The organism is Alkalimarinus coralli (assembly GCF_023650515.1).
GTDB lineage: Bacteria > Pseudomonadota > Gammaproteobacteria > Pseudomonadales > Oleiphilaceae > Alkalimarinus > Alkalimarinus coralli.
Genome location: NZ_CP096016.1, coordinates 1,889,317 through 2,350,689, shown reverse-complemented (window position 1 = coordinate 2,350,689; position 461,373 = coordinate 1,889,317). Strand labels below are relative to the sequence as shown.

Sequence of the window (461,373 nt, the reverse complement as noted above, 5' to 3'; positions counted from 1 at the left end):
TGGCTTGCATACTGACTCATCTCATCGCTTTGAAAGAGGTGTTGATTATAAGCTTCAGCGGAACATGATAGAGCGAGCTACTGAGTTGTTACTGGAAATAGTCGGTGGTGATGCGGGGCCTGTTTCAGAAAAAGTTTCGAAAGCAGACTTGCCATCGAGAGAATTAGTAGAACTACGATATGCTCGCGTTGAATCGTTGCTTGGGTTAAAAGTGGGCAAAACAGAAGTTGAAGAAATACTCACCCGGCTTGGTTTGTTTATTGAGAAGCTGACTAAAGATGGCTGGTTAATAAGAGTTCCTTCTTATCGATTTGACATATCAATCGAAGCTGACTTGATTGAAGAGATCGGACGAATCTACGGTTACAACAACTTGCCTGTTACCAGCCCTGTTGGCAGTTTGGCGTTGAAACCCAACGATGAGTCAATCACGCCGATAGCAGAAATCCAAAATCACTTGGTTACCTTAGGCTATCAAGAAGCGATCACCTATAGCTTTGTAGACCCAGAGCTACAACAGAAGCTAGACCCAGAGCATGAAGGCATTGCGCTGGCCAACCCAATATCTGCAGACTTGTCTGTGATGAGAACCACGCTATGGACTGGTTTGTTGAAAGCGCTGATGTACAATCAAAACCGCCAACAGGATAGAGTACGGTTTTTCGAAACAGGGTTGAGGTTTGTTAAAAAGGGTGATGATTTAGAACAGGTTCCAATGTTAGCGGCTGTTGTAAGTGGCAATCGCCAGCCTGAAAACTGGGCCAATGAAAACGCTGCAATCGACTTTTTCGATGTAAAAGCAGATTTGGAATCGCTTTTTTCTCGTTTAGGGGGAGAATTTCTGTTTAGAAAGGGCAATTTACCTGCTCTTCACCCTGGCCAAACCGCTGAAATTGTTAAAAATGGTGAAATAATTGGATATTTGGGCGCTTTACACCCAGAAATTCATAAATCGCAGAATTTAAATGGCCCAGTTTATTTATTTGAGCTATGCTTAGATCAAATCGTTAAAGGTAACGTGCCGCAATGTAAAGAATTTTCGAAATTTCCGGAAGTTCGCAGAGATTTAGCTATCATTGTTAATAAAGAAGTAGAGTTTGGAGATGTGAGGTCTTCAATCATCGAAAAGGCAGGTGATTACCTTATCGATCTGAAAGTGTTCGATGTGTACCAAGGGCAGGGTGTTGAGCCAGGCAAAAAGAGTTTAGCCATCGGTGCGACTTGGCAACATGTTGAAAGAACATTGAATGACGATGAGATTACCCAAACCTTCAACGATATAATTGACGTATTAAAAGACCGATTTGGTGCAATACTAAGGAGTTGAATCTATGGGGGCTTTAACAAAGGCTGATATGGCTGAGCGCCTCTATGAAGAAGTAGGCTTGAATAAAAGGGAAGCAAAGGAGATGGTGGAGTCATTTTTTGACGAAGTCAGATCCTCCCTTGGTCATAATGAACAAGTGAAGCTTTCCGGGTTCGGGAATTTTGATCTTCGAGATAAAAAACAGAGACCTGGACGCAATCCTAAAACGGGTGAAGAGATTCCGATAACTGCTCGTAGAGTGGTTACGTTTCGTCCTGGACAGAAGTTAAAAGCGAAAGTAGAAGCATATGCTGGAACCCAGTCATAACGATGAACTGCCCCCGATACCGGGCAAACGCTACTTCACTATAGGTGAGGTGAGCGACCTTTGTAGTGTAAAGGCTCATGTTTTGCGCTACTGGGAGCAAGAGTTTCCTCAGTTGTCGCCTGTGAAGCGACGCGGTAATCGCCGTTATTATCAGAGGCAAGATGTATTGACGATTCGTCAGATTCGCAGCTTGTTGTATGATCAAGGTTATACGATCGGGGGAGCTAAGCAAAAGCTCACTAGCGAAGATAGCGTAGAAGACTCTACGCAGTATCATCAAATAATTCATCAGATGATCGCTGAGCTTGAAGAAGTTTTAGTGGTACTCAACAGCTAAAACATCTGAGCACAATGCTAAAACGCTCGCTGACGTGGGCGTTTTTTTATTCTTGATGTTTAATAACAGATTTCTTTATTTATTTAGAGAGTTAGGTTATTATTCGCACCCGCTTGAGGAACACCCCTTATACCTTGAGCAAATGAGTGTCGGGGCGTAGCGCAGCCTGGTAGCGTACATGCATGGGGTGCATGTGGTCGGAGGTTCAAATCCTCTCGCCCCGACCAATTTCTTGTTTATATCTCACCTATAAATCCAACTTAAGCTTCTGAATACCCGACTTCCTGACTCGCTACATCTCAATGTCCATCGTTGACATTCAGGCTCATTTCCCTAACACTCAGACTCACGATAAAGAATGGTTCAGGGGTAGTAATCAGCAACAAAGTTTAGACTTAAATTTTCCTAGAAAAACAAAGTTGTAGCCAACCCATGGCAACGAGCGAAGGAACGTGACGTGTATAGCCTATCAATTTACCCGTCTTATTTCGCTCAAAAGCATCCCTGATACTAGGCTGAAGAAGATTGAGGATGAGTTCTTGAGGGTAAGCCCTGGTTTTCAATTAGCGAGAATTGCGGGTGAATCATTTGTATTTGATCTAAGCGCGATTGAGAAGGCTTTTGGCTTTGATTCGATTATAAAGAGCGAAGCACAGCGGGTATTAATGCGATTGAAGAGATTGAGCTAGTTGAAAATGCTGAGGTGCTCCATGAGCTTCTAGATGATATCAAATATGCAAGGCGTTCTATTAAAGTGGCAAAGCTTCTCCCGTATTACAAGCAAATATAGAAAATAACCAGATCATCTCTTTTTGTAAGACTTTCCCTAAATTGGCAAACCGTATTCGGTTAAATGAGGATGAAACAAAAATCGGTTTAGATACGAAGGTGTCGAAGGATTTGTTTATAAAGTTGTTGATGGATGATTATCTGACATCGGAGCTTACGCATTTTCATTATGAAAGCGTGTCGAAAGATAGTGCGGGTGAGGCAAACGAGTCTCAAGGAGCAGGTTAGTGGTATATCTTAACGAAGAGATAGCTAAATGATCAAAATCCACGCCACCAAAAAACTAGCAGCCAAATTGCCAGTCGATGAGCAAGGCTTCCTGCCGCCAGATAAAAATGCACCACCACTATCGGGCAAAGAAGGTGATATTAAAGAAAGCGCATTGAGTGGCTGGCACGCTAACCTGATTACGCTACAGCGGCGAAACTGTATTTTGCTCGTACACGACGTAACCCGCTTCCCTTTGTTTATTCCCTGTTTAACCAAGCCTGACTTAGTCAGGTTGGACTGGCATTTTCAAGATGCCTTTATGAATACTTTACTCAAGATCGGTGCTGACCAAACAATGATGGAGTGCGCCGAACCTTTGTTGCAGGTTTTGTGCTTTGATACGGATTGCAATCGTTCTGTGCAAGGCACGATGAATCAAATGAAAGGTGATATCGAGCATATGCTGTGGTTCGATAATGTGAAGGTTGAGGATATTTCTCCCTATCGAACAGCGGCTTGGTTGGCAGATCGACCTTGCACGATTAAAGGCCAGAAAGAGTGTGTCTGGCCCATTCAGGCAATGGGTGAATTATTAGGTAGTTCGATAGCGCCTATGCAGGGTATTAAGCACAAGCAAACGGTTGAGAGTAGTGCTGAGATTATTGAATTGAGCCAATATAGAAATCAATCAAACTAACCAGCATGGTAAATCAGTCGTAAATTTTAAGTTTACAACTGGGGGATAAACCCAGATATCAAAAAAATTTATCAAGGATATGGTGGATAAACCCAAACTATTTGTAATAGGAACCAAGGAAGGCATTTGAGAAATGAGTATGAACGATATTAAAACCGCTTTACCTATTGCGCTGTTTACCAGTCAGGATGGTAAAACACGCCTGCAAATTCGTTTGCAGGACGATACATTATGGCTTAGCCAAAAGCAGATAGCCGAGTTGTTTGAGAAGTCACCAAAAACGATTAGTGAGCACTTGGTAAATATCTACGATGAAGGTGAGTTGGAACCTGATTCAACTATCCGGAAATTCCGGACAGTTGCCCGGGAGGGCGCGCGAGACGTGGAACGCTTGCGTGATCACTACAATCTAGATGCAGTATTAGCGGTGGGTTATCGTGTTCGTTCAAATCGAGGTATGCAATTTAGAAAATGGGCGACAGATGTTCTGAAAGAATATCTGATCAAAGGTTTTGCCATGGATGATGGGCGTCTGAAAAATCCTGATCGAGACCTGGACGCTGATTATTTTGATGAGCTCTTGGAGCGCATTCGTGACATACGTGCATCTGAAAGACGCTTCTATCAAAAGATCACTGATATTTACAGTACCGCTAGTGACTACAATGCCAATGCGCAAACCAGTCAAGTCTTCTTTGCTACTGTGCAGAATAAACTACATTGGGCTATTCATGGTCATACTGCTGCGGAATTGGTTAAGGAGCGAGCCGATAGTAGCGCACCGAATATGGGGTTAACTAATTGGAGCGGCGGTGCGATTTCCAAAAAAGACGTCAGTGTTGCCAAGAACTATCTCACTCAAGATGAATTAAATGATTTGAATCGCGTGGTTACCATGTATTTGGACTATGCGGAAAATCAGGCTAGACGAAAGCAAGTTATGACTATGCAGCAATGGGCTGATAAGTTAGATGCCTTTTTGGAGTTTAACGATCACTCAGTTCTTTCAAATGCAGGAAAGATCTCTCAGAAGATCGCTAAACAACTCGCTGAAGCTGAGTACGATAAGTATGTAGTGCAGAGACGAGTTTCAAAAGAGACTGAAACAAGTGACTTTGATAAGTTTGTTGAACAAACAAAGCGGCTTGATAAACCAAAATAGGAATAATAGAACTCGACCAGTTTAGGAAATGTTGATCATTAGTTAACTGACTGGCATTTCAGCAAAACTTGATTTGTGTAGCAAAAAAGACTACAAATGAAGCGTGAAAAGCTTCAATGATAATATTATGTCGTCACCACTTGCTGAAATACTGTTTAAAGAATATCGCCGTCGCGTGCTGGGATTATTGCTACTGCAACCCGATAGCAGCTACCACGTGCGCGAAATTGCGCGTTTGACCGGTACGCTTGCGGGCACCTTGCATAAAGAGCTTAGCAAGCTGGCAGAAGCAGGTTTGTTAGTTAAAGACCCGCAAGGTAAGCAGGTTTATTACCGGGCTAATAAAGATTGCCCCATTTATGAGGAGCTCGCGAGCATACTGCGCAAAACATCAGGTGTTGCTGATGTATTAGCTGAGCAGTTACGGTCATTGGCGGAAGGAATCGATGCAGTTTTTGTATTCGGTTCGGTCGCAAGTGGTAAAGCAACAGCTGAAAGTGATGTCGATGTATTGGTAATTGGAGAAGTGGCATTTGCCGATGTGGTGAAGGCACTTTACCCAGCGCAAGAAACTTTGGGGAGAGAGATAAACCCGAAGGTTTATAGCCACGCCGAATGGCAACAGGCGAGAAAAGAGCAAAACAACTTCATCAAGGATGTGATGGAGAAACCCAAACTATTTGTAATAGGAACCAAGGATGACATTGGATAATTTAATAGGTAAAAGCCTGGAAGAAATTGCACCAGATGCTGGCGCGATAAATCGTTTACTTGAAGCGGCTCAACGAAATATTGCGGATGCGAGAATTGATGGGCTGAGTAACGAGAATAAGTTTGATATGGCTTATAAAGCGATTATGCAGTTGGCCAATTTGTCACTGCAAGCTAGTGGCTTTCGCACACTAACGAGCAAGCCCGGCCACCATCAAACGATGATTCAGTCTTTACCTAAAACGGTTGGTATCGATATCGACCAGATGATTGTATTGGATAGCCTGAGAAAGCAGCGCAATGTGGCTGACTACTCTGGTGATTTAGTGACCGATAGCACAATGGATGAATGCCTTGCCCAGGCTGAGAGTTTGTATGACACAGTCTCTAACTGGCTGGAAACTTCGCACCCAGAATTGAGTTAAGAGCTAGTGGGCAAGAAGTGTTGAGGCGAAATTGTGTGATCGTATTTAAAAGATAAGATCATGACTTACACGGAAGACGCTTTTGTGGCAAAGCTGACAGCCATGATTATCAGCTCTACATAGCAATAAATGATATTGAACACACCAAAACGAAAGTGCGTCACCCGCAAACCAATGGGATCTGCGAGAGGTTCCATAAAACAATCCTGCAAGAGTTTTATCAGCCCGCTCTGAGAAGAAAGATCTATGGTTCGATCGATGAATTGCAGCAGGACCTGGACGAATGGCTAGATTACTATAATAATGATCGAACCCATCAGGGCAAAAAGTGTAGTGGCAGAACGCCAATGGAAACATTGCTTGATGGCAAAAGTATCTGGAAGGAAAAGTTCGTGAACTGAACCTGACCTGACAGACACCATCTAAAAATCGGTAACTGTCAGATCAAGTCTGAACTACTACAATTTATTTGAACTAGTTAAGTCTTAAAGGTAGTGTCTTCCGCCATTTATTTAATGGAAAGTCAAAATCATGTATAGCTTACGCCACTCAGTCTGCTATACATAAAAACGACTAATGTCAAAATCATGTATAGCTCAAGCTACTCAATCTGCTATACATAAAAATGATAAAACTTGGAACTGAGAGTAATGTTGGTTGCAAAACAGGCCGAAAAATATCACTTTATTTTTGCCTGTTAATGCTAGGTAAGTTTCTGATATTTTATGGTTTTATCTGCCATTGACTAGTTGCTCTTAGGCATTTCGTATCACTTTAAATATCACTTAATCGAGCTCGAGCCTACTGAAGTTGCGATGCGAGATTTGGTACCCTATTAAATTTATTGCGGTACCGTACCGTGAATAAAAAACGCGATACGGTACACTAATAAAAATATTGGTGTTCCAAATCGTGTAGCGTGTTGGGGGCGGGCTTTAACTATTTGATATTAATAGTGAAAAGATCTCTGTTTTTTGTGCTACCGAATCAAGCTACTGAAAAAACTAAGCTTGTGATCACGTCCGCTCAGTCAATCTGTGCGAGATCCAAAAAATCACTATCTTTCGAATTACATGGATAGCTCAAGGATATTCCCCTCTGAGCCTTTGAAATTAAAGGCGGAACGCTATATTGTTATGGATCAAACTGCTTTTGTAACGCCATAAAACTACCATGACAGTTTCGGAATTACTCCAAACGTCGCGGTCGATTAACAGCCGTATAAATAAAGGCTTTCAGAGTACTTTACTCTTTATCTTCTTTCTCTGTGTCCACAAAGTCCCCACTCTGTAACGGGTTTAACCTTACCGTTTCTTCCAAATGTTCTGGCGCCAAGTGCACGTACCGCATGGTTATAGTTATGCTTGCGAACGCGCTTACCATTCGCCCCATCTGGGCGAGTATTAACTAACCACTGGCCACTATCCTTTTTGACCGTCATACCTCAAGTACGGGCCCCGGATACTTAATAATAGTTGAGTCCGCAGTAACTAATGTAAAGCCTTCTGTTATTGCTTGAGCAATAAGAATACGGTCAAATGGGTCTTTGTGTATTAATGGTAAACTGCCTACGGTAACAGCATGCTCACTAGCAATGGGTAATTCGATGTAACCGTTATCCAGTAACCCGCGACGAAGTACGCTTGCATCTGCCTTGAAGTCCTTTCGGCCTAGTGCATTTTTTATTACAACTTCCCACAAGCTAGCCACACTGAAAAATAGTTCATTCTCCTGTGAGTTGATTAAGGCGAGTGCCTTTTCACTTAGGCGCCTTGGTTCACCAGCGGCCCATAGCAAAATATGGGTATCTAGAAGTAGCTTCATCAGTCACCATTGAATAGCTTTTCGATACCTTCACTGCCCATTTGGTCAAAGTCATCGGGAGTACTAATTTGTCCTTCCATAAAGCCAACTCTGCTTGTGTGTGTGAGTACTGGCGATCCCAACAGCTCAATCTCGTCATCTTTTAGTTTGTCCGAAAGAGAGGCTCTGTAATCATCCAGCCAAGCTTGAAGAATAGCTACCTCATCAAAAGGCAGTTCTTGAATTTTCTCTTCAATTAGTTGCAATGCGCTCATTGAATACCTCACGTTATCACCTAACCATAACGTTATTTTTAATATATATTAAACACAATGCAAGTTAATGGTGATTAATGAGCGCTTACAGGTACATATTGTTGCTTATGTTGCACTTTTTGCCGACCGGTGCGGCCCATAAAACCTGTAACGAAGCCAATGAACAAGATAAGCAGTTTCATTCCGTTATCCGAGTCTTGTTGACAAATAGCAACGCGGAAATCATTGCCGCTAAGAATAGAATCACAGCGCCTGCAATAATTGAATTATCTTTGTCTATAGCTAATCTCTTCAGTCGAGCGAATGTAGAGTATTTTAGATATCTTCACTGTATGCAGTTACTCTGTTTTTCCCATTTTCTTTTGACAGATATAAACCTTTGTCCGCTAGTTGTAAGAGCTGTTCGATGGAGTTAGAAGCCTGTGTTACGACTGTAATGCCAATGCTGACGGTAATCTGAAAAGAGTCCGGTGGGATTTGTATGGGGGTCTGTTCTATCGAGCGTCCAATTCGTTCGGCAAGCTGTATACCGTCATTAAGGCTATTTTCAGGTGCAAGTATTGCGAACTCTTCGCCACCCATGCGTCCAAATAGATCCTGCTCTCGCAAATTCCTTTTGCTAATGCTTGCGACTTGCCTAAGCGCTTCGTCGCCAGCTGCGTGCCCATAGGTGTCATTCACTTCTTTAAAGTTATCAATATCCATCATTATGACGATAGCCAGCCTGTTAAAGCGCAGGGCTCGTTCTACTTCCTGCCTGGATCTTTCTAGAAAATGGCGTCGATTGAGCGCGTTGGTTAATGAGTCGGTGGTTGCCAAAAGTGTTAGCTTTTCGTTGGCCTCTCTTAGGTCTTGGGTGCGAGAGGCTACTCGCTCTTCCAGGCTGGCGTAGAGCTTCGCATTTTCGAGCGAAATTGCTGTTTGAGTTGATAACAATTGAACCGTATTGAGGTGATCCTCAGCAAATGCACCAATGGTTGACTCATTTTCGAGGTAAACGATACCACTTAATTTCCCTCTGTTTACTACGGGGGAGCAGAGGACGGATTTAGGTTGGTGTTTTTCTATATATTCATTGTTACTAAACTGCGACTCAGCACTCGCGTCAGCGAGTACAAGTGGGGCGTTGGTGCGGATGACTGTTTGGACGAGGTTAACAGGAAACCTGGCTTCGGTCTCAAAATCTATCGGGGATGAGGTTGTTTCAATGCGGCCGCCTGCATGGGCAATAACTTCTAAAGACCAGCTAATCTCTCCATCTGCGGGCTCATGTGCTAAGAGCAAATAGCCTTTTTGTCCGCCGGCATTTTCAAGTACCAGATTCATCATGGTTTCGAGAAGGTTTTGCAGTACTATCTCACCGGATATAGCTTGGGTCGCCTTCATCATTGAGTAAAAATCTAATAAGCTGGTTTGCCCACCATGCAACTGAGCCGCAGAGAAGGTACTTTTGGTAATGTGGTTTTGATAGAACTCACCTAAAAGCAGTGGGTGCCTATATCGAAGTTGGCCTAGCTTGCTTTCAGCGCCCCATTGCTGATACAGGTGATAGGCTCTGGTTAGGTAAACTTTTGCGATGTCTGGCTGATTATTTGCCAATAAATATTCCGCCAAACGCTCATTGGATATTGCCTCCTCATGAAGAAAACCAGACTCTACAGCCAAACTGATTGAAGCCTGATATGCTTCAATCGTTTTTAAAGAAGGGGCTTCCAAAACAGAGGCTTTTTCGGCCTCGATTAGATGATACTTGTTGGCAAAGTTTTCGGGGCAATGCTCGGCCCAGTGACCAAGTTTTTGCTGGTTGGTTTCGATATCCTGGAGATGAGTCGCCTTCGTTGAATCATCCATGATCTTATTTTCTGCATGGGTAGAGGCACTACAAATGGCTAACCTGATCAAGGAGTCAAAGAAATAAAACACGGGGATATAAGCCGACGAAACCAGGCCGTTTAGGTAGTGTTTGGTTTCTTCTGACTGCTCTAATGCACTGTCATAGTTACCTAGCAGGTATAACAGTATCATTCTATTAAAGTGCTCGATACATTGTGCTGTTTGGTCATTGCCTGAAGCGTGCAGTTTTGCAGAGTCTTGTTCACTATAGTAATTGCCAAAGAACGTTCGCGGGGCTGAAAGCATTTGGGCATTAAACGGCTTTCTTAGTGAGCTGAGCATTTGAATGAAAATACAGGTATGCGAATACGCCGTATTTTGGTTCATTTGTTTGATCTTACTTAGATACTTTTGCGTATCTTTTTCCAGTTTATCGACGGGTTTACCCGCAAAGAAGGAGTGCACATTGATCATCATGCCCGCCCACCCAGCATACTCGAAATCACCATTTGTTAGGGCAATCTGAAATATATTTTTCAGTGGGGGGATTGTTTTATCAAGGTGCTGTTTCCAGTGATAAACAAACACATATACCCCATATAGGGTTTTTGCCTTAAATTCATCGGTGTTCAAGTGCTCAAGCAGCTTTATTGACAGCTGTCCAAACTGGTAGCCCGTTTCGATGTCACCTGCGACCCCGCAAAGAACCAACCCATAGGATGAGTACGCAAATGTCGAGCCTGGACAGTTTCCATGTCTAATGGATAGCTGGATCATATGCGACACGATAATGGGGAATAAAAGTGGGGATGACTGATAGGCGGCTGATAAAATCTGGTTCAGTATCCGCATGGCAGCTAACAAATGAGGGTCACTCATTTCGGGCAAGTCTAATAGTGACATCGGGCCTCGTGATGAAATACCTTGCCCGGTAGCGATTAAGGCCTCGCCAACGTCTGAGAACTGGGGATTTAATATTATATCGATGCCTAAATGTTGCAGTGCCTGATGCGCTTCTCTGACCGCACCTGCAGAGTCATCCTTAGAGATAAATGCTCGAATGCGAGTCTCATATACCGGGATTTTATCGATCAGGGTGTTGGCATTTTCAATGAGCGTGGATGCCAATGCCTCCATCGTGTCAAAGTCTGCATTGATACATGCCAGCTCCATTGTTTCAGTATGAAGCTGTAACATCAGCTTATAGTGGCTAGACCAGTGGGATCTGTTAACACTTTCAAGCCCGCTATTGAGGTATTGAAATGCCGACGCAAAGGCGGCAGACGCTTTTGCTTTTTTTCCTGCACGAAGATTAAGTTCAGCTAGTTGAGTTGGGTTGGTGCTACCGTTAGAAAAACTGGCGGCTAGATTTAAGTGGTTCGCCACATTGAATATGATGTCATCAATACTGCTTTCATTATGACTCTCAAGAAGCGACTGACCGACACTTAAGTGAATGCGATGCTTATCGGAGTCGGGGAGTAATGAGTAAGCCGCTTGTTGGATACGGTCATGTGAAAACCGGTATAACGGGCCTTGAGCGACAACTTTAGCATGGCGATTAACATTTGCTTCAATGCCGACTCGGGGAAGGTGTTGTGCCCAGTCAAACCGGTCATCGATCGGAGTAAGCATGCCAGCTTTTAGTAACTCCCATAAGTTTTTTGCCGTATTCTCTGGTGTTTGAAAATTGATTGCGGCCAACGTATTCAGGTCAAACTGATTTCCGATGCAGGCAGCCGAGCAAGCGAGCTGATAGGCTTGTGGTGAAAGGTCCCTTATTTTTCAACCATTAGGTCGATGACATTATCTGTGGTGTGCTGTTGATCTATCTTGTCGATGTCCCAGCACCAAGTGTTAGATAAGTGATCAAACTGAATAAGCCATTGTTTGTTTAGGTGTTTTATAAACTGTGTTAAAAAAAATGGATTACCAAGCGTTTTTGTCAGGCAACGCTCTGCTAATTGTGTTGTATGCCCTTCTTCACACTGAAAGGTATCGGACAAAAAGTGCTTAATGTCGTCCAGTGAGAGTGGCTGCAGTTCGATTTTAGAAACGGTTGCACTCTGTTGCGACAGACTTTTTAACAACATGCTAACCGGATGTAATGAATTAACTTCGTTATCTCTGTACGAGACAATAATCAGTATATGGCCGATTGCGGCGTCTTGCATGAGTTGCTCTACTAGCTGAAGAGACGCAAGATCTGCCCACTGCAGGTCGTCTAACGATATGATAAGCGGGTGATCTGTACTGCAAAAAGCTCGCACGAAGCTCTGAAATGTGACATTAAAACGGTTCTTTGTTTCGGCAGACGAAGAGGTCTGTATTTCTGGCTGCGGGCCAATAATAGGCTCAAGCTCGGGGATTACATCAGTGATGAGTTTGCCGTTTTTGCCCAAGGCATGGAGTATTGTTTCTTTCCATTTGACTATTCTTAAATCATCCAGGCCAAGAATTTGTGCGATCAAGTCTTTGATAGCACTAATAAAACAACTATATGGCGTACTCCGGTCAAGCTGATCAAACTTCCCTTCAATAAAAAAACCTCGCTTAACCAGTAGTGGTTTAGAAAGCTCCCTAACAAAGCAGGACTTACCAATACCAGAAGGCCCAACGACGGAAAGCAGTGCTTTTTCTCCCTGAACAGTTTTATCAAATATGGCGATAAGCTGGTTCAGGTCAGCTGTTCTTCCGTAAAGGGTTTTGGGTATTTGAAGCTTGCTGGAGATATCTTTTGAGCTGACCTCAAACTGGCCAACATCTCCACTTGCCTGAAATTGTTTCCAGCATCTTTTTAGGTCGTGAATCAATCCCGATAAGCTTGCATAACGTTCTTCTGCCGTTTTTGACAGGAGTTTCATCACAATCTTTGACAGAGTGCCCGGAACGGTTGGGTTCAGTTTTTCGGGGGGCTCAGCTTCCTGGGCAATATGCCAGTGAATCCACTGCATTGGGTCTGCTGATTGGAACGGTGTTGTGCCTGTTAACAGCTGGTAAAAGGTCATCCCCAACGAGTAATAGTCAGAGCGATGGTCAATTGGCCTATTGATTCTGCCCGTTTGTTCTGGAGATATAAACGCCAGACTGCCCTCTACTTTAGCAAGATCCAAAAACTGGTTTAGCTCAAGCGGTATTTCTGAGGCGAGCCCGAAGTCTATAATTCTTATTTCATTGGTTGATTGATTAAATAGTAAATTGGATGGGTTGATCCCTTTATGAATGACATCAAAGCGATGCAAGTCGTCCAACGCTTCGGCAATTCGAATTGCTAATGGCAAAAACTGTTCAACAGGCAGGGCGAACGATTCAAATAACTCTGCAAGAGAAACACCATCAAAGTCTTCTTGCGCAATCACCAATGTATTTTGATAACGAAATAAATCGTAGGTTTTTATGATGCTGGCGCTGTTGGCCATCTTGGTAAGCTCATATTCCCTTCTAAATCGGGCCATTGATTCTGGCGAAGGGAACTCTTCATTGAGCAACTTCAAAATAACCGTGTCTGAAGCTGAATTGCTGTCTTCTGGTTTGGCTCGATAGACGACCGTATACGCGCTTCGATACAGTTGCTCGATGACTTTATACTTACCTATTAAAAACATATTTCCTATACCAACGTCAGGTTAAATCAAAAGGCAGCACCTTTTGATTTAACATTTCTAGCGCTATTAAATGCTTATGCTATTGGGCACCTGAGACGGGAGCTGAAACGGGTAGGGCATTGGCCGCTTTTCGTTCCGTTTTCTTATCTCAATCTCGGCTAACGACAAGCGCTCCTGGAATTTTTCAACACAAGGGTGCACTCGCTTATCTTTAAAATAAGGATACCTTACATTAGTCGTGTATTGGCCCAAGCGGTCATACTGAACACTGCTAAGGAGGTATTTAAAAGACGAAGTATACAGTGCAACATCCAGTGGAGGATACCAGGCAACACAATCATCCGGCGTATTTAGTTCAGTGCTGCGTGATGGCGGCTCTTTATATATGGTGCCAGAGACGCTGGGGGCAAACGACATCAGCGGGTATTGTGCATAGTTCACCGAAGCATGCTGCGGCCCTGCAATATCGGGGTTGTTTTCATCCCACCGCCAAGCTTCATGAGCCTTGGCAACCAAACCCAGAGTAGACTCTATAGATGGACCTACATTGGTGGCAACTGTGCCCCCAGGAACAATTAGACTATGAATCGCATCATCGTTAATGTTAATGGTAAACCTAAAGTGGGGGATGAGTAATTCAAGGATGGGGTGCGAATCAGACAGTTGCCTGCGGGCTGCAACCACAACAGGCTCAACAATGAGGTGGCAGTCGCCTAAATGTGCAACAGATTCATGCTGAATGGCACACATTACGTTAACAATGTATTTGGCGATCTTCCATTTCAATCCATTCGCATCGTTGGCATTTGCTGCATCTGTTGGTGTAAATATAGGGGTGTCTTCTGGGTCGTGCTTTTGACCCAACTGAATGGCAATGGGCTGGAGTGCTCCGGTTTCTGTGGGGTAACCTTTTGGTGGGGTGGGGTTCCAGTAAAATAGTGCGATGGGCGATGCCAGGTAACGTTGCTGGCCATTGAGTTTATCTGAAACAGCGCCTTCCATCATTGCATAGTCAACGACAAACAGTCTATTTTGCCGGGCAGCCTCATGGAGCGTTAACTCGCTATTTCCGACCTCTTTTTGGAACATTGTATCTGTAATAGGGAGCTTCTCTAGTAAGTCAGCAAGCGTATGGGCTTTTTGCTCAACCTGTTTTTCCAGCACAACCCCGCGTAGATTTGTGGTGTTAAATCCGCCAATTTGCAAATAACCGAAAAACCAGTCCTGCTCATAAGGTTCGGAGTTTTCCTCCATCCAGGGTTTTCAGTCTATAGTGAGTGTTTGCGGCATTTCAAGTGTGTCGAACAGTGTTTTGTAATCTTCGGGGCTACTTGCCTGCAAGTAATCTCTGCCTTTTTCTGTACTCAGCATGTCAAACATCGCCGACTTCAAAAAAGCCGTTGGCCCTTCTTTTTCAAACTCCGCAAAAACTTCACCCAAGCCGATGACGATATTTTCAACATCTTTGGGTACGTCATTTAGTTTTTTAATTGCACCGGGGAGTTTGGATAAGCTATGCATAAAAGACTTAAGGTTCTCGAGATCCCTTTCAGGATGCAATATGCTCATTTCCTGTTTTAACTTTTCGAAGGACTTCTCAATGTCCATAAATGTTTTTTCTGGCATATCATCTGCCAGTTCTTTTTTCAAGCAGCTTGCCAATAACATTTTTAAAATTTTCTGCCATTGGTGTAAAGGTTCTTAAGACCTGTGCCTCATAGTCCAAGCTAAACCCTTCTCCTTTGGGGAGGTCTGCCGATAAAGGCACTGGCTCCAAGTATGAAAACATGTAATTGTATGCAGTTCTTGCTAAAGAAAGTTGATATTCTCGCTGCGCCTTTTCTTCTGGGTTGGTATGTTGTGGAAGGGTTGGAATAGATGTTTTTTTACTTCTTTCACTCATATTGTATACGCTTTATTTTGGAGGTTATTATTTTGCAGTAGTAGCTGAAAGCGGCTGGCACTCGCTATGTATAATTAAAGTAAAAAAAGTGGGCACTGCAACTATTTAAAAATAATATACAGCGTGCAGGTGTGATCTTGCCCAAAGCAGTGTGCTTTTTTTATGTCGGGTCAGCACTGCTGATTGCATAACTGATAATGTGAGGCTGGTTGCCTTGGAGCCGAATTTCAGCGTTATTAGTAGAGATCTTTGCACGACTACTGCGCTTACAAATACAGCGTTAAAAAATGACTCAAAATGCTCATATATTACATATATACTGCGCTTTTTCGTCATTTTTTGCCTTGTCTTTACTTCGCTCATAACGTCGAGCAAAGGTCTCTAGTATATTGTCACTACAATAAGGAATCTTATAAGTTGGATATAAATATTGATGGATACTTACTCACCGTCGGCGTGGTAGCAAGCACTGTTTTTCTTATTACTGGGGGCATTATTGGGTGGCTTATTGCGCGTGCAGGGATGCGTGTGCAAGTTGCTGAGCTTAATGGGTTGTTGGAGCTGAAAGAGCAGCAGTTGATTCAGGCGGAGGTCATGTACGAGGAGTTAAATGAAAAAGAGCGGCAATACTGGCAGGAGAAACTTAAGTTATTAGAAGACAACAAAACGCAGCTTAAGCAAGAGTTTGAAAACCTGGCCAATCAGATTTTCCAAGAGAAACAAAAGCACTTTACGGAACAAAGTAGACAAGGGCTTGACGCACTTCTCACCCCTTTCAAAGAACAGTTGACGGGGTTCAAGCAAAAAATAGATGATGTATATGTTAATGAAGCCAAAGAGAGAGCTTCGTTAAAAACTCAGATCGAAGTACTCCATAAGCTCAACCAGCAGATTACAAACGAAGCTTCAAACCTTACCAAAGCGCTTAAAGGTGATAAGAAGCTACAGGGGAATTGGGGGGAGATCCAGGTAGAGATGATACTTGAGCAGTCTGGGCTCAAAAAAGGGCGGGAGTTTGAGCGGGAACCGAACTTTAAAAACGATGACGCAAAAAATATGCGGCCCGACTTTATTATCCATTTACCTGATAATAAACATATTATTATTGACAGCAAGGTCTCTCTGATTGATTACACTCGGTATGTTGAAGCAAGCAGTGAGCAGGAAAAAGATGTCCACATAAAGTCTTACGTACAGTGCATCAAAGCGCACATAAAGGGTTTGAGCGAAAAAGGTTATCCTAAATTAAATGGAATGAACTCGCCGGACTTTGTGTTTATGTTCCTGCCGGTGGAGCCTGCGTTTATAGCAGCATTTGAATATGATCAGACTCTTTTTAATGACGCGTTTGAAAATCGTATTGTGGTCGTAACCCCCACGACGCTGCTTGCAACGTTGCGCACAGTGTCAAACCTCTGGTCAATTGAGAAGCAAAATCAGAGTGCCAGAGTTTTAGCGGATCAGGCAGGCAAGGTCTATGACAAGCTGAGAATTTTTGTTGAAAAGATGGATAAGCTGGGAGGGCAACTCAACACGGTTAGCAGCACCTACCATGAAGCATGGGACTCATTGCGAGAAGGGCGCGGTAACTTGCTGAGCCAGGCACAAAAATTCCTTGACCTTGGCGTACGTGTAAAGAAAGAGCTTCCTCAATCATTAGTTGAAAATGTTGAAGCAGAGGAGGCTGAATTGCCCGGTAAAGTTAAGGTGACGGCTGAAACTGAAACCGATCATTAGAGCATCAGCGTCAGGCAGCACTGGCAACTTTGGTCTATCCTCAGTATGAGTCAGACAAATAATTATTACCGCGGAATGATTATAGCAATGACCTGCACGGAGATGCGTTCTCTCAGGTCGTATAAGCAGTAACAAAAATAAGGCATTATGCAAAATACCCCTTCCACACCTGAAAACCAACGTAAGCAAGAGATTAAAGACAAGCTATTGCTTAGTTATCGAAAGCTGATGCTTGAAAGCTTGCCGCTCGCTCTTGAAAGAGCGATTAAAGATGCGGAAGTAAAGCTGATGCTTTCGTTTAATGAGTCTATGGATGGTGTTTTACGCTCTGATTTTTCTGTAAGTCTCCATACATTAGAGTCACGTAGCCACTGGTTGTCGGACTCCGTTTCGAAGAGTATATCAACAGCACTCGGTAATCTGGCCTGTGGTAGAGAGCTTGATACTGAACCCAGGAAAGACAGCAGCAAATTATCAGTTGTTGAAAAAAATGACTTTGAAGATTGGTTGGCAATGAACTCTGCGATTAAGGTGGTTCAAGAAAATCTTGGCTATGAACTGAACCGCCTTTGTTATGTATTTGAGGCAATTAGCGACAAAGCAGTGAGTGTGGAAGAGTGCCCCGTTGGTCCCGCCAGAATTATAAAGGCCTTTCAGGCTGGTTGCGGTACCTTGGCCATACCCTCGTCTTCGTACCCCATTATTTACAAAGTTCTGGGAAGCGTGCTTAAAGCTGAGCTTAAGGATATATATGGTGTTCTTCTTTCTGCTGCTGAACGGTATGGCATACAGGGCTCGTCGACGAAAGATGAAGTTCAGCATAACGGGAGGCCAGGAGTCGCTAACCAAACCTATGTTAAGCGCTCTGAAACAAATTATAGGCCTGTTGATACAATTCAGAGCTCATTAAATCAGGCACCTAAAACTGAACAGAATCTACTGGACGCTCAGCCGTTAATGACTGACGAGGCTCTGTTTGGCATGCAACTGGCCCCAGATAAACCTGAAAGGCCTGGAGAACAAAAGGAAGGAGATATTGGTCAACAATATGCTGCAGGCCACAAAGAAACAATGCAGGGGACTTACTCGACCCTGCAGACCCTTATAAACCTCAAGGCTTCTGTCGCTGGTGGTGGTTCAGTATCGGCTCCCGGCCCTGTCACTCAGTCTACACAGTCCGGGGCGGGCACCACCTACTATCAGACGGGTGATATTTTGGAAGCCGTTAGCCAGCTCCAGCAGAGCCAACGTGATAGCAATGGAACTGATAGACTATCCGTAAAAAATGATGAGAGCCGTGAGCGTATTGAGCAGCCTGGCAATGTTATCGAGTTGCCGCTTAAGGATATAGTAAAAAAACGGCTGAAAGAGAATAACCAGCAAGAAGCCCAGCTAGGTGAAAAAGAGAATGAGCTGATTGATATCACCGATCGGTTATTTGACACTATTTTAGAGCATATCGGAATCAGTGGTGTGCTTAAAAAGTGGCTAAAAAAACTAAAGCTATCTGTGCTTAAGGTTGTTTTGCTGGATGATACTTTTTTTTCCAACCATCACCACCCTGCGAGACAAGTTGTCAATCAGCTGGCTAAGTTAGCAGGTACAAAGCGCGCGCCAAATAGAAGTATAGAGCGGTCTTTGGAGTACTTCACCAATCGCATTATCAATGAATACACTGGAGACTTGCACCTATTTGAAGAGCTACTGATTGAAATAAATCATTTGGTTTCTCGACAGGAAGAGGCTTTTAAGCGTAATTCAGAGCGTGTAGCCAGGGCATACGAAGGTCAGCAAAGACTTGTTGAGGCGCGGGAAACGATTGTCTCTGAGATTAACCAACGTATTAAAGGGAAGAAAATTCCCAAGGTTTTGCTTTCTTTGCTGGATGAAGGTGGCTGGAGGCAGTTAATGCTGGTGACCTTGTTGAGGGAAGGCGCTGATAGCCCGAGATTTAAGGATTCGTTATCAGTGGTGGATCAGCTTGTCTCATGGTTAGGTGAACCGGCAGATGCTTCGGTTTCTGGTGCATTAGCTTCAGATACGTCAGCCTCAGTAGGCGACAGTCTGGAAAAAGATCTTGAAGCACCGACTTTCCTCACCATGATTGATCGTGAGCTGCGGGCAACAGGGCAAACCTCCCATAGCCAGATTATGGATAAGCTAAAAGAGTACTTGTTGCTAGGGAAGAAAGCGAAGCTGTTCACTGCTGAAGAGTATAGCTGGTTAGTAGACCCCAATGAAGAATATGGTACGCAGACGGCTGCATCCAAAGAACAGAAAGATAACAGCCCAGGCACAAGCCGTTGGCATAAGCGGGCCAGAATGATGGTCGTTGGTGATTGGGTTGAATTGATTGATGAGCTTGGCCAGGCACAACGCATGAGGTTAGCCTGGTCAGGGAGCAAGTCTTTTAGGTTTGTGTTCGTTGATAGCCAGGGCATGAAAGATATTGATATATCTCTCGATGAGTTGGCAGACCGCATGAATCAGGGTAAGGCGACATTATTGGATAAAGAAGAAGTACCCGTAATAGACCAGGGATTACACCAAATGGTGCAGTCCGTTTATGAAGATTTATCTAACCAGGCAAGCTGTGATCCGCTAACAGCTTTGCTTAACCGGCAGTCATTTGAAAGGAGTCTTGAGCGGGCTGTTGCTGATGTGATGTCCAACAAAACATCTTATATTGTCTGCTTTTTGGATATAGATCAGTTTAAAGTTATCAATAACACGTATGGCCATATTGCGGGAGATCAACTGCTTAGGCATGTTGCATCGGTGGTAAAGAGTGCCGCAGGCGGAATGGCTACATGTGGCAGAGTAGGCGGAAATGAGTTTGGCCTGATCTTTAATAATTGCGCACTTAAAGAAGGAAAAATCCTCTCCGAAAATATAAGGGATGCGGTGGAGGAAAGTGCTTTTTCATGGCAAGAGCACTCAATTGCTGTGACAGTTAGTGCCGGCCTAACCGAAATTGACTCTAGTAGTGATAACATTGATACGGTCATGAAGAAGGCGAGTGTTGCCTGCAACCTTTCGAAGGAGCATGGCCGCAACCGGATAACCGTATATACCCCCCAAGACCGGGATCAGCTATATCATAATGAAATGATGAACTGGATTCAGCGAATTGATCACTCGCTCGAAGACCTTTTGATGCTGCGTTGCCAGGAAATTCGTCATATTAATGTGGCGAGCAACAAGCCTTCTCATTATGAAATATTATTAGGTGTATATGATGAAGATAAGAACCTGCTACCTCCCGTTGCATTGATTGAGGCTGCTGAGCATTTCGGCCGTATGTCCAGAATTGATAAGTGGGTTATTCATAACACTCTAAGATGGATGGAAAAAAACGCCAGCATTGTTGATAAAGTCGATGGCTTTTCTATTAACTTGTCAGGAACATCTATTAATGAAGAGCACTTTTTGGATTTTGTGTTAGGAGAGCTGTCAGCCACCTCTGTGCCAAGACACAAAATTTGCTTTGAAATAACGGAAACTGCCACTATCACAAACTTGTCAGATGCCACAGATTTCATCAAGGTTTTAAAGAAAACAGGGTGCAAATTTTCCCTTGATGACTTTGGAACAGGCCTCTCATCCTATGCATATATTCAAAAACTTCCGGTTGATTATATTAAGATTGATGGCATCTTTATCAAAAATATCGTCAATAATCAGAAGGATCAAGCTCTGGTCAAGTCTATCAATGAACTAGCCCACTTCATGGGCATGGAAACCATTGCTGAGTTTGTTGAAAATAAAGAGATACTGTCCATGCTTGAAATAATTGGCGTTGATAATGCGCAGGGGTATGGCATTAGACGGCCATTACCACTGGATGAAGCATTTCAAAATATTCAGGCGTAATAAGAGGTAAGCCAGTTCACAGGCTTTCTTAGGTCAGTATCTATTGTGCTGTGCGCCGAAATAAGCTCTGTTGCTAATTCGGTAAATATGTACAGGTAAAACCCGCCTGAATTTTTCCTGCTAGCTACAAAATGACCAGTGTGTCACACATATAATGATCAAGGGCTTATATAATATTTGAAACAGTTTGTTACATTACTTATTCCATCAGGTTAGGTAGGCATGAAAACGTAACGGCTGTATCAATATAATAACAGCGGTATGAGTTGCTTGGGCCTTTCATGATTTATTTAATACATTTATTAGAGATCACTCTTTTCTTATTAGTGATTTTGTTATGGTGTCGAGTTCTCAAAACCTATAACGCCGAAACTAAGGCCGTTACTATTGAAGAGCTAAGTAGTGACTCTAAACAGCTTCTTCATGATACCGCTAACCCCGTGAAAGTAGCTGATGGCAAGTCTCTTGTGGAAGCCTATATTGGAGACTTTTTCCCGTCAGAGCCTGATGACTCGTTGAGCATCCTTAGAACCGCTTCACAACAAGGTACGGGCTCTACTGAGCACTCGGCGAATGCTAAAGCGGTTGATTGTGACCGATCAATTTCAAGCAAGGTTATCGATGCGATGATGGCGGAAGCTGATATGGTGTGTGCTTCATAAGGCCTGGATTTTTTGTTAGTAATTTCACTCAGTCATCATGTAAGGCTAATGCCCTGAAACGTTGTGTTACAAAAGCAACCAGTGCTTTGTTTCCTTTCTAACTTCTCTCATCTATTCTTCATATAGGTATTTTTAAACCATGGCAATATTAATGAAGGCTAAACAGATAGTGACCTATGAAGTATTTAATCGTTTATAGAAAGTGGTTGTTCGCTCTTTTTGTTTTGTTCCCAACACTCACTTATGCATCTGGGCTACCCCCAGAACATGAGGCTAACAGACTTCTGCTGGCGGTTCAGAGTTCAATTGATAGTGCACAGTGGGATAAAGCCGAACGGCAACTGAAACAGATATCAGAACTTGAAGTACCGCTTGCGGAAAAGTTTCATTACATGCATGGACAGGTTATGTATCAACAGGGGGAGTATGATCTGGCCCAAAAGTCGTTGGAGATTTATGTCCTTCAAGCTGGTGACGATGGCGAGTTTTATACTCAAGCGCTGCAGATGATCACGGAAGCCGAAGAGAAGAAAGACGTTGTATCGAAGAAACCCGCTAGAACCCCTGATTTGAAACTGGATAAAGGCAAAGATAATTATCTCGAGTCGCTTAAAAAGCTATATCTGACCGACTCATCGACTGAAGCACTGGTGCTGCGCATAAATAGCATTCTCACCACAGTGCCGTATCAGGGCGCTAGAGTTAAGCAAAAAAATGCTAATAAAGGTGTTAAATACAGTATTAGTGTGACGGGACATGAACTGCAGATTCAAGAGAAAAAGTATGACAGGGAGGGCGCTCCCACACTGCTGGTTAATAAAATGGACGTATTTGGCGTTGATCCGTTTATCAAATCTGGTTGTGACTATGACCGTTACGTCTGCTGGCTCTATCACCCTGTAAACCAGTTTGATCGCTGGATACTGATTGACCGAGACAAAGATGCAGTTAAAGAGCTGAGTGAAGCGATGGCAAGGTTGATTCGCTTGCTGCAAGGGAGTAAGTAATTCGGTTGTGGCAAGGGCGTAAGTAACGAGCTGATCGCTTAGTCTGACCTCGGTCAAGGGCATTTTTACTGTTTCAAGGTATGGTAGGCCAACTTGAAGATTCAAACACCTATCTGGTTGCAGGAGGGTTGGGTCTCTTTTAGACAATATATCCACGGATCCGCTTTATGAATGCGTTTGAAAAACCACAGAACGAAACTGATGAACTATTTTATCAGCCTCAAGGCAATGAAGAGACGTTATTTGAGCATGCATATAATCACCAACTGCCTGTATTAATTAAAGGCCCTACAGGGTGTGGAAAAACGCGCTTTATTGCTCATATGGCTGAGAAGCTGGGCCGCCCAATTTATACTGTATCCTGTCATGATGATCTCACTGCGGCTGATCTTGTTGGGCGGCACTTAATTGGAAAAGAAGGCACATTTTGGCAGGACGGCCCTCTAACACGGGCGGTTAGAGAGGGGGCAATCTGCTACCTTGATGAAGTTATTGAAGCAAGAAAGGATACTACCGTTGTGCTACACCCTTTGGCCGATGATCGCAGGGTCTTGCCTATCGAGAGAACAGGAGAGTATCTTGAAGCCGCGCCTGGATTTATGCTGGTTGTTTCCTATAATCCTGGGTATCAAAATTTACTCAAAGGAATGAAACCGAGCACCCGCCAGCGGTTTGTAGCGCTTCGCTTTGATTACCCTGATGAAGCGGCAGAGACCGCAATTGTTGTTAAGGAAAGTGGCATTGATGAAGCCCAGGCGAGGGTTTTGGTCAAGTTGGCAAACAGCCTAAGAAACTTAAAAGATCATGATCTTGAAGAGGCTGCTTCTACGCGGTTGGTTATCTACGCCGCAAAGCTAATTAAGAGTGGAATATCACCGATGGAAGCGTGTCGTATAACCATGGCAGAGCCTTTGTCCGATGATGAGGCAACCGTTGAAGCCTTAACAGAGGTCATATATGCCATTTTTGGTGGCGAAGGAGAATAAGTTGGCCTACGGAAGCTATAAACAAAGCAAGAACGAAGACCTCTCACTTGCCAAGCAGGCAGAGGGGTGGTACTTGTGTAACTTATTGGTTCTTCCGGGTATATCTTTTGCCTTTCTGTTACGACTTTTTTTAAAACATGGCAGTGGTGACCGTAGTTCTCTGGGCACGAACCATATCAGACAGACATTTTTTATGTCACTGCTCGGCGGAGGCTTAGTATTTTCTGGATGTATTGGCCTATATCTTTTGTTGGGCAATACTCCGAATGGCTGGATGTGGATTATTATGTATTTCACTCTGGTGCATACAAGCTTTGTTATGTGGGGAATTTTAGGTTTAGCCTGGGCTTTAGCTAAAAAGCCAATACTGTTTCCAAAGTTTTAGCCGCTTCCATCGTTGGCCAAGTAACAAAAAAGCCTGATTGAGTAATCAATCAGGCTTTTTTGTTACAGCTGCTTTTGGGGCATGTAGCCTTTAAGATAGCTACATGCAGTTAAGCCGCCTTCTTGGACTGCTTCACTGATTCTATGTCGCTTTCCTGCTCGCCACTATGCTCCTCTACACCGCTGCTCTTTGCCTCTTTAATGGCATATTTTTCGAGCCCTGCAATATGGTTTTTACCGAAATACTCTGTCCAGTTGATCGTGCTGGCGTCGACTGAAAACTCACTGTTTGTCTCTTCTCCCAACTCTTTGGCCAGAGACAAGAGTTTGCCATTGTGAAAGCGATATTTAGGAAAACCATAAAATGAAAAAGTGGTCGATAGTGTCAGTGCTGTATCAATATTTTTTAACATTATGCTCTTTTTGTCTGCTTTGCCCAAAAAGGACTTAACATCATGCAGAATGCTAAGTGGCATTTGCAGTGCCTTCATTGACGTTTCAAACACTGACTTTGAAACAAAACTGAAGCTGCTTGCAGGTTTTTTGTTTTTAAATAACTTGGGGTAAGCAAGATAGTTGGAGCGCGCTTCTTTGATCATAGCATCTTTCAATTCGCCAATTTTTACTGGGTTAGACCCACTGCTGCAACATTGATAAATGTTAGTTTCGTTGGGTGATCTGAATACCTTCGCCATTGATAAGATAATACTGTTGGCGACCAGGTCAGCCGGGATAATATCCATGACCCCTTTAGGGTCGGCGGGGAAGTAGGCAATTTTTCCCCGAGCATAAGCGAAGATAATGGCATCAGCTACTTTGACACCTTCAATCCACCCCGGGGCAGGGCTCTTTAGCGTACTTTCTATTATTGAAGGGCGGACAATTGCAAGGGACTTGCCATCCAGTTTTTCAATAAGAAGCTGTTCTCCCATCCACTTGGTGAAGGTATAGGTATCGTTCCAGCCATAGTGATTCGCTTCACTAATTCCAAGGTCGACCAGTGCTTGGCTCAGTTCGTCAAGGTCTTTGGCCGGGAAGCGTATATTATTGATCTTATCTTTTAAAAGGTCGATTACGTCGGCTACAAGGTAGTGGCCTTTTTCGTTACGGGGGATCTGTTTCCCGAAAGGTGCCTTGGTTTCTTCATAGATGTCTCCCTCGTTCAGACCGTGTACATAACAGGTTGATACCTGAACAACGGGAATATCACCGCCGCGTTTGGATAACTCAATTATATTGTTAAGACATAGGGTGTTTATTTTAAGTGCTTTATCCAAGGCTTCGCGGAAGTTAACACTGGCGGCTGAATTTACAATGACGTCGATCTTGTTGGCTAGTGAGGTAAACTCGCTCGCTTCCAGGCCAAAACTGGCTTCGGTTAACTCGCCTGTAACGACGTGAATCTTTGACATACAAAAAGATTCAAAAGAGAGAGGGTCTTGCTCTCGCAGTGAGTCAAAAATTGAAGATGATAGAATTTCCTTTTCAAAGCGCTCCCTGCCAGTATTATATGTTGAGTTTCCTCTAACAAGCACGGTAATGGACGCAATATCGGGAGTTGATGAGATTAGCTTTTCTAATAGTACCTTGCCCAAAAAACCTGTACAGCCAGTGATAAGAATGTTTTTTCCGTTAAGTGTGTTTTTCACCACTGAGTTTTTTGTAGTTTTCATAGCGTTCCTGCTGTTTTCCATTGAGTTGAAATATCCTTGATGGTGTTGCGTGAATGCTCTGTTAACCTAAACAAAGCCCTCTGGTTTCACGACCAACCATAACAGCGCAAAGTTACATATTTAGTGCGAATTAAACATTGCAAGTAGATCGAAGTGAGAGGTGTATCTCATTTGTTATTCTGATAATGAGATGTGGTTAACAACAAGAATTCTCATTAGAGTATAAGCACTAAAAACCCGAAAGAGAGTTTCATTTTCGAATATTGCAGTGTTGCAGGTTGCCTTTACTGTTATATCAGTTACCGTTTTTGTCATAGCATTTGTACTTTTGACTAGAGCAGGATTTGATAGCGCAGAGGCATTGAGGCATTGAAGCAGGAAGACACAGCTACTTTCGTGGCCAAGGAAATCGTCACGAGAATAGCTGTGAGGGTGTTTTAAGCGCGAGAGTACATGCTAGTGGCTGGTACCGGTCGCATACGTTGTTTTGTTGTGAACGTTATACTTACCAGAAGGCTTTTTCATTGGCAGTCTCTTAACTTCCTTAAGCGTATTGGCATCGTATACGATCAACGCGCCATCTTTATCCCAAATACTCATAAGTGCATGGCTACCGTTTTTTGTAAACTCAATATGAGCCGCTGTTTTTCCCGGGATAGGTTGCAGCGTTTTTTCTATTTCTAATGTTTCTTTGTTTATTACATGCATAAGGTCTTTGTTGGGGCCAAAGAACACATCCACCCATGCATATTTGGAGTTTTGGTGACTCCGCATAAAGAAGCCTGGCCCTTTAGTTTTGATTCGTTTAATCACATCCCATGTTGTCATATCAATGACAGACACCTGGCCATCTTTCAGGTTAGGTGTTGCCATCACTGTTTTTCCTTGATATTGCCAGGTGATGCCAGAACCTAGATGGGGCATACCTGCCAGGTCAATCGTCTTAATTTTTTTACCCTGGTCGAGGTCAATCACCTGGCCGTCTTTGGAGTCTCTTGAGGCTCCAATCAAGTGTTTGTATGACTGGTCAAAAAAGAAGTCGTCCAGATAGTCATCGACGGGTATTTTTCTGACAGTTAGCTCACCCTGGTCATAGGGGATTTCCCAAACCTCTTTAAGATCCTTAAGGGCCGCTATAAAGCTGTTTCTAGGGGGGGCAGTATAGACGGCACTAACCCGAGAGGGTTTGCCTTCGGAGCTTTCGACATCAAATACTTTGACGGGTTTTAAATCGGTCGTATCGATTAGCACCAAAGACTGAGGCAGGTAGTTGGCTACCATGGCATATTTACCATCTTTTGAGATAGCCAGGTTTCGAGTATTAATGGCAGCCCGGATTTCTGCGACAAACTCCATGTTGTATATGTCATATTTACTAACCCAGCCATCCCTTGAAGCAAAATAGACATAGCGCCCATCAGGTGAGTATTTTGGGCCTCCGTGCAGTGCAAAGCGTGTTTTGAAACGGTGAATAGGTTCAAATGTATCACCATTTAAAAGCGTGGCAGAGTGGTCTCCAAGTTCGACAACAATAAACAGGTTTTTCAGGTCAGCTTCAAATTTCGGTTTATCTGGAAGGCTACCGTTTGGGTGATAGACAACATGAGAGCGCTCAATATCTTTAAGCGACCATTCCGGCTGAACCACTGGTTTACTGAATACATAGTCGGCCAGAGATGAGATTTGCTGATCATTCAATTTGGCGGCGAAGGCTGGCATCTGGGTTGCGGGGCGGCCATTTTTGATCACGTCGACCGCCTTGTTCTTTCTCAGCCGAGAGAGATTGTCAGGTAGCAGAGCTGGCCCCATAGACCCCGTGCGGTTGGCCCCATGACACTCTGCACAATTGTCTTTATAAAGCTGTTTTGTCTGTGCGGGAATTTCTGTTTCTGATATCGAATGGGTACTTTTGGCAGAAGCTGCAGCCACGTTAGTGGGGGCGAGCAAGAATAAGCCGAGCAACGCTAGATGGTTTAGCTTCGGGATGATGCTAAGTGAGCTAGTAGGCGCAGCCTGCCTGTGAGCCAACAGGTTAGGTAGAAAAGAGGTGATCATCAATTACATTCCTGTTGCAAATTGCACCACATTGCTGGCAGTAACGTTCTCTTTCTGTTGTTCACTAAACGCCGAAACCACTGTTCCGATGATAATGAGAGTAGGGGTTTGAACGTTCTCATCTTCGACTTGCTGTTGTAAGGTGTCCAGCGTTGCAATATATACACGTTGGTTGGGCGTTGTACCCTGTTCCACCAAGGCTGCCGGCATGTCGCCAGGCATTCCGTGAGCTTGCAGCTCTCTGTTGATTACTTCAATGCTCTGCAAACCCATGTAGAAAACAACGGTTTGATTTGGACGAGCAAGGTTTTCCCAGGGAAGTACCAGATTTCCGGACTTGAGATGACCGGTTACAAAGGTACAGCTCTGGGCATGATCTCTGTGGGTTAAAGGTATACCAGCGTAAGTTGCACAGCCTGATGCAGCGGTGATGCCAGGTACAACTCGGCAAGGCACGTCAGCAGCCAATAACACTTGAATCTCCTCTCCGCCTCGGCCAAAGATGTAAGGGTCGCCTCCTTTCAGTCGAACGACGCGCTTATTCTCTTTCGAGAGTTTTACCAGTAGTGTATTTATTTCTTCCTGAGGCAGGGTGTGGTCATTAGCTGTTTTTCCAACAAAAATACGATCTGTATCTGTGGGAACCATTCCCATAATCGCTTCGCTGACAAGCTTATCGTAAACGACGATATCGGCTTCCCTTATCAACCGAAGTGCTCGAAGAGTGAGCAATTCAGGATCACCTGGGCCTGAACCGACAAGAGCTACTTCGCCAGGTTGCAAAGGGGTGTTGCTGGCACAGTTCCCCATGAGCGCTTTTACTTCGCTGGTTTGATCTACCATTGCTCTCTCCATAACCCGGGACTCCAGGCGACTCTATTCTATTTTGTTTAAATTATATTTTTTAATTCTAATTTTTATTTATATTGATGGCCCTGGTTCCCAACTTATTGTTGTCGGGTGACCGGGATCAATCTAGCTTCTGTTGCGTCGTTGTATGGCATATCGAGACGATCATCTTCGTCTTCGTCGATGCCAATTTCTTCATTACTCAGGTAACAGGCAGGGTCTTCAGCCCAGGCATCGTCGGTTAGTTGATAGGCACGCACGCGCGTATTTCCGCCGCAAATTTTAAGATACTGACATTCAGCACAGCGACCTTTTACAGGGCGGGGGTGCTGGCGAAACCCTTCCATTAATTCGTCGTTTGGATTGCTCCAAATATCTGAAAAGGCACGTTCTCTTACATTCCCTAAGGTGTAATTCCACCAGAACGTATCTGGGTGGACATTACCCAGGTTATCAATATTCGAAATATTGACGCCTGAGGAGTTGCCACCCCAATTTTCCAGGCGTTGTCTAAGGGCATCAACTTGATCAGGTACATGCTTTTCTGCCCATTGCAGCAAGTAAGGGCCATCGGCATCATTGTTACCCGTGACGTACTCTCTCACGATGCCCTTTTGTAGTTCTGACCAGCTTCGCTCAAAGAGCATATCAAGCGCTTTGCGTGTAGTTTGGTGAAACGCATCGCTTTTTCTGTTTCGGTTGCCACGACCGGCATAATTGAGGTGTGAGAGGTAGAACTTGTCGATATCGTGTTCATCCATCAGTGCAAGCAGTTGTGGTAATTCATGGCTGTTGTTTTGAGTCAGCGTGAATCGAATGCCCACTTTAATGTTGTGTTGCTTACACAGTTTTACGGCGTGAAGCGAAGCGTCGAATGCCCCCTTAAGCTGCCGAAACTCGTCGTGTGTTTCCTTAATACCATCCAGGCTGATACCAACGTAGTCGTAGCCAACCTCGGCAATCTTCTCAATATTCTCTTCGGTAATCAGCGTACCGTTCGTTGATAGGCCAACATAAAAGCCCATCGCTTTGGCACGCTTGGAAACATCATATATATCGGGACGAAGCAGTGGCTCACCACCAGATAAAATCAATACCGGAACTTTAAACGCTTTCAGGTCGTCCATTACTTCGTAGACTTCATCAGTGGATAGCTCACCTTTGAAATCAGTATCAGCGGAGATAGAGTAGCAGTGTTTGCAGGTTAAATTACATCGCCTGATCAGGTTCCATATCACGACAGGGCCAGGCGGTTTTCGTGCAGGACCAACAGGTGTTGGGTTAAGCAAAGTCTGCATATATTGTGTAATACGGAACATGGTATAGGTCTCTTTTTCGTTTCTACATAGTTTACGAACTATCCCCTCAGGAACCTTGACTTTGAGCAAGCTCTCCCCAGATTTGTTCCGTAACTATTTCTTGATTCTCAAGCCCGTTTTTTTGAGTATGCGCTTGCTAAACAACACGTCATGGCCTCGGTTGTTTTCATCCAGAAGCTCGACAATTGACTGAATGTGTTCGTCAACTTCTGCCTGTGTACGGCCGTGAACCATGGCAAACAGGTTATGTGGCCAGTCGGGCAGGTGTCGCGGTCTGTGATAGCAATGGCTAACAAAATCCAGCGAACCCAGCTTTCGACCCAGTGTATTAATCATATCGTCAGGCACATCCCATACGGTCATACCATTGAGTGTGTAGCCCAATTTGTAGTGATCAGGCACAACGGCGATTCTACGTATGACGCCCATGTCTTGCATGCGCTGCATACGGGTAATAATCTCGTCCTCGGTTACGCCGAGTTGTTCAGCAATTTCCAAATAGGGGCGAGGTGTTAGAGGAAGCCCTTCTTGTGTAGCGACGATAAGCTTTCTGTCGAGTTCACTGGGCTGAAATGTACTGTGGGTTTGGGCAGTAGGTGAGGTATTCATTTCGGAAGACTCTGACTTAAAGGGGGTAAAGTTTTAAACTGGAAAGTACAAGCCGACATAGAACTCTTCAAGTTTTGGCATGTTGTAAACTTTATAGCCGGTTGTTTCTTCAATTCTTTGAATAGTGGACGTTATCTCGTTCGGGTTTTCTGTACCCAAAACAAACCACATATTTAGCTTATGGTCACGCTCATAGTTATGCGCAATCTCAGGAAATTGATTGACCTGTTCAGCTACTTTGTCAAACTCATCTTCGGGAATGCTCATGGCGGCGAGAGTAAACGCCCCGCCAGCTTTTTCGATTTGATACATCGGGCCAAAACGAGTCAGGGTCTTGTTTTCGAGCAACGACTCAATTCTCTGAATAAGCTCTGCCTCAGTAATGCCGAGTGGCTTGGCTGCTTCCTCGTAAGGGCGGGGACAAATAGGAAAGCCTCGTTGCAGTTGATTTATTATTTTGCGATCAATTTCATCCATGATTTACAGCCTTTTTCTCAATATTCCACTGGTATGTTGATGGCGTGCTAGGGGAGGATGGGTGCTGCTTATGAAAGCGGCCTCCGCACTGCTTAAATTGCTTGTAGCTAAATAGGACGTCATGCTCAATTTCGTTGAGTTGGCAAACTTCCCTTAGTTGTTCAAGCTGCTCAAGCACCTGGCTGCGGTCTTTACCGTGTATCATACAAAAGAGGTTATAGTTCCAGTTTGGCAGCCTGCGCGGCCGACGATAGCAAAGAGTAACCAAACCGGACTGCTTGATGCGTTCACCTATGTCATCAACAAGCTCATCGCTAACATTCCAGACGACCATGGCATTAGCGTTATAGCCGAGTTTATGGTGCTTTATCACCAGTCCAAACCGTTTAATCAGGCCACTATTGATCCATTTTTCAATACAGCTAATAACTTCTTGCTCGCTGCTTCCGATAATATCAGCCAATACCTGATAAGGGCGCGGGTCAACTGGGAGCCCTTCTTGAATAGCGCACTTCAGCGCTTGTTGTTGAATATCGTTTAACTCAGTCATGTTGATTTAACTCCAATTCAACTTGAACCCTAGGTCAATATGGTAGGCCTGTTCCATCGGTAAGTTTAGTATGGGATAGCCAGTTTTGTTTTCTATTGCCTGTAGTGTTTTCTTTAGGTGCTGTTGATCTGTCGCGGTAACGACAAACCAGAGATTATATTTGTGCTCACGGGCGTAGTTGTGATTCACTTCGTCGAACTGGTTGACCATTTCAGCGACTTCACTCAGCAGCTCTTCAGGCACAGATATGGCAGCCAATGTACTATCGCCTGCTTTTTTGTGATTGAAAACCGGGCCAACTCGTGACACGACATCAGTTTGCTGCAGTGACGAAACGCAATCGATAACGTCTTGTTCCAGTACCCCCAGCTCATCGGCTATGTCTTTAAAAGGAGTGGCGGATAGGGGAAACCCTTTTTGGTAGCGGTCAATAATTTTTTGACCTAATGCATCTACAGCTATACTCATCATCAGATTCCGGTTTAAAGGCCTATCCTGTGCGCTCGAGAAGTAAAAAATATCCCGCTTGGCTTAAGCGCTTTAAGCGAGGTTATTTCTTCGTAAGTCGTGGTGTTATAGATTCTTACTGTATCTTCGTCGCGAACAGAGACCCAAACCTCTTCGCCGCGTGGAGTAAACTCCATATGAAGCACTGCTTTGCCTGGTTTTAATGTCTTTTTAAGCTCAAAAGACTCGGCATCGATCATTTGCAGTGTGTCATTTTTGGGAAAGGCAAAATTGACCCAGATTTCGCGAGCATCAGGGCGCGACATGACGAATACCGGCTGACCATACACGGGAATTTCTCCCACTTGAGTCCAGCTATTCATATCAACAACCAGTACCTCGTGACGACCTACTGCTGGCACAAACGCATAATTGCCGGCAACAGCCCAGCCTTCGAGGTGAGGCATTTTGTAGACTGGCAGTCTTTCCTGGCCTTTGCCGTAATCGGGTAGAATCAGTTTGGATCCTTTTTCCGGATGCCATAGGTCAATAAGTGCTAAGCCATCCTGACCAAACAATCCGGCAATATAGTAACGACCATCTGGAGATATCAAGGCATCGTAAGGTTGCTTTCCAACACTTTTTAATTTTGTAATCTTGGGTGCCGTGCCTTCTGCTGAACTTGCATCGGAGAAGTCTGCGATCCAGGTTTCGTTCCCTTCAAACAGACTAAATACAAACCTTTGCCCTGGCGCGTCGACCAATCCAACGGTTTTTGACTGCTTCTGTTCGCCATTTTCGTCGGTATATATGGCTGGAATGTCGGCAACGAGTTCAAGGGTTTCAGCATCAAATACTTTTACGCCGCCTGGTGTATAGTTTGATACCGCAATAAGTTTTCCATCTTGAGATATCGCACCCCCAATGCTGTTACCTGCTTGCAATACGCGCTTCGCAATATTCTGATTGAGAATATCTACTTTGGTCAGCCCTCCATCGCGACCAAAAACATATGCATATTGCTCATCTCTGGAATATACGATTGAGGCATGAGACAGGTCTCCCAACCCTTCGATTCGTCCTTCCACCGCTCTATCAGACGTATTGACTATCGAAACAGCTCCGTCGGCTCTCTCAATAATAGTGCCCAAATCACCACTTGCCTTGTATTGCGTGACAGTCGTTGATGCACATCCACCCAATAGTGTTGCAAATGATAGAGTGGTCGTTAGTATGGCTGCTTTAAGCTTCAGTTTATTTTGGCTTGGCATTTTCTTGGTTCCAAAGCGGTATAGTGTTGGGTTTATTTGTTGATTTGGCCTGAGTATAGATACTCTGCTATCCACTCAGCATCACGCTCACTGATGATTGATTTCCAGGGTGGCATGGCGGTTCCGCTTCTTCCGTGAAGGATCGTCAACTTAATATATTCGATGTTTTTGCCCTTGAACTCTTCAGGCAACAAGGAAGGCCCCAGTCCACCCTTAAGTGTCATACCGTGGCATGAGCCACAATCGTGTTTAAGCATATGTGTAAGCTCTGCTGCGCGATCAGCGGATATTTCACCGTCGGTCTCACTCGCAACGGCTCTTTTGGCAATGACGGCTAGTACAATGATGGCGATTACTACGGTAAGTTGAATAGCCAACTTTTTAGGTGATGCGGTTTTAGACATATAGGGTCTACCACTGATGTTTAATGGTTACTCTGTGAGTGTGGCTATTCTGTAACTATGACAGTACCCAGCATTTCGGGGTGCGGGCCGCAACGATATGGAAAAGTACCCACTTCGTTAAACTCAAGTTCGAATGTTTCTTCAGGAAAGAAGTAGTCAGGCTCTGGGTCGCCACGCTCTTCAAACCAGACGCTGTGATACTGACGTTTTTCATTGTTTGTCCAGCGAATCTTGGTTCCTTTTTTTACGGTGATTTCTTTGGGGATAAACTCAAACTTTTTAATGCTAACGTCCGCTACGTCACCTGCGTTCACTGTGAATGAAATAATCAAAGCCATAAAAGCTAAGATGACTTTATTAAACATTGCCCGCTCCTTTTATGTTTTTATAAACACTTATAAGTTTAGTGCCTGATTGGGTTTCTACACCTTGATTAACCCATCTGTGGTGTTGATACTGTCACAGCATTAACCGTCGTTGCTTGATGGTAGTCAACATAGCTTAAAGGTCTTTGAGCTACTTTGACTGAACTCAATAATTGAATGGCCCAGGAAATGAAATTGAAACGTTATACTTCAATAGTGATAGTGTTGTTTAGTTTTATTATATCTATAAAGGTATTTTCTGCGCCGCTCGAACTCGTTCTGCCACTCGGGGAGGGTGGTAGCCAAACATCACGATCAATTGAAAGTTTCAAGCAATACATGCTGAAACGAGAGTGCTCAGTTGACCTTAAGTTCAAAGAAGGGGGTGTAGCAGGAGATATTTACTTTTCGGCGGCACCTCAAGCCTCGTTGGGCCAGGAAGTGAGAGACTACGAAACGCTCAATCGTGTGAAAACGTATAAAAATTTCCCATTGACGACAGCGATTATCATTAAAGCAAGTACAGGCGTCTCTGACTTAAGTAGTGTCGCAGGGGAGAGGCTTAGCATTATTTCTGAAACATCCTATCTGGGAGGGGAACAAGTTAGGAAGCTTTATAATGATGAAGGGGTTGTTTTAGACGATGAAAATATCTATCTAACACAGCATTATGAAGGCGCAATCACCTTATTGCTCCATGGGGATGTCTTTGTTGCTGCGGTGCCGGGGCCGTTGGCCAGGCGCTGGGAAAAAGCTAATAACCTGAATATTATTGCAGAGAGTGAGCCGCTTGATATAGGGGGCATGTTAATCAAAAAGGCACTTTCTGAAGCCCAAAAGACGTTATGCGAATCAGCATTTGTTGACCTGAAACGAACTACCCGACGGGACAAGCGAATGAATATATTTCCTGCCTGGGTAGAAGGGTTTCAGTGAGTGCTGACGGCCAGGTCGTCAGCACACCTGTTTAACTATAGCTGGAGAGCTATGTTTGAAGGGCCTATGTTTTACAGCCTGTTTTTAAATGGTCTATGTGTGACGCCGTTATGCGTGACGGCGTGAAAGACTCAATGCAACCAGACCGAGAGCGATGAGCGCAATGGAGCTTGGTTCTGGCACGTCAGCGACTTTGTATGCGGTGACCGTTGCCTCGACAGTTTGATAAAGTGTGCAACCCCTGTCTCCGCAGGCGTCGCCAACTGTTGAGAATTCGACACCAAATACTGAACCGTCAGTTAGCATTACATTGCCTGGTTGTCCGCCTGGCCCGAATGTTAGTCCTCCTGCACCAAACCAGTCAAATGTGAAGAGTAAGTCAAATCCCCAAAGGGCACCCCCTAGGCCTGTCCCTGTTGCGGATGTTGTTTCGGGCTGGTCGAATGCGAGAGTTGCCTCTACAAATCCTCCTATGGCACCAAACCCGCTGGGTGGGCCGTATATTTCTATATCAAAGAAATCAAATGTGTAGCTGTCACCAGCAGCTAAACTGAATATTTCACTGTCCAGCCCCGAAGCAAGGCTAAAACTGCTGGAACAACCACTGCAAAGGCTTTACCCTGCGGTATTAACAGAGGAGCCGCCACTGTCAACATCAAAATTAAGTTGTGGCATAGCTTGCAAGTTGGCGGAAAAACCCCATGTGACGAGTAGGGCTGTCATCAATACCTTAAATATATATCTTGTTTTCATTCTATATCTCCCAGGTAATGTTGTATTGCGATAATTATTGTTCGCCCACGGGCTAAGGCAATTGATGGGCCACAGTTTATTTATTGACCAATAATCAGGTAGATTGAGTGTTTAAAAAATATACATATTCTAAAGGGTGTAAATTATATTGACGAACCTGTGAAAGAAGAAAAAAGGGCTCAATGCATAAGGAAGAGAAGGAAGAAAAGTGGACTACTTTCCAGTGTGGGAGATATAAAAAAGCCACCCAAATGGGTGGCTTGAGGGTCTGGTAGGCGAACCTACCAAGAGGAGGATTATTGCTTGGTTGCGTTTATCTCTATGCCTTCCTCGTCTTTGTCGAAACCTAGACGGTAGCCCAGAGATACATGATGGAAGCGTGAGTCACTAAAATCATCATGAATTGCAAAACCGAAGTTATAAACGTTGGCTGTATCAAAGCTTACATCCCCAGGCTTATCTGAAGCCAGTTTACGAGTCATTTCTACAGTCCAGATGCCATCCGTCAGGTTAGACGTAAATGTTGCACCTTGCCCGCCGCTCATCTTACGTTCTTCCAAGAGGTAACCGTCTTCAACTTTTCCCGTTCCAATTTCATAGCGGATCAGGTCCAGGAAGTTCTTGCCCTCAAGTTCAGCTTTGATCTCGTCTTCTGACTTCAGCTTATCCCAGCCACCGAGTTTTTTACCGCGTCGTCCTTTGTATTCAACTTTGGTGCGGCTTTCAGCGATATATTTGGTAATGCCGCCAGATGTATCAAGTCTTGATGAGTCTGCATATGCCTTAATGGTTGCGTCATCCACTTCGCCAGGCATGTTCTTGACATCATCATGACAGCTTCCCCAGCAGCCTGACCGATCAGCAAACTCGACATCATCGCTACCAAACATCATGGCAAGCTTAACCTGGTTATCTGGATCCATTTTACCGCCATCAGCGAAAGGAATTGCAGCATGTTCACCTTCTGGCCAGCTAAACTTCATGTACAGGTTCTCTGCGTCGTAAGTCGCCTGAACAGTCACCGGGATGCTGCCGCGCTTACCAGGAATTACTGACTCTTCAAGTTTCTCGCCGGTTACGATTTTGGCACCCATATCCATTGTTTCAGCGTCGTGACACTCTACGCACCGATCACCTTTAGTGAATGCTCTCTTTCCGCCGTGCTCTCTGCCGTGAATCCACTCAATTGATGCAGTTCCAGGGAAGAACAGAGTAATATCTCTGGATGGAACGGAATCCCAGTTAACACCGCTGGTTGCACCAGCCGTTGCTGGGGTTGCCTTTGCAGTCGAGGCACCTGAAGCTGCTGCTTCTTCAGCTTTTTTAGCCGCTTCGGCTTTTTTACGTGCTTTTTCCTCTTCTTTGCGAACCTTTTCTGCTTCAGCGTCTAGTTTGGCCTGCTCTGCAGCTTCGATATCACGCTGGAATAAATGGAGAGTCGCGTCAGGTTTAGCCATTTCAGGGTCTGGCGCTTCAAGTTCTTCCAGTTCTTCGTCTGTTAGCAGGTGACGAACGCTCTTGTGTGCAATGCCTTTGTGGCAGTCAATACAGGTATTACCCTGTTGGATTGCCGCCGTGTGCTGCTTAAGTGCGCGTGGCTTTTGCGAATTCTGGTGCATGGATTCGAAGTTGTGGCAGTTTCGGCACTCGCGGGAGTCCGACTCTTTCATTCGTTTCCATTCATTTTTAGCAAGTTCCAGGCGTTTGGCATCAAATTTTTCAGGCGTATCGATAGTGCCCAAAATTTTATGAAGTACTTCATTCGACGCTTGAATCTTGCGCTGGATTTTGTGTATCCAGTCTTTCGGTACGTGGCAATCAGGGCAGGTTGCACGAACACCGGAGCGGTTACTGTAGTGAATGGTTTCTTTGTATTCTACATAAACGTTCTCTTCCATTTCATGGCATGAGATACAAAATTCTTCGGTGTTAGTCATTTCCAGAGACCAGTTAAAACCACCCCAGAAGATGACACCTATTGCCATGAATATCAGGGAGGTTCCGATAGTGGTACCCAGAATTATCTTTTTGGATAAAAGTTCCTGTAACCAGGACTTATTCTTCATTGCTTTGCTCCACCCAGGCTGCTCGAATAGGAGAAGACAACGGAGTTATTGCTTGTGGCAAGCCCTGTCGTCTTTTCTTTTACAGATTTATAACCTGATTCTTTTATTGACGTTATTTCCCAGGTGTACCGCATCATGTAGATGGTACGAGAAGGAAATAAAGTTCTTTTATGTTTTTTGCACTATGTGCCTTACGTTATCGGCCAGGTTTGCTCGATGCCGTACGGCAAAATGGAGGACATTGAATACAATGTCCTCCTTGGTTTTGCTACAACTACTAGGTTTTGTGGTTCGCACGGTTAAATACGTTGAACTTACCAGTAGGTGTGGTTAGACCTTTGATGCGAGTCTTCTCTTTAAGTGTCTTCGCGTCATAAACTACGATTTCACCGGTTGGGTTCTTCGCGTCAGCACGGTTCCAAACTGAAACCCAAACTTCTGTGCCGTCTTGGTTGAACTCCATGTGAAGTGCAGCTTTGCCTTCTTCTTCAGTTACACGGATAGTTTTAACAATCTCATGTGTATCTTTGTCGAAAACCTGAACGCTTTGCTGTACTTCTGGCTCTGGGTGCTTCAACTGATCAGCCCAAACGTATTGTGAGTCAGGGTGAGTTCGGATGAATACGCCAGCACCATCAGTTTCAACGGTGTAACACATTTTCCACGCTTGATCTGGGTGCCCGATTGGGTCGTTGCCCCAAACAGAAACTTCGCCTTTACCAAGGTGAGTGGTTGCGCCAACAGGGCCGCACTTCTTATCAGTCCAGTTAGCACCTGGTCCTGGGTGTGGAAGTGAAGCAACGTCGATCATCTTCTCAAGCTTACGCTCTTTAGTATCTACAACAACCATCTTGTTAGATGCGTTTGCTGCGATCTGGAAGTAACGACCTGTTGGGTCGAAGAAGCCATCATGCAGGAATTTGGCTGTATCCATTTGCTCGATACGTAGGTTGTCGATGTCGCTGTAATCAACCTGCCACATTTGGCCTAGCTCTTTAATAGCAACCATCCAGGTTGGCTCGTTAGGTGTGGTGTAGATTGCCGCAACACGTGCTTCGTTTACGTACTCACCGTCAACGTTGATACCACGAGAAGAAACGACTTTCAGAGGCTCAAGTGTTTCTGCGTCCATGATTACGAAGTGTGGAGGCCAGTAACCGCCAGCAATAACATATTTACCGTCACCAGATACCGCGATATCTCGAGCGTCATATGCCATCTTGGTTTCAGCTACAAGCATCTTCTCTGGAGTCTGCCACAAATCGATCTTGTTGACTTTACCGTCGCGACCGATGGTGTACCAGAAACGTCCTACAGCATCTTTAGGATGTTGTGTTTTGTGGTGCTCTGAACCTTTGATTACGTGTACCGCGTAGCCAGTATCGATGTGAGCAACGATCTCATGCTTGTCGCCATCGACAATAGCGGCTTTACCTGCGTCACGCTCGATTACTACGAAAAAGTTTTCCCAGTTGCGGCCGTGTAATGGCTTGGTTGGGTAATCTTTTGGAGCAACATACTCTTTGGTATGTTTCTTCATCATTTCTAGAGACATTTCAGGTGGAACAGGTGGTTCCATCTGGATATAGGTAGCAAGCATTGAGATCTCTTTTTTACTAAAGATATCGTCAAAGTTGTTCATGCCGCCTTCAGTACCGTAAGCGATGATTTTCTCTAAACGCTTCTGGCCTTTCTTCAGGGTCTCTTTAGGTTCAAGGTTTTTACCTGTTGCACCCTTACGCAAAACACCGTGGCAACCTGCACAACGCTGGAAGTAAAGTGTCTTTGCTGTTTCAAAGTCAGCTTCGCTAAGAGTGGGTTTTGCAGCAGCTGCAGCAAACGCTCCAGTGCTTCCAGAAAGAGCTGCTGTAGTCAGGGTGACTGCTGCCGCTAGCTTTCCTAATTTTAGAGTTTTTCTCATTGATGACGTCTCCCTTCAAGGACTAATTGTCGGAAGTAAAGTTATGCCTCTAAGGAATTACAAACCTTGACTCTCATCAAGAGAAATAATGAGAGTTAAAAATCAAAAACCTAATTGATAAAAGATTGATCTGGGTTATGGTTTATGTGTTTTTGAATATAAGTTGCTAATACCTATAAATAAGTATGTCTTGTGTTTGATTAGATAGAAGTAAGTATCGGGAGGTGGTTTTTGTGAAAAAAACTTTTTTTAAAATTATAAGGTTGACCAAAATCAAGGGTTTTAAATCTGTGGACGCGTACCTTTAGCGTGCACTCAATTGCTGACAACAATTGCTAATAACGAAGGAGAGCATCGAAATGGCTGAGCGCTTTACCAAGAGCATGGCCAGAAACATCTATTTGGGGGGGAGTACCTTCTTTATCTTGTTGTTTCTTGGCCTAACGTTCGACACTATGCAAGCGATGCCGGAGCGAGACAACCGTGAAAACTTAACGGAGTCTGTTGCTAACGGTAAATTGCTTTGGGAAGAAAATAACTGCCTGGGCTGTCATAGCTTATTTGGTGAGGGTGCTTACTTTGCACCAGAACTGGGTAACGTATTCCAGCGACGAGGCATGGGGAATGAAGAAGCATTTGTAGGCTACTTTAAGGGCTGGATGAATGCGATGCCTACTAACGTACCGGGTCGTCGTCAAATGCCACAATTTAACCTCAATGATCAGGAGTTAGAAGACTTGGCTGCGTTCCTTATATACGCAAACGGGATCAATACTAACGACTGGCCACCGAATGTAGAAGGTTAAGGAGAGCAGAATGAAATTTCAATCACAGTCGGCTGCAATGCCGTACTTCATTTTTGCCCTCGCGCTGTTTGTTGGTCAGATCGTATTCGGTTTGATTATAGGCTTACAGTACGTGGTGGGTGACTTTTTATTCCCTGAAATACCTTTCAACGTAGCGCGTATGGTTCATACCAACTTGCTTATTGTCTGGTTGTTGTTTGGCTTCATGGGTGCTGCTTATTATCTGGTGCCTGAAGAAGCAGAAACTGAGCTATACAGCACCAAGTTAGCCTGGGCGTTGTTCTGGATATTTGCTGCAGCAGGTACGTTGACCATTATTGGTTATCTTGCTGTTCCTTATGCGACATTGGCTGAAATCACAGGTAATGGTCTACTGCCTACCATGGGGCGTGAGTTCCTTGAAATGCCGACCATCACCAAAGTCGGTGTTGTTATTGTTGCATTGGGCTTCTTGTTCAATATTGGTATGACTGTACTTAAAGGCCGTAAAACTGTAATCAATATTGTATTGATTACTGGTCTGTTAGGTTTGGCACTGTTCTTCCTGTTCTCTTTCTATAACCCTCATAACCTGGCATTGGATAAATACTTCTGGTGGTGGGTAGTTCACCTATGGGTTGAAGGTGTATGGGAATTGATCATGGGTGCAATTCTGGCCTTTGTATTAATCAAAGTAACGGGTGTTGACCGCGAAGTTATTGAAAAGTGGTTGTACATCATTATCGCAATGGCATTGATCACAGGTATTATTGGTACAGGTCACCACTTCTTCTGGATTGGTCCACCAGAGTACTGGCACTACTTGGGTTCTATCTTCTCTGCACTTGAGCCTATTCCATTCTTCATGATGACTGTGTTTGCATTCAACATGGTTAGCCGTCGTCGTCGTGAGCATCCTAACCGTGCTGCTACTTTATGGGCATTAGGGTGTGCTGTAATGGCGTTCTTGGGCGCAGGTGTGTGGGGCTTCCTTCATACTTTGGCTCCAGTGAACTATTACACTCACGGAACTCAGGTAACCGCAGCTCACGGACATATGGCATTCTATGGCGCATATGTAATGATCGTTATCACAATGATCTCTTACTCAATGCCAATTATGCGTGGTCGTCCAAACGGCAACTCTCGTCAGGCTCAGGTTCTTGAAATGTGGAGCTTCTGGCTAATGACTATCGCGATGGTATTCATCACGCTATTCCTAACCGCTGCAGGTATCTTGCAGGTTTGGATGCAGCGTATTCCGGAGTCTGGTCAGGCGCTATCCTTTATGGCGACGCAGGATAACATCGCGTTGTTCTACTGGTTACGTGAAATCTCTGGCGTAATATTCTTTATCGGCCTATTAACTTACATCGCTAGCTTCTTTGTGAAGGGTGATGCAGTTGAAGTAGCTGAATCATAGAATAGTCCAGGCATGGCTGTTGGGGTTTTTGCCCTTTCAGTCAAATAGCCTGAAAGGGCGGCGAAACAGCCCTGTTACCAAAAAAGGCGGCTTAAAAACCAAGGTTTGAAGGTCGCCTTTTTCGTTCTATTTTTAATGTAAAGGCTTCATCTTACCGGAATAGGGTGGATAGATGAAAAATCTTCAACGTAACCGTCTTATTACCCGTACAGCATTCTTTTTTCTGTTTTTGCTGGCTCCTGTGTTGGATATCTTCCGCTTTGACCTTACTGAAACTCATTTTGTTATCTTAGGACAGGCGTTAAGTCTCGATATTACTAAGAGCTGGGTGCTAAGTGGCACGCCACTCGACACAGGTTTAAGAATACTCTTTAGATTCGTATTGCCGCTTATAGCGATTATTTCCATCGGTATTTTCATTTTCTGGAAGTGGGGAAGAATATACTGTGGATGGTTGTGCCCTCACTTTTCGGTGGTAGAGACCATTAATGACCTAATGCATAAGCGCACCGGTAAGGTTACGATATGGGAAAAGGCCAAGCCTGAGTCCGCTAAAGGTACTGTTGCCGATTGGTCGTTAATTGTTCTGGTGAGTGTCACTATTGCATTTTCATGGGCGCTAGGGCTGCTTTCGTATTTGCTTCCACCCATCCTTCTCTATATTGATTTGGTGAATTTTGATTTATCTCGTGGGGAGACTATTTTTCTATGCGTAGCGACGTTAGCGTTTACCATTGACTTTGTTTTTGCCAGGCACCTGTTCTGCAAATATGGCTGTGCAGTTGGTGTGTTTCAGAGTTTGTTTTGGATGATGAATCCAAAGTCTATGGTCGTGGAGTTTGATCGCGAGCGGGCCTCACTCTGTAAAGGTTGCGATAAAGATTGCGAAGAAGCATGCCCCATGCGCTTACCTGTGCGCAGCTTTAAAAGAAGCAAATTTACCTGCACGCAGTGTGCACAGTGTATTAGTGCGTGTGTCGAGGTTCAAAAAGATAACCCTGATGGCAGTCTGTTAGCGTGGGACGAAGGTGAAAAAACCAAACAGACGTCGCTGATTCCCATGGTTTCGATTGAAACATCAAAATCAAAAAAATAGTCCAATCACATTGATAGCAGAGCCTGTCTTAAATCAAGGATATTTTGGGCTAAAAATGACAAATTACGCCCAATGTTTGTGATTATCCAATTACCCGTGTTTTGTATAGGGTGCGCTTGCGCACCGGCTTGTGTTCAAACTCCTGTAAGATACTCACTTAACAGTTTAGTAGTGATGTAAGTGAACGAATGGTGCGCAAGCACACCCTATAAGTGTTAGTCGTTCTTCAAAATAATGTTATGTATAAACGGGTCAGGTAACGTAGATGGAAGAGTATGTAGGTATTAAGTGGCATGAGTTTATTACTCGCAAGGCCCGTACAGATTTTCCTGATGCAGCCGTTTATTTAAAGGAGCAGCAACTCACTATTAGCATTCTCTTTCGTGCTCTAGGGGGAGACCCTGGGCTGCGAATCGAAGCTGCAACACCGCGAGATTACTACACTCGCCGAAGTTTTCTACAAAAGGTCGCCAGTGCCCATAACCAAGTGGAGCTAGCTTGGAAAGACGGCGAAACTTTGCGCCTGCCAGAGCGCTTGGCGTTGTTTCCTGACAAAGAGTTAAACCGGAAGCTTTATATTTGGCTTAGTGCTTTGGCATCGCAACAGAGTGATGAATTTGAAAGCTGGTTTGTCGATAACCAACGGCTCACAGCCTCGGTACTTGCCAGGTTTCGTGGACTTAATACCATTTATCATGAGTTGGCCAAGGCTTTTATCCGCCTGAGACCAAGGCCGGAACAGCTATCTACGGCAGATGCCACCCAAGAAAAGGCAATACAGCGCGCAATACTTGATCCTGGTTGCGAAAGGCTTTTACCGCCTGCCAAATATGCACCAATGCCGGTTTATCTCTGGTTGTACCCATCTGGGGGTGTTGGAGGTGAAACGGAAGGGATGATTGCTGATGACCCCGATGCTGATAGTTCCGATAGTAAATCCGGTAAACGCAAGAGCAAGCGTAAAAAGGCGGAAAGGCAGGATGCCTACAACAAGAATAGCGGATTAATGGTTTTCAGGTTAGAGAACCTGTTTTCATGGTCTGAGTTTGTGCCGGTTGACAGGGCCGGTGATGACACAAAAGAGGATGATGCAGAAAGCGTTGCGGACGACCTGGATGTTCTGAGCTTATCGAGGGATCGAAAGGCGGCGTCGTCCAGTATTAAGTTTGACTTGGATCTGCCATCAGCTGACAGTGATGATCTTATTTTGGGTGATGGCATATTGCTGCCCGAGTGGGACTATCGCAAAAACCGGTATTTTGATAACCACTGTTGCCTGCTGCCAGTGATTGCAGATGATGCCACGCCCGCTGAACTGCCCACTCATTTAAGGTCGAGTGCTGTTAAGTTGCGCCGGCAATTTAGTAACTTAAAGCCCGTGAGAAGCTGGCTAAATCGTCAGGTGGATGGTGAAGAAGTTGATATGGATGCGTGGCAAGACTTTTGTAGCATGCGCAGTCAGGGACAGGTTAATGCCGACCCTCGATTGTATCGCTCCTTTTCAGCTCAGGTCAGAGATTTGTCGTGCTTGATGTTGGCTGACTTGTCGCTTTCAACGGACACTTACATCAACAATGAGCAGCGCGTTATTGATGTAATACATGACAGTTTGCAGCTTTTTTCAGAGGCGCTTTCGTCGACAGGAGACCGGTTTGCGCTATATGGATTCTCCTCTCGCCGTAGAGATCATGTGCGGTTTAATATGATCAAGAACTTTAATGAGCGATATGGAGACACTGTGCGAGGGCGAATTCAGGCACTTAAACCCGGCTACTATACTCGAATGGGGACGGCGATTCGCCAGGCCACGAAGGTACTATCAGTAGAGAAAAGTCATCAACGCGTGCTGCTGATTCTGACTGACGGTAAACCAAATGATCTTGACTGTTATGAAGGGCGTTACGGTATTGAAGATACTCGTATGGCGATCATTGAAGCGAAGCGCCTTGGATTGCAGCCTTTCTGCGTCACGATTGATGATGAAGCGGATGAGTACTTACCTTATATATTCGGCAACAACGCATTTGTCGTTATAAAGGACCCGCAGCAGCTTCCGAATGAACTCCCTCGGCTGTATGTTAATTTAACTCAGTAGTGGTTAGGCGCAACGTACAATATGTTAAGAAACAGATAGATATCGGCTCCGTAGTCATTCCCGCCTTCGCGAGGATGACATCGTGACTTTTCTGGGTGGTCTTTCGTTAGGAACAGGCTATTATGGGTGAGTGTTTTTATTTTAGGAGGTTTGATTGAGTAATATTGTAGCTAGTCAAAAACGGCTTCCCGGTGATTTGGCGATCTGGATTTTTATATTGGCCGAATTAACGGTATTCGCAGCGCTCTTTTTAGTCTTCTCGATTTCCAAGACAATGAACGTGGAGATGTTTGCAGAAGGGCAGAAGACCCTGCACCCATTAATGGGGTTAATCAATACAATATCGTTGATTACCAGTAGTTACTTTGTTGCCAGGGCTGTGTTCTTTGCGTCGAAGGGGGAATTGGCAAAATCTGCCCAGTGGATATGGATGGGTATAGCGGTGGCCTCAATCTATATTGTTACTAAGCTTCTGGAATATCAGGACTTAATGGCACTGGGTTACAACCTGAGAACAAACCTTTTTTATACCCTTTATTTCTTCATTACTTTTTTCCACTTTATGCATGTCTTGATGGGGATCGTGATACTTATTGTGGTTGCTAATAAAGCTAAAAAAGGTGGTTATAGCGACGATATAACGGGCGTTGAAACCGGTGCGTCTTATTGGCACATGGTGGATATGGTGTGGGTTGTTCTATTTCCGTTGATTTACGTGATTAAGTGATTGGAGTAACGATGCAGCTAAGCAACCGAAAACTAACAGGAACATGGTTGTTGTTAATTTTGCTAACACTAACCTCAGCAGGGCTGGGGTCATTGCAGCTACCACAAGGGCTGTTGGTTTTTCTTGTACTGCTAACCGTACTCATTAAGAACCAGCAAATTATCGATATATTTATGGAAATGAAAAACGCACCGTTGCTTTGGCGAGGGTTGATGCAGTGCTATACACTGTTTATCGTTATTGCGGTAGGTGCTTCACTGGTTTTGTAGGCACTCTGACTTTTAATGCACAGGGAGTACCCCTCCCTATGCAAGAAGGCTGATGTTTACCTGCATTTTGGCTAGCCGCCATTAACGCGCTACCAGAGCGCTCTCTTTCTCGATGGCTGCAAGCCTGGCAGGCCTAACTTTCAACCGCTCGATATAGGCCTTCAGGTTTTCCTGCTCGATAGGTTGCTTAAAACTGATCGCCCAGAATAGTGTATGTCCAATTAATATATCGGCGGCACTAAAATCTGAGCCTAAGATATAGTCCTTATCCGCTAAACCATGGCTAAGGAGTTTTAGTGCTTGTTGAAACTCCCACGCAGCAGTATCAAATATCTCTACGACTCTGCGTTCTTTGGGCAAGGCGAACTTGTGCTTTCCGATGACCCACAACGGCTGTTCCAGTTCAGCTATCGAAAAGTATGCCCATTGGTCATGATGGCCTCGCTCTTTGCTGCCAGGGCTTGGCATCAGTGGTGCGCTGCCATATTTGTCTCCCAAGTAACTTAAAATGGCAGCGGACTCCGTTAGGACCAAATCGTCATCTGACATTGCAGGCACCTTTCCTGCGGGGTTTATTGCCCTGAATGAGGCTGAGCGTCCTTCACCTTTCATGAGGTCGATAAAATTAAATTGATAGTCGAGTCCCAGTTCTTCCAACATCCAGGTTACTCGGGTGGTACGTGTTTGGGGGTAGCCGTATACCGTAATCATATAATAGTCCTTTGAGGTTTATCAGACTGACCAATAGAGTCTAGGCTATATCTCACGCTTCTATCAATAGGGTGGAGGATTCAAGAGGGTGGAGGATTCAAGAGGGTGGAGTACTCAGTCGCGTGGAGCATTGTAGCCTATGGGTTGCGTTAACAGGGCGTATTGACTAGAGCTTAATCTCGGTGCCTTCCATTGCGATAAAAAACTTCGTCGGTGGGAGGTCGCTTCTGCTCATCACATCATCATAGATGCTATCAAGCTCCTGATCTGTTCTTGTTGGGTCATGGTGTGTGAAGTAGAGCGCGCCGAGGTTTGCATCTCGCGCCATTTCAATGCATGAGTCATGGGTGCCGTGTCCCCAACCTTTCTTGCTTGGGTATTCATCGCGGGTGTACTGACAATCGGCTACCACAACGTCGACCCCTTGAATAAAGTCAGTCAGAATTTTCTTTTGCTGGTCGACAAGACGCTGGTACTCTGCATAAGCTTCGTCTTCCGGCTCATAAATATTCAGGGGCGGCTCGTAGTCGCCAGTAAAAAAGAAACTTTTGCCGTTAGATTCCACTTTATAGCCAAAGTTTAAAACAGGGTGGTTTATAAGCAATGGTGTAACTATCGCTGAGCCAACGGTTATTGCTTCTCCCTCTTTAAGGTTGTTGTAGCTAATGTTGGCATTTAACTCACTTTCTCTAACTGGAAAGTAACAATACTCCATTTGCTGTGCCAGGATGGTTTTTAAATCCTTCATATACACCGGGTCAAACGATCCATAAATATCGATGTTGTTGCCAGGCACGAATAGCGGCAGGAAAAATGGTAGCCCTTGAATATGGTCCCAGTGGGTATGGGTTATAAAAATAGAGCAACTAACTGGTAACTGTTTCATTAGCTCGTTGCCAAGAGGGCGGATGCCACTGCCGCCATCAATGATTATTTTGTCACCTTCGTCGGTTGTGATTTCGATACAGGTTGTGTTTCCGCCATATTTGACGGTGTCCTTGCCTGGCACCGGAATTGAACCTCTTACTCCACGCAGGTTAATAATCATGAAGTGGGTTCCCCCTCGCTTAAGTCGATAAAGGCAAGTGCTTTTTCAATTTCATCGTCCAAATTTGATAGCCATTTGCAGACTTCAGATAACGGCCAGCCTAGCCACTCTTTGACCGCCTCTGGTAACTCATGGTCAATTTTTGCTGCCTGAGCAAGTAAATTTTCAGCCTCACTTTCTGAGGCCTCTTTTGTCAGTTCAATATAGTGGGCCGTTTGGTTTGCTGCATAGATGGCGAGCGAAAGCGGGCAGTGTTGGCTATCTTGTTTTCCTAATCTGTGATGGCTCTTAATACTGTCGATGAGGTCGGCTGGCAATTGCCATTTCTGGGCTACCATGGCTCCAATCTCGCTATGGTCGAAGCCCAGTAGCTCCTTTTCAGCCAGATGCAGTGATATATTCTCCGACTCCGCTTTATGCAGTACCGCTTGATACTCTGCGGGGATAAAGTGAGCGAAAAGTACTTTGCCGATATCGTGGAGTAACCCGCCAACAAAGTAATTTGCCTGCTCGTTTTTTCCAACGCCTTTATTTTCAGCCAGTAGCTTTGCAATAACACCTACAGCCAGGGAATGAGCCCAAAAGCGGTTCATATTTAAGCCAGCCTTGTTATTTTTGGGCAGTGCCCCTGTCGTAGCCACGCTAATCGCTACGTTCTTTATTGTATTAATGCCGACGTAGACGACCGAATGATTGACTGATGTGACTTCTTGAGATAATCCAAAGTAGGCTGAATTTACAAGCTTCAACACTTTTATGGTGAGTATCGGGTCATGCTCAATCACTTGCACCAAGTCTTTTGCCGCGCAGTCAGGGCTTGTGGTTAACGCCAGTATGCGATGAACGCTCTCTTGAAATGTGGGGATTTTATCGACCATTTCGATCAATTGGTCGCGGTTTATTGGCATCAATAATGTCTCGGTGAAGTGGGTCTGCTGCTTACACAATAGTTTAGCTAATTTATCCGGCCTTTAGCATCATAATTCAGAATCAAGTTAACACTATAGGTGTCATTTTCGTCAATATACCGTCATTATGTGTTAGATTGTACCAATAGTTACGATGGGTCTTTGGCTGGACTGAGAGTGATCTTTTAATCTTTAAGAGAGCTTTGCACGACGTTATGAGCGAATCAAAGACAAGGCAAAACATGACGAAAAAGCGCAGTTTATGATCTATAAATGAGCATTTTGAGTCATTTTTTAACGCTGTATTTGTAAGCGCAGTAGTCGTGCAAAACTCTCTTTAAATGTAAGGGGTGTTAATGAAACGGGTTCACGTTATTTCTTCTTTGGCTCTAGCCGTGGTTTTTTCGCTGGCAAGTTATTCATGTGTTGGAGCTGATGTTGTGCTTGATCCTAATGATCCTGAATGGGAGCTGCAGAAAGATCAGGACGATATTCAAGTCTATTTTAAGGATGTTGAAGGGTCGGACATCAAAGCATTTATGGGGCAGACAGTTATGTCGGCTTCGGTCAGTAGCATCGTTAAAGTTATGAAAGATGAGCGAACCTGTGCTGACTGGGTTCAGGGGTGTATTAATGCTGAAACGCTGGAAGGGGAAACCTTTCAGGAAGCATTTCAATATGGTGTTAATGATCTGCCTTGGCCTGCTGATGATCGTGATTATGTTAATCATGTTTCGACCATTGAAAATGCTGAGACCGGTGAAATCAGTATATTTTTGGATGCGGTTGAGGGGTATGTTCCCGAATCAGACAATGTTCGGCTAAAGAAAATGACGATCCGCTATTTTCTGAAGCCAATCAACCAGTTTGAAACCAAAATTACTTGGGTTCAGCATACAGAGCCCGGTGGTAATATTCCCGACTGGTTAGTTAACATGCTGTTGATAGATATTCCTTTTTACTCATTGACTCGTCTTGAAGACGTTGCCAATAAGCCTGACTATCGGTCTGCTCAGTTCATTTATGGTAAAGATCGCCGAATTACTGGAGTGGAATAAAGTTTAATAATTAATTGGCATAACCGCCTTAAAAATGCAGGGCTGTAAATTAAAGACGTAAGTGATAACGGTTGCCAATTTATCTCAAGCGTTCACATTGTGAAAGCTTGAGATTTCCTGATCTCCATAGCCTTCAAACACTCTCTACCTTATCTTAGTCTCTAAATGCTATCGAATACGGGTTATACAGTACTATAATGCTGTTCTCACTCAATTATGTAGGCAGAACCAATGACACTAGAGCAGATTATTGAGAAGTTTGGCGATACTTGGTTAAAATTTGAAGAGTTTGGTATGGAGCGGACTGCGCTCTATGGGGGGGACACCACAGACCAAAGTCACAGAATTTATGTTGCTATGTCGCTTAACAATGATGACCTGACCGAGCAAGGCTTATTATCAGACCTTGCTGCATCAGGGGGGGTTGTGAGCGTAGAAGTGCTTTCACTTAGCCTGGTTGCGGCATGGCCTGAAGATATCGAAGAGCTCTAAGTCTTAATCGAATTATTCGCTGTTGTTTGCTTAAACCTATTGTTCTATCACGGGTTCGGCTTTTTTAGCGATACGATGAAACGCTGAGCCTAATAGCCGTTTAAAGAAGGCCGCAGATTTTGCTGTCTGCGTGACCAGATATCTCGGCTTTCTATACCTACCATTGACGATGCCTAAGTAAACCTCGGCCACACTCGATGCAGGCAGTGTGCCTTTGGTGTTTATACGGGAATTAAGCCGAGCCAGGTGATTACTGTAGTCAAGGCGTGTTTTTTTACCCTTCAGTGTTTGGTTTAAAACCGCCAACGTGTTGGAGCGGAAACTGGCCTCAATAGGGCCAGGCTGAATCATGTGAACCGATACACCTTTTGGTTCCAGCTCTAAGCGATAGGCATCTACTGCTGCTTCCAGCGCGTGCTTTGACATGCAGTAAGGGCCACGGAAGGCGACCGTTATAACGCCTAGTATGGAACCATTGAATATTAGTTGACTATTCTCCCTCAATGCCGGCAGCAATTGGTTAGTCAGCATAACAGGGCCTATTACGTTGGCTGTATGCTGATCATTGAGTCCTCGCCAGGTTGAGTCTTCCATGGCCACCTGAAAACCATAACCGGCATTATTGAATAAGGTATCAATGCGGCTGTCTGTCATTTCCAGTATTGTTGCAGCGGCACGGTTAACGCTCTCTTCGCTTAGCAATTCGAGGTGGATGGCCTCTGCGCCCATTTTAGAGAGCTGTTTCAGATCTTCTTCTTTGCGCGCGGTTGCAATCACTCTATGTCCGGCATTCAAGCTTGCTTCCACACAGGCATAGCCAATGCCGGTTGATGCACCTGTAATGACAACCGTTTTCATGTCAGGATTTCCTTCAACGCATTAACAAGTGTCTGGCACTCTTCCTCGGTGCCAACGGTGATGCGCAAAAAGTTCTTTATTCTTTCTTGTTTAAAGTGCCTGACGATAATCGATCTCTCTCTAAGCTTGGCTGCGAGATCCGTTGCACATTGTTCGGGGTGCTCAGCAAAAACGAAATTGGTTGCTGAAGGCAGGACATTGAATTGCATTTGGTTGAGGTGTTCAACCAATGTGTTACGGCTATTAATGATCGCTGCACAGGTCTGCTGAAAGTATGCCTGATCTTTAAGCGCGGCAACTGAACCACTAATAGCAAAACGGTCAAGCGGGTAAGAGTTAAAGCTGTTTTTAACTCTTTCAAGTCCTTCAATAAGTTCTGGGCTGCCAACGGCAAAGCCAACCCTTAGACCCGCCAGCGAGCGAGACTTGGATAGTGTTTGAATCACCAATAAATTTGGATACTGTTTTACCAGAGGAACAGCACTCTCTCCGCCAAAGTCTATATAGGCTTCGTCGACGACAACCACAGAGTGGGTGTTTTGCTTGAGTAGGGATTCAATTTCACTGAGTGCCAGTACTCGCCCTGTTGGCGCATTGGGGTTTGGAAATATAATGCCGCCGTTTTCAGTTGGGTAGCTAGACAAGTCGATTTCAAACGAATCCGTTAGTGGCTGAGTCTGGTATTCAATATCGTACAAACCACAATAAACCGGGTAAAAGCTGTAGGTGATATCAGGAAAGAGTAGAGGCTTGTCTTGCTTAAGGAGTCCTTGAAAAGTATGGGCTAGCACTTCATCTGAGCCATTGCCGACAAAAACGTGTGCCTGGGTAACATCGTAATAATCTGCTACCGCCTTCTTTAACTGCTCTGAGTTAGGGTCAGGGTAGAGTCGCAGGGTGTCTGCTGCTTCTGCCTTCAGAGCCTCTAGCACCTTCGGCGAAGGACCGTAAGGGTTTTCGTTGGTGTTAAGTTTTATCAGGTTAGATACTTTGGGCTGCTCCCCAGGGACATAAGGGGTTAATTCGTTTACTTTTGTGCTCCAGAAGCGGCTCATAATTCAAATCTCTGTTTTTTATGCCTAATAAATGGATGGTGCTAAATGTTGCTCATCCCAATCTGAACCTAAAGACCGGTTATAAGTTCTGACTGGGTTTCCGAGTTAGGGGATAGCTGTCGCTGTAGGCCATTATAGTGTTGAGTGACTTAAATCTAAATGAAAGAAAATATATTTCTCTCATAACCCTCGCTTCTCGCTGCAATTCAACCATCTCATGACCTGCTTGGAGAAACTAATTTGTTACTGAATCAAGTAATGCTGGCTGATTCATGTACAATGGGGAACTCATTTCTTATATTGAACCTTACTTATGACTGCTAAGCCCAAAACAACGACAAAAAAGAAGCCTTCAGCGGCAACCGCCACTTCGCAATCTATTGAAGAACAAACTGCTGCTTTTTTAGAGGCTGGAGGCCAAATTGAGCATATTAATTCAGGTGTGAGTGGCCAGGAAAGTGTGTCTGGCCCAAGGCATATCAACTTGGGTAAAAAAGCTTAGCTGGCTATATTAGCCGACGATAAAGGATAAGATTGCGTTGGTTGAAGCAGGCCCTTTGTAAACTATGGCCCTCTTTGTGCGAGAGGGCCACTCTCTGAGCAGGGTTACCCCAGTACGTTTTCTTTAATCTGCTGATGCTTTTCTGACTCTAGTCTAGGCCCGAAGTTTGATACAACTTCTGCGGAAGCCAGACTTGCCAAATCACCTGCTTGCTGATAACTGTAGCCATGGGTAATGGCATAGAGGAATGCACCTGCAAACATGTCGCCAGCGCCATTGGAGTCCACCGCTTTGATGCTGTGTGGTGCAATATTAAGCTGTTTTTCACCGTCAAAAACCAGCGCGCCTTTACTGCCCAATGTAATAGCAAACCGCTTGGCAATACGCTTAAGGTGCTCGACGGCATCTGCCAGATTATCTGTGTCACTGAAGTTGAGTGCTTCAGCTTCATTACAGAAGAGAAGGTCGACGCCATCTCCAATCATTTCAACCAAGCCATCTTTAAAGAACTGCACCATTGCAGGGTCTGAAAACGTGAATGCTGTTTTTACGCCGTTGGCTTCAGCTACTTTTTTAGCTTCAATTGCAGCAGATCGTGCGCTGTCTGAGGAGACAAGATAGCCTTCAATATAAAGATACTCGGATGCGTTAATGGCGTCTTCATCCAAGTGCCTGGATGCAAGGTCAGCAGTAATGCCGAGATAGGTGTTCATCGTGCGCTCTGCATCAGGAGTAATCATTACAAGGCACTTTCCAGTTGTGCCTTCTTCCCTGTTATCCCCCAAGTTGGTGTCAACACCCGCAGCTTTTAGATCTTTGACGTAGAAGTCGCCGGTTTCGTCATTGGCAACATTACATGAATAGAAGGTCTTGCCACCAAAGTAGCTTACAGCAATGATAGTGTTTGCAGCTGAACCACCGCTGGCACGCTTTTTAAGGCCATAGGTTGACTTAAGCTTATCGAGAATATCAACTAAACGATCCTGCTCGACCAGCGTCATTAGGCCTTTGTCAATGTTAGCTGACTTCAAAAAACGCTCTTCAACTTCAAACTCTTTATCAACCAAGGCATTACCGATGCCGTAAACGTGGTATTTGGACATATCTTTCCGACTCATTATGTTTTTAATTGGATTTGCTTATATTCTATTGTTAGGGTGCTTGTTATCAATTAGACGCACTTGCTGCTTTACGCAGTGTAGCGATTATCATCTAAGGTTTCAGCCTTTTGCTTCAACACTGGTTCGCGTTTTTGAACAATGCTTTGCTATTGCTGTTTTCTGACTTGTTACTGCTGCTTTCTGACCTGGTAATGGGCTTCCGATTCCGCGACCACAACCCCATCTGCATCGATGAGCTTGCCTCTCAGGGTAAAGGGGCTTTTACCCGTTGCCGATGACTCTTTTTCAATTCGTGCAATTTCGTCTTCTGATAGCAGGAATTCAACGGTGACATCGCTTTTGGCCACCTTTAAATAGGTCATTTTGAGCTCTTTAAGAATGGGGTAGTAGCTCGAATCAAAATTGAAGATTGAGAGGATTCCCCCTGGCAGCTCTGCAACCGTAAACAGAGCCCCTGCGTACATGGTTCCAATGTGGTTTTTGTTGCCTTTGATGGGTATCTTGGCTTTAAGGTAGCCGTTACCCAGCTCTATTACTTCAAAGTGGTTTCTAGTGGCGAAAGGAATGGCCAAACCGAGTATTTTATTGACCGCCAGAAGTGCCCCTTTTTGTGCGGTCTTACCGATAAGGTTGTTATATTCCGCAGATGCGGTTCTATGAAGAAACTCAATACCGGTCTCTTTTGCGTTCTTTACGAGTGCGAGCATGATTAAGTCATCCCTGGTTTATTGGCAGTTTAATTATAAATGTTGTGCCTTCGCCTAACTTGCTTTGTACATCGATAGTGCCGTGATGCTTTTCAATGACAATACTGACAAAGTTGAGGCCCAGACCAGCCCCTTTCGGGCCGCTGTTTTCTGATGTTTTTTGGCGACGGAATCGATCAAATATATAGGGGAGTTCTTCTTCGTCGATACCAAAACCCTGATCCTGAATTGACAATACCGCCTGGTTATCGGTCTCAGTAAGCGCGATGTTGACCTCGGTTTCCGAGTAACTGTATTTTACTGAGTTGGATAGCAAGTTGATTAGTACTCTTTCGAGTAGCTCTGCATTTCCGTTTATCCAGAGCTCATCTTCATCTTCGATAGAGAGTTTAATGCCTTTATCGTTAGCCTGGTGGGCGATGCTATCAACGCTGTTTTCAATAATGGTTAACAGGTCGCACTCATAGAACTGTGTATCGTTGACTTGTTCGGCACGGTTTAGCTGTAGAAACTGCTCCGCGAGGTGGAGGCTTCGGTGAGCATGGTGAGCAATCTTGTCGAAGGTGTCGCTTTCCAGGGTAATCCTACCGCTTTTTAATCCGTCAATCATCGCTAGCTGAGAGACTAATGGTGATCTTACGTCATGAGATAAAAAGCTAACTAATTCGTTTCGTTCTCTCTGCTGTTGTTTTATCGATGTTACATCAGACAGGTTGATGATCATTCCTGCGCCACCAGGAGTTGATGCAAATGAAGGTACAAAGTGAAACATCAGATCTCTGTCGCCTAAGGTTGATTCTGCAATACTGGGGTCACCATTGATCAGTACCTTCTGAATAATTGCTTCCCAGTCGGGTTCGCGTTGGTTGTGTCCCGAATGCGATTCAGTCATGGTGTTAGCATGGGAAAGCTTAAGCACATTTAAGATAGGCTGTCCCTCAACAGACTGTTTAGGCAATTTAAGCCACTGTTCTATATGGCTATTGATAAAAAGCACAATGCCTAGCGGGTCTGTCACAATAACGCCATCGGGCATATTCTCAAAGCCGTCTGAGATAAAGCGCCGCATGTCGCCCATAGAGTCTATCGCTAGTCTCACCTGAGCGATTCGAGAGGCAATTTTCTCATATCGCTTAAATGCGCTGGCGTGCTTTCTTGCGATATCATTCATTTTCAAGCGATGAAGAAAGGCTCTTTTTTTATCGATATCCCGGGTGTCGTCCCAATAAAGTGCCATTTCATAAATATCTCGACCTCGGTAGAACTTAATCCAGCTGCTGCTTGCCGTGTGAAACCAGTGATTAGGCGTCAATTTTTTTGGGTGTACCAACTGGCTTTGATTGTGGCTCTGGATCACAGTGTCATCGGCTGATAGCAGATAAGCATCTGGTTTTAGCATTGTTGTTAATGCTGACAGTAGTTGCTTGACGGGCCTTTCTGCCAAGTTTCGCACTGTTAGGGCGGGTTCCTGATGAAGTCGCTCCAGCTCATTGTTTAAAAACTTATTGAGTTGCGAGAGTCGCTGCCAACTCCATAGAGGGTAGGCGGTGATGAGCCCGATAACGGCGGCTGCAGGCGGGTACCAGTGTCGATCAACAAATAGTACGGCCAGACTAAAAAGAATAACGCCAGTGATTAGCAGCAATGTCGCTGGAAGTGCCTGCTCGGGAGAGAGTCGTGGAAGAACCAGTACAGGTATCAACACAAAAGCGAAGGTTAACAGATAAACCCACAGCTGTTGAAGTGGTTGTATTGTTGCCTGTTGAATTAGTGCCGAATATGCATTGGCGTGAATCTCAACGCCTGGCATCGGGGAAGCAAGGCCTGAAACAGGGGTAGGTAACACATCACTTAAGCCCGCAGCCGTCGCCCCGATAAGGACGACTTTGTTTTTTAATTGCGCTTCTGAAACGTCTCCGTTTAGTACATCAATATATGAGAATGTTGGGAATGTTCCAGCGACACCTGCGAAGGGGATCATGGTGTAGCCTTCACGGACATTAACAAATGCTGCAATGTCTTCCATATTGTCTTCGACCGGGTCAAGCTGCAATGCAATTGCGGGGTGTGTGGATTGAGCCAGAGCGAGAGACATGCTTGGCCAATAGGCCTCCCCAAGCCCTTCTTTTAAATAGAACCCCCTTGCTATACCATCAATGTCCAGCTCAACATGTATGTGTCCGAGATTTTTTGCTGCCGCTGTCAGTTCGGGGATCGGTATGACTTCTGAGAGTGTTGTCTCATAGCTTCTGGGGTGAATATGCAGCGGAAGAAATACGTTGCGATTGCGCGCTATTGCCTCGGCAAAAGCGGCATCATCTTCTGGGTGATTTAAGTCAGGCTCTGCAAAAATTATATCAAAGGCGACGGCTTTGGTTTCCGCGTCTGAAAGGCGATCAATAAGTTTTGCGTGGGTTGACCGTCTCCAAGGCCACTGGCCCAAGGCGTCAAGGCTTTTCTCGTCGACCGCGATAATGGCGGTATTTTCCCCAACAGTCTGAGGTGATAAGCGAATGGCAAAGTCATAAACAATGAGATTCAGGCGTTCAGGGAGCTGGGTATAGATGAGTACGCCACTCAGCGCGACGAGAGTGAGCGCAAGAACATACTGTTCAAAGGAACGGAAATTAAGCGTGTTATCCCTAGTCATTAAAAGCTGAACCCGGTCAGACAGCGAGGTGCCTTGATTAATTTTTATCGGCTGATGCCGCTATTTATTCTATTTTTAGTTCTTTTCCGGTGCTAAATTCTGATTTGAACAGTTCATTGCCAACCCCTTTAACTCGGGCAAAATATCGCTTGCCTTTAGACAATTTAATACTTGCACTGGACTTTGTCAGGGTGTCTTCATACAGAACATTCTTAAACTCAAAGTCTTCGGCAAGTTGCAGCACGTAGTGATCCGCTTGAGGAACACTATTCCAGAATATCTTTGCTCTGTTATCCACGTAGCTTACGCTGATAATTCGGCTAGGAGGTAACATGCCTCGAACTCTTAATCTTCTTACATCGCTGTAAGCAATGCTATCGCCGCCAGCCAGTGTTTTAACTCGCCAGTAATATTCGCCAGGAAGAAGCTTATTATTGGGCAGGGCCGTGTTGTCGGGCGCATACTCTGATGCGCTTATGATATCTGTAAATTCGAAGTCCCGAGCTAACTCTAACTGTGATAGTTCGTTTTTACTATTGTACTGCCAGGTAAACTCCGGCATGTCATTGTCCACCAGCAAATCGTTAGATGGTTGTAGCAGTGTGGCTGCTTTGGCAACCATTCCAATAACAACGCTTACCTGATGATCCAGTCCATTAAAACCTTGTCTATCGACGGCTCTCATGGCAACGAGGTAAGTGCCGTTAGTGAGGTGATCCAAAGTGACTTCTGGCTTCGATAAAAAGCTGGCATCGAGCAACTCGCCCTGGTCTGAGCCTTTATAAAGCTGATAGTAGTAGGTCGTTATGTCCTGCTGTTCCAGCCAGCTAAATGTAACGGGCAGTTGCTGAGTGCTGGTAATAATTGATTTAGGTGTTGGCGCTTTCGGTAGATCAACGACTGAAGGGCGAACCATGCCACTTTGAAAGGCCGTGCCTTGTCCTGTTTTCAGCATAACTGATTGGGTGTTATTGCTGAAGTTAACTGCTCCTTCTGTTACCTCTAACTGGGTGGCGCCTTTACTTGTCGCAAGTCTGAATGCAGTGCCTCTGACCGCAGCCACGGCGGAAGGTGTGTTTATTTCATATCGAGAGCCACGACCATTCAAAGGGGTAACATGAGTTGACAATCTGCCTTTCTGAAGTCTCATGCGAGTATCAGCCATGCCCGTTTTGCCGTATCGGGTCAGCCGGTTAAATACCAGATTTGAATTGGATGCCAGCCTGAGGATGGAGCTATCGGCAAAGCGGATCAAAACAGAGCCATCATAAGTGGTAATTTCATCACCTACTCGAAGCTCGCTATTTTTTGTAAGATTAGAGAAGTGGCTATCCAGGTGGCGCCGTAGCATCGCCCTGCCTGACACTGAGGCAGCCATTGCTGGCTCAGGCTGATGCTTAAGCCAGTCAACGGGGATTTTTAACACCGTGCCTGCTGTTAGCGTTTTGGGCTTGTCGATTTTATTGTGTCGAATAATGTCTGCCCAGCTATGAGCGCTGTTGAGAAACTCTTCCCCTATGGCCCAGATATTATCTTTAGGCCTGATGGTGTAGTGCCACTCGATGGGGGATAGTTGTGACCCTGCCCCCTGTGCTTGCACGCTGGTATTGCCTGCAAGCAGGCAATACAGTAGGCAAAAAATAAATCTGTTTGGAAAGCACAATAACTTCATAGCAAAATTAGAAAATGAAACCTTCTAAAAAACCTCTCGCTATTGGGCTACATTAATCTTTAAACAGACGTGTTAAAGGGCCTGTAACCGTTAATACATATACGCTATGCCACTTGCCACTGTATGAGTTGACTCCGTACGAGTTAGCTCGTGCAAGTTGACATACTATGAGCTGTATCGCACATGATGCGCCGCAAGGACTGTCATTCCGCGACAGTTTCCAGGCGGTAACCATGTTGATAAATTGTTTTTATGCGAAATCCATTTTCTGGTTTAATGCCAAGTTTACGTCTTAGCCGGCTGACGTGAGTATCGACTGTTCGGGTGTTCAGGTCGCTTGATACTCCCCAGACTCTCTCAAGCAAATAGTTTCTTGAAAGTAGCCGGCCGACATTCTGGAACATAAATACAGCCAGTTCGAAATCTTTGTCAGTCATCGGGACCGGCTCTCCGTTACACTGAATAGTCCGGGCGTGCATATCTATTTCGAAAGGACCTTGTGTAAACGTTTCGCTTTTGCTCTCCTCTTCAGTTGATGTTCTGCGGGAGAGTGCGCTTATTCTTGCTACTAATTCCCCAATTCGGGCGGGCTTTACAAGATAGTCATCAGCACCTGCTTCCAGCGCGGTGATAATATCTTCTTCGCTGTCTCTTTGAGTAAGAAAGATAACTGGAATTTTCCAATTAAGCTCTTTGCGAACATCTCTTAATGCTTCTGTCCCTTCCATATCTGGCAGCTGCCAGTCCATTATGAGAAGGTCATAACTATTGTGTGTGACGGCATATAGAAAAGATTGACCATTGTGGAAAAATTCACAGGTGTGTCCTTTTTCTATCAATGCGTCACTTAAGTTTCGTGCTTGTTCTACTTCGTCTTCAAGTAGTCCAATTTTCATTATCTATCCCCTGGTGCCTTCAATGGCTGATTGAGTCGTTTGCCGCCGCTTTATTATTTGGTCAATTGATTGTTAATGGTGAACGTTGTTTTTATCAACAGTAAGAAGCGGCAATATCATTATTTTTATCTTTTTGTGATTAGACAATGATTCTGCCAGAGAAAACCATTGGCGTCATTATTTAAGTTGTTCGACTTCGTTACATTAGTTATTTGATTGTTTCAGCGCAGGTGTTTCCATTTCGGTGCTTTGCGAGGCTCATGCTGGCTGTATTGATTGCTGCTCAAGGTCTCGGGTTAATTGGAACTAGAGGTTTCCCGCCGTCGTCTTGAAATGTTTTTCGGCAAGACGGGTAGTTACTACAGCCCCAAAAACTTCCTCTGGTGCTATTACGCAGCACTAATGGTGCATGACAGTTAGGGCAGGGAATAGGAGGTGAGTCGCCCGTTTTTACTGCTTTGGCTTTTTGGGTGGTATTGAGCCGCCAGGGAAGTGAGGCTTTGCACGAAGGGAATTGGCTGCAAGCCCAGAACTTTCCGTATCTTCCGGTTCTTTCGATCATTTCAGATTGGCATTTGGGGCACGATGGTGCTTGTGCCACTGTGGGTCGCAGCGAACCTCTAAGTGGCGCTGCGATGCCTGTTAACTCTTCAACTAAATGACGGATGTCTTCAGTAACCCTTTCAATAAACTCTTCAGGCTTCGTACTGGATGAGCTAATGGTATTCAGTGTGGCTTCCCAAACGGCCGTCGTATCAGGAGTGATGCAGCGTTTTGGCAGGTTGGCCGCTAGCTCCCTTCCTTTTTGAGTTGAGAGAATTTCGCGGCCGTTTTTTACGATGTACTCGCGGCGGTATAGCGTCTCAATAATGGCCGCTCGTGTTGCTTCTGTGCCCAGTCCATCATGCTCACGCAAGGTCTTTCTGATATGTGGGTCTTCAACGAACTGCGCAATATTGGTCATCGCAGAGAGCAGGGTGGCATCGTTAAAACGATCCGGCGGTGCGGTTTTATGAGCGATTATATTGACTGAATGGCAGCTTATAGTGTCACCTTCTTTGATAGAAGAGAACGGGTGGCTCTCAGAGAAGGGGGCTTCGATACCAGAATCGAACAGGGCTCCCCAGCCATTTTGGCAAACGGCGCTTGTTGCGCCAATGAATAGCTCATCGGCTATTGACAGATGAATGGTTGACTCATCTGTCACTTGCTCTGGGTAAAATTGCGCAATGTAGTTCAGGCAGATGAGTTGATATAGCTTTTGCTCCCGCTCATGAAGCGTATTGATATCAAACTGCTGCTCGGTAGGGATAATGGCGTGATGGGGGCCGGTTTTTTGGTTATTCCATGCCTGAGACTTTAACAGTGAGTTGCAGTTATGGATCGACTCGACAAGTTGTGGCGCGTTTAAGATGATTGTATTGAGTAGACTTGTTCGTTGATCAAAGTAAGGCTCGGGTAAATATCTGCTATCAGATTTAGGGTAGGTGATTAGCTTGTATTTATCATAAAGTATCTGGCAACCATCCAGTACAAACTGAGGGCTATAACCGAAGCGTTTAGCTGCCTCAATTTGTAATGTTGATAAGGAAAACGGAAGTGGTGCGGGCTTGTGACATCGCTTATCGATTATTTTGACGATTCGGCCTAAAAGCGCTTCGCTGGGTTGGTTTGCTGTATTTGTGCCCGCTGCCGTAAGTGTTCGTATCACCCTTTCTGCAATTTTTCGGTTAAGAAGCCTTCCTTGCTCATCGCAATGCATTTCTCTTGACGGGGGCGTTTGCCAGACTGCGACTATTTCCGCATTTATCTCCGCGTCTACTTCCGCATTTATGCTTTCATTACCTGTAGGTGGTTTAAAAGAGGCTTCGATGGTGAAGTGTCTTGTTGCTTCAAATTGCTCTATTTCAAGATCCCGTTTAACGATTAGACCGAGCACAGGGGTTTGTACCCGGCCGACAGAAAATACGCCTTCTCTGCCTTTGTCCCGTTCCACGAGGGTTATCGCTCTGGTTAGGTTAATACCATATAGCCAGTCGGCTCTCTGCCGACATTGTGCCGAGAGTGATAAACTGCGGAAGTCTGAGTTCAACTTCATCTGACTGAACGCAATCTTGATCGCCTGCGGCGTGAGGTTATCTATGAGTAGGCGCTTAACCTGAAGCTCTACACTGTAATACTGGAGTACCTCATCCACCATCAACTGACCTTCCCGGTCTGGGTCACCTGCGTGTATCACTTCTGTAGCCTCTTCCAGTAGTGAGCCAATAAGCCGAAAATGATCCATCGTGTTGCTGCGCGGAGAGAGTTTCCAGTTTTCAGGTGCAATGGGCAGATCAGTGAGATTCCATTTGGCATATTGCGGTTGGTAGGCTTCAGGCGCGCAGGGTTCCAGTAAGTGACCGGTGCACCAGGTAATGCGGGTCGTGTCACCACACTCGATATAACCGTGCTTTGCAACGTGTGGGGTTGGCAATGCCTGTGCAATGGCACGAGCTAAGCTGGGCTTTTCTGCTATGATTAACTGCATGGAATGTAGTTACACCAAGTCAAGAATGAGTGTGAAACAGGTCATAGAGCAAAAAGCGCGGGATATTTAGATCTTAAAATATCCCGTGTTTACGCCTAATCGAATACTATGCCAAAAAAGTGTGCTGCGGTAAAAATAATATTTGGTAGATATTCTAATGCTAAATCATTGTAGTGATAGTAGAATTTACTCATATTAACCTCCTGCTCTATATTAAGGTCTTGAGTAATGCGCGTACAAAAACTGATCGAAGAAACATTATCTGCCTCATTTGAAGTGGTTCACCTGGACGTCTTAAATGAAAGTCATATGCATAGTGTGCCACCGAATTCAGAGACTCACTTTAAAGTTATTCTGGTTAGCCCTGACTTTAATGACATAAGAAAGGTTGCAAGGCATCAGCAGGTATACAAGGCGTTGGATAGTGCGATGAAAAGTGGCGTTCATGCGCTGGCACTGCACATATACAACGAAGCTGAGTGGCAGGAAAAAAATGAGGTTCCAGCCTCTCCAAATTGCATGGGCGGTTCGAAAGGGGATGGCACTAAAGGAGAAGGCTTATGAGTCAGTTTTTTCAAATACACCCGGATAACCCGCAGCATCGCTTAATTGTTCAAGCGGTTGATATCGTAAAGTCTGGTGGTGTTATCGCTTACCCGACTGATTCAGCTTATGCGCTTGGTTGTCATATCGGAGATAAAGCGGCAGTTGATCGAATCAGGCGTATTCGCCGGTTAGATGACAAGCATAATTTTACCTTGGTTTGCCGTGACCTCTCTGAGCTGGGGGTATATGCAAAAGTCAGCAATAGCAGTTATCGCTTACTTAAAAATAATACCCCAGGAGCTTATACGTTTATTTTGCCCGCCAGTGCAGAAGTACCCAGGCGGCTTATGCATCCTAAAAGGCGTGAAATTGGCATGCGAGTGCCTGAGAACAATATCGCCTTGGCGCTTCTGGAGGAACTCAATGAACCTTTGATGAGCACCACCTTAATCTTGCCTGGTGATGATATGCCTATGACCGACCCTTACGAGATCAGGAGTATGCTAGAGCACGAGGTTGATTTGGTTATTGATGGCGGTTTTTGCGGTTTTGAACCAACGACTGTCGTTAATATGATTGATGATGTCCCTCAGCTTATTCGTGAAGGGAAGGGGGATCCAGAGCCGTTTAGAGAGTAGTTGGTTTGTAGCCACATTATCCCGTATTTCGTGCAATATTACCCATTTAGTACGAACCGGAACTGCTCGTCGTTTTGGGTGTCTTCAGCCAGCCCGTCAATATTCTGCGTGTTAACGGTATTGGCTTTGAGTGCATCATAGCGGTGGGCAATGTCGGACAGACCATTATTATCGGGTGTCGCGCTGACCAGGCTTGAGAAAACGTTATTGTCTACGCCATAAGCATTGGCTACCTTTACGACGTTGTCGACGTAATCGAGTGTAGGTTGGTTAGTGCTCAATCGGCTAAAGGCTTCGTGAAATGCTTTGTTGTTAGTAAGGTCTTTGTTCATCTGCTCCATTGCGCCGGGAATGCCATTGCCTTTTGTCTGAAAATTGCCAAATAAATCCCGGGTTACCTCTAGTTTCATTTCCGGGTTCATCCCGACTTCGGCAAGTTTGTTCCTGAGTGTCTCTTTTACAAAGGCAGCATCTTTCCCCACGATATCTTTATACTCATTGACAAATATCTTTTTGGGGGCTGGCGCAAGCCCGCCTCGGAGCTGCAGTTCTACAGCATCTGCGGACAGTATATCGTTGCCTGGGGCTTGGTTTGCGTCACTCTTCTCCGGGTTCAGCAGAGTTGACCGGGAGAGATCTTGAGGTATTTGATACGCAATTTCATTGCTGATCAGTGACATAGTTTTGGCCTCCATACGTATATTTCAATTGCTAAGTGTGAAATAAGCAAAAGTGAGGCCAAAAAACTGGCTTTAGATATTACGGGTGATTAAACCTGTATATATTGGCCCAAATAAATGGCGTGCAGATTGTTAAAGAATGTAACTTTGAGTGACCTGTGTCTCAGTTTTATTTTTCTATGGGGTATATCCTTGTACGAAAAATATACTAATAAAAAACAAAATCCATAGGGAATACCTCATGAAACGCCGAACTGCTTGCGCTGGAGTAACTGTTGCATTACTTGTAGCGCATCCCGCATTTGCACAAATGAAATCCCTTGATGACGCTACAATGGGCAGCGTTACAGGGCAGTCAGGAATATCTATTGAGTTAGAAGCTAAGGTTAATATTGGTGAAATCGCCTATAAGGATGGTGGTTTTCTTCTCGTCAAGGACTTGTTTCTGGGCGGTGTTGGTGGAACAGCCTTAGATAACATCTTGGCAACCGTCGACGTTGCAAGCGATGGAGAAATACTTCATCACGGTTTTTCCAGAGTGGCTGAATGGGCTGACCAAGGTTTAGTAAGCAGCTCGAATGCAGATGTTGCTGATGCGATCGCTAAATATGACCAAGGTAGCGGGCAATTCGGAAAGGCATTTAATGACGGAGACCTGGTTATTCATGTCGATGCGACCAACCCAGGCATGTTAGCCTCAAATACCTCCAGCCAGAATATTGATGCTTATACAAACTCAACCGACTTTGAATTAATCGTAGGTTCTGTTGAGTATGCCAAAAGCACATATGCCCCGGGAAGTAATGCACCTTCGGGGTCGTCAATGTTTTCGGATATAAGCATGCAAGGTCATATAGGTCCGGCGGATATTGTTATAAGAAATGGAACAAACACTTTCTCAGACAATGCCAGTGGCAACCTCTCGGTATCTGATTCAAAAATGGAAATAGATGCATATTTTCGCGTTGATGACTTAGATATGGATTGGGATAACGGTAACTTGATTGTGCTGTTCAATTTTGCCGGGTTGAAGCTGCGTGATTTAAAAATTCACAACACACGGGGTATGGACTCTGTCGGTAGCTTTGGCTTTGCTAGCGCCTCTGCAACATTAGCTGCAGGCACTAATAATGTGACAGGTGTCTCTGGGTTAGCGATTACTGATGTGGACTTGAGAATGGATTTGGACATGCCTCATGTTCAATTTGGAAGTCGCCCCAGCATTGGCGAAGTATACTTCACTGACTTTGTCATACAAGCTGATATGCTTGTATACGGGCACTAACTGAGTCCTCAGCAAAGTGCGATGCTAAAAAACAGTTTCGCACTTTGTACTTTGACCTATCATAACCAAAATCACCAGAGCTTAACGATTAACTCATTAGATAAGCCCTTCTTTTCAGCCGCATCAGCGTCTGTTTTGCGTATGTAATGCGATTCTGAGCAACACCTGACTCACATATAAATACCCAATCTTCGAATACCTCACTCTCTATTGCTGCGTTTCCTTAACTTCAGGAAGGGGGGCAAGAGCGAGTCAGTTCTAGCGTTAAAGGCGATGGGTGTTTGTAACTTATTAGAATAATAGAGATTCCTATAGGTCATTATCATCTAATAATGACGTATCCTGACCGCTATACTCAGTGAGTAAGCATGATAAAAATACAAATCGTTTGTTATTGCAATGCACTTTGTGGGGGTAGTTATGATGGTGCGAGTGAATGAGCCAGAAAAGGGCTGGTTTCGGTGTGACCGTTTTGTACAAGCGGGTCGCCAGTGGTATTACATGACCCGGGAGGGCTCTCAAATAGGGCCATTTAACAGCAAAAGTGAAGCTGAGAGTGATCTATACTGGTATGCTCACTGCGCTCAAAAAGGGACGTTCTGTGCAAATGGAACAATGGCCCGAGAGCTATGCAGAGCAAGGAATTGGTAAAGCTGTTTATATTGGTTGGTTGTGGCGAAGATATAGCGGGAAGCTCCAAACGATGGCGTGCTACCCTAAACAGTGTTGATGTCATACGTTTGACATAATGTTGTTCAAGGTAGCTAGGTAGCTATTTATTCTAAGCGTTTCATTTATTCTGCGATCATCGTTTAGTTTACGAGAGCTTACTCAATTGGATAGCTGGGCTTGTCTTTCCCCTCGCTTTCCCAATTTACCCAGAGCTTTTTGTCGCTCCCCAATTCTAAAGTAACGTAGTTGCGCTGCCTTATGTATTTATCGGACGAGAACGGCGTGAGCATTGATATTCTGATGTTGCGACCTTCATCTAAATACTCGCACCGGTCATTAGTGACGGCCATGATTCCTATCCACTGTAGCCGACTGGGAGCAGGGTGGACAATGCCGGAAGAAACAACTTGGTGAATCTTGCATTGTCTAGCCGTATCATTGATAACACCAATACAGCCAAGATGAACATCACCAGACAGGATAACGGTTTTACTATCCGGGTTTATTGAACGTCTTCTTTGGGCGTTTTCTAATAGGCGGTGAATTAGGCGCGCTCTTTCCCCCTGATGTTCTTTAGAGCGCCAATGGTCTTTAAGGTCGTCAGTGAGCTCCTCTTCCCAAGGGGTCTGATCAAATACACTTTCAGAAAACGAAAAGTCACGGTAAACAACCGGCACTGCTGACATCACCAGTAAATGGCCATCACCATCCAGGTTACTCAAATATTCGTTGACCAGTGGCCATTGAGTATCGTTTCCCATTACCTGATTCAGTGTTCGTTCGGTTCGGTTATCCAGCCCCAGTATGTTGTAATTATTGAACTTAAGCGCAAACGCATAATGTTGGGCATCTGAGTCAAGCAGGGATTTGTTGTGCTTTGAGCGAATTTGAAATAGCTCGAAGTACTTCTTAGCTGTTTTAAATATCTGCTGGAACACCTCACAGTTCTGAAGCTTATCAGGAAAACTTCCCCAGCCATCAAAAATATCGTGATCATCCCACATCATGACAGACGGCGCTGATGCAAGCATGAAACTCATAGATTCACTCGCCCAGCGCTCTTGATAGATGCGGTCATAAAAACGGTCTATTTGATCGCACATTGTTTTAGTGGCCTTGCGCGATATTTTATCTTTGTGATTTAACGCATTCCATTTTTTTAACTCGGGTATGGTGCTCCAAATATCATCGGCATATAACTGGTCACCCCCCATTAAAATAAGAGAGACAGGCTTATGGGCATGCTGCTTTGTCATTTTGTCCCAAAGTCGAAATGGAGCCTGGGATTTATGCATGAGATCCATCGATGAAAACCCATTGCAAGAGGTGTAAGCAATATTGGGGGTATCACTGCTACCAGGGTAAACAAATGTCCACTGATCTCTATTGTTTTGGCATTTCGCAGTCGTATTATCCAGCTTAACCTTGTACGTAAATTCCTGAGCGTGAGGCGTTGGGCTTACTGAACATTCGGCACGCCAGACGCTAGAAGAAGGCGTTTCACCTACCTTAAGACAGCTAATGGTTTCATTATTTAATACGAGTTGCGCCTGTTGCACGCTTTTGTCAGTAGAAAAACAAACGGTATAGATTGATCCAGATTCAAACCCTAGAACAGGGCCAACTTTTAGCTTCATCACGATTCCCTATGTTTATTTCAATTGGCTAAAAGGTAGTTGTAGCAGGAAATAAGCGTTTTGGCTTCTATAATTAACATAGATATTCTGATAAGTGAGTAGCGGAATACATAACCGGCAAGATATGAGTCTTAATTGTGAGTGAAGCGTGAAGTAACTATGGAAAAGCGGACAAATGATATCTTCAATCTTCACAGGTTTGTGCAAGCGCAAGAAAGTTGCTACGAGAGAGTGAAAGAAGAGCTGACAAAAGGAAAAAAGCAAACCCATTGGATGTGGTATATCTTCCCCCAAATTGATGGTTTGGCTCGAAGCGCCACTTCAAAGCAATATGCCATAACGTCACTCGCTGAAGCCGACGCTTATCTAAAAGAGTCTGTATTGGGTAGCAGGCTTATAGAGTCTACCCGGCTAGTGTTAAATATTGAGGGTGGTGATATAGAGGAAATTTTTGGGTATCCGGATTATTTGAAATTTCAATCATCAATGACGCTATTTTCACAGGTTGAAGGTGCTTCAGGCATATTTGAGGACGCTATAGACAAGTTTTATAGAGGAAAGTTTGATAACACTACTTTAGTTCGCTTGGATCGACTGTAAGAGTGAAGCAACAACGATATGCTTACTTTTTGCATTGCTTCACTCTCGTTAAATTTAATTTGCATCTACATTTATCGAGCCAGGAGCGCTAGGTGCTGGACTGTCTTGTATTGCTGTAACAGACACGTTACTGAAAACACCTCGTACAGTTGTCCCATCAGGCGCGTTAAAATACCATGTGCCATTGCTGGTTGCTGTACTAAAATAGCCTTCGATCCCTTCAGAAGTCACAAATTTGCTGGACTCAACAGTTCCGTGGCGAATCCATTGAGATGCGTTAAAGGTTGCGTTGATCAGTGAAATGGAAAAAGAATTTTCCCAGAAATTTAATTCGTCATTAACTGCGAGCCCATTGAAGTCGGCACTGGAGTTATTTTGATCGAAGTTCTTGTTGCCAATAGATAAAGATATACTTTTAGCATTGGTTGAAAAGTTAAATTCACCCAACAGTTCGCCGATCGAACGGGTGCTTACCTCCAGCCCTTTTGTGTCGATAGTGTACTCAAGGGACATGGTTTGAGAACCGTTACCTAACGGCTGGCCTGAACTGTCAAATGACTCACCTGTGCCAGTGAATTTAAAATTGAGTAATTTAGAGTCTGTTATTTGAGTGTTTGTGTTCATCGTTCCTCCTGAAAAATGAAGTCCACTACAATTAAGACATGTTTGATGCCGAATCTTAAATTACAGCATGTAGCGAGAATAATTAGAAATGCCTTATCGTTACTAGCCTTATCAGTATAGCGATCTATTCTAAAATACTATAGAAAAATAAGCGGAGTTATTGAAAAACGCATTCTAGGAAGTTTTTGCTACCACTCGTTAAATAAAATGGTGCCTCTAGAAGGGTAAAATCCAAATCTGGAAATCGGTAACTGTCAGATCAAGCCTGAACTACTACAGATTAAAATATGGGGGAGCCTACTTTCTTTAAACTATTCTGCATTATAGGTTTGTAGAGTATACCTTCACGTCTGAAGCACGGAACTCAATTAATCCCACAATTTCTTCTGGAGGGCTTTCCACATCTAGTAAAATGATGCTGTCTCCAACTGCTATTGAAAGGCAGCCGTTTTTTTCTAGTTTTATAACTTTTCCGGCAACTACAAGCATATCCTTTTCGATCGCTATTGTTGGTTTATTCTTTGTCGTCGTAGATATATTTTCTCCCCAAAGAAGATCATCATCAATTTCTATCTCGACATCATACATTGCGCCTGGCGTTGGGATTTCACCTGCCCATATCGCAGAGCCGCGGCCATAGTCCGAAAGAAAATCAATATGAATCTCATCTCCTTGATTGTTCGTTTTTTCGATCTTTATCTTCATAATCAATTTTTAGGTAAGGGTACACGGATAACTGTATTGTCTACATTCATTACATTATTAACAGGGTCATGAGTCCATGTCTCTTCATGATAATGATGCTTTGTTGGCTTGCTATTCATCTCATGGGCACCGTAGCGGATACTACGCTTTCTATCATTCGAAACTATTCGATTAGGGTCTATTTCACCTGTTCGTGGGTGCCTGTTATTGTAAGGGGCTGGACCTAAGAATTCATCCCACTTGTCTGTCGCATTTTTTGAGTTAAGAGGTTTGTTTGCGTACAATTCTTCGTGGTATCCGGGCTCAGGTACTCTTTGTACAATTTCTTCTTTGTTAGCGCTATTAATTTTTGTATGACTGACTGAGCTATTTTTTAATGCCTGAGCTTTGGCTGCGGCGGCTTTGTCTTCAAGGTCTTTAGCTGCACCAAGAACCTTGTCACGATTTTGAGGCGAAAGTTGATCTACCCCTCGAGTAAGCTGTTCACGCTGAGCTAAAACATTACTGGAGTTCTTTACAAGTGATACAGAGGCTCTTGATTGATTGACTTTTTCTAAAGCTGCCGCTGCCTGCCGTTTCTGCTCCGTTTCTAGTTTTATTTTGTTCTGCTGCCGTAGTTCATTTTGACGAGCAATATTCCTTTCTTCTTGCTGCCTTGTGCGCTCAATGTTTTTTCTCTTTTCCTCGGCTTCACGGGCTATACGCTCTTTACTTTCGATGGCCAGTCTATCAAGGCGGGCTTTTTGGCTGAGTTCAGCTTCAAGCCGTTTAGCTCTTATAGCTTCTTCGTGAACCCGCTTGTTAAATTCTTCCCTTGCAATTCGAGATCGCTCAGCTTCGGCTGCCTGTCTAGCAGCTTCTCGCTGTTGTTGTTCTGCCATGCGGTCCGCAATTAACTTTTGCTCTTGTTGCAATGCATCTTGCCTGGCTCGTTCTGCGGCTTCTCGTTCAATACGCTTAGACGCATCCAGAAAGTCATCCTTCATGCGAGAAGGAACACTTTGTGCATTCGTCAATGAAGGAAGAAGTATCAATAGTGACAGGATGGTAATAAGTGTTTTATTTCTCATCGTTTCTATTTTCCTCCCTTCACTGCATTTCTAAATACCAATCCAGAAATAAACCCTAGCCCTGCACCATAGGGTGCCATCTCACTCACATTTTTCATGCGGGCCTCTAAGGTCAATTCAGGCGCGGATGTGCCAAGAGTCCATATCCCTGTTTCAATACCTTCGAGCATACCATCGGAAATAGCCACTCCCAGCGTTCCTTTCGCTATGTTTTTTCTTGTGTATTTTCTAAATGCTCTTTGCCCTGCTAGGCGAACGGCTGAGGGAGTGACCAGTGCAAACCATTGTGAATCGATATATAGATCTTGATAGCGTTGCTGTGCAATGGCTTTGCGCTGCTCTGATTCCCAAGTGCACTTATCAAAATCCACATAATCAAATCGTTTCAGAGATCTTTTATCGAATTTTCGATCATCAATAAAGCTAAATCCTAATTCGATAAATCCGGAAAGAGTATTTCCCCCTAAAGCCAATATGTTTTTCCCGGCACATTCGGTGGCTTCGCTAGCCCCGAATGTAACTGCATCGCCAATTCCCCAAGCAGTTGCTTCAGCTTTAGTAACATCATAAAAACTGGGATGATTTTCGTTAAAGAAATATGAAGATTTATATATCTTTACTTCACCATTCCGTTCAATACCAACTTTTAGAGGTTTTTTATAACCAGCGGAAAGGGAAAAGCCATGCTTGATTAGTTCTCCATACAAGTCTGAAATACCATAAATAGGTACATCATTTAAAAGTACCAACATATCTCCATTTTGATATGGCATGGAGGCACCTCCGATGCTTAAACTAGCAACATTTTGGAGCATCACTCCTTGTGATAGTGAACCGTTAACATCGTAAGGAGATGCGCCAAGTGAGAACGGAATCTGATTTTCAGTCCAAAGGTTTTCAAAGCGTTCTTGCCTATCAATAACCTGAGATAAGACTTTTGCACGGTTGGACGCTTCTTCTCTTGCAGAAGCATCATCAATGTCGGCGTCTGGCCTGAATGTAACAAGATTGGGGTGTTCTGCGTAAAAAAACCACTTGGTAGGTTCTTGTATCGACTGCTTGGCTCTGGCGAATGACACCTTCGATGTAACTTTTTCATCGCATATACCTTGAAACTCAGCAACAGAATCGAACGAGAACGCTCCGCGTGGTATACATTGAACGGAATCGATCCATAGATTTTGGCTTGCGTTACTTTTGATAAGTACTAAATGATCATTTTGAGAATTTGTATCAGATGCCAGCATTTCATTGAGTTGATTTGTAACCCTGTTGAATTTCGCCAGGTTACTATTTTGCATGTGAACCCAGAGTTCAGGCTCGGTATCGATGAATTTTTTATTAAAAGTTTTGCATTCCCCAATATCAAAATGATACCAGCCATTGACTTGAACCAGTCCGTTCTCAGTAGCATGTTGCAAAATGGACTGTGCTTTATAGGGCGCAAAGTTACAGACTTCGAGGGAAGCGTATTTTAAAGTAGATAAACGAGCATATTTACCAATTAGTCGAGGCAAATAATCTCTTTTATGAGCGCTATAATCGAACCACGTTTTCCAGTGGTTCTCCATCAGGGTTGCTTTGACGTGGGAGCAGGTGGTTTTCCCTTTGATTATTTTCCAGTCCTTAAAAGCATTGCTTTCACATGCCAAGACGACGGCATTTCTATAATCTATTAACTCACTCAGTCTTTCGATTGAATACTCATGAAGACCCTGAGACAAAGAGTACATAGCATGAATAACCAATCCGGGAATATCTTCGCTGCTAACGGTGTCGACATCATTGATGTATCTATAAATCCATCGATTGGCCGGGTATCTTGCAACAGACGGGTGAATAAGATGATAGTCGAGAGAGAGGGTATAAAGGTGGCTTTCTAATGAGCTTAAACCATCTGATAGTTGGGCTTTGTCGAGAAGAGCGTCTAGAAATGATGCTTTCTCAGACCAGTCGGAAACCACTTTTTGGAAGCCTTTATCGGCGGTTCTAATATGAAGTGTCTCGACTGTATCTAAGTATGGTATAAGCCATTCATGAGAGGCGGCTGTACTTTCAAATAGACGCTGGAGCTTCTTGGCCTTTGTAATATGATAATTTGCCAAGAAGAAGAGTGATATGCTGAAAAAAAAGAAAAATAGTCCGACTTTCTTCCACATTTCATATGCTCCGTGGCTTATAGCCTCATATAATCACTAATTAGTGTTTTTCAGCATGCATGTATTCAATCCTACATTATCAAAGTTTCCTTGGCTACTATCGAAAATTTGGCGTTGTGGTAGGGGCAACTGGCGTTGTGATAGGGCAAGGGGGCAAGCTTTTTAGCAGTTGATGGAATTGTTGTCGGTGAATTATTTATTTTTGCTTGATAAGCAATGGACTTAAAGCTTAGGGGGGATTAGAGATTTGGTCGATAGTGGATGCGACACACTTGTGAAACTTGTTGTTTTTTTAGTTGTAATTACTTAAGTATCAGCTAGTTAGAACTTATAAATGGTGCCCCGGAGAGGATTCGAACCTCTGACCTGCCCCTTAGGAGGGGGCCGCGCTATCCAGCTGTGCCACCGGGGCCCTAAAGAACGCGTATCATATCGTTCTGTCTTCTATTTCTCAAGGACTTAGCGAACCTTATTTAGCGGTGTTCACTATTAATTTCTCATTTTCCTACTATGTTTTAAATCCAGTACTTTCTATTAGTACTAAGCTATGATATCTATATAGTTATATAGAAAACTTACAAGAGGTTAATATGCTAAAACAGCTATCAGATATTGTGGCGGAAGCGAAAGTGGGTGAACGTTGTTTGACGATTGAAGAGTCGTTAAAGCTCATTGGTGAGTGTGATAAGCCGTTATTGATTGATGTTAGAGAGCCTGCTGAATACAACCTGGACTCAGTGGAAGGCTTTATCAATATTCCTCGCGGTGTCTTAGAGATGAAAATGCCCGAGCTTTGTGACGATGCTGATCGCTGTATTCTGTTGCACTGCGGAACCGGGGGGAGGGCAGCCCTCTCTGCCAAAGCGCTCAGGAATATGGGGTATAAGAATGTTCACCTGATTAGCGCGTCGTTTGAAGATATTAAAAAGCAATTTCATCACTAATTATGGCAGGGAGCAGTATGACAAAGCCCGTGTTGGTGTCTCACTTTTCTGATGTGTTGTGTGTTTGGGCGTATGTTGCTCAAATCAGGCTGGATGAGTTACGAGAGCAGTTTGGTGAAGACGTAGTTATTAAGCACCACTTTATTCCGCTGTTTGGGTGCACAGAAAACCGGATTGGGGATGGCTGGAAAGATCGAGGTGGATTCGATGGCTTCTCAGACCATGTACTGCATGTGTGTGAAGAATTTCCTCATGTGCAGGTTAATCGTGATGTATGGAAAAACTGTCGACCTAAGTCTTCTGCATCGACCCACTGCTTTATAAAGGCGGTTCAGCTACTTGAGGAAGAGGGGGTTGTGAGCTGCAAGCCAGAACAAAGCCTCAATGGGCGAACACTGGTTGAAGAGTTTGTTTGGCAAGTCAGGCTTGCTTTTTTTCGTGACGCCCAAGATATATCGAATTATGATGTGCTAACGACCATCGCCAAGTCATTAGGGCTTTCGTTGACAGCGATTAATGAACGGCTTAAGCGTGGTGAAGCTATCGCTGCATTATGTCGTGACGCTGAGCTGAAAGAGCTTTATAGAATTGAAGGTAGCCCTACCTATTATTTGAATGAGGGACGCCAAAAATTGTATGGCAATGTAGGTTACCGAATTCTTGAGGCTAATATACTTGAGTTGATGCAAAATGAGACCGGTGACTTGGCTTCATGGTGTTGAACTAACTCAATTTCTGGTAGTCTCACAGCATACTAAATAGAAACGGAATAACAATAAGGTTAGCTATGCTTGATACTCGTCCTATGCTGCTGTTGTCTGACTTTCCTGAGATCAGAAGAGCGGAGCTTCACACCCTTCAAGTAAACCTGGGTTATAAATGTAACTTAAGCTGTACTCATTGCCATGTCGCGGCAGGCCCTAACCGCACAGAAATGATGGATCGAAAGACAGTTGATACCTTTCTGCAGTTTATTGATTTGCAGAATATCAAGACCTTAGACCTCACGGGTGGGGCACCGGAAATGAATCCTGAGTTTCGTTATCTGGTGACCGAAGCGCGAAAACGAAATGTTACGGTAATAGATCGCTGTAACCTCACTATACTGCTTGAGCCAGGGTATGAGGATATGGCAGACTTTCTGGCAGCCAACCAAGTCGAAGTTGTCGCGTCTATGCCCTGCTACAACGAAGAGAATGTCGATAAACAGCGAGGCAAAGGAGTTTATGATGGCAGCATTGATGCGCTGAAAATGCTTAATCAAAAAGGCTACGGTGTTAATGGGAGTGAGCTGGTGCTCAACCTTGTTTATAATCCCGGCGGTCCTTTTCTTCCCCCTCCACAAGAACAGCTAGAGCTCGACTATAAGCGAGAGTTGTATGATCGTTTTGGTATTGAGTTTAATCAGCTGTTTTCTATCACCAATATGCCGATTAGCCGATTTGGCAGTGTGTTGCTCTCTAAGGGGGAGTTTAATAACTACATGGATCTTCTGAAAGGGGCGTACTCAGAGCATAATCTTGAGTCGGTGATGTGCCGTAATCTAATTAGTATTGATTGGCAAGGGTATGTGTATGATTGTGATTTTAATCAGATGCTTGAGATGCCACTGGTTCATCGCGGTCAGCAAATAGCCTCTGATCGAACTCATTTGTCAGAGTTGCTGGAGAAGAATATAGAAGGCCACCCTATTGTTGTTGCTAACCATTGTTATGGTTGCACCGCCGGTCAGGGAAGCAGTTGTGGCGGGGCATTGGAGTAACTAAAAATGCCTATGCCAATCAGTGTCATTATCCCTACCTTGAATGAAGAGAAAACAATCAAAAAGTCCCTCAAAGCCTTGCAACTAATGAGGCTTTACGGCGCTGAAATTATCGTTTCAGATGGTGGCAGCACCGATAATACCAAGACTGAATGCGGTAACTTGGTCGACCGCTGGGTGGACTCAGCAAAAGGACGGGCGACTCAAATGAATAGTGGCGCTGAGGTGGCGCGTTATTCGGCGATGTTATTTCTGCATGCAGACACCGTGCTGCCTAACAACAGTGTAAATTTGCTCAAAGTGTTTATTGAGTCGACCAGTATCTGGGGGCGATTTGATGTTCGTTTGTCAGGCGATAAAAAGATGTTCCGTGTGATTGAGCTTATGATGAATTGGCGTTCGAAGCTCACGGGTATCGCCACGGGCGACCAAGCCATTTTTGTTCGTAAGACTTACTTTGAGCGAGTGGGGCGCTTCCCCGAACAGCCGCTAATGGAAGATGTTGCGTTGACCGCAAAGCTTAAGAAAATTAGTAGGCCATACTGCATTAAAACACCGGTAGTGACAGATAGTCGCCGCTGGGAAAAACATGGCGTCTGGAAAACTATTTTCTTGATGTGGTCGCTACGTTTTAAATACATGTTGGGTGTTGATGCCCAAAAACTTCACCGTCAATATTATCCTTAAGCGCACCTGTTAGTAATTTTCTAACATTATAGGGTGCGCAAACACACCCTATAAATTAGAGCCATTTGGCTTAAGTGCGTGCCATACATCCTTAAACGGATATCTATCTTCTATGACTCACACACTATTAATCCAGTTTGCCAAATGGCCCCGGCTAGGACAGGTCAAAACACGCCTCGCTAAAAGGCTGGGTGAGCAGGCTGCTTATGACGCCCATATAGAGCTGACCCAAACCGTTATGCGAAATCTTACATCATCAGGCGTGGGGAGTGTTGAGTTATGGTTCGACCAGTCACGAGCGGATAATGCTGATAGCCTGGTATTAAAGAGGCGTTGTCAGGAGATGTCTATCCCCGTTTTATTTCAAAAAGGGGAAAACCTGGGTGAGCGGATGTTTCACGGGCTATCGAGAGGTTTAGAAAATTTTGGCAGTGTAATCATCGTGGGGAGCGACTGCCCAACGGTCAATAAAGCCTATTTAGAAAAGGCGGCTAAAGCGTTACAGACAAATGACTTGGTGCTTGGCCCAGCGGAAGATGGAGGCTACGTGCTGATTGGTGCGCGCAAAGTACAACCGTCTTTGCTTGATGGTATTAAGTGGGGGGAAGGGGACGTGCTTCAATCTACCATTAATAATGCGAAACGTCTCGGCTTAAGCTGCCAACTGTTAGAGACAACATGGGATGTAGATGAGTATGAGGATTATTTGCGGTGGAAGAAGTGACAAGTATACGCATGTAGCGTATATTTATTATCAATAACTCAACATTCGGCAAGGATGGCTGAAATAGATGAAGGCAGTATTTATAGAGTTACCGCCATTTGAGCGGAATAGAGGGCACTATTTAGATGACAATGCTTACCGTAATTTTCAAAATGAGATACTGAAAAATCCTACATCTGGTGATTTAATAAAAGGGACTTGCGGACTGCGAAAAGTGCGTTATAAGGATGAACGTAGACGAAAAGGAAAGCGTGGTGGTGTTAGGGTTATCTACTATTGGTGGAAAGAAGGATCACAGTTTTGGCTTTTTACCATTTACGACAAAGATGAAGTTACAGACCTTACCAAAGCTGAGCTGAAGTTATTGGCAGACTTGTTGAAGCTTGAAATTAAAGCGAGAAGCTTATTATGAAACGTAATTTATTCGAAGAATTAAGTGAAGGGTTCCAGTCTTTAAAGGATGATAGAGAAGGGAAAACTACCCTAAAACAGCACTTGGTGATGGCGACAGAAACGCCTGAGGTGACTAGCGAGGAGCTAATCAGTTTAAGGGAAAGGTTGCACTTATCACAGGCTGTTTTTGCTGATTTTTTAAGAATCAATAAAAGAACATTAGAAAATTGGGAGCAAGGCCGAGTTAAACCAAACTCACAGGCAGCTCTGCTTATCAAAATGGTTGAAAAATACCCAGACACCATTCAACGGTTAGGTACTATCTGATCGCCATTTGGCCGATAGGGTAAAAGGTTAACTTTTACCCTTCCCCTATTTACCCCTTAACTAAATAAACCGAGTATTCATTTTCTATATTTTGCCCTTCTGCAAACTTAACCAAATGCTTTTTGGCTAAAGCGGTGGCCACCGCTTTGCTATGGTGGTTGAGTACTTTGGATAGTGTCCAGTCAGGGGTTCCCAACAGATCGATTACCGAATCAAGCACGGCTTGTTGTGCATTGTTGCTGAACCATGATTGACGACACCCATCTACAGAGTAGAAGTAATCATCATTGATTAAGCTGGCCCAGTAATCACTGTATTTGTCAGCCAGTATGGTAGCCCTAAGTGCTCGTATATTGGCTGATGTGGCTCTTAATGCCTGTTTTTTGACGAGTGCCTGGATATCGCTTGTCGCACTATCTGGCGATGTTTCTAGCTTAATATTCAATATGCCATTTTTACTTAAGCTACTTTGAATGAGTTTAATAAAGGTACTATCGAGCACCTTAGAATCGCCACTAATGGAAGCAAAGTGAATTTCATTGCCGTCTTGCAGGAACCGTTTTGCTAATGATGGAGGCCAAAATGCAATATTCGTTAGCTGCTCTTCTTGTGCTTTTAAGTGACTTTCCGCGAGATTCTCAAGGCTGTTTTCTACAGCAAGTACATCAACATCAGTAAAGTATCGGGCGTACTCGAACGCCTTCTGAGCTGCGTCGGTGCCCGCAACCAAAAGCAATAGCTTCTCTGGCAGGCTTTCGGCAGACAGGTCAAAGCTCTGAATCAAATCTTTTTTTAATGATTGCTCATTAAACAATGCAAGGTTATTCCAGCGGGGAAATGGTGCGGGCAAATCCTCTTTTGCTATTAAAAGCTCATCCTGTTTTTCCGGAAACTGCTGCTTAAAAGACTCCCGTTCAGCGCGCCTGTAGAGCGATGAAGCCATGAGTGGAGCGAGTGCTATGGGCCACTCTGATAACGATAATGCAGTTAGGTTGACTGCATAACTTTGTGAAAAGAAGGCTTGATACATGCCCACGACAATCAATGCACCGGCAACATCATCAATGCACCAGTGGCTCTGAAGCGTTTTAGTTAAAATCTGGTCGAAATGTTGGGCGTGAGTCGTTTCTACTTCGTCAACAATAAGCGCATAGTTGCTTCGTTCTGCATAAACGCCAATGGCTACCGTGAGCTGCTGAAGTTCATCTCGAAGGTGGCGTGTTTCCACTGCTTCAAACAGAATGCTTTGCCGAAGCAGGGTAACAAACTCCTCAACAAACGGGTTGGGCAGATTACATTTTAACAATGCATGCAAAATGAGAGGGTCGCTAGCGACCGATATTAAATCAATCGGTGCATTGGGGTTTTCAAGATCGTACTTTTTATTAATAAGTGCCGCTGCAAAATGGCTTAAACGCTCATGAGGCAAGTCATCCTGTTCAAACAAATTGAGCAGATCGTTTTCCAGTGCGGCCTCATACCGTTCAATCTTGATGTGTTCACAGCAACTGAGCATGCCCTGCAAGATTGTTTTATTATTGTGGCCATAGTTTACAAGGGTTCGGTAGTGTAGATAAGCAATATCAAAATGACGTAACGCTTGTTGAGCGCGAGCTATGCCCAAAAAGGCGTTAACATAGCTTTTGTCAATTGACAGTGATGCGTTAAAAAGCTCTAGCGCCTTTTCAGGTTCGTCTGCTACAAGATACAGGTAGCCGGTATTGGTTAAATATTGCGTATTTTCAGGGGCGCGATCAATACAGGTATTAAAAAGGGCTTTGGCCGATAGGATATTGCCTCGATCCAGCTCAATACGCCCCAGCAAGTTCATGGCAGGGGTGTTAGACGGATCATAACTAATGACTTGTGTCACCAATTCAAATGCACTGTTCAGTGAAGACTGCCTTTCTGAAGCCGGTGTCGCTACATTATTGGCGATCTGGTAAAGATCGTTTGCATGGATAAGCAAGCGAGCGGTATCTGCACGCTCACCTTGTGAAAGTTCATTTACTGATGGCTGAAGATTAGGTGTCGTTGAATTCATTATAGGCAAGCCTCTTCCGCTTTTGTATTTGAAAGGGGAGTATGCGAAGGGTATGCCAAAGTGACGATAGGTTAATCAATAATATTCAATACTCTCTTTAAATACGAGAGCTATCAACGTCTGTAGCTGAATCGGAGGGGCTACTCAATTGTTTAGTTACAGAAACTTCATCTATAAAATAAACTGTTCCCTGTTGTGTTCAAGTTTCTCTACTGAGACGTTACTTTTACCTGTAACTAACGCCCTTTTTCACACATCAAAAATATACTCGAGCATAGGTCTGGATATTGCTGGCCCAACTGATAGCAGCCTTCCAGATATTCTTTAGAAATAATGTCCGTGGCTAAAAGCTTGTCCCATTGAAAATTTGCCAGAGCCTTAAAGAATATACCTGACCGATATACGACATTTAAACCTGCGGCGGTTGCATCTCTTTCAAGCGTATCGAGGCTATATGTAACTCTATGCCCATGTTCGCGTTCTTGAGGAGTTACAGAGGCGTTATGACTTATTAGTCCCATTTTAACGGCTATTTGGCGTGAGGGCGCATTCGCGTTAGGACAAACAAGAAAGAGTCGACCGCCCTCGGCTAGCCATTCATCATTTATTCGCTTAAGAACTAAAATAGGGTCGTCCAAATGTTCCAATACATGAGTCATCACAATGTTATTGTACTGCCCTGGAAGTTTTACTTTTTCAAATGTTGAATTAACGAACGTGATATTGCCTTCTACGTTGTTTCGCGCTACGGCAATGGCGGCATCTGACGCTTCTACGCAGGTAATGTCGCTGAAATATTGGAGGAGTCGTTTGGTGAACATACCTTGAAAACAACCCAGCTCAAGTAATTTTCCTTCTTTAAAAAAAGGTTCAAATGATCTGATTATGAATGGGTGTAGAACGTCGTAATCGAAGCTGTACGCATATTTGCTGTGATTGGTATCTTTAAACTCGTTATTAAAATTTCTACTCATTCCGCAAAAACCTTTTGTATCTGGTTCGCCAGTCCGTTGATATTTAGAAGAAAAGTAAATTAGTTGCTTAAAACTTGTTTGAATAGAAGCTCAGATAACTTGCACACAGTTTGCTCTATATCGGTAGTCTCAAGTAAATTATGAAAAGGAAGAGCCAGCCCGTTGCATGATACGTGCTGTGCGGTCTTGAAATCGATACCTGCATGCAAAACCTGTTCGTTAAACGCGGGAAACCCTTGTATTAAGGGCCAGTAAAGTCTCCGCGTCTCTATCTTATGAGCGAGAAGCCCCTCAAACAGCTCTCCAGCATCGGCTTGATCAAATAAGACATATAATGATGCTGGAACGTATTCTTCACTGCACTGCTGAAACGTAACGGGTAGTTTTTCTTTTGAAATCAACTCAATATATTTTTCCATTATCTTAGAGCGCTGCAGCTTAATCTTCTCAAGGCGATCAAGTTGTGCTAATCCAACCGCACAATGATACTCGCTTATTTTCGCATTTGTTCCAGCATGAAGTATCGAGCGATTGGCTTCAAATCCGAAGTTTGCCATTCTTCTGATCGCGATGGAGTCACTTTTTTTTGGGCTAACTATTAATCCACCCTCGCCAACGCCAATTGGTTTGGTTGCATGAAGGCTAAAGGTATAAGTGAACGTATCGTTTACTTCTTGGTTGAGTAGTGCGGCGGCGGCATCAACGACAATGGGGAGGTTGGTTTTTTCGTTAAAGCGTTGCCATGCTTCATTTGAGACAGGCATACCAAATGCGGCTACAGGTACTACCGCTTGGATATCATGAAGCAGCATGCTTCTTTCGGCCATTGTCGGCGTTAGTTGCCAGTTTTTTTCGTGTATATCTGCAATAACGGGTGTTAGCTCTGCATTCAGAATAGCTTGCACGGTCGCTGGGAAAGTAAAGCTGCTGGTTAGAACTTTGGCTCTTTTGGGAAGCTTTAGATTTCTCAGGGCAAGTTCTATTGCTGATGTGCCGGAAGATACCAATGTGAGGCGATCCGGGTCGGTTCTATTGAGACATTTATCGGCAAAACGTTGCCTCAATTCAAAATAAAGTGGGCCAAAATTTGAGTACCAGCGATTATTCTCGATTTCCTTGAGATAGGGAACCAGGCTCTCTGTAGTAGGCATATCTGGAACCAAATAAGAAATCATAACTTTTACCACCGATTGTTTTTTGATGCGATTCTATTGTTAAGGCAATTATCAAGCCTTATTTAAAGGCTAGATCAATTTTTAGTAGTAGATGTATTGTTTAACTATAGACAACATATCGGCTTGCATTTGCGAATGTTTAAATTATCTAATTCTTCATATACTAAATTTAAATTAATAGTTTTTGCCGAACTTCATTTTATACCATGTGACTATAATTCGGTGAATAAAGGATAACGATGTAACGAGGGTTTTTATGGATGGCATTTTAGATTCACATGTTGGCGCATATGAAGGTACGAATTTGTATGATTTTGATAACAATATACAGCTCAATTGGTACCCAAAGAGAGTGATCCAGCATACAGCAGGTGCGAAGTCGATGTTGGAACTTGGGCTGGGGCACGGTTTTAGCACGAATTTATTTTCTAATCACTTTGAACGATATGTTGTTGTCGAGGCTTCAAAGGCCGTAATAAATAATTTTAATATGCTGTTTCCTGCGAGTAATGTAAACATTATGGAGGCGTATTTTGAGAGTTTTCAGACTGATGAAAAGTTTGATGTGGTTATTTTAGGCTTCGTTCTTGAGCATGTAGATAACCCTGTTGAAATAATGGCCAAATATAAGGAGTTTCTGGCACCCGGTGGAAGAATATTTTTGGCTGTACCGAACTCTGAAGTACTAAATAGGAGGTTAGGGTTTGAAGCTGGCATTTTGTCTGATATGGAGGAGTTGTCAGAACATGATTACTTGTGCGGGCACAAACGTTATTACTCAGTCAAAACACTGACTGAAGATGTAGAGCGTGCCGGTTGCATGGTAGAAAGAATGGAGGGCATCTATCTGAAGCCATTGACTACTTCACAAATGATTTCTCTAAATCTCGACCAGAAAATTATTGATGCATTATGCACGGTTGGGATTGAATACCCTGAGCTGTGCTGTGGAATCCTGGCTGAGATTAAGAGCTGTAATTAGTATCGGTTCAACCATTGGCACTCCTGTTGAGGCAGGGGCATAGATCGAGTTTATGTAAAAACACTGCTTTCCTACCTTTGGGAAAGTGGCAAAAATCGAACTATGGTGTTTCACCAGAGGGGGGATTAATTGGTTTAATTTGATACAGCAATAGCTTTCTTCTAGTGGAACTGAAAATATAAAAAGGTATATCTATGAATATAAGAGGGAAAAAAATTATTTTAAGAGCCATTGAAGAAGAGGATTTGGCTCTACTTCACTGTTGGGCAAATAACCCTGAAACTCAAGACATAATGGGGGGGATTCACTTTCCAAGTTCCATGGAGTTCCACAAGTCTTGGTTTAAAAGTTTAGCAAATGATCAGCTTAATCAGCGGTTGGCTATCGACACACCGGACATTGGTCTTATTGGTATATCCAGCATCATTAACATCGATTGGAGGAATAACAGGGCTTGGCATGGAGTAATGTTGGGGGATGCGGATATCAGAGGTAAAGGGTATGGAATTGATGCTGTTATGGCGACAATGAGATATGCATTTGATGAGCTGCACTTTGAAAGGCTCGATGGTTCAATGATTGAGTACAATACGGCTTCGCATACATTTTACTGTGACAAGTTGGGCTGGAAAGAAGAAGGAAGAAGACGAAATTGGTATTTTAGAAAAGGACGTTACTGGGATCAGGTTTTAGTTGGTATCACACGAGCGGATTACCAGGAATTGTTGGAGCGCAATCGTTATTGGGATTAAGTTTTATTCAAACCGATAGTTGAATCTTGATGTGACTCTAAGCGACATTTGTTTTGTAAAGTAGTTATCGTGCCTTAACTTCCAAGGGGGATATGTGTTTGAGTGGAAGAAGTTGGGAAAAATATTTGATCCCACAGAAGTTAGAAATATCTGGTGGATGAAAGAGTTTGCACAAGCGCCGTCAGTACTTATTTTTGAAAAATTTGTAAGAGTGTTTTTCAGTTGTCGACCTGCTGCTGATAGCAATGGTCAATATGTTAGTTATTTGGGGTACGCTGATTTAAAAAGAGATAATTTGTTTGAAGTAATTAACATTTGCAAGAAACCCGTATTGGAATTAGGTTCCTTAGGCACGTTTGACGAATTTGGTGTTAACCCGGCTTCTGTAATTAGGCATGGGCAAGAAGTCCGCGTGTATTATGCCGGGTGGACGAGGTGTGAGTCTGTCACTGTTAATGCGGCAGTGGGTGTGGCTATTAGTTATGATGATGGGGTCAACTTTAGCCGACTGGGTAATGGACCAGTGTTATCTTATAGTATTGATGAGCCATTCGTATTGGGTAGCCCTAGAATAAGAAAGTTCAATGATAAGTGGTATTTATGGTATGTAGCAGGCAAACGCTGGGTCGAAAATAAGAATGGAAATCCAGAACCTATTTATAAAATAAGGATGGCGACATCGTTCGATGGAATTAAGTGGGTCAAACATGGCTCAGATTTAATTGAGTCAAAGTTGGGGGATAGTGAATGCCAAGCTAGCCCAGACGTGTTTTTCAGAAATGGAAAATACCATATGTTTTTCTCATACCGCTTTAATTTTGACTTTAAGACTAAAGATAAGGGCTATCGTATCGGCTATGCGCATTCTAAAGATCTTATTACATGGGTTAGAGATGATGATAAGGCAGGTATTAGGTTGTCTGATGCAGGGTGGGATTCTGAAATGATTAGTTACCCTCATTTATTTGAGCTGGATAGTCATGTGTTCATGCTTTACCAGGGTAATCATATTGGCAAATACGGGTTTGGTTTAGCTGAGTTGAAGGGCGAACTTTAGTTGCTGGATATTAAATTGTTAACCCCACTCCATTATTGTTGGGTTTGAACGTAAATAGAATAGGTATCGGTGGTTGTGAAGTGGAAAAAACTAGGAAAAATATTTGACCCGACGGAGCATGACTTGCCCATTGGAAATGGTGAATTTGCACAGTCGCCCCAGACTATCATCTTTGATAATTTTATTCGGATTTATTTCTCGACCCGAGAAAGAGACCATTCAGGCAAATACTTAAGTCATGTTTGCTTTGTTGACATGAGCAAAGATTTCAAAAATGTATTGGCGATATCACCCAGTTCTGTAATTGAGCTTGGAGGATTAGGTGATTTTGATGAGCACGGGATCTTTCCTATGAATGTTTTGAAGGACAAGAAACACAGTCGAATACTTGCTTATACAACGGGTTGGAATAGACGGGTGTCTGTTTCTGTAGATGCATCGGTTGGTTTGGCCGTTAGCAATGATAATGGGATGACGTTTCAAAAGGTTGGCAAAGGGCCTGTGCTCACATCCTCTCTGCACGAGCCATTTTTAGTTGGGGATGCGTTTGTTTCTATTTACGGCGACACCTATCACATGTGGTATATCTATGGGACAAAATGGATAAAAAGTGCGGAGTCGTCGCATCCTGATCGAGTATATAAGATTGGACACGCAACTTCTGAAGACGGTAAAGAGTGGGAAAAGGAAGGGAAACAAATAATTGCCGATAAGTTGAATCCAGATGAGTGTCAAGCGTTGCCTACTGTTATTGAGCACGACAATAGATATCATATGTTTTTTTGCTATAGGCAACCCTTCGACTTCAGGAAAAATAAAGAAAATAGTTATCGGATAGGGTATGCCTACTCTGATGATTTACTTAACTGGAATAGAGATGACCTGAGTGCAGGCATTACTGTCTCTGAGAGTGGCTGGGACTCTGAAATGCTGGCGTACCCTCATGTGTTTGAATGTGATGGAAATGTGTATATGCTGTACAACGGGAATGAGTTTGGACGATTTGGGTTTGGTGTTGCTTTGTTGGAATGCTAAGTAAATAAAATTGAGCCCTTAAACTGTAATTGCAGTTTGTTATTTGGCCTCACTTACTCAAGAGTGAAGTGTGTGAGCATTTCTTGAATTGAGCTCAAGTTGCTAAACATCATAATATCAACGATAGAAAGCCAGGGAACGAATTCGTTATTATGTTGCTTGTATTCGATAGGTAGTGCCTTCAAAAACTTCAAGTCAATATTTTGGTTTGAAAAATGAACTTTATCGTACAGTGCGACCCCTCCTATCGGATTGTAGTACTCCTTAGCTTCCATTGCATGGCAAAGCGCCAGGACTTTTTCTTCAGATTTCAGTGTGTGGTCGATGGGAATACTTGAAGATGCCGTTATTTTTGAGTCGTCTATTTTTAAGTATGAACAAATTTTTTTGATAGAGTTTAATATATAGTCAAATAGGTTTTCGGCATTATAGTGAATAACCTCTTCAATTACTGGAAAGGCATCTTCAAAATAAGGGGCTCTTAGGTAAGTGTTTCTAAACTGACTAGTGAGTTTATCTTTATCATAAGTACTTGCTATCGTTCGGTCACTGATATTTAGAGTGTCCGAGTCTTTTTTTAAAGGAATGGTAAAAAGTGCATCTTTCCCGTTTTTCAAGAATCTGTTTCTGTTGATCCACCCTTTTTTTGTATATTGAATATTGTCGTAAACTATAAATTTGTCCACCTTATTTAGCAATTGCCAATATCCGATGTAGGGCAGAAAATAAGGTTGCATGATTGCTAGCCTCATATGTTCAGCTCTGATTTTCTTTTCTGTTTATGGTTAATATCGCCTTGTTTTCAATCCACCGGATTGACCTGAGTAAGGTAGAATCATCCTCTTTTCGCTCTGTAAGTGATTCTGTTGGTTTTTGATTTCGGAGCTCTTTAGAGATCCTTTGCCGTTCGTTGGTGTTGTGGATTAAGTAGATTAAACTGGACAACAAGCCTGCTTCAGATGTTGGCTTAAGAATATCTGGTAGTGTTAATTTCCGTAAAGTTGCATGATCGGTGAAAGATGCTAAACCGCACTCTTCAGAATAATATATTTTTGGGATTCCCAGCACGGCTAGATCTATATTGGTATTGGCATTACCAAAAGGAAATGTCCCTATGGCCAAATCGCACTTGGCTAGATTCTTCATATACTCTATATAGTGTGCATGAGGGTGGATAACTATACAGGTGCCTATTCGCTCTTGGAGTGACTTCTTAAATGCAGTCAGTTCACATCCTGCATTACCTACAGCGAAAAAATGAAACTCTAGTGGAACACTGGAGTGTGATTTGATAATAGAGCATAGTTTAATAAACCGATTGCTTATTTTGGGCAGAGAGCTGTTAATGGCAATTCTGACGACATTATCTTCGGGTGTTGAGCGATCTATTTCTTCAAACTGAGAGTGCTTCTGAAAAACGATTTCATGATCTGCATGATAAACAGGGATTACCTGTTCCATGCAGAACGACTGGTAGTCAGGGCCTTGCGCAAACCCAGATGAATAGCCGTAGTCTATCTCGTCTGACATGGCAGAAGCAGGGTGGCCATAACACATTACCTGATATTTGGCCAAGCGCAGGTTGCACAGTGGTATCGTCCATTTGGCCATACCCAGAGATGGATAAAGGATAAGGTCAGGTTCAATGGAAGCAATATCTTTCACAATATGTGCGATGTTTTGAGCAGAATCTTTAACGGTAATAACTCTATGGAAGTCTTTTACAGAGTTATCGTCAAAGTCTTGCTCTGCACAAAACAAGGTTACGTCGTAATGCTGTTTTAATACTGAAATAGGGAGATGGTAACTACGGTACATCGCATGTTTTGAAAAATACTTTTCGCACAATACAACAATGCGTTTAATGCCATCTGTTTTTTTGATGTATCGCGAAACTCTCTTCTTTAGTCCTGGCTGAATTTCATCCTCTGCCCACCTTTTCAGTGCAACATTGATTGATTTCTTAACGCTATGACGATTCTCGATATCCCAATATGAGCAATTCATCCAAGGGGAGGCGGCTAGCTCGGCTAAGGTCACGTCCAAAGACACTTTCTCAAACTGCTTATGGCTGGCAATCAATTTGTTAAAATTTTCTTGGATACGCTGGTTGAGGCAGTGATGATGATGGTATAACAGGCCTAAGTACCAACTTGCCCCCCAGTAGGGAATTGCGTTGATTAACGTATCGACATCAATGGTAATGTTGCTATTAAGTGTGTAGCAGGCTAATAAGTATTTAATATCCAGTTCTGTTGCTAGGTTGAGCCGGAAATCATTAGTGAGCAAGTCCCTGTTCCATAGAATATGGTCCATATTGTTGAAGCTGCTTATGTAAAAAATACTGGCAATATTTGTTTTGAAAAAAATTAAATGAAGTAGTGCTTCATCGCTAGGGGTATAGGTCGTATCTGAGAGATATGCGGTAATGCAGGAGGCGATACGGTTATAAATCTCAACTTTTTGCTCAAAGGACATGATGCCGCTAAGCGGGTGCAGGCCGTTTTGAACCTTTACAGGCTCCCCTTTATCATTGACTATATAGCTGTCTTCGATGAGTCCCTTATTGTCCAAATAAGAGCATAACTCAATTAGGTACTGCTCATATTTTTTGTAGTTTCGTCGATAGACTTCTTTTTCAAGGTCAAAGAGAGTGAAGCTTAGAGGGGGAGGAGTAGCGGCCATTGAGCTGTCCTTAACATATTGAAATTTTTTCTTAGAGAGATTGTTTATAACAATAATTCAATGTGGGGTCTAATTGCGGGGTAGTGTAATAGTGATGGACTTGGAATATGGATGAGTGTTTATCCAAGGCCGTGTAAACTCGCACGAGATTTACACGGCGCTAGTTTAATGAATTACCCCTGAAGCAGCTGCAGTACCTGCTGCGGGGCGGCATTTGCCTGAGAAAGAACTGACAAACCAGCTGACTGAAGAACCTGTGAACGAGATAGCTCAGCGGTTTCCGCTGCAAAATCTGCATCCCTGATTCGCGAGTTAGCTGTGGTTAGGTTCTCGGCAGTAATCGCTTGGCTATCGATGGTAGATTCAAATCGGTTCTGAATCGCACCCAGATCCGCACGGGTAAAGTTGATTTGATCGAGTGCATTATCAACCGCGTTAAGCGCGGCTATCGCTCCATCAACAGTGGATATATCGATATCTTGTATCAACTGCCCATCTTCGGCCGAACCAAAAGAGCCTACTTCAAAGCCTGAATTGGTCGCGATAGCACCGGTTAGGGACGATAACTCAATTTTACCTGCCGAAAGCAAAGTAACTGACCCGTTTGCGGTTTGGTTAGTGGTTAAACCAATGTTGGCAGCGGTAAGGCCGGTGAAATTACTTGCCACGACATTTCGCCCATCATCGGCAATGAGTCTATAGCTATTTCCAAAGGCTTCTGCACGAATGCCAGACTGGCCTGACTTGTTGTTTACCGCGTCAACGATCGAGCCTTGAACATCAGCCGCTGAATCAGCAGCCGCCCATGACAGGTTAACTTGTACACCGTTCAGCTGGAATGACCCTGTTATTGCAGAACCAACGCCTGCAATGGCTGCGTCAGCATTGAGAATTGCTGCATTAACCTCTGCCGTTACGCCTGTTCGATCAGCAACCTCATTGATCGCGCCAGCCTTAGAGATGGCGCTATAGTCATTCCCGACGCTTGAGGCCGTGTCGAAAGAGCTCAGGCTCGGGCCTACTGGCACGCCGTTGATGACTAAGTCTCCAGTGGCCAGTGCATTGGATGGCTGGGTTTCACTAATAGCACCACTATTGTTGCCACTAAACGTGCCAACCTGAAGCCCTGCGTTCCCTATGTCGGCGTTGGTATCCAGAGACATCTCTTTACCCGCAGAAGAGACGAGCGTGTAAGTACCCAAGTAGGTGTTTGAGTTTGTTGCATCTGTTGTTGCACCTGTGCCCAAACTGGCAGGCAAACCATAAGCGCTAGAGTTGACTGTTCCGTCACCGGTTATTGAAATGTTTCTTCCGTCCGCTGCAGTTAACGATATTCCTGTTGTTGGGTTGCCATTAAAGGTCGCCACAACGCCAGTTTGGCCAGACTTTTCATTGATGGCGGCAGCAACGTTTTCGAGGTTTACACTGACTGAAAGCCCCGCAGCAGTTGATACGGCAATATCGATTCCGTTTATTTGAAGCGTGCCTGCACGGTCAGCGCTGGTGAAACCTGTTGTGCCGCTGATGGAGGTTTCGTTAACGATCGCCTCAATGCCGGTTTGTTCACTGACTTTGTTTATTGCAGCGGCTTTAGCGATGGCACTCTTCTCGTTATCAACATTAGAAAAGCTGTCATCTACACCGGTTGATGCTGGCACTGCGATGCCGTTGATCACTAAGTCTCCCGCTGCGAGAGCGTGGGCTGTGCCTGTTATGGTCGGTATTACTTCAGAGTTTGAGGTAATGCCGTCTGTTTTGGCGGTGCCCAAAACGTCAGTAGTTGTTTGAGCGATGCCAAAGGTAAGACTTTCGCCTTCGTTTGCGCCAATTTGAAAGGTCACATCTTCAAAGGTGCCATCTAACAGCTTGGTGCCGTTAAAGTTAGTCTGTTCAGCAATACGCTGAATTTCATCTTTTAGCTGCTGAACTTCGGTATTAAGCGCTTCTCGGTCAACTGCACTATTGGTTGCGTTGGCAGACTGAAGTGACAGGTCTCGAATTCTTAGCAAGTTATCTGTCATTGCGCCCAAAGCGCCTTCTGCTGTTTGTGAAAGCGAAACACCGTCGCCCGCGTTTCTTATGGCAACATCTAGCCCTCTGGTTTGAGAGGTAAAACGAGTCGATATTGCCAACCCCGCCGCATCGTCTTTAGCGCTGTTAATGCGTAAGCCAGAAGACAGACGTTGAAGTGATGTATTGTAGTCACCCTGAGAGTTATTCAGGTTTCGCTGCGCGTTGATAGACGCAATATTGGTATTGATGATTTGAGGCATTATACCCTCCTGCTTATCTTCTATACCGGCGGACAGCATTCCCTAAATGGGTTAAGCAACTACCGGCTGCTTTAAAGTTTTTATTCCGATACTGATGAAGGTTCAGAACACCGTATCTGCGCTTAACAGCCTTAAAGCATGTGGTGTGCCAGTTTCTTAAATAATGATGCATCTGTATGAAAAATAAGCGTTTATATTTTTGTGAGTGGCTTAAAGGGGAAGAGGACAGGGCTGATAAATACGAAAAGTTGCCGGTCTTTTGGCGGTGAATTGCCGCTTTTGTGTGTGAGCAGTGTTTAGAGTAATAGGTAAAAAAATAGAAATATTTTTAAAAATACTAAAGTAATTAAATATTTTAAATTCAATGGTTTATAGATATTTTTTTTATTTTAAAAGCTGTTTTTAACGCAAGGGTCAATTACTTTTACATTCCGTAACATTAAAAATTAAAGGTCGCCAAATTTGTGCCGTTAAACATCACAAGGCAAGTATCTATCCATTCGACGGCTTACGTTTTTAATGATGTGGCGCGGAGATATGGTAACTCAATAACGAGAGCGCCTTGTTTGATGAAGGTTCTAGGAGAAACATTATGCCACAAATTATAAATACCAATATTAACTCGCTAACCGCACAACGTAATCTGAACAATGCTCAGTCAGATAATGCACAAGCATTGAATCGTTTGTCTTCAGGTTTACGTATCAACAGTTCAAAAGATGATGCGGCAGGTTTGGCTATATCAACTCGTTTTGAATCACAGATTAGTGGTTTGAATGTTGCAACACGAAACGCAGGTGATGGTGTATCGCTGGCGCAAACTGCTGAAGGTGGTTTGGACTCGATTACCACTAACTTATCTCGTTTACGTGAGCTGGCGGTACAGTCTGCTAACGCAACCAACACTGATGTTGACCGTGAAGCCCTAAACGCCGAAGCAAAACAGATTATTGATGAGATTGGCCGTATCTCTGATCAGACTAACTTTAACGGCGTTAAGCTGCTAAATGGTGACTTCCAGGCCCAAACCTTCCAGGTGGGTGCAAACGTGGGTGAAACCATTGATGTAAACATTGCGGAAGTAACTACATCTACATTAGGTAGTGCCGAAACAGCAGGTATAACATCAAATATCAGTAAGGCTGCTTTAACTGTAGGTGTTGCGGCAGAAACAACTGCTCTGGTTGCTGGTGATTTGAACATTAACGGAGTGGCAGTTGGAGCATCATCTGCGGCAGCTGATACTACTTCATCTTCTAAGCAGGCATCTAGTGCAATTGCTAAGGCTGCTGCTATTAATGCGGTAAGTGACCAAACTGGCGTTACTGCTACAGCAGCGGAGAATACTGTTGAAGGTACCTCTATCACTGCGGATATGACGGCTGCTGCCGGAAATGTCTCTATTAACGGCGTGACCATCGATATTCAGGTTGGGGCCGCTACTGCAGGAGAAGGCGTGCGCAATGAGCTGGGTAAAGTGGCCGATGCCTTGAATGCTAAATCCGATGCAACAGGTGTAACTGCGTCCGTAGTTACTACTGATGACGGCTTCCGAATCGATTTAAGTGCAGCAGATGGAAGAAACATTGAGCTTGGTCAGGCGACTGTAACTACCGCTGCTCTTGGTATGGCTGCCGGTGGTGCTGCTGGCGCTGAAGAGGTCTATACGGGAAATGTCACACTTACGAGTGCTGATGGGTCAGATATAAAAATTACCTCTACAACGGGTGATATAGATAATGCTGGTTTTGAAGAGGGAAGTTTCAGTGGAGTAAATGGTGGTGTCGTTGGTGATGCGGATACGGTAGCAAGTGGCCGTGTTGCATTGGTTTCTGGTGATTTAACAATTAATGGAGCGACTGTAGGTCAGTCTTTTGCGTCAGATGATACTGCATCGACCGCAAATTCAGATGCGAGTGCTATCTCGGTAGCTGCAGCGATAAACCGGATTTCTGATACCACAGGAGTTACTGCTGAAGCTGGCGAGAATACAATTTATTCTGGCGACATTACTGTAACCACAGCTGGGCAGATAGGTATTAATGGCGTCACTATTGATATTGCTGCTGGTTCAGATGTGGCGACTAAGGTAACTAACGCTATTGATGCTATCAATGCGAAGTCTGGCCAGACTGGTGTGAGAGCTGAGGTGTTGGATGGTGACAGCTATAAGTTAGTAGCTGAAGATGGACGTAATATAGAGCTTACCGGTGGTGGTGCTGCTAACGATGAAGGTTTTGTTGATAGTGTAAATGTCGCAAGTGTGGTGCTTAAATCAGCAGGCTCATTTACCTTAGGTACAGAAACTGGAGATATTGAAAATGTTGGCCTAAATGTCGGCACTTACGGTGGCTCTGAGTCTGGTACGTTGCTGAAAGATGTTGATATCAGTACGGTTGCTGGTGCGAATGCTGCTATCCAGGCAGTGGATAACGCGCTAACACAGGTTAACACCGAGCGTGCAAACTTGGGTGCGATCCAAAACCGCTTTGATAACACGATCTCATCAAACCAGATCAACTCTGAGAACTTGTCAGCTGCAAATTCTCGAATCAAGGATGCTGACTTTGCTGCAGAAACCGCTGCACTGTCCAGATCTTCGGTTCTACAGCAGGCGGGTATTTCAATCTTAGCCCAGGCTAATGCTGGTCCACAGCAGGTGCTATCACTACTGGGATAATAGTTAAGCGATAACTTGACCGGCTTTAGTGCACTTCGCTAAAGCCGGATTTTAAGTTTCACTTAGTTATTAGAGATCTTAGAGTAGAGGTGTTTTATGAATGACGTTAAGTTAAGTAGTTTGGATCTGGCCACCAGGGCTGGGTCGTCTGCGTCTTCACCTCAGCAGGAACCCCAGCAGGCAGCCACGGTATCCGATAAGTCGAATGGTTCTGTTAACACCATATCAGCCGAGAATGTTAATAAGGTGGGTGGTGAACAGAGTCAGGAGCAAAAGGATAAACAGTTAGAGGGAGCGGTGACCAAGCTGAATGACTATATTCAGAATGTGCAACGAGACCTTGAATTTCAGACGGACGATTCATCTGGAAAAACTGTGATAACCGTTGTTGATCGTCAGACTTCAGAAGTAGTCAGACAAATACCTGATGATGTGGCATTGAGGTTGGCGCAGGACTTGCAACAGGATGAGCCACTAAGTTTATTTAACATTAAGGTGTAAAACCGGCAACAAGTTACATTTATTTACAGGAAAAAGGAAAAACTTTGCCTGTAGTTGCCGATACAGTAAATAGGTCAGTTATACGCTTTGTAGTTGACGGTGTTAAATAGCTGACTTATTTTACTGTTTAGTGGGGGCAATAGTTATGTCTGTTTCATCCATAGGTATCGGTTCTGGTGTTTTAACCAGTGACCTTATAGACAAATTAGCAGAAGCAGAGCGCGCGCCCACCGAGCTTCGTTTTGATCGTAAAGAAGAGCAGGTTCAAGCTGAGCTTTCAGCGGTTGGACGCATTCGAAGTGCCCTTACCGATCTTAGACTTCCTACCCGAGTGCTGAGTAACCCTAGCGCTCTACAGGCGTTAAACGCCGAGTCATCTTCCAGCAATGTAACTGCAACCGCGACTAATGGGGCTGCTGTTGGTCAATATTCTTTAGAAGTTACCGAGCTTGCTCAGGCTCACTCGTTAAGTACCGCTTCATTTGCGGATAAAAATCTGACGGGGCTTGGTACAGGTACGCTAAGCATTAAAGTTGGAGATGTCACAAAAGACATTACGATCGATGGTAGCAACAATACGCTTGAAGGTATTGCGAATGCTATCAATGCCGAAGAAGACCTGGCAGTTAATGCCAGTGTAATCGATACAGGTTCAGGTTTTGTGTTGGTGTTTGCTGCACAGAACTCGGGCCTTGATAACGCTATCGAAATTAGTGTTAACGATACCGGGGACGGTAACAGCACTGATGCATTAGGCCTTTCACAGCTTTCGTTTGACGGCACTAATAATCACCTGACCGAGTCCGTTGAAGCAAAAAATGCGCTGTTTTCAGTTAATGGTATAGCTGTTTCTCGGCAATCAAATACCGTGTCAGATGCTATTGACGGGGTAACATTCACGCTTACCGGCAAGACCAATGGTTCACCTGCAACGGTTTCTGTCACGCAGGACACAGAAAAAGTTCTGGAACGAATACAGGACTTTGTTGATTCGTTTAACGAAGTTAAAACGATCCTCAATGAAGTCACCGCATTTGACCCAAACGGCAACTCAGAAAACGGATTGTTGCTGGGTGATTCGACGATCCGTTCAATTAACTCCCAGTTAAGAAGTGTTTTATCTCAAGTGGTACCAGGGCTTGATAGCTCATCGGTTCGTAGCCTTGCAGAAGTTGGTATAAGCACAGATCGAACAACCGGTATGCTTTCAGTTGATGATGAGGCGTTTACTAAAGCGCTTGCAGACTCACCCGATGATGTTATGGCATTGTTTGCTGAGCAGGGTAGAGCATCTGATTCGCAAGTTTCGTTCTCCAAGAAAACAGCAGAAACGGTACCGGGCACTTATGACATTAATATTACTCAGGCGGCTACAAATGGTAGCTTCACGGGTAACGTGGCTATTGGGGCGTCGACTGTCATTGACGCCGATAACGATACCTTCAAGATTAGCGTTGATGGCACAGAAAGTGCCGATATAACACTCACCGCTGGCACCTATACCGATGCCGAACTGGTGACTGAAATCCAAAAGCAACTGGATGCTGACGCAAATCTTAGCTCAGCAGGCGCTGCAATTTCTGTCTCTCTGGATGGTAGCGGCCAGCTACAGTTTAACTCTGGCACATTTGGCAGTGAGTCTAAAGTGTCTTTCACTTCGGTAGATACCAATACGCTGGCATCGTTGGGTATTGATGCAATTGCAGGCGTTGACGGGCTGGATGTAAAAGGCACTATTAACGGTGTTGAAGCGACAGGAAAAGGCCAGATACTGACAGGCGCCGAAGGCGATGACAGCGAAGGGTTAGCCGTAAAAGTTGAAGGCTCTGCAACCGGAAGTCGCGGCTCGGTAACGTTTATTGAAGGTGTTGGCGATCAGTTAGTCGATAAGCTTAATAGTTTCCTTGAATTTGAAGGCATTATCGGTGCAAAAGAGACTGGCCTTAAAGACCAATTAGCAGAGATCACGAAAGGGCGTGAGCAGCTTGATTTGAGAGTAGAAAATTTGAGATCAAGGCTCTCAGCGCAGTTTACAGCGGCGGATATACTGGTATCTCAGCTGAATAGCACACAGGACTTTTTGAAAAGTCAGCTATCTGCATTAGCTGGGTCAAAGGACGACTAAGTACTGGTTAAGTTCGACTGTGTTGTTTGTTAAGTTCGACTATGTTGTCGGCTAGGTACGATAGATTTTTGGGCTAAAATATTGTGTAAGTCGGTTAAGAAAATTTAAGCAATGCCGATAACAATAGCATATTAAAAGATGTAGCTTCAGATGCTATAGCAAGTGCCAGCTTAACCCCTGGTTTACTTAAAAGATGTTTACAGGTGAATTATGAATGCACTACACCAATATCAAGCGGTCAATACACAAACTAGCGTTATTGATGTTGATCGACACCGTTTAATACAACTATTGTTTGAAGGTGCTTTGGAACGAATCAATATGGCTAAAGGCCGTATCCAGGCATCTGATTACGAAGGCAAAAATCGTTTGATCAATAAGTCTATCGAGATCGTATCTGGCTTGCGTAGCTTCTTAAATATTGAAGAAGGGCAGGAGCTTGCTTCTAACTTATCTGACTTATACGCATATATCGAGCGCAGGTTGTTTGAAGCCAATGTTAAGAATGATGTTGATATGCTCGATGAAGTGGCAAGCCATCTGCGTAAGGTTAAAGAAGGTTGGGACGGAATTCGAGAAGAAGCACTAGAGCAGGGCATCGTATAGTTCACGCCTGAATGAGTAAAATCAGCTCACCTGTTTAAAAAGGGGAAAGTATTTTCCCCTTTTTTTGTCGCTTTAGGTTCTGCCCACCAGCTTTATACTTACTCGGAATACTGGCTGACTATCCGTTTATTTAAAAACCAGCCAATACTTCCAGATGCTGTTCCACGCTCTCAGCCAGTGCCTTTAAGTTATAACCCCCTTCTAGTATTGAGACGATTCGGTCATTACTATAGTACTTGGCAACATCTACCAGCATTTCTGTAATCCACCGATAATCGGTTTTATCCAGCTCAAGATCCGCCATCGGGTCATTTTTATGTGCATCAAAACCTGCTGAAATTAAAATCAGTTGCGGTTTATGATTTTGTAGCTCATTTAGCCATGCTTTCTCAATTTTGTTTCGAAAGCTCAGCCCTTGTGTATGAGCCTCCAGCGGTAAATTAATAATGTTCGGCTTGTGAACCGCGTGATGACTGTATGGGTAGTAGGGGTGTTGAAAGCTGGAACAGACCAGAACTCTTGGGTCGTCCTGGAATATATCGACGGTACCATTTCCCTGATGTACATCGAAATCGATAATAGCGACTCTGTCCAGGCCATGAAAATCCAGTGCGTGTTTTGCTGCGACAGCGATGTTGTTGTAGAAACAGAACCCCATGGTTTTGTTACGTTCTGCGTGATGGCCAGGTGGACGCGTGGCGCAAAAGGCATTTTTGTTCTGCCCTGACATGACGGCATCCACAGCCTGAACAGCAGCGCCTGCTGCCAGTTTTGCGGCGCGCATGGTATCGGGCATCATAATGGTGTCTGGGTCTGCATATATGCGCCCCTTTTTAGGCTGTATAAGGTCGAGTTGCTCAACGTATGTGGCCGGGTGCACGCGCCTGACATGATCAGGGTTTACCAATTCTGCGCGTATAAAGTCGAGGTCTTGATTTAGACGTGTATCTTGAATTTGGTCAAGGATAGCCATCAAGCGAGCAGGGCTTTCAGGGTGCTCTGGCCCCATATTGTGCAAAGTGCAGTCATGATGACTTATATAAGCAGTTTTCATAATAGTGACTACGTTATTATTCGACTAAATTATTATTTTCTTTTGCCTGGCTTAAGTATTGAATACCGCACTGAAAAGTGTGCTAAATAAGTAAAAAATAAGCTGGCCCTCTCAGTTTAACTAACAAGATGCAGAATAGATACGCTCTCGTTATGTCGAACTATGGTAACTTTTGCCTGAGCTGATCTAGGTCAGAAATGAAAACAGGCACTTCTATGCTGATCAGCATCAACTATTTTGTTGTTGGGTCAGGCTATAGTGATGCTGCTTTAATAAATCGGCAATAATTATTCAGTACGCTGGTGTGTGCCATCTGCCTGGCGATTAATCACGGTATTAGCGGCCTCTGTGTTCGTGACTCTGTAGTTAGTCACTATGTAGTTAGCCACTCTGGAGTTAGTGATCCTAGCATTGATGATTATTGTATATGATGCCAGAACGATAGTGATTCCGACTTTTGTCTAGGAGAAGAATGTGAGTACTCGACATCTTGATGCCTTATTCAACCCCAAATCGATTGTTGTATTAGGTGCGTCGGAGCGCTCCCAGAACCTGGGCGGAATAGTCCTGAGGAATCTGTTATCGTCAGAGTATCCTGGCCAGCTATTGGTTATTAATCCAAACGAATATGACAATGTACATGGCATTCCCTGTGTTAAAAAAGTCAGTAAAATGCCTTTTACCCCTGACCTGGCTATTGTCTGTACCCCGCCTGAGTCTGTGCCCCGCGCGATTAAAAAACTCGGGCAAATGGGTGTGAAAACCGCGATGATACTTACGGGTGGGTTATCGAGAACCCACAGTAAAAGTGGCCGACCGCTGATGTACTCGGTTCGGGATGCAGCCAAAGCAACCGGCATCCGAATTCTAGGCCCTAATACGATCGGTATTATGGCGCCTCGCAACAAAGTTAATGCAACATACCTCCATATGGGCGCGCTGCCCGGTAAAATAGCGTTTATTGGACAATCAGGAACTATCGCCAGTGCCGTCATCGACTGGGCGTTTAGTCGAGGCGTTGGCTTTTCCCACTTTCTAACGCTGGGCGATAGTATGGATATCGACCCGGATGACTTAATCGATTATCTCGCTCAGGATAGGCATACCAAAGCGATACTGCTGCATATTGAAATGGTGCCTAACCCATCCCGTTTTATCTCTGCTGTGCGTGCAGCCTCCCGAGGCAAATTGGTTATTGGCATCAAAAGCGGCAGAGTGCCGGAGTCACAATGGGAACCGGTGCCGTTGGCAGATGGCATTACTAATGGGGATGCGGTTTTTGATGCGCTATTTAGACGGGCGGGTATTCTTCGTGTTAATGGTGCTGACGAAATGTTTGATGCACTTGAAACGTTGACCAGAATGAAGCCGGTTAAAAAAGAAACGCTGGCGATAATGAGTAACGGCCTCGGGCCAAATGTATTGGCGGTCGACCGGCTTGCAAATCTGGGCGGGGAACTGGCTGAGCTGTCGGATAAAACGATTGATGCTATTGCAGAGCTAATGCCTCCTTACTGGACGCGGAAAAATCCGATTGATCTCAACTATGATGCAACACCTGAAACCTATTCGGCGGTGATGGACATTTTGGCTAAAGACCCAGGTGTTTCAAATGTATTGGTCATGTACGCCCCTTCGTTGACTGAAGACAGCCTTCAAATTGCAGATGCCGTCATTACCAAAGCTAAGCGAGCGCGGCTCAATATTTTCACCTGCTGGCTGGGACAAAGTACGATACTGGATGCCAGAGAAGCGTTTTTTGAAGCGGGTATTCCCACCTTTTTCTCTCCCGAGAAAGCTGTAAAAGCGTTTATGCATGTGGTTAACCATCAACGAAGCCAGAGGTTGCTGAAAGAAACACCTTCCTCGTACAGTGATCATGCGGTTGACCGCTCTGATGCAAGAGAGATTGTTCAGAATGCTATTCGAAATGGGCGTAACCATCTGTCGAACGGCGAGGCAAGGCAGCTGATTGCCGATTATGGTGTCCCGACGGTTGAAACATGGTATTGCGATGATATTGAAGAGGTTATAGAAGCCTTTGAAGAAATCGGCGGCCCTATTAATATTGCGCTGCTTCATGAGAAAAGCAGTCACCCGTTTCTTGAAGAAAAAACCGGAAGAGGGCGTTATAAAACAACGATTCGGCGCTTAAACGAAAAGGACACCATTATTAGTTCTTGTGCCGAACTGTTTGAACAGTATAAAGAGCACTTTCCTAATAGCGGGTTTCTGGGTTATTCCGTGCACCGTTCGCATCAGCATATTGGAGGCCTGGGGTTTAGCCTGGGGATTACTCGTGACCCCAAACTAGGGCCATTGGTCGTATGCGGTGCTGCCGGGGCGAGTGTTAATGTGATGACAGATCGACGAATCGCCTTGCCGCCGCTGAATATGGTGTTGGCTAAGGATCTGCTTTCCCAAACCTACATGTACCAGTTGTTGAAAGAGTATAGCTACCGGCCTGCTCAGGACATCAAAGCAGTATGTGAAACATTAATTACCTTGTCGCAGATTGTGGTTGATATACCTGAAATTAAAGGGCTGGAGATTCTGCCTCTGTTATTCAATAAGGATGGAGTGGTCGCAGTTGATGTCGCTATCGATTTGGGTTTACCGGGTAAACTGTCAATTCAACCTTACCCGGCAGAGCTTGCAGAGTGGATTACGCTGCCAAAATCAAAACGTCGTGTTGAAGTTCGCCCGATTAGGGGCGAGGATGAGCCCGCCCATATCGAGTTTCATTTGAAGCAGTCACCTGAGTCGATACGCTTTCGGTTCTTTCATTACCGGAAATCTTTTAGTCATGAAGAGTTAGTTCAAATGGTTCAGATCGATTATGACCGAGAGATGGTTTTTGTTGCTACAGTCCCTAAAGAAGATGGTTCAGGAAATGAAACGCTTGGAACCGTTCGTGTTTGGACTGATGCCAATAACTTGCAATGCGAGTTCGCAGTGATGGTCAGTGAAGAGCTCAAAGGTGAGCGGCTTGGTTATACGCTAATGAACAAAATGATTGAATATTGTCGGTCGAAGGGTACAGTTGAGATGATTGGTTCTGTGCTGCCGGATAATAAGCCTATGTTGAGTCTTGCTGAAAAGTTGGGTTTTGAATCCAAGTGGGATCCTGATGAAGAAGTGATGGCGCTGCGCTTACCGCTTAATGTGCCAAAAGATGACTGGCAGAAAGAGCAGTTGAAATAGCTGCTATCAACCCGCTGCTGGGACTATCACCTATTGGTGGCATATAGCCCCGCTTGGGCCTTAAGCATTTAAATGGGCTAATGAAAGTCCCTCGACGACGAGCGAAGACCACCCAGGTGGTCAGTTATATCAATAAGTTTGCCTGCAATGACGTGTACAACCTCTCCTTCGCGTTCAAGAATGCCTTTAACTTTCAGAATTTTAGCGGTAAGGAATGGCTGCTTTTGTGCTCTCGCTGTACCGGCCCAAACGACGACATTGATATTTCCGGTATCATCTTCCAGTGTCACAAATGTTACGCCTGAAGCCGTACCCGGAGATTGTCTACCGGTTACGACGCCGATGACTTCCACAAAGGATTGATGAGGCAGCGTTCGTAATTGGCTCGCCCTGGTGAAAGTACCGGCTTTTCCTGACTTATCCAGCAAGCTAATGGGGTGGGTTTCCAGTGTTAATCCTACTGCACTATAATCTTCCAGCAAGTTTTCAAATGCATTGGGCTGAAAGTGAAATCTCTCATGTTGATCCTGCCATTTTCGTAAAGTCGTTTGCCGTTTGCTTAACCCCGTTTGTGATTTACTTGAGGCAACTTGTAGCTTGCTTGAGGCAAACAGCGGCAATTCATCTTCAGAATCCATTAAGCTCCATCGAGTAGCATAACGGTTTAATGACAAGCTTCTGAAAGCGTTTGCAGAGGCCAGTAGTTCAATGTCTCTGCGTGATAAGCCAATTCTTTTGATCTGGGATAGGTGTGAGTAGCCTGACTTTGGTCTTTCTGAAACAATTTTATTCATCCCTTGCTCACTGAGTCCTTTGACTTGGCGCAGCCCTAAACGAATGGCGTAGGGGGCCTTGTTTGCCAGGCTGTGGTTGACATTAGAGAGATTGATGCACACGGGTAGGACTTCAATATGGTGACGCTGTGCATCTTGTACCAATTGTGATGCGCTGTAGAAACCCATCGGCAAACTGTTAAGGAGGGAGGTGTAGAATACCGAAGGGTAGTAGAATTTTAACCAGGCAGAGACATAAGCCAGTACGGCAAAGGATGCCGAGTGGCTTTCAGGGAAACCGTACTCTCCAAAGCCACAAATTTGCTCAAAAATACGTTCAGCAAAGTCCAGTTCGTAGCCTCTTTCTAACATACCATTGATCAACTTTGCTTTAAATTTGAACAATTCCCCGTTTTTTTTCCATGAGGCCATTGCCCGGCGCAGTTGGTCTGCTTCTCCCCCGGTAAAGCCCGCAGCGACCATGGCCAGCTTAATGACCTGCTCCTGAAAAATAGGCACCCCTAATGTGCGGGATAACACCTCTTTTACCTCTTCTGAAGGGTAAGAAACCGCCTCTTCACCATTTCTGCGTTTAAGAAAAGGGTGCACCATATCGCCCTGTATCGGGCCTGGCCGAACTATGGCGATTTGAATGACCAGATCATAGTAATTGGCGGGTTTTAAGCGCGGCAGCATACTCATTTGTGCACGAGACTCAATTTGGAAAACACCGATAGTGTCGGCCTGTTGAATCATGCGGTAGACGTTTGGATCATCCTGCATGCGGGTTATTTCAGCAATGGAATAGCGATGGCCATAGTGGTTATAAATAAGGTCAAATGACTTTCGAATGGCTGTCAGCATTCCCAATGCAAGTACATCGACCTTTAGCAACCCCAGGCTTTCCAGATCATCTTTATCCCATTGAATAACAGTGCGCTCTTCCATACTCGCATTCTCAACAGGAACCAGTTCGTAAAGCGGCCCGGATGAGATAACGAAACCTCCGACATGCTGAGATAAATGCCTTGGAAAGCCGATAATCTCATTTACTAGCGTAATAAACTGTTGCCCCTTGAGCGACTCAGGTTTTAACCCTAACTCCACGACTTGAGCCTGCCAGCCTAAGTCACGATCACGGCGGTTTACATTTTTTATAAAGAAGTCGAGTTGAGCTTCTGCAATACCGAGCGCTTTTCCGACATCCCGTACAGCACTTTTAAAACGGTAACTGATGACCGTTGCCGCCAATGCCGCTCGCTCACGACCATACTTACGGTAGATATACTGGATTACTTCTTCTCTGCGCCCGTTCTCGAAATCGACATCAATATCTGGTGGCTCATCTCGTTCCTTACTGATAAAACGCTCAAACAGCACGGAAATTTGCCGTGGATCTACGGAGGTAATCTCCAGGCAGTAGCAGACCACAGAGTTCGCAGCAGAGCCTCGGCCCTGATACAAAATTCCCTGTTGCTTTGCGAACATAACCACATCATAAATAGTGAGGAAAAAGAATGGATAATTAAGCGCTTCAATTAACGTTAACTCTTTGTTGATTATTGCTTGTACTGAGCTTGAAACGCCTTCTGGAAACCGGTTCCTAATACCATGCTCAACCAGTTTTCGTAAATAGGACATAGCGGTTTCACCACGGGGTACCAGTTCTTGAGGGTATTCGTAGCGCAATTCACCCAGGTCGAAGTTGCACCGGTTTGCGATCTCCACGCTTTCTGCCAACCATAATGGGTCAAACAGGCTGGAAAGTTTCTTTTTAGAGCGAAGGGTTCGTTCTGTATTGGCTAATAATAGCTGCCCTGCCTGATGGACGGGGGTTCCATGCCTGATGGCCGTTAGCACATGCTGAAGCGATAAGCGTGTAGATGAATGCATCAGCACGCCGCCGCAAGCCGTAATGGGCATATTCCATATTCGGGACAGTGATTGGCAGTGTTGGGTGTAGTGCTTGTCGTTATGCTTTAGGTGCCTTTGAAGGCCGATCCAGCTGCGGTCTTTATAATATTTCTTTAGCCACTTGGCCCATTGTTCGTCACTGCTGTTTCCTTTGGGTAGCCAAATAACAAAGCACTGTTTGATGGACATCAGGTCCCACTTATCCAATACATAATGGCCTTTTTCAGCGCGGCGTCGTGCATTGGTAATGAGTCGGCATAACTCGGCATACGCCTGACGGTTCGGACAGATTAAAATAATGCTTAGTTCATGATTTAGTTTCAGCAAGCTCCCCACAATGAGTTTGATAGACAGTTGGTTTTTCTTGATTGCTGCATACGCTCTGACGACTCCGGCAACAGAGCACTCATCTGTTATTGAAATAGCCTGATAACCTAAAAAATTAGCTTGTGTCACCAGCTCTTCCGGGTGAGATGCCCCTTGCAAAAAAGAGAAGTTGCTTTGGCAATAAAGCTCTGCGTATGACATTAGCTAAATACTCCATGCAGAAACCATTTTTGCTCGGGGGTTCGAAACACCCACAACCAGCGGCCGTTTTCTGTACGCGCAATAAAGTAATCCCGAATGATCGCCTGCCCATCCCACCATCCTGTTGAAAGCCTTTCTGGCCCCTGAATGATAGAGATACGCTCTCTTAGTGGTTTAGGGAATGGCAATAGAATACTTGGTCGGAGCAGGTTTTTATCTATGGGGATAGTCGTAGAGTCGGGTGTTTCGACCATCGGTTGGCAATATTGAGAGCTTATATGAGGGCGGGGGTCTTCCGTGATACGCACGCCTTGAATGTTCTGTTCGCCAAGCTTTGCCTGCAATAACGACAGCAGCTCAAGGGGGGATAGCTTTCCTTGTTTTCCCCTAAACAAATCTGCCATATCACCTTGTTTGGCTGCGACCCGTTTTACGCTTAAAGACAGTCGTACGACAGGGTCACTTAGCCTGACTGACTCAAACTTTAATTGAAATAATTTAAGCCATATTTCCTGCCGGTATTCACCCGCAGCGGATGTTGCACTCACCTCACATGATTGGTTATTCCTAAGCTGTAATAGTAAAGAGAGCTCATGGGCATACTGATCTCTTACGCGTAAAAAATCTTCGAGTTGTGCCAATAATTTTAGTAACGGTTTTTCCAGAAAAGAGAGGTTTACAACGTCGAAGAGTAAATCAAGGTAGCGATTGAAACGTTCAGGAGGGTGATAAAAATTAATTGTGTGGTGAAACTCTCCCGTTAATCGCCCTGTATAGTTCACTAAATCACTATCAAAACGTTTGGCAATATCAGCCATAGAGATGCTTAATAAGTCCTTTACCGTGTTTACGCCTACCCGAGTCAATTGGCTTACTTGTTTTGTTGTTAACTCTGTTTCTGATAACTGGCACTGGTTAATTTTTACAGACAGTTCTTGCTTTGAGTCCAGTATTTGGTTGACTCCTTTCTGTGCCAGCATTTTTGCAGCGAAAGGGGAGTAACCAGACGAATAAGTATAATTAAAGGGTAGTTTGTCAAGTTGGTCAGTAATAGAGCGCCAATAGTTCTCAAGCCCGTCATAAAGGGTCAACATATTGCTGGCGTGGAGCAGTAACCCATTAGGTTCAAAAAAACTGATATCTGAGGTAACCGTGTATAATCCGTGCGCGATCTCTTTTAATTTGTCTGACTCACAGCAAGCGTCGTACTGAAGGACTTGCAGGTTCCCACAAAGAGAGGCGGCGGTTGCTAACCCCATACCCCGCTTAACTCCGTTTGCCTGAGCCTCCTGATTCAGTTGTACAATTTCATTACGCCTTCCTTCAACAATGATGACGCCTTGAGAGGGCTCACAGTAAAGAGCATCGAGCTGCAAAGAGGGAAAATGTAAGTAGATCCAAAGTGACATGGTGCCATCTCACTTACACGATTTTTTGATGACGTGCTGTTGGAAAGTGAATGACATTGTTGGCTTTGCCGCAGCAGAGTGCTGGCCAGTCAGCAGACATATCTAACGCGAACTCAGGGATGGCCCTGCCTCCCTTTCGTTTTGTAATAGATACACCGAGGCCTTGCGTATGGGGGGTTAGTTGCATGTTCAACGATACTGGCAGAGAGGTTATGTTCTGAGTCGGCGGGCTCATGATGAATTGCACGCAGTCTCCTTCTTCACAAGCCATTTGGAACCGCTTTATTTGATGTATTTCCTGCACGTTTTGCCATAAAAGAACAGCCCCGCAAGCGCCGCTTTTGAGGCACTGTTCAGCCGCCCATAGGGCTTCATTTTTACGGCGGGAGTTAATGATTAATAACTTCTTTAAGTCATAACCCTGATGGTAAAAGAATTCAGCACATATTGAGCCTGGTGGATTTATAAATACCAGTAAACGTGACTGTGTTGATAGTGTGCCCATAAGAACTCGTAGCTCGCCAATCCCTAATGGACTACGAATATTGACAACGCCTGTTGCCGGAAAACCACCTGCCAGCTTTTCATCAAGTATTGGGTACCCACACGACTGCGTATTCTGCTTTGGTTGTGTTTGATGGCCCTTCCAGACTAATTGTTTTCGCGCTAATAAATCGATTAAGTCACTCATAATTTCTAATTAAAAAATACTGTTTATATGTACAGTATAGTGTCGAATGTTAATCAATAGCAAGGTGAAAATGAACAAACAAGCGGAATCAATAAAGGGTGGCAGGCAGAAGGGGGGCAGGTATTTATAAACCTATATCTGTCGATTTTATTGCATGGTGCAACATGTCTGGCACATGCGAGGGGGAGTGATAGGGTGCGCAGTCGCACCCTATACTGTTCGTCTGCTTAAGCCATAATTGGCTAAAAAATAAGGCTTTATAATGTAACCAATCAGGCCGAAGCGGGCTTGCCAGGTTATGTCTAAATTTACTTTGAAACTGCGACTCAAGTCCGAGCTGTTACAGCTTATCCCTCAATAATAGCGGACTTATCTTCGCCACCAAACGCTTCTAATATAGCGGGGAGCAATTTGGCAAACTCCATCGACATAATGGCAAAACTGGCATCGAATTTACTGGCCGCATCCTCTGCGCCTGAGTCATCGAGTTGTTCCTGCATCACATCACCAAACTTTAGGCGTTTGATTGATAGATCTTCATTCATAATAAATGAAATATTCTCTTCCCAGGTCATCGCCAGTTTAAATACCTGCTTGCCTGCTTCCAGGTGAGTGCCGATTTCTTCGCCGTCAAGTTCAACGCCTTTGCAACGCACAACGCCTCCTTCTTCGCCTGGATCACGCAGCTCGCACTCTTCATCAGCCTCAAACCCTGTCGGCATTAATGCGTCTTTTGTCAGCCAGCTGGTCATAACGGATGACGGGGCTTGATTAACCGATGGTATACGAATAGGTAGTGATCCAATGGTTTTGCGCAGGTAACTGGTAATATCGTCTGCGGCTTTTGCAGATGATGCGTTTACGATAAGAAAGCCATCTTTGGGTGAGAGATAAGCATAGGTAAGTTTTGAGCGGGTGAAGGCTCTTGGAAGAAGCTCGTGGGTGATCTGCTCCTTCAGCTCATCTTTTTCTTTTTTGGTCACTTTGCGCATCTGAGTTTCTTCAATCTCAGCGACTTTTTCTGCAACAGCTTCTTTTACAACCGTAGAGGGGATGAGTCGATCTTCACGTTTAAGGCAGATCATCCAGTGGCCGTTAGTCACATGAACCAACTGCTGGCCGTGCCTGCCTAAAGGAGAAACCCAACCCTGGCGGGAAACTTCAGTCGGGCCGCAGGGGGTAAAAGGGCTTTCTTCAAGCTTTTGTTCAAGCTCTGTATCAGAAAGTGTAAACGGCTTTGTGAAACGATAGGCGATTATATTTTTAAACCACATAGTTTATTTTTGTATCCGATTAATTGTAAAGAGACTTTTGCACGACTACTGCGCTTACAAATACAGCGTTAAAAAATAACTCAAAATGCTCATATAATATTACATATACACTGCGCTTTTTCGTCATTTTTTGCCTTGTCTTTGCTTCGCTCATAACGTCGTGCAAAGGTCTCGTAAAAAATGATTTTAGAAAATATTGAGCAATAAATGCTCAGTGAGTACGTTGTGTAAAAAGGGTTTGTTCAAAAAAACGGGTCGTCGATTATGAAGGATGTTATTGGGGGTGCCAAGACTGATTTGGAATCTTTTCAAAGATTGCTATAGACTCTCATTTCTTTAATGGTTAGCCATGGTAGATAACTACTTGATTGAACTTATTCTATACAGCACAACAGGGTGCCACCTCTGCGAAAAGGCCATTGAAGTGCTGCAGGTTGCCTTGCAGGGCCAATCCTGTATGCTTGATGAAATCGATATTGCTTATGATGACGGTTTATTAGAGCAATACGGTGTCAGAATTCCGGTATTAAAGAACCCTCAAAATGGCAAAGAAGTCGGCTGGCCCTTTGGACCGGAAGACGTTCTTGCTTTGCTTGAACCTTGAACCAGGACCATCATGATTATTGTTATTTCACCTGCCAAAACACTTGATTTTGAAACCCCACCAGTCACTGAACGGCATACTACGCCTGGATTCCTGGATGACTCTTGCGAACTGGTTGAAGCGTTAAAGCTACTGGAACCTCATGATATATCCACGTTAATGAGCATTAGCCCGAAGCTGGGAGAGCTAAATGCGGAGCGTTTTCAAACATGGCAGCTACCTTTTACGCCCGAGAATGCTAAACAAGCCGTATTAGCGTTTAAAGGTGATGTTTATACCGGGTTAGATGCTGAAACCTTCACTGAAGATGATTTTGAATTTGCGCAATCTCACTTGAGAATTTTGTCCGGCCTTTATGGTGTGCTTAAGCCCCTTGATTTGATTCAGCCATACCGTTTGGAAATGGGGACTAAGTTTAAAAATGAGCGCGGTGCTAACCTTTATCATTTTTGGGGAACCACGCTGACGGAAAGTTTGAACAATGAGCTTGAAGCAGACGACAATGTATTGATTAACCTGGCTTCAAACGAATATTTTAAGTCAGTAAAGGCGAAGTCACTGTCGGCAAGAATGATTACCCCAGTGTTCAAAGATATGAAAAATGGCCAGTATAAGATGATTAGCTTTTATGCAAAGAAGGCAAGAGGACTAATGTCTGCTTATATCATTAAAAACAAGATAAAGGATGTAGAAGGCCTTAAAGCTTTTGATTCAGAGGGTTACGGTTTCAACCCTGAGCTGTCGAAAGGCGATGAGTGGGTGTTCACACGTAATATTGAGAATGCTTAACGTTCTAAACTAACCCTGATTCCGTTCCGCTGCATCTAGGCTACAGGGAGGTTTGGTTGTAGCCGTGATGAAAGGAGGCGCGACTGGAATCAAGGAAGGGGGATTGAAGCCCTAAGCTAACCCTGATTCCGCTTCGAGGCTGTGAAAGTATTAACAAGCAAGAGATTCTTTGACTTCAAAACGAACTCGAAGCGAATCTGGCGTCATTACAACGGCCTTTATAATTATTGTCTGTAGAAACAGGTAATACTTATAGGCCTTTAAATATAGCTCTGGGCTCCTTCTATTAAGGCGAAACAGAGCTTTATTTTTTATCTCCTCAAGGAGCCTGTCGAACCCCAACACATTAAGTGCACGTGTGAGATTATAACATAACGCCATTAAACTAAACTCAGCCGCTACCTTCTCTTGGCCTCTTAGCAGGAAGTGGCTCCAACCTGCTCTAGATTTCATCGTGCCAAATGGGTGCTCAACGAGTGTACTTCGCTCGCGCATTTTTCCTTTGCTTACCTTCATTCGTTCTTGATGAGCTGTGAGCAGGTCTGCATTCTCACTTCGCCACACGACTCGGCAAGGTATTTTCTCCCCAAGACAGCTTGCTTTTTGGGGGCAGCTTTTACAGACTGTTTCTGATGCACTGAAGCGATGAAATACTTGTCCGTTCTGTGTGCGGGGCGACCCTCGTTGGTTTAATGACTCTCCTGCAGGGCACACATAATGATTTTTCCTCGCATCATATATGAACTGGTCTTTTGTGTACCTTCCCTTTTTCCCTTTACCCCCCGTTTTAGGCTTGGGAACATAAGGTGTTATCTTATCTTTTACACACTTAGCAATATGCGCCCCGCTGTAATAGCCCGCATCAGCAAGCACTTCTAACTCATCTGAATTCAGTATTTTCTTTGCTTTTAGCGACATTGGGTGCAATTGTTTAAGGTCGTTTGGCTCCGTTGTGACTTCTTCGCAAACGATCAAGTGATGCTTGTTATCTACTGCTATCTGTACGCTGTAGCCGGATACCTTTTGAGTTCCTTTGTTCAGTAAACGGGCATCTTTGTCTGTACTGCTCTCTTGTGTTTTTTTAGATTTTTCTAACCTTTTTAATTCGCTCTCTTTATCTTGTTTTTCTTTTTTCCAGTCTTCGAGTTGCTGAAGCACTTTTTCCAGTTCAATATCACTGGGCTTGTTTTCTTCTTCCTTTTCCTGCGCATCTTGCTGATCTAGCTCGTTCTGCCATTGCTCGATATGCGCCTCTAGCTTTTTGAGCTTCTTCTTGAGACCTGTGGTGGTCGTAAAGCTCTTGCGGCTCGCGCTTCCTTTAAAGAAACTGCCGTCAATAGCAATGCACTGGCCTCCAAACAACGAAAGTTTCTTGCAGAATAAAATAAACTCTTTATGAGTCTCCCGAATCGCACGCCGGTTTTGGCTGCGAAAATTAGCGATCGTCTTATAGCTTGGCTTAAGCCCTTGAACTAACCACATCACCTCTATATTACGGTGGCACTCTTGTTCCAACCGACGACTCGACTTAATGCGGTTTAGATATCCGTAGAGGTAAAGCTTGAGTAACGCACCGGGAGGGTAGGCAGGCTGCCCGCTATTAACCTTGTTTTCTAAGGTATGTTGATAGCCGAGCTTTCCTAAGTCTAAACATTCAACATAGGCATCAAGGGCTCTGATGGGATGCCTCTCATGCACGTAGTCATCCATATGGCTCGGAAACAAATCCCCTTGATCGCGGGAGTGTGTTTTCTTGTATTGTCTTCCCATTTTCTTATATCTTCGAAGTCGTTAGGCGACGATATTATACAGCGGGGAGCCTATGGATACTTTCACAGCCTCTTCGCTGCATCAAGGCTACAGGGAGCTTTGGTTGTAGCCGTGATGAAAGGAGGCACGACTGGAATCAAGGAAGAGTGATTGAAGCTCTCAAACTAATTCTGATTTCGCTTCGCTGCATCAAGGCTACAGGGAGCTTTGGTTGTTGCCGTGATGAAAGGAGGTTCGACTGGAATCAAGGGAGGGTGATTGAAGCCCTAAGCTAACCCTGATTCCGTTTCGCTGCATCAAGGCTACAGGGAGGTTTGGTTGTAGCTGCGACTAGAAACGACAATGTTAGGTTTATATATCGCATTGATATAAGTCAAATGTTGTAAATTCAGTTTACTTATTTAGCTCGATCCCTATAATGTCCGACAAATTAAGTTGGGTATTATTTTTATCTAGTACAGACAGGGGAGAGTGTTATGTCAGTAGCGCAATTTGAATCAATTTCATTAACGGTGTTAATTACTGCGTTGATTTGCTACATGGGCTATATCGTTTGGGATCTGGCAAAACGCTCAGAGGCCGGAAAGTTTGGCACAATGGCTTTGTTTGGTGCTTTAGGCCTTGGTGTGATGGGCTTTGTTATCAAGACAGTCATGATCGAAGTGATTAATGTTTAAGTCGATCAATGACCTTGTGAGACCTTTGCACTACTACTGCGCTTACAAATACAGCGTTAAAAAATGACTCAAAATGCTCATTTATTACTCATAAACTGCGCTTTTTCTTCATTTTTTGCCTTGTCTTTGCTTCGCTCGTAACGTCGTGCAAAGGTCTACTTGTAAGTTATTTAGTTTTATTAAAAAGGCGACCATTGTAGGTCGCTTTTTTTTGCCCGTTTTATGGATAAAAGTTCGGTAGTACTTGCTCTGATGGACCTCTATCTTTTTTTCGAATTTCGTTTAAACATTTGAGAAGCGCATCGTTATCCCAGTTACTGGATGGGGTGTCAGGTGTGGCGGGTGAATAAAAGGCGCTCTCTGCCTTGGATATCAACGCAGAAAGAGTTTCGTCATCTAATAGCCTTTCAACGTCTGCAACACTGTTAATCGTTGCCTCTGGCCATTTTATTTTTGCCCACTGAACAAGATCCCCGAGCATATCTGGTGATTTTTGGCGAATGCTTCCCGATAGCTTTTCAAATGCAGCTTCTTCACTTGAAGAGTTTGCCATTATTGGTGAACTTACTTCTTGTTCCACTCGAACGGTGTTTTTCCTCTTCAGCAAAATGACTGTTGTTATGGCCCAGCCCGAAATTAATAAAGCAATAATGACGTAGAGAGCACCATTGCCTGACTCATCAACCGCTTTATCAGCAGTGGCTGCGTTGTTACTGCCGGACTCAGAAGGGCTTGCTTCTGGAGCAACAGGGCTTGTTTCGGCTGGCTCAGAATAGCTCTGCTCTTCGCTAACGGGAGGCGCGCCATTGCCTGAGGCTATTGTTAACTCACGAGCGGGAATAACGGCGACACGCTCAACTTGGTTAACGGTATCCCACCAAGGGATTTTTATCTCAGGTAGTGTCACCTTGCCTGCTTTAACAGCAACCATGGCGATGGACTCTGTTCGGCTCGATTCGACCCCTGCCTGGTGTTCCAGTGACTCTGTTTCAGGTTGGTCGGGATACTGTTTGAAACCGTGATTATCGCTTATGTTCAAAGGCGGTAGAGCGGAGCCTAACAGACCTAGCGTTTGTATCGAAATAGTGCGTGTGAAGGAGTCTCCGACGGAAACGTTTTCAAGCGGTTTATCCCACTTCTCTGTCAGATTAAGACTGATTGCAGGCAACCAGACTTGCCCCGTAAACTCTGAAGCAGGTGGACGAACATTGACATTAATGGCATCACTACTGTCACGAATATGCTTTCTTTTACGTAGCCGACTATCAATAATAGTTCCGCTGAATGTTTGAGGTGCAATGGCGAGTTCACCACTTTTCTGTGGGAAGATCAGAAACTTGCGCTCTATCACTTCGTAGCGTTGGTTGTAGCGCATGCGATAATACTTTTTCTGATCGCCGACTTGCTCGATGATTGCGTCATCCAATTCGGGGTTACTTAAATCGCCCGAAACAAGGTTATCGGCATAATAAAGCCGCAATGTGTAGATGATCTGTTCTTGTACGTAGGCTTCCTGTTTATCGACCTCAGCCTCCATAAAAACTAAGGGAGGGCGGCCATCATCCGGGCTGGCTTTGCCTTTTAATACCTTAATGCCAATGGGCTGAGAGGCTTTATCAGCATGTTTAATAGAGGGGATTGTTAGCGCCCCAGCACTTTTAGGCGATAGGGTATAGACCCAGGTAATGGTTGCGTTATGAGTACCGTTAATGGATTGAATATTGTACTTCTGTTGTTGGTCAATAATTTCGAAATCGTTTTCAAGTGTGCCGAGATCGGGGGCGGGTAGCTCCATATTTCTTAGGTTAAACAGGTTACTGAAGTTCAACTCCAGTTCAAGCTGACCGATAATGGTAAGCTCAACCGTTTCGTTCTGGTGAATTTGTGTTCGGTCAACACTGGCATGAAGCTCATCTGAATCAGCGGCAAATAGCGGTGTTGATATACCAAGGCAGACAAGTGTAAGCAGTACGGCAACACCTGCTCGTGAAAATCGGCCAGCCGCACTGGAAAATGTATTAGCTAGAAAATAACTTACCATATGGGTTGTCCCTCTTGTTGACTCTGTCGACCTCGTTTTTGTTGGTATTGTTGAGCAAACTTGCGTCTCAGGAGACCGCCTGGGTCATCGGGTACACGCCTCATCCATTGTTCGAATGCTTGAGTCTCTTCGTCTGTTAACTGATCCTGCTCGCTCGCTTGTGCTTGCTGCGGGTTTTGCTCAGCTTTTGAGTCTTTATCGGTTTTTTCAGCCCCTTGTGCTTGTTGTTGCTCCTGCTTTTCAGACTGCTCTTGCTCTGATTGCTTGTTGTCGGCCTGCTGCTGTTCTGCTTGATCTTGATCTGGCTGCGTTTGGTCAGACGATGCTTGATCAGACTGCTGAGACTGGCCCTGTTGTTGATCTTGTTGCTGACCCCCTGATGATTCATTATTTTGAGAAGCCTGTTGATCTTGGCTTTGGTCTTGGCTTTGCTCTTGATCTTGAGAGTCGCCTTGCTGGCCGTCCGACTGCTGCTGGTCTTTAGAATCAGAATCGCTTGACTCAGACTGGTCAGACGATTGATCTTGGGACTGCTGTTCCTGAGATTGTTGCTCCTCAAGAAACTTTTCAATCAGCGCTTTGTTGGTGGCCGCATCCTCAAAGTCAGGGTCTTGCTGCAAAACCTCTTCGTAGGCTTCAATTGCTTCCTGGAACTTCTGCTGCTGAGCTAATGCAGTTGCCTGGTTATAGAGTGCGGTCGTTGTGGTGGCTGTTTCAAATGATTGCTGCGCCTCTTCGTACTGCTTCGCTTTGTACTGGGCTGTGCCTTTCCACTGGGGGTCTTCAAATAGCTCAGCCGCTTTAGCCGGGTTATTTTCCACTATCTCCATGGCCTGTTGATCAGGGGTTTTCCATAGATCTTTCCATTCAAAGGCCATGGCATCCTTGGGCTGAAGGGTAAAAGAGAGTAGCAATACCAGTGAGAACGCCCCTCTTTTGTAGCCCAACAGCACAATAGGTATCAGAATAAGCGCGAACCAATACCCTTCATCATGCCATTGATCATAAAGGCTATTCTCTGCCTCAGTATCAGCAAGGTTATTTGAGTTTTTCGAATTTGTGTCTACTGACATGACCGCCTTTAATGATTCAATATCGGAATCGTCCAATTGAATGGGCTCCATAACGCCTGAGTGATTAGAGGCCAATTGCTCTAGCAGGTCAAAGTCGGTTTTGGGAATAATAACGCTCCCTTTGTCTTTTAGGTAACCTCGCTCAGGTATATTAATAGGCCCACCCTGTTCGGTACCTACTGCTAACACAGAAAGAGGGTATGAGGTATTGCTGAGCCGCTCGCTAATTTGTTGCAGGTTATCCGGCTCTATGCCGTCAGTTATCAGTAGTATTTTTCCGTTAGTTGCGCCGCCATTTTTTAATACATCGATGGCTTGTTCAATAGCGAGTTCAGGGCGACTGCCCATCGCAGGCATGATGAATGGGTCAAGCGGTGGTAACATTGACTTCAATGTGTTGGTGTCATCGGTCAGAGGTGTAACGACGTAACTATCCCCGGAGTAGACGATCAGTGCGGTATTGCCTTCTTTTCTCTGCTCTAATAAGTCTTGAAGCTTATGTTTAGCACGAGTAAGGCGGTTGGGTTTTTGGTCGGATGCTAACATTGAGAGCGATAAGTCCAGCACAATCGCTAGGTTATCGCTTTGCTGATGCAGGGGTTGAGGCTTTTTCTGCCAACTTGGCCCGGCAAGTCCTAAAGCCAACAATGCAATTATAATAGCGAACCATTTCCAATTGTCAGTGGTGCCGGATGACGACTGGTTTCCGACCAGTAGGTGCTGTAATAACTCTGGTGGAATGGCCTTACTCCAGTCTGAATCAACCTCTGACTGGCGCTTGTGAGAGAACCATAATATTAACGGAACTAGAAATAATACCAGCAACCAGAGTGGGCGCAGAAAATGAAACTGGTAGAGAGTGTCTAAAAAAGCCATCTGTTAACCCTCCACCTGATCGGTTGATGAAGTGCTTTGATGGCTGCTTTTTCTTGCTACGCTACGGGCATTAAGTAAGCGTTGAACCTGTGGCATGCCTAACTTTATCAGGATCATTGCGATAAGTGATAAAAACGACAGCGCAAGTGGCCAGTGAAAATAGGAGCGGGTAGGGCGATAGCTCCTCACTTCTTGTTCAATGGGTTCCAGCTGGTTTATTCCTTCATAAATAAGCTCTAACTCGCCTGTATTTCGGGCTCTAAAAAACTGTCCGCCGGTGGTATCTGCAATTTGCTGTAGTGCATCTTCATCCAAATCTTTAGATGGGTTAACGGTTCTTGAGCCCAGAAATCCTCGCTTAACCATCTGCTCCGCACCGATACCGATGGTATAGATTTTAATATTTTCCTTTGCGGCGAGTTGAGCGGCTTTCTCTGGCTGAATTTCTCCGGCGGTATTAGCGCCATCGGTTAGCAGAACAAGTACACGACTGTTTTGAGGTCTTTCTCTCAACCGTTTTACTGCGAGGGTAATCGCATCACCGATGGCGGTTGCCCTGCCGGCCATACCTAAAAAGGCTTCTTGGAGCAGTGTATTTACGGTGACGGTGTCGAAAGAGAGTGGTGACTGAATATAAGGTTGTGAACCAAAAAGTATAAGCCCAACCCGGTCACCTTTTCGCTGCTCTACAAAGTCGCTCACAACAGACTTTACCACATCCAGCCGAGTGACCTGATAGCCTTTAAGCAACATATCTTCCTCTTTCATACTGGGTGAGATGTCGACCGCCAGCATAAGATCGCGACCTGATAGGGGGACTTCAACCAGCTCACCCACATATTGGGGGCGGCTGACGGCGACAACTAATGACACCCAAGCGATAAGTTGCAGCAGTTTTAAAAGCTTTGAACGTTGTGGAGTTGTTACCCCTTTGCCCGTTAGGCCCGCAGCCTCCAACTGATTAAAGAAGGGGATTCGAAGTGCTTGTTTTTGCTCTGTTGTTGCATTGTTTCGAGGCTTTATAAGCAACGGTGCGGCTAATAACAGTAGTAGCCAAGGCCATTCAAACTCTAACATCAGGCCTCCTTTATCCATTGACGCAGTGTTTTGATTAGCTTCTTTATTTCAGCCGTAGAGTTTTTATCTTTTTCAAAACCTTGTTGGTATTGGGCCCCTGGTCGGTATTGACCCTCTGGCTGATATTGGCCCTCTGATAGCAGTGCCAGTTGCTTATCGTTGAACATATTAGGTGTTTCATCACCGTTTAAAAAGGATTCAAGAAACTGCTTCCACTGTTGACCAGTGAGTGCCGAAATAGTCGGGTCGTTGAGTTTATGGTGTGCAATCCGTTTGATGAGTTTATTAATCAAACAGAGAGACTCCTGATGAGAGTGTGTTGATACTTGTGCAGAAACCTGGGTAATGGTTTTGTTCGCCTCTTTCTTCCAGGCATTATTTTGAATGTGCCTGCGTATCAGGTATGCGACTAAAACGATAGCAATAACGACTGTGATAATGAGTGCCCACCAGCCAGGAGCAGGGGGCCAGAAGCCGATGGCGGCTGGCTCGTGTATATCTTTTAATTGACTCAATAGTTCTTCAGGAGTCATGCTAATTTTCCATTTCTCAATTTCTTAATACTAATCTTAGGGTGCCCAAGTGTTTGCGGTACCTGTTAGCTGGCAATGCTTATTAATTGATGGTGCCTAATGACTAAATTACAAATTTCATGAGCCGCTGCATAATCGTATTAGGTGGAACAACGGTGTCCTGCTCAATATACGGAATGCCCATTCGGGACATGGCCTTACTGAGTCGCTCATTAAATGCGTGAATTTCTCTTGAGTACTGTTCTTGTGATGAAGGAGATTGAGTATCAAGAGAGCGAATACTAGCGCCATCACTTACTGTATAAGTGCCAGGGGGCGGCAGCTTGATTTCAAGTGCATCATAATTACGTATTACGGCAACATCATTATGCTTTGATAAGACTTGAATGTGCTGCTCCGTGGCGTTATTAAAGTCCAGTAAGTCACTTAGAATGAATATCAAAGTGCCTGGTTTTGCAATCCTTTGTGCTTCGAGCAATGCATCATTAAGCGTAAATGGCTGATCAGGTTTATCTGATGAGGTGTGCAGTGATGGGCGATGATCTATTTTTGCCTGCTGGCCCGTTTTTTTAACGGATAAAGCCTGATTGAAGTCTGCGATAATGTTGATAAACCTCATGACTGTTTTTCGACTTCTTGCCGGCTTTAATTCATGATGGCCGTTGTCTGAAAAAACGATGCCGCCTACACGGTCGCCTTTTTCTATTGCCATCCATGCCAGAAGCGCTGCAGACTGAGCGGCTCTTACCGATTTAAATGTGGTCGTGCTGCCGAAGAATTGAGAAATACTCTGATCGCAAATAATCAGAATCGGGCGTTCTCGCTCTTCATGGAACAGTTTGGTATGAGGTTTTTGTCTTCTTGCTGTTACGCGCCAATCAATACTTCTGACATCATCGCCTGGTTGATATAAGCGGACTTCAGAGAACTCCATTCCTCGGCCTCTGAAAGGGGATCGATGAACCCCACTTTGTTGCCTGACTGACCGTCGTGCAGATGGCATTTTTAGTGCCATGGCTTCGAAACGAAGCAGCATAAGCTCTTTAACGCTACAGTAGACAGTACTCTTTTCTACCGCTGGAGATTGAGACGACGTAGCTTGGACTGTACGATTAAACAGAGGCATGGTTACGACCTTTAATCAGCCTAAACAACAGGAACGCGCTCTACCAGCGTGTCTATTATTTTATCTGTTGTGATGCCTTCAGCTTCTGCTTCAAATGTAATAAGAACCCTATGCCGCAGCGTGTCATGAATCACTGCTCTTACATCGTCAGGGCTTACAAAGTCTTTACCGTGTAGCCATGCATGTGCTTTTGCACAGCGATCCAGTGAGATGGTTCCTCGTGGACTGGCCCCAAAGTCGATCCAGCGATTGAGATCATCGCCATAACGCCCAGGCTGACGGGTCGCAATAATCAGTTGCACAATATACTCTTCAACTGAGTCTGCCATGTAGAGCTTATTGACGGCACTGCGCGCATCAAATATGTCTGCCTGAGAAATCTTGTCCAGACTGCTTTGAATGTTGTCTTGTTCACTATACTCTTCTCTTGCTAACCGCAAAATTGACTTTTCTGCATCTGCATCGGGGTAGTCAATTTTTACGTGCATAAGAAATCGATCAAGCTGGGCTTCAGGTAACGGGTAGGTGCCTTCCTGTTCAATTGGGTTTTGAGTCGCCATAACCAGAAACAGACGGTCGAGCGAGAAGGTTTGTTTACCGACGCTGACCTGGCGTTCCGCCATCGCTTCGAGAAGCGCAGACTGAACCTTTGCCGGGGCTCGGTTAATTTCATCTGCCAGTACCAGGTTATGAAAAATCGGACCTTTCTGAAAATGAAACTGACCATCTTCGGGTCGATATATTTCAGTGCCTGTGACATCTGATGGTAGTAAATCAGGTGTAAACTGTATGCGTTGAAAGTTACCCTCCAGCATATTGGAAAGCTCTTTAATCGCCTTTGTTTTGGCGAGCCCTGGAGCGCCTTCAACAAGTAGGTGTCCGTCGGCTAGCAGCGCTATTAGCAGTCGATTGACTAAGTGTTCCTGCCCGATAATGTGTTGGCTTAGGTATTGTTTAAGAGATTTGAATGCGTTTTGAGGCTGCATGGTACGAAGCTCTTTTTTTCTCTGTTGTCGTTATAGTGAAAACCGCAAAAACTTGCTTGAATTATGCTAAATAGATGCCTAAAAGTAACTGAATTAGTTCGCTATTTGTATGATTGCTACCCTAATAGATAAAACTACAATAAGCAATTTCCAAAGCATGAACTATTCTTAATCTTATGTTTGTTCCATGCTAAAAATTCTGTGCCAAATAATAAACCGTAAATACGATGCTTCTTCAACCTATTTTGTTGGAGGGCTAATTTGAGGATAAGTTGGATGAACCACGTTACAACCGATTCAAAAGCTGTTTTTCTGAAAGAGTTGGCCAATTCCTTTGAAGCGAAGCTGGACAAGGCGGAAGCAAAAAAAGTAACCGATTTTGTCTTTCAGTTCTTTGGTGGTTTGCCCATGGAAGAGGTAACAGGTAAGCGGTTTTCGGATATTTACGGAGCAGTGTTAGCCAGCTGGAAATTTATTCAGCACCACAATTTAAAGCATCCAAAAGTGCGGGTATTTAATCCCGACCTGGAAGAAGACGGGTGGCAGTCGACTCATACAGTGATTGCTGTACTGCACAAGAACATTCCCTTTTTGGTTGACTCCATCCGCATGGCACTTAATGAACGTGAGTTAACGGTTCACTCTATTCAGCATGCCGTTTTAGGTATGGATAGAGACCGTTCGGGGAATTTGAAAAAGCTATTGCCCAGGGATCCTACGGGTGAATCCAATAAGACCGAGTCGCTGATGTTTATTGAGGTTGACCGCCATAATGAGTCAACGCGCCTGGAAGAACTGAAATCAGGTATCGAAACGGTTATTGAAGAAGTTAAAGTTGCGGTCGAAGATTACCCGGGGATGCGGGATAACGCAGAAGCCTTAATTAAAGAGTTTGGCAAGTTACCTAAATCTATTGCGGCAGAAGATATTGCGGAGGCGGGAGAGTTTATAAAGTGGGTCGTTGCCGACCACTTTACATTTTTGGGGTCAGTTGAATATGCCTATAATAAATCGGGTGATGATATTACTCTTGAAGTGGTTAAGGATTCACAGAAAGGGATTATGAAGAGCCATACCGAAAGCCATCAGAGGCTGAAGTTAGCTGATCTGCCCAAGCGAACACAAGAACATATCCTAAAGCCTGATATCTTCACCTTTGCGAAGTCATCTGAAAGATCCAGGGTTCATCGGCCAGCTTATCCGGATTATATCTCGGTTAAAAAGTTCAACAGTAAAGGAGAGGTGATAGGCGAGCGGCGATTCCTGGGCCTTTATACTGCCAAAGTCTATAACGAACGCCCGTCTGAAATACCGCTGCTACGGCGTAAAACCTCCGAAGTTATCGAACGATCCGGGCTAAACCTTGCTGATTATGGCGGTAAAGAGTTAGACCAGATTCTCTCAGTTTATCCAAGGGATGAGTTGTTCCAAATTAGTAGCGATGAACTTTATGATGTGGCGATGGGTATCCTGTATGTACAGGAGCGGCGTAAAATTCGCCTGTTTATGCGAGAGGATGCCTACGGGCGATTCGTCTCCTGCTTGGTCTATGTACCGAGGGAGATATATAGCACAGACTTGCGGCGTAAAATGGAGAAGGTTTTAGTTGAGGCGTTAAATGGCGTCGACATTGATTTTATGACCTTCTTCTCTGAATCTGTACTGGCTCGAACCCAGTTTAGTATACGAGTAAGTCCGGTTGAAAACAGGGAACTCAATGTTGCCGAGCTGCAAGACGAAATTATCGCCATTGCGCAATCCTGGCAAGATGGCCTGACAGAAGCGTTATATGAGGCTCATGGTGAAGAGCTGGCAAACCGCTATATTCATTTATATCAGAATGCGTTTACTTCCAGCTATAAAGAGGCGTTTTCTCCTCGTCGAGCGGTGATAGATATTGACCATATTGCGGCAATATCCGGTGGTAAACCGCTTTCAATGAGCTTTTATCGAGCCCTTGAAGAAGATGAGAAAATTATACATTTCAAGCTTTTTCATGGCGAGCAACCGGTTACCCTGTCTGATGTACTGCCGATTTTTGAAAATATGGGGTTAAGAGTTATTGGTGAACACCCATATGGAACGACTGACCGAACTGGTAACCGAGTCTGGATTCACGATTTCACCCTCTCTACCTACTCAAATCAGGTCGTCGATATTCATAAAGTCAGATCGATATTTGAAGAGCTGTTTGAAAAAGTCTGGTCTGGCGAAGCAGAAAGTGACCCGTTTAACCGGTTAGTGTTAGCCGCCTATTTGAACTGGCGCCAGATTGCAATGTTGCGCTCTTATGCTCGATATATGAGGCAAATAAGGGTTAGCAATAGTCAGCATTTTATTTCTAACACCTTGGTGAATCACGTAGACTTAACGGGAAAAATACTTGAGTTATTCGAAGCTCGGTTCTCTCCTGGCAAACACGCTAGCGAAGTTAAGCGTAAAGCGGCTCAGGAAAAGATAGAGATTGATTTCAATGAAGGGTTGGATAATGTCTCCAACCTGAGTGAAGATAAAATTCTCAGATTGTATATCGATCTTACGAAAGCGACATTGCGAACCAACTATTACCAGCCGACACCTACCGGCAAAGAAAAGCCTTACATGTCGTTTAAATTCAGTCCTAAGCTGATTCCTGACATTCCTCTGCCTGTCCCTATGTTCGAAATATTCGTCTACTCTCCACGAATTGAAGGGGTGCATCTGCGTGGCGGAAAAGTGGCAAGAGGCGGGTTGCGCTGGTCCGACAGGTATGAAGACTACCGTACTGAAGTGCTCGGATTGGTTAAAGCCCAGCAAGTTAAAAATGCGGTCATTGTTCCGGTCGGGGCAAAGGGTGGTTTTGTTGCTAAAAAGCTGCCAGACGGAGACCGGGATGCATTTATGAAGGAGGGGATTGCCTGTTATCAGACTTTTATTCGTGGTCTGTTAGATGTCACTGACAACCTGATAGAAGGCGAGTTGGTGCCACCGGAGCACGTTGTTAGGCATGACGAAGATGACTACTATTTGGTCGTTGCAGCGGATAAGGGGACGGCTACTTTCTCTGACATTGCCAACCAGATTTCGAGTGATTATAACTTTTGGCTTGGCGATGCGTTTGCATCGGGCGGAAGTAATGGTTATGACCACAAGAAAATGGGCATTACCGCCAGGGGAGCATGGGTTTCTGTTGAGCGACTCTTCCGTGAAGAGGGGCATAATACTGATACGACGGATTTTACGGCGGTGGGTATTGGTGACATGGCTGGCGACGTATTTGGGAATGGTATGCTGCGTTCCAGGCATACCAAGTTGGTTGCTGCTTTCAACCATATGCATATATTTGTTGATCCTAACCCAGACCCGGAAAAGAGCTTTGAAGAGCGTCAACGGCTGTTTGATATGCCAAGGTCTTCATGGGAAGACTATAACAGCAAGCTAATTTCAAAAGGGGGCGGTGTTTTCAATCGGTCTGCCAAATCGATTCCGATTAGTAATGAAATGAAGGCTTTGCTCGGCACCAGTTGTGACCGCATGCCACCAAATATGTTGATATCGCACATTCTTAAAGCGCAGGTAGACCTGATCTGGATTGGGGGAATTGGAACATATTTCAAAGCGTCCAGTGAATCTCACAACGATGTAGGTGATAAAGCAAATGATAATGTGCGCATCGATGGTCGTGAAATACGGGCCAAGATTGTTGGAGAGGGCGGAAACCTCGGCTTTACGCAGCTTGCCCGCGTTGAATTCAGTTTAGCGGGGGGGCGACTTAATACTGACTTTATCGATAATGCTGGTGGAGTGGATTGCTCTGACCATGAAGTTAATATCAAGATTCTACTAAATGAAGTAGTGGCCAATGGCGACTTAACCGAGAAGCAGCGGAATAATATGCTGTCTGAAATGACGGATGATGTAGCGGAGCTAGTGCTTAAAAACAATTATCGCCAGACTCAGGCGATCAGTATCGCCTGCACTGATTCGCTGACCCGGGTAGAAGAGTATCGCCGCCTTATTAATAGTATGGAAGCAGCGGGAAAACTTAATCGCTCACTTGAATTTATCCCTGATGATGAGGTGATTGCCGAACGAAAATCATTGGGCCAGGGGTTGTCACGACCAGAGCTATCGGTACTTATATCCTACGTGAAAGGTGACCTGAAGGAGCTGATTACCAATAGTGCGTTACCTGATGATCAGTGTCTATCCCACGAAATTGAATTGGTATTCCCGGAAAAACTGGTCAAGAAGTTTGGCAATGAAGTCCATAATCATAAGCTGCGCCGCGAAATTATCGCGACTCAGATTGCAAATGATATGGTTAACCATATGGGGATCACATTTGTAGAGCGTCTAAGGCAATCAACCGGCGCGACTTCTGCTGCTGTGGCGCTGGCCTATATTATCGCGAGGGATGCATTCAGACTGGAGTATTGGTGGGAGCAAATTGAGTCACTTGATTATAAGGTTAGCAGTGATACTCAAATGAAAATGATGAGCGAACTTATGCGGCTTATTCGCAGAGCATGTCGCTGGTTGCTGAGAAACCGTCGCAGTGAACTGAACGTTGCGGCGAATATGGAGAAGTTTGCCAAGGGTATTCAGGAAATATCCAGCAATTTGTCAAACTATCTAACAGGCGACCCAAAAGCCGATTGGGATAATACTTATAACCAGCTTACCCAAGAGGGAGTTCCAAAGGACATTGCGGAGACGGTTGCAGGTGCGGGGCATCTCTACTCTGCACTGGGTATCATTGAGGCGCAGGATATGAGTGGTTCGCCTATCAGCCGGGTGGCAAATGTTTATTATGCGCTGGGGGATAGGCTTGACCTGAGCTGGTTTGGCCAGCAGCTCAATATTCTTACGCCGACAACTCATTGGCAGGCTCTGGCACGTGAAGCATTCCGTGAAGACCTGGACTGGCAGCAGCGCGCATTAACAGTTGGTGTGTTGAGAATGAAGAATGCGCCAGATGAAGTAGAAAAGCGCTTGGATATATGGGTTGACTACCATCGAGACCTTGTTGATCGCTGGTCCGTTATGCTTTCTGAGTTGAAGACCTCTACCGAGAGCGAATTTGCCATGTACTCTGTCGCATTGCGTGAACTACTCGATCTGGCCCAAAGTACTGCCCACCAAGTAGAGTAGAAGAGAGTAGAAGAGAGTAGAAGAGAGTAGAAGAGAGTATAGAGGATGAGGGGCTAGGGGGTATTAGCTGTTTGCACTGGGTATTTTATCCTGCCGGGTGCTTGCATCACACTCCTTCTATTTTAGTGTTGCCTTAAAAATGACACAAAAAAGCCCCCAGCTAAATCATTAGCTGGGGGCTTTTTTTTCTAACTGTCGCTAACTAGTGTGCTGACAATTTAAATGTAGTGTTGGTAATTCTCATATTGTTTAAGTCGACAGACCCCATCGATTGGCTAGTACCACCAAACTTAATGGCACCAATATTTACATCCATTGCAACATCAGATAGGCCGAGAACCATCTTGCCGCTGTCTTGATAAAGGTCGATTTCGGCTACAACAAAGTCAGTCTTGTCACCACCGGCTCCGCTTACCGCAACGTCTTCGAGCTGTAATCCCAAAAATGCGACATCTAGATCCATATCCTGGATGTTAAACTCGATGTTTGCTTGCAGAACATCTGTGCTGGCACTGCCACCAAACGCTGTTTTATCTTCTTTGTGCAGTGTTAAATCAAGATTATTAATTTGACCTTTAAATGTTGATCGACCTAGTAGTGTAAAGCTAGAATCGCCGTTCTCTTTTTGCAGCTCAACACTGCCAAGAGTAATACCGTAATCAACGGCAGGGCCTGTCATATCGACAATAAGCTCGCCTTGGTCATTAATATCAATATCAAACGTTAAATCGTCAAGGGTACTGCTGGCAACAACGCCGCCTGCTCCAGAGTTTGCAGCAGGATCCCAAATGTCACTTCCACCTACGGCGATATTTTTAATTGCAAGCTGGCCGCCTCCTTTGGTATCGGACGCGTTTTCTTTTGTATCAGTATAAACAATGCTATCAAACTCTACGTGGGCACCTACTTCCAGTGTGATACCTGCCTGACCGGAAATGTCCGACATCAGCGTGTCGTCCATTGGCTTAAGTTCGGCTTGAGCCAGTAGTGGTGCTGATGAAATAGCAGTAACTAGAGCAATTTTCTTAAAGTTATTCACATTAAATCTCCTGGTACAACATAAAAACCAGTTGGTTTTATTGTTATTTGAATGATAATTAATAAGTTAAGTGTTGATCTCTAGCGTTATAGTTTTTATTCGTCTCTGGTTTAGTACTCAGTAGCACTTCTAATTGTTAGCCGTTGCACTTTGTTACAAGTGATTACGCTTTGAAATACTTAGTACATGTGTACATATATTAGGGAGAGTCTAAAAATCTATCTATTCGATTGTGTTACGTTACGTGTAGTGATGTAAATGAAATGTGAAATGAGGTCATAAATGAGGATGTTGATGGCTTAACTAGCTGAAAAATAAAATAAATTTAAATTATTAGGCTAGTTTGTAAAATGTGATTGATGTCACGTTTAACCGAGGAGGAAGTGCCTATGTCAACGTTTTGTTCAGTGTATTGTAAGTGAAGGCCCTCTAAATGGGGCGCAGATTAAGCTGTTTTGATTATGGAGGAAAACTTGCCTTGATCATCGAAATAGATATCAAAACTCCCGGATATGCCAAAGTGAGTTACATACTGTTGGAGAATATTCGCAGGAAACTGAATTCTTCTACCATCCCTGCTTGTTGCGCTGACTGTTCTGGCAGAGCCTCTGTAGATTTTTAACCATTCATCAGCGGAGATAGTGAGATCTATTGATATTTTTTGCATCTAAGTATGAAAGCATCTAAGTATGAGTGAAACGTTTAGATATTGTTAACAAACCAGTACTTTTCCCAGGCGGTCAGTACTTTTTCCGGGTACCAGGTCTTTCCCAGGCTTCCATTATACCGGGCCAATGCCCTGATCAAATCCCCTTTTTCTCGGTCTATATAGTGTTTCAGTATAGTACAGCCATAACGTAAATTGGTGTCTACGCTTGTCAGGTTGTCTGTAGGGCGGCCTATCTCATTCTTCCAGAATGGCATGACCTGCATCAGCCCTTGAGCCCCAACACGAGAGATTGCAAAGCGATCAAACAGGCTTTCGATATGAATCACTGATAGCACTAGCTCGGGTTCTACACCTGCTCTAGTGGCTTCGCGGTGAACTTTTTTCAATAGTTCAAGCCGTTTATTTGGGTCTTTAATATAGCGGCTCATTCGGCTAGACATATCGACTAACCATACTTCAGCTTCAAACCGGTCTTCAAAGCTACTGGCTTCGTTTACTGTGCGCTTTAGCGCGGCTCGCAACTCGGGGTCAACGCTTTGGCCGAACACAGAGGTAGAAAACGCCATTGCGATCATTAGGCTCAAAAACGACGTTAAGCGACCTCTGTTCATACTACTGCTCCGACCTATCAGCTTAGCTTTATTCTTGATTTTAACAGGCTGATGATTTCATCGCTTGCCACTTCCTGCTTCTCATCGTCAAGGCGCCCTTTGTATTCGACATTTCCTTTCTCCAGGCCTCGGTCGCCAATGACCACTCGGTGTGGAATGCCCAGCAGTTCAACATCGGCTAGCATTCCGCCGAGGCGCGCCTTTTCTTCATCCATGAGCAATACGTCGTAACCCGCGCTGGTCAGCTCTTGATAGAGTGCTTCGCACTTTTCTGAGACTGCGTCAGATTTGTGCATGTTGATGGGGATAATCGCGATATGGAATGGGGCGATTGCGTCGGGCCATATAATGCCGTTTTCATCATTATTTTGTTCGATAGAGGCAGCAACAACTCGAGAGACACCAATGCCGTAACAGCCCATCTCCATGATTTTTGCTTTCCCGTTTTCATCCAATACCGTGGCATTCATTGCGGTGCTGTATTTGTTGCCTAATTTAAAGATATGGCCGACTTCAATGCCGCGTTTAATTTCAATAGTTCCCTTTCCGTCAGGGCTTTGATCACCTTCGATGACATTGCGCAGGTCTGCTACCTCAGTCAATGGGCAGTCTCGCTCCCAATTGACGCCTGTTAGATGTACATCTTCTTTATTGGCACCACAGACAAAGTCTGCAAGATGCGCAGCACTTCTATCAACGATGGTTCGAAGGTTTAGTGAAACAGGCCCTAATGACCCCACAGAGCAACCGGTCAGAGTTTTAATCTCTTCATCGGTCGCAAAACAGAGCGGATTAGCAATACCTTCGACTTTCTCTGCTTTTATTTCATTAAGCGTATGATCGCCTCGTACTACCAGCGCGACCAATGGTGCGTTGCCTTCTTCATCTTCAACACCTTTAACGATAAGCGTCTTGACTACCTTATTGGCAGCCACGTTAAGCAGGCCAGACACCTCATCTATCGTTTTTTGGCCTGGCGTCGCTACTTCTTTCAGTGCTTCAGTGGGGGCTGCTCGTTCGCCATTGGGGGCCAGTGCTTCAGCCATTTCGATGTTAGCGGCAAAATTGCTTTCTGAGCTAAATGCAATATCGTCTTCTCCAGACTCAGCCAATACGTGGAACTCATGCGACGCGCTGCCGCCGATGCTGCCAGAGTCTGCCTGCACCGCTCTAAAATCCAGGCCAAGCCGGTTAAATATATTGGTATAGGCCTGATACATTATTTGGTAAGTTTCATCCAGGGATTCATGATCTATATGGAAAGAATACGCATCTTTCATCAAAAATTCTCTTGAACGCATAATGCCGAAGCGAGGGCGGCGCTCGTCACGAAACTTTGTTTGCACCTGGTAAAAGTTAGCAGGCAGTGACTTATAGCTCTTTAGCTCATTTCGGATCAGGTCGGTGATGACCTCTTCGTGAGTTGGCCCTACGCAGAAGTCTCTATTGTGCCTATCTTTAACACGGAGCAATTCGCCGCCGTATTCCTGCCAACGGCCTGACTCTTCCCAGAGTTCCGCAGGTTGAATCGCAGGCATGAGGACTTCTTGAGCGTTGGCTTTATCCATCTCTTCGCGAACGATGCGTTCGACTTTACGCAGCACGCGCAGGCCCATCGGCAACCAAGTGTAGAGTCCTGAGGCCAGTTTTCTGATCATTCCTGCTCTTAGCATTAGCTTGTGGCTGATGACTTCGGCATCTGCAGGAGTTTCCTTGAGGGTTGCAATAAGATAACGGCTTGCGCGCATAGGGTGTATGTTCCACTGAAAATGAATAGATTTGATAGTTGAGTTGTGCTTATAGACGTATTTTATGCTGTGTGAAGCGAATCGTACAGCGGAGTTTTGTTGACATATTTTGTATAGGCGGACGGGTGTCAGTGTAATTATTGGGACTATTGAACCAAAGTATGACGGAGTGCCCAATTGTAACTGTTTGTATCTGTAAAATAGTGACTAATTGTCTAACAATTATCAATGTGGTCACTATTTATGAAATTTTCTACTGTCGCTCTCTTAATGTTTCTGGTCTCCGGTTGCGCCATTGATCGTGTAAACCAAGTGGGAGAAGGTGGTGCTTCTCAAGGCGGGGCGCTCAGTGCTGTTAACGTTGATAGTGACAATGCGAGCCATGAACAGCTTGCTGAGAACGAGGTTTCAGAAGAGCCTCCTCGAAGCATTCTTCGCTATCTGCCAGAGTATGTCTATTTGAGTAAGCCCAGTAACTCTTCCACTGCCTACGCATTATGGGTTACTCATGAAGAGGATAGCCAATACCATGTACCTTGGCGTATTGGAGGGGACTGGTTTGTTGAAAATAGTGATCAAATCATCATAGACCCTGTTAACAAAACAATTTCGCTAGGTTTTGACGAAGATCTGGCTTCACTGGATACGTGTTCCCAGACGTTATTAAATCAGGAGCGAGGGCTGAACGGCTACTCTCCATGCAATAGCCGTTTTTATCTGTTTAAGCCTATTGTTAAGGTGCCTGAGCCCGTTACTGAGCATGTGCCAGATCAACCGCGTTCATTCTGGCAGCGTCTGTTAGGTAGCGATGAGTCTCAGGAAGCGGATGTTGCACCAGTTAATAAGCGTTCCGAAGTAGGTAAGGATTCTGAAGTGGGTAAGGGGTCCGAAATGGAAAAGGGCGCAGAGTCTGGTGAACTTGGTGGTGATGAGCCTGAATTGGCGCAATCAGAAGCCGCTGAAGGTTCAACGGTTGAGGGTGCTGAAGAGGCTTATGAGGCGACGTTGGATCTCGATAAACTGGCGCTGACCGTTGTGCAACTGAATCTGCAATCAAAAGCAAGGAAAGAAATATCTGGTAAATCTGAAACGCTGGAAGCCATAGAAAGTAGATTATTAGCAAAAATTAAGGCATCACAACAGTATTTCGAACAGAGTTTGGTAAACGCCCAGCGTAAGGCTATAAAGCAGTACGCTGATGGAGCGACCCTGGATAGGCTGGAGATAAAAAAGCAGACGATTGATAAATCCGGGTATTTCAACTACGACATAAACTGGCCCGCAGAAGTGCTCATTAAACCTTCTTTACTACAGGTAGAAAAGGTGAGTTATGGACGCTATCTGAAGGAGTTTAAGCAGTTTGAAGTGACAGATGCTTCCGAACCGCTGGCAAATCTTACGTTGTCGAAGATGAAGAAGCAGTATCTCAAAGATCGGCGGAGAATCATGCAGAGTCTCGCAAGAAATACGTCATATTACCCGATCGCTTGTCCTGCCCCTGAGTTCATGGGGGATTACCAGGTAGTGGTGAAGTGTCCAGAAAAAATTGCTGCTACGAAAGAGGCTTTATCGGTCACTCTTGTATATGAAGTATTGGCCAAACGTTTTGACTTGATGATCCCCAGGTATACAAGTTATAACAATGACTTAACCATAGTTGCGGATGCTCAAACGCTCTCACTGAAAAATAACAGTGAATCGCATATTAATGTCAACCAAATCAACTGGTTAGCAAACGATGCTGCTCAGCGTGTTACACGAAAGACCGATAAAAATACTGTGATTGCGATAGCTAAGGGGCAAACAGTTAATATACCGCTGGCCGAGATCGTAGCGGGCGACCTTAGAAAAGAACTGGAAATTCCATATCTTTCAAAGCGTCAGGCGCTTCGCAAGCATATCGATTATGGCTTTGATGTGTCGTACCAGTTAGTTGACGGTGGCGGTCAGGGGCTGGCTGCTAACCGGCTTAATCAAACAAGTCGATACAATTTGAATGAGTTGCTGTTGAGCCGCTAATGAGGCCGGGTTTGACCTTAATGACGTCACTATACAGGCTTGGTCTCGATGACTTCGCTATAAATAAACCCATCCGCTAGTTTGGTTTTGAGCGCCTCCCCCGGTTTCACATCCCTTATTGACTTAACGACAGGGTGTTGCTGGCTGGTAACAATTGCGTAGCCTCTGGTTAGTGTCGACAAGGGGCTTACCGCTTCTAGCGTCTGCACGTTTCGCATCAATTGCTGTTGTTTATTCTCCATCATGTGTCTTATGGTTTGGCTTAGCTTCTGGAACTCTTTGTCCAGCGCGATTTTTGCTGCATTAACTTTGGCTGTTGGCGACTGACTATGAAGACGTTGTTGCAATGCATTAAGTTGTTGGTAGAGGCTAGAGATGTGTCGATGACTGCTCTGGTGTAGGCGAGTGCTTAAATCTGTTAGCCGGGCATAGTTCTCCTGAAGCTTTTTCTCTGGATGTTTGATATGGGAGCGCAGGGCATCCACTTTTTGTATTTCTGATGACAGTTTCCTGAGCATTGCATGGTGAATCCGATCCATAAGGTGGTCGAGATTCTGGCGCCACTCATATTGATCAGGGCTTAGCTTTTCTGCTGCTGCAGAAGGCGTAGGCGCTCGGTAATCGGAAACAAAATCTGCGATGGTGAAGTCGACCTCATGGCCTATGGCACTGACGACTGGAAGCGTGCTGTTGTATATTGCTCTGGCGACAGCTTCTTCGTTGAATGCCCAAAGGTCTTCCAGTGAACCGCCTCCCCGTCCAACAATAATCGCATCTGCCTGCTGATGAATATTGGCTTGGTTAATCATGTTGGCTATCTCAATAGCGGCGCCATCTCCCTGAACGGTGGCTGGGTAGATGGTCACTTCAATCTGCGGAAACCGTCGTTTTAGTACGGTAAGAATATCGTGAATTGCAGCACCTGTAGGTGAGGTTACAACGGCTATTTTCTTAGGGTGTGACGGAATGGCTTTTTTATGAGACTGATCAAATAACCCTTCAGCTGCGAGCTTGGCCTTCAACTGCTCAAATGCTTTTTGTAAGTCTCCAGCGCCAGCAGGCTCCATTGACTCCACGATCAACTGATAGTCACCGCGTCCTTCATACAGGCTGACTTTGGTTCTAACAACGACTTTTTCACCTTCTTTAGGTGTAAAGCGGAGCCGCTGATTTTGCCCCCGAAACATGGCACAACGAATTTGTGCCTTGTCATCCTTGAGTGTGAAATACCAGTGGCCAGAGGAGGGCCTTGAAAAGCTGGCTAGTTCACCTTCAACCCATATCTGGAGAAAGCTGGCTTCTAAAAGCTGCTTCACTTGTCTGTTTAGCTCTGAAACTGTCAGTGCTACTTTTTTTTTGTTGGCGACGTCAAAGGAATTAGTCTGCATATTCTATTGCCTGGTTTACTGTATTGAATGACCTATATATAATTGTCCGATTAATCTTGGCAAGTTTATAAGGCTGTTCATATGCTGCGAATCGCGCAAGAAGCACTAACATTCGATGATATTCTCTTGATTCCTGGATATTCTGAGGTTCTTCCTAAGGATGTCTCGCTTCAAACCCAAATCACCCGTGGAATTACTCTAAATATTCCGTTGGTTTCCGCGGCGATGGATACGGTCACTGAGTCGCCCTTGGCGATAGCTATGGCTCAGGAAGGCGGTATCGGTATTATTCACAAAAACATGTCAATTGAACAGCAGGCTGCCGCAGTAAGAGCTGTTAAAAAGTTTGAAAGTGGTGTGGTGAAAGACCCTATCACGGTTTCTCCTGAAACAACTGTTCGGGAACTCCTGGATATTACATTTGCGAATAAAATATCTGGTTTACCTGTTGTCGATGGTAAAGATCTTATTGGTATTGTGACAGGAAGAGATATTCGCTTTGAAAGCCGCCTTGATACTAAAGTTTCAGAAATAATGACGCCAAAAGAGAAGTTGGTGACAGTGCTTGAAGGTACCGATCTGGAGACCGTAAAAAACCTACTTCACAAGCACCGTATAGAAAAGGTGCTGGTGGTTAACGAGGACTTTGAGCTGAAAGGGCTGATGACGGTTAAAGATATCCAGAAGTCACAGGATTACCCTAGAGCCTGCAAAGATGATCAGGGGCGCTTACGTGTAGGTGCTGCTGTAGGCACAGGGGCTGATACTGAAGAGCGAGTATCTGCTTTAGTTCAGGCAGGCGTTGATTTGGTGGTTGTTGATACGGCTCATGGTCACTCGAAAGGTGTTATTGATCGCGTGCGCTGGGTAAAAGAGCAGTTCCCGGATGTTCAGGTTGTTGGCGGAAATATCGCGACGGCAGAAGCTGCTACGGCGCTGGCTGATGCGGGTGCAGATGCCGTTAAGGTTGGGATTGGCCCAGGCTCTATATGTACTACTCGTATTGTTGCGGGTATTGGTGTTCCTCAAATCTCTGCAATTTCAAACGTCGCTGAAGCATTAAAAGAGCGCGGTATACCGCTCATTGCAGATGGTGGTATTCGCTTTTCTGGTGATGTTGCCAAGGCAATAGCTGCCGGGGCTTCCTGTATTATGATCGGTAGTTTGTTAGCCGGTACCGATGAAGCGCCAGGCGAGATAGAGCTGTTCCAAGGTAGAAGCTATAAGGCATATCGTGGTATGGGGTCACTCGGAGCCATGGGGCAAAGCCAGGGCTCTAGCGACCGTTATTTTCAAGACGCCAGTTCAGGTGTTGACAAGTTGGTTCCAGAGGGCATTGAAGGGCGTGTTGCTTGTAAAGGGCCAATGTCTAATATCGTCCACCAGCTGATGGGTGGTTTACGAGCCAGCATGGGTTACACAGGCAGTCAGGATATTCTGGAAATGCGAACCAAACCGCAGTTTGTACGCATTACATCCGCAGGAATGAAAGAGAGCCACGTACATGATGTGACAATCACCAAGGAAGCGCCTAACTACCGCGTAGGGTAGTTTTGGTGAAATCTTTAAACGAGGCCTTTGCGAGCCCAGTAGTTGTGCAAAGGTCTCGAAACAAATAATTTGCTAATTTATTACGGGGATGAAGCCATTTGCTTCGCCCCGTTTTGCGTTTACTCTAGAGTGGTTAACTCCCTATGACTCAAAATATTCACGCTCATCGCATATTGATTTTGGACTTCGGTTCTCAGTACACACAGCTAATCGCTCGACGAGTACGAGAAATTGGTGTTTATTGTGAAATTCGTGCTTTTGATATGACAGAAAGTGAAATCACTGAATTTGCACCAAAAGGGATTATTTTGGCAGGTGGACCTGAGTCGGTGACAGGTGACTCTACGCCTAGAGCGCCCGAGTGTGTGTTCTCTATGGGGATTCCTGTGCTGGGCATCTGCTATGGTATGCAGACGATGGCAGAGCAGTTGGGGGGTAAGGTTGCCAGTTCAGAGAAACGCGAATTTGGTTATGCGCAAGTCGCTGTCAAGACCGACAATGATCTACTGTTAGATATTAAAGACCATGTCAGTGAACAGGGGGAGTCCCTACTGGATGTCTGGATGAGCCATGGTGATAAAGTTGTGGCGATGCCAGAAGGTTTTGAATTGATGGCGTCAACAGAAAGTGCGCCGATTGCAGGCATGTTTAATCGAGAAAAGCACTTTTATGGCGTGCAGTTCCACCCAGAGGTTACTCATACTTTGCAGGGTGGAAGGATACTAGAGCACTTTATATTGTCGATTTCAGGCTGTGAGGCTCTGTGGACACCTAGCCACATCGCTGAAGACGCAATCAAAACTATTCGTGAACAAGTCGGCTCTGATCATGTGTTATTGGGGCTCTCTGGAGGCGTCGACTCATCAGTGGTGGCTGCGCTTCTGCATAAAGCGATTGGCGACCAGTTGACCTGTGTTTTTGTTGATAACGGTTTGCTTCGCCTTAATGAGGGCGATCAAGTGATGGATATGTTCGCTAAAAACATGGGGGTTAAGGTTATTCGTGCGGATGCGTCAGAGCTGTTCCTGTCTCGTCTCGAAGGCGTTTCCGATCCTGAGCAAAAGCGCAAAGTAATCGGTAATACTTTCATCGAAGTGTTTGACCAGGAGTCCGCCAAAATCGACAACGTTAAGTGGTTGGCGCAGGGGACTATATATCCGGATGTTATCGAATCAGCTGCATCTAAGACCGGTAAAGCTCATGTCATAAAGTCACACCATAATGTGGGTGGTCTGCCTGATGATATGAAATTAGAGTTGGTCGAACCATTACGCGAGCTGTTTAAGGATGAAGTTCGAAAACTGGGTTTGGAGTTAGGCTTGCCCTATGACATGGTATACCGTCATCCTTTTCCTGGGCCTGGCTTAGGTGTTCGTATTTTGGGCGAAGTGAAAAAAGAGTATGCGGATATTTTGCGTAGAGCCGATGCGATTTTCATCGAGGAGCTTCATCGAGCAGATTTTTACCACAAAACGAGTCAGGCATTTGCTGTGTTTTTACCAGTAAAATCAGTCGGTGTGGTAGGCGATGCGCGCCGCTATGAGTATGTTGTTGCATTGCGTGCCGTTGAGACCATTGATTTTATGACCGCTCGATGGGCGCATTTACCTTATGAATTGCTTGAGTTGGTCTCTAATCGGATTATCAATGAAATATCCGGTATTTCTCGCGTGACATATGATATCTCGTCTAAGCCTCCTGCAACGATTGAGTGGGAATAAACCCCAGTGCTTAGTTCTTGTATATAGTAAAGTCAGTGTTTGTAGATTGTATTTTATAGACTGTATTTATAGATTGTAAAAAAAGGTGAATCATTGAGCCAGAGGCTTTCAGAAGATGAAAGATGGATGCATTATGCACTGGATCTGGCTCGCAAGGCTTATGATCAGGGAGAGGTTCCTGTTGGCGCGGTAATTGTTCGTGATGGGCGTATTATTGGCGAGGGCTGGAATAGGCCTATTGGTGCTAATGACCCTTCAGCCCACGCTGAAATTGTTGCACTCAGAGATGCGGGCGCTAAAGAAAGTAATTATCGTCTACCAGATAGTGTTATGTATGTCACTATCGAGCCTTGCACTATGTGTGTTGGGGCGCTTATTCACGCGAGAGTAAGCAAGGTAGTTTACGGCGCAGTAGAACCTAAAGCAGGAGCGGTGGTAAGCAGAAATAAACTGTTTGAGCATGACTCAGTCAACACTGTTGTTGAGCATGCAGGCGGTGTTTGTGAGGATGAATGTAGCGCAATTATCAGCGCGTTCTTTGCAGAGCGAAGGGCCCATAAGAAACGGGCCAAATATGCGAAAAGCGCCGCTGATAAACATGGTTAATCACCGCTATCGTTATTTAGAAATATAGTTATTAACGTCCGGTTATTTATAAATACAGCTGGTCATAAACTTAGTTAGTCATAAGCATAGTTAGTCATAAGCATAGCTAATCATAAGGATATTGGTGATATGAAAGTTCTGGTTACAGGTGGTGCAGGTTACATTGGTAGTCATGTCGTCAGGCAGTTGGGCGAGGCAGGCCATGACATTGTTGTGTACGATAATTTGTCGACCGGTTACGAGTGGGCCGTTACTTTTGGAGAGTTGGTGGTAGGAGATCTAGCGGATGTTGATGCCCTCGACCGGTTATTTGAAACTCACCAATTTGAAGCGGTGTTGCACTTTGCTGCTCATATTGTCGTGCCTGAATCGGTGGAAAATCCTTTAAAATATTATCGAAATAATACCCGTAATACACTTAATTTGTTGGGCGCAATTGAGAAATACCAGACTCCATATATGGTCTTTTCGTCAACTGCAGCGGTTTATGGCATGCCTGAAGAAAAAATCATGACGGAAGATTTACCGCTGGCCCCAATAAACCCATACGGCTCGTCAAAAATGATGAGCGAGCAGATGATTAGAGACCTGTCTGAGGCTTCGAATCTTAAGCATGTTATTTTGCGCTACTTTAATGTTGCTGGTGCAAATTTGGAAGGCCGCTTGGGTCAGGCCACGCCAGAAGCAACACACTTGATCAAGGTGGCTTGTGAATGTGCTCGTGGTGTAAGAGACGGTATGAAGGTTTTTGGTACCGATTACGAGACTCGCGATGGCACCTGTATTCGTGATTATATTCACGTAGAGGATCTTGCCAAAGCTCATGTTATGGCATTGGAATACATGGCAAAAGGTGGTGACTCTGATGTGCTTAATTGCGGATACGGAAGTGGGTTCACGGTTAATGAAGTGATTGACGTCGTGAAAGAGAGTTCTGGTGTTGACTTTCCTGTTGAGCAGGTTGGGCGAAGAGCGGGAGACCCTGATGCGTTAATGGCGGATAACAGCAAAATCAAAAGAGTGCTGGGGTGGACGCCAGACCATAATGATTTAAGTGTCATAGTAAAATCGGCCTTGAACTGGGAAGGCTTGTGGCAGGAGAAAAAAGGGAGGACTTAATCGTCCCTCTATTTTTAGCACGTTATTAGCAGCTTGTTTATTTTTAGGATATATAAGGGAATTAGATGAAAATTACGATTTTTGGTACAGGGTATGTGGGCTTGGTTACTGGTGCATGCTTGGCTGACGTAGGGCATGATATTTTATGCATGGATGTAGATGCCAATAAAATTGCTAATCTTGAAAACGGCATTATCCCAATATTTGAGCCTGGCCTAGAGTCCATTGTGGAGTCAAACGTAAAGGCGGGCAGGCTCAACTTTACCACTGATGTCAAGACGGCTGTTGATCATGGTGACCTGCAGTTTATTGCGGTTGGTACGCCTCCCGATGAAGATGGGTCGGCTGATTTACAATATGTTTTGGCTGTCGCAAAAAGCATTGGGCAGAACATGACTGAATACAAAGTCGTCATTGATAAATCCACGGTACCTGTCGGGACTGCCGACAAAGTTAATGCGATGATTGCAGAGCAGCTATCTTCACGTGGCGAGAAAATTGACTTTGATGTTGTGTCGAATCCGGAGTTCCTGAAAGAGGGAGCCGCTGTAAATGACTTTATGAAGCCTGACAGGATTGTTGTTGGGGCTGAAAGTGACAGTGCAAGGGAGTTGATTCGAGAGGCTTATGCGCCATTTAACCGAAACCATGACCGTATGGTATTTATGGATATTCGATCTGCTGAATTAACAAAATATGCCGCTAACGCCATGCTGGCGACAAAAATCAGCTTTATGAACGAAATGGCCAATCTAGCCGAGCGACTAGGTGCAGATATAGAGCAGGTTCGTAAAGGGATAGGCTCCGACCCACGCATTGGATACCATTTTATTTACCCAGGTTGTGGTTATGGTGGTTCTTGCTTTCCAAAAGACGTTCAGGCACTTGCGCGCACAGCAGGTCAGGTCGGATATGACTCGGTTTTATTGAACGCGGTTGAAAAGGTTAATTACGCTCAGAAAAGTGTTCTTTTCGATAAAATTAGGCACTACTTTAACGGTGACTTAAGTGGAAAAAACATTGCGGTATGGGGGTTGTCATTCAAGCCAAATACTGATGATATGAGAGAGGCGTCCAGTCGTGTATTGATGGAGTCGCTATGGGCAGAAGGCGCTAAGGTTCAAGCATTCGATCCTGAGGCGATGGAAGAGACTCAGCGTATATACGGTGATCAGGATGGCTTAATGCTTTGCGGGACAAAAGAGCAGGCTCTGAAAGGCGCTGACACTCTTGTTATTGTCACAGAGTGGAAAGAGTTCCGCTCACCTGATTTCGATTTGATCAAAGAGTCGTTAACTGAATCTGTTATTTTTGACGGACGTAACTTGTATGAGCCTGCTGCAATGGAGCGAAAAGGCTTTACCTACTATGCGATTGGTCGAGGCGAGAACCAGTTTAAATCATAAGTCTTAACCGGTTTTTGATGTGTGTTTGTGTGCTTTTAGCTTGTTATGGGTAAAAGCACGCTGTTTCCCGAGAAGAGCTGACCAGTTGGTCGGCTCTTTTTCGTTATATAGTTAATGGTGATGATATGGCAGAGACAAACGGATTTAGACTGGATGACCGGCTAAAAAATGACACGATTAAGTTGGCAGAGTGGCCTTTGTCAGATGTGTTATTGATGAACGACAGTCAGTATCCCTGGGTAATTCTAGTACCAAGGCGTCAAGGTGCGACTGAAATATATCAGTTGGCAGAGGCCGATCAGTTTCAGTTATTGAGAGAGTCTACTTATCTGGGGCAGAGGCTAATGGTACTATTCTCTGGAGATAAGCTAAATATTGCTGCGCTTGGCAATGTAGTCAGTCAGCTGCATATCCATCATGTTGTTCGTTTTGAAGGTGATATTGCTTGGCCGGCCCCTGTGTGGGGCAAGCACCCGGTGACTCCGTACTCTGAAGAAGCGCTTAAAAAACAGCTGGAGGTGTTGGCTGAAATACAGCAGAAAAAGTGGTGCTAAATGAGCATGCTGCACATTGTGCTTATGCGTTTTCTTCGCGCTGATTATTTCTGTTTTCTGCGGTAATTAACTCGGCCCCGCGTAAAATAATGCGTAGTTCTTTTTTTAGCCGCTCTTTGAGCTCTTGCTTTTCTTTCGGCGTGCTATCAAGGGCTTCTGCACCTTGATTAAAAATGACGGTTACCATGGTGTCAGCGACGAGTTGAGGGTCATCAAGCGGCCTGTTTTTTAGCTCTCCGGCGCGCCTTAAGTCTTCTGATAGCTCTGCTGAGAAGTGGTCTATTTCTGCCTTGATGGCTGTCCTAAACTGCTTTGATAGCCCTGTTCTTTCTCTTAATAGCAATCTGAAATGGTTGGTGTTAGATGCTAAATACTCCATAAACGTGTCTATTGAAGTACTGACTGCACTGCCGTTTTTCTCAATACGCTTTCGAGCTTGCCTCATGAGCTGTCTTAAGGCGACTCCCGCTTCGTCAACGAGCGCTAACCCCAACTCGTCAAGCTCATTGAAGTGTCGATAGAAGGAGGTAGGCGCGATGCCTGCTTCCCGGGCGACTTCTCTCAAGCTTAAGTTAGCAAACCCTCTATCAGCGCTTAACTGGCTAAGTGCTGCATCCATCAATGCTCTGCGAGTTTTTTGTTTTTGTTCGGCTCTTACAGACACTCGCGTTACCCCTATAATTAAACTTTGTTACGATTTTTCTTTTAGATGCAATACCTGGCTGTTGCTGAGTGAAAAGCACAGCAAATAAAATGCGTGCCAATGATACAGGCAATTAACCTGTATTGGCACTATATGGGTGCAGCTTTTGAGCAAATTGATTGAAAATCCCAACCCACTCAGATGAAAACTGGGTGCCAGCATATCTGTTAATTTCAAGAATAGACCTTATGAAAGGGCGCTTTACTTTTATTATGTGTGCTCTGTCATGCATGATGGCGTCAAAGGTGTCAATTATTGATAGAATCTTGGCGCCGTCAGATATCTCCGCTTCAAGCAGTTGGTGCGGGTAGCCATCGCCATTCATATGCTCATGGTGTTGGTGCACGATCTCAGCAGCTTCTTCCCAGTTGCACATTTTACCGAGTAGCTCGAAAGCAATTCGGGGGTGTTGGTGTATCTGTCTTTTTTCTTTGGTTGTGTAAGGTGTATTTTTGTGAAGAAGGCTGGTTGGCAGAAAACACATTCCAAAGTCATGCATCAATGTTGCCGCAGCCAGTTGCTCGGGGGCTACCCGATTACCGGAAAACTCATTCATACCCAGTGCCAATAATAGAAGTCGTACGGACTTCCCATGCCAGTAAGGCGACCTTTGCTCAAAGGGTTTTATTAGAGATATCATTAATTGAAGGTCTTCGTTGATCGGAATGTTGTAGCGATGAAGAACCTTTAGCACGTTTTTTTCAGCAGATGGTGGTTTTGCCTCAGAAGGCGGAGTAGAAGTGTTATCTTCGTTGCTGATCACTGTTTCCGGTGCGAGCGTATTTATCGTGGCGTTTATTGTTTGTTGTCGCTCTGATGGAAGGGCTGTGATGATTCTGGTAATACTATCTCTGAATTGTTGCACTTTAACGGGAGTTAAACCTGAGCTGCCTTGCCCGGTTAATTCATCAACGACATTTTTAATATGATCTATTGACAGCAATATGACGTCGCTTAAGCTGGCTGAAAATACTAACGAGCCATCTCGTATTTTTGATAGCAGGTCTTCTACGCTTTGAAGCAAAGGTAATAGGGGCTGCAGGCCGACAAATGACAAATTACCCTTAACGGTATGAACTGCACGAAAGATCAGGTTTACCAGCTCCTGGTTTGCAGGGTTATTTTCGAGTTCTACAAGCTTAATTTCACACAACTCGTAAGCATCATAGAATTCGTTGGCGAAGTCGCTAATAACTTCTTTCGTTGCCTCAGTGCAAATTTGTAATGTCATAGTGCGATGTCAGATTATTATTGTGCGAAGGAGGGCCGTAAGCTACTTGGTTTATTGCATTTTTATAACGGGCTTTTTGTAGTTTAGCAGAACTCCTGATAAGTCTATCGGCGGTCTATGTCGTTAATTTAGTTTTGTTCATAAACTAGGCCTGCTTTTGGTGAAAAATAAGTCTATAATATCGCGTTTTTGTTTTGGATCGGTGTCGAGAGGTGTTTGAAATGCCAATCTATGAATATGCATGTAAATCTTGTGGGTTTGAGAAGGACGTACTGCAAAAGTTAAGTGATAGCCCTTTAACTGAGTGTCCGTCTTGTGCAGAGCAGACGTTCAGCAAGCGGATTTCAGCAGCAGGCTTTAGGTTGAAAGGGTCTGGCTGGTACGAAACAGATTTTAAAACTGGGAAGAAGAAAAATCTTGCCCAGGACAGTAAGTCTAGCAGCACTGCTGACGCAGGATAAATGTGCTTTAAATAGACTGAAACGATAATAACGGTATTTATAAAGACTGATTTATAAAAAATACGTTTATACAGACTAAATAATCAGAAATAACAGGTATTGATCTATGCGCAGTCATTATTGCGGAGCTATTAACGAATCACATATTGACCAGGAAGTGACCCTTTGTGGCTGGGTTCATCGTCGTAGAGATCATGGTGGTGTGATCTTTCTGGATCTGCGTGACCGTGAAGGGATTGCGCAAGTTGTTGTTGACCCTGATACAGAAGATGCATTTGCGAAAGCTGAAAGTGTGCGTAGTGAATTTGTGATCATGATCAAGGGACGAATTCGTCGTCGTCCTGATGGAACGATCAACAATGACATGCCTACAGGTACGGTTGAAGTTCTGGGTAAAGAGCTTACGATTCTTAATGCCGCTGCAACCCCTCCTTTCCAGTTGGATGGGTATGTGGATGTTGGAGAGGATACTCGCCTTAAGAACCGCTTTTTGGACTTGCGTCGTCCAGAGATGCTAAATAAGCTGCGGTTCCGCTCAAAAGTGACCAGTTATATCCGTAACTTTCTTGATGGGCAGGGTTTTATGGACGTGGAAACGCCCATTCTTACACGCGCAACACCAGAAGGTGCTCGTGATTATTTGGTTCCTAGTCGGACGCACCCTGGTAGCTTTTTTGCGCTGCCACAGTCGCCCCAGCTGTTTAAACAGATGCTGATGGTGTCTGGTGTTGATCGCTACTATCAAATTGCCAAGTGCTTCCGCGACGAAGACTTGCGTGCAGACCGGCAGCCAGAGTTTACTCAGGTCGATATTGAGTGCTCGTTTGTTGATGAAAATACGCTAATGACAATCATGGAACAGATGGTTCGCGAAATGTTTCATGACCTGTTAAACGTTGATTTTGCACCATTCCCCCGCATTCCGTACTCAGAAGCAATGGCAAAGTATGGCAGTGATAAGCCAGATTTACGTATCCCATTGGAGCTTGTTGATGTTGCGGATTTAGTTGCTCCGGTCGATTTCAAGGTATTTGCGGGTCCGGCAAAGGATGAAAAGGGACGTGTTGTTGCATTAAAAGTGCCTGGTGGCGCAAGCATTTCGCGCAAGCAGATTGATGATTACACCAAGTTTGTTGGTATCTACGGCGCTAAAGGTCTGGCCTGGATCAAGGTTAACGAAATAGAAAAAGGTGCTGAAGGCCTTCAGTCGCCAATCGTTAAATTCCTGGGTGATGACGTTGCCATGCAGATTATGTCCCGTTTAGGGGCTCAAAATGGTGATATCGTATTCTTTGGTGCGGATAAAGCTAAAGTTGTGAATGAGGCTATTGGCGCGCTGCGTGTGAAGGTTGGGGAAGACCTGGATCTATTCACTTGCAAGTGGGCACCATGCTGGGTTGTTGACTTCCCAATGTTCGAAGAAGCATCAAATGGTGGTCTCACGGCTATACATCATCCGTTCACATCGCCTGCTTGTTCACCTGAAGAGTTAAGAGACGCGCCAGAAAAAGCCTTATCGCAAGCGTATGATATGGTTCTGAATGGTACAGAGCTAGGTGGTGGCTCTATTCGTATTCATGATGGGGAAATGCAAAAGACTGTATTCGGTATTTTGGGTATTGATGATGAAGAGGCTCAGGAGAAGTTTGGCTTCTTGCTTGACGCGCTTAAGTACGGTTGCCCTCCCCATGGCGGTTTAGCGTTTGGGCTTGACCGTTTGGTGATGTTGATGACCGACTCTCAATCTATCAGAGAAGTGATTGCATTCCCTAAAAACCAGAGTGCTGCGTGTATGTTAACTCAGGCTCCGGGTGTAGTAGATAATAAGCAATTGAGAGAGCTCAGCATCAATCTGCGCAAGCCAGCTAAAGAAGAAAGCTAATCTGGCACTCTCACTTGAGTGGCCGTATTACGCAGTTCGGCCCATGTAGGCATACAGTATGAAAACTATGTCGCGTTGCTTGCAAGGCGGCTTTTGAAGGGCGGTCTATTGGTGTAGCATACAACCATTGACCGCTTTTTTTATAGCTAAAACGGCATGCTCAAATTGATGAATAGGTTACCTTGGCAGATAAATGGCAATTATTTTGGGGATTGATCCGGGCTCGCGCATCACTGGATATGGGCTTATTAACTTTGTTCAAGGTAAGTCCGAGTATATATCAAGCGGCTGTATTCGTATGCAAGGGAGTTCCCTCCCTGAAAAACTCAAACAAATTTTTTCTGGCATAACCGAAATTATTGAGCGTTGGTGTCCTCAGGAGTTTGCGATAGAAGAAGTCTTTATGGCTCGCAATGCTGATTCGGCGTTAAAATTGGGCCAGGCCAGAGGGGTGGCTATTGCCGCAGCAGTCATGCAGGGGCTTCCTGTTTCTGAGTATGCCGCGCGAAAAGTAAAGCAAGCGGTTGTAGGTAATGGTGGCGCAGAAAAAACACAAGTGCAGCATATGGTACAGTCGTTGTTGGCACTACCGGGAAGGCCACAATCTGATGCTGCTGATGCGTTGGCCATTGCGCTTTGCCATGCCCACACCTGTCAAGGGTTGATTCGAGTTGCCGGGTCTACTTCCAGCCGACGAGGCAGAATAAGGTAAGGTGTTAACGGCTCCATCGGTTCAAAGCGACAACATATAAATAGAGAGCTTTGCACGACGTTATGAGCGAAGTAAAGACAAGGCAAAAAATGACGAAAAAGCGCAGTTTATATGTAATAAATGAGCATTTTGAGCCATTTTTTAACGCTGTATTTGTAAGCGCAGTAGTCGTTCAAAACTCTCAAACAAATATCAGATAATAACTAATGAGGACCCACGTTTGATCAGTCGTATTCGAGGCAGGTTGGTCGAAAAGCAGCCTTCGCTGCTATTGGTTGATGTTCAAGGTGTTGGTTATGAGATAGAAGTGCCATTCTCAACATCGTTCGCACTCTCTGAATTAGATCAGGACATTATGCTGCATACGCACTTAGTGGTGCGGGAGGATGCGCAACTCTTATATGGTTTTTCAACCATTAAGGATCGTGACCTATTTCGTTTGTTAATTAAAATTAATGGTGTCGGGCCCAAGCTTGCGCTTACAATCTTGTCGGGTCTGGATTCTGCGCAGCTGGCACGTTGTGTATATGATGATGACTCGGCCGCATTGGTTAAGTTGCCAGGCGTAGGTAAGAAAACCGCAGAGCGATTGATTATTGAGCTACGTGATAAGCTTAAAGATTGGAGTGCTCCAGAGACTGACCTTTTGGGAGACCATCAAACAGCAACAGCTGATAGGGCTGCGTCTGTTATAGAAGAAGCTGAATCTGCCTTGATTGCGTTAGGTTATAAACCTCAGGAAGCGAGCAAAGCAGTAAATGCGGTTAATGCGGAAGGTTTAACGAGCGAAGATGTTATTCGTTTGGCGCTACAGCGTATGGTTAAGGGGTAATTGATGATCGAAGAGGATCGCCTGGTCTCGGCTTCTCCAGTACAAACCCGCTCAGAAGAGGGGCAAGACAGGGCTATACGACCGACTAAGTTGGCAGACTATATTGGTCAACCGGCTGTCTCAGAGCAAATGGAGATTTTTATTGGTGCGGCGACAGCGAGGGGAGAAGCGTTAGATCATGTCTTGATATTTGGCCCTCCAGGGCTTGGTAAAACGACGCTCGCCAATATTATTGCTAATGAAATGGATGGAACCATTAAAACAACCTCCGGCCCGGTACTTGAGAAAGCGGGCGACTTAGCGGCCATGTTGACCAGCCTTGAAGAAGGAGATGTGTTATTTATTGACGAAATTCACCGCCTGAATGCGTCTATCGAAGAGCTGCTGTATCCAGCAATGGAAGACTACCAGCTGGATATTATGATTGGCGAAGGTCCAGCCGCTCGTTCAATAAAACTTGAACTACCGCCTTTCACGCTGGTTGGTGCGACCACTAGAGCAGGTTTGTTAACATCGCCGTTGCGTGACCGTTTTGGCATTGTCCAAAGGCTGGAGTTCTATAGCACGGCTGATCTTACGCATATCGTCATGCGATCAGGGAAAATGCTCGGATTAACTATCGAGCCCGAAGGGGCTCACGAGATTGCTAGGCGTTCTCGCGGAACACCTCGAATTGCAAACCGTCTACTTAAGCGCGTTAGAGATTATGCGCAGGTGAAGTCAAATGGTTTAATTAATCAGGATATAGCTGATCAGGCGTTGAACTTGTTGAAGGTCGATAGCCAGGGGCTTGACCATATGGACAGGCGACTGCTCATTACAATGATGGAACAGTTCGAAGGAGGGCCGGTGGGGGTAGAAAGTATGGCAGCTGCCATTAGCGAAGAGCGTGGCACGATAGAAGACGTGCTAGAGCCGTACTTGATTCAACAAGGCTATATTATTCGCACACCCAGAGGGCGTATGGTGACTAAAAGTGCGTGGCTGCACTTCGGGTTAACCGCTCCGAACAATGGCTAGCATTAATGTATCGACAGTTGAGTTGAGGGGCGTGTGATCATGCTTGGGCGAGCTGAAGGCTGTTTTGGAATGCCAATACGAGTGTATATCGAAGACACTGACGCGGGTGGTATTGTTTTTTATGCCAACTACCTCAAGTTTATGGAGAGAGCTCGAACAGAGTTTATTCGAAGTCTTGGCATAGAACTCAGATCAGGCATGCAAGAGAATGTTAATTATGTTGTTCATAGTCTGGACATAAAATATAAAAAACCGGCCAGATTGGATGACCTCGTGGTGGTTACAGCTAAGCTCTTGAAATTAGGTAGAACCTATTTATTATTTGAGCAGCAGGTAATTGACGAAGATGAAAACACGTTAGTGACCGCCGAAGTTAAGATCGCATGCACATCCCTTGATAGTGGTAAGCCTAGAGCATTGAGTCGCGACTTGGTTAATGCGTTAAGCTAGGCCGCCGTTAGTTTATTTTTGTTAATTTGGAGAATATTGGTGGAAGAACAGTTATCTATATGGAGTTTGGTGGCAAATGCCAGCTTCATCGTTCAATTTGTCATGTTACTGCTATTTGCTGCGTCGGTTTTATCCTGGATGATTATTTTCCAGCGAGGTACTCTGTTCAAGCAAGCAAAAAAATCAAGAATTGCATTTGAAGAGCGCTTTTGGTCTGGTATGGATCTTAATGAGTTATACCGGGAGCTTACCTCGTCAGAACACTCCCATGGTGGTCTGGAGAATATATTCAAGGCTGGATTTAACGAATTTACACGCTTAAGGCAACAGGGGAACGCTGATTCAGAAGCCATTATGGAGGGCACGCAGCGAGCGATGCGTGTCGCCGTTTCAAGGGAGGGGGATTATTTGGACTCACATCTGCCTTTCTTGGCGACCGTCGGGTCAACCAGCCCTTATGTTGGCTTGTTTGGTACAGTCTGGGGGATTATGAACTCGTTTCGAGGGCTGGCCCAGGTACAGCAGGCAACTCTTGCGACTGTGGCACCGGGTATCTCAGAAGCCTTGGTGGCTACGGCTATGGGGCTATTTGCTGCGATTCCCGCGGTTATTGCATACAACCGCTATTCAGCTCACGCAGATGAATTAGTCAGCTCTTATGAAACATTTGCAGATGAGTTTTCCAGTATTTTGCACCGAACGGTTCATGCTTAGTCCTGGTATGCCGAAGCTATTAAGTTATATGGCGGCTGTATAGAGCGTTAGAGTCAGTAAACTCGATAGACCTGTATTGGTTTATCACAAGAATTAACTAAACGGGTGTTAAATGGCTAGATCATCCAGAAAGCCAATGTCTGACATTAATGTAGTGCCTTATATCGACGTTATGTTGGTATTGTTGATTATCTTTATGGTGACTGCGCCAATGCTTACGCAGGGAGTGAAGGTAGACTTGCCCCAGGTTGAGTCTGACCCTGTTAATATGGAGAAAGACCAAGAACCTTTGATTATTTCTGTGGACTCAAATGCCGCATATTACCTCGAAGTAGGTGATCAAACAGGTAAGCCTATGGAGCTCTCCACACTTCAGGAAAAAGTTGCGGTCATTTTAAAGCAAAACCCTAAAGTGAGTGTGCTGGTTCGGGGAGACCGTCATGTTGAGTACGGAGTAGTGGTTGATTTGATGAGCACGCTTCAGCAGTCAGGTGCGGAAGGTGTCGGTTTGGTGACTGAAAACCCATGAGTAAAAGCGAATCCGGCAAGCCTTTGGGTAAAAAAGGTTACTTTCAGGCAGCGGCTTTAAAACAATTCTGGAACAGCTTGGATAAGAGTTATCGTCGCTCGTTTACCTTCGCTTTAACGCTTCACCTTGGCCTGTTGCTCCTCTTGTCATCAAGCTGGGTATCAAATGCTGAGGTTAAGCCAGTTGTTGCGCCCAGGCACATTAATGCAGTGGTTGTTAATGCTGCTGACATCGATGTTTTAAATAAGAAAAAAGAGCAAGAAAAGAAGTTAAAGGAGCAAAAAAGGGCAGAGGAGCTGAAAAAAAAGCGAGTGGCGGAAAAAAAGAAGCAAGAAGCTGAGAAAAAGAAACGGGCAGACAAGAAGAAAAAGGAAGCCGAAAGGAAGAGAAAGCTAGAAACACAAAAACAAAAAGAACTTGCTAAAAAGAAAGCTGCTGAGAAAAAGAAGAAAGAAGATGCCAAAAAGAAAGCCTTATTGAAGAAAAAACAGGAAGAGCAGAAAAAGTTTAAAGAGAAGAAGCGCCTTGAAGAGAAGAAACGGCGTGATGAAGAGGCCAAAAGAGCTAAAGAAAAAAAACTGAAAGAAGAGCGTGAGAAGCAGGAAGCGCTGCAAAGGGAAAGACAAGAGGCGCAACTTCAGGAAATGATGCTAAAAGCTGAACAGGATCGACAGCGGCAAATAGAAGCGCAGATTCGTGAACAGCAAAGGCTTGAACAGTTAAAAGCAGATCAAATCGCAGAGATGAATGAGGTTGATCGGTTTATAGCGCTCATTCGCGCTAAGGTTACTCGAAACTGGCACAAACCGCCTAGCGCACGAGAAGGAATGTCTGTTACGTTGAGGTTTTATCTTTTCCCTACAGGGGAGTTAAACAGAGTCGAAATTGTAAAAAGTAGCGGAAGCTCTGTATACGACAGTTCAGCAGTAAGCGCTGCTAAATCAATATCTAGGTATCCGGTTCCTTCCGATAATCAGATTTTTGAACGAAACTTTCGGAAGCTTATTATGGTATTTGTACATCAGGAAGATTGATTTTGAGAAAACAATATACAGTTATTTGGTTTTTATTACTCATTGTTTGTTCAAGGGTATCAACCGCTGAATTGACGATTATTATTGATCGGGGTTCAGACTCGGCAATACCCATAGCCATTGTTCCTTTCACAAATAAGAGCGCAGGCGCTATTCCTGAAGATATCAGTAAGATAGTTACTGAAGACCTACAGCGAAGCGGGGAGTTTGAGCCGCTGGCAACCAATAGAATGCTAAGTTTGCCGACGAGCGCCAAAGAGGTCTATTACCGGGACTGGCGATTGTTGAAACAAAACTACCTGGTGATCGGAAATATCGAATACTCGAAGTACACCAAAGCCTATAAAATCCAGTACGAGCTGTTTGATGTGAACCAGCAGCAGCGAATTGTTGGTGAGGTGGTATCAGGTAGCGAAAAAGGGCTAAGAGATTTAGCTCATCATATCAGTGACGCTATTTATGAGGCGATAACGGGTATTCGTGGCGCGTTCTCAACCAAGATATCCTACATAACCCTTCAGGTGTCTGCTGCAGGAAAGTCGGAATATCGGTTGCAGGTTGCAGACGCGGACGGTCGCCGCTCATTTACATTGCTTAAAACATCCGAACCTATTCTTTCGACCGCTTGGTCGCCTGATGGTAAAAAGTTAGCTTATGTATCATTTGAAAGTGGTAGACCTGCAATCTACACGCATATTATTGCAACGGGTAAACGGGAACGGGTTTCCGCTCACAAAGGGTTAAATGGTGCTCCATCGTGGTCTCCTGATGGAAAATCGCTTGCCATCACATTATCGAAAGATGGCAATGCGGAGATATACAGACTTGATTTAGCAACTAAAAAGCTGACAAGATATACGCGACACTACTCCATTGATACGGAAGCAAGCTGGTCTCCTGACGGAAGGCAAATTGTGTTTACCAGTGATCGAAGTGGGAGTCCCCAAGTTTATCGTATGAATGTGGGTGACCAGAGGCCTGAGAGGTTAACGTTTGAAGGGCGTTATAATGCCCGCCCCAGATTTAGTGAAGATGGGCAGAGCATTTTTTACGTACATCAGTCTCAAGGTTCTTTTAATATAGCGACGCTTAATTTGGAAACCGGCAATGAGCGAACCCTGACAGAAACATCGTTAGATGAATCACCAAGCCTGGCGCCAAATGATAGAATGTTGATTTATTCGACACAAAGAGGTAGAAAGGGCGTATTGGCGGTGGTTTCAGTGGATGGGCGGTCAAAATATTTCCTGCCAGCAGAAGAGGGTGATGTGAGAGAGCCCGCTTGGTCACCCTTTTTGAAGTAAAGCGTTAATAGATTTAGAATAGGCTACTTTGAAGCGAAAAGTACTGTTTGATTTTTGGAAAGAAACACTTTAAAAATTTTGTTAAGCCATAATTAAGGAAAAATAATGAAAGCGATATCAACTAAGCACGCTCTAGCTCTTGTATTATCCGCCTCTGTATTAGCAGGTTGTGCATCAAACAGCACGACTGATGATGCTGCTACTTCTGGTGCTGATGTGACGCCTGTAGATCAGTCTGGTGGCGCTGTAGTAAGTGCGCCTGGTGAAGGTGAAACGTTAACATCTGAAGAGATGGCAGCTAAGCAAGCTGAGATGGAGCGTCTGGCTAAAGAAAAAGAAGACGCTGTTTTACGTGAAATTCGCACTTTCTACTTTGACTTCGATAAATCTTCGGTTAAGCCTGAGTCTCGTGCAGCGTTGATGGCTCATGCAGCGTTTTTGGCGGCTAACCCAAATGTAAGTGTAACACTGGAAGGTCACTCTGATGAGCGAGGTACTAAAGAGTACAACCTTGCGCTGGGCGAGCGTCGAGCTCAGTCAGTTGAACGTTTTCTGGTTGTAAATGGTGTTTCTCGCACGCAGATAGAAGTTGTGAGCTATGGTGAAGAAAAGCCAGCAGCAACAGGCCACAGTGAGAGTGACTGGGCTAAGAATCGTCGTGTATTTATTGAATACAAATAAGATGAGTTCTTAATATTGCTATGAAGAGAGTACTTTCTCTTGCGCTCGCACTGTCTTGTATAGGCAGTGCGTTTGCTCAATCTACCCCCACTTTTCAGGCTAGGCCTGCTCAATCTGCTACTTCATCCCATTCAAGTCCTTCTTCTACGCCAGCTCAACTCAGTGCCAATTCTGAGTTACTGTTTATGGTCGAGCAGCTTCAGCAAGAAGTTCAAGAACTCCGCGGAATTGTTGAGCAGCAAAGTCATCAAATTAAGCAGTTAAAGCAGCAGGGGCGTGATCGTTATCGTGACCTTGACCAGCGAATACTTAAGCTTAAAGAGGGAGCGAAAGCCAACTCCGGTTCTGCCTCGGCATCCATCCCGATAGGACAAGCAGTCCACAATACGTCTTCTAAAGTACCGCAGCCGGATACAAAAAATGCGCCAGGGGTAACCAGTGCCGCGTCATTGGCTAAAGTTAAGTCGGAGCCATCTGCAAAACAACAGCGGAAGTACCAGCAGGCGTATGACCTGATTAAACAAAAGAAATACGATCAGGCTGTCGATGAACTGCATAAATTTATTGAGCTTTATCCTGATAGTGATTTAGCAGGCAATGCATACTACTGGTTGGGAGAAGTGTATTTGGTTATGCCAAAGTTTGAACAGGCCCGACAAGCGTTTACGGTTGTTGTGGGTAGCTTTCCTGATCACCGAAAAGCCGCAGATGCAATGTTTAAACTTGGGGTAACATATCACCGTCTGGACAAGCTAAGTGACGCTAAATTTTATCTTTCAGAGGTTGTTAAGCGTTACCCCGAAAGCTCAGCTGCAAGGCTTGCAAAAGAGTATAAAGCGAAGCTTTAAGTACTAGCCGAGTACACCCTGTTGGTTTTACAGGTTATGTTTGATTGAGTGTATAAACAAAAATTGAAAACTTGGCTAAAAAAATTAAATTTGGGCTTGTTATTCCAAAAAAAAACAGTAGTATATGCGCCTCGTTTGGGTCGTTAGCTCAGTTGGTAGAGCAGTTGGCTTTTAACCAATTGGTCGGGCGTTCGAGTCGCCCACGACCCACCACTTATTTAAATATTTGATAAGAGTTGGTGGATTATTCCAAACGATGAAAAGCAAAGAAATGGCTTTTTGTTTGTTAACAATTTTTATCAACCAGTTAGGGTCGTTAGCTCAGTTGGTAGAGCAGTTGGCTTTTAACCAATTGGTCGGGCGTTCGAGTCGCCCACGACCCACCATCTTGAAAGGGAGCCTATTAGGCTCCCTTTTTCGTTTCTGGAATCGAAATCTGGTAAAATATGAGTGCATAGAAAATGATTTAGCGGCGGTAAATAGGCCGGTGTGTCATTTCAATGGGGTCTCGGTTTTTGATTGCGACAATTGAATATCGAGCGTGTTGATCTATTTTTAGGTGAGCCTTAAATGAGTAAAACTTCTGATAGTATTCTTGTGCAAGAGCATTTCGCACATGAGCATGAAGCCCTTGAGCTTAGTGCGGAAGAGCGTGAGGCGTACAAAGACAAGATAAAAGCATTGCTTGTTCGAGAGAATGCGGTGCTGGTTGCTCACTACTATACAAGTGCAGTATTACAGGAGCTTGCAGAAGAAACAGGGGGCTGTGTATCTGACTCCCTCGAAATGGCACGTTTCGGAAATCAACACCCTGCATCAACCCTGGTCGTTGCAGGTGTTAAATTCATGGGGGAAACGGCAAAAATTTTAAACCCTGAGAAAAGGGTTCTGATGCCTACCCTAGAAGCAACTTGCTCGCTGGATATCGGTTGTGATGCCGACGAGTTTTCAGCATTTTGTGATCAACACCCGGATCGAACAGTCGTCGTCTATGCAAATACCTCCGCTGCTGTTAAGGCAAGAGCTGACTGGGTCGTTACATCAAGTATTGCGTTGGATGTTGTGGAACATCTGGATTCGACTGGAGAAAAAATTCTTTGGGCTCCAGATAAATATCTTGGTGGCTATGTTAAAAAGACCACTGGTGCAGATGTGTTGCTTTGGGATGGCTCCTGTATTGTTCATGAAGAGTTTAAGGCTAAAGGCATTCATGATTTGAAGCACCTTTACCCTAATGCTGCTGTTTTGGTTCACCCTGAGTCTCCAGAGTCTGTCGTAGAGATTGCAGATGTTGTAGGGTCGACCTCACAGCTAATTCAAGCGGCACAAACAATGGATAATAATGAGTTTATAGTCGCAACGGATAGCGGTATTTTTTACAAAATGCAGCAGTTGGCACCTGGCAAAACATTTATAGAGGCTCCAACGGCCGGTACAGGCGCTACGTGCAGGAGCTGCGCTCATTGCCCCTGGATGGCAATGAACGGGCTTGAAAACCTGGCCGATGTTCTAGAGAAGGGTGATCAGGAAATTTTCGTTGATGATCGTTTAAGGGAGAGGGCTTTGGTTCCTCTTAGACGCATGCTTGACTTTTCCGCCAATAAGAACAAACGCTCAGCAGTTTCAGCGTAAGCCTGACTCGATAATGATTGTAGTTAGTGGTGCTATTCAGCCAAAAAAGGGGAATTAAAAGAGAGTCTTGCACGACTACTGCGCTTACAAATTCATCGTTAAAAAATGGCTCAAAATGCTCATTTATAGACCATAAACTGCGCTTTTTCGTCATTTTTTGCCTTGTCTTTGCTTCGCTCATAACATCGTGCAAAGCTCTCTAAAAATTGATTCCTTTTTTGGCTTTGTAAAGATCGTCAATTCTCTGCTGTATTGTAGCGGTCACCTGAGTATTTCCCTGGCTTTTCTTTAAGGCTTGTTGAAGTTGCAAAAGAGCATCATCTATTTCACCGATTAAGTAGAAAAACTCCGCTCTGGATCGATGCAATTGAACAATATTTCCTGCCTCCCCATTTATCTCTGCTAAGGTATACCATATTTTAGGCTCGTTTGGATGGTTCCTTGTCAGCGATAAAAGCAGTGACTCTGATTCGCCCAAGTCATTTATATTTCCTCTTTTTGCGACTTGTTTCGATAGCTCCCATGTAATTGCATAATTGCCCGGATTTCTTTTCAGGTGTTTTTTAAGTAGAGCAATGCTGTTGTCAATTTCGCCTTTTTTTGCCATTGCCTCTGCCTTGGCAATCATAAAAATAATCCTGTTTGGGTTACGGATAAGGAGTGCGTCAATTATTTCCTCAGCTTTTTCTGGTTTGCCTGCTTTGTTATAGGCGATGGCCAGGCCGTATTGACTGGCAGTTTTGTTAAACGTATTTCCTTCGTCGATTGTTGATTTAAAGTGGCGGATCGCCGATTCAGCTGACTCGGAAAAGTGGAGCATAATTCGGCTCCGAATAAGGTGAAACTCCAAGTCCTCGCTGTATGCTTTAACTGGGTATTGTTCTGCACGGTTTCTTGAGTCTGCCACACGTGACTCTGTTACCGGGTGAGTAGATAGGTATTCGGGAGGCCTGTTTCCGTATAGACGGGCCTCTCGCAACATTCTTTCGAACATAGAGGGCATCGCCTTTGGATCCATGTTTGAGTCATAAAGAGTTTGAATGCCAATCCTGTCGGCTTCTTGCTCGTTTTGTCTAGAGTAGCTTAATTGCGACTGAATGCTCAGAGCCTGAGTGCTCGCAAGGGCTGCAATACCTGCATCTGTGTTTGTTGTTGCCGCAATGATTACGCTAGCGAGCAGCCCGGCGAGTGCCAAGGGGGCTGTTTTTTGTTGTCTTTCAAGGCTGCGAGCATAATGTCTTTGACTTAAATGGGCGATTTCATGTGCGACAACAGAGGCAAATTCCTGCTCTGAACTCGAATGAATGAATAGGCCTGCATTTATCCCCATCACGCCGCCAGGTACGGCGAATGCATTCATGACTGGGCTATCTACGATGACAAGATTTAGGTCGCGATCCGTCAGCTCTGAGTTTGGTGCCAGTCTCGACACAAGGCTGGTTAGATAGTTGTATGTAAGTGGGTCATGAAATGTCTTCACTTGTCGTCTGAGGGATCTGAGCCATGAGTTCCCTAACGCTTTCTCTTGCTGTAGGGAGATAAAACCAGAGGTGGCGTCTCCCAGTGATGGCAGGTCATTAGATGCCGCATGTGTAGCAGAGGTGTGAGAGAAGGTGAACCATAAGAAAAGTATCGGTGCAACAGAGAAGCATTTATTCATATAGATGAAATCCGGAGCTGTCGTAATACAGTGTAAGACAATAAAAATAAACTGTTATTAACGCAACTACAAGGCAGGAGTAGGTTGAATTTTTCGATATCGTCACCCTATATTGTCGAACTTAAGTTACAATTGCGTGCATATTGTGATTTATTGACTTTTGATCCGTTTAGGTTCGAACTAACCGTTAGTAGGAATGTTTCGGGTATGGCTGAGATAGATGTTGTTTTAGATGTTGTGGGGTTGAGTTGCCCTATGCCTCTCTTAAAAGCGAAGCAGGCTTTAAATAAAATGACGGCTGGGCAGCAATTGTTGGTTAAGACAACAGATCCCGGATCTGTAAGAGACTTTAAGTCATTTACTGATTTAAGTTCAAATCAGTTATTGGAAAATTTTGAAGAAGACGGTTGCTACTGCTATTTAATATTAAAAGGCGACTGATACCGCTTGAATGTTGTTAACTAATCAACTCAGTTAGCGATGACTTACTGAGAGGCGATTGGTAACGATGAAGTTTGTTTAGTGCATTTTTCATGCGATGCATTTTACCTAAAGTATTTAAGGCGAGCTAAAGGAGCCTGGATGTTAAATATTGTCCGTTCGTGGGTTGAGAAGTACTTTTCAGATGAAGAGGCTGTTGTTCTTTTTATTTTGTTAATTGCCGGGCTGGCCGTAGTTGTCTTGATTGGAGATCTGCTTGCACCTGTTATTGCGAGTGTTGTGTTGGCTTTTATTCTTCAAGGGTTGGTGAGTAAGCTGGTAGCAAGAGGGCTCAATGAAAAAGTATCAATACTGGCTGTCTTTATTCTTTTTATAGGTTTGTTTTTTACCTTTTTGTTTTTCCTGTTGCCTCTTGTTTTAGGCCAGGTCACATCTTTGGTGAAAGAGTTCCCGAGGATGTTCTCTGAGCTTCAGAGTTATATTAAATTACTGCCACAGGAGTATCCGTCACTATTGAGTGAGGCTTCGGTGAATAACCTGTTTAATCAAGCGACATCAGAAGCAGCAAAGTTTGGCCAGTGGGTTGTGTCGCTATCACTTGAAAGCTTTCCAGTGTTTGTCATGATTCTGATTTACATTGTTTTGGTTCCTATACTGGTATTTTTCTTTTTAAAAGATCGGACGTTGATTCTAAACTCATTGGCAGCCCTTCTTCCAAGAGATAAAGACGTAATGACGCGTGTTTGGCAAGAGATGAACATGCAGTTTGCTAACTATATCCGTGGAAAGGTTGTAGAAATTCTAATTGTAGGTGTTGTAACTTATGTAGCATTTGTTGTTATGGGGCTCAACTACGCTGCTTTGCTTGGTATTTTGGTAGGGTTGTCAGTATTGGTGCCCTATATCGGCGCTACAATCGTTACCATACCTGTTGCGATGATTGCGTTTTTTCAATGGGGGTGGGGGTCTGATTTTCTCTATCTAATTGTTGTTTACGGTATTATTCAGGCCCTTGATGGTAATGTTCTGGTACCGCTTCTTTTTTCTGAGGTTGTAAATTTACACCCTGTTGTCATTATTATTGCTGTTTTGTTCTTTGGCGGAATTTGGGGGTTGTGGGGAGTATTCTTTGCGATACCGTTGGCAACGCTGTTGAAGGCAGTCTTTACTGCTTGGCCTGTTTCCAAGTGAATGGAGGAAATATTGCCATCCCTGGCGTGGAGAAGTAGAGCGGGAAAGTTGGCTAAGAACGTTAATAACCCAGTATGTCTTGCTTAAAGCCGCTGCCTGCTGGGTTTTCTCCTATCCATACCGAAAGGAGAGCATCTGCAAACTGTTTTCCTGGTACTGTCCCTTTATTATCACCACCGATTATAACTCTGGTTCCCTCTCCAGGAATATAATCAAGATTTACCTCATCCCCGCGTTTTAACTTGCCGTCAAACATGGCTAAAAACTGATTGATATTCGGTTCAAGGATCTTTTGTTCTTCCACGCTGATGTTAAGCACTAAGGCATCTTTTAATGCTTGAGCAATTTTTCGTGCAGTTACTTTGCGCAGGAGTACATGAAAAAGCATTCGCCGGTGTTCGTCACTTTCGAGAATTTTGTTTTCATCGTGTGACGGGGTCTCCAGGTAAAGACCACCTACATAAGTGCTGATTACCATATAGGTCTTTCTTAGCGACGCGCCGTTAAGAGTTAGCTCTGCCCCTGAGTTATCGACTTTAATAATCTCTTCCAATTTAACATCGCTGATACTTCTTGCTTGTGATGTTAAAGGAAAAAGAGCGAGAATAAACAAAAAAGTGCTTAATGTTCTCATTTATTAGCTTCCTTTTGTTTTTGTTGTTTGCGCTGTTTTGGGCGGGTAAATATTTGTATATTCGTGTGTCTAAATATTATTTTATTTGATTTTATGCTCTAAGTACGCGGATAACGTTTTTTTTGGGATGTGATTGGCTGAATTGTGAGCACTTTCAACAACAGGAAGTGACTTGTTCGAGGCTTGCTGAAATATTGACAAAGATTAACAGTTCGAAGAGTGAGTAATATTGAGCGGGGGAGTGTAGATGAGTGACTTTTGTTGCGAGGAAAGCCCATACGCTTCCTTCGGGCTTTCCTCGCACATATAGAGACCTTTGCACGACGTTATGAGCGAAGTAAAGACAAGGCAAAAAATGAAGAAAAAGCGCAGTTTATGAGTAATAAATGAGCATTTTGAGTCATTTTTTAACGCTGTATTTGTAAGCGCAGTAGTCGTGCAAAGATCTCATATAAAAATATCTGTTGAAAACTATGGCTTATTTTATAGGTTCTGTACTGCATCTAGCACTTCGGCTACGTGGCCTTTAACTTTCACTTTGCGCCATTCGTTTCGAAGAACTCCCTTACTATCGATTAAAAATGTGCTCCTTTCAATCCCCATATATTCTTTTCCATACAGCTTTTTAAGCTTTATTACGTCAAATAGCTTACACAGCGATTCGTCGGGGTCTGAAATAAGCTCAAACGTGAACTCGTGTTTGTTCTTGAAGTTCTCATGCACGCGCAGGCTATCTCTGGATACACCAAAAATAACGGTATTGGCATCAGCAAACGCCTTTGAGTGGTCTCTAAAGTCCTGCCCTTCCGTAGTGCAACCTGGAGTGTTGTCTTTTGGGTAAAAATAAATGACAACGTTCTTCCCTTTAAGGTTTTCTGGGGTCACTGTAGTGTTGTTGGTGGCAGTCGACTCAAATTGGGGAATCGTTGCACCTATTTCTATTTTCGACATGGATGGTACCGTAGTTTATTCGGGTTGTGAGTTATTGCTGAAATAGCAGAGCCAATACTTAACTATTTCTTGCTGGTTCAATCGCAGCATCAAGGTTCAGGTCATCACAAAACACCATAAACTCTTCTCTTAGTGTTGCAAGGTGTGTGTCGGATGGCACTGTAATCGACATATTCAGGTTAAACATCTGTGTGCCTGTGTGAGGGGCGCTATATGTACCAGTCTGCAGATCGTCGATATTGATGTTCTGCTTTGAAAAGAAGTTTGCGATTTCATGAACTATGCCTGGGTTGTCTAGCGCAACGACATTGGCGGTATAGCAAATAGCCGCTTTGGGTTCACGCGGCTGGGTATGCTTAATAATTGTTGTTAGCTCTAACTTTTTAGCGAGTGCAGGGATTGTATTCTCAAGTTTTGCAATATCGTTCCAAGAGCCGGATACCATCATGATAACGGCAAATTCACCCCCGAGCACCGTCATTCGGCTATCGATGATATTACAGTTATTTTCAGCGCTGGCTTTAGCAAGCTCATTTACAATGCCTGGTCGGTCTCCGCCGATTGCAGAAATGACTAGATGGTTTTCTTTGGTGGATGTTGTGCTCATTTAAACGGTCCAATTCTTAAGAGTTAAATTAGATAGCGAGGGTAGAGCACTTATTTAGTGCCATGTTGGTTCTCAAACCCTAGAGTGTTTTATTAATTAAATTGGGGTGTTAGTAAAATTTATATGTTCTGCTTAAGTATAGTTAGCTGTCAACCCTAGTAAAGAATTATGCTGAGAGTGAAGCTGTTCGTCATTTATGGTTGGCTACTTTTTGACCTGTGTTGCTCGCCACCATTCATGAGTGGCGTCGTGCACGATATTTAATTTGGCAATTATATATCTAACTGGTGCTAAATCTGACTTCAACTCTTGTTTAACTGGGGGCTCGCGATTAACATATCCTTTTTTACTTTGCACAAACCCCCTGCATGGAGTGATGTATGATTTCTGGCAGCCTTGTCGCGCTAGCTACCCCAATGAACCCTAATGGAACACTTGATTGGGAACGATTAGATGGGCTTGTAGATTTTCACGTAAAAAATGGTACTGATGCAATTGTCGCAGTGGGGACAACAGGGGAGTCAGCAACGCTAAACCCTGATGAGCACTGTGAAGTAATCAGACGTGTGGTTGAGCGTGTTCAAGGTCGTATTTCTGTTATTGCAGGAACAGGGGCAAACTCCACAACTGAAGCCATTGACCTTACCAAAGAGGCCAAAAATATTGGTGTCGATGCATGCCTTTTGGTGACGCCTTATTACAATAAGCCAACTCAGGAAGGGCTGTACTTACATTATAAAAAAATTGCTGAATCGGTTGATGTTGACCAGATTCTATATAATGTCCCCGGCAGAACTGCCGTTGATATGTTGAATTCGACGGTGTTGCGCTTGGCTGATATTCCTAATATCACAGGTGTAAAAGATGCAACCGGGGATTTGGTTCGAGGCAAAGAGCTTATCGAAATGGTGGGTGATCGCCTGGCTGTATACTCTGGTGACGATGCGACCGCAGTTGAGTTAATTTTGCTGGGTGCCAAGGGTAATATCTCTGTCACAGCGAATGTTGTACCAAAGGATATGGCAGAGATGTGCCGACTGGCGCTTTCGGGTCAGGCTGAAGAGGCGCGCGCAATAGATAAGCGATTAGCTGACCTTAACAGTAAGCTTTTTGTTGAAGCTAACCCCATACCTGTTAAGTGGGCATTGCAGCAACTTGAATTGATTCAACCAGGCATAAGACTTCCTTTGACCCCTCTGAGTGATGCTTATCATCAGGATGTGCTAGCGGCCTTAAAAAGTGCTGGTGCTTTGTGATTTTGCAGTAACTCCCATATTTGCAAAGTCGATTCATTAGCCCGTAAAAAACAGTGTATTTAATGAGCCTAATCAGATTTTTAGTCGTTACGATATTAGTATTATCGATAGCTGCTTGTGGTGTTGTACGCGATAGATCAAATGACTATGTTGACGCAGAGCGTGGCCAGGCAATCGTGGTGCCTGACTGGTATCGGAGTGATGATATAAGGCCCAGATATCCCATTCCTCCCATTGAAAACAGGGATAGCCTTCCCGAAGAGTACGTGTTGCCGTCCCCGCCGGACGCCACAATAACTATCTTAACTGAAAATTATGTCATTGAAACGTTGGATGAGCAGTCCTGGCTTTTAGTCAATGAAACGCCAGGGCGCATTTGGCCATCACTTGATCAGTTTTGGGAAGAGAACGGCGTACGAGTTGAGTTTGAAAATCCTAGACTGGGCTTAATGCAGACCGAAGTGCTGGGTTCTAGTCTATTGTCAAAGCAGCTTCTTTCCAGAATAGGTCTGGGGGGCTCTACAGTTGACCGCCCTTTGCTGTTGCAAGCTAAATTGGGGCAGGGTGTAAAGAGAAACACCACTGAGCTGCAAGTTAGGGTGTTGGATACAAAGAAAAAAGGGCCTCAAGAGTTCAAAACATGGTCTGGGCTGCCCGGGCGTAGACTGGCTGAAGAAAAGCTACTTCAGATTATTAGCTCGTATCTTGAAAATAACCAGTCTTACCGCAGCTACTCACTGTTGGCGACTGATATTGGCGGGGCTTCAAAAGTAGCGCTTGTTTCAGGCAACAATGAGCGCCCCTATTTAAAGCTTGACCTATCATTTGAGCGTGCTTGGGGAGCAGCTACAAAAGGGTTACGTGGTGCTAAAATAAAAGTTGCTGACCGTGACAGAAGTAAAGGTATTTTCTATCTTGATTACGGGCGAGAGGAAGAGGAGGGGTGGTTCTCATCGCTGTTCTCTTCTGGAGATGAGCAGCGGCCAGAGTATAACTATACGCTTGATCTTGAGAAGATTGAGGATGGTTATCGTTTGATTGTAAACAAGACTGAGGGTGAGCCGATTACCCGTCTTGAAGAGATGGAGATTCTTAACTTGCTGCTGGATAATATATCTTAAGGCACATGCGCGACCTAAGGTTAACGCATATTTTGTTAGTAAGATAATGGGGCATGAGCATTCTCTGCCTTGTGAGAACGTTGAAATTAAATATTTTTGAGGCATAACCCTGATGGAAAAACGTGAAGAACTCTTTGCCGGCAAAGCTAAGTCTGTATACAAAACTGATAACCCAGACCGCTTTGTATTGCTATTCAGGGATGACACTTCGGCCTTTGACGGCCAAAAAATCGATCAGCTAAATCGCAAAGGTATGGTTAATAATAAATTTAATGCGTTTATTATGACCAAACTCGAAGAGGCAGGCATCCCTACCCACTTTGATCGCTTGTTGTCGGATCAAGAGTGCTTGGTTAAAAAGCTTGAAATGATTCCGGTTGAATGTGTTGTAAGAAATATCGCAGCTGGCAGCTTGTGTCGCCGCTTAGGTGTAGAGGAGGGAATAGACCTGACTCCTCCAACATTTGAACTGTTCTTAAAAAATGATGAGCTTCATGATCCAATGATCAACGAATATCACTGTCAGTCGTTTGGTTGGGCGACAGAAGAGCAGCTACAAGAAATGAAGCGCCTTACCTTTGAGGTTAACAAAGTACTCAAGGCCTTATTTGAAGATGCAGGCATGCTGTTGATAGATTACAAGTTAGAGTTTGGTATTTGTGAAGATAAGATTGTCTTAGGTGACGAATTTAGCCCTGACGGTTGCCGCATCTGGGACAAAGAAACGCGTAAAAAAATGGATAAAGATCGTTTTCGCCAAGGCCTGGGTAATGTAATTGAAACCTATGAAGAAGTTGGGCGACGCTTAGGTGTGGAGTTTTAAGAATCGAATAACAATAATTGCGGAGAATGGAATGAAATATATAAAAGCAGGAATCTCAGTATTAGCAGCCTCATTGATATCTGTGTCTTCGAATGCAGATGTATTGGGAGCTTCAGCATCGCTGACTTATTGGTCGCCAGACATATCTGGAACTATACAGTCTGGCGGAGGAAAAATTGATGTTGATAAAGACCTGGGATTGAGTCGTAATGATTCAGCTATTTTTACAGCATCCATTGAACACTTTGTGCCGCTGATTCCTAATTTCCGCTTTCAGTATTCAGATATGGATCAAGTCACATACGGCTCCGTTAACAATGTTGATTTCAATGGCCAAAACTTCGATGGTGCAGTTCAGACAAGCCTGGATCTAACGAACTATGATTTTACGCTTTATTATGAAATTCTGGATAACTGGGTCAATCTTGATTTAGGGCTAACGGCAAAAGTATTCGACGGCGTATTGTTGCTAAGAGAGCAAAACGCAAATCCTGTGGCGGCTTATAGTAAGACCGATATTGATTCCGTAATCCCGATGCTATACGGAAGCGCAATATTTGAGTTACCTATCACATCATTGTCTGTTGGGGCAGAGGGTAGCGCCGTTACCGTAGGAAGCGACTCCGCATATGACCTCGTTGCTATGATGAGATACAGGGCCAGCTTTTTTGGTCTTGAAGCGGGCTACAGAGCGATGGGGTTAGACGGTAAGGTAGATGGTATCAATGTTGATGCTAGAACTGACGGCCCTTATCTTAGCGTAATGTTGGCTTTTTAATCGCTTGCTAGAGACCTTTGCACAAGTACTGTGCTTACAATATAGCGTTAAAAAATGACTCAAAATGCTCATGTATTAAATATCTACTGCGTTTTTTCGTCATTTTTTCCTTGTCTTTGATTCGCTTATAAGGTCGTACAAAGGCCTCTACTATTGTGCAGAATAAATTAATTAAGGTGTAAGGAGTATGAAGTGAGAATTCTTGTCACAGGGACTGCGGGCTTTATTGGTTCCACTTTGGCTATTCAGCTACTGGAGCGTGGTGATGAGGTTATCGGTGTAGATAATCTCAATGACTACTATGAAGTTAGTCTCAAGGAAGCTCGGCTCGCAAGGCTAACAGGCCATCCTAACTTTACAGACGTACGGCTTTCTGTTGAAGATAGAGACGGCATGGAAAAACTCTTTGAAAAGTATAAACCTCAGCGAGTTGTCCATTTGGCAGCGCAAGCGGGTGTCAGATACTCACTTGAAAATCCTCACGCTTACATCGACGCGAACGTTGTTGGCTTTATGAATATACTTGAAGGATGTAGGCATCATAAGGTCGAGAACCTGGTATATGCATCAAGTAGTTCAGTTTATGGGGCAAACGAATCGATGCCGTTTTCTGTGCACGATAATGTAGATCACCCGGTAAGCCTTTACGCAGCAACCAAAAAGACAAACGAGTTGATGGCCCATACATACAGTCATCTCTACGGAATACCTACTACAGGGCTTCGTTTCTTTACCGTTTATGGGCCCTGGGGGCGGCCAGATATGGCGCTCTTCCTGTTTACGAAAAGTATTCTGGATGGCAAACCTATCGATGTTTTTAACTACGGTAATCACAGGCGGGATTTCACCTACATAGATGATATTGTAGAGGGGGTAATTCGTACTCTTGACCAGGTTGCCCAACCGAATATCGAATGGGACGGGCAAAAGCCTGACCCTGGAACGAGTAAAGCGCCTTACCGAATTTATAACATTGGTAGTAACAATCCTTGTGAACTTCTACGTTATATTGAAGTTATCGAAGACTGTTTAGGTAAAAAAGCTGAAAAGAACTTACTTCCACTACAGCCGGGTGACGTGCCAGATACCTATGCAAACGTAGATGCATTGATCGAAGATGTCGATTACAAGCCTTCAACACCGCTAGAAGAAGGTATTGCGAAGTTTGTTGAATGGTATCGAGATTACTACAAAGTATAAAATTAGCGATTCACAAGGTAGTTGGCTTTGGTGCCTGGGCTAACCAACTATATCTAATACCCGTTTTCTAAACTTAACTCCCAGGCTCTTTGCGAGCTTCTCGCAGGCATCAATATCAACCCCTTCCAAACCCTCTATCGCCGTTGCGGTTACATCCTCAATGTAGCTAGGCGCCGCTGCAAGAAACCCCATCATATTGTGCCATGATTTATTTAGACCAGGCTTACAGTGTTGGTTATATACTTCTTCATTTTGCCCATTCATTGAAATAGAAAGGCTATCCACACAGTCTGCAAGCTCAGGAAGGACATTTCTCTTGTGGGCTAGGTTTGCCAGGCCGTCTGTGTTAACGCGAACGTTACCGCCTTTCTGCTTAACCCATCTGGCGACACTAATTAGCTCTTGCAGTCTTAATGTGGGCTCGCCAAAACCGCAAAATACTACTTCGTCGTACTGTGTAGGGTCTCCGATTTCGTCAATAACTTCTTCTGCCGATGGCTTATGATCCAGTGCCAAATCATAATCATGAACCTGCCAGCTGCCATTAAACTTAGGACAAAATGAGCACTTAAGCGTACAGCGATTGTTTAAGTTGATATACAGCGAATCCCGAATTGTGTATACGATAGTTGAGTGTTCGTTGTTCATAATAAAAGCACTTAATAAGGACGCTAGTTAAGCCATTTTAACGAGTATGAACTGATTGTACTTTGATCACTATCAATAGGTATGATACGCGAATCTCTCGTTGAGCAGAGATAGTGTGAATAGAACGTATATTTCTCTTGATCAGGGAAAATATCTTTGTTACATTACGCACCCGCTGCACAGTAGGACTATAGCTCAGTTGGTTAGAGCGCTACCTTGACATGGTAGAGGTCGGCAGTTCGAATCTGCCTAGTCCTACCAATTTTAAAAGCTCGTAATTTGCGGGCTTTTTTATTGCCTGAAATAAACTGAGTGCAGATGAGAACTGCCGAAGGCATGTTCGAGCCGAGCGGCGCAGCCGTGAGACAACATCGCGAATGCGATGGCCCGTAGGGTGAGAGAAGCGAATAATCGCCTAGTCCTACCAATTTCAATTCGCTGTAAAAAGTATTGAAATTGTACTCCTTAAAACACCCTCGTTATTTCTCTTAATTTAAGTGCCCAATAAATCCTCATTTTTCTCAGTATAAGAGCTAGCCTTTCCTATAATATTAATTTCCGAGTCATTCAGGCTAAGCTTAAATTGCCATTTTGCGTAAATGATCGAATGATTCTTTAGAGCTATTCATAATCCATTGTTGTTTGATATGATTACCGCTGATCCATCTGGAAGTTGACTTATGAAGTACCTCAGTAAATTCCACAAGCATTTAAAGCAGTTAAGAGAAGAAAAGCACCTTACAATAGATGATATTAGCGTTATCTGTCAGGTCGATGTGACGGTAGTGAATGCTTGGGAGTCTACTCAGGAGGATAAAAGGTGCTTCCCTAGTATCGATAATCTGATTGATCTTTGCTTGAAAACAGGTACTCAGCTAGATGCTTTGTTAGAGCTGAATTATGACCATGAAGATGAAGAGCAGTTAGAGTTACCTGGCTTGGCGTTTATTGATGAAAACGACGTAAATCTGTCGCTTGACCATCTTCAAAAAGAGATTGAAAAGCTACTCCCTACAGATGATGAATTAGAGCTGTTGAAGCGTTTTAGGCGAAGTGATGATGAAAATAAAAAGCTCATTCTTCAACTGATGAATTAGCTCTAAATTGCTTTTATGCGGCATGTGCTTACTTTAATTTTTGTGCCTTATATTTAGGCGGCTTTTCGCCATTACATATTTTTTAAAATCAACGCCGATGACATAAAACGGTTGGCATCAGTATGCGGGCGAACGCGGTTTCGTTCTATTGTGGTAAGGGTGAGCAGTGTGTCTTCTCCCAAGTAAAGCGCACCGTTTAGTAATATGCTTTCATTCTCCATAAACAGCTGTGCTGCAAACTTCGCGATGTTGTCTGTTACTGAATAATTCAGAATTATTAATGTATTCCCGCCCAGGCTTTCGATGTGCTCTGTCATCCTCATCTCTAGCCACTCTGCCTTTTTCGCATTGCGTTCAGGACGATCATTTTTGCAATCAGCTCTCATAAATGTATTGGGCAGATAGAGTTGAGCAGAGTAGGTGGATTCATCTTTTGCGAGAACGCCAATGCTCTGAGGAAAGCGGGGGAATACGACTTTATGCTCACATGCCGGTGGGCTGAATAGGAACCCGTTGGTGTAAAATGAAGCTTCGCTAGGTGTAACAGGCGAAAACATAAATGAAGATACTAGACCTACGAGCGAATACCACATTGATGACACTCCCCCTTAACTACTTTACTGTAATCATAGTTGATGGAGGAAAATAGGGCGCATCTATTGTGTACTAAGGAACAAAAAAATCTATAAACGGGTTTTAAGTGAAGGTTTTTATATTAAGGGAGCAAGCATTGGCAGGAAAAGAGAATAAGGGTGGACGAAGGCCCACCCCTTAACTTCACCTTACAGGTTAGCTTTTCTTGTAAATGTTTTCGTAGACGTAGTTTGTTGCCTCAACAAACCCGTCAATACTGCCGCAATCGAACCGTTTGCCTTTAAACTTATACGCCAGTACGCAACCATTTTTGGCTTGAGTCATCAATGCGTCAGTGATTTGTACTTCGCCATTTTTTCCGGCTGGGGTGTTTTCGATAATTTCGAAAATGTCAGGAGTGAGTATATATCTCCCGATAATCGCCAGGTTAGAAGGCGCATCCTTAGGGTCTGGTTTTTCAACCATATCTGTAATCCGGTAGAGCCCTTCTTTCATGCACTCACCTGCGATGACGCCATACTTATTGGTTTCTTCTGGTGGCACTTCCTGAATCGCAACGATACTGCATCGAAATTGATTGTAGAGTTTCGCCATTTGAGCCATTACTTCATCTTCGCCTGGTTCAACAACGCAGAGGTCATCAGCCAATACGACACCAAATGGGTTTTCTCCAACGAGGTTCCGCCCAGTTAGGATTGCATGGCCAAGCCCTTTCATTTCACGTTGGCGAGTAAATGAAAACTGGTTATTTTCAATAAGGTGACGAATAGATGCCAGTAGCCCTTCCTTCCCGCTGCCCTGAATCTGGTGCTCAAGTTCGTAGCTGATATCAAAGTGGTCTTCTATCGCTCTTTTGCCTCGGCCAGTTACAAAGCCAATGTTATTCATACCTGCAGCAACGGCTTCTTCGACGCCGTACTGAACGAGTGGCTTGTTTACCACCGGCAGAATTTCTTTAGGCATCGCTTTGGTTGCAGGTAAAAAACGGGTTCCATAACCCGCAACGGGGAATAGGCAATTCTTAATCATTCTTAACATCCTGTTGGTGCGTTAGTCTAAATACAGCAAATGAATTTATGCACAAAAAAACTGCCAATATCAAATGGCAGGTTAAGCTTATATCGCTTTTATGACTATTGTAATTGAGTCGTCGATTAATGTTTAGGTTGGAGATGATTTAATTGAGTATTTCCTATCGTTGACAGGAAAAGAGGGGATCGGTTCATGTGGGTTGTATTAGTGAGTCTTGGTAATAAAAAAGGAGGCAACTGCCTCCTTGGCCAGAGTAAGGTGCTTGTGAGATACCTTACTCTGAACGTTTGACTCTGAACTTAGCAATGCTCGGCTAACTTAAATATTTAGCCGCACTTGCTATCACCGCAGTTTAAGCAGGTCTTGCAACCATCCATTACAATGACTGCTTTAGTAGAGCATTTCTTGCATACGGTCGCGTTTGCAGGGAATGCAGTGTCGGAGTCATTGGCACTATTTGATTGCTTGGCTTCAAATTCAGCTCGCTTTTCAGCCAATATCTTTTTGGCGTGGTCACTTAGCTCCTCAGTTTGGATAAGGCCAATCGCCTTCATGTGCTTTTCAATAACCGCACCGATTTCAGCAACCAGGGATGGCATGAATACGCCGCCTTTTTTATAGTAACCGCCGTTTGGATCATAAACAGAAGAAAGCTCTTCGACCAAGAATGTAATATCTCCGCCCTTTCGGAATACAGCAGATATAACGCGTGTTAAGCCTATGACCCACTGGTAATGCTCCATTGATTTGGAGTTGATAAATACCTCATAAGGGCGTCGAACTTCATGGTCAGTATCTTCATTCAGCAAGATATCATTTATCGTGATATATAGTGCGTGTTCAGAAACCGGGGGCTTAATTTTATAGGTAGAACCAAGCAAAAACTCTGGACGAGCGATGTTCTCATTCATTTCAACGGGAGCGAATGTATCAGCGCTCTCGGTTTTAACATCTTGTGCGTTGCTTTCAGCTTTTTTAACTTGGTAGCCGACAATTTTCTTTTCAATTTTGACGGTCATGATCAAATGCCTATTGTCTGTATTTTACTGAGATCAAACTAACTGCCTTCGTTGCTTTTTATAAAGGCAGTATTACGTATTTAGGTGTGAATCAATACTTGCCGTATGTGCCTTCTTTTAAGGCATCAAATAAGTTGGCGGCTGAATGAACTTCACCATCGTATTCGATCTCTTCATTTCCTTTTACACTTACTTTACTGCCGTCGTCTAGTGTAAATTCGTAAGTTGTGTTTTCCAAGTCCTGCTCTTTAACCAATACACCCTGGAATGCTTCGGGGTTAAAGCGGAATGTTGTGCATCCTTTTAATCCCTTTTCATAAGCATACATGTAGATGTCTTTGAAGTCCTGGTATGGGAACTCCGTTGGAACATTGGCCGTTTTTGATATGGAAGAGTCAACCCAAAGCTGAGCAGCAGCCTGGATGTCAACATGCTGAGTTGGCGTTACCTCATCAGCTGAGATAAAGTAATCAGGCAGTTTTGCATCTTCGCTCTCGGCATAAGGCATTGCATTTTGGTTGACGAGGTGGCGGTATGCCAGCAACTCATATGAGAAAACATCGACTTTCTCTTTTGTCTTTTTACCTTCGCGAATAATATTTCTTGAGTAGTGGTGTGCGAAACTAGGTTCTACACCGTTACTTACATTATTCGCAAGAGACAGGGAGATAGTGCCCGTGGGTGCAATGGACGTATGGTGTGTAAAGCGGGCGCCTTTTTCACAAATTTTTTCCACCAGCTCTGGTTCATACTGAGCAATGCGCTGCATGTATCGGCTGTATTTTGCGTGCAATACCTTGCCTTTAACACGGTCACCCGCTTTAAAGCCGTCTTCTTTCATTTCAGGGCGCTTGCGGAGCATTTCTTCCGTTACAGTGAACTCTTCTTCCATGACTGGTGCTGCGCCTTTCTCTTCTGAAAGTGCTAATGCTTGCCTCCAGCCTTCGAGTGCCATCTCACGGTTTACTTCTTCAGTAAATTTAACTGATTCTTCGCCGCCGTAAGGTAGCTTTAACATGGTTAGAGCTGAGCCTAAGCCAAGAATGCCCATGCCGTGACGTCGCTTATTCAGTATTTCGTTACGCTGACCTTCAAGTGGAAGGCCATTGATTTCAACAACGTTGTCTAGCATGCGGGTGAAAATGGCGACCACTTTACGGTATTTTTCAAAGTTGAAAGTCGCTTGATCAGTGAATGGCTTCTCGACAAACTTGGTCAGGTTTACTGAACCTAACAGACAGCTACCATAAGGGGGAAGTGGCTGTTCGCCGCATGGGTTTGTTGCACGGATATTTTCACAAAACCAGTTGTTATTCATTTCGTTTACTTTATCAATCAGGATAAAGCCAGGTTCAGCGAAGTCATAGGTTGATGTCATGATGCTGTCCCAGATAAAGCGAGCTTTTACGGTGCTATAAACGCGGCAAGCGACCAGCCCTTCTTTATTGGTTACATATTGGTCTTTTACCGGAAACTCCCGGTATGTAAATTTGCTTTCATCCTTTACATCAAGGCCATCTTCATCCACCTCTTCTTGAGTAACAGGGAATGATAGCTTCCAGTCTGCATCTTCTTTGACGGCTTTAATAAAGTCTTCTGTGATAAGAAGCGACAGATTAAATTGGCGCAGTCGGCCATCTTCTCGCTTTGCTCTAATAAAATCGAGCACGTCAGGGTGGTGCACATCGAAAGTGGCCATCTGAGCGCCACGTCGTCCGCCGGCAGAGGATACGGTGAAACACATCTTGTCAAAAATATCCATGAACGAGAGAGGGCCAGACGTTGTTGCACCAGCGCCGGCTACGTAGGCACCTTTTGGACGTAATGTAGAGAACTCATAACCAATGCCGCAACCCGCTTTAAGGGTAAGCCCTGCTTCATGATTCTTGAAAAGGATGTCATCCATAGAATCATTAACGATGCCTGATACGGTGCAGTTGATTGTTGATGTGGCGGGCTTGTGCTCGCCTGCACCTGCATTAGACATGATTCGCCCAGCAGGAATTGCACCGTGTTCCAGTGCCCAAACAAACTCTTTGTGAACTTTATCCCTGTTCTTTTTGTTTTCAACTTCTGCCAGAGCTTTTGCTACACGCGAATAGGTTTCATTAATGTTGTTGTCAACCGGGTCACCATTCTTGGTTTTAAGCTGGTATTTTGTGCTCCAGATATCCAGTGAAGCGTCTTGCATCGGGATTGGTGTAGTGATTGGTTCAACTTTCGCGTTCATTTCAGCCCTCTAGCGACAAATATGTCAAATGGTTGGGGGCTACATGTTGTGTTAGTTGTTACTAACAGCGAACCCCCATATTTATTCGTTCTTTTAAGATCAAACGATATAAAAATAAAAAAATGGTTGTATTTTAAAGCGAATTAGGCGTTTGTTCTTATTAGTGGTTAAGAATTGGATGGAACCCAATATATCCGCTTTGATGTGGCTCAGTATAACACTATATGGTGTTATGTGAAGGTTGAATTTATAAATTTAATAGTAAAACTGTACCTCTTTAAGGGTTTTATACAGGTGCTGTTTGGCTTGAATGTTGCGAGAGGCCTAGAGTTGTATAGCTTGCCAATAAAGCTGATAAACAAAAAAAGACCAAGGCTATATTTTTCAAATGCTACTATATATTGTGTTTTGGGTTGTGCTAGCAAATCCCCTGAAATATAAATGGTTAAAGTTGGCGTATACGTCATATTTTTCTATTAAATGTGTACGGATGCACAAAAATACTTATTTTTGGTCATATATTATTCATATAAATAAGGTATTCTTTGATTTCATTTTCGGATGTGAACAAGTAGGTTCGTAACATTCTTAAAATGGCTGAAGAATAACAATGTCACAAACTGGCTGAGAGTAATCAACAACAAAAATAATAGATTAAAGGGTTTATACCATGATTAAAAATACGATAGCGGCGTTAACAGTATCAGCTCTGATGCTACCTTCACTGGATGCTTATGCATGGAAGCAGGACACTCACCGGCAAATAGTAGTTGACGCGGTCAACTATATGCAGGCTAACCCAGACACAACTGAGTATAACCGTCTTGCCGCAGTAGCAGCAGCTTCAGGGTACACGATTGACCAGTTTGCATTGGTGCTAGGGCAGGGCGCTTATGATGTTGATGACTTTGAGGATACCTTTATTTGTGGTGCTGTAACGGGGGATTGTCAGCAAGCGCCTGTTTGGGGTGCGGGCGCATCAATTGTTAAGTATACGTCTTATTGGCACTTCCAGAATCATACACAAGGAGGGGATGCTCACGGGAATGATTTAGGCGGGTACAATTACGACAAGTTAACTGTTTGGGGAACGATTGATAACCTCGCTGCTACATGGCTTTATGGCGATCACTTAGATGATGGCTGGGGAGGAATGCGAGGTTGGTTCTGGAGCGAAAACAGCAAGTACAATAGCTATGGGGTTACTGAGCGCAACTACCGACATGAAGGATCTTCTTCAAAATCAATGTATGCTGATTTCGAGAAAATTCCCTTTCAGCCGATTGATAACCTGGGTCAGTATTGGTACGAGCAGTTCAGTGCTCGCCCAACAGCGCAAACACTGGGCTTTGTTCTGCACACGACTGACTTGCTTCAGCCGCATCACACCTGGACAACATCTGACCTAAATCACTCAGGGTGGGAGTCATGGGTTGCTGATTACTACTTTAGTGAGAATCTTAACGACTTTAACAAAGTAAAGGCCGCTTTAAATGATTTCACGCCTATTGCTGATGGATCTAATGATATTCGTCCATTGCTTACAGAAGGTGGCGCGTTTTCATACTCGAACGGCGGTATTGTGTTAAGCAGCCAAAACCACAGTGATCGTGTTCAAGTTGCAGAGCAGACAGTTCCTCATGCCATTGCTATGGTTGTTCATATTCTGAACCACGCAGCTAAGCGCTTTTAATTAGTAAACCTGCATAAAAGAACGGCATCGTTCTTGTGATATCCCGACACCAGGAAGGTGTCGGGTTTTAGTTATCTGGGGCCATGTAACCCGTTGTTATTGAATGGTAGATGTTCGATATAGGTTACTGGTACGAACTAAGTAGTGAGTTGTAATGAACCTATCGCCTGTTATAAAAAGTCTCTTATTTATTTTCACCTGCTTCTATTCATTGTTAGCCTTTGGGGCACCCACTGGCTTTGCCACTATTGATGACCCAAAGACTGTCGCTGTTGTTAACGGGTATAAGTTTCCGTTGGTCAGCGTTGACTTACTCTATAAAAGTGTTTCCCAGGGTAAACGCCCAATGCGCTATGGTGATCTGGTCAATGGTCTTATTGAAAATCGGTTGTTGGCTGAGTATGCAGAGCAGGAAATAAAAGAAGAGTCATTAATGAGCAATAATCCAGTGGGGTTTTCTGTCGAAACCTACTTGGATGATCAATACACCGGGTTTATTCAAGCGTCATATCATCAACAGCTGTCTTCCTATATTAAGGAGAACATAGGCGCATCACCTGAGGCCATCACATCTTTCTATTTAGACGATAAACATCAACAGCTTTCACAGTTGTTAGATATGAGTAAGCGTATGGAATATCTGCTCACCCCTGAGCAACAACAAGCGGCACAAGGGTTGGTTATTGCTGAATATAAACTACCTGGTGAGTCGAGCGAATCGGTAACGCTATTTGATATATACAGGCGTCAGAATATTCAAGGCCGAATCAAAATTCATCAAATGAATCTTGAATTTATTAAGGCGCAGATTAATCAATTTGTTTCTTCAAATACTGTGAGCTGGTGGGCTGCTCATCACTCTGGTCTCAAATCATTCGAAATTGAAGCGCTTAAACGGTTTATAAAGGATCGTCATTATAAGTCGAGAGTGATAGCCCATCATGGCGTCAGTGCTGATATACATGACGACAATCCCCCGTTGGATGAAGCATTCAAAAAAGTAACACCAGCTGAAATTAAACAGTACTTTAATGCAAATAAGGAAAAATTTAAGCGAATTGAATATGTAGAGGCGAGGCATATTCGGTTAGCCGATTTTGATGCCGCAGGGAAAGCTAAGGCAGCGCTCGAAGAGGGGATGGAATTTTCAGAAGCGGCTAAAAAGTTCTCAATTGCCAAAACCAGGAATGCGTCTCCGGCAGGAAGCCTGGGTAAGGTGCGCGCTGAGGACGGAGGTAGTCAGTGGGCAAAAAGCGCGGTGTTTGCATTAAAAGAAGGCGTTGTCTCCAGGCCGATCAGGTCGCCCCAGGCTGATGGAAAAACCGTTTATTGGGAGATCTTCCTGGTTGATAAGCGTGAAGAGAACTATTTTGACGTTGACAGCGAAACCGTTCGCTACCTGGCAGGCAAAGAAATTGCTCGCAAAAACCTCGAAAATGAGTTCTTAGCGGTTCGGAAAAATTTGTTTAAAACAGCAGAAATAAAGATTAACCCTTCACTAATACGTCGGTGACATGAGTGCTTAGCCGGGAAATTATTCCCAATAACGAATTTGATTGTAAAAGGTTGTTAAAGACCGTTTGCATGATAAATGGAGCTCAACACCTGAGTCCTGAAACGGATATTCTAAACCTATAAACAGTAGAGCGACGTTTTGCATAAAAATAAAAAACGCGCATATCAATATCTTAAGGGCAATATTCCAATGATAAAAAAATCAGTCATAGCACTGAGTGCTGCAAGTGCTATCTTAATCGCAGCTGATGCATCAGCGTGGACGCAAGAAACTCACCGCCGAATCGTTATCGATGCAGTAAATTATATGCAACAAAACCCATCAACCACTGAATACACACGTTTGGCCGCCGCCGCGACGGCAGCAGGTTATACGGTGGATCAATTTGCAAACGTACTGGGCCAGGGCGCTTATGACGTTGATGATTTTGAAGATACGTACCTGTGTGGAGCAACAACCGGAAACTGCCAGGTCGCTCCTGTGTGGGGGGCGGGTAGCTCCATTGTAAAATATACCTCTTACTGGCACTTTCAGAACCATACTCAAGGTGGTGATGCTCACGGAAATGACCTGGGTGGTTATAACTACGATAAGTTGACGGTATGGGGCGCTATAGACAACATGGCGGCATCATGGTTATACGGTGATTACCTTGACGATGGTAATCGCGGGCTTACTGGCTGGTGGGGGCGTGATAGCAGCAAGTACAACTCTTACGATATTACTGAGAAAAACTACCGCCATGAAGGCTCTTCAAGCCGCTCAATGTATGCAGATTTTGAAGATGCGCCATTTCAGCCAATCGACAACCTTGGTCACTATTGGTATCAGCAATTTTTAGCGCAGCCTACTGCTCAAACGTTAGGTTTCGTTCTTCATACTACGGACTTGTTGCAGCCTCACCATACATGGACGACGTCAGACTTAAACCACTCTGGTTGGGAAGGCTGGGTTAACGACAACTACTATAGTGAAAACTTGAACGACTCAGCGAAAGTGGCGACAGCATTAAACAGCTTCACTGCGTTAGCCGACAGCGCAACAGATATTCGCCCACTATTAACAGAGGGCGGGGCGTTTTCTTATTCAAACGGTGGCATTGTATTGAGTAGCGAAAACCACAGTGATCGTGTTCAAGTTGCAGAGCAGACTATCCCTCACGCTATTGCAATGGTTGTGCATATCCTTAACCATGCGGCAAAGCGTTTCTAATACTTCCTTGTTGAATAGATGGGCTCTTGGATTTAAGAGCCCATCTATTCAATGTGTTATTTGGCCTAATGTGATGTATCTAGCTTAATGAATAGATCAATGTGGTTTCTGGTAATCTTCTTGGCGTCATGTTCAATTATTTTGGGCTTGGTGCTGGGGTATAACAATGCCCAGCAGGCTGATGTAGTAGAGCCTCCCTCTGCTAATTCGGAACAGCCTGTTAAGCCAAATCCCACTAAACCACTTCAAGCGCCTAAACCAGCTGCAGTGATCGCAAAAAAAACAGTGGAGAACAATGACAATAAAGAAGAGGACGAGGATGTCAGCCGGCCAGAATATGAGTATGAATTAGACCAATATGCCATTGAATCGATGGCTGAGGCTCGGCTGAATGGTGATGATCGTGCCCCCCCTATCGGTAAAAGCGCTGAAACAGAAGCGCCAACCGCCGAAGAACTTGAAAGCCCGGAGCTTTATCTCGAGTATGAGTCCAGGCAGGAACAAAAGATATTCAAGGCCTATGTTGAAGCGGCAGATATCAAGATCGATATGCTGGAAGAACAAATTGCCAAAGCCAAAGCACAAGGCCTGCCGGAAGAAGAACTCGCGGTCGGTATAGAAAAAGTTAGACGTATTAAAGAGATGAAAGCTCAGCTACTATCGGAGAACCCAGGCTTGCAATGATCTGCTGCGCCAAACAGCCATAAAAAAAGTGCTAATCCCTCAGCACTCTAAGTAGCTTACTTCTCAGCTCGGAGAATAAAATGAAAAGCCTGATTAATTGCTTCATATTTTATTATAGGGCGCAGGCGCAGTTCCATTATATTTTTTGACGCTTAGCTTTTTCAGTTTTACAACCCCATCAGGAGTTTCTCTTTTTTTATATTGGGTTACTCCTTTCTTATAAGTCCCCCAGTTAAATTCATACTCTAAAAGGTTATTTTTATTACGGTTAGCGATAAAAATATGTACGGATGTGCACTTAATCAAGTTAAAATAGTACAAAATTACTATAATGAATCGATAGTCAGTTTTTAACACTATTTAAATAGATAGCTAGAAGTTAAATCGATGGCGTGTATTTAAATAGATGGCTTTAATCATTTTATAGGGTGCTATTGTGTTAACAGTTGCTGTTTTGGTGGTCGTTGCAGCGTTGCTTTTCTTTCTGGTTGAATATCTGAATGGTAGCAAGCGCAGTTTGGGGGAGTTTTCTAAATTTGATATCTCCTTTAATGGCGAGAATATACAAGGCTTGGGACTGTTTATTGATACTCGGTCAGATGAGCAGAAAGCTAGGAACAGACGTAACGGTCGCCTTGATGGTGATGTGATCATATTCCTTCATGGCCACGGCCAGCAGCCTAAATACGGTATTGAGATGACAACGCAGTTAGCCGAAAAAAGTCGTTCCGGTATTGTGTTTATTCCTCATGTTTATACTCCTTATGGCTGCGTTAGGAAATGGCGGGGGGATAAAGGTAAGTTAGTTTTGCTTATGGCGTTATGCCGTTACTGCCTGGCCAAAAAAGGTTTGCAGATACCGGAAAGTGACAACCCATGTGAACTCCCTATTTCAATTAACGAGAGAGGGACAGGATCAAATGAAGCAACGCCCGCACAGAAAATCGACTGTAAACTCACAGTTGTGGGTTGGTCACATGGGGGGTTATTAGCGAGAAGGTTTGCCAATGCAAATCCATCATGTGTTAACAACTTAGCGCAGATGACGCCAGCGGGTTATGAGTCCTGGGGTAGACGCCCTTGGGCAGGCGTCAACCTGTTTACCAATTTTATGATTGAAGTTGGGCTGATAAGCCTTATGGTATTTAAGGGGCAGTTTAAATATCCCCTGATCGCAGGGGTTGCCATTGTTAGAGGAACGTTGTCAGACTCTCTATATGCGTTTGTTTCATATGTTAAATCAAAATCAAACTTACCTTTGAAATTGGCGCGTGCCTATATAGATATTGAGCAGTGCAGCCACGTCGCAACGGATGTGAATGTTCCTGTGAGTGGGCTAGACAATATTGTTGTTTTGTTTGGCCAGAACGACAGTGTATTTGAGGCGCGAAACGCGCTGTCGGGTGTTGATCTAAAATCAGGCCAGGAGTTTTCAAACAGGCTATTTGAGAAGTTCTACCCTTCGGCGGTTAAAAATGGCTCAAACTGCTCTTTTAAGGTTTTGCCTGGTAACCATATCGGGCCGTTGGTTCATGCGGAACAGTATATTGAAGAAGTACTGAAAGGAACCGGCCAAAGAGCCTGACACTGATCAAACAATACGGGTAAAAATTCGATATACTTCACTTGATCCTTTTCACAATAATTGAGACGGTTTAATGAGTGAACGATGTTGCCCAAATTGCCATGCTCCGATAGAACAACCTATCGAAAAAGGCGCTGCGCCAATCTGCCAACGATGTGGTATGGCAATTCCCCCCGCTAGAAATGGCTATATCCCCGGCCTTCGTATGCACTTTAGTACGGCTGTAATATTGGTTTCGATTTTCTGTGTTGTCATGATGTTTTGGCTTCCACGCTAAATGTCTACCAAGGTAGCCAAAGGCTTGCTGTTATCAGGGTATGATGCAGGCAGTCATCGCTATTGGCGAAAAGGTCTGGAACATTATCTGAATGAATATGAGTGGACGGTTCTAACACTACCTGCACGGTTTTTCAGTTGGCGCATTCGAGGAAACCCCATTAGTTTTCTTGAGCGGTATAGTGCTGAGCTCTCGGTAGAGTATGACTTCGTGATTGCGACATCGATGGTTGATCTGGCAACCCTGAAAGGCATTATCCCTTCACTATCGCGCACCCCTTCGCTGGTTTACTTTCATGAGAATCAGTTTGAGTATCCGAAAACTATAAATCAGCAGGCTAGCATCGAGCCTCAAATGGTGAATTTATATTCTGCTATGGCTGCTGATGCCATTGTGTTCAACTCGGAGTTTAATCGTCGTTCATTTTTTGATGGTTGCGACCGGCTTATGGCAAAGCTTCCTGACCATGTGATTACTAACTTGTCTGAGCAACTATCAAATAAGTCATTAGTTATTCCCGTTCCGGTAGATGAGGGGTTGTTTAACTTACCTGACCGTCGAGATTACAACGCGACTGAGCCTGTAAAGCTGTTATGGAATCATCGCTGGGAATACGATAAAGGGCCTGACCGGCTGTTACTTCTGCTACTAGAATTACAGCGGCGAAACGTGACGTTTGAACTCAACGTTGTAGGAGAGGCATTTAGAAATATACCGGATGAATTCAAGCAAATAGAGCATCTCTTTTCTGGCTGTATAAACACCTTTGGGTATGTCGATAATGTTGAAGAGTACAGAACCCTGTTGGCCGCGTGTGACGTTGTGATTTCAACAGCGATACATGAGTTTCAGGGTATCGCAGTTCTGGAGGCTGTGTCTGCCGGATGTTTGCCGTTAGTTCCAGACAGGCTGTCATATCAAGCTTTAATACCGGGCGAATACCGTTACAGTTCACACCTTGACACCCCCGAGTTAGAGGCCAGTGAAGCGGTAGACAAACTCCTTCAGCTAACGCCGAGCCCAAACGTAAACTTTAGAGAGGGCTATAGGCAATATAGCTGGTCCTCGTTAATTCCATCCTACCGTAATGCTATTACCTCTCTTCTGCTGAAATAACCCACTGTCATTACCCGACTTAAGTGCGGCCTGGTATAACCTTTTAGGGGAGTTTGGCGATTTGCTCAAACTCCATTATCGGTTCTTGATGAGCCCGTCCTTACCTAATATGCCACATATTGGCAAAGCGGTTTGTTTAGCTTACTAAAAAAGTGGGTGAAAACATGAAGTTATTTGTCTATGCTTGTCTGAAAATAGTTATATCAACGGCTTTTTAGCTAACTCGGAACGTATCGATAACCGAATTGCTTCTTCAATAATTTTTATCAGGGTGGATGGATTAATTATATGAATATTAAACGTTTTATACCTATTGCTATTAGCTTGGTCTTAATAGGCTGCGGAAAAGAGGATGCCGAGCCTGAAAGAGAGGTGATACAGCCCGCAAAAGTAATGGTCGTTAAAGGCGCGAGTAACGAAATTAATCGACAGTTGCCAGGCACCGTAAGGGCATCGCAACGGGTTAACTTATCCTTTCAGGTGCCAGGTCAGCTCAAATTCTTCCCGATGAAAGAAGGCCAGGAGGTTTTGAAAGGGGAGGTGTTGGGAAGGTTGGATGACCGGGATTACAGAAGTAACTTGAGTGCCGCTCGTGCTGAGCTGACTAAGACTCAGGCAAACTTCAACAGGGCAGAAGAGTTACTGGTCAAAAAATTCATTTCACAGGCCGAGTATGACAAATTAAAGGCCGCCCTGGATGTAGCGAAATCCAATGAAGAAAAGGCACGAAAGGCATTAGATGATGCAGAGCTTAAAGCTCCTTTTAGTGGTACTGTTGCAAAGCGTTACGTTGATAACTTTCAGGATATTCAAGCTAAGCAAGCGGTCATCAGTTTGCAAGATAACAGCCAGCTGGAAGTGGTTGTTAATGTTTCTGAGTCACTCGTGTCTAGAAGAACTGAAGATGAAGGGGCTTTAAAGGTCAGTGCCAAATTTGAAGCGTTTCCTGATGAACAGTTTGACTTGTATGTAAAAGAGTTTTCGACGGAGGCCGATTCAAAAACTCAAACGTTTGAAATTGTATTAGGTATGAATGATACCAAAGGAATTTCACTTTTACCTGGAATGACCGCAAAAGTGTTTGCGACAAGAGTCAATACAAACGAAGTCAATGACACCTATCTGTTGCCAGTGCATGCGGTAGTCGCGGATGAAGACAATAATGCGTTTGTTTGGGTGGTAGATACAACCAACAATAGTGTTAAGAAAAAGCCAATAGCAATGGGAGCGCTAAAAGGTAAAAGCGAGATTGAAGTGATAGGCGTTGAGTTGAATGATATGGTCGTTATTGGTGGAGTGACTAAAATGCGGGAAGGTAAGATCATTCGGCCTATTGAGAAGGTAACTTACTAATGAACCTTGCTGAATGGAGTATTCGTAATAGAGTCATTACCTGGACCATTACCATTATTCTTGCTGTGGTCGGGGCGATTGCATTTGAAAATTTGAGCCGGCTTGAAGATCCGGAATTTACGATTAAAGAAGGGGTAGTGATTACGCCTTACCCTGGTGCCTCTGCGGCTGAAGTTGAAGAAGAGGTCACAGATTTGATTGAGCGAGCAGCTCAAGAATTGGGGCAGTTAGACCGCGTCGAATCAAAATCATCACGAGGGCTTTCGATCGTAAAAGTGACAATGAAAGATAAGTATGATGCTAAGGGGCTGCCTCAAGTTTGGGATGAGTTGCGCAGAAAGATTAACGACAATCAGAAAAATTTGCCGCCGGGAGCGGGGCCTTCTGTTGTTAACGATGACTTTGGTGATGTTTATGGTGTTTTTGTCGCTTTAACTGGAGACGGATATACCAGCCCTGAGCTATATGAGTTAGCGAAATATCTACGCCGTGAGTTATTAACGGTTCAGGATGTTAAAAAAATTGCATTTTATGGAGTGCAGCAAGAAGTTATTTATATAGAGATGTTGCGTGAGAAAATGTCAGACTTAGGTGTTTCACCTGATGACATATATCATGCGCTAGGTTCAAAAAATACTGCCGTAAGTTCCGGTTATATAAAGGTAGGGGCTGATCGCATCGCTCTAAACCCAACGGGCGAGTTTGAATCTGAACAAGAGTTTGGTGACCTTCTTATTCGTTCTCGCGACAGTGACAACAATAGCCAGGTATTTCTGCGTGATGTGGCCAAAATAATAAGAGGCTTCAAAGACCCTTCGGATAGTTTCTTGCGTTATGACGGCAAGCCAGCAGTAGGGTTGGCTATTTCTACTGCGCTGGGTGGTAATGTGGTAGAAATGGGGAAAGGCCTTAAGGAAAAAATTGATTTAATTATGCCTAACATACCGTTAGGTATTGATGTAAATCCGATCTCTATTCAATTTGATACGGTGACAGAAGCGGTTAATGGTTTTTTGATCAATCTCGTTGAGGCGGTGGTCATTGTCATAGTTATTTTACTGCTTTTTATGGGGTTGAGAAGTGGACTTGTGATTGGCGCCGTGCTTGTGGTTACGATCATGGGGACGTTTATCTTTATGAGCATGCTTAATATTACGTTAGAGCGTATTTCGCTTGGGGCGTTAATTATCGCATTAGGGATGTTAGTGGATAACGCCATTGTAGTGACTGATGGTATGCGTATTCGAATAAACAAAGGCGAAAATGCGCTTAAAGCGGCCTCTGCTGTTGTGGGCCAGACGTCCGTGCCGTTGTTAGGTGCGACCGCTATTGCGATTACTGCGTTTGCTGCTATTGGTACGAATGAAGACAGCACGGGAGAATACACTCGATCATTGTTTACCGTCATACTTATTTCTCTTTCCATGAGCTGGATAACAGCTGTGACGATTACGCCGCTGTTGTGCGAGCAATTTCTGAAGCCAGTTAAGCAGAAGCCGGGTGAAGAGAAAGACCCTTATGATAGTGCTTTTTATGAAGGGTATCGAACCTTTTTGGCTAGATGTATACAGTTTAGATGGGTGACGATTGGCGTTATTTTAGTCATTTTTGGCGCTTCGCTATATGGGTTTGGCTTTCTTAAGAATAGCTTTTTCCCTGACTCTACACGGCCGCAATTTTATGTTGATCTTTGGTTCCCTGAAGGAACAGATATTGATGAAACCGTTACACGCGTGGCGCGAGTTGAAGAAAAGCTGAAAGAGTACGCCCCGGTTACGCATTTAACCTCCCAGATAGGCGGTGGCGAAATTCGATTTTTGTTGACTTATACGCCTGAATATAATTACCCGAGCTTTGCGCGGATTATTGTTGATGTTGATGACTTTAGCAAAATATCAGAGTTGACCGACCAACTTCAGGATGATCTCGAAGAGTTTGTTCCTGAGGCTAATGTAAATGTACGCTTATTTGTGAATGGGCCAGCGACTGGCGGAAAAATTCAGCTAAGGATACTTGGGCCGGATGCAAGTGAGTTACGTCGCTTGGCAAATAAAGCGTTAGTAGAAATAGAAGCTGACCCTGATTCGAAAGCGGTGAGAAATGAATGGCGTAGCAAAGTAAAAGTGTTGCGGCCCCAGTTTTCAGAATCACCCGCATCTATTGCAGGGGTTGAGCGACCAGATGTTGCGACTGCATTTAAATATTCTGTAGAAGGTGTTAATGCGGGTGTATATCGTGAGGGTGACGAACTTCTACCTATTATTGCCCGTGCTCCTGAAGAAGAGCGCGTAGATCTGGAAAGCCTTGACCAAGTGAGAATCTGGAGCCCTGCGGCACAGCAAATGATTCCTATTGGGCAGGTTATGTCCCGCTTTGAAACTGATTTTGAAAACCCCCACATCTGGCGTTGGAATCGGGTTTCTATGATCCGAATTCATGTTGATCAGCGAAGGGGCTTACCTAGTGAATTGTTTGCTCGCATTAAACCTAAGGTAGAGCAGGCAATTGGTGTTGATCTGGAGCAATATTCAGGCGCTAGCCCGCTGAAAGAAGGGCAGAAGTATGACGCAAATACGATACCCGTTCGCTGGAATGACCAGATACCTATAAAAGATATGCCTGGGTACTATATGGCCTGGGGAGGTGAGGGAGAGTCCTCGGTAAAGGCCTCGGGCCAAATCGCTGCGGCATTACCAATCTTTTTTGGTCTAATGATTTTTATCGTTGTATGTTTGTTTAACTCGGTCAAGAAAACCCTTGTTATTTGGCTAACGGTTCCATTGGCGGTGATCGGGGTTACGGTTGGGTTATTGATATTTGATCAACCGTTTGGCTTCATGTCTCTTTTAGGGTTTATGAGTCTGGCGGGGATGCTGATTAAGAATGCGATTGTATTAGTGGATCAGATCGACGTGGAGTTAGATGAAGGAAAAGCCCCCTATCAGGCTATTCTCGATTCGGGTGTGAGCCGTTTGATTCCGGTGGCCATGGCTGCCCTGACGACCATATTAGGGATGGTTCCGCTGCTAGGCGATGCGTTCTTCATTGCGATGGCTGTTACCATTATGTTCGGCCTGCTGTTCGCTTCAGTATTAACGCTGGTTATTGTCCCGGTTTTCTATGCGACTATATTCCGCATAAAGTCGGAATAGCCATTGAATTAGGCCGTTAGACACTGCTGTTTTGGCAGGTTTAGCGGCCTAAATTTTTGATTGGTTCTGCTTTTGAAGTTCTTCTTCCTTTCCTTCCATTCTACTATCCGAAATATAAAGCCCTACAAATCTTGCCATCACAATCGCCAGGTAAAGCTGCCCGAGTACCGATTGTGCCGATACCCATGCTCTTGATATCTCATGAACCGGCGTGATGTCGCCATAACCTAAAGTCGTCATGGTTACAAAACTGAAGTAGCTAAATATCGCAACGATATCCTTATCGGGGTCAAGATTATTGGCCAAGTTTGGCGAGAAGGAAAAAGCATTTTCTATCGTATGGTATGTCGCTATATAAATGAACGACCAGATGATCGCAATGAAAAAGTACAAACACACCGCAGCATATATTACGTTGATTGAAACGGTTTTACTCCGCGCTAGAAACCGGCCTAGAAATATACAGATATAGGAAAAAAATGCGATGTAAGCGAGGATGCTGATCATCGAGTGAAAATGCTGTCGGTCAAAATAGTAAAGCGCATTAACAATCAGCACAGGGAAGAGAATAAGTAGCCCAATAAAAAAGAAGCGCCGGTTATCGGTTACAAGATAAAGGGATGTTAAGAAGATGGCAGTAATAAACGGGTTCAAAAGTAAGCCCTCAAATGCAAAGGGCGAGTATTCTCTTAGATAAGGGGGAACGATCAGCATAATAACCAGGCTGATAATCAGTAACAAAAAACTGTGCTTGGGAACTTGAGGTAGTTTCATATAATTCTTTATTGCTTGAATTGCTCTCTATTGGCTTGAATAGCCCTGATTCTGCAAGGGACAGCGGCTGAGTGTGCTATTAGCTTAGAATATTTTCGTTTGCATAAAAACCTCTGCTGGAGAAAACTTATTTACCGAGTATCCAGAATCAAAATGTAAATAATCTCTAAAACTTAGCGCTATTTATCCAGTTTTGCTGGCGGGTTTTGAAAATATAACCTAATTATTAGAGTAGGTGGATGGGGAGAAACCTATGAGACAGTTATTGCTTAACCAAACCTGCGTGTTTCATTTAAAACGAATGGCATTTCGAGCGCAAAGCAAGTACAAGAAGCGTTATCGCCTGACCAATGATGATGACCTTGTCGAACTTATACTCTTCGCAGATAGCTCGAAAGATATCGATTTAAGACGTAACTTTATGTTGTTCTATATCAATTGCCCCGAGAACATAAAAGATTATCTTGAGAATAATTATAATATTCACTCGCCGATGGAACCTTATCAGTCATTAGGTAGCTTGTAATATACTGATGCATTCCCGGTGATGAAGTTGTTGTCTACTGTTGTTTATCTCGGGAATATATAGATATGGAAGGGTTCATTGCGGCACGTGTTATCCATGTGCTGAGCATTGTCTTTTGGATTGGTGGTGTGGCAATGGTCACCACTGTTTTGTTACCGGCTGTTCGCCAATTCAAATCGGCCGAAGAGCGAGTGGTGTTTTTTGAAAAAGTTGAAGGGCGATTCGCGCTGCAGTCTCGTATTACAACGCTCTTTGCTGGCCTCTCTGGGTTTTATCTTGTGCATATTCTTGATGCATGGAGCCGGTTTGGCCAGATTGAGTATTGGTGGATGACGATGATGGTTATCGTTTGGTTAATATTCACCTTAATGCTGTTTGTACTGGAACCACTGTTTCTTCACAAACTGTTTATCCGCAAGGCGCAATCTAATCCCGAAAAGACATTCTCAATAATCCAGAATATGCATTGGCTACTGCTGTCTATCAGTCTTGTTACGGTTGCAGGCGCCGTTGCCGGGAGTCACGGCTGGATATAGCGACGGTTATCATGGCTTAAACGAGTGTTTTTTCTTGTCCATCAACAGGAAGCATTGTTTCTGAGTACCACCGTTATTGCCTAGTTCTGTCGCGCATTACCTGCTAATGAATAAAATGACTGCCAGCAGTGTAAGTACGAAACCTGCAATGGCGAACCACCAGTAGTGACTTTTTTTCTCAACGGCGACAGGTTCTTCTATCCAGTCCTGCTTTCCGCCGGAAGCCAGCGGTCGTTGCTTAACGGGGATTGCCGGTTTGCGTTTTGCCGATCTCTTTACTGGTGCACTCTTCGGGTTTGCTTTGTTTGTCGGTTTGGAGGCTCTAGCAGGCTTGTCTGATGGCGCAGAGCGGATGATCGTTTTATTCGGGTCTTGAGCAGGGCCGATGACTTCAAATGTGATGACATCCAGCTTTATCTTATCGCCCGACTTGGCATAACATTCGGTTATTTGCTTGCCGTTGAGAAAGGTTCCGTTTGCTGAATCCAGGTCTTTGACTAACAGCTTGCCGCCTTTTACTTCAACTTCTACGTGGTGCCTGGACAAATGCTCGACAGGAATGCTGATATCACAGCTGGCATCGCGGCCGATTGAGGCTTTTTGGTTGATGGGAAAGACTTGATTCTCCATCCAGCTCGCGGTTGATTTTAGTTGCCACTCGGGTGCCTTGCCAGGCTTCATGCCTATTGCTGACTGGTACTGGGTAGAGTGGGGGTCAATCACATCGAGTTCAACATCACCCAACTTAATAACATCCCCCGCACTGAGTGTTTTCTCGTTTATAACTCTTTCATTGTTAAGGTAGAGTGCTGAATGAGGGTCACGGCATGAAATAGTGGTTTTGTTGTCAATGCTTCGTATTTCGGCATGGATGCTGGCAACACCTGAGCCATTGATGACCAGGCTGTTTTGCGGAGAACTTCCAACGGTGAATAACGGATCCACCAGCCATATTGCCTCTTGCCGTCGATCCTTAAACTGTAGCTTTAGCATGCCTTAGACCTTGATCTTCCAAGCTGTAATTGGTGAGTACTGCTAAAGAGTATAGCCTCAAACATTCATTTGCGGACTTTTATTAGCATTCATTTGTAAATAAATGAAACCAAACGATATTTTATTTAGATCTGTTTTTTTAACCTATACTGAAGAGAAGGCACGTCGCCATAGCTGATTACGCGCTTAATCGCCTGTGCAAGTTGAATAGTTCATTAAAGGAGCACTATGTTTAAATCTGCTGCAAAAACGCATATTGGCCATGTCAGGTCCTGCAATGAAGATAGCTATATTGAAAACCCGGAGCTTGGGTTGTGGCTGGTTGCAGATGGCGTAGGCGGCAATGCGCATGGTGATTTTGCAAGCCAGGTGGTATCACAAACGGTTGAGAGAAGAATCAGGCAGGGTAGCCCGTTGAAGGAGGCCATAGAGGATGCCCACAGAACCGTTATCAAGCTTGGCAAAGACAAACCTGATATTAACGGTATGGCATCTACCGTTGTGGCAATACACTTTAAAGGCTCTCGGTATCAGATTTGTTGGGTGGGAGATAGCCGGGCTTATCTTATTAGCGAGCACGGCGGCATTCAGCAGCTGACCACAGACCATAATCAGGCGCAATTCCTGGTGGATACCGGAGAAATTACTCAAGAAGAGGCTAGATTGCACCCCACTCAGCGAGTGTTAATGCACGCAGTCGGTATCAATGACGAGCAGTGGAAAGTTGACCAGATCGAAGGTGATCTGGGGGTGAATGAAAAGATACTATTGTGCAGTGATGGCCTATCAGGTGAGCTTGATGATGCAAATATTAAAAAGTCATTCGAACAAGGCAACCCTTTGGCAGCCGTTGCTGATGAGCTTGTTGGTAAGGCCCTTGAAAAGGGGGGGACTGACAATATTACCTTGGCGTTGATCGCTCTTGACAGGCATGGCGTTCGCGCTAGTAATTCCGTTGACTCTGATGCCACTAACCGTGCAGAAGCTATCCCTCAGGATGCTGCTCATTTAGCAATCAAGTACTTGGTACTGGGAATAGTCGCGGCACTTGTTGTCGCATCCATTGCAGTGTGGGTGGTCTAAAAAATGGCAGATGGACGTTACCAATATTTAGAAGTCATCGGCGAAGGAGGCATGGCAACGGTATATCGTGGTGTGCAAAAATCGCTGAATCGCCCAGTGGCAATAAAAGTACTCTCGGCAGACCTCTCTGATAATCCTTCAATTATAAAACGCTTTAAACGAGAGTCGCTGATTATCGCCGGGCTTAACCATCCTAATATCATTCATGTGATTGATAAAGGAACCACTAGCTCTGGCCGACCTGTGTTTGTTATGGAGTATGTGGAAGGGCAAACCCTAAGTGAAGTGATATATCAGGATTCACTGACCTTTAATCGTAAAATGGATCTTCTTATTCAGGTTTGTAAAGGCTTGGCTTATGCGCATAAGTTGGGCGTTATTCACCGAGATATTAAGCCTGCCAATATACTAATAGACGATGAAGGGAATGCGCGGCTGCTTGATTTTGGTATTGCGTCATTCTTTAAAGATAAACAATCGGGCGATGAAAATGAAACCAAGCTGGTGATGGGGACAGAAGCCTATATGGCCCCAGAGCAGCAACTAGGCATCTCTGAAACCTCGGAATTAAGTGATATCTACTCTTTAGGTGTCGTTATTTATGAACTCCTTAGCGGACAGCCCCCCTCGAACCCTGTCCAGCCACTTACAGCTCGGGTGCCTGAGGTCACGGAAGAGTTAAATGCATTGGTTATGCAGTGTTTATCCAGGCACAAGCAGGACAGGCCGAGTTCAGTTGAGAAAGTGAAGAATATTATACTCAGGGTGATGCAGGGGCAGCATCTGGGTCAGGCTCAGCAAGACAGGGCCAGTGAGGGGTTAGCGGCTATTCAAAAACGCTTTGGCCTTCTTGATGTGATTCGCGATGACCGCTACGGGGCAGTATATCTGTATGAAGAAAAATCATCTAATAACCTGCTCGTCATCAAGAAAAAAGTAGGGCAGTCGTCAGGTTTAAAAGAAGCCAAAATACTCAGCCAGCTAAAGCATCCGAATATTGCGAATATTCACGGAACCTCTAATAAACAGCATGTGTTTATTATCGTAATGGAGTACATATCAGGCGGAACCTTGCAAGACCGGCTTATTGAACCCATGCCTCTTGCGTCATTTTTACCTTTGGCGAACCAGGTTTGTGACGGGCTTGCATTTGCTCACCGTAATCGAGTTATTCATGGCAACCTAAGGCCTAGCAATATACTGCTTACCTCAAACCTTCAGCCCAGGATTTCCGATTTTGGGTTGGATGAGCATTACCGAATTGACCCTGAAAAAAAGAACTGGTACCAACCTGCATCGGAGGAGAATAGTGAACTGGCAGATATATACTCCTTAGGCGCTATCTTTTTCCATACCTTGACCGGGGCTCCACCCGAATTTAAGTCTAACCAGTTGGTTCACACAAAGGTATTTGATGCACTGGAGGCTGATCTACAGGCTTTATTGCAAAGAATGCTTGATATAGACCCGATGCAACGGCCACAGAGCGTAGAAGCGGTTCAGTCTGAACTATATCTGCTTATCAAAGAACAGAAGACGGTTGTTAAACCTAATCTGGAAGGAGGTGTGGGTAAAAAAAGGTATATCGAAGGCGCTAACGCAGACTCAACGCCTCTGATGCTAAAAATAGTTTCAACGATAGCTGTCATTTCAATCGTGCTCAATATTATATTGCTAACAGGCGCTGATGAAGCCATTATGGCAATGCTAAACGCGCTTTAGTATCAACCTCTTTGGAACAGAACGCCTCGTATTTCACTCGTTGACCTGGCTCTTTTAAGGCCCGATAGGCTGGTCAGCGGGGCCGCACCGCTTAACCTAACAGCAACCCGTCATCTGAAAGTGCTTCACCGCGCTTCGCTTCAAATAGGTTCAATAGGTCGGGTACATCAAGCCCCTCTCTTTGTGGGTTGGATATATCGAAAGCCACCTTTCCTTCGTGCAGCATAACGGTTCTATCACCCACGTCCAGAGCTTGCCTCATGCTGTGGGTGACCATGATGGCCGTTAACTGGTGTTGCTCGATGATGGCTTCAGTAAGATCCAATACGAACTTTGCTGTTTTTGGATCGAGTGCTGCAGTATGCTCGTCCAGAAGTAATATCTCTGATGGTTCAAGTGTCGCCATCAATAAGCTAATGGCTTGCCTTTGGCCCCCTGAGAGCAGGCCCATCTTATCCTGTAAGCGCTTCTCCAAGCCAAGATTCAGGTAGCGTAGCTGGTCTTTAAAAAAATCAATATATTGTTTTTTGTTAGCCCTGCCTAAGCCTCGTTTTTTCCCGCGTTTGATGGCCAGAGCCAGGTTTTCTTCGATGGTTAAGTTTTCGCAAGTACCAGCCAGTGGGTCTTGAAAGACTCTTGATACCAAATGTGCTCTTTTGTGTGTTGGCAGATGAGTAACTGTCTGGTCAGCAATAGTAATGCGACCGCTGTCGACTTGAGTTTCTCCGCTCAGAGCATTGAGGAATGTTGACTTGCCAGCACCGTTACTTCCAATGACGGTTACAAACTGCCCTTTGGGTACCTGTAAAGAAAGCCCTCTCAGGGCTTTGTTTTCGAGTGGGGTGCCTTTTCCGAAGGTGACGCGGAGGTTTTCAATGCTTATCATGATACACCTCTGCTTGAGGACTTTACCGTGGTTTTAAACCGGGGTAGAACAATCGCCATGGCGACAAGTGCCGCGGTTACCAAATTAAGGTCTTGAGCCTGCAGTCCAATAAAGTCAGCATTGAGTGCCAGCGCTATTGCCAGTCTGTAGAGCACTGCGCCGACTAAACATGCGATGATGGCAAGCAATAGTGTTCTTGTCGATACCAGTGCCTCTCCACCAATAACAGAAGCGAGCCCGACTACAATGACCCCGACACCCATGGTTACATCTGCCGCACCTTGACTCTGCGCAAACAGAGAGCCCGCCAGTGCAACAAGGCCATTTGATAACGCCATGCCTAAAATAATCATCGATGATGTTGAAATGCCTTGAGCTCGGGCCATACGCCCATTGGCGCCCGTTGCCCGCATCGCTAAGCCGGTTTCAGATTTCAGAAAATAAACCAGTGCAACCAGCACAATAATAGCAATAACGAAGAACGCTAAAGGGGTCGTTACGTAATAAGGGAGGTCAATGCTTTCAAGCGGTGTAAGTATTGTATTCTCACCAAGTAGTGCGATATTGGGCTTTCCCATGATGCGCAGATTGATTGAATAAAGGGCAATCATGGTGAGGATAGATGCCAGCAAGTTTAGAATTTGTAGGCGAACGTTCATCCATGCCGTAATAACACCCGCAATGCCGCCAGCAAAAACAGCCGCGGCCGTTGCCAGCCAGGGGTTCACGCCGCTCACAATCATGGTTGCAGATACCGCAGCGCCCAGTGGAAAGCTGCCATCAACCGTCAGGTCGGGAAAGTCGAGAATTCGGAATGAGAGGAATACGCCAAATGCGACCAGCGCAAAAATTAGCCCCGTTTCTATAGCACCCAGGAATGCAATTTGACTCACAGATTACCTCTTAATGTAGAAAAAATTATAAATAACCGAGCAACTGGATTAATAAAAACAGACGTGGTTCAGGATGTTGAGGCCGTAGGCCTAGGTTAAATGCGGCTTATATTTTCCAGGCCATGGTATCGTTTTTCACCGTGGCCTGGTTTGATAAATATCATTTCTCAATAACGTTCTTAGCTTCTTCCAGAATGCCTTCTGGTAGCGTTAAGCCCATGCGTTGTGCAGCCCCAGGGTTGATATGCAGTTCCATTTTTTCAACACCTTGAACAGCAATATCCCCAGGTTTTTGGCCATTGAGTATTTGTGCAACAATGGCACCGGTTTGGCGACCAACGTCATAGTAATTAAAACCCAGTGCGGCAATCGCGCCCCGGCTGACGGTATCTGTGTCTGCCGCGATAATTGGCAGTTTGTTTTGTTCACCTACTTTTATAACGGCTTCTGCCGCTGATATGACAGTGTTGTCAGTAGGCAAATAGATTGCGTCCACTTTGCCAACCAGTGATCTTGCCGCTGTAAGTACATCAGATGACTTTGTTGCTGCAGACTTGATAACCTTCATCCCAAGTTCAGGGGCTGTTTTTTCAACTAGCTCAACAATAGTGACGGAGTTGGCTTCACCCGGATTGTATAGGGTTCCAATGGTTTTGGCGTTAGGTACTAAACGTTTGACCAGCCCCAGATGTTTTTTTACAGGTAGCATGTCGGTTGTGCCAGTGATGTTTCGGCCAGGCCTATCGAGGTTTTTGACTAGTTTTGCACCGATGGGGTCAGTGACGGCTGAAAATACAATGGCTGTATTGCGAGCAGCGGCGGCCGCTGTTTGTGCAGAGGGCGTGGCGATGGCAACAATGACATCAGGACTTTCACCAGCAAATTTCCGCGCGATTTGCGCCGCAGTCGTTGGATTGCCCTGCGCGCTTTCATACTGCCACTTTAGTTTTTCTCCAATAACATAGCCTTGTTCTGCCAGTTCTTCTTTAACCCCCAGACGTACAGAGTCCAGAGCTGGGTGCTCAACAATCTGTGTAATCGCGACCGATTTTTGCTCGGCTATTGCAGACAATGAAACAGAACATGCGAGCGCAAGTGCGACGGTTTTTAGTGAATTGAACATGACAGCCCCTTTTGACAGCAATGTTGTTAAATAGGTTAATTATGGTGTACGAATGCCTAATAGCTTCGTTTGTATTTCTTCCGTCGGCTAATGCCAACGAAAGCCCTGTATAAGGTATAGATAAACCCAACAATAAAGAGCGCTGCGATTACGCTAAAGGTTACGTTAAGCGTGAGTTTGTCGCTGGTATTAAACTGAAATGAAGTGAGCACTTTAGATAGGTGCTGAATAAACAGATATACCGAGAGCAGGCCGCCCATAATTGCCGAAACAAGTTGGCTTGAAATGATAACCAGAGAGGGGATTGTTGCCTGGTGATTGCACTGATTACAGGCAAAAATGTCGGTATATTCTGGCTCACCTTCATGATGCAAAGGCTCCATGATGCCCTGTTTACATTTAGTGCAGGTGAAGCCTGAGTCATGTTTTCTGTTACTTTTTCGGATCAACTGGGGTTCGCCGTGTTCCATCCACAAATTCCGCTGTTAGTTCGGTGCTAATTATTATTGTTAAATGAAGATTAAGTGACTGCTCAACGAAGTTTAACACTACTTTATTGCAAAGGAGGGAATCTTCCTTGTTCAGCTAAATAGTGTCAAGCGAAAGGGGGTTATAATACGTTGAAAATTGTTAAAGTGGTGGATTAGGGTGTGAGGGTGAGACTATTTTAATTTCCCCCATGCGACTACTTGATGAGTGAAACTTTATAGGCCAAAGTCTAGTGTACTCTGGTGGATATGTCTTTTAGCATGTGACTGAATAATTTAGCGTGCATAGGTAGTAAGGTGTTCAGATGGATTTAGTTCAAGCACTTCAGAAAACGATTGATGAGAATATTCCTCTGAGCGGCGCTTTGGGGGCAAGAGTGGCGTCCTATGACGGCCAATTATTGACGATAGATTTACCGTTGCCTCCCAATGTGAACCATAAAAATACCGCATTTGGAGGCAGTTTATATTGTGCCGCCGTGCTGTCCGCATGGGGGTTGCTGTACATAAAGCTTTTAGAGGTGTGTGAAGATGGGGTTATCGTTATTTTTGATGGGCAAATCCACTACCACAAGCCGGTAACACGTGAGTTTGTGTCGGTATGTGAAATATCAGATCAACTGGCTTGGGACAAGTTTGTAAAAATATATCGCCGAATGGGAAAGGCGCGGTTAAAAATTAACTCTGATGTCTTCTGTGAAGGGGGGCTTTGTGCCAGTTTTAATGGGGAGTTTGTCGTGCAAAAGGAGTAGTAGCGATATAGTTTTAGAGAGCTTTGCACGATGTTATGAGCGAAGCAAAGACAAGGCAAAAAATGACGAAAAAGCGCAGTTTATGTGTAATAAATGAGCATTTTGAGCCATTTTTTAACGATGAATTTGTAAGCGCAGTAGTCGTGCAAAACTCTCTTTTATTTCTTTGTGCGTGTGGAAGAAATCGATTTGCTGAGGAATATAACCGGCAGAATGCCCACTAAAACAATAATCAGTGCAGCAAGAGCGCTTTGCTCCAAAAGTTCATCTGATGCGAACTGATATACATGGGTGGCGAGTGTTTCAAAGTTAAAAGGCCTTAAAATCAATGTAGCCGGTAGCTCTTTCATACAGTCAACGAATACCACCAACGCAGCCGTAAGAATTCCCCCCCGGATAATTGGCAGGTGAACCCTTAATAGCGTGCTCAGGTTGTTTCGGCCCAGCGAGCGGGACGCCATATCCATGCTCGGTGTGACTTTTGCCAGACTCGACTCAACAGAGCCTGCTGATACCGCCAAAAATCGCACTGTATAGGCAAAAATTATTGCGAATGTTGTGCCGCTAAGCAGAAGGCCGGTCGACACCCCGAAGTTCACTCGCAGAAAATCATCTAACGCATTATCGAAGGCCGCGAAGGGGACAATAATTCCGACAGCGAGTACTGCGCCAGGCATCGCATAGCCGAGCCCTGAGAAGCGAACTAATAAACTGGTTATCCCACTGGAGTTTAGTCGCTTACTATAAGCCAGTGTTACACCGATGACGATAGTGGTCGTGGCTGCAATGATTGAAAGTGTAAAACTATTCATTGCATGGCTGACGAACTTGCTAGTCCAACTCACTTCAAAGTAATGGTAGGCGTAATAGCCAAGTACAGAGATTGGGATTAGGAAGCCCGTAACCACAGGCAGCAAACAGAAAAATGTTGCAGCGGCCGCTTTAACACCGCTTAGTTGAAATTGCTCGAGTGATTGCCCCTGATTCTTAGACTCAAACTGTTTTTGTTTCCGCCTTGAAAAGCGCTCCATATATATCAGTGTGACGACAAAAATGAGCATTAAACTGGCTATTTGCGCGGCGCCACCAAGGTTCCCCATGTTAAGCCAGGTGTCGTAAAGACCAGCGGTCAGGGTTTTAACCGCAAAAAAATCAACGGTGCCGAAATCATTAAGTGTTTCCATTAAGACCAGAGATAAGCCAACGGCAATGGCAGGGCGTGCCACAGGTAAAGACACCCTAAAAAAGCTTTGGAGTGGTGTGTGTCCGAGGTTTCGACTAACAGAGAACAGTGACATTGACTGTTCTAGAAAAGCCGCTCTGCTCATTAGGTATACATAGGGGTAGAGTACCAGTGCCATCATTGTTATAGCGCCGCCCATGCTTCTTATTTCGGGGAACCAGTACTCTTTATAAGAAGACCAACCAAACAGCTCGCGGAGGGTTCCCTGCACAATACCTGCGTACTCCAGCAGGTCGGTATAAACGTAGGCGATAACATAGGCCGGCACTGCAAATGGCAGCAGCAAAGCCCACTCAAGCATTTTTCGGCCAGGAAACTTGCACATGGTAACCAGCCACGCAGAGCCGACCCCCATAAAAAGGCTTAGCGAACCGACACCTGTCATTAAAATAAGGGTGCTGGAAACGTAACCGGACAGTACTGTATCGAGTAGATGGGGCCAGATATTTTCTTCGGGGTAAAACGCGAGGTAAAAGACCGCAATGATAGGCAAGCCAACCATAAATGCGATAAACGCAGAGGAGAGAAACCAAGGGTTACGGAAGACTCGATGGAGGGGGGGTGTAGTAGCCTGTGTTTGCATCAATTAGACCGAAGATAGCGAGTAAGTTGCCCAGACTCAGTAATAAAACTTCGTCTGGGCTGCTACTTTAGTTATCAAACCCTGTTCGATCAACTAATTTAACCGCCTGGTTGCGATATTTTGCAATCTCGTTGAGAGGGAGCTTGTCAGCCTTGAACTCTCCCCATGAAGCTACAAGTGCTGAAGGTCCAACACCTGGCTTAACAGGGTATTCAAAGTTCTGCTCAGCATATATTTGTTGAGCGGTTGCTTCTGACAAAAAGTTCATGAGCTTGATTGCATTGTCTTTGTTTGGTGCGCTTTTGGTAAGAGATACACCGCTGATGTTAACGTGTGTTCCTCGGTCACCCTGGTTAGGGAATACGATATTGACGGATCTCGCCCAAGCTGACTGCTCTTCGTCCATCAGCATTTTTCCATAGTAGTAGTTATTGCCGATAGCCAGATCGCAAACCCCTTCCTTAATCGCTTTTACTTGTGCGCGGTCGTTTCCTTGTGGTTTTTGAGCCAGGTTATCTTTAACGGCTTTTAACCACTTCTCTGTTTCAGCTTCACCATTATTCGCGATCATTGATGCAATCAACGCTACGTTGTATGGGTGCTTGCCACTGCGAGTACAAATCTTGCCTTTCCATTCAGGCTTTGCTAAGTCTTCGTAGGTTTTTATCGCATCCTTGGCAACCCGCTCTTTTGACGCGTAGATTACGCGGGCACGTGTGGTTAAACCGTACCATTGTCCATCTGGGCCGTGGTATTGTGCTGGAATATTATTTTCCAGTTCAGGTGTTGTTACACCTTGTACAACGCCAGCCTCGACCACTTCACTTAATCGCCCGATATCTACCGTGAACACTAAGTCCGCCGGGCTGTTTTTACCTTCTCGCTTAAGACGTTCTGTTAATCCTTTTTTGGCGAAGACGACATTTACATCAATACCGGTATCTTTTGTAAATGCATCAAAGATAGGCTGCATCAGGAACGGTTGACGATATGAGTAGACATTTACTTCTTCGTTTGCTTGAACGGATGTAGCCGCTGTAGCAGCAATGACAAGTGAGGTAGGAATAAGACGTTTCAGGTTAAGCATCGAATAAAACTCTCGTAATGGAAGTAATAATGATAATAATTCTCATTATATTGCGAGCGGTTGTCAACAATTAATTATAAATATCCTGTTTTTAATTCGCTCATTCTAGGTGTGATGCTATCATCTAGATATGACTAAGATCATAATTAGGGCGTGAACCTTTAATGTTGTTAAGTTGTTAGGGCGATATAGAAACGTATGGTTGATAAGAGAGTTCATGTTAGGACGCTTCTAAATGCAAAAGTAAAAGTGACTCATGAAGTGGTAGGTGATGGCATATTTTATGTGAGGGATATTTCCGATGGTGGCGTCTATGTCATTGTGGGTGACTCTGCTTTTCCACCGATGGGTAGTGTCGTTAAGGTGCAAATGCAAGATTTGCCGTTCGAAGCCCCCATTTTGGATATGGTTGTGGTCAGGAAAGGAGAAGACGGATTTGGATTAAAATTTGTGCCTAACGATTAGTCTCGTGGCGGAGCTAGCCTATTTCTTGAACCCTATCTCAATCTTATGAAAACGCAGCACGCTTTCCCAATTTGAGCGTATAATCTGCATCCTCGAAACTAGACTCAACACGCCCTAATATAAAAAACTCCACTATGATTGATACCTTTCCTGGGGTTGCATCCATTGACTTTAATGGATTTATTTGGGGTAAATCGCGTAACTTGAAATATAAAATAACAGGCAGTCAGGTAAATGATAAAAATAGTTAAGGGAATAATATTTGTAACGCTGATAGTTAATATCGTTGGTTGTGCTTCATACTATTCGCATTACGGGAGTTTCTCTGCTCAGAACTCCAAAGGAGAAGAGCGGAAGTTTGTGGTTTCCTGGAAGACAGCTGAATACCCTTCCTGGGCAATTCAGGACAACCAGGCAACAGAGTTTGTTCTGGAAACTCAGTGCAGCGAACGCAAGTGGGCGCTAGCCGATTTGTCGACGGATCAAAATGAATGCACAGAAGCGCATGAAGGTATCGTTGCGTGCGGCAATAAAACAATGGATTTATCGCTTTCAGGGCGGCCCCTCCCGGATGACAAAAATGTGTGTGTATCGGTGACTGACAATCAGCAGGCAACAAAGATAGTTGATCTGGAAAGTCGGGTGCTCATATCGGTCAGTTGTTTGCCTGTAGCGACAACTCGTAAAGAAGAAGGGGAGAGCGTCAATATGGACTACTTAAAGGCGTCAGTTGTTCCTTATAGTGTCGCTACCCGTAAAGTTGAGCGGTATAGCTTTGCCGATAAAGCCCCCCTTATGTCGAGCAAAATTTGTGAGGGTGATAAATAGTTTTGGCTGGATTTAGGCTGATGCTTAATTCATTGGCTAAAATAGAGTATAGGTTCGAGAGCTTTGCACGACTACTGCGCTTACAAATTCATCGTTAAAAAATGACTCAAAATGCTCATTTATTACACATAAACTGCGCTTTTTCGTCATTTTTTGCCTTGTCTTTGCTTCGCTCATAACATCGTGCAAAGCTCTCGGTTCGATTATCATTTCGGCTCTTTCAAATGATAGTGTGGGCCGTTACGCGTTATTAATGTGATGTGTGTGGCAAACGTACGATATGTAATACATCTGAAACAACAGGATACATTTAACAACAGAAGTGTAATTGCACCTTGTGGGGTGGTTCTGCAAAATGAACACTAACCGAAAGTCTTTTTTGCATATTACGATAGTTGATTGTTAAGGGTGAATGTCATGCAGGGTAATCAACAAAAAATACCCGTACACGAGTTACAGATTGGAATGTATGTATCCAACCTTGATAGGCCGTGGTGTGAAACGCCTTTTCCTATACAGGGTTTCTATATTAGAAGTGCTGATGAAGTTAAATCTCTGGAATCATACTGCAAACACGTTTATGTCGATGTCGTATCTGCCAAAAAGCAGGCATATGAAAAACACGCAGTCATGGGGGGCTCAGGCTATAGTGGGGCTAGTTCCCGAGAAACAGGTGCATCTGTTTTAAAGCTCCCACCACTGAAAATACGGAACAGGGTTAAATATCCTGACATAGCTTCCGGAAAAACAGTTTCTTCTTTGAAGAAAGAGGTTTCTAAGGTGGGCAAGTTGCAGCGCAATGTCAGTGTTGCGTTAACCAATATATTTGAAACCATTCACTCTGGCGGTACTCCGGTTTATAAGGATGTTAGTAAAGCGGTTGATGGCATGGTTGAAAGTGTCATTCGCAACCCTGATGCGCTGGTTTGGCTGACGCGTGTTAATACTCATGATCAGTTTAGTTACCAGCATGCAATTAGTGCGTCTATTTGGGCGCTAGTATTGGGACGCTACCTGGGGTTGGAGAAAGAGGTTCTCAAGCAGCTTTCGACCGCAGTGCTGTTGTCGCAAGTTGGCAAGGCTAAGTTACCGAAGGAGGTTCTGGAGCACCAGCATACATTAAATGCTGAAGCCTTTGAGCACTATAAAAAGTATGTAGAATATAGCGTTGAGATTTTAGAATCATCGGGTAATGTCGCCAATGCTGTTATTGATGTTGTTAGGTGTCATCGAGAGCGGCACAACGGTACAGGGTTTCCGAACGGTATAACAGGAGATCGAATTCCACTGCTGGCTAAAATCGCGGGGTTGGTGGATGCGTATCAGGAAATGATTGAGCCGCGGCCAGGCGTTCAGCCAGCACCTGCCGCAGTAGCAGTATCAAAGCTTTATGAAAGCCGTAATATAGAGTTTCAGGAAGAACTGGTTGAGAGCTTCATAAAGGCGATAGGGGTTTACCCAACAGGAACACTTGTTGAGTTAAACAGCCAGGAGGTGGGTATTGTTTTAAACCATAACCCGAAAAGAAGATTGTGGCCAAAGGTTGCAGTAGTACTCAATGGCGATAAGAAACCTTTGAAGCAGGCCAAGATCATTGATTTATTGGCCTATAACGAGGGTAAGGGACAGAAAGAAGCGCTCAACATATCGGGCAGTTTACCGGCGGGAGCCTATGATATTGACCCGTCAAACTATCTTATTACCGGTGCGACTAGCCGTTGGAGCTGGCGCCACTTTTCGAGTTAATCGTTTTTCCTCAGACCTCCTCATGCTAAGCTACGCGCCTTTGGTATGAGGAGCAATTTCAATGGCAAGAGAGCGTTGCAAGGTTTGCGGAAACGCACGTGTTGCTTGTATCTGCAAGTGGATAGCGCCTGTATTCAATAAAACATCGATCTTAATTCTTCAGCATCCCGACGAAGTAAAAAAGCCGTTAGGAACGGCAAAAATTGTCTCTCTTTGCCTTCAAAATGTGGCTATCAAGGTGGGAGTTGACTTCTCTTGCGATGAAGAGTTGAGCCGCCTCTTGTATAGTGGCAGTGGAAATTTGGCACTGCTGTACCCTTCAAAGTCGTCGACACGTTTGGGGGACTGGTACAACAACCTCGAAGAGCTCAATGCTGCAGGGCCTCTTCGTGGGGAAACTGCAGAGGGTATCAACAGCAAGAAAACGCTTATCGTCTTGGATGGTACGTGGCGCAATACCCGTGAAATCATGAGTGTTAATAAGCTGTTGCACGACATTCCCTTTGTCTGTCTGGATCCAGCCGAAAAATCAAACTATCGAATTCGAAAAGCCCCTTTTTCTGACTATCTTTCTACAGTCGAAGCGGTCTCTCAAGCACTTCAAACAGTAGAACCGCTAACTAATGTTGATGTGATGCTTGAATGCTTTACCAATATGATTGATTACCAGATCAGCCGAATGGGAGAGGAGTTATACCGAAAAAATTATACGCAGGGCGATTGCGAGTAAGCAGTTTGTCCGCAGTAGTTGAATTTTCTGTTTTCGGCCCAACATTAACCCCCTTATGCCACTACTGAAAGTTGACTATGTATAACGCACTGAGTATCCAAGGGTTACGTAAAGTCTATAGCAACGGACATGAAGCTTTAAAAGGTATTTCGCTTGAGGTGAAGCAAGGCGACTTTTTCGCATTGTTAGGCCCAAATGGTGCTGGAAAATCGACAACACTTGGGATTGTTTCGTCGCTGGTTGGAAAAACATCAGGCCAGGTTAAGATATTCGATTATGATATTGATGTCGATCTTGTTAAGGCAAAGATGCAATTAGGTGTTGTTCCACAGGAATTTAACTTTAATCAGTTTGAGAAAGTCTTTGATATCGTAGTCACCCAGGCGGGTTATTACGGGATACCGGCCGCTAAAGCAAAGCAGAGTGCAGAAAAGTACCTAAAAAAGTTGGGCTTGTGGGATAAGCGGGATATACCTTCAAGGCTGCTTTCGGGGGGCATGAAGCGCAGACTGATGATTGCGAGAGCCCTCGTGCACGAGCCACGGTTGCTCATACTTGACGAACCTACCGCAGGTGTCGATATTGAGCTTCGTCGTTCAATGTGGGAGTTCATGAAAGAGCTGAATGAGCAGCAAGGCACCACTATTATTCTGACCACACACTACCTTGAAGAAGCAGAGTCGCTTTGTCGCAATATAGCTATTATTGATCAGGGCGATATTTTGGCGAATACCAGCAAAAGAGAGCTATTAAGCCGTCTCCACTCTGAAACGTTTGTGCTTGATCTTGCTCAGCCCCTTGAACAAGCCCCCAACTTGGTCGGATTTAACGCCAGGCTCAATAGTGAAGGGGAGCTAGAGGTAGATATTGCCCAAGGGCAAACAATTAATACGCTCTTTTCCGAGCTGAATCGTGCCTCTGTTGAAGTGGCGAGCATTCGGGCGAGGTCTAACAGGCTTGAAGAGTTGTTTGTGCGCATGGTTGAGGAGGGTAGGTAGATGGGCGCATACCGAATATTTATCGCTTTTCAAACGATCGTAGTGAAAGAAATACGTCGATTCACCCGCATATGGGTGCAAACCTTGCTGCCACCTGCGATAACGATGGCGTTGTACTTTGTCGTGTTCGGAAACTTGATTGGCCCAAGAATCGGAGAAATGGAAGGCCACCATTACATGGACTTTATCGTTCCTGGTTTGATTATGATGTCGGTAATTACCAATTCCTATTCCAACGTTGTTTCGTCGTTTTTTGGCATGAAATTTCAAAAGAGCATTGAGGAGCTGGTTGTTTCGCCTGTACCAAATTGGGTAGTGTTAACAGGGTATGTTGCTGGGGGCGTGGCGAGAGGTTTGGCCGTTGGGGCAATAGTCACAGCACTGTCATTGGGGTTTACAGAGCTTAAGATTCATGACTCTTTGGTTATGATATCGGTTGTTGTATTGACCGCAATTCTGTTCTCTCTGGGCGGCTTTATTAATGCGATGTATGCAACAAAGTTTGATGATATTTCAATTGTTCCGACGTTTATTCTGACGCCGCTCACCTATTTAGGAGGGGTGTTTTATTCTATCTCTCTACTACCAGAGTTCTGGCAAACGGTTTCTAAGGCGAACCCTATCTTATATATGGTCAATACCTTCCGGTATGGAATTTTAGGGGTAACCGATATTGATGTCGGTTATGCGTTTACAATGATTATCGGATTTACCATTGTGCTCTTCGTGTACTCTCTCCACTTGCTGAACAAAGGTAAGGGGATACGCAGTTAAATGAGAGCAGATAATAGGCCGTCGGCTTGTAGGTTGTGCTGATGCCGTTAAGATCAGAAACCACGTATTTTTCGGGTTAATAATATGGTTGATTTAAGTAAAACACTGTTGGGCCAAAGCACTGAGTATATTGATCAATACTCGCCAGCGCTATTGCACCCACTTCCGCGTAAGGCCAAGCGAGATGAGCTGGGTATTGACTCGTCGCTGCTTCCCTTTAGCGGTGTTGATATCTGGACGAGCTACGAGCTTTCATGGCTGTCCCCTTCCGGGAAACCTCAAGTTGCCATTGTTGAGTTTGCTATCCCCTGTGGTTCGGCCAATATTGTTGAGTCCAAATCCTTCAAACTCTATTTAAACTCGCTCAATCAAACCGCTTTTGACTCAGCTGACCAGCTGGAAAAGGTACTGGCAAAAGACTTAAGCAAGGTTGTTGAGAGTAAGGTTGATGTCAGGATCATACCTTTGGAGCAGTCTGTTGGGATTAGCGCCGGTAATGAGGGGAGAACCTTAATTGACCTGATAGACATCAATGATGTTAGCTATGAGGTGGATTCAGCGTTACTTTCTTCAACCAAAGGGCGCCGAGTTGAACAAAAGCTGGTTTCCCATCTGTTAAAAACTAATTGCCCGGTTACAGGTCAGCCAGACTGGGCCTCGGTATTAATCGATTACGCTGGTGATGAAATTGACCATGAAGGGTTACTTAGGTACATCATCTCGTATAGAAACCATCAGGATTTTCACGAGCAATGCGTAGAGCGTATCTTTATCGATATTATGGAAAAGTGCGCGCCAGAGAAACTTACAGTTTATGCCCGTTATACGCGTAGGGGAGGCTTGGATATCAACCCGTTGAGAACAACAGAGCCGAGCTATTCAGGTAATTTACGACTGAGCCGCCAATAGCAAGGGAGGCCTATGTTGGTCATTGTTGTTGATATTGATTGAGCGCTGGTGCCAGAATTAGTCTAAGCTAACACACTTTAAACAGTGTTTGCTCAATCAATATCTTCCGAGTCTTTGAGTTTTTGCGCCGCAGATTCCAGTGCCCGGACAATTTGGTCTTTTTCGCCTGTACCTATTTTTCCGGTATCGAGATACATCGCAAAGCCGGCTGTTTCGTGCTCCATAAAGCTTTGGTTAGCGCCAATTTCACGCCTGAAATCAACGACCTCATAGATTGGGACCGAGCGTGAGAACCCTTTTACTGTGATTTCGCCCTTGTCTCTGCACATAACCATATCTTTAACCAGCGAGAATGTTTCGTACGAGACCAGTATCTCGCCCGGCTCTGCGAGCGTTTCCAGTCGGCTGGCGAGGTTTACTTCTTTCCCTATAATGGTGTAGTCCATTCGGTTTTCTGCACCGAAATTCCCCACAGTGCAATAGCCCGTGCTTATCCCCATTCTAATTTCCAGTGGCGTTCTAATCCCCTGGCTCTGCCACTTCTGCCTTAGCACTTTCATGCGTTTACGCATGTCTATTCCCATGGCAACACAGGCAAGGGTGTCTTCTTTAGCGCCTCGACTGGTTGGGTCACCAAAGAATATCATGATGCTGTCACCCACAAACTTATCGATAGTGCCGCCGTACTTGAGCGCGATTTGAGACATGGCATTGAAATAGGTGTTGAGAAGTTCGGTTAGACTCTCAGGCTCCATCTCTTCAGAAAGCTCGGTAAACCCTTTGATATCAGAGAAAAAGACTGCAAGCTTTTTCCGCTGGGTTTCAAGCCTTACATCACGTTCACCGGTGAAAATAGACTGCCAGACCTGGGGCGATAGGTATTTAGCCAACTTATGAGAAAGCGTGATTGATTGCTCTCTCTGATGCTGGATGAGTGATTTAGCGTGCACCAATGCTCTGGCCTGCTGATGCGTATAGTAGGCTGTCACACAGATATAGATACCGGTACTGATACCGGAAACTATACTGACAATAATGGGAGTCGGAGGGGCAAGTTGTAGCCCGAAGTAAAGTGACGAGATGCAGATACTGGTAAACCAGGCCAGATTCCCATACAGCCAGCTTTTCATTCCACCCACAATAATGAAGCTGAAATTCATCATTAAAATAAAGAGGAGCGTAGGAACCAGGCTAAAATCGAGCAGTACGATAATAGGCCCGGCTAATATAGCGTCAATGAGAAGAAGGCGGTGACGAATAACCGGATTGCGTTGTTTATTAAAGTAGCGAACCGTGAAATACAGTAGATGGGGCCAAAGCATGGCGCCGGGAATTAGCCAGATTAACTCTGCGTCAAAATGCCCTGTTAGAATTCCTGAAACAATGATTGCTGCGCCAGCAAGATAAGCAAGAACACGCGCGTTGTAGTCCGGCATGGGAGGAATTGCCACCTGTTTTCTAGGTGTGACTTGCCGGTTAGCTTTGTTTGTAATCGTCATTGAATTCATTATTTTTAATATTGTTACGAGACCTTTTAACGCTGTATTTGTAAGAGCAGTAGTCGTGCAAAGATCTCTGTTACAGCTGAACGCTGTTGATGCGTCCTATAATAACGCGTTCTAGTCGCGGAATCATTGTCTGTCGAGAGGCATTGTCTGTCGAGAGGCATTGTCTGTCGAGACGCATTGATTGTCGAGACAGTAAATCTGTCGGAACAACTACTTTACCGGATTTGCCATGCGACTAACATTGATAGCGGTATCTTATTGATATTTGCTACACTTCGCTAGAGTTATTATAAAAATACTCTTGCACAGTCGTTGTGCAGCGATCGCTTGTAATGATCGCGTGTAATGATTGTACTCCGCTCACTTTATAGAAAGGTCGCCAATGTCGCATCCCGTCACAGAATTTTTGTTACAACGTAATTCATTTGCTCGATTGACATCTCCTGCCCCAGAAGGCGAACTTCTTGATACTCTTTTTCAGACAGCTCTGCGAGCGCCTGACCATGCTATGCTCAGGCCTTGGCGATATCTGGTGATTGAAGGGGATGCCTTGAAACGACTGGGTGACCTTTTTGCGTCCAGTGCGCTCAACGCCGACCCTGATCTATCGCCCGCTCAGCAAGAAAAGTGTCGTAAAATGCCGACTCGAGCCCCGATGATTATTGTGGCGATTGCATCGACGCAAGAAAACCCTAAAGTACCCGAAATTGAGCAAATTGTTTCAGTGGGCGTCGGGGTCGGTTATTTGCTCGTTGCGCTACAGGCAGAAGGCTTTGGCGGCATGTGGAGAACTGGCCCTCTTGCTTATAACCCAGAAGTGAAAAAAGGGTTGGGGTTAACGGCTGAAGAGCATATAGCGGGCTTTCTTTATGTGGGAACACCCGAAGGTAAGCCGAAAGCGGTGCCAACTCATGATGTAAATACATATGTTAAAAAATGGAACTAAAAAGCAGCCTCTGGGTTTGAGTGGTTCTTCCTTATATGATCAAAGCCTTCTCAGTATCTAACTACCGCTCCTTAAAAGACATCGTATCGCCGTTGTCACGGTTGAATGTCGTTACAGGTCCAAATGGTTGTGGTAAGTCCAACCTATACAAAGCGCTACGCTTATTGTCAGATACAGCTAGAGGTAATTTAATTTCTTCTATTGCACAGGAAGGAGGTCTCGATTATACCTTTTGGGCTGGGCCAGACGAGTTCAGCAAATCAATGAAAGATGGTTCGGCGCCTATTCAAGGAAATGCAAAAAAGAAAAACTCACGGCTAAGGTTGGGGTTTGTCGGAGAAAATTTCGGTTATTCTATTTCGTTGGGTATGCCTCCTCCTCAGGGTTATGCTGGATATCAAGAACCGTCGATGTTTCAGTTTGACCCTGAGATCAAGCGTGAGTGCATTTGGGCTGGAAACACCTATCGTCCAAGTTCTTGCTTGATTGACAGAAATGGGCCTATTGTCAAAGTTCGTTCCGGTCGAAAGTGGGAGGTTTATGACACGCGTCTCAACACTTATGAAAGTATTTTGAGTGAGATAAGTGATCCTGTGTCAGTACCCGAGGTTTATGAAGTGAGGCAATCTATCCGGAATTGGCGTTTCTACGATTTGTTCAGAACTGATGCTGATTCGATTATTAGAACGCCGCAAATTGGCACGCGAACAACTGTTCTCGATCATGATGGCCATAGTTTGGTCGCCGCGCTAAGAACAATCTACGAAATTGGAGATCGAGACGCCTTATATGAATCTATAGAAGATGCGTTCCCTGGTGCCACGATTGGGTTTGAGGCTGATGCGGGTAATCGGTTTTCGCTTAAGTTTATTCAAAACGGACTGTTGCGGCCGTTAAACCAGGCAGAATTATCTGATGGTACGTTACGTTATTTACTGTTAGTGGCGGCATTGCTTACACCTCGACCACCTTCACTACTGGTGCTAAATGAGCCGGAAACCAGCCTGCATCCAGATCTGCTTCCAGCATTAGGGCGCTTAATTATTCGTGCGGCGGAGCAAACACAAGTTTGGGTGGTCTCCCACGCTTCGCGTTTAATTGCAAGCTTGGAAGCTAACAACGAATGCAACTCCATTGCTTTAAACAAAGAGCTAGGCGAAACATTTATTCTGGATCAGGGGTTATTGGATGCTCCAGCTTGGCATTGGCAAGATTAAACTTCGAGCATTCATTGCACCCAAAAATGTAGGTCTTTAAGTTTTGGTTTCAGCCCTTCAATACCACTTGCTTTATCTGCACGGGTGACGTGGTTGCCCCTCTGCGGTAACCGTTTGCCGTAAATCATATTATTTCTGTCCAATATTTTATTTAAATATCTTAAATCAATGGGTTAGGTGTTTTTGGCATTGCTATTGCTTTGTTACTGGTAATTAGAATTTTGCGGACACTATTAACCGTAATTGATTAAAACACTATTCGATTATATGCAGCACTGCATTTTTATATGCAGAACCGCATTTAATTTGTGGAGTAGCTATGAGCATTTCATTTGACAACGCATTAGGCATACACGAACAGGCACTGAACGTTCGGGTAAAACGTGCTGAGGTGTTAGCTAACAACTTGGCTAACGCAGATACGCCAGGGTTTAAAGCACGGGATCTGGATTTTAAAGCCGTGCTGAATAGCAAACTTAATCAGCCTGGTGAAGCCGCTCCGATGTCTGTTGCAAAAACAAACTCAAAGCATTTATCAACGGCGAGTGCATCCTCAGAATCACTTTTGTACCGAAACCCCACGCAGCCTTCGATAGATGGCAATACGGTCGATACTCAGCAGGAGATGGCGGCCTATATGAAGAACGCGATGGATTATCAAGCCAGTTTCCAGTTCTTAAATGGCAAGTTTAAATCAATTACAAATGCAATAAGGGGTGAGTAACGATGTCTCTTAACAGAATATTTGATATTGCCGGTTCGGCTATGTCGGCTCAATCCATGCGTTTGAATACCACGGCCAGTAACATTGCAAACGCGGATACTGCCAGTAGTAGCACCGATGAAGTGTATCGTGCGAGAAAACCTGTATTTGCATCGATTCAGCAATCAGTGATGAAAACAGGGTTTAATACGGCATTTACCGATATGCCAGAATCGCAAGGGGTTGAAGTAAAGGGAATTGTTGAAAGTGATGCCCCTTTGGATATGCGCTATCAGCCAGATCATCCTATGGCAAATGATGATGGGTATGTCATGTACCCAAACGTGAATGTTGTAGAAGAGATGACGGATATGCTTTCCGCGTCACGTAGCTTTCAAACAAATGTCGATGTCATGGATGCCGCTAAAACCATGATGCAACGAATTCTAACGCTAGGCCAATAACTCAGCATGTTCGAACTAGAAATAGCAGGAGTCAGTTATGAGCGATTTTAACACTGTTTCGCCAACCAACGATGTGTTGAGTCAGTACTCTTTTAAAACGCCAGAAAATAAAGGGACTGGTGATCTTGGCAAAAATGAATTTATGGAACTGATGGTTGCCCAGCTTAATAATCAGAATCCGCTGGAACCCCAGGAAAATGGTGAGTTTATTGCCGAGTTGGCCCAATTCAGCTCGCTGGAAGAGATGCAGTCGCTGACCGCTACGGTGGAAGGATTTACGTCCAGTTATCAGTCCACACAAGCGCTTCAGGCTTCTGCGATGGTTGGCCGATCAGTACTGGTTAATGCTTCTACGGGGCCAACCTCTGTTGCAGGCACTATTAGCGGTGTTGTTGATCTGCCTGCCAGTACATCTGACTTACGAATATCGGTCTTGAACGAGTCGGGCGAACTAGTGAATCAATACGACATGGGGCAACAACTTGCCGGTCAGGTTTCGTTTTTATGGGATGGTAAAAATAACACAGGTGATCAAATGCCTGCCGGTAGATACACCATAAAAGCTGAAGCCAGTTACAGCGGAAAAACGGAACAGGTTGCTACAATGCTGAGTGCGAATGTGGATAGCGTATCCATTGGAAGCAATAGTGCAATCACTCTGAATTTAGCCGGAATGGGTGGTGTGCCGCTAAACGAGATTCGTCAGATTAACTAATTGTGATCATTAAGGCCGCTAAAGCCGGCATAAGCCAAATTGCTTTAGTGGTAACCCATAACGTTGCCTTGCTTAAAAGCGGGTCTAACTACAACAGAGTACGAGGTGTTCCATGCCGTTTAACGTTGCACTGAGTGGATTAAAAGCATCTTCCCTGGATTTGGAAGTCACTGGTAATAATATTGCCAATACCAGTACGGTTGGTTTTAAAAAATCAAGAGCTGAGTTTGGTGATCTATATTCAAACGCGTTTCTAGGGGGCGGATCCAATTCGGTTGGTGATGGTGTACAGGTTCAAAATGTACGCCAGGTCTACAACCAGGGGAATATTAGTTTCACCGATAGAGGCCTCGATTTAGCCATTAGCGGGAGTGGCTTTTATGTGTTAAGTGATGGCGGCGAGACCAAGTATTCAAGGGCTGGACAGTTTGGTGTTGATAAAGACGGTTTTGTGGTCAATAACACCGGAATGCGGTTGCAAGGCTTTGATGCTGATGACGATGGTAATGTGGGTGGGGTGTTAACCGATATTGAAGTTGATAACTCCAATCTGGCACCTGTTCGTACCACATTGATTGACCCGGATCTGAATCTGGACTCTTCTCAAAGTGTACTTGAAGAGCGGGGAACCCGGTTATTGGCTCAGGGTGGGTTGTCGGGTGAAATTACAGCGGGCATCTCGAACGGCTTTCCTTCTGAAACCTGGACGATCAACTTACCAGATGGCACCACTAACTCAATTACAACGGCTGCAAATACGTCAGCGGGAGCTATCGCCGCCTCTCTATCAACTCTTCCGGGGGTTGATGCTTCAGCGAGTACATTGGCAACGCTGGATGTTGGAACCTATAATCCGGCGGCAGGGGATTCTCTGCTGATTAACGGTGTTACCTTCTCTGGCACTGACTTAACGTCGCTCAGTAGCTTGGCTATCGCGGTTAATGGGTCAGCCCTCGGTGGTGTAACGGCTGTACTGCAAGATGCTGGTTTGGCGACAGAGCGTCTTGAGCTGGTGCATAATCAAGGGGGAGACCTTTCCTTTACATTGCAAGGTACAGGAACGATCAATGTTGATGGTGTAACGACTAACGTGCTGTTAGACCCTGCCAATGCCGCACCCGTTCCCAGTGCCACTGTCGGCGGTATTTTAGATATAATCGTTGAGGAAGGCGCTACGTTGACGCCTGCAACAAACACGCTTGTTGCATCATTCTCAAGTTCATCTTTCAGAAATAATCAGTTCGATCCAACTGACGCTGGCACCTATAACCATGCGACGTCAACGACCATCTACGATAGCTTGGGTAATGCACATGTGGCCACAATGTATTTTGTTAAACAGGGGGCTGGCTCAACCGTACAGCCAAATACTTGGCAGATGCACATGCTTATTGACGGTCAGGACGTAGGTGACCCGGTTGTAGGGACAACGCCAACACGCGCATCTTATACATTAATTTTTAATGAAGATGGCACCATGAACCAGAATTTGTCGGATCAGGTGTTGGTTTCGAACTGGACGCCATTGGATCCGAGTGGCAACCCTAACGGCGCAAGCGGGCCGATTAATGTCGCCAATGGCGGGGCGTTGCCGATCCCCAACCCGCCTACCAGTTCAAACTTCGAGATAGACCTTTCAGACACTACGCAATTTGGTAGTTCGTTCTCTGTGAGTGATATGCAGCAAAATGGCTTTACAACGGGACGGCTGGTTGGGCTAGATGTGGATGAGTCTGGCATACTGTTTGCTAGATATACCAATGGGGAGTCAAGAGTTCTGTCTCAGGTGGCACTGGCAAATTTCAATAATGAAGAAGGCTTGTCGCCTGCTGGTGAAACAGCTTGGGTTCAGACGTTCGCCTCAGGTGATCCGGTAGTCGGGGCGCCAGGTACTGGAACATTGGGGTCATTGACTTCAAGTTCGGTAGAGGAGTCGAATGTTGATTTGTCTGATGAGCTGGTTAATCTAATCGTTGCTCAAAGAAATTATCAGGCAAACGCCAAGACGATAGAAACGGCAGACCAGGTTACGCAAACAATCCTGAATATCTAAAAATAGGGTGAGGGCGTAATCTTGCCCCGCTTTATATCGATAGATCAGATGAGGAAAACAGGATGGATAAAGCACTCTATATATCCATGAGTGGCGCAAAGCAGTCGATGTTGGCGCAGAGAGCGCACTCAAACAACTTGGCTAACGTAAATACCACAGGCTTTAAGAACGACTTTGCGCAAGCCCGAAGCATGCCGGTTTATGGTGAGCACCATCCGACTCGAGCATATGCAATGACTGAAAGGCCAGGTACAAATTTTCAGCAAGGCCCGTTAAATGAAACTGGCCGCGAGCTGGATGTGGCCATAAAAGGAGAGGGGTGGATTGCTGTTCAGGCGCCAGACGGTTCAGAAGCCTATACTCGGGCGGGAGATTTGCAAACAGATAGTAACGGCATTCTCCGCACCGGATCCGGGTTGCCGGTATTGGGTAATGGTGGGCCGGTCGCTATTCCTCCGTCTGCGAAGATGGAGATTGGTGCAGACGGAACCATTTCCGTTATCCCTCTTGGCCAGCCTGCTGATGCGCTAGCGGAAATTGACAGAATTAAATTGGTAAACCCTCCAAACGACCAGATTGAAAAAGGAGCAGATGGCCTGATAAGAGTAAAGGAGGGTAATCCGCCTGCTGTTATTGATGGTAATGTTCGTTTAGAGCCCGGCTTTCTGGAAGAAAGCAACGTCAATGCTGTAGAGTCGTTGACTGAAATCCTTTCACTTGCTCGCCAGTACGAGCTTCACGTTAAAGTAATGAGCACTGCGGATCAGAATTCTGAGGCAGCGGCACGCTTATTGCAGATCTCTTAGTAGAGCAACATTAACGGCATAAAACCGTCAATTTAGGAAATTGCTCGCCGCCTTATTTAACTAAAGGCGGCTAACGATTTCCGTGGGGCTTTCGACTTCTACAGAACCATCATTTTTATAGGTGTATTTGACTTATACATTGCCTATGGAAAAAGTCGGTCTCCTTTGAAAGACGCTTGCTGTGTAGACGCTAACTAGGAGGTGCTCATGCATCCTGCATTATATGTCAGTAAAACAGGGCTAAGTGCTCAAGATACAGCCTTAACAACAACGTCGAACAACCTTGCAAACGTTAATACCACGGGGTTTAAGCGTGAACGTGCGGTTTTTCAAGACTTGTTGTATCAGATAAAACGCCAACCAGGCGGATTAACCTCTCAGGACTCAGAGCTTCCATCCGGCTTGCAGGTGGGTACAGGGGTTCGGGTTGTCGGTACGGCGAAGGAGTTTACCCAAGGGTCTTTGCAGGTCACCGAACAGCCGTTAGATATCGCGGTAAACGGGCGAGGGTTTCTTCAGGTTTTGCTTCCTGACGGCAACATTTCTTATACCCGTGATGGTCAATTTCAGCTTAATTCGAACGGCGATATTGTTACGGCAAATGGCCACCCTCTGGAACCTGCTATTACGATACCTGAAAATACCTCGTCCATTACTATAGGGACTGATGGTACGGTGTCTACCTTGGTTACAGGTGATACCGCGCCAACAGTAATTGGCAACATTACAACGGTTGATTTTATCAACCCGCAAGGCCTTGAAGCGATTGGCAATAATCTGTTTAGAGAAACAGGAGCCAGTGGCGATCCGCAGGAGGGTACACCCGGCCTGGATGGTTTGGGCACGCTTGAGCAGGGGATGGTTGAGTCATCAAATGTAGAAGTGGTTGAAGAGCTGGTCAATATGATCACTACTCAGCGGGCTTATGAGATGAACTCAAAGGTTGTTTCTACCGCCGACCAGATGTTGCAGTACATCAGTCAGAATATTTAATGGCGCACTTATGATTAGACAAGGGGGGATGATAATGAACATCGTAAAAGTAATCTGTTCATTTGGGCTGATTGTGATCGCAAGTGGCTGCAGCACCATCAACCGTGAAATTCCAGAGCCAGGCGATCCGGCCTATGCTCCCATGCCAGCTCAATCTCTGCGATCACCTGAAGAGGTTAATGGTTCAATTTTTCAGGTAAACCGCAACTTTGGTCTCTATGGCGATCAAATTGCACTGAATGTCGGCGATATTTTGACGGTTACCTTGGCTGAAAAAACCACATCGTCAAAAAAAGCGGAAACAACTTATGGCAAGGATAGCGAAATATCTATTGATGAAGGCACCTTATTGGGCACCGCTATTTCTGCAAAGAATCTAAGCATGTTAACTGACCTTGACCTTGAGCGGGATTTTGATGGTGAGGCAGAAAGCGACCAAAGCAACAGCCTTGATGGCAGTATCTCTGTCACCGTATCTGAAGTATTGCCCAATGGAGTGCTTAGAATCAGAGGAGAGAAGTGGTTAACGTTGAGTCAGGGAGATGAGTACATTCGCCTGACAGGGCTTGTACGACCTGAAGACATTTCGACGGCTAATACCATACCTTCTACCAAGGTTGCCGATGCCCGAATTGCATACGGAGGAACCGGTGACTTTGATCAGGCAAACCGAATGGGCTGGGGGGCCAGGTTCTTTAATAGCGAGTGGTTTCCATTTTAATGACTTATTTTATGCTGTTATCGAACGCGGTGAGCAAGGGAATCCGGTCTGTTAAGCAGTCAGAGTTTGGGGAGAGCGCATGAAAACAAATAGAAATTACGGCTGTAAGTGGCTGAGCACGATCATGCTGGGTTTGATGTTGCTATCGCCGTCTTTGCATGCTGACCGTCTGAAAGACCTGGCATCGGTACAGGGAGTGAGAAGCAACCAGTTAGTAGGCTACGGGTTAGTTGTTGGGCTTGATGGTACAGGAGATAAAGCCCCGTTTACTGACCAGACTTTTCGAAATCTGATGAATAAATTTGGTATCACCCTGCCGCAAGGTTCAGACCCGAAGCTTAAAAATGTTGCAGCGGTAACCGTACATGCAGACTTACCGCCATTTGCCAAGCCTGGCCAACAGGTAGACATAACGGTTTCTTCAATTGGTAACGCAAAGAGCTTGAGAGGTGGAAGCCTTTTAATGACACCGCTTAAAGGGGCTGATGGACGGGTGTATGCCATGGCACAAGGTAGTTTAGTGGTCGGTGGCTTCGGTGCGGAAGGCGCTGACGGATCGTCCATTACGGTGAACGTACCCAGTGTAGGCAGAATTCCAAATGGCGCATCAGTCGAGAGGGCTGTACCCACCGCATTTCATCGCGGAGATACCCTGACATTCAATTTACATAACGCAGACTTCACCACGGCAAAACGAGTAGTCGATAAACTTAATGATCTGTTAGGCCCTCAAACTGCGTACGCCATGGATGGAGGCTCTGTGTCTGTGAAAGCGCCGAGAGACGCATCGCAGCGAGTGAGCTTTTTATCCGTACTGGAGAATATCGAGATTGACCCTGGTGAAGGGGCTGCCAAAGTGATCATTAACTCACGAACAGGCACCATCGTAGTGGGGCAAAACGTTAAAGTCCTGCCTGCAGCCGTGACCCATGGAAGCCTGTCTGTAACCATTAGTGAAGGCGCAGAAGTAAGTCAGCCTGGTCCTTTCTCCGACGGGGAAACGGTCGTTGTTCCACAGACTGATATTGATATCGAGCAGGAGCCAGCGCGAATGTTCAAATTTGGCCCTGCTATTACGCTAAACGAAATAGTGCAAGCCGTAAATCAGGTCGGTGCGGCTCCCGGCGACATTATGGCGATATTGGAAGCGCTTAAAACAGCCGGCGCGCTTAAGGCCGAACTGATCGTGATTTAGGGAGTTGATAATGATTAATTCGAATCTGGATAAAGCACACGTTTATACCGACTTTTCAGGGCTTAACGCTCTCAAGTCGGAGGCGCTTCATGATAAGGAAGCAGCGCTTGAAGCGGTGTCTAAACAGTTCGAATCCATGTTTATCTCCATGGTCATGAAGAGTATGAGGGAGGCGAATAAAACATTTAGTGAGGGCAATTTCCTTAACAGCTCGCAAACCGAATTCTATCAGGAGATGTTTGATAGCCAGTTGAGCTTAACACTGTCAAAAGGCAGAGGGATGGGGGTCGCGGAAGCGATGATGCGGCAGATGTCGAAGCAGATAGAAGGCGTGGGGCAAGTTGAGACGAATAACCCCTCACTCAATAAACACATTGCTGACTACCCTCGAACGCTTCCTGTGCAGCAAGTCATCCGTAAGGCGGTTGAATTAGCTGATGCTCTGGTTGAGATTGATGAAAAGTTGAGCCAAAAGGTCACGGCTAGCGCGGACAGCGGCGTGAGTAATGAAGTGCCAGATGCCGCTCAGCCTGTATCGCCAATGACATTTGAATCGCCTGATCAGTTTATTACTCATTTATACCCTTATGCGCAAAAGGTAGAGAACGAAACAGGGATTAGCGCCAAGGTCATGTTGGCCCAATCTGCCCTTGAGACGGGGTGGGGGAAACATATGATCAGCAATGACGAACAGCCCGTCAGTTTCAATTTATTTGGTATCAAGGCTGACAGCCGGTGGGATGGTGAAAAAACCGAGATTTTGACGACTGAGTACAGAGACGGTGTCGCGATGAAAGAACGAGCCGAATTCCGCTCGTACAACAGTTATGAAGAGAGTTTTAGGGATTACGCGCAATTCCTTCAGGACAACCCTCGTTACGAGCCTGCCATGCAGTATTTGGACAATCCTCAGAAATTTACTGAGAGTTTGCAAGATGCAGGTTATGCAACGGACCCGGCATATAGTCAAAAGATACAGCGCATCCTGAGCGGCGAAGTATTTAAGGGCGCAATGAACTCGAGCGGTGAGCATCGAGAGGTCAGTGAGACACTAGCCGGAACGGCGGACTCGTTTATAACCAGGGCCGCATTGTAGCGCGGTATTGGGGAGAAATAACTTATGGCTAACTTAATCAATATCGGTCTTTCGGGGTTGAAGTCGCATCAAACCGCATTGGCAACCACCGGTAACAACGTTACGAACACCAATACGCCGGGTTATAGTCGCCAGGAGGTTGTTTTTGAATCTGCAGAAAGTCAGCTGACCGGCGCGGGTTACGTCGGTTCTGGTGTTTCTATCTCAACGGTTCGAAGGCTTAATGAGGAGTTTTTAAATACCCAGCTCAGGTCAGATACGACCGTATTTAGTGAGCAAGAGGCGCTGCTGCAACTGTCGGGTCAAATTGATAATCTGCTCGCGAGTGAGACGACAGGTCTGTCCAACTCGATGAGTAACTTCTTCAAGGCGCTTCAGGGCGGAGCAGGCGACCCGTCATCGGTTCCCGAACGACAGCTGCTGTTAAGCCAATCGGAATCGCTGGTGAGCCGGTTTCATCAGCTATACTCCCGACTGCAGCAACAGTCAGAAACCATCGATCAGCAGCTTTCGGCATCAGTTGCCGAGGTAAACAGTCTAGCAAGTGGTATTGCAGAACTGAATGAGGCGATTACTATCGCAACCGGCGCAGGACAGGGGAGCGAACCAAACACGTTGCTGGATGAGCGGGATGAACTGCTCCGTCAACTGTCAGAGAAAGTAACCGTCAGCGTTATCCCTCAGGGTGATAATCAGATAAATGTATTTATCGGCAAAGGCCAACCTCTGGTTATCAATAACAGTTCTAACCAGTTAGCGGTAGTGGAGAGTAAAAGTAATCCTACCGAGAGTGATATCGCATTTGTGACTGCGGGTAATACTCAAGTCATAACGGACGATATAACCGGAGGAACCATAGGCGGTACTCTCCAGTTTAGAGAGTCAATTCTTAAAGACTCAATCAATAGCATGGGGTTGATTGCTACGGTGTTGGCCGACACGGTTAATCAACAGCATCAGCTGGGGATGGATCTTGAGAATAATCTGGGCGGTAACTTTTTTGTCGATATAAATGACCCTGCTTTGATGAGTTCAAGGGTTATTGGGCATCAGGATAACCTGCCGCCGATGGATCGCGCAGTGGGAGTAGAGGTTGTTGATTCGTCAAAATTAACTACTGACGAATATGAACTTCAGTTTGGCGGGCCTTCTGCACTGGATTATCGCGTGGTCAATAGTGCGAGTGGAGATGTTGTTACGCAGGGTGTGTTGCCAGGTTTTCTACCTGCAAGTATCGAGATTGAAGGTATCTCGATAAATCTGGAATCGGGATCTTTCCAGGTAGGCGATAAATTCCTTATTCAGCCAACACGGTTTGGTGCCCGTGACTTTGCTATGAGTGTTGACCGGGTTGAAGAGGTCGCCTTTGCATCACCCATTCGAACCGAGGCCAGTTTAGGGAATATCGGTAATGCGGTTATTGGCCAGGGGGTGATGCTGGACGTAACCGATCCAGCGACTAACCAGCCTTTGAGTACGTTTTCAGTGCCTGGGCAGATAACACCGCCAATGGTGGTCAGATTTACCAGTGAAACGGTTTATGACGTGCTCGATGCGTCAGACCCTTCTAACCTGAAGCCCTTGGTTCCACCGCTGAATAACCAGAAGTACATTCCAGGTTTAAGCAATAATTTGTTTACTGATGACCCGGGGCAAACCCTGGCGTCTGCTACCGGGAATGCGTTTAGCTTGCAGGGGACGGCTGTGTCACCGTTGCCAGCTGTTCCGATCCCTGCTGGCCCTCTTCCCGCTAATGGGTATGTCGGGCAAGGCCTGACAGTATTCTCACGAGACCCGGACACCGGTGTTGTTACCTCTCAAGCCGCCGCCATTGCCTCAAATGAAAGCGCGGCTGATATTGCGGCAACATTGAGTAAGTTGCAGGGTGTTGAAGCCAATGCTTACACGCAAATTGAAGTGTCCAATTTTACTGATAATGGGGCAGCCCCTCCGCTGGAGTTTAACCTCTATTACGTCGAAGGGGGCGTCAATCAGGTATTGAATGTGCCATCCCCTGATGCGCTTAACCCGGATTTGATTGCTGACGCAGTAAACACAAATTTGGCGCTGAAGTCGCTTGGTTATAGCGCAGTAAGTGATGGCAACAAAGTGACGTTAACAAACTCTAACGGGTTGGATATTGTGGTCGGCGCAGGTGGCGCAGCAGGGGATAGCTTCGATGTAGATAAAATTAACCCTTATGATGCAACGGGTTCGTCATTGTCCAGCCAAACCGTGAGCGGTAACAGTCGTGTTGCAGTAGGCGGTTACGTTGATGTGACGATGTCTGATGGTGTTACATTGTTTGCGGACTCGAATACGATATTTCAACAGGCTCCGCCTGCTCAATCTTCATATAAAGGGTTTCAGATAGATATAAAAGGTGAAGCGGGCGCAGGTGATACGTTTTCTATCGGTTATAACACCGATGGCTTTTCTGACAACCGTAATGCACTAGCCATGGTCGGCCTGGAAACATCGGGTACAGTGTCTGGAGGTGTCAGCACATACAACGAGGCATACTCTCAGTTGGTTGAAGAGGTTGGTACGTTTACCAATAAAACCCGTTTGGATACTGAGGCAAGTCGTGCCTTGTTATCGCAATCTGTTGATAGCTGGAATGAAGTGTCTGGTGTTAACCTTGACGAAGAAGCTGGCAAGTTGATTCAGTACCAGGCGGCATACAATGCGTCTGCTCAGGTTATATCGGTAGCGCGGGAGTTATTCGATACGCTGCTGGGAGTATTTTAACGTGGTTAGGTTATTGGCAAGACGGCTGGCGAATAGCGCGCCAGCAGACAATAGGTTGAGGAGACTGTCATGAGAGTTTCTACACAGCAGCTATTTGGCAAGGGCATAGAGTCGATTAACGACGTTAATGCTCAGTTGCAGAAAACCCAGCTGCAGATGTCAACGGGTAAAAAAGTGCTAACCCCGGCAGATGATCCGGTTGCCTCGACACGTATTTTACAGCTTAACCAGGAGCTGGCACTGAATGATCAGTATCAGCGCAACATTGATCTGGTTGAAAACAGTCTGAAGCTCGAAGATGACCTGCTCGGCAGTATCAATGATGTTGTTCAGCGCATTCGTGAATTAACGATTAATGCGGGTAATGGTGCCTTAAACGGCGATGACTTGAAGTTTATTTCCGCTGAAATCGAAGAGCGGCTTGAGCAACTCGCCGGTATGATGAACTCACAGGATGCAAGTGGCGAATTTGTATTTGGGGGCTTTCAGGGTAAAGAAGAGCCTTTCCAAAAGAATGTTTCCGGCTCTTACACCTATCAGGGGGATGAGGGGCGGCGCTTTGTGCAGATCGAGGCCAGTGTCAATATCGCAGCCACTGAAAACGGTAAGGCTGTGTTTATGGATTTGGACGCAGCCAAAAATACCTTTTTTACCGAGGTAAATCCGACCAACCAATCGTCCCCGCCGGCGATTATTACAACCGGGCAGGTGATTGACCAGGAGGTCTACGACGCCTTTTATCCAGAAGATATGGTTGTTCAGTTCAAGACCGGAGTCTCAGGCGTAGAGTACGATATTCTTGAGGCATCCAGTGGTAAGGTGCTATCCAGTAACAATCCTTATATTTCCGGCGCCGCAATATCCGCAGAAGGAATTCAATTTGAAGTGATAGGAGACCCGTTTCCGGGTGATCCACTAGCTGTTCCGCCAGTGCCAGGCGACTCCTTTCTGATTCAATCTACAGAAAAGCAAGGCGTTCTGGCAACGGTTGAAAAGCTGGTTTACGGACTGGAAAACTTTAAAGCAACGCCTGAAGGTCGTGCCGTGCTCGACTCATTACTGGAAGATACGCTGACCAATCTCGACAATGCAGAAACTTCGATATTGGAAACTCGAAGCCAGATTGGTGCACGGTTAAACACGGTTGAAACAACAAAAGAGCAGCACTTGGATGTAGAGCTGTTGACCAAAGAAGTACTTGCTGATCTTCAAGAGTTAGATTATGCGGAAGCGATTAGTAATCTAACGATGCAGCAGTTTATTCTGGAGTCTGCATACTCGACATATTCTCAAGTTACCAGTTTGTCGCTGTTTGATCGCCTGTAAAGAAGCTGTTTATATAGTCGGTGTTATTGGGTTTTCTCTGCTTTGGATGCCAGCGACTTTAACTTGCAGTAACGCTCATACTCTTTGTGGGCTGGTTGAATGTGCTTGATTTGCATTAAAGCGTTATTGCACTGACCGATAATGTCGCTGCGATTTTCGGAGCTATTTTTAAGTTTCTTGAGCAGTAGTTGAGTTAAATTCAGGTTCAGCGATATATGATGCGGCGTCAGTTTGGCTGCTTTTTTAAAGGCTGATATTGCACTGTCCAGCTCGCCGTGAGCATGGTGCGAAATGCCTTCCTTGTTTAATGCGGCCGCCTCTATAAGTGTTTGCTGGGATGTATGAGTGCTTCTTAGTTCTGCCGCGATACTCGCGACCTGCCTGTCATTTTCTTGGCTTGTTGCTAAAGCGTCCAGGATCTTGCCTGCATCATCAGACCTTCCTACGAAATAAAGCGTATCAGCCAACACTAGCTTAACGTCGCTCGAAAGAGGTTCATCTGAGTTATAAATAGAATCTATCAGCTCATGGGCTTCATCATTGTTGCCTTGTGAATAATGTACTTTTGCCGTGATTAGCGCGGTTTTAGTTTCTATGTCTGGGCTATCTTTAAACTGTTTTTCTGCCTTGCTCAGTAAGTCCAGTGCATCTTTGGCTTGCTGTTTACCGGATGCGCTTAAATCATCCAGACTCGTCGTTGCCAGGCAATCCGCAAGTGAAAGGTAGTGGTTAGGCGAGCAGTGCACTGATTTATCGGCCAATTTAACGACTTTGCGAAAAGTATCTAACGCCTTTTCTGGTTGTTTGTTTTTAATATACACATTAGCCAGTGTGTTTTGCCGCAGGACCGAGTTGGGTGAATGGGAGATGGCGCTTTCAAGAATTTTTTCTGCTTCTTTTGGGTTGCCCTGCTCAATATTTATTTCAGCGAGCAAGTCATAGGCTTCGACCATATTGGGTGTCTGCTCAATAAGGGATTCCAAGACCTGTTTTGCATGGGCATAGTTGTGAGTCTGCTTTGAAATTTTTGCTTCCCCAAACATTGCCCAGCCCTTCTTTGAGGCTCTCGCAACCTGTTGATATATAACCAATGCCTCTTGTTCTTTTCCTAACTTGCAGAGCAACCAGGCTTTGGTTTTCAAGCACCATTGAGTATATCGGCTCTTTCCTTTAATCAGTTCACCACATAGTGTGACGGCCTGCTGATAGTCTTCGTTATCAATCGCCTGACAGACATTTCTTGTCGCTTCTTTTTGTGCCAGCTTGTCAGCTAAACGTTTTTTTAGATCGGCCGTTGTAATTGGTTTTACGATATAACCGTCGGGCTCGTTCTCAACGGTTCCCATGACCTTATCTTTAGCCACTTCAGCTGAAACGATAAAAAACAGACTGGTATATTTTAATAACTTCTTTTCTCTCAGCTCTTCTAACAGCTCCTGCCCGTTTTGCCCTTTGCTGAGGTCAAAGTTGCAGAGTATTACGTCATAGTTAACGTTTTGAAACCCGGCAATCACTTGTTGGCCCGATGTTGCGGTATCGATTAGCTTAATTCCTAGTGACAGAAGCATTTTCTTAGTGGAGAAACGAAACGTATCCAACTCGTCGACAATTAGAAAACGTTTTTTGGAATAGTCATCCAGCGACATAAACAATAGCTACTTCATTGTGCAGGTTAAATTTATATTAATTATCAGTGTAGTAGATAAAAATGAGAGTAACGCATTATAAGTTGAAGGTAGCCTGTAGGGGAGTGTTTTATTGATTGGTGTTGAGTGATTTAGATAAACCATCATCATTATTTTTAATATCTTACTGCTGTTGCCACACTAATTTTATTATTTTTGCCAAATAGAAAATTTACCCTATTGACGTATCAAACGGTTAACGTATAATTCCGCTCCATTGCAGTGCCGGTGTGGTGAAATTGGTATACACGACGGATTCAAAATCCGTTGCCTTCGGGCGTGGCGGTTCAAGTCCGCCCACCGGTACCACTTATTTTAAACCCCGTAATCCTATGGATTACGGGGTTTTTTCGTTTTATTTCAGTGCAATTATAGATCTGCTCTTCGAACTTCCTTGATATGTCTTTTCACTCGCGTGGGTTTTGTGTGAGCCTATATGAGCCTAATAGAAACTACAGGGTATTTCCGGTAAACTGTGCGGCCGTTTTTTACATGTTGTAGTACTACAGATTATGCAGGTTTCTGATTTTCACTTTGATCTTCCCGATGAACTTATCGCGCGCTTTCCGATGGAGAGCAGGACTGCGAGCCGGCTACTCTCTTTAGATGGTAATACCGGGGTTGTTGAGCATGGCCAATTTACCGATTTATTGGAAAAGCTTAATAAGGGAGACCTATTGGTATTTAACAATACCCGTGTAATTCCTGCCAGGTTGTTTGGTAAAAAGGAAAGCGGCGGTAAAATCGAAATTTTGGTTGAGCGAATTCTCAACCAAAATGAAGTGCTTGCCCATGTAAGATCAAGCAAGTCACCTAAACCTGGTAGCAAATTGATATTGGAAGGTGGCGTTAAGGTCGACATGCTGGGCCGTCAGGGGGCGTTGTTTCACCTGGGGTTTCCGGCCGATAGAGGTGCCATCGATGTGTTGAATCAACACGGGCATATGCCACTGCCGCCTTATATCGATAGAGAAGATGTACTTTCAGACCGGGAGCGATATCAAACTGTATATGCTGAAAAAGAGGGCGCAGTTGCGGCACCCACCGCAGGGCTCCATTTTGATGAAACATTTATTGATGCGCTTATCGATAAAGGGGTTGAAGTTGCGTATGTCACCCTCCATGTAGGAGCAGGTACTTTCCAGCCAGTAAAAGTCGACAAAATTCAGGATCACCACATGCATTCTGAATATATCGAAGTAGACCAAAGTGTCGTTGATCAGATAAAGAAGATACGGGCGTCAGGAGGCCGAGTGGTCGCCGTTGGAACGACCAGCCTCAGGAGTTTGGAGTCGGCAAGCCAGGGCGGAGAGTTGGCCGAATTTAAGGGTGACTCAGATATTTTTATTTACCCAGGGTACTCGTTTAAATCTGTTGATGCGCTAGTGACTAACTTTCACCTGCCCGAGTCGACGTTGATCATGCTAGTGTCTGCATTTGCAGGCCATCAAAACGTTATGGCCGCATATGATGAGGCGGTTAAAGAGAAGTACCGATTTTTTAGTTATGGTGATGCGATGTTTATTACCCCTAAGATTAACCGTCAGCAATCCGAAGTAGGAGTTTAAATTGACCAGGCAATGTTTTATGGATTTTGAAGTCACAGGCAAAGCAGGCAAGGCGCGCCGTGGCAGATTAACCTTCCCGCGCGGGGCAGTAGAAACTCCCGCATTTATGCCTGTTGGGACGTACGGCACGGTTAAGGCGATGTTACCGAGGGATATTGAAGAGATCGGTGCGGATATTATTCTCGGAAACACCTTTCACTTGATGCTCAGGCCGGGGACGGAAGTCATTAAAGAGCATGGCGACCTTCATGACTTTATGCAGTGGAAAGGGCCGATACTGACTGATTCAGGCGGGTTCCAGGTGTTTAGTCTCGGTGAGCTGCGGAAAATATCTGAGAAAGGCGTTAAGTTCCAATCACCCATAAACGGTTCGCCGGTAGAGTTAACACCTGAGCGTTCGATGGAAGTACAGCGAGACTTAGGCTCTGACATTGTCATGATCTTTGATGAGTGCACGCCTTACCCCGCAGACGAGAAAACTGCGCGGGAGTCGATGGAACTGTCTTTGCGCTGGGCTAAACGAAGCAAAGATGCTCACGGAGATAGCCCGTCTGCTTTGTTCGGTATCATTCAGGGCGGAATGCACGATAACTTGCGTCAAGAGTCCCTCAAAGGGTTAACGGATATCGGTTTTGATGGTTACGCAATTGGTGGCTTGTCCGTTGGTGAGCCAAAAGAAGAGATGATGAGTGTTTTGGATGGATTGGCAGAAGATATGCCAGCGGATAAGCCTCGTTATTTAATGGGCGTGGGTAAACCGGAAGATATTGTTGAGGCGGTCAGGCGCGGTGTTGATATGTTTGACTGTGTCATGCCTACCCGGAATGCACGAAACGGGCACTTATTTACCTCCAAGGGCGTCATTAAGATAAGAAATGCCAAGCATCGTAATGACCCTGCAACACTAGATGATCAGTGTGATTGTTATACCTGCTCAAACTTTAGCCGGTCTTACCTTCATCATTTGGATAAGTGTGGAGAGATGCTTGGAGCACAGCTTAATACCATTCACAACCTTCGTTACTACCAGAATTTGATGAGCGGATTGCGAAAGGCTATTGAACAAGGTACATTGTGCGACTTTGTTGCAGATTTTTATGCTCAACGAGGGTCTGAAGTGCCTCCGTTACCTTGATTTCTAATCGTATTTATTTTTAGTTGTATTTATTTAATTGAATGTTGGAGAAAATGTAGATGGGTTTTAACTTTTCAAAATTAGCTGCGCTTTTGGTTGCGATCTTCCCTGCAGTAGCCTTTGCTGAAGCGGCTCCTGCACCAGAAGGAATGGGGGCTATTGGCCAGTTGATTTTCTTTGCCGGCTTTATATTGATTTTCTACTTTTTGATGTGGAGACCACAGTCAAAGCGAGCAAAAGAGCACCGCGACTTAATTGGTGGCTTGAGCAAGGGTGATGAAGTAATCATTGGTGGCGGAATTGCAGGTAAAATTCGAGACGTTAAGGATGACTTTGTTGCGATTGAGATTGCTGACAATGTAGAAATCAAGGTACAGAAAGCCGCAGTTTCTGCTGCGCTGCCAAAAGGCACCTTGAAAGACATTTAATCATTATGCCCCTTTCCAGGGGCATTTTTTATTCAATTAAAGTTAAGACAATAAAAAGGAATAGGGCAGACCATGCTCAATAGGTATCCTCTCTGGAAAAACATCCTAATTCTTCTCGCTATTGGTTTGGGGTGTATTTATGCACTGCCAAACTTATATCCCGATGATTACGCACTTCAAATAAGTGGTTCGCGCAGCTCAACGGTTATTGATGATCAATTGGTAAAACGAGCAGAGCGTGCGCTTAATAATGCGGGAATTGCTTACCGGGATGCCGAAGTCTCAGAAAAAAATGCGATGTTGCGCTTTGACTCTGCTGATGACCAACTGGCTGCAAAACCTGTTATTCAGGCTTCACTGGGTGATAATTATATTGCAGCGCTCAACCTGGCCCCGACTACGCCTGACTGGTTGACGTCTATGGGCGCAGGACCAATGAAGCTTGGCCTTGACTTACGAGGCGGGGTTCACTTCTTGCTGGAAGTGGACATGCAAAAAGCGTTAACCCAGCGTTTGGATGTTTATGCAAGCGAGATAAAAACGAAGTTGCGAGAGCAAAAAATTCGCTATCGCGGCGTTACAGTAGAGGATGATCTCTCATTACTATTGAAGTTTAGTAAAGAAGAGGAGAGACAAAAAGCGAATTCACTTATTCGTAGCGAATATTTGGAGTTTCAGCGCCGCGACGAAGATCAGGATAGCTACCACTACATTCACCTTACCTTAAGTGAAGCTAAAGTTAAGGAAATCGAAGATTATGCGGTTAAGCAGAATTTAACAACGCTTAGAAATCGTGTAAATGAGTTGGGGGTGGCAGAACCATTGGTGCAGCGCCAAGGTCGTAACCGTATTGTGGTAGAGCTTCCAGGTGTGCAGGATACGGTTGCAGCAAAACGTATTTTGGGGGCCACCGCGAACCTCGAATTTAGGTTAGAAGCCAAACCTGATGCAGGTCGCGCGACCACTGATGAGTTTGAGTTTAGAAGTAACCCGAATAGAAGAGCAATACTTGAAAAAGATATTATCGTAACGGGTAACAGTGTTTCCAATGCGTCTGCGTCATTTGATGAAAATGGCGTTCCTCAGGTGAATATTACGCTTGATAGTACGGGCGGCTCGATGATGGGGCGTGTGACACGCAATTCAATCAAGCGACGAATGGCCGTTCTGTTTATTGAGCAAAAAGGAAAAACCATCAAGAAAATGGTTGATGGTCAAGAGGTTATCGAGAGGAAGAATAAAGAAGTTAGAAGCATTATAAGTCTGGCGACTATTCAGAGCGCGTTTGGTGCAAGCTTCAGGATTACCGGGTTAGATTCAGTGGCAGAGTCATCAGAGCTTGCTTTGTTACTTAGAGCAGGGTCGCTGGCTGCGCCGATGTATTTTGTCGAAGAGCGCACAGTCGGGCCTAGCTTAGGGCAGCAAAATATTGATGCGGGCCTATCATCGGTTCTATTAGGGTTTGGGCTTGTTCTGCTATTCATGCTGGTGTATTACAAAGTATTTGGTCTCGTTGCCAATATTGCGTTGGCGGTTAATATGGTCTTGCTGTTGGCATTTATGTCAATTCTATCGGCCACGCTGACACTGCCTGGTATTGCGGGTATTGTTCTAACCGTTGGTATGGCCGTAGATGCCAATGTGTTGATCTTTGCCCGAATAAGGGAGGAGTTGGCTAATGGCTTGCCTGCCCAGTCGGCAATACATGCAGGTTATAGTCGTGCATTTGTGACTATTTTTGATGCCAATATAACCACACTATTGGTTGCGTTGATCTTGTTTGCAGTAGGAACAGGCCCTGTGAAAGGGTTTGCGGTGACTTTGTCGATCGGTATATTGACCTCAATGTTTACCGCAATTGTTGTAACCAGGGCAATTATTAACCTGATTTACGGCAGCCGTAATGTTAAGACATTGTCGATTTGATCTGGGGATAGGAACTTTCGAATGAGTAATGTAGAAAAACAAATCGATTTTATGGGTAAACGCAAAATTGCGGCTGCCCTTTCTATACTGGCTGTATTAGTAGCAATTGGCTCTTTAGCGTTCAAAGGGTTGGTGTTTGGGCTTGATTTTACTGGCGGCACGCTGGTTGAGGTCGAGTACAAAACTGCACCAGATTTAAACCAAGTGCGGACTCAACTCACTGATTCTGGTTATGAAAAACTAACGGTGCAGAACTTTGGGGCTGACACTGCTGTTTTGGTTCGTTTGGCTCAAGGCTTCAGTGATACTGTAGGTGAAGAGGTTCTTACGGCCCTTAAGGCGAATGGTGATGATGTTACTTTGAAGCGCGCAGAATTTGTGGGGGCTCAAGTTGGGGAAGAGCTTCGGGAGCAGGGTGGTTTAGGCCTGCTGTTTGCCTTGGGTATTGTGATGGTTTACGTTGCCATGCGATTCCAGTTGAAGTTTTCTTTTGGTGCTGTTGTAGCGCTTGCGCACGACGTGATCATAACTCTCGGGCTTTTCTCTTTGATGTCTTGGGATTTTGACCTGACTGTTCTGGCAGCCCTTTTGGCGGTAATTGGTTACTCTCTAAACGATACCATTGTTGTCTCGGATCGGGTTAGAGAGAACTTTAGAAAGATGCGTAAAGGCTCGTCAGAAGAGATTATAAATGTCTCATTGAACCAAACCCTTTCCAGAACCATCGTGACATCTCTAACGACTATATTGGTATTGGTTGCCCTATACCTGTTTGGTGGTGAAATGATCAATGGCTTCTCTAAGGCGCTGCTGATAGGTGTTTTGGTCGGTACTTACTCATCGATTTACGTTGCGGGTAATGTGCTGCTGGCACTGGGTGTATCTAAAGAGGATCTTGTCGTACCAGTGAAAGAGGGCGAAGGAGAAGAAGTTGATGAAATGCCTTAACTGGGCGTTTCACAACATAGGCCTGCAATAATATTGATTTCTATTTAGAGTTTGGCAGCAATAAAAAAGGCGGATTATCCGCCTTTTTTATTGCCTGGTGATTTTTAGCTAAGCGCTAATTAAAACCTGGCGTTGTAGTTATGAATCTTTTGGATTAAAGATTTAAACAGTTTAGCGTTTGCTGCAACCAGGCGTTTGGTGCCACTTGATGTTGGTGCGCCTTTAAAGTCGCCAGTTAGTACACCAGCTTCTTGACAGATAAGTAAAACGGCTGGCAGTTCACTTGTATCTACGTCAGTAAGTACTGCGGCGTCAAACCTTCCTGCGGCGACATAAGCAAGATCAGCGGCTTCACAACCCGTTGCTCTAACATTGAAGGTTGCTTGGGCAAGATCAGAGATTAGTTCAAGGCCGACATGGGCGTTTTCCATGTTACGGGCGTTTTCCAGCAAGTTGCTGGTCAGAAGTGACTGATTCAGGTTTCTGGTGTCTGACACCCTGATTCGCTTACCGTTTAATGCTGCACCGTGCCCCCTGCTGGCAGAAAACTCTTCATCAGTAATAGGGTTAATGAATAGGGCGTGCTCAACTTTGCCTTTCTGGTAGTTTGTAATTGAGTAGCCAGTAAATGGCAGGTGACGCAATATATTTTCCGGGCTGTGAATCAGGGATATGCTCCAGCTATTCTCATGCTGGTCTGAAACAGGCTCGCCTGGTTCACCAATGTAATGTGTGGGGTACGCTTTTTTAAGGGCGTCGAAAAATACACGGTAGGTAGTGTTCTCAAGATTCTTAATCTGTTTTGCACAAGCCTCCGGGTCAGAAAAACTCACGGGTTGCTTATCGAGAGTTTGAAGTATGTATTCGTTTGCCTGGCGGGCTGCTCTAAGTGCAATGTTGATTACAGGTTGCATGATATGAATTCTGTCTGTCGAGGTGAAAAATTAGGCCGCCATAATAGCAAATTTTATTCAGTGTCACTATTTAATTTCCTCGTTTATAGCGATTGTTTAAATTAACTTTAGTAACCGTTTTATTTCCATATGGTTGCAGTAGTATTATCTGCCCCCACATATTCAGAAAATTATTAACGAATAGGAACAGTCAATGTATAGCAATGTTCGCATTGTAATGATGAACACGTCCCACCCCGGAAATATTGGTGCAGTCGCACGTGCAATGAAAAATATGGGGTTAGCAGAACTGTGCCTGGTGTCTCCTAAGTCATTTCCTGATATTGTGGCAGAGCGGCGTGCAGCAGGAGCCAAAGATATTTTGGCGGCGACCAAGGTGGTTGATACCTTTGACGAGGCTGTTGAAGGTTGTGTTTCAGTGATTGGGGCAAGTGCAAGAGGGCGTAAAATTCCATGGCCAGTCATGAATCCGAGGGATTGTGCCGAGAAAGTTAGAGAGTTTGCATTGTCGGCCGAGCAAGTTATAGGTAAGGAAAACCAGAACAAAGTAGCCATTGTTTTTGGTCAGGAAGACAGAGGGCTTTCAAATGAAGAGTTGCAGCGCTGTAACTATCATGTTCATATCCCAACGAACCCTGAGTACGGTTCTTTGAATGTTGCAATGGCGCTGCAGGTTGTCGTTTACGAACTAAGAATGGATTACCTTCTATATTCTGGTTTGGGTGATGGCAAGCAGACGTCAAGTACTTTGTCTCCAGAAGATGAAGGGTGGGATGAGGTGATCGCCACCTCAGAAGAGGTAGAGGGGTTAATGGGGCATCTTGAACAGGTAATGATAAAAACGGAATTTTATGACCCTGATAACCCAAGGCAACTGATACCCCGATTGCGGCGATTGTTTCAGCGCAGCAGGATGGATAAGATAGAAGTGAATATCATGCGGGGGTTTCTAAACACCGTTTTGAAGGCAATAAAGGATAAGCGCTAAGTCACTTTGTTATCTCTTGCTATTGACGAATTGACGTATATTTAAATTTTAATGGTAAATGCAAATGTTTAGTGGAATCAAAGAGGATATTGAAAGTGTATTTGAGCGTGACCCGGCTGCTCGTAATACCTTTGAGGTGTTGACCAATTATCCTGGCCTCCATGCCTTGCTATTTCATCGTTTAGCTCATGCCTTGTGGAATAGTGGGTTGATGTGGTTGGCTCGAATTGTGTCAACGTTTAGCCGTTGGTTGACTGGTATAGAAATACACCCTGGGGCTCGTATAGGTCGCCGGTTTTTCATCGATCATGGTATGGGGGTGGTCATTGGTGAGACGACCATCATCGGTGATGATGTCACGCTTTATCAAGGGGTGACACTCGGAGGAACATCCTGGAATAAAGGAAAGCGCCACCCAACCCTCGGGAATAACGTGGTAGTAGGTGCTGGGGCAAAGGTCTTAGGGCCATTTGAGGTGGGAGACAACGCGAAGATCGGGTCAAATGCTGTGGTCACGAAGCAGGTGCCAGAAGGGGCTACGGTAGTGGGAATTCCCGGTCGTATTATCGTCGCATCGCCTGATGATGAGCAACGACGTAAAAAGATGGCTGAAAAGATTGGTTTTGATGCCTATGGGGTAAGTGAAGAGATGCCAGACCCGGTCGCGCGTTCGATCAGGAGTATGCTTGACCATATGCATGCGGTTGATGAAAGAATGGAGGCCATGTGCAAAACACTTCAGAACCTGGACTCCGAGTATCAAAATAGTGTAATGCCGCCCTTGAATGATGATGATTTTAAAGGAGTTAGGGACGAAGGCCGATAAAGGCTGCGCTAACAGTGTGTCCTAAGTCACCTCGTGTTAGAGGTTTTTTGTAGGCTGTCTAATACTTGACTGCTTTAGTGGGTTAAAGGATAATTTTGCCATCAGACTAAACTGTTTTCAAAGTTGGGTATTAGATGAGATTAACGACGAAGGGTCGATACGCTGTGACCGCAATGCTGGATTTGGCCCTTCATGCATGTGATGGCCCGGTTAGCCTGTCCGATATATCCGCTAGGCAGGGTATATCTCTGTCGTATCTGGAGCAGTTATTTGCAAAGCTCCGTAGAGCACAACTTGTAAAAAGTGTGAGAGGGCCAGGCGGCGGCTACTGTTTAGGAGGCGCGGAGTCTGCCATCTTTATTGCCCAGATTGTTGATGCGGTAAACGAATCCATTGATACAACGAAGTGTAAGCAAAAAGGCGACTGCCAAAATGGTGAAAAATGCCTTACGCATCATTTGTGGTCAGACTTGAGTTTACAGATCCATGAGTTTTTGAGCGGTATCAGTTTGGATGATCTTATGAAAAAAAGAGATGTTCAGGTGATTGCTAATAGGCAGGATCTCACTCAGGGAAACATCATTCAAACCGAGTCGTGACGCTCAGCTCTTTGTGCGTAACCTACCTTCCTCGTTTTTGCATTAAACGTGCTGATTGAGTCTACCTTTTCAGTAACCTAAAATACATCACTCTTGCTAATCAAATTTTGGAATCTCTTGTTATATGAGCTTGCCCATCTATCTAGACTATGCCGCAACTACACCTGTTGACCCCCGTGTTGCTGAAAAAATGATGAACTGCCTGAGTATTGACGGCGTGTTTGGGAATCCGGCTTCACGATCTCATATTTATGGTTGGCAAGCGGAATCATTTGTTGAATCAGCAAGGAAGCAGGTTTCTGAGTTGATAAACTGTGACCCGAGAGAGGTTGTTTGGACATCAGGTGCAACCGAGTCTGATAACCTGGCCATTAAAGGTGTTGCTGAAGCGTATCGTGATAAAGGAATGCATATTGTGACTTCTGCAATTGAGCACAAAGCCGTGCTTGATAGCTGTGCATTTCTTGAGTCTCAAGGATATGATGTGACCTATTTGAAGCCCGGTAAGGACGGGGTGATCACGCCTGATCAAGTGAGGGAGGCTCTGAGGGAGGATACAATTCTTGTTTCGTTGATGCATGTGAACAACGAAATAGGCGTGATAACGGACATCGAAAAGGTGGCCGATATTACCCATGAAAAAGGAGTTGTTTTTCATGTAGATGCTGCTCAAAGCGCCGGGAAGGTTGAAATTGATCTCAAAAAAATGAAGGTTGATTTAATGTCATTCTCTGCTCATAAAATTTATGGGCCAAAGGGGATTGGGGCGCTTTTCGTAAGGCGTCGGCCGGGTGTTAGCTTACAGGCTCAGATTCATGGCGGCGGGCATGAACGAGGCATGCGGTCAGGTACTTTGCCAACACATCAGATTGTCGGTATGGGGGAGGCTTTTCATATTGCCAGTCAGGAGATGAATGCGGAATGCGAGCGTATAAAGCAGTTAAGAGATAAGCTTTGGACAGGACTAAGCCAGCTTGAAGGTGTCAGCATTAACGGCGAGGCCGATAACCGGGTAGCGGGAAATTTAAACGTGGCGTTTGAAGGTGTTGATGGCGAGTCTCTTATGCTTGCATTGAAAGATATTGCGGTTTCATCTGGCTCAGCTTGTGCCTCGGCTAGTTTAGACCCTTCCTATGTGCTCAAAGGTATTGGGGTGAGTGATGAGTTGGCTCATGCTTCTATCAGGATTTCTCTCGGGCGTTTCACTACTGCCGATGATGTTGAAAGGACGCTTACCCTAATTACTGAAAAAGTTGAAAAACTAAGAGAGATATCGCCGACATGGCCTAAGTAGTTATGGTTGATCAATACTCGAGGTTTCCTCACTGTTTTGAGGTGAGGGAGCTGTTGGAGAGTGCTGAAGGGGAAACTACTTATTGTTCGCACTTTCGGAAGCAGTATGATTTTGGAAACAACACGCGTATAATTCGCGCGTTTATTGCGAACCTGCCTTGCTTGCTGTAAACAAGGGCGGGTGAATATTTTTTATACTATTTGGAGAATTTGAATGGCGATCGAGCGCACCTTTTCAATTGTTAAGCCTGATGCTGTTGCTAAAAATGTTATTGGTCAGATATACACTCGATTTGAAGAGGCAGGTCTAAAGATTGTTGCTTCAAAAATGCTGCACCTTTCTCAAGAAAAAGCAGAAGGTTTCTACGCAGAGCACAAAGAGCGTCCGTTCTTTGCTGACTTGGTTGCTTTCATGACCTCTGGCCCAGTCATGGTTCAGGTATTAGAAGGTGAAAATGCAGTTTTAGCAAACCGCGATCTTATGGGAGCGACTAACCCTAAAGAAGCAGCAGAAGGAACTATTCGCCGTGATTTTGCTGACTCAATTGATGCTAATGCTGTTCACGGTTCTGATGCGTTAGCATCTGCCGAGCGTGAAATTGCATACTTCTTCTCTGATGATGAAATTTGCCCAAGAAGCTAATTTCTCACAGCATTTGAGTGGAAAGCAGGTTGTCTTGATGGACGCCTGCTTTTCTGCGTCATGAAGGGCGAAAAATACTATTTCCTCTCAACTATTATGCTGGTGCGTAATGGTTAACTCCTTTTGCCGTCAGGTTTGTTTGACCTTATAGCGAACAGATGGTGTTAAATTGAATAGTTGAGAGGAAATAGTGTTTGCAGCGGGCGTTACAGTAGGGCTGCTGTGGTTAGTTTGTCCAGATTCGTTTATGCAGTTTAGTTACGTAAGTTGTAGTAAAAATATATTTGAGTATTGAAAATACGATGAGCACAGTAAAAAAAGTAAATCTACTTGGTTTAACGCGCTCCAAAATGGAGCAGTTTTTTGCCGATATGGGCGAAAAGCCTTTTAGAGCCAAGCAGGTTATGCAGTGGATACACCAGTTCGGTGTTTCGGACTTTGATCAAATGACCAATATCAGCAAGGTGTTGCGTACCAAGTTGGCAAGTATTGCAGAGGTTAAAGTTCCAGAGGTTACGTACCATGATATCTCTTCAGATGGCACTCGAAAGTGGGTGATGCAAATGGAGGGGGGGAGCAGTATAGAAACAGTGCTGATCCCCGATGGCAATAGAGGGACGCTTTGTGTCTCTTCACAGATAGGCTGTGCGCTTGACTGCAGTTTCTGCTCAACAGGAAAGCAGGGGTTTAATCGAAACTTGTCAGCCGCTGAAATTATTGGGCAAGTATGGGTTGCAGTAAAATCCTTCGAAGATATTGACCCAGAGAAAGAGCGACCTGTTACCAACGTAGTTATGATGGGGATGGGAGAGCCGTTGCTTAACTTTGATAATGTCATAGATGCGATGGATCTGATGATGGATGACTTTGCCTATAGCATTTCAAAGCGACGTTTAACGTTAAGTACGGCCGGGGTTGTGCCAGCAATTAAGAAACTCACCGGGTTAACTGATGCTTCCATAGCAATTTCATTGCACGCACCCAATGATGAGCTTCGAGATCAATTGGTGCCGATTAATCAGAAGTACCCTATTAGTGAACTGCTTGATGCGGTACAGGGTTACTTGGGTTCCTTGTCAGATAAGCGTAAAGCAACGATTGAATATACCCTGATTGAAGGCGTTAACGATCAGCTAGAGCTCGCTCACCAACTCGTTGATTTATTGAAAGATTTACCCTGCAAAATCAACCTTATTCCGTTTAACCCATTCCCTCAAAGTGACTACAAAAAGCCATCTGGAAACGCCGTTCACCGGTTTCAGGATGTGCTGGTAGAGGGGGGGTATGTTACCACTATTCGTTCTACCCGAGGCGATGACATTGATGCAGCTTGTGGTCAACTGGTAGGTAAGGTCACAGACCGAACCAGAAGAAGTGAAAAGTATATTCCACTTAAACAGCACTCGGGTTAAACTGATCGGTAAATTTACGCTAAAGTGTAGTAAATACAAAAAACTATCTTTGATTTATAAGTGTCGTTGTAGCTGTTTGAGGGTATATGAAGTTTTATTTAATCGCTTTTCTAGTGCTCCTTCTTTCTGGTTGTGTCACCACAACCGAGAGTGCATTTACGCGTAAAGCTGATGAAGCTAAAGCCCTGCAAAATTATATTCAGTTAGGGCTTGCCTATATTCAGCGAAGCGATTTTGAGAGGGCAAGATTAAACCTGGGGCGTGCCCTGGAAATTGACTCTGATAGCTCTGAAGCTTATGCCGCATTAGGCCTGCTTTATCAACAAGAAGCAGAAAACACCTTGGCGGAAGAGCACTTTAAGACAGCCTTATCGTTGGATGATAAAAATACCCGAGGTCGAACGTTTTACGCCGCATTCCTATACCGACTTGAACGTTATGAAGAAGCGCTGACGCAATTTCAGTTGGCGGGCAATGACACCGATTATAATGGTCGAGCAGTCATTTTTATCAATATTGCTCAATGCCACTTAAGGCTGGGTCAAAATAAACAAGCAGTGAAGGCATATGAGAAAACGCTGGCATTAGATCACTCGCAACCCCAGGCTCTTATCGGGATAACCCAATTGCTGGTTGACGAGGGGGAGTACTTAAAGGCGCAGCGATACTATAATCGAATGCTGAATATCATTAAGAGCAGCGGTATGACCCACTCTGCTAACAGTTTGTGGTTGGGTATAGAGTTGGCACGCCACTTCAATAATAGCACTCAAGAATCAAGCTATGCGGTACTTCTGAAAAGGCTTTACCCAGAATCCCAAGAATACAAACAATACAGGGCTCTGACATCAAATGAGTGAAAATATAGAGGGTGTATCTCAGGCAACTCAGGCCTCGGGGCTAGGGCTTGCTCTTAAGCAAGGGCGAGAGAGCAAAAGCTACACTGTAGAGCGTGTTGCAGACGAACTTCATTTGAGACCTTCAATTGTCACTGCAATTGAGGAAGAAAGCTATGAACTGTTGCCAGGCGAAATATTCTTAAAAGGTTATATACGAAGCTACTCAAGGCTGGTAGGGCTAAATGAAGATGATATGGTTGGATTGCTTGAACAGCAGCTGACTTATGAGGCGAGCCTTGATGCCAATGAAAAGCAGGCGAAAGGCAAAGCGAAACGGAAAAAACGATCTAAGCATGCGCTGTTATTGCTGTTAATTTCAACTCTATTAGGGGCCGGGTTTTATTTTTGGAGTGAAAAACTTGGAAATGGTATGCCCGATATATTTCCTCTTGAGAGTCAACCAGAGGAAGCAGGCCCTGATCGCGGTGAGACTACGAACATGGATGCGCCCGTTGTTGAGGATATAGATAACACTGGAACCGAAGATAAAACGACTCTGGAAGATCACCAAGACAATGATGCTGTAACTGAGAGAGATTCTGAAGAAGCGGCTGAAACACCGCTTGAAGCGACCGCTCCATTACTAGGGCCAGAAGCGCTGGAACATGAAAGTCAAACAGAGCATGAGAATCAAGTAGAACTTGAGTCAAGTGCAGTAGAAGTGCTTTCTCAACCAGAGACAATCGTTACAGAAAATGACAGCGACAGTGATCAAGTTTCTTCAATAGCTGATGGTTTAGCTGAATCTTCCAGCGAGTTATCAACGAACCAGGAAGCAGGCCTCGAGCAGAGCGTAACCGAGATAGAAGAACGAGGTGACATTACCCCTTCTAACAGCTCAAATGTTGAAGAACAGGTGGTTGAGAGCGAAGCTGAAACTTCAGAAGCGACCGTGCCTGTAATCGAGTTGGAGCGGGGCACAATTAAAGTGATATTCTCAGGTGAGTGTTGGTTCACTTTGAAAAATGGTGAAGGTAGAACCGTCTTCGCAGCATTAAAACAAGCGGGCGACGAAATCAATTACTCAGGGCCATTACCGTTTAGCGTGGTTGTTGGCGCAGTTAGTGAAGTTTCAATGTATTTTGAAGACAAAGCCGTTGATTTTTCCACGGTTCGAATACGAAATAATCGCGCCTCACTTGAGTTAACCCATTAAATATAAAGTAAAGTCAGTGATCTTATGAAGTTTGAATCTCCAATACAGCGCCGTAAATCAAGACAGATATGGGTAGGAAATGTTCCGGTTGGCGGCGATGCGCCCATCGCTGTTCAAAGCATGACAAACACAGATACCCTGGATGTTGACGCGACGGTAAAGCAAGTCACTCAGCTACAGGATGCCGGGGCGGATATTGTTAGGGTTTCGGTTCCTTCCCTTGAGGCGGCTGAGACATTTGCCAAAATTCGTCAGCAGGTTAATGTTCCTCTTGTTGCAGACATTCACTTCGACTACAAAATTGCGCTAAAGGTGGCAGAGCTAGGCGTTGATTGTTTACGGATAAATCCCGGAAATATTGGTCGTGAAGATCGAATCAGTGCTGTAATAAATGCCGCTCGTGATAGCGGGGTACCTATCAGAATAGGTGTTAACGCTGGCTCACTGGAAAAAGATCTTCAAAAAAAATATGGTGAACCGACCCCGGATGCGCTTGTAGAGTCTGCAATGCGCCACATTGATATTCTTGATCGTTATGATTTTCAGGACTACAAAGTAAGTCTTAAAGCATCTGATGTGTTTATGACGGTTGCCGCTTACCGCAAGATTGCTAACCAAATCGAACAGCCACTGCATTTAGGCATCACTGAAGCGGGTGGGCTGAGATCTGGTACAGTTAAATCGTCTGTGGGACTTGGTATGCTGTTGATGGATGGCATTGGTGATACGATTCGGATATCACTGGCTGCAGACCCGGTTCAGGAAGTGAAAGTCGGGTTTGATATTTTAAAGAGCCTCAAACTGCGAGCAAAAGGTATCAATTTTATAGCCTGCCCAAGTTGCTCTAGACAGAACTTCGACGTTGTTCAAACAATGAATGATCTCGAAGCCAGGCTTGATGATGTCACCACTCCCCTAGATGTCGCTATAATCGGTTGCATCGTAAATGGGCCTGGAGAAGCCAGAGAAGCTGATATTGGCTTGACTGGCGGGTCTCCTGCAAACTTGCTTTATCTGGATGGCGTCCCTGACCATAAGTTAGAGAATGAAAGCCTTGTTGATAACCTTGAGCGAACCATAAGAGATAAAATTGCTCAGCGCGATGCGGCTAGTGCCGATGACAAGTCAGAACAAATTATCGTTAAAGGCTAACAATTAAGCCTCAACTCATTTAGGTGTCATTTTTGGTTGCTGTACGGATGGCCTTGCAGTGACAAGTTGGCGTCGATATAAATAAAAGTAAACAGATAGGATTAGAATTTTGTCTAAAATTCAGGCTATTCGTGGGATGAATGATATCCTGCCAGAACAAACGCCTAAATGGCAGTATTTAGAAGACACTGTTCGTCGGGTGCTTCAGTCTTATGGGTATAGCGAAATTAGAATGCCTATAGTAGAGCAAACGGAACTGTTCAAACGCTCTATTGGTGAAGTTACTGACATTGTAGAAAAAGAAATGTACACCTTCGAAGACAGAAACGGCGATAGCCTGACGTTGCGTCCGGAGGGTACAGCATGCTGCGTAAGAGCTGCCGAACAACATGGACTACTGTTTAATCAGACGCAAAAGTTATGGTACTGCGGGCCGATGTTCAGGCACGAGCGTCCCCAAAAAGGCAGGTATCGCCAATTTAACCAAATTGGTGTTGAATGTTTTGGGATGCAGGGCCCTGATATTGATGCTGAAATGATTATCATGACAGCTCGTTTCTGGAAGGCTTTGGGTCTTTTGGAAAATGTGACGTTGCAAATCAACTCACTGGGAACCAGTGAGGCGCGCGCCGAGTATAAAAAAGCACTTGTAGAGTATTTAAGTAACAATTTGGATGCTCTGGACGAAGACAGCAAAAGGCGTCTGGAGTCGAACCCTTTGCGCATTCTTGATAGTAAAAATGAGAGCACGCAACGTGTGCTTGATGATGCGCCTGATTTTGCAGACTATCTTGATCAGGAGTCGAAGGAGCACTTTGAGCAGCTATTGGGTCTGTTAGACGCGAGTGACGTTGCTTATGAGGTAAACAGCCGTTTGGTTCGAGGGCTGGATTACTACAGCAAGACGGTGTTTGAATGGGTTACTGATGACCTTGGTGCTCAGGGGACCGTGTGCGCAGGCGGGCGCTATGATGGCTTGGTGGAGCAACTGGGTGGGCGCTCTACGCCAGGCGTTGGCTTTGCAATGGGTGTTGAACGACTTATCTTGATGCTTGAAAGCTTAGATAAGATTCCAGCAACTATTAATAACGCGGCTGATGTGTTTATCGTTGCGGTTGGAGAGGGAACTCAAATAGAAGCTTTTAAGCTGGCTGAAGTCTTGAGAAATGAGTTTCTTACTCTGAGGGTTGTGACTCATTGTGGTGGCGGTAGTTTTAAAAGCCAAATGAAAAAAGCAGATAAAAGCGGTGCGCCAGTCGCATTGATTATTGGCGAAAATGAAATACAGAATAAAACGGTTGTGGTAAAGCCGCTGCGAGGGCTATCGATGACTGAAGAGAGCGCTGAAAATAATAGACAGCAGGTTGAAGTGCCTGTTTCAGACTTTCTCAATGTTATTGAAGGCTACTTAGCGTAGCGATATTTTCAGAGCAGCAGTTTCAAAAAAACAGTTTAGAAAAACTACATCACTAAAATTTTAGATTCAAGTAAGCATATTTAGGGGGAATAGGGTGGAGCATAGAACAGAAGAAGAGCAGGTTGCAGCACTAAAACAGTGGTGGAAAGACAACGGTAACTCTTTAATGATAGGTGTTGGGTTAGCGCTGGCGCTTGTGTTTGGCTGGAAAATGTATCAACAGAGTGTTGAAAATACAAAGAATGCGGCGTCTTCACTTTACCAGCAGCTATTGGAAGTGGCTCTTGAACCTGCTGAGAATGACGAATCGGCCTCTACAGTAGAATTTATCGCTAAAAAGCTTAAAACTGAATTTGAAGATACGGAATATGCAACTTACTCGGCTCTTTTTCTTGCTAAAAGCGCTATTGGTAAAAAGGATTTAGAAGGCGCTGAGGCAGAGCTTCAATGGATATTGGCCAACAACTCTGACTCATCATTAATTCCATTGGTCAAAGCGCGTTTAGCCAGAGTGCTTGATCGTCAGGGTGAGCAACAAGAAGCTTTAGCACTGCTTGATGCGAAAGATGCAGGGACATATTCTGCTTTATATCTTGAAGTTAAAGGGGATATCTATTACCGGGCGGGTGATATGGATAAAGCAAAGCAGTCATATATTGAAGCCTATAAAGCAATGAAGGCCTCTGATGTTCAGCGTCCCATGTTGACGCTTAAAATGGCTGATCTTGGGATCTCTGAGGAGGATGCTTAATGCACGCATCTAGTGCGTACAAAAAGCTGGTTGTTTTACTGTTATCGCTTTCGGCGCTTTTAATGGTTGGCTGTAGCTCTGATGATGTCGAAGAAGAGCCTATGGAGCTTGAAGACTTTGATGAAGAAATTGAGATTATCAAGGTCTGGGATGAGTCTATCGGTGATGGTCATGATGAACAATTCCTTACGCTGACACCGATTATTATTGGCGAAACTATTTACGCAATAGACCATGCAGGAGAGTTGCTAGCGCTTAATAAGTCGGATGGTGAAGAGTTATGGGAAGTTGAGTATGATGAGCCCGTAAGTGGTGGCCTCGGTGGAGACGATAGCCAGCTATACTTTGCAACCTATCATGGTGAAATTGTTGCTGTTGACCGCAACGGCGGTATGGAGCAGTGGCGTGTAGCGTTAACAAGCGAAGTGTTATCTCAGCCGGTTAGCAATGGCCGCCAGGTCGTGGTGCAGTCGATTGATGGTAAAGTAGTCAGCCTAAATGCACAGAGTGGTAAACTGATGTGGCGTTATGATAGTAACGCCCCTGTGTTGTCTATTCGGGGGACTGCCAGCCCGGTTATAACGGATGAGTTCACGGTAACTGGTTTTGCCAATGGTGAGTTGGTAGCTTTCCAAAACATTACCGGGGCTCCTGTATGGAGCAACTCGATAGGCACCCCAAAAGGACGTACTGAGTTAGAAAGACTCGTGGATATTGATGGCCAGCCTGTTATTGAGGATGACGTCGTTTACAGCGTGTCGTATCAAGGTAAACTCTCAGCAATACACTTGCCCACCGGAAAAGAAATCTGGTCGAAGCAACAGTCTAGCTACAGGGCTGTAGACTTGGGATTCGGCAACGTTTATGTGTCTACAGCAAAAGATGTTGTGGTTGCATATAGTCAGTCAACACGGACTGAAGTCTGGAGACAGGAAAACTTGAAGTTTCGCCAGCTAACTGCTCCCAAGGCGTTTGGAAGTACAACGGTTGTTGCTGACTTCGAAGGTTACGTACACTTTTTGTCGCAAATTGATGGTCGTTTTATGGGTAGGGTTCATCTGGATAGTGATGGTGTGAGAACGCCTATGCTGATCAGTGATGACATGCTTTTTATTTATAGTAACAGTGGCGACTTAGCTGCTTACAAGATTGCACTTTAGAGGCTTTATTTAATGGTACCCGTTATTGCTTTAGTTGGGCGACCTAATGTTGGTAAGTCAACCATATTTAACCGTTTGACTCGATCTAGAGATGCTATCGTCGCTGATTTGCCGGGGCTGACCCGTGATAGAAAGTATGGTGAGGGGCAGCTGGAAGAGCGGCGTTTCATTGTCATTGATACAGGTGGAATTTCAGGTGATGAAGCGGGTATTGATGCGGTAATGGCTGAGCAATCTATGCTTGCAATTGAAGAGGCCGATATAGTCTTTTTCGTTGTTGATGCAAGAGCGGGCCTAACGGGTGCCGACGAGATGATCGCCAAGCACCTACGGGTAAAGGATAAAAAAACCTGGCTTGTTATTAATAAGATAGATGGCATTGATCCTGATGTCGCGACGCTGGATTTCTATTCATTGGGTATGAGTGATATTCGCTTGACGGCAGCCTCTCACAACAGAGGGATGCGCTCTCTAATAGAGGAAGTTCTCGAAAACCACCCTGTTGACGAAACGGAAGAAAGTGCAGACCAAGCCTCCAAAGGGGTGAGAATTGGTATTATAGGCCGCCCAAATGTTGGTAAATCAACACTGGTCAACAGGCTGCTTGGGGAAGAGCGGGTTATTGTTTATGACATGCCGGGTACGACAAGGGACAGTATTTATATCCCTTATGAGCGTAGGGGGAAACCTTATACACTTATAGACACGGCAGGTGTGAGACGAAGAAAGAATATCAAGGAAGCGGTAGAAAAATTTTCTATTATTAAAACCCTTAAAGCGATCGAAGACTCTAATGTGGTTGTCATCGTCATTGATGCCCGTGACGGTATTGTGGAGCAAGATCTTCATTTGATCGGATTTGCGATTGATTCAGGTCGTGCGCTCGTTTTGGCAGTAAACAAATGGGATGGCATGACTCAAAGTGAGAGGGATGCGGTTCGACGAGAGCTGGATAGGCGCTTGACCTTTTTGAACTATGCCAATACTCATATGATTTCTGCGCTTCATGGCACTGGCGTTGGTGACCTTTACGAGTCTATTGATGCAGGTTATAGCTCGGCTATGGCTAAATGGTCGACGAACCAGCTAACAAGCATTCTTGAAGACTGTGTATCCGAGCACCAACCTCCCATGGTTGGTGGCAATAGAATTAAGCTAAGGTACGCGCATCAGGGTGGGTCAAACCCACCTGTCATTGTTGTTCACGGAAACAAAACCAAATCCCTTCTGGCCAGTTACAAACGCTATCTTGAGAACACGTTCAGGCGCGTGCTGAAGGTTTCTGGCACGCCTATTCGATTTGAGTTCAGGTCGGGTGAAAACCCATTTGCGAATAAAAGTGATGCTGGAAATCGAATTGTTGCGAGTAAATCCAAGAATGCAGCCCGCGTTAAGGGAAAACCACAGCAAAAGACCAAGAAAACATTTAAGAAGAAGGGCAGAACTCAATAGCCTGCTAATTTTCAACTTAAGTGCGCCCCTCCATCATTAGTGTTTCAATCGTTTGAGCCAGGCCTAAGAACGCCTTTCATGGAAAGGGCGTTCTTAGGCCCCACAGCTTAGTTTTTTGTTTGTGTTGCCTGAACGGCGGTTAGGGCAATTGTAAATACAATATCCTCAACCAGAGCGCCTCTGGACAGGTCGTTGACTGGTTTGTTAAGACCTTGAAGCATTGGCCCGATACTTATCACGTTTGCACTTCGCTGAACGGCTTTGTATGTCGTATTGCCGGTATTTAAATCTGGAAATACAAATACGGTTGCTTTACCTGCAACAGGGCTATTGGGCGCTTTGCTGCGGGCCACGCTCTCAATAGCGGCTGCATCGTACTGAAGAGGTCCATCAATAATCAGGTCTGGGCGTTGTTCTTTAGCGATGCGAGTTGCTTCCCGTACTTTATCAACATCGTCGCCTGATCCCGAGCTTCCTGTGCTGTAACTTATCATGGCAACACGAGGCGTAACGCCAAACGTTTTTGCTGAGTTGGCACTTTGTATGGCTATATCTGCAAGCTGCTGCGCATTGGGGTCAGGGTTGACCGCGCAATCTCCATAAACCAACACTTGTTCAGGCAGGCACATGAAAAACACTGATGAAACAACGCGTGCTTCCGGATGAGTTTTTATGAGCTGGAGAGCCGGGCGAATAGTGTTGGCAGTTGTGTGTACTGCGCCTGATACCAGGCCGTCTACTTCGTCTAACGCAACCATCATTGTCGCCAGCACAACATTGTCTTCGAGCTGCGCCTGGGCCATATCTGGGGCCAGACCCTTGTGTTTGCGAAGTTGTACCATTGGTTGGACGTAGTTCTCTCGCACCTCATCAGGGTCAATAATAGTGATGTCAGGCGGAATGATAACGCCTTGTGCTTCAGCAACAGTATGGATTTCAGCTTCCTTACCGATCAATATACATTGGGCAAGTCCCCGTTGGTGACAAATAACGGCAGCCTGTATTGTTCTGGGTTCGTTACCTTCAGGAAGCACAATTCGCTTGTTGGCTGACCTTGCTCTCTCGGAAAGCTGATATCTGAATGCTGGCGGTGAGAGGCGAGGTTCTCTGGCCAGGTTGAGTCTTGATCGAAGCCAGTCTATTTCGAGTGCGTTTGCAACAGCCTCCATTACACGCTCAATGCGATCAAGGTCATCTACAGGGACTTCTCCACTCATTTCAGAGAGCCTGTTTGCTGCTTCAAATGTGTCCGAACGGGCTGATAACATCGGCAAGCCTGCTTCTAGCGCACGATTACAGAGCTTCAGGGTTCTTGGGTCAGGTTGCAGGTTGCCGGTTAATACCAGCCCGGCAAGAGGCACTCCATTAAGTGCTGCCATGCACGTTGCAATGATTATATCTTCTCTATCGCCGGGTGTTACAACAAGGGTACCTGGAGACAACTGGTCAACCATATTCGGGATCGTTCTGGCGCACACAGAGATAAATGAAACCCTACGGTTTTCAATATCCCCTTTGTTGATAAAGATCGCATCGAGCTGTTTAGCGATATCGCTGGTTCTCGGTGCTAATAGGTCATACCTCCATGGAATTGAGCCTACGAGCTTGAAAGAGTCTTCGTTGAAAATCTTACACTGTGCTTCATATTGGTTAACATAATCTGTTCCGCCCTGACGCCCGAGGCCTTGCTCTCTATCATAGTTATATGAAGTGGAGCGATCAGAAGTTTCAGGTGCATTGACCTTGTTAAGAATACAGCCAATAACATCCGGGTCTTCCGGTGCGGCGTAAAGTCGAGCAGAAAGTTCCAGGTGTTCATCCAGCTCTGCTGGCGTCATATTTTTTGGAGAGGCAACTAGCAGTACTTCTGCGTCCAAATTACGGGCTATTTCTGCATTTAAACGAGCGGTGTAGGGTTCACTTCTGTCTGGAACAAGCCCTTCTACGATAACGACATCTGCATCGACTGTCGTTTGCTGATATAGCGCGATTATTTCTTCCATCAGTCGTCCGGTTTTATTTTGACTGACTAATGTTTGGGCATATTTCAGACTGATAGGTTGAGGGGGCAGTAAGTTGGTTTTTGCTCGCACAAACTGCACAGACTTATCTATGGACTCGACTGCAATTTTCTCGCTCGAGTGGCTTTGAGCTACAGGCTTAAAAAAGCTAACTCTTATACCTACGTTATCCAGAGCCCTAACCAAGCCTAAACATATTGAGGTTAAGCCTGAATTTAGTGCGGTCGGCGCTATAAAGAATGTTTTTGGCACATGTCACCTTTGGTATAAATCGTTTTGATATAGATCGTTAATGCTTTCATATTTAGAAAGGCTTTACGCTATGTAAAAATTGTTACAGCCGTATTTACGTTGACTAGCGAGAACCAGCGCATTTGTTCACTTAACAGCATTGTTCAGTGTGTCTCTGGCAATAACCAGCTCTTCATTAGTTGGAATAACTAACGATAATGTACTATCAGGCTCAGTAATTCGTCCCTCTGACTCTCTCCCGTTTGAGTTATTCAGAGAGTGGGATACTTCAAAACCGAGAATCGCTAATTTCTCAAGTGCAGCGGATCTTACACGGCTGGCGTTTTCACCAATTCCGCCGGTGAATATGAGTGCATCAATGGACGGCAGTGATGCTGCCATGGCAGCAATATATTTTGCGAGCTTAAAGCAAAATACCTCAATCGCCAATGCCGCTTTTTCATCACCTTTATCTGCCAGGTCAAATAAAGTACGCATATCATTGGTTTGGCCTGATAGTCCTTTTAACCCGCTTTCCTTGTTCAACATCTGGCTGATACGTTCGCTATCCATTCCAATTTTATTTAAAAACTCGAATAAGCCTGGATCAATATCTCCACTACGGGTTCCCATCATCAACCCCTCGAGAGGAGTTAACCCCATACTGGTATCCACACTGAGGCCGTTCTTTATTGCCGTTACACTGCAGCCATTACCTAGGTGGGCAGTAATAAAGTTGCAGACCGCAAGCGGTTTGTTAAGCTGTTTAGCTGCGACTTCCGCTACATACTTATGGCTTGTTCCATGAAATCCATAGCGCCTTATTCCATGCTCAGTATACAGTTCGTAGGGGATCGGATATAAATATGAGGTTTCAGGCAGTGTTTGATGGAATGCTGTATCAAAAACGGCTACTTGAGGTGTTGAGGGGTAGCGTTCTGCCATTAGTTGAATACCAAGCAGGTTTGCCGGGTTGTGCAGAGGCGCGAGTGCTGAGCACTTTTCTATTTCAGCAAGGACCGTTTCATCGATCAGCACAGAGTCGCTGAAAGACTCGCCTCCATGCACGACTCTATGGCCGATACCCAGTGGGTCTTTAACTAGCAGCTTGAGCGCTTGAAGTGTGTTAATTACGTGGTTGATTGCAATATGGTGGTCTGCATCATCCAAACAGTAAGACGACTTCTCATCACCGCTCTTGACCGATAATACAGCATCTTTGGTGCCTAGTTTTTCGGCTAACCCAGAGGCAATACAGTTGAGTTGTTGCGCCGAAAAGAGGGCGAATTTCAGGGAAGAACTACCACAGTTAATAACAAGAATAGTATCGTCGTTCATATAATAATTACTGATTTGATGAAGTAGAGGGGGCGAATTCTAATAAAGCTTAAACAGTTAAGGTTTGATGTTAGTTAATTAACTTTCAGTGATGTACACAAACCAAAGCTATACACAATCCAAAGCTACATACAATCCAAAGCTACATACAATCCAAAACTACACACAGTTTAAGTCGTGATTATTTACAGCGCAAAATAGCGACTTTTAAAGGATTCTGCAATACTGGTTCTGCGTATTAAGCCGATATTAACCTCTATTGCTCTTCTCATTACCCGTTGTTCTGATGTTATCGTTCATCCAGATTGTGAAATCTTCAGCGGGTACTGGGCGGTTGAAGTAATAACCTTGTGCGAAATCGCAGTTGTGCTGGTTGAGAAATTCAAGTTGCGGTGCCTCTTCAACTCCTTCAGCTATTACCTTTAGACTAAGGCTGTGAGCCATTGTGATGATGGCTGTGACCAAGGCTGCATCTTCGCTTGATTCGATAACGTCCTGAACGAATGATTTGTCAATCTTAAGTGTGTCAAATGGGTAGCTTTTTAAGTAGCCGAGAGCAGAGTAGCCCGTGCCGAAATCATCAATAGAAAGCTTAATGCCTTTGTCATCAAGGTGTTTAAAGATACCAGATGTTTCAATCGAGTTATCAAGGATAAGCCGTTCAGTAATTTCAAGTTCGAGGTACTCTGCTGAGAGCTGGCTTTCAGAAAGAATTTTGTCTATTGTGCTGGTAAAGCCGCCATCCCTGAATTGTCGAGGGGATACGTTAACGGCGACGGTTAGCTCTAGCCCGGTTTTTTCTTGCCAGGACTTAATATCGTTGCAGGCTGTTTTAAGCACCCATTCACCGATGGGGATGATAAGCCCCGTCTCTTCTGCTAAAGGAATAAATTTATCGGGCGATATAAGTCCCATGACCGGGTTGTTCCATCTGATTAAGGCTTCCGCACCAATAAGCTTCCCGGTTGATGCTTCAACAATGGGCTGATAGTACAGCTCAAGCTCTTCGAGTTCCAAAGCCCGCCTTAGACGACTTTCGATCTGCAAGCGCTCATGTGAGTCTTGGTTCATTTCAGGAGAAAACCGCTGATATGCGCTCTTTCCTTTGTCTTTAGCCTGGTACATCGCGGCGTCAGCGTGTTGCAATAATGTCGTGCTGTTGTCGCTATCGCTGGGGTAAATAGCGATACCGATACTGGTACTAACAAACACCTCCTGATTGGCTAGCATGAATGGAGGGGAAAAGGTTTGAAGAATTCTTTCTGCAACCTGCTCAGCAGAAGATGGCTCGCTCAAAGAGGGGAGTATGACCAGAAATTCATCTCCTCCAAGCCTGGCTACGGTACTCGTACCTCTCAGGCAGGAGGATATGCGACGAGAGGCCTCGATCAGCAAGCTGTCACCATTGTCGTGGCCCATGGTGTCGTTTATATGTTTGAAGTTATCCAGGTCAAGAAACATCAAGCCTACGAGCTGCTCGTCTCTGCGAGCCTGAGCAAGCGCAAGCTTTAGTCGATCAAGTGCCAGCATTCGGTTTGGCAGGCCTGTTAATATATCGTAGTTGGCTTGCCTTAGTAGCTGTTGTTCATAGCGTTTTCGGATACTGATGTCTTCCCCTAGAATGAGGTAATGGATAGGTTTGCCGCTATCGTCCTTGATTGGAGTGATAATCGACTGCTCCCAAAAACGTTCGCCGTTTTTTCGGGTATTGTGGATCTCGCCCTGCCAGACTCCAACTCGCTCGACCTGTAGTTGAATATTATCCCAAAGCTGAGCGTTTTCTGATGACATCAAGCCGCTGATGCTTTTAGGGTGTTGAGAGATAATGTCTTTTAGTTCATGGCCTGTTAGCTGAGAGAACTTATTGTTTGCATACTCAATTTTCCAGCTCTTATCGCAGATCAATACTGAAGACGGGCTTTGATCGATGGCCAGTGATAGCTTCCTGATCTCCTTGGCGTTCTCATTCTGTTTGGCGAGGTCGTCTATCAGTGTCAGGCGCATGCCGTTGATAGCATTGGTTACCTGAGACAGTTCATCGGATCTTGAAAACTTTGTATCAGCCCGGTCAAGAACCAGAGGTTTGTCCAGTGCATTAATATTGAGGTCTTGAGCGTACTCGGCCATTTTTCCGAGATGCCTGGTAACCAGATACTGGAAAATCCAAAGGATCAGTATTGAAATAAAGAACGTCTTGAAAGCCTGTGTGGTCAGGATGATAAATACTTTCCGCTTAAGGTTTTTGTATATATCTTCCATGCTTGCGATAATTGTCAGCTCCCCTAACGTGTAAACCTCTTCGCTTTCATGAATAAGCGGAAAAGAGTGGGTCAGCGTTGAGATGTTTGGGTTTAGTTCTCCCAGTTCAATTTCTGAGTCTGGATATACTTTTAGTCTGAGTTTAATGATATCGGGAAGGTTCAGAATGCCCTGCATTTGGACATGAAGTAGTTTCTGGTCAAGAGACCATAAACTCCTTGAAAGGCTGCTCATATAACTTGTTTCGATGACAGACATTCTTTCATCTACCATAGAGACTTCTTCTCTATAGTCGGCATAAACCTGAATACCGGCGGTAATAAGTGTAAAAAGAGAGCTGCATATAAGTATATACGTGAGCATCTTATATGAAAGGGGTGAGCTCGCTTTAAAGTGGCTGAAGCGCTGTAAGAGGTTAGGCATGTTAGATGAACTGGTTCTCTTGTTTGCTAATAACATAGTATTCAAATGCCACCGAGGTCTCAGGCTCTATTGTCATGATTAGATCAAGGCAGCTATTAAGTCTACTGAGATACGTTACTCTTGAATAATAGACTAGCATTTTGCAACTTGCTGAAAAAACGACACCTTTATTGTTTAATTTATTATTAGTTTGTTTTTTCCTTCGAATTTGTTAATTCATTGTCAACAAGCCCATTTATTTTGATTAATGTCAATATGAGTACCTCTAAATAGTTATATTGTTTTTATCGATTAAGTCGTTCTATGCATTTTAAATAAAGCTTTGGTGGGTTGAGGGGTGTGACATGTATACAGATGTTGTTGTTCTAGCGGGTGTGGGTACTGTGGGTCTAATGGTGGCTTTTATGGCCGGGCTAGCATACTTTTTTGTTAAGGATGCAAAAAAGAGAAGCAAACTGCACAAGTGAGTGTAAAGAACGTTTTAGCGTACTTGGACGCGGTTTCATATATTTAATCATTGCCGCCATGCAGGCTTGGTATGACGGCATTATTCCTCTGCGTGCTCGCCTGCCCAAACTGCACTTTCTATATAAAGCTGATTCAGCTCCAGCTTTGATATGTTAAATTTCTCCAGTAAATTCCAGTGAATGGCCTGCCACTTTGATTGCTCATAGTGTTTTGCGGTGTGAAGTGCAAGACCGGCTTTTCCTCGATAATGAATCAGTGCATCGGATATGGTTCCCTCTAATGGAATTGATAGTAACAGCTCTTTTAACGGCGTATCAAAGTAAACATCAAGACTCGAAAGCAGCCCCGTAGTAAAATACAGGTCGCTTTGCTCTGGTGATAGCTTGGCAGATAAAAGCTCACATAGTTTCGCACGGGCTAGTGAAATTTGCCTCAACGCGATTGGCTTATCTTCCATTTTGCTTAGTGCCAGCAAGCTGGACCAGCTCTTTATCTTGCTAATACCTAGCATCATCACGGCCATATGAATCGACTCAATTGTTCTTGCCCGTCGGTATGCTGCGGAGTTGACCAATTTAAGGAGTTTAAAGCTCAGAGTGGGGTCTTTGGAAATTATTTCATTAAGCTGGGTGACATTGACCGCCGGGTTTTGAAGCTCTCCTATGAGCTGAAGTACGGCTAATTTGTTTTGTGGCAGCTTTCGGCCCTTTACTATTTCGGGCTTGCTTAAAAAATACCCCTGAAAGAGGTCGCAGCCAAGATCTTTACAAAGCTTATACTCCGCCATAGTCTCAATTTTTTCTGCCAAAAGTGATGCCGAAAATGTCTTTAGGTGCGTGATCGTTCCTTTAAGTTCAGCAGCGCTCATTGCGGGTAGTTCAAGTTTGATAATGTCTGCCAATGGCAATAGCGGCTTGTAGCGCTCTTCCATTACAAAATCATCTAAAGCGATACGGTATCCTTGTCGTTTCAGGTTTTTTATGGCGATTACCACATCATCATCGATAACAATATCCTCTAATACCTCAACTACGATATGCTCTGGATTAAATGGGGGGGAGAGAGAAGTAGTTCTTTTGTAAAGTTAATAAATGCAGGGAGCCCGCCGGATATTTTTTCTATATCGCCTTCTGTAAAGGCATTAAGCAGTACGCGAGATGTCGCTATATTTCCGTCAAAGTCAGGCATGTCGCCTTTGTCTTCCGGACGAAAAAGGAGTTCGTAAGCGAAGAGGTTTTGTTGAGTATCATAAATAGGCTGTCTTGCCAGTAATACACTTTGGTCAGTCATTTATTGATCTCTGAAAGGTTATTATTATGGTATGCGGTTCTAAAAGAACGGACTTATCTCAGTATAGGGTATAAATATAAAGGAGGAGGTGGGATTTTTTGAAACAGAGGTTTAAGGCTTAAAAAATAAAAAAAGCCCGTGTAATTAATTACACGGGCTTTTGGAATAAGTGGCGTCCCCTAGGGGAGTCGAACCCCTGTTACCGCCGTGAAAGGGCGGTGTCCTAGGCCTCTAGACGAAGGGGACGCAAAGTTTGCCTCGTCAAGGTGGCGCGTATTCTATGTTGGCCATTCTGCTATGTCAACAACTATGCATTATAAATTCCGGGTATTATAAAAGCACAGTATTATAAAAGCTGAGTAATATTTAAATGGCATGTTGGGGGGAGTAGGTTTGTTCTAGCTGTATTTCAATACTAAAGAGGGGCAATTTGAGTCACACAGTGTTTTAAGCTGCTAGCCATTAGGTCAAAAACAGCCTCTAGGCCGTCTCGTTCTGCGACATCAAAATAATGCGCAGCAATTCGTTGTCTTGAGGTTGGTATTTGTGGAATCACCTCTTCTCTTGTTCGCTTAAGGAATATGGCTAAGATGATCTCGTACCTTAGTTTGTTCTCGCCTGAGCAATAATAATAACCATACTCGCGCGTTTTGTATGCTGGCTTTCCTTGGTGTGAATAGACTTTTTTTGCGCACTTCGCATAATCCGAGTTGATGGCCGAATAGGTAGAAATTAGGTCGGATTTATTGATCAAACTGTATGTTGATTTTACTTTTTTCTCACCTTCGGGAGTCAGGTCAGGGAGGCTTTCTATCAGTGACTCTAAAGGTATTCCTCTTCCGTATAACTGGGCTGTAGTAAGGAGCTCGGTGGTAATTACGGTACATGACTGGTAACTGTGTTTGGTTTCATCGGCAACTGCGGTCGCTTGCAGTGAAAGAAAGAGTGCCAACACAGATGCGATAGCGTTTTTTACTTGGAAGATGTGTCTGGTTGTATAAAAAAGCGTCATTTAAATTTGGCTATGGCGTTAAGTACAGTGACTTTGCTGATAATAGGTTAGACAGACAGCAAATCAAGAACGAGATCTATAAAGCAATAGGTTTATTTAACACGGTATTTTGCACATCTGCCACTATATATTTTTTTTATTGCGAACCAATAGGCTGATTAGAGGAGGGCGGGCAGATTTATTTTTTTGAGCAGGTAGAATAAAAATGCCTGCCTAATTAAGCAGATATAGGTATATAAGAGACTGTTGCACGACTACTGCGCTTACAAATACAGCGTTAAAAAATGACTCAAAATGGTGCGCTCTCCTGGGTCGACCGGGACTTATTACATATAAACTGCGCTTTTTCGTCATGTTTTTCCTTGTCTTTGATTCGCTCATAACGTCGTGCAGAGGTCTCTATAAATGTAACAAATTCGAAAAACCAGTGAAAACGGGAATAAGTCAATGTTGTGACTGCTGGTATTTTGATAGAATGGAACAAATTTTAGTCATTCTGCTGTTAAAAAGAAAAAAACAAATCAGTAGAATTTTTTCTCAACGCAGGTAAGTTGGATATTAAATCATGAATACCGAAACAGCTGTAACGACGAACGAGTTTGAGTCATTAAAAAGCTCTATTCAGTACCAGGGGCGAAAAGCTGCCAGAGCCAAGAGTGAGCATCGGCGCAAAGAGATCTTAGAGGCTGCACTGAGAATTGTTTCACGCGAAGGGATCAGGGGTGTTAAGCACAGGGCTGTAGCTAAAGAAGCGAATGTGCCACTCGCATCTACGACTTATTATTTTAAGGATATTGAAGAGCTTATTAGTGATTCGTTTATGCTATTTGCTGAAAAAAGCCTTCAGGTTCTCGACCTGTTTTATGGTGAGCTGAATAAGCTGGTGAGTCAGTACGATGTAAAGAAAATTCACGAAAGTACTGAAGTAAGAGAGAAATTTTCCAACGACCTGATTGATATGGGGGTCACCTATATCAGGGCGCAAGTTAAGTTCAGAAAAGAAGATTTGCTTGCAGAGATGGCGTTTTTACTTGAGGCGGTCAGAGATGAGCGCCTTAAGCCGCTGGCAAGAGAGTATCGAGGGGTCTGGTACAGTCGGCTCATCGACTTTTTAAGTGCCGCGAATGCGCCAGCTCCGAAAGAAGACGCCATGTTTATTATAAGCTCTGTTCAAGGCCTTCTTTATGAGGGGATTGTGAGTGACGGTGATATAGATGAAGTAAAAACTCGCGCAATCCTAAAGCGAGCCATTCATATATTAATGCAACCATAGATCCAAACCCTTTGGGCTTGAAAGGTAGGCGATGAAAATAGCCGTGCTACCTTTCTGCCTTATTCCTGATAGTAAAAGCTCGCTGCTAAAAAAACTAACATAGGGCTTGCAACATAAAATTCACCTCCCTATAATACGCACCACTTCGAGATTACGGGCTTTAAGTTTTATAACTTGTTGATTCGGCTGGAAGTTGAAAGATGGTTTCGTCGGTATTATCTAGCTGATACTAAGTTCAAATCAGAAACCAATTCTATTAAGCGGGAATAGCTCAGTTGGTAGAGCACAACCTTGCCAAGGTTGGGGTCGCGAGTTCGAATCTCGTTTCCCGCTCCAAATATTATTTTACATCCCTAGTATCTATATTTTATAGATTACTAATCTTAAAAAGTCCCTTTAGTTACATCTACCTGTCGCTATTTTATTTAATCAACGTTCATATAAGTAACTATTTTGATCTACACTTGATGATAAGTGTTTATAAATCAGATGTTTTATCTATTGTGTTTTCCTGGAGGTGTGCATGGCCGGGGTTTTAGACTCTGTTAATCAGCGAACCCAGTTAGTTGGCGAAAATCGGTTAGAGTTGCTGATGTTCAACTTAAATGGGCGTCAAACCTTCGCTATTAATGTGTTTAAAATTCAAGAGGTGCTTAAGTTGACGAGCTTGACACAAATGCCTCATGAGCACCCCGCCGTATGTGGTGTTACGCATTTGCGTGGCAGGACAGTGCCAATAATAAATTTGAGTATGGCCATTAAAATGCCAGCTATAAAGCCTACAAGCGATTCGACTATCATCGTCACTGAATACAATAGGACGGTTCAAGGATTTCTTATCGGTGGAGTGGACAGAATTGTTAATATGAACTGGGGAGATATCCTGCCGCCACCCAAAGGGGCTGGGCGAAACCATTACCTTACCGCGATTACGCGTTATGAAGATAAGCTGGTCGAAATTATTGACGTTGAAAAGGTATTGGCTGAGATCGTGCCTTACAACACTGATATATCGGAAGATATATTAGATCATGAAGTGCTCTCAAATGCGGTTGGGCGAAGGGTTCTTATTGTTGATGACTCGCCAGTTGCCATAGGGCAGGCCAGAAGCACGGTCGAGAAGTTAGGGCTCGAAGTTGTTTGCGCGACAAACGGGCTTGAGGCGCACAATATGCTTAAGGAGTGGGCGGAGAAGGGAGAGATTGACAGCCTGTTAATGGTGATTACCGATGCAGAAATGCCCGAAATGGACGGTTATATGTTGACCACGGCGATAAGGCAAGATGAGCGCTTAAAGGATATTTATGTAGTGCTGCATACCTCTTTGAGTGGCAGCTTTAATCAGGCGATGGTGGAAAAGGTTGGTTGTGATGGGTTTCTATCGAAGTTTCAGCCAGATGAGTTAGCTGTTGTTGTGCAAGATAGATTAAAGAGCGTTTCAAGTTAATGGCCTCTAAATAAGGGGCTTGCGTTAAATCACCTTTCTACATTACATTCACTATCACAATTATTGTCGTGCTACTTATCGTAGTCCCCCTCTTAATTTTATACTTTGCTTCTTTTGAGCTCTTTTACTCGAGAATATAATGAAATTAACCGCTATCAATAAATTCCCCGTTAAGTCGCTAAAAGGTGTGTCGCTTAGCAGTGCTGTTGTAGATGATTTTGGTATTAAAAATGATCGGCGCTGGATGTTGGTTGACGAGGATGGCACGTTTATCAGTCAGCGTAAGCACCCTGTTATGGGGACGATTGGGGTTCAGGATGCCGATGGGCTTTTAGCATTTAAGAGCTCATGTAATCAGGAATTAAGCGTGTCCCCTAATGACTTTACCGAGACGTGCAGCGTTAAAGTATGGGGGGATGAGGTTTCTGTATTAGCGGCTCATTCTGAGGTTGGGGACTGGTTCTCCGGGATATTGAACAAAAAAGTCCGTCTTGTATATATGCCTGATCGGTCATTTCGACAGGTGGATAGAGAGTATGCAGATTATAATCAGCGAGTCAGTTTTGCCGATGGTTTTCCCTTTTTATTAATCTCAGAAGCCTCCCTTAATGATTTAAACACGCGGCTTGATAACCCGGTTGGTATGTCCAGATTTAGGCCTAATTTGGTGGTCTCCGGCTGCGACGCCTATGAAGAAGATCGCTGGAAAAAAATACGCGTGGGAGGTATTGAGTTTGATGTGGTGAAGCCTTGTTCACGGTGTATCATGACAACCATCGACGAAAATACGCTAAAACATGGAAAAGAGCCGTTAAAAACGCTGGCTGGTTATAGGCGAAATGAGTATGGGGTTTGCTTTGGCCAGAACCTTGTGCATCGGGGAGAGGGGCATTTAACGGTAGGGGATTCTATCGAGGTGCTGGAAAGACAGTCTTAAGGTAAGCTGCACTGGCATCGAGTCTGGGTGTCAGAATAGCTCTATATCATCCCCTGAGGTGTCTCCGTTTTCATCCAGGGTTTTATTGAAATGATGCTTGTAGATCTCCAGGGCTTGCTCAATAGTGGCCCCTTTCATAATGTGCTCGAACATTATTCGCTCAGCCTCCATTGTATAGTTTGAAGCAATATCTTTTTGAAGTTTGCTCCAGGCAGAGGGGTTGTATAGTTGATCAGGGGTACTGATTACATCGCTCAGCCACATCAGATCTCGTTTTACATGATCCAATCTTTGGCTTAATCGGTCATAAAATTGAAATGCTACTATCGCGTTCGAAACATGCGAGCGAATGTCTTCCGATTCACCTCTGATTGACTCAATTATACTTTCCTGGTCAGAGGTGTTGGATGCCTGCAATGACTTTCCGCTTTCTGCCAGGTTGCTCAGCTTTGAAGCGACATAGGTAAACGACTCGGTAAGTTCGGATACTGATTGTTCGCCCTCTTTCATTGTGCTTTCAATTTGAGCTACTGCTAGCGTAAGCATATTTATGGTCTCGCGTACTTGGCTCCAATCCAGGTCGGGACTGTTTGCACTGGAGCTGTAATTGCGATCAGTCAAAGCGGCTCTCCTGTGAAAGAATGATTGGTTGGAGTTGTTATCTGCATGCTGGCCTCAATGCGAATGGATAAAAGGTTATACTGGTCATCTGGGTTGGAAGGATATATTCTCGTCAACCTGTGTTCATATTTTGCGTTATAGCCTGCTTTCAGGCTGAACGTCATCAACTTTAAGTGATCTTAAGTCACTTAAAGAATAGACAAAATTAAATATTTGGCGAACTAGAAGCCCTATTTCTTGAATAAAAAATAAGTTGGAGTTTATTTGATGTCAAACGTTAGGTTTGATGATGTAAGTCTTGCATTCGGGCTTAAGCCCTTGCTGGATGGTGTTAATTTTTCGGTAGAGGCGGGTGAGCGTGTCTGTCTGGTAGGGCGCAATGGAGAAGGGAAGTCCTCTTTATTAAAAATTGTATCGGGTGATGTACTTCCGGACTCAGGGGTGATTAGGTTTCGGGATGGCGTGACGGTTGGTACGCTGCCTCAAGATATCCCTGACGCGAGTGATAAAACAGTTTTTGAGGTGGTTGCAGAAGGATTGGATGAGGTTGGGGGCTGGATAGCAACGTATCATGAGTTGATAGAGCATGCGTCTACTGAATCCAGTCTTGTTGAGCTTGAGAGAGTTCAGGCCAAAATCGAAGCATGTGATGGATGGTCGTTAAATAACAAGGTTGACCACCTTATTAAACGCTTCAACTTAGATCCCGACAGCAAGATGAACTCACTCTCTGGAGGGTGGCGCAGGCGTGTTTTATTAGCTAAAGCGCTGGTTAATGAGCCTGATGTGCTGATTTTGGATGAGCCAACCAACCACCTGGATATACCTGCTATTGCCTGGCTTGAAAAGCAACTGATAGACTTTCGCGGTGCACTGCTTTTTGTTAGTCACGACAGGTCTTTCATAAAGCGTTTGGCGACTAGGATTGTTGAACTTGACCGAGGAAATTTAACATCATGGCCTGGCAACTATGAGGGGTATTTAGAGGGTAAAGCAAAGCTATTGGAAGATGAGGCTCGTCAAAATGCGTTGTTTGATAAAAAGCTATCAGAAGAAGAGGTCTGGATAAGGCAGGGGATCAAGGCGAGAAGAACAAGAAATGAGGGGCGGGTAAGAAACCTGGAAAGCTTGCGGAAAATTAGACAGGAAAGAAGAGAGAAGCAAGGCAAAGCTAAAATTTCGCTAGAAGAGGCCTCTCTCTCAGGCAAGTTGGTGGCAGAGGCTCAGAATATTAGTTTTGCCTATCCTGGCGGGAGTCCACTGATTAAGAACTTGTCGCTATCGGTCATGAGAGGTGACCGGATAGGACTAATTGGCGAGAATGGGACAGGTAAAACAACGCTGTTAAAGTTGCTTTTGGGCCGTTTGAAACCCACGGAGGGAGAAGTTAGAACGGGTACAAAGCTTGATATTGCTTACTTTGATCAGCTTCGTGGTGCGCTGGATCCGGAAAAGACAGTGATAGATAACGTCTCAGAAGGACGGGAGTTTCTTTCTATTGCGGGAAAGGATAGGCATATAATTAGCTATCTAAATGACTTTCTATTTACCGCTGCTCGGGCTCGCTCCCCTGTAAAAGCGCTTTCAGGTGGCGAAACGAACCGGCTATTACTGGCTAAACTGTTCAGTAAGCCTGCCAACATTTTAGTGATGGATGAGCCCACCAACGACCTGGATGTTGATACCCTGGAGCTGCTTGAAGAGTTATTGACCTCATTTAAAGGCACGTTATTGATCACAAGCCATGACCGCTATTTTTTAGACAATGTAGTAACAAGCACCTTGGTATTTGAAAAAGAAGGGAGGGTTCAAGAGTATATAGGGGGGTATTCTGACTGGGTTTCATATACTGGAGGTTTTGATGAGCTGGGTAAGGAGGCCGGAAACAAAAAACTGGCGGATTCATCCGAAGGGCGTGACGAGAAGCCTGAGTCGTCATCAGTAACGACTAAGAATGACGTTGCTAAAGGTAAAAAGCTAAGCTACAAACATAAGTTGGAATTAGAGAAGCTCCCGGCAAAAATAGAACAGCTTGAAGCTAAGCTGGATGAGCTTCAAAACGAAACGAGCGATTCTGGGTTTTATAGTCAGGATCATGAGCTGGTCAGTGCAAAATTAGCTGAGCTTGAGTCTGTGGAGAGCGAGCTAAATGACGCAATGGAGCGCTGGGTGGAGCTGGAGGCTATGTCGGGCTCATAGTTGTTGTACGCTGTTACATAAAATATCTTTAAAAAATAAAATAATTGTAAAATAAATCAATTAGATGGGTGTGTTTATTCTGAACATAAGCTATAAATAAACCACGGTGATTAAATACACCCAAGGGTAAGAGAGTGATCTATTTTGTTTTTAAGGAATCGTTATAAGTGGTGTTAGTGGCGAATGAAAATTGACTATGTTTTTGAATTTAGTGATAGCACTCAGCTAGCTTATCAGGTTGATATTGAGCGACCTCAGATAACTGATGAGTGGGCAGATGAAAATGCAGAGGAGTGGACTAGATTAGAGCACTGCCAGTGTGCAAATTGCCCGTTAGCAAAGAGCGAAAAATATTGTCCGGCCGCGTTAGATATACAGCGATTGGTAGCAGATTTTAAGTCTCAGCCAGCATTTCAAAAGGTTGATGTAAAAGTCACCACGCCAGAAAGAAACTATTCAAAGCATGCTGGGTTGGAAGAAGGGTTACGATCGCTCATGGGGTTGGTGCTGGCTACCAGCAAGTGTCCTATTTTGTCTGAATTAAAGCCTATGGCACAGCACCATATGCCATTTGCCTCAAGCGATGAGTTTATTTTGAGAAATGTCTCTATATATCTCATTCAGCAGCATTTTGAAATGCGCAGTGGTCGGGAGCCTGATTGGGCTATGAAAGGCCTTGTCGATAGAAATAAGCGGTTACAGCTGGTAAACCAGGCGTTGTGGCAAAGGATTCACACGGTTTGTGAAGGGGACTCGAATCTTAAGGCGCTTCTAAGCTTTTTCTCCATGGCCTCTAGTGTTAGCTTTTCTTTAGAGAGTCAAATGCAAAAATTGAAAACGGTTCTGGATGGTGATAACAATTGAATATGTTTGCGATTAGGCAATCAGGCGAGCCTAATCGCAGAGCCTGCCCCAGTTACTGAATCCTAACGGCTAGTACATCACACTTTGCACCGTGAAGAATGCCGTTGGCCGTTGACCCCAGTAAAAGCTGAATGCCATGCCGCCCATGGCTACCGACCACCACCAGGTCGCTCGCGCTGTCTTCGGCGAGGCGATGAATTTCTGTTTCTGGTCTGCCAATCACGACATGCTGGTTTTCACTGGGGATGCTATATTTCTTTCCAACGCCCTCCAGAAAGGCCTTTGCGTGCTCTTCCAGCTGTGTTTGCACCTCTGTTAAGTCCATTGGGATGTCTCCACCGTATGCGTACCCTAGAGGCTCAATGATGTGCACTATGTCAAGTTGGCTGCTATATAGCTTGGCTAAGCTGCTTGCTCGATCAAGAACCTGGGTGGACTCCTCTGTAAGGTCAATTGCGGCTAAAATTTTGGTGTATTCCATCATCTATGTCCCTTCTTAATGGTTTATCTGCTGCATGTGTATAACTTTAATGGGGGGAAGGCAGATTGCAAACTTCTTTTAGACTATTATTGTTCGCCATCAATTTTTTAATATTAAGGTGTTTTTGTGGCTTCATGGATTGTAGTACTTGTCGTGCTGGCTCTAATGGGCTCTGTTTTCTGGATAGTGCCGAGCGCTAGAGATCGGCAGAGGATGCGGCTAAGACAGCTGGCTATGCGTGAAGGGTTGAAGGTAAGGGTTCCTGATAAGGCGCTTAAAGAGCGCTTGGTAAGGTATGAAGATATCGTTTTGGGTACGATGCTGTATGAGAGCTTGAGCTTCTCGAAGCGCAGAACGGCGTTTCAAGGCGCTTTATATATTCTTAAAGAGGAGGGTGGCTCTTGGGTGTTCACCGATCAATCTGTGCCGGCGGGTGTTGACCGAGAGGCAGTGTTTCAAGCCATGCAGGTTCTGCCTGCGTCATGTGGTCTTGCAATGCTGACGACTGGAAGTGCTTCGGTATTTTGGAATGAAGCGGGTGAGCCTGAAGACGTTGAAAAAATCAAACTTGCCCTTGACCGAGTAAATCATGCGATGGTTTAAGAGCTTGGGGCTGCCAGAAGCTTGGTTTAACTTGGTTTAACTAGTGCAGGCAGGGGCTTGGTCTAAGTAGGAGCTGGAAATGCTGGATGGCAGTATGTTGTTTTTCTGCCATCCAGTTGTATATCTGTGTTTACAGGTCTGATGTATCTGCGAGTGAATCAATAATGCGTTTAGAGTAAAGGTTAACAACGTAATTAACGTTCTTTTCGTTGTAATTGATATACGAGCTCTTTATGAAATCCCATTTAGTCAAAACAGAGTTTATTGTATCCTTTTGTTCGGCTTGGCTGACTGACAGCAATGACTTAAGTAGCTGATCTAGGTCAGATGCCAGTACGTCGATCGTCTTTTCTGTTTCGCTGCCCTGAAAAACCTGGCTGACATTTGAGGTTGTACGAGCAGAATACTTGGTCATCATTCTGGCCATTAGCAGGGCTGATGTTCGGCTTTTTGATGAAACTTCGTTGGGTTTATAGTTTGTTTCTCGCAGAACCTTCTCATAAGCCGATGCGAGCTGATTGGTGAAATCCTGATTTTGAAGTGCAAGATCTGACATTAAGCGTAAGTCGGCATAGCCTTGATCAAGAATGTCATTGATGATGGTATTGAGTGTGGTTTTATAAAGTTGCCACTTTTCAGTGGCTATAGAGATGTCTTCTTTGACATAACCAACCGACTGGTATGCTTCGAGGGCGTTGAGTATTGTGTTAACTTCATTGATTGCTTCATTAATATCGCCTAACAGGGCTTTGTCTCCGTCGTTGGCGCTAAAGTTATAAAAGGCGTTTATGGTGAAGTAGGACTGTATCTGGGCTTGGTGGAAACCTTTCAGAAGGTTGGCTGCCTCTTCATTTTCTTGTGCGCTGGCAGTTGCTACCACTGATAATAGAGCGATTGAAAAAAAGGTATTGGCTAAATGCCGATAAGTCGTCGTAAAGTATTCGGCGAATAGCTTCATTGACACTCTCCGTCTTATTATTTTAGTCACTGAGCAGAGAAACCTGAGCGGGGTGCGTCATCAAATAGACTTCAGGTAAAGCTACTCTGATTTATTTATTTAGTCTGCCATTAAGTCAGACATAGTTTTTATTGTAGTATTTTATTGAGTTGTTACAAATACTTAATCGCCGAGGCTAAAGCAAGCGCAAAGGCCTTGCAAGAATTTTTTGTTAATTAATGTTTCATCTTAAAATAAATTTCAGCACTGGTTAGCGTGATGTTTTAATTATCTTAATTAATATATTTAAATAACCTACTGATTATAAAGGTTAATAAATATATTTTTTAAACATTATCAATAACGTCAGATTGCAACTAGAATGTATAAATCTGTAGAAACGATTGACAAATGGTCGATTTTTTTCCATGGTGTGCGCTCCAGATTCAAACGAGCGTATGAATTTTGAATCGAGCGCCCAATTACGGTGGCGAATAATAGCTATAGATTGTTACATATTTGTGTAATCGAATTAGCACTCTTGTAGCAAAATACGCTTTTTTCGACACACTGAAACGGGCCGTTTTAATCCAATGCTGGTTAAATTGCATTCTTAATCTTCCCAAAAGGGGGTGAATGAATGTTAATTGCCAGTGCTTACTAATAGCTTGGAGAACAGTTGATGATTTACGAAGGTAAAGCCATCACGGTTAAAGAGATCGAAGGCAGCATTGCTCAGCTAAACTTTGATTTAGACGGTGAGTCGGTTAACAAATTTAATAGACTTACAATCGAAGAACTGCGTGCGGCAACAGATAAGCTTAAAAGTGCTAAAGGAATTAAGGGTCTTATAGTTACAAGTACTAAAGACTGCTTCATCGTTGGTGCTGATATAACTGAATTCACAGACTTGTTTGCTGGTCCTGAAGAAGAACTGATTGCTAGCAACCTGGCTGCCAATAGCGTATTTAGCGATATTGAAGACCTTCCTTTTCCAACGGTCACTGCAATCAACGGTATTGCTTTAGGTGGCGGTTTCGAAATGTGTCTTTCAACAGACTATCGTGTAATGTCTACTAAAGCGAAGGTTGGGTTACCTGAAGTCAAGTTGGGTATTTTCCCTGGTTTTGGTGGTACTGTTCGTTTGCCGCGTTTGATTGGTGCAGATAACGCTATCGAATGGATTTGCGGAACAAAAGAATACAAGCCAGAAGCTGCGCTTAAGTTTGGAGCGGTTGACGCGGTAGTAGAGCCGGAAGCATTGGTTGATGCTGCGATCGACTTGGTTAAGCAGGCGAATAACGGCAAGGTTGACTATAAAGCGCGTCGTGAAGAGAAGACTAGCAAGCTTAAGCTTAATCCGCTTGAAAGCATGATGGTATTCGAAACGTCTAAAGGTTTTGTAGCTGGTCAGGCAGGCCCTCATTACCCTGCACCGGTAGAGGCTATTAAGGTAATGCAGAAGCATGCTGGAATGTCTCGTGATAAGGCAATCGAAGTTGAAGCAAAAGGCTTTGCCAAGATGGCCAAGACTTCTGTGTCGGCATCATTGATTGGTCTTTTCCTGAATGATCAAGAGTTGAAGAAAAAGGCAAAAGACCTTGAGCCAAAAGCTAGTGATGTGAAACTGGCCGCTGTTCTGGGTGCTGGTATCATGGGCGGTGGTGTTGCATATCAGTCTGCGCTCAAAGGCACTCCAATCATCATGAAGGATATTGCCCAGGCAGGTATCGATCTAGGCTTGAGTGAAGCTAAAAAGCTTCTGACCAAACGTGTTGATAAGAAGCGTATGACAGCTGCCAAGATGGCAGATGTGCTTAACAATATCACTCCAGCGCTAAGCTACGGCGATTTCAAAAACGTAGACTTGGTTGTAGAAGCTGTTGTTGAGAATCCAAAAGTTAAAGATATTGTTCTTTGTGAAGTGGAAGATCAGGTTCGCGAAGATACGATACTGACAACTAACACCTCTACTATCTCTGTTAACTTGCTGGCTAAGAACCTTAAGCGCCCAGAAAACTTCTGTGGTATGCACTTCTTCAATCCAGTAAATATGATGCCACTGGTTGAAGTTATCCGTGGTGAGAAGACGAGCGAAGAAACAATTGCAACAACTGTTGCATATGCAAAGGCAATGGGTAAAACACCTGTCGTCGTTAACGACTGCCCTGGTTTCTTGGTTAACCGTGTATTGTTCCCTTACTTCGGTGGTTTCATTGGTCTTGTTCGTGATGGTGCAGACTATCAGCGTGTAGACAAGATTATGGAGAAGTTTGGATGGCCTATGGGCCCTGCTTACTTGCTTGATGTAGTAGGTATGGATACTGGTAAGCATGCTGGCGATGTAATGGCAGATGGTTTCCCTGATCGCATGAAGTATGACAGCGCAACTGCAATCGACGTCATGTTTGAGGCTGGACGTTACGGTCAGAAGACTGATAAGGGCTTCTACCAGTATGAGCTAGACCGCAAAGGCAAGCAGAAGAAAGTTGTAGATGAGTCTGTTTATGACATGCTTAAGCCTATTGTTGAGAAGCAGCAAGAGTTCACCGATGAGCAAATCATTGAGCGAATGATGGTTCCATTGTGTATTGAAACTGTTCGTTGTTTAGAAGATGGTATTGTTGAGACTCCAGCTGAAGCTGATATGGGTCTTATCTTCGGCATCGGTTTCCCTCCATTCCATGGTGGTGCTCTTCGTTATATCGATGCTATGGGTGTTGATAAGTTCTGTGAAATCGCAGACAAATATGCAGATCTGGGTGCTCTATACCAACCAACAGAAGGTATGAGAGAAATGGCTAAAGCTGGCAAGAAGTATTTCGGTTAATAGCTGAAACAGATTATCGTACGGAGTATATCTAATGAGTCTTAATCCACAAGATGTCGTCGTAGTCGATGCGGTGCGTTCCCCAATGGGACGTGCTAAGAATGGCTGTTTCCGCAATGTTCGTGCTGAAACCCTTTCTGCAACGCTTATCGATGCGTTATTTACGCGTAACCCTGGTGCAAACCCTAATGAAGTTGAAGATGTGATCTGGGGTTGTGTTAACCAGACCATGGAGCAGGGTTTTAATGTTGCTCGCCAAATTTCGTTGTTGACCCAGGTACCACACACTGCATCAGCGCAAACTGTTAACCGTCTTTGCGGTTCGGCAATGTCATCAATTCATACTGCTGCTCAGGCAATCATGACTGGTAACGGTGATGTATTTGTAGTGGGTGGCGTTGAGCACATGGGTCACGTACCCATGACTAAAGGTTTTGATCACAACCCCGCTGCAAGTAAGTACTCTGCAAAAGCGTCTAACATGATGGGCTTAACAGCTGAAATGTTGGCTAAAATGCACGGTATTTCTCGTCAAATGCAGGACGAGTTTGGTGCTCGTTCACACCGTTTGGCTCATGAAGCTACTTTGGAAGGTCGTTTTAAGAACGAAATTATTCCAATTGAAGGGCATGATGAGAAGGGCTTCAAAGTGCTTATCGAAGATGATGAAACTATTCGACCAGAAACAACGGTTGAGTCGTTAAGCAAGCTTAAGCCAGCCTTTAATCCAAAGGGTGGAACGGTTACTGCTGGTACGTCTTCACAGCTAACTGACGGTGCTGCTGCAATGTTGTTGATGTCTGCTGAAAAAGCTCAGCAGTTAGGTTTGACGCCGCTGGCGCGAATCAAGTCAATGGCAGTTGCTGGTTGTGATCCTGCAATCATGGGCTATGGACCGGTTCCTGCGACTAAGAAAGCGCTTAAGCGTGCAGGGCTTAAAGTTGAAGATATTGACTTCTGGGAGCTGAACGAAGCATTCGCAGGTCAGTCTTTACCTGTCATGAAAGACCTTAAGCTGATTGATGTAGCAGATGAGAAAGTGAACCTTAACGGTGGTGCGATTGCATTAGGGCACCCACTGGGATGCTCGGGTGCTCGAATCTCAACTACGCTGTTGAATGTTATGCAGGCTAAAGGCGGCACACTAGGTGTTTCTACTATGTGTATCGGTCTTGGTCAGGGTATTGCTACTGTTTGGGAGCGTGTTTAAGCGTTGTCAAATAGGCTACTCTAGCTAAAAAAACCGGGCTTGCCCGGTTTTTTTTGTTTTTGGGTTTTATTGGGATATGTTTAGGTTAACAGGACTCGTCAGAATTTGTATTTTCTGTTTCTGGTGGCGGGTTATCAGAGATTTGTACGGCATTTGTCTTGTTTATGTTTTTGATGCGCTCTGAAAGTGTTCTAATAAGTTGAGATTTTTCCGGAAAGTCCAAAGGAAACGCCCTGAGAGACTCTCTGGCTTGTTTTAGATGGGACTGGGTCATCACAATATCTTTGCTTTCCAGATAGCGGTCAGCCTGCGCGATATGGCTTTCAACCTCAATATCAAGTTTTAGTCTTTGTATATGGTTTGATAGTTCGCTGAATTTTGCGGGTGATATTTTTTTGTTCAGTTTAAATTTATTTAGTAGTTTCGTTGCTTGAAGCAGTTGAAAGTTTGCGAGATTAATGGCTTCATCGCTCACCATGACTCTGCACACTTCAACAGGCCTCTGTTTCTTTCGATACTGGCTGTTGAGGAGTTTTTGTTGCTCAAGTAGCTGTTGTGTGAGTTGGTTGTCTGGGTCTAGATTCAGTTTTTTTTCGATGAGCGTCAAAACTTGTTGATGTAATATCAATATCAAGTCGTACGAAGAATCAACCTGCAAAACCGTGTTGAGTGTTTCCTGTAAGTCAGAGATGCTTCGTCCAAGCTGATTAATTTTGGCTTTTTTTAATGAGAGTGCTTGCTGTCTCTTATGGGCGAGTGAGCTAAATATAATAGAAAGCAGTAGAAGTCCGCCCAGAATGCTAAAAATAATTACTGTTGTCATTTATGTGAAATTACCGCTTGCTTAAGTATTGTGTTGTTAATATTAGCTTAATGACTCAAGGAATACTAAGCGTGTTAAGCGTTTTAAAGGTATAAAAATGTTCCTCTTGCGGCTTTAGGAATATTAAAAAAATCTGGTAATAACTTGACCCTTCGTCTACAACAACTTATATATGTCGCCAAATCTATTTTAGTTAATCTGATGTTTTCAATCAGTTGCAGAATAAAGTTAACGGAATTTTATGGGTAAATCACTGGTCATCGTCGAGTCTCCTGCAAAAGCAAAGACTATTAATAAGTATCTAGGTTCTGAGTTTGTCGTTAAATCGAGTGTGGGTCATATAAGGGATCTGCCAACGAGTGGTTCGGCAAGCACATCTACTCCTGCAGAGAGAGCAAAAGCCGCAGCCAAAACCAGGAAAATGAGCCCTGAAGAAAAAGCTGAAAACAAGAAACGGAAAGCAAAAGAGCAGCTTATTGCCAGGATGGGGGTTAACCCGGAAAAGGATTGGGCTGCCAACTATCAGGTTCTGCCAGGTAAAGAAAAGGTCGTGAGTGAATTGCAGCGGCTTGCAAAGAGTGCTGACAGCATCTATCTCGCAACGGATTTGGATAGAGAGGGGGAGGCTATTGCATGGCATTTAATGGAATCAATTGGTGGAGATGAGTCCCGGTATAAGCGTGTTGTTTTTAATGAAATAACAAAAAAAGCCATTCAGGAAGCTTTTGAAACACCGGGTGAGCTTGATCAATCAAGAGTTAACGCACAGCAAGCCAGGCGCTTTCTGGATAGAGTGGTTGGCTTTATGGTGTCTCCTCTGCTCTGGAGTAAAGTGGCGAGAGGGCTATCAGCGGGTAGGGTTCAGTCGGTTGCTGTTCGGTTGATCGTTGAACGCGAGCAGGAGATAAGGGCATTTAACCCGGAAGAATTTTGGGAGGTTTATGCGGATCTGCTTGCCAAGAAGGAGTCGTCTACTCGGTTTCAGGTAACCAAGTATAAGAATGAAAATTTCCGTCCTGTTAGCGAGAAAGAGACGACGGAGTATCTTGAGTTTTTAAATAGTGCTTCTTATAAGGTTGATAGAAGAGAGGATCGGCCAACAAGTTCCAAGCCTAATCCACCGTTTATTACGTCAACATTGCAGCAAGCAGCGAGTACACGTTTAGGCTTTAGTGTTAAAAAGACCATGATGCTGGCTCAGAGGTTGTATGAGGCTGGTTACATCACCTACATGCGAACTGACTCAACCAACCTCAGTAAGGAGGCTGTGGAGGCGTGTAGGGCTTATATTAACAAAAGCGTTGGTTCGGACTATCTGAATGATCAGCCGCGTATCTATTCTAGTAAAGATGGCGCTCAAGAGGCGCATGAGGCTATTCGGCCATCAAACGTTGAAGTAATGGGTTTTCAGGTCTCTGGCTTGGAGAAAGATGCTGAAAGGCTTTATGACTTGATCTGGAGGCAGTTTGTTGCTTGTCAGATGAAGGATGCTCAATATTTAAGTACCTCAGTAACGGTATCTGCCGGTGAGTTCTTGTTGAGAACCAAGGGGCGGGTTATGAAGTTCGAGGGGTATACCAAAATACTTCCGTCCTTCGGTAAAAAAGATGATGATATTATTTTGCCTGATCTTGAGGTTGGGCAGGTGCTCGACCTTAAAGCCCTGGAACCTAAGCAGCACTTTACTAAACCATCTCCAAGATATACTGAGGCGAGTCTCGTTAAAGAGTTGGAAAAGCGAGGAATTGGACGCCCTTCAACCTATGCATCGATTATCTCTACCATTCAGGAACGAGGTTATGTCAGGCTTCAAAACCGACGTTTTTATGCAGAAAAAATGGGTGACATTGTCATTGAGCGTTTAATTGAGTCGTTCGATGATCTGATGGACTACAGCTTTACTGCCAATATGGAAGAGAAGTTGGATGATGTTGCTAATGGTGAAAAAGATTGGAAGGACGTATTAAATACGTTTTATAAAGGGTTTACGGGTCAGCTGGAGCAAGCTGAATCGCCAGAAGGGGGGATGAGGGAAAATCAGCCCACCGAAACAGATATCGAGTGCCCTAGCTGTGGTCGGAATATGCAGATTAGAACAGCCAGTACGGGAGTTTTTCTTGGTTGCTCCGGTTATTCGCTTCCGCCAAAAGAGCGCTGTAAGAGCACGATAAATCTTGTGTTGGGCGATGATGTTGTTAGTGTGGATGATGACGATGAAGGTGAGTCTCGCCTTCTGCGAAAGAAGAAGCGTTGTAGTATTTGTGATACTGCGATGGATAGCTATTTGATTGATGAGCAGCGCAAGCTGCATGTCTGCGGAAACAATCCTGATTGCTCCGGGTATGAAGTAGAAAAGGGTACGTTTAAGATTAAGGGGTATGATGGGCCGCTACTAGAGTGCGATAAGTGTGGTTCAGAGATGCAGCTAAAGTCAGGGCGCTTTGGCAAGTACTTTGGCTGTACTAACGAATCCTGTAAAAATACACGCAAGTTATTGAGGAGTGGAGAGGCTGCACCGCCAAAGATGGATCCTGTGCAAATGCCAGAGCTCGCATGTGAGAAGGTTGAGGATACATACGTATTGAGAGATGGTGCGGCTGGTTTGTTTTTGGCTGCTAGCAAGTTCCCGAAAAATCGTGAAACAAGAGCGCCGTTAGTGAAGGAAATATTGCCGCACAAGGACGAGATTGACTCCAAATATGAGTTCTTGTTCTCGGCTCCGGTGGAAGACCCGGATGGCAATCCGTCAATTATTCGCTATAGCCGGAAAAATAAAGAGCAGTATGTGATGACAGAAGTGGATGGTAAGGCGAGTGGGTGGTCAGCTCATTATGAGGGCTCGAAGTGGGTCGAAACAGAGGCGAAAAAGAAGAAAGTGACCAAGAAAACAGCCACTAAGAAAAAAGTAAAGAGCTAGTCGTTGTCGGGCGAGAGGGTTCTCTCGCCCTTCAGTGTTGTTGAGTGTCTTTGGGTTTTTGTTGTGTGGTGATGTTTAAATTGGGTAGGCAATAAAAAAGGGCCATCGGAAGAGGCCCTTTTTTATTGCGTTATTGACTTACTTTTTAGGGTAGTCGCGCTTGCTGTAGCCTGTGTATAGTTGACGTGGTCTGCCAATTCTATAGTTTTCGCTTACCATCTCGTTCCAGTGTGAGAACCAGCCGATGGTTCGCGACATGGCAAAGATAACGGTAAACATTGAGACGGGAATACCTACTGCTTTGAGGATTATACCGGAGTAGAAGTCTACGTTAGGGTATAGCTTGCGCTTAATGAAGTATTCATCTTCAAGTGCAATTTGCTCAAGGCGCTTCGCGATTTTTAGCAGAGGATCATTCTCAAGGCCTAATGCTTTTAGAACTTCGTCGCATGTTTCACGCATAACTTTGGCGCGAGGGTCAAAGTTTTTATAAACACGGTGGCCGAATCCCATTAGGCGGAATGGGTCGTCTTTATCTTTTGCTTTGGCAACGAATGTGTCGATATTTTCCACATCGCCAATCTCTTCAAGCATTGTCAGTACAGCTTCGTTGGCTCCGCCGTGAGCTGGCCCCCATAGTGCTGCAATTCCAGATGCAATACATGCGAATGGGTTTGCACCAGTTGATCCTGCCAGTCTAACAGTTGAAGTTGATGCGTTTTGTTCATGGTCTGCGTGCAGCATGAAGATTTTATCCATTGCTTTTGCAATAACTGGATCGATCTTGTAGTCGCCGCAAGGCGTGCTGAACATCATGTGCAGGAAGTTTTCAGAGTAATTCAGGTTGTTTTTTGGGTAGATAAAAGGTTGACCCAAAGAGTACTTGTAGCACATGGCTGCGACAGTCGGCATTTTAGCGACAAGCCTGAACATTGCGATGTCACGGTGTTCCTGATCTGAAAAGTCTTTGTCATGGTAGAAGGCTGACAAGGCACCCACTACGCCGCACATAATTGCCATAGGGTGTGCGTCACGTCTAAATCCATTAAAGAAGTGGGTCATCTGGTCGTGAACCATTGTGTGTTGGCCAACGGTTTGACGAAATTGCTCGCTTTCCTCTTTAGAGGGTAGTTCGCCGCGAACTAGCAGGTAGCATAACTCCAGGTAGTCGGAGCTTTCGGCGAGTTGTTCTATTGGGTATCCCCTGTGTAATAGGATACCGTTGTCACCGTCGATGTATGTGATCTTTGATTCGCAGGCGGCGGTAGATACGAAGCCAGGGTCATAAGTAAATAAGCCTTGGGCTACTAATCCTCGTACATCAATTACATCTGGGCCTTCAGTTCCTGAATAAACAGGGAACTCAACATTAATATCGCCCACCGATAACTGTGCTTTTTTATCAGTCATGGTGCTCTCCTATGGTCAGTGCTATGCCTAATTTCATGCGCTATACCTAAACAAAGTGTTTGCCCTTGATGGGGGTAATTACTGTCTTTAGGTATTGTGCCTATTTACCAGGCTCGGTTTGTTAAAAAAGAAATGCATTGTTTAAGTTAATGCAGGCTTTTTACGAGCCTTAAAAACAAGTGCCAAATATGATTCACCTACAAAAATTAGCGCGTTAAAGCACATGTCTATATAACATATGACGTAATTTGCATTCGCGCCCACTTATAGTGCACTTAACTCGAGTTAATGTACTAAATGGGTGCAATTTTAAGGGGTTAAATCGCTTAACTTGTTGTTTGGTCGTATTTTTCTGCCATTTATATGATTATGTCGGCCGCACAACTATAGAGATTGAGAAAAATTTGTCAATGCGGAGGTGGGGAAGTTATATCCTGCGTCGGGAGTTTCTTATGCATAAAGTAGATAAATTGTTACGCCAATTGTAATTTTGTAGACATATCTCTATAATCTCGTTCCCGAAATAGCCAGAGTTCGTTCTCATAGAGAGGCTATCCGGCCTTCCTAAAGAAACGCCTTGAGCACCTCTCCTGTAAATTCGCCCCCTGTGGGCCCAAAAGAGTGTGAAGAAGCTGTGAATAGCAATAGACCTGTTAACCTAGATCTGTCCAAATTTAGTTTTCCACTACCTGCCATCACTTCGATAATTCATCGTATTACGGGGTTAGCTCTGTTTGTTGGAGTTGCGTTCGTATTGTGGGCATTTGAAATGTCCCTAAGCGGTGAAGAAGGGTTTAATGTCATCAAAGACATTATGCAGGGTTTTTTAGCCAAGTTGATTCTATGGGGAATTATCTCGGCATTGTTGTACCACCTTGTTGCAGGCATCAAGCATCTATTAATGGACGCTGGTATTGGCGAAACGTTAGAAGGTGGTAAGTTGGGCGCCAAAATTACCTTGGTGGTTTCAATTGTATTGATTTTGCTCACAGGAGTCTGGATATGGTAGCCAGTGTTACTAGCTTAGGAAGAAGTGGTCTATATGACTGGATGGTGCAACGGGTTACGGCTGTTGTTTTAGCAGTATATATCCTTTTTCTATTAGGTTATTTTGTGTTGACACCAGATCTGAGCTACGAAGCTTGGAGTGGGTTGTTTGCAAATACCTGCATGAAGATATTTACCATTATGGCCTTGGTTTCTCTTAGCGCACATGCGTGGGTTGGAATGTGGACCATTTCAACAGATTATTTGAAAAATGGTTTGGTTAGATTCCTTTTTCAAGCGTTTTGTGGCGGCGTGATGTTCGTATATTTCGTCTGGGGCGTTCAAATTTTGTGGGGACTGTAATTAATGTCTAAGCTTCGAACTCTAACTTATGATGCCATTGTAATTGGTGGTGGCGGTGCAGGCATGCGTGCTGCACTTCAGTTGACTGAATCAGGCGTTAAAACAGCCTGTATCACTAAAGTATTTCCTACCCGTTCTCACACTGTATCAGCACAAGGCGGTATTACCTGTGCGATTGCAAGTAACGACCCGAACGATGATTGGCGCTGGCACATGTATGACACCGTCAAAGGTTCAGATTACATAGGTGACCAGGACGCTATTGAATACATGTGCTCTGTTGGTCCGCAGGCTGTTTATGAATTGGATCACATGGGGCTGCCTTTTTCCCGTACAGAAGAGGGACGTATCTACCAGCGTCCATTTGGTGGTCAGTCTAAAGACTATGGTAAAGGTGGTCAGGCGGCGAGAACTTGTGCTGCAGCAGATAGAACCGGGCACGCACTTCTTCATGCTTTGTACCAAGGCAACCTTAAAGGTGGCACAACCTTTCTAAACGAATGGTACGCAGTAGATCTGGTTAAGAATCAGAAGAATGCAGTCGTGGGTGTTATCGCGATCTGTATTGAAACAGGTGAAACTGTTTATGTAAAAGCCAAAGCTACAGTTATGGCTACTGGTGGCGCAGGGCGAATTTACCAGTCTACGACTAATGCGCTTATTAATACCGGTGATGGAATGGGAATGGCGCTTCGCGCAGGTTTCCCGGGCCAGGATATGGAAATGTGGCAGTTCCACCCAACGGGTATAGCAGGTGCGGGGGTTCTGGTAACAGAGGGCTGCCGTGGTGAAGGTGGTTACTTGATTAATGGTGACGGCGAACGCTTTATGGAGCGTTATGCGCCAAACGCAAAGGATCTGGCTGGCCGTGATGTTGTAGCACGTTCAATGGTTCTTGAGATTCTTGCGGGCCGAGGTTGTGGGCCAAACAAAGATCACGTATTGCTTAAGCTAGATCACTTGGGTGAGGAGACTCTTAACTTACGCCTGCCAGGGATTTGTGAGCTGTCGAAAACATTTGCCCATGTTGATCCGGTAAAAGCGCCTGTTCCAGTCGTCCCAACCTGCCACTACATGATGGGCGGTATACCTACTACTATTGGCGGGCAGGCTTTGACTCAAGATGCTGATGGCAACGATCAGATTATCGAAGGTCTGTACGCTTGTGGAGAGGCAGCTTGTGTATCTGTTCATGGTGCAAACCGCTTGGGTGGTAACTCTCTGCTTGATTTGGTTGTATTTGGCCGGGCAGCAGGTATTCAGATCGAGAAGTCATTGAAAGAAGGCTTTGCGACCGATGCTGCGACTGAGGCGGATATTGAGGCTGCGATGGCACGTCTTGACCGTTTGAACAACTCTACCGGTGGCGAAAGTGTTGCACAGGTTAGAGCTGACTTGCAGAGCACTATGCAGTTGTACTTTGGTGTATTCCGCGACGGTGAAACCATGCAGAAAGGTCTTAAGATGCTGGATGAGCTTCGTGTTCGAGTGCAGAACACCCATCTTGAAGATAAGAGTGGTGCATTTAATACTGCGCGAATTGAAGCACTGGAGTTGGATAACCTGTTCGAAGTCGCGTATGCGACAGCGGTATCAGCTGAAGAGCGTAAAGAGAGCCGTGGAGCGCATGCAAGAAATGACTTTACTGAGCGTGATGATGAGAATTGGTTGAAGCATTCTATGTATTTCCCAACAGAGAAGCGCGTTGGAAAGCGTGATGTAAACTTCTCGCCGAAAACTGTTGAGGCGTTTGAGCCGAAGATTCGAAGCTACTAAGGGGGGATTGAGGAATGTTAGTTAGTATATATCGTTATAATCCAGAAACAGATCAAACCCCTTATATGCAGGATGTTCAAGTTGACATCCCTGAAGGCAAGGATTTGATGGTTTTAGACGTACTAGGGTTGATGAAGGAGCAAGATACTTCGTTAGCCTACAGACGTTCGTGCCGTGAAGGTGTATGTGGCTCAGATGGGCTCAATATGAACGGCAAAAACGGGTTGGCCTGTATCACGCCGCTATCTTCCGTAGTGAAGAATAACAAACTGATATTGCGTCCATTGCCTGGATTGCCCGTTATTCGTGACCTGGTTGTAGATATGTCAATGTTCTACAAGCAGTACGAAAAAATTAAGCCATTCTTGATCAATGATAAGCCAGCTCCAGCTATTGAACGTCTTCAGACGCCTGAGGATCGCGAAAAGCTGGATGGGCTTTATGAGTGTATTCTTTGTGCATGTTGTTCAACTGCATGCCCATCGTTCTGGTGGAACCCAGATAAGTTCGTAGGGCCATCTGGCTTATTGCAGGCTTACAGGTTCTTGGCAGATAGTCGTGATACCGCGACTGCAGAGCGTTTGGCAGACCTTGATGATCCTTTCAGTGTTTTCCGCTGCAGAGGTATCATGAACTGTGTAAGCGTTTGCCCCAAAGGGCTTAACCCTACCAGAGCAATTGGTCATATAAGGAATATGCTTCTACAGCGCGCTACTTAGTAGTGGGCTGATAGATATTTTAGCTGGGAAACTCTTTAATAATTAGGGGTTTCCCAGAAAATGTCTATACTGTACTGATGAATCCATGTGTCGCTGATACTAATGGCTAATATCTTGCCTTAATGTTAGCGCACATAATCCGGAACCTGTAACGTAAACCCAAAAAGTTGATGTTGCAGTTTTGCTGAAAAAAAAGAAAACCACTGGTTGGCGGGTAACACCCGTGCTATCTGTGGGGCAGCAGTCATCAAAGGTAAGTTTTTAACCGGTTGCCACCAGATAGCTCCCAGGCATTAACCAAGGCGAGCTATAAAAAATGCACGAAAGCATAATGGAGCAGTTATGGCAGACTTCCCATCTGGCAGGAGGGAACTTTGCTTATGTTGAGCAGTTATACGACACTTACCTGACCGACCCTAATCAGGTCCCAGAAGAGTGGAGAAGTTATTTTGATCAGCTCCCAAGAGCTGAAGAAGGTGCCACTTCTCGTGATGTACCTCACTCAACCATCCGAGAACAATTTCTACACATCTCCAAAAATCAACGTCAATACAGTCAAACATCTACCCCTTCCAGTGCGACCTCTGAGCACGAAACCAAGCAAGTCAAAGTTCTCCAGTTAATTAATGCGTACCGTTTCCGGGGCCATCAACATGCCTCTCTGGATCCTCTGGGTATTATGGAGCGGGAAACCATCGCTGATTTGGGCTTGCAGTACCATGGGTTAAGTGAAGCAGACCTGGATATCGAGTTTCAAACCGGGTCATTGATGTTCGGCGCTGAATCAATGACGTTAAGAGATATCGTTGAAGGTTTGGAGCAGACATACTGTAGTACTGTCGGTGCTGAGTATATGCACATCGTCGATACTGAGACCAAAAGGTGGTTTCAGCAGCGTTTGGAGTCGGTAAAAGCGCACCCTGAATATGAACCTGAAACACGAAAGCATCTGCTAGAGAGACTTACAGCCGCAGAGGGCTTGGAAAAATATCTGGGCTCACGCTATCCAGGAACCAAGCGATTTGGCCTCGAAGGTGGTGAGAGTTTGATTCCCCTTACTGATGAATTGATCCAGCGAGCCGGTAGCTATGGCGCTAAAGAGATTGTCATCGGTATGGCTCACCGAGGTAGGCTCAATGTATTGGTTAATACGTTGGGCAAAAACCCTAAAGACCTGTTTGATGAATTTGAAGGTAAGAAATTACATGAAATGGGCTCGGGTGACGTTAAGTACCATCAAGGCTTTTCATCGAATGTAATGACCCCTGGTGGCGAAGTGCATTTGGCCCTTTCTTTTAATCCGTCACATCTTGAAATTGTATCTCCTGTTGTTGAAGGCTCTGTCAGAGCCCGTCAGTCACGACGAGAAGATAGCCATGGCGAAACCGTCGTCCCCATTATAATGCATGGTGATGCAGCGTTTGCGGGGCAGGGTGTGGTTATGGAAACCTTCCAGATGTCGCAAACAAGGGCATATCACACAGGTGGTACGGTTCATGTTGTGATTAATAACCAGGTCGGGTTCACGACCAATAAACAGGAAGATGCCCGTTCGACAGAGTATTGTACTGACGTTGCCAAGATGATTCAGGCACCTATTTTACATGTAAATGGTGATGACCCGGAGGCCGTGCTGTTTGTAACTCAAGTGGCCATGGACTATCGCCATCAGTTTAAAAAGGATGTCGTGATTGACCTTGTTTGTTATAGGCGGCGGGGCCATAACGAAGCTGATGAACCTTCGGGCACCCAGCCCATTATGTACAAGCAGATTAAGTCGCAGCAGACGACTCGAAATATCTACGCAGAAAGCCTTGTCAGCAAAGGTGTCTTGACGGCTGAAGAGTCGAAAAAGCTTGAAGATGAGTACAGGGATGCTCTGGATAACGGTGACCACGTTGCAAAGAGCTTGGTCAAGGATCCTAAGCTAGAGTTACATGTCGACTGGACGCCTTATCTTGGTCATGAGTGGACGGCAAAAGCAAAAACCAGCATTAATCGTAAAACACTCGAAAGGCTGGGAAAGAAGCTTGGGCAAACACCTGACGGGTTCCCTATTCAGCGCCAGGTTCAGAAGATTATTGAAGACCGGAACAAAATGAACCAAGGCGCCATGCCTGTTAACTGGGGATATGCAGAAGTCATGGCGTATGCCACATTGCTAAATGATGGTCATGAGGTTCGCATAACCGGCCAGGATGTGGGGCGCGGAACGTTTTCTCATCGTCATGCTGTGTTGCATAGCCAGAATGATGGCTCCGTTTATATGCCATTGAGCCATTTGTCGGATAACCAGCCAAAAATTGAAATCTACGACTCGTTGCTATCCGAGGTCGCGGTATTGGGCTTTGAGTATGGCTATGCTACCACTAACCCAAGCGCGCTTGTTGTTTGGGAGGCTCAGTTCGGGGATTTTGCGAATGGCGCTCAAGTTGTGATTGACCAATTTATAACCAGTGGTGAGCACAAGTGGGGGCGCTTGTGTGGTCTAACCATGCTGCTACCTCATGGCTACGAAGGGCAGGGGCCGGAGCACTCATCAGCCAGATTGGAACGTTATTTGCAATTGTGTGCTGAACACAACATTCAGGTTTGCGTGCCAACAACGCCATCTCAGGTGTTCCATATGCTGAGACGCCAGGTTAAGAGACCTTTGAGAAAACCGTTGATTGCGATTACTCCGAAAAGCTTGTTGAGGCACAAAGAAGCGGTTTCTACCATTGAAGAGTTGTCAGAAGGTACTTTTCATACGGTTTTACCCGAAGTCGATGCGCTGGATCCGAAAAAAGTCAAGCGCGTAGTGCTTTGTAGCGGTAAGGTTTATTACGACCTATTGGAGCGACGACGTAATGAGGGGAAAGAAGAGGTTGCTATTGTTCGCATTGAGCAACTTTACCCTTTCCCATCTGAGGACTTGTTGGATGTGCTGTCCGTTTATCCAAAATTCACGGATGTTGTATGGTGTCAGGAAGAGCCTATGAATCAGGGGGCTTGGTACTGTAGTCAGCACCATATGCGAGAAGTGCTACGGGAGATTAACCCGAAAATATACCTCAATTACGCGGGCAGGCCTGCATCCGCAGCGCCGGCATGTGGCTACGCCTCAGTCCACGTAGAAGAGCAGAATAAGCTAGTGAGCGAAGCATTAGACGTATAACTAAGAAAAGAATTCGTAGAGAAAGGATAACAAATGGCAATCGAAATTAAAGCACCTACCTTCCCTGAGTCTGTAGCAGACGGAACTATTGCGACCTGGCATAAGCAGCCAGGCGAGCAAGTTTCTAGAGATGAGCTTATTGTCGATATTGAAACAGACAAAGTTGTGCTGGAAGTTGTTGCACCCAATGATGGTGTAATAGAGAAAGTTGTAAAAGGTGAGGGAGATACCGTCCTCAGTGGAGAGGTTATAGGCGTTTTTGCAGAGGGGGCTTCAGGCTCGGCTGCGGAAACAAAAGGGGCTACATCCGAAGCCTCAACTGAACAGGAAGTCATTACTCCAAAAGCAACAGAGGAAATTTTGTTGAGTCCTGCCGCTCGCAAACTGGTTGATGAGAATAATCTGGATGCATCCTCAATACCAGCATCTGGTAAAGGGGGGCGATTGACTAAAGAAGATGTCGTGAACTATTTGGGTGCATCAAGCAAGTCGGTTGCGGCTTCGGCGCCCCAAACTGACGCGAGTAAGGCGGCTACTGATGCACCAACAATGCCTAGCCTGGAAGTTCCTGGCCAAGGTAGACCTGAAAAAAGAGTTCCGATGACTCGTCTTAGAGCCAGTATTGCAAGGCGCTTAGTCAACGCCCAGCAGACAGCTGCAATGTTGACGACGTTTAACGAAGTTAACATGAAGCCGATTATGGATCTTCGGAACCAGTATAAAGATTTGTTTGAGAAGAAGCACAATGGCACTCGTCTGGGCTTCATGTCCTTCTTTGTTAAGGCTGCAGTAGAAGCACTCAAGCGATACCCGGCAGTTAATGCATCAATTGATGGTAACGACATCGTTTATCATGGATATCAGGATATCGGTGTGGCTGTATCTTCAGATCGTGGTCTGGTTGTTCCTGTTCTGAGGGATGTTGATGGCATGGGGCTTGCCGATATTGAAGCGTCTATACGTGGTTATGGCTTAAAGGCGCGTGATGGGAAGTTAGCCATTGAAGATATGACTGGAGGAACATTCACCATTTCCAATGGTGGTGTATTTGGTTCGTTAATGTCCACACCCATACTAAATCCACCACAGACAGCAATACTTGGAATGCACAAAATTCAGGAGCGTCCAATGGCTGTAGATGGTGAAGTTGTAATATTGCCAATGATGTACTTGGCATTGTCATATGACCATAGGATGATTGACGGGAAAGAAGCTGTGCAGTTCCTTGTAACCATGAAAGAGTTACTTGAAGATCCAGCCCGAATTGTCCTAGACGTATAAAAATATAATGTGAGTGGAAGAAAAATGTCAGAAAAATTTGATGTCATTGTTATCGGAGCAGGGCCTGGTGGATACGTTGCAGCCATACGGTGTGCTCAGTTAGGGTTAAAAACGGCGTGTGTAGAGAAGTGGACTTCGGATACAGGCAAGCAGATTTTGGGCGGTACCTGTTTGAATGTCGGATGTATTCCTTCTAAAGCATTACTTGAGTCTTCACACAAGTTTGAAGAAACACTGCATGATTTTGATTCTCATGGAATCATAACCGGTGACGTGAAAATGGACGTCGCCAAAATGCTGGAACGCAAAAATACCATCGTTAAGAATTTAACCGGCGGAATTGCTTCGCTGTTCAAGGCCAATGGTGTTACCTCGATCCAGGGATCGGGCAAGGTCTTAGGGGGAAAGCAGGTTGAAGTGACAAACAATAGTGGTTCTGTTTCGGTTTATGATGCCGAAAATATCGTTATTGCGACTGGATCCAGACCTGTAGAAATACCTCCAACACCTTTGACAGAAGGACACATCGTTGACTCCACAGGCGCGCTAGACTTTGAAGAAGTGCCTAAACGCCTAGGGGTTATTGGTGCCGGGGTGATCGGTCTTGAGCTGGGAAGTGTTTGGTCTCGATTAGGGTCGGAAGTGACGGTTCTTGAGGCGCAAGACAAGTTTTTACCTACAGCTGATCAGCAGATTGCAAAAGAGGCGCTTAAGCAACTCAAAAAGCAAGGCTTGGACATCAAGCTAAAAGCTCGCGTAACGGGCAGTGAAATTAAGCGTGGCCTGGTCAATGTTTCGTACGAAGACTCAAAAGGTAAGCAGGAAGCGAAGTTTGACAAAGTTATTGTCGCAGTAGGGCGTGCGCCTTATACCGAAGGGCTTTTGTCTCCTGAGAGTGGTGTTAATCTGGACGAGCGTGGATTTATCTTTGTCGACGACCAGTGCCGAACCGATGTTCCTGGAATTTATGCAGTGGGTGATGTTGTTCGAGGCCCAATGTTGGCGCACAAGGGGATGGAAGAAGGCGTTATGGTTGCTGAGCGAATAGCTGAGCAGAAAACCCAGGTTAACTATGACTGTATTCCTGGTGTAATTTACACTAACCCAGAAATCGCCTGGGTTGGTAAAACTGAAGAACAACTCAAAAATGATGGTGTTGAATATAATGTAGGTACCTGCCCATTTGCCGCGAATGGACGTGCTATGGCTGCAAACAGCACAGCCGGGCTGGTAAAGGTTATTGCGGACGCATCAACTGATCGAATTCTTGGGGTTCATATTATTGGGCCGCAAGCCTCTGAGCTAATTGCTCAGGCTGTTATTGCGATGGAGTTTGGTTCTAGCGCAGAAGATCTTGGGTTAACAATGTTTGCCCATCCTTCATTATCAGAAACAGTTCACGAAGCTACACTCGCGGTAGCAGGGCATGCAATTCATATTGCAAATAGAAAGAAGAAAAAGTAAGCGTTGCTGATAGGCGCTACTTCATTGACTGCTGGAGAGTGATCCTCTCCGGCAGCTTAATAGTCCATATATAATTGGGCATTATACAACTGTCTGGATAAACGGAAAAAACTATGAATCTACACGAGTATCAGGCAAAGCAACTTTTCGCTGAGTATGGCTTGCCTGTATCAACTGGATACGCTTGCGATACCCCTGAAGAAGCTGCGGCAGCTGCTGACAAAATTGGCGGAGACAAATGGGTAGTTAAAGCACAGGTTCATGCTGGTGGCCGGGGTAAAGCTGGCGGTGTTAAGCTTGTTAGCTCAAAAGATGATATAAAAGCGTTCGCAGAGCAGTGGTTGGGCAAAAACCTTGTGACCTATCAAACTGATGCGAATGGTCAGCCAGTTACTAAAATTCTGGTTGAATCTTGTACTGATATTGCTCAGGAGCTGTATTTAGGTGCAGTAGTAGATCGCAGCACTCGTAGAGTCGTGTTTATGGCGTCTACTGAGGGTGGCGTTGAGATTGAGAAAGTCGCAGAAGAAACTCCCGAAAAAATTCTTCAGGCGGTCATTGATCCGTTGGTTGGTGCTCAGCCATACCAAGCCAGAGATTTGGCATTTCAGCTAGGTCTGAACAGCAGCCAAATCAAGCAGTTCACCAAATTGTTTATCGGCTTATCGCAGTTGTTTCATGATTATGACTTGGCGTTGCTAGAAATAAACCCTCTTGTTATTACTGATGAAGGAAACCTTCATTGTCTGGATGGCAAGATTAATATCGATTCAAATGCTCTTTATCGTCAGCCTAAGCTGGTTGAGATGAGAGACCCCTCCCAGGAAGATGCGCGTGAAGCAGAAGCAGCAGAGTGGGAACTTAACTATGTCGCATTAGATGGAAACATTGGCTGTATGGTTAATGGTGCCGGTCTGGCGATGGGAACCATGGATATAGTTAAGCTTCATGGTGGAGAGCCTGCTAACTTCCTTGACGTTGGTGGCGGTGCGACCAAAGAGCGTGTCACTGAAGCGTTTAAAATTATCCTCTCTGATGATAGCGTTAAAGCGGTGCTGGTTAACATCTTCGGTGGTATTGTACGTTGTGACCTTATTGCGGACGGCATAATCGGTGCTGTTGAAGAGGTCGGTGTTGCTGTGCCAGTCGTTGTTAGACTGGAAGGTAACAATGCTGATTTGGGTACTAAGAAGCTGGCAGACAGCGGACTAAACATTATTGCGGCCGACAGTCTGGAGCATGCCGCTGATTCAGTTGTTAAGGCAGCAGGGGGCCAAGCATAATGAGTGTTTTAATCGACAAGAATACCAAGGTTATCTGTCAGGGCTTTACCGGTGCCCAAGGTACGTTCCACTCTGAGCAGGCTATTGAATACGGCACTAATATGGTAGGCGGCGTTACGCCAGGCAAAGGTGGCCAGACTCATTTGGGGCTACCTGTTTTCAACACGGTAAGAGAGGCGGTTGAGCAAACAGGGGCAGATGCGTCTGTGATTTATGTTCCAGCTCCTTTTTGTAAAGACTCTATTCTCGAAGCCGCCAATGGTGGAATTAAGCTGATCGTTTGTATTACAGAAGGTATCCCTACACTTGACATGCTTGATGCAAAAGTTAAGTGCGATGAGTTGGGTGTACGTTTAATCGGACCTAACTGCCCTGGAGTTATAACGCCTGGAGAGTCAAAAATAGGGATTATGCCGGGTCATATTCATTTGCCCGGTAAAGTGGGCATTGTTTCCCGTTCAGGAACTCTGACTTATGAAGCCGTTAAGCAGACTACTGATTACGGTTATGGACAGTCTACCTGTGTAGGTATTGGTGGAGATCCTATTCCGGGATCTAGTTTCATTGATGTTCTGGAGTTATTCCAGAATGACCCGCAGACTGAAGCGATAGTTATGATTGGTGAAATCGGTGGTTCAGCAGAAGAGGAAGCTGCCGAGTATATTAAACATAATGTGACTAAGCCTGTCGTGTCGTATATAGCGGGTGTTACTGCTCCAGCGGGTAAGCGTATGGGGCACGCCGGAGCGATCATTGCCGGAGGTAAAGGTACAGCTACTGAGAAGTTTGCAGCACTTGAAGATGCAGGTGTTAAAACGGTTAAAAGCCTGGCAGATATCGGTAAGGCATTAGCCGAAGTGACTGGCTGGTAGTGTCAACGCATCTATGCTCTAACTAACGGTTGGAGCAGTTATTTAAGAGCCGTCTCAATTATGAGACGGCTTTTTTGTTTGCCCAGCGAAGCTGGCAAACCCGTCCACTTGAAAGAAAGTGGAATCACCCTGACTAAGGGGAAGATAATCTGAATGGCAAGGGCGCCACTGGCCAACGGTGGGGTCTGAAGGAAGCCATAGGAAGTTAGAGGTACACAACTAACCGTAACCTGTTTCGGCGGTGTTGGTGGGTAAGCGTCCAAAATAGCGCGAAGCCCAATACTTAGTCAGACCAACAACGTGCTTGAGGGTGGGATCTCTAACAGGGAGTCAGTGCAGTAACTGGGGAAGCCTGGCACTGTATCCATGTCAAAGGAAATGACTGGACGTATTATTCAAGGGGTGACTCAAGAATGGTATGAGTGTGAGGTGGCAGATGAACCCGTAGTAGTTTTGAAGGCTAGGCCGATGAAAGCCAGTAATGGTGTGGAGGATAAAACCAAGCCGACCAACAGCGCAATGATTGTTGGGGCTAGCAAGATTCAAAAGGTCAGGCTAGTTGCGAAGGGGGGAAGTGGTCTATAAACCACTAAAAGAGAAACGTAATAGGTCGTGTGACTACAAGCGGCATTAACATGCTGGGCATCCTTCAATGGTAAAGAGTGAAATCGGCGCGATTGTTGTTGAGCTGGTCATGGGGAGTAATCATTTCTCTTCATTAGAGGCAACAAGGTGGTTAAGCATATTGCACAAAATTGGGTCAAACCAAGCTAGAAGACTTAACGCGATGATGAAACAAACCCAACACAATCTAGGCAGTTAACGGCTAGTGGTATGAGAAAATAAACGTGAGAGTTTACTACAGTCTTTATGGTCGTCTGCTATCACTGCAGGCACTCTATGACGCATTCAAGCGAGTGAAGAAGAATAAAGGTGCTGCCGGAATAGACGGGCAGAGCGTGCAGGACTTTGCACAAAACTTGGAAAGTAATCTCAAACAACTATTACTCGAACTACAAGAGAGGCGGTATCAACCGCAACCAGTAAAACGTGTTGAAATCGACAAGGACGATGGAAGTAAGCGGCTACTGGGTGTTCCCACGGTTCGAGACCGTGTCGTACAACAATGTTTATCGAATATCATCACCCCCATCTTCGACCCAGACTTTCACCCATCCAGCTATGGGTATAGAGAGGGGCGAAGCTGTCATCAAGCCATTAGCAAAGCGACGTTGTTTATACGAAAGTATCATCGTCAACACGTAGTGGATATGGATCTGTCGAAGTGCTTCGACATGCTCGACCATGATCTAATCATTCAGTCAGTGCGAAAACGAATCACAGATGGCAGTATTCTGAACTTGATAGACATGTTTCTAAAAAGTGGAGTGATGATAGGCTCAAGTTGGCAAAGCAACGACAAGGGAAGTCCGCAAGGCGGGGTGATCAGTCCATTGCTAGCCAATATCTACTTAGATGCCTTTGATCAGGAAATGAAACGACGTCAGCACCGAATAGTGCGATACGCCGATGATATCTTGATACTCTGTAGCTCAGAAGCGGCAGCAAAGAATGCACTAAAGGTAGCGAGTCATATTTTAGAAGAGACACTTAAGCTAAAAGTGAATGAGCGGAAAACTCACATTGCGCATAGCGATGATGGGATTAAATTCTTGGGAGTGGTGATAGGAACAAACTATACACGAATCCAAGAAAAGAAACTCAAGACACTGAAAGTAAAGGTGAAGCAAATTACCAAGCGCAATGGAGGAAAGAACTTAGCCGAGGTGCTAAAAGAACTGAATCCAGTGCTAAGAGGGTTTGCAAATTATTTTAAAATAGCGAATATAGGATATATCTTAAATCAATTATCAGGTTGGATAAGACGAAGGTTGAGAAGTGTACAGCTGAAACTGTGGAAGAAGCCGGGCAAACTGCATCGACGACTAAAGCAATTGGGCTACAAACCTCCGTTTAAGAGCATCAAGATGAACTCATGGAGAAATGCAGCGAGTCCATTGGCAAGTTATGCGATGCCTAATAACTGGTTCAAAGAAATCGGCTTATATCAGATAAATGAAGTAAGGACAGGGGTTCTTGTTCCTTATTGTTAAGGAATAGTAGATTACATGAGCCGTATACGAGATCCGTACGTACGGTTCTGTGAGAGGGAGGGGGCTGTAACGCCTCCCCCTACTCGATGTCTATAGCGTTCAAATGTTGCTCTTTCTGGGAAATGCAGGGTGGAGTCAGGGCTTTTCTGGTTTATAATTGATTTTTGAAACTAATATGACCGTTTGAGGATATACAATTGAGTGCCGTCGAGTCACAGCAACGCGTTTTATCAGGGATGAGGCCAACAGGTAAACTTCATCTTGGGCATTATCACGGTGTACTAAAAAATTGGGTTGAATTGCAGCATGACTTCGATTGTTTCTTCTTTGTAGCAGACTGGCATGCATTGACTACTCATTATGAAAATCCTCATATAATCGAACAAAGCGTATGGGACATGGTTATCGACTGGCTTGCTGCTGGTGTTAATCCGGGTTCAGCAACGCTGTTTATTCAGTCAAAGGTGCCAGAGCATGCGGAGTTGCATTTGCTGCTGTCAATGATGACACCGCTAGGATGGCTTGAAAGGGTGCCAACTTATAAAGACCAGCAAGAGAAGCTGAAGGAAAAAGACCTGGCGACTTACGGTTTTTTGGGGTATCCGTTGCTTCAGAGCGCCGACATTTTGATATACCGCGCGGGACAGGTGCCGGTCGGTGCTGATCAGGTTTCTCATGTAGAAATGACTCGTGAAATCGCGCGTCGCTTTAACCACTTGTACGGCAAGGATGTTGGGTTCGAAGAGCAAGCAGAGTCCGCGATTCAAAAAATGGGTAAGAAGAATGCCAAAATCTACCGCTCGTTGAGAAAACGTTTTCTCGAGCAGGGTGATGAAGAGGCGTTAGAAACAGCGAGAGCGTTGATTAAAGAGCAGCAGAATATATCGCTTGGCGATAGAGAGCGGTTGTTTGGTTATATTGAAGGTGGCGGAAAGGTAATTCTCCCAGAACCCCAGCCTTTGTTGACGCCAGCCGCAAAAATGCCTGGTTTGGACGGGCAAAAAATGTCTAAGTCTTACGGAAATACGATCGGGCTACGAGAAGAGTCAGATAGTGTGGTTAAGAAAATCAGGACGATGCAGACTGACCCTCAACGCGTAAGGCTTACTGACCCCGGAGACCCGGACAAATGCCCTGTTTGGCAATTGCATGACGTATATTCGGATGTCGATACCAAAAACTGGGTTCAGAAAGGGTGTCGCAGTGCAGGAATTGGTTGCCTGGAGTGCAAGAAACCGGTGATTGATGCGGTATTGGAAGAGCAAAAACCGATTCATGAGCGTGCCAAACAGTATGAAGAAAACCCCGAACTCGTCCGCTCAATTATAGCGGAAGGCGTCGAAACAGCGCGCGATGCAGCAAAGGCAACGTTGGAAGAAGTACGACGAGCAATGGGGTTATCATATCGCTAAACCTCTGATTGTGGGACGGAACTAATGCCGGATAGCAATTAAATCAGATGGAAATCGGGCGCAGGGCATCTCGTACAAAGACCTTGGCAACATGTCTGGAGACAAAGAAGTAAGGGTGCCCCGCGCCCGATAAAATGAATGTTATTAATTCAGGGCATATCTAATGTCGCACGAAATCAACGAACATATTGAGGAAGACGCGCCTCACATCCAGCAAGAGATGATTTTTGCCTTCGTTGATGGAAAGCCTGTCACTGAAATTCCGCAGGATCTCTATATACCTCCAGATGCACTAGAGGTGATGTTAGAAACGTTTGAAGGCCCGCTTGATTTATTGCTTTATCTGATTCGACGTCAGAATATGGATATTCTGAACGTTAATGTTAGCCAGATTACTCAGCAATATATGGAGTATATTGCGCTGATGAAGGCCATGAGATTTGAGCTGGCTGCTGAATATTTGTTAATGGCGGCAATGCTGGCGGAAATAAAGTCGCGAATGTTACTGCCGAGACATGAGGGGGATGATGACGATGAGGAAGACCCTAGGGCTGAACTGATAAGGCGGTTACAGCAATATGAGAGGTTTAAGCAAGCAGCCGAAGACCTGGATGAGTTGCCTAGAGTCGGGCGTGAGACATATATTGGTAATGTTGAGCCCCCATTGTTGAAAACGCAAAAAAAGCACCCCGATCTATCACTGCAGGAGCTAATGCTTGCGTTTAGCGAAGTGCTGCGTAGGTCAGATATGTTCGAAAGTCACCAGATAGAAAAAGAGACATTATCTACGCGAGAGAAAATGACACACGTACTGAGTCTGCTATCTGGAGAACGTTTTACAACGTTTGAGTCGCTTTTTAATATTGAAGAAGGCCGTTTGGGCGTCGTTGTCACCTTTTTAGCGATAATGGAATTGATAAAAGAGCAGTTAGTTGAGCTTATTCAAAACGAGTCATTTGGCCCAATACACCTCAAAGCGAGAACTCAATGAATAGCTCTCTGCAAGATACCGTAGGAACTAACGGTTCTAAAAGTAAAGCGGGGACTAAAGTCTCCAAAAGTAAAAAAGAATCGGCCGTCCGTATAAAAAATATTGTGGAAGCCGTATTGCTAACAGTAGGTAAACCGCTCGATATTGACCGTCTGCTTGACATATTTGGCGATGACGAGCAGCCTACGAAACAGTTGCTGCGTGAAGTTCTTGATGGAATTTCAGCGGATTGTGAGACTAAAGGTTTTGAACTGGTTAAGGTAGCCAGTGGCTATCGATTCCAGATTAAGCAGGACTTTGCGCCCTGGGTTAGTCGATTATGGGAAGAACGGCCGCAACGATATTCAAGGGCATTGCTGGAAACATTGGCACTGATTGCCTATAGGCAACCGATAACACGAGGTGACATTGAGGATATTAGGGGCGTCGCTGTTAGCTCTAATATTATCAAAACTCTGGTTGAGAGAAGCTGGATCAGAGTGGTCGGCCATAAGGATGTTCCCGGTAAGCCTGCGATGTATGGAACGACCAAACAGTTCCTCGACTATTTTAATCTGCAAGGGCTAGATCAACTGCCTCCACTATCAGAAATAAGAGATATAGAGGCAATCAGTCTTGAAATGAAGCGGCAGGTTACACCTGAAAATGGCAAGGCAGAAGAAATGGGCGTTGCCAATTCTTCTATGACAGATCACTTTGAGTTAGAGCCCGGCTCAGATATAAGCAATGACTAACAGAACTCAGTGAAGGAAGTGACCGCCTCCTTTGCTAACTTTACACACTTTTTGGTTAATAAAATGACATCGGATACACCTAATACGTCTTCATCGAACAATGAATCAAATAAGCCCTCGTCGGACTCTCTTGCAGGGGAAAGGTTACAGAAGCTCCTGTCACAAGCGGGTGTAGGGTCCCGGCGAGAAGTTGAGGCGTGGATTAAATCCGGCCGAATTTCTATTAACGGCGAGGTTGCGACGCTGGGCGACAGGGCACTTTTTACCGATAAGATCATGCTAGATGGCAAGCCGGTAAAAATGGATCGGGGTGATATGTCTGCGCGCCGAATTCTAATTTATAACAAGCCAGAAGGCGAGGTAAGTACAAGGAGTGACCCTGAAGGACGGCCAACGGTTTTTGATCGCCTCCCCCCCTTGAAAGGGCAGCGTTGGATTATAGTAGGAAGGCTCGATATAAATACATCTGGTCTGCTGCTCTTTACCACTGACGGAGAGTTGGCGAACAGGCTTATGCATCCCTCTTATGAAATTGATCGAGAGTATGCCGTTCGTATTAAGGGCGATGTTGACGACGAGATGATTGAGCGCTTAAAACAGGGGGTGTTGTTGGAGGACGGAATGGCCAAGTTCACCGATATACATGATTCAGGTGGTACAGGCCTTAATCACTGGTTCCATGTCGTGCTAATGGAAGGTAGAAATAGGGAGGTTCGACGCCTCTGGGGCTCGCAAGGCGTGTCTGTTAGCCGGCTGAAACGGGTAAGGTTTGGCTGTATGTTTATGCCTTCCAGGCTTAAGGTTGGGCAGTATGAGGAGTTAGGCCAAAAAGATGCTGATAACCTCTCCGCAATGGTTGGCCTGAAACCCAAGCCCGTCGCTAAGAAGAAGCCGAAAGATATTGAGAAGCTTAAACGCCAGAGTAAGAAGAAAGCAAAACCGGTTATCGACGGAAGGCGCAAGTCATCGCGCCCTGCGGGTCGCCGAAAATAAAATTTGCAAGATATGCTAGCCAAAAAAACGCTATAAATGCCGGATTTTTTCTTAGTTGTAGTGAAGTAAAGCCACACAGCTGATCCGGCAATTTTAGTTGCTAGGCAGTTAAATGATTGGTTTCTCCATTCGTCATATTCTGCCTGATTGGGGATTCAGCAGACACGACCCTATTTCTGCCTGCGTTTTTGGCTTCATATAGCGCTTTGTCAGACCTTTCCAGAAGTGACTCAAGCTTTTCGTCATGTATAAATGTTGCAGTGCCAAGGCTGATTGTTAACGGGATTATTTTATCCCCGTGGACAAAGCGGGTTTTGCTCACTGCAAGCCTCAGTCGCTCAGCAATAATTTTCGCACCGACTTCGTTGGTTTTGTTAAGAAGTACTATAAACTCCTCACCACCACACCTGAAGCATAAGTCGCTTTTTCTTGCAGAGTTGGTCATGCACTCTACCAACTGCTTTAAAATATTGTCTCCAGCTGCGTGACCATATTGGTCGTTTATGTTTTTAAAGTAGTCAATATCGATGGTTATTACAGATAGCGGATGGTTGTGGCGTCTCGAAAGTTCTGTCTCTCGTGCTAATGCCGTATCCAGCGCCCGCTTGTTTCCGCAGCCGGTGAGTGAATCCTGTAGTGCGGCATCAAGTGCTCTTTTATACATTAGGGCATTCTTAAGAGGAAAAACTAACGTACCCATGAGCCTTTCCAATATGGCAAGCTCTTCTTCCTTAAACTTTTTGGATCGGGTAAGGCTAACTTCGCCCAAATCATCATTCTCGAGTTTCAACTTATAGTTGCACGAATGCGCAGAGCGTTTTTCGGACGTGATGTAGCTTCCTGCGGTTTCACAACTGTATTCGAACTGGTCGAAATCAATGAGTTTGCCAACTTCTTCTACAAACATGTTGACGATATGTTTAATATCCAGAGTGGTTTGTAGCCTGCGAGTCAGGCGAGAAATAATGTCATCGCTATCAGCCAAATGCTTAGCAAGCTCGTTGTAGGTAGAAACCAATCTTGCCTTTGTAAAGTCAATGGTGTCCGCTTTTTTGTTTGTCGTCATTACTTCGCTCCCGAATAGCGGCAAGTTACTGCTGTTAATGCTCGTTATCGATACTTTGGAGTGTGAAGGCGATATTCGTGCCAATGCTGAAATTGCTATTTAAAACAGGTGGATAGGTATATTTCGCTCGGCTGATAATTGCCGGCCGGCAAAAAAATGACGCTCCAATACCCAATATTTAGTTCAAAAAACAGCAAACAATCTCATCGAAGCGATAAAACTATGTGATAAAATCCGCTCAATTTTAGTTTTCAGGTTATTAACACTAATGAGATTTCAGGCACCGGAAAGTCTTTCCGAACAGATAGCGCAGCACATCGGTCTTCGAATTATTAAGGCAGAGTTAAAACCAAAAGAGAGAATTCAGGAATTAAAAGTGGCCAAAGAACTTGATGTAAGTCGAGGTTCTGTTCGCGAAGCACTTTTGATACTTGAACGGCGGCATTTGGTTAATATTTTTCCTAGAAAAGGGGCTGTTGTGTCTGAGTTATCAGCACACCATGTAAACTGTTTGTACGATATGTACATTACGCTCCTGTCTATGTTGCTCTCAACGTTTTCACAATGCTGGAAAGACGGAGACCTGGAGGAGATGATAGAAAAGGTAGAGTCGATAAATAAGTTAATGTCCTCTCCTGAAAAGCCGGTTGATAAAATTGTTGAAGCGGGCTTTGAGCTAATGAGTATGACCTATGAAGTGGTAAACAATCCTTACCTTGAAGAAACACTGGAAAACTTCAAACCGGGAATTAGCAGGACATACTACTTGGCGATGAAACCAAGGCAAGAAGAACTCCATCAGACCAGAGCTTTTTTTAACAAGCTTGTGTCGGCGGTGCTGAAAAGAGATCAGGAAGCCGTTAAGGTTATCGTCGCGGACTATGGCGAATTTCAGCGCACATTAACGCTGCAAGAACTGAAATCGGCAACATCTACGTCAAACTCGTATATTTAGCGACTGTTTAAACGCTACTGTTAAGCAAGGATAGGTGAATGAGGCTTAAATCAATCAAACTAGCGGGTTTTAAGTCATTTGTAGATCCTACCACTGTGCCGTTCCCTACCAATCTTGCCGCTGTTGTTGGGCCCAACGGTTGTGGTAAGTCCAACATTATTGACGCTGTAAGGTGGGTGATGGGGGAAAGTTCTGCCAAGCACCTTCGCGGCGAATCGATGACCGATGTCATTTTTAATGGGGCGAATGGGCGCAAGCCGGTGGGGCAAGCTTCGATAGAGTTAGTGTTTGATAATAGTGAAGGCAAGCTTGTGGGCGAGTATGCCCAGTTTAATGAGATATCTATTCGGCGGAAAGTAACCCGGGAAGCCCAATCATTCTACTACCTGAACGGAACAAAATGCCGCCGACGGGATATTACCGATTTGTTTCTGGGAACAGGCTTGGGGCCTCGTAGTTACGCCATTATCGAACAGGGGATGATATCAAAGCTTATTGAATCCAAGCCTGAGGAACTGAGAGTCTTCCTGGAAGAAGCCGCCGGTATATCAAAATATAAAGAGCGGCGTCGTGATACTGAAAGGCGAATGAAGCGCACTGAGGAAAATCTTGAACGCCTGTCCGATATACGAGAAGAGCTTGAAAGGCAGCTTTCACATCTACACAAGCAAGCTCAAGCTGCAGAGAAATATACTGAACTCAAGAAAGATGAAAGGCTCAAAAATGCCCAGCTTAATGCGCTGAAATGGAAAGCGTTAGATCAGCAGGTAGCTGACAAGACTGGTAAGGTGCAAACACTTGAGCTGGAGCTGGAAGCACTTCTATACGCACGAACCTCAAGCGAAGCAAGATCCGAGCAACTTCGTATTGAGCACCATGACAGCAGTGAAGAGTTCAATAGGGTGCAGGCGCGCTATTACGACTCTGGTGCTGAAATCGCCAGAGTGGAGCAGAGTCTACAGCACCAAAAAGAGCGCGCATTGCAGCTGCAGAAAGAGCTTCAGGAGGCTGTCTCGTCAGTCAAAGAGCTGCAAGAAGAATTGGCTACAGATCAGCAGCGCTTGGATGATATTGACGCTGAGTACGAAGAGCTGGCCCCCGAACTTGAAGAGAGCATTGCCAAGTCAGAAGAGTCTTCGGAAAAATTGGCCGTAATGGAAGATGAAATGCAGCGTTGGCAGCATGGCTGGGAGCAGTTCAATCATCAGTCCTCAGATGCCAGACAAAGAGCTGAAGTGGAGCAGTCCAGAATTCAACAGAGTGAACAGTCTCTACAGCGTTTAGATGAAAAAACAAGACGCTTACAGGAAGAGCTGGCTAACCTTCAAGGCCAAAATGATCACAGTGTTCTTGATGAACTCAAAGAGCAGATTGCTGAAAAAGAGTTAGTGGTCGAAGATGCACGCGGAGTAAAGCTGAGCGCGTCTGAAGTTATCGCTAAGAATCGAGAATCAATCACCCAAATCGAACAGGCGCTTGCTGCCAGCAGAAAGCAGTACCAGCAAAGCAGTGGCGAGCTGGCCTCCAAAAAGGCTTTGCAAAAGGGCGCACTCGGGGATGACGATCAGGAGCGAGTAACCTGGCTGCAGGCGCAGAGTATTGATAGCGCACTCTCTCTGACTCAGCAGCTAAAAGTGCAGGATGGCTGGGACAGTGCGGTGGAGGCTGTTCTGAGTCATTTTCTTCAGAGTATTAACGTCCCTGAACTGAGTATTATTTCAGACTTTAACATCGCGGATATTGCCTCATCAATATCACTATTCGAGAATTCTGCTGGTGATTCAAACCGCGTCATTGCAGGTGAAAAATCGCTCGAGAATGCCGTTCTCTCATCGTTTGTAAAAGGGGGGGCTTGCTATTATCCAATACTCAATAAAGTTTATGTTGCTGACTCCTTAAAAGAGGCAAATGCGATTCGCCACAAGCTCTCTGATGATGAATCTATAGTACTGACTGATGGCACAAGAATAGGGCGTCACTGGGTCAAGTTTCCCGGAAAGTCCTCAGCAGCAGGCGGCTTGTTGCAGCGGCAGAAAGATATAGACGCATTAAACGAAGTTATAGCACAGCAGAGTTTAGACATTGCTGCTCTCGAACAGGAGCTGGAGCGTAATCAATCAGATTTAAAGGAGAGCGAACACCGCTTTGAAGATGCTACGCGTCAAGTAACCGAAGCAGAACGAGATTTGTCACTATTGACCTCACAATTACGCTCCGCAGAAGTTAAGTTTGAACAGATTGCAGCAAGAGTCGAACGAACCAGGGAAGATATTGAAGATCTTGCGCTGCAGCGCGAGCAAGAACTTGAAGCGTTAGAGACATCTCGCATTGTGTGGCAACAAGCAATGGATGAGATGGACAAAAATGCAGATGAACGAGAAGTTCTGCTACAGCGAAGGGACGATATTCGAGCCTCGTTAGATAGCTATCGGCAGCAAGCACGACATGAAAGAGATATCTCTCACCAGCTGCAACTAAAGGTGCAGTCAGCGAAAAATCAGAAAGAGTCGCTATCGACCACCATATACAAATTGAATTTGCAGTTGGAACGAGTGAAAGAGCGGCATCGCTTATTGCAGGAAAATAGCGAATCAAATGCAGACCCTGTTGAAGAGCTTCAAATCAGACTTGAGGCGTTGCTCGAAAATAGGCTGAACGAAGAAGCACTACTCAACGCCGCCCGTGAAAAGCTAGAACGAGTTGATCAGTTAATAAAAGAGCAGGAGCGCGGTCGAAGCGAAAATGACAATAAGATTAATGAGGTCAGAGCGAAGCTTGAGCAAGAAAAAATGGAGTCGCAAGCGCACGAAATTCATCGGGCGGGCCTTGAAGAGCAGTTAAAAAAAGACAGTTTTGATCTGCAGGTGGTATTGAATACACTGCCCGGTGATGCTGAGGAGAGTGCCTGGATCGCGGAACTGGGAAAAATTGCTAACCGAATTCAACGGTTAGGGGCTATTAACCTGGCTGCGATTGATGAGTACAAAGTCCAAAGCGAACGCAAAACCTATCTGGATGCTCAGGATGCCGACTTAAGAGAAGCGCTTGAAACGTTGGAGTCAGCGATTCGTAAGATCGACAGAGAGACCAGAGCCCGATTTAAAGAGACATACGACAAAGTGAACAATGGGCTTCAGGAGCTGTTTCCGAAAGTGTTTGGTGGAGGCAGCGCCTATCTTGACTTAACAGGGGACGACCTGCTGGAAACTGGCGTTTCTATTATGGCTCGACCGCCCGGTAAAAAGAACTCTACCATTCATTTGTTGTCTGGTGGAGAAAAAGCCCTCACAGCGATTGCATTGATATTCTCTATCTTTCAGCTTAACCCTGCGCCGTTTTGTATGTTGGACGAGGTCGATGCGCCTCTGGATGACGCTAACGTTGCACGCTATGCCAATATGGTGAGGGAGATGTCTGATCAAGTACAGTTCATCTACATTACTCACAATAAGATCGCCATGGAAATGGCTGATCAGCTAATGGGGGTGACAATGCATGAGCCAGGTGTTTCAAGGTTGGTCTCAGTCGATGTAGAAGAAGCCGCACAAATGGCTGCGGTTTAAACACCAAAAACCACCTCATTGATGTTGAGATTTTGCGTATAGCAAAATGCAGACTTTGCCTCACCCGTCAAAACCGTAAAAAAATCGCCGGTATAGTGGCAATTACTATTCAGAAATGGCGAGCCTACCGTTACAATTAGCACTTGATGGTAATTTTTTGTTAATCTCTAGTATAGAGTTCATTATTAATATGTTTGTAAGAATGAACGGCAGTAGTCGACTCAGTGATTGCTAACCGGATATTAGTCTAATCTACAAACAGTAATACGGTTTTATGTAAGAATATGGATATGAATTTACGAGAGTGGTTAATTGTTTTTGGTGGTCTAATTATTGCCGGAATCGTCATTGACGGCATACGAAGAATGAGGCGCGCCAGACGCGACTCACTTGAAATATCAATGGGCATGGGAGGCGAGATAGAGAACTCCCCACTTGATGAAGGTTTTAACCCTGAACTTCCCAACGGTGGGGCGAGGTTAGCCAATAGCGCTAAGCGGAATGTTGTTGAGGAAACATCACAGCACGCCGATGAGGACTATACTCAAGACGCTTCTCAATTTTCTGATCCTCATGCGCGAATTGAGCCATCCATTGAAACAGGCAATATCGACATGGGCGATGACAACCTTTCTGCGGTGAGAGTTGTTGCTCGTAAAGATAAACGAGATACAGCTGACTCAATGGGGGCTGTCGACGAACGTAGTATCAGCAATGAACCAGCCTCAGATGACAAAAATGCTGTGGTTGATGGTGAGATTCGTGCAACGAAACCTTCCGCACCGACTGGTCGGGCCAGCGCTGGTGGAACAAAGCCTAAAACGAAAATGACCTTCGGAGAAGGCTTGAAAGCATCCAGCTCTAAAATTAAATCTGCTTCGAATAAGTCGAAGCAGGCGAAAAAAGAGCAAAAGCCCAAGCCTGCCCAAGAGGTCATTGTATTGAATGTGATGAGCAAGTCTGCCGAGGGCTTCAAGGGCTCTGATTTGAGCACACTGCTTGAAGCATGCGGTGTAGAGCATGGTGATATGTCGATCTTTCATCGACACGAAGGCGCCGTAGACAGCCCTGTCCAATTTAGTGTAGCAAATGCCGTAGAGCCTGGTTATTTCCCGAAAGACCAGTTAAATGATATGACAACGCCTGGTATCTGCTTTTTTATGAGCCTGCCTGGACCAGAAGACAATATGAGAGCATTCGACTATATGGTAGAAACCGCTCAATGTGTTGTCAGAAATTTATCTGGTGAGATGAAGGATGAAAGGCGAAGCGATATGACGCCCCAAACTCTGGAACACTGCCGTGAAAGAATCCGGGACTTTGAACGACGACAGCTAGCCGCCAGGTGCTAGCTCAGCTGTTGACAAGCTAATCTGTATTGCCTAAAAAGCGAAGCCTATGCTTCGCTTTTTATTTGGCGGGTACTCGGGCAAGTTGTTACGAACTGCACCTGGACGGTGTGCAAGTGACGCTCAAACCCAGTATTTGTGATTTCAAAATTAGTTTTATGAGACACCCAAGCATGCCTGTATCAGAAGATATTATTCAGCGAGTTGAACGACTGCGCGAAGAGTTGGATAAGCATAATTACCGTTACTACGTGATGGATGACCCTTCGGTGCCAGACGCAGAGTATGATCGTTTAATGAATGAGCTCAAAGCAATAGAAGGGGAATACCCTTCACTTGTTGTACCCGACTCGCCCACTCAGCGAGTAGGAGGTGAGCCACTCGCCGCATTCACCCAGGTAACGCATGAAATGCCAATGCTGTCGCTGGATAACGCGTTTAATGAAGACGATATGGCAGACTTTAACCGCAGAATTATCGAACGTTTAGCAAGCGATGAAGAGATTGAGTATGCCTGCGAGCCCAAACTGGACGGTATCGCCGTCAGTTTGCTTTATGAAAACGGCTATCTGGTAAGAGGGGCAACACGCGGGGATGGGGAAACGGGAGAAGATATCACCCAAAACGTGAGAACGATTAATTCGATTCCTCTAAAGCTAATGGGGAACGGGTTTCCTGAGCGCATTGAGATCAGAGGTGAAATCTACATGCCAAAGTCCTCTTTTGATGCACTGAATAAAGAGGCAGAACGGTTGGGTAACAAACCTTTTGTGAACCCTAGAAATGCCGCAGCCGGTAGTTTGAGGCAATTGGACTCAAAAATTACAGCGAGCCGAAATCTCGAAATGTGCTGTTATTCGGTGGGCATTGTAGAGGGGGGAAGCCTCAAAGAGACCCATACCGACTCACTGCACTGCTTAAACCAATGGGGGTTGAGAATTAACGCTGAAATGAAAGTGGTTAAAGGCGTTGCAGGCTGTTTGGAGTACTATCGGTCGATTGCAGAAAAGAGAAATGGTCTTCCATATGAAATCGATGGTGTTGTGTTCAAAGTCAATAACTTAGCGTTACAGCAGCGGTTGGGCTTTGTATCCCGTGCCCCTAGATGGGCTATTGCGCATAAATTCCCTGCCCAGGAAGAATTAACCGAAGTGTTAGATGTTGAATTTCAAGTCGGAAGAACCGGAGCCGTCACCCCAGTTGCTCGCTTAAAACCGGTTTTTGTCGGCGGTGTAACAGTTAGCAACGCGACTCTTCATAATATGGACGAAATTGAGCGCCTGGGGTTAATGATTGGTGATAGCGTCATTGTACGAAGAGCGGGAGACGTAATTCCTAAAGTTGTAAAGGTTGTTGAAGAGAAACGGCCTGACAACGCCCGACCAGTCCTGTTTCCAAGCCATTGCCCGGTGTGCGAGTCTGAAGTAGTGCAGCTTGAAGGTGAAGCCGTTGCTCGTTGCTCTGGTGGTCTTTTCTGTGCGGCGCAGCGTAAGGAAGCGATAAAGCACTACGCATCCAGAAAGGCAATGGATATTGATGGGCTGGGTGACAAGTTAGTTGAAGCGTTAGTTGATGAAGGCCACATAAAAAATGTTGCCGACTTATATACGCTTAGCCGATACCAAATAGCGAGCATGGAAAGAATGGCAGAAAAGTCAGCAGATAATTTGCTGGGCGCACTGGAGAAGTCTAAAAAAACCAAACTATCGAGCTTTATCTATTCGCTAGGGATAAGGGAAGTGGGGGAGACCACCGCAAGAACACTGTCAAATGCGTTTGGAACGTTGGACAAAATTCGAAATGCCACGGTTAATGAGTTGATTGCTGTTCAGGATGTTGGCCCGATTGTGGCGAATCATATTGTTTCCTTTTTTGAGCAGGCCCATAACAATGAGATTATTGACCAGTTAGTAGCAGAAGGCGTGAGCTGGCCAGATATCGTTGTTGATACGGCTGATAAGGCCTTGCAGGGTAAAACGTTCGTTATTACGGGCACACTCAGTCAGATGACTCGCGAAGAGGCCAAAGAGAAGTTGCTAGCGCTGGGGGCGAAAGTGAGTGGTAGTGTTTCCAAGAAAACCTATTGCCTAATTGCAGGAGAGGCAGCAGGCTCAAAGCTTAAAAAAGCAGAAGAGCTGGGCATTAAGGTTATGAACGAGCATGAATTTATCGATATGCTGTAGGCTTACCCAAAGTAAGTCTACAGCATGATTGAGCCTGCAAGTTTATTTCTTGGTGAGCGCTTTATAACTTTCTCCTGATCAGGTCTCTGATAATAAATCGCGACGGGCTGATGGCCTTAACGATGTCAGCAGAGAGCGGTGTGGGCTCATTGCATATCTGGCTGGCGATAAACTCAGCGGCTAATGGGCATGAGGATAGGCCTTTTGAACCATGGGCTATATTGACAAATAGCCCTTCGTAATAGGCGCCGTTTACGTCAAACTTTGCTTTTGCATCGTTTCTTAGTTTTGAAAAGCGCTCAACCTGCTGTTGTAAAACTGGCGCTTTCCCAATTATTGGGACATAGTCGGGTGAAGTGCACCGCACCGATGCACGGCCTTTTAGTGATGATATCTGATTATCAGACAATAACTCTTTAGCGGAGTGGAGCCAGTCGGTTAACTGGTTAATATTCTTTGTGTGGTCTTCTGCCAGTTCTTCGCTATGGTCGTTTTTAAGATCAAATGTGGCCCCAAAACAAAACTCATTATTTAAACTTGGGCTGATATAACCTTCGCCACACAGTACCTTTTTTAAAGGGTATTCCGCTTTTGATGAGATGACCGATACCTGGCCTCTTATCGGCTTGGTTCGTAAGTGGCTGAGTTGCTCGAATGTTCTCGCGTCGGAGGCAGAGCAAACGACAATATTATTAGCTTTGGCAACAACGCGGTTATCGCTGATTACCGACCATTGTAGTGTTTCTGAGTTCTGAGTGAGTTCCGTAATTTGAGTGTTGTACAGCGTGACAATATCTTTATTGTCGAGCAGTGACTCGCACAATTTTTTCGGAGCGACCCAGCCTGAGTCAGGAAAGTGAATACCGCCATGGCTTAGTTCTACGCCCGCCAAGCGGCTTGCCTGCTCAGGCGTTAAGGGTGTTAACAGGTTCTCTGGGTAATGATTTTTCGCCAAGAACTCTGCTTGTTTGGCCTCTTCTTTATCACTCCAGGCAACTTGTATTAATCCGCAGTTGTTCCAGAATGGTGTTTCTGACTGCTGTTGTGCGCGGCTATAATAGTTCTGGCTGAACAGGAGGTTACTTAACGCGTACTTTGTTTGAATATTAAAATCAGAGGAGAACTTGTTGTAAACCGCCCCCTGAGGGTTGCCTGAGCCACCCGCGCCGGGTTCTTTTTGCTTTTCAACCACTAAAACCTTTAACCCTCTCGTTGCCAGCGCAGTGGCTGTTGATGCGCCTGCTAATCCTGCGCCGACTATAATCACATCGTAGTCGTTTGAAGAGGCATAGCCGCTTGAAGAGGTATAGCCGCTTGAGGAGGTATCGTCGGTTGAGCCAGTATAGTTAGTAGAGGCCGTGCCTTGAACGGTGCCAAGACTGCCTTTTAGCCAAGCGCTGTCAAGCAGACTGTTAAGCTTGCTAATATTTGCAAAAGAGTGACTTGCAGAAGAGTGATTGGCTGACGGAGTTACTTTTGGATTAGTGTCAGCCACGTCGGCCTCTGGAGCCACCAAATAGCCGGTTTGCATCTCTTTCTTACGGCCAAACCCGGGCACCTTTATTACGTTAAAGCCTGCGCCAGACATGCCTCGCCTTATAACACCAGCGATGCTAAAGGTGCTAAAGGTCGCATCCTGAGCACTATGTCGGCCAATTATATTGAATAGCTCAGCACTCCACATGTCCGGGCTTTTGTGAGGGGCAAAACCATCGAGAAACCATGCATCGGCCAGAAACAGTGCATCTTTAAACTGCTCTTCTGCATCGCCAATATAGAGTGTCAGTGTGACCCTCCCTTGTTCAAACACCAAGCGGTGGCAGCCTTTAACTGCCAGAGGATACTGCTCCAGGAGCTGTTCGCTTAGATGGCTGAGTTGAGGCCAATTGTCTAGGGCTTTAGCTAAGTCGGATACCTTAATTGGCGCATTCTCAACGGATACAAAATGCAATGAACGTACTTCGTTGGAATCTCTAATTTTTTGCCAGGCCAGCCAGCAACACAAGAAGTTTAAGCCTGTGCCAAAGCCAATTTCAGCGATAGTGAAATTACTTTTTTGAGTTAAATCCCTGAGTCGATTTTCGATGTTATTGTTGTCAAGAAACACATATTGAGTCTCTTCAAGGCCACTTTCTCGAGAGTAATAAACGTCATCGTGATCTTTTGAAATAGGGTGGCCGACCTCATCCCAGATGAGGTCGGCAGTAGGTACTGAAGGTAACTGCAAAATGGTAACTCGTTAGAATGGAGTAAAGGGCCGAACTATTTGATAACGGACATTTTTTTGATTACGACAGGGTCAACCGGGATATTCGCGTGCATATTACGCCGGGTTGTTTTGACCGTGGCTATTTTATCTACCACATCCATTCCATCAATCACTTTACCAAAACTTGCGTATCCCATGCTCTGTGAGCTGTAGTCAAGGAAGTTGTTGTTGGCAACATTGATAAAAAATTGCGAAGAGGCTGAGTGCGGGTCATTGGTGCGCGCCATTGCGATGGTGCCACGATTATTGTGCAGGCCGTTGGCCGCTTCATTTCTAATTGGAGCCTTCGTAGGTAGTTTATCCATACTCTTATAAAACCCCCCGCCCTGAATCATAAAACCAGGAATGACGCGGTGAAATATAGTCTTGGTGTAAAACCCGCTGTCTACGTAGCTCAGGAAGTTCTTGACAGTAATGGGGGCTTTTTCCGGGTTTAATTTGAGCGTGATATTTCCGTAGTTCGTTTCTATCAGTACCTTGGTATCGCTGACCGCAGATGGGTCGTCGGCAGCGACTGCGATTGAACTGAATATAAAAGACAATGAGAGCAACAGAGATTTAATGAAAGTTGTGTGCCTACGCATTTAAAATACCCTTTGTTAATTTATTGGTGAAGTTGAGGTTGATTTTAATTGCTGCATTTTCCCATTGAAATGCAGTTTTTCCCCTTACGTTTGGATTCGTAAAGTGCATCGTCCGCGCATTTTAACAGATCTTTTATCGATTGTTCCTGATCTGGGATAACTGAACAGTAACCTATGCTAATTGTAAGTCGGTTGCAATGGGATGCATCAGGGTGGTCAATATTAAGCTTGTATATCTCGGTGAGCATATTTTGGGCAACACTTTGCGCAGATTCTGCGTCGCTGTGAGGAAGTGTGGCAATAAACTCTTCTCCTCCATATCTGGCGACTAAATCATCTGGCCGTTTGATGCTCTGGTGCAGCGTTTTACCGATAGCTGATAAGGCATCATCACCTGCCAGGTGACCTTGTGAGTCGTTATACTGCTTGAAGTCATCAACATCAATCATGAGCACGGATATGGGGGTTTTATGCCGGATTGCGCTGAGCCACTCCCGCTCGATATGTTTATTAAAATAGCGCCTGTTATAAAGGCCGGTGAGGCTATCAGAAGTGGATAATTTACGTAGCTCGTCCTGAGTTTTTATCAATTGCTCCTGCTCATGGTTCAGTAACAGAATGCGTAAGAAATTTTTTCTGATCTCGAACTCCATTCTACCATTCACAATCAGGCTGATTATGGTGACGAATGAATAGATAAAAAGTATTTCCGTAACCTGTTCGTGGGATATGTCGGTCAATAAGGTGATAGCAAAGACTTGAGAGGCGAACATTAAAATGGTTGCGGGCAGGGCATAGCTAAACCCGACACGTATAACGTTACTTATAAAGAAAATTGTGACTATGGGGCCAAACTGGTAATGATAATGCCCACTGTTGGCCGCCAAAACGCCAATGAGTACCAATGAAAGATGAATGATCAAACCACCGACACAGAGAATAAGCTGTTGCCAACGGTAAGAAGGGTAGTAGTACGTAAAGCATACCATCGATAGGATAATGACAGCGCCTAACGCTCGAATGGTTGCAACTTGGCTGAATATTTCGGGGATTACCAAATGGTCCGCTATCAAAAAAATAACAAGCCCCAGCCCCCCAAGAATAGGGTATAAACGGTTTTCTAACTGGTAACTCGAAAGCATATATTGAATATACTTAGCTTCAACGATATCGCTAAACCGGTAGAAAAAACGCTTTCTGAAAAGGTATGCCTGAGCCTCCTGAATCAGCTTAATGGGTAAATTAATATCCTGAATTTTAAATGACAATGACTTTTCCTGATGGTATCGGCTGAAGATGCTTTATTTGGCTCTCGAACAGTTATTATAGAATACTTTTTTAAAATGGAAGTTCTACTAACTAACTGATTTACAAAAATATTGTTTTTTCATTTTTTTGCCCTGTATCAAATCGAAAACTGTACTTACATTTCTTAACTAATCGACAAGCTTATCCTGTGTACAAAAACCGCAATACGTACCATTATTCGTGTGGGATCAATACAAACTCAAACACGTTAGAGGTCGGGGATATGATAGCTACAAAAACAAAACAACTAGACAAATCCCGTCTTGGTCGGTTACTGGTTAATCGGGGTTATATTACTGAACAGCAGCTTGATAGCGCACTGGCTCAGCAGAAAAGGACTGGTCAAAGATTAGGTGAGGTGCTGGTTTGCCAAGGCTTGATTACAGACCGAGACCTGGATCGAACGCTAAAGCATCAAAAGCGTTATCGTTATACGGCTGCATTTGTAGCTATGGTTGTAACGCCACTTCAGCCTATGGTTGCGTTTGCCGCTTCAACCCAGACAAGCAACGCCAGCAGTGATGCAATAGCTGGCGAGCAGATTAATGCATTTAAGTCCAAAACTGGCATGAAAGCCCTTGATGATGACTCGTTGGCGGGTGTGACAGCGCAAGGTATCACTGACGACATTCAAAACTTAATGCAGATGGTTAACAACGAAGAGAAGCCAGATTCTGTTAAGGTCTTAAAAAACCTGACGAACGTGTTTGTTCCGGTGACTAATATGTTGGCGTGGGATTCAAAGGTAGAAGGTGTCGTTTATGATACCAGTAAGCCTGGTTTTGAAATGCTCGAACCTGGCAAGATGAAGTTGGCACTCCCTACTCATATTGACAAGATTAGCCTGGAAAATATCAGAGTCGCAGGGGCTGGGCCAACAAGTGCGTCGTTCGGAAGTGTGTATATGAGTGATATTAACTTCTCTGCCGATTCTTCCGTAACCATAACGGTAAGATAATAAACGCATAAGGAGTATTCTTAGTTTCTGTCTCTGTAGTTTAAAGCTCTCAGCAGTCGAGAGACCATTCCAAAGCAAACAGACATTCTAAATTAAAGGCCTGGTCAGTAAATTGATCAGGCCTTTGCTATTGAGTTAAGCCCACCAATAGAGCTTTCTTTGCCTGATGAACCGTAAAGGTTGGGTTTGTTATGCTGCCCTCTCACAATATCCATTAGCTTGTTAACGCGCTTAAGGGAGTGGCTGACGACCTTTCCATTGATGGTGTTTTGATCTTGACAGAATCTTAGCCCTACATTCACCTTTCTCCACAATGCTTGTAGTTCCGGGTCAGGAATATCGGCGATTACTTTTTCAAATTCACCCTTTCTAATCTGATGGCCGGCATCAATGAATAGTTTGGCTTTTTCTTTAGCGCGATGCTCGATGGACTTTATTCGGGAGGATTTTTCGCTGGTTAGTAGCTTGAGAGAGTCGTTAGAGCGCTCTTTTAAAGCAGTGCGCTCTTTGTTTAACAGTTCGCTTAAGCGGGTAAGGTCTTGAATATCTTCTTGCAGCAGAGTCTTGAGTCGATCAATTAAAAGCGGCATAACTTACTTACTCTCAGAAAATGTGTTTCTCCATATCAAGCATTTTCTGGGCCACATTTTCAGGTGAGACAGTATAGCTTCCGTCTTCTAGGGCCGCGCGTATCTTGGCCACTTTATCTGAATCTACCTCAGGTAAGCTTTTCAAGCTCGCTTCAATTTGCTGAAAGTCTTTTGCTTTGCCACTGAAACTTACGCTTTCACCTCTTTTTTCAGTCGGTGCCTGCTGTTTGTCCTGTGCTGAGTTGTCAACTTTTTGACGAGGCTGCTGAGTTTCAACACTCCTGCTTTGGGAGCTACCCGGTCGGTTCGGGTTTATTCCGTTAATGTCGATTGCCATGATCGTAAACCTTTAATTAATAGACTCTGCTTAACTTATCGACCAAACTTTTAAGAACTTTAATAATAAACGTTATTTTATTTCAACGACTGCAATTTAACTATCGAAATAAGCCGCCTCGCTTCTATAATAACATCTGTCACAGGTTCTGTTTATTGGTTTCTGACTCGCTTTAGATAATTCAGTTTGATTGACAACGCATTACATCGGAACAACAACCTGCCCCTTTGATATCACCGTTGCCCTAACGACTCGTTGAGATTTTTTATTTTTCACCGGTATTTGTTGGCCCAGTTTGCCGTCACTCATCGCTGTGCCCATCATCTGAACGGATATCGTGTCTGATAGCGCGCTTATAACAACGGTGTCGCCTCGCGCAACCACTTTAGGGGGTAGTAGCAGCCCTGGATAGAAAACGTCACCGGCCTGGATTGATCGTCGTAAAAGCATTCCTACGATGTTTTGTTGATTAACAAAGTAGCCTTTTCGAAACTTATTGACTTGAATTTCAGCGCGTTCCAGGTCGGACTTTTTTACCCTTTGGCCCCGTGGCAGCGTCTGGCTTGCCACCCAGACCTCTTTGTATATATTAATTTCAGCACCGACAAATATTGACCATCGCTTTTTATCACTGCAAACCACTTTTATTGTATTTTTGTTTCTCTCCAAAGGGTCGCCCTGAAAGGTAAAGGAAAGAGGCGTACTGCATTTTGTGAGATTCAAACGCGGATCAATGTTGCCGATTTTATAATTGGAGCGGTAATTTTTTTCCGAGGCGAGTGTTTGGCTATATTCATCAAGAAAAAAACGGGTCTCTTGAGAAGCCCATTCGCTAAAAGTAGATGCATTAACAGGTGTGATGCTGAAAAGTAACAATAGAACTAAAATAGCTCTGCGAACTTTTAAAAAATGGCCTATGCTAATGAGAAGTAAGCAGTATTTGTCTAAACAAGGCACATGAACACCATTTGACATATTGAATAAGATTGTTTGTAAAGTAAGCAAACAGTGTGCCGATATAAAAAATAGCGGCCAATACGACACAATGTATCGACTATAACGTGTCAATGGACTTTAGCCGTTTGTTTGAATTTTTAGCATTCAGAAAAAAGCAGGGGATACACCTATGGCTGGTGTTTTGGATAGTGTTAACCAGAGAACTCAGCTGGTTGGCGAGAATCGACTTGAGTTGTTGTTGTTTCGATTACGAGGCGAACAGATATACGGTATAAACGTCTTTAAAGTTAAAGAAGTATTGCAGTGTCCAAAGCTCGCAATGATGCCAAAGCGTAACCCCGTGGTGAGAGGCGTTGCTCATATAAGAGGGGGAACTATTCCTATTATGGATATGGGAATGGCGACCGGGCAAGCACCTATACCTGAAGACCAGATAAACAGTAGCTTCGTTATTATTACCGAGTACAACCGTAAAACTCAGGGCTTTCTAGTCGGGGGCGTTGAGCGTATTGTTAACCTGAACTGGGGGGAAATTCACCCACCACCAAAGGGGGCAGGTAAGGAGAATTATCTGACTGCTGTGACTCAGTTAGATGACAAGTTGGTTGAAATTATCGATGTTGAAAAAATTCTCGCAGAAGTATCCCCTGTAGAAGACACCGTCACAGCAGGGATTATTACAGAAGAACAAACAGAAAAGGCGCAGCGTTTTCGGGTGCTGGTGGTTGATGATTCTTTGGTCGCCCGTAAACAGATCCAAAACTGCTTGCAGGCTGTAGGGTTTGAGGTCATCACTAAAAATGATGGTCAGCAGGCGCTCAACTACCTGCGTGAGCAGGCGGAGGCAGGCGTTGACATTAAAGAGCACCTTGCGTTGATGATATCTGATGTTGAAATGCCTGAGATGGATGGTTACACCCTCACAACCAACTGCAAGGCAGACCCTCGATTGGCTGACCTCTATATCATGCTGCATACCTCTCTTAGCGGTGTTTTTAACAAAGCGATGGTTGAAAAGGTGGGGGCAGATGATTTTATGGCTAAGTTCAGCCCGGATGAATTGGCTGAGCGCGTTATGACAGTCGTAGACCAATTACATCACTGACACTCACTAGGTAACATTGCTCACTAGATAACAATATTTTTTGTTTGGACTAAAACATTTATGGTGACACGCTTGAGCTCACCCCCGCCAGGGGCAGCCGACGAATATCAGCAGTTTAGGGACTTTTTGCAGGATGCTTGCGGGATACTGCTGGGCGATAACAAACAATATCTGGTAAAAAGTCGACTAAGGAAAATCATGGAAGAGGAGGGGGTTGAATCCCTTGGGGCGCTGGTTCAGCAATTGAAGAAAATATCTGCCAGAGGGTTGAAAGAGCGGGTGGTCGATGCGATGACCACTAACGAAACGTTGTGGTTTAGGGACAATCATCCGTTTAGAATATTAAGTGATATTTTGCTTCCTGAGTTTGCGGATAAGCGAGGTATTAAGCCCGTTAGAATATGGTCTGCCGCTTGTTCCACAGGCCAAGAGCCATATTCGATGACCATGGTTGCAGATGAGTTTAAACGGGCCAAACCCGGCAAGCTTAAGAATGGTATTCAAGTGGTCGCCACTGATATATCCCAGACAGTGTTGTCCAATGCCAAGTCTGGCGAATACGAGATGCTGGCTATTGGTAGGGGGTTGTCGAAAGAGCGGCTGAATGCCTATTTTACTGAGCAGCAAGCGGGTACGTGGAAAATCAAACCAGAGCTTCGGCGCCAGATTGATTTCAGATTGTTGAATCTGCTGGATCGATATTCAATTCTTGGTAAGTTTGATGTGATTTTTTGCAGAAACGTGCTGATATATTTCTCTGCCGAGCTGAAACTGGATATTCTTTCGCGAATGCATCAAGCACTTAACCCCGGGGGGTATCTGGTTTTGGGTGCATCAGAGTCGCTGAATGGCCTGGCAGACAAATTTGAAATGGTTCAGTGTCGGCCAGGGATTATATATCGCGCTATTTAGCTGGGAGTGGAGGTAGCAGGAAGTGTAAGTAGCTGATAGTGGAGGCGTTATCTATCAAGTCGTTAGCTTTAAGTTTATACCAGCCTTAGCTTAACCCAAAAACGGGTTAAGCATTCGTCCAAAAAAGCCGGTCATTTTCAGCGGCGCATCCAGTACCGCGAAGCAGATGCAATCGCTGTGATCATCTGCTTTAGGTTGGTGTACCGTTTGAGTATCTGCCAGAATAAAATCGCCTTTATGATATTGGCCTGCGTTGTCTGAGAAGCTACCGTCCATCACCAGTGTGAACTCATTTCCTTTATGAGTGTGGACAGGAAGCTCTTTGCCCGCAGCTATTTTGTATAACTTTGCGGTGTAGTGCTGATCAGAAATTGGCAGTTTATACTCTTTGATGCTTTTAGACAGCCCCGTCCATTCCAGCTGGTCGAAGTAACCAGGCACAAAGCGAGTTAATGGTCTTGGTATGCGCGGATCGGCCACTATGCTTGCCTGCTTTAATTTCGACTGATCGGGCTCTGGTTCATCTAATCGTGAAAGCACTTTAGACAGCAGGTTACCGCTGACTTCAACGGGCGGTGTTTCTTGTATTATCTCGCCACCCAGTTGCTCGTAGACTCTTATTCGGTTTCTGCAATCCTGACACGCTTCCAAGTGGCAGGCGACCATAATGCCCAAAGCGTTGGACATTTGTCCTGCGGTAAATTGCATTAAAAGTTCGTCAGAAGGATGATAATTAGCCATGTCATTTGTTCTTTCGCTAAGGTGTCTAACTTTTTCATTGCCAGCCGTAATCGTGACTTAATGGTGCCAAGCGGCAAATCCAGCTCATTCGCAATCTCACTGTGAGGTTTGCCTTCAAAATAAACTTTATAAACAATCTGACGCTGTGATTCTGGCAAGCCATGTAAGAGTGTACGGACAATATTCACATTTAGATCACTTTCTACTTTATTTTCTAAATGTTCAGCATCTGTGTAGGTTTCAGGCCATAGGTCTTCTGATGTTATTAGGTCGGGTCGCTCCTTCCTGACAAAGTCGATGCGTTTATTACGTACGATAGTATACAGCCAAGTGATCGCGGACGCGGTTGCAGGGTTGAACGTATGGGCTTTACGCCACACCGTTAGCATCGCCTCCTGCACGACTTCTTCTGCATCATTTGAATTTGCTCCGCAGCGCATCGCATAAGCTTTGAGGCGCGGAGAGGCTGCGTCAAATAACGCTACAAACGCATTGCGGTCTCTATCGCGTGCAATGCTGATAACAAGGTTATCGAGTGACGGTGAGCTGTCTGCTTGGTGTTGGCTCAATAAGTTGTACCCATGTTTTGTGGCTTTTTCTATAAAAACAGTTGTGATGCCGACATTTTTTATTATGCGTTAATCGGCCACAAAGCTAAACCTACGTATAAACGCAGTCAGTGACTCGAAGCGCCATCTCAAGATACAAGGTTTTCGTTGTTGAGCATAAAGACTACAACAATATATCGCCTACACTGAATAGGTATAACGATAGCACTTTTTACCTAGGTTTGGTGTTGTTTCTGCTTAGACTCAGTTTTTATCACGATTATCGGATAAAAGCTTATTTAAGAGTGATCCGTTTTATCAGTTTCGTCGTAACAACTAATAGTTGCATGGGCAAACGGCTCTTAATCACGATTACTATCTTTGCCCGCGTATGTAACCACAGGGATTTAGGCGTAATTGATAAATAAAATTCGCCTGTTATCAAAAACGATATTGCCGATCACGAATGGGCAACCCTGTTTTTAACTAATGCAATCGAGAGTGTTAAAACATGCACAACCTTGTTTGGTTTAGAAGTGATCTAAGAGTATATGACAACCCGGCATTGACTGCCGCGATGTCACGAGGGAGCGTTGTTGCTGTCTACCTTTTGGCGCAAGACCAATGGGATCAACATTCGGTTTCACCCGCCAAGCGGTCACTGATTGTTAACCAGCTGAAAGCATTGGCTGATGACCTGGCTGAGCTGAATGTACCGTTAAAAGTGGTCGACTGCGGATCATTTGCAGAGTTTTCAGGTGTGCTGAGTGAACAGGCATGCACACTCGGGGTTGAAGCGGTCTACTTTAACAATGAGTATGAAGTTAACGAGAAACAGTGCGCGGCAGAGGTCACCGACAAGCTGGCTTCAATTAACGTTAAGACGTTTGATTTTCACGATAGCTGCATGATCCAACCGGGAAAAATAAGAACCCAGCAAGGGGAGTGTTATAAGGTTTATTCTGCATTTAAACGAGCCTTTATTGCACGACACACCTATGAAGCGCGGCCGATCTTAAACCGGCCCAAGAAACAAGACTATATCGATATTATTACCGACTTGGCCGCCTTGAACGAAGTTGACGTAGACTCGAAGTGGAGTGAACTCTGGCCCGCCGGGGAAGACTACGCACATGACCGGCTAAATCGTTTTGTTGAACATTCTATCAGGCAATATGACCGTCAGCGGGACATTCCATCAATAGAAGGCACGAGCCAACTGTCACCTTATTTGGCGGTAGGGGCCATCACGACTACCCAATGTATGCAGGCTGCTCTGAGCTTAAACGAAGGCAAGCTTGATGATGGCCAACCCGGCGTTTCGGCTTGGATTAACGAGTTAATTTGGCGCGAGTTTTATCGACACCTGTTGGATGAATACCCTCATCTATGCAAGTTTAAGCCGTTTAAGGAGGAGACCGACCGACTGCCATGGAAGCACGATACAGCACTATTCAAAGCATGGGTTGATGGACAGACCGGATACCCTATTGTCGATGCGGCAATGAGGCAGCTAGCTGAAACGGGGTGGATGCACAACCGTCTTCGTATGATCACGGCAATGTTCCTGACCAAACATCTATTTATCGATTGGCGGTGGGGCGAGCGCTACTTTATGGAGCAGCTGGTTGATGGGGATCTTGCATCGAATAACGGTGGCTGGCAATGGAGTGCCTCGACAGGCGTCGATGCCGTGCCATATTTCAGAATTTTTAATCCAACCCGTCAGTCGCAACGGTTTGATAAAAACGGTGACTTTATTCGTTACTACGTCCCTGAACTGGAAGGGCTGGACGATAAATCTATCCATCAGCCTACTCGTCAACAAGCTGAGTATGCAGGCTACCCAACCCCTATTGTTGATCACTCAGCCTCGGTTGCACAAACTAAATTGTGGTTTAAACAGCTATCTGAGCCGGTCTCTGATCTGTTCCGCGATGAGGAGCTTTTTCGCGCATGAATACTCAACCATTTTCAACCACTCAGAGCAAGAGCGTGCTAAGTAATATCGTTCGCTGGTTTGACTCGGAGGGAGCCATCACAGGCGATGATACAGCCCAAAGTAGTCAGCGGCAGATAAACTGGCTTAGGTGTATGCCCTTCGTGATTGTCCATCTGGCCTGTGTGGGGGTTATCTGGACAGGGTGGAGTGTGACGGCGGTAGTATTTTGCTTGGCATTTTTTTGGATAAGAATGTTCGCTGTGACTGCCTTTTACCATCGTCTGTTCTCTCATCGTAGCTTTAAAACCAATCGAGTATGGCAGTTTGTTTTTGCGGTAATTGGCAATTCTGCGTGCCAAAGAGGGCCGCTCTGGTGGGCCTCACATCACCGAAAACACCACAAACACTCCGACCAGGAGCCAGACCTTCATTCGCCGGTCAAACACGGATTCTGGTACAGCCATATAGGGTGGTTTATGTCAGAAGCGGGGTTTAAAACAGATTATTCGGTGATAAAAGATTTAGCCCGCTTCCCTGAGCTGAGGTTTCTCAACCGGTTTGATATTTTAGTGCCTGCTATTTTTGCTGTGCTTATCTACTGTTTAGGCGAGATGATCGCATTTTACTGGCCGCAATCAGGTACCAATGGATGGCAATTACTGGTGTGGGGCTTCTTTGTCTCAACCACCATTTTGTTTCATGCCACCTTTACCATTAACTCTCTCGGTCACGTATGGGGCTCCCGACGCTTCAAAACCAAAGACCAGAGTCGCAACAATCCCTGGCTTGCCATGCTGACGTTAGGTGAGGGGTGGCACAATAATCACCATCGGTTTGCGGTTTCCGCCAGACAGGGGTTCTATTGGTGGGAAGTTGATATTTCGTACTACGTTTTAAAAATATTAAGTTATCTCGGTGTGGTGAGTGATCTTAATCCTGTTCCGCTACGTATATTAGAGGAAGGCAGGGCAAAAACGACATCCGCTAATCCAGCAGGCGACCAAGAGGAGAAGTGATTCATGCCGAGTTCACCAAAAGTGAAAAACTCGTCTAATGCGAGCCCCAAAAAGCGTTCGGGTAAACGAGCTACTAGCGATCAGTTGATGGGTGCACCTGCTAAGGCAAATTTGGAAATAGTTGAGAATTTTAAGTCGCTATTCCTGCAACTTAATGCAAGCAACTGTCAAAGCAATATTGTTGATGATGTTTATCGCTCTGATGTGATTTTTCAGGACAGCTTTCATCGCATAGAAGGTGTGAGCGAATTGAAAACATACTTTAGCGCGTTGTATCAAAACTTAAAGAGCAGTGAGTTTGTATTTCACGATCAGTGGGTTGCAGATGGCAGTGCAATGATTACATGGACAATGCACTACTCTCATCGGAGGCTCAATCGCGGCAAAAAAATCAGCGTTGAGGGCGCGACTGAACTTAGGTTTAGCGAGAAAGTTTACTCACATAAAGATTACTTCGACGGCGGTCGCTTACTGTACGAACATGTCCCTGTTTTAGGTACCGCTATCAAACAGCTCAAGAAATACATGGCGGATTAGCGCACACGAAGCTGTTTAGGGCCAAAGCCGTCTGGAGCTGAACAGAAGCCAGTAGAAAACAGTCAGTAGAAAACAGCCAGTAGAAGATTAATCAGTAGAGGTTAGTCAAATGAGCCGCAAGCAGGATTCAAAAGCAATATGGATAGTAGGAGCATCTTCAGGGATTGGCGAGGCGTTATTTCGTAAGATCGACGCCCCAGGCGTTACGGTGTTCATCAGTGCAAGAAATAGTGCAGCGTTAGAGTCGTTGGCACAGTCAGCTAAAGGCGAGGTGGTTGCACTGCCTTTGGATATTACAGATCAGCGTTCGGTACAACATGCCGCAGATGAGATAACTAACCAAGTCGGCCATATTGATCAAGTAATTGTGAACGCCGGCACCTGCGAATATATCAATTCAGATAAGGTTGATATGGGCGCGATGCGACGTGTAATGGATACCAACTTCTGGGGCGCGCTGAATATTATTAATGCATCGTTGCCGCTGCTAAGAGCGTTCTTGAGAAACAAACCGGGTGGTCAGCCCCAGCTGGCAATTATGTCTAGCAGTGTCACGTACCAGCCGCTACCGAGGGCGGGTGCCTACGGCGCATCAAAAGCGGCATTAAGGTATTTTGCAGAATCATTGAAGCTCGACCTGCAGCATGAAGGAATCGATATCAGGGTGATCAGTCCTGGTTTTGTCAAAACCCCGCTAACAGACAAAAATGATTTTGATATGCCGTTTATGATCGATGCTGATGAAGCGGCAGAAAGAATTGTTAACGGTCTAAGCAGCCGCCGTTTTGATGTTCACTTCCCATCCCGCTTTACACGCATCTTAAAAATGATCTCTCTATTGCCAGATAGAATTCGATTCAAATTGGTGGGTAAGGCTTCTCGCCATACTGACACGGGAAATACCGACACAGTGCACACACATGATGCGTGAAATAAGAATGCGTAGATGACAACAATGACAAGGTCGAAAGGATAACTATGAGTCAGAAGCAAAAAATTGCCATTATTGGTTCAGGTATAGCGGGGTTAACCGCGGGTTACCTGTTGAGCAAAGAGCATGATGTAACCTTATTTGAAGCGAATGATTACCTCGGTGGGCACACACATACCCGTGACGTCACTTTGGCTGGCAAGACTTACCCTGTTAATACCGGGTTTATCGTGTTTAACGACTGGACCTATCCAAACTTTATTGAATTGATGCAACAGCTTGGTGTGCAAAGCGAAGCATCCGATATGAGCTTTAGTGTTCGATGTGAGAATACAGGGCTGGAGTACAATGGAACTCGTTTGAATACCTTGTTTGCACAGCGGCTTAATATTTTGAAACCGTCATTTTTAAGAATGATCTACGATATTATTAAGTTTAACAAGCAAACGGTAAATGCACTCAAGAATGATGAAGTGAGTGATAACCAGACGCTTGGCGAGTTCGTAACGCAACATGGCTACTCAGACGCGTTTGTTAACTATTATATTGTTCCGATGGGCGCTGCTATATGGTCTGCTTCTGTTGATGTGATGATGGAGTTTCCGCTCAAATTTTTTCTACGATTCTTTAATAATCATGGCATGCTCAGTGTTGATGAGCGACCCCAATGGCGAGTACTAAGTGGTGGATCACGGTCCTATATTGAACCGATTACCCGACCCTATAAAGAGAACATAAAACTCAATACACCCATTGTTTCGGTGGTTAGAAATGACCATGGCGTTGTACTAACAACAGATGTGGGTGAGCAATACGCCTTTGACCAAGTAGTATTCGGTTGCCATAGCGATCAGGCGTTGAGAATGCTGGATCAGCCAACCGCTCTGGAAAGCGAAATATTAGGGGCGCTGCCTTATCAAATGAATCAGGTTGTTTTGCATACCGACCAACGTCTGATGCCAAAGAAAAAAGCGGCATGGGCGGCGTGGAACTATCATATTCCCCAGCGTGCAAACGACTGTGCAATGGTGACGTATAACATGAATATATTACAAAACTTTGATGATGCGCCCGAGACGATCATGGTTACATTGAATCGCTCGCAAGAAATTGATCCGTCAAAAGTGATAGATCGTTATCAGTATAGTCACCCTGTGTTTTCGCTGGATGGTATCAAGGCCCAGCAAAGGCATTCAGAGATTAGCGGGCATAACCGAACCCATTATTGTGGTGCCTATTGGTTTAACGGCTTTCATGAAGATGGCGTGAATAGTGGCTTGCGGGTTGCAGAAGCGTTTGGTTTATCACTATGACTAAGGATAAGAATAAGGGGAGCAAGTTCGTGCAAAGTGCTGTATATACCGGAACGGTAAGGCACCGGCGGTTTACTCCACATCCGCATAAGTTTCATTACCCGTTGTTTATGCTCTACCTGGATCTTGATGAGCTACCAATACTGTTTAAGACAAAGTGGTTCTGTTCGTTGGAACGTTTCAACCTCGTTAGTTTTAGACGTAAAGATTACTTCGCACCGAAAGAGCCCGACTTAAAGCAATCGATTATTAATCGGGTTGTTGACTGGTACAAACAAAATGCAGAGTCAGCGCCAGAGATTTTACATGTTAGAGCACTGATGCATGTACGCTACGTCAACCTGGTGTTTAACCCCGTTGTGTTTTATTACTGCTTCGATGCCCAGCAGCAGTTGAAGACTATAGTTGCTGAGATTACCAATACCCCATGGGGTGAGCGGCACGATTATGTATTGCCGATTAATCAGTCACTAGGTGAAATGAAATACCAAAAGGGTGGGGCGGATAAACATATCTTAAAGTTTGAAAAACGGTTTCATGTTTCTCCTTTCAACCCCATGAACATGGACTATAGATGGGTATTTGACTCCCCGGATAACTCATTACTTGTGCACATGGAAAATAGGATGAGCCAGGCTAGCGCAGGGTGTGATGGTGATGTTGATAAACACTTCGATGCGACCTTGACGTTAGAACGCAAGTCGTTTGAACAGGCGTTTGCAAAAATACTGATCCAATATCCGTTTATTACCGTAAAAGTAATTATAGGTATTTACTGGCAGGCATTTAGGCTCTGGCTAAAACGGAATCCGTTTTATGACCATCCCAAGCACAGAGAGTAGAACCTGTTCACTAACGAAGCGTTAAGCGACATTGAACGTTATGCAAATTAAGGGTAGGGGTTTTGGTATGAATAGTTCAGTTGCGGTAATCGGAAACAATAAAATCAGCCGATTTAGTTTGGCGAACATTGCGAAAAAATTGGTCTGGAGCCGCTTGTCTGAGCTGCATACAGGCACCATTGTTATTGTAGAAGAAGGTGTTCAGCACTCATTTGGCGAAGCCAGGCAGCCTGGCACCGATCTATACAGTGAGATGCATATTCGTGATCTCAGTTGTTATGCTGATATTCTAACTGGAGGAAGTATAGGCGCAGCCGAAGCCTATATGACCGGGGATTGGACGACGCCAGATTTGACCATGCTGATACGCGTAATGGCAAAAAATATGGATGTGCTCGACCAGCTGGAAGGGGGACTGGCCGCACTATCTAAGCCCATGTTGAAGTGGTTTCATCGACTTAATCAGAATACAGAAAAAGGCTCAAGAAGGAATATTGCCTCTCACTATGATCTAGGTAATGAGTTTTTCAAGTTATTTCTAGACCCTACCATGATGTACTCATCCGGCATTTTTCCTTATGAAGGGGCTACCATGCAAGAAGCCTCTGAGCATAAGCTCCGCAGGATTTGTGAGAAACTGCAGCTCACTCCAGACGATCATGTTGTAGAAATAGGGACTGGTTGGGGAGGCTTTGCGATATATGCTGCCAAGCATTTTGGATGCAATGTCACGTCAACAACCATATCGCAACAGCAGTATCTCTTGGCCAAAGAACGAGTCGAGAAAGAAGGGTTGCAAGATAAGATAACGTTGCTAACGGAAGACTACCGTAATCTCGAAGGGCAATATGATAAGCTGGTATCGATTGAGATGATTGAGGCGGTTGGTTGGCAGTATTACGAAACATTCTTTGAGAAATGCTCCGGCCTGTTAAAACCCGAAGGCACGATGCTTATTCAAGCGATTACGATTGAAGATCAGCGCTACGAAAAGGCAAAGAAAGATGTCGACTTTATCCAGAAATATATCTTTCCCGGCAGCTGTATCCCTTCAATCAATGCACTCAATACAGCTTCAATGAACGCATCAGACATGAGGTTAATTCACCTTGATGATTTTGCAGAGCACTATGCAAAAACCTTGCATGCCTGGAGCCTGGAGTTAACCAGGCATCTTGAGAAAGCATACGCACAAGGATATAGCGAAGACTTTATTCGCATGTGGTTTTTTTACCTGTCCTACTGTGAAGGAGGGTTCAAGGAAAGGACGATTGGTGTCTCTCATCTGGTGTTTGCAAAACCCCAGTTTCGTAAAGAAAAGATCATATAGTCGTTGTTCAGCATATGAGCGGGGTAGGCCGCATGAAAGCACGTTTTGACTGCCATCTCTTTTTTAATGCGCTGCTATTTCAGTGTTGCTGGTTTCTGGCCATATTCAGTCAGTGGTATTGGGCGCTTGTCCTGCTGCTGGTAATGATTGGGCATACCTATCAAACCAGCAGCCATAAATGGAAAGAGTTAAAACTGTGTGCAGTCGTAAGTTTTTCAGGGATAACGATTGATACCTTGCTCAAAGCGAGCAGCATCTATACCTTTGGTGACGAACTATTGCTCACTCCACGAAGCATTCCCCTGTGGCTGTGCATTTTATGGGTTGCTTTTGCATTAACGCTCAATCACTCGCTCAAATGGCTTGTAAATAGGGCTGGATGGTTTGTGTTGGGTTGTGCAGTGGCAGGCCCTTTATCGTATCTCGCGGGTAGAAGCAATGGCGTGATCAGTTTCTCTAACGCGTCACTTGTTTTTATCTCAATTGAGTGGGTTGTGATTGCGCTATTAACCCTTTTTCTGACCTCTCCGAGTCTGTTCTACAACCGAATGGCAAGGAGGTTCCAATGCTAAATAAAGTGTTTGGCCTGCTGCTGTTTACGTTAGCCAGCGCAGTGCAAGGTAACAATATCCTGGAATTTCAGGGTAATGCCTATGACCCGGAAACCAGACAGCTTATTTATATAGAAAAGCACCGAGTGCTGCTGAATCAAGAAGGGCGGTACCTTTCGAGCACTGTTAAGTACCAGACTCCCAACGGCGCACTGTTCGCCGAAAAGCAGGTGGATTACTCAGGCAGTTCGATAGCGCCATCATTTACCTTTATTGATTTTAGAATGGACAGCAGAGTCAGTGTAGTTCGAGGTGATCAGAGTATCTATTTAAACTCTGAAAACGGGGCCAGCGAAACAACGAGAAAGGTAGCGGTAGATGTTTCAAAACCCGTCGTGGTAGACGCAGGCTTTGATCGGCTTATATATGAAAACTGGCAAAGGCTGTTAGAGAGCAAAGACTTATCATTTGCATTTTTGGCTATCAGCCGCGCACAGCTGGTTAATTTGGACGTTATTGAGAAAGCGCGCACCAAAGATACCGTTGTATATCGCATTACGCCGAGTAACTTTTTCTTCCGACTGCTGGTCGACCCCATAGAGTTAACGTACGACCTGAAGAATAAACAGCTGCTGCGCTTTGAGGGCCTAACCAATATCGCCAAGAGCGAAAATGGCAAGGTGAAAGATGAGAACTATGTTGCAGTGATTAACTATCGATATGCCCAGTAATTAATCATCACTCGACGATCCTAAATCAATGAGGGTTCTATTTTGTCGTTACATACAAGTAAGAAAGAAATGGCTGCGAAGCTAAAGCGCCCAAGCGACGACAGTGCCAGCTTCAAAAGGGGACGTGGGTTGCCTTGTCGCGGGTGTCTGCCAAGCTGTACCCACTATAACCGTTGTGACGGGCGACCATGGACGATGAGTTAAACTTTTTGAATCATGAACTCCTTGCCGCGAGCAGAAGTCAGGCAGATTGTTAACTCTAGTATCGAGAAGATCAAAACCGTTTTGTTATAACTCGCGCTCAGTACTAACACGAGACGACGATAATATATTCATACGTCGGTTTGGGTGTAAGGATGAGTAGAGAGCAAATAATTCACTCTCTACGTGAAGGTCAAGTTTTACCAAATAGCTCTAAAACTCTTCTTGCGAAAATGTCATTAACGACTCCTTGCCAGCTTTAACATCTTCCGCGAGCGCAATCATTTCAGGGTAGAACAACCGATAGAAATGGTCGGCTGTCTTGCGCTTGCCGGATAAGAACGTTTCTCTAAAGCGGCTGGTGGTTGATGAACTTTCAGTTTGGTTGGCCATTTTGGCCCACAGCACTGCCAGCGTGGTTAAGGCGAACATCCTTAACAACGGAGTCGCTATTGCAGCCGCTTCTATCGGATCCTTAGCAGATCGTATTACCAGGCCGCCCAATGTCTCCTGAAGTACCTCGATAAAACGATTAGCGGTTGCAAGATGCTGCTTATTTGCAATGCCTTCGAGCAGACTTTTCATCTCCGAAAGGTAGACCTGTGCGAGGCGTCCGTTGTGCATGGTTAGCTTTCGACCCACTAAATCCAGTGCTTGAATCCCGTTTGTGCCTTCATAGATACGCGAGATTCTGCCATCCCTTAATAACTGCTCGACAGGCCAGTCCTGGGTAAAACCAGCCCCTCCCATTGACTGCAATGCTTGGTCACAGCTTGCAAAACCTTCATCAGTTAAAAACGATTTCACAATGGGGGTCATAAGCTGGACGATATCATCAGAACGTTCTCTCTGAGACGACTCCGGGTGACTATGGCTATAATCAAGGTGAAGTCCCGTCCAATAGGCTATAGCTCTGGAGCCTTCAATAATCGCCTTTTGTCTTAACAACATGCGACGAACGTCAGGGTGCACAATAATGGGGTCAGCCTTTTGATTGGGCTGTGCTGCTCCATCGAGTGAACGGCTTTGTAGTCGCTCCTTGGCAAACCCCCGCGATACCTGATAAGCGGTTTCTGCCAGCCCCAGCCCTTGTATTCCTACCATAATTCGTGCCGCATTCATCATAGTAAACATACACTTAAGGCCTTGGTTAGGCTCACCAATTAGCCAGCCAGTGGCGTCTTCAAAATTCATTACACATGTAGCAGAGCCATTGATCCCCATTTTGTGTTCAAGGCCACCGCAGAAAACGGTATTACGTTCCCCGTTTTCGAGTATTTTGGGCACTAAAAATAGTGAAATACCACGGCTTCCTTCGGGTGCATCGGGTAGCTTTGCAAGCACAAGGTGAACAATATTATCTACCAGATCGTTTTCGCCGCCGGTAATCCAGATTTTAGTGCCTGTGATTTTATAAACATCGTTGTCGGGTGTGGCTTTGGTGTTAATCAGTCCTAAGTCAGTACCGCACTGAGGTTCCGTCAAGCACATCGTGCCAGTCCACTCACCCGTAATTAGTTTTGGAAGGTACGCTTTTTGGAGATGGTCGTTGCCATGTTTTGTCAGGCAATCAATTGCGCCATGAGAAAGGCCTGGGTACATACCAAAAGAAAGATTGGTGGAGCAGACCATTTCATCGACAATCATTTTAAGAAGGTGAGGGAGGCCTTGTCCGCCAAACTCTGGTGATGCTGACAGGCCACTCCAGCCGCCCTGAATGTAATGTTTATAGGCGTCTTTAAACCCGGACGGTGTTGTTACAGAGTGGCTTTCGGGGTTATAGGTGCAGCCTTCTCGATCTCCTTGCGCATTAACGGGCAGCAATACCTGCTCCGCGAGCTTTGCTGCTTCTTCAATGACTGCTTTGAGTAGTTCTTCCGTTGCGTCTTCAAAACCTTCGCATTCAGTTAGCCTGTTTGCTTTTAAGGTATCAAAAAGTAGAAAGTAAATATTGTCTAAAGGTGCGTTATAGTGGCTCACATTTAACCTCTCAACTATCGGTTTCTGGCCTGCTTACAGGCCTGTATAGCGATGTCTGCAACAAGATTTCTTGTGCAATCAGTACTGGTTTACGTAAGTTATTGCGTATTTGGATCATAGTAAGCGATGTTAAATCAGCACCTTTTAATCTTCCAGCGACTACTTGAAAATTTCTCCTAACCACACACGCGGGAGAAAAGACATGGAAAACAGCCAACTTGATCAATTAAACACCTACTGGATGCAGCAGGTTACCGCCTGGAAAGCATCCGGGCTGCCTCAAACCACATTTTGTAAAAAACATGACCTCATTTACCACCGCTTCATCTATTGGAAACTGAAGTTCGAAGGTACTTCTCAATCGTCACCGTCAGTCACTCAAGGTAGCGAATTTGTTAAAGTACTCCCCGGAGGCTTCGGTTTTCAGCAAGCGTCAGGTCTAACAATTAATTTCCCAAATGGGATGACTGTTGACGGCCTCTCGGACACTAACTTTGATTTGGTGTGCCAGCTCATTAAGCGTCTATCATGACGCACTACTTTCGCCCCAGTTACGAGATGCCCGCCATTTTTCTGTATCGCGATCCCGTTGATTTCCGGAAAAGCATACGAGGGCTTTCAGCACTTGTCGAACAGGAGTTGGCGCATAATCCATTTGACGGTGCGCTTTATGCGTTTACCAACCGACAGCGCAATAAAATCAAATGCCTTTTCTGGGAGAATAATGGTTTTGTGCTCTATTACAAATCCCTTGCTGAAGAAAAGTTTCGTTGGCCTCGCCATGGTGAAGACGTCATTTCTCTTTCCGGTCAACAGATTAACTGGCTGCTTGATGGTTATGACATTAGCCTGATGAAAGGGCATAAAAAACTGCATTATGAATCAGTGTTTTAGCGTCTTTTTATCGCTCGTATGCTATAATTCGCGCTATGAAAAAGGCGATAAAAACTCAGCAAAATCAACGCAATGACGCGGCTCCAACTGTTCAGGAGCTGCTTGCGTTGTTAGCCGAAAAGAATCAAAAAATTGAGGAGCAAGATCGCCAACTCGAAGAAAAAGACACCCTCCTCAACGCCCAGCAAAAACACCTGGGCGACAAAGAAAAACTCATCAACAAGCAGCAAAAGACTATCCAGCTAATGGAAGAACAATTGCGTCTGGCCACCTTGAGAAAGTTTGCTGCCAGCAGTGAAAAGATGCCCTGGCAGGGAGACTTCTTCGATGAGGTCGAACTGGAAGAAGCGCTTGTTGAGTTGGAAGATGACGTTCCCGAAGAAGATCGGGTGATTCCACGTAAGAAAAAGCGAAACCGTGGCTTTTCCGACAAACTCCCCCGTGAGCAGATCTTTCTGCGTCTGTCCGATGAAGACAAAGCGGATGCTATCAAAACCTTCTTCACTAAAGTGAAAGAAGAGCTGGAGTTTATTCCTGCTCAGTTGAAGGTCCTCGAATTTTGGCAGGAGAAGGCCGTCTTCGAGGATGATGGCGAGGAATCCATCATCGCGGCCCAACGACCAACTCACCCATTGGGAAAGTGTTTTGCTACCCCTTCTTTACTTGCTCACATTGTAACAGCCAAGTATGCCGATGGCTTACCACTGTATCGTACCGAAAACATCTTAAAACGGTATGGTGCCGATGTGAGTCGTACCAATATGGCTAACTGGGTAATCCGTCTGGAGAATGTATTCAAGCCGTTGATCAACCTGATGCGGGAAGTCCAACTTGAAAGCGATTACCTGCAAGCTGATGAAAGCCGAATACAAGTACTGAAAGAAAGCGGGAAACCCGCCACCTCTGATAAGTGGATGTGGGTGGTCAGAGGTGGGCCACCCGATACCCCGGTAGTGTTATTTGAATATGATACATCGCGTTCCGGTGACGTGCCTGTTCGACTGTTGGAAGGTTTTTGTGGTTTCCTGCAGACAGATGGTTATGCAGGCTACAACAAAGTGTGCGAAGAAAATGACATTATCCGCATTGGTTGCTGGGACCATTGCCGGAGAAAATTTGTTGAAGCTGTTCGTGCAGCGCCCACAAAAAAGAAAGGCGCCAAACGAAGTAAGGCAGAACAAGCCGTGTTGCAAATACGAAAGCTTTATGCCGTTGAGAAGTCCATAAAAGAGTTGGATGTATCAGAGAAAAATCGTATCCGGCAGGAAAAGAGTTTACCCTTGCTTGAAGAGTTCAAGCTGTGGCTGAAGCAGAACAAAGGCAAAGTGCTAAAAGACAGCCAAACATACACCGCCATCAATTACTGCTTAAATCAATGGGATTATCTAATCGCTTATTGTGAAGATGGTCGTCTTAATATCAGCAATGCATTGGCAGAAAATGCTATCAGACCTTTTGCCGTAGGAAGAAGAGCCTGGCTTTTTGCCGATACGCCTAAAGGTGCTTGCGCAAGTGCAGCCTGTTACAGCCTGGTAGAAACAGCAAAGGCAAACGGGCTGGAGCCATATGCCTACATACGACACGTACTATTGAACATTGCCGATGCTGATACCGTAGAGAAATTAGAAGCACTCTTGCCTTGGAATGTTGACCAGGAGCCTTTTTCAAAAAATGTGCCGCAGTATGGTTAGGGGTTAGTAGGCGGATTTATTGGCGCTTACGGATCATAATCTGGCAATAAAAAGATCCATTTGTCTGGGTAAACCGTATATTGGCTGAATGGTCAAGCGCGGGTGAACTAAGTGGGATAGCACTAAATTTCGTGTAAGTGGAGTTGATATGCATAAATTAAGATGGATTGGCTCGTTATATCTATTGTCTGGTGCCTGGTGTACGTTTCAGCCTGCCCTGGCATCGAATTTCTTGGGGCTTGAGCTAATAAATATGATCGGGAAGGGGGAATTCTTTACCGTATATGGTGGTTTGCAGGTCGGGTTAGGGCTTGCAATGATCATAAGCTCTTTCGTGAAAGCGTATACCGAAGCGGCCCTATACTTCTCAGCCATTTTTTCAACCAGTCTACTGTCATTCAGGCTTATTGCCTTATATCGCTTTGGTGCTAGCGGAGAGTTAATAGTGTTAGCCATACTAGAAGCCTTGATCGCCGTAATATTGTGGCTTGGGTGGAAAAACTCACGAACAGCTAGGGTTTGATATAAAAGTACTTCTGAGAGCTTCTTTTAAACTGTTGGCCGCAATGTAGAAAAGTGCTCTAATTGGCTGATAATGATTAAATTGGTGTGGGTGTTTCAAAAAAGGTATTTCTGAGTTTCTGGGAATAGGTTTTTTGGGAAGGCTCCCATGAATGAGCTTTAGTTTTAAAAACTAATCTTGCCGTTACGTACGTTTAGGCGTACGATGTTGTTCTCTGTTTAGGAGAATAGTAATGAAAACTCTTACGGCAAGTGAAGCTAGGGCAAATTTGTACAGGCTATTAGATCAAACTTCAGAAACTCATCAGCCAATAACTATTTCAGGCAAAAGAAATAGTGCTGTATTAGTTTCCAGTGAAGACTGGGAATCAATTCAAGAAACCCTTTATCTTTTAACTGTTCCGGGCATGAGAGAAAGTATTCAACAAGGAATGGAAGAGCCTATTGAAAACTGTTCTAAGGAGCTTGATTGGTGAGTTGGGAACTCGTGTATACCAAGCAAGCTCAAAAAGATGCAAAGAAACTTGCGTCCTCGGGTCTAAAAAGTAAAGCAAAGTATTTGCTAGAAATTATCGAAAATAATCCTTTTGAAAACCCACCGCCATTTGAAAAATTGGTTGGTGATTTATCTGGTGCAATGTCGCGCCGTATTAATATTCAGCATCGGATTGTGTACCAAGTTTACGAAGAGCAAAAAGTCATAAAAATTCTGCGTATGTGGACACATTATGAATAATGGCAACGTTTGTTCAGCATACAACGCGCTCAACTCGGACGCCGCAATGCTGTAATCCGTTTTGCAAAAACACGCAGAACCGCCGCCGCCATTTCTTCGCCGTTTAGCGGGGCGTTCAGGCTGTAGAATAACTAAATTGGATATTGTTCAAGTGATATTGAACATAAAATAGACTAAAGATGGCGCTACTACGTGAAAAGTAGATAGGTTTTACCTCTACTTTTTATTTTAAATTTACGTACGTGCGCTAGTGTTTTAAAGGGAAATAAAACATGAATAAAAACCAAAGAATAGCATTTTGGTCTACTTTTATTGGCTTTTGTATTACAGGTACTATCGGCATATACTTTCAAGGGGCTTTTGACGATCTAAGTCTTGGCGGGTCACTTATACTCACTAGCTTTTATTTGGCTGTGGGCTATTTCATTCATAAGTATATAAGATCAAACCCAGAAGAAATCGAAAAATAACACTAAAAACACAAGGATTGTTGTTGTGAAAATTAAAAAACTCGTCATTATACTATCAATATTTCTATCTAGCTGCGCAACAAAAGTGAATCACGATCAAGCACTTGATACTTGGTTAGGGTCTGATTTAGATAGCCTCATTCGCTCTTGGGGTGCGCCTCAAAGCGGTTATGGTTTAGTGAACGGTGATCAAATTATCGAGTATAAAGCGAGAAGTGCAGTTCATTTAAAAAATCACACAACAGCGCCATACAATCAACGAGAGATACTATTCAGGTGTGTGACACGATTTACTGTGAGTTCATCAAGGGTTATTACGAATTGGAGTAGAGAAGGCAATGACTGCAAGGCTCAACCTAAAAACACTAACAAGACACTCACGCTATAAAAAATCAATATTTCATCATCCATTCGATATTTCGCTCTCAATAATGTGAAAAAGAGTAAGTCAACAGGTCATTACTTGGTTCCTGTTGGGGTCTGATAGACATTTTGTAAGGTTGACGATAAATCCGTCAGTCTGAGGTCGTTATGAATCCTCAGGCGAAAGCCTGATCATCTTGGTAGGTAAGGGGGCGTTAGAAAAACACGTTATCAGGCTGACAATAACTCCCTACAACGTTGCAACCCTCTATGACGTTGGTAACCCAGTGCCTGATAAGCCTCTTTCACCTAACTGTTAATATGGGTGTCTTTTGAGCGAGTGGCCTTGAGACTATGCAATATAAATGCATTTACACTAAATTGGTCTTCATATTGATGTGCTTAGGCCTAGCAGGGTGCGATGGTGATCCATATGAATCGCCCCTAGCGTAATAGACACTCTCCATGGTAAAAATGAACTAATGGAGGATACATGACTACACGCCGAAGATTTACCGAAGAATTCAAAGAAGAAGCTGCCAATCAAGTAATTGTTGCTGGGCACTCCGTTGCTGATGTTGCTGCACGCTTGGGCGTTTCAGGTAAAAGTCTCTATAACTGGGTTCGCAAGTATGAGAAACCCAAAGAGCAGCGAGTATCTGAAGACGACACCCAGTCTGAACTGAGACGTTTAAGAGCCGAGTTAAAAAGGGTTACCCAAGAAAGAGATATTCTAAAAAAGGCCACGGTGTACTTCGCAAAAGAGTCCGAGTGAGATACACCTTTATTCGGACTAACCAAAACGACTTTCCTTTGAGCCTGCTCTGTAAAACCATGAAGGTAAATCGTAGCGGCTATTACGCGTGGTTAAAGCAGCCGTTATCAAAAAAAGCCAAAGAGGATCAACGTTTAACAGGATTGATAAAACAATTTTGGCTAGAGAGTGGGTGTGTTTATGGCTATAGGAAGATTCACTCAGACCTACGAGAAGTCGGTGAGCATGTTGGTAAAAATAGGGTTGCTCGTTTAGCTAGGGTTGAAGGAATAAAAGCCCAGGTCGGTTACCGGAAAAGACCCGGCTCATCAAGTGGAGCTGTCGCTGAGGCCGCCCCAAACCACCTTAACCGAGAGTTCTCGGTTGAGACGCCTGATATGGTTTGGGTAACTGATATCACCTACATTAGAACTCACGAAGGCTGGTTGTATCTAGCGGTGGTGATTGACTTGTACTCCAGGCAAGTTGTGGGGTGGTCGATGGACTCTAGGATGGAGGCCAGCTTAGTGCTAAATGCACTTTTAATGGCTGTATGGAGGCGAAAGCCCGTAAACAGGGTTCTTATTCATTCTGACCAAGGAAGCCAATTTACAAGCTCTGACTGGGTGAACTTCTTAGATGTACATAATCTTAAACAAAGCATGAGTCGTAGAGGCAATTGCTACGATAATGCAGTTGCTGAAAGCTTTTTTCAGCTCTTAAAAAGAGAGAGGGTTAGGCGAAGAATCTATGCGACAAGAGCTGATGCCCGTCGTGATGTTTTTGATTACATAGAGATGTTCTATAACTCAACTCGTAAACATGGTAATAATGGAATGCTGTCTCCAAAAGACTATGAGGAACAGCAGAAAGTGAAACTAGGAGTTGTCTAGTGTGCTAGGGGCGATTCAATATGATGGTTTTGGATGTATTGCTCCTGAGTCTCACCCTGCTGTAGCTCATGCTCGATCATTATCGTCTGAGCAGCTTGGAACGGTTTATTCTGAAATTCAAAAATTAAGTTCAAAATACGAGAAAGATAACTATGAAACACAAATCTCTAGAAAAGAAATTCCAAATAGTTTGCTTTTCCTGGATGCTGAGTTAATTCGTGTATACCGTTCAAGAGGGCCATATATAATTCTTGCAAATTGCTTTGATGAAAGAATTGAACTTAGTTTGTCATCATCAGATGATCCAAAAGCTACCATTACTCTATATTGGGCGGAGCCAACGAATGAAAATCCGTATACAACAGGTAAAGAAGTCCTTTGGGAGGGTAGTAATGAGTTGTAGATATTCACCTAACAACACGACCTGAGGTGGACAACCAGTCTACTGACATGTAGTAGCTTTATGTTAGCATTATTTTAAGCTGCCAATATCCAAATCGTTAAAAAGCTCTTCAACAGTTTCAGCTTTACTTCCTTTTCCTGCCTCAAGCTCATCAATTGCACTTGCTGTCAAAGTATTTGGTGTTTTAGCTTTAAGTTCAAAAGGTATTCCACCATAATTAATCACAGCTTTTGCAAATAGCTTCAAGGCTTGTGAGGTGCTAAGCCCCATGTCTTCACAAACATTAGTGAAAGCTAATTTTGTGTCGTGGTCTATGCGCGTACTGAGCATTTCAGTTTTCATAATGTCCACCTATTTGCATAACATTGTAATACATAGTTAAACAAACTCTATCAAACTGCATATAACAAGGCAATCAAAGATCGCCCACAAAGGGCCGTGGGCTGGACTCGCTCTGCTGCTCGCCGCTCGCCTTTTATTGTACGCTGAGGCTGTAGAATAACCTCCCTTCCTCCCTAATTTTGATAGAATGGCTTCACCTGACAAGGAGTCATTCGATGCCCAAGTTCATACCCTATAACTACGACCAAGCCTCTGTGGATGTGATCAACTACCAAGACCAACTTCAACCTGGAACCCTCGAACACAGCATTCATTAAGAAAACCAAGTTGTTCTAATTTATAGGATGTGCTGCGCACCAAAGACTTCGAGATACCTGTAGCCGTGATGCAGCGGAATCAAGGAGCCTGCCTGCCACACTGACATCTTAAATAGCCCAACCCTGATTACAGTCGTGCCTCCTTTCATCAAGGCTACAACTTATATGCGCTTGCGCACCAAATAATGTTAGAAATCACCCACCGTTACGCTTAAGTAGCTGCCATTCCAATACGACCCCTTTTCACTACGGATGGTCTACGCACCACCTCGTTATGCTGCAATTAGAAATAACTGGCATAACAAAACGTTTAAGTGGGACTCTCTGAATTGATCAGACTTCTCTGCACAACCATTTACTCCTAGGTTCTTCTAAACCGCTTTTGCATCCGTTTTGATTTGAATAAGTAGAGTGAAACCACAACATAGTTTGTTACTTCGACCATATAGCTTATGTACCGGTCTTCCCTGGTCATGAAATCAAAAGTCTGTATGAAACACATAGTTGCTAGGCAAGCTATCCGCCACATTAGTTGGAAGATACTCTAACGCCCCACGATAACGATTTTGGGCATCTGCGTACTTCACGAAAAACAGTAGTGAAGCACGCCTTGGGCTGAGCTTTGAGGCTTATTTATACTTGCTTATATTCGCGCAGGCACCAATTGGTTATGACATCTAAATACTCCTCTCCGGCATCTTCTGATGAAAAGTGGGATGCGTTCTCGAAAACCACAAGCTTATTTGATGGAATCTGTTTTGATAAATAGTCCGCGTTGCTGGCAAATACGAAGGGGTCAAGCTGACCCCAGGTAATGAGCGTTGGAATGCGAATCTTGGATAATCGTTCTTGTATCCAGGAGAGGTCTTTAGGGTAGGTGCCAAAGAACGTGATGGCACACCGATGGGCCTGCTCATTAAAAGCAATATCATAGTATTCTTTAATGGCTCGTTTGGTGGGGCGATAATGGTGGTAGCCATCTTTAACGGCCGTTTTAAAATTTGTTTCCATGACAGATTTTTTGTTTAGCCCTTTCGCGATCCATCGAACAAGGCCAAACTTAATGACAGCATTAAGGATTGGAGACATTTTGGGTGGGTAACTACCTGGCCCATCAAATATATTAATGCTTTCCAGGCGGTCAGGGTGCTCAATTGCCGTAGCGAGAGCAATCGGCGCGCCAACATCCGGCCCAATAAGATGGGCTTTCGAAATGCCAAAATGATCAAGCACCTGAATGACTACTCGGCTAAGCTTTCTGGGAGACATATCGCTTTCTTGCGCTTTGGATAAACCAAACCCTGGAATGTCGAATGCGAGAATGTTGAAGTGGTTACAGAGTGTGCCCCATGCGCTTTCCCACATTCTTATGCTTTGAGGTAAGCCATTGAGCAATACTAACGTTGGTGCGTTCTCTTTCTCATAACGAACATAGCGAATATTGAATGCTCCAACTTTTACATACTTTGGTGAGAAAAGGTCAATTTCCGGTTCAGGCTTGTCCGACGCATAGTTTTCTAGCGCGCTATTGAGTAGGTCGTGAGTCATTGTGGCACCTTTATTTAGTGGTTTAGGTTACTTATATATACTAAGATACATAAATGAGTGTAAGGCTACAATAAGGCAGAAAATGCTGCCTTGGTTACCTTTTGATAACCCATGAGAGCGAGGGGAAATGGCTACTAGCAATAAGGCGGGCAAAAAGACATTTGTGCAGAGTGAAGAGTGCCCAATTAGAGATGTCGTTGCACAGATAGGTGATAAGTGGTCGGTATTGATTTTATTTAGTCTTGTCGACGGGCCTGACCGTTTCAACTCTCTGAAATCAAGAGTTGAAGGGATTTCGCAGCGAATGTTGACGCAAACGCTGCGAGACCTGGAAAGGGATGGGTTTGTCGAACGTACTGTTTACCCCCAGGTTCCGGTTAAAGTGGAGTATGAATTGACTGAGTTAGGGAGAGGGTTAGCAAAATCTGTTTGGGGGCTAGTGTCATGGGCTGACACGCATCATGATGAGATTAGGGCGGCGCGTCAGAATTACGATAAAAATAATCAGTAGCTTATATGGTTATTCCTTGGGGCAAAGGCGAATACTTAACGCTTATTCTTGCTTGATGTGTTGACTCCATGCTTCGCCGTGTTCGTCTAGTATGAGCTGTAATAAGGCGCTTGAGCTAACGCGCAGAATGGGCTTGCCGTCAGTACTGCTTCTTGATCTGACTCTCAACTCCCTTCGCGGGTATACCGAGAGCTCCACAGGGAACTGCATGTCGATGTATATATGGGTGTAGCTCACCATCTTGCCGTTCTTGTTAATGGTTATGCTGTCCTCGGTATAGGCCCATCCAAGCTTATCAAGTTTTGTTTCTAAAATTTCGATTTCATCCACAAATACATGTAGGTCTATATCACTGTTTTTCCTAATCCTTCCGGTGCTTACCGATCCAATAAGCCTTGGCGTAAACTCATCCAGTGCTTGCATGATATCGAGGCACAGAACTCTCATCTGAAAAAGCTGATTTGAAAGAGACTCGCCTTCGTAGAAGCGCGTAAGTCCGACTTCTTCCGCAATTTCTCCGTTTGAAGGAAGGTCTTTAGTTCGAATATGGAGCGATTTTTTTGGCCCTGACTGAGGATACGCTTAGATGCGGTTTTTTTCGCGTCATGATACTGCTTTACGTTGTCTTCATACATCAGCCTTGCGGCTTCGCGGGTCAGTATTTGTCGTATTTGGTGGTGGCAGGTAAATTAGGGATTTGAGTTTTCTGAGAAAAAATTTCAGGAACAGCAGAGGGTGTGCATTTTCTTGTGGGCATATTCTACCGGTTTAAACCGGCTGTCAGCATGCGGAATAAAATTGGCGGAGAGGGAGGGATTCGAACCCTCGATACCTTGCGGTATACACACTTTCCAGGCGTGCTCCTTCGGCCACTCGGACACCTCTCCAGCAAGGGGCGGTACTCTATACTACCTAATCGTTAAAATCAATAGACTGTAATCTTATCGGCGCGACCCTATTTAGTGCTCTATATTTAAAGACAGGGCTGTATATCGGCTGAGTGAATGAATCGAAATAATAAAAAATAATTCAAAGGTGTAGTCTTGATTATGATTGAGCAGAAAGGTAGCGGCCTGTCAGATAGTGGTAACTTGTTTGATGTTCATAAGCATCTGGTTGTTATCTGTATTTTGGGAATTTTAAAGAAGAAAACAAACGGCTTTTACTATATTGATGGTCATGCAGGGGCCGGGATTCATGAATTGAGTGAGGAGCCGCTTGAGGGGAGAGTGAGTGTTGGAGTTCAGAGCGTAATGAAAACACATTCCCATAAACTGATTGAGAAATATGTTGATATAGCCAGAGGTTATAGTAAGGAACTGCCTCTATCAAAATACCCAGGCGTTCCTATGATTGTGCGCAAACTGATGCGCTCTGGAGATAGAATGTGCCTCATTGAACTGGATACAGAAAAATATAGCGGCCTTTGTAGTGCTTTTCAGTCAGACCCTCAGGTACAGGTAGAGCATGGGGCTGCTGATCGAATGTTAAAGCGGTTACCTGATGCAGATAGTGAAGGTTTAATCCTGATAGACCCGGACTATGTGATAGATGAAGATCATGCCGATACGGCAAATTTAATTATTCAATGTTGTGCAAGGTGGTCTAACGCGACTATGGTGGTCTCACTTCCTGTAACCGGATGCAAAACAAGAGATCGTTATATTATTTCAATACTTAAAGATGCCGGAATGAAAGATTTGATCGTTAGTGAAATCGCATTCTGTGACTCGGCATCAGAGCCATCAAACACAAATCAACACATATCCCGGATTTTGCTGGTCAACCCATCCAGTGATATACAGAATGAGATTGAATCAGTGCTTTCCGATATGGTGGGGGCTTTGCCTCCTTCATCGAGAGCAAAAAGCGTTATTGAAACAGCCTGATTAAAAATTAGCGTAAATCAGTGCTTTTATTAATAAAAAACCTTTGCTAGAATGCGCTTCTTCTAGGGATGGCTGATCAGAACGCTATTCCTGTTATGGTGACTTTCGTTGGTTCCCACGCAACAATAAACTGTCGACCCGGTCAGGCCCGGAAGGGAGCAGCCGAAACAGTGGACTTGTGTGCCGAGGTGTAGCTGGCGGAAGTCGCCACCATAATATCTTCTTTGAAGACTTCAGAAAAATCTCACACAACTTTCTAATTATCAATGCGGTTTATACCTTAAAAAATAGAGGTATATAGGCGACTAATAATAGCGTCGTGCCCATTACCAATAGTGGAAGCAAGATCCGTTCATGGCGATAGTAAAAAGTATTGCCTTCCCGCTTTGAGAGAATAAACTCCTGTTCGCCTACGACTTGTCGTGTCAGTAAATGATTGAGCGATACTGGCGGGCTTAAATAACCTAGCTCAAATGCCACCAGGCAAGTCATCCAGAAGTGAATGGGATTAATACCCTGCTGATAGGCTAGTGGCGCAAGCGTTCCTGAGACTAGCACTAGAGCACCAAAAGGATCCATTAGCATCCCGATGATCACTAGAGTAATCACAAACAGACTCATGACGGTAAAAAGGGATGACGATGGATCGTTTAGCAAACTTGTTGATTCTAGCGTAGTACTTTGGTTTTCAAAGACACCGCCTACTGCATATGAGCAGGCCATTAGAAGGAGTAGCGCGCCGATATGTACAGATGCGCCATCAACTGAATTAAATACCTTCGATGAAGTAGTAAGAGTGTTCTTGGTTGATACGGGTAATGACTTGTTGCGAAGACTCTGCTTTCTCTCATAGAGAATAATTGCGAATAAAATCATTGGAAGCATGATTGGAGCCGAAAACTCATCCAATTGAGCATTGAGTACAATATGATAAAGCACAGAAAGCAATGCAAAAATGGCTATATACGGGACAAAGTGGCGTATGGCGATTGTACAATCTGGCCATGCATCAGAAAAATGGCGTTGGCTATTGGGTTTTTGTTTGGTGATTACGGCATAAAACAGAAAGACCAATAGCGTGAGTACGAAAACTCTACCTCCCCAGTAAAAGAGTTCATCTGTTACCACTTCTTTGTTAAGCGTGGCGATACCAATCACCAGCAAACAAGGCCGCAGTACAACTCCGGAACTGCCTGTCATTGCGGTTACGGCTAAGGCGAGTTGCCTTCGGCTACCGGCTCGTCGGAGTTCTTGATATATAACCGTGCCCATTGCAATAACGATAATACCTGAGGCACCGGTGTAGGCCGTGGGCAAGGCCATAAGAGCAATTGCTATAACGGCTAGATACTCAGGCGGAAGTTTCCAAGGCTTGAGTATGCCAAATAAGTGCTCTCCAATATGGCTTTGCTTGAGTAGCATCCCGACCCAAATATAAATACCAATGGTTAAATATAGCCCGGAGAGCTGATATATCTGGGTGATGTAGATAGCCAACCCGGATACTTGCCCAGTGACCCAAAAAAAATGATGTGCTGAACCTAAAATCATAAAGGTGTAAATAGGAGTGGATAGCAACGCTTTAGACCAACTACCCGGTTTTGTCATTCGCCTGCACTTGGTGAACATCTGACAAGCATTAATGCCGGTGAGAAATGTAAACCCTGCGCACAATGCGATAAGCAGCTCATTGTCAATAGAGCTCATTTCAATGGTTAGGTTGTTTTGAAGATAACTAAAGCAGGATATGGCAACACACGCATTGCCTAGAAGTTGAAGTGATGAAGATACCAGGTTGTCTTGTCGAGTCGAGATGGCGCGAAAAGCGATGTGATGTTGATGAGTGGTGGCGATGGTAGCTGCAATCAACAATACAAGAGTAAGCGTCCAGTGTTTGTAATTAATCGCCAGTAAGCTTAGCGATGAAAAGCCGTATTCGAATATATGGAAGGCGGTTAGTAGAGGGCTGTGACTCTGCTCTTTGAGTGTTGCCGCTTGTTGCTGTTGCTGGCAAAGCGTGTGTTGGTTCTCAAGGGATCGTCTGGCATCTTCTCGGTTGAATGTTTCGGCAAGTAGGTCAAACTCTTGTTGTTCTTCATTAAAGGCCATTTCGAGCGAGTCTAGACGTTTATCGATGTTAAAATCATCTTGGCAGGCGGTTGTAATGGTTCCGTTTCGTAAAGCGCTATAGTCGTGCCAGAGATAATGACCGAGTTTAAGCAGTTGGGAGTGTGCATGCTCACCCGTTCCGGCTAAAATGGTGAACAGAAGAAGGGTGAGTATCAGCCCGACACCACATGTTTGAGAGCGTTTTACCCATATCGACATGCCGCTGTTTATTCTCTGTCAGGCGCTGTGCATTCAGCCATTTCTGGCGTTATTTTACAGCGTACTTTTCGAAATAATGTGAGCGCTTTACTGTGATAGACTCCTTGATCTTTCAACGCGATTCGGTTCTGGCGAAAGGTCTCACTCCATTGATCTTTACGTTCATTGGGAATGCCAATCCAGTATTTGCTCGGAATGGCCTGTTCTATCTTTTCAATGTTCTCGATGCCATCTTTAATACCAGATTGAGTAAATTCGCGTGATTTTTGCCCAAAGCCTTCCGGTAGGTTTTGCCAGCGGGCGACGATTTGTGCAGTGGTCTGTAAAAGTGGCCAGCTTATAATGCCTCCATTGGGCTCGAGGCCTTTATATAGCTCCATAGGTTCGTAAGCGATTGCCGGTGCTCCGGTAATATCAACAGAGTGGTTGTTAAACTTTTGCAGTGCGTTGGCGATAGTAGAGGATACGGGCGTCATCCCGGTCTGTTTTATGAGGTATTGGGATTCTGGTGCGTTATCTAACAAGGTGATTTTTTTACCTGCTAATTTTTCCGGTGTATCCCAATTCCGGTCTCGAACGAACGTGAACAACCCGCCAGTTGGCGAGATCGACACAATTTCATATTCGTCTTGTCGCATATACTTTGCAGCTTTTGGTGTACTTAATGTTTGTAGAATGATCTTGATATGCTGATAGGTGGGTATTGCGCCAATTGCGTTAAGTGAGCCGGTAAAATGATTATAATTTCGAGCCCTAATGTCGGGTAGATTGACTAAGTCACAGACACCGCTGTTGAACGCCTCGGCAGCAAGTCGCTCATCGGTATAGGACTTGAACTCAATTGCTGCACCCCACTTTATCGCCTCCATTTTGTAGCGTTTGAGAATTTGGTGCGTGGGGCCATTCTGACCCAACATATCAAATACACACATATTGATGGATTTAAGGCTGCTTGCACTGCTTGATGTTGGCAGAAGGATCGCCATCGCAGCGGCTATGAACTGAGAAAGCAACCACTTCATACTAGAGCACACCCAGCTGTAGTTCAGTTGTCTGTCCAGTACCTGCGGGTGATATCACTGTTCGGCTTTCACCATTAAGCTTAAGCCCGTTATCAAGAGCCAATTGGTAGAGCTTTTGCCAATAGCTAGAATGGCTATCTTCGGGCTGCTTCAAAAGCAGGCTAAGACATTTAAATTCAGGCTTTTTAACTTGGCTGTAGCCTGGCAGTCTTGTCGCTTTGCCCTTTACAGAGAATCCGATATCAGCCGTTATAGGCCCAGTTGCCATTGATTTCAGGTCTTCAAAAACGAGCGTAAGAGGGCCATCTATTTCCAGTTTGGCTCTTTTGACGGCTGTTGTGGCCACACGTTCTGCGATTGATTTTGTCTGGGCTTTGATGGTGTCCCGTTCGAGCGTAGCGTGAGTGGAGAAAAACCGAATAGGGGGCGTTACTTTTAGCACGACTTCGTGAGATACATCTTCGTTTATCAAAGCAAATGTTGGCGGTGTGTTATTTATGCTTGGATTGCTTTTGCAGCCAATAAGGCCGGCCAACAATACGCACCCGACCATCATGCTCCCATGGTGTAAGATGGTTAGAATGTTTCCCTTTAATGACGGTGAAGAGGTTAGCGTGACCATTTGTGTTGCTCCCTTTGGTTTTATTCTATTGTTATTTCACGGGTAGGTAACCTGCAAAAAATTGATTCACCAGCGCCTTCGCATGCTGTTTAAGCGAGTATTCATCGGGTCTGGCCAGCCAATTTTGCGCATGTCCCATCAAAAAAGCCGATATGCTAATGGCGAGTAATGAAAGGTCGACCTGTTTAGTTAGTTCACCCTTAGAAAACAGTTCATTCAAGTAAAGCTGAAGAGCCTGCCTGTCTTGGTTGGCGTTAGTATGGATCTGATCAATGAGCGCTTTAATATCCCCGACCTGTTCAACCTTGAAGAAAATAATATCAAAAAGCTTATGTGAGACAGGGTTTGATTCCATATGCGACAGCCAGGCAACCATAAACTGTTTTAGGTTTTCGAGAGAAGGTTCTTGGTCGATCAGTAATGTCACTGCAAGCTCGTTAGAAGGCTGAATCCACTCTTGTAACAATGCGCTAAATAGATCGGGCTTGTTGGCGAAGTGCCAATAGATGGCGCCTCGTGTGACCTCGGCACTTTGCGCAATTTGTTCTAATGACGTTTTAGCAAACCCGTTTTCTAGAATGACATCCAATGCAGAAATCAAGATTTTCTGGCGTGTCTTTGCTGCATTCTCTTTGGTATTTCTAGCCATTAAGGTGGTGTCTTTGTCTATGAGTCGAATGGCTATTTAAATACATTCATGAATGTATGTAAATAAATAAAAACTAAATGTAATGACTTTGGATTAAGAAAGGTTGCAATGATGCTTATGAATACTGACGGGGTTTTAAAAAATCGAGGCGTTGTGTAAGTGGGGTTGCCATTAACTTCTTATTGGAGAATACCGTGCTTTCACGGGGTTGCTAGTGTTAAGTCGTCTTTATCTACTCCAAACCATAGCGTTTTCTAGCATTTAGGTAATAAGTATGGGCTAAGTCTGATGCTAATATTCTGCTTAGCTTCTCCGCTATAAGTATGCCATTGTCATTATTGGGCGAAATGGCGGTATAAAAAGGAACTTGGTCCAAGCAGCCTGCTTTTCTTATTTTGTACTTTTCAGCGTTCTGATTTAAGAAATGTCTCACAACGGCTTCATCTTCGATAAACAGCTCTATACGAGAGGCTTCCAGCATACCGATTAGTGAATATAGAGGGTTAGAGGTTGCTAAAAGGGTGATTTTCTCATGTTCTAGAGGCATTGCAATCATGCTGTCTATAGGCTCTCCGTAGCCATACCCTTTTATTGCGCCAATAGCCTTATTCGACAGGGATGCTCGATCACTGTAGGTGAACTCGTCGAATTCTTGCGAATAAAAGCACATCTGATAAGAACCGGTGGGCACTTCTGTAAAAAGAAAGCCGGGCGCTTCAACCTCTGTGGCGGTTGCCAAACCATCTACAGCCCCTGTTTGCGCCATATGTATTGCGCGTGACCACGGAAAAATGGAGATTTCTAAAGATATGTTATGTGCGGCCAGTGATTTGGTCAGGTATTCGATAATGAATCCGGGGCTGTTTTCATCATCGCAAATATAAGGGCACCAGTCCGTGGTGGCAAAGTGAAGAGATTGTTTTGTTGTGCTTTTGCTTGCTAAAAGGCTTGCTGGTTGTCCGAAAGCTGTTGGCAGGAATAACGTGCAGGTTGTGAAAAGACTGCACAATAAGAAGTACCGTGTGAGCCTGTTTCTGAGAACCTTTCTTAAAGAGGGTATAGCAAGCATTCTAAATAACCAAAACTGTAAGCATAAATCGTTAGAGTATAGCGCAGTGGCGAGCGTGGTTTATGGTTAATTTTATAGCATAATATTACCTGACACAGAGTTACACTGCGTTCGATACTTTGCTTTAATGACCTATCGTAACAGTCACAATTATTATCTACATACATTTTAAGGATGCCTTGAATGGAATACCGAAAGTTAGGAACAACGGGGCTAGACATCAGCCTGATTGGCCTTGGAACAATGACATGGGGCTGGCAGAATACTCAAGCTGAAGGCTTTGAGCAAATGGATTATGCATTAGACCGTGGTGTTAACTTTTTTGATACCGCAGAAATGTATGCGATACCGCCAAGTGCCGAGCATTTTGGCACAACTGAGACCATTATCGGGAACTGGTTTTCGGCGCGTGCTAACCGCGACAAGGTGATACTGGCGTCAAAAATTACTGGCCCTGGTTTTCCCTGGTTGAGAGAGGGTCAAAACCGAATAAACAAAGAGAATATACTGGATGCGGTTGAGGGGAGCTTGAAAAGGCTGCAAACGGATTATATTGACCTATACCAACTCCACTGGCCCAATAGAGGTTCGTATCACTTTGGTAAAACATGGGGCTTCTCACCAGATTTTGATGCGAAGGCCGAGGAAGATAACTTTCTGGAGGTTCTGCATACGCTGCAAGGGTTGATTCGAGAGGGCAAAATTCGTCATATCGGGTTATCGAATGAAACCGCATGGGGAATGAGTAAGTGGCTGCATCTGTCAGAGAAGCATGGGCTGCCCAGAGTCGCCTCGATACAAAACGAATACTCGTTACTCTGCAGGCACTTTGAACCAGACCTTAGTGAAATTGCAATACATGAAGAGTGTGGCTTGCTTGCTTGGTCGCCTCTGGCACGAGGAATCTTGAGCGGGAAGTATCTTGGTGGTGCTAAACCTGAAGGCGCACGACTCACCTTGGAGACGAGGCCGGAACATAGAGTAGGAGAGGCAGTCGATAATGCGACACAGGAATATATCGATTTAGCCAATCTTTATGATCTTGACCCTTGTCAGATGGCTTTGGCATTTGTGAATAGTCGCCCTTTCGTTAGTTCTACGTTGATTGGGGCGACGACCATGGAGCAGCTAAAGTCTAACATTGACTCCATTGACGTTACCCTTTCCGATGAAGTCCTTGAAGGAATTGAACATATCAGACGAGCTTTGCCTGTGCCGTTTTAATATCTAGCTGGCAAGTCCCGCGTTTTTTAGTTGCAGGCTACGGCGGTTTCTCCCGCAACGTATGGCGCTCTACTTCAACCCGTAGCGCGCCATTTTCTTTAGTAACCCTTGCCTTGTTAACCCTAATAGAGCTGCCGAGCGGGTTCTGTTGTTATCACACTCAGTTAGTGCGTGAGTGATCAGCTTTATCTCTAAAGCATTCACCTGAGCTTCTAGGGTTTGCTGGTGAGAAACGCCTTCTATATTAGTAACGGGCTCTGAATTTCCTGTTAAGAAATTTATTTCCTGTCGGGTTATCACCCCGTCAACCGCGAGCGCAACCAGGCTATCTAATGTGTTTTTGAGCTCGCGCACGTTGCCCGGCCAGCGTTGTTGTGCGATCCACGACATGGCGTCGGGCTCTATTTTAACCATCTGGTTGGCCGTTTGAGCCTTTTCAATAAATGATCGAACCAATAAAGGGATATCCTCTGGTCGCTCATTTAGTGCTTGGGTTTTTATGGTGACCCCTTTTATTCGGTAGAATAGGTCGTCTCGGAAGCTTCCTTCTTCGACCGCTTGGGGTAAATCACGATTGGTTGCACTGATCAGGCGTATGTCGATATGCTCCATTTCGCGGCCCCCGACAGGGAAGTAACAACCCTCCTGCAACACTCGCAAAAGTTTAACTTGCATGGCGGGCGGCATTTCACCAATCTCGTCCAAAAATAAGCTTCCTTGATCAGCCATCGATAAAAGGCCTTTTCTGTCTTTATCGGCTCCTGTAAAGGCCCCTTTTTTGTATCCAAATAACTCGCTTTCCAACAGCTCTGATGGAATTGCGCCACAGTGTACAGAGATAAAAGGCTGTGTTTTGCGTTGACTATGTTTATGCAGGGCCTTGGCAATCAGCTCTTTTCCTGTGCCGCTTGGGCCTTGAATGAGTACGGGAACTTCGGTATTGGCAATGCGGCTGATCAGGTTGCGAGTGTTGATGATATTGGGGCTGGTGCCAACTAAGCCCATATCATCTGTTGTAGAGATGCTTTGTTCCTTTAAGGTTTGAAGCTCGAGTTGTAGCTGGCGTTTGTTGAGCGCACGTTGCACGACGACGCTAAGCAGATCCGGGTCAATTGGCTTGTTGATGTAGTCCCAGGCACCATGTCGAATGGCTTCGAGTGCCAGTGACTTCTCATCATGAGCGGTTATTACGACCACCGGAACATCGTTATAGTGGGGCAGACGTTGTAGCCCCTCTTCGGGTCTGAAGCTGGGAGGTAGAGATAGGTCATGTAGCACAAGGTCAAATGGTTGAGACTTGAAAAGTTCATGAGCCTTAGCGCCATCACCACAACTAACTACGTCGTAGCCTGCTTGTGTTAACCATAGTTCACAGAGTTCGCAGAATGCGGCTTCGTCGTCAACCAATAGTATTCGAGATTTTTTCATTTGAATGCTGCACCTGAATCGGCGTGATTGGTTATGGCGTGAGGGATTTTAATAGAAAACGTAACCGGCCAGCCAGCATCGGTATGATGCCAGACACGGCCGTTATGAGCGTCGACAATCCTGCGTACAATGGCGAGTCCTAAGCCGCTGCCCCCACTTCGTTTGCTGATGAATGCTGAAAACAGCTGCGATGTTATATCTGGTGAAATTGACGGGCCATTATTGTGGATGTGGATCAGCAGATTTTCTTCAACTATTTGGGCTTGAACCTTAATCTCACCATGCTCTTTTTGGTTTACAAATGATGCCGCATTTTCAAGCAAGTTGATGAGTACTTGAGATAGTTTTTGTGGGTCAACGTTAGCCCATAGCTCATCAGGTGTCTCGACGCGGATCTTTACCTTGAATAATTTACGTGTCTGTTCTGCAACATTGATAATAAGTGCTGTTATTGATGTAGGCTGAAGATGCAGTTTTATTTGACCGGCGTAAGTTAAAATATCTTGAATCAGCAGTTCGGCTCTTTCAACTTGGCTGGTGATATGGTCTCTGACTGGTTTGACGGTTTGCGTGGCAGCCATATTAATTATATTGAGCGGGTTTCGCAGTTCGTGTGCGATTACCGCCGTCAGGCTCCCTAGTTCGACCAGGTGCTCTTGTTCCAGTTTTTCACGCTCCGCAGCAGCTAATCTCATTCCGCGGTCTAACGCTGCACAGGCTGCGGGTAACAGGGTGCATATAACTTCTGCCAGGTGTTGCTCGCTTGGTGTGGTGTGTTGCCACCCTGTTAGCTCGCTTTTCCAGTGTTCACTGCTTTCTGATACGACTGTATTAATGATAAAGGTGGGGGTGTCTGGCTGTGTAATGACGGGGTCATCTGACTGAGTTGCGGTTTGATTAATCATTACCGAGATAGGGGTGGTACTGTTATGCGACCATAGTTCGTTTAATGCGAATTTAAGCTCGTCCCAGTCGGCGACCTGATCTAGTTGGTTGCACCACTGTTCCAGTTTTGCTTGGTCGATGCGGATCTCCGGGTAGATTAATCGATCAGCGAATCGTTGTGCCGGATGATAGAGCGCGGCCGCCAAAATAAGCAGTGCAGCGGAGTAGATTAATAGTTGCCACACGGGTGTGTGAGCCAACTCTGAAAACCCCCACTTGGTTGCTAGTGCCAGTAGTGCGGACATCACCAGTACGGTAATGGTTACCAGTGCAAGCCATACCACGGCTCGATTCATGAATCGATTTACCTCAACCAGCTGGTAACGCACAACGGCATACACGAGCAATACGCCATATGCAGGAAAGGCCAGCATGGGGTAGGGGGAGATATTGACACCGATAGAAGGGAAGACAAAGCTGATAGACAGGGCAAAGCCAAGCCCACCGACGATAAACATAGCGATAATGGATCGTCTTTGGTTGGGGGGGCAGTCACGTTGTGCTTGAAGCAGTAGTAGGTGGGCGACGACACCAATAATGGCGGTATAGGCCAGGTTGACCCATCCTGCGGTATTGAGAGAAATGAAAGTTGTGAACTCAAGCCATTGGGTAAGCTCCGCGCCTGAAAGCGCAAGTGAGATTGCTGAGACCATACCGCTAATAAAATACAGTGTAGGAAACCCGGTTAGGTATACGCCAGCTTTTGGAATGTAGTCCTTGCAAAAGCTCAGTGTAAAATGCAAAAACGCCGTTGGAAGGATCGGGCTACTCAGTAACAGGGGAATAGCCCAGGTAGCGTCACCCCGGATGGCGAATAGGTGGCCTGCACACCAGAGGGCCAATGTTAGGCAGTAGATTCCCAGCGCTCTAAGGTAAACCGAATTTTGAGCGCGGTATATCAGCCATCCCCCTGCGGCGGTAGTGCTGATTAGCGTGGCCCACATAGAGAGTGAAAATACAACGACTAAGTTCATTTGTTCTGCTTGTATCGAAGGTAATGGGTTGAACTGTAAACAGTGTTTACAGTATTTTTGCCGATAAGTGTAAACACAGGTTGCGCTGGATTATAACTAACTTGTTAGAATTGAGCTAGATCAAGGCGTGTGCTGGCGTGGTGTGGCTGGCCGGTTTATTGCTACACGTATTTCTGCAATGCATTGCTGAATGTATTGTTGAATGTATTGCAGACATCACGCTGATCAAAGGAGGCCAATATGGCTGAGTGGTTATACTCTATTATAAGTGTCGTTGTAGTGGTTGGAGTTTCAGGTGGGTATGTTTTGTTGCCCGGTGTGGTTAAAGCAAAAGAAGGAGAGGTGTAATGGATCCGGCCATTCTGTCACGAATGCAGTTTGCGTTTACCATCAGTTATCACATCATTTTCCCCACCATTACGATTGGCCTATCCGTGTATCTAGCGGTCATGGAAGGGATGTGGCTTAAAACCAAAAAAATAGAGTATTTGCAGCAGGTTAAATTCTGGCTAAAACCATTTGCGATTACGTTTGGAATGGGCGTGGTTTCTGGTGTGGTTCTATCCTACCAGTTTGGTACTAACTTCAGTCGTTTTTCCGAGGTTGTAGGGCCTATTCTAAGCCCTCTCTTGGCGTATGAGGTGTTAACCGCATTTTTTTTGGAGGCTGGATTTCTTGGCATAATGCTATTCGGCTGGAATCGTGTGTCACCTAAAATTCACTTTATGGCGACCGTTGTTGTGTGTGTTGGCACGTTGATGTCTGCGTTCTGGATATTAGCTGCTAACTCGTGGATGCACACGCCAACAGGTTATATATTTAACGAAGGTCGGTTTGAAGCGGGTAATTGGTTTGAAGTTATCTTTAATCCTTCCTTTCCCTATCGATACTTTCATATGGTCATTGCGAGCTTGCTTTCTGCCAGCCTAATCGTAGCTGGAATCAATGCGTGGTACTTGAAACGTAACCAGCACCGCACTTTCGCAAAGGTTGGGTTTTCGTTTGCCATGTGGAGTCTGCTGCTGTTAGCCCCGGTGCAGATTTTACTGGGCGATTTCCATGGGCTTAATGTGGCCGAACACCAGCCGGTGAAGCTAGCCGCGATGGAAGGTATATGGGAAAACGAGCAAGGTGCGCCGTTACGCCTGTTCGCAGTACCCGATGGAGAGTCTGAGAAAAATGACTTTGAAATCGCAATACCAAAGCTCGCGAGTTTAATTATTACTCATAGTCTGGACGGCGAAATTACCGGCTTAAAGTCGGTTGATAAAGCTGATCGCCCGCCGGTCGCCACTGTATTTTATTCTTTTAGAGTTATGCTGGCGTTAGGTGGGCTTATGCTGCTGTTGGCGCTAAGTGGTGCAATACTGCGGGCTAAGAAGCGCTTGTATAGCAGCAGGTTGCTTCATGCGTTCGCTTTTTATATGACACCTGCGGGAATTATTGCGACGCTCGCTGGATGGTTTGTCGTAGAAGTGGGCAGGCAGCCATGGCTGGTTCAGGGACTGGTCAGAACAGAAGATGTTGTTTCGATACTGCCTGCTGAAAACATCATGTTGACCCTTGGGTTGTTTGTTGTTGTCTACGGCTTGCTGTTTAGTGTGTATCTCTACTTTATTCGAAAGTTGATACACCAGGGGCCGCCCTCTATGGAGGAGTATAGTTCTGACAATGCGGCTGCTGATAACAGCGTTAATAGTCCCCTATTTAACCCGGTAGATGGGTTAGATTCGACAACAGGGAGTAAGTGATATGGATTGGGCAATAGTCTGGTTATTGATTCTAGGGTTTGGCGTACTAATGTACGTGGTGCTTGATGGTTTCTCTTTGGGTGTTGGTATTATTTCGCCGTGGTTAGGTGGTGAAGATCAGAAAGGCATGGCAATGCGGACGCTTTCCCACGTGTGGGATAGCAACCAAACCTGGTTGGTGTTTGGCGGTGTAGTGTTATTTGTGGCATTCCCGCAGGCCTATGCAGTGGTTTTATCCAAACTGTATTTGCCGATTATGCTTATGCTTATTGCTTTGATCTTTCGCGGGGTTGCTTTTGAGTTTCGTTTTAAGGCAGATAGCAGCCGACGATGGTGGGATCTTAGCTTCGCATTTGGCTGCACGCTGGCGACCTTATGTCAGGGGTTGATTTTGGGTACGTTGGTTCAAGGCATTCAGGTAGACCCTGCTATTCCTGTGTCATGGCTAACGCCCTTTAGCGCCCTTACTGCATTATCTCTATTGGCAGGGTACGGGTTGCTGGGTAGCTGCTGGTTGATACGAAAGTCAGAAGGTGATCTTGGCAGCAGAGCAAGAATGCTCGCTAAACCACTGTTGGCGGCAGTGCTTGTGGGGCTTGCTTGCGTATCGCTCTGGACGGTTATTAACGAGCCTTCTGTGTTAAACCGTTGGTTGAGTACACCCAATATCTATTTCCTGGCGCCAATACCGCTGTTGACTGTTGGTGTGGCGTTTGCGCTGTTAAGAGCGATTCGGAAGCCCGAGCACCATCACTTGATTCCGCTGTTGTTGGCAACCTCGCTTTTTGTCCTCTCACTTATTGGGCTGGTTGTTGGTATGTTCCCTTATATCATTCCGCGAGATGTCACCATTTGGCAGGCGATTGCGCCCGACAGTACCTTAAGCTTTTCGTTTATCGGAGTGATAATCTTCTTGCCGGTTATCTTGCTGTATAACGCATATGCTTACCGTGTTTTTTCTGGCAAAACAAATCAGGCAGACGGGTACTGATATCGCCGTCCTGGGTGGCTGTTTCTATCATGGCCACCCTTTTTAGGGGCCCATAAAAAGCAGTGCTTGTATGATAACAAGCCTGAAATGGTGCCCAGCCAAACCGTTAACAAGGCGAGGTTGCCCCGGTAATTACCAAGGCCAAAAATACTGCAAATAATCTGTTATTAGGCTAACAACGTCTTGTCAGGCTCTCTTCTTACCTAAATATCTCTCATAACTATTCTGTATATCCACCAAGACATGATAAGCTTGCGTTGTCGTTTTCTCAGGTAAAATAAACAGATGAGTTATCAGGTTCTCGCAAGAAAGTGGCGCCCCCAAAGCTTCAAGGAAATGGTGGGGCAAGAGCACGTACTTAAAGCGTTGATTCATTCCCTTGACCAGAAAAGATTACATCATGCTTATCTGTTCACTGGTACACGAGGTGTGGGAAAAACAACCATTGGGCGGATACTTGCCAAATGCCTCAATTGTGAAACCGAAATTACGTCAGTGCCTTGTGGCCAATGCGATGCCTGCCGGGAGATCACCGAGGGCAGGTTTGTTGACCTGATTGAAATTGATGCGGCCTCTCGTACCAAAGTGGAAGACATGCGAGAGCTGCTTGATAACGTACAATATGCGCCCACACGAGGGCGGTTTAAAGTGTACCTGATAGATGAGGTGCACATGCTCTCGCAGTCCAGTTTTAATGCATTGCTTAAAACACTGGAAGAGCCTCCTGAGCACGTCAAATTCCTGTTTGCGACCACTGATCCGCAAAAACTCCCCGTTACAATCTTGTCTCGCTGCCTGCAATTTAATTTAAAGAATATGCCACCTGAACGAATCGTAGGGCATCTAAAAAATGTTCTGGGTCAGGAGCAAATAGCGTTTGAAGAGAGCGCACTTTGGCTGCTTGCCCGATCCGCTGATGGAAGTATGCGGGATGCATTGAGTCTGACAGACCAAGCAATCGCGTATGGCAACCATAAACTGGCTGAGCGAGAAGTCAGTGCGATGTTGGGATCGATTGACCAAAAACAGGTTTATCGAATTATTGAAGCGGTTGCTAATTTAAATGCAGAAAAAGTGCTGGATGAGGTCGCTTCTCTCGCTGAATACTCACCTGACTACAGTGCTGTTTTGGCCAATGTTATTTCGGTGTTGCACCGTGTGGCGATTGAGCAGGCGGTGCCCGGCAGTACCGACAATTCAATGGGTGACCAACAGCAAATCGTTGATCTGGCTTCGGCACTATCTGCGGAAGATGTTCAGTTGTTCTACCAGGTCGCACTGGTAGGGCGTAGCGATTTACCCATTTCACCGGATCAACGGGCCGGATTGGAAATGGTTCTACTTAGAATGTTGGCGTTTCAGCCAAACGTTGACAAAAATACGCCAAAGCTTCAATTAACCTCCAGTGACGGGAATAACGAAGCGCAAGCTGTCGTCTCACAAGTGGCAACTCAACCCCAGGCGGCTGGGCCTCGCGGTGAAGCAATCGTAAACGCAGAAGAGACAATCGCAAACGCAGAAGAGACAATCGCAAACGCAGAAGAAACAACTGCTAACGCTGAACAGCCTGTTGGTGACAGTGATAATGCCAAGGAGCAGACCGCATCCGACGCGGTTAGTGCTGCCGAAGGCTTGGCAGAAACATCATCCCCAGCTACGGCCGCTATAAATGCCCAAGCGGCTTCGCCTTCTGAGACTGAACAAGCAGCAGGGACGGAAAGTGCTCCCCCATGGGATACTCACTCGCCTGACTACATAAGCTCAGAAGCCGTCGCGCCAGCTACCGGTTTTACTGAGGCGAGCTCTTCGAATGGTGGGGTTTCCAGCCCGGCCGAAGTGACAGCTAGTCAATCGTTCGGCGCACATTCAGATGCGCCACCCGAAGGGCTCCCAGCTCATAATGGGGGGCAGGGTAATGTTGACTCCTATGATGAACAGTATTTACGTGCTCAATCAAATGACGAGCAATCGGGTTCAGGTACTCCGGGGTCAACTGAAGATAATCCGCTTACGGATTCGACTCAAAAAAAAACGGCTGATCCTACGTTAGCCGCTGACGCTGATGCCCAGCAGGGGCGGCGAGAGCAGAAGCCTGACTTAGCCCCGCAGACGAATGTCACTGAACCAGGCGCTGGCAGAAGCGTAGCCGACCTTCAAAGCGGGACTATAGATAATAACAGCAACGTTGAGACTGATAACTCGGCAGAGATACCCAAAGCGCCTGCACCGGTCTCCAGTACTCAGGAAGTACTGCCGGAGTCGGCCGGTATCGATGACTTTCTTTCAATAGATAATCCGTGGCCGCATATATTACCGTTGCTCAAATTAACCGGAATGACGCAAAACCTTGCTGCTAATACAGGTTTGAAGCTTGAACATGACAGAGCGGAGCTGTGCGCAGCGGAAGGCAACTATAAGCTATTAACTGATACACACAAATCGCGTATTATTGCGGCATTCAAACGGCTGTTTGGTGACTCATTCCAGGTTGACTTTTCGTTGGGGCGCACAGAAGTTGAAACACCCGCAGAATGGAAAGAACGAAAAAGAGAAGAGCGTTTGGCGTTAGCAGTGTCTTCTATTGAGCAAGACCCAAATGTTGTAACCCTTGTAAATAAGTTTGATGCAACCATATTAACTACAACGGTAGAGCCTATCGATTAGTTGCCCCTTTGTTCGAGCTGTAAATTGTGTGCTCGATTGAGTGTGGATATGGGGGATGGGTTGAAAGGAGCTTGCTTAAGCTTGTCATCCTCGCGAAGGCGGGGATCCATAGGGCTATAGAATTCGTTCTAAATGGATTCCCGCCTTCGCGGGAATGACAGTGTTGAGTCTTTATGTGTTAAGAATGACAGTGTTGGGTCTTTATTTGTTAAGAATGACAGTGCCGGGTTTTTATGCCTTATGGGCGTTGCACTCGGGTTAGGGGTTAAGTGTTTGGTACAAAATATATGGTTGTTGAGTCACGCCCTATATAGATTGAATTTAAAGATGTTTGGCAGGTCTAACTCTAACTTAGACGTGTTAGCTATATGCGCAAAGTTGAATTGAATGGCCAATAGAAATTACATACATTCGAGGTTGTTATGATTAAAGGTGGTATGGGCGAGTTGATGAAGCAAGCTCAAAAGATGCAGGAGCAATTTCAAAAAACTCAAGAAGAGTTGGCGAATGCAGAAGTTTCTGGTGAGTCCGGCGCAGGCTTGGTTAAGGTGGTTATGACCGGACGGCACGATGTTAAAAATGTCACCATTGACCCCTCGTTATTGCAGGAAGACAAAGAGTTACTGGAAGATCTGCTAGCCGCAGCAGTCAATGATGCCGTAAGAAAAGTAGAGGAAAACAGTAAAAGCAAGCTTTCTGGTATGACCGCGGGGATGGAAATGCCTCCTGGCTTTAAAATGCCATTCTAACTATCAGAGACCTTTACACGACGTTATGAGCGAAGCAAAGGCAAAAAAATGACGAAAAAGCGCAGTAGTCGTGCAAAGGTCTCTACCAATTAAACAACAAGCTGATGCAGGGTTTAATGCCCGCATCAGTGCACTTTTTTTACATTCCTCTTATATGACGCTTTATTTATGAGCTTTAGCCCGTTAGTCGATGAACTTATTGAATCTCTGCGCTGTTTACCGGGAGTAGGCCAAAAATCTGCTCAACGTATGGCTTTGCAGCTACTTGAGCGCGACCGGGATGGTGCACTAAGGCTGGCGAATGCAATCAATGAGTCTGTTATGGGGGTCGGGCGCTGTGAGAAATGCCAAAACCTGACTGAGGTTGATATCTGTAGGCTATGCTCGGACGAAAAGCGCAATAATGGCCAGCTTTGTATTGTTGAAACGCCGTCGGATTTATTAGCGATTGAACTATCCAATACCTTTAGTGGCCGTTACTTTGTGCTGATGGGACATCTATCGCCTATTGATGGGATTGGCCCAGAGGAAATAGGCCTTGATAAGTTAATGCGGCTTGTTTCGGAGGCGTCCATTCGCGAAGTGATCCTCGCAACCAACTCGACCATTGAAGGTGATGCGACCGCATTTTATATCGCAGACTTGTTAGAAGGGCAGAATATTCTGGTAACTCGTATTGCTCACGGCATTCCTGTTGGTGGGCAGTTGGGGTATGTTGATGGCGGTACCTTGAGCCATGCTTTAACGGGGCGAAAACCGATTGATGGCTGATACAACGGGACAGGACCGGTAGATGAGTAATGTGAACTGCGCATTCAGTGTTGAAATGATTAGAAACCCTGAGCGCCTGCAAGAAAAGTTAGATTACTGGCAGACACTGCCTTATGTAGCGCTCGATACCGAATTTGTAAGGGTCGATACCTTTTATCCTAAAGCTGGTTTGATACAAGTGGCAGATGATACCGGGGTTTACCTGATCGACCCGCTCTGTATTGAAGATCTTACCTTACTCAAGCCTTTGCTATTAAGTGACACCATCAAGATAATGCACTCGATGAGTGAGGATGTGGTGTTATTTCAGACTATTTCAGATTGCACCCCGCATAATATTTTTGACACTCAAATAGCTTGTGCACTTCTAGGGCAGGGTGTTTCCGTAGGGTATCAGAAGTTTATTGAGCTGTATCTGGGGCTGGTGATAGATAAGGGCGAAACTCGCTCAGACTGGCTTAAGCGGCCTCTTGATGACTCCCAGCTAGAGTACGCAGCAAAAGATGTTCACTATCTTTATGATGTTTACCCCCAAGTTGTTTCGCAACTTGAAGAACGCGATATGCTGGGCGTTGTAGAGCAAGAGTGCGAATTGATAAACAAGGGGATGCAGAATCAAATTTCAGATATTGACAGCTATTATTTAAAGTTTAGAGGTGGGTGGAAACTGCCCATTGGTAATCAGGCAGTACTGAAAAAACTGTCATCCTGGCGAGAACGGGAAGCGCGCACAAGGGACAAACCCCGTGGCAGGGTCATCAGTGACAAGCAGCTTCTTGAAATCGCAGAGCGCATGCCAAAGAGTATTAATGCACTTCAGGCCAGTCGGATTTTGAATCCTGGACAGCAGCGTAAATATGGTGATTACCTGCTCTCTGTTATCAATGCGGCGCATGAAGTGAATGCTGACTTTAAACGAATACCCCGTTCATTAAGCGGTCAAAAGCTGGAGTATTACCGAACTATCAGAAAGGCCTCTGAGACGATAGCGCTAGAGAGGGGCATTGCGCCTGAGCTTCTGGGAAGAAAAAGGCTATTAGAACAATATATTAATCTGCTCTTTGCGCAGAACGAGAAGCGAGGAAACGTGGCGTTACCCAAAGAGTTTGGTGTCTGGAGAACAAAACTGCTGGGTGACACTTTTAAAAAAATTGCCGAGAGTAAGTTTAATGTCTGAAAGTCGACTGCTGTGTTCTGTTTATAAAAGCTCGAAAAAGTCAGAAATGTACGTCTATATCGAGAAGAAAAAAGGGCTGGATGTATTACCAGAAGCGTTGCTGGCTTTTTTTGGTACGCCTATTCATGTGTTTGATATGCTGCTGACTGAAGAAAAGAAACTTGCACGGGTAGACGCAAAAAAAGTGCTTGCTGAAATTGCAGAAAAAGGTTTTTTGCTTCAAATGCCGCCGGTAGAAGAGAACTATTTGCCCGGGTTTGTTGAGTTTAACAAGAAGCTAAAAGACGTTGAAGACTAATATAGATGATAGCCCAGGTTTCCCCCTATTGGTTGGTAAAAACACTTCCCGAGATGAATCGAGAGGAGTGGGAGTCGTTATGTGACGGCTGCGGAAAATGTTGTTTACAAAAACTTGAGGACGAGGATACCGGTGATTTGTATTACACCGATATTGCCTGTCAGTATCTTGATCACAATGCCTGTAGTTGTGGTGTTTATGAATCCAGACTTGAAAAAGTTTCGTCGTGCATATCGTTAAGTTTAAGTAGGCTGGAAGAGTTTAGCTGGCTGCCTTCAAGCTGCGCATACAGGCTATTGCTCGAAGGTAAACCACTGCCTGAGTGGCACCCGCTCATTACGGGCGATAAAAACTCGGTGCACCAATCTGGCAGCTCGGTAAGAAATCGAGCTATTTGTGAGAATGATGTCCCTGAAGATGAATGGGAAGATCATATTATCGAAGGAGTTATTAACCTGTGATTGTTAGTCAGAGTTACCTGATAGCATGGGGATGCTATCTGCTTTCAGCTATTGGGCTAATTATTGTTTTCTGGAGAATGACCCGGTCTATCCCGTATAAAGACTTAACAAAAATACTAAGATTAGTCGTAGTGGTACTGCTGCTGACACCGGTAGACATTGGTTTGGATGCCAAGTGGTTTGCGCCAGCCTATCTGGTAGGAGGCTACGAGTGGGTTATTGGGAATACACACTTAGCTGTTAAGGCGGGCATGCACTTATTAGGGGCGCTTACGTTGTTAACAGCACTCCTTACTTTGGAATATGTCGTTAGAAAATTACTCCATTTACACAATGCCTGAAAGAGCTTCTACGGATGAACAATAGAGATCTTACTGACAATATTAGCGAAATTACACCTGGTACTTATCGTCATTATAAAGGCAATTTATATCAGGTTTATGGCACCGCAACCCATAGCGAAACTGAAGAGGCATTAGTTGTTTATCGCCCTTTGTATGGAGAGGGCAAGCTTTGGGTTCGTCCTTTCAGCATGTTTACAGAAATGGTTGTGAGTAATGGCGAAGAGGTGCCTCGGTTCGCCTGGCATGGAAAATAATTGTGTTTACTCGCGAGCATGACGATAGTTCAGCGTCATTATAATTTCATAAAATACAACAACTAATGAGATTTTATTCAGGCTTTTTATGTAAAATCACGTTGTTGTTATTGTTAAATCTGCTATAAATATTCACTAATACCTTATTAATAGTTTATAGCAGGTTCCTCATGACCCTCTCTCTCCGCTTTGTTTTAGTTTTTTTTGTTGCTGTAGCTGCTACGTTTCCGGCTGTAAATGCCGCAGAGAATAGCGCTGACTTAAAAACTCAAGGGGATGTTCGAGTGCTGATAGATATTTCGGGCAGCATGAAGAAGAACGACCCCAATAACCTCAGGGTTCCTGCTGTAAATTTACTTACTGAAATAATACCTGACGGCAGCAAAGCCGGCATATGGACCTTTGGGCAGTATGTAAATATGCTGGTCAAGCATGACGAGGTGAATGACAAGTGGCGGAAGAATGCCAAAGAAAAGGCCAAAGAAATAAATTCAGTTGCGCTCTACACCAACATTGGTGGCGCGCTGAAAAAATCCAGTGATGACTTCCTAAGTGATAAAACATTTCCCAATACACACTTTATTCTGCTTACCGATGGCATGGTCGATATTGACCGAGACCCGTCTAAGAATGCCGATGAAAGAGAACGAATACTGAATGATATCGTTAAAGGGTTTGAAGATCGTGGAGCAAAAATACACACCATCGCATTATCAAAAAATGCCGATATTCCGCTGTTGGAGCGCATTGCCGTAAACACTGGGGGCAATTCGGCAGTAGCAGAAACACCAGAAGAACTAACCAAAGTTTTTTTACAGGCGTTTAACCAGGCCGTGCCCGCTGAAGAAGTTCCTTTAGAGGGTAATACATTCGATATTGATTCAAGCATAGAAGAGTTTACGGCCCTTATTTTCAGAAAAGCGGGTAGTAAAGCCACGATTCTTTCAGGGCCTGATGACAAAAAACAAGGCTTTGAAAACCACTCAGAGTTTGTCCGGTGGTATAGAGATAAAGGGTATGACCTTATTACGGTTAAACAGCCGCTTGAAGGGGAGTGGAAGATTGATGCAGAGCTAGAGCCTGATAGCCGCGTAACGGTGGTGAGTAATCTAAGCATGTATGTTAAACCGCTTCCGACAAACTTTTATGCTGGAGACCACTTGGATGTAGAGGTTAACTTCACGGAAGATGGTGAGGTTGTAACCAGCAAAGAGTTTCTATCGCTATTGGATGTAAAGCTAAACATTCGAACAGAGGACAACAAGTCAGGCACCAAAACCATATCTGATTTAGAGTCCCCACCAGAAGACGGCATATTCCGTGATGCAATCAGAAAACTGCATAAGGTTGGGCAGTACGAAGTTAATGTTTTCGTAGATGGCAAAACCTTTAAAAGAAAGCACCGGCAGCTGATAAATTTGCGGTCGCCCTTTGATATTGAGCTTGCAGCGAGTGGGTATAATCAAGAGACGCAGTACTCGGTTGTCATATCTCCGAGAAGCAAGAATATTGATGTCCCTAAATCATCGATCGTAGCGAAAATTAAAGCGCCCGACGGCTCAAGCATTATTCGAACGATTCCTTATGTCGAGGCTTCAAAGCGCTGGGAACTGCCGATAAAAAATACAAAAGGCGATGGTGTTTATAAGGTTGCACTCAAAGTTAAGGGGATAAACAGTGATGGTAATCCATTCAAATTTGCGCCTAAATCGTTTAAGGCAATATTTCCAAGAGATATGTCTGATACCAGCCAGTATGTTGCTATTACTGAAGACCCTGAAGTAGCTAAAGAGAATGAGTTGCCATCGGAGCAAGCAGAGCCCACTAAAGAAGCTGAACCCAAGGGTGAGCCAGCAGCCGAGGTTGCACCGGCTATTGTTCCTCCAATTGAAATCCCCAAAACGCTTGAACAAGATCAGGTTGTCCCTGAAGAAGAGGGGCTGTCGCAGACCATGCTATGGAGCATTATTGGTGGCGCCTCTGCCCTTGTGATCGCCCTTTCAGCAGGCATTTGGTACTGGTTATTCAAACGACGCAAGAACGCTAAGGACGAGTTGGAAGAGGATATTGAACTCTCAGAGGAAGAAGAGAGTAAGATAGATGAGCCAGAGGTGTCAGCTGAACAGGCGCTTGGAGATGAACTCGATTTTGTCGATGAGAGTGAAGACATACCCGAATTAGAGCCAGAACCAGAACCAGAACCAGAGCCAGAGCCAGAACCAGAACCAGAACCAGAACCAGAACCAGAACCAGAACCAGAACCAGAACCAGAACCAGAACCAGAACCAGAACCAGAACCAGAACCAGAACCAGAACCAGAACCAGAACCAGAATCAGAATCAGAACGAGAGCCAGAACCAGAGCCAGAACCAGAGCTTGATGATATTGATGATTTAATTGCCGACATTGCAGAGCAGCCAGAGGATGATGTCGCTGAGTTACTGGACGAGGAGGAGCCTCCTTTAGTTGCCGATCTGGACGAAACGGATAGTGAGTTGCCAGAAGGAAAAACAGCAGACCAGCTAGTGGATGATATTTTGGCTGATAATGAACAAAGTGAGGAAGAAGATCCTCTGGATGAATTTAATCTTGAAGATTTTGATATTGCGGATACCGACGACTTGCCAAGTGCAGATGATGACAAGGATAAGAAGTAGGTGTTAGCGCTTATGTGTCCAGAGGGCCGGAACCATGTGTGAGTTATTGGGGATGAGTGCAAACGTGCCTACTGACATTTGCTTCTCATTTTCAGGGCTAATAAAAAGAGGTGGGGGAACAGGGCCGCACAAAGATGGTTGGGGAATAGCCTTTTATGACGGGAAAGGCATAAGAGAGTTTCGCGACCCTCAACCCGGCTTTGACAGCGAGATTGCAAAATTCATCAAAGACTTCCCGATTAAAAGCACGGTAGTCATCAGCCATATTAGACAAGCAAATGTGGGCGACGTTAGTCTCGAAAACACGCACCCTTTTATCAGGGAGCTTGAAGGGCGATATTGGTGCTTTGCGCATAATGGCCAGCTCGAAAATACTTCATCTCTCGTTACAGAAGAGCAGCGGTTTTCGGCGGTAGGTCGTACAGATAGTGAAGCTGCATTTTGCTGGTTAATGGGGCAGGTTGCGAAACAAAAAAATCCATCGGAAAACGAACGTCAAACGTTGATCAAAACCTGTGCAGATAAGTTAGCGAGCTTAGGCGTGTTCAATATGCTGTTATCTGATGGAAAGAGGCTATATGTCTACTGCAGCACAAAGCTGAGCTGGATAACAAGAAGGGCACCATTTGGCGTTGCTACGCTGCAAGATGATGATATTTCAGTTAACTTTATTGAAGAAACCTCAGAGGATGACGTTGTAACGGTGATTGCGACAGAGCCATTAACGACCAATGAGTCTTGGGTGAAAATGCAACCAGGGGAGCTGGCCGTGTTCGAACTCGGAGAGTTGGTCGAGCTTTAAATACGGGTATTCTAGTCGGTTTGATTTAAACGTAGAGTATTTAAGCCGTTGCAACTCAAACACAGGGCTTATAAATCAAAGCCCTGTGTAATGCTCATTCAGAGCTTTGACTTAAACAAATACAGCTTAACCAAATACAAGCTAACCAATGGAAATGCTATTGAACCATTTCGTTATCTGTAAAGTAATCTTCAAACAGTGGGCTCGATAGATAGCGTTCTGCAGAGTCAGGGATGATTACAACAATATTTTTGTCTGGGTGGCGTTCGGCTACCCTACATGCCACCGCCACGGCTGCACCAGACGAAATGCCTGCGAGAATACCTTCTTCCTTCATCAGCCTGTGAGCGAAAGTTATTGCTTCTTCATTGCTTGCCTGCTCTGCCGAATCAACCATGTCCAAATCAAGGTTTGCGGGAATGAATCCAGCCCCGATTCCCTGAATTTTGTGAGGAGCATGAGTGAGTTCTTGATTGTTGAGCGTCTGGGAGATAATCGGTGAGGACTCAGGCTCAACCGCAATAGAGGTAATTTGCTTACCTTTTGTTTTCTTTATATAACGCGATACGCCGCTAATTGTCCCCCCTGTGCCCACTCCGGCAACGAGTATATCGATTTCGCCGTCCGTATCATTCCAGATTTCTGGCCCGGTTGTCTCTTCATGTATTTTTGGGTTTGCCGGGTTTTCAAACTGTTGTAGCATCAGGTGGCTATCAGGGTTTTCTGCGACTATCTCGCTGGCCTTTGCTATTGCTCCATTCATGCCTTTGGCTGCCTCTGTAAGCACAACTTCTGCGCCCAGTGCTTTGACCACTTTGCGACGCTCAAGGCTCATCGAAGAAGGCATTGTTAAAATGAGGTTGTATCCTCTGGATGCTGCGACAAAAGCAAGTGCAATACCGGTGTTGCCACTTGTTGGTTCAACCAGCGTCATCCCTGGTTTGAGCTTGCCTGATTTTTCAGCATCCCAGACCATGCTGGCACCTATCCGGCACTTTACTGAATAAGCAGGGTTTCTTCCTTCAATTTTGGCAAACACATTTCCTGTTGTAAGGCGGTTAAGCTTAACAAGAGGCGTATTTCCAATGGAAAGCGTATTGTCATTGTATATCCGTGCCATGAGCTTATATCTCCAAAGTCTGAGGCCTACATATAATGATGAAACCTTTGCACGACGTTACGAGCGAAGCAAAGACAAGGCAAAAAATGAAGAAAAAGCGCAGTTTATGAGTAATAAGTCCCGGTCGATCCAGGAGAGCGCACAATTTTGAGTCATTTTTTAACGCTGTATTTGTAAGCGCAGTAGCCGCGCAAAGGTCTCAATGATAAGCCAATATAGGGTTATGTCTGGTCAAAGCGTAGATTGTTAATCGAAAAATAACAATAGTTCAAACCATGATTAGGTATATAGGGAGGGCTTCTCGCCAGTATGAATATCAACAAGTTAATCGAATTGATTATCCGTGTTATTGATTGAACCCTAATCCTGTTTAGTTATTAATCAAAATAATACGGATGATATTTGTGATGCGGAATTTAAAATAATATACTCGCAACTAGAATATAGTTCTAATTTATTAGAGGCGCTCAATGAAATTTACAGGAACTGATCAATACGTTGCTACAGATGACTTACAGATGGCTGTTAATGCCGCAATTACGCTCAAACGTCCTCTTCTGATCAAGGGAGAGCCTGGTACAGGTAAAACAATGCTGGCAGAAGAGCTTGCCAAATCATTGGATGCTAAATTGATCCCTTGGCACATAAAGTCGACCAGTAAAGCGCAACAAGGGCTATATGAATACGATGCGGTATCTCGCCTTAGAGACTCTCAATTGGGTGATAGCCGCGTTAAAGACATTGGTAATTACATCGTTAAAGGGAAGCTTTGGGAAGCATTCCAGGCCAATGAGCGGGTTATTCTGTTGATTGACGAGATTGATAAAGCAGATATCGAGTTTCCCAATGACTTACTGCAAGAGCTCGATAAAATGGAGTTTTTTGTCTATGAGACACAGGAAGTTGTCAAAGCGACTAATCGCCCCATTGTAATCATTACAAGTAATAATGAAAAAGAGCTACCTGATGCCTTTTTACGTCGTTGCTTTTTCCACTACATTAGCTTCCCTGATGCAGACACGATGAATAAAATCGTCGATGTTCACTTTCCAGGTATAAAGAAAGAGTTGGTTAAAGAAGCACTTGATATCTTTTTTGATGTACGAAAAGTTCCAGGCCTAAAGAAAAAACCGTCGACCTCAGAGCTGATTGATTGGTTGAAACTGTTGATGGCTGATGAGCTGGGGACCTCTCTGCTTAAAGAGCATGACCCATCTCAGGCAATACCACCGCTTTATGGTGCGCTGGTAAAAAATGAACAAGATGTTCATCTGCTTCAACGGCTAGCATTTATGAGCCGTAGAAAAGGGTAACGATAAATTTTAGGTTTAGGCTTATTTAAATCCGGTCTTTGCTTGAGTGTTTAGATCCTAGTTTGGGTATTTGAGATGTTAGTAGCGTTTTTTCTGGAAGTTCGGAAGGCAAAAGTCCCAGCGACTCTACGGGAGTTCCTGGATTTGCTTGAGGCGCTCAAAGAGCATATTGCATTTGCTGATATAGACGACTTCTATTTTTTAAGCCGGCTATGTTTGGTAAAGGACGAACGACACTTTGATAAATTTGATAGAGCATTCGAACGTTACTTCAAAGGAATTGAGCATTTAGATGACTTAATGGCTGAAGCAATACCGGATGAGTGGTTAAGAGCTGAATTTGAAAAGCAGTTGTCTGACGAAGAAAAAGCCAAGATTGAAAGCATGGGGGGCTTGGAAGAGTTGATCGAGGCGTTTAAAAAGCGGCTTGAAGAACAGAAGAAAAAACACCAGGGCGGTAATAAAATGATTGGTACAGGAGGGACTTCCCCTTTTGGTGCCAATGGTTATAACCCAGAGGGTTTTCGAATAGGGCAGAATAAGTCCAGGCATGGGCGTGCAGTTAAAGTCTGGGAGAAACGAGGCTACAAAGACCTCGATGATAGCGTCACGATTGGTATAAGGAATATCAAAATGGCGTTGCGAAGGTTGCGTAAATTTGCTCGACAGGGTGCCGTTGAGGAGCTTGATTTAGACGATACGATTCGGTCAACTGCACGCAATGCCGGGTATCTGGATATCAAAATGGTTCCCGAGCGGCATAATACGGTTAAGGTGCTCTTGTTTTTGGATGTGGGCGGTTCAATGGACCCTCATATCCGGGTCTGCGAAGAACTTTTCTCTGCTTGTCGAACAGAGTTTAAACATCTCGAATATTTCTATTTCCATAATTTTATATACGAGAGTGTATGGAAAAGCAATGTTCGCCGAATGAGCGAAACGACCAACACTTGGGATTTGGTTCACAAGTATACCCCTGATTACAAAGTGATTTTTGTTGGAGACGCCTCGATGGCGCCCTACGAAATTACTCAACCAGGCGGCAGTATTGAACACTGGAACGATGAAGCCGGTGCCGTATGGATGCAGCGTGTCGTAGAACACTTTGATAAGGTTATCTGGTTAAACCCTATGCCTGAATCATACTGGGGAAGTGGTGGCTCATTGGGTATTACCCAGCAGTTAGTGCAGGATAAAATGTACCCATTAACGATTCAGGGGTTGGAAAAAGGAATGAAGGAGCTTACCAAGTAAGCGACTTGCGATAGATATTCCACAGGAATAAAAAAAGCCGATGAGGTTGAGGCTCATCGGCGAAACTCGGCATATTTTTGAATCACCTATACCTATACATAAACTCTGCCAGATATTTCTTTAAATCATTTAAAACAACCGCTTGTGTGACAGGGAGCACATTTTTGTGGTTAAAAATTGACCTTAGTGTAAATTATTCCGACAAATCCTAACGCATTTAACGGTGTTGTTAGCTTTAAATCCGGGATTAGAACACCTTTCTTGCCCTTGATTTGAATATTTGCCAAATTGGTGAATTAGGTACCGTAAATTATTGCGGCTTTGATGATAGTATTTGTAAAGATTTGTATAGCTATAAAGAGTAAGGATGCATGACACTGCTTTTCGAACAACAAAAAAAATCGCTAATCCTGACAATATGTTTTATTGCTGTGTTTATAAGTGGGGCTTATACCCCCGCGAATGGCGCAGAAGAGTCTATTCAGGCTAAGGCTCAAAGCCTAAAATCTGAAGTCGTTGAGTTGAATAGGGCACTGTTCGAGCTGGAAGAAGAGCTGCTGTACCCGGCAGACACCCAAGTTGCACTGTTTTTATCTCTGAGAACCAAGAATAAATTTCTGCTTGACTCGGTAGAGATAAAAATAGACGGGAAAATAGCAACGACCTATCTTTACACTGCATCAGAGATAAAAGCGCTGGAAAAAGGAGGCATTCAACGCCTCTATATGGGCAACATATCCTCAGGCCCCCACAAGCTTACCGCCGTATTTAATGGTCAAGGTGCTAATGACCACTACTTTAGAAAAGACAAAACGTTCCACTTCGAGAAGTCTAACCGGTCTAAGTTTATAGAGATTGGGCTGACAGACTCCCAGGGCGTTGAGCCCGAATTCAAGTTTACAGAATGGCATTAAGGTAAGTTAAATGACTAGACTATTGTCGCCTTACTACTGGGCGGGAGTGTTTACTGTACTTATCTCTTGTACATGTTTTGCAAGCCCCTCTGTTGCTGATAACGCCAAAGGTACGCCTCTTCCTGAGCGTCTGGCGACTGGCATGATGCTGTTTGAGCTTCACCAAAATAATTATTTTGATGCGATTATTCGCACGCCAAAAACCGCTGATGAGCAAGTCGCATTAAGTCTGGCTGACTCGCTGTCTCACTTTGGTCTTACTGCCCAGGCAAAAAAGCACTATGAAATGCTTCGAGCTAAAGGAGGGGCAAAGACTAAGGCATCCTCGCACTTCCGTCTCGGTGTTATCGCGTACGGTGAGTCTAATTGGGAACAGGCACTCCAGTGGTTTAATAAAGCAGAAAAAAATATCGACAAAGCTTTGCTTGCGGAATTACGCTATTACAAAGCTAGAACGTATATGCAGCTTGAGCAATATAGTACTGCTGCCGAAATCCTTAGCAAGATGAAGACTGGGTCATGGGCAGCTTACGCCTATTACAACCTGGCAATGTCATATGCTGAGCTTGATAGCGAACCCACACGATCGATCATTTCACTTCGTGTCGCTGAAGCCCTTAACCCTCAAGACAGTGCGCCTTTGGTTGAGCTAAAAGACAAGACATCACTTTCAGCGGGCTATTTATCGGTTCAGGCGGAAGATTATGATAAGGCGCTGAGTTTTTTAAATAATGTTCGAGTTGATAGCGACCTGGCATCCAAAGCGCTCTACATGCACGGTGTTGCCAATGCGAGTAAGGAGTACTACCGCGCGGCTATTCAGTCGTGGTATCGAGTTAAAAAATACCCCTTAATCGACCCCGGCGTTGCCGATGCTTTTTTAGCCATTCCATATGCATACGATAAAGAAGGTTACAGCAGTAAAGCGATCTCATCATACCTGGAGGCAATCTCTGTCTTTGATAAAGAAACGCGAAATATAGATAAAATAATCTCCGCCGTGTCAGATAAAGGTGCAAGAGAGGTGTTTTTTGAGAGCAGCTCATTTGATGATATTGAGTGGTTTCTCTCAGATAGTATTGCAACGAACACACCGAAGGTAGCTTACTTCAAGCTTATTATGTCGGATAGCAGACTACACCAGTCAGCTAAACAGTCTATTGAACTTGAGATGTTGCACCAGAACTTGTCGCTATGGGAACGAAATTTGACTATATACGACGATATGCTGGGTGACCGAATTAATGGCTATTACCAGCGTATAAAAAAAACTGACACTCAAAAAAGAAAGCAACGCCTTAAAGGTATCGCTCTACAGGCTCAAAAGCTGGAAAAATCTCTTGCAGACGCCGATAAAAACCAGGATTTGCTAGCAGTATCCGCCGGTCACACGATGCGACGATTTGAGTCAATTGATAACCTCAATGCACAACTGGAAAAAGTAAAAAATAAGCTAACATCGAGAGAGCGCCAACATTTTCGTGAAAGGTTAGGGAGGCTTCAAGGGTTAGTTATGTGGGAGGCCAAAGAGCAGTACGAGCGGAACTTACGCCTGAGCAAAGAGACGCTGGCTTCCCTAACGAAAGAAGTTGCCAGATACGAGCAAAACCTGAACAACTTCGAGTTACTTATAGCAAAAGGCCCCAAACGTCTGGAAGACTTAAAGTCGCGGGTCTCTGCCTACAAAAAACGGGTCAAAGAAGTTAAGCAGAATGTTGATAAGGTTCGAGCAACACAGGATAAAGCGCTCAACGAGAAAATATTGGCGCTTCTGCATGAGAAAAAGAGTGAGTTTGTTACTTATCATGAGACTGCACAGCAGCGTCTGGCGCATTTATATGAGTTTGTTGCGATGACTCAATACTCAATTGAAAATAAGGCGTCAAAAGGAGGTGAAAAATGAAATTATCACCTCTGTTAAGGTTATCTGCTCTGTTGGCAGTGCTAACTTCTGGCGCGGTTCAAAGCGCTGGTAAAAATACATTTGAGATCGATTTGGATGCAGAGCCAGAAACTATTGGCGACATTAAACCTGCGTTTCTTAACTTTGATCAGGCTCCGCTACCGTCGGTTCCAATTAAAGAGATTATTCGGCGTTATCAACGACTGTTCGATGAAACATCAGTACCTGAAGTAAGGATCGATGTATTGCATCGACTGACCAATTTAGAAGCTATTTATGGGGATCAAAAAGAGCGCTCTATTGAAGAAGAGAGAGCGTTGTATAAAAAGGCGCTAGATAGTTATGAAATGATTGTTGGAACAGGGGTTTATTATAATCGTATCGATGAACTTTTGTATCAAACGGCTAAGGCATACGACCTCACCGGCCAGTACGAAAAATCCTTAAAAAGTCTTAAGCAGCTAGTTGGTCTTTACCCGAATTCGCACCTGGCTATCGAAGCCCAGTTCCGGGTGGGAGAAGCGCACTTTTCATTAGGCCAATACCAAAAAGCTGAGCAGGCCTATAAGAAATCGTTAATTAAGAGTAAAGGGTCAAAATTTCACGACAAAGCCCTGTTTATGATGGGGTGGTCCCAGTTTAAGCAAGGCAAGTATGAGCAGTCAGGCAAAACGTTTGTGGCTGTTTTGGATTTACTGAATAGCAAAGCCAAAGAAAAACAAGTAACGATGCTTGAGCTTGATGGTATTGATGGCGAGACGGCTAAAGATACATTGAGAGCATTGGGCATCACCTTCTCATATGACAAAGGTGCTTCTGGAATTAATGACTTGTTAGAAGATGTGGGTGATAGAGAGTATGGCTATATGTTATATATCCAGCTTTCGGAATTGTACTTGTCTCAGGAACGTTTTGAAGATAGTGCAAATGCGGCAAGAGCCTACATTAGGAGGTATGCGGCCGACAGCAAAGCCCCCATGATGCATCACTCTGTTATCAAAGCCTACAATCAGGGCGGTTTTCCTCTTAAAGTCTGGGAAGAAAAAGAAAAATTTGTGGCGAGTTTTGGGCCTGAATTTATGGCTGTAAACCAATTAACGTCAAGTGATAGCGACAATGCATCAGTTCAACGTTCCGTGACGGCTAATAATATGGTTGATGTTGCCCAGTGGCTGCGCCAGTATCTGGAAGAGTTGTCCCACTTTTATTATGTATCGGCTCAAAATGCAGCGACCGCAACTAATAGCGGGCAAAGTCCAAGGTTATTGTATTACAAGGCAGGTGAGTACTATCGTCAGTTGGTTGAGGCATTTCCTGCTGATAACAATGTGGGCAAGTACAGTTTTTTGGCTGCTGAATCTTTCAATAAAGCGGGTAAATTTGAGCTGGCGATTGTAGATTACGAATACTCTGCGTATCAAGCTGGTGACCACCCATATGCCTTGGAGTCGGGCTATGCAGCAGTGCTTACCCATAACGAGCTGAAAGCACAAAGTAAAGAGTTTGGGCTTGAGGCTCAGAGCCATCGCTATGAGAGTATATTTTTATTTACGTCCCGGTTTCCCGACGACCCGCGTGTTCCGGCTGTATTAAATGATTTGGCGAATGAGCACTTGAATGAGTCTCAGTTTGTTGAGGCACGAGATAGTTCCAGGGCTGTTTTGGATCACCCGTTGGCCACACCTGAACTTAAGCGCTCCAGCTGGCTTGTGAATGGCCATTCCAACTTTGAACTGGAAGATTATGCCGCAGCTGAGCACGCGTACAGTATGGCTATTGATCTACTTGAAAGTGATCAGAAAACATTGGTTTTGGTGCAAGACCGGTTGGCTGCTTCAATTTATAAACAAGGGGAGCTATTGGTCGCGTTAGGAGACCGGCAAGGGGGAATTGACCAGTTTTTGAGACTGACCCGTGTTGCTCCTTCGTCAGAGCTAAGCGCAAATGCGCAGTATGATGCAGCAGTGCAAATGCTCGAACTGGCACAGTGGCGCAAGGCGACAGGTATGTTAAAACGCTTCCAAAAAGAGCACCCTGATCATCCGTTGGCAGACACGATTCCAGAAAAACTAATCTATGCATATTTAGAAAGTGGTAACAAACTGGATGCTGCTGATCAGTTGATACTGTTGAGCAAACGAAACCCAGGGTCTTCAGATTCAAGGGCTGCGCTTTATCAAGCTGCTGATCTCTATGGCTCTGCGGGCCTAAAGGAAAAGTCCGTTACGTTATTAATAGAATACGTGTCTCACTACCCCAAGCCTTTTGATTTATATATAGAGGGGCATCAAACGATTGCCCAGTTTTATAATGAAACAGGTAATCTTAAAAAACGGGATGTTTGGCTGAAAAACTTGATCAAGGCTGATGCCAAAGCAGGGGCTGACCGGAACGCTCGCTCAAAATATCTGGCTGCATCCGCAAGTATGGTTTTGGCAAAACAGAGTCTGGAGCAATTTGCGTCAGCCAAGTTGACACTGCCGCTGAAAAAATCGCTTAAGAAAAAGAGTCTTTTGTTAAAGAAGACTGTTGACCAACTACAAGAGATACCCAAGTATGGGGTAGCACAGTTCACTACAGAAGCAACGTTTCAACTGGCTGAGATATATCGTCAATTGGGCAGCGATATATTGATATCTGAGAGGCCATCATCACTCAACGAACTGCAACTTGAACAATATGAAATTTTGCTCGAAGAGCAGGCTTATCCGTTTGAAGAAAAATCAATTGAAGTTCACGAAATCAATATTAGCCGAACTAAAGATGGGATTTATGATAATTGGGTAAAAGAAAGCTATCGGGTTTTGAGTACAATTGTACCCGCGCGTTATTTGAGAGGGGAGAAGTCACTTGGCTATGATCGAAATATACAATAATTTAGCAACTCGCATAGCTGTTTGTTGGAATTTGTTAGCTCAAAATATAAAAGCATACCGTGTTATCAAGCTGGTAATGATGTTGCTCGCTCTCTTTACGCTCTCTGCATGCGCAGGAAAGGGGAGCAAGCCAATTGAAGAAGATATTCAGGGTATTGATCAGGTTGGCTCAGTACCAGCAGAAGAGTCCAGGCCTATTGACCCGCTACTTGCACAAGACTATAACGATGCGCTGGCGTTTATTGATCAAGGGGAGTTGGTTAAAGCTGACCGCTTGTTAATTAAAATAGCCGAAACATACCCCGATCTTGCTGCTCCGTTGTATAACCTTGGGATTATTGCCGAAGCTCAGCAGGATTTGGACAACGCTGTTTCTTTTTACAAACAGGCCATAGAGAAGGATAAAAACTATTACCTGGCGTTTAATAACCTTGGCGTAATCGCCCGTACATTAGGGAATTTTGAGGACGCTCGGGACTATTACCAACAGGGCTTGACTGTCGCGCCTGATAACCCGGAGCTGCATTACAATATGGCTGTCTTGAATGAAATTTATTTACATGACTACGCTAAAGCAGTTGAACATTACGAACGCTATTTAACGTTGAACAATGAAAAGAGTGAAGATAAAAAAGTAGCAAACTGGATCAAAGATCTTAAGAGGCGCAGCAGATGAGGATATTCTCTGACCTGTTTTCGTCGTTCATGATCGCCCGCATTATGAAGCACTCGGTAAGGTTCGTGTTATTGGTGTTACTTAGTTCAGGCAATATCTATGCGGATCAAAAAAATAAACCGGAGTTTGAAGGTATTAGCGTAACAGGCAGTAATGAGCTTCCACAGGTGTTGTATATTGTTCCATGGCAACCGCCTTCTTACCAGAAAAGAGCCCAACATCCTCCCAATACAACGTTGAGTGGAATAATTAAGCCAATTGAACCCGAATTTCACAATGAAGATTACTATTTTAGGAAAAAGCTGGAAGTTAAAGTTCAAGCATTAAACGGTCAAAAATAAGGTTTTGTTTATTTGCGTTAAGCGAGCCAAGTTAACCATCAGATATTAACAGTATAATTATCAATATTTATAAATTACGGAGTGTTAAAGGATATGACTGATACGGTAGTTCGTTTTTTTCAGGAAGGCGGGTTGTTCATGTACCCTATTGCTATCGTACTTGTATTAGGTGTGGCCATTGCTATTGAAAGATTTGTTTATCTCAGTATGGCAAAAAACGCTAATCGTAGTGCATTTGATAAAGCTATATTGCCGTTGTTGAAAAAGCGAGATTATAAACGTGCACTCGAATTTTCCAACGACTCATCTACGGCCATTGCTTCAATCGTTGGAGCGGGATTAAGCCGGTTAATAAACAGACAAAAGAGGGAAGATATTGAGTATGCGATGGAAGAAGGCTTGATGGAAACACTCCCCCGGCTGGAAAAACGCACGCAATACCTGGCTACGCTGGCCAATGTTTCAACATTGTTAGGTTTGTTGGGAACAATTATTGGCCTTATTGCTGCATTTACTGCTGTTGCAAATGCTGACCCTGCTGAAAAAGCCTCGTTGTTGTCACAAAGTATCTCTGTTGCAATGAATACTACTGCCTTTGGGTTGATGTCAGCAATACCTTTACTGCTCTGTCATGCCGTCCTTCAGACAAAGACTAATGAAATTGTCGATAGCTTTGAAATGGCTGGCGTAAAACTACTCAATATAATTTCTGAGCAACCTTCAATAAATAAAGATTGATTTTCATTGGTTTGATGGACACCTATGGGCAATCGAATTGAGTTATTGATATCAAGTTAATTTGATTGCATCAAAAGGAATAATCTAAAAGAAAGGTTGTATGAGAAGGAAACACAGAAAACTACAGGTTGAGGCAGAACTGGATATTACTGCGTTCATGAACTTGATGATAGTGCTAGTACCTGTGCTGCTTTTAAGCATGGTTTTTGCGCATACAAGTATATTGGACTTAAATTTTCCCTCCGGCCCCTCAGAGATAAAACTGGATGACGAAAACCTGCAGCTGCAGGTGGTTATTCGTGCGGATGCCCTTATCGTAGCAGACTCTAAAGGCGGCTTGATAAAACGCATTGATAACAACAGTGGCGAATACCAGTTTAGTGCTCTACAGGATATCTTGAAGCAGTTAAAGGCGAGGCTGCCCGATAAAAAAGATATATCCTTACTGGCAGAAAAAGAAACATCCTACCAGACTTTGGTGACAGCAATGGATACAGTGCGTTCATACCCGGCTGTTGTCGCATTAAGTTTAGTTGAGGCTGAACTCTTTCCAGAAATATCTATTGGCGATGCTCCCGATTTACCTGCAGTAGCAAATGATGCTTCGCAGGCGCAGAGTGCAGGAGATGCCCAATGAAAGTTTCAAGAAGAGCGCGTCGTATGCAGCGCCACTATGGCCGCATGCACAAGACGGGAGGTCTCAACCTGGTATCGCTAATGGATATATTTACCATTTTGGTGTTTTTCTTAATGGTGAACTCATCTGATGTGAAAGTGCTGCAGCAGAACCCTTCAATTGAACTTCCTAAATCTACCGCTAGCGCAGACACAAAAGAGACTATCGTGTTGACGGTGGTTGGAGAAGACATACTGATACAAGGTCGTAAAGTGGCCGGATTAGCGGACTTGTCAGCTGATAACCAGATCGTAGATGGCATTAAAAAAGAGCTTGAATACCAAGCCTCGCGCAACAAACACTTAGTATCGGCAGAGTCCACAGCAGCGGGGCTTCCCATAACGATTATGGGTGACAAAGATATTCCCTATCAGTCGCTGAAAAAAATAATGGAAAGTTGCGTGGCGGCTAACTATACAAATATCTCTTTAGCGGTCTCCAAAGTCGCGCACAAGGGGGAGGGATAGCATGAGCCAATATTATGCAGACCAGCTTGTGTTGCCATGGAGTCGTGTTGCGCATGAGTCGAGGCGTTATTGGATTATAGTATTTCTGCTTTTTGCATTGATATTGCCTATTGCGTTCGTAATCCCAACGATTGAATTGCCTGAGAAGGATCGTGCGCAGCTGGAAGCACTTCCTCCGCAACTCGCCAAAGTCATTATTGAGAAAAAGAAGGTGGTTCAAAAGCCGAAAGAAGAGAAGGTGCCGCCTAAAAAGGAAGATGTTGAAAAAAAGAAAGAGGAAGTAAAAAAAGAAGTCAAACCTGAGCCGAAACCTAAAATTGAAAAAACACCAGCGAAGAAGGATATTGAGAAGGCAAAAGAGGTAGCGAAATCCAGCGGCTTGTTAGCCTTGCAGGACGACTTGGCAGACATGAGAGCCACACTGGATACTGAAGCGCTGACCTCAACACCTAACATGGTGGCCAAAACCATTGCGGCTAAAGCCAATGCTGTTGACTCCAGTCGTGCTTTATCAGGTAGTGGTGGGGTCGATACATCAGATATGGCCGCACCTGCAGAAACGGTTTCGCTGGCTAAAAGAGATGACACTGTTCTTGAGGAAACTGAGGCTGAAAAGTTGACAGCTCAAGCCAAAAAGACGTCTAAAAGCAAGGAGAGGAGTAGTGGCAATATCAGACGAGTTTTTGATAAAAATAAGTCATCGTTATTTACGCTATACCATAGGGAGCTAAGGAAGGATCCGTCTCTGGAGGGGAAAGTCGTATTAAAACTGATAATAGAGCCGAACGGAAGCGTGTCTAAGTGTGAAATAGTATCATCTGACCTGGAATCGCCGTCTCTTGAAAGGAAAATCGTATCCAGGGTTAAGTTGTTTAATTTTGGTGCCATGGCTGTCGCTGCGAAAACCATTACCTATCCGATAGACTTCTTTCAGTCATAAAAAAAGCCTTCGTTTGAGAAGGCTTTTTACGCTTAACGGAGGTAGGGGCTGAGCTTATGCTTCAGGTAGCTCGCCAATAGTGATTTTGGGTAATATTGGCCTTTCAAGTGATATTTTTTCGGCTGGTGCAATAACTTTAGCTTCCCCTGTGACCACCATGTCTGAATCCTGATTAATAACCTCACACTCAAACACGACACGATTTCGCTCTTCTTTACGTAACACCGTTAGTTTAACGGTTAGTGTGTCTTCTAACTTTACAGGGCGTTTAAAGTTCAGGCTCTGCTCAAGGTATACTGTGCCAGGGCCTGGTATTACGGTTGCTAACGCAGCGGAAATAAGCGCACCAGACCACATCCCATGTGCAATTCTTTCTTTAAATAGTGACTTACTTGCGTATTCTTTGTCTAGATGAACAGGGTTTACATCGCCTGATACGGCTGCAAATAGTACTAACTCTTCCTCTGTCAGGGTTCGTGTGTAGGTTGCAGAATCTCCAACATTTAGTTCGTCATAGGTGATATTTTCTAACGCTTCCATAAACTCGCCAACTTATTATCGCTATTATTACAACATTTCCAAAAGCAAACCGTGTGGAGCAATACAGGTGGTTTGAGAAATGTCTCACATATTTAATCTGAGACCTTTGCACGACTACTGCGCTTACAAATACAGCGTTAAAAAATGACTCAAAATGCTCATTTATTACTCATAAACTGCGCTTTTTCTTCATTTTTTGCCTTGTCTTTGCTTCGCTCGTAACGTCGTGCAAAGGTCTCAATCTATGCTTCTATGAAAAGGTTTCAGAAGCATAGCGCCTAACGTTTTGTTATTACGTGACAGCATAAGTTAAAGTTTAGACCAAACAAGGCATATTATGTAACGTATTGTATAATCGTTGACTCTGTCGACCTTTGGGCTAGCTTGAACGACGAACTTGTGTCGTCAACCATGCAATCAGGTTATCAACAACCTCTACTTTATTGGTTTCATTTAACATTTCATGTCGTCCTTCAGGGTAGAGTTTGCAGGTTACATCTGTATGACCGCTGCTGATTAGTTTGTGTGTGAGTCGCCTGACGCCTTTGCTATTTTCTCCTACGGGGTCTTTACAACCGGCAAATAGGTAAATTGGAAGGTCTGACTGGATCTCTCGTAATCGGGTATTCGAAGAGATATCTATCAGGCCGTCAGTTAAGTCATCCCAAAGTTGGTTAGTGCAACAGAACCCACACTCATCATCGTCTATGTATTTCTTTACTTCGTCCTGGTCTCTGGATAACCAATCAAACTTGGTTTCTGGGCTTTTAACGCCTTTGTTAAAGCCTCCAAATGTCAGAAAATCAATAATAGGGCTTTTACCCGTCGCGCCAGCCCTCAGTTTCTCCACCTTAATAATAGGTTTCAGTGCTTTGTATTTTATGGGGTGGTCGTAATTGGAGCCTGAGAGTATTACACCTGAAAGCTTAGGGTTGAAATCGATGAGGTACGACATCGAAATAAATGACCCCATGCTATGTCCAAGTAAAAACAGAGGGAGTGATGGGTAGGTGTTTGCAATGTGGGTTTGAACCTGACCAAGGTCGCTTTTGACTAATGCCCAGCCATTTTCACCCGCATAGTGTCCAGATGGGGAGCCATTCATTGAACGCCCGTGTCCTCGGTGGTCATGAGCGAATACAATAAAACCCGATGCACAGAGCTGCTTTGCGGTGTCTTCATATCTGGCAGAGTGTTCGGCCATCCCGTGTGAAATATGCACGATGCCCTGTGGTTTTTTACGGGACGGCCGCCAACTTCTCAAGAAGATATTATGCCCATCTTTGGCTGTAAGAGTGAGTTCATCCTGCTTCATTGTCGCCACCATTGGAGGTTGATCATTATTCAAAATTTAATTGTTAACGATTGTAACGAATATTCCTGTTCGAATCAGAAATTTAATGTTTGTTTGTGAACAAATGTGCATAAAGTCGCCAATGTTAGCGATGAGGTGAAAGTAACGCGAGGTAGACAGCGGTAATATGCGTTTTTTTCAGTGCTACAGGCCTAATTTTGTCTATATACGAAAGTCTAAAACTGGTATTCTAAGCGCGTTTTTAATATCTTTTTTACCAATTTGGCCGTTCCACATTCTGAGAGCCCGCAAGGTGGTCTCGGTAGGGCTGACATCAGGGTATAGAATAATCAATTATATGTTTGGATAGGAGATGATGTGATGGAATTGGAAAATTTCTTTAAGGATAAATATCCTCCTGGGGTACCAGCAGAGATAGACCCCAATCAATATAGCAGCGTTGTGGATGTTTTCGAAAAATCTTGTAAGAAGTTTTCAGATAAACCCGCATTTTCAGCTATCGGTGTTACCTTAACCTATGGTGAGCTTGACCAGCTAACAAAAGACTTTGCTGCATACCTCCAGAATAAAACGACGTTGAAACCTGGCGACCGGATAGCTATTCAGCTGCCAAACCTTACTCAATACCCCATTGTCGTTTTTGGTGCCATGCGTGCAGGTTTAGTTGTTGTTAATACCAACCCGCTTTATACCAAGCGGGAGCTTGAGCACCAGTTTAATGATTCCGGTGCCAAAGCGCTTGTAGTGTTGGCAAATATGGCTAGCCTGGCCCAGGAAGTTATTCCTCATACCAGTATTGAGCATGTCATTGTAACTGAGATTGCTGATATGCATTCGCCTATCAAGCGAACAGTTATGAATGCTGCGGTTAAGTATATTAAGAAAATGGTTCCTGCTTTTAATATACCCGGCGCGGTTTCGTTCAATAAAGCACTCTCTGCGGGGGCAAAATATACATTCAAGCCTGTTGACGTGAGTCGAGAGGATATTGCTGTGCTGCAATATACGGGCGGAACGACAGGTGTGGCAAAAGGCGCAATGCTAACGCACCACAACCTGGTTTGTAATATGCTTCAGCTAAAGCCGCTGTTAACTGCGAAGCTCGGAGAAGGGCAGGAGACGGTTATTGCACCACTGCCGCTGTACCACATCTACTCATTTACCCTGAACTGCGGCATTATGGTTATTACGGGTAATCACAGTGTATTGATTCCAAACCCGCGGGATATTCCCGGTTTTGTTAAAGAGTTGAAAAACTGGAAGTTCAGTTGTTTTATGGGGCTGAACACGCTGTTTGTAGCTCTATGTAATAATGAAGAGTTCCAGGACTTAGACTTCAGCAGCCTTAAAGTGACTGCTTCGGGTGGTATGGCGCTGACCAAAGACGCCGCAAAAATGTGGAAAACTGTCACGGGGTGTGATGTAGCCGAGGGCTATGGCATGACTGAAACCTCACCTGTGGTTACAATCAACCCGCTAAACAATATTCAAATTGGCAGCATAGGTATGCCGGTTCCATCAACGCTGGTTAAAACAGTTGATGAAGAAGGTAACGATCTACCGATTGGCGAAGTTGGGGAGCTCTGTGCCAAAGGCCCTCAGGTGATGAAAGGGTATTGGCAGCGACCCGATGAAACTGCAAAGACTATAACCGAAGACGGGTGGATTAAAACAGGCGATATCGGCCTTGTGCAAGATGATGGCTACATTAAAATTGTGGATCGTAAAAAGGATATGATCCTGGTTTCTGGTTTTAATGTTTACCCTAATGAAATAGAAGATGTGTTGGTTGGTCACCCTGATATTATTGAGTGTGCGGCGGTTGGCATTCCAGACCTTAAAGCGGGAGAAGCCGTTAAGATTTATGCGGTTACTTCTAACCCGAACTTGAAAGATAGTGAACTTAAAGAGTTCTGTCGTGAGCGACTCACTGCTTATAAAGTGCCTAAGGTTTTCGAGTTTAGAGATGAGTTACCCAAAACTAATGTCGGAAAAATACTTCGTCGAGAACTACGCGATGAAGAGGCTAATAAACAAACCTAGCACTTGTTAACTCTTGTGTTTGGTCTTTAAAAACCCTGCTGGCGACAGTGGGGTTTTTTGCTTAAATATTCAAACTTGTTTCAGACTAGCTTTATATGACTGTAAATAGACAGAAAATAATTAGAGAACAACTCACCGATTGCCTTATCAAAGATCAGGCATATATACGTCGACGCCTTCGAAAAGTTGATCAAATCAAAGATTTGGCAAAAAAAGATAAGGCGTTTGATGAGTTGCAGTCAAAGGTCGAGAGATCCAAAGCGCGAGTCATTGCGAGACAGAATGCAGTTCCAGAAATATGCTACCCACCAGAGCTACCAGTAAGTCAAAAAAGTGACGAAATAGCAGCCGCGATTAAGGATCACCAGGTTGTGGTTGTGGCCGGTGAAACTGGTTCGGGTAAAACAACACAGATCCCCAAAATCTGTATGCAGTTGGGTAGAGGGGTTAAAGGTATTATCGGACATACCCAGCCTCGCCGCCTGGCTGCTCGATCAGTCTCAATGCGGATTGCAGAAGAAGTTGGATGTGAATTAGGTGGTGTTATTGGTTATCAGGTGCGCTTCAACGATCAAGTGTCTGATAATACTCTCGTCAAGCTAATGACAGATGGTATCTTACTGGCGGAGATTCAACGAGACCGTTTTCTAAATGCCTATGACACCATTATTATTGATGAGGCCCACGAACGAAGCCTCAATATAGATTTTTTATTGGGCTATCTAAAGCGTTTGTTGCCCAAACGACCGGATTTAAAAGTCATTATTACCTCTGCAACCATTGATGTAGAGCGTTTTTCAAAGCATTTTAATAATGCGCCAGTGATAGAAGTAAGCGGCAGAACGTATAGCGTTGAAACGCGATATAGGCCGCTTTATGAAAGTGATGATGGAGACGAAGAACGAACCCTTAATGACGGTGTTTTGCAGGCCGTTTTAGAAATAATAGACGAAGAGAAAATAACTAAAAAGCCGTTGGGCGACATTCTGGTTTTTTTGCCGGGTGAACGAGAAATACGGGATTTGGCAAAATACCTGCGAGATTACGATATAAAGGATACAGAAGTACTCCCTTTATATGCGCGGCTGGGCGCGGCTGATCAATTGAGAGTATTTAAGCCGCATCGTGGGCGCCGTATTGTTCTGTCAACCAATGTCGCAGAAACATCGATCACCGTGCCGGGTATTCGTTATGTGATTGACCCTGGCACCGCACGCATCAGTCGTTATAGTTATCGCTCAAAGATTCAGCGCTTACCCGTCGAGCCAGTGTCTCAGGCCAGTTCTAACCAGAGGAAAGGACGCTGTGGGCGAGTTGCAGAAGGCATCTGCTACCGGCTTTATAGCGAGGAAGACTTTAACAATCGCCCAGAGTTTACCGACGCCGAAATTTTAAGAACCAATCTGGCCTCCGTTATTCTTAAAATGATTGATTTAGGCTTTGGCCAAATTGACCAGTTTCCGTTTGTAGACAGCCCTGACAAACGACTCATTAACGATGGCTTTAAACTTCTGTTTGAGCTTGGTGCTGTTGATGCTAAAAGAGATATGACTGAGCAAGGGAAAATGCTCGCCAAAATTCCCGTTGATCCGAGAATTGGTCGTATGTTGATCGAGGCGAACAAGCAGGGTAGCCTTAGTGAGGCGCTTATTATCACAAGTGCTCTGAGCATACAGGATCCAAGAGAACGTCCGGCGGAAAAGAAACAGGCCGCGGATCAAGCCCATGCCGCCTACAAAGATCCAGATTCTGACTTTGTTGCATTTGTAAATTTGTGGAATAGTTTTGAGCAAGAACGGCAAGCGTTATCCAGTAACCAGTTAAAAAAGCATTGCATAAAAAACTATTTGTCTTTTATGAGAATGCGAGAGTGGCGTGAGGTTCACAGGCAGCTCCACCTGATATGTAAGGAGCTTAAATTTAAAGAAAACCCGGTTGCTGCGAATTATGAATCAATACACCGCGCTTTGCTCTCAGGACTCTTGAATAACATTGGTGAGAAAGACGAAAAAAAGGAGTACAAAGGGGCTCGTAACCGACACTTTAATATATTTCCAGGGTCGGCGTGTTATAAAAAGCCGCCTAAGTGGGTTGTTAGTGCTGAGCTGGTCGAAACCTCTCAGGTATTCGCCCGCGTTAACGCAAAAATAGAGCCCCAGTGGGTCGAGCCGCTGGCGGTACATATTGCTAAGTGTTCTCACTTTGAGCCGCACTGGGAGCAGAAAAGAGCTCAGGTGGTAGCTTATGAGCGGGTTTCTCTATATGGGCTTGATATTGTACCTAGACGAAAAATCCACTATGGCGTTATTGACCCGGCCATTTCTCGTGAGCTGTTTATTCGTCATGCGCTGGTTCAGGGTGAGTTTCGCTCTAAGGCGCCATTCTTGCGTGAAAACCGCGAACTTATCGAACAGGTTGACGAGCTTGAAACGCGTATTCGAAAGAAAGATATTCTAGTTGACGATGATACCCTTTTCGATTTTTACGCCGAAAGAATACCTGAGAATATTATAAGTGGACGCCATTTTGAGTCATGGTGGAAAAAACTTGATCAATCAGCGTTGTCTGAATTACTACTGACAAAAGACTTCTTAATGAAGAGGGAGGCATCGGAGGTCAACGAGTTGAACTACCCGAATGCCATTCAGTTAAATAATATCAATTTTAAGCTTAACTATAACTTTAAGCCAGGCCAGGAAGGTGACGGTGTTTCGATTGTTGTTCCGAAAGGGGCTGTAAGGCAGCTTCCTTTAAACAGGCTTGAATGGCTCGTGCCAGGGCTGTTAAGGGAGAAATGCATCCAGCTGGTTAAGTCGCTGCCAAGAAGCATTCGCAAGCAATTTGTACCGGTTCCTGACTATGTTGATAAGGCGCTAGAACATATTCAGCCGAGTAATGAGCCTGTGACAAGGGTTCTAGGACAGCAATTAACTCGCATGACCGGGGTTAAGATACCAGAAGAGAGCTGGAATTCTGAAGGGGTGGATGATCATCTGAAATTTAATGTTCAGGTTGTTGATGACAAAGGGAATGTTGACCAGGAAAGTCGCGATGTGCTGGGCTTGATGGAGCAGTTCAAAGATGTTGACTACAACATGGCTGCCGGGAATGAAAAAGACCAAAAGCAGTACCAGACTGAATTTACTGACTGGGGTTTTGGTGAGTTGGAGCTTAGCAAGGAAGTAGACCAGGGAGGAATTAAATTAAGCCTTATTCCTTGTCTGGAAGATCAAGGCCGCTGCGTTAAGCTCGCCCTTTCAAATGATCGGTTGACCGCTGATAGACGCACTCGCAAAGCGATTGCTCGATTGAGTTTGCTGGCACTCCCAGAGCAGGTGAAATTTACCCTCAGCAAGCTCCCGAAAATGCAGCAAACAGGCTTATTGTTTGCGCCCTACGTCAAAGCCACTGATCTTGCAGATGACTTGCTAATGGGTAGCATAATTCAGCTATTGTCTAACCGTGAAATACCCCGTACCTCAGCACAGTTTGATAGCTGGCTCACCGATTGTCGGTCTGCCTTGTTTGATCACACCAGCGAGTTAGCGTTGTTGCTTAATAATATTGCACAGCAGCACCATCAGTTAATGAAACAGCTTAAGGGCAAGATAAACCTGGCACTGGCTCACTCAATGGCTGACCTAAAGTTTCAGCTGAGTAACTTGGTCTATAAAGGTTTTATTTCTGATACACCACAAGAGTGGCTGCAACATTACCCACGATATTTACAGGCAGCCAGCGACCGTTTGGAGAAAATGCCGCGAGAAATGGGAAATGAGAGGGCATTTTTAACCACTATTGAGGGATGTTGGGAGCAGTACAACAATCTTAGACAGCAACATGAGCAGCAAGGGATTTTTGATATTGAACTTCAAAATTATCGATGGATGATGGAAGAGCTTAGGGTATCCTGGTTTTCCCAAAAGCTAGGGACGGCTATGACTATTTCGGAAAAACGTTTGAATAAACAGTGGGGCCTTGTCAAAAAGTAGTATCAAACAACTAATTACGGCACTATTGCTGCCTGGGTACTAGACTAACGTTTATGCGCGATATTCTATAATATTGTGTTAATATTTCTCTTTGTTTACTAACATCAATTTTTACATTTTTACATTTTTACAGTGGGGTATAAGGTGATTAAAGCGGCAATCAGTGGTACAGGACTCTACACCCCTCCAGAATCTATTTCTAACGAAGAGCTAGTCGAGGCGTTTAATCAGTATGTTGCAAACTTTAATGAGCAGCATTCTTCAGATATTTCAGATGGAATTATCGAGCCTTTACAGGCCTCATCAGCTGAGTTTATTGAGAAAGCATCCGGCATTAAAAACAGACGAGTGATCAATAAGTCTGGCATTCTTGATCCTTCGCGAATGAAGCCTTTCATTGCAGAACGAAGTAATGATGAGCCAAGCATCCAGTGTGACATGGCTGTTGCAGCAGCAAAAGAAGCGCTCTCCCAGGCGGGTAAACAGGAGTCTGATATTGATGCGGTGATCATCGCATGCTCAAATATGCCAAGAGCCTATCCAGCGCTATCGGTTGAAGTTCAAAGTCGGCTGGGTATCGATGGTTTTGCGTATGATATGAATGTTGCTTGCTCGTCTGCGACGTTTGGCCTCCAGGCGGCAGTCAATGCGGTAGAAAACGGGACTGCCCGCGCGGTGTTGGTTATTAGTCCGGAAATCTGTACGGCACATTTAAACTTTAGAGATCGTGATAGTCATTTTATTTTTGGTGACGCCTGTACAGCAATTGTAGTAGAGCGCATGGAGGATGCATCAGGCGACAATATTTATGAGGTTATTGGAACTAAATTGAAAACGGTGTTCTCTAATAACATCAGGAATAACTTTGGCTTTTTAAACCGTTGCGATGAGTCTGGCGTCGACAAACCCGACAAGCTATTCATCCAGCAGGGCCGGAAGGTCTTTAAAGAAGTCGTGCCTATGGTTGCATCAATTATTAGTGACCACTTAAAAGAAAATGACTTGTCACCTGAGCAACTTAAAAGAATGTGGCTACACCAGGCAAACTTGAGCATGAACAAGCTGATCTCCAAAAAGGTATTGGGGCGTGACCCTAACACTCTTGAAGCGCCGGTTATTCTTGATGAGTATGCCAATACCAGCTCAGCAGGGTCAGTTATTGCGTTTCATAAATATAAAGATGATATTGAAAAGGGAAATATCGGTGTTATCTGTTCCTTTGGCGCAGGTTATTCGGTAGGCAGTGTGTTACTGCGAAAGTGCTAGAAGGTGTTATGTTGATGAATCTTGCTCATTGCCTTAAATGATGCGACGTATAGCGCCCACAAAGAAACAAGGATGTTTAGAATTTTTTATCTCACCAAGGAATAGAACTTCAATGCGTAAGTTGGTTATTAGTTTTTTTCTGTTGCTATTACTCCCTTTCAGTGGAACTGCTGCGGTAAATGAAAATGCGTATGGCGCAGAAAATCCGGTAGATGTAGACCCTTGGGAAGGATTTAATCGAGCCATCTTTTCATTTAATGAGACACTTGATGAGTATTTGTTTAGGCCTGTAGCCGTTGGTTATAAAACCATTACCCCGTCAATTATTGATAAAGGAATTACCAATTTTTTTGGCAATATTTCTGATGTCGTGAGTATCAGCAACTCGCTTTTCCAAGCCAAAGGCGGGCAGGCAATTGAAATGACAACACGGGTAATCTTTAATACCACGTTTGGTCTCGCCGGGTTTTTTGATGTATCAACCAGCTTTGGTTTGGAAAAGAAAAAAGAAGACTTTGGCCAGACCCTTGCCGTTTGGGGCGTAGGGGCAGGCCCTTATGTTGTCTTGCCCTTTCTTGGCCCGTCTACTGTTAGAGATACAAGCGGTGTTGTGGTTGATATCTTTCTGGATCCACAATACTACCAGTCTGAATCATTGGGCGCTTTTGTCGCAAAGAAAGCTATTTGGTTCATCGATCTTCGCGCTGACTTACTCGCGTCTGAAAACCTTATAATGGGCGACAAATATACGTTTATTCGAAACGCTTATATTCAGCACAGGGATTTTCTGATCAATGACGGTGTCGTTGATGACCCGTTCGCTGATGAAAGCTTTGATGACTTTGAAGATTTTTAAATAAGCAACAGAATTTAAGGTCAAGCTGTGAGTGTGCAGCTTGACTCTGGTGCCTTTGCATACCCATCCTGTTTTAGTTACATTTGTTAACAGCAAAATTGAGTAACCCTGCCTATAGTTAACACTGTATGACCTTAAATTTCCCCTTGTAAAGTTGTCTATATAGTGATGATCAATAAAGCTAAAAAATATAAAAAGATGATGCTTGAAGCCCGAGACTATGAGTCTTGGAAAGGTGCGGCTCTGGAACTTGATTATATCGACCGGAATGTTGAGTGGAAGGAGGCTTTTGCCTCTGATTTATACAACTACGAATTAATTTATGATCGCCTTAGCCAGCTACGTGAATGTAGCCAGAAAAAAGATCACGACCTAATGATCCGCGCACTCAGAGAAGGGTTGCATCACGATTTAGGAAATATGGGCAACAGCGAATTATACAATCGCAGTAACATTGGTACTAAACATCTCATTGAGGAGTATATTAACCAGGTATGTGAATCGCTCAACTATATTTGCGATAACGAGATTAAAGAACTTCCTAGTAAGAAGAAACTCGACTTCTTTAAAGACACTCTCCTCAGTTACGGTCGTCCAGCGCTATTACTTAGCGGCGGGGCCTCATTGGGTATGTTTCATATAGGGGTAATCAAGGCGCTATGGGAGAGGGGCTTGTTGCCGCAGGTTGTTGCTGGCTCAAGTGTTGGGTCAATTATGGCTGCAATGTTGGGCACGCACACCGATGCAGAGCTACCAGAAATGCTTGACCCTAACCGTCATAATCTCAAGGCCTGGAAATGGCTAGGGATAATGAGTGGCTTGAAAGGTCAGGGCTTTATGGATCAAAAACAGCTTGAAAGCTGTTTGAGAGCCAATATTGGTGAATACTCATTTCAGGAGGCGTACGAACGAACAGGAAGAAGCATCAATATTACTGTTTCACCCGTACACGAACATCAAAAAGAGCGTTTATTAAGCGGGTTTACATCACCATACTTGTCCGTATGGAGCGCAAGTTTGGCATCTTGTTCGGTGCCGGGGATATTTCCTCCTGTTAAGCTGATGAAAAAGGATGTTGATGGCAATCTGGTGCCGTATATGTCAGGGCTTCGTTGGGTGGACGGCTCTGTAGTAAGTGATTTACCGGTTGAAAGACTGATGCACTTGTATGATGTAAACTTTTCCATCGTAAGCCAGACCAATCCGCATATCGTTCCTTTTATGGCGATGAATAGAAAGAGAAAGCTAACTGGGCCACTTTCGTTACCGGCTCGAGTCTTAAAGTCTGAAATTCAATTTCATGGAAAGGCAACTTTTGATTACCTAAGAAATAGTGTCGATAACGAGTTGTTCAGGCAAGTCTCCGGGCATATGTATTCTATTATGGCGCAGAACTATTATGGCGATGTAACGGTTTCGCCTCATTACAGTTGGCGGCACTACATGAGTATTTTACGTAACCCTTCGCCTGACTTGGTTAAAGAACTTATTCTGGCTGGCGAAAAAGCAACATGGCCGAAGCTAGCCATGATCAGAACGCATGCCAAAATTAGCCAGACACTTGAAAACTGTATATCAAGGCTAAAAGTTAAAGCGAATAGATCGAGGGCAGATTTACGGGTCATTGCTAATAACGGCTAGTTTGGTTTAGCCAGGGTCGTTTGTTTCAGTCTGGGTCGTTTGTTTCTGTCCGAATGGCTTAGTCCTTACTTTCGGTTCTAGAGAGTCTGTTTAATTTAGTTGGCCAAAATAATATAAAAGGGAGTTTTCTTTGTTGCGCCGGCCCGTTATCATGAACCCTCATTAAGGCTGAGGCGTTACTCAACACTAAGTGGGCTAGCCAGTTTAAGTCTTATCTGGATAGCTTGAATCTTATCTGGAAAGCTTGAATAGCATATGTTGTTGAGCCGATTGCAGTCTTCTAACAACCGTATTGTACTTTAAACTTATGGCGCTTTAGTTATTCTATGTACCGCGATTATTTCGGTCTGAAAGAGCTTCCTTTCTCAATAGCACCAGATCCCCGATATTTATATATGAGTGAGCGCCATAAAGAGGCGCTGGCACATCTGTTGTACGGCGTATCTGGGCAAGGGGGCTTTGTCGTACTGACTGGTGAAGTAGGTACAGGAAAAACAACGGTCTGCCGTTGCTTTCTGCAGCAGGTTCCTGACAACACTGATGTTGCATTTATAGTAAACCCCAAACTTTCTGCGCGAGAACTTCTTGCCAATATCTGTGACGAATTCGGAATTCAGCACCCCCATAGTGCGTCAATTAAAATCTATAACGACTTGATTAGCCACTACCTTTTGCAAGCACATTCTGAGGGACGTCATACGGTGCTCGTTATCGATGAAGCACAAAACTTGCGCATCGATGTGCTTGAACAGCTGCGGCTGCTAACGAATCTAGAAACGTCAGAAAAGAAGTTGCTCCAAATTATCTTGTTAGGTCAGCCCGAATTACAGGATATGCTTGCCCAGAAAGAGCTTCGTCAGCTTGCTCAACGTATAACGGCACGGTACCACCTTAAGGCATTAAACAAAGAAGAGGTTACTGCTTATATACGTTACAGACTCGCGGTTGCAGGTCAAAAACAAGATCTCTTTAAGCCAGGAGCAATTAAAACGATATACCGTAAAAGTGGCGGTATCCCCAGATTAATTAATCTCGTCTGTGACAGAGCGCTGCTTGGTGCATACTCTCAAAGTGCCACTGTCGTCGATGCCAAGAATATTAAGCAGGCTTTTAATGAGATCGGCGCAGAACAGAAAAAAAACGTCCTTTCAATTATTCCAAAATGGGTGGTAACAGGCGCGGGTATGGGGGCTGTATTTGGAGCGCTACTCATATTTCTAGTCGCGGGTTTTCTGGGCAAGGATAAGGAACTTTACTCTGACCGCCTGTCTGATGGTGATGCTTCTAATCAGGATATAGCTCAAACCAATAGCGCTTTGGATGATGCTAGCAACACAACAGCTCTTCAAGCAGCGGAATACTCTGAACGCTGTGTTGAAGGAGATGATAGTTGCGATACTGGCACCGAAGGCGCTCACGTGCCCCGGCCGCTGAATAGCAGCTTTGGTACTGTAAACAGGTCAGGGTTCGACCCCAAAAAACGTTATGGTACTGATTACGTTGGCAGTCTTAAATATACTGCCCCGCCGTTTAATAACAAGTTAACGGCATACCAGGCAGTGCTTTCGGTATGGGGCGTTAACTATACCCAGCACAAGAGCAAGTTAGTGTGCGAGTTTGCAGAGTTACAGGGCCTTGGTTGCCTCCATAAGCAAGGAAACTGGAGGGGGTTGCTGCAAATAAACAGGCCTACAGTGATGAAACTTTCGAACCAGAAAGGTCAGCCATTTTACATTGGCCTGCTTGCTATTGAGGGTGATTACGCCAAAGTTGCTATAGGAAACAAAACTATCTGGACGTCGTTAGATGCGATAGACCAGCAATGGTACGGGGATTATTCAGTTATTTGGAAGCTCCCTCCTTACAAGTCGAGAGTGATAACCCCTGGCACTGTAAATGACCCTGATAAATGGCTGAATAGCAATATTACCAATGTTAAAGCGTCTCAGGCCTCGCAAAAAGGAGCGGAAACAGCTGTTGGTTTAAGTGACAACTCACCAATCCAGGAAAAGATACAATGGTTTCAACGGTCTGAAGGCTTGACCCCTGATGGGATTGCCGGCGCGCTGACGCTTATTCACCTAAATAATTACATTAATCCTGATATTCCAACACTGGTTAGGAAATCGGTACAACCAGGATCGCCAAGATCTTAGCAGACAACGGGATTATTGAATGTCATATATATTAGACGCGCTTAAGAAGTCTGAAGAAGAAAGGCATCAGGGCCAGGTTCCTAATCTAGGGAGTAACTCTACTCTGATCCATAGCTCAAGATCTAAGGCAGTCGTTTGGCCGTGGGTTATTGGTATACTGCTAGCCATTAATATATTTGTTGTGGCGTATTGGTTTTTGACCAATAAGCCAACGCATGGTGACGTAAAGTCTGAATATGTGGAAGAGCAAGTCGACCAAGCGTTTAAGCCGATCAATTATCCAGACAGCTCAAGCCATCCCCAAATGACTGGGAGGCCTTTAAGCCTTCGGGAGCAGGTCCAAACCGAGTCGTCAGAGGTTTCAACGGGATTGGCCAAGCAGGTGGTTCAAAGCAATGATCAAAGCGCTGTATCTATTCAGAGCAGTAACTCAGCAGATGCTGCCGAAAACAAGCAGCCGGCTTCGGCAGCATCAGAGAAGAGGGTAGAGCCTAAGCGCATAGCCCTTGATAGCACAGTCCTTGATAACACAATCCCGACGAGTGTTGTTTCTGAAAATCGCCATGCTTCCATCGAAGAGTCCGCGATTGCTGATGTACAGCTGAAAGAAGAAGCTCCGCTACTGATAACGCCAAAAGGAAAGTCTCGACCTTATACCGGCCCTGGCTACCAGCCGTTAGCACAAAATGATGGGGGGCAGCTTATTAAACCTCAAACTGAGATAAATGCTTCGAAACAAAAAAACGTTGAGGAAATAAGCGAAATAGAGAGCACTGATATCATGCATATCACGGATAAGCCACACTCGTTTCAGCTCCAGATACCCGACATGGCTTTTAATAGCCACATTTTTACAAATGAACCCAGCTCTCGACGGGTGATGATTAACAATATTTACTTGAGGGAAGGACAATCCTTTTCAGGTATGAAGGTAGAGCAGATTACTGAAGAGGGCATTATTTTATCGTTAGAGGGCGAGTCATTTAAAATAGGCGTTCTGCGAGATTGGTATTCACCAAGGTAGAAAGAATTTAGATCAAAGGCTGCTCAATATAATTTTCACCGGCGCGTTAAATGTGTCCCACACCTCAGTAGAACCAAAATGCTAACTGATGAAGTTAAAGCAGAAATTCAATCTGCATACTCAGCGTTTCTTGCACAAAAAAAATATAAATCCCGCTATGGCCAGCGCCAGATGATAGCCGAATTCGCGCGTTATCTGGGCGGGATAGAGTCAGATTCAAATGGCAATAGAAAATCCAAACACAAAGTTTGCGTTGTTGAGGCTGGCACAGGGACAGGTAAAACACTGGGCTATTGTATCTCGGCAATTCCTCTGGCGTTAAATAAAAAGAAAAAGCTGATTATTTCTACTGCGACAACGGCGTTACAAGAACAAATCGTGGCCAAAGATCTGCCGGATATTGTTAAGAACAGCGGATTAAAATTTAAGTTTGCGCTGGCCAAAGGGCGGGGCAGATATATTTGCTTAAGTAAACTTGAAACTCAGTTGGCTGATGATGGCGAAGCGCAAGATAGTCTTCCACTATTTATGATTGAGAATGGGCTTGGGTCGCCAGACAATAAACCTCTCTATCAGACCATGTTTGCAGCTTATGCAAATCAGCAGTGGGATGGTGACAGAGATAAATGGCCTGACAATATAGAGAATAAAGCCTGGAGCCTTATTACCACAGATAACCAGCAATGCTCGAATCGTAGGTGTAGTTACTTTCACAGTTGTAGTTATTATGAGTCGCGTAAATTGCTCGAAGACGCTGATGTCGTCGTTGCAAATCATGATCTCATTCTCGCCGACTTATCACTGGGAGGCGGTGTTGTATTGCCTGCTCCAGAGGAGACTATTTACGTTTTCGACGAAGCCCATCATTTGGCAGATAAAGCGCTAGGCCACTTTGCAGTGCACTCTCCATTGAAAGGGACTCAGAACTGGTTAAAGCAGATTACCAAGGTGTTTTCAGAGCTGTTACCGTTTATAAAGCCTTCATCTCGGCTTCAAAAAACGGTAGAAGAGATTAGTAATACGGCACAGCCGATACATAGCAAAATCGAAGAGCTATATCAGCAGATGGAGCTATCGCTTGATTGGGATGCAAATGACGATAAGTTTGGCCAAAAGCCTGTTCAACAGCGAGATAACCAGGTTTTATCCCGCTTTAGCGAAGGTCTGGTTCCAGACGAGTTGAAAGCAATTACGTCAGAGTTATTAAAGCTATTTATCTCTTTATGCCGTTTGGTAGATGAAATTAACAACGATATCATTCGCTCTATGGATGAAAAATCTGACGCAAGTTTGGATAAAGAAGATAGCGAGCGTTGGTTTCCGGTTATCGGATCAATACTTTCACGAGCACAGTCATACCAGGACTTGTGGCGTTTCTTTTCAGTAGACGATGTAAAAGGTCAACCCCCATCTGCGCGTTGGGCGGTTAAAAAAATATTCGACAACCATGAAGATATAGAGTTGTTTGGAAGCCCGCTAATGGCAGACAATCTTTTGTATTCCCGCTTATGGTCGAAGTGCTACGGAGCCTTGCTGACCTCTGCTACGTTAACTTCATTAGGCAACTTTCATCGATTGACCAATAAAACGGGCTTGCCTGAAGAAAGTGCATACCTGGCGGTCGCAAGTCCTTTTCATTATAGTGATGTCGCGACGCTCTGCTTGCCGGCAATGAAATCTGATCCAGGTAATAGTGCGGATCATACGGAGGAGCTTATCGAGCTGTTTCCTTCGTTTATCGAAGGCCATCAAGGTACGCTGGCCCTTTTTAGCTCAAGAAAGCAGATGAATGATGTATTAGATGGCTTACCCGGCAGCTTAAGAGAGCAAATAATCAGCCAGGATGAGATGAGTAAGCAAGAAGTAATCAAGGAACATAAAAGAAAGGTTGATGAGGGCGGGAAGAGCGTTATTTTTGGCCTGGCCTCGTTTGCGGAAGGGATTGACTTACCGGGAGATTACTTAACCAATGTGCTTATAGCCAAGATACCGTTTGCAGTGCCCAATGATCCCATTGAGGCCGGCCTGAGCGAGTGGATCGAGTCAAAAGGAGGGAACCCGTTTATGGAGATAACGGTTCCTGAAGCCTCTACTAAACTGATACAGGCATGTGGTCGGCTGCTGAGAACTGAAAGTGACTATGGGCAAGTTACACTGTTTGATAGTCGAATGATGAGTCGTCGGTACGGTAAGATGATATTGGAGTCACTGCCTCCCTTTAAACGAAAGTATTAGTAGAATCCTTTGCATGACTACTGCGCTCACAAATACGGCGTTAAAAAATGACTCAAAATGCTCATTTATTACATATAAACTCCGCCTTTTCGTCATTTTTTGCCTTGTCTTTGCATCGCTCATAACGTCGTGCAAAGGTCTCTAGTAAACTAAATTGCTGAATACCAAAAATTTTACAAAAAAAACGGCAACAATAATTAATTGTCGCCGTCCGCTGTATTAGTGCTCGTTAAATATGCACTTTAATTTTTACAGATACATGGTTGATAAATAAAACACAAGGCCTGAATTTGTGCTTTGTTCAACCTGTCTCTCGATGGTTTCAATAATAAGGGGGAGGGGGGCGTAGTGTAATCGTCCAAAAGGCGTATTTGGTATAAAAGTTCACGATAAAATTATAATAAACCATACTCCCTTGCCTTGGCGAGAGCCTCAGTACGGCTTTTAGCGCCGATTTTTCCGTATATATTACGTATATGGGCTTTCACTGTTGCTGGAGCCAAAAAAAGTTGGTTAGCAATAACCTTGTTGGCTAACCCTTGGTTAATTAAGTTTAATACTTCCTGCTCTCGTTGGCTTAGTGGTTCTTGCATCGGGTTTTCTGGCTTTTGAGATGGCTCCTCTACTACTTTTTGGGGCTGGTTATTGTGTTGTTGAACATCAAGAGCCAGGTGCAATTCACGTATATAGCTACCTGGGATTGCAACGTCATCTGCAAGCAGGATTATGTCTTTAATTGCTAGTCCCTCCTCGCAAAAGATTCTAATAAAACCATTCTTTGATGTTAGTTCGAGCGCTTTGTTTATAGCGTTTCTTGCTTGCTCTATGTTGTTCAGCTTGCCGTATGCCAATGCTTGAACAATCCATAACTCAATCAACAAGTTGATATGAGCCCCGGCTTCAGCTTTTTTGAGTACACGGTTTGTTTTATTGATCGCATCTTGATAGTGCCCATTTGCAATCAAAACCCGAGCAATTGTATTGTCTGTTTGTTCATTATTAATAGCAGAAGGGGAGTTGTGCTTTTTACTTGCAAGATCAGCCCAGTGTGCTGCTTTTTCGTGTTCGTTTAATGCAAGATAGCACCGGGCTCGTAATGCATCGATAGAGGGGGGCTCAAACATCAGTGTATCCTGCTTGTGCTGATACATATTTAATGCATCATCCAGCCAATTAATTGCATTGTCATAATCACCGGTAGAGAACGCCAAGTGTGCCCTAACATACTGGATCATAATATGCTGGGCAGGCTCTGTACCAGCCTCCAGGTGCTTAAGCAGCGGGTTGATATATGACTGTGCAACGGTCAGTTGGTTCTTTTCTCTATATATTTGCGCCAGTGCACAATTTTGCCAGCATGATACGAGTTTTGGCTGGGAAGGGTCGTGGTAGCTATCGATCCAGAGCTGGTTGCTGGTACAAATTTCTCTGGCGAGATCTAGCTCTCCCTGATAGTAAAGAATCCAGCCGAGCAAGCCAGTACTGGAGAGTACTGTGGAGTATTTCTTTTCCTTTTTTCCATGTTGTATGGAGGCTTCGAGGGCTGAACGGGCCGATATCAAATCACCTTGAGCAAAGCAGTCCATGCCCAGCCCGTAGTAGGTAACAGACTTAAGTGGCATATTGGAGTTGTCCAAATCTTGCAATACTTGCTGTGTCAGGCTGCTCGCGCTAGTCAGGTCACTTTGAGTCCTCGCTAAGTAAGACCTGATAAGTGATATTTCACTGTGTAACGCGAGCGCGTCTTGTGCGGCGGGGTGAGAGTTGCACACTCGTTCGTCAAGTATATCCTCCAACCGCTCAAGTAGAGGTGGGATAATATCTATTTTATTACCAAAGAAGAGTGCCCATACTTTAAGCATTAATAGCCTGGGGTGCTCATCAAGGGTTTCCTCAGTGATAGATGACAACCAATCAAGGACTGATAGGTGATGCCCCTCGTGTATTAAGGTATTCCCATGTTCTTCAAGCACATTAACTAACCATTGTTGGTCGTCAAGCTCAATTAGTTGGTATATTGCTTCATGTATCTGGCCATGACTCAGTAGCCAGTCGATAGCGAGTTTCTGTAGTAATTGAAGCTTTTGCGGGTTTGTTTGCTTTAGGCGTTGTAACAGCGACTCACGAAAAAGGTCGTGATAACGAAACCAGTTATTGTGTGTATCGAGAGGAATGATAAATAGGTTTATTTTGTCTAACTTTTCCAGGTAGCTCTGGCTGTCGTCTTGCTCTCTGATTGCGTTACACAATTGTGCATTCAGGCGAATAAGGCATGATGTGTATAAAAGGAACTCTTTTATTTGTTCTGGTTGTGAGTCAAGAATCTCACTCAAAACATAATCGCTGATCAGCCGGTCTTCGCCAGAATAGTTTTGAAAAACTGCAAAACTGCTCGCAGCAGAGGGGTTTCCTTGTGTTGAAATAACGGCAAGTTGCATAGCGGCAACCCAGCCCTCTGTTTTTTCTGTAGCAATCGCAATATCTTCGTCGGATAGGTTGAGCTCCATGTATTGGTTAAAGAATAAACGGCTCTCTTCCATGGAGAAGGCCAGGTCGTGCGCATGGATTTCATCAATAACATTTTTTACTCGCCACCTTGCTACCGGCAGCGTCGGCTCAATGCGGCTTGTGATAATAAGTTGTATAGAAGGGGGCAGGTAATCGACAAGGAAGGCCATCGACTGATGGATTTCTTCGTTTACTATTCTGTGATAATCATCAAGTACAAGGTAGATCGGCGATGGTGAACTTAAAAGGCTAATTTCGTTAACGAGGGCTGTTACTGCGGCCTCAATTGGAAGTTCTTTTTGTGCGAGAAGTTGCTGGGGCTCTTTGCCAAAGGACGCAAACGTATTGCTAAACGAGCCAATCAGGTACTGCCAAAATCGGCTTGCGTCGTTATCTGCATCATCCAGTGAAAGCCAGCAATACTCACTTTTCTGATGATGAATCCACTGGGTGACCAAGGTTGTTTTGCCATAGCCCGCTGGTGCTACAACTGTAATGAGCTTTCGTCCATGACGGTTATCGAAACGGCTAATCAGGCGGCTTCTCTCGACGCTCTTTGGATTGTATGCAGGGGCTAAGAATTTCGTTTTTAAAAGCATCGAAAGTGTATATATCCATATAATTGAATAACAGCTGTACGAAAATTCTCCTACAATTCCGTTGCTTGTCAAGCAGTAGTATTTATGCGGAGAGCCAATTTTCTGTATGCCCTGTTAGAGCTAGAAAAAAGCGTATTTTACACCAATTATCAATAAAATGCTGGCTAGAGTGGGCTGAAGAACCTTGTCAGGTAATCTTTTACCTAACATTGTCCCAAGGTGAATGGCGGGTAGCGAGCCGATCAATAGGCTGATTAACAATACAAAATCAACGTTTCCAAGCGAAAGATGGCCTAAACCTGCAATCAGGGTAAGAGGAACCGCATGTGCGATGTCTGTGCCGATCACTTTTATTGGACTTAAATGCGGGTAGAGCACGAGTAAAACAGCAGCGCCGAAGGCACCAGCGCCTACTGACGACAATGTAACACAAATGCCTAATAAAACGCCCATTAACGTTGTAAGGCTATTACGGTGTTGAGATAAAAACGAGTCTCCATTGAGTTTGGAATGGCTCAGAGACTGCAAGCGTCTTTTAAATAACAGCACTACCGATGTGAGAATCAGCATCACGCCGAGTGTTGTAACAAGCACATGGGAATAGCTTTCGGGGTCTTCAAAGAAAAGGTTAAGAATTATTACTGTGACGATAGATGCAGGGATGCTTCCCCGCGCAAGCCTAAATACCACATCCCACTGTATTGTAGATTGACGTTGGTGAGAAAAAACCCCGCCTCCCTTGGTTATGGCTGCATAAATGAGGTCAGTACCAATAGCTATGTTGGTTGGAAATCCAAAAAGCAGTAGCAGGGGAGTCATTAATGATCCACCTCCAACTCCGGTGACTCCAACCGCTAAGCCCACCCCGGCACCGGCTAAAATATATAACAGTGTTTCCATAAAATTGGTCTACACTACCTTATAAAGGAATAAACGAACAGAATTAGCCAATTTATAGGGTTTGATCTATTCTGAAAAGGAATATTTGTTTATATTTTTATTCCAATTTGTTTAGATGGGTCATATTGATTCAGTTGCGCCGGGAGGGTGAATGAAACTACAACAGCTACGCTATATATGGGAAGTAGCTCACCATGATTTGAATGTGTCAGCTACAGCCCAGAGTTTGTATACATCGCAACCCGGAATTAGCAAACAAATCAGGCTGTTAGAGGATGAGTTGGGGGTAGAAGTGTTTGCTCGTAGCGGCAAGCATTTGACCAGAGTAACCCCTGCTGGCGAAACGATAATAAAAGTAGCCGGAGAAATTCTGCGTAAAGTAGAAGGTATAAAACAAATAGCCCAAGAGTTTAGTAATGAGCGAAAAGGTGATTTGGCGATAGCCACGACTCATACCCAAGCCCGCTATGCTCTACCAAATGTTATTCAAAGCTTTATCAAAGAGTACCCAGATGTGTCGCTGCACATGCACCAGGGTACTCCGATGCAGATTTCAGAAATGGCGTCAGACGGGACCGTCGATTTCGCAATTGCAACCGAAGCGCTGGATCATTTCTCTGACTTGATAATGATGCCGTGCTATAAATGGAACCGGTGTGTGATTGTCCCCAAAAATCATCCGCTTATTCAGCTTTCAGAGCTAACACTTGAAGAGCTGGTAAAATTTCCTTTGGTTACCTATGTGTTTGGTTTTACTGGAAGGTCAAAGCTTGATGATGCGTTTAGTTCAAGAGGCCTAAACCCAAATGTTGTATTTACAGCAGCTGATGCTGATGTAATAAAAACGTATGTACGGTTAGGGTTAGGAGTAGGGATTATTGCAAAAATGGCCTACGACGAATCAATTGATAGTGATTTGGTCGCGTTAGATGCGAGCAAACTGTTTAGCCCAAGTACGACAAAAATCGGTTTTAGGAAAGGAACGTTTTTGCGAGGCTATATGTATGAATTTATCAATCGTTTTGCTCCGCACCTGACGAAAGAAGTGATTGATCGAGCTTATCACTGTCACAGTAACAAAGCTGAGCTAGATGAGGTGTTTCAAGATATCGAACTGCCTGTTTATTAAGCCGCAATAGCATCTATAGGGTGCGCAAGCGCACCCTATAGTAGGGAACTTACCCGCTATTTTTGGATGTTACCTACGTGCAAACCGCACTCTTTGTGAGTTGCCTCTTCCCACCACCAGCGTCCTTCTCTTTCATGTTGGTTAGGTAAAACGGGCCTGGTACAAGGTTCACAGCCAATACTGATATACCCTTTTTCGTGTAGCTCGTTGTACGGAACCTCGGACATTTTGATATAGTTCCAAACGTCCTCTGAAGTCCAGTTTGCAAGAGGGTTAAATTTAATAAGCTTTTTTTCGTTAGTCGAAAACGCTTCATCAACTTCAACCACCGCAACGTTAGATCGAGTGCCTGGGCTTTGATCTTTTCTCTGACCTGTTATCCATGCGTCAACGGTTGCTAACTTTCTTCGTAACGGTTCAATTTTTCTAATGCCGCAGCACTCAGAGTGGCCGTCTTCATAGAAACTAAACAGTCCTTTAGCCTTAGTGAGTTCCTGTAATTTTTCTGGTTGTGGGGACATTATTTCAATATCAATATCGTAGTGATTTCTCACCCTGTCTATATACCGATAAGTCTCCGGGTGCAGTCTGCCGGTATCCAAGGAGAATACCTGGAGTGGATCCGTCAGTTTATGTGCAAGTTCGATTAACACCACATCTTCCGCCCCACTGAAAGAGATGGCAATATTATTGAAATTAGACAAAGCGAATTTGAGGATTTCTCTTGGGGACTTGGAACTAAGCTCTTCGTTAAGCGCGTTAATATCGTGATCAAAACTAGTCATCTTTGCTCTCGGTGTCGTCGATTAAACAGATGTGTTTATTATGAATAATTAGCAGCTTAGCAGATAGCTAATTAGTTAAAAAAAGAATAAAAAAGCATAAATTAATAGCCTAATGCTATGTACTCTTGTGTATCTGCTGCAATGGGGCTTGCCACTCACTATAATTTCTATATTATTGTCGGCCATATACAAACCAATACACCTATTATGTGACAACTGGAGTCTAATGTGGAACTCGCTTGCCTTGATTTAGAAGGGGTGCTAATCCCTGAGATTTGGATCGCCTTTGCAGAAAAAACAGGAATTGAAGAGCTTAAGGCAACGACCCGAGATATCCCTGATTATGACGTATTGATGAAGCAGCGGCTTCGAATTCTCGATGAACACGGTTATGGGTTGCCAGCCATTCAAGAGGTTATTGGTGAGTTAGATCCAATACCTGGGGCAAAAGAGTTTTTAGATTGGCTCCGCACCAAGTACCAAGTTGTTATTCTATCTGACACATTTTACGAGTTTGCTATGCCTCTTATGGCTAAACTTGGCCATCCAACGCTGCTTTGCCACAAATTAGAGGTCAATGAAGAAGGAAAAATCACTAACTACTTGTTAAGACAGAAAGATCCGAAGCGTCAATCGGTAAGGGCATTCCAGCTTCTTAACTACAGAGTGGTAGCAGCGGGCGATTCATATAATGATACAACGATGCTCAAGCAGGCTGAGGCAGGTATTTTGTTTAAGTCGCCACAAAATGTGATTGACGAGTTCCCGCAGTTTCCTGCTGTGCACGAGTATGAAGATTTAAAAGCAGAATTTCTAAAAGCAAGTGAAGTGCATAGCTAAGCCTTGGTTTTAGTGTGGCATGGCAAAGCAGGTTTAAATTTCCAACCTGCTTTGTTAATGCTTGACGGGTTGTTTTTGATCAGCGTAATCCGCTCATTTTCTCAAGTTCATCCATTAGGTTTTTAACCTTTGTAATCGATTCCTGATACTCATCTTCGCAATGTGAGTCAGCAACAATTCCACCTCCCCCCCAGCAATAGATGTTGCTGTCTTTGCACAACAATGTGCGTATGCAAATATTACTATCCATGGTTCCGTCAAACCCCAAGTAAAAAATTGATCCGCAATAAATGCTGCGACGGTGTGTTTCGAGTTCGTCAATAATCTCCATTGCTCTTATTTTAGGGGCGCCCGTTATCGAACCGCCTGGGAACGCTTGCTTTAACACTTCAACGGGCGACGTGTTTGAGGGCTTACGGCCTGTAATAGTGCTAACAAGGTGATGGACATTAGGGTAGGTCTCAATTTTAAACAGCTCTGGAACCTTAACGCTGTTTGGTAGGCAGGTTTTGTTTAAGTCATTTCGTAATAAGTCGACAATCATTAGGTTTTCGGCTCGATCCTTCGTGCTTCTTTTTAGATCATCTATTTGGTTTTGGTCTTCGTCTACAGATATTCCTCTGGGGCGAGTCCCTTTTATGGGTTTGGTTTCTACCTCGTCCCCGTCTACTTTAATGAAGCGTTCGGGTGAAAAGCTTAGAACTTGATGGTCATTAAAGTCTAAATAGGCTGAATAGGGGGTATTTAAGGACTTACTAAGGGCCGCATATGCCTCTGCCGGGTTGCCTTGATAATTTGACGCATGGCGGTGTGAATAGTTTATCTGGTAGCAATCGCCTTGAACAATATATTGACGGATGCGGTCAAACGCTTGCTGATACTCTTTAAAACTATTGCTGGGCTTAAACCGGGACAGTAACTTAAATTTGGTAGCAGGCGCACTAGAAGGTGCAAGAGAGTCGTCTGAACCCGTATAAAAGATGGATGTAAGCTTTTCTCGTAATTGGGGGGGGCAGGTATGGTGAAATGCCAGATAAGTTGTACGGTTCTCTATGTCGTTAATTAGATTCCACTGATATATACCGCCACAAAAATTAGGGGTTGTTGTGTTTGACATCGTGTCCGGCTTTTTATTCTGGTCAGCGTTATAGTTGTACCCCATGTAACCAATGAAGCCGAAAACGGTCGGAATATTGAACTCTGATGTGGTGCCCCTTAACTGTGACGAAGTGGCCGTTAGGCTATCCTTTAGCCATTCAATGCCATTGGTTTTGGTGGTTTTGGTGGTTTTTGTTGTCCCGTTGTTATCCTCTATATAAAGGTATTGTTGATCCTCTTTTAGCTTTATAGAAGGGGCCGCCGTGATAATTTCAAAGTTGTCACTTATATCCGGCTGACCCCATCTGCCTGACAAACATGCAATCCCTCCTAACTCTTCAAGCATGCGAAGGGCTGTGTCTGTCGGTTTATATTGATGAAGGATAATGGTGCTTTTGTAAACCATGCTTAAAGAGCCGCTATAGAAAAAGGCGTATTTTAGTGGAAAGCGAATTGCAGTGATAGGTTTGAGTGTTTGAAGTTGGTGTAAGTGTTGGCTTGTGCGTGCATGTTGGTGTAGTTATCAGGGATTTAAATAGAGTATTTAATCTATTTTTGGGGGCTGTATCTATTTTTGTTAACTATTTACGTTGAAACTATATTTCGTTTTTCGTACATTCCTTACTGTCTTAAATCAATGGTTTGAAGGTGTTGCTGGTGCGTATTAAAAATAACAAGTTTTTTAAATTTATGATTGTAATGGTTTTTTCTTCCTTTACCTTCTTGGTGAATGCAGAAGAAGCGTTAGAGCTCGGTATTACTGAAGATGTTAAAAAAACAGCCTTTAATAATATGAACTACCTGATGGCGCAGAGTTTGGTTAAAGCTAAAGAGAAACTCGCTAAAGATGGTAAGTTTTACCCATTTGGTGCGGCTTTGTTTGGGGGAGGTAAAGTTCGCTATGTATGGGCTGATGTGGGTGTAGAACCGGAAAAACTGCCACCACCAAATTTGGCGTTGCCCGCAATTAGAAAAACACTCCATGTTAATGCAGTAAAAGAGCAGATTGTTGCAAGTGCTGTTTATTATATCCTTGAAGACACTAAGCCAGACGGTTCTCCCAGTAGCAAAATTGTTGTCGAGCTTGAGCACTTACCAGGTGTTGCTGTGGCCAGGGCTATTGAGTATGAGGTGGTCAATGGAGCAATTATTTACGGCAACTCCGGTGAAAAAGAGTTTCCGCCAAAAATATTTGTTAAGTCAGAGGCTGAGTCAAAGGGCTCGAAACAGTAAAGTGTTATCAAGTGTGTGAACGAATAAGATCTTTGATTCTTTTATTTTGTTGGCGAGTAACAAACTGTGACAATCTTCACGGAAGTTAACAATAAGCTACGTAGAATGACTATCAACCAAACGGCATAATAAAAAAACGCCGGGCGGTGTTATATTAAATAACAAAAACAATCTAAATTCTTGTAAGGAGAATAAAATGAAAGGCCTGAAAAAAATTGCATTAGTTTCAGCTATCGCAGCTATCTCAGCTGGAGCACAAGCAGAACTTAAGTCGCTAGACGACAGCGTTATGGGTGAAATGACTGGTCAAGCAGGTTTGACTATCGATTTGACTGCAAACGTAGAAGTGGGTGAGATCGCGTACAAAGATGGCGGTTTCATCTCAATGACTGACATGAAATTAGGTGGTGCTGGTATCACTGCAGCAGGCGCAGCAGTAGGTGCAAACACTGTATTAGACAACATCACTATCTACATCGATGTTGCTGGTGCTGGTGAATCAAACGCTGATTTCAAATTCGGTCTAGAAGCACAGGTTAATGACTACATCGCTGACTCTCCAGCGACGGGTCTTGCTGACTTGGCAGCACAAACTACTGACGCTACACAGCAAGCAGCTATCGGTGCTTATGCTCTTCACCGTAGCAATGGTGGAGCTGCTGACGTAACTTCAATTGCTGATCTTCTTGAGACGTCTACTGGTGCAGCAGACGGCGCAATTGCTGATGGTGACCTGGTTATCCACTTGGGAACAACTAACGGCTATGACGATTCTGTTGCAGGATCTGAGAAGTTTGACGGCGTTGACTTCGGTATGACGTTGGGTGAAGTGGCTCTACGTAAGAGTGACTACGTTGTTGGTTCAAGTGTTGATCCTTTAGCGCCAGCCGCTGCAGCAAACACTGTATTGGTTTCTGGTATCGAGCTAGCGGGTAAGATCGGTCCTGTTGATATCATCATCGACGAAGATACTTCAAAGCTTGCAGTTAGCGCATACTTCCAGGTTGCTGGTGGTGTAGCTGGAAACGCAGCAGCTAACGCGATGAAGTTTGACTTCATGGATGTTGAAATCGGTCGTTTCGCTATGAACAACAGCCGTGGTGCTAACAAGCTGGCAACTGCTGGTTACGCACACGCAGCAGCGGTTGTTTCTGCTAGCTCTAAAGGTCTATTCGTAGACGTTAAAGACTTCTCTGCAGATATGGATATGGAAGATATCTACATCGGCGGAACTTCAATCGGTAGTGTTTACATCACTGATCTTGAAGTTACAGCGACTATGGATGTTTACGGTCACTAAGATCGAGCCATCTTTGGTATAAGAAAAAACCACCCTTGTCGGGTGGTTTTTTTTTGGTTGTAAGGTTAAATCGAAACCGGTTTTATTGGTTGTCAGAACTTATGGGGTTGCCCGCTCTTTATTACTGTATAGGGGAGTAATGATTTAGAGAGGAGTGATCATCAAGTAAGTCATAAATAAAAAAAGGAAAATTATGATGGATTTAAAAAAGAAGCTGCTTGTTTCTGCACTTTCCATTTTGCCTGTCGTGTCATACGCGGAGATTAAACCGCTTGATGATGGTTTGCTGGGTGAGGTGACAGGGCAGGCGGGTATATCCATTGATTTAAGTGCAAAGGTAAAAATGGGTGAGTTCCGCTATACCGATGGAGGCAGCATAGCCATTGAGGATATTCTGATAGGGGGAGCAAACAAACAGGAGTACTTCGGTATTGACTGGGGGCCCGGTTCTCACTCCGGCGATATGCTGGATGGCATTAAGCTGGATATTGATGTTGCCAATGATGGTGATTTGTGGATTGTGGCCAAGCCGCTGCCAGCATACGGCAACCTGGTTGACTTTGGCGTATCTACAGGTGCTTGGCGATTGATGCAGTCAAACGGAACAAGTCATACCACATTGCTGTCCAATCTAAGTTTTACGGGGGTTGCTTCAGAGCTAAAGATTCGGATAGATGAAGCATCCAGTGTGATAAACCTGCAGGCAGGGTTTGGTATTGATGACCTGGATACCGAGATCGAATTTCTGGGGATTGGTATCGAAGATGCGGTCATTGCAGGGACGGGTTATATCGAAAATATGGAGGTTAATAGCTACGGCGTTTCAGACTTAATGATGCCGGTTAACCTAAATATTTATAAAGGCAGCAAAGGGCTTAAGTTTGACGTAGTTCAGTTTGAGGCGGATATCGTGTTGCCGACGATTAATATAGGCGGCGCATCGATAGGCTCTGTGTATGTGAATGACCTTAAGCTAAACGGTTCTACATTAGAAATATACGGTCATTAAGTCTTTGTGAACCATGTCGATATAGCCATACATTGACTTTTTATTAAGTAACAAACTGTGACAATCTTCACGGAAGTTAACAATAAGCTACGTAGAATGACTATCAACCAAACGGCATAATAAAAAAACGCCGGGCGGTGTTATATTAAATAACAAAAACAATCTAAATTCTTGTAAGGAGAATAAAATGAAAGGCCTGAAAAAAATTGCATTAGTTTCAGCTATCGCAGCTATCTCAGCTGGAGCACAAGCAGAACTTAAGTCGCTAGACGACAGCGTTATGGGTGAAATGACTGGTCAAGCAGGTTTGACTATCGATTTGACTGCAAACGTAGAAGTGGGTGAGATCGCGTACAAAGATGGCGGTTTCATCTCAATGACTGACATGAAATTAGGTGGTGCTGGTATCACTGCAGCAGGCGCAGCAGTAGGTGCAAACACTGTATTAGACAACATCACTATCTACATCGATGTTGCTGGTGCTGGTGAATCAAACGCTGATTTCAAATTCGGTCTAGAAGCACAGGTTAATGACTACATCGCTGACTCTCCAGCGACGGGTCTTGCTGACTTGGCAGCACAAACTACTGACGCTACACAGCAAGCAGCTATCGGTGCTTATGCTCTTCACCGTAGCAATGGTGGAGCTGCTGACGTAACTTCAATTGCTGATCTTCTTGAGACGTCTACTGGTGCAGCAGACGGCGCAATTGCTGATGGTGACCTGGTTATCCACTTGGGAACAACTAACGGCTATGACGATTCTGTTGCAGGATCTGAGAAGTTTGACGGCGTTGACTTCGGTATGACGTTGGGTGAAGTGGCTCTACGTAAGAGTGACTACGTTGTTGGTTCAAGTGTTGATCCTTTAGCGCCAGCCGCTGCAGCAAACACTGTATTGGTTTCTGGTATCGAGCTAGCGGGTAAGATCGGTCCTGTTGATATCATCATCGACGAAGATACTTCAAAGCTTGCAGTTAGCGCATACTTCCAGGTTGCTGGTGGTGTAGCTGGAAACGCAGCAGCTAACGCGATGAAGTTTGACTTCATGGATGTTGAAATCGGTCGTTTCGCTATGAACAACAGCCGTGGTGCTAACAAGCTGGCAACTGCTGGTTACGCACACGCAGCAGCGGTTGTTTCTGCTAGCTCTAAAGGTCTATTCGTAGACGTTAAAGACTTCTCTGCAGATATGGATATGGAAGATATCTACATCGGCGGAACTTCAATCGGTAGTGTTTACATCACTGATCTTGAAGTTACAGCGACTATGGATGTTTACGGTCACTAAGATCGAGCCATCTTTGGTATAAGAAAAAACCACCCTTGTCGGGTGGTTTTTTTTTGGTTGTAAGGTTAAATCGAAACCGGTTTTATTGGTTGTCAGAACTTATGGGGTTGCCCGCTCTTTATTACTGTATAGGGGAGTAATGAGGTAGAGAGAGGGTGATCATTAAGTAAGTCATAGAGACCTTAGCACGACTACTGCGCTTACAAATACAGCGTTAAAAAATGACTCAAAATTGTGCGCTCTCCAGAGTCGACCGAGACTTATTACACATAAGCTGCGCTTTTTCTTCATTTTTTGCCTTGTCTTTGCTTCGCTCGTCACGTCGTGCAAAGGTCTCTCATAAATAAAAAAAGGAAAATTATGATGGATTTAAAAAAGAAGCTGCTTGTTTCTGCACTTTCCATTTTGCCTGTCGTGTCATACGCGGAGATTAAACCGCTTGATGATGGTTTGCTGGGTGAGGTGACAGGGCAGGCGGGTATATCCATTGATTTAAGTGCAAAGGTAAAAATGGGTGAGTTCCGCTATACCGATGGAGGCAGCATAGCCATTGAGGATATTCTGATAGGGGGAGCAAACAAACAGGAGTACTTCGGTATTGACTGGGGGCCCGGTTCTCACTCCGGCGATATGCTGGATGGCATTAAGCTGGATATTGATGTTGCCAATGATGGTGATTTGTGGATTGTGGCCAAGCCGCTGCCAGCATACGGCAACCTGGTTGACTTTGGCGTATCTACAGGTGCTTGGCGATTGATGCAGTCAAACGGAACAAGTCATACCACATTGCTGTCCAATCTAAGTTTTACGGGGGTTGCTTCAGAGCTAAAGATTCGGATAGATGAAGCATCCAGTGTGATAAACCTGCAGGCAGGGTTTGGTATTGATGACCTGGATACCGAGATCGAATTTCTGGGGATTGGTATCGAAGATGCGGTCATTGCAGGGACGGGTTATATCGAAAATATGGAGGTTAATAGCTACGGCGTTTCAGACTTAATGATGCCGGTTAACCTAAATATTTATAAAGGCAGCAAAGGGCTTAAGTTTGACGTAGTTCAGTTTGAGGCGGATATCGTGTTGCCGACGATTAATATAGGCGGCGCATCGATAGGCTCTGTGTATGTGAATGACCTTAAGCTAAACGGTTCTACATTAGAAATATACGGCCATTAAGTTTGTGTGACCCGCTAATACCAGAAGGGTGGAGTGCAGAAATTGCCTCCTTCTGGTATTCCTCATTTATAGTTTCTTACACAAGAGATTTTAGGCTTGGACGGGAGGGCGTTAGCGCTAACGCTATGGCGTTGTTAGTTAGATGTTTGAATTGAGCTGAATCGGGTTGAACTGAACTGCGGATGCTTGATGATATTCTTGTGTTGTGTGTTGTGTGTTGTGTGTTGTGTGTTGTGAAATAGGTACTTAACATAAGCACCTATTTCAGCGGGTTAAATATTGGCAACAAAACTAGCCAAGGCTACTTAATCGAGAAGATTCTCTCCGCTTGTACTGAAAGGAGATATATTATAACTAATCACCCCGCCGTTATTTGATTCCCATAGCACCATAATTTTGTTTTTGCCATAGACATCTATTGAAACAACTTTATCGTCACCACCTGTTCCAAACTGAGACTGCCATGCGAGATCATTGTTGATTGAGCTTGAGTCAATACTAACCAGTGTGGCATCTATACCGCCCTTGGATGTCTGGTCTGTAAGCACTCCGCTAGTGAGTCCTCCAATAAATGATTTATCTGTGAGGTTTGTCACTGTTGAAGTTTCTTCTGGTGCTGAGTCGTCACCCCACATTGTCGCGTTAATAACCGAGTAGGCCGTATTAAAGGTGATATAAAAAGCGTCGATAGAATTTTTAGCGGTGTCTGGTGGGATGGTTGTTTCATTGTTTGGTGGTACAACATCGCCTTTGCTCTGACCCGCTATTCTCAGAAGGTTGTTATAGCTTGTCAGCCCTACAACTTCGTCAGAGTATATGGTTCCAAACTGGTGAACACTCTTGGTGGTTCCGTCATCGTTTAGTGTGGCTATGAACCCGTCCGTGCCGCCAATTCCTGGGCCATCAAGTTGACCTTTTGTTGTGCCAACAACTATCAGTGATGTGCCTACAAAGCTCACGCCGGTGGCGATATCTTCCTGAGGAGTGCCGATGAGCGTTGTCCAAAGCTCATTGCCATCGGCATCGAACTTAGCGATGAACGCGTCTCGATTTCCTTTGTTCGTATTGTCGGCTGAAAAAGTACCTTCAGAATATCCGTATACGAGCACGCTTCCCTGAGGGTCAATAAATACACCTTTAGGTACATCGTCTGACGCGGTGCCAATCTGTATGTCCCATGATTTACTGTATAAGGCGTTACCAACCTTTCGGCTATATTTTCGCAAATAAACATCCTTATTTCCCTTATGGCTTGCTCCTAGGGTTCCTTCGGTTTCAATCAGCACAGCAAGCTCGTTAAAATTGCCGCTAAGCTTGTAGTCAATGGCAACAGGGGTTTCATCTGCCGGATCAGCTGATGCGATATCACTGTCTGACGGGGTAGCACTAAATGCTTTTGAGACGCCACCTCGATCATAATAAACGATCTCAACATCCTTTGTGGCGTTGTTTACGCTGTTTAGCACGATGACATTACCATCGTTATCAGTAATAAGTGCGTGTGATTGTCTGTTGTTTGTTGAGATTGCACTTTGAGTGAGTGTATCCCATTCGTTTATGGTTATTTTGAGAGGAGGTTGCTCAAATATGTCTGAGACATCTGTCTTTATAACGACAGTTTCGTCTTTTGTTGTTGTGGTGGCTCCTGCGTCGTTATCGCCGTCGTCTAGTATGGCGACTGAAAATGACTGTTTTGTGTTTGATGGCGGAAAGGTAAGTGTAGTGGCAGATAAGGTGTAATCATCTGCTGTGGCGGTAGATGTTTTGTCAGCAAATACGTTGACGACAACCGGGTAGTCGACGGCTTTTGATAAAACAACATCGTATACCTTACTGGTTTCTCCTTCAGTCAGAATGATATCTTCGCCTTCAAACGTGACGCTGGGTTCGTTATCTGTAATTGTGACTTTAGATTTACCTGGCCTCTCGTGCTCAACGAGACCTTCAGTAGCCTCTATCAAAGTGAGATCAAAAGCTTCTCCCCCTTCAATAATGTCATCATCCAATATGTCTACTGTAAATAGGCAGGTCTGAACGCCGGCTTTAAGCGTTACAAACCGATCTTCGCTGACATAATCTTCGTTCTCTTTAGCGCTTCGAATATTGGAGGGGTCTCTGTCATCTTTAAGTTCATTAAAAGCCGTTGTAAGCGCAACTCTCAATGTAACGTCAGACTCCGAAGGGTGTGCCATTGATACAAAGATCGGGAGTGGATATGCCGTTTTGCCGTTAACGGTTTTGGGTGCCAGTGGGGGAATCTTACACTGTTCATCAAACACACCTGCTGCTATAGCTTCTGCTTGCTTCCCCTCATTAACCTCTACTGTTGCGATGGAGAAGTCTACTTTGTTTTTTTGAAGTGTGACAGTGTACGTGAACTGCTGGCTTCTAGCGCCATCGCTGACTTCCAGAGTGATGTCGAATGGCGTTTCTTCATAGGTGTTAAAATTCTCTGACTCATCCAGCTTTGGTACGCCGTAGATTCTGAATGAAGGTTTTACGCCGTTTATGCTTTCAATGTTTAGCCAGGATGGAGCATCTACTATTCGGTAGGTTAGTATATTATCTCCTCCGTCTGCGCCAAATTCGTGCTCATAGAGAACGTCAATATATGCAATTTCTGGAGGGTTGCCGAGTATGCGAGGCGTGTCTGCGCTTTTAGTCTCGCTACAGGCGCTTATAAAAGAGAGGGCCGCCAACAAAACTAGCGATATGGCACAACGAGAAATCGATCTCATTAATAAACTCCATTTATGAAATGAATATAAAGCATATGAACGGGTATTTATTAAAATGGTATTAAATACGCTTACATTCAGCTACCAATATATTGATGAAATTAACATTGGTTCACATTAAAAAAAACATTGGTGGCAACGTATTAGCTGATGGGGTGAGCTTTTGTTTAGTTATGCCGGGAGTATTTCGGAGAAAAATGTTAGAAGGAAAGCCTTAAATTGAGCGGATTTGGCCATGCTGGTTCATGGCCATAGTCTATGGGTTTAGTTAATTCTGCGGTATATCAATCGTCAGATCAAACCCGCCGCCTTGTCGCGGCACCAGAAGTACTGGCCCTTCGTTGATACCTTGAGGGATATTGATGGTATTGACGCCTGGCAGATTGCCAATAGAAAATGTCAGCTGGTCTTCATTTCTGCTGAGGCCGAGATCATTGCCAACCGGGGCGTAAGTGAAGTTTTGGGTGATATCAATAAACTCAAACTCCGGAGGTGTGTTATATGGAATTTCGATGTCAGGAACCTTGGGCCGAAGGGCTTCTATCTGGGGGCCTGAAGTAGAAAAAGCCAGTTCTCTTAACTGTTCTTCGGTGTTTAGAATCGCGCCAATGGTTTGGGCGTCATTTTCATAAACGGCTTGTTCGAACTCTAACAGTTCTTCTTCCTCTGTTTTTTCGGGCTCACCAGGTGAAATGGTAATGCTTCCTAAGGATTTTTTCTGCGCTTCCTTTTTCTTTTTCTTAGGGGTTACGATAATCGTTGAGTCTTTTATGTAAGTCTCAGTAAGCTCAGAACTGGTAAGGGACTTAACATCAGCGGATACATTGACCGATAAAAGGGCCGCGAGTGCTGTGATACTCAAAACAGCACTGCCAGTAGCAAACGCTCTTGGTCTTGCTTGAGTGGCGATTGATGATGTTTTGATAGTCATGAGAGTTCTCTTTTTGTGGTTTGAGTAACTTGAGACACTACAGCCGCTAAACAGCCCGACTGCTTTTTGTTTTTGGATCACGTATCTCCCGATAGTTATCAGTATTTGGCTTATTTGATTGATTTTCAAGTGCCCATTTATCATATTTTGTTATTAATCGTAAAGAAACTACGCTTGTGTAGTAAAGTGATGACTTTATTATGTTTATTGGATTGAGTAATAAGATTGAGAAATAGTATTAATGAGTAGCAGTATTAATGAGTAGCAATATTAATGAGTAGCAATATTAAAAAGTGGTGGCGAACGAAGTTCTTTCAATGGATCGCCAGGCGCAGCCCCCCATCAGATATGAAGGTGCTAACCCACAAAAATGTATATATATTTCCAACTAAGGAAGGGGGGCTTTATGCCTGTTTACTGGCTCTGCTGCTTTTAACTGCGATCAACTACCAGAGTAGTTTGATTTACCTTTTTGTTTTCTTCCTTGGTGCGCTGTTCATTCTTTCAATAATCTTGTGTTTTAAAAACCTTTCTGGACTTCAAGTATCGCTGGTAAAGGCGAGCGAGAATTTTGCTAATGAAGATTCATTTTATACATTTACGTTGAAAACCAAGCCAAGCCAGTACTGTGAGTCTTTAGGTTTTGTTGTTCCTGGGCAGCCGACGAAGAAAGTTGATGTATCAGCAGCCGAGGTGGCATCGCTTGTACTGTCCAAGCTATCTGAACATAGGGGGCTTGTTTCGCTGGGGCGGATTAAGATAGAGACGGTTTACCCTTTGGGTTTAATTAGGGCATGGACGTGGCTGGAGTTTGAGACATGTGCATTAAATTTTCCTATACCGAATGAAGGGATAAGAGCGCCTTCGGACGCGGTACAGGGAGACGAGACCGATGCTGGCATACACTGTAAAGGGGAAGACGAGCTTGCAGGATTGCGTGATTATGTTGTTGGCGATGCACCCAGCCGAATAGCTTGGAAGCACTATGCTGCAAAAGGAGAGCTCTATGTGAAAGAGTTTGACGGGTTAACTTCATCGACTCGCTGGCTAAATTACAAGGACTATGTGAGTGGTGATAAGGAGCAAAGGCTGAGCTATCTATGTCATGATGTGCTCAGTTATAGCAGCAAAGGCCAGAGTTTTGGAATGGTATTTCCCGGTGGGGTTATTGAGCCTTCACAGGGAGATGAGCATAAAATGTCCTGCTTGAGAGCGCTTGCGCTAGTGCCGTGATAAGTTAAAACTGCGTGCAGGCAAGCCTCATGCAAAGGTAAATATGATTAATTCGGTTGAGAAAAAAACATCAAACCAAACAGGCAACGCTCCGCTTATACCACGCGGCTCTTTGTTTCTGTTGATGATTGCCTTTTTATCGGTAATGCTGCCTCATTACGCTAATATTGAGGCTTGGCTAGTTGTATGTTCTGTAGGCGTTGCATTATGGCGGGCTAGTATTTTCAGAGGTTGGCTCAGCTTTCCTAATTCGAGCGTTAAAACGCTGTTAGTGCTGATTGCGATAGGCGCTTTTTATTTAACTTATCGCCAACAGTATACCGTAGAGAGTGCCGTCGCATTTTTTGTGCTTGCTGTATCGCTCAAGCTGATAGAGGTGAAGTTCACAAAAGACTGTTACCTGTTTGTATTTATCTTGCTTTACCTCTGCGCATGTCAGTTTTTATTCTCACAAACGTTTTTGACCGCGCTATACCAACTGTTTGCTACATGTATTGTTTTATCGGTTTTGTTTTCACTGCATAAAGGTAGATTGAATGTACCCAGTAGGGTGAGGGTGTTTGAGCTATCCAAGTTGCTAGTTATTTCTGTGCCTTTAGTTATATCCATCTTTGTATTTTTCCCTCGAATTGCGCCGCTGTGGAGTATTCCGTTATCAACCGGAAAAGCCCAGACTGGTATCAGTGACTCGATGTCTCCGGGTGAAATTGCCGAATTAACACAGTCTGCTGCACGCGCATTCAGAATAGAGTTTACAGGAGAAGCCCCCCCGCGAAGCCAACTTTATTGGCGTGGTCTGGAGCTGGATTTGCTGGAAGGAAATACTTGGCGCAGCAGTGAACTTATTTCTGGGCGCTTCCTCGGGCGGTTAGATGAGGTGCGAACGACTAACACCAAAGGCAAAAACAGCTATGATATTTTAATTGAGCCAACGAACAATAGGTGGGGTTATGCCCTTGCGTCGTCCGATGTCGCATCAAACAATATTTATATTAATGAACGAGGTTTTGTTCGTTTTAAGAACAATATTATTCAGCCTACGCGATACAGGCTATCGTATGAAGCGCCTAATATTGGTGATCGAGCTCTAGGTGCGCCCCTCGGCAAGACGCAGGCCAGGTCTTTGAGTAGAGATGAACGGAGGCGATATTTACAGCTTCCATTATCGGGTAACCCCAAAACACGGTTGTTCGTTACGGAACTTTTGAATCAAAGGGTGAGCCAATCTTTCCTGATTCAACGGCTAATGTCCTATTTTAGAGTGCAGCCTTTTTACTACACACTTAAACCCCCGCTAACGAATAGCGACTTTTTTGATGACTTCTTGTTCAACACTCGAAAAGGGTTTTGCTCTCACTATGCTGGCAGTCTGGTTTACATGCTGAGGCTTGCCAAAATACCCTCTAGAGTCGTTGTGGGTTATCAAGGTGGGGAAGTAAATGAACAAGAGGGATATCTAATAGTGCATCAGTATGATGCCCACGCATGGGTTGAGGTTTGGAGTGATGATGCTGGCTGGGTTCGATACGACCCAACTGCTATGGTTGCGCCTGAAAGGATAGAAAATGGCCTGGAACAAGCGGTTCGGGAAGAGGGGAGTTTTTTATCAGGCAGCGCGTTCTCGTCAGCGCGATATAATCAAATTGGTGTGATTCGCTGGATGAGATTGAAGCTGGATTCGGTAAATTACAATTGGCAAAAATGGGTGGTGGGCTATGATGGTCAAACACAATTAAACTTTTTAAGCCGCTGGTTTGGTGCGGTTACATTTCAAACGCTGGCGCTAATTATGACGCTAGTGGCAGGCCTGGTTATCGGCATTGCATTTTGGGTTTTGAGTGCGGATAAAAAACGAGGCCCAGTGAATAAAGTCGTGTTAGAATTCGAGCGCTTTTGCAAGGCTGCTGAGAAAAGCGGTATGACACGAGAGGTAGGCGAAACACCTAATCAGTTTACTGACCGCTTGGCGGAGAGGTTTCCTGAGCAAAAAGAGAGCCTGGCTTACATCTCCCGCTGCTTTAATTACTTACAGTACAGCCGTACAGATGACAAAAATGAACAGCTCAGGCTTTTAAACAGTATGAAAGTTAAAAGCAGAAAGTTGTTAAAAGCAATTAAAAAATCAGCGAAGTAAGCCACAGCGGGTAGCATAGAGAGGTTTCAACTGTAGCGTGAGCGATGACAGCACTTTAACAAATACGAGTGAGCACTTTTACCCGTGGCAATCTTCTCAGTGGGCTAAGCTTGGTGCCGTGTTTGCTAGCGGTAGGCTCCCCCATGCATTAATGCTTAGTGGTACAGAAGGCACCGGTAAAACTCGATTTGCAAACTCGCTCGCAAGTTTGGTGTTATGCGAACAGCCGTTTGAAAACAGTGCTCCCCAGCAAAGCCCGGCCCCCTGTGGTAAATGTAAAAACTGCACTTTGATCAGCGCAGAGGCTCATCCAGATATACGTTATTTCTCGCCAGAGGAAAAGTCGACCGTTGTTAAGGTAGATCAAATACGCCAGCTGAACGAGTACATTGCTAAGTCGAGCCAGCAGGGGGGATACAAGGTCGCGATTATACATCCGGCGGAGGCAATGAATCATAATGCAGCGAACGCCCTGTTAAAGTCGTTGGAGGAGCCCTCGCAAAAATCGCTTATCATATTGGTTGTTGATCAACCGGGAAGAATGCTTGCGACGATTCGGTCGCGTTGCCAGGTAATCGATTTTCCTTTGCCAAATTATAACCAGTCGCTTGAGTGGCTTAAGTCAGCACTTCCTGATAGCTCCATTCATGAAGACTTGCTGGAGCTTTCGGCGGGCAGTCCTATCAAGGCATATCAACTGTCAGCAAGTGAGGCGGTAGCGCAAAAGCAGACGATGATAGCTGATCTTGCGAAGGTGCTTAAGCGGGAATCAACGGCTGTTTCGGTGGCTGCAAAGTGGCAAAAGTATGAACTTCAGGTCGTGCTTGCGTGGAATATTACATGGGTTCAGCAGCTTATACGTTATTCCATGACGCAAAACCCTAAGCTGGTAAAAGACGAAAAACTGCTCAAAATGATTCAGTATCTTGCGGGCAAGCATCCGACCAGCCACTTTTATGGGTTGCTAGATAAGGTGCAGACATCCAGCGATTTACTGGCACGAAAAACAAACCCTAATAATCAGATACTGATAGAAAACCTGTTGGTAGGTTGGGGGGAGTTAATGCAGAAGCGAACTGCTTAGGCAGGTATCTTGTTGAAGAGTCTGGATTATTTTTTGTATTTATCTACAATGAACAGATATCAAAAATAAAACTACAGGAAGAATGTGTAATGCCACCTGGCTTTGGTGCTCGTAGCGGTATATTGACCCTAACTATCAAAGATAAAGCAGTGCTTTATGCGGCATATATGCCCTTTATCAAAAACGGTGGGTTGTTTATTCCCACCTCAAAAAGCTACAACCTCGGGGATGAGGTTTTTCTATTGCTAAACCTTATGGATGAGCCGGAAAAAATACCAGTAGCGGGTAAGGTCATTTGGGTGACCCCAAAAGGCGCACAAGGGAACAGGGCTGCGGGTATTGGTGTTCAGTTTAATGGCGAAGATGAAACGGCTAAGAACAAGATAGAAACATACCTTGCCGGATCATTAAACTCCGATAGGCCAACCCACACGATGTAAGTAATAGGTAGTGTATTTTAGAAACTGTTAGAAGGCTGGTAGACTGGTGTTACTAGCCTTTTTTTGTGGAGAAATAAATGTTCGTAGACTCTCACTGTCACCTTGATCGCTTAAAACTCGATAAGTACGACACGGGCCTTGATGGTGCCATAGACGCAGCAGGCGAAGCGGGTGTTACTGAGATGCTATGTGTGGCCATTGACCTTGAAAATATTGATAAGGTGATTGGTGCAGCAGAGCGTTATGAAAACGTGTTTGCGTCAGTCGGTGTCCACCCCGGCACTGATGTTGGAGAAGAGCCTACGGTAGAAAGGCTCCTTACATTAGCAGACCATCCCAAAGTGGTAGCTATTGGCGAGACAGGGCTGGACTATTATTACGGAGAAGAGCGTAAAGCAGAACAGCAGGGGCGTTTTGCAATACATCTACATGCTTCAAAAGCGTGCAAGAAGCCAGTGATTGTTCATACCCGAGACGCAAGGGATGATACGTTGGCGATCATTAAAAAAGAAGGAGATATCAACATTGGTGGGGTTCTCCACTGTTTTACTGAAAATTGGGATATGGCGAAAAGAGCGCTGGATCTTAACTATTTCATCTCTTTTTCAGGCATTGTGACGTTTAAAAATGCCGAGGAGCTGCGATCTGTTGTTAAAAATGTACCACTCGACAGAATTTTGATCGAAACAGACTCACCTTATCTAGCCCCGGTGCCATATAGAGGTAAGCCCAATGAACCCAAGTATGTGTCAGAAGTCGCTCGTTGTATTGCAGAGTTAAAAGGAGTGTCTATCGAGCACATAGCAGAGGCTACGTCGCAAAATTATCGAGCCCTGTTTAAACGCACCCAGTAGCTCTTTAGCCTCTATGCGCTTTATGAATTTAGATACAAAAAAATGATGAAACCGCTTGAAGTATCAATCACGACTGACCGTATGACATTAGCGGCCCTTGAGTGGGGAAACCCTCAAGGGGAGACGGTTTTGGCTATTCATGGGTGGCTGGATAATGCCGCATCCTTTGAGTGCTTGGCTGAAGAAATGAATTTATCAACTATTCGTTTGTTAGCGATAGACCTGCCGGGGCATGGTTTGAGTGATCGCCGGCCAGAAGGCCAAATATACCACCTGATGGACTATATTGTAGATATTGTAGGTGTTATAAAGTCGTTAAACCTGACTAAGCTCAGCCTGCTTGGACACTCGCTAGGGGGCATCATTGCAATGCTTACTGCCGCCGCAGTGCCCGGTTTAGTGCATCGGCTGATACTGTTGGACTCGTTTGGCCCCATGGTGGATAAAGAGGAGGCTGTAGCAGAACAGTTAAAGAAGGCTATAAGCAAGATTTGTCTATCAAGCTCTCGTCCTCCGACGGTCTATCCAACCTTTGATGAAGCCGTTGAGGCTAGGCTAGGCGGGTTTGGCAAAATAAAACGTTCGGCTGCCGAGGTGTTATTGAAGAGGGGGCTGGTTAGAAAAGAAGGCGGCTATGTTTGGTCAACAGATGCTCGACTAAGGGAACCTTCACTTGTTCGCTTAACGGAGTTGCAAGTAAAAGGCTTTATGGCCGGAATTGAGTGCCCTGTGTGCCTGATCGCAGCATCCAAAGGGTATGTATCACTGGATGAAACCAAAAACTTAAGGCTCTCTTACTTGTCAAACATTGAAACTCATGAGGTTTCAGGACATCATCATTTTCACTTGGATGGTGATGTTGCTCAAACAGCGCGTATTGTTAGCAACTTTATAAACAAAGCTTAGGTGCGCAGTTTTAGGTTATAGGTTTAAATTGGTTATCTTTAACTGCCTGGTTAATCACATTATCTGGTTCAGGCAATAAAAAAGGAATTGGCTATGGTAAAGGTTAGACCTGGAGCGAATAGTAAGCTTGGAATGAATGTTTTTATTAGTCTTAACAGACAGCTTGCAGTAGCTGGAATGCTGTTCGCGCTACTATTTCAACCAGCCATGGCTGAGCCATTTTCCGTTGAACCTTATACACACTCTCGGCTCGTGTCATCTGACTCGGTTGATGACAAAGACTACTTGGTTCTGGTTTCGGCACCGAAGCGAATAAATAACCAGCTTCGAATTGAAAAAGAACTCAGGGTTGATGTTAAAGGCCAGAAAGAGACTTACCGTGTAAATGATGGGCACACCACCGAGCAGGCGTTTAACCACTACTTTTCTGAATTAAAACAGTTAGGCGGCTCTGTGATCTATCAATGTGCGAGCCGCGACTGTGGAAGAAGTACCAGCTGGGCGCAAGATGTGTTTGGCAATGCCAAACTATACGGTGAGGATGCCTCTCAGTTCTATTTAGCGGCTGCTGTTCAGCGTGGGGATGAGCAATGGCTGGTGAGTGTATATGCGGTAGAAAGAGGCAACAGGCGTGTTTATACACACGTTGAAACATTAAGGCTAAGATCGCCCGCCTCATCCGATATCGTTCAAGGGGTATTCGGTAAAAAGAACGCTATATTCGTTTTTAGTTATGAGTTAAGTGGTGTTGTCACGATTACCCCGGATATGGCTGATATTAATAAGGTTATTGAGCTTTCAGAAGCAACGCCCAGTTCAATGATCTATATCGTAGGGCACTTAATGGATGGATATTCCAGCAGTGCGGATGCTATAGCGAGATCTCAAGAAGCTGCCGAGATAATGGCGGCTCTATTGAGAAAAAGAGGCGTTGATTCAAATAAGCTCTCGGTAGTCGGTGTAGGCCCCTTGGTTCCTGTTAATCAGGGGGAGCGGTCAGGGAATAGAATAGAAGTTATCGTGCTCGATAAGTAAGGCAATAAGAACTTTGAGACCTTTGCACGACGTTATGAGCGAAGCAAAGACAAGGCAAAAAATGACGAAAAAGCGCAGTATATATGTAATATATGAGCATTTTGAGTCATTTTTTAACGCTGTATTTGTAAGCACAGTAGTCGTGCATAGATCTCAATTTGTAAGTAAGTGGGCGTGAACCAGTTATGAACGGACATGGTAAAACTGTTGCATTGGTACTCGGAAGCGGTGGGGCGAGAGGGTATGCCCATATCGGGGCGATTGAAATATTGCAGGAACGCGGCTATGACATTGTTGCTATTGCGGGGTGTTCTGTTGGCGCGATGGTCGGTGGCGTATATGCAGCGAATAAACTCAAAGAGTTCAAAGACTGGGCAACCGGCCTGGATCAGCTTGATGTACTCAAACTTGTCGACCTTTCGTTAACATCTCCAGGCGCTATCAGGGGCAATAGAGTGTTTGCCTTTGTTCGGGAATTGATTGGCGAAATAAATATTGAAGAACTCCCTATACCCTATACCGCAGTTGCAACAGACTTGTTGGCCCATAAGGAGATCTGGTTTCAAGAAGGACCTCTGCATCAGGCAATTAGGGCATCGGTCGCGATACCGAGCTTAATGGCCCCGGTTATTTTGCGCGAGCGATTACTGGTTGATGGGGGGTTGCTAAATCCATTACCGATCTTTCCAACGATATCATCCCATGCTGACTTAATTGTTGCCGTAAACCTCGGTTGGGAGGATGGGCTGAATATTAAACTTCGTGATGTATACACGCCTCAAGAAGAGTCAAAAATCGACCAGTGGATGGAAAAGGTAAAGAGTAAGGCATCGTCATTGTTTGATAAGGACGCACACAGCGAACAGGCCTCAATGGAGGAGCCGGAAGCTGAGCAAACAATAGTGGAGCAGAGCAATGATATCGGTACAGCCCAGCGTGAATTTGAAATAGTTCAGGCCTCACACAGGTTACCGTTTGGTATGGTGGATATTATGAACCTGTCATTTGAGGCAATGCAGAGTGCGCTTACTCAGTATAAACTGGCGGGTTACCCGCCTGATGTATTGGTTAATATTCCCAAAGAAGCTTGTAAAACATTTGACTACCACAAAGCGCCGGAGTTGATTCGGCTCGGGCGTGAGCTCACTGAGAGAGCGCTAGTAGCCCATGAAGAACAGGCTTCCATTGGTGCCGATCAAAGTATTTGCTAGTGTTTAGCTTAAATATTGATAATCATAAATAAACAACTGAGTTTGTCTATGAGGATGATTTGCGCCACTAAGCGCTGCTATTGCTATGAGGACAGACAGAACCAATAGCGCTATAATGCACCGTTTTACGAATGTCTAACTAGGTTGAAAATGTCAGTAGAAAATATATCCCCGCAGTCATTCAATTGTAGCACTACAGGAGCATCGGCTATCGAAACCGCTGATAAGAAACACCAGGGTACTCAAGCGTTGTTTGCTGATGATGTAGTTGGTGCATTAACGACCATTCGGGATTATATCCGCTATGCTATATCCTGCTTCAATCAAGCTGATGTATTTTATGGCCATGGTACTGATAACGCCTGGGATGAAGCTGTTCAATTAGTCCTAAAAACTGTGCACTTGCCTTGGGATATGTCTGATGTTGTTATGGACAGTGGTCTAACGCTTACTGAAAGGCGGCTCATTTTATCAAGAATCAAAAGCAGAGTCGTAAATCGAACGCCCGCCGCATATTTGGTTGGTGAAGCATGGTTTATGGGGCTGCCATTTTATGTTGATGAACGAGTTCTGGTACCAAGGTCGCCCATTGCTGAAATGATCGAAAACGGCTTTCAGCCCTGGTTAAAGGCAGACCCGGTCACAGACATTCTTGATTTATGCACCGGCAGTGGCTGTATTGGTATCGCCTCAGCTTTGGTCTTTCCAGAGGCAAGGGTTGACCTTGTTGACCTTTCAGAAGATGCGCTTGAGGTTGCTGCGATCAACATAGAAAAGCACAGCCTGGCAGGGCGAGTCAGCTGCATTCAATCTGACGTATTTGAAAACGTAACCAAAAAATATCAAGTAATCGTTTCAAACCCCCCTTATGTAGATGCAAAAGATATATCTGAAATGCCTCAAGAGTTTCGTAATGAACCCCGGCTGGGGTTAGCTGCGGGCGAGGACGGTTTGGATATTGTCCGCAGGATTCTGGCTGAGGCGAGACGCCACTTGACGGATGATGGTATTTTAATTGTAGAAACAGGAAATAGCTGGGAAGCGCTGGAAGCAGCTTACCCCGAGGTGCCCTTTACTTGGATTGAGTTTGAGCATGGCGGACATGGTGTCTTTATTATGAGTGCCGCAGAGCTCGATCAGTATAAGGCGCAACTTTTACAACCCTAAATTTTAATCATATCTGCCTGGAACAGGTTTAGATTACTACTGAAAGAATCAATACTATGTCTGGTAATACATTTGGCAAATTGTTTAGTGTCACCACATTTGGTGAGAGTCATGGTTTGGCATTAGGCTGTATCGTCGATGGCTGCCCGCCAGGGCTAGAGTTATCTGAGGAGGATCTCCAGCGAGATCTGGATCGAAGAAAACCGGGAACCTCCCGTTATACAACTCAACGCCGCGAAGCGGATCAGGTAAAGATTCTTTCCGGGGTGTTCGAAGGTAAAACAACAGGCACTCCTATCGGTTTGGTTATAGAAAATACAGATCAACGCTCGAAAGACTATTCCAATATTAAAGATACGTTTAGGCCCGCCCATGCAGACTATAGCTATATGCATAAGTATGGAGTGAGGGACTATCGTGGAGGAGGGCGCTCTTCTGCACGTGAAACGGCAATGAGAGTTGCGGCGGGTGGAATAGCCAAAAAATACCTTAAAGAACGCTTAGGTATAGACGTTAAGGGATACCTATCTCAGCTTGGCCCTATAACGATAGATAAAGTTGATTGGGATGAGGTGAGAAACAACCCGTTCTTTTGCCCTGATGTGGACAAGGTTCCGGAAATGGAATCTTATATGAAGGCGCTAAACAAAGAAGGGAACTCTGTCGGAGCCAAGATTGTTGTCGTGGCCAGTAATGTTCCTCCGGGTCTGGGAGAGCCTATTTTTGACCGGCTCGATGCAGAGCTTGCACATGCATTAATGAGCATTAATGCAGTCAAAGGTATCGAGATTGGCGCAGGCTTTGAGTCCGTCGCGCAAAAAGGAACTGAACACCGCGATGAAATCACTCCCGACGGTTTTCTGTCTAATCATGCAGGAGGAATTCTCGGAGGCATTAGCACCGGACAAGACATCGTTGCCAGCATCGCGTTAAAACCTACGTCTAGCTTACACCTCCCCGGAAAAAGCATTGATGTACAAGGAAACCCAATAGAAGTATCGACACATGGTCGGCATGACCCTTGTGTGGGAATCCGGGCCACCCCTATTGCAGAAGCAATGATGGCATTGGTGGTAATGGATCACTTTATGCGCAATCGCGCTCAAAATGCAGATGTTAACCCGCTAACCCCCGTTGTTCCAGCGTCCCCGGAATAGTTGATGGCATAGGGGACGTTGCGGTGACCTTGATGAGTAGAGCGGTATATTCATGACTCAGGTGATATGAAGCTCTACCTCAAACTCTCTTCATTTTATTTTTTCTACTTTGCACTTTTAGGTGGGCTAGCCCCTTATTGGGGCTTGTACCTCGAAGATGCAGGCTTCAGTTCAATTGAAATTGCTCAAATAACGTCAGTCCTAATGGTTACAAAAGTGGTCGCGCCCAACATTTGGGGTTGGGTTGGTGACCATTATGGTAAGCGGTTGGAACTTGTTCGCTATGGCGCTCTATTAACGTTTATATTCTTTCTGGCATTCTATATTGACAAAGGATTTTGGTGGTATGTGTCAGTAATGGCACTGTTCAGTTTTTTCTGGAATGCGATTCTGCCTCAATTTGAAGTCATAACACTACACTCATTAGGCGACAGACGAGAGCGTTATAGCCGGGTGAGGTTGTGGGGTTCACTGGGGTTTGTTGCGTCGGTTGTTTTACTGGGCGCAGCCTTTGATCATATTGCTATTTCGAATCTGCCAGGCTTTTTGCTGGTCATCATTGCGCTTATCGGGGCGAGTAGTCTTTTTAGTTTTGAGCAGCCAGATCACGGCGGTCAGCGTTCAAGAGCCCGTTTCATTGAGGCGCTTAAGTCGCCTTTAATTATAGCCTTCCTGTTAATTAACTTTTTACTGCAGCTGTCTCACGGCCCATATTACACATTTTACAGTATTTATATGGAAGACCTGGGGTATGGTCGAGCAACAATCGGTATTTTATGGGCGATAGGTGTAATAGCAGAGGTGTTGCTGTTTATCGTCATGCATCATTTGTTAAAAGCGTTCAGCCTTAGGAGTATTGTTATTGCATCGCTGCTGTTGACAACAATTAGGTGGCTCCTGGTGGGAAGCATCTCTAACTCGTTAGTTTTTTTGGTGCTGGCTCAATGCCTGCACGCCGCATCCTTTGGTGCAATGCACGCGGTTGCGATCCAATTCGTGCATCAATATTTTCCTGCGGACAACCAGGGGCAAGGGCAGGCGATATACAGCAGCGTCAGTTTTGGCGCTGGTGGAGCGCTAGGTGCAATACTGAGTGGTATCATTGTAACCGAGTACGGTAGCTCAACCGCGTTTAATGCGGCCGCTATTGCGTCCGGGGTTGCCCTTTTGATTGCTTTTGCCGGTTTTATTCATAGTCAGAATAATCGTTGACTGAGCGTTGGTTGGTATTTCCCATGAAAGAATTTTTTCGACTAATAGCATGTTTGACGCCTGTCAAGTAATATGTTTGTGTCTGGTGGTGTAATAAATGTGTAGTAAAAGGTAAGTAGTATTTAGAGATAGCAGTTGTCTTTATTGCTAGTACCCGCATTTGCTGCTAGTAGATAGAATGGCGGTTTGAGGTAGCTGACCAGCACTCATTCCTAGGGGACACAACAATTAAAACATACAGGTGGATGTTATGACTGACAATTTGATAGAAAATTTGACGACTCAAGCGACTTCTTTTTATGAGCCTATGGGAAAAATTAACGCCTTGATGGTTTCGAATATTGAGAAAGTTGCTGAGTTTCAGTTAGGGGCTGTAAAGTCATACGCTGAGCTTGCGATGAAGCAGTGGAAGCAGGTAACTGAAATTCGTGATATCGACAGTCTGAAGGACTTTGGTTCAAACCAGAGCGAAATCGCAAGTGAGCTTAGCCAGAAAATTGTTGAAGATATGAAGGCGCTTGGTGAAATGGGTATGGACTTTAAAGCACAGGTAGAAGAGATTGTTGCTCAGGCAAAGGCACCAAAAGAGGGTGCTGAAGATAAGGCTGAGGCAGAAGAAACGAAAGCATAACTGATAGTTAAAACCATTCAGCACCCTTCTTTTTTCTTAAAGGGTGCTACTGCTTATCTGGTGGTTAACTCGTTAATATCCATGTACTTTTAAGTTGATTGGATTAAACCACTAGTTTCAGCGCATCTAGATAGCTTTTTAAAGACTCTCTTTAAATAACAAGCAGAATACCACCAGGAGGGTGTATGAGTGACACAGAAAGTAATATAGCAAAAAATGCGGTTAAGAAGATATTCTCAAGTTTTGATAACGTCACCGGTCAATATCGCAAGGCACTTGAGGAATTCCTACAGAAAAACCCTTCTATTGATGACTCACAGATAAACACACTGTTTGATATGGTTGGCTCCTTCAGAGATATGGCGGAGCAGCTTACGTTACACCCTTTTCGTTTGGCTCATACGGAAGTCGAGCTGGTTAAAAATCATGCAAAGTTGATTGGTGCTACGGCGAATAGGTTGGTAGGTAAAATGGCTGACCCTATCGTAATGCCAGATAAAGGAGATCATCGGTTCGGGAGTGAAGACTGGTCTGACAATATGGTGTTTGACTATATAAAGCAGGCCTACTTGTTAAATTCAAAAGCGGTAATGGAATTAGTTGACTCACTCGAAGATTCAAATACTCACACCCATGACCAGTTTATGTTCTACTCCCGGCAAATAGTGAATGCTTTGTCGCCTAGCAACTTCCCTTTAACGAACCCAGAGGTTCTGAAAAAAACCATCTCTTCAGGCGGGATAAACCTGCTAGATGGGTTTAAGCAGTTTTTGGATGACTATAAGAAAAACCCTGGATTGCTAAATGTCTCAATGACAGACTTTTCTGCCTTCTCGGTTGGGAAAAATGTTGCGACGACGCCAGGAAAGGTCGTGTATCAAAATGAAATGATGCAGCTTATTCAGTACCTGCCAACAACCGAAAAGGTCAATAAGGTTCCGTTGTTAATCATTCCACCGTGGATTAATAAATACTATATTCTTGATCTGAAAGAAAAAAACTCGCTCATTAAGTGGCTGGTTGATCAGGGTAATACCGTCTTTGTCATCTCTTGGGTTAATCCAGGGCCTGCGTTAAGGGATACAGGCTTTGAAGATTATATGAAGCGGGGGCCACTGGATGCGCTTGATGCAATAGAGAAAGCAACCGGCGAAAAAGAGGTTAATGCAATCGGCTATTGTGTGGGTGGTACTCTATTAGCCAGCACGCTCGCCTGGCTGACGTCCAAGCGAAAGAAGCGGATTAAGTCTGCCACTTACCTTACAACGCTTATAGACTTTTCTGACCCAGGCGGAATCGGTGTCTTTATTAATGATAACTCCATCAGCAGTATAGAAAAGCGGTTGGATAAAGTCGGCTATTATGATGGGCGCGCAATGGCGTTTAGTTTTAATATGCTAAGAGAAAATGATCTTTTTTGGTCGTTTATTATTAATAACTACCTAAAAGGAGAAAAACCCGCGCCATTTGACCTCTTGTACTGGAACTCAGATGGCACCAACTTGCCTGCAAAAATGCACGGTTATTATCTGCGAAACATGTACCTTGAGAATAACCTTGTTAAACCTGGCGGAATTGAGCTTGATGGGGTGAAAATTGACATAAGCAAGATTAAGACACCCGCTTACTTTCTTTCGACCATTCAAGACCATATTGCTAAGTGGAAAAGTACTTATAAAGGCGCTTTGCTGCACTCTGGTGACGTTAAGTTCGTGCTCTCGGGGTCTGGACACATTGCTGGCGTGGTTAATCCACCCGCTCAAGAGAAGTATGGCTACTGGACAAACAATGAATGCCCAGCTGAGCCGGATATGTGGTTAAACAGTGCAACTAAGAACAAGGGCTCTTGGTGGAATGATTGGAAAACCTGGTCAGAGCAACATGTGGGGGAACAGGTAGAGCCTCGTACACCCGGTGATCGGGAATTAACTGTTATCGAAGATGCGCCAGGTTCTTATGTGAAGCTTCGCATTGCAGATGCAATTAAAAACTAGTTGCGGTTTATACACGCACCACCTTTCAAAAAGTCGCTTGCTATCAGCAAGCGACTTTTTTCGTTCTAGCCTTCGTTGCCCCATACCTTCTCAGCTTGCTCTATCAGCGCTTTTGCAGCGTTGCTTACTGTTTTTCGTTTGTGTGTTACGGCGCCTAGTTTTCTGGAAGGGCTATATTCAGGAGTCGATAAAATGGCGAGATGTTCATCAATCATCGTATTGGGTAGTACGCTCCAGCCAAGCCCGACAGACACCATCATTTTTATTGTCTCGAGATAATTGGTTGGAATGGCCGCGTTGAGTTTGAGCTGCTGGCTGGCAAACAGTTTCTCAATGATTTGATAGGTTAATGTTGTCTTGGATGGAAGGATGGCACTTGCTTTAGAGAGCTTTTCTATAGAAGTGCTTTGACTTGTTGCCAGCTCGTGGTCGGGCGCGCAGACAATGCTCATTGGGTCATTCCAGATCACGTGCTCTACGTAATTTGGGTAAGCGCCAGGCGTTACCGTTATGAAGCCAATATCTGCATGATTGTGGTCGAGCGCCTCAAATGCATTTTCTGACTCCATAAATAGAAGTTTCAGATCGACATCGGGGTATTTCTGTAAGAATGGTTTGATAACAAACGGAAGCCGGTGCAGGCCAATATGGTGGCTGGCGACCACGGTTAGCTGGCCGGAAATGTCGGATGAAATATTTAAAATTGACTGTTTGGCATTCTGAACCTCTCTAAGAATTGACGTTGCTCTAGGTAGTAGCTCTTCGCCCTCTTTGGTTAACTGAATGTCTCTTTGCCCCCGTTCGAAGAGTTTACAGTTTAAAACCTCCTCAAGGGTTCGGATTCTCTTGCTGATAGCAGGTTGGGTTACTGAGATTGCATCAGCAGCCTTTGAAAAGGAGCCCGTTTCAACAATGCTTATAAATGCGTTTAGCGAATCTATATCCATACAATACCCATACAATCTTTTCCTTTACTACACAAATAGCGGTAAGCGAATTCTGGTATTCTATTTGGTTATGCTGGTTATGAAAAATATGAATTTGTTTTATCGTAGCATGAGGATTAAAATTCAATCAAACATAAGGCTCAAGTGTGGTTGTTTTCTTGATGCTTAAAATATATCTGGAGTTGGAGAGGTCATCATGGCAGGAAAAACCCTTTATGATAAGTTGTGGGATGCCCACATGGTAAAGCAGCGCGAGGATGGCTCAGCGTTGATTTATATTGACAGGCAGTTACTCCATGAAGTGACGTCGCCCCAGGCTTTCGAAGGTTTGAGGTTGGCAGGCCGTAAACCATGGAGAATCGATGCAAACCTGGCAACGCCAGACCATAACGTGCCGACCACAGAGCGTTCTAGCGGTGTAGAAGGTATCGTAGACCCTGTCTCTCGTATCCAGGTTAAAACCTTGGATGATAATTGTGATGAATTTGGTATTACAGAGTTTAAGATGCTGGATGAGCGACAGGGTATCGTTCATGTTGTTGGTCCAGAGCAAGGTGCAACGCTACCCGGAATGACAGTTGTCTGTGGCGATTCACACACCTCTACCCATGGTGCATTTGGCGCTTTAGCCCATGGTATAGGGACCTCTGAAGTTGAACATGTGTTGGCAACCCAGTGCCTGATTCAGAAGAAAATGAAAAATATGCTGGTTAAAGTCAATGGCCAGGTCGGGGAAGGTATTTCCGGCAAGGATATTGTGTTGGCAGTGATCGGTAAAATAGGCACAGCTGGAGGTACGGGCTACGCTGTTGAGTTTGGTGGAGAGGCTATTCGTGCGTTATCCATGGATGGCCGCATGACGGTTTGCAATATGGCCATCGAAGCCGGTGCCCGGGTTGGGATGATCGCTGTAGACAGCACGACTATCGACTATGTTAAAGGTCGTACATACGCGCCAAAAGGGGACGACTGGGAGAAGGCTGTAGAGGCTTGGTCGGATCTAAAAAGTGATGACGATGCCGTATTCGACAAAGTGGTCGAACTAAATGCGGCTGACATTAAGCCTCAGGTAACATGGGGAACATCACCCGAAATGGTTGTTGCCATAGATGATAATGTTCCAGACCCTGATGATCATGATGACGCTGTTCAAAAAGAAGGCATTAATAGAGCGCTGGAATATATGGGGCTGGAAGCAGGCGCTCCTATTACCAGCATCAAACTCGATAGAGTATTTATTGGCTCCTGTACTAATTCTCGAATTGAAGATTTGAGAGTGGCAGCCAAGGTTGTTAAGGGGCGAAAAGTTGCAGAATCACTCACGCAGGCACTGGTTGTTCCTGGCTCTGGCTTGATTAAAAAGCAAGCAGAAGAGGAAGGCCTGGACGTTATCTTTAAGGATGCAGGTCTTGAATGGAGAGAGCCAGGCTGTTCAATGTGTCTTGCGATGAATGCTGATAAATTGGGCCAGGGTGAGCACTGTGCATCTACTTCAAACAGGAACTTCGAAGGACGACAAGGCTTTGGAGGGCGAACTCATCTGGTAAGCCCAGCCATGGCTGCTGCAGCAGCTATAGCCGGGCATTTTGTCGATGTCAGAGAATACTTGAGCTGATAGCAACACCGAGAATCGAGAGAGGATTAGAAGATGAAAAAGTTTACCCAGGTTACCGGTGTTGTTGCTCCATTGGATCGTGCCAATGTCGACACCGACATGATTATTCCGAAACAGTTTTTGAAATCTATAAAGCGAACAGGTTTTGGCAAAAACTTATTCGATGAGCTTCGCTATTTGGATGAAGGTCAGCCTGATCAAGATTGTGAAGGCCGTCCGTTGAATAAAGAGTTTGTGCTAAATCAGGAGCGTTATAAAAATTCAACGATACTGCTGGCGAGACAGAATTTTGGTTGTGGTTCCAGCAGAGAGCATGCACCGTGGGCGCTTGAGGATTATGGCTTTCGCTGCATTATAGCGCCTAGCTTTGCTGATATTTTTTATAATAACTGTTTCAAAAATGGCATCCTTCCCGTTACATTGGATGAATCAGTTGTTGACCAACTGTTTGAAGAGCTATTCGACAACGAAGGGTACCAGCTTACGATTGATCTGGAAAAACAAGTTATTACAACACCTAAAGGCAATGCAATTTCTTTCGACGTGGATGCATTCAGAAAGCATTGCTTAATTAATGGGTTGGACGATATTGGCGTAACGTTAGAAGATGCTGAGGCTATCAAAGCATTTGAAGGAAAAAGCAGGGAAGAGTCACCTTGGTTGTTTGATGCAATAGGTTAAGCTTTTGCCTGTTTGATTCATAAGCCTGTTATGAATCATAGAATAGTCGCTGTAACCGCTAGGTTTTGCTTACACAGAATATTTTTTAAGTATTTAGTTTTTAAGGTATAGAAATGAATAGAAATGTATTGTTATTGCCAGGTGATGGTATTGGTCCTGAAATCGTATCAGAAGCCGAAAAAGTTCTGCATCTGTTGAATGACTCGTTAGAAATGGGGCTCACCATTGATAAAGCTTTAGTGGGGGGCTCTGCTATTGACGAATTTGGTGTGCCTTTGCCTGATGTAACGCTAGAAAAAGCCAAAGCCGCAGATGCTATCCTGCTTGGTGCCGTTGGAGGGCCAAAGTGGGATGAGTTGGATATGGCTATCAGGCCTGAAAAGGGGCTGTTGGGCTTGCGCTCAAATCTAAAGCTGTTTGGCAATTTGCGTCCGGCAATTTTATACCCTCAGCTAGCTGAGGCATCTACGCTAAAGCAAGATGTTGTCTCAGGGCTGGATATCCTGATTGTTCGAGAGTTAACAGGAGGTATATATTTCGGTCAGCCTAGAGGTATTCGCGTGCTTGAAAACGGTGACCGCGAAGGCTACAACACCTACGTATACAATGAGAGTGAAATCAAAAGGATAGGGCGTGTTGCATTTGAAGCGGCACAAAAGCGTGGCGGCAAGCTATGTTCTGTTGATAAAGCTAATGTGCTTGAGGTAACTGTACTATGGCGTGAAATTATGGATGATCTTGCAAAAGAATATCCTGACGTAGAGTTGAGTCATATGTATGTCGACAACGCTGCAATGCAATTAGTGCGTGCACCCAAGCAGTTTGACGTAGTAGTAACGGGCAACATGTTTGGAGATATATTGTCTGACGCCGCCGCGATGTTAACCGGTTCAATCGGGATGCTGCCTTCTGCCTCTCTTGATGAAGAAGGTAAAGGAATGTATGAGCCGTGTCATGGTTCCGCGCCTGATATTGCGGGGCAGGGTATTGCAAACCCTTTGGCAACGATTCTGTCGGTGGCGATGATGTTGCGGTACAGCCTGGCTGAAAACAAGGCGGCTGAGTTGATTGAAAAAGCGGTTAGCAACGTGCTTGATCAAGGGCTCAGAACGGCAGATATCTATTCAGAAGGAACAACTAAAGTGAGCACGTCTGATATGGGCGATGCAGTAATTAGTGCTTTAAGCACATTAGTTCAATAAATTTCCAGGTAAAGGCCTTGTGTCATTGATGTGAGGCCCTAATCTTGATAGCGTAAGGCACGCGATTGCAAAAAATTCAAATGTGGTACTGAGATTTATCATGAAAAAAGTAGGTTTAGTCGGTTGGCGAGGCATGGTCGGTTCCGTGCTGATGCAAAGAATGCGAGAAGAAAGTGATTTTGACTTAGTTGATCCGGTATTTTTCTCAACATCCCAAGCGGGCCAGGCTGCTCCCGAGGTAGGGAGTAATACGTCTGTGCTTCAGGATGCAAATAGTATTGATGCTCTGAAGGAAATGGACGTTATTATTACTTGCCAGGGCGGAGACTATACCAAATCTGTCTATCCTTCATTAAGAGAGTCCGGGTGGCAAGGTTACTGGATTGATGCTGCGTCGTCGCTTCGAATGGATGAAGATGCAGTCATTGTTCTGGATCCGGTAAACAGTAATGTGATCGATAAGGCGCTTGAACAAGGCGTAAAAACCTACGTCGGTGGCAACTGCACAGTAAGCCTGATGTTGATGGCTTTAGGTGGTTTATTTGAAAAAGACTTAGTCGAGTGGGTAAGTCCTATGACTTATCAAGCGGCTTCTGGCGGTGGTGCACGCCATATGCGAGAGTTGATCAGCCAGATGGGCGCTATACATTCGTCTGTGGCAGACTTGCTTGATGACCCGGCTTCTGCAATTTTACAAATTGATAAAACCGTAGCAGAAACCATACGATCAGACGCTCTGCCGACAGAAAACTTCGGTGTTGCGTTAGGTGGAAGCTTGATTCCATGGATTGACTCTCAGTTAGATAACGGTCAGAGCAGAGAGGAGTGGAAAGCAGAAGCAGAGACCAACAAAATTCTAGGCTTATCTTCAGCTCCAATCCCGGTTGACGGGCTTTGTGTTCGCATAGGCGCAATGCGATGCCATAGTCAGGCGATGACTATTAAGCTTAAAAAGGATCTCCCAGTATCCGAAATAGAAGCTATCTTGGCAGCTTCAAATGACTGGGTTAAGGTAATTCCTAATGACAAAGAGGCAACGGTTAATGAGTTGACGCCTGCAAAAGTCACAGGAACACTTAGCGTACCCGTTGGGAGGATAAGAAAGCTCAATATGGGGCCTGAGTATATTTCCGCCTTTACTGTCGGTGACCAACTGCTTTGGGGGGCTGCTGAACCCCTAAGAAGAATGTTGAGAATCATTCTTAATCGCGACTGATTTCATCGTCTTATAACCAAGGAGTGGAGGCTTTCACTCTTTGGTTAACACTTCACTTATCTTCTTTGTTCCCCCTCATTCCCATCGCTATTGTGTTTTTCAAGCTTCGCTTTGATTTTATGGCCTTGACGCCAGTTGACTGATTTACGCAATGCCGCGTTCATTACCGGTCAATCTGGTTAATTCTGCTGTCCCAAGCTCACAGGTAACAATTAGAAACACAAAGAATTATTGAAAAATCACCGTTTATAAACAATACTTGTTACCTAGTTGTGTCGAATCATAAATTATTGAATAAAAGCAACTGTCTGGAATAGTTTTTTAAACCTGAAAGTTCATTTGATGATCTAACATTAAAGTGCTCATGGTTTGAATGCTCTTAAACTTAGTGCAAAGTGTATAACAAGAAAGGAAAGAAGAGATGATGCGCAAGCTTGCGGTTGCTCTATCACTAGCGGGTGTTTTAGGTGCTGGTGTTGTTCAGGCTTTAGGACTGGGAGAGGCTTCAGTAGAGTCAACCCTTAATCAACCGCTCAAAGCTGAAATTGAATTGGTTAATGTTCGAGACTTGGAAGAAAATGAAATACTTCCCGGTCTAGCGTCAAGAGAAGAGTTTTTGAATGCTGGCGTGGAGAGAATATATTTCCTTTCTGATGTCAGGTTTGAGGTTCAGCGCAACGAAAACGGAAAAATGGTTGTAGAGTTGACTACGACTAAACCGGTGCGTGAACCATTTCTTAACTTTCTTGTTGAAGTAATATGGCCAAGTGGCCGACTTCTAAGAGAATATGCACTGCTAATAGACCCTCCAATATATGGAGAAGAACCACTTGCCCCGGTTCGACAGGTTACATCTACGGCCACCCCAACCAATCAACTGCCTGAAATTGAAGTGATTGAGTCGTCGCCTTCATCGCAGAATGTCACTGAAAGCATCGCTTCGCAGCCTGAGTTCAGCAGTGTCAGTCAGCAGGGTGGTGGAACCTATGGGCCGACCACCAACAGCGATACCATGTGGGCTATCGCTCTAAAGGTTCGTCCTGATAGTTCAGTCACGCCTCAGCAAACAATGTTGGCCATCCAGGATTTAAATCCTGATTCTTTTATAAATAACAACATTAACAGTCTTAAAAAAGGACAAGTTCTCCGACTTCCTGGCATTAACGAGATTAGGCAGCGTTCAAAAAGAGATGCAGTGAGAGGTGTTATTGCCCAGAATCGAGACTTTGAAGCGCGCACGTTAGGTAAGAATGTTGTTGATGCCACACCAAAGGTTGAAACACCTTCGGCTGCTCCTGAAGTAAGCACAGGTGATGAGCTTAAGTTGGTGGTTGCAGAAAAAAGCAGCGCTGCTGATAACCAGTCGGGGGCGCATGCTGGAGAGTCGGCCATTGAAGGTAGCGCAGAAGCACTTAAAAACGATTTAGCCGTTACGCTTGAGAAGCTTGATCAAGCAAGCCTGGAAAAGGAAGAACTTAATAGTCGTGTTAAAGATCTTGAGGAACAGCTGGAAACGCTACAGCGGTTGCTGACCCTGAAAGATGATCAGCTGGCTAATCTTCAGACTCAAATGGGCAAAGAGCAAATAGAAGAGACTGAAGGGTTGGCGGGTGAAAGCCAGGATGAAAAGTTAGCCACAGCAGATGAAGCAGAGCCTTCTGCTGAGGTTGAACCTGCTTCAGAAATCGAGGCTGTAGAGTCATCTGAGAAAGACGAAGAGGTGGTTGATTCTGAGGTGGTTGATTCTGAGGTAGCAAGCGAAGAGGCTAAAGTCGATGATCAGTTAAGCTCTAGCGAGTTAGAACCGAGCAAAGACGCCCCCGCAGCAAAAGTGGAAACACCTGCTGTTAAGCCTAAAGCAGCGCCAGTACCGGTTAAAGAAGAGCCAGTACAAAAAGAAATGACGTTGCAGTCTGTGGTTGATATGGTTCTGAAAAACCCACTATATCAGGCGATAGCTGCAGGGCTGGTGATTCTACTGTTATTGATTGTTTGGCTGCTCTCTCGCAGGAATGCACAAAGGGAGCAAGAATTCTTCGAGACTAGAAATGAGTTGGGAGAAGAGCCAGGTGATATTTTTGATGTAGAAGAACCTGCAGATGAAGATGAAATCTTGCCTGAAGATGGAAGTGAGACGGCTGTTGATGAAGCCGAAGCACCTGCTCAGCCTGAAACTGAAGATGTTATTGCAGAAGCAGACATTTATATCGCATATGGCCGTTTGGATCAGGCTGCACAGTTGTTAGAGACGGCGATATCATCAGAACCACAAAGAACAGATATCCGCCTTAAGTTGCTGGAAGTTTATGCTGAGTCGAATGAACTTGAGTCTTTTGATAAGCAATTTAATGAAATTAACGCATTAAACGATGATTATGCGATCGAGCAGGCAACAGAGATTAAGAGCAGATTACCTGACGCTGAAGATATCGTGTCAATCGACGACTTGGAAAGCCAGCTTTTATCAGGCGATGTAGAAAGTGAGCCTGAAGACTCAAAAGATGACATGGGCGTGATTGAATATGAGCCCACAAAAGTTGAAGAAGTGTCTGACGAAGTGCTTGACGTAGATTCAGATCTGAGTGAACTCGAGAGTGAGCTTTCCATCGATGGTGCGGGTGCTGATTCTGAATTGGCGGAGGATGACCTTGATATTGACTTTGATATTAATGAGTTAGATTTGGAGGCAGATGAAACACTTTCTGAAGCAGATACTGCTCCATTGGATTTAGAGCTTGATGATATCAGTATTGAAGAGCCTGCCAAGGATGACGTGGCGGCTGAGGTAGATGATCTTGATCTGGATTTAGATTTTGAGTCTAAAGATGGAAGCCTTTCAGCAGAAGATAGCTTACTCAGTGAAGACCTTGACTTGGATATCAGCGAAGAAGGGGTGGATATTAGTGAAGAAGGGTTGGATATCGACCTTGATGAAACTGAGCTGACTGAATCACCAGACTTGTCGCTTGATCAGGAACTGGCTGATATTGATAGTGAGTTGGATGAGATTGACTTGGATATTGAAGGTTCAAGTGAAGTTCAGCCTGAGGAAAAAAGTGATGAGTTAGCGTTAGAAGGAGGAGATTTAGACGATGCGCTGAATCTTGATGATCTCGATTTAGAGTTGGATAAAATTGACTCTGAGCTAGATGTTAACTTTGAGGCAGGTGACAGTACTACTGAGTCGGACGAGTTATCAGTGGACTCGGTTGAAGAAGCCGACGCGGTAGATGAAACTGATCTTGATAGTACGCTTTTGGACGTTGATTCAACTGTCGTTGAAGACTTGGAAGATATAGCTGACACCTTGGCAATTGAGGGTGAAGAAGACGCTCCGTTGCAAGAAACTGATGTATTAGCATCTGAGTTGGATATCGATGACAGTACTGTAGATGAAAGTATTTTAGATGAAAGTATTTTAGATGAGAGTACTTTAGATGAAAGCACTTCAAGTGATGTTGAGACACCACAAGAGATTGAGGTTGACGATAGTGTGCTTGACATAGCTGAAGAGCCAATTGCGGCTGATGAAAAAGCAGATTCTGGCGAAGGTTTTGAGTCAGACCTCACAGAAGATGAAGATTTTGATTTTCTAGCGGGCACTGATGAGGCTGCCACCAAGCTTGACTTGGCAAGAGCCTATATTGATATGGGTGATAGCGATGGCGCGAAGGATATTTTGGAAGAAGTTGCGCTAGAGGGAAGTGACGAGCAGAAGAAGGAGGCTCAAGATCTTCTTAAAACGTTGGACTAATATTTCAAAATCGGTAATCTATACCACTTAGTAAAACCTGCAATGCTATGGTGTAGATCAATTTAATGAGTTTAGTCGAATCTAACACGCCCGGAACCTTAATTGGCTCTGGGCGTGTTGCGTTAGTACTTGAGTATAATGGCAGTCGTTATCACGGGTGGCAGTCACAGAAGTCGGGTCATCCTACTGTTCAGCAGCATTTAGAGGCTGCACTATCCAAAGTTGCAAACAGCCCGGTAGATGTAATATGTGCGGGTAGGACTGATGCAGGTGTTCACGCATCTCATCAGGTTATTCACTTTGATACCATAGCTACTCGATCATTTCGTTCCTGGATTATGGGAGCAAATGCGAACCTGCCTGGGGATATATCTGTTCACTGGGTTGGTAATGTGCCTGACTCATTTCATGCTCGTTTCTCTGCGCTTAACAGGCGCTATCGTTATGTCATATATAATAGCCCAATCAGGCCCGCGCTCTTTAATGAGACGGTCACTTGGAACTATCGCCCATTGGATGAAGGGCGTATGGCTACAGCTGCGAAGAGCCTTGTCGGGGAACATGACTTTTCATCTTATAGGGCGGCTGGGTGTCAGGCAAAGTCACCTGTTCGTACCATTGAGTTCCTAAATGTGCAGCGATTTGGTGATTTTGTAATCTTGGATATCCAGGCTAACGCATTTCTTCATCATATGGTGAGAAACATCTCAGGCGTATTAATGGCGATAGGCTGTGGGAAACATCATGAGGGATGGGCAGAGGAGGTATTGCACGAGAAAGACCGTGCGGCCGGGGGCGTTACTGCGCCTCCCTATGGTCTTTATTTTGTGGGTGTGGGTTATGATGGGGGGCATATCCCTTCTTCGGAACCGGGTCCTTCTTTACTTAAGCCTTATTATGTAGGCAGTTGACTCACTAAAAACGGCTTAGGGTCGTATAATAACCTTATTCACTGTTATGGGTGTTGGCAATAGTTCTGTTGCGGAATAGAGTATGATTCGAACACGAGTAAAAATTTGCGGTATTACAAGGGAAGAAGATGGCTTGGCTGCAGCGGGAATGGGGGCTGACGCACTGGGTTTTGTTTTTTACGAGAAGAGTCCCAGGTATGTTAGCATTGAACGTGCCGCTGAGATTTGTGGCAAGCTCCCCCCATTTGTTACAAAGGTCGGTTTGTTTGTTGACGCTGACCGTGATGTGGTTACTGATGTTTTAGAGCGCGTTAATATAGACCTCTTGCAGTTCCATGGTAACGAAAACTCTGTTTACTGTGAGTCTTTTAACCTCCCGTATATAAAAGCGATACGAGCTAAAAGTAGAGAGAGCATTCTCAGTGAAATAGATGCTCATGCAAGGGCTATTGGCGTGTTGATTGACAGTTATGTTCCAGGGGTACCTGGAGGAACCGGAAGCCTGTTTGACTGGTCGCTGATTCCAAGTGAATATAGATCTAAAATTATTTTGGCAGGAGGCCTAACCTCCGAAAATGTGGCAGAAGCGATTTCTGCTGTGAGGCCCTTTTCTGTTGATATTAGCGGCGGCGTTGAAAGCAGCAAAGGGATCAAAGATCATGACAAGATTTATCAATTTATGAAAGAGGTGGCAAGTGCCGACAAAATATACTGATGATATGCTTCAGAAAATACCTGATGCGAGCGGGCATTTTGGAGAGTTTGGCGGTCGGTTTGTATCAGAGACACTTATGCCTTCTCTTCTTCAATTAGAAGAGCAATACAATACGCTAAAGAATGACCCCAGGTTTCAGGAAGAGTTCTATCGCGATCTGGCTGATTATGTTGGCCGCCCATCGCCTTTATATTTTGCAGAAAGGCTTACTAATAAGGTCGGTGGCGCGAAGATCTATCTTAAGCGTGAAGATTTGAATCATACCGGAGCTCATAAGGTAAATAACACAATAGGTCAGGCGTTACTCGCTAAACATCTGGGTAAGCCGAGGATTATTGCGGAAACAGGTGCAGGTCAACATGGCGTGGCAACGGCGACAGTTGCAGCCCGTCTTGGGCTTGAGTGCACAGTGTTTATGGGTGCAGAGGATGTTCAGCGTCAGGCCCAGAATGTATATAGAATGAAGCTCTTGGGGGCTACAGTTGTCCCCGTTGAGAGTGGAACTCGCACGCTAAAAGATGCGATGAATGAAGCAATGCGTGACTGGGTAACGAATGTCGATGATACATTCTATATTATTGGCACGGTGGCTGGCCCTCACCCTTACCCTATGTTAGTCAGGGACTTTCAGACCGTTATCGGTAAAGAGGCGAAACAGCAGTGCTTGGACAAAGAGGGCAGACTTCCAGATGCGTTGGTTGCATGTGTAGGGGGAGGTTCAAACGCAATTGGCCTATTTTACCCATTTGTGGGAGATGAAGGGGTAAAAATGTACGGTGTTGAAGCCGCAGGACATGGGCTTGAAACCGGAGAGCATGCAGCCCCCTTGTGTGCGGGTGAGCCCGGAGTGTTGCATGGTAACCGTACCTACTTAATGTCTGACGATAATGGCCAGATTAGTGCGACTCACTCTGTCTCAGCCGGGTTGGACTACCCTGGGGTTGGCCCCGAACATAGTTGGTTGAAAGATGAAGGGCGTGCAGAGTATGTAGCAGTGACAGATGATGAGGCGCTTGATGCATTTAGAACGCTGACCAGAGCCGAGGGCATTATTCCAGCTTTGGAGTCAAGCCATGCGATTGCGTATGCAATGAAACTTGCCAAACAGATGGATAAAGAAGAAGTTATTATCGTGAACCTGTCTGGACGTGGAGATAAAGATATGCATACGATTGCGGAAATTGACGGCATAACCGTATAGATTTTATTTGGGGATTATCTGATGAGTCGAATTAAAGCTGTGATGGAGCAGTTAAAGCGTGGCGGGAAAAGTGCGTTGATCCCCTATATTACAGGGGGGGATCCAGAGCCCGGGTTGACGGTGGAGCTGATGCACGAGCTTGTAAGTGCGGGGGCTGACATTATTGAACTTGGTATACCATTCTCTGATCCGATGGCTGATGGCCCTGTTATTCAGTTGGCTTGTGAGCGAGCGCTGGAGCATAACGTTTCGCTTGATGATATTTTATTGATGGTAAAAGCATTTCGAAATACAAACAGCGATACTCCAGTTGTATTAATGGGATATCTCAACCCTATCGTAAAAATGGGTTATAAAGAGTTTGCTTCCTCTGCAGCCGAAGTAGGTGTTGATGGGGTGTTGGTGGTAGACCTTCCGCCTGAAGAAGGGCATGAGCTGCTCGTCGAGATGAAGAGCAATAACCTGGACTCTGTTTACCTTATTGCCCCTACCACTACTGATGACCGTATAAAAACCATTTGCGATGCCAGTTCTGGCTATGTTTATTACGTTTCAGTTAAGGGTGTTACCGGTTCAGCAAGCCTGGATGTGAGCAGTGTTGCAGAGAAACTTGCTGTTATCCGAGGCAAAAGTGAAATTCCGGTCGGGGTCGGGTTTGGAATAAAGGATGCTGAATCCGCAGCAGCAGTGTCATCTGTTGCAGACGGCGTTATTGTGGGTAGTGTTTTAGTCAATACTATCGCTGACAATATCGGAGATCACGAACAAATTAAATCCAAAATATTCAGTATCGTATCGTCAATGCGTAAGGCAATGAATGCTCAATAAATGGAAACATCAAGTAAAGTAAATAGGTTCTTTTACTTTTTTGATTCTGAATGATCCCTCAATTTTGGAGGGGGTGTAGCTGATGGTTTTGCTAAATTTAATACAAAAGGAGTGGGGTGATGAGTAACTGGCTCGATAAAATCGTTCCCAGTGTTATTAGGTCTGAATCATCACAAAGAACTACAGTTCCTGAAGGGTTGTGGAAGAAGTGCCCCAAATGTGAAAGTGTGCTATACCGCCCTGAACTGGAAAAAAACCTTGATGTTTGTCCTAAGTGCCAGCATCACATGCGTCTAACGGCTAGAAAGAGAATTGATATTTTTCTGGATGCTAACAACAGAGCCGAGATCGCAGCAGAACTGGCACCCAGTGACAGGCTAAAATTCAAGGACAGCAAAAAGTATAAAGATCGTTTGCTAGCCAACCAAAAGATAACAAACGAAAAAGATGCATTGGTGTGTTTTCAGGGCGAGATTATGCAGTTGCCCGTCGTTGTAGTCGCCTTTGAGTTCAACTTCTTAGGTGGCTCAATGGGGGCTGTAGTGGGTGAGAAGTTTGCTCAAGCTGCTTATATCGCGATGGAAAAAAGAATCCCACTGGTTTGTTTCAGTGCGAGTGGGGGAGCCCGAATGCAAGAGGCTTTAGCATCATTGATGCAAATGGCAAAAACTGCAGCTGTGCTTGAGAAAATGAAGTCAATGGGAATTCCTTTTATTTCCGTTATGACTGACCCTGTATTTGGTGGTGTTTCTGCGAGCCTGGCTATGTTGGGTGATATAAATATTGCCGAACCAAATGCACTTATCGGTTTTGCTGGGCCGAGAGTGATAGAGCAGACTGTTAGGGAGAAGTTACCAGAAGGGTTTCAGAGAAGTGAGTTCTTGTTAGAGCATGGTGTAATAGACATGATTGTATCCCGGCATGATATGAGGCCAAGATTAGCCTCTCTATTGTCAAAGTTAGTAGGATGCCCAATGCCTGCTGAGGATGGCGAGTCCGACAATGGGTGAATCATACAAAGAATCGCTTAACGCCTGGTTAGAAAGGATTGAAAAGAATCACCCTTCTGAAATCGAGATGGGGCTTGAGCGGACGCTCTCGGTTTATTCAACGTTGGGTATAGAGCGTATTGCCAGCCAGGTTGTGGTGGTTGCGGGTACAAATGGCAAGGGTTCAACCATTGCAGCTCTTGAGCGGCTGTTGCTGGATGCGGGTAAAACTGTTGGGGTTTACAGTTCCCCTCATATTACTTCGTATAATGAGCGTGTTCGAGTTAACGGTGTGCAAATCGATGACCGGCGCCTGGTTGAAAGCTTTGAGAAAGTCGAGTGTGCTAGAGGCAGAACCCCTCTAACTTACTTCGAATTTGGTACTCTCAGTGCTATTAGCTGTCTTGAGAGTGAAAAGCTCGATGTTGTGCTTCTTGAAGTTGGGTTAGGAGGTCGACTTGATGCGGTCAACATCGTTGATGCGGATCTTGCGATTATTACCTCAGTCGATATCGATCATACAGAGTGGCTAGGTGATAACAGGGAAAGTATTGGCTATGAAAAAGCGGGGATATTCAGGAAGAACACTCCTGCAATTTATGGAGAAGATAACCCTCCATCCAGTGTGGTGCAGCAAGCGTTAGCAAAAGATGTACCCCTGTATATCTATCAACAAGACTTTGGTTTGTCACGAGCTTCCGATACGCCTGAACCGTTTAACTGGCTTTTTCAATCTGGTGTTTCTGACGATAATAGCCGTTTAGAGGCATATATTTCTAATTGCGATGGCGGCGTTAACCGTATAAAAATGCCCCGAAGCTTGTTACCTGAAAGTAATATTTTAACGGCTATCCAGGCAATGGTATGTTTAGGTTTTAGGGTTGACCATGATCGCTTGAAAGGCCTTGATGGCTTTTCTGTTGCAGGCCGGTTTGAAGTCTACGCCTCTGACCCGTTGGTGTTGTTGGATGTTGGTCACAACCCTCATGCGGCAAGATTTTTGTCGCGTCGGTTGGCAGACATTAAATCTCAGCGGCCTGTTTACGCTGTGTTTTCAGCGCTGTCAGATAAGGATGTTTGCGGTATAGTTGAAGGCATTGACGGCCTGATTGATGAGTGGTTCATTGCCCCGTTATCATTCTCTCGGGCAATGAATCTTTCTGACATATCAAACGCGCTGGTTCAGTGTGGCCAACACTATACTGAAAGTGCCGAGATTAAAGAAGCGTTTCATTATGCGGTTAACGCCGCAAAGGAAAATGATGGTATTGTTATTTGCTTCGGCTCTTTTCATGTTGTATCTGATATTAAGTTATTGGATCACTAATGTTTGAGAATAAGAGATTTAAAGAGAATTAATATGGATGGATTAAAGCAAAGAGTCGTTGGTGCGCTGGTCATAGTGTCACTTGCTGTTATATTTCTGCCAATGATTTTTGATAAGCCGCACCAGAAAACAAAAACGCAACTAATACCGATACCCGTGCAGCCTGAGCTGCCTGTTATTACATTAAAGACGCCTCAGAAGCCGAGTTTTAAAATCGTTGAGCCCTCTGAGGGTGATTCTGTTGCTGTAGCGGTGGAAGACTCTTCTGTTGTGTCATCAGAAAATGAAAGCGGAAGCCAGGCTGCAAACACAAAGCCTGATGTTGTGAGCAGTAAGCCTGAAACTGGCCTGCTATCTACAGAGGCAGATTTAACAGAGGCTGCCCCTAAATCGAGTGATAACACCCAAACTCAGCAAAAATCGCCAGTCATTACCAGCAATAAACCCAAGCCTGTGTTTAAAGAAAAAGAGCTTAGTGATGTATGGATGGTGCAGCTGGGTACATTTGGCAATCATAAGAATGCGTATGCTCTTCGTGATACCCTCCGTAAAAAAGGGTTTGACGGGCACACAAAAAAAATCGATCGAGATGGAACAGAAATGGTTCGCGTGTTTAGTGGCCCTTATGCCGATAAGGGGTATGCAGACAAAATCAAGAAACAGCTAGATAAACAGTTTAAGCTAAATAGTTTAGTTGTTCATTTCAAGTAACCGTGACGTAAGATTGGGTAAGTAGTTTAGATTGTCATTGGTTAAGTGAATTTTTCTTTGGTAGAATGCGCGCCATTAAAATCGTTCCTAGATGAATTATCTATATGTTGAATTGGGCAGACTGGTCTATATTGTCGATCATTGTATTATCCAGCCTTTTTAGCCTCAAACGAGGCTTTGTTAAAGAAGCCTTATCTCTCGTTACCTGGGTTGCCGCCTTCATTATTGCGCGTACATTCAACCCAAATTTGCAGACACTTCTAATTGATCTGATAGATACCGTTGTTCTTAGAGCGGTTGCCGCTTTTGCGATATTGTTCATTGGAACGCTAATAGTTGGTGCCATTATCAATAATCTTATTGGACTGCTGATAAAGATTACAGGCTTGTCTACTACAGATCGGCTGTTAGGGGTTATATTTGGTGTGGCTAGAGGGTTAATAATCGTTATTGTTACGATAGCACTGTTACGTGTTACACCTGTCGTTGAAGATTCGTGGTGGCAGCAATCAGTGATGATTACTAAGCTCCAGGTATTGGAGCAATGGTCTCGGACAGTCTTCGAGGATCAATTCTCAGTATTTATGAGTTAATGGGTAAGAATATAATTTGTGGAATCGATTATAATATTGTGTTCGTTTTGTTGACATAATTATTACCTAAAACCTGTTAAGATTTACTTAATATCTTGTTTATGCCCAAGTGAGGTAGCTTTAATGTGCGGTATTGTAGGAATTGTTGGAAAAACCAATGTTAACCAGATGCTTTATGATGCACTGACGGTTTTACAACATCGGGGACAGGACGCCGCGGGTATTGTAACTTATCAGGATGATCGCTTTTTTCTCAGAAAAGACAATGGCCTGGTAAAAGATGTATTTCGAACCAGGCATATGCGAAGGTTGGTGGGTAATGTAGGGATTGGCCATGTGCGATACCCTACAGCAGGCTCTTCCAGTTCCGCAGAAGCCCAGCCGTTTTATGTTAACTCTCCTTATGGGATTACACTTGCGCACAATGGCAATCTCACCAACACGCTAGAACTTGCAGAAGGGCTGCTTCGTTCTGACTTAAGGCATATCAATACAAATTCTGACTCCGAAGTATTGCTTAATGTGTTTGCTCACGAACTGCAAAAGCAAGGCAAATTGGTACCAACCCAGGTAGAAATTTTTGAAGCGGTTAAAGCGGTTCATAAACGCTGCAAAGGGGCTTACGCTGTCATTGCAATGGTTACCGGTTACGGTATCGTTGCGTTCAGAGACCCTCATGGTATTCGGCCTGTTTGCTATGGAAAGAGAGAAACAGAGCAGGGTACTGAGTATATGATTGCCTCTGAAAGTGTTGCGCTGAGTGCGGAAGGCTTTACGTTGGTTAGAGATATTGACCCTGGGGAAGCAATTTATATTGAAACTGATGGGCAGTTATATAGTGAGCAGTGTGCAGAGTCGCCCCGGTTGAACCCTTGTATTTTTGAACATGTCTACTTTGCGCGGCCAGACTCTATCATTGATGGTGTTTCGGTTTATAAGGCCAGGCTTCGAATGGGTGAGAAGCTAGCTGAAAAGATGATGAGAGAGTGTCCTGACAATGACATTGATGTCGTGATGCCCATTCCCGATACTAGTCGAACCTCGGCGATGCAAATGGCATACAGGCTAGGGGTCAAGTTTAGAGAAGGCTTTATCAAAAACCGGTATATTGGTCGTACCTTTATCATGCCGGGTCAAAGTCAGCGCAAAAAGTCTGTTCGTCAAAAATTGAACCCAATCGAACTTGAGTTTAAAGGAAAGAATGTCCTGTTGGTAGATGACTCAATTGTTAGGGGGACTACGTGTAAGGAAATTGTGCAAATGGCGCGGGATGCAGGGGCCAATAAAGTGTACTTTGCATCAGCGGCTCCTGAAGTACGCCATCCGAATGTATATGGTATTGATATGCCAGCCGCCAGCGAGCTGATTGCTCATGAGCGCACAGTAGAGGAAGTTCAAGCGTTAATTGGTGCAGACTGGCTGATCTATCAGGATCTTGATGATCTCATTGAGTGCGCTAAAGAAGGCAATGCCGCCATAGAAAGGTTTGATTGTTCTGTATTTAATGGTGACTACATAACGGGCGAAATTACTCCTGAGTATCTCGAGAAGCTTGAGTTGGCGCGTAAAGAAAGTAGCAAACGCAAAAAGAACAAAGAATTTGATGATGACAATGCTGTTATCGATCTTCATAACAACGACTAATTATTATGGCCAATAGCGTAAAAAATGACAGTCCGATCCCTGTTGCAGATATCAGCGGGGCTGAGTTGGAAACTATTGCTGTAAGGGCAGGGGTTCATCGCACTCACGAGCTAGAGCATAGTGAAGCGATTTTTCCAACGTCTAGCTTCGTATTTAATAGCGCGGCAGAAGCGGCGGCTCGATTCAGTGGTGAGGCTGAAGGGAATATTTATTCCAGATTTACCAACCCTACAGTCCAGATGTTTGAAGAGCGGATTGCCGCAATGGAATGTGGAGAGCGAGCAGTCGCAACGGCTTCTGGTATGGCTGCTATCTTAAGTACTTGCATGGCATTGCTGCAACAAGGAGACCATGTTGTTTGTTCCAGAAGTGTGTTCGGAACGACTAACGTGTTTTTCGAAAAATATATGGCGAAGTTCGGCATTGAGACAACATTTGTTGATTTGACGGATATGGACCAGTGGCGCAGTGCTGTTGGAGATAACACTCGCATGTTATTTCTTGAAACGCCTTCGAACCCGTTGTGTGAAATTGCCGATATAACGCTGTTAGCCGGTATCGCACACGAGCACGATGCGTTGTTGGTCGTTGACAACTGCTTTTGTACGCCTGCACTCCAACGGCCTTTGTTGTTAGGCGCTGATATTGTTATCCACTCCGCTACAAAGTATCTTGATGGGCAGGGGCGCTGTGTAGGCGGTGTTGTTGTTGGCAAAAATCAGCAAATGGAAGAAGTCTTTGGCTTTCTACGTTCAGCAGGCCCAACAATGAGCCCTTTTAATGCATGGGTTTTCCTGAAGGGGCTAGAGACACTGTGTTTAAGGATGAAAGCTCATAGTGAAAGCGCGCTAGATATCGCCAAGTGGCTAAGTTCTAAGGCGTCAGTTGAAGCTGTCTTTTACACAGGGCTTGAAACGCATGCCCAACATGAATTGGCAAAACAGCAACAGAGCGGCTTTGGTGGTGTTTTATCGTTTAGAATAAAAGGCGGAAAGGAAGAGGCTTGGAAGTTTATAGATGGAACACAGTTTTTGTCTATTACCGCTAACCTTGGCGATACCAAGTCAACGATAACCCATCCCGCAACAACGACACATGGGCGCTTATCTGACGAAAGCAAGATGCGCAGTGGTATAACAGATAACCTTATCAGAGTCTCTGTTGGCTTGGAATCTGTAGAGGATATAAAAAAGGATCTACAGCTAGGCTTTGTCGCAGCAGGCCTAAGTTAACAGAATGTTAAGTTCGCATAATGGTGTGAATCGCGCTATATTTCATATATATAGCGCAGTTTCTTCAGAATAATTCTATTGCTCTGCGTCATCCTTAGTTTATCTTTTCAATTGTTGAACCACGCAGGTGATTTAGCGCTTTAGAAACGATACACTTTCTCTTTGTATTTGAATAAACCCCCACGCACTATGAAAGAAACAGAATCAAAAGTAGACAAACAAGGTCGGTTTCAGGCGTACGTTTCTCAGGGCTTTAGAGAAGGCGCTTTGATAGGGCTTGTTGCGTTATGCGTTTACCTTTTTATGGCGCTTTTCTCCTATAACCCGGAAGATCCAGGCTGGGCCAACACCGGCCATAATTTGGTTGCGACTAATTACGCAGGCCGCACGGGGGCATGGTTCGCGAACGTTCTATTCTATTTTTTCGGTTATGTCGCTTATTTATTTCCTCTGCTTATCTCCTATAAGGCCTGGCTTATTTTTCACAATAGGCATAAAAAAATGGAATTTCATTGGCCTCTTTTTTTAGTCCGCTTTATGGGGTTTGTGTTAGTGCTCATCAGTGCGACTGGATTGCTTGCAATTTACTCCATCGCAGGGCTCCCGATATCTTCAGGGGGCGTTCTCGGGCACGAAATATCCTCCAGTATGTTGTCTGCGTTTAACCTGTCAGGTAGCAGTTTGCTACTTGTAGCCATTTTCCTTTTCTCGATTACGATATTTACAGGCCTTTCGTGGCTTAAGTTGATGGACTATATCGGTGAAAAAACTATCCAGCTGGGCGGTAAGGTCGCCGTATGGTGTAGGCTGTTAAAGGAGAAAGTGGCGCAAAGAGCAGAGACTGCTCAGCGACGCAAAACTGAAAAAACAAATGCTTCTGAAGAAAAACTAACACGTCAACTTGCTGAACCGCCTTTGTTAGTTGATAAGATAACTGAAGTCGATAAGGTAACTGATACTGATCACAACGGCGAATCAAAGACGTTACTCGGGAAAATAAAGAATAAAGTACAGCGCCGAAAAGAAGAGGGTGTATCCAGGAGCGAGCCTGAAGCAGGACGTTCTGGCCGGGTAGACCCCGTGATTGGTTCTCCAGCCACAAATCAAACTCAAGCGCGTTCACCAGCCTCAGGAGAAAGTCAGGTTGAGGGGGGCGAAAATAAAAAAGGTAAAGGCCTAAAAATCTCTCCTTTTCTTAAGAAAAGCAGTTCATCCGAGAGCAAACGAATGGCGAAGGAAAAACAAGGATCGCTGTTTGCTTTTGAGGCCGGAAGGTTGCCTCCCATTACTCTGCTGGATCCACCCGAAAAGGTCAAAGAAGCTGGCTATTCAACTGATGCCTTGGAGCATTTGTCTCGATTGCTTGAAGAAAAACTGTCTGACTTTGGTGTTTCGGTTGAAGTTGTAGAAGTTAATCCAGGCCCTGTTATTACAAGGTTTGAAATTCAACCTGCTGCAGGTGTAAAGGTGAGCCGAATTTCAAATCTGGCCAAAGACCTGGCGCGTTCATTAGCGGTATTGAGTGTGAGGGTGGTCGAGGTTATTCCTGGCAAGTCGGTTGTGGGTATTGAGATACCGAACGAGAAACGTCAGATGGTTCGTTTCAGTGAGGTATTGTCGACAAAAGGCTTTGATGACTCGGAGTCACCGTTAACGCTGGCGCTTGGCAATGACATAGCTGGTGACCCGGTTGTTGTTGATCTCGCAAAAATGCCTCACCTTCTGGTTGCAGGTACAACAGGGTCGGGTAAGTCTGTTGGTGTTAATGCAATGCTGTTGAGCATGCTTTATAAGTCGACACCTGATGAAGTCAGGTTGATCATGATTGACCCCAAAATGCTTGAGCTTTCGATATACGATGGTATACCGCATCTGTTAACGCCTGTCGTTACAGATATGAAGGAAGCCGCTAACTCCCTTCGTTGGTGTGTTGCAGAGATGGAACGCCGTTATCGCCTTATGGCTGCATTGGGGGTGCGTAACCTGGGAGGATATAACCGTAAAGTTAAAGACGGGATTGAATCAGGGGAACCGATTAAAGATCCGCTTTGGAAGCCCGATGAGCATTTACAAAACGGCGAAGAAGATAGGCCCGAACTAACAACCTTGCCCTGTGTTGTTGTGGTTGTTGACGAGTTTGCCGATATGATGATGATCGTCGGCAAAAAAGTTGAAGAGCTTATCGCTCGAATTGCTCAAAAAGCGCGAGCAGCGGGTATCCATTTGATCTTGGCTACGCAACGCCCATCGGTCGATGTTATCACGGGGCTTATCAAGGCAAACGTGCCGACTCGAATCGCTTTTCAGGTATCCTCAAGAATAGATTCTCGTACTATTCTTGACCAGGGTGGGGCAGAACAACTGCTGGGTCACGGGGATATGCTTTATATGCCTCCGGGTACGGGTATGCCTATTCGAGTTCATGGTGCGTTTGTGTCAGATGATGAGGTGCATCGCACGGTCAATGACTGGAAACAGCGCGGTGAGCCCGATTATCTTGAGGAAATACTAACTGGTGGCGATACATCTGAACCCATCCCGGGGTTGTCGGGAGAAAGCTCAGGTGATAACGAACAGGATGCACTATTTGATGAGGCGGTCGCGTTTGTTACAGAGACCAGGCGTGCGTCCATTTCGTCTGTTCAGCGCAAACTTAAAATTGGCTATAACCGAGCGGCTAATCTTGTTGAAGCGATGGAGGCAGCCGGCGTCGTGAGCGAGGCGGGCCATAACGGCGCAAGAGAAGTGCTTGCACCCCCTCCTCCCAAGGACTAATAAAGGAAACAGTCACATATGAATATAAACAGAACACCCTTCTTCAGTCGGTTATTTAGAGCGTTATTGGTTATCACGCTTTCTACGTCTGGCACTGTGTCCGCCAGCGAAGCCACAGCCTCTCTGATTCAGAGACTTGAGAAACTGCAATCCATTGAAGCTGACTTTGTTCAGTTTGTGGTTGATAAGGCGGGTGCTTCTGTGCAAGAGAGTCGCGGAGTGTTAAAGGCAAAGCGTCCAGGATTGTTCTACTGGCATACAGAGCCCCCTTTGGAGCAAGTGATTGTATCAGACGGCCAGCATATTATCGTTTACGACCCGGATCTTGAGCAGGCCACGGTTCAGCCCGTGTCTGAGCAAGTATCAAATACACCGGCCTTATTGTTTAGCGGTGATGTCAAAAAGCTGGGGGAGAGTTACCTGGTTCACCATAAACAGTGGGACAACACAGTCGATCAATATGTGCTTATGCCCAAAGGTGCTGACTCGCTGTTTGAGTCTCTACGGTTGAGATTTGATAAAGATATATTGGTTGAGATGCGGCTTACAGATTCGCTTGGGCAGAAGAGCACTATTGGTTTTAATGACGCAAAAATCAATACAGGCCTGTCTGACAAACAGTTTGAGTTTGTTATACCAGAGGGTACAGACATTATCCGTGAGTTAACTCAGTAATGTGTTCTGCTTCAGGCGACTTATTTGAGGGAGAGCACCCTGTCCCCAAAAAACAGGAACGAGGCTCTTTAAATCAGTATCAGCCTTTAGCTTCACGGATGCGGCCCAGAAATCTGGATGAATATATCGGTCAGGATCATATACTTGGTGCAAATAAGCCGTTAAGAGTCGCCGTTGAAAAGGGTGTGCTGCACTCTATGATTTTATGGGGCCCTCCTGGTGTTGGCAAAACCAGTTTCGCGCGCCTGTTAGCAGACTGCTGCGATGCTAACTTTGAGAGCATTTCTGCTGTTTTAAGCGGCGTTAAGGATATCCGGGCCTCTATAGAACAAGCTAAGCATCAGAGAGCTGTATCGGGAAAAGATACTATTTTGTTTGTTGATGAAATACACCGCTTTAACAAAACCCAGCAGGATGCGTTTTTACCCTTTGTAGAAGATGGCACCGTTATTTTCATCGGGGCCACAACGGAAAACCCATCATTTGAGCTCAACAATGCACTGTTGTCTCGTGCTCGCGTATACACGCTAAAAAAACTTTCGGTTGAGTCATTGTCAGGGTTGATCAACAACTCCCTTAGCGATGCGCGTGGGCTTGTTCATGAAAATATAAAAATTGCTCCTGAGTTAGTAGAGCTTATTGCCATGAGCGCGGATGGCGATGCAAGAAAAACGCTTAATATTCTCGAAATTGCTTCAGATTTAGCAGAGGAATCAGATGGGGAAAAACGCATTACCAAGCCTGTCTTACAGGAGGTGATGCAGTCCAGCTTGAAACAGTTTGATAAAGGGGGAGATATCTTTTACGAACAGATATCTGCCTTGCATAAATCTGTTCGCGGTTCAGACCCAGATGGCGCGTTGTATTGGTACATAAGAATGATTGATGGCGGTTGTGACCCACTGTATGTAGCGCGTAGAGTCGTTAGAATGGCGAGCGAAGATATAGGCAACGCAGACCCAAGGGCGCTTCAAATAGCACTGAATGCCTGGGACACCCAACAAAGGCTAGGGGCACCGGAAGGAGAGCTGACGATAGCCCAAGCAATCATCTATCTTGCAGTAGCAGCAAAAAGCAATGCGGTTTATAGTGCTTATAATCAATGCAAAGCTGATGTGAAATCGTCGCCTGCCTATGACGTTCCAGAACACTTGCGGAATGCACCGACTAAATTGATGAAAGAGCTTGGGTTTGGAGAGGAATACCGTTACGCTCACGACGAACCCAATGCGTTTGCCGCCGGAGAAGATTACTTCCCTCAGGAAATGAGCGGAACTACATATTACAACCCTACAGAGCGCGGCATGGAAAAGAAAATATCGGACAAGCTAAGCTGGCTAAGGGAACAAAACAGGCTAAGCCATAATAAGCGGTACTCATAGACTGGCGCGTCAATGGAGTATGAAGCCCGTGGTTAACAAGCAATACTGGCTAATAAGCGCTATCGGTATTGTCGGTATTGTATTGTCGGTATTGTGTTGTCGGTATTGAATAATCGGTATCGTATAGTGCTCTGGTTACAAAAGATTAGTCGAAATTAACTGAAAACACGTCGTTACAGGCGTAGAATCAAGTATTAATAATTATGTTACAGGTAATTGCAATTGCTCTGGGTGGAGCTTTAGGGGCGTTATCCCGATACTTTGTTATCGGGGTTATGACTGACTGGTTAGGTAAAGACTTTCCATTTGGTACCCTTTGTGTGAATGTCGTTGGCTCGTTTTTTATTGGCGTGTTATATATCGTTATTGTACAAAAAATGCACGTTTCCCCCGAACTCAAATCTATATTGGTTGTGGGCTTTTTGGGGGCGTTTACGACGTTCTCAACGTTCTCGTTAGAAGCGTTCAATTTTATTAGCCAAGGGCTGTTGCTAAATGCTGTTACCTATATAGTAAGCTCCGTTATACTATGCATACTTGCAGTATGGGCTGGTATATCATTAGCCAAATTAATGTGACGGTATTACAGCTGGAAACGCTTAATTGCTTAACAACAATAGAACTGTTTACAAGATTAATAAAGGATAAGAACACCTCCAATGTTAGATGCCAAAATTGTTCGTGCAAACGCTGAAGAAATTGCGATTCAACTTAAAAAGAAAGGGTATCAACTCGATATCGAACGTTTTAATGTATTAGAAGAGCAGCGTAAAGCTATTCAGACCAAAACCGAAGAACTTCAAAGTGAGCGAAATACTCGGTCAAAAAACATTGGTAAAGCAAAAGCTGCTGGTGAAGATATTGCACCTATACTCGCTGAAATGAATGCTGTTGGCGATGAGTTAGAGAGTGCTAAAAAGGAACTTAAGACGGTTCAGGACAATCTTCACGCTTTACTGGCCGAAATCCCCAATATACCTGATGAAAGTGTTCCAGAAGGCGACAGTGAAGATGACAATGTCGAGGTGCGCCGTTGGGGTACACCCAAGTCTTTTGATTTTAAAGTCAAGGACCATATAGAGCTGGGTGAGCGGCTTGGCTTATTGGACTTCGAAGCAGCAGTAAAGCTGGCAGGGTCTCGTTTCTCTGTTATGAAAGGTGATATAGCGAGACTTCATCGAGCACTTGCTCAATTTATGCTTGATACTCACACTGCAGAGCATGGTTATGACGAAATTTATGTTCCGTATCTGGTCAATAGTGAATCACTTTTCGGCACTGGCCAGTTACCAAAGTTTGAAGAAGATTTGTTTAAAGTGCCGGGAGAGCGTGACTTCTATCTAATACCAACTGCTGAGGTACCTGTAACCAATATTGTTCGCGATGAAATAGTTGACGCGTCTGAGTTGCCCCTTAAGTTTGTGTGTCACTCGCCTAGCTTCAGAAGTGAAGCAGGCTCTTATGGACGAGATGTGAAAGGGTTGGTTAGGCAGCACCAGTTTGATAAGGTCGAGTTAGTTCAGATGGTTACCCCTGAGGAGTCTGACCAGGCATTGGAGGATCTGACAGGGCATGCCGAAAGCATTTTGCAAAAGTTGGAACTGCCATACAGGTTGGTTACCTTGTGCGGTGGTGATCTTGGCTTTTCTGCGGCTAAAACGTATGACTTGGAAGTTTGGTTGCCTGGGCAAGACACATATCGAGAAATTTCATCATGTAGTAATATGAGGGATTATCAGGCAAGGCGAATGCAGGCTCGTTGGAGAAACCCTGAAACAGGTAAACCACAGCTACTGAACACCCTTAACGGGTCGGGCTTAGCTGTCGGACGTACGATGATTGCGGTAATGGAGAACTACCAACAAGAGGATGGGGCCATACTTATTCCAACCGTTCTCAGGTCATATATGGGTGGCAAAGAAGTGATTGGACGATAGCTTCGGACGCTATTTTAAAGTGAGACCTTTGTTCTATATTTCCACATTACATAATTAATGGCAGTAGTTATGGACTTTTTACCGCTCTATTTTGATCTAAAAAACGCATCGACCCTGGTAGTTGGAGGCGATGAAGCCGCTGCAAGAAAGGTGGAGTTATTGCTTAAAGCGGGAGCAGATGTAAAGCTATGTGCTGCGGCACCGATAAAGTCTATACAGCGTTTAATTGATGATGAGAAGGTAACGTTGATCGCCGACACTTTTGAGGCCAGGCTGCTTGAAAGTGTTGTTCTTGTTGTTGCTGCGACTGGCGACAGCGAAACCGATGACTCTATTGCGTCTGTTGCTACTGCGCGTAACTTGCCTGTCAATGTTGTTAATAAAGCAAAAAACAGCTCTTTTATCTTTCCATCGATTATTGATCGTTCTCCCGTCATTGCCGCGGTATCCAGTAGTGGTTCTCTTCCTGTTCTTACACGGTTGCTGAGGAGTCGCCTTGAATCGGCGATTCCATCTTCTTTTGGTCGTTTGGCGGAAGTAGCTGCGAAATATCGTGATCAGGTTAGAGACAAGTTCCCTGATATTAATCAGCGTAGACGCTTCTGGGAGCACCATCTTGAAGGGCTTTTCGCTGAAAAAATATTTTCTGGCCATGAAGAAGAGTCACAAGCAGTTATAGAGTCGTCATTGAGAAATGGGGATTTTGAACCTGGCGGTGAGGTCTATCTTGTTGGAGCAGGGCCTGGTGATCCAGACTTGCTGACATTTAAGGCGCTTCGGTTGATGAGACAGGCAGATATAGTGCTCTATGACCGCCTGGTATCTCAGCCGATCCTTGATTTGGTCAGGGCAGATGCAGAGCGTGTTGATGTCGGCAAGGAGAGAGCCAACCATACACTCCCTCAGCAGCAGATAAATGAGCTTCTTGTTACGTTAGCCAAGCAGGGCAAGCGGGTATTAAGGTTAAAAGGGGGAGACCCTTTTATCTTTGGTCGCGGCGGTGAAGAGATCGATCGACTGAGTGATGCCGGGGTGCCTTTCCAAGTTGTACCAGGCATTACTGCAGCATCTGGGTGTTCTTCATACGCTGGAATCCCTTTAACTCATCGTGACTTTTCACAGTCTGTTCGCTTTATTACAGGACATCTAAAGGATGATACATGTAATCTACCATGGTCAGACTACGTTCAGGAAAATCAAACGCTCGTTTTTTACATGGGCTTGGTTGGTCTCAGTATCATATGTGAGCAACTGATGGCACATGGAATGTCGTCTGACATGCCTATTGCACTGGTGTCTAAAGGTACAACCAGAGAACAGCAGGTGGTAACCGGAACACTATCAACGATGCCGGATATGGTAAAGGCAAAAAGCGTAAAAGCGCCTACGTTGATTATTATCGGAGAAGTGGTTAGTTTGAGAGGCAAACTAAGATGGTTGGACTAAATTAAACGATATTCCAACCTTGAGTAAAAAAAGCGCCAGGTATCAGGCGCTTTTTTTTTACGTCGGCCCATCCTGAGATGGGCGCAATAACTATCTGTTTGGCAACACGTCTTTAAGCTTGTTGCGCATATCTTTTAGCGTCTTTTCCGTTGTTTCCCAATCAATGCAGGCATCAGTAACAGACACGCCATACTTGAGTTCAGTCAGGTCTTTTGGGATAGACTGGTTGCCAAAATTCAAGTTGCTTTCGATCATAAGCCCAACAATTGATTTATTACCCTCGAGAATCTGGTGAGCAATATCCTGTACAACTAAAGGCTGCAGGTTGGCGTCTTTATTAGAGTTTGCGTGGCTACAATCAACCATGATATTTTTAGCCAGGCCCGACTTCTCCAACTGTTGCTCGCATAACGCGATGCTCACCGAATCATAGTTGGGTTTACCGCCACCGCCGCGCAGCACAATATGTGAGTATGGGTTACCCTTGGTTCGAATGATAGCAACTTGGCCCTCGGGGTTGATTCCAAGGAAGCTATGGGGGTGCGAAACAGAGTTAAGCGCATTCGTAGCAACATCCAAGCTACCGTCAGTTCCGTTTTTGAACCCAATAGCAACTGACAAGCCACTGCTCATCTCCCTGTGAGTCTGCGACTCTGTCGTTCTAGCGCCAATTGCACTCCAGGTAATGGTGTCTTGCAAGTACTGCGGTGAAATAGGGTCTAGCGCTTCGGTAGCCGTTGGCAACCCGATTTCAGCAATGTCCATTAACAACTGGCGGCCTATATGCAAACCTTCTTCTATTTCAAAGGAGTCATCCAGATGAGGGTCGTTAATTAATCCTTTCCAGCCAACTGTTGTTCTTGGCTTTTCAAAGTAAACTCTCATGACAAGAACTAACGTATCGCTGACTTCTTCTGCTAACTTTTTCAGGCGGCCAGCATACTCTTTGGCGGCTTCAACGTCGTGTATTGAACAAGGGCCAACAACTACAAATATGCGATGGTCTTTTCGATCCAATATGTTGTTGATTGTTTCTCTGCCCTCGGTGATTGTTTTTTCAGCGAGTTCAGTTAATGGAATATCCTGTTTTAACTTGTCAGGTGTAATTAAAATTTCCTGACTGGCAACATTGACGTTGTCGAGAGAAGAAATGCTCATCAGTTTGATCCAACCGTTATCTAATTAGTCTTGTAAGGCTTCAGCTTATGAGGCATGACGCTGAGCGGTCAATAAAAGGTGATGCTATGTTGCGTTATTCGATGACATATTGCAACGGATCAAGTCAAGGATGTGATACTAAAAGACACAAGATATAGGCAAAGCTGAAGTGTGATACAAATCCGAGGGAGCGTCCAAGTGTACGAGAATCAATAAAAAGAAACCCGCAAATTAGCGGGTTCTTAATTCCTAGTAACTAATTACTTGGGGTATATAAGGGAATTCATTTAGAGGTCGGTTATCGCACCTTCTTTCTATATTCCTTCGGTCCAATGAGGGCCTGGCTCCTTTTGTTGACGTGCCGAGATACCGCCTTTCATGCTTTCTACGATCTAAGGTTAAGTTATACATAGCATCCTCCCTGTTTTACCGGGCACTTCCATTATACGCCCGTGGCTATTTATTTATCATATTTTTTTGAGATTAGAGAATTGATGCTAATACATTTTTGTTTTTAAAAACGAGACTATAATTGTACTGAGACATTCATCAGGCATCGTGCCTGATTGAAATAAATGACAAGGATTTAGAGTAGTGTCAATCGGTAACATAACCAAAGCGTTGAGAATTCCAGAGTTAAAATATGAAATCAACAACAATGAGGAAACCGAAGAAGTCATATCAAATATCTGTGAACTTCTGATTCAATGCGCCCAAGGTGGGTCACAGCTAAAGGGCGAGTCATCGCTTATTAAAGTAATCGGCGCGCAAAGTGAAACCTATGGCCTGTCACCCCGTATTTATAATTCTCTTTTTTTGTGTGACAGGCTTGCTGATGTCTTTTATCGGAAGGCAAACATTGATGATCAACTAAAGAATGTACTGAGTGGCTGGAGGTTTGTATTAGCCAGGATTTTTATTCAATATCCCACACTGCTTAGCTCTGAAGATAGCCCTGTGTTAGCTCTGATTGATGAAATATGTGCCAGCCAGATCGGTTGGACACCGGAACCTAAACGAGTGAGTCAGGCCGTAATTGATCGTTTAGGCGTTGTTCATGAAGAGCTGCTTACAGTTAGCTCAGAATCACCAGACTTATTCGATAAGCTACGGCTTGAGTGGTCGGAAGCACAAGCGAAGCAAGACCTGCGTGTTGCTAAACTGGTTGAGCGGCTTGTCCTGACTGAACAGGGGGCTGCCAAATCCAGATATGCGTCTGATTTTAGCCTCTATACATTAGATCGTTTACTAAAATCGCATAAGCTCCCGGTGCAGATAGGAGAGTTTATTAGCACCAGCTGGCAACGGGTATTAAGAAATGCGCTTCTTAAAAGCGTATCTGATGTGGACTGGCAGGCGCTTGTGCAGCTGACGGAGAAAATAATTCTGGTCTTTTCTCATTCGGTCAGTGACAAAAAAGAGTCTTTGTACCGTATGGCAGAGGGTGTGGTAGATGAGCTGGCAGCCGAAGCCAGTCATTATGATGTTGTGATCAAAAATGATGAATGGGAGTCTATTCAGCAGCTGCTAATCTCTGTATTACAGGGGGCCGAGATTGAGCGTGTGCAAGCAAAAATGGAAAAGCCGGCCCTTAATTTTGATAGTGAGTATTGCCCAACGGTAGCCGAAGTTCAAAAATTATCGGGCAAGTGGTACCTGATCAAAGATGAGAGCAGCACTACGCGGCTCAAATTTTCAACATATTTTGAGGACTCAAGGGAAATCCTGTGGCTGAATCATGCAGGTATGAAGTCTATGGTTATGCCTTATGAATCATTTATGAGTGCCACAAAGCAAGGCCGTATACGAGAGATTCCGGCATGTTATTTATTGAGTCAGGTTTTCACTGAGACCCTGAAAGGGCTTGGCAAGGTTGCCAATGCTCAACATCTTGCGAGAGTAAAAGCGAAAGAAAAGGCTGAGGCAGAAGCAGAACGTTTGAAGCTTGAGAAGCAAAAAGCTGAAGAACTTGCTCGGTTGAAGGAGGCAGAAGCTGCTAAGCTGATAAAAGAGCAACGGCTGAAAGCAGCTGAAAAAAAACGCCTGGAGCAGGAGAAGCTCACACTAAAATTAATTTCTGAAATGTCGTTAGGGTCGTGGATATCGGTATTTGAGGCGAACGAAAACCAGAAATACAAACTTGTAGTCAAAATCAATGCAACAGATAAACTCATTTTTGTTGATAAAATGGGGCTTAAAAAGTTTGAAATTAAAACCCCCGAACTAATGCAGCGTATGATCTCAGGGGATATAGAACTGCTTAGTGGCGGGGCTGAGTTTGACGATACATTGTCCAGAGTTGTTGGGCGTCTAAGAGTGGGAAAATAAAAAGGGGGGTAGGTGAAAAACTTTGATATAAACAATCTTGTTGCCGACGACGAAAGGCGTGAAGAGTCCAGAATCACACGAACAGCCATGCTCTATGTTGAAACGGTCTCTCCATCTCCAGGTAGCAGTGAACGGCCCGTTGTTGTTGCTTGCAATACGCTGGACTTCTCTGCCAATGGTTTGCAGGTGCAAATGGATCAGGCACTTACCGCAGGTGCGATCCATCAAATGACACTGGAGCTCCCTAATAGTCGTGATCGATTTGAATTGACCGGAGAGGTGCGCTGGGTTCGAGTGCTAAGTGATGGCTCAGGGTACATTGCAGGGATAATGTTATTTGATTCAGAAGGAACGGAAATTATTGACTGGAAGCTAGCGATTGCAAATTGGCTTAATGATTAACTGAATGATTCGAGTGCTTTAGTTTGAAACTGAGATCGAAGTTCCTGCTATTTACATTGCCAATGATACTTTTGCCCTTGTTGATAGCAAGCTCTCTTTCTTACGTTTATTTAAAAGGCGCAACTCATCGCCTCTCTATCGTCCAGCTGGAATCATCCCTACTGCAATTGGGAAGTGACACCCACGCAAGGCTAAAATTAGCCGTCTCAAATGTTTCGCTTTTTGCTAATGCAGATAAGCTAAAAGCTTACGTCTCTTTAGATCAACTGAGTGATAGTCCTGCTTTAGCGGGAGAGGTCACCTATGCATTAACAGAGTTTATTAAAGCGTTCCCCAACTACTCGGAAATAGCGCTGTTTGGAAAAGATGGCCGGCTACTCGAAAGTGTAAGTGATGTGTTCGAACAGCATGATTTTCAAGCTCGGTTTATACGTCAAATGATTGAAGCAAGGCTCGATCACCATGAAGGGGTCTGGATTCCTGAGCAGGACGGTAATATATATTACCTCATAGCACATGCAATCAAGCGCATCGATGCGGGGAATCAATATATAAAAAACAGATCAGAAAATATTGGTTACTTGTTCATAAGTGTCGATATGCGCTTTCTCCATGACTTAATTAAAGAAGGCGTTCAAAAGCAGGGCATTGCCTACTTTCTAAGTAACCAGCTGGGTGAAGTAGTTTTCACACCCGTTGGTGCGAATAGCTCAGTAGAAGCCGAGTCGTCGGAGGTATTAAAGAAACAGATTAAACAAATTATCTCGTCCAGATCGAGTTCTATCAACCAATATAACGGTGAAAGCGGCACGTATTACGGTGGTTACAAGCGTCTTATACAGGATTTATATCTTGTGGGGATGATTGCCGAGAGCGATATGGTCGTTTCGTCTGCCATGTTTAAAACATACGTTACATGGTTTTTAGTCGTTACTATGTTGATTAGCTACATCTTATTGCGCAGTCAGATTAATAGCCTGATCACGACCCCGATTGATATCCTTCGAAAGTTGCTTGTTAAATTTAAAAAGGGGGAATATGACCACGACGTCAGTGCGTTGGGTTCTGAGGAACTGACATTGCTTGCAGAGGACTTTAAAGACCTGAGTAAAGGGTTGTCGGAAAGCACTGAAACAGTCAAAACCCTCGCATACTATGACTCTTTAACAGGGTTGCCAAACCGTATTACATTTAATGCCAATCTTAAAAAAGCGCTTAATCACTGCGAACGCACACAATCGGTTCTGGGATTACTGTTCATTGATTTGGATAACTTTAAGACAGCAAATGATGTTTATGGTCACCAGGCGGGTGATGAGCTACTTAAAGAAACGGCCACTCGGCTAGAGAGCTGCTTAAGAGGTGCAGATGTTGTTTCAAGGAAGGTCGAAACTTCATCCGAGTGGGGGAATGATATTGTTGTGCGCTTGGGTGGAGACGAATTCACGATAATTCTGACTGATATAGAACAGGCTCATCAGGCGTCGATGGTTGCCCAGCGAGTTGTGGACGTATTGTCGCACCCGTTTGAAATAGCAGGGGCAGAGATTAATATCGGAGCAAGTATTGGTATAGCGATGTACCCGGTTGATGGCACAACGGCTGATCGCCTGATTAAAAGTGCCGATCTTGCAATGTATGAAGCAAAGCAAAAAGGCCGCAACAACTATAAGTTTTTTACAAAAGCACTTAATGAGGCCGTTGCCAAGCGGTTGGAGATTGAGTCTTTACTACGACATGCGATTGAGCACGATGAGTTTTTTCTGGTTTATCAGCCTAAAGTGCGCCTAAAAGATGGAGAAGTTGTTGGGTTTGAGGCACTGGTGCGCTGGAACCACCCTGAAATGGGGGTGCTGTTACCAGCGCAATTTATACCTGTTGCAGAAGACTCCGGAATGGTTATCGACATTGGCCGGCTGGTCATCGAGAAAGTGTGTCAGCAACTTGGTTTGTGGCAAAACGAAGGCTTAGGCTCAACGAAAATTGCGATTAACTTTTCATCCTTGCATCTAATGAAAAATGGAATACTTGAAGATATTCGCGAGACGTTTAGTAAGCACAGCCAAAGCTTGGATAATATAGAAATCGAGCTGTCAGAAGATGCATTAATTGCCGATGTTAACAATGGCGTTGAGCTGTTAAACCAGCTGAACATGATGGGCGTTGAATCCGCACTCGATGACTTTGGGGCGGGCTGCTCATCATTAGTTTTCCTTCGCAAGTTTCCTGTTAAGCTGATTAAGATCGATAGATCATATATAGAGAATATAGAAACCAGCCTGAACGATAGGGATGTACTTAATGCGATGATAGAGTTAGCGAAAGCACTCTCTTTTGATGTGGCGATTGAAGGTGTAGAAACAATAGAACAGTTGAAAATTATTCAAAAGATGCGGTGCGACTATGTTCAGGGATTCTATTTTTCTGAGCCTTTAGTGGCAGAAGAGTTACAGTTCAAGTATGTGATTCCTTCCACTAGAAGGAATCACACTGGCAGTTAGTACTCATCATAACAAGTACTCACCATAACAAGTTCTCATCATAACAAGTACTCACCATAAATAGCTCGGTGCAGAGCGTAAAGGGTAATCGGTCTAAAGGTTAGTTTGATACTGCCTCTATCTGGCGTTCAGTCGCCCCTGGCTGACTAAACGCTTTACCCTTTGATATGGGGGCGGGTTGGGACACTTTTTCACCATTGAGAAATGCGATTGCGTCCATTACGGTCTTATCGGGTATCTCCTCCATCGGCATATGTCCAACACCCGGGTAGATAACCACTTGGCTGTTTCTTATGTCCTCATTCCAGCGCTGAGATAATTCATGCGGAACCCAGGCATCTTTCTCGCCCCACATGATTAAAGTGGGTGCTTTTATTTGCGCAAAGGGCAGTGGTGCTTCTTCAGTACTTCGGCTTTTAAGAATTTCCATTATCTTTATATAAGAGGCTTTGGCCCCCGAGCGCTGTGCCATATGGACGTACCGATCCATATGCCTTCGCTCGATGCGCTGGTGATCACCATAAACCTGCTTAACATTCATGGTTACCAATACAGGCGGCTGAAAGTAATTGCCAATCGTTGAAATTACAGGAGTGGTTGCAAAATCCATTACCCAAGGCACCTCTTGAGGGTATGCGATTGGATCGAGCAGAATCAAGTGGTCGACTCTGTCGGGGTAATCTGATGCGTACTGGGCTGCAATGTATCCGCCCAATGAGTTGCCCGCTATTGAGAAGTTATCCAGTTCGATAACATCGATAAACTTCGCAAACGTGTTCAGTAGATAATCCTCATTGAAGTCATCTATCGCTTCGGGGGCCCCGGTTAAGCCAAACCCTGGCACATCAAGGCTGATGACTCTGTAAGACTTGCTAAGCTCCATAACCCAGTCATCCCAGGTTTGCAGGGAGGACATGATACCATGTACAAGAACGATTGTTGGGCCTTCTCCAACGTCCTGATAGTGAATTTTAAGGCCGTTAACATCTGCCCATTTTGAATATTCATTGGTATAACGCTCGGTGAGGTCGTCATATGGAATTTCAGCGAATCCAATCGAGTTTGCAAACGACGGGCTGGCCTTCATCGCCGCGCCCATACTTGAGCAGCCGCTAATACCGAATGCTAAAAAAAATAAAACTATAATGTGAGAATAAAATCGTTGCACTGAAATCACCTGGTTAATCGTACTGGCTGCTTTGGCAGTCTAGACTCTAACGGGTAGGTTAGGTCGTCTTGGTATAAATAGACGTTCGTTAAATGTTGTGAGATATAGGCCCCATATACGCGGGTAATGAGGCCAATAGAAGGTAATGCTTTTTACAAAACGTTACAGTGACACAGTCGAAAATTATTGGAAAAAGTAGACCTTAATCGCCTAAGTTTCCCATCGCTGTAATATTAAACCCCGCATCGACATAGGTAATCTCTCCTGTAATGCCGCTTGCGAGGTCAGAAGTTAAAAACGCCGCAGTATTGCCGACCTCTTCAATTGTTACGTTCCGGCGAAGCGGGGTTCGCTGTTCGGTTTCCGAGAGCATTTTCCGAAAACTTTTGATACCGGATGCCGCGAGCGTTCTGATAGGGCCCGCTGAAATCGCATTAACTCGAGTACCTTCCGGGCCAAGGCTGTTCGCCATATACCTGACATTGGCTTCTAAGCTTGCTTTTGCCAGCCCCATAACATTGTAGTTCGGCAGTGTTTTTTCGGCACCCAGGTAGGTGAGGGTTAATAGCGAGCCGTTGCGCCCTTTCATGAGTTCACGGCCACCTTTTGCCAGCGCGATAAAACTATAGGAGCTGATATCATGCGCGATTTTGAACCCTTCTCGGGTCGTGATATCAACAAAGTTGCCGTCGAGTTGATCTGCTGGAGCAAAGCCAACGGAGTGGATGATGATATCGATACCATCCCATTTCTCGGCGATGGCGGAAAAAAGGTCTTCTATTTGCTGATCGTCCGTCACATCACAAGGCAATACCAAGTCGGTTCCCCATTCTTCTGCAAACCCTTCAACACGCTTTTTAAGTTTGTCTCCTTGATAGGTAAGCGCAAGCTCGGCACCCTGTTCATGTAGCGCACGGGCGATACCGGTAGCAATCGATAGCTTGCTTGCAATGCCTACCACTAATGCCTTTTTGCCTGTTAATAACCCCATTTTATACTCCTTGAGTACGGTTGAACTTGGTAGTGAATAAGTTGAATTACCTGGATGCTTCCTGAGCGTTATAAAATGAAGCTTCAATCAGGGATTGTGTATAGACTTTATCGGGATTATCGAAAATTTGATGACAATCTCCATACTCAACGACTTCTCCCTGCTTCATCACCAGCACCCGGTGGCTTAGCGCTTTCACTACCGCCAAGTCATGACTTATAAATAGATAACTTATCTGATATTTCTGTTGTATGTTTCTAAGCAGCTCGACTACTTGAGATTGCACGGTTCTATCCAGTGCAGAAGTAGGCTCGTCGAGAATAATTAGCTCGGGCTGTAACACCAGTGCTCTGGCAATGGCGATTCGCTGTCGCTGGCCACCCGAGAATTCGTGGGGGTAGCGATGGCGGGTTTCGGGATCCAGCTCAACATCCTTTAATGCCTGTATGACTTTAGCTTCTCTTTCGTCCTGATCACCTAGTTGATGTATCACCAGGCCCTCTTCGATGATCTGCTGAACTGACATTCTTGGGCTTAAGCTGCCATAGGGGTCTTGAAATACAATTTGAATTTCGCGTCTGAGAGGTCGGAATTGCTGTTGGTTATAGGTATGCACCGGGTGGTCTTTAAAGTTGATGCTGCCATTACTTTGCAAGAGCTTGACTAATGAAAGCCCGAGTGTTGTTTTACCGCTTCCGCTTTCTCCTACAATGCCGAGTGTTTCCCCTTTACGCACGGAGATGGATATGTTGTTGGCGGCTTTAAAGTATGAGGTTGTTTTACCGAAAAAGTTCTTTTTTAATGGGAACCATATATTTAAATCGTCAGTGCTTAACAAAACAGGAGAGTCATCTGCAACGGGCTCTGGTGTTCCTGTTGGATCTGCGTCTATCAGTGTTCTGGTATAGTCAGCTTTAGGGGATTCGAAAAGCGCCTGTGTTTCTCCTTTTTCAACGACTTTGCCAAGGTGCATGACGATGACCCGGTCAGCATAATGCTTAACGACGTTGAGGTCGTGTGTGATGAGCAATATAGCCATGCCCAATTTGGTTTGAAGTTCCTTAAGGAGCTCAAGAACCTGTTTTTGAACGGTCACATCAAGTGCCGTAGTGGGTTCGTCAGCGATTAAAAGCTCTGGTTCGTTTGCCAGCGCCATGGCAATCATCACCCTTTGTTTCTGGCCACCAGATAGTTGATGTGGATATGAAGAGAGCCTGGATTCAGGGGAGGGTATGCCGACTAGTGTCAGCAGCTCTATAACCCTATCTCGTGCTTTTTTCCCAGTTAACCCTTTATGCAACAACAGTGTTTCACTAATCTGTTTTTCGATTGTATGAAGGGGGTTGAAAGAGGTCATGGGTTCTTGAAAAATCATACTGATTTTATCGCCGCGGATTGAACGCATCGACTTTTCATCACACTTCAATAGGTCTCTATTTTGGTAGATGATCTCTCCACTCGGGTGAAATGCTTTCGGGTAGGGCAACAGCTTGAGTATAGATAGAGCGGTCACTGATTTTCCGGAGCCACTCTCACCCACAATGGCCAGCGTTTCCCCTTTTTTAATCTCAAGTGATACACCTTTTACTGCATTAATGGTTTGACCATTTTGAGAAAAGGAAACATGTAAGTTGTTAACTGAAATTAGTGAATGATTATCCATCTCTGATTATGCCTTTTTAGGGTCAAAAGCGTCCCGAACCGCTTCGCCAATAAACACCAGTAACGTTAACATTAGCGATAGCACCACAAATGCCGATATTCCAAGCCATGGTGCGTGGAGGTTCGACTTGCCCTGAGCAATGAGTTCCCCCAGAGAAGGTGAGCCCAAGGGCATACCAAAGCCTAGAAAGTCTAATGAGGTGAGCCCTCCAATAGCGCCGGTTAGTATAAATGGCATGAATGTCAGTGTTGCGACCATTGCATTGGGCAACATATGCTTAAACATAATCCCTCGATTGCTCAACCCTAGTGCTCTGGCTGCGCGCACGTACTCAAAATTACGGGCTCTTAGGAATTCAGCCCTTACAACGTCGACTAACCCCATCCAACTGAAAAGAAGCATAATTCCCAGTAGCCACCAGAAACTGGGTTGCACAAAGCTGGAAAGAATAATTAACAGATACAGCACTGGTAAACCTGACCATATTTCGATGAGCCGCTGGCCAACAAGGTCTACTTTTCCTCCATAATAGCCTTGTGTCGCGCCTACAATAACGCCAACAATGGTGCTGAGAAAGGTAAGGCTGAGTGCGAACAGAATTGAAATTCTGAAACCGTAGATAAGACGTGCCACAACGTCTCGTCCCTGATCATCCGTTCCGAGCCAGTTTTCGCTAGATGGAGGCGCCGGTGCAGGAACGGGCAGATCGTAGTTGATGGTTTTGTAACTGTAGCGAATGAGGGGCCATATCATCCAGCCTTTGTCATTTATTAAGTCCTGAATATAGCTGTCACGATAATCGGCTTCAGTTTCGAAGTCGCCGCCAAACTCGGTTTCGGTATAAGTATTGAAAATGGGGATATATACAGAGCCATCATAATAAACCAGGAGAGGCTTGTCGTTCGAAACGAACTCTGCAAAAAGGGTAAACAAAAATAAAAAAAGAAATACCCAAAGCGAATAATAGCCTCTTCGGTTTGCTTTGAAATTATCAATTCTTCTTTGCGTAATGGGGTTTATTGAGGGCTTTCGACTCATTGCTTAGCCCTCCCTGCTATCAAAATCAATACGCGGATCGACCAGTACATAGGTGATATCGCTTGCCAATTTTAGAAATAGGCCCATTAGTGTAAAAATATAGAGCGTACCAAACATAACGGGGTAATCCCTATTCAGAGCAGATTCAAAGCCTAACAGCCCAAGCCCGTCCAGTGAAAATATTACTTCAATCAGGAGTGAGCCTGAAAAGAATAGCGCCATCAGAAGCCCCGGCATCCCGGCAATAACAATCAGCATTGCGTTCCTGAATACATGGCCGTAGAGTATTTTGTTTTCCTCAAGCCCTTTGGCGCGTGCAGTAATGACATATTGCTTACGAATCTCGTCAAGGAATGAGTTTTTAGTCAGCAGTGTCAGGGTCGCGAATCCACCAATGACATTTGCGGTTATGGGTAGAACCAGATGCCAGAAATAGTCTGCAACCTTACCAAATAGCGTTAGCTCATCAAAATTGTTTGAAACTAACCCTCTGAGTGGGAACCAGTCTAGATAGGTTCCCCCAGCAAACAGTACGATTAACAGAACGGCAAATAAAAACCCGGGTATTGCATAGCCAACGACAATTAGGCTACTGGTCCAGACATCAAACTTGGAGCCGTCGTAAACGGCCTTCTTAATGCCTAACGGTATCGAAATCAGATAGATAATTAAGGTCGACCAAAGGCCAATGGATATCGACACCGGCATTTTTTCAACAACCAGATCCACGACCGACTGGTCTCTGAAAAAACTATCCCCAAAGTCAAAATAGAGATAACTTTTTATCATTAACCAGAAGCGCTCGTGGGGAGGTTTGTCGAAGCCATAGAGTTTTTCTATTTCTTTAACCAGCTCAGGGTCCAAGCCTTGAGCGCCCCGGTAGGCAGAACCTTCGCCGCCTGAGGAAGACACTTCAGCAGACATGCTATCGCCCATGCGGTTTTGAACGCTTGAGTCCATTCCCTGCAACTTGGCCAGAGTTTGCTCTACCGGGCCGCCAGGTGCGGCCTGAATAATAATGAAGTTCAGCAGCATGATTCCAAAAAGCGTTGGAATCATCAGAAGTATGCGCCTTAAAATGTAAACAGACATATATGGGTTCTGTCAGATGGTTAATATAAGATTGGGGCCTTTGTTTGACTATTACGCTCGCAAATACGGTGTTAAAAATGACTCATGATTGTGCGCGCCCCCGGGGTTGACCGGGATTTATTACATATAAACTGCGCTTTTTCCGTCATTCTTTGCCTGGTCTTTGCTTCGCTCACAACGTCGTATCAAGGCCTCAAGGTTATTTTAGTTGATTCTTGTCCACCAGGTATCAAAATTAACACCGGATTTTGGAAAGACTTTTGGGTGGTTTAGTGTTTTCCAATAAGCAATACGCTGTTTAGGGAGGTGCCATTGCGGAATTACATAGTGTTTTGACAGCAACACCCGGTCTAGTACCCGTGTTCGGGTCACAAGAGAATCTCTGTCAGGTGCGGCAATGATCATATCGACCAGCTGGTCTACAACGGGGTCAGATACACCAATATAGTTACGAGTGCCGGGAATATCTTTATTGCTTGAATACCAGTAATCACGTTGTTCATTACCTGGTGAGTTAGACTGCGCCAGCGTCATGATAAACATGTCGTAATCGTATTTCCTGATACGACCGATATACTGGTTGGTGTCAACCAGGCGAATTTTTGCGTCGATACCCAGCTTCTCAAGGTTTTTTGTGAAGGGGTGAATTATGCGCTCAAAGCTTTTTTGGTAGAGCAGTATTTCAAATGTAAATGGCTCAGATGTCGCATTGTTGACCAGTTTCCTGTTTTTAATGGACCAGCCAGCTTCTTTAAGTAGCTTTAATGCTTTACGCAGATTTTTACGAATATTGCCCGAACCATCAGTCTTAGGTACCTCATTTGCCGTGGTAAATATGCTGGCAGGTAGTTGGTCTTTAAAGGCGTTAAGTATTTTTAGCTCTGCTTCACTGGGTAAGCCTTCTGACGCCAGCTCTGAGTTTTCAAAATAGCTGTTAGTGCGTTTGTACTGGCCAAAAAACAGCTGTTTATTTGTCCACTCAAAGTCGAATGCGTAACCTAATGCTTCTCTAACCTTAGGGTCACTAAAAATCTTACGTCGCGTGTTATAGATGAATGCTTGCATACCGACAGGTTGTTGGTGCTTGACCTCTTCCTTAACGATAATGCCTTTATCAAACTTCTCTCCGGTGTAGGCTGTCGCCCAGTTTTTTGCTGTGTTCTCCACTCTAAAATCGTATTCACCCGCTTTAAAGGCCTCTAGAGCGATTGTTTGATCGCCATAGTACTCATAGATAACTTCATCGAAATTATAGTGTCCTTTTCTAACGGGAAGGTCTTTTGCCCAATAGTCTTTAACTCGTTCGTATGTGATGGATCGCCCCGTATTAAAAGACTTGATTTTGTATGCGCCACTTCCTATTGGTGCATCGAGCGTCGACTTTGAAAAATCCCGTGTGTCCCAGTAGTGCTTTGGTAGTACTGGAAGTTGACCAAGTATAAGCGGAAGCTCGCGGTTCTCATTGTTTTTGAAGTCAAACTTTACTTGATTTGGTGCGACTTTTGACACATTCGACACATCACCATAATAGGCCTTATAAAAGGGCGCACCATGTTCGATAAGGCTGTTAAATGTAAAAATAACGTCTTCCGGTGTAACCGGCTTGCCGTCTTGAAAGCGGGCTTTCGGGTTTATATGAAAGACAACCCAGCTGCGATCTTCAGGCATCTCTATTTTTTCGGCTATTAGCCCGTATTGACTAAACGCCTCATCTTCAGATTGTACGGTTAAGGTGTCGTATAAATAGTGGCTCACGCCTGCTGCCGGAACACCTTTAAGTACAAAGGGGTGAAAGCTGTCATAGCTGTTCGAGACAACGCCAAGTCGTGCTTTTCCACCTTTGGGGGCTTTGGGGTTAGCGTACTCAAAGTGAGTAAAATCTGCCGGGTATTTCACTTCACCGTGCATGGCCACGGCATGCCGAGGTGTTGTTTTTTGGCTGTTGCTGACAGAGCTTTTCTCTGATGCATACGTTGCAACTGAGAGCGTTAACAACACCGTACAACATACAAGTTTTTGGCGTGCTGCGGTCTCGAAGAAAGACGTTGAATGCTGTTTAATATAAGTGAGAAGCATAGAAATCATTGTATATACCGAGTGATATTATTATTTGATCCACCAATTTTCAAAACCCAGCTTATAAGGCGGTTGTTGATCGGGTTTACTGAATTTATCCCAGTAGGCAATACGGTGATAATTCAAGTGCCAATTTGGAATTATATAGTGATTCCATAGTAGCACACGATCAAGTGCTTTCGTCGCGGTTATAAGTTGTTGACGGTTTTTCGCTTTAACAATTGATTCAGTTAAGTGGTCAACGGCCGAATGGTTGACTCCCGCATAGTTTCGACTTCCTTTTATTTCTCTGGTTGAAGAGTGAAAATATTCACGTTGCTCATGGCTTGGAGAGAGGCCTTGAGCCAGCACGAATGTTGTCATGTCGAAGTCAAAATTATCAAGCCTGACTTTGTATTGATTTGCCTCAACCAGTCTGACTGAAGCGTTGACACCTGTTTTTCTTAAATTTTCAATAAACGGCTCAATCACTCTTTTTAATCCAGCCTGCCTAATAAGTATTTCAAATTTGAAGTGGGTTTGTGAGTTGGCATCATAAAGCATCCCGTTTTTGAGCTGCCAACCGGCACTCTTGAATAGATTAAGCGCTTGTTTTTGTCTTGCCCTGATACTTCCTCGCCCTGAACTCTTTCTTCCCGAGCTTGCTCTGCCTGAACTGCTTTTAGGGGACGCGCTGGCTGTTAATAAATGGTTGTGCGAAAAAGGAGTTGAGAACAAACTTTCGGGCAGTTGGTTGCGATACGGTTCTAGCAACTCAAGTTCTTTCGCGTCAGGTTTGGATCGTGATGAGTCATAGATGGAGTTTGGGTAGTAGCTACTGTTTCGGGTATATGCATCATGAAATATATTTTTGTTAGTCCACTCAAAATCGAAGAGCAGAGCTATCGCCTGACGAACTTCTGCTGACTGAAAAAGGGGCTTCCTGGTATTAAAAAACAAGCCTTGTGTACCAGCTGGAATCTGATGAGGAATCTCTTCTTTAATGACATTTTTGCTCTTCAGTGCTGGAAAGTTATAACCGGCAGCCCAATTCTTGGCGGTGTATTCGTAAAATGCGTCGAACTCTCCGCTTTTGAACGCCTCAAAAGCAATGGTTTGATCCCGGTAGTAATCGAACTGAATGGTATCGAAATTATACCTTCCTTTGTTAACCGGAAGATCCTTACCCCAGTAGTTGATGTTACGCTCAAAGGTGATGAACTTTCCCGGGGACAAAGCCTTTATTTTGTATGGACCACTTATAACGGGAGGCTTCAGCGTTGTCTTGGTGAAATCTTTGTCTTGCCAATAGTGTTTAGGAAGGATGGGAAGCTCGCCGAACCTTAGGAGGTCTGAGCCAGCGTTCTCATCTTTAAAAAGAACTTTGACAGCCCGCTTATCCAGAACAACAACGTCCTTAATGCCATTTAGGTTTTGGCGAAATTGCGGGTGCCCTTTGTTGATTAGTGTTTGCCATGAAAATAACACATCCTCAGCGTCTATCGAGTGGCCGTCTTGGAAACGTGCACTTTCTCTGATCTTAAATATGCACCAACTGAGGTTGGCGGGGTAGCGAATAGACTCTGCAATAAGGCCGTAGGCAGATTGAGGTTCGTCTCCGGAGCGTGTTGTGCCGTCAGTGCCCGACAATAGTGTATCGGTCTCTTCAGAAAAGCCATACATGTATTGCCCAGGGGTATTTATCGGGCTGATGCCTCTGAGCGTATAAGGGTTTAAGGTGTCAAATGTTCCGAACCCCATCAACCTTATGTGCCCACCTTTGGGCGCGTCTGGATTAACATAATCAAAGTGAGAAAAGTCAGAGGGGTACTTCAGGTCGCCATACAGTGCAAAACCGTGGCTCTCAATAATACTTTCAGCGCTAATAGTCGATGTTTTTAAGATAAGGTAGGTAAGCACAAATAAGGGTGAAAAACGCACCATTAACGGCCTTATAAAATCGCGCATTTGAGTCCGGAAGTTATTATTTTTTGGGGCGAAATATCAAACTATCAATACCTTATCAGGATCATTAGCTATATTAAAGTTAAACTAACTTAAAAATATTTCATTTAATTCAGTGCAACTGGAGGTTGTTGGTGGATAAAAAGGGGTTGGCGGCATGGGTCGAGCGCCTGGACAGCGAAGAAGGTGTTGTACTTACATCTGTTCTTGCAGAACTCAATGAGCTGACATCGTCTGATGAAACATCAGCTAATCAGTTGGCTGAGGTTATTTTAAAAGACGCCTCATTAACCACTCAGGTGCTGAAGGTTGCAAATACTGTCCACTTTAACCCAACCGGTAGCCCGGTAACGACGGTCAGTCGATCTATTCTGACGGTCGGCTTCAATACCATCAAAAGCATATGTATTACGATCAAAGTGCTTGAGAGTATACTCCAGGGGCAGCCCTCAACCAGGCTTTTCGAATTGATGGCTGACTCTATACATGCTGCTATACAGGCGCGAAACATCTGTACAAAAATGTCTGCGGACGGCAAAGAAGAGGTCTTTGTCGCGACCCTGTTATTGCACTTGGCTGAAATGTTAGTGCTGTCTAGTGGAGAGAGCGAAGTCGCAGAACTTAATGAGCAAGTCGAGGAGGGGGCGACAGATAAAGAGCGTGACCGTATTGCAGAAAGAGTTATTGGTGTCAGTTTTAAACGTTTGGCGCTAGCGCTGGTAAAAAACTGGAGGCTTGGGGGCGTGTTACAGGAGTCTTTGCAGCCTTCCTCTAAGATGTCTCGTAAAGCCGATGCGGTATTAATTGGAGAAGAAGTTAGCCAGGCATCGAAAAAAGGGTGGGATTCACCCGAAATGAAAGCGTTGATTAAGAAAATTTCAGCATTTACCAATAGTGGCGCAAAAGATGTTGAGGCAATGGTTCAGGAAAGTGCTAATGAGGCCGCTGAGGTCGCAGCCAATTATGGTAGCGATGTTCTTGTTGCAATGATACCCAGCAGTCGCTCCATTGAGGCAGCAGATGACGCAAGCCTTGAAGCAAAAAGCAGTCATGAGCCAAACCCGGAACTACAGCTCCAAATCTTGCAGGAGCTAACGAGTATGATGATGGAGGGGGTTGATATGAACTCGCTTTTTCAAATGATACTTGAAGGACTGCATCGGGGGGTCGGTTTAGAAAGAGTTTGCTTAGCCATATTTGATAAAGGACGTGAAGTCATTTCTGCCAAATATGTTTTAGGTGAGGGAACAGATGAGTGGCGCAGTAAATTTAAATTCAATTTTGTTAAAAGCCGATCTGGCTTTTTGTTCCAGCTGTTTAGCGCCGGTAAACCCACTTGGATTGGCAATCCACAGTTCAAAGAGCTGACGGCTGCCGTCACGCCCGGCTATATTGCCGTAACAGGGGTTCGTCAATTCTTGATATCGCCTATAAAGGCCAACAGAAAGCCCATTGGTTTCCTATATGCTGACCTGGGTGAAAGTAAGCGGGCGTTAAACGAGGCTTACTTTAATGGATTCAAGCATTTCTGTGCTCAAGTCAATATGTGCCTGGCTGTGCTGGCAAACAAGAGCTAAGGGTTGTTATATCTACTACTTAGGCGTTAGGTTTGTCGTTGTCAGCGTTTTGTTTACGCAGCCGTTATGAGCCGTTTGTTACATCAATATGCAGCTTAAGCCGTTGGCCGGGTTTAAGATATTTTTTTGGGTCAATATTATTCCAGGTAACTATTTGTTTGACTGTAACGTTAAATTTACCTGCAATACGCGCCAGAGAGTCGCCCCGTCTCACTTTATAGCCAATCTTTCGAATATTTTTACGCCCAGGGGGGGAGAAACCTCTTGCTACCGTTGCTGGAGCCGCTTTTGTCCAGATGACTAACTTTTTGCCAGGCTTTAACGGGTCAGTCGGTGCCATGCTATTCCATTTGGCGAGGCTTCTGACGCCTACTTTGTACTTTCTCGAAATATCCCAAAGGGTATCACCAGCCCGAACAGTGTATTCAAGTTTGGATCTGCTTTTTCCTCTCGGAACGGCGTTTTGTTTCTTCTGAATTCTATTGTCAGAACTGAATGAGTAATAAGCGTTCCCCTTCGCTGCCACAGGAATAAGCAGTTTTTGCCCCTGACGTATTAAATTGGAACGAAGGTTATTTGCCTGCTTAATGACTGATGGGGTGGTGTTATACTTTTTGGCGATTCGTATCAGGGAGTCGCCGGACTTTACGCTGTAACGCTGCCAGCTGAGTCGTTGGTTTGCTGGAATAGATGCCAGCGCCGTTTTAAATTGTTCAGTATTCGCTATGGGAATAAGCAGGCGATGTGGGCCGATGGGTGAGGTTGCCCATCGGTTAAAACCCGGGTTCAGAAGGTATAGCTCTTCTACAGATATATTGGCCATTTTGGCCGCTTGGGCCAGGTCAATCTGAGAACCGACTTTAACAATGTCAAAATAGGCCTCGTTTGGTAGAGGTTTTAGCGTTATTCCATACTTTTCTGGCTCTTTTATAAGCTTGGAGATCGCTAGTAGCTTAGGAACATAAGCCCGGGTCTCCCTTGGTAGTTTAAGAGACCAGTAGTCAGTTTTTCGGCCTCTTTTTTTGTTATATCGAATGGCTTTTGAAACCGTACCGCCACCTGAGTTGTAAGCCGCCAATGCCAGTAGCCAGTCACCATCAAAGCGGTTGGCCAGGGCTTGAAGGTAAGTCAGGGCTGCGTCAGTAGATGCGACAATGTCGCGTCGGCCGTCATACCACCAGTCCTGTTTCAGGCCA

394 protein-coding genes, 9 tRNA genes, 1 other RNA gene and 3 pseudogenes (2 of these 407 cut by a window edge) are annotated in these 461,373 nt (G+C 44.7%); 268 read left to right on the top strand and 139 right to left on the bottom strand.

Features of this window, described 5'->3' with window-relative positions; all coding sequences use genetic code 11:
• From pheT to MY523_RS10380, 11 genes and pseudogenes are all read left to right on the top strand, one after another.
• Positions 1-1,327, top strand: partial view of a phenylalanine--tRNA ligase subunit beta gene (gene pheT / locus MY523_RS10420; protein ID WP_338021779.1) — the 3' portion only. 1,049 nt of this gene lie to the left of the window's left edge; the window shows 1,327 of its 2,376 coding nt (coding positions 1,050-2,376); its start codon lies beyond the left edge, outside the window; its stop codon occupies positions 1,325-1,327.
• 4 nt (positions 1,328-1,331) lie between these two features.
• The gene (ihfA, locus tag MY523_RS10415) at positions 1,332-1,634 is read left to right on the top strand and encodes an integration host factor subunit alpha (protein WP_250658700.1); all 303 of its coding nucleotides are present in this window, start codon (positions 1,332-1,334) and stop codon (positions 1,632-1,634) included.
• Positions 1,615-1,971, top strand: a complete 357-nt coding sequence (locus tag MY523_RS10410; RefSeq protein WP_250658699.1) for a MerR family transcriptional regulator — start codon at positions 1,615-1,617, stop codon at positions 1,969-1,971. The genes ihfA and MY523_RS10410 overlap by 20 nt, the downstream gene beginning before the upstream one ends.
• Positions 1,972-2,121: 150 nt before the next feature.
• A tRNA-Pro gene (locus tag MY523_RS10405) sits at positions 2,122-2,198 on the top strand.
• 225 nt (positions 2,199-2,423) lie between these two features.
• Entirely contained in the window at positions 2,424-2,660 is a 237-nt protein-coding gene (locus MY523_RS21945; protein WP_370301505.1) for a Kiwa anti-phage protein KwaB-like domain-containing protein, read from the top strand.
• An 88-nt stretch (positions 2,661-2,748) separates the two neighbouring features.
• A pseudogene (locus tag MY523_RS21940) lies at positions 2,749-2,988 on the top strand (Kiwa anti-phage protein KwaB-like domain-containing protein); the annotation flags it as partial.
• A gap of 28 nt (positions 2,989-3,016) precedes the next feature.
• The gene (locus MY523_RS10400) at positions 3,017-3,667 is read left to right on the top strand and encodes a DUF6933 domain-containing protein (protein WP_250658698.1); all 651 of its coding nucleotides are present in this window, start codon (positions 3,017-3,019) and stop codon (positions 3,665-3,667) included.
• Between the two features lie 139 nt (positions 3,668-3,806).
• Positions 3,807-4,829 (top strand): virulence RhuM family protein, encoded by a 1,023-nt coding sequence (locus MY523_RS10395; protein WP_250658697.1) that lies wholly within the window; start codon positions 3,807-3,809, stop codon positions 4,827-4,829.
• 127 nt (positions 4,830-4,956) lie between these two features.
• Complete coding sequence (locus MY523_RS10390; RefSeq protein WP_250658696.1) at positions 4,957-5,541, top strand: nucleotidyltransferase domain-containing protein; 585 nt, start codon at positions 4,957-4,959, stop codon at positions 5,539-5,541.
• Positions 5,528-5,965, top strand: coding sequence for a HEPN domain-containing protein (locus MY523_RS10385; protein WP_250658695.1), 438 nt, complete (start codon positions 5,528-5,530; stop codon positions 5,963-5,965). Before MY523_RS10390 ends, MY523_RS10385 begins: the two co-directional genes overlap by 14 nt.
• 71 nt (positions 5,966-6,036) lie before the next feature.
• Positions 6,037-6,366, top strand: a pseudogene (locus MY523_RS10380) (integrase core domain-containing protein); the annotation flags it as partial.
• Positions 6,367-7,217: 851 nt separating this feature from the next.
• Here MY523_RS10380 and MY523_RS10375 read toward each other — a convergent pair.
• From MY523_RS10375 to MY523_RS10340, 8 genes are all read right to left on the bottom strand, one after another.
• A complete protein-coding gene (locus tag MY523_RS10375; RefSeq protein ID WP_250658694.1) occupies positions 7,218-7,406 on the bottom strand; it encodes a hypothetical protein in 189 nt (62 codons plus the stop codon).
• Entirely contained in the window at positions 7,403-7,789 is a 387-nt protein-coding gene (locus MY523_RS10370) for a type II toxin-antitoxin system VapC family toxin (RefSeq protein ID WP_250658693.1), read from the bottom strand. The genes MY523_RS10375 and MY523_RS10370 overlap by 4 nt, the downstream gene beginning before the upstream one ends.
• Entirely contained in the window at positions 7,789-8,043 is a 255-nt protein-coding gene (locus MY523_RS10365; protein WP_250658692.1) for a hypothetical protein, read from the bottom strand. Before MY523_RS10365 ends, MY523_RS10370 begins: the two co-directional genes overlap by 1 nt.
• A 315-nt stretch (positions 8,044-8,358) precedes the next feature.
• Positions 8,359-11,511: a diguanylate cyclase gene (locus MY523_RS10360; RefSeq protein WP_250658691.1), complete on the bottom strand. Its 3,153-nt coding sequence runs from the start codon at positions 11,509-11,511 to the stop codon at positions 8,359-8,361.
• 143 nt (positions 11,512-11,654) lie between these two features.
• The gene (locus MY523_RS10355) at positions 11,655-13,481 is read right to left on the bottom strand and encodes an AAA family ATPase (RefSeq protein ID WP_250658690.1); all 1,827 of its coding nucleotides are present in this window, start codon (positions 13,479-13,481) and stop codon (positions 11,655-11,657) included.
• Between the two features lie 66 nt (positions 13,482-13,547).
• A complete protein-coding gene (locus tag MY523_RS10350; protein ID WP_250658689.1) occupies positions 13,548-14,735 on the bottom strand; it encodes a lipoxygenase family protein in 1,188 nt (395 codons plus the stop codon).
• 9 nt (positions 14,736-14,744) lie between these two features.
• Positions 14,745-15,107, bottom strand: a complete 363-nt coding sequence (locus tag MY523_RS10345) for a hypothetical protein (protein WP_250658688.1) — start codon at positions 15,105-15,107, stop codon at positions 14,745-14,747.
• A gap of 1 nt (position 15,108) precedes the next feature.
• Positions 15,109-15,384, bottom strand: coding sequence for a hypothetical protein (locus MY523_RS10340; protein WP_250658687.1), 276 nt, complete (start codon positions 15,382-15,384; stop codon positions 15,109-15,111).
• A 417-nt stretch (positions 15,385-15,801) separates the two neighbouring features.
• Here MY523_RS10340 and MY523_RS10335 point away from each other — a divergent pair, with 417 nt between their 5' ends.
• From MY523_RS10335 to MY523_RS10310, 6 genes are all read left to right on the top strand, one after another.
• Positions 15,802-17,121: a DNA recombination protein RmuC gene (locus MY523_RS10335; RefSeq protein WP_250658686.1), complete on the top strand. Its 1,320-nt coding sequence runs from the start codon at positions 15,802-15,804 to the stop codon at positions 17,119-17,121.
• A 147-nt stretch (positions 17,122-17,268) separates the two neighbouring features.
• A complete protein-coding gene (locus tag MY523_RS10330; protein ID WP_250658685.1) occupies positions 17,269-20,994 on the top strand; it encodes a DUF1631 family protein in 3,726 nt (1,241 codons plus the stop codon).
• A gap of 281 nt (positions 20,995-21,275) precedes the next feature.
• Positions 21,276-21,656, top strand: coding sequence for a hypothetical protein (locus MY523_RS10325; RefSeq protein ID WP_250658684.1), 381 nt, complete (start codon positions 21,276-21,278; stop codon positions 21,654-21,656).
• Between the two features lie 176 nt (positions 21,657-21,832).
• Positions 21,833-22,663, top strand: coding sequence for a tetratricopeptide repeat protein (locus MY523_RS10320; protein ID WP_250658683.1), 831 nt, complete (start codon positions 21,833-21,835; stop codon positions 22,661-22,663).
• 167 nt (positions 22,664-22,830) lie between these two features.
• A complete protein-coding gene (locus tag MY523_RS10315; protein ID WP_250658682.1) occupies positions 22,831-23,649 on the top strand; it encodes a CbbQ/NirQ/NorQ/GpvN family protein in 819 nt (272 codons plus the stop codon).
• Positions 23,621-24,034: a hypothetical protein gene (locus MY523_RS10310; protein WP_250658681.1), complete on the top strand. Its 414-nt coding sequence runs from the start codon at positions 23,621-23,623 to the stop codon at positions 24,032-24,034. The genes MY523_RS10315 and MY523_RS10310 overlap by 29 nt, the downstream gene beginning before the upstream one ends.
• Positions 24,035-24,143: 109 nt before the next feature.
• Here MY523_RS10310 and MY523_RS10305 read toward each other — a convergent pair whose 3' ends face one another.
• The 11 genes from MY523_RS10305 to MY523_RS10255 form a co-directional block, all read right to left on the bottom strand.
• Positions 24,144-25,706, bottom strand: a complete 1,563-nt coding sequence (locus MY523_RS10305; protein ID WP_250658680.1) for a fatty acyl-CoA reductase — start codon at positions 25,704-25,706, stop codon at positions 24,144-24,146.
• Between the two features lie 456 nt (positions 25,707-26,162).
• Positions 26,163-27,761 (bottom strand): cytochrome D1 domain-containing protein, encoded by a 1,599-nt coding sequence (locus MY523_RS10300; RefSeq protein WP_250658679.1) that lies wholly within the window; start codon positions 27,759-27,761, stop codon positions 26,163-26,165.
• 3 nt (positions 27,762-27,764) lie between these two features.
• The gene (gene cobA / locus MY523_RS10295) at positions 27,765-28,604 is read right to left on the bottom strand and encodes a uroporphyrinogen-III C-methyltransferase (RefSeq protein WP_250658678.1); all 840 of its coding nucleotides are present in this window, start codon (positions 28,602-28,604) and stop codon (positions 27,765-27,767) included.
• Between the two features lie 104 nt (positions 28,605-28,708).
• Positions 28,709-29,998: a heme d1 biosynthesis radical SAM protein NirJ gene (gene nirJ, locus MY523_RS10290; protein WP_250658677.1), complete on the bottom strand. Its 1,290-nt coding sequence runs from the start codon at positions 29,996-29,998 to the stop codon at positions 28,709-28,711.
• 24 nt (positions 29,999-30,022) lie between these two features.
• Positions 30,023-30,538: a siroheme decarboxylase subunit beta gene (ahbB, locus tag MY523_RS10285; RefSeq protein ID WP_250658676.1), complete on the bottom strand. Its 516-nt coding sequence runs from the start codon at positions 30,536-30,538 to the stop codon at positions 30,023-30,025.
• 33 nt (positions 30,539-30,571) lie between these two features.
• Complete coding sequence (locus tag MY523_RS10280; RefSeq protein ID WP_250658675.1) at positions 30,572-31,015, bottom strand: Lrp/AsnC family transcriptional regulator; 444 nt, start codon at positions 31,013-31,015, stop codon at positions 30,572-30,574.
• A complete protein-coding gene (gene ahbB, locus MY523_RS10275; RefSeq protein WP_250658674.1) occupies positions 31,008-31,565 on the bottom strand; it encodes a siroheme decarboxylase subunit beta in 558 nt (185 codons plus the stop codon). Before ahbB (MY523_RS10275) ends, MY523_RS10280 begins: the two co-directional genes overlap by 8 nt.
• Positions 31,566-31,571: 6 nt before the next feature.
• The gene (locus MY523_RS10270; protein ID WP_250658673.1) at positions 31,572-32,036 is read right to left on the bottom strand and encodes a hypothetical protein; all 465 of its coding nucleotides are present in this window, start codon (positions 32,034-32,036) and stop codon (positions 31,572-31,574) included.
• Between the two features lie 11 nt (positions 32,037-32,047).
• Positions 32,048-33,283, bottom strand: a complete 1,236-nt coding sequence (locus MY523_RS10265; protein WP_275975294.1) for a cytochrome D1 domain-containing protein — start codon at positions 33,281-33,283, stop codon at positions 32,048-32,050.
• Positions 33,284-33,315: 32 nt separating this feature from the next.
• Positions 33,316-33,687, bottom strand: a complete 372-nt coding sequence (locus MY523_RS10260) for a c-type cytochrome (protein WP_250658672.1) — start codon at positions 33,685-33,687, stop codon at positions 33,316-33,318.
• Between the two features lie 44 nt (positions 33,688-33,731).
• On the bottom strand, positions 33,732-34,052 hold the full coding sequence (locus MY523_RS10255) for a plastocyanin/azurin family copper-binding protein (RefSeq protein WP_250658671.1): 321 nt from the start codon (positions 34,050-34,052) through the stop codon (positions 33,732-33,734).
• A gap of 195 nt (positions 34,053-34,247) precedes the next feature.
• Here MY523_RS10255 and MY523_RS10250 point away from each other — a divergent pair, with 195 nt between their 5' ends.
• A complete protein-coding gene (locus tag MY523_RS10250; RefSeq protein ID WP_250658670.1) occupies positions 34,248-34,988 on the top strand; it encodes a PhnD/SsuA/transferrin family substrate-binding protein in 741 nt (246 codons plus the stop codon).
• Between the two features lie 108 nt (positions 34,989-35,096).
• Here the strand turns inward: MY523_RS10250 and MY523_RS10245 are convergent, their stop codons facing one another.
• The 5 genes and pseudogenes from MY523_RS10245 to MY523_RS10225 form a co-directional block, all read right to left on the bottom strand.
• Complete coding sequence (locus MY523_RS10245; protein WP_250658669.1) at positions 35,097-35,294, bottom strand: PEP-CTERM sorting domain-containing protein; 198 nt, start codon at positions 35,292-35,294, stop codon at positions 35,097-35,099.
• Between the two features lie 309 nt (positions 35,295-35,603).
• Complete coding sequence (locus tag MY523_RS10240) at positions 35,604-35,741, bottom strand: hypothetical protein (RefSeq protein WP_250658668.1); 138 nt, start codon at positions 35,739-35,741, stop codon at positions 35,604-35,606.
• A gap of 296 nt (positions 35,742-36,037) precedes the next feature.
• The gene (locus tag MY523_RS10235; RefSeq protein WP_250658805.1) at positions 36,038-37,198 is read right to left on the bottom strand and encodes an ethylbenzene dehydrogenase-related protein; all 1,161 of its coding nucleotides are present in this window, start codon (positions 37,196-37,198) and stop codon (positions 36,038-36,040) included.
• A 51-nt stretch (positions 37,199-37,249) separates the two neighbouring features.
• Positions 37,250-37,807 (bottom strand): annotated as a pseudogene (locus MY523_RS21855) (NapC/NirT family cytochrome c); the annotation flags it as partial.
• Positions 37,808-38,084: 277 nt separating this feature from the next.
• Positions 38,085-39,728: a nitrite reductase gene (locus MY523_RS10225; RefSeq protein WP_250658667.1), complete on the bottom strand. Its 1,644-nt coding sequence runs from the start codon at positions 39,726-39,728 to the stop codon at positions 38,085-38,087.
• Positions 39,729-40,087: 359 nt separating this feature from the next.
• On the opposite strand from MY523_RS10225, the gene MY523_RS10220 reads away from it, so the two are divergent.
• From MY523_RS10220 to MY523_RS10195, 6 genes are all read left to right on the top strand, one after another.
• Positions 40,088-40,534 (top strand): c-type cytochrome, encoded by a 447-nt coding sequence (locus MY523_RS10220; protein WP_250658666.1) that lies wholly within the window; start codon positions 40,088-40,090, stop codon positions 40,532-40,534.
• Positions 40,535-40,544: 10 nt separating this feature from the next.
• The gene (locus MY523_RS10215) at positions 40,545-41,936 is read left to right on the top strand and encodes a cbb3-type cytochrome c oxidase subunit I (protein ID WP_250658665.1); all 1,392 of its coding nucleotides are present in this window, start codon (positions 40,545-40,547) and stop codon (positions 41,934-41,936) included.
• A 172-nt stretch (positions 41,937-42,108) separates the two neighbouring features.
• Positions 42,109-43,032, top strand: coding sequence for a 4Fe-4S binding protein (locus MY523_RS10210; RefSeq protein ID WP_250658664.1), 924 nt, complete (start codon positions 42,109-42,111; stop codon positions 43,030-43,032).
• A 265-nt stretch (positions 43,033-43,297) separates the two neighbouring features.
• Positions 43,298-45,127: a nitric oxide reductase activation protein NorD gene (locus tag MY523_RS10205; RefSeq protein ID WP_250658663.1), complete on the top strand. Its 1,830-nt coding sequence runs from the start codon at positions 43,298-43,300 to the stop codon at positions 45,125-45,127.
• A gap of 154 nt (positions 45,128-45,281) precedes the next feature.
• Positions 45,282-45,854, top strand: a complete 573-nt coding sequence (locus MY523_RS10200; RefSeq protein ID WP_250658662.1) for a cytochrome c oxidase subunit 3 family protein — start codon at positions 45,282-45,284, stop codon at positions 45,852-45,854.
• An 11-nt stretch (positions 45,855-45,865) separates the two neighbouring features.
• Positions 45,866-46,123: a cytochrome C oxidase subunit IV family protein gene (locus MY523_RS10195; protein WP_250658661.1), complete on the top strand. Its 258-nt coding sequence runs from the start codon at positions 45,866-45,868 to the stop codon at positions 46,121-46,123.
• Between the two features lie 81 nt (positions 46,124-46,204).
• Here MY523_RS10195 and MY523_RS10190 read toward each other — a convergent pair whose 3' ends face one another.
• The 3 genes from MY523_RS10190 to MY523_RS10180 all read right to left on the bottom strand — a co-directional run bounded on the left by MY523_RS10190 (position 46,205) and on the right by MY523_RS10180 (position 48,790).
• Positions 46,205-46,834 carry a glutathione S-transferase family protein gene (locus tag MY523_RS10190; RefSeq protein WP_250658660.1) on the bottom strand — a complete coding sequence of 210 codons (630 nt, stop codon included), beginning with the start codon at positions 46,832-46,834 and terminating at the stop codon, positions 46,205-46,207.
• Between the two features lie 166 nt (positions 46,835-47,000).
• Positions 47,001-47,882, bottom strand: a complete 882-nt coding sequence (locus tag MY523_RS10185; RefSeq protein ID WP_250658659.1) for an MBL fold metallo-hydrolase — start codon at positions 47,880-47,882, stop codon at positions 47,001-47,003.
• Complete coding sequence (locus MY523_RS10180; RefSeq protein ID WP_250658658.1) at positions 47,879-48,790, bottom strand: HDOD domain-containing protein; 912 nt, start codon at positions 48,788-48,790, stop codon at positions 47,879-47,881. Before MY523_RS10180 ends, MY523_RS10185 begins: the two co-directional genes overlap by 4 nt.
• 356 nt (positions 48,791-49,146) lie before the next feature.
• Between MY523_RS10180 and MY523_RS10175 the strand changes: the two genes are divergently transcribed.
• On the top strand, positions 49,147-49,848 hold the full coding sequence (locus tag MY523_RS10175; RefSeq protein WP_250658657.1) for an START domain-containing protein: 702 nt from the start codon (positions 49,147-49,149) through the stop codon (positions 49,846-49,848).
• Between the two features lie 231 nt (positions 49,849-50,079).
• Complete coding sequence (locus MY523_RS10170) at positions 50,080-50,340, top strand: hypothetical protein (RefSeq protein ID WP_250658656.1); 261 nt, start codon at positions 50,080-50,082, stop codon at positions 50,338-50,340.
• Between the two features lie 36 nt (positions 50,341-50,376).
• Here the strand turns inward: MY523_RS10170 and MY523_RS10165 are convergent, their stop codons facing one another.
• Positions 50,377-51,198 carry an SDR family NAD(P)-dependent oxidoreductase gene (locus MY523_RS10165; RefSeq protein ID WP_250658655.1) on the bottom strand — a complete coding sequence of 274 codons (822 nt, stop codon included), beginning with the start codon at positions 51,196-51,198 and terminating at the stop codon, positions 50,377-50,379.
• Positions 51,195-52,253 carry a histidinol-phosphate transaminase gene (gene hisC / locus MY523_RS10160; protein WP_250658654.1) on the bottom strand — a complete coding sequence of 353 codons (1,059 nt, stop codon included), beginning with the start codon at positions 52,251-52,253 and terminating at the stop codon, positions 51,195-51,197. The genes MY523_RS10165 and hisC overlap by 4 nt, the downstream gene beginning before the upstream one ends.
• Before the next feature lie 313 nt (positions 52,254-52,566).
• Between hisC and MY523_RS10155 the strand changes: the two genes are divergently transcribed.
• Positions 52,567-52,755 (top strand): PFL_1563 family small protein, encoded by a 189-nt coding sequence (locus MY523_RS10155; RefSeq protein WP_250658653.1) that lies wholly within the window; start codon positions 52,567-52,569, stop codon positions 52,753-52,755.
• A 104-nt stretch (positions 52,756-52,859) separates the two neighbouring features.
• On the opposite strand, the gene MY523_RS10150 is transcribed toward MY523_RS10155, so the two are convergent.
• The 6 genes from MY523_RS10150 to MY523_RS10125 all read right to left on the bottom strand — a co-directional run bounded on the left by MY523_RS10150 (position 52,860) and on the right by MY523_RS10125 (position 62,331).
• The gene (locus tag MY523_RS10150) at positions 52,860-53,858 is read right to left on the bottom strand and encodes an adenosine kinase (RefSeq protein ID WP_250658652.1); all 999 of its coding nucleotides are present in this window, start codon (positions 53,856-53,858) and stop codon (positions 52,860-52,862) included.
• A 185-nt stretch (positions 53,859-54,043) separates the two neighbouring features.
• Complete coding sequence (locus MY523_RS10145; protein WP_250658651.1) at positions 54,044-54,583, bottom strand: PaaI family thioesterase; 540 nt, start codon at positions 54,581-54,583, stop codon at positions 54,044-54,046.
• A gap of 7 nt (positions 54,584-54,590) precedes the next feature.
• Complete coding sequence (locus tag MY523_RS10140) at positions 54,591-57,233, bottom strand: CHASE2 domain-containing protein (protein WP_250658650.1); 2,643 nt, start codon at positions 57,231-57,233, stop codon at positions 54,591-54,593.
• Positions 57,234-57,297: 64 nt separating this feature from the next.
• On the bottom strand, positions 57,298-58,833 hold the full coding sequence (locus MY523_RS10135; RefSeq protein ID WP_250658649.1) for a FecR domain-containing protein: 1,536 nt from the start codon (positions 58,831-58,833) through the stop codon (positions 57,298-57,300).
• A 275-nt stretch (positions 58,834-59,108) separates the two neighbouring features.
• Complete coding sequence (locus MY523_RS10130) at positions 59,109-59,801, bottom strand: response regulator transcription factor (RefSeq protein WP_250658648.1); 693 nt, start codon at positions 59,799-59,801, stop codon at positions 59,109-59,111.
• A gap of 283 nt (positions 59,802-60,084) precedes the next feature.
• Positions 60,085-62,331 carry a DNA topoisomerase 3 gene (locus MY523_RS10125; RefSeq protein ID WP_250658647.1) on the bottom strand — a complete coding sequence of 749 codons (2,247 nt, stop codon included), beginning with the start codon at positions 62,329-62,331 and terminating at the stop codon, positions 60,085-60,087.
• A 228-nt stretch (positions 62,332-62,559) separates the two neighbouring features.
• On the opposite strand from MY523_RS10125, the gene MY523_RS10120 reads away from it, so the two are divergent.
• Positions 62,560-62,895, top strand: coding sequence for a BolA family protein (locus MY523_RS10120; protein ID WP_250658646.1), 336 nt, complete (start codon positions 62,560-62,562; stop codon positions 62,893-62,895).
• Complete coding sequence (locus MY523_RS10115) at positions 62,892-63,515, top strand: L-threonylcarbamoyladenylate synthase (protein ID WP_250658645.1); 624 nt, start codon at positions 62,892-62,894, stop codon at positions 63,513-63,515. The genes MY523_RS10120 and MY523_RS10115 overlap by 4 nt, the downstream gene beginning before the upstream one ends.
• Positions 63,516-63,553: 38 nt before the next feature.
• Here the strand turns inward: MY523_RS10115 and MY523_RS10110 are convergent, their stop codons facing one another.
• Positions 63,554-64,195: a hypothetical protein gene (locus MY523_RS10110; RefSeq protein ID WP_250658644.1), complete on the bottom strand. Its 642-nt coding sequence runs from the start codon at positions 64,193-64,195 to the stop codon at positions 63,554-63,556.
• Between the two features lie 241 nt (positions 64,196-64,436).
• Between MY523_RS10110 and MY523_RS10105 the strand changes: the two genes are divergently transcribed.
• Positions 64,437-65,480 carry a DUF6160 family protein gene (locus MY523_RS10105; RefSeq protein WP_250658643.1) on the top strand — a complete coding sequence of 348 codons (1,044 nt, stop codon included), beginning with the start codon at positions 64,437-64,439 and terminating at the stop codon, positions 65,478-65,480.
• A gap of 420 nt (positions 65,481-65,900) precedes the next feature.
• Positions 65,901-66,131 carry a DUF6316 family protein gene (locus MY523_RS10100; RefSeq protein WP_250658642.1) on the top strand — a complete coding sequence of 77 codons (231 nt, stop codon included), beginning with the start codon at positions 65,901-65,903 and terminating at the stop codon, positions 66,129-66,131.
• Positions 66,132-66,307: 176 nt separating this feature from the next.
• Here the strand turns inward: MY523_RS10100 and MY523_RS10095 are convergent, their stop codons facing one another.
• The gene (locus MY523_RS10095) at positions 66,308-67,789 is read right to left on the bottom strand and encodes an alkaline phosphatase D family protein (protein ID WP_250658641.1); all 1,482 of its coding nucleotides are present in this window, start codon (positions 67,787-67,789) and stop codon (positions 66,308-66,310) included.
• Positions 67,790-67,948: 159 nt separating this feature from the next.
• Here MY523_RS10095 and MY523_RS10090 point away from each other — a divergent pair, with 159 nt between their 5' ends.
• Positions 67,949-68,389 carry a DUF1810 domain-containing protein gene (locus MY523_RS10090; RefSeq protein WP_250658640.1) on the top strand — a complete coding sequence of 147 codons (441 nt, stop codon included), beginning with the start codon at positions 67,949-67,951 and terminating at the stop codon, positions 68,387-68,389.
• A gap of 54 nt (positions 68,390-68,443) precedes the next feature.
• Here the strand turns inward: MY523_RS10090 and MY523_RS10085 are convergent, their stop codons facing one another.
• From MY523_RS10085 to MY523_RS10065, 5 genes are all read right to left on the bottom strand, one after another.
• Positions 68,444-69,013 carry a hypothetical protein gene (locus tag MY523_RS10085; RefSeq protein ID WP_250658639.1) on the bottom strand — a complete coding sequence of 190 codons (570 nt, stop codon included), beginning with the start codon at positions 69,011-69,013 and terminating at the stop codon, positions 68,444-68,446.
• A 321-nt stretch (positions 69,014-69,334) separates the two neighbouring features.
• On the bottom strand, positions 69,335-69,718 hold the full coding sequence (locus MY523_RS10080) for a hypothetical protein (RefSeq protein WP_250658638.1): 384 nt from the start codon (positions 69,716-69,718) through the stop codon (positions 69,335-69,337).
• Positions 69,719-69,720: 2 nt separating this feature from the next.
• Positions 69,721-70,788 (bottom strand): hypothetical protein, encoded by a 1,068-nt coding sequence (locus MY523_RS10075; protein ID WP_250658637.1) that lies wholly within the window; start codon positions 70,786-70,788, stop codon positions 69,721-69,723.
• A 5-nt stretch (positions 70,789-70,793) separates the two neighbouring features.
• Positions 70,794-72,947, bottom strand: a complete 2,154-nt coding sequence (locus MY523_RS10070; RefSeq protein ID WP_250658636.1) for a hypothetical protein — start codon at positions 72,945-72,947, stop codon at positions 70,794-70,796.
• 335 nt (positions 72,948-73,282) lie between these two features.
• Positions 73,283-73,359, bottom strand: a tRNA-Arg gene (locus MY523_RS10065).
• 178 nt (positions 73,360-73,537) lie between these two features.
• Here MY523_RS10065 and MY523_RS10060 point away from each other — a divergent pair.
• The 7 genes from MY523_RS10060 to MY523_RS10030 all read left to right on the top strand — a co-directional run bounded on the left by MY523_RS10060 (position 73,538) and on the right by MY523_RS10030 (position 77,784).
• Entirely contained in the window at positions 73,538-73,891 is a 354-nt protein-coding gene (locus MY523_RS10060; RefSeq protein ID WP_250658635.1) for a rhodanese-like domain-containing protein, read from the top strand.
• A gap of 17 nt (positions 73,892-73,908) precedes the next feature.
• Entirely contained in the window at positions 73,909-74,613 is a 705-nt protein-coding gene (locus tag MY523_RS10055; RefSeq protein ID WP_250658634.1) for a DsbA family oxidoreductase, read from the top strand.
• Between the two features lie 65 nt (positions 74,614-74,678).
• A complete protein-coding gene (gene arsS, locus MY523_RS10050; protein WP_250658633.1) occupies positions 74,679-75,653 on the top strand; it encodes an arsenosugar biosynthesis radical SAM (seleno)protein ArsS in 975 nt (324 codons plus the stop codon).
• Positions 75,654-75,659: 6 nt separating this feature from the next.
• Positions 75,660-76,340 carry a TIGR04283 family arsenosugar biosynthesis glycosyltransferase gene (locus MY523_RS10045; protein ID WP_250658632.1) on the top strand — a complete coding sequence of 227 codons (681 nt, stop codon included), beginning with the start codon at positions 75,660-75,662 and terminating at the stop codon, positions 76,338-76,340.
• 112 nt (positions 76,341-76,452) lie between these two features.
• Positions 76,453-77,064 (top strand): TIGR04282 family arsenosugar biosynthesis glycosyltransferase, encoded by a 612-nt coding sequence (locus tag MY523_RS10040; RefSeq protein WP_250658631.1) that lies wholly within the window; start codon positions 76,453-76,455, stop codon positions 77,062-77,064.
• 67 nt (positions 77,065-77,131) lie between these two features.
• On the top strand, positions 77,132-77,476 hold the full coding sequence (locus MY523_RS10035; protein ID WP_250658630.1) for a type II toxin-antitoxin system RelE/ParE family toxin: 345 nt from the start codon (positions 77,132-77,134) through the stop codon (positions 77,474-77,476).
• Complete coding sequence (locus MY523_RS10030; RefSeq protein WP_250658629.1) at positions 77,473-77,784, top strand: helix-turn-helix domain-containing protein; 312 nt, start codon at positions 77,473-77,475, stop codon at positions 77,782-77,784. The genes MY523_RS10035 and MY523_RS10030 overlap by 4 nt, the downstream gene beginning before the upstream one ends.
• Positions 77,785-77,833: 49 nt before the next feature.
• Here the strand turns inward: MY523_RS10030 and MY523_RS10025 are convergent, their stop codons facing one another.
• From MY523_RS10025 to MY523_RS10015, 3 genes are all read right to left on the bottom strand, one after another.
• A complete protein-coding gene (locus tag MY523_RS10025; protein ID WP_250658628.1) occupies positions 77,834-79,828 on the bottom strand; it encodes a tetratricopeptide repeat protein in 1,995 nt (664 codons plus the stop codon).
• A gap of 236 nt (positions 79,829-80,064) precedes the next feature.
• Positions 80,065-80,802, bottom strand: a complete 738-nt coding sequence (locus MY523_RS10020) for a class I SAM-dependent methyltransferase (protein ID WP_250658627.1) — start codon at positions 80,800-80,802, stop codon at positions 80,065-80,067.
• 59 nt (positions 80,803-80,861) lie between these two features.
• The gene (locus tag MY523_RS10015; protein ID WP_250658626.1) at positions 80,862-81,977 is read right to left on the bottom strand and encodes a DegT/DnrJ/EryC1/StrS family aminotransferase; all 1,116 of its coding nucleotides are present in this window, start codon (positions 81,975-81,977) and stop codon (positions 80,862-80,864) included.
• Positions 81,978-82,233: 256 nt separating this feature from the next.
• Between MY523_RS10015 and MY523_RS10010 the strand changes: the two genes are divergently transcribed.
• The 4 genes from MY523_RS10010 (at position 82,234) to MY523_RS09995 (ending at position 85,803) form a co-directional block, all read left to right on the top strand.
• The gene (locus tag MY523_RS10010; RefSeq protein WP_250658625.1) at positions 82,234-82,959 is read left to right on the top strand and encodes a class I SAM-dependent methyltransferase; all 726 of its coding nucleotides are present in this window, start codon (positions 82,234-82,236) and stop codon (positions 82,957-82,959) included.
• Positions 82,960-83,153: 194 nt separating this feature from the next.
• On the top strand, positions 83,154-83,711 hold the full coding sequence (locus MY523_RS10005) for a GNAT family N-acetyltransferase (protein WP_250658624.1): 558 nt from the start codon (positions 83,154-83,156) through the stop codon (positions 83,709-83,711).
• 94 nt (positions 83,712-83,805) lie between these two features.
• The gene (locus MY523_RS10000; protein WP_250658623.1) at positions 83,806-84,768 is read left to right on the top strand and encodes a glycoside hydrolase family protein; all 963 of its coding nucleotides are present in this window, start codon (positions 83,806-83,808) and stop codon (positions 84,766-84,768) included.
• 75 nt (positions 84,769-84,843) lie between these two features.
• The gene (locus MY523_RS09995) at positions 84,844-85,803 is read left to right on the top strand and encodes a glycoside hydrolase family protein (RefSeq protein WP_250658622.1); all 960 of its coding nucleotides are present in this window, start codon (positions 84,844-84,846) and stop codon (positions 85,801-85,803) included.
• A gap of 53 nt (positions 85,804-85,856) precedes the next feature.
• Here the strand turns inward: MY523_RS09995 and MY523_RS09990 are convergent, their stop codons facing one another.
• The 3 genes from MY523_RS09990 to MY523_RS09980 all read right to left on the bottom strand — a co-directional run bounded on the left by MY523_RS09990 (position 85,857) and on the right by MY523_RS09980 (position 90,761).
• Positions 85,857-86,540, bottom strand: coding sequence for a WbqC family protein (locus MY523_RS09990; protein WP_250658621.1), 684 nt, complete (start codon positions 86,538-86,540; stop codon positions 85,857-85,859).
• A 19-nt stretch (positions 86,541-86,559) separates the two neighbouring features.
• On the bottom strand, positions 86,560-88,488 hold the full coding sequence (locus tag MY523_RS09985; protein WP_250658620.1) for a hypothetical protein: 1,929 nt from the start codon (positions 88,486-88,488) through the stop codon (positions 86,560-86,562).
• A 173-nt stretch (positions 88,489-88,661) separates the two neighbouring features.
• Entirely contained in the window at positions 88,662-90,761 is a 2,100-nt protein-coding gene (locus tag MY523_RS09980; protein WP_250658619.1) for a flagellin N-terminal helical domain-containing protein, read from the bottom strand.
• A 592-nt stretch (positions 90,762-91,353) separates the two neighbouring features.
• Here MY523_RS09980 and MY523_RS09975 point away from each other — a divergent pair.
• The 4 genes from MY523_RS09975 to fliS all read left to right on the top strand — a co-directional run bounded on the left by MY523_RS09975 (position 91,354) and on the right by fliS (position 96,673).
• Complete coding sequence (locus MY523_RS09975; protein ID WP_250658618.1) at positions 91,354-93,441, top strand: flagellin N-terminal helical domain-containing protein; 2,088 nt, start codon at positions 91,354-91,356, stop codon at positions 93,439-93,441.
• A 96-nt stretch (positions 93,442-93,537) separates the two neighbouring features.
• Entirely contained in the window at positions 93,538-93,942 is a 405-nt protein-coding gene (locus tag MY523_RS09970) for a flagellar protein FlaG (protein ID WP_250658617.1), read from the top strand.
• Between the two features lie 145 nt (positions 93,943-94,087).
• Positions 94,088-96,067, top strand: a complete 1,980-nt coding sequence (gene fliD, locus MY523_RS09965) for a flagellar filament capping protein FliD (protein WP_250658616.1) — start codon at positions 94,088-94,090, stop codon at positions 96,065-96,067.
• A gap of 210 nt (positions 96,068-96,277) precedes the next feature.
• Positions 96,278-96,673 (top strand): flagellar export chaperone FliS, encoded by a 396-nt coding sequence (gene fliS, locus MY523_RS09960; protein WP_250658615.1) that lies wholly within the window; start codon positions 96,278-96,280, stop codon positions 96,671-96,673.
• 130 nt (positions 96,674-96,803) lie between these two features.
• Here the strand turns inward: fliS and MY523_RS09955 are convergent, their stop codons facing one another.
• Entirely contained in the window at positions 96,804-97,727 is a 924-nt protein-coding gene (locus MY523_RS09955; protein ID WP_250658614.1) for a histone deacetylase family protein, read from the bottom strand.
• Between the two features lie 474 nt (positions 97,728-98,201).
• On the opposite strand from MY523_RS09955, the gene MY523_RS09950 reads away from it, so the two are divergent.
• The gene (locus MY523_RS09950) at positions 98,202-100,931 is read left to right on the top strand and encodes a bifunctional acetate--CoA ligase family protein/GNAT family N-acetyltransferase (RefSeq protein ID WP_250658613.1); all 2,730 of its coding nucleotides are present in this window, start codon (positions 98,202-98,204) and stop codon (positions 100,929-100,931) included.
• Between the two features lie 77 nt (positions 100,932-101,008).
• On the opposite strand, the gene MY523_RS09945 is transcribed toward MY523_RS09950, so the two are convergent.
• The 4 genes from MY523_RS09945 to rdgC form a co-directional block, all read right to left on the bottom strand.
• On the bottom strand, positions 101,009-104,146 hold the full coding sequence (locus MY523_RS09945; protein WP_250658612.1) for an error-prone DNA polymerase: 3,138 nt from the start codon (positions 104,144-104,146) through the stop codon (positions 101,009-101,011).
• Entirely contained in the window at positions 104,146-105,555 is a 1,410-nt protein-coding gene (locus MY523_RS09940; protein WP_250658611.1) for a Y-family DNA polymerase, read from the bottom strand. The genes MY523_RS09945 and MY523_RS09940 overlap by 1 nt, the downstream gene beginning before the upstream one ends.
• A gap of 13 nt (positions 105,556-105,568) precedes the next feature.
• The gene (gene imuA / locus MY523_RS09935; RefSeq protein WP_250658610.1) at positions 105,569-106,246 is read right to left on the bottom strand and encodes a translesion DNA synthesis-associated protein ImuA; all 678 of its coding nucleotides are present in this window, start codon (positions 106,244-106,246) and stop codon (positions 105,569-105,571) included.
• Between the two features lie 347 nt (positions 106,247-106,593).
• The gene (gene rdgC / locus MY523_RS09930; protein WP_250658609.1) at positions 106,594-107,520 is read right to left on the bottom strand and encodes a recombination-associated protein RdgC; all 927 of its coding nucleotides are present in this window, start codon (positions 107,518-107,520) and stop codon (positions 106,594-106,596) included.
• A gap of 349 nt (positions 107,521-107,869) precedes the next feature.
• Here rdgC and MY523_RS09925 point away from each other — a divergent pair, with 349 nt between their 5' ends.
• Both MY523_RS09925 and yaaA read left to right on the top strand, forming a co-directional pair.
• On the top strand, positions 107,870-108,124 hold the full coding sequence (locus MY523_RS09925; RefSeq protein WP_250658608.1) for a glutaredoxin family protein: 255 nt from the start codon (positions 107,870-107,872) through the stop codon (positions 108,122-108,124).
• A 12-nt stretch (positions 108,125-108,136) separates the two neighbouring features.
• Positions 108,137-108,913 carry a peroxide stress protein YaaA gene (gene yaaA / locus MY523_RS09920; RefSeq protein ID WP_250658607.1) on the top strand — a complete coding sequence of 259 codons (777 nt, stop codon included), beginning with the start codon at positions 108,137-108,139 and terminating at the stop codon, positions 108,911-108,913.
• A gap of 150 nt (positions 108,914-109,063) precedes the next feature.
• Here yaaA and MY523_RS09915 read toward each other — a convergent pair whose 3' ends face one another.
• Positions 109,064-110,683 carry an IS1182 family transposase gene (locus MY523_RS09915; RefSeq protein ID WP_250655547.1) on the bottom strand — a complete coding sequence of 540 codons (1,620 nt, stop codon included), beginning with the start codon at positions 110,681-110,683 and terminating at the stop codon, positions 109,064-109,066.
• 476 nt (positions 110,684-111,159) lie between these two features.
• Between MY523_RS09915 and MY523_RS09910 the strand changes: the two genes are divergently transcribed.
• A complete protein-coding gene (locus MY523_RS09910) occupies positions 111,160-111,360 on the top strand; it encodes a DUF2788 domain-containing protein (protein ID WP_250658606.1) in 201 nt (66 codons plus the stop codon).
• Between the two features lie 220 nt (positions 111,361-111,580).
• Here the strand turns inward: MY523_RS09910 and MY523_RS09905 are convergent, their stop codons facing one another.
• From MY523_RS09905 to MY523_RS09880, 6 genes are all read right to left on the bottom strand, one after another.
• The gene (locus MY523_RS09905) at positions 111,581-113,401 is read right to left on the bottom strand and encodes a BatD family protein (RefSeq protein WP_250658605.1); all 1,821 of its coding nucleotides are present in this window, start codon (positions 113,399-113,401) and stop codon (positions 111,581-111,583) included.
• On the bottom strand, positions 113,395-115,350 hold the full coding sequence (locus MY523_RS09900) for a VWA domain-containing protein (RefSeq protein ID WP_250658604.1): 1,956 nt from the start codon (positions 115,348-115,350) through the stop codon (positions 113,395-113,397). The genes MY523_RS09905 and MY523_RS09900 overlap by 7 nt, the downstream gene beginning before the upstream one ends.
• Positions 115,351-115,353: 3 nt before the next feature.
• Entirely contained in the window at positions 115,354-116,427 is a 1,074-nt protein-coding gene (locus tag MY523_RS09895) for a vWA domain-containing protein (protein WP_250658603.1), read from the bottom strand.
• Positions 116,427-116,960: a DUF4381 domain-containing protein gene (locus tag MY523_RS09890; protein ID WP_250658602.1), complete on the bottom strand. Its 534-nt coding sequence runs from the start codon at positions 116,958-116,960 to the stop codon at positions 116,427-116,429. Before MY523_RS09890 ends, MY523_RS09895 begins: the two co-directional genes overlap by 1 nt.
• A 103-nt stretch (positions 116,961-117,063) precedes the next feature.
• Positions 117,064-118,086, bottom strand: a complete 1,023-nt coding sequence (locus MY523_RS09885) for a DUF58 domain-containing protein (protein ID WP_250658601.1) — start codon at positions 118,084-118,086, stop codon at positions 117,064-117,066.
• 20 nt (positions 118,087-118,106) lie between these two features.
• The gene (locus MY523_RS09880) at positions 118,107-119,072 is read right to left on the bottom strand and encodes an AAA family ATPase (protein WP_250658600.1); all 966 of its coding nucleotides are present in this window, start codon (positions 119,070-119,072) and stop codon (positions 118,107-118,109) included.
• 276 nt (positions 119,073-119,348) lie between these two features.
• Here MY523_RS09880 and MY523_RS09875 point away from each other — a divergent pair, with 276 nt between their 5' ends.
• Entirely contained in the window at positions 119,349-124,205 is a 4,857-nt protein-coding gene (locus MY523_RS09875) for an NAD-glutamate dehydrogenase (RefSeq protein WP_250658599.1), read from the top strand.
• A 202-nt stretch (positions 124,206-124,407) separates the two neighbouring features.
• Here the strand turns inward: MY523_RS09875 and MY523_RS09870 are convergent, their stop codons facing one another.
• The 4 genes from MY523_RS09870 to MY523_RS09860 all read right to left on the bottom strand — a co-directional run bounded on the left by MY523_RS09870 (position 124,408) and on the right by MY523_RS09860 (position 128,273).
• Positions 124,408-125,244: a DUF6160 family protein gene (locus MY523_RS09870; RefSeq protein WP_250658598.1), complete on the bottom strand. Its 837-nt coding sequence runs from the start codon at positions 125,242-125,244 to the stop codon at positions 124,408-124,410.
• 445 nt (positions 125,245-125,689) lie between these two features.
• Complete coding sequence (locus MY523_RS21935) at positions 125,690-125,911, bottom strand: DUF2835 domain-containing protein (RefSeq protein ID WP_370301495.1); 222 nt, start codon at positions 125,909-125,911, stop codon at positions 125,690-125,692.
• Between the two features lie 35 nt (positions 125,912-125,946).
• Positions 125,947-126,525, bottom strand: coding sequence for a lytic transglycosylase domain-containing protein (locus MY523_RS09865; protein WP_250658597.1), 579 nt, complete (start codon positions 126,523-126,525; stop codon positions 125,947-125,949).
• A gap of 17 nt (positions 126,526-126,542) precedes the next feature.
• On the bottom strand, positions 126,543-128,273 hold the full coding sequence (locus tag MY523_RS09860) for a proline--tRNA ligase (RefSeq protein WP_250658596.1): 1,731 nt from the start codon (positions 128,271-128,273) through the stop codon (positions 126,543-126,545).
• Between the two features lie 243 nt (positions 128,274-128,516).
• Between MY523_RS09860 and MY523_RS09855 the strand changes: the two genes are divergently transcribed.
• A complete protein-coding gene (locus tag MY523_RS09855; protein ID WP_250658595.1) occupies positions 128,517-130,292 on the top strand; it encodes a hypothetical protein in 1,776 nt (591 codons plus the stop codon).
• A gap of 29 nt (positions 130,293-130,321) precedes the next feature.
• Here the strand turns inward: MY523_RS09855 and xseA are convergent, their stop codons facing one another.
• The gene (gene xseA, locus MY523_RS09850) at positions 130,322-131,680 is read right to left on the bottom strand and encodes an exodeoxyribonuclease VII large subunit (protein WP_250658594.1); all 1,359 of its coding nucleotides are present in this window, start codon (positions 131,678-131,680) and stop codon (positions 130,322-130,324) included.
• Between the two features lie 81 nt (positions 131,681-131,761).
• On the opposite strand from xseA, the gene guaB reads away from it, so the two are divergent.
• The 6 genes from guaB (at position 131,762) to MY523_RS09820 (ending at position 138,637) form a co-directional block, all read left to right on the top strand.
• Positions 131,762-133,231 (top strand): IMP dehydrogenase, encoded by a 1,470-nt coding sequence (gene guaB, locus MY523_RS09845; protein WP_250658593.1) that lies wholly within the window; start codon positions 131,762-131,764, stop codon positions 133,229-133,231.
• 143 nt (positions 133,232-133,374) lie between these two features.
• A complete protein-coding gene (gene guaA / locus MY523_RS09840) occupies positions 133,375-134,952 on the top strand; it encodes a glutamine-hydrolyzing GMP synthase (protein WP_250658592.1) in 1,578 nt (525 codons plus the stop codon).
• Positions 134,953-135,045: 93 nt separating this feature from the next.
• A complete protein-coding gene (gene tadA / locus MY523_RS09835) occupies positions 135,046-135,558 on the top strand; it encodes a tRNA adenosine(34) deaminase TadA (RefSeq protein ID WP_256470523.1) in 513 nt (170 codons plus the stop codon).
• 129 nt (positions 135,559-135,687) lie between these two features.
• Positions 135,688-136,677, top strand: coding sequence for a UDP-glucose 4-epimerase GalE (gene galE, locus MY523_RS09830; RefSeq protein ID WP_250658591.1), 990 nt, complete (start codon positions 135,688-135,690; stop codon positions 136,675-136,677).
• Between the two features lie 65 nt (positions 136,678-136,742).
• Positions 136,743-138,083 carry a UDP-glucose dehydrogenase family protein gene (locus MY523_RS09825; protein WP_250658590.1) on the top strand — a complete coding sequence of 447 codons (1,341 nt, stop codon included), beginning with the start codon at positions 136,743-136,745 and terminating at the stop codon, positions 138,081-138,083.
• 125 nt (positions 138,084-138,208) lie between these two features.
• The gene (locus tag MY523_RS09820; RefSeq protein WP_250658589.1) at positions 138,209-138,637 is read left to right on the top strand and encodes an HIT domain-containing protein; all 429 of its coding nucleotides are present in this window, start codon (positions 138,209-138,211) and stop codon (positions 138,635-138,637) included.
• Positions 138,638-138,659: 22 nt separating this feature from the next.
• Here the strand turns inward: MY523_RS09820 and fabR are convergent, their stop codons facing one another.
• Together fabR and MY523_RS09810 are read right to left on the bottom strand one after the other, a co-directional pair.
• The gene (fabR, locus tag MY523_RS09815; RefSeq protein ID WP_370301492.1) at positions 138,660-139,301 is read right to left on the bottom strand and encodes an HTH-type transcriptional repressor FabR; all 642 of its coding nucleotides are present in this window, start codon (positions 139,299-139,301) and stop codon (positions 138,660-138,662) included.
• A gap of 112 nt (positions 139,302-139,413) precedes the next feature.
• Positions 139,414-140,571 (bottom strand): HD domain-containing phosphohydrolase, encoded by a 1,158-nt coding sequence (locus MY523_RS09810; RefSeq protein WP_250658588.1) that lies wholly within the window; start codon positions 140,569-140,571, stop codon positions 139,414-139,416.
• Between the two features lie 221 nt (positions 140,572-140,792).
• Between MY523_RS09810 and MY523_RS09805 the strand changes: the two genes are divergently transcribed.
• From MY523_RS09805 to nadA, 15 genes are all read left to right on the top strand, one after another.
• Complete coding sequence (locus MY523_RS09805; RefSeq protein ID WP_250658587.1) at positions 140,793-141,032, top strand: FmdB family zinc ribbon protein; 240 nt, start codon at positions 140,793-140,795, stop codon at positions 141,030-141,032.
• A 106-nt stretch (positions 141,033-141,138) separates the two neighbouring features.
• The gene (gene aspS / locus MY523_RS09800; protein ID WP_250658586.1) at positions 141,139-142,914 is read left to right on the top strand and encodes an aspartate--tRNA ligase; all 1,776 of its coding nucleotides are present in this window, start codon (positions 141,139-141,141) and stop codon (positions 142,912-142,914) included.
• A 193-nt stretch (positions 142,915-143,107) separates the two neighbouring features.
• Positions 143,108-143,626, top strand: coding sequence for a crossover junction endodeoxyribonuclease RuvC (ruvC, locus tag MY523_RS09795; protein ID WP_250658585.1), 519 nt, complete (start codon positions 143,108-143,110; stop codon positions 143,624-143,626).
• Positions 143,627-143,846: 220 nt separating this feature from the next.
• Positions 143,847-144,458, top strand: coding sequence for a Holliday junction branch migration protein RuvA (gene ruvA / locus MY523_RS09790; RefSeq protein ID WP_250658584.1), 612 nt, complete (start codon positions 143,847-143,849; stop codon positions 144,456-144,458).
• 3 nt (positions 144,459-144,461) lie between these two features.
• Complete coding sequence (gene ruvB, locus MY523_RS09785; RefSeq protein ID WP_250658583.1) at positions 144,462-145,478, top strand: Holliday junction branch migration DNA helicase RuvB; 1,017 nt, start codon at positions 144,462-144,464, stop codon at positions 145,476-145,478.
• 69 nt (positions 145,479-145,547) lie between these two features.
• Positions 145,548-145,928: a tol-pal system-associated acyl-CoA thioesterase gene (gene ybgC, locus MY523_RS09780; protein WP_250658582.1), complete on the top strand. Its 381-nt coding sequence runs from the start codon at positions 145,548-145,550 to the stop codon at positions 145,926-145,928.
• A gap of 39 nt (positions 145,929-145,967) precedes the next feature.
• A complete protein-coding gene (gene tolQ, locus MY523_RS09775; RefSeq protein ID WP_250658581.1) occupies positions 145,968-146,642 on the top strand; it encodes a protein TolQ in 675 nt (224 codons plus the stop codon).
• A gap of 112 nt (positions 146,643-146,754) precedes the next feature.
• A complete protein-coding gene (tolR, locus tag MY523_RS09770) occupies positions 146,755-147,171 on the top strand; it encodes a protein TolR (protein ID WP_250658580.1) in 417 nt (138 codons plus the stop codon).
• Positions 147,168-148,205 carry a cell envelope integrity protein TolA gene (gene tolA, locus MY523_RS09765; protein WP_250658579.1) on the top strand — a complete coding sequence of 346 codons (1,038 nt, stop codon included), beginning with the start codon at positions 147,168-147,170 and terminating at the stop codon, positions 148,203-148,205. The genes tolR and tolA overlap by 4 nt, the downstream gene beginning before the upstream one ends.
• Positions 148,206-148,207: 2 nt before the next feature.
• A complete protein-coding gene (gene tolB / locus MY523_RS09760) occupies positions 148,208-149,509 on the top strand; it encodes a Tol-Pal system beta propeller repeat protein TolB (protein ID WP_250658578.1) in 1,302 nt (433 codons plus the stop codon).
• 105 nt (positions 149,510-149,614) lie between these two features.
• Positions 149,615-150,190, top strand: a complete 576-nt coding sequence (pal, locus tag MY523_RS21930; protein ID WP_250658577.1) for a peptidoglycan-associated lipoprotein Pal — start codon at positions 149,615-149,617, stop codon at positions 150,188-150,190.
• Between the two features lie 20 nt (positions 150,191-150,210).
• Positions 150,211-151,038, top strand: coding sequence for a tol-pal system protein YbgF (gene ybgF / locus MY523_RS09750; protein ID WP_250658576.1), 828 nt, complete (start codon positions 150,211-150,213; stop codon positions 151,036-151,038).
• A gap of 137 nt (positions 151,039-151,175) precedes the next feature.
• Positions 151,176-151,251 (top strand) — tRNA-Lys (locus MY523_RS09745).
• Between the two features lie 97 nt (positions 151,252-151,348).
• A tRNA-Lys gene (locus MY523_RS09740) sits at positions 151,349-151,424 on the top strand.
• 184 nt (positions 151,425-151,608) lie between these two features.
• Complete coding sequence (gene nadA / locus MY523_RS09735) at positions 151,609-152,670, top strand: quinolinate synthase NadA (RefSeq protein WP_250658575.1); 1,062 nt, start codon at positions 151,609-151,611, stop codon at positions 152,668-152,670.
• Between the two features lie 199 nt (positions 152,671-152,869).
• Here the strand turns inward: nadA and MY523_RS09730 are convergent, their stop codons facing one another.
• Positions 152,870-154,330, bottom strand: a complete 1,461-nt coding sequence (locus tag MY523_RS09730; RefSeq protein ID WP_250658574.1) for a M48 family metalloprotease — start codon at positions 154,328-154,330, stop codon at positions 152,870-152,872.
• A 207-nt stretch (positions 154,331-154,537) separates the two neighbouring features.
• Between MY523_RS09730 and MY523_RS09725 the strand changes: the two genes are divergently transcribed.
• Entirely contained in the window at positions 154,538-154,771 is a 234-nt protein-coding gene (locus MY523_RS09725) for a sulfurtransferase TusA family protein (protein ID WP_250658573.1), read from the top strand.
• A gap of 141 nt (positions 154,772-154,912) precedes the next feature.
• On the top strand, positions 154,913-155,962 hold the full coding sequence (locus tag MY523_RS09720) for an AI-2E family transporter (RefSeq protein ID WP_250658572.1): 1,050 nt from the start codon (positions 154,913-154,915) through the stop codon (positions 155,960-155,962).
• A 61-nt stretch (positions 155,963-156,023) separates the two neighbouring features.
• On the opposite strand, the gene MY523_RS09715 is transcribed toward MY523_RS09720, so the two are convergent.
• The 3 genes from MY523_RS09715 to MY523_RS09705 form a co-directional block, all read right to left on the bottom strand.
• Positions 156,024-156,596 carry a chalcone isomerase family protein gene (locus tag MY523_RS09715; protein WP_250658571.1) on the bottom strand — a complete coding sequence of 191 codons (573 nt, stop codon included), beginning with the start codon at positions 156,594-156,596 and terminating at the stop codon, positions 156,024-156,026.
• Positions 156,597-157,079: 483 nt separating this feature from the next.
• Entirely contained in the window at positions 157,080-157,547 is a 468-nt protein-coding gene (locus MY523_RS09710; protein WP_250658570.1) for a peroxiredoxin, read from the bottom strand.
• Between the two features lie 58 nt (positions 157,548-157,605).
• Positions 157,606-158,154 carry a glycine cleavage system transcriptional repressor gene (locus MY523_RS09705; protein ID WP_250658569.1) on the bottom strand — a complete coding sequence of 183 codons (549 nt, stop codon included), beginning with the start codon at positions 158,152-158,154 and terminating at the stop codon, positions 157,606-157,608.
• A 380-nt stretch (positions 158,155-158,534) separates the two neighbouring features.
• On the opposite strand from MY523_RS09705, the gene dapA reads away from it, so the two are divergent.
• The 5 genes from dapA to MY523_RS09680 all read left to right on the top strand — a co-directional run bounded on the left by dapA (position 158,535) and on the right by MY523_RS09680 (position 163,332).
• Entirely contained in the window at positions 158,535-159,410 is an 876-nt protein-coding gene (dapA, locus tag MY523_RS09700) for a 4-hydroxy-tetrahydrodipicolinate synthase (RefSeq protein WP_250658568.1), read from the top strand.
• A 62-nt stretch (positions 159,411-159,472) separates the two neighbouring features.
• The gene (bamC, locus tag MY523_RS09695; protein WP_250658567.1) at positions 159,473-160,531 is read left to right on the top strand and encodes an NlpB/DapX family lipoprotein; all 1,059 of its coding nucleotides are present in this window, start codon (positions 159,473-159,475) and stop codon (positions 160,529-160,531) included.
• Positions 160,532-160,643: 112 nt separating this feature from the next.
• Complete coding sequence (gene purC, locus MY523_RS09690) at positions 160,644-161,354, top strand: phosphoribosylaminoimidazolesuccinocarboxamide synthase (protein ID WP_250658566.1); 711 nt, start codon at positions 160,644-160,646, stop codon at positions 161,352-161,354.
• A gap of 31 nt (positions 161,355-161,385) precedes the next feature.
• Positions 161,386-162,132: a TIGR04219 family outer membrane beta-barrel protein gene (locus MY523_RS09685; RefSeq protein WP_250658565.1), complete on the top strand. Its 747-nt coding sequence runs from the start codon at positions 161,386-161,388 to the stop codon at positions 162,130-162,132.
• A gap of 192 nt (positions 162,133-162,324) precedes the next feature.
• Entirely contained in the window at positions 162,325-163,332 is a 1,008-nt protein-coding gene (locus MY523_RS09680) for an NAD-dependent epimerase (RefSeq protein WP_250658564.1), read from the top strand.
• 39 nt (positions 163,333-163,371) lie between these two features.
• Here the strand turns inward: MY523_RS09680 and MY523_RS09675 are convergent, their stop codons facing one another.
• Entirely contained in the window at positions 163,372-163,980 is a 609-nt protein-coding gene (locus MY523_RS09675) for a TatD family nuclease-associated radical SAM protein (RefSeq protein ID WP_250658563.1), read from the bottom strand.
• 184 nt (positions 163,981-164,164) lie between these two features.
• On the opposite strand from MY523_RS09675, the gene MY523_RS09670 reads away from it, so the two are divergent.
• Together MY523_RS09670 and MY523_RS09660 are read left to right on the top strand one after the other, a co-directional pair.
• Positions 164,165-164,241, top strand: a tRNA-Val gene (locus tag MY523_RS09670).
• 419 nt (positions 164,242-164,660) lie between these two features.
• On the top strand, positions 164,661-165,077 hold the full coding sequence (locus tag MY523_RS09660; protein WP_250658562.1) for a helix-turn-helix domain-containing protein: 417 nt from the start codon (positions 164,661-164,663) through the stop codon (positions 165,075-165,077).
• A 71-nt stretch (positions 165,078-165,148) separates the two neighbouring features.
• Here the strand turns inward: MY523_RS09660 and MY523_RS09655 are convergent, their stop codons facing one another.
• The 4 genes from MY523_RS09655 to MY523_RS09640 form a co-directional block, all read right to left on the bottom strand.
• Positions 165,149-165,670 carry a hypothetical protein gene (locus MY523_RS09655; RefSeq protein WP_250658561.1) on the bottom strand — a complete coding sequence of 174 codons (522 nt, stop codon included), beginning with the start codon at positions 165,668-165,670 and terminating at the stop codon, positions 165,149-165,151.
• Between the two features lie 196 nt (positions 165,671-165,866).
• Positions 165,867-166,700, bottom strand: coding sequence for a UTP--glucose-1-phosphate uridylyltransferase GalU (galU, locus tag MY523_RS09650; protein ID WP_250658560.1), 834 nt, complete (start codon positions 166,698-166,700; stop codon positions 165,867-165,869).
• Between the two features lie 329 nt (positions 166,701-167,029).
• Positions 167,030-167,722 carry a TSCPD domain-containing protein gene (locus MY523_RS09645; RefSeq protein ID WP_250658559.1) on the bottom strand — a complete coding sequence of 231 codons (693 nt, stop codon included), beginning with the start codon at positions 167,720-167,722 and terminating at the stop codon, positions 167,030-167,032.
• A 91-nt stretch (positions 167,723-167,813) separates the two neighbouring features.
• Positions 167,814-169,952, bottom strand: coding sequence for an adenosylcobalamin-dependent ribonucleoside-diphosphate reductase (locus tag MY523_RS09640; RefSeq protein ID WP_250658558.1), 2,139 nt, complete (start codon positions 169,950-169,952; stop codon positions 167,814-167,816).
• 670 nt (positions 169,953-170,622) lie between these two features.
• On the opposite strand from MY523_RS09640, the gene MY523_RS09635 reads away from it, so the two are divergent.
• The 8 genes from MY523_RS09635 (at position 170,623) to MY523_RS09600 (ending at position 182,540) form a co-directional block, all read left to right on the top strand.
• Positions 170,623-171,645 carry a phospholipase C/P1 nuclease family protein gene (locus tag MY523_RS09635; RefSeq protein ID WP_250658557.1) on the top strand — a complete coding sequence of 341 codons (1,023 nt, stop codon included), beginning with the start codon at positions 170,623-170,625 and terminating at the stop codon, positions 171,643-171,645.
• A gap of 154 nt (positions 171,646-171,799) precedes the next feature.
• Entirely contained in the window at positions 171,800-173,158 is a 1,359-nt protein-coding gene (locus MY523_RS09630; protein WP_250658556.1) for a peptidylprolyl isomerase, read from the top strand.
• Between the two features lie 195 nt (positions 173,159-173,353).
• Positions 173,354-174,373 carry a phospholipase C/P1 nuclease family protein gene (locus MY523_RS09625; protein ID WP_250658802.1) on the top strand — a complete coding sequence of 340 codons (1,020 nt, stop codon included), beginning with the start codon at positions 173,354-173,356 and terminating at the stop codon, positions 174,371-174,373.
• An 87-nt stretch (positions 174,374-174,460) separates the two neighbouring features.
• Positions 174,461-175,057, top strand: a complete 597-nt coding sequence (locus MY523_RS09620) for a hypothetical protein (protein ID WP_250658555.1) — start codon at positions 174,461-174,463, stop codon at positions 175,055-175,057.
• Between the two features lie 436 nt (positions 175,058-175,493).
• Complete coding sequence (locus tag MY523_RS09615; protein ID WP_250658554.1) at positions 175,494-176,642, top strand: hypothetical protein; 1,149 nt, start codon at positions 175,494-175,496, stop codon at positions 176,640-176,642.
• A gap of 277 nt (positions 176,643-176,919) precedes the next feature.
• Positions 176,920-178,035 carry a tRNA-queuosine alpha-mannosyltransferase domain-containing protein gene (locus MY523_RS09610; protein WP_250658553.1) on the top strand — a complete coding sequence of 372 codons (1,116 nt, stop codon included), beginning with the start codon at positions 176,920-176,922 and terminating at the stop codon, positions 178,033-178,035.
• A gap of 288 nt (positions 178,036-178,323) precedes the next feature.
• Positions 178,324-179,388 carry an efflux RND transporter periplasmic adaptor subunit gene (locus MY523_RS09605; RefSeq protein ID WP_250658552.1) on the top strand — a complete coding sequence of 355 codons (1,065 nt, stop codon included), beginning with the start codon at positions 178,324-178,326 and terminating at the stop codon, positions 179,386-179,388.
• Complete coding sequence (locus MY523_RS09600) at positions 179,388-182,540, top strand: efflux RND transporter permease subunit (protein ID WP_250658551.1); 3,153 nt, start codon at positions 179,388-179,390, stop codon at positions 182,538-182,540. Before MY523_RS09605 ends, MY523_RS09600 begins: the two co-directional genes overlap by 1 nt.
• Positions 182,541-182,588: 48 nt before the next feature.
• Here MY523_RS09600 and MY523_RS09595 read toward each other — a convergent pair whose 3' ends face one another.
• Positions 182,589-183,314, bottom strand: a complete 726-nt coding sequence (locus MY523_RS09595; RefSeq protein ID WP_250658550.1) for an ion channel — start codon at positions 183,312-183,314, stop codon at positions 182,589-182,591.
• A gap of 253 nt (positions 183,315-183,567) precedes the next feature.
• Between MY523_RS09595 and MY523_RS09590 the strand changes: the two genes are divergently transcribed.
• Together MY523_RS09590 and MY523_RS09585 are read left to right on the top strand one after the other, a co-directional pair.
• Positions 183,568-183,840 (top strand): hypothetical protein, encoded by a 273-nt coding sequence (locus MY523_RS09590; protein ID WP_250658549.1) that lies wholly within the window; start codon positions 183,568-183,570, stop codon positions 183,838-183,840.
• A 65-nt stretch (positions 183,841-183,905) separates the two neighbouring features.
• The gene (locus tag MY523_RS09585; RefSeq protein WP_250658548.1) at positions 183,906-184,376 is read left to right on the top strand and encodes a hypothetical protein; all 471 of its coding nucleotides are present in this window, start codon (positions 183,906-183,908) and stop codon (positions 184,374-184,376) included.
• Between the two features lie 96 nt (positions 184,377-184,472).
• Here MY523_RS09585 and MY523_RS09580 read toward each other — a convergent pair whose 3' ends face one another.
• Entirely contained in the window at positions 184,473-185,369 is an 897-nt protein-coding gene (locus MY523_RS09580; protein WP_250658547.1) for an FHA domain-containing protein, read from the bottom strand.
• Positions 185,370-185,597: 228 nt separating this feature from the next.
• Here MY523_RS09580 and MY523_RS09575 point away from each other — a divergent pair, with 228 nt between their 5' ends.
• Positions 185,598-186,452 carry a PP2C family protein-serine/threonine phosphatase gene (locus tag MY523_RS09575; protein ID WP_250658546.1) on the top strand — a complete coding sequence of 285 codons (855 nt, stop codon included), beginning with the start codon at positions 185,598-185,600 and terminating at the stop codon, positions 186,450-186,452.
• A 3-nt stretch (positions 186,453-186,455) separates the two neighbouring features.
• On the top strand, positions 186,456-188,174 hold the full coding sequence (locus tag MY523_RS09570; protein ID WP_250658545.1) for a serine/threonine protein kinase: 1,719 nt from the start codon (positions 186,456-186,458) through the stop codon (positions 188,172-188,174).
• Between the two features lie 91 nt (positions 188,175-188,265).
• On the opposite strand, the gene MY523_RS09565 is transcribed toward MY523_RS09570, so the two are convergent.
• From MY523_RS09565 to MY523_RS09550, 4 genes are all read right to left on the bottom strand, one after another.
• Entirely contained in the window at positions 188,266-189,060 is a 795-nt protein-coding gene (locus MY523_RS09565) for an ABC transporter ATP-binding protein (protein ID WP_250658544.1), read from the bottom strand.
• The gene (locus MY523_RS09560) at positions 189,057-189,953 is read right to left on the bottom strand and encodes an ABC transporter permease (protein ID WP_250658543.1); all 897 of its coding nucleotides are present in this window, start codon (positions 189,951-189,953) and stop codon (positions 189,057-189,059) included. Before MY523_RS09560 ends, MY523_RS09565 begins: the two co-directional genes overlap by 4 nt.
• A 160-nt stretch (positions 189,954-190,113) precedes the next feature.
• A complete protein-coding gene (locus MY523_RS09555; protein ID WP_250658542.1) occupies positions 190,114-191,076 on the bottom strand; it encodes an ABC transporter substrate-binding protein in 963 nt (320 codons plus the stop codon).
• A 56-nt stretch (positions 191,077-191,132) separates the two neighbouring features.
• On the bottom strand, positions 191,133-191,546 hold the full coding sequence (locus tag MY523_RS09550; protein WP_250658541.1) for a hypothetical protein: 414 nt from the start codon (positions 191,544-191,546) through the stop codon (positions 191,133-191,135).
• Positions 191,547-191,869: 323 nt separating this feature from the next.
• On the opposite strand from MY523_RS09550, the gene MY523_RS09545 reads away from it, so the two are divergent.
• Positions 191,870-192,316, top strand: coding sequence for a thioesterase domain-containing protein (locus tag MY523_RS09545; RefSeq protein ID WP_250658540.1), 447 nt, complete (start codon positions 191,870-191,872; stop codon positions 192,314-192,316).
• A gap of 158 nt (positions 192,317-192,474) precedes the next feature.
• On the opposite strand, the gene MY523_RS09540 is transcribed toward MY523_RS09545, so the two are convergent.
• Positions 192,475-194,142, bottom strand: a complete 1,668-nt coding sequence (locus MY523_RS09540; RefSeq protein WP_250658539.1) for an ABC transporter permease — start codon at positions 194,140-194,142, stop codon at positions 192,475-192,477.
• A gap of 67 nt (positions 194,143-194,209) precedes the next feature.
• Positions 194,210-195,220 carry a Fe(3+) ABC transporter substrate-binding protein gene (locus MY523_RS09535; protein WP_370301523.1) on the bottom strand — a complete coding sequence of 337 codons (1,011 nt, stop codon included), beginning with the start codon at positions 195,218-195,220 and terminating at the stop codon, positions 194,210-194,212.
• A gap of 207 nt (positions 195,221-195,427) precedes the next feature.
• Here MY523_RS09535 and MY523_RS09530 point away from each other — a divergent pair, with 207 nt between their 5' ends.
• From MY523_RS09530 to queF, 7 genes are all read left to right on the top strand, one after another.
• Positions 195,428-195,694: a PilZ domain-containing protein gene (locus MY523_RS09530; RefSeq protein WP_250658537.1), complete on the top strand. Its 267-nt coding sequence runs from the start codon at positions 195,428-195,430 to the stop codon at positions 195,692-195,694.
• A 234-nt stretch (positions 195,695-195,928) separates the two neighbouring features.
• On the top strand, positions 195,929-196,522 hold the full coding sequence (locus MY523_RS09525) for a hypothetical protein (RefSeq protein ID WP_250658536.1): 594 nt from the start codon (positions 195,929-195,931) through the stop codon (positions 196,520-196,522).
• A gap of 417 nt (positions 196,523-196,939) precedes the next feature.
• Positions 196,940-198,268 (top strand): cyclic di-GMP phosphodiesterase, encoded by a 1,329-nt coding sequence (locus MY523_RS09520; RefSeq protein ID WP_250658535.1) that lies wholly within the window; start codon positions 196,940-196,942, stop codon positions 198,266-198,268.
• Between the two features lie 61 nt (positions 198,269-198,329).
• A complete protein-coding gene (locus tag MY523_RS09515; RefSeq protein ID WP_250658534.1) occupies positions 198,330-198,998 on the top strand; it encodes a tRNA-uridine aminocarboxypropyltransferase in 669 nt (222 codons plus the stop codon).
• A 77-nt stretch (positions 198,999-199,075) separates the two neighbouring features.
• Positions 199,076-199,996 carry an ABC transporter ATP-binding protein gene (locus tag MY523_RS09510; protein ID WP_250658533.1) on the top strand — a complete coding sequence of 307 codons (921 nt, stop codon included), beginning with the start codon at positions 199,076-199,078 and terminating at the stop codon, positions 199,994-199,996.
• Positions 199,997-200,770: an ABC transporter permease gene (locus tag MY523_RS09505; RefSeq protein ID WP_250658532.1), complete on the top strand. Its 774-nt coding sequence runs from the start codon at positions 199,997-199,999 to the stop codon at positions 200,768-200,770. It begins immediately after the preceding gene.
• Positions 200,771-200,854: 84 nt separating this feature from the next.
• Entirely contained in the window at positions 200,855-201,679 is an 825-nt protein-coding gene (gene queF / locus MY523_RS09500) for an NADPH-dependent 7-cyano-7-deazaguanine reductase QueF (RefSeq protein ID WP_250658531.1), read from the top strand.
• A gap of 92 nt (positions 201,680-201,771) precedes the next feature.
• Here the strand turns inward: queF and MY523_RS09495 are convergent, their stop codons facing one another.
• On the bottom strand, positions 201,772-203,178 hold the full coding sequence (locus MY523_RS09495) for an adenylate/guanylate cyclase domain-containing protein (protein ID WP_250658530.1): 1,407 nt from the start codon (positions 203,176-203,178) through the stop codon (positions 201,772-201,774).
• 391 nt (positions 203,179-203,569) lie between these two features.
• On the opposite strand from MY523_RS09495, the gene MY523_RS09490 reads away from it, so the two are divergent.
• From MY523_RS09490 to flgL, 13 genes are all read left to right on the top strand, one after another.
• The gene (locus MY523_RS09490; protein ID WP_250658529.1) at positions 203,570-204,133 is read left to right on the top strand and encodes a nitroreductase family protein; all 564 of its coding nucleotides are present in this window, start codon (positions 203,570-203,572) and stop codon (positions 204,131-204,133) included.
• Positions 204,134-204,168: 35 nt separating this feature from the next.
• Positions 204,169-205,350 (top strand): AAA family ATPase, encoded by a 1,182-nt coding sequence (locus MY523_RS09485; RefSeq protein ID WP_250658528.1) that lies wholly within the window; start codon positions 204,169-204,171, stop codon positions 205,348-205,350.
• A gap of 319 nt (positions 205,351-205,669) precedes the next feature.
• Positions 205,670-206,074 carry a flagellar basal body rod protein FlgB gene (gene flgB / locus MY523_RS09480; RefSeq protein ID WP_250658527.1) on the top strand — a complete coding sequence of 135 codons (405 nt, stop codon included), beginning with the start codon at positions 205,670-205,672 and terminating at the stop codon, positions 206,072-206,074.
• A gap of 2 nt (positions 206,075-206,076) precedes the next feature.
• The gene (flgC, locus tag MY523_RS09475) at positions 206,077-206,517 is read left to right on the top strand and encodes a flagellar basal body rod protein FlgC (RefSeq protein WP_250658526.1); all 441 of its coding nucleotides are present in this window, start codon (positions 206,077-206,079) and stop codon (positions 206,515-206,517) included.
• A 37-nt stretch (positions 206,518-206,554) separates the two neighbouring features.
• Positions 206,555-207,232 carry a flagellar hook assembly protein FlgD gene (locus tag MY523_RS09470; RefSeq protein ID WP_250658525.1) on the top strand — a complete coding sequence of 226 codons (678 nt, stop codon included), beginning with the start codon at positions 206,555-206,557 and terminating at the stop codon, positions 207,230-207,232.
• 112 nt (positions 207,233-207,344) lie between these two features.
• Positions 207,345-209,285, top strand: coding sequence for a flagellar hook protein FlgE (locus MY523_RS09465; RefSeq protein ID WP_250658524.1), 1,941 nt, complete (start codon positions 207,345-207,347; stop codon positions 209,283-209,285).
• Positions 209,286-209,347: 62 nt separating this feature from the next.
• Positions 209,348-210,091: a flagellar basal-body rod protein FlgF gene (flgF, locus tag MY523_RS09460; protein WP_250658523.1), complete on the top strand. Its 744-nt coding sequence runs from the start codon at positions 209,348-209,350 to the stop codon at positions 210,089-210,091.
• A 207-nt stretch (positions 210,092-210,298) separates the two neighbouring features.
• Positions 210,299-211,084: a flagellar basal-body rod protein FlgG gene (gene flgG / locus MY523_RS09455; protein WP_250658522.1), complete on the top strand. Its 786-nt coding sequence runs from the start codon at positions 210,299-210,301 to the stop codon at positions 211,082-211,084.
• Positions 211,085-211,118: 34 nt separating this feature from the next.
• Positions 211,119-211,805, top strand: coding sequence for a flagellar basal body L-ring protein FlgH (gene flgH, locus MY523_RS09450; protein ID WP_250658521.1), 687 nt, complete (start codon positions 211,119-211,121; stop codon positions 211,803-211,805).
• A gap of 79 nt (positions 211,806-211,884) precedes the next feature.
• Entirely contained in the window at positions 211,885-213,000 is a 1,116-nt protein-coding gene (locus MY523_RS09445; protein WP_370301485.1) for a flagellar basal body P-ring protein FlgI, read from the top strand.
• A 10-nt stretch (positions 213,001-213,010) separates the two neighbouring features.
• On the top strand, positions 213,011-214,096 hold the full coding sequence (gene flgJ / locus MY523_RS09440; RefSeq protein ID WP_250658520.1) for a flagellar assembly peptidoglycan hydrolase FlgJ: 1,086 nt from the start codon (positions 213,011-213,013) through the stop codon (positions 214,094-214,096).
• 24 nt (positions 214,097-214,120) lie between these two features.
• A complete protein-coding gene (gene flgK / locus MY523_RS09435) occupies positions 214,121-216,847 on the top strand; it encodes a flagellar hook-associated protein FlgK (protein WP_250658519.1) in 2,727 nt (908 codons plus the stop codon).
• A gap of 69 nt (positions 216,848-216,916) precedes the next feature.
• Positions 216,917-218,173 (top strand): flagellar hook-associated protein FlgL, encoded by a 1,257-nt coding sequence (gene flgL / locus MY523_RS09430; protein ID WP_250658518.1) that lies wholly within the window; start codon positions 216,917-216,919, stop codon positions 218,171-218,173.
• 23 nt (positions 218,174-218,196) lie between these two features.
• On the opposite strand, the gene MY523_RS09425 is transcribed toward flgL, so the two are convergent.
• Positions 218,197-219,819 carry a tetratricopeptide repeat protein gene (locus tag MY523_RS09425; RefSeq protein ID WP_250658517.1) on the bottom strand — a complete coding sequence of 541 codons (1,623 nt, stop codon included), beginning with the start codon at positions 219,817-219,819 and terminating at the stop codon, positions 218,197-218,199.
• 263 nt (positions 219,820-220,082) lie between these two features.
• Here MY523_RS09425 and MY523_RS09420 point away from each other — a divergent pair.
• The 6 genes from MY523_RS09420 (at position 220,083) to secF (ending at position 225,863) form a co-directional block, all read left to right on the top strand.
• A tRNA-Leu gene (locus MY523_RS09420) sits at positions 220,083-220,167 on the top strand.
• 203 nt (positions 220,168-220,370) lie between these two features.
• On the top strand, positions 220,371-221,426 hold the full coding sequence (queA, locus tag MY523_RS09415) for a tRNA preQ1(34) S-adenosylmethionine ribosyltransferase-isomerase QueA (protein ID WP_250658516.1): 1,056 nt from the start codon (positions 220,371-220,373) through the stop codon (positions 221,424-221,426).
• A 19-nt stretch (positions 221,427-221,445) separates the two neighbouring features.
• Complete coding sequence (tgt, locus tag MY523_RS09410; protein ID WP_250658515.1) at positions 221,446-222,561, top strand: tRNA guanosine(34) transglycosylase Tgt; 1,116 nt, start codon at positions 221,446-221,448, stop codon at positions 222,559-222,561.
• Positions 222,562-222,620: 59 nt separating this feature from the next.
• A complete protein-coding gene (yajC, locus tag MY523_RS09405; protein WP_250658514.1) occupies positions 222,621-222,989 on the top strand; it encodes a preprotein translocase subunit YajC in 369 nt (122 codons plus the stop codon).
• A 72-nt stretch (positions 222,990-223,061) separates the two neighbouring features.
• The gene (secD, locus tag MY523_RS09400; RefSeq protein ID WP_250658513.1) at positions 223,062-224,915 is read left to right on the top strand and encodes a protein translocase subunit SecD; all 1,854 of its coding nucleotides are present in this window, start codon (positions 223,062-223,064) and stop codon (positions 224,913-224,915) included.
• Between the two features lie 21 nt (positions 224,916-224,936).
• Positions 224,937-225,863 (top strand): protein translocase subunit SecF, encoded by a 927-nt coding sequence (secF, locus tag MY523_RS09395; protein ID WP_250658512.1) that lies wholly within the window; start codon positions 224,937-224,939, stop codon positions 225,861-225,863.
• Positions 225,864-225,982: 119 nt separating this feature from the next.
• On the opposite strand, the gene MY523_RS09390 is transcribed toward secF, so the two are convergent.
• Positions 225,983-226,777, bottom strand: coding sequence for an inositol monophosphatase family protein (locus tag MY523_RS09390; protein WP_250658511.1), 795 nt, complete (start codon positions 226,775-226,777; stop codon positions 225,983-225,985).
• A 193-nt stretch (positions 226,778-226,970) separates the two neighbouring features.
• Between MY523_RS09390 and MY523_RS09385 the strand changes: the two genes are divergently transcribed.
• The 13 genes from MY523_RS09385 to der all read left to right on the top strand — a co-directional run bounded on the left by MY523_RS09385 (position 226,971) and on the right by der (position 240,525).
• A complete protein-coding gene (locus MY523_RS09385; RefSeq protein WP_250658510.1) occupies positions 226,971-227,765 on the top strand; it encodes an RNA methyltransferase in 795 nt (264 codons plus the stop codon).
• A gap of 64 nt (positions 227,766-227,829) precedes the next feature.
• Positions 227,830-228,591: a serine O-acetyltransferase gene (gene cysE, locus MY523_RS09380; RefSeq protein WP_250658509.1), complete on the top strand. Its 762-nt coding sequence runs from the start codon at positions 227,830-227,832 to the stop codon at positions 228,589-228,591.
• 134 nt (positions 228,592-228,725) lie between these two features.
• Entirely contained in the window at positions 228,726-229,190 is a 465-nt protein-coding gene (gene iscR / locus MY523_RS09375; RefSeq protein WP_250658508.1) for a Fe-S cluster assembly transcriptional regulator IscR, read from the top strand.
• A gap of 124 nt (positions 229,191-229,314) precedes the next feature.
• The gene (locus tag MY523_RS09370) at positions 229,315-230,484 is read left to right on the top strand and encodes an IscS subfamily cysteine desulfurase (RefSeq protein WP_250658507.1); all 1,170 of its coding nucleotides are present in this window, start codon (positions 229,315-229,317) and stop codon (positions 230,482-230,484) included.
• Between the two features lie 213 nt (positions 230,485-230,697).
• Complete coding sequence (ndk, locus tag MY523_RS09365; RefSeq protein WP_250658506.1) at positions 230,698-231,126, top strand: nucleoside-diphosphate kinase; 429 nt, start codon at positions 230,698-230,700, stop codon at positions 231,124-231,126.
• Positions 231,127-231,428: 302 nt separating this feature from the next.
• Positions 231,429-232,538, top strand: a complete 1,110-nt coding sequence (rlmN, locus tag MY523_RS09360) for a dual-specificity RNA methyltransferase RlmN (protein ID WP_250658505.1) — start codon at positions 231,429-231,431, stop codon at positions 232,536-232,538.
• Between the two features lie 86 nt (positions 232,539-232,624).
• Entirely contained in the window at positions 232,625-233,398 is a 774-nt protein-coding gene (gene pilW / locus MY523_RS09355; RefSeq protein ID WP_250658504.1) for a type IV pilus biogenesis/stability protein PilW, read from the top strand.
• Positions 233,391-234,593 (top strand): RodZ domain-containing protein, encoded by a 1,203-nt coding sequence (locus MY523_RS09350; protein WP_250658503.1) that lies wholly within the window; start codon positions 233,391-233,393, stop codon positions 234,591-234,593. Before pilW ends, MY523_RS09350 begins: the two co-directional genes overlap by 8 nt.
• Positions 234,594-234,617: 24 nt before the next feature.
• Complete coding sequence (gene ispG, locus MY523_RS09345; RefSeq protein WP_250658502.1) at positions 234,618-235,745, top strand: flavodoxin-dependent (E)-4-hydroxy-3-methylbut-2-enyl-diphosphate synthase; 1,128 nt, start codon at positions 234,618-234,620, stop codon at positions 235,743-235,745.
• A 106-nt stretch (positions 235,746-235,851) separates the two neighbouring features.
• Positions 235,852-237,162, top strand: coding sequence for a histidine--tRNA ligase (gene hisS, locus MY523_RS09340; RefSeq protein WP_250658800.1), 1,311 nt, complete (start codon positions 235,852-235,854; stop codon positions 237,160-237,162).
• Positions 237,163-237,256: 94 nt separating this feature from the next.
• A complete protein-coding gene (locus tag MY523_RS09335; protein WP_250658501.1) occupies positions 237,257-237,913 on the top strand; it encodes a YfgM family protein in 657 nt (218 codons plus the stop codon).
• A complete protein-coding gene (gene bamB / locus MY523_RS09330) occupies positions 237,913-239,073 on the top strand; it encodes an outer membrane protein assembly factor BamB (RefSeq protein ID WP_250658500.1) in 1,161 nt (386 codons plus the stop codon). Before MY523_RS09335 ends, bamB begins: the two co-directional genes overlap by 1 nt.
• Positions 239,074-239,085: 12 nt before the next feature.
• Positions 239,086-240,525: a ribosome biogenesis GTPase Der gene (der, locus tag MY523_RS09325; protein ID WP_370301480.1), complete on the top strand. Its 1,440-nt coding sequence runs from the start codon at positions 239,086-239,088 to the stop codon at positions 240,523-240,525.
• 107 nt (positions 240,526-240,632) lie between these two features.
• Here der and pta read toward each other — a convergent pair whose 3' ends face one another.
• The 3 genes from pta to MY523_RS09310 form a co-directional block, all read right to left on the bottom strand.
• Positions 240,633-242,798 (bottom strand): phosphate acetyltransferase, encoded by a 2,166-nt coding sequence (gene pta, locus MY523_RS09320; protein ID WP_250658499.1) that lies wholly within the window; start codon positions 242,796-242,798, stop codon positions 240,633-240,635.
• Positions 242,799-242,924: 126 nt separating this feature from the next.
• Entirely contained in the window at positions 242,925-244,115 is a 1,191-nt protein-coding gene (locus MY523_RS09315; RefSeq protein ID WP_250658498.1) for an acetate/propionate family kinase, read from the bottom strand.
• Positions 244,116-244,364: 249 nt separating this feature from the next.
• A complete protein-coding gene (locus MY523_RS09310; RefSeq protein WP_256470534.1) occupies positions 244,365-246,737 on the bottom strand; it encodes an EAL domain-containing protein in 2,373 nt (790 codons plus the stop codon).
• 404 nt (positions 246,738-247,141) lie between these two features.
• Here MY523_RS09310 and ccoM point away from each other — a divergent pair, with 404 nt between their 5' ends.
• Positions 247,142-247,264 carry a cytochrome c oxidase subunit CcoM gene (gene ccoM, locus MY523_RS21845; RefSeq protein WP_275975309.1) on the top strand — a complete coding sequence of 41 codons (123 nt, stop codon included), beginning with the start codon at positions 247,142-247,144 and terminating at the stop codon, positions 247,262-247,264.
• 80 nt (positions 247,265-247,344) lie between these two features.
• Here the strand turns inward: ccoM and MY523_RS09305 are convergent, their stop codons facing one another.
• The 4 genes from MY523_RS09305 to MY523_RS09290 all read right to left on the bottom strand — a co-directional run bounded on the left by MY523_RS09305 (position 247,345) and on the right by MY523_RS09290 (position 249,567).
• Positions 247,345-248,259 carry an EAL and HDOD domain-containing protein gene (locus tag MY523_RS09305; RefSeq protein WP_250658496.1) on the bottom strand — a complete coding sequence of 305 codons (915 nt, stop codon included), beginning with the start codon at positions 248,257-248,259 and terminating at the stop codon, positions 247,345-247,347.
• A gap of 35 nt (positions 248,260-248,294) precedes the next feature.
• Positions 248,295-248,555, bottom strand: a complete 261-nt coding sequence (locus tag MY523_RS09300; protein WP_250658495.1) for a hypothetical protein — start codon at positions 248,553-248,555, stop codon at positions 248,295-248,297.
• A 170-nt stretch (positions 248,556-248,725) separates the two neighbouring features.
• Positions 248,726-248,801: transfer RNA gene (locus tag MY523_RS09295), tRNA-Glu, on the bottom strand.
• 169 nt (positions 248,802-248,970) lie between these two features.
• Complete coding sequence (locus tag MY523_RS09290) at positions 248,971-249,567, bottom strand: hypothetical protein (protein ID WP_250658494.1); 597 nt, start codon at positions 249,565-249,567, stop codon at positions 248,971-248,973.
• A 565-nt stretch (positions 249,568-250,132) separates the two neighbouring features.
• Between MY523_RS09290 and MY523_RS09285 the strand changes: the two genes are divergently transcribed.
• The 4 genes from MY523_RS09285 (at position 250,133) to MY523_RS09270 (ending at position 253,224) form a co-directional block, all read left to right on the top strand.
• A complete protein-coding gene (locus MY523_RS09285; RefSeq protein WP_250658493.1) occupies positions 250,133-250,840 on the top strand; it encodes a TetR/AcrR family transcriptional regulator in 708 nt (235 codons plus the stop codon).
• Positions 250,841-251,100: 260 nt separating this feature from the next.
• Positions 251,101-251,176, top strand: a tRNA-Gly gene (locus MY523_RS09280).
• Positions 251,177-251,363: 187 nt separating this feature from the next.
• The gene (locus tag MY523_RS09275) at positions 251,364-252,287 is read left to right on the top strand and encodes a chemotaxis protein (RefSeq protein WP_250658492.1); all 924 of its coding nucleotides are present in this window, start codon (positions 251,364-251,366) and stop codon (positions 252,285-252,287) included.
• Between the two features lie 139 nt (positions 252,288-252,426).
• Positions 252,427-253,224: an MOSC domain-containing protein gene (locus MY523_RS09270; RefSeq protein ID WP_250658491.1), complete on the top strand. Its 798-nt coding sequence runs from the start codon at positions 252,427-252,429 to the stop codon at positions 253,222-253,224.
• Between the two features lie 30 nt (positions 253,225-253,254).
• Here the strand turns inward: MY523_RS09270 and MY523_RS09265 are convergent, their stop codons facing one another.
• Positions 253,255-253,845, bottom strand: coding sequence for a hypothetical protein (locus MY523_RS09265; protein ID WP_250658490.1), 591 nt, complete (start codon positions 253,843-253,845; stop codon positions 253,255-253,257).
• 267 nt (positions 253,846-254,112) lie between these two features.
• On the opposite strand from MY523_RS09265, the gene MY523_RS09260 reads away from it, so the two are divergent.
• Together MY523_RS09260 and MY523_RS09255 are read left to right on the top strand one after the other, a co-directional pair.
• Positions 254,113-256,044 (top strand): ATP-binding cassette domain-containing protein, encoded by a 1,932-nt coding sequence (locus MY523_RS09260; RefSeq protein ID WP_250658489.1) that lies wholly within the window; start codon positions 254,113-254,115, stop codon positions 256,042-256,044.
• A gap of 183 nt (positions 256,045-256,227) precedes the next feature.
• Positions 256,228-256,908, top strand: coding sequence for a DUF6901 family protein (locus tag MY523_RS09255; protein WP_250658488.1), 681 nt, complete (start codon positions 256,228-256,230; stop codon positions 256,906-256,908).
• A gap of 52 nt (positions 256,909-256,960) precedes the next feature.
• On the opposite strand, the gene MY523_RS09250 is transcribed toward MY523_RS09255, so the two are convergent.
• Positions 256,961-257,392 (bottom strand): universal stress protein, encoded by a 432-nt coding sequence (locus MY523_RS09250; protein WP_250658487.1) that lies wholly within the window; start codon positions 257,390-257,392, stop codon positions 256,961-256,963.
• 123 nt (positions 257,393-257,515) lie between these two features.
• On the opposite strand from MY523_RS09250, the gene MY523_RS09245 reads away from it, so the two are divergent.
• Entirely contained in the window at positions 257,516-257,992 is a 477-nt protein-coding gene (locus tag MY523_RS09245; RefSeq protein WP_250658486.1) for a hypothetical protein, read from the top strand.
• A 130-nt stretch (positions 257,993-258,122) separates the two neighbouring features.
• Here MY523_RS09245 and MY523_RS09240 read toward each other — a convergent pair whose 3' ends face one another.
• Complete coding sequence (locus MY523_RS09240; RefSeq protein ID WP_250658485.1) at positions 258,123-258,950, bottom strand: hypothetical protein; 828 nt, start codon at positions 258,948-258,950, stop codon at positions 258,123-258,125.
• Positions 258,951-259,611: 661 nt separating this feature from the next.
• Between MY523_RS09240 and fadB the strand changes: the two genes are divergently transcribed.
• Together fadB and fadA are read left to right on the top strand one after the other, a co-directional pair.
• Positions 259,612-261,759 carry a fatty acid oxidation complex subunit alpha FadB gene (gene fadB / locus MY523_RS09235; protein ID WP_250658484.1) on the top strand — a complete coding sequence of 716 codons (2,148 nt, stop codon included), beginning with the start codon at positions 259,612-259,614 and terminating at the stop codon, positions 261,757-261,759.
• 34 nt (positions 261,760-261,793) lie between these two features.
• Entirely contained in the window at positions 261,794-262,969 is a 1,176-nt protein-coding gene (gene fadA / locus MY523_RS09230; RefSeq protein ID WP_250658483.1) for an acetyl-CoA C-acyltransferase FadA, read from the top strand.
• 85 nt (positions 262,970-263,054) lie between these two features.
• On the opposite strand, the gene MY523_RS09225 is transcribed toward fadA, so the two are convergent.
• Positions 263,055-263,792 (bottom strand): hypothetical protein, encoded by a 738-nt coding sequence (locus tag MY523_RS09225; protein ID WP_250658482.1) that lies wholly within the window; start codon positions 263,790-263,792, stop codon positions 263,055-263,057.
• 241 nt (positions 263,793-264,033) lie between these two features.
• Here MY523_RS09225 and topA point away from each other — a divergent pair, with 241 nt between their 5' ends.
• Complete coding sequence (topA, locus tag MY523_RS09220; protein WP_250658481.1) at positions 264,034-266,709, top strand: type I DNA topoisomerase; 2,676 nt, start codon at positions 264,034-264,036, stop codon at positions 266,707-266,709.
• Between the two features lie 138 nt (positions 266,710-266,847).
• Here topA and gltA read toward each other — a convergent pair whose 3' ends face one another.
• Positions 266,848-268,119 carry a citrate synthase gene (gltA, locus tag MY523_RS09215; RefSeq protein WP_250658480.1) on the bottom strand — a complete coding sequence of 424 codons (1,272 nt, stop codon included), beginning with the start codon at positions 268,117-268,119 and terminating at the stop codon, positions 266,848-266,850.
• Between the two features lie 634 nt (positions 268,120-268,753).
• Between gltA and sdhC the strand changes: the two genes are divergently transcribed.
• The 16 genes from sdhC to rluB all read left to right on the top strand — a co-directional run bounded on the left by sdhC (position 268,754) and on the right by rluB (position 286,265).
• Positions 268,754-269,128: a succinate dehydrogenase, cytochrome b556 subunit gene (gene sdhC / locus MY523_RS09210; protein ID WP_370301477.1), complete on the top strand. Its 375-nt coding sequence runs from the start codon at positions 268,754-268,756 to the stop codon at positions 269,126-269,128.
• Positions 269,122-269,469, top strand: a complete 348-nt coding sequence (gene sdhD / locus MY523_RS09205) for a succinate dehydrogenase, hydrophobic membrane anchor protein (RefSeq protein WP_250658479.1) — start codon at positions 269,122-269,124, stop codon at positions 269,467-269,469. Before sdhC ends, sdhD begins: the two co-directional genes overlap by 7 nt.
• Before the next feature lie 3 nt (positions 269,470-269,472).
• Positions 269,473-271,245 carry a succinate dehydrogenase flavoprotein subunit gene (gene sdhA / locus MY523_RS09200; protein WP_250658478.1) on the top strand — a complete coding sequence of 591 codons (1,773 nt, stop codon included), beginning with the start codon at positions 269,473-269,475 and terminating at the stop codon, positions 271,243-271,245.
• Between the two features lie 14 nt (positions 271,246-271,259).
• Entirely contained in the window at positions 271,260-271,964 is a 705-nt protein-coding gene (locus tag MY523_RS09195; RefSeq protein WP_250658477.1) for a succinate dehydrogenase iron-sulfur subunit, read from the top strand.
• Positions 271,965-272,280: 316 nt separating this feature from the next.
• Positions 272,281-275,121, top strand: a complete 2,841-nt coding sequence (locus MY523_RS09190; RefSeq protein WP_250658476.1) for a 2-oxoglutarate dehydrogenase E1 component — start codon at positions 272,281-272,283, stop codon at positions 275,119-275,121.
• A 33-nt stretch (positions 275,122-275,154) separates the two neighbouring features.
• Positions 275,155-276,402, top strand: a complete 1,248-nt coding sequence (odhB, locus tag MY523_RS09185; protein WP_250658475.1) for a 2-oxoglutarate dehydrogenase complex dihydrolipoyllysine-residue succinyltransferase — start codon at positions 275,155-275,157, stop codon at positions 276,400-276,402.
• 24 nt (positions 276,403-276,426) lie between these two features.
• Positions 276,427-277,866: a dihydrolipoyl dehydrogenase gene (gene lpdA / locus MY523_RS09180; RefSeq protein ID WP_250658474.1), complete on the top strand. Its 1,440-nt coding sequence runs from the start codon at positions 276,427-276,429 to the stop codon at positions 277,864-277,866.
• A gap of 113 nt (positions 277,867-277,979) precedes the next feature.
• Positions 277,980-279,149 (top strand): ADP-forming succinate--CoA ligase subunit beta, encoded by a 1,170-nt coding sequence (gene sucC / locus MY523_RS09175; protein ID WP_250658473.1) that lies wholly within the window; start codon positions 277,980-277,982, stop codon positions 279,147-279,149.
• Entirely contained in the window at positions 279,149-280,021 is an 873-nt protein-coding gene (gene sucD, locus MY523_RS09170; protein ID WP_250658472.1) for a succinate--CoA ligase subunit alpha, read from the top strand. The genes sucC and sucD overlap by 1 nt, the downstream gene beginning before the upstream one ends.
• Before the next feature lie 366 nt (positions 280,022-280,387).
• Positions 280,388-280,606 (top strand): hypothetical protein, encoded by a 219-nt coding sequence (locus MY523_RS09165; protein WP_250656339.1) that lies wholly within the window; start codon positions 280,388-280,390, stop codon positions 280,604-280,606.
• A gap of 67 nt (positions 280,607-280,673) precedes the next feature.
• Positions 280,674-280,844, top strand: a complete 171-nt coding sequence (locus tag MY523_RS09160) for a hypothetical protein (RefSeq protein ID WP_250656340.1) — start codon at positions 280,674-280,676, stop codon at positions 280,842-280,844.
• A 25-nt stretch (positions 280,845-280,869) separates the two neighbouring features.
• The gene (ltrA, locus tag MY523_RS09155) at positions 280,870-282,135 is read left to right on the top strand and encodes a group II intron reverse transcriptase/maturase (RefSeq protein WP_250656341.1); all 1,266 of its coding nucleotides are present in this window, start codon (positions 280,870-280,872) and stop codon (positions 282,133-282,135) included.
• Between the two features lie 197 nt (positions 282,136-282,332).
• A complete protein-coding gene (locus tag MY523_RS09150) occupies positions 282,333-283,547 on the top strand; it encodes a tryptophan--tRNA ligase (protein WP_250658471.1) in 1,215 nt (404 codons plus the stop codon).
• Positions 283,548-283,710: 163 nt separating this feature from the next.
• Positions 283,711-284,538, top strand: coding sequence for a segregation and condensation protein A (locus MY523_RS09145; protein WP_250658470.1), 828 nt, complete (start codon positions 283,711-283,713; stop codon positions 284,536-284,538).
• Entirely contained in the window at positions 284,535-285,272 is a 738-nt protein-coding gene (scpB, locus tag MY523_RS09140) for an SMC-Scp complex subunit ScpB (protein ID WP_250658469.1), read from the top strand. Before MY523_RS09145 ends, scpB begins: the two co-directional genes overlap by 4 nt.
• Positions 285,273-285,335: 63 nt before the next feature.
• Positions 285,336-286,265, top strand: coding sequence for a 23S rRNA pseudouridine(2605) synthase RluB (gene rluB, locus MY523_RS09135; RefSeq protein WP_250658468.1), 930 nt, complete (start codon positions 285,336-285,338; stop codon positions 286,263-286,265).
• A gap of 100 nt (positions 286,266-286,365) precedes the next feature.
• On the opposite strand, the gene MY523_RS09130 is transcribed toward rluB, so the two are convergent.
• Entirely contained in the window at positions 286,366-287,331 is a 966-nt protein-coding gene (locus tag MY523_RS09130) for a GGDEF domain-containing protein (protein ID WP_250658467.1), read from the bottom strand.
• A gap of 268 nt (positions 287,332-287,599) precedes the next feature.
• Here MY523_RS09130 and MY523_RS09125 point away from each other — a divergent pair, with 268 nt between their 5' ends.
• The 4 genes from MY523_RS09125 to ligA all read left to right on the top strand — a co-directional run bounded on the left by MY523_RS09125 (position 287,600) and on the right by ligA (position 295,381).
• Positions 287,600-288,286, top strand: a complete 687-nt coding sequence (locus tag MY523_RS09125) for a GntR family transcriptional regulator (RefSeq protein ID WP_250658466.1) — start codon at positions 287,600-287,602, stop codon at positions 288,284-288,286.
• Between the two features lie 38 nt (positions 288,287-288,324).
• Positions 288,325-291,849 carry a chromosome segregation protein SMC gene (gene smc, locus MY523_RS09120; RefSeq protein ID WP_250658465.1) on the top strand — a complete coding sequence of 1,175 codons (3,525 nt, stop codon included), beginning with the start codon at positions 288,325-288,327 and terminating at the stop codon, positions 291,847-291,849.
• A 290-nt stretch (positions 291,850-292,139) separates the two neighbouring features.
• The gene (gene zipA, locus MY523_RS09115; protein WP_250658464.1) at positions 292,140-293,201 is read left to right on the top strand and encodes a cell division protein ZipA; all 1,062 of its coding nucleotides are present in this window, start codon (positions 292,140-292,142) and stop codon (positions 293,199-293,201) included.
• Positions 293,202-293,371: 170 nt separating this feature from the next.
• Positions 293,372-295,381, top strand: a complete 2,010-nt coding sequence (gene ligA, locus MY523_RS09110) for an NAD-dependent DNA ligase LigA (protein WP_250658463.1) — start codon at positions 293,372-293,374, stop codon at positions 295,379-295,381.
• 61 nt (positions 295,382-295,442) lie between these two features.
• Here the strand turns inward: ligA and mnmC1 are convergent, their stop codons facing one another.
• Genes mnmC1 through MY523_RS09095 form a run of 3 tightly spaced genes read right to left on the bottom strand, consistent with a single transcriptional unit; the run spans position 295,443 to position 299,502 of the window.
• The gene (mnmC1, locus tag MY523_RS09105; RefSeq protein WP_250658462.1) at positions 295,443-297,608 is read right to left on the bottom strand and encodes an FAD-dependent 5-carboxymethylaminomethyl-2-thiouridine(34) oxidoreductase MnmC1; all 2,166 of its coding nucleotides are present in this window, start codon (positions 297,606-297,608) and stop codon (positions 295,443-295,445) included.
• A 35-nt stretch (positions 297,609-297,643) separates the two neighbouring features.
• The gene (locus tag MY523_RS09100) at positions 297,644-298,234 is read right to left on the bottom strand and encodes a peptidylprolyl isomerase (protein WP_250658461.1); all 591 of its coding nucleotides are present in this window, start codon (positions 298,232-298,234) and stop codon (positions 297,644-297,646) included.
• A 44-nt stretch (positions 298,235-298,278) separates the two neighbouring features.
• Positions 298,279-299,502, bottom strand: a complete 1,224-nt coding sequence (locus tag MY523_RS09095; protein ID WP_250658460.1) for a GGDEF domain-containing protein — start codon at positions 299,500-299,502, stop codon at positions 298,279-298,281.
• 263 nt (positions 299,503-299,765) lie between these two features.
• On the opposite strand from MY523_RS09095, the gene MY523_RS09090 reads away from it, so the two are divergent.
• The gene (locus MY523_RS09090) at positions 299,766-300,500 is read left to right on the top strand and encodes a cyclic di-GMP-binding domain-containing protein, MshE-related (protein ID WP_250658459.1); all 735 of its coding nucleotides are present in this window, start codon (positions 299,766-299,768) and stop codon (positions 300,498-300,500) included.
• Between the two features lie 116 nt (positions 300,501-300,616).
• Here the strand turns inward: MY523_RS09090 and MY523_RS09085 are convergent, their stop codons facing one another.
• The 3 genes from MY523_RS09085 to flgA form a co-directional block, all read right to left on the bottom strand.
• Positions 300,617-301,090 (bottom strand): flagella synthesis protein FlgN, encoded by a 474-nt coding sequence (locus MY523_RS09085; protein ID WP_250658458.1) that lies wholly within the window; start codon positions 301,088-301,090, stop codon positions 300,617-300,619.
• A gap of 13 nt (positions 301,091-301,103) precedes the next feature.
• On the bottom strand, positions 301,104-301,427 hold the full coding sequence (flgM, locus tag MY523_RS09080; RefSeq protein WP_250658457.1) for a flagellar biosynthesis anti-sigma factor FlgM: 324 nt from the start codon (positions 301,425-301,427) through the stop codon (positions 301,104-301,106).
• A gap of 201 nt (positions 301,428-301,628) precedes the next feature.
• Positions 301,629-302,384: a flagellar basal body P-ring formation chaperone FlgA gene (gene flgA / locus MY523_RS09075; protein ID WP_250658456.1), complete on the bottom strand. Its 756-nt coding sequence runs from the start codon at positions 302,382-302,384 to the stop codon at positions 301,629-301,631.
• Positions 302,385-302,553: 169 nt separating this feature from the next.
• Between flgA and MY523_RS09070 the strand changes: the two genes are divergently transcribed.
• Both MY523_RS09070 and MY523_RS09065 read left to right on the top strand, forming a co-directional pair.
• Positions 302,554-303,489 carry a chemotaxis protein CheV gene (locus MY523_RS09070; RefSeq protein WP_250658455.1) on the top strand — a complete coding sequence of 312 codons (936 nt, stop codon included), beginning with the start codon at positions 302,554-302,556 and terminating at the stop codon, positions 303,487-303,489.
• A gap of 72 nt (positions 303,490-303,561) precedes the next feature.
• A complete protein-coding gene (locus MY523_RS09065; protein WP_250658454.1) occupies positions 303,562-304,401 on the top strand; it encodes a CheR family methyltransferase in 840 nt (279 codons plus the stop codon).
• A 90-nt stretch (positions 304,402-304,491) separates the two neighbouring features.
• Here MY523_RS09065 and MY523_RS09060 read toward each other — a convergent pair whose 3' ends face one another.
• Together MY523_RS09060 and MY523_RS09055 are read right to left on the bottom strand one after the other, a co-directional pair.
• Positions 304,492-305,142 carry a ChrR family anti-sigma-E factor gene (locus tag MY523_RS09060; RefSeq protein WP_250658453.1) on the bottom strand — a complete coding sequence of 217 codons (651 nt, stop codon included), beginning with the start codon at positions 305,140-305,142 and terminating at the stop codon, positions 304,492-304,494.
• Positions 305,109-305,711, bottom strand: a complete 603-nt coding sequence (locus MY523_RS09055; protein ID WP_250658452.1) for a sigma-70 family RNA polymerase sigma factor — start codon at positions 305,709-305,711, stop codon at positions 305,109-305,111. The genes MY523_RS09060 and MY523_RS09055 overlap by 34 nt, the downstream gene beginning before the upstream one ends.
• A gap of 490 nt (positions 305,712-306,201) precedes the next feature.
• Here MY523_RS09055 and phrB point away from each other — a divergent pair, with 490 nt between their 5' ends.
• The 9 genes from phrB to MY523_RS09010 all read left to right on the top strand — a co-directional run bounded on the left by phrB (position 306,202) and on the right by MY523_RS09010 (position 314,883).
• Positions 306,202-307,650, top strand: coding sequence for a deoxyribodipyrimidine photo-lyase (phrB, locus tag MY523_RS09050; protein ID WP_250658451.1), 1,449 nt, complete (start codon positions 306,202-306,204; stop codon positions 307,648-307,650).
• Positions 307,647-308,648, top strand: a complete 1,002-nt coding sequence (locus tag MY523_RS09045; RefSeq protein WP_250658450.1) for an acyl-CoA desaturase — start codon at positions 307,647-307,649, stop codon at positions 308,646-308,648. Before phrB ends, MY523_RS09045 begins: the two co-directional genes overlap by 4 nt.
• Before the next feature lie 3 nt (positions 308,649-308,651).
• Complete coding sequence (locus tag MY523_RS09040) at positions 308,652-309,185, top strand: nuclear transport factor 2 family protein (RefSeq protein WP_250658449.1); 534 nt, start codon at positions 308,652-308,654, stop codon at positions 309,183-309,185.
• A 109-nt stretch (positions 309,186-309,294) separates the two neighbouring features.
• Entirely contained in the window at positions 309,295-310,116 is an 822-nt protein-coding gene (locus MY523_RS09035; protein WP_250658448.1) for an SDR family NAD(P)-dependent oxidoreductase, read from the top strand.
• Positions 310,117-310,163: 47 nt separating this feature from the next.
• Complete coding sequence (locus tag MY523_RS09030) at positions 310,164-311,429, top strand: NAD(P)/FAD-dependent oxidoreductase (protein WP_250658447.1); 1,266 nt, start codon at positions 310,164-310,166, stop codon at positions 311,427-311,429.
• Positions 311,426-312,271: a DUF1365 domain-containing protein gene (locus tag MY523_RS09025; RefSeq protein WP_250658446.1), complete on the top strand. Its 846-nt coding sequence runs from the start codon at positions 311,426-311,428 to the stop codon at positions 312,269-312,271. Before MY523_RS09030 ends, MY523_RS09025 begins: the two co-directional genes overlap by 4 nt.
• A 67-nt stretch (positions 312,272-312,338) precedes the next feature.
• Positions 312,339-313,601 carry an SAM-dependent methyltransferase gene (locus tag MY523_RS09020; RefSeq protein WP_250658445.1) on the top strand — a complete coding sequence of 421 codons (1,263 nt, stop codon included), beginning with the start codon at positions 312,339-312,341 and terminating at the stop codon, positions 313,599-313,601.
• Positions 313,602-313,633: 32 nt separating this feature from the next.
• Positions 313,634-314,173, top strand: a complete 540-nt coding sequence (locus MY523_RS09015) for a DUF2878 domain-containing protein (protein ID WP_250658444.1) — start codon at positions 313,634-313,636, stop codon at positions 314,171-314,173.
• A complete protein-coding gene (locus MY523_RS09010; RefSeq protein ID WP_250658443.1) occupies positions 314,167-314,883 on the top strand; it encodes a hypothetical protein in 717 nt (238 codons plus the stop codon). The genes MY523_RS09015 and MY523_RS09010 overlap by 7 nt, the downstream gene beginning before the upstream one ends.
• A 414-nt stretch (positions 314,884-315,297) precedes the next feature.
• Here the strand turns inward: MY523_RS09010 and MY523_RS09005 are convergent, their stop codons facing one another.
• Positions 315,298-317,064: an acyl-CoA dehydrogenase family protein gene (locus tag MY523_RS09005; protein ID WP_250658442.1), complete on the bottom strand. Its 1,767-nt coding sequence runs from the start codon at positions 317,062-317,064 to the stop codon at positions 315,298-315,300.
• Positions 317,065-317,266: 202 nt separating this feature from the next.
• Here MY523_RS09005 and tnpA point away from each other — a divergent pair, with 202 nt between their 5' ends.
• The 10 genes from tnpA (at position 317,267) to MY523_RS08955 (ending at position 323,790) form a co-directional block, all read left to right on the top strand.
• Positions 317,267-317,596: an IS66 family insertion sequence element accessory protein TnpA gene (gene tnpA / locus MY523_RS09000; RefSeq protein WP_250656444.1), complete on the top strand. Its 330-nt coding sequence runs from the start codon at positions 317,267-317,269 to the stop codon at positions 317,594-317,596.
• Entirely contained in the window at positions 317,593-317,958 is a 366-nt protein-coding gene (tnpB, locus tag MY523_RS08995) for an IS66 family insertion sequence element accessory protein TnpB (protein ID WP_250656445.1), read from the top strand. Before tnpA ends, tnpB begins: the two co-directional genes overlap by 4 nt.
• Before the next feature lie 35 nt (positions 317,959-317,993).
• Complete coding sequence (gene tnpC / locus MY523_RS08990; protein WP_338021696.1) at positions 317,994-319,649, top strand: IS66 family transposase; 1,656 nt, start codon at positions 317,994-317,996, stop codon at positions 319,647-319,649.
• Positions 319,650-319,797: 148 nt separating this feature from the next.
• Positions 319,798-320,172 carry a hypothetical protein gene (locus tag MY523_RS08985; protein ID WP_250658441.1) on the top strand — a complete coding sequence of 125 codons (375 nt, stop codon included), beginning with the start codon at positions 319,798-319,800 and terminating at the stop codon, positions 320,170-320,172.
• A 232-nt stretch (positions 320,173-320,404) separates the two neighbouring features.
• Positions 320,405-320,647 carry a type II toxin-antitoxin system Phd/YefM family antitoxin gene (locus tag MY523_RS08980; RefSeq protein ID WP_250658440.1) on the top strand — a complete coding sequence of 81 codons (243 nt, stop codon included), beginning with the start codon at positions 320,405-320,407 and terminating at the stop codon, positions 320,645-320,647.
• A complete protein-coding gene (locus MY523_RS08975; protein WP_250658439.1) occupies positions 320,644-320,907 on the top strand; it encodes a Txe/YoeB family addiction module toxin in 264 nt (87 codons plus the stop codon). The genes MY523_RS08980 and MY523_RS08975 overlap by 4 nt, the downstream gene beginning before the upstream one ends.
• Before the next feature lie 272 nt (positions 320,908-321,179).
• Positions 321,180-321,377, top strand: coding sequence for a hypothetical protein (locus MY523_RS08970; RefSeq protein ID WP_250658438.1), 198 nt, complete (start codon positions 321,180-321,182; stop codon positions 321,375-321,377).
• Between the two features lie 25 nt (positions 321,378-321,402).
• Positions 321,403-321,765: a hypothetical protein gene (locus MY523_RS08965; protein WP_250658437.1), complete on the top strand. Its 363-nt coding sequence runs from the start codon at positions 321,403-321,405 to the stop codon at positions 321,763-321,765.
• 468 nt (positions 321,766-322,233) lie between these two features.
• Positions 322,234-323,387 (top strand): IS3 family transposase gene (locus tag MY523_RS08960; protein ID WP_250658436.1). Its coding sequence is split into 2 segments (ribosomal slippage): positions 322,234-322,486 and positions 322,486-323,387, totalling 1,155 coding nucleotides; the frame shifts between segments, so codons are not numbered across the junction.
• Between the two features lies 1 nt (position 323,388).
• A complete protein-coding gene (locus MY523_RS08955; RefSeq protein WP_250658435.1) occupies positions 323,389-323,790 on the top strand; it encodes a hypothetical protein in 402 nt (133 codons plus the stop codon).
• A gap of 69 nt (positions 323,791-323,859) precedes the next feature.
• Here MY523_RS08955 and MY523_RS08950 read toward each other — a convergent pair whose 3' ends face one another.
• Entirely contained in the window at positions 323,860-324,132 is a 273-nt protein-coding gene (locus MY523_RS08950; RefSeq protein WP_250658434.1) for a type II toxin-antitoxin system RelB/DinJ family antitoxin, read from the bottom strand.
• 950 nt (positions 324,133-325,082) lie between these two features.
• Positions 325,083-325,997 (bottom strand): alpha/beta fold hydrolase, encoded by a 915-nt coding sequence (locus tag MY523_RS08945; RefSeq protein WP_250658433.1) that lies wholly within the window; start codon positions 325,995-325,997, stop codon positions 325,083-325,085.
• Between the two features lie 127 nt (positions 325,998-326,124).
• Here MY523_RS08945 and MY523_RS08940 point away from each other — a divergent pair, with 127 nt between their 5' ends.
• Complete coding sequence (locus tag MY523_RS08940) at positions 326,125-326,508, top strand: winged helix-turn-helix transcriptional regulator (protein WP_250658432.1); 384 nt, start codon at positions 326,125-326,127, stop codon at positions 326,506-326,508.
• A gap of 42 nt (positions 326,509-326,550) precedes the next feature.
• Here MY523_RS08940 and MY523_RS08935 read toward each other — a convergent pair whose 3' ends face one another.
• Together MY523_RS08935 and MY523_RS08930 are read right to left on the bottom strand one after the other, a co-directional pair.
• Complete coding sequence (locus MY523_RS08935; RefSeq protein WP_250658431.1) at positions 326,551-326,955, bottom strand: nucleotidyltransferase domain-containing protein; 405 nt, start codon at positions 326,953-326,955, stop codon at positions 326,551-326,553.
• 352 nt (positions 326,956-327,307) lie between these two features.
• Positions 327,308-327,395: transfer RNA gene (locus tag MY523_RS08930), tRNA-Ser, on the bottom strand.
• Positions 327,396-327,557: 162 nt separating this feature from the next.
• On the opposite strand from MY523_RS08930, the gene rlmJ reads away from it, so the two are divergent.
• Both rlmJ and ffs read left to right on the top strand, forming a co-directional pair.
• The gene (gene rlmJ, locus MY523_RS08925) at positions 327,558-328,397 is read left to right on the top strand and encodes a 23S rRNA (adenine(2030)-N(6))-methyltransferase RlmJ (protein ID WP_250658430.1); all 840 of its coding nucleotides are present in this window, start codon (positions 327,558-327,560) and stop codon (positions 328,395-328,397) included.
• 106 nt (positions 328,398-328,503) lie between these two features.
• An RNA gene (gene ffs, locus MY523_RS08920) (signal recognition particle sRNA small type) lies at positions 328,504-328,600 on the top strand.
• Positions 328,601-328,670: 70 nt separating this feature from the next.
• Here the strand turns inward: ffs and MY523_RS08915 are convergent.
• The 5 genes from MY523_RS08915 to MY523_RS08895 form a co-directional block, all read right to left on the bottom strand.
• Positions 328,671-330,725 (bottom strand): TRAP transporter large permease subunit, encoded by a 2,055-nt coding sequence (locus MY523_RS08915; protein ID WP_250658429.1) that lies wholly within the window; start codon positions 330,723-330,725, stop codon positions 328,671-328,673.
• Positions 330,726-330,733: 8 nt separating this feature from the next.
• The gene (locus tag MY523_RS08910; protein WP_250658428.1) at positions 330,734-331,747 is read right to left on the bottom strand and encodes a putative solute-binding protein; all 1,014 of its coding nucleotides are present in this window, start codon (positions 331,745-331,747) and stop codon (positions 330,734-330,736) included.
• 1 nt (position 331,748) lies between these two features.
• Positions 331,749-332,369, bottom strand: a complete 621-nt coding sequence (locus MY523_RS08905; protein ID WP_250658427.1) for a GyrI-like domain-containing protein — start codon at positions 332,367-332,369, stop codon at positions 331,749-331,751.
• Positions 332,370-332,400: 31 nt separating this feature from the next.
• The gene (locus MY523_RS08900) at positions 332,401-333,018 is read right to left on the bottom strand and encodes a TetR family transcriptional regulator (protein WP_250658426.1); all 618 of its coding nucleotides are present in this window, start codon (positions 333,016-333,018) and stop codon (positions 332,401-332,403) included.
• Positions 333,019-333,250: 232 nt separating this feature from the next.
• Positions 333,251-334,087 (bottom strand): substrate-binding periplasmic protein, encoded by an 837-nt coding sequence (locus tag MY523_RS08895; RefSeq protein WP_250658425.1) that lies wholly within the window; start codon positions 334,085-334,087, stop codon positions 333,251-333,253.
• 183 nt (positions 334,088-334,270) lie between these two features.
• Here MY523_RS08895 and MY523_RS08890 point away from each other — a divergent pair, with 183 nt between their 5' ends.
• Positions 334,271-335,311, top strand: coding sequence for an aldo/keto reductase (locus MY523_RS08890; RefSeq protein WP_250658424.1), 1,041 nt, complete (start codon positions 334,271-334,273; stop codon positions 335,309-335,311).
• 69 nt (positions 335,312-335,380) lie between these two features.
• Here the strand turns inward: MY523_RS08890 and MY523_RS08885 are convergent, their stop codons facing one another.
• Entirely contained in the window at positions 335,381-336,739 is a 1,359-nt protein-coding gene (locus MY523_RS08885; RefSeq protein WP_250658423.1) for a sigma-54-dependent transcriptional regulator, read from the bottom strand.
• A complete protein-coding gene (locus tag MY523_RS08880) occupies positions 336,736-338,658 on the bottom strand; it encodes a sensor histidine kinase (protein ID WP_250658422.1) in 1,923 nt (640 codons plus the stop codon). The genes MY523_RS08885 and MY523_RS08880 overlap by 4 nt, the downstream gene beginning before the upstream one ends.
• Positions 338,659-339,005: 347 nt before the next feature.
• Between MY523_RS08880 and MY523_RS08875 the strand changes: the two genes are divergently transcribed.
• The 12 genes from MY523_RS08875 to MY523_RS08820 all read left to right on the top strand — a co-directional run bounded on the left by MY523_RS08875 (position 339,006) and on the right by MY523_RS08820 (position 351,577).
• A complete protein-coding gene (locus MY523_RS08875) occupies positions 339,006-340,409 on the top strand; it encodes a cytochrome ubiquinol oxidase subunit I (protein ID WP_250658421.1) in 1,404 nt (467 codons plus the stop codon).
• 1 nt (position 340,410) lies between these two features.
• Complete coding sequence (gene cydB, locus MY523_RS08870) at positions 340,411-341,400, top strand: cytochrome d ubiquinol oxidase subunit II (RefSeq protein ID WP_250658420.1); 990 nt, start codon at positions 340,411-340,413, stop codon at positions 341,398-341,400.
• A 285-nt stretch (positions 341,401-341,685) separates the two neighbouring features.
• The gene (dnaX, locus tag MY523_RS08865) at positions 341,686-344,064 is read left to right on the top strand and encodes a DNA polymerase III subunit gamma/tau (protein WP_250658419.1); all 2,379 of its coding nucleotides are present in this window, start codon (positions 341,686-341,688) and stop codon (positions 344,062-344,064) included.
• Positions 344,065-344,486: 422 nt separating this feature from the next.
• Positions 344,487-344,813: a YbaB/EbfC family nucleoid-associated protein gene (locus MY523_RS08860; protein ID WP_250658418.1), complete on the top strand. Its 327-nt coding sequence runs from the start codon at positions 344,487-344,489 to the stop codon at positions 344,811-344,813.
• A gap of 168 nt (positions 344,814-344,981) precedes the next feature.
• The gene (gene recR, locus MY523_RS08855; RefSeq protein ID WP_250658417.1) at positions 344,982-345,584 is read left to right on the top strand and encodes a recombination mediator RecR; all 603 of its coding nucleotides are present in this window, start codon (positions 344,982-344,984) and stop codon (positions 345,582-345,584) included.
• 22 nt (positions 345,585-345,606) lie between these two features.
• Complete coding sequence (rnd, locus tag MY523_RS08850) at positions 345,607-346,761, top strand: ribonuclease D (protein WP_250658416.1); 1,155 nt, start codon at positions 345,607-345,609, stop codon at positions 346,759-346,761.
• A complete protein-coding gene (locus MY523_RS08845) occupies positions 346,754-347,059 on the top strand; it encodes a YcgL domain-containing protein (protein WP_250658415.1) in 306 nt (101 codons plus the stop codon). Before rnd ends, MY523_RS08845 begins: the two co-directional genes overlap by 8 nt.
• A gap of 5 nt (positions 347,060-347,064) precedes the next feature.
• On the top strand, positions 347,065-347,520 hold the full coding sequence (locus tag MY523_RS08840; RefSeq protein ID WP_275975293.1) for a YcgN family cysteine cluster protein: 456 nt from the start codon (positions 347,065-347,067) through the stop codon (positions 347,518-347,520).
• Complete coding sequence (locus MY523_RS08835; protein ID WP_250658414.1) at positions 347,517-347,861, top strand: hypothetical protein; 345 nt, start codon at positions 347,517-347,519, stop codon at positions 347,859-347,861. Before MY523_RS08840 ends, MY523_RS08835 begins: the two co-directional genes overlap by 4 nt.
• A 14-nt stretch (positions 347,862-347,875) precedes the next feature.
• On the top strand, positions 347,876-348,118 hold the full coding sequence (locus tag MY523_RS08830; protein ID WP_250658413.1) for a DUF1653 domain-containing protein: 243 nt from the start codon (positions 347,876-347,878) through the stop codon (positions 348,116-348,118).
• A 170-nt stretch (positions 348,119-348,288) separates the two neighbouring features.
• A complete protein-coding gene (locus tag MY523_RS08825; protein WP_250658412.1) occupies positions 348,289-350,775 on the top strand; it encodes a VWA domain-containing protein in 2,487 nt (828 codons plus the stop codon).
• Positions 350,776-350,809: 34 nt separating this feature from the next.
• Positions 350,810-351,577 carry a class II glutamine amidotransferase gene (locus MY523_RS08820; protein ID WP_250658411.1) on the top strand — a complete coding sequence of 256 codons (768 nt, stop codon included), beginning with the start codon at positions 350,810-350,812 and terminating at the stop codon, positions 351,575-351,577.
• 157 nt (positions 351,578-351,734) lie between these two features.
• On the opposite strand, the gene cysK is transcribed toward MY523_RS08820, so the two are convergent.
• Positions 351,735-352,697, bottom strand: coding sequence for a cysteine synthase A (cysK, locus tag MY523_RS08815; RefSeq protein ID WP_250658410.1), 963 nt, complete (start codon positions 352,695-352,697; stop codon positions 351,735-351,737).
• 470 nt (positions 352,698-353,167) lie between these two features.
• Between cysK and MY523_RS08810 the strand changes: the two genes are divergently transcribed.
• The 11 genes from MY523_RS08810 to MY523_RS08760 all read left to right on the top strand — a co-directional run bounded on the left by MY523_RS08810 (position 353,168) and on the right by MY523_RS08760 (position 364,795).
• Positions 353,168-354,010, top strand: coding sequence for an AAA family ATPase (locus MY523_RS08810; protein ID WP_250658409.1), 843 nt, complete (start codon positions 353,168-353,170; stop codon positions 354,008-354,010).
• A 75-nt stretch (positions 354,011-354,085) separates the two neighbouring features.
• Entirely contained in the window at positions 354,086-355,264 is a 1,179-nt protein-coding gene (locus MY523_RS08805) for a vWA domain-containing protein (RefSeq protein ID WP_250658408.1), read from the top strand.
• A gap of 371 nt (positions 355,265-355,635) precedes the next feature.
• On the top strand, positions 355,636-356,178 hold the full coding sequence (locus tag MY523_RS08800) for a hypothetical protein (protein WP_250658407.1): 543 nt from the start codon (positions 355,636-355,638) through the stop codon (positions 356,176-356,178).
• A 10-nt stretch (positions 356,179-356,188) separates the two neighbouring features.
• Complete coding sequence (locus MY523_RS08795) at positions 356,189-358,081, top strand: tetratricopeptide repeat protein (RefSeq protein WP_250658406.1); 1,893 nt, start codon at positions 356,189-356,191, stop codon at positions 358,079-358,081.
• Positions 358,078-360,957 carry a tetratricopeptide repeat protein gene (locus tag MY523_RS08790; protein ID WP_250658405.1) on the top strand — a complete coding sequence of 960 codons (2,880 nt, stop codon included), beginning with the start codon at positions 358,078-358,080 and terminating at the stop codon, positions 360,955-360,957. The genes MY523_RS08795 and MY523_RS08790 overlap by 4 nt, the downstream gene beginning before the upstream one ends.
• Entirely contained in the window at positions 360,938-361,633 is a 696-nt protein-coding gene (locus MY523_RS08785) for a tetratricopeptide repeat protein (protein WP_250658404.1), read from the top strand. The genes MY523_RS08790 and MY523_RS08785 overlap by 20 nt, the downstream gene beginning before the upstream one ends.
• Positions 361,630-361,974 carry a hypothetical protein gene (locus MY523_RS08780; protein ID WP_250658403.1) on the top strand — a complete coding sequence of 115 codons (345 nt, stop codon included), beginning with the start codon at positions 361,630-361,632 and terminating at the stop codon, positions 361,972-361,974. Before MY523_RS08785 ends, MY523_RS08780 begins: the two co-directional genes overlap by 4 nt.
• 93 nt (positions 361,975-362,067) lie before the next feature.
• Positions 362,068-362,712: a MotA/TolQ/ExbB proton channel family protein gene (locus MY523_RS08775; protein ID WP_250658402.1), complete on the top strand. Its 645-nt coding sequence runs from the start codon at positions 362,068-362,070 to the stop codon at positions 362,710-362,712.
• A 100-nt stretch (positions 362,713-362,812) separates the two neighbouring features.
• A complete protein-coding gene (locus MY523_RS08770; protein ID WP_250658401.1) occupies positions 362,813-363,349 on the top strand; it encodes an ExbD/TolR family protein in 537 nt (178 codons plus the stop codon).
• A complete protein-coding gene (locus tag MY523_RS08765) occupies positions 363,346-363,855 on the top strand; it encodes an ExbD/TolR family protein (RefSeq protein ID WP_250658400.1) in 510 nt (169 codons plus the stop codon). The genes MY523_RS08770 and MY523_RS08765 overlap by 4 nt, the downstream gene beginning before the upstream one ends.
• Before the next feature lies 1 nt (position 363,856).
• Entirely contained in the window at positions 363,857-364,795 is a 939-nt protein-coding gene (locus MY523_RS08760) for an AgmX/PglI C-terminal domain-containing protein (protein WP_250658399.1), read from the top strand.
• A 54-nt stretch (positions 364,796-364,849) separates the two neighbouring features.
• On the opposite strand, the gene MY523_RS08755 is transcribed toward MY523_RS08760, so the two are convergent.
• Together MY523_RS08755 and MY523_RS08750 are read right to left on the bottom strand one after the other, a co-directional pair.
• Positions 364,850-365,335, bottom strand: a complete 486-nt coding sequence (locus MY523_RS08755) for a MaoC/PaaZ C-terminal domain-containing protein (protein ID WP_250658398.1) — start codon at positions 365,333-365,335, stop codon at positions 364,850-364,852.
• A gap of 379 nt (positions 365,336-365,714) precedes the next feature.
• Positions 365,715-366,650, bottom strand: a complete 936-nt coding sequence (locus tag MY523_RS08750) for an alpha/beta hydrolase (protein ID WP_250658397.1) — start codon at positions 366,648-366,650, stop codon at positions 365,715-365,717.
• Between the two features lie 360 nt (positions 366,651-367,010).
• Here MY523_RS08750 and MY523_RS08745 point away from each other — a divergent pair, with 360 nt between their 5' ends.
• The 8 genes from MY523_RS08745 (at position 367,011) to dinG (ending at position 381,863) form a co-directional block, all read left to right on the top strand.
• Positions 367,011-368,693: an AMP-binding protein gene (locus MY523_RS08745; protein ID WP_250658396.1), complete on the top strand. Its 1,683-nt coding sequence runs from the start codon at positions 367,011-367,013 to the stop codon at positions 368,691-368,693.
• Between the two features lie 95 nt (positions 368,694-368,788).
• Positions 368,789-372,685 (top strand): ATP-dependent RNA helicase HrpA, encoded by a 3,897-nt coding sequence (hrpA, locus tag MY523_RS08740; protein ID WP_250658395.1) that lies wholly within the window; start codon positions 368,789-368,791, stop codon positions 372,683-372,685.
• A gap of 144 nt (positions 372,686-372,829) precedes the next feature.
• Complete coding sequence (locus MY523_RS08735) at positions 372,830-373,951, top strand: beta-ketoacyl-ACP synthase III (RefSeq protein ID WP_250658394.1); 1,122 nt, start codon at positions 372,830-372,832, stop codon at positions 373,949-373,951.
• Between the two features lie 112 nt (positions 373,952-374,063).
• Positions 374,064-374,807: an MlaA family lipoprotein gene (locus tag MY523_RS08730; RefSeq protein ID WP_250658393.1), complete on the top strand. Its 744-nt coding sequence runs from the start codon at positions 374,064-374,066 to the stop codon at positions 374,805-374,807.
• Positions 374,808-374,975: 168 nt separating this feature from the next.
• On the top strand, positions 374,976-376,448 hold the full coding sequence (locus MY523_RS08725) for a DUF3336 domain-containing protein (RefSeq protein ID WP_250658797.1): 1,473 nt from the start codon (positions 374,976-374,978) through the stop codon (positions 376,446-376,448).
• A gap of 395 nt (positions 376,449-376,843) precedes the next feature.
• Entirely contained in the window at positions 376,844-378,604 is a 1,761-nt protein-coding gene (locus tag MY523_RS21840) for an ExeA family protein (RefSeq protein WP_275975292.1), read from the top strand.
• A gap of 19 nt (positions 378,605-378,623) precedes the next feature.
• Entirely contained in the window at positions 378,624-379,628 is a 1,005-nt protein-coding gene (locus MY523_RS08715) for a general secretion pathway protein GspB (protein ID WP_250658392.1), read from the top strand.
• Positions 379,629-379,706: 78 nt separating this feature from the next.
• A complete protein-coding gene (dinG, locus tag MY523_RS08710; protein WP_250658391.1) occupies positions 379,707-381,863 on the top strand; it encodes an ATP-dependent DNA helicase DinG in 2,157 nt (718 codons plus the stop codon).
• A 395-nt stretch (positions 381,864-382,258) separates the two neighbouring features.
• Here dinG and MY523_RS08705 read toward each other — a convergent pair whose 3' ends face one another.
• The gene (locus MY523_RS08705; protein WP_250658390.1) at positions 382,259-384,970 is read right to left on the bottom strand and encodes a winged helix-turn-helix domain-containing protein; all 2,712 of its coding nucleotides are present in this window, start codon (positions 384,968-384,970) and stop codon (positions 382,259-382,261) included.
• A gap of 120 nt (positions 384,971-385,090) precedes the next feature.
• Positions 385,091-385,870, bottom strand: coding sequence for a sulfite exporter TauE/SafE family protein (locus MY523_RS08700; RefSeq protein WP_250658389.1), 780 nt, complete (start codon positions 385,868-385,870; stop codon positions 385,091-385,093).
• A gap of 151 nt (positions 385,871-386,021) precedes the next feature.
• Here MY523_RS08700 and cysB point away from each other — a divergent pair, with 151 nt between their 5' ends.
• The gene (gene cysB / locus MY523_RS08695) at positions 386,022-386,999 is read left to right on the top strand and encodes an HTH-type transcriptional regulator CysB (RefSeq protein WP_250658388.1); all 978 of its coding nucleotides are present in this window, start codon (positions 386,022-386,024) and stop codon (positions 386,997-386,999) included.
• A gap of 56 nt (positions 387,000-387,055) precedes the next feature.
• Here the strand turns inward: cysB and MY523_RS08690 are convergent, their stop codons facing one another.
• A complete protein-coding gene (locus MY523_RS08690; RefSeq protein ID WP_250658387.1) occupies positions 387,056-387,784 on the bottom strand; it encodes a phosphoadenylyl-sulfate reductase in 729 nt (242 codons plus the stop codon).
• A gap of 228 nt (positions 387,785-388,012) precedes the next feature.
• Between MY523_RS08690 and thrH the strand changes: the two genes are divergently transcribed.
• The gene (gene thrH, locus MY523_RS08685) at positions 388,013-388,624 is read left to right on the top strand and encodes a bifunctional phosphoserine phosphatase/homoserine phosphotransferase ThrH (protein ID WP_250658386.1); all 612 of its coding nucleotides are present in this window, start codon (positions 388,013-388,015) and stop codon (positions 388,622-388,624) included.
• Positions 388,625-388,703: 79 nt separating this feature from the next.
• Here thrH and pabB read toward each other — a convergent pair whose 3' ends face one another.
• Entirely contained in the window at positions 388,704-390,128 is a 1,425-nt protein-coding gene (pabB, locus tag MY523_RS08680) for an aminodeoxychorismate synthase component I (RefSeq protein ID WP_250658385.1), read from the bottom strand.
• 251 nt (positions 390,129-390,379) lie between these two features.
• Here pabB and MY523_RS08675 point away from each other — a divergent pair, with 251 nt between their 5' ends.
• The 5 genes from MY523_RS08675 (at position 390,380) to MY523_RS08655 (ending at position 395,731) form a co-directional block, all read left to right on the top strand.
• Complete coding sequence (locus tag MY523_RS08675; RefSeq protein ID WP_250658384.1) at positions 390,380-390,955, top strand: hypothetical protein; 576 nt, start codon at positions 390,380-390,382, stop codon at positions 390,953-390,955.
• Between the two features lie 196 nt (positions 390,956-391,151).
• The gene (locus MY523_RS08670; protein WP_250658383.1) at positions 391,152-392,255 is read left to right on the top strand and encodes a DUF6160 family protein; all 1,104 of its coding nucleotides are present in this window, start codon (positions 391,152-391,154) and stop codon (positions 392,253-392,255) included.
• 193 nt (positions 392,256-392,448) lie between these two features.
• A complete protein-coding gene (locus tag MY523_RS08665) occupies positions 392,449-393,264 on the top strand; it encodes a DUF6160 family protein (protein WP_250658382.1) in 816 nt (271 codons plus the stop codon).
• Positions 393,265-393,451: 187 nt separating this feature from the next.
• Positions 393,452-394,555, top strand: a complete 1,104-nt coding sequence (locus MY523_RS08660) for a DUF6160 family protein (RefSeq protein ID WP_250658383.1) — start codon at positions 393,452-393,454, stop codon at positions 394,553-394,555.
• Positions 394,556-394,915: 360 nt separating this feature from the next.
• Positions 394,916-395,731, top strand: a complete 816-nt coding sequence (locus tag MY523_RS08655) for a DUF6160 family protein (protein WP_250658382.1) — start codon at positions 394,916-394,918, stop codon at positions 395,729-395,731.
• 305 nt (positions 395,732-396,036) lie between these two features.
• Here MY523_RS08655 and MY523_RS08650 read toward each other — a convergent pair whose 3' ends face one another.
• A complete protein-coding gene (locus MY523_RS08650) occupies positions 396,037-398,469 on the bottom strand; it encodes a Calx-beta domain-containing protein (protein ID WP_250658381.1) in 2,433 nt (810 codons plus the stop codon).
• 268 nt (positions 398,470-398,737) lie between these two features.
• On the bottom strand, positions 398,738-399,400 hold the full coding sequence (locus tag MY523_RS08645) for a hypothetical protein (protein WP_250658380.1): 663 nt from the start codon (positions 399,398-399,400) through the stop codon (positions 398,738-398,740).
• Between the two features lie 273 nt (positions 399,401-399,673).
• On the opposite strand from MY523_RS08645, the gene MY523_RS08640 reads away from it, so the two are divergent.
• The 13 genes from MY523_RS08640 (at position 399,674) to MY523_RS08580 (ending at position 414,458) form a co-directional block, all read left to right on the top strand.
• A complete protein-coding gene (locus MY523_RS08640; protein WP_250658379.1) occupies positions 399,674-400,633 on the top strand; it encodes a DUF58 domain-containing protein in 960 nt (319 codons plus the stop codon).
• A 43-nt stretch (positions 400,634-400,676) separates the two neighbouring features.
• A complete protein-coding gene (locus MY523_RS08635; protein WP_250658378.1) occupies positions 400,677-402,767 on the top strand; it encodes a transglutaminase TgpA family protein in 2,091 nt (696 codons plus the stop codon).
• A 37-nt stretch (positions 402,768-402,804) separates the two neighbouring features.
• Complete coding sequence (locus MY523_RS08630; protein WP_250658377.1) at positions 402,805-403,851, top strand: DNA polymerase III subunit delta'; 1,047 nt, start codon at positions 402,805-402,807, stop codon at positions 403,849-403,851.
• 89 nt (positions 403,852-403,940) lie between these two features.
• Complete coding sequence (locus MY523_RS08625) at positions 403,941-404,291, top strand: PilZ domain-containing protein (protein ID WP_250658376.1); 351 nt, start codon at positions 403,941-403,943, stop codon at positions 404,289-404,291.
• Positions 404,292-404,368: 77 nt separating this feature from the next.
• Entirely contained in the window at positions 404,369-405,145 is a 777-nt protein-coding gene (locus MY523_RS08620) for a TatD family hydrolase (protein WP_250658375.1), read from the top strand.
• A 42-nt stretch (positions 405,146-405,187) separates the two neighbouring features.
• Positions 405,188-406,051, top strand: a complete 864-nt coding sequence (locus tag MY523_RS08615) for an alpha/beta hydrolase (protein WP_250658374.1) — start codon at positions 405,188-405,190, stop codon at positions 406,049-406,051.
• Positions 406,052-406,144: 93 nt separating this feature from the next.
• Positions 406,145-407,086, top strand: coding sequence for a DUF4892 domain-containing protein (locus tag MY523_RS08610; RefSeq protein WP_250658373.1), 942 nt, complete (start codon positions 406,145-406,147; stop codon positions 407,084-407,086).
• 185 nt (positions 407,087-407,271) lie between these two features.
• Positions 407,272-408,297: a patatin-like phospholipase family protein gene (locus tag MY523_RS08605; protein ID WP_250658372.1), complete on the top strand. Its 1,026-nt coding sequence runs from the start codon at positions 407,272-407,274 to the stop codon at positions 408,295-408,297.
• Between the two features lie 150 nt (positions 408,298-408,447).
• A complete protein-coding gene (prmB, locus tag MY523_RS08600) occupies positions 408,448-409,464 on the top strand; it encodes a 50S ribosomal protein L3 N(5)-glutamine methyltransferase (RefSeq protein WP_250658371.1) in 1,017 nt (338 codons plus the stop codon).
• 56 nt (positions 409,465-409,520) lie between these two features.
• Positions 409,521-410,621 (top strand): chorismate synthase, encoded by a 1,101-nt coding sequence (aroC, locus tag MY523_RS08595; RefSeq protein WP_250658370.1) that lies wholly within the window; start codon positions 409,521-409,523, stop codon positions 410,619-410,621.
• Positions 410,622-410,687: 66 nt separating this feature from the next.
• A complete protein-coding gene (locus MY523_RS08590) occupies positions 410,688-411,833 on the top strand; it encodes an MFS transporter (protein WP_250658369.1) in 1,146 nt (381 codons plus the stop codon).
• Positions 411,834-412,083: 250 nt separating this feature from the next.
• A complete protein-coding gene (locus MY523_RS08585; protein ID WP_250658368.1) occupies positions 412,084-412,464 on the top strand; it encodes a phasin family protein in 381 nt (126 codons plus the stop codon).
• A 185-nt stretch (positions 412,465-412,649) separates the two neighbouring features.
• The gene (locus MY523_RS08580; RefSeq protein ID WP_250658367.1) at positions 412,650-414,458 is read left to right on the top strand and encodes a PHA/PHB synthase family protein; all 1,809 of its coding nucleotides are present in this window, start codon (positions 412,650-412,652) and stop codon (positions 414,456-414,458) included.
• Between the two features lie 65 nt (positions 414,459-414,523).
• Here MY523_RS08580 and MY523_RS08575 read toward each other — a convergent pair whose 3' ends face one another.
• A complete protein-coding gene (locus MY523_RS08575) occupies positions 414,524-415,405 on the bottom strand; it encodes a LysR family transcriptional regulator (protein WP_250658366.1) in 882 nt (293 codons plus the stop codon).
• Positions 415,406-415,601: 196 nt separating this feature from the next.
• On the opposite strand from MY523_RS08575, the gene leuC reads away from it, so the two are divergent.
• The 21 genes from leuC to cysG all read left to right on the top strand — a co-directional run bounded on the left by leuC (position 415,602) and on the right by cysG (position 442,239).
• Entirely contained in the window at positions 415,602-417,020 is a 1,419-nt protein-coding gene (gene leuC / locus MY523_RS08570; RefSeq protein ID WP_250658365.1) for a 3-isopropylmalate dehydratase large subunit, read from the top strand.
• A 33-nt stretch (positions 417,021-417,053) separates the two neighbouring features.
• Positions 417,054-417,701 (top strand): 3-isopropylmalate dehydratase small subunit, encoded by a 648-nt coding sequence (gene leuD / locus MY523_RS08565; RefSeq protein ID WP_250658364.1) that lies wholly within the window; start codon positions 417,054-417,056, stop codon positions 417,699-417,701.
• A gap of 113 nt (positions 417,702-417,814) precedes the next feature.
• Complete coding sequence (leuB, locus tag MY523_RS08560; RefSeq protein ID WP_250658363.1) at positions 417,815-418,903, top strand: 3-isopropylmalate dehydrogenase; 1,089 nt, start codon at positions 417,815-417,817, stop codon at positions 418,901-418,903.
• Positions 418,904-419,003: 100 nt separating this feature from the next.
• Positions 419,004-420,119 carry an aspartate-semialdehyde dehydrogenase gene (asd, locus tag MY523_RS08555; protein WP_250658362.1) on the top strand — a complete coding sequence of 372 codons (1,116 nt, stop codon included), beginning with the start codon at positions 419,004-419,006 and terminating at the stop codon, positions 420,117-420,119.
• A 421-nt stretch (positions 420,120-420,540) separates the two neighbouring features.
• The gene (locus MY523_RS08550; protein ID WP_250658361.1) at positions 420,541-423,873 is read left to right on the top strand and encodes a FimV/HubP family polar landmark protein; all 3,333 of its coding nucleotides are present in this window, start codon (positions 420,541-420,543) and stop codon (positions 423,871-423,873) included.
• A 65-nt stretch (positions 423,874-423,938) separates the two neighbouring features.
• Positions 423,939-424,784, top strand: coding sequence for a tRNA pseudouridine(38-40) synthase TruA (gene truA / locus MY523_RS08545; protein WP_250658360.1), 846 nt, complete (start codon positions 423,939-423,941; stop codon positions 424,782-424,784).
• A gap of 82 nt (positions 424,785-424,866) precedes the next feature.
• On the top strand, positions 424,867-425,499 hold the full coding sequence (locus MY523_RS08540; RefSeq protein WP_250658359.1) for a phosphoribosylanthranilate isomerase: 633 nt from the start codon (positions 424,867-424,869) through the stop codon (positions 425,497-425,499).
• 4 nt (positions 425,500-425,503) lie between these two features.
• Positions 425,504-426,700, top strand: coding sequence for a tryptophan synthase subunit beta (gene trpB / locus MY523_RS08535; protein WP_250658796.1), 1,197 nt, complete (start codon positions 425,504-425,506; stop codon positions 426,698-426,700).
• Between the two features lie 21 nt (positions 426,701-426,721).
• Entirely contained in the window at positions 426,722-427,528 is an 807-nt protein-coding gene (trpA, locus tag MY523_RS08530) for a tryptophan synthase subunit alpha (RefSeq protein WP_250658358.1), read from the top strand.
• Positions 427,529-427,647: 119 nt separating this feature from the next.
• Positions 427,648-428,538, top strand: coding sequence for an acetyl-CoA carboxylase, carboxyltransferase subunit beta (accD, locus tag MY523_RS08525; protein WP_250658357.1), 891 nt, complete (start codon positions 427,648-427,650; stop codon positions 428,536-428,538).
• Positions 428,531-429,844, top strand: a complete 1,314-nt coding sequence (folC, locus tag MY523_RS08520) for a bifunctional tetrahydrofolate synthase/dihydrofolate synthase (protein WP_250658356.1) — start codon at positions 428,531-428,533, stop codon at positions 429,842-429,844. The genes accD and folC overlap by 8 nt, the downstream gene beginning before the upstream one ends.
• Positions 429,845-429,877: 33 nt before the next feature.
• The gene (locus tag MY523_RS08515; RefSeq protein WP_250658355.1) at positions 429,878-430,555 is read left to right on the top strand and encodes an SPOR domain-containing protein; all 678 of its coding nucleotides are present in this window, start codon (positions 429,878-429,880) and stop codon (positions 430,553-430,555) included.
• Positions 430,556-430,659: 104 nt separating this feature from the next.
• A complete protein-coding gene (locus tag MY523_RS08510) occupies positions 430,660-431,148 on the top strand; it encodes a CvpA family protein (RefSeq protein ID WP_250658354.1) in 489 nt (162 codons plus the stop codon).
• A gap of 123 nt (positions 431,149-431,271) precedes the next feature.
• Entirely contained in the window at positions 431,272-432,792 is a 1,521-nt protein-coding gene (gene purF, locus MY523_RS08505) for an amidophosphoribosyltransferase (RefSeq protein ID WP_250658353.1), read from the top strand.
• 5 nt (positions 432,793-432,797) lie between these two features.
• The gene (locus MY523_RS08500; RefSeq protein ID WP_250658352.1) at positions 432,798-434,024 is read left to right on the top strand and encodes an O-succinylhomoserine sulfhydrylase; all 1,227 of its coding nucleotides are present in this window, start codon (positions 432,798-432,800) and stop codon (positions 434,022-434,024) included.
• Positions 434,025-434,213: 189 nt separating this feature from the next.
• Positions 434,214-436,799, top strand: coding sequence for a DNA translocase FtsK (locus tag MY523_RS08495; protein ID WP_250658351.1), 2,586 nt, complete (start codon positions 434,214-434,216; stop codon positions 436,797-436,799).
• An 18-nt stretch (positions 436,800-436,817) separates the two neighbouring features.
• Entirely contained in the window at positions 436,818-437,474 is a 657-nt protein-coding gene (lolA, locus tag MY523_RS08490; RefSeq protein WP_250658350.1) for an outer membrane lipoprotein periplasmic chaperone LolA, read from the top strand.
• Between the two features lie 98 nt (positions 437,475-437,572).
• Complete coding sequence (locus MY523_RS08485) at positions 437,573-438,856, top strand: replication-associated recombination protein A (RefSeq protein ID WP_250658795.1); 1,284 nt, start codon at positions 437,573-437,575, stop codon at positions 438,854-438,856.
• Positions 438,857-439,059: 203 nt separating this feature from the next.
• Positions 439,060-439,434, top strand: coding sequence for a fluoride efflux transporter CrcB (gene crcB / locus MY523_RS08480; protein WP_250658349.1), 375 nt, complete (start codon positions 439,060-439,062; stop codon positions 439,432-439,434).
• 81 nt (positions 439,435-439,515) lie between these two features.
• Positions 439,516-440,793 (top strand): serine--tRNA ligase, encoded by a 1,278-nt coding sequence (serS, locus tag MY523_RS08475; protein WP_250658348.1) that lies wholly within the window; start codon positions 439,516-439,518, stop codon positions 440,791-440,793.
• Positions 440,794-440,862: 69 nt separating this feature from the next.
• Positions 440,863-442,239, top strand: a complete 1,377-nt coding sequence (cysG, locus tag MY523_RS08470) for a siroheme synthase CysG (protein ID WP_250658347.1) — start codon at positions 440,863-440,865, stop codon at positions 442,237-442,239.
• Between the two features lie 90 nt (positions 442,240-442,329).
• Here the strand turns inward: cysG and MY523_RS08465 are convergent, their stop codons facing one another.
• Positions 442,330-443,397, bottom strand: a complete 1,068-nt coding sequence (locus tag MY523_RS08465; RefSeq protein ID WP_250658346.1) for a 3-deoxy-7-phosphoheptulonate synthase — start codon at positions 443,395-443,397, stop codon at positions 442,330-442,332.
• A gap of 594 nt (positions 443,398-443,991) precedes the next feature.
• Here MY523_RS08465 and MY523_RS08460 point away from each other — a divergent pair.
• Genes MY523_RS08460 through MY523_RS08450 form a run of 3 tightly spaced genes read left to right on the top strand, consistent with a single transcriptional unit; the run spans position 443,992 to position 448,628 of the window.
• Positions 443,992-445,725 (top strand): DUF1631 family protein, encoded by a 1,734-nt coding sequence (locus MY523_RS08460; protein WP_250658345.1) that lies wholly within the window; start codon positions 443,992-443,994, stop codon positions 445,723-445,725.
• A 12-nt stretch (positions 445,726-445,737) separates the two neighbouring features.
• On the top strand, positions 445,738-446,127 hold the full coding sequence (locus MY523_RS08455; RefSeq protein ID WP_250658344.1) for a PilZ domain-containing protein: 390 nt from the start codon (positions 445,738-445,740) through the stop codon (positions 446,125-446,127).
• A 23-nt stretch (positions 446,128-446,150) separates the two neighbouring features.
• Positions 446,151-448,628, top strand: coding sequence for a bifunctional diguanylate cyclase/phosphodiesterase (locus MY523_RS08450; protein WP_250658343.1), 2,478 nt, complete (start codon positions 446,151-446,153; stop codon positions 448,626-448,628).
• 100 nt (positions 448,629-448,728) lie between these two features.
• On the opposite strand, the gene MY523_RS08445 is transcribed toward MY523_RS08450, so the two are convergent.
• The 7 genes from MY523_RS08445 to MY523_RS08415 all read right to left on the bottom strand — a co-directional run bounded on the left by MY523_RS08445 (position 448,729) and on the right by MY523_RS08415 (position 458,603).
• On the bottom strand, positions 448,729-449,715 hold the full coding sequence (locus MY523_RS08445) for an alpha/beta fold hydrolase (RefSeq protein WP_250658342.1): 987 nt from the start codon (positions 449,713-449,715) through the stop codon (positions 448,729-448,731).
• 283 nt (positions 449,716-449,998) lie between these two features.
• Complete coding sequence (locus MY523_RS08440) at positions 449,999-450,787, bottom strand: enoyl-ACP reductase FabI (RefSeq protein ID WP_250658341.1); 789 nt, start codon at positions 450,785-450,787, stop codon at positions 449,999-450,001.
• A gap of 46 nt (positions 450,788-450,833) precedes the next feature.
• On the bottom strand, positions 450,834-452,450 hold the full coding sequence (locus MY523_RS08435; RefSeq protein WP_250658340.1) for an ABC transporter ATP-binding protein: 1,617 nt from the start codon (positions 452,448-452,450) through the stop codon (positions 450,834-450,836).
• A gap of 6 nt (positions 452,451-452,456) precedes the next feature.
• Positions 452,457-453,488: an ABC transporter permease gene (locus tag MY523_RS08430; RefSeq protein WP_250658339.1), complete on the bottom strand. Its 1,032-nt coding sequence runs from the start codon at positions 453,486-453,488 to the stop codon at positions 452,457-452,459.
• 3 nt (positions 453,489-453,491) lie between these two features.
• Entirely contained in the window at positions 453,492-454,580 is a 1,089-nt protein-coding gene (locus MY523_RS08425; RefSeq protein ID WP_250658338.1) for a microcin C ABC transporter permease YejB, read from the bottom strand.
• Positions 454,581-454,784: 204 nt separating this feature from the next.
• Positions 454,785-456,665 carry an extracellular solute-binding protein gene (locus MY523_RS08420; RefSeq protein ID WP_250658337.1) on the bottom strand — a complete coding sequence of 627 codons (1,881 nt, stop codon included), beginning with the start codon at positions 456,663-456,665 and terminating at the stop codon, positions 454,785-454,787.
• Between the two features lie 21 nt (positions 456,666-456,686).
• Positions 456,687-458,603, bottom strand: coding sequence for an extracellular solute-binding protein (locus MY523_RS08415; RefSeq protein WP_250658336.1), 1,917 nt, complete (start codon positions 458,601-458,603; stop codon positions 456,687-456,689).
• Positions 458,604-458,734: 131 nt separating this feature from the next.
• On the opposite strand from MY523_RS08415, the gene MY523_RS08410 reads away from it, so the two are divergent.
• A complete protein-coding gene (locus tag MY523_RS08410) occupies positions 458,735-460,177 on the top strand; it encodes an HDOD domain-containing protein (protein WP_250658335.1) in 1,443 nt (480 codons plus the stop codon).
• A 64-nt stretch (positions 460,178-460,241) separates the two neighbouring features.
• Here the strand turns inward: MY523_RS08410 and MY523_RS08405 are convergent, their stop codons facing one another.
• A protein-coding gene (locus tag MY523_RS08405; RefSeq protein ID WP_250658334.1) for a LysM peptidoglycan-binding domain-containing protein crosses the window boundary here: on the bottom strand, positions 460,242-461,373 show its 3' portion. Its footprint extends 659 nt past the window's final position; only the last 1,132 of its 1,791 coding nucleotides appear in the window; its start codon lies beyond the right edge, outside the window — the gene reads right to left on this strand; the stop codon is at positions 460,242-460,244.

Excerpts from the sequence above, each read along its gene's own strand:
- ihfA (WP_250658700.1), top strand. The coding sequence starts at position 1,332 with ATGGGGGCTTTAACAAAGGCTGATATGGCTGAGCGCCTCTATGAAGAA.
- MY523_RS10410 (WP_250658699.1), top strand. The coding sequence starts at position 1,615 with ATGCTGGAACCCAGTCATAACGATGAACTGCCCCCGATACCGGGCAAA.
- MY523_RS10400 (WP_250658698.1), top strand. The coding sequence starts at position 3,017 with ATGATCAAAATCCACGCCACCAAAAAACTAGCAGCCAAATTGCCAGTC.
- MY523_RS10395 (WP_250658697.1), top strand. The coding sequence starts at position 3,807 with ATGAACGATATTAAAACCGCTTTACCTATTGCGCTGTTTACCAGTCAG.
- MY523_RS10390 (WP_250658696.1), top strand. The coding sequence starts at position 4,957 with ATGTCGTCACCACTTGCTGAAATACTGTTTAAAGAATATCGCCGTCGC.
- MY523_RS10385 (WP_250658695.1), top strand. The coding sequence starts at position 5,528 with ATGACATTGGATAATTTAATAGGTAAAAGCCTGGAAGAAATTGCACCA.
- MY523_RS10375 (WP_250658694.1), bottom strand. The coding sequence starts at position 7,406 with ATGACGGTCAAAAAGGATAGTGGCCAGTGGTTAGTTAATACTCGCCCA.
- MY523_RS10370 (WP_250658693.1), bottom strand. The coding sequence starts at position 7,789 with ATGAAGCTACTTCTAGATACCCATATTTTGCTATGGGCCGCTGGTGAA.
- MY523_RS10365 (WP_250658692.1), bottom strand. The coding sequence starts at position 8,043 with ATGAGCGCATTGCAACTAATTGAAGAGAAAATTCAAGAACTGCCTTTT.
- MY523_RS10360 (WP_250658691.1), bottom strand. The coding sequence starts at position 11,511 with ATGCTTACTCCGATCGATGACCGGTTTGACTGGGCACAACACCTTCCC.
- MY523_RS10355 (WP_250658690.1), bottom strand. The coding sequence starts at position 13,481 with ATGTTTTTAATAGGTAAGTATAAAGTCATCGAGCAACTGTATCGAAGC.
- MY523_RS10350 (WP_250658689.1), bottom strand. The coding sequence starts at position 14,735 with ATGGAGGAAAACTCCGAACCTTATGAGCAGGACTGGTTTTTCGGTTAT.
- MY523_RS10345 (WP_250658688.1), bottom strand. The coding sequence starts at position 15,107 with ATGCCAGAAAAAACATTTATGGACATTGAGAAGTCCTTCGAAAAGTTA.
- MY523_RS10340 (WP_250658687.1), bottom strand. The coding sequence starts at position 15,384 with ATGAGTGAAAGAAGTAAAAAAACATCTATTCCAACCCTTCCACAACAT.
- MY523_RS10330 (WP_250658685.1), top strand. The coding sequence starts at position 17,269 with ATGCAAAATACCCCTTCCACACCTGAAAACCAACGTAAGCAAGAGATT.
- MY523_RS10325 (WP_250658684.1), top strand. The coding sequence starts at position 21,276 with ATGATTTATTTAATACATTTATTAGAGATCACTCTTTTCTTATTAGTG.
- MY523_RS10320 (WP_250658683.1), top strand. The coding sequence starts at position 21,833 with ATGAAGTATTTAATCGTTTATAGAAAGTGGTTGTTCGCTCTTTTTGTT.
- MY523_RS10315 (WP_250658682.1), top strand. The coding sequence starts at position 22,831 with ATGAATGCGTTTGAAAAACCACAGAACGAAACTGATGAACTATTTTAT.
- MY523_RS10310 (WP_250658681.1), top strand. The coding sequence starts at position 23,621 with ATGCCATTTTTGGTGGCGAAGGAGAATAAGTTGGCCTACGGAAGCTAT.
- MY523_RS10305 (WP_250658680.1), bottom strand. The coding sequence starts at position 25,706 with ATGAAAACTACAAAAAACTCAGTGGTGAAAAACACACTTAACGGAAAA.
- MY523_RS10300 (WP_250658679.1), bottom strand. The coding sequence starts at position 27,761 with ATGATCACCTCTTTTCTACCTAACCTGTTGGCTCACAGGCAGGCTGCG.
- cobA (WP_250658678.1), bottom strand. The coding sequence starts at position 28,604 with ATGGTAGATCAAACCAGCGAAGTAAAAGCGCTCATGGGGAACTGTGCC.
- ahbB (WP_250658676.1), bottom strand. The coding sequence starts at position 30,538 with ATGAATACCTCACCTACTGCCCAAACCCACAGTACATTTCAGCCCAGT.
- MY523_RS10280 (WP_250658675.1), bottom strand. The coding sequence starts at position 31,015 with ATGGATGAAATTGATCGCAAAATAATAAATCAACTGCAACGAGGCTTT.
- ahbB (WP_250658674.1), bottom strand. The coding sequence starts at position 31,565 with ATGACTGAGTTAAACGATATTCAACAACAAGCGCTGAAGTGCGCTATT.
- MY523_RS10270 (WP_250658673.1), bottom strand. The coding sequence starts at position 32,036 with ATGATGAGTATAGCTGTAGATGCATTAGGTCAAAAAATTATTGACCGC.
- MY523_RS10265 (WP_275975294.1), bottom strand. The coding sequence starts at position 33,283 with ATGCCAAGCCAAAATAAACTGAAGCTTAAAGCAGCCATACTAACGACC.
- MY523_RS10260 (WP_250658672.1), bottom strand. The coding sequence starts at position 33,687 with ATGTCTAAAACCGCATCACCTAAAAAGTTGGCTATTCAACTTACCGTA.
- MY523_RS10255 (WP_250658671.1), bottom strand. The coding sequence starts at position 34,052 with ATGTTTAATAAAGTCATCTTAGCTTTTATGGCTTTGATTATTTCATTC.
- MY523_RS10245 (WP_250658669.1), bottom strand. The coding sequence starts at position 35,294 with ATGCTAACTGACGGTTCAGTATTTGGTGTCGAATTCTCAACAGTTGGC.
- MY523_RS10240 (WP_250658668.1), bottom strand. The coding sequence starts at position 35,741 with ATGAAAACAAGATATATATTTAAGGTATTGATGACAGCCCTACTCGTC.
- MY523_RS10235 (WP_250658805.1), bottom strand. The coding sequence starts at position 37,198 with ATGGCTAAACCTGACGCGACTCTCCATTTATTCCAGCGTGATATCGAA.
- MY523_RS10225 (WP_250658667.1), bottom strand. The coding sequence starts at position 39,728 with ATGAGAAAAACTCTAAAATTAGGAAAGCTAGCGGCAGCAGTCACCCTG.
- MY523_RS10220 (WP_250658666.1), top strand. The coding sequence starts at position 40,088 with ATGGCTGAGCGCTTTACCAAGAGCATGGCCAGAAACATCTATTTGGGG.
- MY523_RS10215 (WP_250658665.1), top strand. The coding sequence starts at position 40,545 with ATGAAATTTCAATCACAGTCGGCTGCAATGCCGTACTTCATTTTTGCC.
- MY523_RS10210 (WP_250658664.1), top strand. The coding sequence starts at position 42,109 with ATGAAAAATCTTCAACGTAACCGTCTTATTACCCGTACAGCATTCTTT.
- MY523_RS10205 (WP_250658663.1), top strand. The coding sequence starts at position 43,298 with ATGGAAGAGTATGTAGGTATTAAGTGGCATGAGTTTATTACTCGCAAG.
- MY523_RS10195 (WP_250658661.1), top strand. The coding sequence starts at position 45,866 with ATGCAGCTAAGCAACCGAAAACTAACAGGAACATGGTTGTTGTTAATT.
- MY523_RS10190 (WP_250658660.1), bottom strand. The coding sequence starts at position 46,834 with ATGATTACGGTATACGGCTACCCCCAAACACGTACCACCCGAGTAACC.
- MY523_RS10185 (WP_250658659.1), bottom strand. The coding sequence starts at position 47,882 with ATGATTATTAACCTGCGTGGAGTAAGAGGTTCAATTCCGGTGCCAGGC.
- MY523_RS10180 (WP_250658658.1), bottom strand. The coding sequence starts at position 48,790 with ATGCCAATAAACCGCGACCAATTGATCGAAATGGTCGATAAAATCCCC.
- MY523_RS10175 (WP_250658657.1), top strand. The coding sequence starts at position 49,147 with ATGAAACGGGTTCACGTTATTTCTTCTTTGGCTCTAGCCGTGGTTTTT.
- MY523_RS10170 (WP_250658656.1), top strand. The coding sequence starts at position 50,080 with ATGACACTAGAGCAGATTATTGAGAAGTTTGGCGATACTTGGTTAAAA.
- MY523_RS10165 (WP_250658655.1), bottom strand. The coding sequence starts at position 51,198 with ATGAAAACGGTTGTCATTACAGGTGCATCAACCGGCATTGGCTATGCC.
- hisC (WP_250658654.1), bottom strand. The coding sequence starts at position 52,253 with ATGAGCCGCTTCTGGAGCACAAAAGTAAACGAATTAACCCCTTATGTC.
- MY523_RS10155 (WP_250658653.1), top strand. The coding sequence starts at position 52,567 with ATGACTGCTAAGCCCAAAACAACGACAAAAAAGAAGCCTTCAGCGGCA.
- MY523_RS10150 (WP_250658652.1), bottom strand. The coding sequence starts at position 53,858 with ATGTCCAAATACCACGTTTACGGCATCGGTAATGCCTTGGTTGATAAA.
- MY523_RS10145 (WP_250658651.1), bottom strand. The coding sequence starts at position 54,583 with ATGCTCGCACTCGTAAAGAACGCAAAAGAGACCGGTATTGAGTTTCTT.
- MY523_RS10140 (WP_250658650.1), bottom strand. The coding sequence starts at position 57,233 with ATGACTAGGGATAACACGCTTAATTTCCGTTCCTTTGAACAGTATGTT.
- MY523_RS10130 (WP_250658648.1), bottom strand. The coding sequence starts at position 59,801 with ATGAAAATTGGACTACTTGAAGACGAAGTAGAACAAGCACGAAACTTA.
- MY523_RS10125 (WP_250658647.1), bottom strand. The coding sequence starts at position 62,331 with ATGCAGTTAATCATAGCAGAAAAGCCCAGCTTAGCTCGTGCCATTGCA.
- MY523_RS10120 (WP_250658646.1), top strand. The coding sequence starts at position 62,560 with ATGCGCGTACAAAAACTGATCGAAGAAACATTATCTGCCTCATTTGAA.
- MY523_RS10115 (WP_250658645.1), top strand. The coding sequence starts at position 62,892 with ATGAGTCAGTTTTTTCAAATACACCCGGATAACCCGCAGCATCGCTTA.
- MY523_RS10110 (WP_250658644.1), bottom strand. The coding sequence starts at position 64,195 with ATGTCACTGATCAGCAATGAAATTGCGTATCAAATACCTCAAGATCTC.
- MY523_RS10105 (WP_250658643.1), top strand. The coding sequence starts at position 64,437 with ATGAAACGCCGAACTGCTTGCGCTGGAGTAACTGTTGCATTACTTGTA.
- MY523_RS10100 (WP_250658642.1), top strand. The coding sequence starts at position 65,901 with ATGATGGTGCGAGTGAATGAGCCAGAAAAGGGCTGGTTTCGGTGTGAC.
- MY523_RS10095 (WP_250658641.1), bottom strand. The coding sequence starts at position 67,789 with ATGAAGCTAAAAGTTGGCCCTGTTCTAGGGTTTGAATCTGGATCAATC.
- MY523_RS10090 (WP_250658640.1), top strand. The coding sequence starts at position 67,949 with ATGGAAAAGCGGACAAATGATATCTTCAATCTTCACAGGTTTGTGCAA.
- MY523_RS10085 (WP_250658639.1), bottom strand. The coding sequence starts at position 69,013 with ATGAACACAAACACTCAAATAACAGACTCTAAATTACTCAATTTTAAA.
- MY523_RS10080 (WP_250658638.1), bottom strand. The coding sequence starts at position 69,718 with ATGAAGATAAAGATCGAAAAAACGAACAATCAAGGAGATGAGATTCAT.
- MY523_RS10075 (WP_250658637.1), bottom strand. The coding sequence starts at position 70,788 with ATGAGAAATAAAACACTTATTACCATCCTGTCACTATTGATACTTCTT.
- MY523_RS10070 (WP_250658636.1), bottom strand. The coding sequence starts at position 72,947 with ATGTGGAAGAAAGTCGGACTATTTTTCTTTTTTTTCAGCATATCACTC.
- MY523_RS10060 (WP_250658635.1), top strand. The coding sequence starts at position 73,538 with ATGCTAAAACAGCTATCAGATATTGTGGCGGAAGCGAAAGTGGGTGAA.
- MY523_RS10055 (WP_250658634.1), top strand. The coding sequence starts at position 73,909 with ATGACAAAGCCCGTGTTGGTGTCTCACTTTTCTGATGTGTTGTGTGTT.
- arsS (WP_250658633.1), top strand. The coding sequence starts at position 74,679 with ATGCTTGATACTCGTCCTATGCTGCTGTTGTCTGACTTTCCTGAGATC.
- MY523_RS10045 (WP_250658632.1), top strand. The coding sequence starts at position 75,660 with ATGCCTATGCCAATCAGTGTCATTATCCCTACCTTGAATGAAGAGAAA.
- MY523_RS10040 (WP_250658631.1), top strand. The coding sequence starts at position 76,453 with ATGACTCACACACTATTAATCCAGTTTGCCAAATGGCCCCGGCTAGGA.
- MY523_RS10035 (WP_250658630.1), top strand. The coding sequence starts at position 77,132 with ATGAAGGCAGTATTTATAGAGTTACCGCCATTTGAGCGGAATAGAGGG.
- MY523_RS10030 (WP_250658629.1), top strand. The coding sequence starts at position 77,473 with ATGAAACGTAATTTATTCGAAGAATTAAGTGAAGGGTTCCAGTCTTTA.
- MY523_RS10025 (WP_250658628.1), bottom strand. The coding sequence starts at position 79,828 with ATGAATTCAACGACACCTAATCTTCAGCCATCAGTAAATGAACTTTCA.
- MY523_RS10020 (WP_250658627.1), bottom strand. The coding sequence starts at position 80,802 with ATGAGTAGAAATTTTAATAACGAGTTTAAAGATACCAATCACAGCAAA.
- MY523_RS10015 (WP_250658626.1), bottom strand. The coding sequence starts at position 81,977 with ATGATTTCTTATTTGGTTCCAGATATGCCTACTACAGAGAGCCTGGTT.
- MY523_RS10010 (WP_250658625.1), top strand. The coding sequence starts at position 82,234 with ATGGATGGCATTTTAGATTCACATGTTGGCGCATATGAAGGTACGAAT.
- MY523_RS10005 (WP_250658624.1), top strand. The coding sequence starts at position 83,154 with ATGAATATAAGAGGGAAAAAAATTATTTTAAGAGCCATTGAAGAAGAG.
- MY523_RS09990 (WP_250658621.1), bottom strand. The coding sequence starts at position 86,540 with ATGCAACCTTATTTTCTGCCCTACATCGGATATTGGCAATTGCTAAAT.
- MY523_RS09985 (WP_250658620.1), bottom strand. The coding sequence starts at position 88,488 with ATGGCCGCTACTCCTCCCCCTCTAAGCTTCACTCTCTTTGACCTTGAA.
- MY523_RS09980 (WP_250658619.1), bottom strand. The coding sequence starts at position 90,761 with ATGCCTCAAATCATCAATACCAATATTGCGTCTATCAACGCGCAGCGA.
- MY523_RS09975 (WP_250658618.1), top strand. The coding sequence starts at position 91,354 with ATGCCACAAATTATAAATACCAATATTAACTCGCTAACCGCACAACGT.
- MY523_RS09970 (WP_250658617.1), top strand. The coding sequence starts at position 93,538 with ATGAATGACGTTAAGTTAAGTAGTTTGGATCTGGCCACCAGGGCTGGG.
- fliD (WP_250658616.1), top strand. The coding sequence starts at position 94,088 with ATGTCTGTTTCATCCATAGGTATCGGTTCTGGTGTTTTAACCAGTGAC.
- fliS (WP_250658615.1), top strand. The coding sequence starts at position 96,278 with ATGAATGCACTACACCAATATCAAGCGGTCAATACACAAACTAGCGTT.
- MY523_RS09955 (WP_250658614.1), bottom strand. The coding sequence starts at position 97,727 with ATGAAAACTGCTTATATAAGTCATCATGACTGCACTTTGCACAATATG.
- MY523_RS09945 (WP_250658612.1), bottom strand. The coding sequence starts at position 104,146 with ATGTCATACGCAGAGCTTTATTGCCAAAGCAACTTCTCTTTTTTGCAA.
- MY523_RS09940 (WP_250658611.1), bottom strand. The coding sequence starts at position 105,555 with ATGTCACTTTGGATCTACTTACATTTTCCCTCTTTGCAGCTCGATGCT.
- imuA (WP_250658610.1), bottom strand. The coding sequence starts at position 106,246 with ATGAGTGACTTAATCGATTTATTAGCGCGAAAACAATTAGTCTGGAAG.
- rdgC (WP_250658609.1), bottom strand. The coding sequence starts at position 107,520 with ATGTGGTTTAAAAATATAATCGCCTATCGTTTCACAAAGCCGTTTACA.
- MY523_RS09925 (WP_250658608.1), top strand. The coding sequence starts at position 107,870 with ATGGTAGATAACTACTTGATTGAACTTATTCTATACAGCACAACAGGG.
- yaaA (WP_250658607.1), top strand. The coding sequence starts at position 108,137 with ATGATTATTGTTATTTCACCTGCCAAAACACTTGATTTTGAAACCCCA.
- MY523_RS09915 (WP_250655547.1), bottom strand. The coding sequence starts at position 110,683 with ATGGGAAGACAATACAAGAAAACACACTCCCGCGATCAAGGGGATTTG.
- MY523_RS09910 (WP_250658606.1), top strand. The coding sequence starts at position 111,160 with ATGTCAGTAGCGCAATTTGAATCAATTTCATTAACGGTGTTAATTACT.
- MY523_RS09905 (WP_250658605.1), bottom strand. The coding sequence starts at position 113,401 with ATGGTAAGTTATTTTCTAGCTAATACATTTTCCAGTGCGGCTGGCCGA.
- MY523_RS09900 (WP_250658604.1), bottom strand. The coding sequence starts at position 115,350 with ATGGCTTTTTTAGACACTCTCTACCAGTTTCATTTTCTGCGCCCACTC.
- MY523_RS09895 (WP_250658603.1), bottom strand. The coding sequence starts at position 116,427 with ATGTTAGAGTTTGAATGGCCTTGGCTACTACTGTTATTAGCCGCACCG.
- MY523_RS09890 (WP_250658602.1), bottom strand. The coding sequence starts at position 116,960 with ATGACTCCTGAAGAACTATTGAGTCAATTAAAAGATATACACGAGCCA.
- MY523_RS09885 (WP_250658601.1), bottom strand. The coding sequence starts at position 118,086 with ATGCCTCTGTTTAATCGTACAGTCCAAGCTACGTCGTCTCAATCTCCA.
- MY523_RS09880 (WP_250658600.1), bottom strand. The coding sequence starts at position 119,072 with ATGCAGCCTCAAAACGCATTCAAATCTCTTAAACAATACCTAAGCCAA.
- MY523_RS09875 (WP_250658599.1), top strand. The coding sequence starts at position 119,349 with ATGAACCACGTTACAACCGATTCAAAAGCTGTTTTTCTGAAAGAGTTG.
- MY523_RS21935 (WP_370301495.1), bottom strand. The coding sequence starts at position 125,911 with ATGCAAAAAATATCAATAGATCTCACTATCTCCGCTGATGAATGGTTA.
- MY523_RS09865 (WP_250658597.1), bottom strand. The coding sequence starts at position 126,525 with ATGAACAGAGGTCGCTTAACGTCGTTTTTGAGCCTAATGATCGCAATG.
- MY523_RS09860 (WP_250658596.1), bottom strand. The coding sequence starts at position 128,273 with ATGCGCGCAAGCCGTTATCTTATTGCAACCCTCAAGGAAACTCCTGCA.
- MY523_RS09855 (WP_250658595.1), top strand. The coding sequence starts at position 128,517 with ATGAAATTTTCTACTGTCGCTCTCTTAATGTTTCTGGTCTCCGGTTGC.
- xseA (WP_250658594.1), bottom strand. The coding sequence starts at position 131,680 with ATGCAGACTAATTCCTTTGACGTCGCCAACAAAAAAAAAGTAGCACTG.
- guaB (WP_250658593.1), top strand. The coding sequence starts at position 131,762 with ATGCTGCGAATCGCGCAAGAAGCACTAACATTCGATGATATTCTCTTG.
- guaA (WP_250658592.1), top strand. The coding sequence starts at position 133,375 with ATGACTCAAAATATTCACGCTCATCGCATATTGATTTTGGACTTCGGT.
- galE (WP_250658591.1), top strand. The coding sequence starts at position 135,688 with ATGAAAGTTCTGGTTACAGGTGGTGCAGGTTACATTGGTAGTCATGTC.
- MY523_RS09825 (WP_250658590.1), top strand. The coding sequence starts at position 136,743 with ATGAAAATTACGATTTTTGGTACAGGGTATGTGGGCTTGGTTACTGGT.
- MY523_RS09820 (WP_250658589.1), top strand. The coding sequence starts at position 138,209 with ATGGCAGAGACAAACGGATTTAGACTGGATGACCGGCTAAAAAATGAC.
- MY523_RS09810 (WP_250658588.1), bottom strand. The coding sequence starts at position 140,571 with ATGACATTACAAATTTGCACTGAGGCAACGAAAGAAGTTATTAGCGAC.
- MY523_RS09805 (WP_250658587.1), top strand. The coding sequence starts at position 140,793 with ATGCCAATCTATGAATATGCATGTAAATCTTGTGGGTTTGAGAAGGAC.
- aspS (WP_250658586.1), top strand. The coding sequence starts at position 141,139 with ATGCGCAGTCATTATTGCGGAGCTATTAACGAATCACATATTGACCAG.
- ruvC (WP_250658585.1), top strand. The coding sequence starts at position 143,108 with ATGGCAATTATTTTGGGGATTGATCCGGGCTCGCGCATCACTGGATAT.
- ruvB (WP_250658583.1), top strand. The coding sequence starts at position 144,462 with ATGATCGAAGAGGATCGCCTGGTCTCGGCTTCTCCAGTACAAACCCGC.
- ybgC (WP_250658582.1), top strand. The coding sequence starts at position 145,548 with ATGCCAATACGAGTGTATATCGAAGACACTGACGCGGGTGGTATTGTT.
- tolR (WP_250658580.1), top strand. The coding sequence starts at position 146,755 with ATGGCTAGATCATCCAGAAAGCCAATGTCTGACATTAATGTAGTGCCT.
- tolA (WP_250658579.1), top strand. The coding sequence starts at position 147,168 with ATGAGTAAAAGCGAATCCGGCAAGCCTTTGGGTAAAAAAGGTTACTTT.
- pal (WP_250658577.1), top strand. The coding sequence starts at position 149,615 with ATGAAAGCGATATCAACTAAGCACGCTCTAGCTCTTGTATTATCCGCC.
- ybgF (WP_250658576.1), top strand. The coding sequence starts at position 150,211 with ATGAAGAGAGTACTTTCTCTTGCGCTCGCACTGTCTTGTATAGGCAGT.
- nadA (WP_250658575.1), top strand. The coding sequence starts at position 151,609 with ATGAGTAAAACTTCTGATAGTATTCTTGTGCAAGAGCATTTCGCACAT.
- MY523_RS09730 (WP_250658574.1), bottom strand. The coding sequence starts at position 154,330 with ATGAATAAATGCTTCTCTGTTGCACCGATACTTTTCTTATGGTTCACC.
- MY523_RS09725 (WP_250658573.1), top strand. The coding sequence starts at position 154,538 with ATGGCTGAGATAGATGTTGTTTTAGATGTTGTGGGGTTGAGTTGCCCT.
- MY523_RS09720 (WP_250658572.1), top strand. The coding sequence starts at position 154,913 with ATGTTAAATATTGTCCGTTCGTGGGTTGAGAAGTACTTTTCAGATGAA.
- MY523_RS09715 (WP_250658571.1), bottom strand. The coding sequence starts at position 156,596 with ATGAGAACATTAAGCACTTTTTTGTTTATTCTCGCTCTTTTTCCTTTA.
- MY523_RS09710 (WP_250658570.1), bottom strand. The coding sequence starts at position 157,547 with ATGTCGAAAATAGAAATAGGTGCAACGATTCCCCAATTTGAGTCGACT.
- MY523_RS09705 (WP_250658569.1), bottom strand. The coding sequence starts at position 158,154 with ATGAGCACAACATCCACCAAAGAAAACCATCTAGTCATTTCTGCAATC.
- dapA (WP_250658568.1), top strand. The coding sequence starts at position 158,535 with ATGATTTCTGGCAGCCTTGTCGCGCTAGCTACCCCAATGAACCCTAAT.
- bamC (WP_250658567.1), top strand. The coding sequence starts at position 159,473 with ATGAGCCTAATCAGATTTTTAGTCGTTACGATATTAGTATTATCGATA.
- purC (WP_250658566.1), top strand. The coding sequence starts at position 160,644 with ATGGAAAAACGTGAAGAACTCTTTGCCGGCAAAGCTAAGTCTGTATAC.
- MY523_RS09685 (WP_250658565.1), top strand. The coding sequence starts at position 161,386 with ATGAAATATATAAAAGCAGGAATCTCAGTATTAGCAGCCTCATTGATA.
- MY523_RS09675 (WP_250658563.1), bottom strand. The coding sequence starts at position 163,980 with ATGAACAACGAACACTCAACTATCGTATACACAATTCGGGATTCGCTG.
- MY523_RS09660 (WP_250658562.1), top strand. The coding sequence starts at position 164,661 with ATGAAGTACCTCAGTAAATTCCACAAGCATTTAAAGCAGTTAAGAGAA.
- MY523_RS09655 (WP_250658561.1), bottom strand. The coding sequence starts at position 165,670 with ATGTGGTATTCGCTCGTAGGTCTAGTATCTTCATTTATGTTTTCGCCT.
- galU (WP_250658560.1), bottom strand. The coding sequence starts at position 166,700 with ATGATTAAGAATTGCCTATTCCCCGTTGCGGGTTATGGAACCCGTTTT.
- MY523_RS09645 (WP_250658559.1), bottom strand. The coding sequence starts at position 167,722 with ATGACCGTCAAAATTGAAAAGAAAATTGTCGGCTACCAAGTTAAAAAA.
- MY523_RS09640 (WP_250658558.1), bottom strand. The coding sequence starts at position 169,952 with ATGAACGCGAAAGTTGAACCAATCACTACACCAATCCCGATGCAAGAC.
- MY523_RS09635 (WP_250658557.1), top strand. The coding sequence starts at position 170,623 with ATGATTAAAAATACGATAGCGGCGTTAACAGTATCAGCTCTGATGCTA.
- MY523_RS09630 (WP_250658556.1), top strand. The coding sequence starts at position 171,800 with ATGAACCTATCGCCTGTTATAAAAAGTCTCTTATTTATTTTCACCTGC.
- MY523_RS09620 (WP_250658555.1), top strand. The coding sequence starts at position 174,461 with ATGAATAGATCAATGTGGTTTCTGGTAATCTTCTTGGCGTCATGTTCA.
- MY523_RS09610 (WP_250658553.1), top strand. The coding sequence starts at position 176,920 with ATGTCTACCAAGGTAGCCAAAGGCTTGCTGTTATCAGGGTATGATGCA.
- MY523_RS09605 (WP_250658552.1), top strand. The coding sequence starts at position 178,324 with ATGAATATTAAACGTTTTATACCTATTGCTATTAGCTTGGTCTTAATA.
- MY523_RS09600 (WP_250658551.1), top strand. The coding sequence starts at position 179,388 with ATGAACCTTGCTGAATGGAGTATTCGTAATAGAGTCATTACCTGGACC.
- MY523_RS09595 (WP_250658550.1), bottom strand. The coding sequence starts at position 183,314 with ATGAAACTACCTCAAGTTCCCAAGCACAGTTTTTTGTTACTGATTATC.
- MY523_RS09590 (WP_250658549.1), top strand. The coding sequence starts at position 183,568 with ATGAGACAGTTATTGCTTAACCAAACCTGCGTGTTTCATTTAAAACGA.
- MY523_RS09585 (WP_250658548.1), top strand. The coding sequence starts at position 183,906 with ATGGAAGGGTTCATTGCGGCACGTGTTATCCATGTGCTGAGCATTGTC.
- MY523_RS09580 (WP_250658547.1), bottom strand. The coding sequence starts at position 185,369 with ATGCTAAAGCTACAGTTTAAGGATCGACGGCAAGAGGCAATATGGCTG.
- MY523_RS09575 (WP_250658546.1), top strand. The coding sequence starts at position 185,598 with ATGTTTAAATCTGCTGCAAAAACGCATATTGGCCATGTCAGGTCCTGC.
- MY523_RS09570 (WP_250658545.1), top strand. The coding sequence starts at position 186,456 with ATGGCAGATGGACGTTACCAATATTTAGAAGTCATCGGCGAAGGAGGC.
- MY523_RS09565 (WP_250658544.1), bottom strand. The coding sequence starts at position 189,060 with ATGATAAGCATTGAAAACCTCCGCGTCACCTTCGGAAAAGGCACCCCA.
- MY523_RS09555 (WP_250658542.1), bottom strand. The coding sequence starts at position 191,076 with ATGTTCAATTCACTAAAAACCGTCGCACTTGCGCTCGCATGTTCTGTT.
- MY523_RS09550 (WP_250658541.1), bottom strand. The coding sequence starts at position 191,546 with ATGGAACACGGCGAACCCCAGTTGATCCGAAAAAGTAACAGAAAACAT.
- MY523_RS09545 (WP_250658540.1), top strand. The coding sequence starts at position 191,870 with ATGGATTTAGTTCAAGCACTTCAGAAAACGATTGATGAGAATATTCCT.
- MY523_RS09540 (WP_250658539.1), bottom strand. The coding sequence starts at position 194,142 with ATGCAAACACAGGCTACTACACCCCCCCTCCATCGAGTCTTCCGTAAC.
- MY523_RS09530 (WP_250658537.1), top strand. The coding sequence starts at position 195,428 with ATGGTTGATAAGAGAGTTCATGTTAGGACGCTTCTAAATGCAAAAGTA.
- MY523_RS09525 (WP_250658536.1), top strand. The coding sequence starts at position 195,929 with ATGATAAAAATAGTTAAGGGAATAATATTTGTAACGCTGATAGTTAAT.
- MY523_RS09520 (WP_250658535.1), top strand. The coding sequence starts at position 196,940 with ATGCAGGGTAATCAACAAAAAATACCCGTACACGAGTTACAGATTGGA.
- MY523_RS09515 (WP_250658534.1), top strand. The coding sequence starts at position 198,330 with ATGGCAAGAGAGCGTTGCAAGGTTTGCGGAAACGCACGTGTTGCTTGT.
- MY523_RS09510 (WP_250658533.1), top strand. The coding sequence starts at position 199,076 with ATGTATAACGCACTGAGTATCCAAGGGTTACGTAAAGTCTATAGCAAC.
- MY523_RS09505 (WP_250658532.1), top strand. The coding sequence starts at position 199,997 with ATGGGCGCATACCGAATATTTATCGCTTTTCAAACGATCGTAGTGAAA.
- queF (WP_250658531.1), top strand. The coding sequence starts at position 200,855 with ATGGTTGATTTAAGTAAAACACTGTTGGGCCAAAGCACTGAGTATATT.
- MY523_RS09495 (WP_250658530.1), bottom strand. The coding sequence starts at position 203,178 with ATGACGATTACAAACAAAGCTAACCGGCAAGTCACACCTAGAAAACAG.
- MY523_RS09490 (WP_250658529.1), top strand. The coding sequence starts at position 203,570 with ATGTCGCATCCCGTCACAGAATTTTTGTTACAACGTAATTCATTTGCT.
- MY523_RS09485 (WP_250658528.1), top strand. The coding sequence starts at position 204,169 with ATGATCAAAGCCTTCTCAGTATCTAACTACCGCTCCTTAAAAGACATC.
- flgB (WP_250658527.1), top strand. The coding sequence starts at position 205,670 with ATGAGCATTTCATTTGACAACGCATTAGGCATACACGAACAGGCACTG.
- flgC (WP_250658526.1), top strand. The coding sequence starts at position 206,077 with ATGTCTCTTAACAGAATATTTGATATTGCCGGTTCGGCTATGTCGGCT.
- MY523_RS09470 (WP_250658525.1), top strand. The coding sequence starts at position 206,555 with ATGAGCGATTTTAACACTGTTTCGCCAACCAACGATGTGTTGAGTCAG.
- MY523_RS09465 (WP_250658524.1), top strand. The coding sequence starts at position 207,345 with ATGCCGTTTAACGTTGCACTGAGTGGATTAAAAGCATCTTCCCTGGAT.
- flgF (WP_250658523.1), top strand. The coding sequence starts at position 209,348 with ATGGATAAAGCACTCTATATATCCATGAGTGGCGCAAAGCAGTCGATG.
- flgG (WP_250658522.1), top strand. The coding sequence starts at position 210,299 with ATGCATCCTGCATTATATGTCAGTAAAACAGGGCTAAGTGCTCAAGAT.
- flgH (WP_250658521.1), top strand. The coding sequence starts at position 211,119 with ATGAACATCGTAAAAGTAATCTGTTCATTTGGGCTGATTGTGATCGCA.
- MY523_RS09445 (WP_370301485.1), top strand. The coding sequence starts at position 211,885 with ATGAAAACAAATAGAAATTACGGCTGTAAGTGGCTGAGCACGATCATG.
- flgJ (WP_250658520.1), top strand. The coding sequence starts at position 213,011 with ATGATTAATTCGAATCTGGATAAAGCACACGTTTATACCGACTTTTCA.
- flgK (WP_250658519.1), top strand. The coding sequence starts at position 214,121 with ATGGCTAACTTAATCAATATCGGTCTTTCGGGGTTGAAGTCGCATCAA.
- flgL (WP_250658518.1), top strand. The coding sequence starts at position 216,917 with ATGAGAGTTTCTACACAGCAGCTATTTGGCAAGGGCATAGAGTCGATT.
- MY523_RS09425 (WP_250658517.1), bottom strand. The coding sequence starts at position 219,819 with ATGTCGCTGGATGACTATTCCAAAAAACGTTTTCTAATTGTCGACGAG.
- queA (WP_250658516.1), top strand. The coding sequence starts at position 220,371 with ATGCAGGTTTCTGATTTTCACTTTGATCTTCCCGATGAACTTATCGCG.
- tgt (WP_250658515.1), top strand. The coding sequence starts at position 221,446 with ATGGATTTTGAAGTCACAGGCAAAGCAGGCAAGGCGCGCCGTGGCAGA.
- yajC (WP_250658514.1), top strand. The coding sequence starts at position 222,621 with ATGGGTTTTAACTTTTCAAAATTAGCTGCGCTTTTGGTTGCGATCTTC.
- secD (WP_250658513.1), top strand. The coding sequence starts at position 223,062 with ATGCTCAATAGGTATCCTCTCTGGAAAAACATCCTAATTCTTCTCGCT.
- secF (WP_250658512.1), top strand. The coding sequence starts at position 224,937 with ATGAGTAATGTAGAAAAACAAATCGATTTTATGGGTAAACGCAAAATT.
- MY523_RS09390 (WP_250658511.1), bottom strand. The coding sequence starts at position 226,777 with ATGCAACCTGTAATCAACATTGCACTTAGAGCAGCCCGCCAGGCAAAC.
- MY523_RS09385 (WP_250658510.1), top strand. The coding sequence starts at position 226,971 with ATGTATAGCAATGTTCGCATTGTAATGATGAACACGTCCCACCCCGGA.
- cysE (WP_250658509.1), top strand. The coding sequence starts at position 227,830 with ATGTTTAGTGGAATCAAAGAGGATATTGAAAGTGTATTTGAGCGTGAC.
- iscR (WP_250658508.1), top strand. The coding sequence starts at position 228,726 with ATGAGATTAACGACGAAGGGTCGATACGCTGTGACCGCAATGCTGGAT.
- MY523_RS09370 (WP_250658507.1), top strand. The coding sequence starts at position 229,315 with ATGAGCTTGCCCATCTATCTAGACTATGCCGCAACTACACCTGTTGAC.
- ndk (WP_250658506.1), top strand. The coding sequence starts at position 230,698 with ATGGCGATCGAGCGCACCTTTTCAATTGTTAAGCCTGATGCTGTTGCT.
- rlmN (WP_250658505.1), top strand. The coding sequence starts at position 231,429 with ATGAGCACAGTAAAAAAAGTAAATCTACTTGGTTTAACGCGCTCCAAA.
- pilW (WP_250658504.1), top strand. The coding sequence starts at position 232,625 with ATGAAGTTTTATTTAATCGCTTTTCTAGTGCTCCTTCTTTCTGGTTGT.
- MY523_RS09350 (WP_250658503.1), top strand. The coding sequence starts at position 233,391 with ATGAGTGAAAATATAGAGGGTGTATCTCAGGCAACTCAGGCCTCGGGG.
- ispG (WP_250658502.1), top strand. The coding sequence starts at position 234,618 with ATGAAGTTTGAATCTCCAATACAGCGCCGTAAATCAAGACAGATATGG.
- bamB (WP_250658500.1), top strand. The coding sequence starts at position 237,913 with ATGCACGCATCTAGTGCGTACAAAAAGCTGGTTGTTTTACTGTTATCG.
- der (WP_370301480.1), top strand. The coding sequence starts at position 239,086 with ATGGTACCCGTTATTGCTTTAGTTGGGCGACCTAATGTTGGTAAGTCA.
- MY523_RS09315 (WP_250658498.1), bottom strand. The coding sequence starts at position 244,115 with ATGAACGACGATACTATTCTTGTTATTAACTGTGGTAGTTCTTCCCTG.
- MY523_RS09310 (WP_256470534.1), bottom strand. The coding sequence starts at position 246,737 with ATGCTCACGTATATACTTATATGCAGCTCTCTTTTTACACTTATTACC.
- ccoM (WP_275975309.1), top strand. The coding sequence starts at position 247,142 with ATGTATACAGATGTTGTTGTTCTAGCGGGTGTGGGTACTGTGGGTCTA.
- MY523_RS09300 (WP_250658495.1), bottom strand. The coding sequence starts at position 248,555 with ATGACTGACCAAAGTGTATTACTGGCAAGACAGCCTATTTATGATACT.
- MY523_RS09290 (WP_250658494.1), bottom strand. The coding sequence starts at position 249,567 with ATGACGCTTTTTTATACAACCAGACACATCTTCCAAGTAAAAAACGCT.
- MY523_RS09285 (WP_250658493.1), top strand. The coding sequence starts at position 250,133 with ATGAATACCGAAACAGCTGTAACGACGAACGAGTTTGAGTCATTAAAA.
- MY523_RS09275 (WP_250658492.1), top strand. The coding sequence starts at position 251,364 with ATGGCCGGGGTTTTAGACTCTGTTAATCAGCGAACCCAGTTAGTTGGC.
- MY523_RS09270 (WP_250658491.1), top strand. The coding sequence starts at position 252,427 with ATGAAATTAACCGCTATCAATAAATTCCCCGTTAAGTCGCTAAAAGGT.
- MY523_RS09260 (WP_250658489.1), top strand. The coding sequence starts at position 254,113 with ATGTCAAACGTTAGGTTTGATGATGTAAGTCTTGCATTCGGGCTTAAG.
- MY523_RS09255 (WP_250658488.1), top strand. The coding sequence starts at position 256,228 with ATGAAAATTGACTATGTTTTTGAATTTAGTGATAGCACTCAGCTAGCT.
- MY523_RS09250 (WP_250658487.1), bottom strand. The coding sequence starts at position 257,392 with ATGATGGAATACACCAAAATTTTAGCCGCAATTGACCTTACAGAGGAG.
- MY523_RS09240 (WP_250658485.1), bottom strand. The coding sequence starts at position 258,950 with ATGAAGCTATTCGCCGAATACTTTACGACGACTTATCGGCATTTAGCC.
- fadB (WP_250658484.1), top strand. The coding sequence starts at position 259,612 with ATGATTTACGAAGGTAAAGCCATCACGGTTAAAGAGATCGAAGGCAGC.
- fadA (WP_250658483.1), top strand. The coding sequence starts at position 261,794 with ATGAGTCTTAATCCACAAGATGTCGTCGTAGTCGATGCGGTGCGTTCC.
- MY523_RS09225 (WP_250658482.1), bottom strand. The coding sequence starts at position 263,792 with ATGACAACAGTAATTATTTTTAGCATTCTGGGCGGACTTCTACTGCTT.
- topA (WP_250658481.1), top strand. The coding sequence starts at position 264,034 with ATGGGTAAATCACTGGTCATCGTCGAGTCTCCTGCAAAAGCAAAGACT.
- gltA (WP_250658480.1), bottom strand. The coding sequence starts at position 268,119 with ATGACTGATAAAAAAGCACAGTTATCGGTGGGCGATATTAATGTTGAG.
- sdhD (WP_250658479.1), top strand. The coding sequence starts at position 269,122 with ATGGTAGCCAGTGTTACTAGCTTAGGAAGAAGTGGTCTATATGACTGG.
- sdhA (WP_250658478.1), top strand. The coding sequence starts at position 269,473 with ATGTCTAAGCTTCGAACTCTAACTTATGATGCCATTGTAATTGGTGGT.
- MY523_RS09195 (WP_250658477.1), top strand. The coding sequence starts at position 271,260 with ATGTTAGTTAGTATATATCGTTATAATCCAGAAACAGATCAAACCCCT.
- MY523_RS09190 (WP_250658476.1), top strand. The coding sequence starts at position 272,281 with ATGCACGAAAGCATAATGGAGCAGTTATGGCAGACTTCCCATCTGGCA.
- odhB (WP_250658475.1), top strand. The coding sequence starts at position 275,155 with ATGGCAATCGAAATTAAAGCACCTACCTTCCCTGAGTCTGTAGCAGAC.
- lpdA (WP_250658474.1), top strand. The coding sequence starts at position 276,427 with ATGTCAGAAAAATTTGATGTCATTGTTATCGGAGCAGGGCCTGGTGGA.
- sucC (WP_250658473.1), top strand. The coding sequence starts at position 277,980 with ATGAATCTACACGAGTATCAGGCAAAGCAACTTTTCGCTGAGTATGGC.
- sucD (WP_250658472.1), top strand. The coding sequence starts at position 279,149 with ATGAGTGTTTTAATCGACAAGAATACCAAGGTTATCTGTCAGGGCTTT.
- MY523_RS09165 (WP_250656339.1), top strand. The coding sequence starts at position 280,388 with ATGTCAAAGGAAATGACTGGACGTATTATTCAAGGGGTGACTCAAGAA.
- MY523_RS09160 (WP_250656340.1), top strand. The coding sequence starts at position 280,674 with ATGGTAAAGAGTGAAATCGGCGCGATTGTTGTTGAGCTGGTCATGGGG.
- MY523_RS09145 (WP_250658470.1), top strand. The coding sequence starts at position 283,711 with ATGTCGCACGAAATCAACGAACATATTGAGGAAGACGCGCCTCACATC.
- scpB (WP_250658469.1), top strand. The coding sequence starts at position 284,535 with ATGAATAGCTCTCTGCAAGATACCGTAGGAACTAACGGTTCTAAAAGT.
- rluB (WP_250658468.1), top strand. The coding sequence starts at position 285,336 with ATGACATCGGATACACCTAATACGTCTTCATCGAACAATGAATCAAAT.
- MY523_RS09130 (WP_250658467.1), bottom strand. The coding sequence starts at position 287,331 with ATGACGACAAACAAAAAAGCGGACACCATTGACTTTACAAAGGCAAGA.
- MY523_RS09125 (WP_250658466.1), top strand. The coding sequence starts at position 287,600 with ATGAGATTTCAGGCACCGGAAAGTCTTTCCGAACAGATAGCGCAGCAC.
- smc (WP_250658465.1), top strand. The coding sequence starts at position 288,325 with ATGAGGCTTAAATCAATCAAACTAGCGGGTTTTAAGTCATTTGTAGAT.
- zipA (WP_250658464.1), top strand. The coding sequence starts at position 292,140 with ATGAATTTACGAGAGTGGTTAATTGTTTTTGGTGGTCTAATTATTGCC.
- ligA (WP_250658463.1), top strand. The coding sequence starts at position 293,372 with ATGCCTGTATCAGAAGATATTATTCAGCGAGTTGAACGACTGCGCGAA.
- MY523_RS09100 (WP_250658461.1), bottom strand. The coding sequence starts at position 298,234 with ATGCGTAGGCACACAACTTTCATTAAATCTCTGTTGCTCTCATTGTCT.
- MY523_RS09090 (WP_250658459.1), top strand. The coding sequence starts at position 299,766 with ATGATAGCTACAAAAACAAAACAACTAGACAAATCCCGTCTTGGTCGG.
- MY523_RS09085 (WP_250658458.1), bottom strand. The coding sequence starts at position 301,090 with ATGCCGCTTTTAATTGATCGACTCAAGACTCTGCTGCAAGAAGATATT.
- flgM (WP_250658457.1), bottom strand. The coding sequence starts at position 301,427 with ATGGCAATCGACATTAACGGAATAAACCCGAACCGACCGGGTAGCTCC.
- MY523_RS09070 (WP_250658455.1), top strand. The coding sequence starts at position 302,554 with ATGGCTGGTGTTTTGGATAGTGTTAACCAGAGAACTCAGCTGGTTGGC.
- MY523_RS09060 (WP_250658453.1), bottom strand. The coding sequence starts at position 305,142 with ATGGCTAATTATCATCCTTCTGACGAACTTTTAATGCAATTTACCGCA.
- phrB (WP_250658451.1), top strand. The coding sequence starts at position 306,202 with ATGCACAACCTTGTTTGGTTTAGAAGTGATCTAAGAGTATATGACAAC.
- MY523_RS09045 (WP_250658450.1), top strand. The coding sequence starts at position 307,647 with ATGAATACTCAACCATTTTCAACCACTCAGAGCAAGAGCGTGCTAAGT.
- MY523_RS09040 (WP_250658449.1), top strand. The coding sequence starts at position 308,652 with ATGCCGAGTTCACCAAAAGTGAAAAACTCGTCTAATGCGAGCCCCAAA.
- MY523_RS09035 (WP_250658448.1), top strand. The coding sequence starts at position 309,295 with ATGAGCCGCAAGCAGGATTCAAAAGCAATATGGATAGTAGGAGCATCT.
- MY523_RS09030 (WP_250658447.1), top strand. The coding sequence starts at position 310,164 with ATGAGTCAGAAGCAAAAAATTGCCATTATTGGTTCAGGTATAGCGGGG.
- MY523_RS09025 (WP_250658446.1), top strand. The coding sequence starts at position 311,426 with ATGACTAAGGATAAGAATAAGGGGAGCAAGTTCGTGCAAAGTGCTGTA.
- MY523_RS09020 (WP_250658445.1), top strand. The coding sequence starts at position 312,339 with ATGAATAGTTCAGTTGCGGTAATCGGAAACAATAAAATCAGCCGATTT.
- MY523_RS09015 (WP_250658444.1), top strand. The coding sequence starts at position 313,634 with ATGAAAGCACGTTTTGACTGCCATCTCTTTTTTAATGCGCTGCTATTT.
- MY523_RS09010 (WP_250658443.1), top strand. The coding sequence starts at position 314,167 with ATGCTAAATAAAGTGTTTGGCCTGCTGCTGTTTACGTTAGCCAGCGCA.
- tnpA (WP_250656444.1), top strand. The coding sequence starts at position 317,267 with ATGGAAAACAGCCAACTTGATCAATTAAACACCTACTGGATGCAGCAG.
- tnpB (WP_250656445.1), top strand. The coding sequence starts at position 317,593 with ATGACGCACTACTTTCGCCCCAGTTACGAGATGCCCGCCATTTTTCTG.
- tnpC (WP_338021696.1), top strand. The coding sequence starts at position 317,994 with ATGAAAAAGGCGATAAAAACTCAGCAAAATCAACGCAATGACGCGGCT.
- MY523_RS08985 (WP_250658441.1), top strand. The coding sequence starts at position 319,798 with ATGCATAAATTAAGATGGATTGGCTCGTTATATCTATTGTCTGGTGCC.
- MY523_RS08980 (WP_250658440.1), top strand. The coding sequence starts at position 320,405 with ATGAAAACTCTTACGGCAAGTGAAGCTAGGGCAAATTTGTACAGGCTA.
- MY523_RS08970 (WP_250658438.1), top strand. The coding sequence starts at position 321,180 with ATGAATAAAAACCAAAGAATAGCATTTTGGTCTACTTTTATTGGCTTT.
- MY523_RS08950 (WP_250658434.1), bottom strand. The coding sequence starts at position 324,132 with ATGAAAACTGAAATGCTCAGTACGCGCATAGACCACGACACAAAATTA.
- MY523_RS08945 (WP_250658433.1), bottom strand. The coding sequence starts at position 325,997 with ATGACTCACGACCTACTCAATAGCGCGCTAGAAAACTATGCGTCGGAC.
- MY523_RS08940 (WP_250658432.1), top strand. The coding sequence starts at position 326,125 with ATGGCTACTAGCAATAAGGCGGGCAAAAAGACATTTGTGCAGAGTGAA.
- MY523_RS08935 (WP_250658431.1), bottom strand. The coding sequence starts at position 326,955 with ATGAGAGTTCTGTGCCTCGATATCATGCAAGCACTGGATGAGTTTACG.
- rlmJ (WP_250658430.1), top strand. The coding sequence starts at position 327,558 with ATGATTGAGCAGAAAGGTAGCGGCCTGTCAGATAGTGGTAACTTGTTT.
- MY523_RS08915 (WP_250658429.1), bottom strand. The coding sequence starts at position 330,725 with ATGTCGATATGGGTAAAACGCTCTCAAACATGTGGTGTCGGGCTGATA.
- MY523_RS08910 (WP_250658428.1), bottom strand. The coding sequence starts at position 331,747 with ATGAAGTGGTTGCTTTCTCAGTTCATAGCCGCTGCGATGGCGATCCTT.
- MY523_RS08905 (WP_250658427.1), bottom strand. The coding sequence starts at position 332,369 with ATGGTCACGCTAACCTCTTCACCGTCATTAAAGGGAAACATTCTAACC.
- MY523_RS08900 (WP_250658426.1), bottom strand. The coding sequence starts at position 333,018 with ATGGCTAGAAATACCAAAGAGAATGCAGCAAAGACACGCCAGAAAATC.
- MY523_RS08895 (WP_250658425.1), bottom strand. The coding sequence starts at position 334,087 with ATGCTTGCTATACCCTCTTTAAGAAAGGTTCTCAGAAACAGGCTCACA.
- MY523_RS08890 (WP_250658424.1), top strand. The coding sequence starts at position 334,271 with ATGGAATACCGAAAGTTAGGAACAACGGGGCTAGACATCAGCCTGATT.
- MY523_RS08885 (WP_250658423.1), bottom strand. The coding sequence starts at position 336,739 with ATGAAAAAATCTCGAATACTATTGGTTGACGACGAAGCCGCATTCTGC.
- MY523_RS08880 (WP_250658422.1), bottom strand. The coding sequence starts at position 338,658 with ATGAACTTAGTCGTTGTATTTTCACTCTCTATGTGGGCCACGCTAATC.
- MY523_RS08875 (WP_250658421.1), top strand. The coding sequence starts at position 339,006 with ATGGATCCGGCCATTCTGTCACGAATGCAGTTTGCGTTTACCATCAGT.
- cydB (WP_250658420.1), top strand. The coding sequence starts at position 340,411 with ATGGATTGGGCAATAGTCTGGTTATTGATTCTAGGGTTTGGCGTACTA.
- dnaX (WP_250658419.1), top strand. The coding sequence starts at position 341,686 with ATGAGTTATCAGGTTCTCGCAAGAAAGTGGCGCCCCCAAAGCTTCAAG.
- MY523_RS08860 (WP_250658418.1), top strand. The coding sequence starts at position 344,487 with ATGATTAAAGGTGGTATGGGCGAGTTGATGAAGCAAGCTCAAAAGATG.
- recR (WP_250658417.1), top strand. The coding sequence starts at position 344,982 with ATGAGCTTTAGCCCGTTAGTCGATGAACTTATTGAATCTCTGCGCTGT.
- rnd (WP_250658416.1), top strand. The coding sequence starts at position 345,607 with ATGAGTAATGTGAACTGCGCATTCAGTGTTGAAATGATTAGAAACCCT.
- MY523_RS08845 (WP_250658415.1), top strand. The coding sequence starts at position 346,754 with ATGTCTGAAAGTCGACTGCTGTGTTCTGTTTATAAAAGCTCGAAAAAG.
- MY523_RS08840 (WP_275975293.1), top strand. The coding sequence starts at position 347,065 with ATGATAGCCCAGGTTTCCCCCTATTGGTTGGTAAAAACACTTCCCGAG.
- MY523_RS08830 (WP_250658413.1), top strand. The coding sequence starts at position 347,876 with ATGAACAATAGAGATCTTACTGACAATATTAGCGAAATTACACCTGGT.
- MY523_RS08825 (WP_250658412.1), top strand. The coding sequence starts at position 348,289 with ATGACCCTCTCTCTCCGCTTTGTTTTAGTTTTTTTTGTTGCTGTAGCT.
- MY523_RS08820 (WP_250658411.1), top strand. The coding sequence starts at position 350,810 with ATGTGTGAGTTATTGGGGATGAGTGCAAACGTGCCTACTGACATTTGC.
- cysK (WP_250658410.1), bottom strand. The coding sequence starts at position 352,697 with ATGGCACGGATATACAATGACAATACGCTTTCCATTGGAAATACGCCT.
- MY523_RS08810 (WP_250658409.1), top strand. The coding sequence starts at position 353,168 with ATGAAATTTACAGGAACTGATCAATACGTTGCTACAGATGACTTACAG.
- MY523_RS08805 (WP_250658408.1), top strand. The coding sequence starts at position 354,086 with ATGTTAGTAGCGTTTTTTCTGGAAGTTCGGAAGGCAAAAGTCCCAGCG.
- MY523_RS08800 (WP_250658407.1), top strand. The coding sequence starts at position 355,636 with ATGACACTGCTTTTCGAACAACAAAAAAAATCGCTAATCCTGACAATA.
- MY523_RS08795 (WP_250658406.1), top strand. The coding sequence starts at position 356,189 with ATGACTAGACTATTGTCGCCTTACTACTGGGCGGGAGTGTTTACTGTA.
- MY523_RS08790 (WP_250658405.1), top strand. The coding sequence starts at position 358,078 with ATGAAATTATCACCTCTGTTAAGGTTATCTGCTCTGTTGGCAGTGCTA.
- MY523_RS08785 (WP_250658404.1), top strand. The coding sequence starts at position 360,938 with ATGATCGAAATATACAATAATTTAGCAACTCGCATAGCTGTTTGTTGG.
- MY523_RS08780 (WP_250658403.1), top strand. The coding sequence starts at position 361,630 with ATGAGGATATTCTCTGACCTGTTTTCGTCGTTCATGATCGCCCGCATT.
- MY523_RS08775 (WP_250658402.1), top strand. The coding sequence starts at position 362,068 with ATGACTGATACGGTAGTTCGTTTTTTTCAGGAAGGCGGGTTGTTCATG.
- MY523_RS08770 (WP_250658401.1), top strand. The coding sequence starts at position 362,813 with ATGAGAAGGAAACACAGAAAACTACAGGTTGAGGCAGAACTGGATATT.
- MY523_RS08765 (WP_250658400.1), top strand. The coding sequence starts at position 363,346 with ATGAAAGTTTCAAGAAGAGCGCGTCGTATGCAGCGCCACTATGGCCGC.
- MY523_RS08760 (WP_250658399.1), top strand. The coding sequence starts at position 363,857 with ATGAGCCAATATTATGCAGACCAGCTTGTGTTGCCATGGAGTCGTGTT.
- MY523_RS08755 (WP_250658398.1), bottom strand. The coding sequence starts at position 365,335 with ATGGAAGCGTTAGAAAATATCACCTATGACGAACTAAATGTTGGAGAT.
- MY523_RS08750 (WP_250658397.1), bottom strand. The coding sequence starts at position 366,650 with ATGAAGCAGGATGAACTCACTCTTACAGCCAAAGATGGGCATAATATC.
- MY523_RS08745 (WP_250658396.1), top strand. The coding sequence starts at position 367,011 with ATGGAATTGGAAAATTTCTTTAAGGATAAATATCCTCCTGGGGTACCA.
- hrpA (WP_250658395.1), top strand. The coding sequence starts at position 368,789 with ATGACTGTAAATAGACAGAAAATAATTAGAGAACAACTCACCGATTGC.
- MY523_RS08730 (WP_250658393.1), top strand. The coding sequence starts at position 374,064 with ATGCGTAAGTTGGTTATTAGTTTTTTTCTGTTGCTATTACTCCCTTTC.
- MY523_RS08725 (WP_250658797.1), top strand. The coding sequence starts at position 374,976 with ATGATCAATAAAGCTAAAAAATATAAAAAGATGATGCTTGAAGCCCGA.
- MY523_RS21840 (WP_275975292.1), top strand. The coding sequence starts at position 376,844 with ATGAGTGAGCGCCATAAAGAGGCGCTGGCACATCTGTTGTACGGCGTA.
- MY523_RS08715 (WP_250658392.1), top strand. The coding sequence starts at position 378,624 with ATGTCATATATATTAGACGCGCTTAAGAAGTCTGAAGAAGAAAGGCAT.
- dinG (WP_250658391.1), top strand. The coding sequence starts at position 379,707 with ATGCTAACTGATGAAGTTAAAGCAGAAATTCAATCTGCATACTCAGCG.
- MY523_RS08705 (WP_250658390.1), bottom strand. The coding sequence starts at position 384,970 with ATGCTTTTAAAAACGAAATTCTTAGCCCCTGCATACAATCCAAAGAGC.
- MY523_RS08700 (WP_250658389.1), bottom strand. The coding sequence starts at position 385,870 with ATGGAAACACTGTTATATATTTTAGCCGGTGCCGGGGTGGGCTTAGCG.
- cysB (WP_250658388.1), top strand. The coding sequence starts at position 386,022 with ATGAAACTACAACAGCTACGCTATATATGGGAAGTAGCTCACCATGAT.
- MY523_RS08690 (WP_250658387.1), bottom strand. The coding sequence starts at position 387,784 with ATGACTAGTTTTGATCACGATATTAACGCGCTTAACGAAGAGCTTAGT.
- pabB (WP_250658385.1), bottom strand. The coding sequence starts at position 390,128 with ATGGTTTACAAAAGCACCATTATCCTTCATCAATATAAACCGACAGAC.
- MY523_RS08670 (WP_250658383.1), top strand. The coding sequence starts at position 391,152 with ATGAAAGGCCTGAAAAAAATTGCATTAGTTTCAGCTATCGCAGCTATC.
- MY523_RS08665 (WP_250658382.1), top strand. The coding sequence starts at position 392,449 with ATGATGGATTTAAAAAAGAAGCTGCTTGTTTCTGCACTTTCCATTTTG.
- MY523_RS08660 (WP_250658383.1), top strand. The coding sequence starts at position 393,452 with ATGAAAGGCCTGAAAAAAATTGCATTAGTTTCAGCTATCGCAGCTATC.
- MY523_RS08655 (WP_250658382.1), top strand. The coding sequence starts at position 394,916 with ATGATGGATTTAAAAAAGAAGCTGCTTGTTTCTGCACTTTCCATTTTG.
- MY523_RS08650 (WP_250658381.1), bottom strand. The coding sequence starts at position 398,469 with ATGAGATCGATTTCTCGTTGTGCCATATCGCTAGTTTTGTTGGCGGCC.
- MY523_RS08645 (WP_250658380.1), bottom strand. The coding sequence starts at position 399,400 with ATGACTATCAAAACATCATCAATCGCCACTCAAGCAAGACCAAGAGCG.
- MY523_RS08640 (WP_250658379.1), top strand. The coding sequence starts at position 399,674 with ATGAGTAGCAATATTAAAAAGTGGTGGCGAACGAAGTTCTTTCAATGG.
- MY523_RS08635 (WP_250658378.1), top strand. The coding sequence starts at position 400,677 with ATGATTAATTCGGTTGAGAAAAAAACATCAAACCAAACAGGCAACGCT.
- MY523_RS08625 (WP_250658376.1), top strand. The coding sequence starts at position 403,941 with ATGCCACCTGGCTTTGGTGCTCGTAGCGGTATATTGACCCTAACTATC.
- MY523_RS08620 (WP_250658375.1), top strand. The coding sequence starts at position 404,369 with ATGTTCGTAGACTCTCACTGTCACCTTGATCGCTTAAAACTCGATAAG.
- MY523_RS08615 (WP_250658374.1), top strand. The coding sequence starts at position 405,188 with ATGATGAAACCGCTTGAAGTATCAATCACGACTGACCGTATGACATTA.
- MY523_RS08610 (WP_250658373.1), top strand. The coding sequence starts at position 406,145 with ATGGTAAAGGTTAGACCTGGAGCGAATAGTAAGCTTGGAATGAATGTT.
- MY523_RS08605 (WP_250658372.1), top strand. The coding sequence starts at position 407,272 with ATGAACGGACATGGTAAAACTGTTGCATTGGTACTCGGAAGCGGTGGG.
- prmB (WP_250658371.1), top strand. The coding sequence starts at position 408,448 with ATGTCAGTAGAAAATATATCCCCGCAGTCATTCAATTGTAGCACTACA.
- aroC (WP_250658370.1), top strand. The coding sequence starts at position 409,521 with ATGTCTGGTAATACATTTGGCAAATTGTTTAGTGTCACCACATTTGGT.
- MY523_RS08590 (WP_250658369.1), top strand. The coding sequence starts at position 410,688 with ATGAAGCTCTACCTCAAACTCTCTTCATTTTATTTTTTCTACTTTGCA.
- MY523_RS08585 (WP_250658368.1), top strand. The coding sequence starts at position 412,084 with ATGACTGACAATTTGATAGAAAATTTGACGACTCAAGCGACTTCTTTT.
- MY523_RS08580 (WP_250658367.1), top strand. The coding sequence starts at position 412,650 with ATGAGTGACACAGAAAGTAATATAGCAAAAAATGCGGTTAAGAAGATA.
- MY523_RS08575 (WP_250658366.1), bottom strand. The coding sequence starts at position 415,405 with ATGGATATAGATTCGCTAAACGCATTTATAAGCATTGTTGAAACGGGC.
- leuC (WP_250658365.1), top strand. The coding sequence starts at position 415,602 with ATGGCAGGAAAAACCCTTTATGATAAGTTGTGGGATGCCCACATGGTA.
- leuD (WP_250658364.1), top strand. The coding sequence starts at position 417,054 with ATGAAAAAGTTTACCCAGGTTACCGGTGTTGTTGCTCCATTGGATCGT.
- leuB (WP_250658363.1), top strand. The coding sequence starts at position 417,815 with ATGAATAGAAATGTATTGTTATTGCCAGGTGATGGTATTGGTCCTGAA.
- asd (WP_250658362.1), top strand. The coding sequence starts at position 419,004 with ATGAAAAAAGTAGGTTTAGTCGGTTGGCGAGGCATGGTCGGTTCCGTG.
- MY523_RS08550 (WP_250658361.1), top strand. The coding sequence starts at position 420,541 with ATGATGCGCAAGCTTGCGGTTGCTCTATCACTAGCGGGTGTTTTAGGT.
- truA (WP_250658360.1), top strand. The coding sequence starts at position 423,939 with ATGAGTTTAGTCGAATCTAACACGCCCGGAACCTTAATTGGCTCTGGG.
- MY523_RS08540 (WP_250658359.1), top strand. The coding sequence starts at position 424,867 with ATGATTCGAACACGAGTAAAAATTTGCGGTATTACAAGGGAAGAAGAT.
- trpB (WP_250658796.1), top strand. The coding sequence starts at position 425,504 with ATGCTTCAGAAAATACCTGATGCGAGCGGGCATTTTGGAGAGTTTGGC.
- trpA (WP_250658358.1), top strand. The coding sequence starts at position 426,722 with ATGAGTCGAATTAAAGCTGTGATGGAGCAGTTAAAGCGTGGCGGGAAA.
- accD (WP_250658357.1), top strand. The coding sequence starts at position 427,648 with ATGAGTAACTGGCTCGATAAAATCGTTCCCAGTGTTATTAGGTCTGAA.
- folC (WP_250658356.1), top strand. The coding sequence starts at position 428,531 with ATGGGTGAATCATACAAAGAATCGCTTAACGCCTGGTTAGAAAGGATT.
- MY523_RS08515 (WP_250658355.1), top strand. The coding sequence starts at position 429,878 with ATGGATGGATTAAAGCAAAGAGTCGTTGGTGCGCTGGTCATAGTGTCA.
- MY523_RS08510 (WP_250658354.1), top strand. The coding sequence starts at position 430,660 with ATGTTGAATTGGGCAGACTGGTCTATATTGTCGATCATTGTATTATCC.
- purF (WP_250658353.1), top strand. The coding sequence starts at position 431,272 with ATGTGCGGTATTGTAGGAATTGTTGGAAAAACCAATGTTAACCAGATG.
- MY523_RS08500 (WP_250658352.1), top strand. The coding sequence starts at position 432,798 with ATGGCCAATAGCGTAAAAAATGACAGTCCGATCCCTGTTGCAGATATC.
- MY523_RS08495 (WP_250658351.1), top strand. The coding sequence starts at position 434,214 with ATGAAAGAAACAGAATCAAAAGTAGACAAACAAGGTCGGTTTCAGGCG.
- lolA (WP_250658350.1), top strand. The coding sequence starts at position 436,818 with ATGAATATAAACAGAACACCCTTCTTCAGTCGGTTATTTAGAGCGTTA.
- MY523_RS08485 (WP_250658795.1), top strand. The coding sequence starts at position 437,573 with ATGCGGCCCAGAAATCTGGATGAATATATCGGTCAGGATCATATACTT.
- crcB (WP_250658349.1), top strand. The coding sequence starts at position 439,060 with ATGTTACAGGTAATTGCAATTGCTCTGGGTGGAGCTTTAGGGGCGTTA.
- serS (WP_250658348.1), top strand. The coding sequence starts at position 439,516 with ATGTTAGATGCCAAAATTGTTCGTGCAAACGCTGAAGAAATTGCGATT.
- cysG (WP_250658347.1), top strand. The coding sequence starts at position 440,863 with ATGGACTTTTTACCGCTCTATTTTGATCTAAAAAACGCATCGACCCTG.
- MY523_RS08465 (WP_250658346.1), bottom strand. The coding sequence starts at position 443,397 with ATGAGCATTTCTTCTCTCGACAACGTCAATGTTGCCAGTCAGGAAATT.
- MY523_RS08445 (WP_250658342.1), bottom strand. The coding sequence starts at position 449,715 with ATGAAGGCCAGCCCGTCGTTTGCAAACTCGATTGGATTCGCTGAAATT.
- MY523_RS08440 (WP_250658341.1), bottom strand. The coding sequence starts at position 450,787 with ATGGGGTTATTAACAGGCAAAAAGGCATTAGTGGTAGGCATTGCAAGC.
- MY523_RS08435 (WP_250658340.1), bottom strand. The coding sequence starts at position 452,450 with ATGGATAATCATTCACTAATTTCAGTTAACAACTTACATGTTTCCTTT.
- MY523_RS08430 (WP_250658339.1), bottom strand. The coding sequence starts at position 453,488 with ATGAGTCGAAAGCCCTCAATAAACCCCATTACGCAAAGAAGAATTGAT.
- MY523_RS08425 (WP_250658338.1), bottom strand. The coding sequence starts at position 454,580 with ATGTCTGTTTACATTTTAAGGCGCATACTTCTGATGATTCCAACGCTT.
- MY523_RS08420 (WP_250658337.1), bottom strand. The coding sequence starts at position 456,665 with ATGATTTCTATGCTTCTCACTTATATTAAACAGCATTCAACGTCTTTC.
- MY523_RS08415 (WP_250658336.1), bottom strand. The coding sequence starts at position 458,603 with ATGCGCGATTTTATAAGGCCGTTAATGGTGCGTTTTTCACCCTTATTT.